Genomic DNA, 447,915 nt, shown 5'->3' with positions numbered 1-447,915 from the left:
TGAGCGCGGAGAGGCCGGCTTCGCGCGGCACGGCGTACTCCATCTCGCGGAAGACCACGTCGCGGCGGGCCGTGAAGACCCGGTGCGCCACGTCGCTGTAGGTCCGGGCCGACAGGGCCCGCGCCGAGAGCTGGTTCATCCGCGGGATCGCGGAGGGGACCCGGTTGGCGCCGGCGGTGAGCGCGCCGAAGAACGTGTTGGAGAGGAAGTCGTCGTCGAGCCAGGAGCGCCAGCGGGGGAGCGGCTCGGCCTCGGAGAGGTCCGCGTCGAGGCGGACGTTGCGCTTGGTGAGCATCCGGTCGGTGTGGGGGAACCAGTACATGTCCACGTGGTGGCTCTCCGCGACCATCTGGTCGAAGGAGCCCAGCGCCTCGTCCCACGACATCGGCTGCTCGGTCGCCTCGAGCAGGAAGAGCGGCTCCACGCGGAACGTGACGGTGGTCAGGACGCCCAGGGCGCCGAGACCGATCCGGGCGACGTCGAGCACGTCGGCGTTCTCCTCCGGCGTCGCACGGAGCACCTCGCCGGTGCCGGTGACGAGCTCGAGGCCGGCGACCTGGGCGGCGAGCCCGGCCGCGACCCCTCCGGTGCCGTGCGTGCCGGTCGAGATGGCGCCGGCCAGGGTCTGCTCGGCGATGTCGCCCATGTTGTGCAGGCTCAGGCCCAGCCGCTCCAGGTCGGCGTTGAGCGCCTTGAGCGGCGTGCCGGCCAGCGCCGTGACGGTCATCGCGTCCCGGTCGACGGCGACGATCCCGCTCATCCGCTGGGGGCGGAGCATGGTGCCCTCGGGCGCGGAGATGGCGGTGAAGCTGTGGCCGGTGCCGACCATCTTCACGGTGCTGCCGTCGGCCCGGGCCTTCTCGATCGCGTCGACCACCTCGGCCGTGCTCCCGGGCTCCTCGACGCGCACGGGCGTCGCCGACTCCAGGCCCGACCAGTTCCGCCACTGCTCCACGCGGCCGAGCCTAGCCACACCGCGCCCCGGGAGTCCCGCCTCGCGACGGCGCGTTCAGTCACCACCCGGCTCGACCGGCACCAGGTAGGCGGTGCGGACCTGGAAAGGCGCCTCGCCGGGGCAGGCGATCAGGGCCACGTCCATCCGCACGATCCATCTCCGGAAGTGGCACGAGGCCATCTGGTAGACCACGCGGTCCCCGGGCTGGAGCTGGGCGAGCGGCTGCGTCATCAGGGCGTGCTGCACCTCCTGCGCCGGCGGCGAGGAGGACGCGGCGGTCGACGGTGACTTCCGCGTGGACGGCGCCTTCGTCGCGGTCGGGCTCGAGCCGCCGCGGTCGGCCACCCGCGACGGCCGGGTCGACGGATCCGAGGATCCCCGGTCCAGCGCGACGGCCACGGCCGCGGTGACCACGACGCCCAGGACGAACGCCGCCACCAGCCACAGCCGGGGGTCGACACCACCCCGCCCGGAGGCGTGCCGGTGCTCAGGGACGGACATGGGGACGTCCAGGACACATGGCGGCCTCCCTTCCGGCCATGTGGGCTTCCCTCGGTCCTACACCCGGCGGGACGGCCTGTCCAAGGGGGCAGTCCCGGTGCAGCGTGGCGCCGGCCGGGCACGTCCCCAGCCTCGGGTAGGGGACCTCCGGTCGGCGGTGGGGCAGCCACGGTTTGGTCGGTCGAAGGGGTGGCCAGTTCACCGCTGTCCGGGGGCGGCCGGGCCGGGCGGTGGGTGAGCCACGGTTTGGTCGGCGGAAGGGGTGGCCAGTTCACCGCTGTCCGGGCGCGCCCCGGTCGGGCTCAGTCGGTGCGCGGCAGCGCCTGGGCGGCCAGGGCCGCGACGGCACCGGCGGCGGCGCAGACGAGGTACGCCGCGGAGGCGCCGTGGGCGTCGATGACCAGGCCGGCCAGGGTGGCGCCGGGTGCCACGCCCGCGACCAGGCCGGTCTGCATGATGGCCATGCCCTCGGTGAGGCGGCCGGGCGGAACCGTGCTCTCGGTGAGGGACAGGGTGGCGATCAGGGTCGGGGCGATGGCGAAGCCACCGATCAGCAGGACCAGCCCCATGAGCGGCACCGACCCCACGAAGTGCAGCGGCACCATCGCGCAGAACATGCCGAAGGCGCCCCACCGGACCCGCACGGACGGGCCGCGCCGCCAGGTGATCGCGCCGGTCAGGATCCCGGCGAGCATGCTGCCCAGCGCCCACAGGGCGAGCAGGCCACCCGCCCAGGCCTGGTGGTGCTGCTCGGTGGCGAAGGCGACCGTGGTCACCTCGGCGGCGCCGAACAGGGTGCCGAGCGCGGCCGACACGACGGCGAGCGGGGCGACGGTGGCCCACGGCATCCTCAGGCGGCGACCCGAGGCGCGGTGGTGCGGGTGGGCGGGCGGCTCGGTGGCGCGCTGGGCACAGAGGAGCAGCGTGCCGGTCGTGCAGGCGAGGACCGCGACCGCGATCCCGGCCACCGGGTCCCAGGCGGTGGCCAGCACCGTCACGATGATCGGTCCGAGCATGAAGACCGCCTCGTCGGCGACGGCCTCGATCGCGTACGCCGTCTGCACGTCGCGCTCCGCGTCCAGCACGTGCGACCAGCGGGCGCGGACGGCCGAGCCGACCTGGGGCAGCACAGCGCCGGCCAGCGCGGCGCAGGCGTACGACGTCGCGACCGGCCACCCGGCCTCGACCGTCCAGACCAGCAGCACCATCGCCAGCGCGAAGCCGATGCTCGTGGCCGCGAGCACCCGGCCCTGGCCGAGGGTGTCCAGCAGCCGGCCCTGGAGGATGGCCAGGCCGGCGTTGGCGATCATGTACGCCGCCGAGACGGCCCCCGCCACGGCGTACGACCCGGTGGCCGCGGAGACGAGCAGCACGATGCCCAGGCCGACCATCGAGATCGGCAGGCGCGCCACCAGGCCGGTGGCGCTGAACCGGAGAGTGCCGGGCTCGGAGAGCACCCGACGGTAGGACGTGAGCATCGCGGTGAGCGTAGGACCGCCGGACGACGCCGTCCCAATTACAGGCGCTCCCTACGATGTCTCCATGCCGTCGCCCTCGCAGCCCGACCAGACCAAGGCCGACACGAGCCCCTACGACGCCCTGCTCCTGGTGTCCTTCGGCGGTCCCGAGAAGCCCGAGGACGTCGTGCCCTTCCTGGAGAACGTCACCCGCGGCCGGGGCATCCCGCGCGAGCGCCTCGAGGAGGTGGGCCAGCACTACTACCTCTTCGGGGGCCGGTCACCGATCAACGACCAGAACCGCGAGTTCCTCGACCGGCTCCGCGAGGACCTGTCCGGCGCGGGCATCGACCTGCCCGTCTACTGGGGCAACCGCAACTGGGACCCCTACCTGCGCGACACCCTCGAGCAGATGGCCGCCGACGGGATCACCCGGGCCGCTTGCTTCATGACCAGCGCCTACTCGTCGTACTCCTCGTGCCGGCAGTACCGCGAGAACCTCGCCGACGCCGTGGCTGAGGTCGAGGACGCGCCCGTCCTGGACAAGCTGCGCCACTACTTCAACCACCCGGGCTTCGTGGAGGCCGTCGTGGACGCCACGCTCGCCGCGCTGGCCGAGCTGCCGGTGGCGGCCCGGGAGGGCGCGCACCTGGCCTTCGTGACGCACTCGATCCCCACCGCGATGAACGACGGCAGCGGCCCGGACGGCGGCGCGTACGTCACCCAGCACCGCAGCGTCGCGCAGGAGGTCGTCGACCGGGTCCGGGAGGAGACCGGCCGTCGACACGCCCACGAGCTGGTCTTCTGCTCGCGCTCCGGCGCGCCGCACGTCCCGTGGCTCGAGCCGGACGTCAACGACCACCTGCGCTCCCTGCACGCCCACGGCGTCCCCGGCGTGGTGATGGTGCCCGTGGGGTTCGTCTCGGACCACATGGAGGTCATCTACGACCTCGACACCGAGGCGATGGCCACCGCCGAGGAGCTCGGGCTGCCCGCGCGCCGGGCCGCAACCGCAGGCGTCGACCCCCGCTTCGTCGCCGCCGTCCGCGACCTGCTCCTCGAGCGGGCCGCCGTCGAGCGCGGCGACGACCGGGAGCGGGCCGCGGTCGGGAGCCTGGACGCCCTGTGGGACCGCTGCCCGGTCGGCTGCTGCCCCAACCCCCGGGGTGACCGTCCCGCCCTGTGCGGGGCCGAGGGGTGAGGGAGCCCGACGGCCGGATCGACGGTCGGGAGCTCGCCGACCTCGCCCTGGAGACCGCCCGGGCCGCCGCTGCCCTGGTCCGCGACCGGGCGACCCGCGAGGTGACCGTCGCCGACACCAAGTCCAGCTCGGTGGACGTGGTCACCGAGGCCGACCGCGCGTCCGAGGAGCTGGTCCGCCGGCTGCTGCGCGAGCGCCGGCCCGACGACGGCTTCCTCGGCGAGGAGGAGAGCGAGGAGGCCGGGACCTCCGGGGTGCGCTGGGTGATCGACCCCATCGACGGCACCGTCAACTTCCTCTACGGGCTGCCGCAGTACGCCGTCTCGATCGCGGCCGAGTGGCGGGGCGAGGTCGTGGCCGGTGTGGTCGTCAACGCCGCCACCGGGGTGGAGTACGTCGCCCACGTCTCCCCGGACGGGACGGCGGAGGCCACTCGCGACGGACGTCCGATCGGCGTGCGAGGCCCCGCGCCACTCTCGCAGCGCCTGGTCGCCACCGGGTTCAGCTATGACGCGTCGCTGCGGGAGCTGCAGGCCCGGGCCCTGGTACGGCTGCTGCCGCGGGTCCGTGACATCCGGCGCCTGGGGTCCTGTGCGCTCGACCTCTGCCACGTCGCCGAGGGGTCGGTCGACGCCTACGTGGAGGAGGGTGTGAACCTCTGGGACCACGCGGCCGGGGCACTCGTGGCGAGGGCGGCGGGGGCGCGCACCGAGCTCACCCGGGGAGTCGGCGGCCGGGATCTGCTCGTGTGCGCACCGTCACACGGGTTCGACGAGTTCCGCGATGCGGTTCAGCAGGCGGGATATGCGGCCCGGAAGCCCCCAGAAATCGGGGAATAGGGCTCCGTCACCCGATGTTCATGCGACACGTCGTGGGACGGTGTGCGCGTCCGGTTGCGGATGGTGCACAATCTGGCGCCGACGGCGGGGAAGAGACAACGTGTTTGGGTCATCTGCGTGGGGTAGTTGACCCAGGGGAGTGGAGTGAGCATGGCCACCGATTACGACGCACCGCGCAAGAACGAGGACGAGCAGTCCGAGGAGAGCATCGAAGAGCTCAAGGCGCGGCGTCACGACAAGAACTCCGGGAAGGTCGACGAGGACGAGGCCGAGGCCGCGGAGTCGTTCGAGCTGCCCGGAGCCGACCTGTCGCACGAGGAGCTCGCGGTCGAGGTGAAGCCCAAGCAGGAGGACGAGTTCACCTGCATGAGCTGCTTCCTCGTGCATCACCGCTCGCAGCTCGCCGACAGCAAGAAGATGATCTGCAAGGACTGCGCCTGAGCGCAGCGAAGGCGCAAGAAGCCGACTCGGCGCTCGCCCCGCGACTCGCAAGACGAGCGAAGGCCGCAACCCGAGAGGGTTGCGGCCTTCTGCGTACCTGAGCGACCTGCCAGGACCTCAGCTCTGGGCGGCGGGTGCCTTGTCGGCGTCCTGGTCGTCCTTCTGCAGGTCGGGCGGGAGGTGCCCGGTCGAGCGCGCGTAGTAGTTGGCCGCCTTGCGTGTCGCGAGCATCCGGGCGATGCCGATCGCGGTGCCGCTGACGGTCGCCCACGCGATCGCCTCCCACAGGTCCACGTCGGGATCCGCGGGGTTGGCCGGCGGGTTCTTGCCCGTGGCCGCCTTCCAGGAGGTGTTCAGAGTCTTCTTCGCGACGGCGGCGGCGCCGAGCGCCGCTGCGAGGGAGAAGAGCGACCAGACCTTCGAACCAGATGCCATGCCCCGACCTTACCCAGACCGGCGGTTGCCCATTCGGCGGCTCATTCAGCGGCGGCGAGCGCGTGCAGCGCCCGGGCGAGCTCCTCGGGGTGCCGGGTGCTGACCAGCCAGTACGGCGTGGGGTCGCGCGGGTCGGCGATCTGCACCCGTACCGCCCGCTTGAGGTAGGGGCGCAGCAGCAGGTAGGCGCGGGCGTCGGCCTCGCGACCCGCCGTACGCCGCGTCTCCTCCGGGTCCAGCGCGGTGGCGACGCCGAGGTGCTCGGCCTCGATCCGGGCGCGACCGGCCCGGAAGACCCCGTCGTGCACGCTCAGCCGCGCGGAGCCGTAGGACAGCAGCCCGAGCGCCATCAGCGCCAGCGCCGCACCGGACACGCCCCAGGCGACGGCTGCGGGCAGCGCGACGACGACCGCCAGCCACAGGCTGGCGATCAGCATCGTGCCCTGCACCCACCAGCGCAGCGGCACGCCCAGCCGCTCCTGATACTCCACGGGGAGAACACTTTCACGCCGGAGTAGGGTCACCCGCCGTGACCCCCGGAGTGGAACCCCGCGATGACGTGTCCGTCACCCTGGCGACAGGCAGGGCGGCCGACATGCCGGCCGACCTGTCCGTCGAGGTGGTCCGGCTCGACGCCGAACTGCCGCTGCCGTCGTACGCCCATCCCGGCGACGCCGGGGCGGACCTGCTGACCACGGTCGACGTGACCCTGGCGCCGGGGGAGCGTGCGATGGTGCCGACGGGGGTGGCGATCGCCCTGCCGGTCGGCTACGTCGCTTTCGTGCACCCCCGCTCGGGGCTCGCCGCGCGCCACGGGCTGTCCATCGTGAACACGCCGGGCACCGTCGACGCGGGCTACCGCGGCGAGATCAAGGTGATGCTGATCAACCACGACCCGCAGGCTCCGATCGAGCTGCGCCGCGGCGACCGGATCGCCCAGCTCGTCGTCCAGCGGGTGGAGCGGGCGCTGTTCGTGGAGGTCGGGGAACTCCCCGACTCGGCGCGGGGCGCCGCGGGATACGGTTCTACCGGAGGCTTCGGTCGGTCCTGACCGAGCCCGGATCGAGGAGTGTCAGTGAAGTTCCGTCGCAAGTCCGCCGAGACCGACACCGCCAACGAGGTGCTGCTCGACGATGCGGTCGACCCCGCCGCCCCGGTGGAGGGTCCCTTCGACGTCGACGACCTCCCTGCGGACGACGTGGAGCGCCTCGACCTCGGCTCCCTGCTCATCGAGCCGGAGGAGGGCCGGGAGCTGCGGCTCCAGGTGGACGAGTCCACCGGTGAGGTGCAGGCCGTGATCCTGGCCGGCGAGGACGGTGCGGTGGAGCTCCGGGCGTTTGCGGCCCCTCGCGGCGGTGACCTCTGGGGCACGGTCCGTCCCCAGATCGCCGCCGACATGGCGCAGCACGGTGGCGTCGCCAGCGAGCGCGAGGGCCGGTTCGGGCCCGAGCTGGTCTGCCAGCTGACCGTGCAGCTCGAGGACGGCACCACGGCGACCCAGCCCTCCCGCATCATCGGCATCAACGGTCCGCGCTGGATGCTGCGCGCGACCCTGCTCGGCCGGCCCGCCGTCGAGGTCGACGACGCCGGCGCGTGGGAGGACTCGATCACCCGGGTGGCGGTGCGCCGCGGCACGGGCGCGATGCCGGTCGGTGACGTGCTCCCGGTCGTGCTGCCCGAGAACGCGCGTCGGCTCGATCCGCCCACCGCCTAGGCTCGAGACATGCCTGAGAAGAGCCGCTTGCGACGCAGCATCAGCAAGTGGGCGAACACCGAGGACCAGCACGCCCGGGACCTGCGGAAGACCTACGCGCACTCCGGTGTGCTCCGGATCGAGGACGCCCCGGACCGGGAGCGGGTCCGGCTGCGCGGCACCCTGCGCACCGTGACGCTGCGCCCGCGCGGCGGCGTGCCCGCGCTCGAGGCGGAGCTCTTCGACGGTTCCGGCGTCATCACGGTGGTCTGGCTGGGCCGGCGCCGGATCGCCGGGATCTCGCCCGGCCGCTCGATGGAGATCCAGGGCCGCATCGGCCAGCACGACGGCCAGCGCATCATGTACAACCCACGATACGAGCTCATCCCGTGACCGATCCGCATCCCGATCCCGAGCCGGCCCCCGAGCACGGCGAGGGCCATGTCCGCCCGGCCACCCTCGACACGGTCGAGGCCGTGGTCCGGGCGCAGCTGAGCAAGGCCCTCGGCGGCCGGCGCGGCATGCTCGAGGCGGCCGCGCCCACCCTGCTCTTCACGCTGATGTTCCTGACGACCAAGGAGCTGAGGCTGGCGCTGGCTGTCAGCGTGACCGCAGCGGTCGCCCTGCTCGTCGTACGCCTCGTCCAGCGCTCGACGGTGCAGTTCGTGGTCAACGCCCTCGTCGGCATCGGCATCGGGTGGTTCTTCGTGACGCTGTCGGCACGCAACGGCGGCGACGCCAACGACCAGGCGCTCGCCTACTTCCTGCCGGGGATCCTCTACAACGCCGCTTACACGGCCGTGCTGTCGCTGACCTGCCTGGTCCGGTGGCCGCTGGTCGGCTTCATGGTGGGCAGCGTGACCGGCGACCCGACCGCCTGGCACAAGGACCGCCAGGTCGTCCGGCTCTGCACCCAGCTGACCTGGCTGCTGGTGCTGCCGTGCCTGCTGCGCGTGGTCGTGCAGGCGCCGCTGTGGCTGGGCGGGCACTCGGGGACCCTGGACGCCGACACCGCCGTCGCGGCCCTGGGCGTGCTCAAGATCGCCATGGGCTGGCCGCTGCAGCTGCTCGCGCTCGCCGGGATGGTCTGGCTGCTGTCGCGCAACCGGACCCCGGTCGCGGCCTGAGCCCGGCTCAGCCCGGGTGGCCGGTGGGGGCGAGCAGGTGCTCGAGCTTGTCCTCCACGTCGGCCGACACGACGAACAGCAGCTCGTCGCCCGACTCGACGGGCTGCTCGAGGTCGGGCACGTAGACCTGGCCGTCGCGCAGGATCGTCACCAGCGCGCAGTTCTCCGGGAACGGGATCAGCCCCATCGGCTTGCCGACGTACGGCGAGTCGGCCGGCAGGGTGATCTCGACCAGGTTGGCGTTGCCCTGGCGGAAGGTGAACAGGCGGACCAGGTCGCCGACCGTGACGGCCTCCTCGACCAGCGCGGACATGATCCGCGGGGTCGAGACGTTGACGTCGACGCCCCAGGCCTCGGTGAAGAGCCACTCGTTGTTGGGGTGGTTGACCCGGCCGACGGTGCGCGGCACCCCGAACTCGGTCTTGGCCAACAGCGAGGTGACCAGGTTGGCCTTGTCGTCGCCGGTCGCGGCGATGACCACGTCGCAGCGGTCGAGGCGGGCCTCCTCCAGGGAGGACATCTCGCAGCAGTCGGCCAGCAGCCACTCCGCGTCGGGGACGCGCTCGGGCTTGATCGAGCCGGGCTCCTTGTCGATCAGCAGCACCTCGTGGCCGTTGGTGATCAGCTCGCGGGCGATGGAGCGGCCGACGGCCCCGGCTCCGGCGATGGCGACACGCATGGGTTCAGGACTCCTCGGGACCGCGGTCGATGATCGAGTAGGCGTGCGCGGCGTTCTCCTCGCGCATCACCAGGTGCAGGAGGTCGCCCTCCTGGATGACGCTGTCCTTCGTGGGCAGCATCCCCTCGCCGAGCCGGTCGATCCAGGCGATCCGGCTCTGCGACTGCGACTGGAAGTCGACGGTGCGGTGACCCACCCAGTTCTCGGTGATCGGGACCTGGTCGAGCCGGATGGTGCCCGAGGGGTCGCGGAAGTCCGGCTCGGCACCGGCCGGCAGCAGCCGGCGCAGCACCTGGTCGGCGGTCCACTTGACCGTGGCCACCGTGGTGATGCCGAGCCGCTGGTAGACCTCCGCACGCCCCGGGTCGTAGATGCGGGCGACGACCTGCTGGATCCCGAAGGTCTCGCGGGCCACCCGGGCGGCGATGATGTTGGAGTTGTCGCCGCTCGAGACGGCCGCGAACGCGTCGGCGCGCCGGATGCCGGCCTTCTCCAGGACCTCCTGGTCGAAGCCGTAGCCGGTCACCTTGTCGCCGTTGAAGCCTGGCCCGAGCCGCCGGAAGGCGTCGGGCTCGCTGTCGATGACGGAGACGGTGTGGTTGCGGTCCTCGAGACTGCGGGCGAGGGTCGACCCGACGCGGCCGCAGCCCATGATCACGACGTGCACGGGGGAGACGCTACACGCAGAGTCGGGCGCGCGTCGGATGGCGAGGCACGCTCCGAGGCCGGTTGGGTCTAGCCTTTCCGCTCGTGGGTGTCGGCGACGTTTCCAAGCGGATCCTGCTGGGGCGCAAGCTGCGCAGCTCCCAGCTGGGAGAGACGCTCCTGCCCAAGCGCATCGCGCTCCCGGTCTTCGCCAGCGACGCCCTGTCGTCGGTGGCCTACGCACCGGACGAGGTCTTCATCATGCTGTCGCTGGCGGGCGCGTCGGCGTACGTCTGGTCGTGGAAGATCGGCATCGCCGTCGCGCTGGTGATGGCCGCCGTCGTGATGTCCTACCGCCAGACCGTGCACGCCTACCCCAGCGGCGGCGGCGACTACGAGGTCGCCACGGTCAACCTCGGCGCCACCGCGGGCATCACCGTGGCGAGCGCCCTGCTGGTCGACTACGTCCTCACGGTCGCGGTGTCGATCTCCTCCGGCGCGCAGTACGCCGCCGGCGCGATCCCCGCGCTCGTGGGACACGAGGCGAACGTGGCGACAGCCTTCGTGCTCCTGCTGATGGCGATCAACCTGCGCGGCATCCGGGAGTCCGGCACCTTCTTCGCCTTCCCGACCTACGCCTTCATGGTCGCCATCCTCGGCATGTGCGCGTGGGGCATGGTCGAGCTCGCGCTGGGCCGGCTGCCCAGCGTCGAGAGCGCCGACCTCCACATCCAGCCCGCCCCCGGCTACGGCAGCTCGATGACGACGCTGGCGCTGCTCTTCCTGCTGGCGCGGGCCTTCTCCTCCGGCTGTGCGGCGCTCACCGGTGTCGAGGCGATCTCCAACGGTGTGCCGGCCTTCAAGAAGCCCAAGAGCCGGAACGCCGCGACCACGCTGCTGCTGCTCGGCATGATCGCGATCACGATGATGCTCAGCGTCATCACGCTCGCCGACCAGATGGGCCTGAAGTACGTCGACCCCGGGCAGCTCGACCGGCTGACCCTCAACGGGGAGCCGCTGCCCGCCGGCTACGACCAGAACCCGGTGATCGCCCAGATCGCCCGATCCGTGTTCGCCGACTTCTCGCCGGCGTTCTACGCCGTGATCACCGTGACCGGGGTCATCCTGGTGCTGGCGGCGAACACCGCCTTCAACGGCTTCCCGGTGCTGGGGTCGATCCTCGCCAAGGACGGCTACGCCCCGCGCGCACTCGGCTCCCGCGGTGACCGCCTGGCCTACAGCAACGGCATCGTCTTCCTCGCGATCATGGCGATCATCCTGATCCAGGCGTTCAACGCCGAGACGACCAAGCTGATCCAGCTCTACATCGTCGGCGTCTTCGTGTCCTTCAACCTCAGCCAGCTCGGCATGATCCGGCACTGGGGGCGGCACCTGAAGACCGAGCAGGACCCGGCCGTGCGCCGGCACATGTACCGCTCGCGGATGATCAACACCGTCGGGCTCAGCTTCACCGCGGTCGTCCTGGTGATCGTGCTGCTCACCAAGTTCCTCGCCGGCGCCTGGATCACGATCCTGGCGATGATCATCTTCTTCGTGATCATGCGCGGGATCCGGCGGCACTACGACAACGTCAGTGCCGAGCTCGCCGCCGACGAGGAGGACAAGGTCATGCCAACCCGCGTCCACGCCATCGTCCTGGTCGGCAAGCTTCACAAGCCCACCCTCCGGGCGCTGGCCTTCGCCAAGGCGACCCGGCCCAACGTGCTCGAGGGCGTCTACGTCGCCGCCGACCCCGAGGCGACCGCCCGGCTCCTGGAGGAGTGGGACGAGCGCAACCTCGGCGTCCCGCTCAAGGTGCTGCACTCGCCCTACCGCGAGCTGGTCAAGCCGATCGTCGACTACGCGATGGAGATCAAGAAGGCCAACCCGCGCGGGGTGGTGGCGGTCTACATCCCGGAGTACGTCGTCGGCCGCTGGTGGGAGCAGCTGCTCCACAACCAGACCGCGTTGCGCCTCAAGGGCCGGCTGCTCTTCGCGCCGGGCGTGATGGTGACCTCGGTGCCCTACCAGCTGCGCTCGTCGCAGATCGCCCGGGAGCGCGAGGAGCGGGAGCTCGCCCGCGTCCGCCCCGGTGACCTGCGCCGTGGCCAGGTGCGGGACCGGACCAAGCGCGGGCAGATCAACCGGTGAGCCGCGGCCCGCGCCAGCGCAAGGCCCGCGGGGCGTCCCGGGTCGGCCAGCGCTTCGAGGCCGTCGTCGGGCCGGTCGCGCACGGCGGTCACTGCATCGTCCGGCTCCCCGAGCCGGAGTCCCGGGTGGTCTTCACCCGCCACGCGATCCCGGGGGAGCGGGTGGTCCTCGAGATCACCGAGGGGACCGACGGCGACCGCTTCTGGCGCGGGGACGCCGTCGAGGTCCTCGAGCCGTCGCCGGACCGGGTCCCCGCACCCTGCCCGTACGCCGGCCCCGGCCTCTGCGGTGGCTGCGACTTCCAGCACGTCGCGCTGCCCCGCCAGCGGGAGCTCAAGGCGGCGGTCGTCCGCGAGCAGCTGGCCCGGCTCGCGAAGCTCGACGTCCCGGTGGTGGTGGAGCCCGTCGCCGGCGACGAGCACGGGCTGCGCTGGCGCACCCGGGTCACGTACGCCCCGCTGGCCGACAGTGGGACCGATGGCGGGGCCGAGGACGGCCGGCGGGGGATGCGGGTGCACCGCTCCCACCAGGTCATCCCGGTCGACGACTGCCTGATCGCGCGCCGCGACGCCCGCGAACCGTCGGACGACCTCGTCCACGAGACCGTGCTGGGCCGGGAGTTCGTGGTCTCGGGCGACGGCTTCTGGCAGGTGCACCCGGGGGCCCCGCGGGTGCTGGTCGAGACGGTGCTGGACCTGCTGGCCCCGCAGCCTGGTGAGAAGGTGCTGGACCTCTACGCAGGGGTCGGCCTCTTCGCCGCGTTCCTCGCCGAGCGGGTGGGGGAGCAGGGGCGGGTGGTCGCCGTCGAGGGCAGCCGCACCGCCTGCGACCACGCCCGCACCAACCTCCAGGACCTCCGCCACGCGGTGGTCGCGAGCGGCTCCGTCGACCGGGTGCTGGCCGCGTCGTACGACGAGCCGTTCGACCTCGTCGTCCTCGACCCGCCCCGCGAGGGCGCTCGCCGGGCGGTCGTCGAGCAGGTCGTCGACCGCGCGCCACGGTCGGTGGCCTACGTCGCCTGCGACCCCGCCGCGCTGGCCCGCGACGTGGGCTACTTCGCCGAGCACGGCTACCGGCTCACCTCCCTGCGCGGCTTCGACCTCTTCCCGATGACGCACCACGTCGAGTGCGTGGCGCTGCTGGAGCGGGAGGCGTGAGCGGCCCGTCGCTGAAGTACGCCACCATGGAGCGGGAGCGCCGCTGGCTGCTGGACCCCGCCGCTCCGCTGCCGGAGTGCGACGACGTCGTCGACATCGTCGACCGCTACGTCCTCGGCAGCCGGCTCCGGCTGCGCGAGGTGACGGCCGGCGACGGCACGGTCGTTCGCAAGCTGGGTCACAAGGTGCGGCTCGGTGACGGCCCGCGGGAGGTCGCCTGCACGAACTTCTACCTCGATGACGGTGAGTGGGAGCTGCTCGCCGGGCTGCCGTCTCGCGAGTTGCGCAAGCGCCGCCACCGCCTGCGCGTCGGAGGTCAGGTCGTGGCGGTCGACGTGTTCGCCGGTGCAGCAGCAGGGCTGGTCCTGGCGGAGATCGACGGCGCACCTGATCTCTCGCCCGCCGACGCCGGCTTGGAGTCCGTGGCCGAGGTGACCGCCGACGAACGGCTCACCGGGGGAGCCCTGGCCGGGGCCGACCGTGCCGAGGTGCTGGAGGTCCTGGCCGAGCACGGCCTCTGAGGCCGATCCTCGGACCTGCCTTCCCCTGATGGTTCGACATCGTGTATCTTGACGTCAAGACATATCGCCGGGCGCGTCCGTACAGGGGAACCCTGCCTTCCCCCGCTCACGCACCCGGCGGCAAGATGGGCCCGGACCCACGACGAGCACCCAACGAGGAGACGACTGATGGCCAGTCAGGACAGCTTCGGTGCCAAGAGCACCCTGGACGTGGACGGCAAGTCCTACGAGATCTTCCGGCTCGACGCCGTGACCGGCGAGGGCTTGGACGTGGACTCGCTCCCGTTCTCGCTCAAGGTCCTGCTGGAGAACCTCCTGCGCACCGAGGACGGCGCCGACATCACCGCCGACGACATCAAGGCGCTGGCCGGCTGGGACGCGTCCGCCGACCCGGACAAGGAGATCCAGTTCACGCCGGCGCGCGTGATCATGCAGGACTTCACCGGCGTCCCCTGCGTCGTCGACCTCGCGACCATGCGTGAGGCCATGGCCGACCTCGGCGGCGACCCGTCCAAGATCAACCCGCTCGCCCCGGCCGAGATGGTCATCGACCACTCCGTGATCGCCGACGTCTTCGGCACCCCCGAGGCCTTCGGGCGCAACGTCGAGATCGAGTACGAGCGCAACCGCGAGCGCTACCAGTTCCTGCGCTGGGGCCAAGGCGCCTTCGACGACTTCAAGGTCGTCCCGCCCGGCACCGGCATCGTGCACCAGGTCAACATCGAGCACCTGGCCCGCACCGTCTTCACCCGCGAGGTCGATGGCGAGCTGCTGGCCTACCCCGACACCTGCGTCGGCACCGACTCCCACACCACGATGGTCAACGGCATCGGCGTGGTCGGCTGGGGCGTCGGCGGCATCGAGGCCGAGGCCGCGATGCTCGGCCAGCCGGTCTCCATGCTGATCCCGCGCGTGGTCGGCTTCAAGCTCAACGGCGACCTGCCCGAGGGCGCGACCGCGACCGACCTGGTGCTCACGATCACCGAGATGCTGCGCAAGCACGGCGTCGTCGGCAAGTTCGTCGAGTTCTATGGCCCCGGTGTCTCGGCCCTGCCGCTGGCCAACCGCGCCACCATCGGCAACATGAGCCCCGAGTTCGGCTCCACGATCGCGGTCTTCCCGATCGACGAGGAGACCGTGAAGTACCTCGAGCTCACCGGTCGCTCCGAGGAGCAGCTGAAGCTCGTCGAGGCCTACGCCAAGGAGCAGGGCCTCTGGCACGACCCCGAGGCCGAGCCCCGCTTCTCCGAGAAGCTCGAGCTCGACCTGGCCACCGTCGTACCCTCGCTGGCCGGCCCGAAGCGCCCGCAGGACCGCGTCTCGCTCTCCGACGCCAAGGAGTCCTTCCGCGCTGCCCTCACCGACTACGTCGACGAGGCCGGCGAGGAGAAGGGGTACGACGAGACCGTCGCCGAGTCCTTCCCGGCCTCCGATGCGCCCTCCCACGAGGGCAACGGCTCGGCCCCGCCGAAGGAGTTCCACTCCTCGGCGCCGGCTGACGGCGGCCGCCCGAGCAACCCGGCGATGGTGGAGCTGTCCGACGGCACGAAGTTCGAGCTCGACCACGGCGCCGTCGCGATCGCGGCGATCACGTCGTGCACCAACACCTCGAACCCCTCGGTGATGATCGGTGCGGCCCTGCTGGCCAAGAAGGCGGTCGAGAAGGGCCTGCAGCGCAAGCCGTGGGTCAAGACCACCCTGGCGCCCGGCTCGAAGGTCGTCTCTGACTACTACGAGAAGGCCGGCCTCACGCCGTACCTCGACAAGCTCGGCTTCAACCTCGTCGGCTACGGCTGCACCACCTGCATCGGCAACTCCGGTCCGCTGATCCCCGAGGTCAGCCAGGCCGTCAACGACAACGACCTCGCGGTCGTCTCGGTCCTGTCGGGCAACCGCAACTTCGAGGGCCGGATCAACCCCGACGTGAAGATGAACTACCTCGCGTCCCCGCCGCTGGTCGTCGCCTACGCGCTGGCCGGCTCCATGGACGTCGACCTGTTCAACGACCCGCTGGGCCAGGACGAGGACGGCAACGACGTCTTCATGAAGGACATCTGGCCCTCGCCGTCGGAGGTCGAGGAGGTGATCGCCAGCGCGATCACGTCCGACATGTTCGCGAGCGACTACGCCGACGTCTTCGCCGGTGACGAGCAGTGGCAGTCGCTGCCCACACCCGAGGGCAAGACCTTCGAGTGGGACGCCGAGTCCACCTACGTCCGCAAGCCCCCGTACTTCGACGGCATGCCCGACGAGCCCACGCCGGTCGAGGACATCGAGGGCGCCCGGGTGCTGCTCAAGCTCGGCGACTCGGTCACCACCGACCACATCAGCCCGGCCGGCGCGATCAAGAAGGACTCGCCCGCGGGCAAGTACCTCGCCGAGCACGGCGTCGAGCAGCGCGACTTCAACTCCTACGGCTCGCGCCGTGGCAACCACGAGGTGATGATCCGCGGCACCTTCGCCAACATCCGCCTGCGCAACCAGCTGGCGCCGGGCACCGAGGGTGGCTTCACCCGCGACCTGTCCGGTGACGGCAGCGTCACGACCGTGTTCGAGGCCTCGGAGAAGTACCTCGCCGCGGGCACCCCGCTGGTGGTGCTGTCGGGCAAGGAGTACGGCTCCGGCTCGTCGCGCGACTGGGCGGCCAAGGGCACCGCGCTGCTGGGCGTCAAGGCCGTCATCGCCGAGTCCTACGAGCGGATCCATCGCTCCAACCTGATCGGCATGGGCGTGCTGCCGCTGCAGTACCCCGAGGGCGAGAACGCCGAGTCGCTCGGCCTGACCGGTGAGGAGACGTTCAGCATCACCGGCGTCACCGAGCTCAACGAGGGCCGCACTCCCAAGACGGTCAAGGTCAAGGCGGGCGACAAGGAGTTCGACGCGGTGGTCCGCATCGACACCCCGGGTGAGGCGAACTACTACCGCAACGGCGGCATCATGCAGTACGTCCTGCGGAGCCTCCGCAAGGCCTGAGCCGCCGTTCGTGACCAGCGAGAGCCGGCCCGTCGCTCCTCGTGAGCGGCGGGCCGGTCCCGTGAAGGGGGAGTGACGTGGACGGGGTCCCGTGGGACGTCGTGGCGCTGATCGGCGCGGTGACCTGCGTCGGGGCGTTCGTGCAGTCCGTCGTCGGCCTGGGCCTCGGCCTCCTCGTCGCCCCGGTGGTGGCGATGGTGGAGCCGGGGCTGGTGCCCGCGCTCCCGCTCTGGCTCGCACTGATGATCTCCGGGTCGATGCTGCTGGGGGAGCGTCGCCACGTCGACTGGGGCGCGCTGGCGTGGGCGCTGCCCGCGCGGGTCCCGGGGACGATCGTCGGCGCCTGGCTGGTGGTGACGTTCAGCGACCAGGCGATCGCGGTGGCGATCGGGGTCATGGTGCTGGTGGCGGTCGTCGTCACGCTGCGCACCGTGCACGTGCCGGTGAACCCGGCGTCGCTGACCGCCGCCGGTGTGGTCGCGGGAGTCAGCGGCACGGCCACCTCGATCGGCGGGCCGCCGATCGCGCTGCTGTTCCAGCGCCGTGAGCCCGAGGTGGTCCGCTCGACGCTGTCGGTCTTCTTCTTCCTCGGCGTGGTGGTCAGCCTGGTCGGCCTGGCCTGGTCGGGCTCCCTCACCGAGGCCTCCTGGCACCTCGGCCTCCTCCTCGCGCCCCTGGTCGCGCTGGGTGCCTTCGCCGGCTCGGCGGCCCGCGACCGGGTGCCACGGGACCGCTTCCGGGTCGGCGTGCTGCTCGTCTGCGCGGCCTCGGCTCTCGCCCTGCTGGTGCAGGCGCTGGTCTGACCGCTGCCGGCTCCCAGATCGCGGCGCCCGTCAGGCATGGAGCGCCCCGAAGGTGGGCACACTCAGCGCATGTCGACCCTCACCCGTCACGACGCCGGCGAGTCCCGGCTCACCCGGCGCAGCGCCGCCTCCTCCGCGGTGACCCTCGTGGTCGCCTGGGTCGTGATCCTCGGCCTGGTCGTCGGCTTCGGCTGGCTGATCACCCACGCGCTCAAGGGTGCGGTCAACCCCTGGGACAACGACATCTCCCGCTGGTTCGCCGACCAGCGGACCGGCGTGCTCAACGAGCCCGCCGACATCGGCACCCTGCTGGGGGAGACCGTCGTCGGTGTGGGCGTGGCGGTCGTCGCCGCGCTGGCCTTCGCGATCTGGAAGCGGTCGTGGCGCCCGATCATCTTCCTGGCTCTCGTCGAGGCAGGCATCGGCGGCTTCTACTTCGTCGCCACCCACGTCGACACCCGGCAGCGCCCGCCGGTGAAGATCCTCGACCCCGGCCTGGTAGCCGACCACAGCTTCCCGTCGGGGCACACCGCGACCGCGATCGTCGCGTACGGCGGGATCCTGGTGCTCACCGCGGTCTACGCCCGCGCCGCCGTGAAGTGGGTCGCCGTCGTCGGGCTGGTCCCGCTCTTCGTGCTCCTCTCCCGGCTCTACCAGGGCGCTCACCACCTGACCGACGTCCTCACCAGCGTCGTCTACGCCTCTGCGTGGATGCTGCTGGTCGCCCGGATGGTGCTGTTCTCCGACCCGAAGGCGCACGCATCCTCCTCGGACTCGTGAGAACCTGACGCCCGCCACCCCTCCAACGGGGTGGCTCGGAGCGTGTCCACCTGTGTGCACGAACCAGGAGGACCGATGACCACGCTCCACGACCGGCTGGCCGACCTCGCCGAGGAGGCGCCCGGCCCGCTGCCCGCGCCCGGGCTCTGGGACCGAGGCCGACGCTACCGTCGGCGTCGCCGGGCGGGCACGCTCGCCGTGCTCGGCGCCACCATGCTCGTGCTCGCGCTGCTCGGCGGGGTCACCTGGCATCGCGCCGCCGCACCGCTCCAGCCCGCCGACGGTCCGGCCGAGCTTCCGGACCGAGTGTGGGCCCCCAGCCCGTGGCTGCCCTCGACCGACCGTCCGGGCAGGTTGGTCGCGATCACGGCGGCTGACCAGGGCAGCTGGACCGGAATGCGGCCCTCGCTCGTCGGGGTCTCCGCGACCACGGGGGACTACGCCTTCCTCGACGACCTGCCTGACGCGGCGCCCGACGGCCTCGACGAGCCCGTGCTCTCGCCCGACGGGCGTCACATCGCCTACTGGTTGAGGGGAGCGACCACAGGCACGCCCAACTCCGACTCCGGCCCCGTCACCGGCGTCGGCGTCTTCGACACCGGGACCGGTGGGGTCAGCCGGCACTGGATCCGGACCGCACACGGACTCAGGCCGGACTTCCTCAGCTGGGCCGACGCGGGCACGGTGGTGTTCTCGGGGGGACAGATCCGTGGCGGCGACGACGCCTCCGAGATGGACCAGGCGACCTCCGCACTCGGGACGGTGATGATGTGGTCTCTGGGGAGCCAGCCGGAGCCGGTGCCCGGTGTCGACGCAGGAGCATCCCTCATCGAGGCGGCGCACGGTCGGATCGAGGTCGACACCCGTTCCTCCAGCTCCGGGCGCGAGTACCGCCAGGTCGACCTGGACAACCCCTCGCGAGGGCGATTCGTCAGCGTCCCTGGCATCTCGGGATCGTTCAACAGCTTGCCCTATGCCGCGTTCGATGCCTCGGGCCGCCGCGTCGCCCTCGTGGCCGATCACAACCCCAACGGCGTGCGCGCCGGCGTGGTGGGCAACCTGCACGTCGTTCCGAGCACGCGCCGCACCCTGAGTGTCCTGGACTGGCTCGATGACCACACGATCGTGACGCAGAGGATGGTGAACCGCCTCGGTCTCGGGGGCGGGACCAGGCTCAGCCGGGTCTCGGTCTCGACGGGAGACTTCCGCGACCTGGTGCGCCTCCCCGCCCAGGGAGGCGGCTGGCAGTTCGCGACCGACCTGTTGTCGGCGCCGAGCGTCCACGCCGATCCGCCGCCCCGCCCGCTGGATCCACGCTGGGTGACCGGACTGGCTGTGGGCACCCTTGTGGCAGCGGTCGCGATCGCCGTGCTCTGGAGGCGACGTGTCCGCCCCTGACCGCGGGCAGGCGGGCTTCGAGGAGTTCGTGGCCGCCCGACGGCAGGCGCTGCTGCGCACGGCCTACCTGCTGACAGGCAGCCACGAGGACGCCGAGGACCTCGTCCAGGTCGCGCTGGTCAAGGCAGTGCCGTACTGGTCCCGGATCGCGGACCACCCCGAGCCCTACGTGCGACGGATCCTGGCTCGGGAGAGCGTGTCCCGGTGGCGGAGGCGGCGCTGGCGCGAGCTGAGCACCGACACCCTGCCGGAGCGCTCCGCGGCCGCGCCGGACCCCACCGATCGTGCGGCGCTGCACGAGGCGCTGGCAAGGCTTGCCCCTCGCCAGCGGGCGGTGATCGTCCTGCGCTACTTCGACGACCTCACCGAGCGCCAGACCGCCGAGGCGCTGGGCATCGGGGTCGGGACCGTGAAGTCGCAGACCCGGGACGCCCTTGCCCGGCTGCGTGGCCTGCTGCCGGACCTCGACGAGGAGCCGGCAACGCTGACCCGATGAGCCACACCCGTGCCGGCTGGCTACGGTTGGCCCATGATCGTGGCCTTCAGCATCTCCCCGAGCGCCGGTGACGAGACCGGCGGCGTCTCCGAGGCGGTCGCCGCCGCCGTGCGCGTGGTCCGGGAGTCCGGACTGCCGAACGAGACCAACGCGATGTTCACCAACATCGAGGGGGAGTGGGACGAGGTGATGGCCGTGGTCAAGCGCGCCGTCGACGTCGTCGCCGCGGTGTCGCCGCGGGTCGGGCTGGTCCTCAAGGCCGACATCCGCCCCGGCTACGACGGCCAGCTGACCGCGAAGGTCGAGCGGGTCGAGCGCGCCCTGGAGGGCTGATGTCCCAGCCGGCCCCGCCGTCGTACGACGTGCCCCCGGCGCCGCCGACACCGCCCTCGAGCCGTCGGCCCGTGGTGATCGCGCTGGTGGCGGCGTTCGTGGTGCTCGCCCTGGCCGTGGTCGTGCCCGTCGCGGTCCAGCGGCTGCGGGCGGGGCAGGAGGCCGCGGTCACCGCGGACCTGTCCGAGGTCAGGGACTACCCGGACCTGCCGCGCGACCACGTCGAGGGCGACGTCGACTACGCGCAGGTGCCGCCGGTGGGTGGCAAGCACGACCCGGTGTGGCTCGACTGCGGCGCCTACGACGCGCCGGTGCGCGACGAGAACGCCGTCCACGACCTCGAGCACGGCTCTGTCTGGATCACGTACCGGCCCGACCTGGACGCCGCCGGCGTCCGCACGCTGGCCGACGCGCTGCCGCAGAACGGCATCCTCTCGCCGTACGTCGGCCTGCCCGCGCCGGTCGTCGTCACGGTCTGGGGCCGCCAGCTGTGGCTGACGGGCGCCGACGACCCACGACTGGCCCTCTTCATCCAGCGGTACGGCGCCGGGCGGACCGCGCCCGAGCCGTTCGCCTCCTGCGCGGGTGGGGTCCGCGAGCCCTCGGGCGGCTCGGGCAGCGGCACCTCCGTCTGAGCGCTCCCTCAGAGCACGGGCGTGCGCGCGGCCTGCAGCTGGGACTCGGTGTCCTCGAAGCCGACGGAGCGGTAGACCCGGATCGCGAGGTAGCCCGGGTCGGCGACCATCACCAGCGTTCGGGCGCCCATCTCGTCGAAGGCGTAGCGACTGGCGGCGTGCACGAGGGTGCCCGCGAGCCCTTGGCTGCGTGCGTCCGGGTGGGTCTTGACCTCCTGGAACCTCGCCAGGCCTTCCGCGGCGGCGAAGATCCCCATCGAGGCGGCCAGCCGGCCCTCCAGGAACGCGCCGAACCAGGCGCCGTGACCCTCCTCGGCGTTGCGTCGGTGGGCCGCCGCCCGCTGGGTCGCGAACTGCTCGGTGGAGTGCTCGTCCTCACCCGACAGCGCCAGCCTGACCTGCTGGGACCAGTCGTCGTCGCTTCGCAGCGGGCGGATCGTGGCCGTCGGGTGGGGGTGGGGCGGCTCGTGCACGGACTGCGCTGTCATCACCGACGACACGTCGGCGCTGAACCCGATCTCGACGAACGGGGCCAGGTCCTCGGCCGTGCCCGTGCTCGAGTCCACCCCGAAGGTGCGGTGCCGCGCATGGGGGAACTCGCGCTCGAACACCTCGACCCAGTGCCGGCTCGACCCGGGATGGGGTGGCTGCCCCAGCAGCACGAAGTTTCCCCAGTAGAACGTGGGGTTCTTCGGTGTCCGCACGACCAGGTGGGTGCCCCGGTCCTCGACCTCGCTGCCGCCGAGCTGGAGCAGCGCGAGGTCGGTGCGGAAGCCCAGGGAGCGCACGTCCATGGGTCACTTCTACCGCATCGTCACCCCGTGATGACCTCCGCGAGCGCCGTGCCGTCGTCCGCGAGTCGCGCGGGGTCGACCTGTCGGCCGACCAGCCGGCGTACGTCGTCGATCGCGTCCCAGTCGTTGGCGTGCATGCCCGCCACCACGCGGGTGCCGTCGAGCCACCAGGCGGTGAAGACCCGGCCCTGGACGTCGCCGCGCAGGACAACCTGGTCGTAGCCGCCCGGAGTCGCGTGACCGACGTACTCCATGCCGAAGTCGTACTGGTCGGTGAAGAAGTAGGGCAGTGCGTCGGCGTCGGTGTGGCCCCCCATCAGGTTGGCGGCGGCGACCTTGCCGTGCTGGATGGCGGTGTCCCAGTGCTCCACGCGCAGGGAGGTGCCGAGCACCGGGTGGTCGGCGTTGGCGACGTCGCCGGCGGCGAACACGTCCTCGCGCGAGGTGCGCAGGTGCCGGTCGACGCGGATGCCGTTGTCGACGATCAGGCCCGCCGCCTCCGCGATCTCGGTGTTGGGCTGCACCCCGACGCCGACCAGGAGGTGGTCGACGGTGAGCGTGCTGCCGTCGGCGAGGGACACCTGCACCTCGTCCCCGTCCCGCTTGATGCCGGTGATCTCGGCGCCCGTGCGCAGGTCGACACCGTGCTCGCGGTGGAGCTCGGCCATCACCCCCGCGACCTCCGGGCCGAGCACTCGCAGCAGCGGCAGGTCGAGCGACTCCAGGACGGTGACCTCGGCGCCGGACGTGCGGGCCGCAGCGGCCGCCTCGAGCCCGATCCAGCCGCCGCCGACGACCCCGAGGCGGAAGCCGTCGCGGAAGCGTCGCCGCAGGTCGACCGAGTCGTCCATCGTGCGCAGGTAGCCCACCGAGGCGCCGCTCTCGTCGGCGAGGGCCAGCCGTCGCGGCCGCGCGCCCGTCGCGAGGAGCAGCCGGTCATAGGGGATCGACTCGCCCGCGGCCAGCACGCGGTGGCCGTCGAGGTCGAGGCTCTCGACGTGGGTGCCGGTGCGCAGGTCGACCGCGTGGTCGGCGTACCAGGCCGGCTCCTTGAGGATCGCCGATCCGGCGTCCTTCTCCCCGAGCAGCACCGACTTGGACAGGGGCGGCCGCTCGTACGGCGGGTGCGCCTCGTCGGCGAGCAAGGTGATCTCGCCGTCGAAGCCACGCTCACGCAGCTCGACCACGGCGGTGCCTGCGGCCAGGCCGCCCCCCACCACGACGATCCGGTCAGTCATCGGGTACCTCCTCGAGTCAGGGCCAGGAACTCGGCGCGGCTGGACGGGTCCTCACGCAGGGCGCCCCGCAGCGTCGATGTCACGGTACGCGCGCCCTCCGCACGGGCCCCGCGCAGCGACATGCAGGAGTGCTCGGCCTCGATGACCACGCCGACGCCGATCGGCGCCAGCCGGTCCTGGAGGTGGTCGGCGATCTGGGTGGTCAGGCGCTCCTGCGTCTGCGCCCGACGCGCAAAGAAGTCGACGAGCCGCGCGAACTTCGAGAGTCCCAGGATCCGGTCGTCGGGCAGGTAGCCGACGTGGGCGACCCCGACGAAGGGGAGCAGGTGGTGCTCGCACAGGGAGCGGACCGGGATGTCCTGGACCAGCACGAGCTCGTCGTAGCCGGCGCTGTTGGCGAAGGTGGTCAGGTCGAAGTCGGGGACGGTCAGCATCTCGGCGTACGCCGACACCAGCCGCCGCGGGGTCTCCGCCATGTCCTCGTTGTCGATGGGCAGGCCGAGCGCCGCCAGCATGGTGGCCGCCGCGGACTCGGCGGCCTGGAGGTCCACGTCGGGGGCCGCGTGCGCGACGCGCTGCCGGGTGCGGTTCCGGTCGAGTGCGATCTGGGTCATCGGGGTTGCCCTCTTCTTCTAAAAGTGAATACTCTCTACGTTAGAGAGTAGGTCGAACGGACGTCAAGGGCGACGTCACCGGCGATGTCGACCGGGATGAGGTGTGGCATGAGCGACGAGATCGAGGCCATCGCGGCGCTAGCCGACCCGGTCCGGCGCCGGCTCTACGAGCTGGTGGTCGCGGCAGCCGAGCCGGTGAGCCGGGAGGAGGCCGCGGCCGGCGTCGGGGTGCCGGTGCACTCGGCGCGCTTCCACCTGGACCGGCTGGTCGAGGAGGGCCTGCTCGACGTCGACTACCAGCGCCGCAGCGGGCGCACCGGACCGGGCGCCGGTCGCCCCGCCAAGCTCTACCGCCGGTCCACACGCGAGGTCGCGGTCTCCCTGCCCCGCCGCAACTACGACCTGGTCGGCTCCATCCTCGCCGCGGCCGTCGAACGCACCCTCGCCGGTGGGGACGTGGCCGAGGAGCTCGGTCGTGAGGCCCGGCAGCGCGGCCTGGCCGTGGGGGCCGCGCGTGAGCCCACGGCCGACCCGGGGTTGCGTCGTACTGCGGACGCGCTCGCCGCCGAGGGGTTCGAGCCCACGATCGAGGCCGATCAGGTCCACCTGCGCAACTGCCCGTTCGACTCCCTGGCGCGCGCCCACACCGCACTGGTGTGCGGGGTCAACCTCGACTTCGTCTGCGGCGTGGTGGAGGGACTGGGCTGCTCGGACGTCGAGGCCCGGCTGGAGCCCGAGGAGAGCCGCTGCTGCGTGGTGGTGGGCGCCCGCTGATCGCCGCCGTGCCCGCGTGGCACCATCGGGGCCGTGGACTCGGAGATGCACAGCTACCGCACCGGCGGGCGCGAGACGGTCAGGGACATCACCGGCGACTGCGCCGGCTTCGTCGAAGGACGGGGCGACGGGCTGCTGCAGGTGTTCGTGCCGCACGCCACCGCCGGCATCGCGATCATCGAGACCGGGGCCGGCAGCGACGACGACCTGCTGGCGGCGCTGGCCGACCTGCTCCCCGCCGACGACCGGTGGCGGCACCGCCACGGCAGCCCCGGCCACGGCCGCTCGCACGTGATGCCGGCGCTGGTGCCGCCGTACGCCACAGTGCCGGTGCTGGACGGCCGCCTGGCTCTCGGCACCTGGCAGAGCGTGTGCCTGGTGGACCTCAACGTCGACAACGCCGAGCGCCAGGTGCGGCTCAGCTTCCTGGGCGCCGCATGAGTGCCTTCGAGATCCGGCCGGAATTGACGGTCGACCGCGCATCCGTACGCCGTGTCGTCGAGTCGGCGTTCCTTGACAAAGGGACGACGGTGGCCGACCTGGTCGACGCGCTGAACGCCGCCCGCCGCACCGAGCTGAGCCTGGTCGCCGAGCTCGACGGCGCCGTCGTCGGCCACGTCCAGCTCAACCACTCGTGGATCGACGCACGCGAGCGCCTCGTGGACGTGCTCGTGCTCAGCCCGCTGTCGGTCGACCCCCCACACCAGCGTTCCGGGATCGGCACCGCGCTCGTCACGGCCGCCCTCGACGCCGCCGAGACGGCGGGCAGCCCTGCAGTCTTCCTGGAGGGGTCGCCGGACTACTACGGCGCCCGCGGCTTCTCGCGGGGGAGCGAGCGCGGGTTCGTGCGGCCGTCGGTCCGGATCCCCGACGCGGCGTTCCAGGTCGCCGTGCTGTCCGCGCACGAGTCGTGGATGACCGGGGCGCTCGTCTACTGCGACCCGTTCTGGGCGCTGGACTGCGTCGGGTTGCGGGACCCGCGACTGGCTGAGCTCGAGGTTCGTCTCGGCTGACGCCGATCGTCGTGAGCCCGCCACGGCGCCCGGGCGGATGGTGCCGCGGAGGGTGGCTCGGGGTCGCCGATTGGTCAGAGCCTGCATGCCCGAGGCCCGGAATCGTGCGGTTGGTGACCAATCCGCACGCCGGGGCAGGGCCTCCGCGAAGCGGCCGCCCACCACCATCAGGGCCGAAAGCCGGGTGTGACTGTCGGCGGATGTTTGTAGGGTCCCGTCTCGTGAGTGACTCCATGATCCTGGCGCGGGGGCTGCGCAAGTCGTTCGGCGACTTCGAGGCGGTCAAGGGCATCGACGTGGACGTGCGTCGGGGGGAGGCGTTCGGGTTCCTGGGGCCCAACGGGGCCGGCAAGTCCTCGACGATGCGGATGGTAGCGGCCGTCTCGCCGGTCAGTGGCGGGGAGCTGCGGATCCTGGGGATGGACCCGGCCGTGGACGGGCCGTCGATCCGGGCCCGGGTCGGCGTCTGCCCGCAGGAGGACACCCTCGACACCGAGCTGACGGTGCGTGACAACCTCTACGTCTACGGCCGCTACTTCGGGTTGCCCCGCAAGGAGGTGCGCTCGCGCGTCGACGAGCTGCTGGAGTTCGTGCAGCTGACCGAGAAGTCCGGGTCGATGGTCGAGGACCTCTCCGGCGGCATGAAGCGGCGGCTGACGATCGCGCGCTCGCTGATCAACCGGCCCGACGTGCTGCTGCTCGACGAGCCGACGACCGGCCTCGACCCGCAGGCGCGCCACGTCGTGTGGGACCGGCTCTTCCGACTCAAGCAGCAGGGCGTCACCCTCGTGCTCACCACCCACTACATGGACGAGGCCGAGCAGCTGTGCGACCGGCTCGTGGTGATGGACAAGGGCGTCATCGTCGCCGAGGGCTCGCCCCTCGAGCTGATCCGGGCACACTCCACCCGCGAGGTCGCCGAGCTGCGTTTCGGCGTGGGCGAGCACGACGCGATCGCCGAGAAGGTCTCCGACCTCGGCGACCGTGTCGAGGTGCTCCCGGACCGGCTGCTGGTCTACAGCGAGGACGGCGAGGAGGTCATCGCGAAGGTCCACGAGCGTGGGCTCCAGCCGGCGGCCGTGCTCGTACGCCGCTCCACGCTCGAGGACGTGTTCCTGCGCCTCACCGGCCGAACGCTGGTGGACTGATGGCCGCACTCGACCCGCCTCAGGCACCCGGGCTGAGCACGGCGCCCACCAACCTGCTCTCCGGAGCTGCGCGGCTCTTCGACTACTGGGCGATCCTGTACAAACGCACCTGGAAGGGCAGCGCGATCTCGTCCTTCGTGACGCCGCTGCTCTACGTGGTCGCGATGGGCGTCCTGCTCGGCGGCTTCATCAAGGGCGACCCCGCCAAGCTCGACGGCGCGACCTCCTACCTCGCCTTCGTGGCCCCGGGCATGGTCGCCGCTCAGGCGATGACCACCGTGTTCGGTGAGGTCACCTATCCGGTCATGGGCATGATCAAGTGGAACAAGTCCTACTTCGGCATGATCGCCAGCCCGCTCGCCGTCTCCGAGGTGATCCTGGCCCACCTCGGCTTCGTGATCTTCCGGGTCGCCACGACGTGCGCGGTGTTCCTGGCGGTGATGGCGCCGTTCGGTGTGTTCACGTCGGTGGCCGGGGTGTTCGCGGCCTTCTTCGTGCAGCTGCTCATCGGGGCGGCGTTCGCGACGCCGATCTACGCGTTCACCGCCGGGCTGAAGGACGAGAGCGCGTTCAGCCTGGTCTTCCGGCTGGGCATGATCCCGCTGTTCCTGTTCTCCGGCGCGTTCTTCCCGATCTCCAACCTCAGCAGGTGGATGGAGGCGCTCGCGACGGTGACGCCGCTGTGGCACGGCGTCGACCTGACCCGGATGCTCACGCTGGGCGAGGTCGACTGGCCGTTGGCCGCGGTGCACGTCGCCTACCTGGTCACGCTGACCCTGGCCGGCTGGTTCTGGGCGGTGCGCCGGCTCTCCCGAAGGATGGTGTCCTAGCCGTGGCGATGCTCACCACGTCGGTCGGCCGCGCGGCCGCCTCCCCGGTCTCCGCCGGCGAGGCGACGGGCCTGCTGATCTACCGCAACTACCTGGCCTATCGCCGCGGCTGGTACATCTTCGTCAGCGGCTTCCTCGAGCCCGTGTTCTACCTCTTCTCGATCGGGGTGGGCGTGGGTCAGCTCGTGACCGGGTTCGAGTTCAACGGCCAGCAGATCCCGTATGCCGAGTTCGTCGCCCCAGGCATGCTCGCCGCCTCCGCGATGAACGGCTCCCTGCTCGACTCGACGTTCAACTTCTTCTTCAAGCTCAAGTACAACAAGCTCTTCGACCAGATGCTGGCGACGCCGCTGACCACGCTGGACATCGCCCGCGGCGAGCTGAGCTGGTCGCTGCTGCGCGGCGGGATCTACTCCGCGGCGTTCCTGCTGGTCATGGTCGCGATGGGACTCGTGAGCTCGTGGTGGGCGGTGCTGGTCGTCCCGGCTGCCCTCCTGATCGGGCTGGCCTTCGGCGGGATCTGCATGGCGCTGACGACCTTCATGCGCAGCTGGCAGGACTTCGAGTTCGTGACGCTGGCGACGCTGCCGATGTTCCTCTTCTCCGCGACGTTCTTCCCGATCACCGCCTTCCCGCCCGCGGTCCGCTGGGTCGTGGAGTGCACGCCGCTCTACCGCGGCGTCGTGCTCTGCCGCGAGCTCACCACCGGCGCGCTGTCCTGGGGCTCGGCGGTCTCGGTCGTCTACCTCGTGGTCATGGGACTGATCGGGCTCGCCATCGTCCGCCGGCGACTCGACGCCCTGCTGCTCACGTGAGCCGACGCTCGAAGAGCTCGGTGTCGATCCACGGCCGAACTTGTGACCGACCTCGTGCAGCACCCCGACGGAGCTGAAGCCACATCCGAGGTGCAGCGCGCGGCTGGCGTCGTTGGGCAGCGCGACGACAGCGACCACGAGCCTCACGTCATCGGCGCGCATGGCCGCGAGCAGCTCGTCGTACAGGCCGCGACCCAGGCCGCGACCACGCGCCCGCGGCGCGAGGTAGACCGACGACTCGCGGGTGTGGCCGTAGGCGGCGCGGGGCCGGTAGCTCGACGAGTACGAGTAGCCGAGCACCCCGTCCGCGTCGTCGGCCACCAGCACGTGGTCGCCCGGTGCGGTGCTGTGCAGCCGCACCCGCCAGTAGTCGAGCTCCGGCGGCTCGGTGGCGAAGGTCGAGATGCCCTCGCGGACCTCGGCGTCGTAGATCGCCTTGATCGCGGGCAGGTCCTGCTCGGTGGCCGGTCGGATCGGCATGGCCGAAACCTACCGAAGGACGGCAGAAAGCTTCGCGGCGCGGCCGCACCGCGGTTGAGAGGATGACCGCCATGTCGCTGCCACCCGTCGAGCCGGACACCAAGGACTGGACCTGGGTCCTCACCACGCCCTGCCCCGAGTGCGGGTTCGTCGCCGCCGACGTCGCCGCGACCGGGCTGGCCGACGCGATCCGGGAGAACGCCGCCTCGTGGACCACGGTGCTCGCCGGGTCCGGGCCCGGCGTCGGCGTCCGGCCCGAGCCGGGGGTCTGGTCGCCCCTGGAGTACGCCTGCCACGTGCGCGACGTGCACCGCATCTTCGACGAGCGGGTGCGGCTCATGCTCGAGCAGGAGGATCCCCGCTTCGCCAACTGGGACCAGGACGAGACGGCCGTGGCCGGCCGCTACGCCGAGCAGGACCCTGCGGGAGTGGCGGTCGACCTGGCGGCGGCGGCCGGCACCGTGGCCGACCGCTACGCCGGTGTGCCGGACGGTGCCTGGAATCGCCGGGGCTTCCGCAGCGACGGCAGCCAGTTCACGATCGAGAGCCTGGGGCGCTACCACCTCCACGACGTCGTGCACCACGCCCACGACGTCGGTCACGCCGCCAAGGCGTTGACGATCGCGGCCTACGACGCCAACGCCGAGGCCTACCGCGACGGCACCGCCACGATGTCGGCGGAGATGGTGGCCCTGGTGCGCCGGTTCGCCGAGCGGGTGCCCCCGGGTGCGCGGGTGCTCGAGATCGGCAGCGGTCCCGGGCGGGATGCTGCGGCACTCGAGGGGCGGGGTCTGAGCGTGCGTCGCACGGACGTCTCCCCGGGGTTCGTCGCGCTGCTCACCGGGGCCGGGCACGAGGCCGACCTCCTCGACCCGCTGACCGACGACCTGGTCGATCCCGGGCGCGGGGGAGCGGCGTACGACGGGGTGTGGGCGAGCGCCTGCCTCCTGCACGTCGCCCGGACCGACCTGCCGGTGGTGCTCGCCCGCCTGGCGGCCGTCACCCGGGCCGGAGGTACGCTCCACGTCTCGCTCAAGGAGGGCGACGGCGAAGCCTGGTCGACCCACGGCAATGTCGCGGCACCGCGGCTCTTCGTCCTCTGGCGCGAGCAGCCGCTGCGTGACGCGCTCGAGCACGCCGGATGGGCCGTCGACGAGCTGACCCGGCACGACGACGTCCGCGGCACCCGCTGGCTGCAGGTGCTGGCCACCAGGAAGGACGCATGAGGCACACGGAGTTCTGGGCCCGGATGGAGTCGACGCTCGGCGTCGCCTACGCGCGGTCGTGGGCCGACCAGTTCGTGATGAGCGACCTCGGCGGCCGGACCGCGTCGGAGGCGCTCGACGCGGGCGTCCCGCCCAAGCAGGTGTGGGCCGCGGTCTGGAAGGCGCTGAACCTTCCGCCGTCCGAGCGGTGAGCGCGCCCGGCAGGCCGCGCGCGAGCTCGGAGGCGGTCACGCCCGACCGGCTCGTCGCCGCCCAGCGGCGCACCGTCCTCACCCTGGCCGCCGCCCAGGCGGTCGGCGCGATGGGCATCACCATCGGGATCGCCACCGCGTCACTGCTCGCGCGTGACCTGTCGGGGTCGGACGACCAGGCCGGACTCGCCCAGACGGCGCAGGTGCTCGGGGCGGCGGTCGCGTCGTACCTGCTGGCGCGCCTGATGTCGCGCCGCGGCAGGCGCGCCGGGCTCGTCACCGGCTACCTGATCGGCGCCTGCGGGGCCGTCATCGTCGTGCTCGCGGGCGTGGTGGGCTCGATGCCGTTGCTGCTGCTCGGGGCCGTGCTCCTCGGCGCGACGACCGCGGCCAACAGCGGCTCCCGCTACGCCGCCACCGACCTGGCCCCGGTCGAGAGCCGGGCGCGCGCCCTGTCGACCGTCGTGTGGGCCTCGACGATCGGCGCCGTCGCGGGTCCCAACCTCACCGGCCCCTCCGGCGCCCTGGCGCGCTCGCTCGGCATCCCGGCGCTGACCGGCCCCTTCGCCCTGGGCAGCCTCGGCATGCTCGCCGCCGCGCTGGTCGTGGGGCTCTTCCTGCGGCCCGACCCGCTGCTCCTGTCCCGGAGCGCGAAGGGCACCCCGCCGGTGACCCCCACCGGCACCTCGTGGGGTCGGGTCGTGGCGGCGGTCCGGGCACGCCCCGTCCTGGCTCACGCCGTCCTGGCGCTGGCCGCCGCGCACGCGGTCATGGTCGCGGTGATGGTGATGACCCCGCTGCACATGGAGCACGGTGGAGCCGAGCTGCGCGTCATCGGCATCGTCATCAGCGTGCACGTGCTGGGGATGTTCGCGTTCTCGCCGCTCGTGGGCCTGGCGGCCGACCGGCACGGTCGGGCCGCGACCCTCGGCGTCGGTGCGGGGCTGCTGGCGGTGTCACTGGTGCTGTGCGCGGGCTCGCCCGAGGGCAGCTCGTGGCAGATCTTCGCCGGACTCTTCCTGCTCGGTCTCGGCTGGTCCTTCGCCACCGTGTCGGCTTCGACGCTGGTCGCAGACCACGCCCCGCTCGACGTACGTCCCGACGTCCAGGGCGCGGCGGACCTGGTGATGGGTGTGACGGCAGCCGCGGCGGGTGGCCTGGCCGGTCTCGTCGTCGGCACCTGGGGCTACGGCACGCTTTCCTGGGTCGCCGTGGGCCTGGTGCTGGCGCTGGTGGTGGCTGCCTTCGGCGCGGCCGGCGAGGGAGACCTTACGAAGCCGTGACACCGCAGGCGGAGGCGCGGTCCGCCGGCTCCGTGCTGGCAGAGTTGGGCAGATGAGCAGCGACCGCGTGGACATAGCCGTGATCGGCGGGACCGGCTTCTACTCCTTCCTCGACGACCCGGAGGAGCGCGTGGTCGAGACGCCGTACGGCGTACCCTCGGCCGCCGTCGCGGTCGGGACCGTCGCGGGGAGGCGGGTCGCCTTCCTGCCCCGGCACGGGACCGGGCACGAGCTCCCTCCGCACCGGATCAACTACCGGGCGAACCTGTGGGCCCTGCGGTCCCTGGGCGTGCGCCAGGTGCTCGCTCCCTGTGCGGTCGGCGGCCTGCGCGACGACGTCGCCCCCGGCGACGTGGTGGTCCCCGACCAGCTCGTCGACCGCACCAGCGCCCGCACCCAGTCCTTCGTGGAGAGCGGCGCCGTGCACCTGCCGTTCGCGGACCCCTACTGCCCGCGGCTCTCCGAGACCATCGCGGGCGCCGACCCCTCGGTCACCTCGGGGGGCACCATGGTCGTCGTGGAGGGGCCGCGCTTCTCGACCCGTGCGGAGTCGCAGCACTACGCCGCCCAGGGCTGGAGCCTGGTCAACATGACCGGCCACCCCGAGGCGGTGCTCGCCCGGGAGATGCGGCAGTGCTACGCCGCGATCGCCCTGGTGACCGACATGGACGCCGGCGTCGAGGCCGGCTCAGGGGTGGGCCAGGAGGAGGTCTTCGCGCTGTTCCGCGCCAACCTCGAGCGCCTCAAGGGCCTGCTGACGCGCACCATCGAGACGCTCCCGGACCCCGACGGGTGCGGCTGCTCGAGCTGGGCCGACGGACTCGAGCTGACCTACGACGTCCCGGGGGCCGGCGCGTGAGGGTGCTGCTGACCGGATCGGCCGGCTTCATCGGCACGGCGATCGGGGCTGCCCTGGAGGCGCAGGGTGACGAGGTGGTCCGCGTCGACCTGATGCTCGCCCGGGCCCACGGTGCGACACAGGCACCCGAGGGGACCCATCGTCTCGACGTGCGCGACGCCGCCGGGTGGACGCACCTCCTGCGCGGTGTGGACGCGGTCTGCCACCAGGCCGCCGTGGTCGGCGCCGGCGTGGCGGTCGGCGACCTGCCCGACTACGCCGGGCACAACGACTACGGCACCGCCGTCCTGCTCGCCGCGATGCACGAAGCCGGAGTCAGCCGTCTGGTGCTGGCCTCGTCGATGGTCGTCTACGGGGAGGGCCGGTACGCGTGTCCCGACCACGGCGTCCAGGCTCCACCGCCGCGGTCGGTCGACGCACTGGACGCCGGGGACTTCGAGAACCACTGCCCGGTGTGCGGGGCCGAGCTCGGCTGGGAGCGGGTCGAGGAGGACGCTCGCCTGGACCCGCGCAGCTCCTACGCCGCCAGCAAGGTCGCGCAGGAGCACTACACGTCCGCGTGGGCGCGGCAGGCCGGAGCCGCCGCGGTCACCCTGCGCTACCACAACGTCTACGGGCCCGGCATGCCCCGGGACACGCCGTACTCCGGCGTCGCCGCGATGTTCCGGTCCAGCCTCGAGCGCGGCGAGGCGCCGAAGGTCTTCGAGGACGGCGGCCAGGTGCGGGACTTCGTCCACGTCGAGGACGTCGCTGCGGCCAACCTCGCCGCGCTGCGGGCGGTGGCGGGGGAGCGGGCCGGCAGGTGTGCGGCCTACAACGTCTGCTCCGGCGAGCCGGTCACCATCCGCCGCGTCGCCGACCTGGTGGCCCGTGGCACCGGGCGTGACCTGGCTCCCGAGATCACCGGCGGCTACCGCCTCGGCGACGTGCGACACGTGGTGGCCTCCCCGGAGCGTGCCCGCGTGGAGCTCGGCTTCAAGGCGGAGGTGAGCCCGGAGCGGGGACTGCGGGAGTTCGCCACGGCACCCCTGCGGGCCTGAGCCGGCACGCGCGCCCGGTCGTCGTCACCAGGCGCCGTGGACGAGGTGCTGCACCACCAGCGCGGTCCCCAGCTGGAGCGCCAGCCCCGGGCGTCGCCAGCGCTCGGGGAGCACGACGACCGAGAGCAGCAGCCACGGCACGAACGGCAGCCAGATGCGCTCCACCTCCGCCTTGCTCATCCGCGAGAGGTCCGCGAGCACGATCGCCGTCGCGGCGCCGGCGACCAGCACCACCACGACCCGAGGGGCCTGTCGCCACGCCGTGGCGAGCGACGCGAGCCCGGCGCCGAGCAGCGGGCCGGCGCTGATCAGGAGTGCGGCGAGGTCGCCCCACAGCCAGTACGACGCGGGCCGGACGCGCGCGATCCCGTCCCAGTACCGCTGGTCGAGCACCGGGTAGGCGTCCCAGAGCCGGAACCCGGCAACGGCGAAGAGCAGCACCAGCGCGACGGCGGCCAGCGCGGCGACCGGGAGCGGACGCCAGGACCGCGCCACCACCAGGACCCCCAGCGCGAGCACCCCCAGCAGCGCCAGCCCGTAGGACATCAGGACGCACCACCCGAGCAGCAGCCCCGCGAGCAGCGACCAGGCCACCTGGACCGCACCTGGCGGTCGGTGTGGCCGCCACGGCCAGCACGGTGAGCCCCCACGCGGCGACCGCCGCGAAGAGCGCGTCTGCCGAGACGGCCATGAACACCGCTGCCGGCGCGAGCACGAGGTACGGCGCGGCGACGCGCGCCACCGGCTCGGCGCCCAGGACCCGCAGGCAGACCATCACCGCGACGGCGGTGGTCGCGGCCACCAGCGTCACCACCATGCCGGCTGCGAAGTCGCCACCCAGGCCGACGCGGTCCAGCCCCACGAAGACGAGCAGCGCCCCGGGCGGGTGGCCGGCGACGTGCGTGGGCCAGTTGTCCGGTGCGGCCGAGTAGGGGATGCGCTCCACGAAGTGCTGCAGCACGGCGTGGACGTCGGTCACGCCCCGCGCGGTGCGGAGGTACTCCGCGGGGTTGCCGAGCACCCCGGAGATCCCGGCGGACCCGTCGACGTAGGCCAGGGCCAGGAGCCAGGCCAGCCCAGCGGCGTACGACGCGGCGAGCAGCCGACGCCAGGAGAGTCCCGCGGCGAGCCCGGCGGCGTACCTCCAGGCGAGCACCGCGATCGCGATCGCGGGGAGGGTGCCGGGTCCGACGCGGGGGTCCCAGTAGCCGTGCAGGGGGGCGAGACCGTCGAAGGCGTGCAGCCGTGCGTGCACCGGCCAGTGGAGGAGACGGGGGACGACGACGGCCGCGCCGACGAGCACCAGGCCGAGCACGAGGCCGATGGCGGGAGCGGAGAGGCGGTGGCCGGGTCGGCGCCCGGTCCGGGACGGGTTCACCTCCGTGGTCGCCATGTCCGCCACCCTAGGGTCGCTCCGGCGGTCCGCCGTGTCGCCGGCGGCCACCGTCACGGCTTCGTAAGTTCTCGGCGGACACATCGCGCCGCGCCGCCCCTAGCGTGACGGGCATGCAGCCGGTGTGCGACCTGATCCTTCCGTGCCGGGACGAGGGCCCGGCCCTCGGAGCCCTGTTGCCGCGGGTCCCTGGCGACTTCGCCGTGGTCGTGGTGGACAACGGATCCGGCGACGACACCGCGAAGGTGGCGCGACGACTCGGGGCGACGGTGGTCGTCGAGGACGTGCCCGGCTACGGCTCGGCCGTGCAGGCAGGGCTGGCAGCTGCGACGCATGACCTGGTGGCGTTCATGGACGGCGACGGGTCCTTCGACCCCGCCGAGCTGCTGCCCCTCCTCGAGGACGTGCGGTCGGGGCGGGCCGACCTGGCCGTCGGGCGTCGGCGACCGGTGCGCTCCGGTGTCTGGCCGTGGCACGCGCGGGCCGGCAACGCGCTGATCGTGCGCTGGCTCCGTCGGCGGATCGGCATGCCCGCCCACGACATCGCCCCGGTGCGGGTGTGCCGGCGGACCGAGCTGCTGGCGCTGGACGTGCGTGACCGCCGCTTCGGCTACCCGGTCGAGCTGCTCGACAAGGCCACCCGGGCCGGCTGGCGCTTCTCCGAGCGCGAGGTCTCCTACCACCCGCGGGCGGAGGGCACCCGCTCGAAGGTCTCCGGGTCGGTCCTGGGCACGATCCGCACCGCGCGTGACTTCTGGAAGGTGTTGACGTGAGCGCCCCGCGGATGCTGGTGCTCGCCAAGGCGCCGGTGCCCGGTCGGGTGAAGACCCGGCTCGGCGCCCGGGTCGGGCACGCCCACGCCGCGGCGGTGGCCGCGGCGGCGCTGCTGGACACGGTCCGGGCCTGCACCGAGGCGGTCGGGCCCAGCCGCTGCCACCTGGCGCTCGCGGGCGACCTGGCGGGTGCGGTGCGCGGCGACGAGCTGCTCGGCGCGGTCGACGGCTGGACCCTGCGACCGCAGCGTGGTGGGGACTTCACCACTCGGCTCGTCAACGCCCACCTCGACCTCGTGGACGGCTCCGGGCCGGTGGTGCAGATCGGCATGGACACACCCCAGGTCACGCCGGACCAGCTCGTCGACGCCGCCGCCGGCACCCGTGAGCACGACGCCGTGCTCGGGCCGGCGGAGGACGGCGGCTGGTGGGTGCTCGCCCTCGATGACCCCGGTCACGCGACGGCTCTGGCAGGGGTCGTGATGTCCACCCCGACGACCCACGACGACACACGGAGCGCCCTGCTCGCTCGCGGCCTGCGGGTCGGCGCGACGGTCACGCTGCGCGACGTCGACACCGCGGTCGACGCCGACGCGGTGCTCGCCCACCGGCCGACGGGGCACTTCGCCCGGGCCTGGTCCGCCGTGCGGCAGGAGGTCGTGACATGACCGTCGAGCTGACCTCGTCGGACGAGGGCCTCCGGGACGACTCGTTCTCGGCCGTCTTCTCCCGCGCGCTGCGGGGACGACCCTGCACGGTGGTGGGCGTGGGGACGGGACCCGAGCCGCTGCCCGTGGCTTCGTGGGTCCGGACGGCCGACGACACCGACACGGCGATGCTGGCGCACTGCGTGGGCCCCACCCTCGACATCGGCTGCGGGCCCGGGCGCCTCACCGCGCGGCTCGCCGAGCTCGGACACGTGGTGCTCGGCATCGACGTCGTGCACGAGGCGGTGCGCCAGACCCGGCAGCGGGGAGTCTCCGCCATCGTCCGTGACGTGTTCGAGATGCTGCCCGGCGAGGGGCGCTGGCACACCGCACTGCTGGCCGACGGCAACGTCGGGATCGGTGGGGACCCGGTGGCCCTGCTCGCCCGGGTGCGGCAGCTGCTCGACCCGCGTGGCCGGGTCGTCGTCGAGCTGTCCCCACCGGGGGTGGGCCTGTGCACGATGTGGGCGGAGCTGCACTGCGACGGGTTGCGCTCGCGCCCGTTCCGGTGGTCCCTGCTCGGCGTCGACGGCGTGGCCGAGGTCGCGGCCGCGGCCGGGCTGGCCGTCCTGGGCACGCACTGCTGCGCGGACCGCTGGTTCGCCGTCCTCGAGGGGGACCGGTGAGAGTCCCGGCCGACTCGGACTTCACCTCGCGGCTGCGCAGTGCCGCGGTCACCGCGCGGGTCGGGCTCTGGCTCGGCATCTGCTTCGGCGTCGCGTTCGTCACCGGCCTCGTCAGCCACTACGCCCAGGTGCCGGACCAGCCGGTGCCCTTCCCGACCAGCCCGTCCTGGGGCTACCGGGTCACGCAGGGACTGCACGTGACAGCAGGAACGGCGGCGGTGCCCCTGCTGCTGGTCAAGCTCTGGACCGTCTACCCGCGGCTCTTCGCCCGGCCGCCGCGCGGCGCGCGCCGGCTGGTCGTCACGGCGGCCGAGCGGGCCTCGATCGCCGTCCTCGTCGCGGCCGCCGTCTTCCAGCTCGCGACCGGCCTGGCCAACGCAGCCCAGTGGTACCCCTGGGCCTTCTCCTTCCGCAGCACCCACTACGCCGTCGGGTGGATCGCCATCGGTGCACTGGTGGTGCACGTGGCCGTGAAGCTCCCGGTCATCCGGCGCGCCCTCGGCGCCGACGTCGACGACACCTCGCAGGACCGGCCGGCGGCGACCGAGGCCGGCGTGATGTCCCGGCGCGGGCTGCTGCGCGCCACCTGGCTCGCCACCGGTGTGGCAGTCCTGGCCACGGCCGGCAGCACCGTCCCCTTCCTGCGCAGGGTCTCGGTCCTCGGTGTCCGCTCCGGGGACGGGCCCGAAGGTGTCCCGGTCAACAGGTCCGCCCGGGCCGCGGGCGTCACTGCGGCAGCGACCAGCCCGGCGTACCGCCTCAGCGTCGTGTACGCCGATCGCGTGGTCTCGCTGAGCCGTGACGACCTGGCCGCGATGCCGCAGTCCACCCAGAGCCTGCCGATCGCCTGCGTCGAGGGCTGGAGCGCCGGAGCCACCTGGACGGGCGTCCGGCTGCGCGACCTGCTCGACCTGGCGGGGGCCCCTGCCGGTCACGACGTGCTCGTGGTGTCCCTGCAGGAGAGCGGTGCCTTCCGGCAGACGCACCTGCAGTCGAACTTCGCGGACGACCAGCGGACCCTCCTGGCCCTGCAGCTTCACGGGCAGCCGCTGGCGATCGACCACGGCTATCCGTGCCGGCTGATCGCTCCCGACCGGCCCGGCGTGCTGCAGACCAAGTGGGTCCACCGGCTGGAGGTGCAGGCATGACCACGCGCCTCGTGATCGGCGGGGCCGGAGTCCTCCTGGGCCTGTACGGCGCGTGGTTGCTGCTGAGCCGCCACGCCAGTGCCTCGATTGTGGACGCCGGCGTGTGGCTCGTCGCGGGCGTCGTGCTCCACGACCTGGTGCTCGCGCCGCTGTTCCTCGTGCTGACGCTGGTCGCGACCCGAGTGCTGCCGCCGGCCGCACGCGCACCGGTGACGGTCGGCGCGGTGGTCCTCGGCAGCACGACCCTGCTCGCGGTGCCCGTGCTCGGCCGATTCGGTGCCAAGGCGGACAACCCGACCCTCCTGGACCGCGACTACACGGCCGGGTGGCTGCTCTTCGCCGGGCTAGTGTTGGCGGGCGTGGTGCTGGCCACCGTGGTCCGGGCACGCCGGGGCGGCGGCTCGCCGACGGGAAGGGGTGCCCATGGCCCGGGTGCTCGTCGTTGACGACGACCACACCGTGCGCGAGGTGGTCGTGTCCTACCTGCGCGCCCACGGCCACGACGTCCTGGAGGTGGGCGACGGCGAGGCCGCCCTCGTGGCGATGCGCGACGCACCCGCGGACCTGGTGGTGCTCGACCTGATGCTGCCCGGTATCGACGGGCTCGAGGTCTGTCGCCGCCTGCGCGACGGCGGGGACGTCCCCGTGATCATGCTGACCGCGCTGGGGGCCGAGACCGACCGGGTGGGGGCCTCGAGATCGGCGCGGACGACTACGTCACCAAGCCGTTCAGCCCCCGCGAGCTGGCCCTGCGCGTGGACTCGGTGCTGCGGCGTACGACCGACCCGGCGCAGGCCGTGCCGCTGCTCCTCACCGACGGCGACCTGGTGGTCGACGGGGCCCGGCACTCGGTGACCAGGCAGGGGAGTCCCCTGGCGCTGACCGGCCGGGAGTTCGACCTCCTGCAGTTCCTGGTCGCCCACCCCGGCACGGCGTTCTCGCGGGACGACCTCCTCCAGCAGGTGTGGGGCTGGTCGATCGGCGACCGGTCCACGGTGACCGTGCACGTGCGCCGCCTGCGTGAGAAGGTCGAGCGCGACCCGACCCGTCCCGAGCGGCTGCTCACGGTGTGGGGTGTCGGCTACCGCTGGGAGGCGTCCGCATGAGCTCCGACCACGTCGAGCTGGTGCTGGTCGCGGCGGGATGCGCCGCAGGGGTCGGCGTCCTCGGCCTCGGCCTCGCGTGGCTGCTGCGTCACCGGTCGATCCGGTGGCAGCTCGGACTGGTGGCGGTCGTGGCTGTGCTGGCGGTGCTCGCCGGGGTGATGGCAATCGCCCAGCTGATGTTCATCTCCAGCCACGACTGGGGCGTGATCAGCCTCGTGGCCCTGGTGGCCGGCGTGGTGGCCGTCGCGGTCGCGCTCGCGGTCGGTGCCGCCATCGCACACTGGTCGGAGTCGCTGCAGGAGGACGCGAGGCGGATGGGCCTCGAGGGGACCTTCGACGGCAGTCGGCGCGGCCCCAGCGAGTTCCAGGCGCTGTCCGAGGAGCTGGCCCGCACCAGCGAACGCCTCGAGGAGTCCCGACTGAAGGCCGACCGTCTCGAGGGCTCGCGCCGTGAGCTGGTGTCGTGGGTGTCCCACGACCTGCGCACGCCGCTGGCCGGGATGCGCGCGATGACCGAGGCCCTGGAGGACGGGCTGGCCCCCGACCCGGAGCGCTACCACCGCCAGATCCGCGCCGAGGTCGACCGGATGGTGCGCATGGTCGACGACCTCTTCGAGCTCTCACGGATCCATGCCGGCGTGCTGCGGCTCAGCCCCGAGGCGGTGATGCTCGGCGACCTGGTGAGCGAGGCCATCGCCGGCGCCGATCCCGTCGCACGTGCGCGGCGGGTGCGGCTGGGCGGGACGGTCGAGGACGGGGTCGAGATCACCGCCGACCCGGCGGGCTTGTCGCGGGTGGTGTCCAACCTGGTCATGAACGCCATCCGGCACACGCCGGCCGACGGTGTGGTGGAGATCCGCGGCCGCTCGGTCGACGGAGGGGTCGAGCTCAGCGTCACCGACGGTTGCGGCGGTCTGACGGCCGAGGAGATGGAGCGGGTCTTCGACCTCGCCTGGCAGGGCGGGACAGCGCGGACCCCCGACACCGGGGACTCCTCCCACGCGCGCGGCGCCGGCCTCGGTCTGGCCATCGTCAAAGGGATCGTCGAGGCGCACCGCGGCCAGGTGGACGTCGAGAACGTCGAGGACCCGGGCGCCCCTCGGGTGGCCGGGTGTCGCTTCCGCGTGCGACTGCCACGGGTGCCCGGGGACGCGTCCAGGGCACCGGTCGCCGACCTCACGTGACCCACCCGCGACGGGCCCACCGCACCTGACGTCGGCCCGCGCGACACGCCGCGACCGTGCTGCGGGAGTCGAACACGTGTTCGGGCTACTGTGTGTCCACAGGTGACGTCCAGGACGATGTCATCCCCAGGCAGTGAGGTCGTGGCCGGCACTGTCGGTGGTCCCGTCTAGCGTCTCGCACGACGATGACTACTCAACGACGTACCAGACGACGCGGGGCCGCGGAGCCCCCGAAGGAGAAGAACGACATGGCTGGTGGAGACCGGGACAAGGCTCTCGACACCGCGCTCGCCAACATCGAGCGCCAGTTCGGCAAGGGCTCGGTGATGCGCCTCGGGGACGAGACGCGCGCCCCGCTGGAGGTCATCCCGACCGGGTCGATCGCGCTCGACGTGGCGCTCGGCCTCGGTGGCCTGCCGCGCGGTCGCGTGGTGGAGATCTACGGGCCGGAGTCCTCCGGAAAGACCACGGTCGCCCTGCACGCGGTGGCCAACGCCCAGCGCGCCGGCGGCATCGTGGCGTTCATCGACGCCGAGCACGCGCTCGACCCCGAGTACGCCAAGAACCTCGGCGTCGACACCGACGCGCTGCTGGTCTCCCAGCCCGACTCCGGCGAGCAGGCGCTCGAGATCGCCGACATGCTGATCCGCTCCGGCGCGCTCGACCTGATCGTCATCGACTCGGTGGCGGCGCTGGTGCCCCGCGCCGAGATCGAGGGCGAAATGGGCGACAGCCACGTCGGCCTCCAGGCCCGCCTGATGAGCCAGGCGCTGCGCAAGATGACCGGCGCGCTCAACAACTCCAAGACGACCGCGATCTTCATCAACCAGCTGCGCGAGAAGATCGGCGTGATGTTCGGTTCGCCGGAGACCACGACCGGTGGTCGTGCGCTGAAGTTCTACTCCTCGGTCCGCCTCGACGTGCGTCGCATCGAGACGCTCAAGGACGGCACCGACATGGTCGGCAACCGCACCCGCGTCAAGGTCGTGAAGAACAAGGTGGCCCCGCCGTTCAAGCAGGCCGAGTTCGACATCATGTACGGCAAGGGCATCAGCCGTGAGGGTGGCCTGATCGACGTCGGCGTCGAGGCGGGCCTCGTCCGCAAGGCCGGTGCCTGGTACACCTACGAGGGCGACCAGCTCGGCCAGGGCAAGGAGAACGCGCGGACCTTCCTGCGCGACAACCCCGACCTGGCCAACGAGCTGGAGAAGAAGATCCTCGAGAAGCTGGGCGTCGGCCCGACGGTCGACAGCGAGACGCCCGCCGACCCGCTGGGTGTCGATGACTTCTGAGTCCCGAGACGCGGGATCGCCGGGGTTCGACGACGACCGGCCCGCCCCCTCGTGGGCCGGTGACGTCGCTACCGGGGTGGATGCGTGGACGCACCGGGGGTCCGCCGCCACCCCGGCGACGACGGACGGTCCGAACCACCCGGCGGCTCGTTCCCGGGGCGGGAGCAGGCGCGGACGCCGTGGTCACGCAGGCCAGGCAGCAGCGCCACCGCCGCCCGACCCGCAGGCCGGCGGGCCCGAGGCCGACCCCGAGTCGGTGGCCCGCAAGATCCTGCTCGACCAGCTGACCGGTCAGGCGCGCAGCCGCAAGGAGCTGGCCGACAAGCTCGCCTCGCGCAACGTGCCGGACGACGTTGCCGCCCGGCTGCTCGACCGGTTCGAGGAGGTCGGGCTCGTCGATGACGAGGCGTTCGCCCGGTCCTGGATCGCCAGCCGCCAGCCGGGCAAGGGGCTGGCCCGACGCGCCCTGGCCCAGGAGCTGCGCCGCAAGGGTGTCGACGACGAGGTCGCCCGGGGTGCCCTCGACGAGATCGACCCGACGACGAGGAGGCCGCGGCCCGCGCCCTGGTCCGCAAGAAGCTCCGGTCGCTGAGCCGCGTCGACGACACCACCGCCACCCGCCGGCTGGTGGGCATGCTCGCCCGCAAGGGCTACGGCTCGGGTCTCGCCTTCGCGGTGGTGCGCGAGGAGCTGGCCGAGGCCGGCCGGGGCGCCGACGACGACCTCTGAGGGATCCGGCAGACTCCCGCCATGACCGAGCGGGAGACCCTGACCTGGGAGGCGTTCGGCGTCTCCGTGCGTGACCTCGGCCAGCAGGTCGTGGACGACGGCTTCGACCCCGACCTGATCCTCTCCATCGCCCGGGGCGGCCTGGCGCTCGGCATGGGACTCGGCTACGCCCTGGCCGTGAAGAACCTCGCCGTGATCAACGTCGAGTTCTACACCGGTGAGGACCAGCGGCTCGAGATGCCGATCATGCTGCCCCCGACGCCCGACGCGGTGGACCTCTCCGGACTGAAGGTCCTCATCGCCGACGACGTGGCCGACACCGGCAGGACCCTGGAGATCGTGCAGGCGTTCTGCGCCGACCACGTGGCCGAGGCTCGCACCGCCGTCGTCTACGAGAAGCCGCAGTCGGTGGTGAAGCCCGACTACGTCTGGCGACGCACCACCGCCTGGATCGACTTCCCCTGGTCCTCGCAGCCGCCGCTCGTCGAGCGTGCGGGAGTGCCGCACGCCTGAACCGTCGCGGGCTCGCCCCAACCGCCCTAGTCTCGGCACGTGGCGGATCAGACAGGGCTGCGGGTGGTCGTCCACGACCGGGGACGTGACCTGGCCGGCGTCGTGCGTCCGGGGGAGTCCTGGGCCGAGGCAGCCCGACGTACCGCCGCGAGCGTGCACGCGGAGCCCGTGCCCGTCGACCTGTCGAGCGAGGTCAAGCAGTTCGTCATCGACCACGACCGGGTGGTGACGATCCGGGCCATGACCCGCGGCGACCTGACCGACGTCACCCGGTGGCGGCAGAGCGAGCACGTACGACGCTGGTGGGCCTCCGAGGGGGAGCCGACGCCGGAGCTGGTCGAGGAGCGGTACGCGCCGTGCATCGACGGCCTGACCCCCACCCGGATGTGGGTGGTCGAGGTCAACGGGCGTTCGGTCGGGTTCCTGCAGGACTACCGGGTCGGGGACTACCCCGACTACGCCCTGCTCGGGCCCGACCCGGAGGCGATCGGGGTCGACTACCTGATCGGCGACCCCGCCTGGGTCGGGCGTGGTCTCGGGGCCCGGATGCTGTGGGCGTGGATGCTGCGGGCTCGGCACCGGCGCCCGGAGGCGACCAGCTACTTCGCCGCGCCCGACCACCGCAACGCCGCGTCGCTGCGGGTGCTGGCCAAGGCCGGCTTCACCCCTGGCCTGTGGTTCGACGAGCCCCAGGAGGACGGCACCGTCGAGACCGTCGTGGGTTGCTCCCTCGACGTCCGGCAGGTCCTCGGCTGAGCGTAGCCCGGGCCGAGCGCCCCACTCGGTGGTCGCGCCCCTCACGGCCACGACATGATGACCCCATGACCGGATACCCCTTCCGCCTCCAGCCCGGACCGGTGGACCTCTCCTCGATCGAGACCAACGCCTCGCCAGGGTTCAAGGGCGGCAAGAAGAAGGGCAAGGCGGCCCTCTTCGCACTCGGAGACGAGCTGTCGGACCTGCAGGAGCGGCTCTTCGCCCAGGGCCGCTCGGGCTCCCGGCGTCGCCTGCTGCTCGTGCTGCAGGGCATGGACACCTCGGGCAAGGGCGGCGTGCTGCGGCACACGGTCGGCCTGGTCGACCCGCAGGGTGTGGGGATCACGTCGTTCAAGGCCCCGACCGAGGAGGAGCGCGAGCACGACTTCCTCTGGCGGATCCGCAGGGCGCTGCCCGAGGCGGGCTACATCGGCGTCTTCGACCGGTCCCACTACGAGGACGTGCTCATCGCGCGGGTCCGGGAGCTGGCCGACGCCGAGGAGATCGAGCGCCGCTACACCGCGATCAACGACTTCGAGCGGGAGCTGGTCGACGGCGGCACCACCATCGTGAAGTGCATGCTGCACATCTCCGCCGACGAGCAGAAGGAGCGGCTCCTCGCCCGGCTCGACAAGCCCAGCAAGCACTGGAAGTACCACCCCTCCGACATCGACGAGCGCGGTCAGTGGCCGCGCTACCGGGAGGCCTACGAGATCGCCCTGGAGAAGACGAACACCGAGCACGCGCCGTGGTTCGTGATCCCCAGCGGCAAGAAGTGGTACCGCAACCTCGCGATCGGCCGCCTGCTCCACGACACGCTGCGCCACATGGACCCCGAGTGGCCGAAGGCCGACTTCGACGCCGAGGTGGAGAAGAAGCGGCTCACCGACGAGGCGCCGCTCTCGTGATCCCGACCGTCTCCGTGACGCGCTACGTGACCCCGCTGCGCGAGGGCGGCAGCCTGCCCGGACTGGTCGAAGCCGACGACCTCGGGACCTACGTGTGCAAGTTCCGCGGCGCCGGCCAGGGCCTGCGGGTGCTGGTGGCCGAGGTCGTGGTCGGCGAGCTCGCCCGGCGGATCGGCCTGCGGACGCCGCGCCTGGTCGCCCTCGACCTCGACCCCGAGATCGCCCGCTACGAGGCGGACGAGGAGGTCCAGGACCTGCTCAACGCCAGCCCCGGTCTCAACCTCGGCGTGGACTTCCTGCCCGGCGCCTTCGGCTTCGACGGCACCATGCCGCACGCCGATCCGGACGAGGAGGGCGTCGGCGCGGCCGTCCTGTGGCTCGACGCGTTCACCGCGAACGTCGACCGCAGCTGGCGCAACCCCAACCTGCTGCTCTGGCACGGACACCTGTGGGTGATCGACCACGGCGCCGCGCTGTACTTCCACCACGCCTGGTCGGGGGCTCGCTGCTCAAGCCGGGCGCTCCGGAGCGCTTCGCCGCGCAGCCGTGGGACCCCTCCGACCACGTGCTGGGAGAGCACGCCGCGGGGCTGTCGGCAGCCGACGAGCGGATCCGCGCCAGGCTGGACGAGTCCGTCTTCGCCGAGGTGCTCGACGAGGTGCCCGACGAGTGGCTCGAGCCGGTGCCGGGCGCGGAGACCCCGGCTGCCGTCCGTGCCGCCTACGTGTCCTTCCTCGCCGCCCGCCTCGAGACCCGCCAGTGGCTGCCCGTCGGAGTGGTGGCATGAGCGGCGCCACGAGGCTCGCCTACCAGTACGTCGTGCTGCGGTGCGTCCCGCGCGTGGACCGGGAGGAGTTCCTCAACGTCGGCGTGGTCCTCTACTGCCAGGCCGCGGACTACCTCGAGGCGGCCTGGGAGGTCGACCGCGAGCGTCTCGCGGCCCTCGACCCCGGGCTGGACCTCGACCAGGTCTGCGAGGCGCTGACCTACGTCGAGGGCGTCTGCGCCGGCGACGAGCGTGGCGGGGCGGCCGGCGGGAAGCCTCCGGGCCAGCGGTTCGGCTTCCTCAAGGCGCCCCGCAGCACCGTCCTGCAACCGGGGCCGGTCCACGGCGGCGTCACCGCCGACCCGCCCGCCAGCTCGACCACCTGCTCGCCAAGCTCGTCACCTGACCGAGCAGGCACCACGCCGAGTCGGCGTTCCTTGACGGTGCGGGGGCGTCAACGAGCGCCGACTCGGCGTTGCTTGACCGTGCGGAGGCGTCAACGAGCGCCGACTCGGCGTTGTTTGACGGTGCGGGGGTGTCAACGAACGCCGACTCGGCGGTGGGGTCAGACCGGGACGAGCTCGACCGCGCCGACGGCGTAGCGAGCCAGGATGGTCCGGGCCAGCTCGGGGTGCGCGCCCAGCGGGTCCGACACCGCGATGGCACCGGCCTCCGTGGCGAGCTCGGCGGCCCGGTCCGGCAGGAATCCCGGGGCGAGGAACAGCGAGGCGACCGCGATGTGGCGGCGACCCTGGGCGCGGAACTGACGCACGGCCTCGCCGGTGGCCGGGGGAGCGGCCGAGGCGAACGCCGCGGTCACCGGCAGCTTGTGCCGCTGGCCCCACATCCGGGCCAGGCGGGCCACCGCCTGGTTGGCGAGCGAGTCGCTCGAGCCGGCTGCGGCGAGCACCAGCGCGTCGAGCTCACGGACCCGAGCGGCCTTCAGCGCCTCGCGCATTCGGACGTCGAGGACCTCGAGGAAGCAGGCCTCGAGCCCCAGGATCGAGCTGGCCCGGATCTTCAGGCCCTCGTGCCGGGCCTGCGCCTCCGCGATGGCGCTCGGCACGTCGACCTTGGCGTGGTAGGCCTCCGTGAGCAGCAGCGGCACCACGACGATCTCGTCGTGGCCCGCCTTCACGAGCCGGTCCACGACCGTCCCGAAGGACGGCCGGGACAGCTCGAGGAACGCCTGCTCGATGCGGAGGTCGGGGCGCATGGCGCGGACCTCGTCGACCAGGGCGGTGATCGTCGCAGCGGACCGAGGGTCACGGCTTCCGTGAGCCAGGGCCACCAGGGCAGGAGCAGCCATCAGTGCGGCCTCCTCTGTGTTGCCGGTGCTACCGGGGTGATGGTGTGACGACGACCGACGCCCTTGTCGGTCAGGTGGGGGTCGATCGCGACAGTGCGGATCATGAGTGGATCCCGCACTCGGTCTTGTTGGTGCCGGCCCAGCGCCCGCTGCGCGGGTCCTCGCCGGGCGCCACGCGCCGCGTGCACGGCCAGCACCCGATGGAGGGTAGCCGTCGTAGACGAGCGGGTTGACCAGCACGCCGTTCTCGGCGATGTAGCCCTCGACCTGCTCGTCGGACCAGCGCGCCAGGGGCGAGACCTTGACCTTGCCCTTCTTGGCGTCCCAGCCGACGACCGGCGCGATGACCCGGTTGTGGGTCTCGGCGCGGCGCAGGCCGGTGGCCCAGGCGTCGTACTGCTCGAGCGACTCGGCCAGCGGCTGCACCTTGCGCAGCGCGCAGCACAGGTCGGGGTCGGTCTTGTAGAGGTCTTTGCCGTGCGCCGCGTCCTGCTCCGCCACGCTCTGCTTCGGCGTGATCGTGAGGAGGTTGACGTCCAGCGTGGCCTCGACCGCGTCGCGGGTGCCGATGGTCTCGGCGAAGTGGTAGCCGGGTCGAGGAAGACCACGTCGACGCCGGGCGCCACCTTCGATGCGAGGTGCGCGAGCACCGCGTCGCCCATCGACGAGGTGATGCAGAAGCGCTCGCCGAAGGTGGCGACCGCCCACTCGATGATGTTCTCGGCCGGGGCCAGCTCGAGCTCGGCGCCCACGTGCGAACCAGCTCGCGCAGCTCCTCGGGGGAGCGGCCCTCGGTGGGGTGCCTCGGAAGTTGCGGGCCGAGGCGGTGGTGGCGGCAGTCATGACGCACCCCCCGAGGGCCGCAGCAGTCCGAGCATCTTCAGGGAGAAGGCGCGCATGCAGGAGCGGCACTCCCACGTCCCGTGGGGCGAGGTGACCTCGCCGGACTCCGAGACGACCTCGTGCGGACGCAGGTCCTCGTCCCCGCAGTAGGGGCAGTGGAAGGGGACGGCACGCTCGCTCATGACACCGCCTCCAGCTCCCGCTCGCCCCGGAGGTCGACCTCGTCGGCCCGGGTCACCCAGGCCGCGAAGGTCTCACCGTCCTCGCGGTCGCGCAGGTAGGCGCGAACGACGTTCGTGATGTAGTCGTCGAGCCCGGCGCTGGTGACCTTGTGCGCGCGCAGCTTGCGGCCGAAGGTCGAGTGCAGCCCGGTCGCGCCGCCCAGGTGGACCTGGAAGCCCTCCACCTGGTTGCCGTCGGCATCCATCACCAGCTGGCCCTTCAGGCCGATGTCGGCGACCTGGGTGCGGGCGCAGGCATTGGGACAGCCGTTGACGTTCACGGTGATGGGCGTGTCGAGCCCGGGGAAGCGCCGCTCGAGCTCGGAGACGAGATCGCGCGCCCGGTTCTTGGTGTCGACGATCGCGAGCTTGCAGAACTCGATTCCGGTGCAGGCCATCGTGCTGCGGCGCCAGTTCGACGGGGTCGCGGTCAGCCCGATGGTCTCGAGGTCGGCTTGGAAGGCGTCGAGGTCGTCGCCGTCCACACCGACCACGACGATCTTCTGGTACGCCGTGAGCCGGGCGCCGGCCGCGCCGTACCGCTCGATCAGGTCGGCCAGCCCGGTCAGCATGGTGCCGGAGACCCGGCCGACCACCGGGGCGATGCCGACGTAGAACTTGCCGTCCTTCTGGGCGTGCACGCCGATGTGGTCGCTCTGGACCTCGGGCGAGGCGGGCGAGGGGTTGGAGACCAGGGACCGGCCGAGGTACTCGGTCTCGAGCACGTCGCGGAACTTCTCCACGCCCCAGTCGGCGACCAGGAACTTCAGGCGCGCCCGCGATCGCAGCCGGCGGTAGCCGTAGTCGCGGAAGACCGAGGCCACGCCCTCCCAGGCGTCGGCGACCTCGTCCAGCGGGATCCACACGCCGAGCTTCTGGGCGAGCATGGGGTTCGTGGACAGGCCGCCGCCGACCCACAGGTCGAAACCGGGGCCATGCTCGGGGTGGACGGTGCCGACGAACGCCACGTCATTGGTCTCCGGGCACACGTCGTGGCTGGGGTGGCCGGTCAGGGCGGTCTTGAACTTGCGGGGGAGGTTGGAGAACTCCTTGTTGCCGATGAAGCGGCGCTTGATCTCCTCGAGGGCGGGCGTCCCGTCGATGATCTCGTCGGCCGCGATGCCGGCCACGGGTGAGCCGAGGAACGGGCGGGGCGAGTCGCCGCAGGCCTCCTGGGTGTCCAGGCCGGCGGCCTCGAGCCGCTCCCAGATGGCCGGCACGTCCTCGATCCGGATCCAGTGGTACTGGATGTTCTCCCGGTCGGTGACGTCGGCAGTGTCGCGCGCGAACTCCGTCGAGATGCTGCCGAGGGCGCGCACCGCGTCCGCACCCAGCAGGGCGCCGTCGGAGCGGACGCGCATCATGAAGTACTCGGCGTCGAGGTCAGCGGGGTCGACGGTCGCGGTCTTGCCGCCGTCGAAGCCCTCGGCGCGCTGCGTGTAGAGCCCCCACCAGCGCATCCGGCCGCGCAGGTCGTTGGGGTCGATGGAGGCGAAGCCGCGCTTGGAGTAGATGGCCTCGATGCGCGCGCGGACGTTGAGCGCATCGTCGTCCTTCTTGAACTGCTCGTTGGCGTTCAGCGGCTCGCGGTAGCCGAGGGCCCACTGGCCCTCACCGCGCTGCGGCCGGGGGCGGGAGGGGCGGCTGGGGGTGGCCGGGTTCGACATGAGGTGTGGATCCTTGGCGGTTGTGAGACGCGCGACTCGTCAGGGCCCGACCTCGTCGTCGGGTTGACCTTCCGGACCGGGCGCCCGCGGGACTGGATGGTCTCGGGCGGCGGGCCGTCTGCTCGTGGGAGGGCGGACGGCGGTCAGGAGGGCCAACACATCATGCTGCGCGTGCGCCCGAGGTCCACGTGGCGTCGAACCACGAGGTAGGCGGTCGTTGCAGCGCTGATCATGTCAAGGAGTCTCAGGGTCGGACGCCTCGATCACAAGGCGAAATCTCATGAAGTGAGACGCGACTCCAGAATGTGAGACGGCGAGCGTGGGCTCACGCCCGATCCGGCGGTTCCTGCGGTCCACGTCACATCGGAGCGGAACGCCGATCACCCCGCCGACAGCGTCTCCGCCGCGGCGGTCAGCACGACCGACACCTCGCTGCGGGCCCCGAGCTCGCGCGTCAGGTCGGCCACCACGCGAGGCAGCACGCTGCCGACACGGCCGGCGAGCAGCACCTCCCGCTGCAGCACCACGCCCGACACCACGTGCTCGAGGACGGGCGGGTCGGTGAGCGACACGGCGTACTCGCTGCCGAGCCGGAGCGAGTCGGGCGTGGCCGCACGGAACAGGCCGGCTCCGCGGCCTGGGACGACCGAGGCGCCCGGCAGTCGGCGCAGCAGGTCCACCACGCCGTCGGCGCCCGCGGCAGCCTGCAGCCGGGTCATCAGGTCGGCCACCGCGGCGACGTCGAAGGGGTCGAGGTAGCCGGGCGGCAGGGCGTCCTCCATCGTCGCGCTCAGACCAGCGGGAGGACGAGCTCGGGCTCGGTGAACGTCGACTCGCCCACCTTGCGGACGGCGGTCCCGGAGGTGAAGAACTCCAGGGTGTGGCCGCCCCACATCCACTCGTTGGCCGCGTAGTCCACGCCGGTGATGCCGGTGGCCTGGACGCGCTCGGCCTCGGCCTGCATCCGCGAGAGCGCGATCTCGCGGGCGTCGTAGTAGCCCTGCGTCCACTGCGGCATCTCGACGTTCTGCCCCACCTGCCGCAGCGTCTGCATCAGGCCCTGGGCAGCGACGTGCCAGACGCAGACGCCCATCACGAACTCCACGGGCACGTGGCCGGTGCGCAGCAGCGTGTAGAAGTCCTGCACGTTGAGGTGGCTGGTGAACGGCGCACCGTCGGGCCGGCGCATCCGGCCGGGCTCGTCCTTGGCCACCACGGCGGTGCCGACCGCGATGAACTCGATGTGGTCGGCGCTGACGCCGTGCCGGCGGAAGGACAACCGGGTGCCGACGACGCCGTCGGCGCCGACCTGGTCGGCCTCGGCCAGCATCCTGCCCATCGCGTTCATGCGGGCGGTGTACATCGCCTGGGTCAGCACCTGCAGCTCCACGGACTGCCGCAGGCTCTGCGCCTGCCAGCCGATGTGGAAGACCGAGCTGCCCATCACGAACTCCAGCGGCCGGTAGCCCGCCGCGTCCAGCAGTGCGAACTCCGCGACCGACAGGTCGGAGGTCCAGACCCGGCCCGCCTCGGCGAGCCGGGCGGAGGCGATGGCGTCGGGCGTGAGGTCGGTCATCGAGCCTCCGGGGAGTGGGGCGGACGGGCCTCGGCATCGTAGCCCCGGACCAGGCCGAACGGGTGGCGGACAGGGGTGGGGTCGGCAGCCGCGTTTCACTACTGTTGGCCCATGACCGCGACCCCGTCCAGCCCGTCCGATCTCGCAGCCACCGCCAGCTCGGCCTACCAACAGGCCCTGCAGGTCATCGCCTCGGTCGAACCCCGCATCGCGGAGGCGACCCGGCAGGAGCTGGCCGACCAGCGCGGCTCGCTCAAGCTGATCGCGAGCGAGAACTACGCCTCGCCGGCCGTCCTGCTCACCATGGGCACCTGGTTCAGCGACAAGTACGCCGAGGGCACCATCGGCCACCGCTTCTACGCCGGCTGCCAGAACGTCGACACCGTCGAGGCGCTCGCGGCCGAGCACGCCCGCGAGCTGTTCGGCGCGCCGTACGCCTATGCGCAGCCGCACTCCGGCATCGACGCCAACCTGGTCGCTTACTGGTCGATCCTCGCCCACCGGATCGAGACGCCGGGGCTCGCGAAGCTCGGCGCCAAGAACGTCAACGAGCTCAGCGAGGCCGATTGGGAGTCGCTGCGCCACGAGTTCGGCAACCAGCGGCTGCTCGGCATGTCGCTCGACGCGGGCGGCCACCTCACGCACGGCTTCCGCCCCAACATCAGCGGCAAGATGTTCCACCAGCAGCAGTACGGCACCGACCCCGAGACCGGCCTGCTGGACTACGGCGCCGTCGCGGCGAAGGCCCGGGAGTTCAAGCCGCTCGTCCTCGTCGCCGGCTACTCCGCCTACCCGCGCCGGGTGAACTTCGCCAAGATGCGCGAGATCGCCGACGAGGTCGGCGCCACCCTCATGGTCGACATGGCCCACTTCGCCGGCCTGGTCGCGGGCAAGGTCTTCACCGGCGACGAGAACCCGGTGCCCTTCGCCCACATCACGACCACCACCACCCACAAGTCCCTGCGCGGCCCGCGCGGTGGTCTCGTCCTCGCCCAGGAGGAGTACGCCGCCGACGTCGACCGCGGCTGCCCGATGGTGCTTGGTGGGCCGCTCTCCCACGTGATGGCAGCGAAGGCCGTGGCGCTGGCCGAGGCGCGCCAGCCCGGCTTCCAGACCTACGCCCAGCAGATCGCCGACAACGCCCAGTCGCTGGCGTCCGGCTTCCTCTCCCGGGGCGCCAACCTCGTCACGGGCGGCACCGACAACCACATCGTGCTGCTCGACGTGTCGTCGTTCGGGCTCACCGGCCGGCAGGCCGAGTCGGCGCTCCTCGACGCGGGCGTGGTCACCAACCGCAACTCCGTGCCGCAGGACCCGAACGGCGCGTGGTACACCTCCGGCATCCGGCTCGGCACGCCGGCGCTGACCACGCGCGGCTTCGGCCACGACGAGTTCGACGGCGTCGCGGAGCTGATCGTGCACGTGCTCTCCAACACCCAGCCCGGCACGACCAAGGCGGGCGGCCCGTCGAAGGCGTCGTACGTGCTGGCCGACGGGGTGGCCGACAAGGTCAAGGACGCCTCGGCCGAGATGCTCGACAAGCACCCGCTCTACCCCGGTCTGGACCTCGCGTAGCGGCTGGAACGGCCTTCGACCCGGCCTGACGTGCTGACCCGCCCGGTCACCCCCCGCCGGGTGGGTCAGCTCCCGGTCGTCGGCAGGGTCGCGTCGAGCAGGTCGAGGCTGAAGCGCGCGATCTCCGCGCTGGTCGCGGCCTCCGCGCGCAGCTCAGGGGTCGGCTCGGACGCCAGGTGCTGCAGCGGCAGTGACGACAGGCCGGTGAAGATCATCAGCTGCAACGCGTGGGCCCGTCGGAGCAGCGATTCCTCCACCTCGACTCCCTCGTCGCGCAGGCCCCTCGCGTAGGCAGTCAGGCAGGACTCCTCGGTCCGCCAGAGCGCCGACGCGGGACGCCGGCCGATCTGGACGTCGCCCACGACCAGCTGGGACAGGTCGAAGCCGACCGGCTGGAGGTTCCAGAAGCCGTAGTCGATCAGCACGAAGCCGGCCGGCCCGGACCGCACGAGCAGGTTGTTGGGGCTCGCGTCCCCGTGGCTCGTCGTGTGGGGGAGCGCCCGGAGCTCCGCGACGTGGTCGGCGGCCAGGTCGGCAGCCCGCAGGAGTCGCTCGCGCAGCTGGTCGTCGTAGGCGCCCGAGACGAGGGGATGGGTCCACGTCTCGGGCGAGCGGAGGGCGGGCAGCACCTGGACCGCGAGCCGCCCGTTCAGGTAGACGGGCAGGGTCTCGGCGAACCAGCCGAGCTCTGCGAGCTCGCGGACCCGGGGGTTGCCGGCCAGCCGTCCGAGCAGGTACGCCGCCTGTCCGAACCGCTCGTCATCCCAGTCCGGACGCGAGGCCTCGACCTCCTCCAGCCACACGCTCGCGGACGACTCGTCGAGGTCGAAGACGCCGAGTGCACGCGGCATCGACAGCCCTTCGGGCAGCCGGTCGGCGAGGTCGGACCGGTAGACCAGGGGCTCGGTGCGCCACGGCACCGTCGCGGCCGCGAAGTCGCGGTGCTCGACAGGCACGCTCGCGAACAGCGGGGAGCGGCTCCAGCACTGCACGTGCTTGACGAAGAAGGAGTACGCCGCGATCCGGTCGCCGACCTCGGCGCGCCCGCGGACCCAGTACCGGCCGGCCGTCGTGATCGCGGGCAGGTCGTAGTCGACCTCCTCCGCGTTCGAGTCGAGGAGCGTGACCTCCGGCTCGTCGAGCAGGTCGGCCACCATGGCGCTCAGCTGCTCGTCGCTGACGTCGGCCGGTCCGAGGATGGCGCGGTCACCCATGGCGCTTCTCCACGGTGGGAAAGTGGCTTTACTGTTCCCTCGACAGTAAAGTTGCTTTATGACCTCCGTCAAGCCTGATTTCCGCGACGACGAGGTGCACGCTCCCTTGCTGATGGGCCTGCTGTTCCGCCAGGTCCACGGCGCCTTCGCCGCGGAGGACTGGGACGGCCTGCGGCAGTCCCACTTCCGGGTGCTCGCGGCCGTCCCCGAGCAGGGGATCAGCGTCACCGACCTGGGGCAGTGGGTCGGGATGACCAAGCAGGGCTGCGGCCAGTTCGTCGCGCAGCTGACCGGGACCGGCCACCTCGTGACGGAGCCGGACCCCGCCGACCGGAGGGTGCGGGTGGTGCGGCGCACGCCGTTGGGCGATCGCACCGTGGCCGCGGTGACCGAGCGCAACCTGCGCATCGAGGCGGAGTGGGCCGAGCGGGTGGGGGAGAAGCGCTACCGGACCTTCAGGCGGGTGCTCGAGGAGCTCGCCCTCGGTGACGACGGGTGACCGCTCAGCGCCACGCGTACTCCATCTCCGGGCGACCGCTGCCGCCGTACCTGGGACGCCGCTCGGCCTGGCCGGTCTCGGCGAGGTGCTCGAGGTAGCGCCGGGCGGTGACCCGGGAGGCCCCGACCGCCTCGGCCACCTCGGTCGCCGACATCGGGGCAGCCGCGTCCCGCAGCGCCGCGGTCACGTCGCGCAGCGTCTCCGGGCTCATCCCCTTGGGTGGGGCCGATCCGGATGCCGGACGCAGCGAGCCGAAGAGCTGGTCGACCTCGTCCTGGACCACCTCGTCCGGAGCGGCGGCCAGCCGGGCCCGGTAGGAGGCGTACTGCTCGAGCTTGGCGCGGAAGGTCGCGAAGGTGAACGGCTTGAGCAGGTAGAGCACCACCCCCGGGCCACGGCGTGCCGCACCACGTCGGCGTCGCGCGCAGAGGTCACCGCGATGACGTCGAACAGGTGTCCGGCTCCGCGCAGCCGCTGGAGCAGGCCGAGACCGTGGCCGTCCGGCAGGTGCATGTCGAGGAGGACGAGGTCGACGTGGCGGTCCTGGGACAGGAACCGGGCGGCCTCCGCCGCGGAGCGCGCGATCCCCGCCACCTCGAACCCCTCGATCCGAGCCGTGTACGCCGCGTGCGCCTCGGCCGCGAGCGCCTCGTCCTCCACGACGAGCACCCGCACGCTCACGACGGCTCCCGTCCGGCGGCGACCCGGGCCGGGCGCAGCGTGACCGCGAACTCCGCACCGCCCTGCTGGGAGACCCCGATGGCGACCTCGCCACCGTGCCGGCGCGCGACCTGGCCGACCAGGGCGAGACCGACCCCGCGGCCGCCGAGGTCGTCCGCGGAGGCCTTGGCGGTCCACCCGCGCTCCAGCACGTGGGCGCCTGGTCCGGGGGGAGGCCTGGGCCGCTGTCGCCGACGACGACCCGCACGGACCCCGCATCGCCCTCCAGGTGCACCGTCACCCGGCGGTCCGGCTGGGCGGTCACGGCGTCGAGGGCGTTGTCGACGAGGTTGCCGAGGACCGTGACCAGGTCCCGCGACGGCACGGTCTCGGCCAGGTCGGGCAGGTCGCCGCTGACCGTGAGCTCGATGCCGCGCTCGGCCGCCTCCGCGCTCTTGCCGAGCAGGAGCGCTGCGACCACGGGGTCGCCCACCTGGGCGACCATCCGGTCGGTGAGGTGCTGGGCCACCTGCAGCTCCTCGGTCGCGAAGGCCACCGCCTCGTCGGGGCGGCCCATCTCGATGAGGGAGACCACGGTGTGCAGGCGGTTGGCCGCCTCGTGGTTCTGGGACCGCAGTGACTCGGTCAGGCCACGGACCACGTCGAGCTCGCCGGTGACCGAGCGCAGCTCGGTGTGGTCCCGCAGGCTCACGACGGCGCCGACCTCGCGGCCCTGCCACGAGGCGGGCGCCGAGCTGACGACCAGGACGTGCTCGCCGGCGACGTAGATGTCGTCGGCCTCCGAGGTCCGGCCCAGGGCCGCGGTGACCAGCCCGGGCGGCAGCCCGAGGTCCGCGACCGGGCGGCCGAGGACGTCCTCGGGCAGCCCGAGCAGCCGCCGCGCCTCGTCGTTGACCAGCTGCACGCGGCCACGGTCGTCGATGAGCAGGAGACCCTCGCGCACCGCGTGCAGGACGGCGGAGTAGTACTCGTACATCCGTGTGATCTCCTGCTCGCCCATGCCGTGGGTGGCCCTCCGTAGCCGCCGCGCGACCAGCCAGGTGCCGGTGAGGCCGACGCCGAGCACCGCGAGCGCGGCCACGCCGATGAGCAGGACGTCCCCGCGCAGGCCGCGGTCGATCCGCTCGATGGTGATCCCGACCGAGACCAGCGCGACGACCTTCCCGGTGGTGTCGCGGACCGGCACGACGGCGCGCATCGACGGGCCCAGGGTGCCGGCGTACTCCTGCGTGAACGTGCCGCCCTGGGGCGCGTCGCCGACGTCGCCCACGAAGTGCTTGCCGATCTCGCTCGGGTCGGGTGGCTGTAGCGGATCAGGTGGAGGTTCATGACGGTGATGAAGTCGACCCCGGAGTCGTGCCGCACCCGCTCGGCCAGCGGCTGGATGGTCGCGCTCGGATCCGCCTTCCCCAGCGCGGCGACGAGCGTGGGGGAGTCCGCCAGGGTGTGCGCCACCGCCACGGCTCGCTCGGTCGCCGTGGTGCGCGCGTTGCGGCGGGCGTCGTACGCCGCCAGGCCGAGCGCGCTGACCACGAGCGCCACCACGACCAGGACCTGCAGCACCAGGATCTGCCGCGCGACCGAGGGCTCCCGCCTGCTCGTCCGCCCACGCATGGCCGCATTGTGCCGCACCCGGTGGATGTGACCGCGGTCGTGAACTCAACGACCACAACGGTGACGCCCGTCACAGCGGCCACCACGATGGCGGGACCAGCCGGGTGCCGCCCGGCGACACGTAGGCAAGGCCTGGAGGAACCGATGAGCGTCACCACCCCCGCCCCCCGGAGAGCAGCCGGAGGCACCCCGCCCCGCAACCGCACGCACTACCTGTACGCCGCCGTGCTCGTCGCGGTGGGCCTCGGCATCCTGGTCGGCCTGGTCGCCCCGGACCTCGCTGTCCAGCTCAAGCCGCTGGGCACGGCGTTCGTCGCGCTGATCAAGATGATGATCCAGCCGGTGATCTTCTGCACGATCGTGCTCGGCGTCGGGTCGGTGCGCAGCGCCGCCCGGGTCGGCAAGGTCGGTGGCCTCGCCCTGGCCTACTTCCTGGCGATGTCGACGGTCGCGCTGGCGATCGGCCTGGTGGTCGGCAACGTGCTGCACCCCGGCTCCGGCCTCCACCTGACCGACGAGGTCGCCAGCGCGGGCGCCGCCCAGGCCGAGGGCGCCGGCACGACGACGGACTTCCTGCTCGGGATCATCCCCACCTCGCTGTTCTCCGCACTCACCTCGGGTGAGGTCCTCGAGACCCTGCTCGTGGCCCTGCTGGTGGGCTTCGCGGTGCAGGCGATGGGGCGCACCGGCGAGCCGGTGCTCCGCGGCATCGAAAGCCTGCAGCGCGTGGTCTTCCGGGTGCTCTCGATGGTGATGTGGGCCGCGCCGGTGGGTGCGTTCGGCGCCATGGCGGCCGTCGTCGGCGAGACCGGGGTCGACGCGCTGAAGAGCCTGGCCGTGCTGATGATCGGCTTCTACGTCACCTGCGCGCTGTTCGTCTTCGTCGTGCTCGGCACCGTGCTGAAGGTCGTCACCGGCGTCAACGTGTTCAGCCTCTTCAAGTACCTCGGCCGCGAGTTCCTGCTGATCCTCTCGACCTCCTCCTCCGAGTCGGCGCTGCCGCGCCTGATCGCGAAGATGGAGCACGCCGGCGTCGACAAGCCGACCGTGGGCGTGGTCGTGCCGACCGGCTACTCGTTCAACCTCGACGGCACCGCGATCTACCTGACCATGGCCTCGCTCTTCATCGCCTCGGCGCTGGGCGACCCGCTGAGCATCGGCGAGCAGGTGTCGCTGCTGCTGTTCATGATGGTCGCCTCCAAGGGCGCCGCCGGCGTCACCGGTGCCGGCATGGCCACCCTCGCCGGGGGCCTCGCCTCGCACCGTCCCGAGCTGCTGGACGGGGTGGGCCTGATCGTCGGCATCGACCGCTTCATGTCCGAGGCACGGGCGCTGACCAACTTCGCCGGCAACTCGGTGGCCACGGTGGTCATCGCGCAGTGGACCGGGGGTCTCGACCGGGCCCGGCTGGACCGCGTGCTGGCCGGCGAGCTGCCGTTCGACGAGACCACGATGCTCGACGAGGTCGTCGAGCCCGCGCCCGCGGTCGAGCAGCCGCGGCCGGTGGGTCAGCACGTCTGACTCCCGTCCGCGACACCCGACCGGGCAGAGTCCCGCGCACCGGCAGGACCCCGGCACTCACCGAGAGTGCCGGGGTCCTGCCACGATGGAGGCATGGTCGTGGACCTGCGGTGGCATTCCGCGGACGAGGACGCCGACGCGTGCCTCGCCGCACACCTCCACGACCTGCTCGGAGTCGGCGAGGTGCGCAGCGGCCGACTGTGCCCGCGCTGCGGCTCGGACGTCCACGGACGCCCCTGGAGCAGGCACCGCGGTCGGGCCGTCGAGGTTTCGCTCTCCCGGGCCGGCGACCACCTGCTGACCGCGGTCGGCGACGGGGGACCGCTCGGCGTCGACGTCGAGTCCGTGGCGGCTGTCGCTCGTCACTGGGACCCCCGGCTGGTCCTGGCCGCCGGCGAGCGGGCGGACGGTCCCCGGGAGCGGGCCCTGGCCTGGGTCCGCAAGGAGGCGGTGGCCAAGGCGAGGGGTGTCGGCCTCGCGGAGCCCCTGGTCGATCAACGCCTCGCCGCCTTCGACGGCGCCGTGGTCGACGTCCCCGCCCCTGGCGGCTTCGTGGCCGCCTGGGCCGAGCTCAGGTCAGCCGAGCTCAGGGCAGCTCGGGAAGGTCCGTCTGGAACAGCCAGGCGTCGAACAACCCGGTGAGGGAGCGGCCGGTCTCCTGCTGGCAGTGGGCCACGAAGTCCTCGGTCGTCACCGAGCCGCCGGTGTTCTCCTTGACCCAGCTCTGCAGAAGGCCGAAGAACGCCTCGGAGCCGATCTCGGCCCGCAGCGCGTGCAGGGTCAGCGCGCCGCGCTTGTAGACCCGGTCGTCGAACATCAGCTCCGGTCCCGGATCGGCCAGGACCAGGTCCTCGTCCTTGTCGGCGAGCCGGTCGTAGTAGTGGCGCGCCCGCTCGTCGGCGGAGTCGTCACCGGACTCCTCGGACCAGAGCCACTCGGCGTAGCAGGCGAAGCCCTCGTGCAGCCAGATGTCCTGCCATCGGCGCAGCGTGACGGCGTTGCCGAACCACTGGTGCGCCAGCTCGTGGGCGACGAGGCGGACGGTGTCCCACGAGTCAGCGCAGAAGTTGCGCCCGAACGTCGACAGCGACTGCGACTCCAGCGGGATCTCGAGGTCGTCGTCGGTGATCACGGTCGTGTAGCACGCGAAGGGGTAGGGCCCGAAGACGCTCTCGAAGAAGCGCAGCATCTCCGGCTGGCGCCCGAAGGTCGCGTCGAACCCGTCTCCGGCGACGTCGGTCGGCGCGACGACCCGAAGCGGGACCGGGCCGTCCTGCTCGATGACGGCGTAGCGGCCGATCTGGCAGGTGGCGAGGTAGGTCGCCATCGGGGCGTCCTGCCGGTAGCGCCAGACGACCGAGGAGCCACGGGGGGTGGTGTCGACGGGCTCGCCGCTCATCGCGACGTGGTAGCCGGTCGGCGCGGACACGGTGAAGTCGTAGCTGGCCTTGTTGTCCGGTCGGTCGTTGCACGGGAACCACGTGGGGGCGCCGTGGGGCTGGGCGGCGACGATGACGCCGTCGGTGAGCTCCTCCCAGCCGGCGTCCCCGAGGGTCCTGGTCCTCAGCACCGACGGCTTGCCCGAGTACTTCACGCGGACGTCGAGCTCACCTCCGGCTCCGATCTGGTCGGCCAGCCAGATCGCCAGGGCGCCTCCGCGGTGCGTGTAGCGGGCGGGGGCCCTCCCGTTCACGGTCACCCGCGCCACTCGCAGGTCGTGGAGGTCGATCCGCATCCGTGTCAGGTCGTCGACGGCCCGGCACCGCAGAGTCGCCTCGGCGTCGAGGCGGTTGCCGTCGGGCTTGTAGTCGAGCCGCAGGTCGTAGTGGAGCACGTCGTACGACGCGTCGCCGTGACCCGGAACGTAGGGATCAGTGCCGGTCATGCTTCGTCCGCCTCCCAGGGCCCGATCGGGTTGCCGATCCACTGGGTGCGGCTCGGAACTCCCTCTCCGCGCATCACCAGTGAGACCGGTCCGACCGTAGCGTGACGCCCGATCGTGGCCGCGGGCAGGATGACGCTGTTGGGTCCGAGGGTCGCCCCGGCCTGCAGCACCACCCGGTCCATGGCGAGCACCCGGTCGTGGAAGAGATGCGTCTGGACCACGCAGCCGTGGTTCACGGTGCTGCCGTCGTGCAGCTCGACCAGGTCGGTCTCGGGAAGCCAGTAGGTGTCACACCAGACGCCGTGCCCGACCTTGGCACCGAGCATGCGCAGCCACACGTTCAGCGCGGCGGTGCCCTGGGTTACCGAGGCGAACCACCGTGCTGCGAGCACCTCCGTGAAGGTGTCCGCCAGCTCGTTGCGCCACACGAAGCCCGACCAGAGCGGGTGCTCCTCGGTGCGGTGGCGACCGACGAGCAGCCACTTCGCCACGACCGTGACGAGAGCCGCGGTCACGCCGCCGAGCAGCATCACCGGCCCGGCCAGCAGGACGGCGAGCAGCGGGCTCCGGATCAGCAGCCACAGGAGCAGTGCTCCGACGCCGACGTCGAGGAGCACCCCGAGCAGCATGGGGAGCAGGCGCCCGGTCTCGACGAGGCCGCGGTAGACCTGCAGCCGCCGCGGCGGGTCGTAGGTGCGGCTCGAGTCCCCCTCGTCGCTGCTGCGGCGCAGCTTCGTGGGCGGGCTGCCCATCCACGAGGACCCGGCCTTGACCTTGGCCCGACCCGGGACGGCCGAGAGGACGGCGACCAGCGCGGCCTTGGGCACCTTCCGGCCCGCGGCAGCCATGCCGGAGTTGCCGACGAAGGCCCGTTTCCCGATCTTCACGTGCTCCACCCGGATCTGCCCGCCCCCGAGCTCGTAGCAGCCCAGGAGCGTGTCGTCGGCGAGGAAGGCGTGGTCGTTGACCTGCGCGAACTTGGGGATGAGCAGGACCGTCGAGGCCTCCACGCCCTTCCCGATCCGGGCGCCGAGGAGCCGCAGCCAGATCGGCGTCAGCGCGCTCGAGTACAGCGGGAACAGCCAGGTCCGTGCCTCATCGAGGACGCGGAACGTACCCCAGATCCGGACCCCGACGCCGGACCTGACCGGGTGCGCCCCCGGGGTCATGCCCCAGGAGAGGACCCGCACCAGGGCGAGGACGAGCAGCGCCAGCACGGCGTACCCCACGAGCCCGGCCAGCGGCAGCCACGGAAGGGCCGAGCGGAGCGCGTCGCCGAGCGAGGAGGAGTCCTGCACCACCGGCACCAGCACCGCCGCCCCGGCCAGGAGGCCGGCGACCGGAAGCCCGGCGACGGTCAGCGAGACCAGGGCGTAGACGACCAGCCAGACCCGGCCCCGCGACGGGACCTGCTCGGGCCACGGCCCGCGCGCGTTGGCGGAGAGGCGCTCGGCGGGGGAGCCCGACCAGTACTCGTCGGACGGGACCTTGCCGAGCACCAGGGAGCCCGGCGCGACCTCCGCACGCTTGCCCACGACGGCGCCCGGGGCCAGCATGCTGCGGGCGCCGATCCGGGCCCGCTTGCCGATCCGGATCGCACCGACGTGGAAGACGTCCCCGTCGATCCAGTGGCCGCCGAGGTCGACCTCGGGCTCGACGGCCGCGCCGTCGCCGACCGTCAGGAGGCCGGTGACCGGGGGCAGCGTGTGGAGGTCGACGTCCTTCCCCAGGCGTGCGCCCAGGAGCCGGGCGTACTGGGGGAACCACGGTGCTCCGGCCAGCCCGGCGGCCGCCAGCTCGTCCTGGATGCGCGAGGCCAGCCACACCTGGAGGTGCACCCTGCCGCCACGGGGGTGGGCGCCCGGCTCGACCCCACGCAGCACGAGCCGGGCCAGCAGCGCGGCGAGAGTCATCCGGCCGGGAGGCACCAGGAAGAACCAGGTGGTCAGCACGAGCACGACGGGCGGGTACGACGGCAGCCAGGCCAGCCGGCCGGACAGCAGCGTGGAGACCAGCGCCAGCCACGCGAGCCACCGGGCCCCGGCGAGGGCCCGCAGCATGACCAGGGCGAGCAGCTGGACCGCCTGGCTCCGCGACGGGATGGGCAGGACCTTGCGGTCCGAGCGGACGACCGTGCCGCCGAGCTCGTCGAGGGCCGCGGCGAGCGAGGCGACCGTGGGGTTGGCGTAGAGGTCGCCCACGGCCACCTCCGGGAACCGCTCCCGCAGTCGGCTGACCACCTGCGCGGCCGTCAGCGAGCCTCCTCCGAAGTCGAAGAAGTCGTCCTTCGGCGACGTCACCTCGGCGCCGAGCACGTCGTTCCAGATCTCGGCGACCCAGGCCTGCGTCCCGCCCAGCCCGGCTCCGGGTCCGGTTCCGCCGGTGCCGCCCCGGGGCAGCGGCCAGGGGAGGGCGTCGCGGTCGACCTTGCCGGAGGTCCGCGTCGGCAGGCTGTCGACCACGGCCAGTCGCGGCACGAGCGAGGCCGGCATCCGGTGCCGGAGGACCTCCATCGCGGCGCCGGCGTCGTACCGCTCGTCGACGGTGAGGTAGCCGACCAGCAGCTTGTTGCCGGACTTGGTCGAGCGGACCGCCGCGGCCGCGGACCTCACCCCGGGCAGGCGCAGGAGCTGGTCGTCGATCTCGCCGAGCTCGATCCGCCGTCCGCCCAGCTTGACCTGGTCGTCGGCCCGGCCGGCGAAGACCAGTCCGGCGGGGTCGTTGCGGACCACGTCGCCGGAGCGGTAGGCCCGGTCCCACCCGAGGGCGGGCATGGGGGCGTACTTCTCGGCGTCCTTGGCCCGGTCGAGGTAGCGCGCCAGGCCGACGCCGCCGATGATCAGCTCTCCGGTCCCTCCCTCGGGGACCGGACGGCCCTCCGCGTCGACGACCGCGAGGTCCCAGCCGTCCAGCGGCAGCCCGATGCGCACCGGGTCGGTGCCGTCGAGGATCGTGCCGCAGGCGACCACCGTGGCCTCGGTCGGGCCGTACGTGTTCCAGACCTCCCGTCCCGGCGCCTGCAAGCGTGCGGCGAGCTCGGCGGGGCAGGCCTCGCCGCCCATGATCAGGAGCCGGACCTTCGCCAGGGACTTCGACGGCCACAACGCGACCAGGGTGGGCACCGTCGAGACGATCGTGATGTCGTTGGCCACCAGCCAGGGCCCGACGTCGACGCCCGAGCGGACCAGGGACCGGGGCGCGGGGACCAGGCACGCGCCGTACGCCCAGGCCAGCCACATCTCCTCGCAGCTCGCGTCGAAGGCGACGGAGAGGCCGGCCATCACCCGGTCGGTGGGGCCGATCGGGGGCGTCCCGGAGATACCACCGTGACTCGGCGTCGACGAACGCCGCGGCGTTGCGGTGCGTGACCGCGACGCCCTTGGGCTTCCCGGTGGAGCCCGAGGTGAAGATGACCCAGGCGTCGTCCGCCGGGGTCGGCGGGTCCGGGCGACGGCCAACGCGGCCACCGGTCCGCGAGCGGCCACCTCCTCCCGTTGCCGACCACCGCCGCCGCCGCCGACTCCTCGAAGACGACCCGGCCCGCTCGTCGGGGTCGTCCGCGTCCACCGGCACGTAGGCGGCGCCCGCGTGCAGGATGCCGAGGATCGCGACGTACAGGTCGGTGGTGCCCGACTTGATCCGCACCCCGACCTTGTCGCCCGACGACACCCCGACAGCGGCCAGCCGTTCGGCCAGCTCCTGTGCGGCCTCCTGCAGCTCGGCGTAGGTGAGCACCTCCACCCCGCTGTCGACGGCGAGCGCATCGGGGTGCGCTGCCGCCGTCGCAGCGAGAGATGTCGACGAGCGTGCGCGGGGCCGGTGCACGGCCGGAGGCGAGCAGCGAGGGCAGGACCTGCGGTTCGACCTGGCTCACGACGAGCAAGCCTCGCGTGTCCCGGTGAACGGCAGGTGTCGCTCGAGGCGGGGCTCAGACCTCCGGTGTCGCACGCTCCATGATGGCCCGGAGGTCGCCGCCGGCGAGCGTGCCGAACGTCCCGTCGTACTCCGTGCCCAGCGGGAGGCGCAGAAGACGTCCGCCACTCGGTCGGGGCGAAGCGGACCAGCAGCGACCCCTGGAGGCAGGCGGCCATCCGCCCGGCCAGGCGTCGGGCCGACCCCTCCAGCGTGGCAGCGTCGCCGAGCAGCGCGAGCGTCTCGTCGACCGCCCGGTCGAGGCGGGCGTCGCCGCCCCGGGCCAGGCCGACCTCGGTGATCCAGGCCGAGAGCACCTCGGGCTCGCGCGCAAGCGCCCGCAGCACGTCGAGGGCGTTGACGTTGCCGGACCCCTCCCACACGGAGTTCAGCGGGCCTCGCGGTAGAGGAGCGGCATCACCGACTCCTCGACGTAGCCGTTTCCGCCGAGGCACTCGAGCGCCTCGGCGACCATGAACGGGGTGCGCTTGCAGACCCAGAACTTGGCCAGCGGCAGCGCGATCCGGCGCAGCGCCGCCTCGTGCGGGTCGCCGGCGCGGTCGACCGCAGCAGCCAGCCGCATCGCGAGCGCGGTGGCGGCCTCGGTCTCGACGGCCAGGTCGGCCAGGACGTTCTGCATCAGCGGCTTGTCGGCGAGCCGGGAGCCGAACGCGGAGCGGTGGGCCGCGTGCCAGGTGGCCTCGTTCAGCGAGCGCCGCATCAGTGACGTGGAGCCGAGCACGCAGTCGAGCCGGGTCGCGGCGACCATCTCGATGATGGTCCGCACCCCCCGACCCTCGTCGCCGAGCCGGTGGGCGACGGTGCCGTCGAACTCCAGCTCCGACGAGGCGTTGGAGCGGTTGCCCAGCTTGCCCTTGAGGCGTACGACGTCGAGCCGGTTGCGCGACCCGTCCGCCAGCACCCGCGGCACCACGAAGCAGGTCACCCCACCGTGCCCCGAACCCTGCCCAGAGTCCTCTGCAGAGTCCGAGGGAGCCTGAGCCAGCACCAGGAAGACGTCGTTCATCGGCGCCGAGGTGAACCACTTGTGCCCGTGCAGGGTGTACTCGCCGTCGACGGACGTCGGGCGTGCCTGCGTGACGTTGGCGCGCACGTCCGAGCCGCCCTGCTTCTCGGTCATGCCCATGCCCGCGAGCGCGCCGCGCTTGGTCGAGGGCGTCCGCAGCCCGGGGTCGTACGTCGTCGACGCCAGCAGCGGCGTCCACTCCTTGGCCAGCGCGTCGTCGGCCCGCAGCGCCGGGACCGCGGCGTACGTCATCGAGATCGGGCACCCGTGCCCCGGCTCGGTGTGCGACCAGGCCATGAAACCGGCGGCGCGGCGCACGTGCGCGTGGGGCGACTCCGACTCCCAGGGCGCGGCCGCCAGGCCGTGCCCGACCGCGCGTTCCATCAGCCAGTGCCAGGACGGGTGGAAGCGGACCTCGTCGATCCGGTTGCCGTAGCGGTCGTAGGGCGTGAGCTGCGGGTGGTTCTCGTTGGCGAGGATGCCGTGCTCGCGCGCCTCGGCGGTGCCGGCCTCCTCGCCGAGCGGCGTCAGGTCCGCCACGACCTCCTCGGAACCGTGCCGCACGACGGCCTCGACCAGCGCGTGGTCGGCCGTGATGACGTTGTGCCCGACGAGCGGGGGAGCCTGGTTGGTGACGACCCGGATGTCGTCCGGAGTGTGGCGCGTCATGTGGCTACCGTAGGCCCATGGCCCAGCCGGAGATCCGCCCGTCCGCGGTTGCTCCGAGCCGGGCCGCCTGGCTGCAGAGCACCCGCGAGGTGGTCTGGCGCCTGATCGTCACCACGGTGAGCTCGTGCCTGCGGTACCGAGTGACCGGGCTGGCCGCCGAGGCGGCGTTCTTCGCGGTGCTCTCGGTGCCGCCGCTGATTTTCGCGATGGCCGGGGCGATCGGCTACGTCACGGACCACTTCACCGCCGCGCAGGTCGCCGACGTGCGGTCGGCGGTCATCGACCTCTCCGAGCGCGCCCTCACCCCGAGCGCGGTCAACCGGATCATCGTCCCGACCATCGACGACGTCCTCAAGGGTGGGCGCTTCGACGTCATCTCGCTGGGCTTCGTGCTCGCGCTGTGGTCGGGGTCGCGGGCGCTCAACGTCTTCGTCGACACCATCACGATCATGCACGGGCTCGGCGGGCACCGAGGGATCATCAAGACCCGCGCGCTCTCCTTCGCGCTCTACGTGCTCGCGATGATCACCGGGGTGCTGACGGTGCCGCTGGTGATCGCCGGGCCGTCGCTGGTGGGGGACTGGCTGCCCTCGCGGTTCGACTTCGTCATGCACTTCTACTGGCCCACGGTCGTCGTGGTGTGCATCTGCTTCCTGGCCACGCTCTACCACGTGTCCGTGCCGGTGCGGACCAGCTGGAGCTTCAACCTCCCGGGGGCCACGTTCTCGCTGGTGGTCTGGATCCTGGGGTCCTACCTGCTGCGCACCTTCCTGACGGCCACGGCCGCCGACTCCAGGTCGATCTACGGGCCGCTGTCGGCACCCATCGCCGTCCTGGTGTGGCTCTACCTGGTGGCCATCGCCGTGCTGATCGGGGCGGCCGTCAACGCGGCGTTCGACACCGTGTTCCCGCAGAAGACCACGACCCGGGCCCGGCTCGAGCTGGTGCAGCGGCTGCGGTCGATGGCGGTGTGGGACCGGCCGAGCTGACCGCCGGTGCGCTGCCCCGGCACCTCGGTCCACTAGATTCACCCCGTGCCAGACCAGCGCTCCGACTCCTCCGAGGGAACACCCCGCGGCAAGGTCGCCCTCCCGGACCGGTCCCGGTCACCGTGGTGGGAGCTGGGCCGTCGGCTGCTCCTCGCGCTGGCGATCCTCGTCGGCACGGTCCTCATCGTCTATCTCGACCGCACCGGTTACCGCGACGCCAACGACCCGGACGCCTACGGCGTGAACCTGGTCGACTCCATCTACTACACGACCGTGACCCTGAGCACGACCGGGTACGGCGACATCGCACCGGTCTCCGAGCGGGCCCGACTGGTCAACGCGTTCGTGATCACCCCCGCCCGCATCGCCTTCCTGGTGCTGCTGATCGGGACCACCCTCGAGGTCCTCGCCTCGCAGGGCCGCGAGATGATCCGGGTCAACCGGTGGAGGAAGAGCATGGGACAGCACATCGTGGTCGTCGGCTACGGCACCAAGGGCCGCAGCGCCGTGGAGACCCTGGTCAACAACGGGCTGGACCGCGAGGGCATCGTCGTGGTCGACCCCAGCTCCACCGCGCTGCAGGACGCGCACGCCGACGGCCTCGCGGTGGTGACCGGCGACGCCACCCGCCGCGAGGTGCTGCGGCGGGCCGGCGTCGGCACCGCCAACCAGGTCATCATCACCACCAACCGCGACGACTCCAACGTGCTCACCACGCTCACCGTGCGGCAGCTCAACCCGGACGCCTGGATCGTCGCCGCCGTCCGCGAGCAGGAGAACGTCGCGCTGATGCGCCAGTCGGGCGCCAACTCGGTGATCACGTCCTCCGACGCGGTGGGGCGTCTGCTCGGCCTCTCCACCCTCAGCCCGACCCTCGGGTCGGTGATGGAGGACCTGCTCACCTACGGCGAGGGCCTCGAGGTGGCCGAGAGGGACCTGCTGGTCTCCGAGGTCGGCCAGCAGCCGCAGACCCTGCCCGACCAGGTGATCGCCGTGGTGCGCGACGAGAAGGTCTACCGCTACTTCGACCCGGTGGTCACCCAGCTCGCGCGCGGTGACCGGCTGGTCGTCGTACGCCCCGCCAAGGAGCTGCCGTGGGCGCCGCGGCCCGGGACGCACGGCGAGGACCTCGCCATCGAGGACAGCTGAGGGGACCTTCACCCTTGTGGGTGTGGTCCCCGCGAGGGCCCTCGCAGCACGCTTGGTCAGGCTCGGCACGTCTCATCGTCCCTGGACCACGGGGGCACCAGGGGCGGTGAGACGCTGACGGGTCAGGCGGTGAGCTCGGGCTCCAGGGCCTCGACGGGCTGGGTCAGGGAGACGAGCCCCGTCAGGACGCACAGCCGCAGGAAGACCGGGCTGAACGAGACGACCTCCATCGTTCCCGCGCACGACTTCATCAGCTCGCGGGCGCGGACCAGCACGCCCAGCGCCGAGGCGTCCACGAACGTCACCCCCGAGGCATCGAGCCGCACCCGCCGGCAGCCGGTCCAGAGGGCCTGGCTGATCGCCCGGCTGACCTGCCGGGCGGTGAAGATGTCGAGCTCACCGTCCATGGACAGGTGGACATCGGGCGGGGTGACGGTCGAGCGGAGGGCGAACTGCATGGAGCCTGGATTCCCGAGGCGGCCCGTGGTGCCGGGTGGCCGGCCTCTGGTTGATGCTTCAGCGTCGAGTGGAGGCGCCTTGGCTGGCGGGACACGGAGAACTCTCGGCTGAGTTCGACGGTACGCGCCTCGGGACCGGTTGGGCGAATGCTGCGGGTAAAGATCCGGACACGAGGTGGACCTCAGGCGTCGACGAGGTGGGCTGGACCAGTGGCCAGCAATCGCGCGCCGCGCTGGAAGCGGCGCCGACGCTCGCTATCCTTGAGGCAGAACCGCTGGTGACCCGAGACACCAGCGGTTCGCTCCATTTCCGGGCAGAGGCGCTGGCGGGGACCATCCTTGAGGAAACCTTGAAGGAAAATCGAGGCTCTCTTCGGACTGGCCGGTCTAGTGTTCTACTCGAACCGCCGGTGACCCGAGACGCCGGCGGTTCATCTATATTTCGGCATTGCCCGGATTTCACCCATCTGGGGGATTACTCAGCCGCGCCTGTGCTCGTTGAACCCCCGACTGCTCGATCAGCTCCCTCCATCGTCCAGCCGGAAAGCGAGCCTCCTGTGACGACCCCCCAAGATCCTGACCCTGCACCCGCCCCTGGGCGACAGCACCCTCGACAGGATCCTCACCTCCCTCGAAGGTGCCCTCCTCGCCCAGGGCGCGTCCCGGATCTGGGTCGAGTCCGAGTGCTACCCCGATCTGACCGTCATGGCCACGATGCCCGAGCTGGTGCTCGAGGACGAAGGGATCACCGAGCAGGCCTGCTGACCCGGGCGCGACCGGCGCTCACCCGGTCGGTGGCCCGTCCGGTGCCGCGAGCTCCGGCTTCTCGAGACCGCCCTGTGCGGCCATCGCTCCACCCTCCTCGGCGCGTCCGCGGAGGACGACGGCGATGCCCACGGCGAGCGCCGCGCCCAGCAGCGGCCCCGCGACGTACACCCAGTAGTGGGAGAAGTCGCCCAGGACCAGGTCGGGTCCGAAGGACCGGGCCGGGTTCATCGACGCGCCGCTGATGGGGCTCGACCAGAGCCCCGCGAGCACGATGTAGGCGCCGACCCCGAGCGCGGACAGCGGGCCGAGGTTCTGGGCCTTGGACGCGGTCCCGAGGATCACGCTGAAGAGACCCAGGGTCAGGATCGCCTCCATGGAGAACGCCTGCAGGTCCGAGATCCCTGCTCCCGGCTCGGTGGCCCCGAGCGAGCCGACCTCGCCGAAGGCCACCCGCAGGAACACCACGGCCAGCGTGGCGCCGACCAGCTCGGCGAGGATGTAACCGGGAACTCGTCGCCACGGGAAGTCACCGCGGACGGCGAAGCCGAGGGTGACGGCGGGATTGAGGTGGGCCCCGCTCACCGCCCCCATGAACAGGATGATGGCCATCACCATCAGGCCCGGAGCCGTCACGGCGGTGGCTCGGGAGATCTGGCCGCCGCTCACGGCGTTCACGACGCCGCCGCCGGCGCCGACGAGCACCAGGAAGAAGGTGCCGAGGACCTCGGCGAAGAGGCGGCGCCACTCCAGGCGCGGGTTGTCGAAGTTCTTCCGGGCCACCTCGAGCTCGGAGAGTCCCCGCCCGAGCAGGCGCAGCTCCGCCATCAGCCCCGCGTTCTCAGTCGTCGTCGTCATGGCACCTGTCCTCCGACGGGTCCGCCGCCCGTCCTGACCATGGTCGGCAGCGGGCGCCCTGATGGCCTCCCCCCGACTGGATGAACCGTGAAGCCGGCTGGTCACGGCCACTACGATCGAGTCCATGCCCGCACGGTCCGCCTCAGCGCATGCCGGCGCCGGCCCGGTGAGCGTCGGGTGGGCGCGCAAGATGCTGCGCTACACCGGCGGGTCGGTCGTGGCCACCGTGTGCAGCGAGGTCACGTTCGTGGCGCTCTACGGGCCCCTGGGGGTGGACCCGGCCCGGGCGTCGGTGGTGGCCTGGCTGGCCGGTGCGATCCCGAACTACTGGCTCAACCGCAGCTGGACGTGGCGTCGCCGGGGGCGCCCGAGCCTGCGCAACGAGGTCATCCCCTACGTGCTGATCATCGGGCTGACCCTGCTGCTGGCAACCGTGGTGACCCACGTGCTCGACGCACGGCTCCGTGGTGCGGACACGTCGTCGAGCGTCCGGGTCACCCTCGTGGCGACGGCGTTCTTCGCGGTGTACGCCGTGATGTTCGTGCTGAGGTACTTCCTGCTCGACCGCCTCTTCGGGCGGTTGGCCCGGCTCGAGGCCGAATCCCCACCACCCGCCCCGACCGACGCAGCGCCCCCGCTCGTTGAGTTGGGCAGAAATCAGTCGTCACCTGGGCCGAATTCAGGGAATCCGGCCCCACTCGACGGTGAATCCGGCCCAACTCAACATGTGGATCGGGCGTCGAGGGCCCGCCCCGCGGAAGGGTCACGATGACCGATGAACGGACGACTCCCGGAGAGGGAGCCTTCAGCCAGGCCACGGGACGCAGCCTCGAGGACTCGTCCGGTGCCGACCAGCGCCGGTACCGCGCGTTCCAGCTGGAGATGATCCGGCCCCACTGTGGCCCTTCCGTGCTGGAGGTGGGCGCCGGGCTGGGGGAGTTCGCGGCGCAGTTCCACGGGCTGCGCCGACACGTCGTGACCGACGTCGACCCCGGCTGCGTCGCCTCGATGGCCGCGCGGTTCGCGGACCGGCCCGAGGTGTCGTCCCGGCAGCTCGACCTGACCGGCGGCGCGATCGACATCGGCGAGCCCGTGTCGACGATCGTCGCGATCAACGTGCTCGAGCACATCGAGGACGACGCCGGCGCGCTCCGGGCGCTCGCGTCCATGGTCGAGCCGGGCGGCCGCATCGTGCTGTGGGTGCCCGGCTACCAGCAGCTGTACGGCGAGTTCGACCGCGCGGTCGGCCACGTGCGCCGCTACACGCCGGCCACGCTGACGTCGGCGTTCGTCCGTGCGGGGCTCGCCCCTGACGTGGTGCGTCCGGTGAACCTGCTCGGCGGCATCGCCTGGTGGCTGACCGTGCGCCGTGGCGGCGTCGGCCAGCCGCGACCGGGGCTGGTGCGCACCTACGACCGGTTCGTGGTCCCCGTGACGAGGTTCGTCGAGCGCCGGGTCACGCCGCCCTTCGGTCAGTCGGTGCTCGGCGTCGGGGTCGTCCCCGGCTGACGGGCGCCCCGCAGGCGGGTCCAGCCCAGGGCGGCGGCCACCGGGACCAGCAGGATCGCGGGCAGCTGGTAGCGCCAGGTGAACTCCGCCGTGACGTCCGGCAGCAGGATGAGCCCGAGCCCGATCGCCAGGGTCAGGAAGATCAGCGGCCGGCTCGAGGAAGTCCCGTTGGGGGTACGCCGCACGAACCCGGCGACGGCGAGGAGCGCCAGCGCGAGCAGCACCGGCCCGGGCAGGTAGACGCGTTGCCCGTAGGTGTCGAACCAGTCGGCCAGGGGATGTCGGGAGACCGGCATCTCGCCGCCGTGGGTGGCGTACGCCGGCCGGGTCCAGTCGGGAGTCGGCTGGTAGTCGACGTAGTGGTGGAAGGACCACTTGTACGCCGTGTCGTACTCGTACCGGTCCACGCGGGACGGGCCGAACGCCATCGCGAAGTCGCGCGCCACGATCTGCGCGTAGTCGAGCGGCTGGGACCGGATCGCCCGCATGGCGAAGTCCCGCATCGCTGCCTCGTCGCTGACCCCGGGCGGCGGACGGAGGGCATGGGTCGTGGTCGGGTCGTGCCAGCCGTAGAACGTCGGGTCCTGACGCCGGCCCACCGGGTCGTCGGGGCAGAGGGTGCGCTCGTAGGACGGCACCGAGAGCGTCGCGCAGTCCACGAACCCGGTGGTGCGCATGTAGAGCGCCCGGCCTCCGGTCTGGGTGATCGCCCAGGCGCCGTGCTCGTGGTGGTACCACGAGGCGTAGGCCGTCAGGGGCGCGGCGAAGGCGACCACGAGCACCAGGACCTGCAGGAGACGAGCCCGTAGCGTGGCCGTGACGACCAGGACGAACACGGCCGCCGCGACGACCGTGGGCTCGCCCGTGACCCGGACCAGGGTGGCGCAACCGAGCAGGAGCCCGGCGGCGGCGGTCCAGGCCGGCCGCGGTGGCCGGTGCCACGCCAGGGCGGCGATCCCGAGGACGAGGAGGAGGTCGAAGAGCACGTCGCTGAGCACCGAGTGCTCCAGCACGAGCTGCATCTCGTCGAGGAGCGCGGGCAGCGTGGCCAGGGTGGCGACCCAGGGCCGGACACCCCAGCGGCGCATCAGGGCGTAAAGGACGACGGCGGTGAGCAGGCCCAGGACGTGCTGGGTGATCGCCACGGCGTCGACACCCCGGGTGACGACCGCGAGGAGCCACAGCAGTGCCCCGTAGCCGAAGGGCCGGTCGGGTGAGGGGTCGACCGCGTCGACGAAGCCGAGGTAGGTCGGCCCGTCGCTGTAGATGAAGGCCGGCGGGAAGGCCACCTGAACGAGGATGCGGACCAGGACGCCCACGCCCAGGGCGACCAGGAACGGGCGCTCCGTGCGCCACGACCAGGGCAGCCGACGGACCCGTGCCACCTCGGCCCTCGGGGTGGGCGCGACCACGTCAGGGCTGTCGCGCAGCATGTCCGCGGTCTCCTCCCAGGGCAGCGGCGCCCTCGGGGGCCGGCGTGAGGCAGCCCTCGCGCCACCACGTGCCGACGACGACGCGGGCGTAGCGGGCTCCGTAGACCAGGTTGCGTCCCTTCTTCGAGGCGCCCGCCGCCCGCACGTGCATCGTCGCGGGGACCTCCACGACCTCGAACCCGTGGGAGAGCACCCCGAGGAGCAGCTCCGAGGACTGGTACTGGGGCTGGTTCAGCGTCACGGCGGCTGGGACCTCCGCGCGCATCGCCCGCAGCCCGAAGGACGTGTCGGTCAGCCGGCGACCGGCGAACGCGCTGGCGATCCAGGCGAAGACGTGCACGCCGAGCCGGCGCACCCGGTCGTGGGTGTGCTGCCTACCGAGGATGCGCGAGCCGGTCACGAAGTCAGCCCGCCCCTCGAGGATCGGGGTGAGCACCGCCGGGAGGTCGCCGACGTCGTACTGGCCGTCGGCGTCAGTGGTGATGACGTAGCGGGCGCCGTGCGCGAGCGCCAGCTGGTAGCCCAGCCGCAGGGCCGCCCCCTGGCCGCGGTTGACCGGGCAGGTGACCACGAACGCCCGTGAGCCCTCGACCGCAGCGGCCGTGCCGTCGGTGCTGCCGTCGTCGACGACCAGGACGTGGGCGGCCAGGCCGCACACCGTCCGGGGCATCCCGGCCAGGACGCCGGGCAGCCCGTCCGCCTCGTTGTAGGCCGCGATGACGATCGTGACCGCGGCGAGCGAGGGGCGGTCGTAGCGTTCCGTGAAGTCGGTGGCGGCGGCCAGGTCGGCCTGGTCGCGCTGCGCCCGGAGCGCGTCGTGACCCCGGCGGCCACGCAGCAACGCCGTCAGGCCGAGGGCGCCGGCAAGCGGCCACCAGCAGATGACGGCCAGGGCATCGGCCCAGGTCGCCGAAATGCGTGCCAGCAGGCCGAGAGCCACCAGGAGCGGCAGTGCGACGACCAGGGCGCTCACCACCCGCATGCGAGACGCCCGCGCCCTCGCCAGCCCGATCGCGGCACCCACCGCCAGCGCGGCTCCGGCCACGAGCAGCAGGCCCGGCACGGTCAGCACCAGGAGGTCCCGGACCGTCCCCGCCGGGGCACCCACGCGCGCGGCGGGGGAGGGGAGGCGGCCGAGCGGGTCAGCGAAGGCCAGCAGCACGGCCGCGCCGATCGCGCAGAGACCCGCGACCACGAGGTGCACGGGGGCAGGACGCGCGCGCCAGCAGAGGGCGACGAGCGTGGCCGAGACGAGCAGGCTGACCAGGGGCGCGGCGCCCACGACCTGCTCCCCGGCCAGCACCCTGCCGTCGAGCAGCGCCGGCGCGGCGGCGGCCGCCCCCAACCACCGCCAGACGCCCCAGCGCACCGCCACGGCGTACACGCCGCAGGCGGCGAGCAACCCGGCGAGGTGCTGCAGGTCGACGACCACGTCGGCAGCGGACGTGCCGGCATCGGGCCGTTCGAGGACCGGCTGCAGGGAGACGGCCATCGCGAGCCGGACGACGATCCCGGCGGACAGCAGCACCGCGAAGAGGGCGTGCTCCCGCAGCCCGAGGCCCACGGGTTCGCGCCGCCGCACGGCGACCGGCGTCACGGCCACGCCGGCGTCGTGCTCGACCTCGTCCATCGAACGGTCAGGACCTCGCGGCGGGGGAGAAGTCGGCCCAGGCGCTGCGGACACCCTCCAGCAGCGAGACGGCCGGGTCCCAGCCCCGTGCGCGCGCCCGGCTGTTGTCGACCACGACGGCCGGCATCTCGCCGGGCTTGGGCGGCACGTGCCGGGCACTGATGGGTAGTCCGGTCGCGTCGCGGGCCGTCTCGAGGAGGTCGAGGACGGTGTGCGAGTGCCCGCTCCCGACGATCACCGGGCCGCTGGGCCAGCCGGCCACCGCGTTCGCGAAGGCCTTCGCCACGTCACTGACGTGGACCAGGTCGCGACGCTGGAGACCGTCGCCGTAGATCTGCACCTCCCCGTCGTCCGCGGCCGCGCGCAGCAGCCGAGGGATGAAGCTGTCCTTGTGGTGCATGCCGGGCCCGTAGACGTTGGTGAGCCGGAGGGCGGGAGTCCGCATCCCGTAGGCGCCGGAGTAGCCCGAGAGGATCATCTCGCCGGCCGCCTTGGTGGCGCCGTACGGCGTCATCGGTGCGAGCGGCACCTCCTCCGTCAGCACACCCTCGCGCGGTCCGACCACGGCGTTGGTCGAGGCGAGGACGAAGGTGCTCACGCCCCGCTCGCGGGCGAGCTCGAGGAGCGCCGCGGTGATCTCCACGTTGGTGCGTTGCACCAGCGCCGGCCGCTCGACCGAGCCGAGGACCGACGTCTCGGCCGCGAGGTGCACGATCGCGTCGAGGTCGTCGGTGACCGCGCGGTCGCGCACGCCGGGGTCGTCGAGCTCCCCCCGCACCGCCGGCACGTCGTCATCGGGGTGGTCGAGGCGGTCGACGACGGACGGCGCGTGGCCGCGTGCGCGGAGCTCGGCGACGACGTGGCGTCCGATGAACCCGGCGCCGCCCGTGACCAGGACCCGCAGCGGCCGGTCCGCGCCGCGGTCACGAGGTCCGGCTCCGCAGCGACTCGCGCCATCGGACCGTCGGCTCGAGCAGGTCGAGGTCCACGCGGTCGCGGTGCTGGGCGATGATCGGGAACATCGACCGGAAGAGCGTCTCCGACAGCAGGTGCGGCTCCAGGCCGAGCGACTCCAGCGCGGTGTGCGTGAACCGGTAGTGGTGGTCCTCGATCTCCACCCGAGGGTTGTCGATGTGCTGGATCTCCACCGGGCCGTCGAACGAGTTCGCGACCACCTTGGCCATCTCCAGCAGGGAGAAGCTCTCGGTCGCCTGGTTGAACACCCGGAACTCGCCCTGCTCGGCGGGGTTCTCGCAGGCCAGACGGATGCACTCGACGGTGTCGCGGATGTCCAGGACGGCGCGGGTCTGGGTGCCGGCGCCGTACACCGACAGCGGCAGGCCGAGCACGGCCTGGATGGCGAACCGGTTGAGAACCGTGCCGAACACCGCGTCGTAGTCGAGCCGTGTCGCCAGGCGCGGGTCGAGCGCCGTCTGCTCGGTCTGCTGCCCGTAGACGATGCCCTGGTTGAGGTCGGTGACGCGCAGCCCCCAGATGCGGCAGCCGAACTCGAGGTTGTGGCTGTCGTGCACCTTCGAGAGGTGGTAGAAGCTACCCGGCCGCTTCGGATAGAGGACCCGGTCGCTGCGGCCGTTGTGGGTGACCTCGAGCCAGCCCTCCTCGATGTCGATGTTGGGCGTGCCGTACTCGCCCATGGTGCCGAGCTTGACCAGGTGGATGTCCCGGTCGAGCTCACCGATCGCATACATGACGTTGAGCGTGCCGACGATGTTGTTCGTCTGCGTGTAGACCGCGTGCTTGCGGTCGATCATGGAGTACGGCGCGGCCCGCTGCTCGGCGAAGTGCACGATCGACTCGGGGGCGAAGGCCCGGATCGCGTCGTAGGCGAAGTCCGCGTCGGTCAGGTCGCCGTGGAAGACGGCGATCTGCTCGCCGCTGACCTCCTGCCAGGCCTGCACCCGGGTCCGCAGGGACTCGATCGGCACCAGGCTCTCGGACCCGAGCTCGTGGTCGTACTGACGGCGGACCGCACTGTCGAGCACGCCGACCTCGTGACCGTGCGCCGACAAGTACATCGCGGTGGGCCAGCCGAGGTAGCCGTCACCCCCGAGCACCAGGATTCGCATCTGAGATCCTTCCTCGACGACGGGGATGCGGCGCTGCGGAGCACGGAGCACCCCAGGTCGGGAACGTTGTCAAGCGGTTGCCGCGAGCATATCCGCGCCCGACGACGGCGCTACCCCGCTCGAGCGGGCGGCCGCTCGTCGAGCCTGCAGGCAGTCAGAAATTTTGCAGACACCGGAAGTAGTCCGTGGCAAGCATCGGGGTGAACCCCGCCCGCTGCAGCGCCCGGACCCGACGTACGTCGCGCGTCGCGAGGCAGGCGACGTCCACGTGCAGCACCCGCAGGGCGCGGCTGACCTCCCGCTGCCGCCAGGGGCCGACCTCGTTGGCGAAGTCGACCAGCGTCAGCCGCTCCCGGTAGTGGAAGGAGGGGATGTCGCGCAGGTAGTGGAGGTAGTAGTCGCGGGGAGCCACCGTCTTCACGTCCGTGGTCGTCACCGCGATCGTGATCGCCAGCGAGTCGGGTGCCAGCACGAGGCCTCCGGGGCCGACGTCCGCGATGACCCGGTCGGCGACGTACCTGCTGCCGGGGGTGCGCTCCCAGTGGAACGGTGCTCGCCACTGGTTGCCGGTGTCGCCCGCCCAGATGGGGGAGCCGGAGGCCACCAGCACGGCCAGCGCGACCGCTGCCGCGACGCCGGACGACCACCTGTGCCGCAGCCAGGTGTGCGCGTAGCGGCGATGCAGCCACGCGCCGCCGCGCGCCACGGCGAGCCCCACCAGGGCGGCCACGGTGCACCCCCACGAGACCCGCCACAGCGTCGGGCCGAGTCCCGTCACGTCGTAGGAGAGTCGCGTCATCCCCGGGACGAGCACCACGCCGGTGGCGAGCACGAGCAGGCCGGTGGTGACCCGTGCCGCGGCGGACGGCACCAGCAGGCACCCCACCAGGACCGAGAACACGGCCAGGGCAGCGATCGGGCCGGTCAGGAAGACCTCGTGGCCGAACCACGAGGGGTCGAAGCGGTACTGGCGCCGGGCGCCGAAGTCGTCGGCCGAGCGTCCGCCCAGCACCTTCGTCGCGACTCCCGCCGCGATCGGGTACGCCGCCATCAGCGCGAACCCGGCCGCGGCCCGGGCCCTGGACCGGGGGAGGAGTGGCGCCGCGCCGGCGAACGCGATGAGCGGGGTGAGGAAGATCGCCGTCGTCGAGAGGCCGACCGACGCCACCCCGCCCAGCGCGAGGCGCAGCCCGGTCGAGCGGGACGGACGTTCGACGAACCGGAGCGCGTGCACCAGCAGGACGGGGACGAGCAGGCAGAGCAGGATGACCTTGCCCTGCCACAGGCGGGTGAGGAACAGGTTGCCGGGGGGACCGTAGGACGACGTGCCGTCGAGGAGCAGGAACACCAGCGCGACCGAGAGGACGAGCGCGACCTGGCGCACGCGCCACGCACGCAGCAGTCGCCAGAGCGCCAGCACCGACAGGGCGGTGGCGAGCGGAGGCACGACGAGGTACTCGACGGAGCCGGCCCGGGTGCCCACGAGGTGCGCGACCGCGCCCGTCAGGCCGTCGTACGACGCGACCGGCGGCCAGTTCGACATCGGGTAGGTGAGGTCGGCGAAGATCGTGTCCCGCAGCGGGAACGTCCCGTGCTCGGCGACCCACTGCGAGAGGTTCACGTAGTACAGGTCGTCGGGGTTGGGCCGCAGGGTGAACGTGGCCAGGGCCGCGAGCGCGACGGCCCACCCCAGCACGACGGCGACCTCGCCCCGACCCTCGACGAGCCCGTCGTCGACGTCCGGGCCGCTCGCGGCGGTGAGGGTCCGGAAGGCCCACCAGGCGCCCGCGCCGGCAGCCACCAGCCACGGCACCCACACCAGCAGCCACGGCGCGCTGACGGCCATCGACAGCGCCGCCACCGCCGCGGCGGTGGCGGTCACCGTCGGCAGGCGGACCGCACGTCCCCGCGCAGCCCGCGGCGGCCGGGTCGCGGGAGCGACGTGCTCCCGGGTCCCCGGCTCCGCGAGCCACCGGGTCAGCAGCGCGCAGGCGGCCAGCGCGACGACCTCGAGCCCGAGGGCCCAGGCGACGTCCAGCCGCAGGAACAGGCACGCGTGGTAGACGAGCGTCCAGGTGGCGAGCAGCGCCACCACGGCGTCCAGGAGCCGGTCGCACCGCATCGCCGTGGAGGTCGCGGCGCGCCCCTGGGCCATGGGCTCAACCTAACGGGACACGGGAAGGGGCATCCTCACCGTCGTGGTCACACCGCCCGAGCTCATGAAGGAGTGACGATCGCGAAGTCGGGGTCGGGCTCCTCGAGCAGGGCCAGGAGTCGAGCCAGCACTGAGGCGTCGCCCGTGATCTCGACGCCGGCCGCGGCCAGCGCCCCGGGATCGGCCGTCCCGGAGGCGAGCAGGGCCAGCGCCCGACGCGGGAGCCTGATCGTGGCGTCGGCGGGTTCGGGCCGCTCCTTCGGGCTGTAGGTGAGGACGCCGTTGGCGAGCAGCAGGCGGTGGTACGCCCCGGTGTCGGTGATCCTGACGTCGATGGTCAGTCGCTCGTCCCACGCGCGGGGGCCGTCGACCCGGATCGCGAGGGCATCGAAGAACATCTCGGGGGTCAGCGCGGCCATCATGTCCTCGGACCCGGTCCCGGCGGGCGTGCCGAAGCTCCCGTGCCGCAGCTCAGTGGCTCCGGAGAGGTAGACGCTGCGCCAGGTGCCGTTCTCGGAGCCGAAGCCGAGCTGTTCGAAGGTGTCGGCGAGGAGGGCTCTCGCCTCCGCGTGGGCAGGCTCGGCGAACACGACGTGGCTGAGGACCTCCGCCACCCAGCGCAGGTCGCCGGCGTCGTACGACGCCCTGGCCTTGGCCACGACGGCGTCGGCGCCGCCCATGAACCCCACGTAGCGGACGGCTGCCTCGACGGGTGGGTGCTGCCACAGGTGTGCCGGGTTGCCGTCGTACCAGCCCATGTAGCGCTGGTAGATGGCCTTCACGTTGTGGCTGACCGACCCGTAGTACCCGTGGGTGTGCCAGGCGGCCTCCAACGCGGGCGGCAGCTCCATCTGCTCGGCGATCTCGGAGCCGACCAGGCCCTTGTTCAGCATCCGCAGGGTCTGGTCGTGCAGGTAGGCGTAGAGGTCGCGCTGGAGCGAGAGGAACTCGACGATCCGGTCCGTGCCCCAGGTCGGCCAGTGGTGGGAGGCGAAGGCGACCTCGGCCTCGTCGCCGAAGAGGTCGATCACCTCGGTGAGGTAGCCGGCCCACGCCCGGGGGTCCCGCACCAGCGCGCCCCGCAGTGTCAGGAGGTTGTGCAGGGTGTGCGTCGCGTTCTCGGCCAGGCACAGTGCCCGGAGGTCCGGGAAGTAGAAGTGCATCTCGGCCGGTGCCTCGGAGCCTGGCGCCATCTGGAAGACGATCCGGACGCCGTCGAGCACCTCCTCCTGCCCGGTCGTGGTGATCTCGAGCGTGGGCTCGATCAGCGTCACCGAGCCGGTGGACGTCGTCTGCCCCAGGCCGGCACCCACCTGTCCCGCGGGTCCCCGCTCGAGTGTGGCGCCGTACATGTAGCCCGCTCGCCTGCTCATCGCGGTGCCGGCGTAGACGTTCTCGGCCACCGCGTGCTCGACGAAGCCGGCCGGGGCCACGACCGGGACCGCGCCCGAGTCGACCTCCTCCTGGGTGATGACCCCCTTGACCCCGCCGAAGTGGTCGATGTGGGAGTGGGTGTAGATCACCGCGGTGACCCGTCGGTCACCGCGGTGCTCGCGGTAGAGGGCGAGCGCCGCAGCCGCCGTCTCGGTCGAGATGAGCGGGTCGATCACGATGACCCCGGCCTCGCCCTCGACGAAGGTGATGTTGGAGAGGTCGAGACCACGCACCTGGTAGATCCCCTGCCGGACCTCGAAGAGGCCCTGCATGGACACCAGCCGCGACTGCCGCCACAGGCTCGGGTGGGCGGTTTCCGGCACGTCCGCACCGAGGAAGTCGTAGGAGTCGTTGTCCCACACGACCCGGCCGTCCGCGGCGTGGACCACGCACGGGTCCAGCCTCGCGACCAGGCCGCTGAGGCGTCCTCGAAGTCGCGGGTGTCGGTGAACGGCATCCCCGGCGTCGGAGGCTGCGTCATCACCGGGGATGCGGGGGAGTCGGGAGTAGGTGGCATGCCCGGAGACTCGCACCGGGCGCAGGGGACGACATCAGCCGTCAGGGGTGATCTCTGCGTCCCCGGACAGCCCCGTGCTCCGGGGCACCCGGCGCGCGGTCCACGGCCGCTCAGGGACGGGTGGAGGCCTCCTCGACGGTGAGCTCGGCCGTCGGCATCGCCTCGAGTCGCTCGTCGGGGATGGGCACGCCGCTGCGGATCGACAGTCCGTAGGTGCCCTCCGCCAGCCGCTTCTCGGCCCGCTCGACGGCGGCGAGACGGGTACGCAGGCCCGCCGCGACGGCGTCGTCCACGCCCTCGGCCACGATCGGGTCGGCGGCGTCGACCTGGTCCCCGATGTCGGTCTCGGCGGCACGATCGTCCCGGGCTGCCGAGTCGAGCTCGGTCAGCATCCGGACCACCGCGTCGCGCTCGGCCGCCAACAGCTCGCGAGCTCGGTCTGCGTCCATTCTCGATCCGCCTCCTGGTGCGTGTCCGGTCCGAGAGATGCCGTGGCGTCCCACGGTAGCCGTGATCGTCCCGCCGGGGTGATGCGGAGGTCGCGGCATCGGGGGACTCTGGATCCTTCGGCGTCGCACCGAGAGGGAGTGGAGCATCGTGGCCAAGGTGGAGCATCAGGCCCGCAGGGACAAGGTCGAGCACCCCGGCCGGGAGGAGCGGGCAGCGCGGGGCGTCGGGGCACGCGCCCGGGCCCTGCCGGCGAGCCATGCCGGCTGGTCGCCGGCCCCCGACCGGCCGGACCCGGTGGCGCTGATCGAGGAGCAGAACGCCCGGAGGGACCAGGATCTCGTGCCGGTGCGACACGGCCGCATGATGGCGTCGCCGTTCACCTTCTACCGAGGCGCCGCGAAGATCATGGCGGTCGACCTCGCGAGCACCCCCACCTCGGGGCTCGAGGTCCAGCTGTGCGGTGACGCGCACCTGTCGAACTTCGGGGTCTACGGCTCTCCCGAGCGGAGCCTGGTCTTCGACATCAACGACTTCGACGAGACCCTCCCCGGCCCCTTCGAGTACGACGTGAAGCGGCTGGCCGCGAGCCTCACGGTGGCCGCGTCCAACAACGGGTTCACCCCGGCCCAGGCGTTCGAGATCACGAAGGCGTGTGTCACCTCCTACCGAGAGTCGATGGCCGAGTTCGCCGCCATGCGCACGCTCGACATCTGGTACGCCCACCTCTCCGAGGACGAGCTGCGGCAAGGCGTGATGCAGGCCACTGCGGCGGTCAAGGACAAGGAAAAGGCCAAGAAAAAGGCCAAGGGCAAGGGGAAGGGCAAGGAGAAGGGCGAGGAGAAGGGCGAGCTGACCGCGAAGGAGGCGAAGAAGATCGAGAAGCGCTTCGAGAAGAATGCCGCGAAGGCCCGCAGCCGCGACAGCCTGCAGGCCCTGGCCAAGCTCACCGAGGTCGTCGGTGGCACCCACCGGATCGTCAGCGTCCCGCCGGTCATCGTGCCCGCGCGCGACCTGGAGGCCACCTACGGGATCGCCCCCGAGCTGATGGAGGAGATCATCTTCAAACAGTTCCGCGAGTACCGGGACACCCTCCCCCTGGACCGCCGGCACCTCCTCGAGCACTTCGAGGTCGTGGACTGGGCCCGCAAGGTGGTCGGCGTGGGGAGCGTCGGGACCCGTGCCTTCATCGCCCTCCTGCAGGGCGCGGACGAGACCGACCCCCTGTTCCTCCAGATCAAGGAGGCGACGTCGTCCGTCCTCGAAGGACCCGGGCGCAAGAGCCGCTTCCGTCAGGCCGGGGAACGGGTCGTCCAGGGCCAGCGCCTGATGCAGGCCACCAGCGACATCTTCCTGGGGTGGAGCAAGGGCTACGAGGACGGCCGCTTCTTCTACTGGCGTCAGCTGCGGGACATGAAGGGGTCAGCCGTGGTGGAGCAGATGCCCGTCGCGGCGATGACGTACTACGGGCGCACCTGCGGATGGACGCTGGCCCGGGCGCACGCCCGGTCCGGTGACCCGGTCGCGATCGCGGCGTACCTGGGGACGGACGACACCTTCGACAGTGCTATCACGGACTTCTCCCGTCGCTACGCCGAGCAGAACGAGCGCGACTACCTGGAGTTCACCGCCGCGATCGAGGCGTCGCGGATCGAGGCGGTCCAGGGAGTCTGACCGCTGTGGTGGCCGACACGTCCGGTGGGTGAATCGGCCAGTCCTCCAGCGCGTCGAGGGCCGGGGGAGGCACGATACGTCCCATGGCGAGACGGGGGGACCTGCTGCGCCGTCTGGCTGGTGCGGCGCTGGCGGTCGGGCTGACGACGACGCTGGGTGCCTGCGTGCCCGCGGACAGCACAACCGGCGGCGCACCGCGTCGTGCGCACTCCCGGGCGTCGACGGGGCACCCTCACGAGGCGCACCGTCACCAGGGCGCACGGCACCACTCGACGCCGCCGGCCGTCCCCTCGGGCGAGGGCACGGCGCTGGCCGCGCTTGAGGAGCTGCCCGTGAAGGGGCGGGCCCCGATGACCGGCTACGACCGCGACCAGTTCGGACCGGCGTGGCTGGACGCTGACCGGAACGGGTGCGACACCCGCAACGACATGCTCGCCCGCGACCTGACCCACCTGGTGTTCGAGCCGGGGACCCATGACTGCGTGGTCGTGAACGGCGACCTGGCCGATCCGTACACCGCGTCCGCCATCCACTTCGTCTACGGCGACGGCGCGCTGGTCGACATCGACCACGTCGTCGCGCTCGGCAACGCATGGGCCACCGGCGCCTTCCGCTGGCCGATCCGGAAGCGGGCCGCGATCGCGAACGACCCGTTGAACCTGCTCCCGGTGGACGCCTCGGCGAACCGGCAGAAGGGGGACGCGGACGCCGCGACCTGGTTGCCGTCGAACAAGGCCTACCGGTGTGCCTACGTGGCCCGGCAGATCACGGTGAAGACGAAGTACGACCTGTGGGTGACGCCGCCGGAGAAGTCCGCGATGGAGCGGGTCCTGGGCTCCTGCCCGGACCAGCGGGTGCTGACGGACTCCGGAGCGCCGGTCCTGGTGCCGGTCAACGTGACCGCTCCGTCCGCGCCCTCGACCCCCAGCAGCCCTGCGGCCGGAGGCGGCACGGGCGGCTCGGTGTACTACGAGAACTGCGACGCGGCCCGGGCCGCCGGCGCCGCCCCGCTGCACCGGGGCGACCCCGGCTACGGGCCGCACCTGGACGGCGACGGCGACGGCGTCGCCTGCGAGTAGCGACCCGTCATGAGCCCTGCGAGTGGCGAGGCGCCGGTCTTCGTCGTCCAGCGGCACGACGCGTCGAGGCTCCACTTCGACGTCCGTCTCGAGGTCGAGGGGGCCCTGGTCTCGTGGGCCGTGCCGAAGGGGCCGTCGCTGGACCCGCGCGACAAGCGACTGGCTGTACGGGTCGAGGATCATGCGCTCGATCACGCGCACTTCGAGGGCCGCATCGGTGAGGGCACGGTGATCGTCTGGGACACCGGCACCTACGAGAACGTCACGGAGAAGGACGGACGGCCGATCGACATGGCGGCAGCCCTCGAGGCCGGCCACGTCAAGGTCGTGCTGAGCGGGCACAGGCTGACCGGGGCATTCGCACTGACCCGCACCAGCATGGGCGGTGACGAGAAGAACTGGATCCTGGTCAAGGTCGACGACGACGCTGCCGACCGACGTCACGAGCTCACCTCGACGGAGACAGGGTCGGTGCTGAGCGGACGCACCAACGAGGACCTCGCGGACGAATCGTCGTAGCGGTCGCCGTGCTGGTGCCGTCGTCCCCTCACGTGGGATCGAGCAGGCCGGCGGGGAGCCACTCCTCGAGGAGCACCCAGCCGTCGGGGTCGGGCACGGGGTGGACCACTCGGCCCTCCCAGGCGCCGGCGACGTTGCGCCACTCGAGGAGGAGACCCGGATGGCGGCCGGCGGTGGTGGTGACCCAGCAGTGCTTGAGGGGCAGCGGCTCGGGGGTGGCGCGAGGCGGATCAGGCGCGGGCTCGTGGCTGCGGGCGACGCGGTCGGCCATGGAGCCGTAGCTGCCTCGCTTGTTCATCCCGCCGGCCATGTGACCATGATGCCCCATGATCGAACAGGTGTTCTAACGACCACATCATTGACAGTCGGAGGGCTGCGGCGTTGGCAGGTCTCGCCCATGAGTCGAGGCGCTCGCTGTGGGAGCGTGCTCGAGCCGGCCGCGACCCCCGATCCCCCGAAGGGGTGTCGCGGCCGGTCTGCCCAGCCGGGCCACGGGGGTGCCGCGTGAGGTGGCCGGGGCAAGAGGAAAGCCCCTCGGCCTGGTCGGCTGAGGGGCTTCGGGGTGATGCTGGTGGGCGATACTGGGTTTGAACCAGTGACCTCTTCCGTGTCAAGGAAGCGCGCTACCACTGCGCCAATCGCCCGTGAGCAACAACGATCCCACAAGTGGGACCGATGGTGTTCGAGGTGGAGACGGGATTTGAACCCGTGTAGACGGATTTGCAGTCCGTTGCCTCGCCTCTCGGCCACTCCACCGTGGAGGCCAAACCGTGAGAGAGACCTCTCCGAGCGGACGACGAGGCTCGAACTCGCGACCTCAACCTTGGCAAGGTTGCGCTCTACCAACTGAGCTACGTCCGCTTGCTTTCCGTTGCCCTTGCGGGCCTCGGTGCGAAAGGAACAGTAGCCGATGCCCTCGGGGGTGCAAAATCCGGGTGTCGGAGGGGTGTCGGAGGTCCCCGTCGCCCCTCCTGCCACTCCTAGAGTGGACCCATGCGCGCCTGGATCGACGGGGACCTGCTCACCGACCCGACCGCCCCGGCGGTCCGGGTCACCGACCACGGCTTCACCGTGGGGGACGGGGTGTTCGAGGCCATCAAGGTGGTCGACGGCCTGCCGTTCGCCCTCACGCGGCACGTCGAGCGGCTCGCCAGGTCCGCCGCCGGGCTGGGGCTTCCCGAGCTCGACCAGGAGGCCGTACGCCGCGGGGTCGCCGCCGTCCTCGACGGCCAGGACCTTCCCCTCGGGCGGATCCGGATCACCTACACGGGAGGGCCGGCCCCGCTGGGATCCGGGCGCGGGGACGAGCCGCCGACGCTCGTCGTGGTGGCCGACGCCATGGCGGAGTGGCCCGCCACCACGGCCGTCGCGACCGTGTCGTGGCCCCGCAACGAGCGCGGGGCGCTCGCTGGTCTCAAGACCACGTCGTACGCGGAGAACGTCGTCGCCCTTTCCGAGGCCCACCGGCGCGGTGCGAGCGAGGCGGTCTTCGCCAACCTGGCCGGGCACCTGTGCGAGGGCACGGGTCCAACGTGTTCTACGTCGTGGACGGGGAGCTGCGCACGCCGACCCTGGCGAGCGGCTGCCTGGCCGGGGTCACCCGGGCGCTGGTCCTGGAGTGGTTCGGCGGGGTCGAGGTCGACGAGCCGATCGGGACCGTGGCGCAGGCCAGCGAGGTGTTCCTGACCTCGACCACGCGCGACGTACAGGGCGTCTCGGCCTGGGACGACCGTGACCTGCCCGCCCGGGCCGGTGACGAAGGCGGCGGCGGAGCTGTGGCGCCGCCGCGAGCCGGAGCTACTCGGACTCTGAGCCGAGCAGGCCGGCGACCAGTCCGTCGAGGTCGAGGTGGTCGCTCTCCGTGCCCGCGGGGACGGCCGCGAGGGTGCGGGTGAGGAACCGGTAGACCTCGTGCGTGTGGGCCTGGGCGATCAGGTGGCCGGCGGGGGAGCGGAACTCCAGGACGACGACCGCGCGCCCGTCCTGGTCGATGCTGGGCCACATCTCGAGGTCGCCCTGGCCGGCCGGGTCGGTCAGTGCCCGGAGCAGGGTCTGGCGGCACATGGCCCACCGGACGTCACCCTGCGCCGACGGAAAGGTGACCCACACGGCGTACGGGTCCGTCGGGTCGTACCCGAACGACGCCACCAGCTCGATCCCACGCCCGCGTGCGTCCACGCACTGCAGGGTGAGCTCCTGGGAAAGCGTCCGGGAAATCGGCTGCGTCACGTCGGCCCTCGCCCCGTTCTCATACGAGACCGGCCCCCGTGACCGGTCTGGTGAGAAGACGGTGCACCCCAACGCGCGTGACGCGATAGGGACCTAGGACCCGGAATGTGAGTGAACCGTCCGCATGCGCTAAAGTCTGCGACCGCACCGCGGGGCATCCCGGCCGGTGCGTCAGCGGGGCGATTGGCGCAGTGGTAGCGCGCTTCGTTCACACCGAAGAGGTCACTGGTTCGAACCCAGTATCGCCCACCAGAAGCACCGAAGCAGAGCCGCGCTACGTGGTAGCGCGGCTCTGCTGTTTGCACCGAAGAGGTCACTGGTTCGAACCCAGTATCGCCCACCGAACACCGCAAGCACCGGCCCGGAATGATCCGTCGTTCCGGGCCGTTCTGCATCCCATGACAACCATCGGACTCATCGGAGCAGGACACATCGGCAGCACCGTCGCCCGACTCGCGGTCGCCGCGGGACACGACGTGGTGCTGAGCAACAGCAGGGGGCCGGAGACGCTCTCCGACCTGGTGGCCGAGCTCGGCGACCACGCCCGCGCGGCCACCGCGGCCGAAGCGGCGGCCGCCGGCGACGTCGTCGTCGTGACGATCCCGCTGAAGAGCTACCGCGAAGTCCGGTCGAGCCGTTGCGCGGCAAGATCGTGATCGACACCAACAACTACTACCCGCAGCGTGATGGTCACGTCGCCGAGCTCGACGACGAGTCCACGACCGTCTCCGAGCTGCTCCAGGCGCACCTGCCGGAGTCGCACGTGGTCAAGGCGTTCAACAACATCTACTTCGAGCACCTGCTCGGGCTGGCCCGCCCGTCCGGGAGCGAGGACCGCAGTGCCCTGGCCATCGCCGGCGACGACGAGGGCGCCAAGAAGACGGTCGCCGACCTCCTCGACGACCTCGGCTACGACACCGTCGACGCCGGCCCGCTCGCCGAGGGGTGGCGCTACCAGCGCGACACCGCGGCGTACGGCACGCCGTACACCGAGGGCTGGGGACCGCGGACATGAAGGCGCGCACCGGCGACGCCGACCGGGTCCGCGAGCTCCTCGGCCAGGCGAAGCGCTACCGCGACATGCAGGACTGAGCCGAGGCGGCTGGCCCCCCACCGGACCCGCCGCCCCGCTCTCAGCGGAGCCCGATGTTCACGTAGTAGGTCTGGCCGTCATCGAGGGCCACTCCCACCCGCCAGTAGCTGCCGGCCTGGGACTTGTCGGTCTTCCAGGTGTAGGCGTACTGCGTGCCGTCCCAGGTGTACGTCGAGCCGACGGTCGTCGTCGAGGCGTACGCCGACTCGTTGACGGCCGCACCGGTGCCGCTCCCCTTGACCGGCACCAGCCACTTGGGTGCGTTGCCGGCCTGGACGAGCTGCCCGGCGGCGTTGCGCAGCTGGAACTTCATCGGCACCGCCTGCCCGGCGTTGAACACGCTGGTCGACAGCCCGGTCTGGTGCGCGGTGTCGTTGACTGGCTGCAGGAACAGCGTGCTGCCGTAGCCGTAGACGACCCGGTAGGTCGCCGTGGCGGTGCCCACGTTGCCGGCCCGGTCGGTGGCACTGCCGGTGACGGTGAACGTGCCGACCCCGTTGGGGAGGCCGCCCGTGGTGGTGAGCTTCGCCGGGCCGGCAAGGCCGCTGGTGGCGTCGCTCGCCGAGACCGTGGCGGCCGGGACGGCGCCCAGGGTGTACGTCGCGCCGTCCTTCACGCCGCCGACGCTGACGCCCGGCGCCACGGTGTCGACGTTGATCCCGCCCACGGTCGTGGTGCCCTTGTTGCCGGCGTTGTCGACCGCCGTCCCCGTGACCGAGTTGGTGCCCTGGGTGGCCACCGTGCTGTCGGGCTGGCAGGAGGCGATGCCGCTGACCGCGTCGCTGCAGGTGAAAGCCACGGTCACCGGCGTGCGGTACCAACCGGCGCCGTTGGGGCTCGTGGTGGCCCGGCCCGTGATCGTCGGCGGTGTCTTGTCGACGCGCACCGTGATCGTCGCCGCTGTCTCGCGGTTGCCGGCCCGGTCCACGCTCCAGTACGTCACCTCGTGGGTGCCCTCGGTGCTGAGCGTCACCGCGGTCCCGTCCTGCGTGGCGCGGCCGTCGACCGAGTAGTGCGTCGCCGCGACGCCGGAGAGCACGTCGGTGGCAGAGAGGCGGACGGTGGCGTCGGCGTTCTGCCAGTCGGTGGGCGCGGTCGCGACGGTGCTCGGCGGCGTCCGGTCGATCCTGATCCCGCCCACGCTCGCCGCGCGGGAGTTCCCGGCCCGGTCGCTGACCGCCGCTGAGGCGGCGAGGTCGTCGCCCTCCCCGGTGACGGTCGTGTTCGCCGGACCGTCGCCGTCGATGCCCGACAGCGCGTCTGCCGCGGTCCAGTGCACGGTGACGTCGCCGCTGTACCAACCGTCCGCGTTGGGGGCGGTGGTGGCCGCGCCGCTCAGCGTGGGACGGGTCTCGTCGACGTCGATCCGGCCCATCCGGAAGGGCTCGCTGTCGTTGTCCGCGCCGTCGGTGGCGGTGCCACCGGCACTCTGGCCCTTGCCCTCGCCCAGCCGCTGGGCACCCGGGCAGGTCAGCACTCCCGACAGGCCGGCCTGGTCGGCGCAGGTGAAGCTCGCGACGACGTCGGCGTTGAACCAGCCGTTGGCGTTGGGGGACGAGGACAGGCTGCCGATCACCGTCGGCCGGCTCTCGTCGACGTTGACGGTCGTCTCGTCGGTGGCGGTGTTGCCCGCGGCGTCCCTGGCGGTGCCCACGACCTTCTGGGCGGCGCCCTCGCCGCGGGTGACCGGGTCGGTGCACGCGGCGACCCCGGAGGCCTCGTCGGTGCAGGTGAAGGTCACCGTCACGTCGCTGTTGTTCCAGCCGCGCTCGTTGGGGGCCGGTGCCTGGACGTGGGTGATCCCCGGCGCGGTCCGGTCGATCCTGACCACCACGTCCTGGCGAGCCTCCACGTTGCCGGCGACGTCCGTGCTCCAGACCTGGAGCGTGTGCACGCCCTCGGTGTCGATCGTGAGCTTGCTGCCCTGGCCAGGAGCCACGTCGTCGAGCCGGTAGTGCGTGGCGGCGACCCCGGAGAGGTTGTCCTTGGCGGTCAGGTCGACGGTGACGGCGCTGTTGGTCCACTGGGACACGTCCGAGACCGTCGTGGTCGGCGCGGTGCGGTCGATCTTCACCGGCGGGCTGCTCGCCGAGGTCTGGTTGCCGGCGAGGTCGCGGACCGTGGCCCCGGCGGTGAGGTCTCGTCCCTCGCTGTTGATCGTGCTGTCCGCCGGAGCCGGACCGTCGACGCCCGAGAGGGCGTCGTCCGCGGTCCAGTGCACGGTCACGTCGCCGTCGTACCAACCGGCGTCGTTGGGCGGGGCGGTAACCGCGCCCGTCAGCGTCGGCGCGGTCGTGTCGACGTCGATCGGGCCGACGCTGGTGCGCTGCCGGTTGCCGGCCGCGTCGGTGGCGCTGCCGTCGGCCTGCTGGCCACGGCCCTCACCGAGCCGGACCGGGGCGGTGCAGTCCGCGATGCCGGACAGGGCGTCGTCGCAGGCGAAGCCGACCGTGACCGGGGCGTCGTACCAGCCGTGGGCGTTGGCCGGCCGGTCCGGCGTGCCGCTGATCGTCGGGTCGACGCTGTCGATGCTCACCGAGACGTGGTCGGTCCTGGTGTTGCCGGCCTTGTCCAGCGCGGTCCCGGAGACGTCCTGGCCGCCACCGTCCGTGCCGACCGGCACGTCTACGGGGCAGGTGGCGATGCCGGACAGGGCGTCGTCGCAGGACCAGCTCACGGTGACCGGGCGGTTGTTCCAGCCGCTCGCGTTGGGCGCCGGGCTGATGTCGGCGCGGAGGTCGGGTGCGGTGAGGTCGATCCGGACCGTGACGCTGTGGGCCGGCTCGACGTTGCCGGCGTGGTCGACGCTCCAGTAGCGCAGCGCGTGCTGGCCCTCGGTGTCGATCGTGAGCGACGAGCCCTGGTGGCGATCGCCGCCGTCGACCTCGTAGTAGGTCGCGTCGACGCCGGACAACCCGTCGGCCGCGTCGAGGCTCACCGTGACCTGGGTGTTGTTCCAGCCCGTCGGGGCGTCCGCCCCCGTGGCCGGCGGGGTGCGGTCGATGTTCACCGGGAGGCTGTCGGCGGTCGTGGTGTTGCCGGCCCTGTCGGAGACGGTGGCGGTGGCCCGCAGCCCGGCGCCCTCGCCGGTGATCGTGCTGTCGGCCGGGGCGCCGGCGATCCCGGAGCGGTCGTCCTGGGCGGCCCAGCCCACGGTCACGTCGCCGGCGTACCAGCCGTCGATGCCGGGCTCGGTGGTCGGCGCGCCCTGCAGGGTCGGGGCGGTCTCGTCGACGTTGATCCCGCCGACGGTGCTGGTGGCGTCGTTGCCGGCGGCGTCGACCGCCCGGCCCTCGAGCGACTGGTCGGTGCCCTCACCGAGGGTCCGGTCGGGCGTGATCTCGTCGATGCCGGAGAGCCCGTCGGTGCCGTCGAAGTGCACGGTGACGTCGGTGTTGTTCCAGCCGGCGGCGTTGGCCGCGGGCGTACGACTGCCCACGATCCGCGGGCTGGTCCGGTCGAGGCTGACCGAGGCCCGGTCCTCGGCGCCGTTGCCCGCGTTGTCGGTGGCGGTGCCGGTCACGGTCTGGTCGATGCCCTCGGTCGTGACGTCCTGCGCCGGGGTGCAGCTCGCGACGCCGGACAGGTCTGCCTGGTCGGCGCAGTCGAACGTGACGGTCACGTCGGTGTTGTTCCACCCGTTGCGGTTCGCGGGCGGGGACAGGGTGTGGGTGATCGTCGGCGCGGACCGGTCGATGCGGACCGTGACGGACTGCTCCCTCTCGGTGTTTCCGGCCTTGTCGGTGCTCGCATAGTCGATGGTGTGGCTGCCCTCGTCGCTCAGGGTCACCGAGGTGCCCTGCTGCGGGGCGCCGCCGTCGATGCGGTACTCCGTGGAGGCGACCCCGGACAACGCGTCGTGCGGGGTCAGCGTGACCTCGACGTCGCCGTTGCTCCAGCCGCCAGGGGCCGAGGCGTCGGTCGTCGGCGCGGTCTTGTCGATGTCGACCGGCTGGCTGGATGCGCTGGTCGTGTTACCGGCCAGGTCGCGGACCGTGGCCGAGACGGTCTGGCCACGGCCCTCGGTCGCGAGCACCGCGTCCGCGGGCTTGTCGCCCGCGAGGCCGGACAGTGTGTCCGCAGCGACCCAGACCTCGGTGACGTCGGTGTTGTACCAGCCGTTCTCGTTGGGCAGCGTGGTCGGCGCCGCGCTCAGGTCGGGGGCGGTCTCGTCGACGTTGATCCCGGTGACGCCGGCGTCCGCGCTGTTGCCGGCGTTGTCGGTGGCGGTGCCGTGGACGGCCTGGTCCGCGCCCTCACCGACGTGCTGCGGCGCGGTGACGTGGTCGATGCCGGAGAGCGCGTCGTGGGCGTCGAAGGCGATGGTGACGTCGTCGTCGTACCACCCGGCGGCGTTGGCGGGCCGGTCCGGAGCTCCGGTGAGGGTGGGCGCGGTCTTGTCGATGTTGACGACCGCGGAGCCGCTGACGCGGTTGCCGGCGTGGTCGGTGGCGGTGCCGGTGACACGCTGCGCCCGGCCCTCGGTCGAGATCGTCCGCGGCTCCGGGCAGTCGGCGAGGCCCGAGAGGCCGGGCTGGTCCGCGCAGGAGAAGCTCACGGAGACGTCGGTGTTGTTCCAGCCGTTGGCGTTGGGTTCCGGGGCCTGGCCCGGGGTGATGTCGGGGGAGGTCAGGTCGAGGCGGACCGTGAAGGACTGGGCGGCCTCGCGGTTCCCGGCCCGGTCGACCGACCAGTAGGACACGGTGTGCACGCCCTCGCTGCCGACCGTGACGCTGCTGCCGCGGACCGGGTCGCCGCCGTCGACGGCGTACCAGGTGGAGTCGACGTCGGACAGGTGGTCGCTCGCGGAGAGGCCGACGGTCACCGGGGCGTTCACCCAGCCGCCCGGCACGCCCGTCGCGGACGTGGTCGGAGCGGTGCGGTCGATGCGGATGCCGTCCACCGTGGCGTACGTCGTGTTGTCGGCGCGGTCGCTCACCCCGGCGGTGGCAGCCAGGTCGCTGCCCTCACCGGTGACGACGCTGTCGTCGGGACAGGCGACGACCCCGGAGAGGTTGTCGTCGCAGCTCCAGTGGACGGTGACGTCGCCGTCGTACCAGCCCTGCGCGCCGGGTTCGCCGCAGCACCCGACCGGAGATCGTGGGCGCGGTGGTGTCCACGTTGACGCGCGGCGTGGTGGCCGAGGCCGAGTTGCCGGCGGCGTCCGTGGCGGTGCCGGTCGCGCTCTGGTCGGCGCCCTCACCGAACGTGTGGGCGCGATCCTGGCTCGCCACGCCGGAGAGCGCGTCGGTGGCGGTCCAGGTGGTGGTGAGGGGGCCGGCGTACCAGCCGCGCTGGTTGGGGGCCGGCAGGTCGTCGACGGTGATGTGCGGCGGTGTGCGGTCGATGCTGACCGAGGCCGGGTCGGTGGCGCTGTTGCCGGCGTTGTCGCTCACGGTCCCGGTCACGGTCTGGGACCGGCCCTCGTCGGTCACCTGCCGCGGCCCGGTGCAGTCGGCGACGCCGGACAGCGCGTCGGAGCAGCTGAAGGTGACGGTGACGTCGGTGTTGTTCCATCCCTCGGCGTTGGGCGCCGGCTGCTGGGTGTGGCCGATCGTGGGCGAGGTCTTGTCGATGCCGAACGAGACCGTGTGGTGGGTCTCGTCGTTGCCGGCCTGGTCGGTGCTCCAGAACTCCAGCGTGTGCCGGCCCTCGCTGCTCACCGGCACGGACGTGCCGATGGCGGGCGCGCCGCCGTCGAGCACGTAGTGGGTGTCGGCGACGCCGGACAGCGCGTCGTCGGCCCCCAGGCTGAGCGTCACGTCCGTCTTGTTCCAGGCCGGGGGTGCGGAGACCGTGGTGTGCGGCGCGGTGCGGTCGATCCTGACCGGGGCGCTCTGGACCGAGCCGCTGCTGTTGCCGGCACGGTCGGTCGTGCTGGCTACGGCGGTGAGCCCGGCGCCCTCACCGGTGATGGTGCTGTTCGCCGGCGCGTTCGCGCCGGAGAGCGTGTCCGTCGCGGTCCACGCGATCGTCACGTCGTGGTTGAACCACCCGGCGCCGTTCGGGGCCGAGCTGGGCTTGCCGGACAGCGTCGGCGGCACCTTGTCGATGTTGATGCCCGACACCGTGGCGCTCGCCGTGTTGTCGGCGTTGTCGGTCACCGTGCCGGTGACCGACTGGTTGGCACCGTTGCCGCTCAGCATGGTGGGCGCCGACGCGCTCTTGACGCCCGAGGTCGCGTCCGCCGGCGTGAACGAGACGGTCACGTCGGTGTTGTTCCAGCCGTTTGCGTTGGCGGCCGGAGTCCGGGCGCCGGTGATGGTCGGCGCGGTCTTGTCGAGGTTGACGGTCACGGGGGCGCTCGTGGCGGTGTTGCCCACGTTGTCGGTCACCGTCGTCGTACGGGTGGCGGTGCCGTCGGTGGTGACCGTGGAGCTGGGCGGGCTCAGGGTCTTGACCCCCGAGCCACCGTTGTCGTTGCCCGTCCACGTGACCGTGACGTCGGCACTGCTCCAGCCCGCGGCGTTCGGGGCCGGCGCCAGGCTGGCGGTTGCGGTGGGGGTGTCGTTGTCAACCGTGTACGTCGCCTGCTTCAGTGCGCTCGGAGAGCCGGTGCACTTGTTCTGGCCCTGTGACCAGCCGGGGTAGGCCCTCGTCGTCACCGTCACGTCGCCGCGGCCGCTCCCCACCCTCAGCCATGGATAGGCGTTGGCGTCCGTGAACTGCCAGAAGGCGGCACTGGTCTTGTTCCCGAGCGTGTAGACCGTTCCCCGGCCGTCCAGCACCTCCACGCACTGGGTCCCGGGATCCGTGCTCACGTCGAGCTCCAGGATCTCGCCCTGTCGTGCGTAGACCGCAGTCGCTGTCTTGTAGATCGCCGGCCCTCCGGTGAAGACCGCGGTGTTGACAGATGTGGCGCCCAGGGCCGGAGGTGTGAGGGTCAGGGCGCTCAGGCCCAGGGCCACCGCGGCCAGGAGCGGCGTGCGCCGCGACCTGCGGGACGCTCCGCACGTTGTGCGCGGCCGACGTACCGGCCTCTTGGACAGCCCTGCTCCGAACATCTGCACGTCCCCCCGTGGTGACACGACCCGGCGCCTCCCGGCACGGGTGGCGTCGTCACCTTCCGCGGCCGGCCGGGGCGGCGCCGGTCGAGTGGGGGAGGCGTCCCCAGCATTGGGTACGGCCAGGCCGGAAACCGGGGCGCGGGGCGGACGGACCGGCGGATACGATCGAGCAGTCCGTTCGCCCTCGCACCAAGGAGCTCCCTGTGTCCGACATCAAGGTCGTCCTCGCCCACGCCGACGCGCGTGAGGACCGGACGGTCACGACGGGCACCAGGGCCTGGGAGCTCTTCGCCGACGACCCGAGCGTGATCGCCGCCCGCGTCGGCGGCCGGCTGCGCGACCTCGCCCACGAGCTCTGCGACGGCGACGAGGTCGAGGGCGTGGCCATCGACAGCCCAGACGGCCGCGACATCCTGCGCCACTCCACCGCCCACGTGATGGCGCAGGCCGTGCAGGAGCTGTTCCCCGAGGCCAGGCTCGGCATCGGCCCGCCGATCGAGAACGGCTTCTACTACGACTTCGACGTCGAGACCCCGTTCGTGCCCGAGGACCTCGAGAAGATCGAGACCCGGATGCGCAAGATCGTCAAGGAGGGCCAGAAGTTCTCCCGGCGGGTGACCACCGACGCCGACGCGCTCAGCGAGCTCGCCGACGAGCCGTACAAGATCGAGCTGATCGGTCTCAAGGGGTCGGGCAAGTCGGACGATGCCGCCCATGAAGTTGCAGAGGGTGCCAGCGTCGAGGTCGGCGCCGGCGAGCTGACCATCTACGACAACATCCGGCGCAACGGCGACGTCGCCTGGAGCGACCTGTGCCGCGGCCCGCACCTGCCCCACCAAGCGGATCCCGGCGTTCAAGCTGATGCGCTCGGCCGCGGCCTACTGGCGCGGCGACGAGAAGAACAAGCAGCTGCAGCGCATCTACGGCACCGCCTGGGAGTCCAAGGAGGCGCTCGAGGAGCACCTGCACCGGATCGAGGAGGCCGAGCGCCGCGACCACCGCAAGCTCGGCCGCGACCTCGACCTGTTTCTCGTTCCCGGACGAGATCGGCTCCGGCCTCCCCGTCTTCCACCCCAAGGGCGGCGTGATCAAGCGGGTCATGGAGGACTACGTCCGCCAGCGCCACATCGAGGAGGGTTTCGAGTACGTCGGCACTCCGCACATCGCCAAGGAGGGGCTGTTCTACACCTCCGGACACCTGCCGTACTACGGCGAGGGCATGTTCCCCGCGCTCGACGTGGACGAGATGGCCTACCGCCTCAAGGCGATGAACTGCCCCATGCACAACCTCATCTACCGCTCGCGCCAGCGCTCCTACCGGGAGCTCCCGCTCCGGCTCTTCGAGTTCGGCTCGGTCTACCGGCACGAGAAGTCCGGTGTGGTCCACGGCCTCACCCGCGTGCGCGGGTTCGCGCAGGACGACTCCCACTCCTACGTCACCCCGGAGCAGGCGCCGGCCGAGATCCAGCACCTGCTGGACTTCTGCCTCAGCCTCTTCCGTGACTTCGGGCTCGACGACTTCTACCTCGAGCTGTCCACACGCGACGAATCCAAGCCCGACAAGTTCATCGGCTCCGACGAGGACTGGGCGATGGCGACCAAGGTGCTCGAGGACGTGGCCACCGCGTCCGGACTCGAGCTGGTGCCCGACCCGGGCGGGGCTGCCTACTACGGCCCCAAGATCTCGGTGCAGGCGCGGGACGCGATCGGGCGGACCTGGCAGATGTCGACCATCCAGTACGACTTCAACCAGCCCTCCGCCGACCGGTTCAACCTCGAGTACGTCGCCGCTGACGGCAGCCGTCAGCAGCCGGTGATGATCCACTCGGCGAAGTTCGGCTCCATCGAGCGGTTCATCGGCGTGCTGGTCGAGCACTACGCCGGCGCGTTCCCGCCCTGGCTGGCGCCCGTCCAGGTGCAGGGGATCCCGGTGGCCGAGCGCCACCTCGACCACCTGCACGACGTGGCCCGTCGGATGCGTGCGGCCGGGCTGCGGGTCGAGGTCGACGACTCCGACGACCGGATGCAGAAGAAGATCCGCAACGCACAGCTGCAGAAGGTGCCGTTCATGGTGATCGCCGGTGACGACGACGTGTCCGCCGGTGCGGTCTCGTTCCGCTACCGCGACGGCCACCAGGAGAACGGCGTACCGATCGAGGAGGCCATCTCCCGGGTCGTGGCCGCCGTGGAGTCGCGCCAGCAGGTCTGAGCCGCCCTCGGCTCAGCCGACCCGCTTGACGTAGCGGCGGCACGGCGAGATGAACCTCTCGCCAGCCGCCGTGACCTCGTAGGGCAGGTCGCCCTCGTTGGTCCAGCCGCGCTTCTCGTAGAAGGCGCGCGCCCGGGTGTTGCCGATCGCCACCGCCAGCCACGCCACCTCGTGCCCGGCGGCGGCGACCTGGCGCTCGGCCTCGTCGAGCAGCAGCGTCGCGATGCCGCTCCCGTGCCGTCCGGGGTCGACGAAGACCTGCTCGACCTCGTCGCCGTCGATCATGATGAAACCGACCAGCACCCCGTCGAGCTCGGCCACGGTCGTGTCGGCGACCCGAGCCGGGGTCCGCTCGTGGAACGACTCCAGGGTGCGGGCCGCGGTCAGCCCGTCCGGCACGTGGCCGGGGTGGCTGGTGTGCCAGGCCGCGTGCCAGATGTCGGCCACGGTCGCCATGTCGCCCGGGGTCGCGGGGCGCAGGGTCGGAGTCGTCATGCCGCCACCCTAGGATCGACGCCCATGAGCGAGGAGACGGTGCGCCAGGACGGTGTCGGAGCGGCGGACGGCCTGGATCGCCTCTGGACGCCGCACCGGATGGCCTACATCCGCGGGGAGAACAAGCCGGCCGACGAGACGTCGGGGGAGTGCCCCTTCTGCCGGATCCCGCGGCTCGACGACGCCGACGGGCTCGTCGTACGCCGCGGGGAGCTGGCGTACGCCGTGCTGAACCTCTACCCCTACGCGCCCGGGCACCTGATGGTGTGCCCCTACCGCCACATCGCCGACTACACCGAGACCAGCGACGGCGAGGCGGCCGAGATCGCCGACTTGACGCGGGAGGCGATGCGGGTCGTCCGGGCGGTCTCGGGAGCGGGCGGCTTCAACATCGGCATGAACCAGGGCTACATCGCCGGCGCCGGCATCGCGGCCCACCTGCACCAGCACGTCGTCCCCCGGTGGCCGGGGGACCAGAACTTCATGCCGATCATCGGTCGCACCAAGACGCTGCCCGAGCTGCTGGGGGAGACCCGCTCGCTGCTGGCCGAGGCATGGGAGTCGGAGCGATGAGCACGCTCGTCGAGGACGCCGCGCTCGCCGCCGAGCTGGTCCGCGACGCCGGCCTGCTGGCCCGCCGGATGCGGGCTGAGGGTCTGGTCGCCGAGCAGAAGACCTCGGTCTCCGACATCGTCACGGCCGCCGACAAGGCGGCCGAGCGCCTCATCGTGGACCGGCTCGCCGCCGAGCGGCCGGACGACGCGATCGTGGGCGAGGAGGGCACCGACCGGCCCGGGACCAGCGGGCGGTCGTGGGTGATCGACCCCGTCGACGGCACCTACAACTTCCACCACGGGCTGAGCTGGTGGTGCTCGGCCATCGCGCTCACCGACCCCGACGACGTGCTGCTCGGCGCGGTCTACCACCCCCACGACGAGGTGCTGTTCGTGGGCGGCCCGGACCTGCCCCCGACCCGCAACGGCGAGCCGCTGGCCCGCCTGACCGACGTGCACCTCGCCGAGACCTGCGCGACGACCTACCTCCACCCGCCTCTCGACGACCCCGACATCGCCGGGGCCTTCGCGCGCGCCGCCTCCGGCGTGGCCACCATGCGGATGCTCGGCTCCGGCACCATGGATGCGATGGCGATCGCCCAGGGGCAGCTCGGCGTCAGCTTCCAGCACACCGTGGCCGACTGGGACCGCCTGCCCGGCGCCGCGATCATCCGTGGCGTCGGCGGCGACGCCCGTCGTACGACCGCCGGTGGCGTGGTCTGGTCGGTCGCCGGCGCCCCCAGCGCGGTGGCGGAGGTCTGCGCCGCGCTGGAGGCCGGATAACCCCCAACCGGGTCATTGCCTGCCCCCGGCACCCGGAGCATCGTGGGTCTGGAGCGGCGGCGCCGCTAGGGGCGTCGCCCCCCGAACTCTCCGAGGAGGCGGCACATGTACGCACGCTCCACCACCATCATGGGCGACCCGGGATCCATCGAGGCCGGGATCAGCCACGTCCGCGACGAGATCCTCCCGACGGTCACCGGCATGGACGGGTGCCTGGGCATGTCCCTGCTGGTCGACCGGGAGACCGGGCGATGCATCGCCACCACCTCCTGGGAGACCGAGGAGGACATGGCGGCCAGCCGGTCCTCGGTGCAGGCGATGCGGGCCCGGGCGACCGAGATCCTCGGTGGCGCCAGCCCCGTGGTCGAGGAGTGGGAGGTGGCCGTCATGCACCGTGACCACAACGCCCACGACGGCTGCGCCTGCCGGGTCACCTGGACCCGACCCAACGACCTGGACATGGCGATCGAGTTCTGGCGGACCAGCCTGCTCCCGCGCATCGAGGCCATCGACGGGTTCTGCAGCGCCAGCTTCCTCGTGGACCGGGCCGGCGGACGCGCCTGTGGAACCGTCACCTTCGACTCCCAGGCCGCGCTCGAGGCGAGCCGCGAGGAGGCAGCGGCGATCCGGGACACGGCTGCCCGGGGATCAGTGTCGAGTTCCTCGACATCGCCGAGCTCGAGCTGGCGCTGGCCCACCTGAGGCTGCCGGAGATGGTCTGACGGGGTCGTCGGACGGGCATTGCCTCCCCGGCTGATCGGGAGGAATCTGGGGGGAGCGGCGGCGCCGCGGGTGCCGCCCCGAAGCCGAGGAGGCGAGCCGATGTACGCACGCTCGATCACGATCATGGGCGACCCGGAGCGCCTGGACGAGGGCATCGCCTACGTCCGCGACGAGGTGATGCCGGCGATCACCGCCCTGGACGGCTGCGTCGGGCTGTCGATGCTCGTCGACAGCGGCAACGGGGAGTGCATCGTGACGAGCTCGTGGGAGACGGAGGAGACGATGCGGGCGAGCGACGTCCACCTCGCCCCCATGCGACGCGCGCGGCGGCGAGATCATGGGCGGTCCGCCCGAGGTCGCCGAGTGGGAGGTGGCCGTGATGCACCGCGCCCACGTCGCCCCCGCCGGCTCCTGCTGCCGGGTCACCTGGATGCGGCTGAACCACACCGACGTCGACCGCGGCATCGCGATCTACCGGGCCGCCATGCTCCCCGAGATGGAGTCGATCGAGGGATTCTGCAGCGCCAGCCTGCTGGTCGACCGGAAGGCGGGCCGTGCGTGCAACACCACGACGTACGACTCCCGCGAGGCCCTGGAGGCCAGCCGGGAGCGGAGCTGGACGATCCGCGACGCAGGCATCCGCGACGCCGGCGTGGACGTGCTCGACGTGGTCGAGTGCGACCTCGCGCTGGCGCACCTGAGGCTGCCCGAGCTGGTGTGAACCCGGGCAGCCAGTCAGCCCTGTCGGTCCGGGGTCACTTCTTCGGGTGGTGGATCTGCTCGGAGAGCGTCTCCTGCTGACCCTTGGCGCGCTTGTCGGCGCGCTTCTCCTTGATCGACTTGGCGGGCTTCTTGCTCATGTGTTGCCGGGGCGACTTGTCGGTCATCGGAGCTCCTAGGTGGGCAGCCTGGAGGTTGCCCACCTGCCACGGTACGCCCCGCCGTGCGAACCGGACCGGTTGCGACCGGTAGCCTGCTCCGACCATGTTGGATCGTTTCCGCGCCTTCTGGACGAAGGTCATCTCACCGGTCGCCCACCTGCTCATCCGGCTCGGGGTCAGCGCCGACGCCGTCACGCTCGTGGGCACGCTCGGCGTGTGCGCCGGAGCGCTGGTGTTCTTCCCCCAGGGGAAGCTGCTCACCGGCGTCCTGGTCATCAGCGCCTTCGTCTTCAGCGACCTGATCGACGGCTACATGGCCCGCCTCACCGGCAAGAGCAGCCCCTTCGGTGCGTTCCTCGACTCCACGCTCGACCGGATCGGTGACGGAGCCATCTTCGCCGGCCTGGCGCTGTACTTCGCCGGTGACGGCGACAGCCGCCTCTACCTCGCCCTGTGCCTCGTGTGTCTGGTGATGGGCGCGGTCACGTCGTACGCGCGGGCCCGCGCCGAGGGTCTCGGCTTCCAGGCCAAGGTCGGGATCGCCGAGCGCGCCGACCGCCTCGTCGCGATCCTGGCGATGACCGGGCTGAGCGGCATCTTCGACCTGCCGGTGCTGCTGTACGTCGCGCTCTGGGCCCTGGCGGTGGCCAGCACGGTCACCGTGGTCCAGCGGGTGTGGGTGGTCCGCGAGCAGGCCCGCGCGCTGCCGCCGGTCGAGCCCGGTCTCTGAGCGGTCCGGGCGGGGCCCTGACCGGGCTTGGCAGGGGCCTCCCGATTCCAGTCGGGCCGGCGCCGCGCCGTACGATTGCGGCATGGTCGAGAACACCCCCGAAGGCACGATCCACGGCGACAGCACCGGCACCACGCGCGTGAAGCGCGGCATGGCCGAGATGCTCAAGGGCGGCGTGATCATGGACGTGGTCACCGCCGAGCAGGCGAAGATCGCCGAGGACGCCGGCGCGGTGGCCGTGATGGCGCTGGAGCGGGTCCCGGCCGACATCCGTGCCCAGGGCGGGGTGTCGCGGATGAGCGACCCGGACATGATCGACGGGATCATCGAGGCGGTCTCGATCCCGGTGATGGCCAAGGCCCGGATCGGCCACTTCGCCGAGGCGCAGGTGCTGCAGTCCCTGGGTGTGGACTACATCGACGAGTCCGAGGTGCTGACCCCGGCCGACTACGCCAACCACATCGACAAGTGGGCCTTCACGGTGCCGTTCGTGTGTGGGGCGACCAACCTGGGTGAGGCGCTGCGCCGGATCACCGAGGGTGCGGCGATGATCCGCTCCAAGGGCGAGGCCGGGACCGGGGACGTGTCGAACGCGGTGACCCACATGCGCACCATCCGCGCCGAGATCCGCCGCCTGGGCGGGCTCGAGGCCGACGAGCTGTACGTCGCGGCCAAGGAGCTGCAGGCGCCCTACGAGCTGGTCAGGGAGGTCGCGGAGAAGGGCAAGCTCCCGGTGGTGCTGTTCACCGCCGGCGGCATCGCGACCCCGGCGGACGCGGCGATGATGATGCAGCTGGGCGCCGAGGGCGTCTTCGTGGGCTCGGGCATCTTCAAGGCCGGCAACCCCGCCCAGCGGGCCGAGGCGATCGTGAAGGCCACGACCTTCTTCGACGACCCCGACGTGGTCGCCAAGGTCTCCCGCGGCCTGGGCGAGGCCATGGTCGGCATCAACGTCGAGGAGCTCCCCCAGCCCCACCGCCTCTCCGAGCGTGGCTGGTAACGCCCGCTCCACAAAAGTAAAGGTCCCCCCACAGTCCCTCCACGTCTGGGTAACAACGGCGTAAGTCCCTGATTCGGTAGGGCAAGGTCCTCTCCTGTGGGGGGACCGACCGTCGAGTCCCCGGTAACCAAGGGGATTGACATGAAGAAGAGCACCAAGGGCGCACTCGCCGCCGGCGCGGCTGCCAGCCTCCTGCTGGGTGGCGCGGGCTCGCTGGCCTACTGGACCTCGACCGGCACGATCAGCCAGAGCAGCATCAGCTCCGGTGACCTGTCCTTGGGCAGCGCCGACTGCGGCACCGGTTGGTCGTTCGACGACGTCGAGGGGACCGGTGTCCTCACGGGCACCAGCAAGCTGGTTCCCGGTGACGTGCTCACCAAGACCTGCACGTACGTCATCACCGCCAAGGGCGACCACCTGAAGGCTGACGTCACCGCGTCGACGCCGAGCCTGACCGGCGCCCTGGCCGGTAGCCTCTCGGCGAGCGTGACCAACATCAAGGTGGACGGCGTGAACACCACGCACATCACCTCGGCCGATGACGGTAAGTCTCTCAGCGTTACGGTCGGCGTCACCTACGCCGGCACGAGTGGCAACACCACCAAGAACCTGAGCGCCGTGCTCAACGACATCACCGTCACCGCGACCCAGTCGCACGCCTGACCTCAGCTCAACACTCGGGTCTGAAGGGGGGCACCCGCTGTGACGCACAACTCTTGGATGCCGGCGCCGCTGCGCTGGGCAGGACTCGTCCTGTCCTGGCTGGTGATGTTGTCGGTGGGCGCGGCCCTGCTGGTCGCGCTCGTCATCCCGCGTCTGGCGGGTGCCACCCCGTACGTCATCGAGACGGGCTCGATGACCCCGAAGATGCCTCCGGGCACCCTCGTGGTCGTCAAGCCGGTCTCGCCCGACGACATCTCCACCGGAGACGTCGTCACCTACCAGATCAAGTCGGGCGACCCGACCGTGGTGACCCACCGGGTCATCCAGCAGGGCGTCGACATGACCGGGGAGCCGCGCTGGCGCACCCAGGGCGACGCCAACAACGCGCCCGACCAGAACTGGGTGCTCCCGGTCCAGATCAAGGGCAAGCGCTGGTACTACGTGCCCTACCTGGGCTACGCCACGACGTTCGTCACGCAGCAGCAGCGCAGCGTCCTGATGGGGATCGTCGTCATCGGCCTCCTCCTCTACGCCGCGAACATGTTCCGCGAGTCGATCCGGGACCGCCGGCGCGAGCGGGAGGCGGCGGCAGCTGCCGAGGCGGAGCCGGAGCAGTCCGGGCAGCCGGAGCAGCCGGTCGAGGTGACGGCGTGAACAGCCGTCGCCTGGGGGCGTTCCTCCTGGTCACCCTGATGGTGCTCTCGGTCGCCGGACCCTCGCAGGCGGCGATCAGCGCCCGCCAGTGGTCGCGCCTCGGCCTGAGCCGGATGGGCCACCACTGGTCGCCCAACCTGAACAAGCCGCTCTTCGGCCGCCACCTCGACCTGGTGCCCGGCCAGACCGAGAAGCGCACGTTCTACGTCCGCAACCAGAGCGGCGAGCAGGCACGGCTGCGGGTGAGCGTCAACATCACCAACGCGCACGGCAGCCTGCAGCGCGACGCCTTCCGGGTGGCCGCGCGGACCCGTGCCGGCTGGTGGCAGCACGTGCGCCACACCGGCAGCCACGCGGTGCTCTGGCGGACGATGGCCAGGGGCGCCGTCATCCCGGTGACCCTCCGGGTCCGGATCCGCCCCCGCGCCGACAACACATCCATGGACCGTGGCCTGCGCCTGCAGGTCAAGGTCCGTCTCTCCAAGAGGATCAGGTGACGTCATGACTTCCAACCTCGCGTCGGTGGGACGCGTGCTGGCCAACGCCCGCACCCGCGCCGCCCTCAGCCTCGGGGTCGTGATGGCCGTCGGTGCCACCGGCACGTTCGCCTACTGGACGGACTCCGTGCCGGTCACCGGCACGACCTTCACCGCGGGCACCATCGACCTCCAGGTCAACGGCGCCGACTCGGTGAGCGGCTACACCTCGCTCAACATCAGCAACATGGTGCCCGGCAACACGGTGGCGGGGACGCTGACCATCAAGAACAACGGCACCGCCCCGATGAAGTACACGGCCACCTCGACCTCCGCGCCGGCCGTGCTGAGCGGCGCGCTGACGGTGACCGTCACCGGCGCCTCGACCGTCACCGGGACCTCGCCCTCGGCCACCTGCGGCGGCACCGCGCTCCCGGGCGCCGGGAGCACGCTCGGTGGAGCGACGGCCGCCTCGCTCATCTCGACGGGTCGGCAGCTCAACCCGGGGGCCAGCGAGACGGTCTGCATCCAGGTCGGCATGCCTGCCGGCGCCCCCAGCTCCCTGCAGGGCGCCAGCAGCGCCGTCACCTTCACCTTCACGGGCACCTCGGACCTCTCATGACCGGCAGGCTCGGACAGGCGGTGGGGTGGGCCCGACAGGGCCTGCTCACCGTCGGTGCCGTGCTCGGCGTCGCCTGCATCCTGCTGACCCTGGGCGCGGCCCTCTTCGGGCTGCGCCCCCTGGTCTTCGAGTCCGGCTCCATGTCGCCGACCATCAAGACGGGTGACCTCGCGATCTCCCACCGGGTCGACGCCTCGTCGCTGCACAAGGGCGACATCGTGTCGGTGCCCACCGGGACCGGCACCCGGGTCACCCACCGGATCGTCTCGATGACCCATGAGGGTTCGGACGCGATCCTGGCCCTGCGCGGCGACGCCAACACCGCCACGGATGCGACGCCGTACCGGGTGAGCCACGCCGATGTCGTGCTCTTCCACGTCCCGCGGATCGGCTACGTCGTGGGCTGGCTCTCGGGTCCGATGGGCCTGTTCCTGCTCGGCCTGTACGCCGCGTTCCTGGTCTCGGTCCTCGTCAAGCGGACCCCCGAGTCGGGCCCCGGGGAGGGCGGGCCGGGGGAGCCGCTGTCGGCCGAGGAGCGGGTGGTCCCGCCGTCGATCCCGGCGCGCAGGACCTCGGCCCGCAACGCCAACGACAAGGCCCGCCTGATGGCGACCGGCGGGCTCTCGATCCTGGTCGCGGCGGGATTCCTGTCCGGCGCGGGCGCGCAGAGCAGCGTGACCCCGACCCTGGCCGCGTGGACCGACCCCGCGTCGATCACGGGGACGACGCTCACCGCAGGCACGGTGCCGGCGCCGCCGCCGAGCGGTGCCTCCGGGTCCACGTGCGCGCCGCTGGCCAACGCGAGCAACCAGGCGCGGGGCGTCGTCTACACCTGGCCGACTGCTCCAGCATCCGTGACGTACACCGCCACGGTGACGGGACTCACCGGTGCCACGTCCAGCTACGCCGTCGTCAACGGCAAGGCCACGCTGACCGTCACGTACGACGCGACCGTCACGGCCAACCGGAGCGTCCCGACGGTCACCGTCACGGCCACGGCTGCTCCGGCGGGCTCATCGTGGAACTCGACCACGACGACCCTCAAGTCCTTCTCCACTCCGCAGCAGCCGAGCTCCGACCCGACCTGTCTGCCGTAGGAGACCGGGGGAGCGCGCCGTACGGTGCTCAGATCGCGATCACTAGGATTTCAGCGTGACCAGCCCCACCATCGGAGTCTTCGCCCTGCAAGGTGACGTCCGCGAGCACCTGCGGGTGCTCGCCGACCTCGGCGTCCAGCCCCTCGCCGTACGCCGCCCGAGCGAGCTCGAGGCCTGTGACGGGCTGGTGATCCCCGGCGGCGAGTCCACCACCATGGCGAAGCTGGCCCGCACCTTCGAGCTCTTCGAGCCGCTGCGCGACCGGATCAAGCAGGGAATGCCTGCCTTCGGCACCTGCGCCGGAATGATCATGCTGGCCGACCGGATCGAGGACGGGGCGAAGGGCCAGGAGACGCTCGGCGGGCTGGACATCACGGTGCGCCGCAACGCGTTCGGGCGCCAGGTCGACTCCTTCGAGGGAGACCTCGACTTCGCCGGGCTCGACGGACCGGTGCACGCGATCTTCATCCGCGCGCCGTGGGTCGAGTCGGTCGGTGAGGACGTCGAGGCGCTCGCACGCGTGGACCACGGCCCGGCCGCGGGTAGGATCGTCGCCGTCCGGCAGGGGCCGCTGATGGCGACCTCGTTCCACCCTGAAGTGGGCGGGGACAGCCGGATCCACAAGATGTTCGTCGACCTGGTGCGGGACACCGGGGCGACTGACCGGCGCTAGCCGAACGGCTGCAACCGATCGGGTCCGCGGGGGCCCGACCGACGAGGACGTAGAAGAGGGACGCATGTCTGGCCACTCCAAATGGGCGACCACGAAGCACAAGAAGGCCGTCATCGACGCCAAGCGCGGCAAGCTGTTCGCCAAGCTGATCAAGAACATCGAGATCGCGGCGAAGATGGGCGGCCCGGACCCGGCCGGCAACCCGACGCTCTACGGACGCCATCCAGAAGGCGAAGAAGCAGTCGGTCCCCAACAAGAACATCGACTCCGCGGTCAAGCGCGGGGGTGGCCTCGACGGCGGTGGCGTCGACTACGAGACGATCATGTACGAGGTCTACGGCCCGCAGGGCGTGGCGCTGCTGGTCGAGTGCCTCACCGACAACCGCAACCGCGCTGCGATGGAGGTCCGCACCGCGGTCACCCGCAACGGCGGCACCATGGCCGACCCGGGCTCGGTCTCGCGCCTGTTCACCCGCAAGGGCGTCGTCGTGGCCAGCAAGAGCCAGGAGCGCGCCGGCAAGCCGTGGGACCTCACCGAGGACGACATCCTCGAGGCGACCCTTGACGCCGGTGCCGAGGACGTCATCGACCTCGGGGACACCTTCGAGATCCAGTCCGACGCCTCCGACGTCGTCGCGGTGCGTACGGCGCTGCAGGCCGCCGGCATCGACTACGAGTCCGCCGAGGTGCAGTTCGTGGCGACCATGGACATCCCGGTCGGCGAGGCCGACGTGGCCGAGAAGGTGTTCCGCCTGGTCGACGTGGTCGACGACCTCGACGACGTGCAGAACGTGTTCAGCAACGCCGACATCTCCGACGAGGCGCTCGAGGCCATCGACGCCTGACCGCGTGTCGCCCCGGCGTACGTCGGGGCGTCCGGTTAGCGTTGCTCCGAACAGGTGTTCGGACGGAAGGCTGGATCATGCGCGTGCTCGGGATCGACCCCGGCCTGACCCGCTGCGGCATGGGCGTGGTCGAGGGCCAGGTGGGCCGCCCGCTCTCGCTGGTCGACGTCAACGTCCTGCGCACCTCCTCGGACCTGCCGGTCGCCCAACGGCTGGTCACGATCGAGAAGGGCATCGACGCCTGGCTCGACGAGTACTCCCCGGACGCGGTGGCCGTCGAGCGGGTCTTCGCCCGCTCGGACGTGTCCACGGTCATGGGCACGGCCCAGGCCAGCGGCATTGCCCTGGTCTGCGCGGCCCGTCGGGGGATCCCGGTCGCCCTGCACACGCCCAGCGAGGTCAAGGCGGCCGTCTCCGGCAGCGGCCGCGCGGCCAAGGCCCAGGTGGGCGCGATGGTGACTCGGATCCTGCGGCTGGACGCGCCGCCGAAGCCGGCCGACGCTGCTGACGCGCTCGCGCTGGCCATCACCCACATCTGGCGCGGTGGCGCGCAGGCGCGCATCGACGCGGCACTGGCCGCCGCGACCGCCCAGCAGCAGCAGAGGAGCATCCGGAGATGATCGCCTTCGTCCGCGGTGAGGTCGCCGCCGTGACCCTGTCCAGCGCCGTGCTGGAGGTCGGGGGAGTGGGCCTCGAGCTCATGTGCACCCCCGGCACGCTCTCCACGCTGCGCACCGGCCAGCAGGCCACGCTGCCCACCAGCATGGTGGTCCGGGAGGACTCCCTGACCCTCTTCGGCTTCCTCGACGAGGACGAGAAGTCCTGCTTCGAGCTCGTGCAGACTGCCTCCGGTGTCGGGCCCAAGCTGGCGCAGGCGATGATCGCGGTGCTCAGCCCCGACGACCTGCGCCGCGCCGTCGCCGGCGACGACGTGAAGACCCTGACCCGCGTGCCCGGCATCGGGCAGAAGGGCGCCCAGCGGATCATCCTCGAGCTCAAGGACCGGCTCGGCGCCCCGGTCGGTGGCCGGAGCGCGAGCCTCGCGGCCGCCGCCGCGGCACCGTGGCGCGACCAGGTGCACCAGGGGCTGGTGGGGCTGGGCTGGCCGGCGCGCGACGCCGAGAAGGCGGTCGACGCGGTCGCGCCCGAGGCCGGTGACGTCCCCGACGTGGCGGCCCTGCTGCGCGCGGCCCTCCGCGCCCTGAGCAAGGCCTGATCCGGTGTACGACGACCATCTCGGCGCCGCCGAGGAGCAGCACCTCCGCTCGCTGACCGCGGCCGAGGCCGAGGGCGACGAGCGCGCGGTCGAGGCGGCCCTGCGGCCGCGGACCCTCGACGAGGTCGTCGGCCAGTCGCGGGTCCGGGCCCAGCTCGGGCTGGTGCTCGAGGCGGCCCGCCGCCGCGGCCGGGCTCCCGACCACGTGCTGCTCTCCGGGCCGCCCGGCCTCGGCAAGACCACGCTGGCCATGATCATCGCGAGCGAGATGACCGCGCCTCTGCGGCTGACCAGCGGCCCCGCCATCACGCACGCCGGTGACCTGGCCGCCATCCTCTCGGGGATGAACGAGGGCGACGTCCTCTTCGTCGACGAGATCCACCGGATGTCGCGGCCGGCCGAGGAGATGCTCTACATGGCCATGGAGGACTTCCGGGTCGACGTGGTCATCGGCAAGGGACCCGGCGCGACCGCGATCCCGCTCGAGATCCCGCCGTTCACGCTGGTCGGGGCGACCACGCGGGCCGGGCTGCTCCCAGGGCCGCTGCGCGACCGCTTCGGGTTCACCGGCCACCTGGAGTTCTACGAGCCCCACGAGCTGGACCGGATCGTGCACCGCTCGGCCGGGCTCCTCGGGGTCGAGCTCACGGGGGAGGGAGCGGCCGAGATCGCGTCGCGCTCCCGCGGGACCCCGCGCATCGCCAACCGGTTGCTGCGTCGTGTGCGCGACTACGCCCAGGTCCGCGCCGACGGCGTCGTCACCCTGCCGGTCTCCCAGGCCGCCCTCGACCTCTACGAGGTCGACGAGCTGGGCCTGGACCGACTCGACCGGTCGGTCATCGACGTGCTGTGCCGCCGCTTCGGTGGTGGCCCGGTCGGGCTCTCCACCCTGGCGGTCGCCGTGGGGGAGGAGCGGGAGACCGTCGAGGAGGTCGCGGAGCCGTTCCTGGTGCGCAACGGCTTCCTCGCGCGCACGCCCAGGGGCCGGATCGCGACGCCGGCCGCGTGGCAGCACCTCGGGCTCGCCGTACCCCCCTCAGCGGTGCTCGGCGGCGGCGATGCCCCGCTCTTCGACGACTGACTCGCAGGTGCGTGGTCAATAGCGGTCTGGATCACAGTCGCGGCTACACTTGCCCGTCGGTCGGCTCGTTCCGACCGACCACACCCCTATTTCTGCACGCTCGAGAGGTTGTTTCGTGCCGGAGCTCGTCTCTGTGCTGCCCCTGGTGGCCATCGCTCTGCTCTTCTGGTTGCTGCTCGTGCGACCGGCGTCGAGGCGGAACAAGGAACTCGCACGCATGCAGGCCTCGTTGAAGGTGGGTGACGAGGTCATGCTGACCTCGGGAATTTTCGGGACCCTGCGGGAGGCGGACGACGACCACGTCCGCGTCGAGGTTGCCGAGGGAGTGACCCTCAAGGTCGCCCGCGGTGCCGTGGGAACGGTCGCACAGCCAGGGCCTGCCGAGCGCGGGCCGGAGGAGAACTGACATGGCACGCAAGACCGCTCGCCCAGGGCGCACCGTCGCGGTGTTCTTCCTGGGTCTGGCGATCGCCTACGGCCTGGTGGCGCTCGGCGGCACCTGGAAGCCGGCCCTGGGCCTGGACCTGCAGGGCGGCACGCGGATCACGCTGACCGCCAAGGGCAGCCCGGCCGCCGACCAGCTCAGCGAGGCACGGGGGATCATCGACCAGCGAGTCAACGGCTCCGGAGTCACCGAGGCGGAGGTGACGACGCAGGGCGGCAACCTGATCGTCGTCGAGATCCCCGGCAAGACCCGCAGCGACCTGGTCGACACCGTCAAGCGCCAGGCACAGCTGCGCTTCCGCCTGGTGGCCTGCTCCTCCCAGTCGCCCACCTGCGGCTCGACGTCCACGCCGACCACCGGCTCCGGCGTCACCCCGTCGGTGCCCAGCGCGTCGCCCTCGGCGTCCTCCGGCAGCTCGAGCAAGTCCGGCTCCAGCAAGTCGAGCTCGAGCAAGTCGAGCTCCAAGAACCGCGCTCCGTTCCTGATGAAGGACCAGAGCAAGAAGAACAGCACCGCGAAGAGCACCAAGAGCGCCTCGCCGTCTCCCAGCTCCTCGCCGTCGTCGTCCTCGTCGTCGTCCCCGTCGCCGTCGTCGTCCCCGACGACCTCGCCGAGCGGTGGCTCGCTCGTGGACCAGCCGCTGCAGTGGATGGACAACCCCGACCCCGCCTCGGTCGCGGCGTACAACAAGTTCCAGTGCCCGACCAAGGGCGTCCCCCAGGTCAACGACGTCCCCGACCAGCCGCTGGTCACCTGTGACTCCGACGGCGTCAAGTACCTCCTCTCCGCCGCGATGATCGAGGGCACCGATCTCAAGAGCGCTGACGCGGTCGTGCCGTCCCAGCAGATCAACTGGGTGGTCTCCCTGGCCTTCAACGGCACCGGCACCGACCAGTTCACGCAGATCTCGCGGGCGCTCTACGGCACCAACAAGCAGTTCGCCGTGGTGCTCGACGGCCAGGTCCTCTCGGCGCCGACGATGAACGGCCTGATCACCAACGGCCAGGCGCAGATCGAGGGCAACTTCAACCAGTCGACCGCCCAGAGCCTGGCCACCAGCCTCAAGTACGGCGCCCTGCCGATCGCCTTCGAGAAGGGCGGGACCCAGGTCCAGACGATCGGCCCCTCGCTCGCGGGTGACCAGCTCTCCGCCGGCATCACCGCCGGCATCATCGGTCTGCTGCTGGTGATGATCTACTGCCTCATCTACTACCGCGGCCTCGGCCTCGTCGTGATCGCCTCCCTCCTCGTGGCGGGTGCGGTGACCTACGCGATGGTCCTGCTGCTGAGCAAGGGCGCGGGCTTCACGCTCTCGCTGCCCGGCATCGCCGGCCTGATCGTCGCGGTCGGCATCACCGCAGACTCGTTCATCGTCTACTTCGAGCGCATCCGTGACGAGATGCGCGACGGCAAGTCGATGCGGGTCGCGGTCGAGGCCGGCTGGAAGCGCGCCCGGAACACCTGTCTGGCCGCCGACACCGTCTCGCTGCTCGCGGCCGTGGTGCTCTACATCTTCGCCGCCGGCGTGGTGAAGGGCTTCGCGTTCGCGCTGGGGCTCTCCACCATCATCGACATCGCGATCTTCTTCTGGTTCACCCACCCGATGGTCTCGTGGCTGGCCCGCTTCAAGTTCTTCAACCGTGGACACAAGCTCTCGGGCCTGGACGCGGAGAATCTCGGCATCGATCGCATCACCGTGGGAGGGAGGGCCTGATGGGCAAGTTCTCGCGTCTCGGCAACGACCTCTACTCGGGCCGGAAGTCGATCGACTTCGTCGGCCGCAAGTGGCTCTGGTACGCCATGTCCGGAGTCATCGTCGTGCTCGCAGTCGGAGGCCTGTACTTCAAGGGCCTCAACATGGGCATCGAGTTCACGGGCGGTGCGCAGTACACCGTCTCCCTGCCCTCGAGCCAGGTCACGCAGACCGAGGCCGACAACCTGCGCAACGCCGTCGCCGGCACCGGCATCAGCGGTGCCGCCGCGCCGGTGGTCACCACGTCCGGCTCGAACGCCATCCTCGTCCAGACCGAGCCCCTCTCCAGTGCGGAGAGCAACAAGGTCGTCGACACGATCGTCCAGGAGACGGGCGTCGACCCGAACAAGGCGATCTCCCAGGACACGATCGGCGCCAGCTGGGGCCAGGAGGTCGCCAAGCGCTCGGCGACCGGCCTCGTGGTGTTCCTGGTGCTCGTGGTCCTCTTCATCTGGGCCTACTTCCGCCAGTGGAAGATGTCGGTGGCCGCGATCGTGGCCCTCGCCCACGACGTCGTGATCACGGTCGGTGTCTACGCCCTCTCCGGGTTCGAGGTCACACCGGCAACGGTGACGGGCATCCTGACCATCCTCGGCTTCTCGCTGTACGACACCGTCGTGGTGTTCGACAAGGTGCGAGAGAACACCAAGCGCCTCAGCGAGCGCCGTACGACGTACGCCGCCCAGGCCAACCTGGCCGTCAACCAGACCCTGGTGCGCTCGATCAACACCTCCATCGTGGCGCTGATCCCGGTGGGCGCGATCCTCTACGTCGGTGCGGTCCAGCTCGGCAGCGGCTCGCTGAAGGACCTCGCGCTGGCCCTGTTCGTCGGCATGGCCGCGGGCGCCTACTCCTCGATCTTCATCGCGACGCCGCTGCTGGCTCAGCTGAAGTCCAGCGAGTCCGAGGTGCAGCTCGCCGAGAAGCGGGCCAAGGCGCGAGAGCGTCACCAGGCCGACCGCTACGCCGCGGTGCCCGCGTTCACCGAGGACATGCCGATCCAGGGCGAGCCCGGCGCCGCCCGTGAGGAGCACCCGGACGAGCCGGAGTCTCCGGCCGCCGGTGCGCCCGCAGCGCGCCGACCTCCCGAGGCCGCCGGTCGCGGCCGGGTCGCGCCCCCCGCCCGGGGCCCGGTGCGCCCGAGTGGCGCCTCCGGCCGCCAGCAGCCCTCACGGCAGACCAGGTCCAAGCGGGGCAAGAAGTGACCGATGGCGTGGCCGCGGCGCGAGCCGCGCTGGAGCGCCTGGTCGTCGACGTCCCGGACTTCCCGGAGCCGGGCGTCGTCTTCAAGGACATCACCCCGCTGCTGGCCGACCACACCGGCTTCGCGTCGGTGATCACCGCCCTCGCGCTGGCCGGACGCGACCAGGACGGCACCCCGGTCGTGGACAAGGTCGTCGGCATGGAGGCACGGGGCTTCATCCTCGCCGCCCCCGTGGCGCTGGCGCTCGGAACCGGCTTCGTGCCCGTCCGCAAGGCCGGGAAGCTCCCGCGCGGCACCCACGCGGTGTCCTACGCGCTGGAGTACGGCGAGGCCACGCTCGAGCTGCACCGCGACGCGATCTCGCCCGGCGACCGGGTCCTCCTGGTCGACGACGTGCTCGCGACCGGCGGCACCGCCCGGGCTACCCGCGAGCTGATCGAGAGCTGTGGCGGAACCGCCCACGGCCTCGCCGTCCTCATGGAGCTCGGCTTCCTGTCCGGACGTGGCGCCATCGGGGACCTCCCGGTTTCCACGCTGATGACGGTCTGACCCCGGCTGCCTTCTAGACTGGGCGAGTGACCGAGGACCGCGCCGCCCAGCCGACGCGGGAACGGGTCCCGGACAGCCCGGGCTCGACCCGCAGCATGCGGGCGCGCCTGGCGCGCATGGGCCGCAGCAACCAGCCCGGCAACCCCGTCCTCGAGCCCTTGTTCCGGGCGGTCCGCGCCAACCACCCCAAGGCCGACCTGGCGCTGCTCGAGCGGGCCTACGTGACCGCCGAGAAGCTGCACGGGTCGCAGATGCGCAAGAGCGGCGACCCCTACATCACCCACCCGCTCGCGGTCACCACCATCCTGGCCGGCATCGGGATGACCGAGCCGACGTTGGTGGCCTCGCTCCTGCACGACACGGTCGAGGACACGCCGTACACGCTCGACCAGCTGCGCAGCGAGTTCGGTGACGAGGTCGCCCGGCTGGTCGACGGCGTGACCAAGCTCGACAAGGTCAAGTACGGCGACTCGGCGCAGGCCGAGACGATCCGCAAGATGATCGTCGCGATGTCGCGCGACATCCGGGTCCTGGTCATCAAGCTGGCCGACCGGCTGCACAACATGCGGACCCTGCGCTACGTGCCCCAGGCCAGCCAGGAGCGCACCGCCCGCGAGACCCTTGACATCTACGCCCCGCTGGCCCACCGCCTGGGCATGAACACCCTCAAGTGGGAGCTCGAGGACCTCGCCTTCGCCACGCTGCACCCCAAGATCTACGACGAGATCGTGCGGATGGTCGCCGAGCGGGCACCCTCGCGGGACCAGTTCCTCGCCGAGGTGATCGACCAGGTCGAGGCCGACCTGCGCGAGGCGAAGGTGAAGGCGACCGTGACCGGCCGCCCGAAGCACTACTACTCGATCTACCAGAAGATGATCGTCGGGGGGCGCGAGTTCTCCGACATCTACGACCTGGTCGGCATCCGGATCCTCGTCGAGGAGGACCGGGACTGCTACTCCGTCCTCGGCGTGCTGCACTCGCGCTGGAACCCCGTGCTCGGGCGGTTCAAGGACTACGTCGCGATGCCGAAGTTCAACATGTACCAGTCGCTGCATACGACCGTGATCGGCCCGCAGGGCAAGCCGGTCGAGCTGCAGATCCGGACCTTCGCCATGCACCGTCGCGCCGAGTACGGCGTCGCGGCGCACTGGAAGTACAAGGAGGACGGCCGCAACGGCGTCGACACCGAGCGCCGCGCCGACCTCGACGACATGACGTGGGTCCGGCAGCTGCTGGACTGGCAGAGCGAGGTCGAGGACCCGGGCGAGTTCCTGGAGTCGCTGCGCTTCGAGATCAACCGGGCCGAGGTCTACGTCTTCACCCCGCGCGGCGACGTGATCGCGCTGCCCACCGGCGCGACGCCGGTCGACTTCGCCTACGCCGTGCACACCGAGGTCGGTCACCACACGATCGGCGCCCGCGTGAACGGCCGGCTGGTGCCGCTGGAGTCCACCCTCGAGAACGGCGACGTGGTCGAGGTGTTCACCTCCAAGTCGCCCACGGCCGGACCGTCCCGCGACTGGCTCACCTTCGTCAAGTCGCCCCGGGCGCGCTCGAAGATCCGGCAGTGGTTCACCAAGGAGCGGCGCGAGGAGGCCATCGAGCGGGGCAAGGACCAGATCGCCCGCCTGATGCGCAAGGAGGGGCTGCCCCTCAAGCGGCTCCTCTCCCACGAGTCGCTGATGCTGGCGGCCGTCCACTTCAAGCTGGCCGACGTCACGGGGCTGTACGCCGCGGTCGGCGAGGGCAACCTGAGCGCGCAGGCCGTCGTACGCCGCGTCATCGACCTGCACGGCGGCGACGAGGGCGCCCAGGAGGACCTCGCCGAGGGCGTCACCATCACCGGCCGCCGCGGACGCTCGAAGGTGCAGGCCGGCGGCGACGCCGGCGTCATCGTCAAGGGTGCCCCCGACGTGTGGGTCAAGCTCGCGAAGTGCTGCACCCCGGTGCCGCCGGACGCCATCCTCGGGTTCGTCACCAAGGGCGGTGGTGTGTCGGTGCACCGTCAGGACTGCACCAACGCCGCCAGCCTCCAGTCACAGCCCGAGCGCCTGCTGGACGTCGAGTGGGCCCCGACCGGCCAGTCGACGTCCTGGTCAACATCCAGGTCGAGGCCCTCGACCGGGCGCGCCTGCTCTCCGACATCACCATGGTGCTGTCCGACGCGCACGTGAACATCCTCAGCGCCCAGCTCTCCACCACCCGCGACCGGGTCGCCAAGAGCCGCTTCACCTTCGAGATGGCCGAGGCCAAGCACCTCGACAACGTCCTCAAGGCCGTGCGCAGCGTCCCCGGCGTCTTCGACGCCTACCGCGTCACGCAGTGACGCCTCGGGTGGTCGGCCTCTGCTTGGGCCGCGCCACTCGTCCGCCGCCGGCGGCTTGCGGGCCCGCCGAGGCTGCGGTGATTGGCAGTTACGGGGCCAGGTGCGCCGTGGCAGCGGCTGCTCCCCGGCTTGCGGGCATCGGCCGCCACCGATTGGTCAGAAACTGCATGCATTCCGCCGAACTCATGCGGTTGGTGACCAATCGGCGAAGGCCGCGAACCGGAAAGTCGGGAGCCGACCTCTTAGTCGGCGGACCGTCCCCGTAGCTGCGAAGGACCGCATCCACCCACGACGCGCAAGGCAGCCGGCGGGCGTCAGGGTGCGCCCGCCGTTCGCTCCTTGCCTACCTACGAAGAGAAGTCGGCCGAGGCCTTGCGGGCCATCTCGAGGAACTGCTGCCGGGAGGCGAGGTTCTCCTCCAGCTCCCTGACCTTCTTCTCGTTGCCGGCAGACCGGGCCTTCGCGAGGTCTTCCTCGACATCGGCGATGGCGGCCTCGAGCTTGCTGACCATGTCGTCGCGCGAGCGGACTTCTCGGGGTCGGAGCGACGCCACTGCTCGTCCTCGACGCCGCGGATCGCCGTCTCCACCTTGCGGATGCGGCCCTCGAGCTCCTTCATCCGGTCCCGCGGCACCTTGCCGGCGGCGTCCCAGCGCTCCGCGATGTCGCGGAAGGCGCGCTTGGCGGCCTCGACATCGGTGACCGGCAGCAGCGCCTCCGCCTCGACCAGGAGCTTCTCCTTGACCTCGGCGTTGGCGGCGAACTCCTTGTCCTGCTCGGCGGTGGCCGCGTCGCGCGCCCCGAAGAACGCGTCCTGGCGCCGCGGAACCGTCGCCAGAGCGCCTCGTCGACGTCACGCGGTGCCGGCCCTGCGGCCTTCCACTGCTGCATCAGGTCGCGGTAGCGGCCGGCGGTCGGGCCCCAGTCGGTCGAGTCCGCGAGCGACTCGGCCTCGGTGGCCAGCCGCTCCTTGACGACGCGCCCGCGGCGTCGCGCTTCTCGTGCTGCTCGGAGAAGTGCGCCTTGCGGCGGCGCGTGTACGACGTGCGCGCGGTGGAGAAGCGACGCCACAGCGCGTCGTCGGAGGCGCGGTCGATGCGGGGGAGCGCCTTCCACTGCTCGAGGAGCTCACGCAGCCGGTTCGGCCGTTGCGCCAGTCGTGCCCTCGGCCAGCTTCTCGGCCTCGGCGACGATCTTCTCCTTGTCCGCTCGCGAGGCCGCGGCGCGCTGCGCCTTCTCGGCCTTGCGGGCCTCGCGCTGGCCCTCGATCACCGGGGCGAGCGCGTCGAGGCGCGTCACCAGCCCGTCGAGGTCACCCACCGCGTGCGCGTCGGTGACCTGCGTGCGCACGGTCTGCACCGACTCGGCGGCCTCCTCGGCGGAGAGCACACCGGACTTGATCCGCTGCTCGAGCAGCTCGACCTCGAAGGCGAGGGCGTCGTACCGCTCGGTGAAGAAGTGCAGCGCCTCCTCGGGCGTGCCCTCGGGGTACTGCCCCACGGAGCGTTCGCCGTCGGCGGTCTTCACGTAGACGGTCCCGTCGTCGTCGACTCGACCCCACTGATGACTCGTCACTGCATCTACCCCGATCGATCTGTTCGCGTACGGCGGAAGGCCTCAGGGTCCCATGCTAGTCACGGATGCGGAGGCACCCGCCGTCGCGGCCCAGCACCGGTGACGCACGAAGGCGCGGCGCTGGGTAGTGTGCGGGGGTGCTGATCGCCGGTTTCCCCGCGGGTCCCTGGGCACCAACTGCTACGTCGCGGCCACCGCGGCCGGCAACGAGTGCGTCGTCATCGACCCCGGGAAGGACGCTGCGGCCGGGGTCGACCAGGTCGTGCGGGAGCACCGCCTCAAGCCGGTGGCCGTGCTCGTCACCCACGGCCACGTCGACCACATGTGGTGCGTCGCCCCCGTCGCGGGTTCGTACGACGCCACCGCGTGGATCCACCCCAGCGACCGTCACCTGCTCACCGACCCGATGGCCGGGATGTCCCGTGAGACGACGCAGATGCTGCTCGGCGGCAACTACCAGTGGGCCGAGCCGGACGACGTCCAGGAGCTCTCGGACCACCAGGTGCTCGAGCTCGCCGGCCTGCGATTCGTGGTCGACCACACCCCGGGCCATACGGAGGGGTCGGTCACCTTCCGTTCGCCGTACGACGCCGCCGACGTCTCCGAGGTGATGTTCTCGGGGGACCTGCTCTTCGCCGGGTCGATCGGCCGCACGGACCTCCCGGGCGGTGACCACGCCACGATGCTGCGCAGCCTGACCGACAAGGTGCTGCCGCTCGCCGACGACATCGTGGTGCTCCCCGGACACGGCGAGCAGACGTCCATCGGTCGCGAGCGCGCGACCAACCCCTTCCTGCAGGACCTGATCGACTCCGGGTCCGCAGGGCGAGTCACCCGAGGACTTTGAGCCAGCATGAGCAACAAGCCGACCCCGCTGAGCGGGTTCCCTGAGCTGCTGCCCGAGGAGCGTTTCGTCGAGCAGCAGGTGATCGACACCCTTCGCCGCATCTTCGAGCTCCACGGCTTCGCCGGGATCGAGACCCGCGCGGTGGAGCCGATGGAGCAGCTGCTGCGCAAGGGGGAGACCTCCAAGGAGGTCTACGTCCTGCGTCGGCTCCAGGCCGGGCCCGATGACCAGGCGGGCACCGACAGGTCGAGCCTCGGCCTGCACTTCGACCTGACCGTCCCGTTCGCGCGCTACGTGCTCGAGAACGCCGGCAAGCTCGAGTTCCCGTTCCGCCGCTACCAGATCCAGAAGGCGTGGCGCGGCGAGCGGCCGCAGGAGGGCCGCTACCGCGAGTTCACCCAGGCCGACATCGACGTGGTGATGAAGGACGACCTGCCGTTCCACTTCGACGTCGAGGTGGCCCGCGTGATGGCGGAGGCGCTGTCGGCGGTGCCGCTCCCGCCGCTGCGGCTGCGGGTCAACAACCGCAAGCTCATCGAGGGCTTCTACCGCGGCATCGGCGCGAGCGACCCGGCGACGGTCATCACGATCATCGACAAGCTCGACAAGCTGCCGGCCGAGCAGGTCTCGGCGCTGCTGGTCAGCGACGCCGGACTGAGCGAGAAGCAGGCTGCGCAGTGCCTGCAGCTGGCCTCGATCACCAGCAGCGACACCTCCTTCGTCGAGCAGGTGCGCGCCCTCGGGGTGGAGCACGAGCTGCTCGAGACGGGCCTCGCGGAGCTTGCCGCCGTCGTCGACGGGTGCGCCGCGGTGCGCAGCGACCGGTTCGAGGTCGAGGCGAGCCTGAGCCTGGCCCGCGGGCTGGACTACTACACCGGCACCGTCTTCGAGATCTACATGGTGGGCTTCGAGTTCCTGAAGTCGGTGGGAGGCGGCGGCCGCTACGACGCACTCGCCTCCGACGGCCGCAACACCTACCCCGGGGTCGGCATCTCGTTCGGCATCTCCCGGTCGCTGGTGCCGCTGATGAGCAGGGCCTGCTGAGCAGTGACCGCAAGGTCCCGAGCGTCGTGCTGGTGGCGCTCAACGACGAGGAGAGCCGACCCGCCGGCGACGCCATCGCGCAGGCGCTGCGCGCCCACGGCATCCCCTGCGAGGTCGCCGCGAGCGCCCAGAAGTTCGGCAAGCAGATCCGCTACGCCGAGCGCCGCGGCATCCCCTACGTCTGGTTCACCGGCCGCGACGGCGGCCACGAGGTCAAGGACATCCGGACGGGGGAGCAGGTGGCCGCAGACCCGGCGACCTGGACGCCCCCCGAGCAGGACCTGCGTCCGCAGGTCGTGACGAGCAACGAGGAGCAGAACACGTGATCCGCACCCATGACGCCGGCGCCCTGCGCGCCGACCACGTCGACCAGACCGTCACCCTGGCCGGGTGGGTGGCCAGGCGCCGCGATCACGGGGGTGTGGCCTTCCTCGACCTCCGCGAGGCCAGCGGTGTCGTGCAGGTCGTCGTCCGCGACGAGGCCGTCGCCCACAGCCTGCGCAGCGAGTACTGCATCCAGGTCACCGGCACCGTCAGCCGGCGTCCGGAGGGCAACGCCAACCCCAACCTGCCCTCGGGCGAGATCGAGGTCATCGCCGAGGACGTCGAGGTGCTCAGCGCCGCGGCGCCGCTGCCGTTCCCGATCGACGAGCACGTCGAGGTGGGGGAGGAGGCGCGGCTCAAGCACCGCTACCTCGACCTGCGCCGCCCCGGCCCCAACAACGCCTTGCGCCTGCGCAGCAAGGTCAACAAGGCGGCCCGCGACGTCCTCGACGGCCACGGCTTCGTCGAGATCGAGACCCCCACCCTGACCCGCTCGACGCCGGAGGGGGCGCGCGACTTCCTGGTGCCCGCCCGTCTGCAGCCCGGCAGCTGGTACGCCCTGCCGCAGAGCCCCCAGCTGTTCAAGCAGCTGCTCATGGTCGCCGGCATGGAGCGCTACTACCAGATCGCCCGCTGCTACCGCGACGAGGACTTCCGGGCGGACCGCCAGCCGGAGTTCACCCAGCTCGACATCGAGATGAGCTTCGTCGAGCAGGACGACGTGCTCGCGGTCGCCGAGGAGATCCTGGTCGCGCTGTGGAGGCTCGTCGGCCACGACGTCTCGACCCCGCTGCCGCGGATGACGTACGCCGAGTCGATGGCGCGCTACGGCACCGACAAGCCGGACCTGCGGATGGGCCAGGAGCTCGTCGAGTGCACGGACTACTTCAAGGACACCCCCTTCCGGGTCTTCCAGGCGCCGTACGTCGGCGCCGTCGTCATGCCCGGGGGAGCGAGCCAGCCGCGCAAGCAGCTCGACGCCTGGCAGGAGTGGGCCAAGCAGCGCGGCGCGCGCGGGCTGGCCTACGTGCTCGTCCAGGACGACGGCGAGCTCGGGGGACCGGTCGCCAAGAACATCACCGACGAGGAGAAGGCCGGCCTGGCCGCCCACGTGGGCGCGCAGCCGGGGGACTGCATCTTCTTCGCGGCCGGCCCGGCGAAGTCGAGCCGCGCGCTGCTGGGGGCCGCCCGCCTCGAGATCGGTCGCCGGTGCGGCCTGATCGACGAGGACGCCTGGAGCTTCCTGTGGGTGCTCGACGCGCCGCTGTTCGAGCCGACGGCCGACGCGACCGCGTCGGGTGACGTCGCCCTCGGCTACAGCGCCTGGACGGCCGTCCACCACGCCTTCACCTCGCCCCAGGACCTCGAGACCTTCGACAAGGACCCGGGCAACGCCCTGGCCTGGGCCTACGACATCGTCTGCAACGGCAACGAGATCGGCGGCGGGTCGATCCGTATCCACCGCGAGGACATCCAGAAGCGCGTCTTCGCGATCATGGGGATCGACGAGGACGAGGCCCAGGAGAAGTTCGGCTTCCTCCTCGAGGCCTTCAAGTACGGCGCCCCGCCGCACGGCGGCATCGCCTTCGGCTGGGACCGGATCGTGGCGCTGCTCTCGGGCAGCGAGTCGATCCGCGACGTCATCGCCTTCCCGAAGTCCGGCGGAGGTTTCGACCCGCTCACGGCCGCCCCCGCACCGATCACGCCCGAGCAGCGCAAGGAAGCCGGCGTGGATGCCAAGCCGGCGAAGAACGTCCTTCCCGACGGTTGAATCGACGCACGATCGCTCGCCCGGGGTCGAGACCAGATCGTTACGCGTCAGTGATCGTGGATGAGGGCCGCGTCACATAGAGTCTCCCCGGTTGCCACCCCTCCGGTGTCCGCAATCCGGGCACAGGATCAGACCAGCAGCAGTTCCGACAAGACAGAGGTGCCATGACGGTCCAGGCCTCCAACCTGCAGAGTGAGCAGATGCCCGATGCGACGGGTGGGTCAGGGGGAGACGCCGCCAAGGTGGCGGGTCAGTCCCCGACCAAGCTCGCGATCGGCCGGTTCCGCCACGACAAGCTGTCGATGATCTCCTTCGTGATCGTCGTCGTCTACATGCTGGCAGCGCTCGCGGCACCCTTCCTCGTGAAGTTCGGGGTCCTCGACCCGACGACCTTCCACCAGAACCTCACCGACCCGTCGACGGGTGGCATTCCCTACGGCAAGCTCGGCGGCGTCAGCTGGCACCACCCGCTCGGGGTCGAGCCGGCCACCGGCCGCGACGTCCTCTCCCGTCTCTGGTACGGCGTGACGTTCTCCCTCGCCATCGCCCTCTCCGCAACCATGATCTCGATCGTGGTCGGTGCGGTGCTCGGAATCATCTCCGGCTTCAGCGGCGGCTGGATCGACTCGATCATCGGTCGTTTCATCGACCTCACGCTGTCCTTCCCGGTGACCCTGATGCTCCTGGCGCTCTCGGCCATCGGCATCCAGATGGTCGCCGACGTCCTGCCCGGCAGCTTCTCCGACCCGCTGCCCAACGGCGCCTACGTCGTGGTCGTGCTCGGGGTCTTCGGCTGGCCGGGCATCGCCCGCATCATCCGTGGCCAGGTGCTCACGGTGCGCGAGCGGGAGTTCGTCGACGCCGCGGTCCTCTTCGGCGCCTCGAAGTACCGGATCTACTTCAAGGAGATCCTCCCGAACCTGTGGGCCCCGCTGCTGGTCACCTTCACGCTGACCATGCCCGCCTACATCTCTGCCGAGGCGGCCCTGAGCTACCTCGGCGTCGGGATCCACCCGCCGACGCCCACGCTCGGCAACATCCTCAAGGGTTCGATCAACTACTCGCAGGCCGACTTCTTCTTCTTCTTCACCCCGGCCTTCCTGATCATGATCATCGTCGTCAGCTTCAACCTGCTGGGTGACGGCATCCGCGATGCCCTCGACCCGAAGACGGCTCGATAAGACCCTTTACCCCACGAATTTCGGTGACACGGAGTCACCGGAGGTGCCGCCGCTTGTGGCGCACATGAACAAGGAGAAGTGATGGTCAACTATCGAAAGCGGTTGCTCGCTGGCACCGTTGCGGTGGCGATGGCGGGCGCTCTCGCTGCCTGCGGCGGCTCGGGCAGCAACCCGGGGGGCTCCTCCACCCAGTCCGCCACCGCCGGTGGCACGCTGCAGTACTACATCTACGCCCCGTTCGAGCACACCGACCCGCAGCGCAGCTACCTGGGCGTCGAGATGACGAACTTCAGCCGGACGGTCTACCGCTCGCTGGTTGCGTTCCCGATCTCGACCGACCCGAAGGTGTCCAACACCCCGGTCCCCGACCTGGCCACCGACACCGGCACCTCGTCCGAGGGCGGCAAGGTCTGGAAGTTCACGCTCAAGGACGGCGTGAAGTGGGAGGACGGCAAGCCCGTCACCTGTGAGGACTTCAAGTACGGCGCTTCGCGCGTGTTCGCCACCGATGTCATCACCGGTGGCCCGAACTACCTGCTGAGCTACCTCGACATCCCGACCGACGCGAAGACCGGCCTGCCGGCCTACGACGGTCCGTACAAGGGTGACGGCCAGGCGCTGTTCGACAAGGCGATCACCTGCGACGGCAACACCATTACGTACAACTTCAAGAAGCCGTGGCCGGACTTCCCGCTGGCTGTCGCGGGTCTGCACATGATGGACCCGTACCGCCAGGACAAGGACCAGGGCGCGAAGTCGAACTACCAGATCTTCTCCAACGGCCCCTACATGATCAAGGGCGGGGGCGCCATGTGGAACAAGAACAAGGGCGCTCTCTTCGTTCGTAACCCCAACTACGACCCGAAGACCGACTCGACCGACATCCGCAAGGCGCTGCCGGACGAGATCAACTTCACCGTCGGCCAGACCCCGGAGACGATCTACGACCGCCTGATCGCCGACAACGGTGACGACCAGTACGCCGTGACGAGCAGCCGCGTTCCCCCGGCCTACTACACCCAGATCCAGGGTGCGGTCGCCGACCGCTCCGTCCTGGTGAAGTCGCCCTACGTCGACTACCTGGTGCCGAACTTCCGCAACATGCCCGACCCGAAGGTCCGCGAGGCCCTCAAGGTCGCGACCAACGCCACCGCGTGGATCAACGCCGGTGGTGGCGAGAAGGCCTACGGTCCCGCCGAGTCGATCGTGAACCCGGCCGTCGTCGGCTACCAGCCGAACCCGGCGTTCTCGGGTCCGCAGGAGGGTGACCCCGCCGCAGCCAAGAAGCTGCTCGAGGAGGCCGGCGTGAAGATGCCGTACCCGATCACCTTCACCTACCCGACCTCCGACACCGCCGACAAGCAGGCTGCGGCGCTGAAGGAGACCTGGGACTCGGCCGGCTTCGACGTGACCCTCGACGGTCTCGGTGACACCTACTACGACGTCATCCAGAAGCCCACCAAGGACAGCGACGTCATCTGGGGCGGCTGGGGTGCCGACTGGCCCTCCGCCATCACCGTGACCCCGCCGCTCTTCGACAGCCGCCCGAACCTGACCGCGGACTCCGACGGCCAGGACTACGGTGCCTACAAGAGCGACAAGTTCAACGCCTCGTCGACCAGGCCAGTCCGCGACCAACCTGGACGACCAGACCAAGGCGCTCCAGGAGGCCGACAAGGTCCTCGGTGAGGACACCGCGTACATCCCGCTCGAGGTTGCCAACTTCTACTGGCTCCACGGGTCGAAGGTGACCGGCTACATGAACACCCCGTCCTCCAGCTCGTACGTGGACCTCGGTCCCATCGGCGTGGAGAACTGATCCACCAGTAACATCCGCAACACCAGAGCCGGGCGGCCGCCAGTGCGGCCGCCCGGCACCGGGGCGGGGGCCTCCACAAGAGGCTCCCGCCTCACCCCGTCCATGTGGTCGGTGCCCCGGGCCCGGCCGCACACGACCAGATCCGTCCCCCGAGGTGGTCCCACCCATGTTCGCCTACGTCGTCCGGCGCTCCATCGTCGGCGTGATCATGCTCATCGTGATGAGCCTGGTGACGTTCATGCTGTTCTTCGCGTCGCCGGTCGACGCGGCACGCTACGCGTGCGGCAAGAAACTGCTCCCCCCAGCTCATCGAACAGACGCGGAAGGCGCTGGGCTACGACCAGCCGACCGTCGTGCAGTGGACCGACTTCCTCAAGGGCGTCGTCCAGGGGCGCGAGTACCCCAACGACCCCGAGCTCAAGAAGAAGGCTCCCGAGCTCATCGCCAACTGCCCCGCCCCGTGCTTCGGCTACTCGGTGGTGAACCAGACCACCGTGAACACCGAGATCAAGGAGGCGTTCCCGGTCACCTTCTCGATCGCGCTCGCGGCGCTGATCATGTGGCTTGCCGGCGGCGTCTTCTTCGGGGTGATAGCCGCGGTCAAGAAGGGAACATTGCTGGACCGCGGCATCGTGGCCGGAGCGCTGGTCTTCTACGCCTTCCCGGCCTTCTTCATCGGTGTCTTCCTCCTCAAGTTCTTCGCCATCAAGTGGCAGCTGGTGGCCATCCCCGAGTACGTCCCCATCGCCGACGGCTTCGGCCTCTGGCTCCAGGGACTGCTGCTCCCGGGACTCACCCTGGCGCTGCTGTACATGGCCGGCTACATCCGGATGACGCGCGCCTTCGTGCTCGAGTCCATGAGCGAGGACTACGTCCGGACCGCGCGCGCCAAGGGCCTGAAGTCGCGCCGGGTGCTCGTCAAGCACAGCATGCGCGCCGCGCTGACCCCGCTGGTCACGCTGGTCGGCCTGGACTTCGCGGCCCTCATGGGTGGCGCGATCATCACGGAGACAGTGTTCAACTACAATGGTCTGGGCAAGCTGGCCTTCGACGCCAACACCACCTACGACCTCCCGACCATCATCGGTCTGGTGATCCTTCTCGGGACGTTCGTGATCGTTGCCAACATCATCGTCGACGTGCTCTACGCCGTCATCGACCCGCGCGTCCGCGTCGGCTGAGGGGATAACAGTGTCCAGCTTTCTTTCGGTCCGCGACCTGAAGGTCCACTTCCCGACGGTCGACGGCGTGGTCATGGCCACCGACGGCCTCTCGTTCGAGCTGCAGAGGGGCAAGACGCTCGGCATCGTGGGCGAGTCCGGCTCGGGCAAGTCCGTGTCGAGCTCGGCCATCCTGGGCCTGCACCGCAAGTCCAGCGCCATTGTCAGTGGCGAGATCTGGCTCGACGGCGTCGACCTGCTGCAGATCAGCGACGAGGAGATGCGTCGCCGTCGTGGCAAGGACGTCGCGATGATCTTCCAGGACCCGCTCTCGGCGATGCACCCCTACTACACCGTGGGGAACCAGATCGCCGAGGCCTACCTCGTGCACAACAACGTGAGCAAGAAGGCCGCCAAGAAGAGGGCCATTGAGATGCTCGACCGGGTGGGGATCCCGCAGCCCGACCGCCGCGTGGACGACTACCCGCACCAGTTCTCCGGCGGTATGCGGCAGCGGGCCATGATCGCCATGGGGCTGATCAACAACCCGAGCCTGCTGATCGCCGACGAGCCGACCACCGCGCTCGACGTGACGGTCCAGGCCCAGATCCTCGACCTGCTGCAGGATCTCCAGAAGGAGTTCGACTCCGCCGTCATGATCATCACCCACGACCTCGGTGTCGTCGCGGAGATGGCCGACGACGTGCTCGTGATGTACGCCGGCCGTGCGGTCGAGTACGGCAAGTGCAAGGAGATCCTGACCCACCCGGAGATGCCGTACACGTGGGGACTGCTCTCGAGCGTCCCGGACGTCACCGGCGACACCAGCGCCAAGCTGATCCCGATCCCGGGCAACCCGCCCAGCCTGCTCAACCCGCCGTCCGGGTGCGCGTTCCACCCGCGCTGCACGCACATGGACAAGGTGCCCGGCGACCTGTGCCGCACCGAGATGCCCGAGCTCGTCCCCGGCGTGAGCGCCGGAGAGCACCTCAAGCGTTGCCACCTGGCGAACCCCGATGAGATCTACGCGACGGAGATCCTCCCTGAGATCGCTCCCGAGCTGGTCGAGGAGAAGTGATGGACCAGACCCCCACGACCGAGCCGTCGCCCCAGGGCGAGGGACCCGGCACCGCGACCGTGGCCGCGGCTGACCACGAAGCCCCCAGGACCACGGCGAACACCAAGGCCGTCCTCTCGGTCGAGAACCTCAAGATGTACTTCCCCGTGAAGTCGTCCGGCCTCATCCGCCGCACCATCGGCCACGTCCAGGCAGTCGACGGCATCTCGTTCCAGCTGCCCACCGGCGGCTCCCTGGGCCTGGTGGGCGAGTCGGGCTGCGGCAAGTCGACCACCGGTCGCCTCGTGACCCGGCTCTACGAGCCCACCGCCGGCAAGATCGAGTTCGAGGGCCGTGACATCGCCAACGTGTCGGCCCGGAGCCTCAAGCCCCTGCGGCGCGAGATCCAGATGATCTTCCAGGACCCGTACACCTCGCTGAACCCGAGGCACAGCGTCGGCGCGATCATCGGTGCGCCCCTGGCGATCCACAACATCCTGCCGAAGAACAAGATCCTGCCGCGGGTGCAGGAGCTGCTGGAGATCGTGGGGCTCAACCCCGAGCACTACAACCGCTACCCCCACGAGTTCTCCGGCGGCCAGCGCCAGCGCATCGGCATCGCCCGGGCGCTGACCCTCCAGCCCAAGGTCCTGGTGGCCGACGAGCCCGTCTCGGCGCTCGACGTGTCCATCCAGGCCCAGGTGGTCAACCTGCTGCAGAGCCTGCAGCGCGAGTTCGACATCGCCTTCCTCTTCATCGCCCACGACCTGGCGATCGTCCGGCACTTCTGCCCGGAGATCGCGGTGATGTACCTCGGCAAGATCGTGGAGATCGCCGACCGGGAGACGCTGTACTCGCGTCCGCACCACCCCTACACCCAGGCGCTGCTGTCCGCGGTGCCCGACGTCAAGCAGGCCGCCATCGGTGGCCGGCGCGAGCGGATCCGGCTCGAGGGCGACGTGCCCAGCCCGATCAACCCGCCGTCAGGCTGCCGGTTCCGCACCCGCTGCTCGCTGGCGCAGGAGATCTGCGCCCGCGCGGAGCCGCCGCTGCTGCAGATCGGCAAGCGCCACAAGGTCGCCTGCCACTTCCCCGGCGAGCTGGGCCACCACCCCGAGAAGCCGATCACCCCGCGCCTGCTCGGGGTCGACGACACGGGTGCACCCGACCCGGGCGCCGCACCGGCTGCGGAGGTCGGCAACGACCCCGGGTTCTCAGACACCTGGTTCGACCTCGAGCGCAGGTCGATGGCGAAGGCCTGACGGCGGTCCGTGGACGGACTGTTCGAGGTCGGCGGCGGTCCCGCCGCCTCCGCGACTGCCGGCACGCACGCCGACGTCGGTCACGCAGCCGCACCGCTTGCGGTGCGGCTGCGTCCGCGTACCCTCGACGAGCTCGTCGGGCAGGAGCAGCTGCGCGCCGCCGGCGCGCCGCTGCGCCGCCTGATCGAGGGTGACCAGTCGATGTCCCTGCTGCTGTGGGGGCCACCCGGCACCGGCAAGACCACGATCGCCTCGATCGTCAGCCAGCAGACCAACCGCCGCTTCGTCGAGGTCTCGGCGGTCTCGGCAGGGGTGAAGGAAGTGCGCGCCGCCATCGACGGGGCGCGCGCCGAGCTCGTCGCCACGGGGCGGGAGACGGTGCTCTTCGTCGACGAGGTGCACCGCTTCAGCAAGGCCCAGCAGGACGCGCTGCTGCCGGGCGTCGAGAACCGCTGGGTCTCCCTGGTCGCCGCGACCACCGAGAACCCCTTCTTCTCCGTCATCTCGCCGCTGCTGTCGCGCAGCCTCCTGCTGCGGCTGCAGTCACTGACCGATGACGACATCCGGGCGGTGCTCGCGCGCGCCGTCGTCGACGAGCGGGGTCTCGCCGGTCGGCTGGAGGTCGCGGACGACGCGCTGGACCACCTCGTGCGCCTCGCAGGCGGGGACGCCCGGCGCTCGTTGACCTATCTCGAGGCAGCCGCGGGCGCCGCCACCTCCCGTGGTCTGGAGACGATCGACCTCGAGACCGCCGAGACCGCCGTGGACCAGGCCGCCGTCCGCTACGACCGGCAGGGCGACCAGCACTACGACGTGACCAGTGCGTTCATCAAGTCCGTGCGCGGCTCCGATGCCGACGCGGCCCTGCACTACCTGGCCCGGATGATGGAGGCGGGGGAGGATCCCCGCTTCATCGCCCGTCGCCTGATGATCCTGGCGAGCGAGGACATCGGCCTGGCCGACCCGACGGCGCTCACGACCGCGGTCGCCGCCGCCCAGACCGTGCAGCTGATCGGGATGCCGGAGGCGCAGCTGACGCTCGCCCACGCCACCATCGCGTTGGCCGTGGCGCCGAAGTCGAACGCCGTGACGACCGCGATCGGAGCGGCGATCGCGGACGTGAAGGCCGGCAAGATCGGTCCGGTGCCGGCCCACCTGCGCGACGCCCACTACTCGGGGGCGAAGAAGCTCGGCCACGGGAGCACCTACAAGTACAGCCACGACGAGCCCTACGGGGTCGCCGAGCAGCAGTACGCCCCCGACGTGGTGCTCGACGCGGAGTACTACCGCCCCACCGCCCTCGGTGCCGAGGGAGCGGTCAAGGAGCGCTGGGAGCGGATCCGACGGCTGGTCCGGGGCGGCAAACGCCCGCGATAGGGTCTTCCACTGTGATGCTGCAGTGGATCGTGCCCGTGGTTGCGGCCGTGCTGGCCCTCCTCGTGCTCTCCCTCGCCGTCACGCTGCTGCGTGTGCGGTCCCGGACGGAACGCGACCTCGCGGCGGCCCGGGCCGAGGCGGCCTCCCTGCGTGAGCAGGTGGCCGACATCGAGCGCCGGCTCTCCACACCGGCACCGCCCGAGCGGACCGGGGACGACCGCGCCGAGACCGGGGACGACCGCGCCGAGACCGGGGACGACCGCGCCGAGTACGTCATCACCCACCTCGGCGAGCTCGAGCTCGAGCCCCGACGCTGGGCCGAGGGCGAGGACAGTGCGCCCCAGATCGACCGGGTGCTCTTCGCGGACCTGGTGCTGCGGGAGACGGTGGTCAAGGCCGCGTCCCTCGGGCACGGCCTGCGACGCGCCCTCGCGCCCGAGGTCCGCAACCGGATCCGCTTCGAGATGAGGCGCGAGGTCAAGCGGGCCCGCAAGCAGCGGCGCACCGACCTGCGCGTCGCCCGACGCGACCTCGCCGCCCGCCAGCGCGCCGAGGACGCTGCATGAGCCGGGGCATCTGGTTCGTCGCCGGGGCCGGGGCCGGGGTCTACGCGATGGTGCGGGGGCGCCGCGCCGCCGAGGCACTGACCGCCGACGGCCTGCGGGACCGGCTCGGTGGCCTCGAGGTGGGCCTGAGGATGTTCCGCGACGAGGTCGCCCAGGGCAAGGCCGAGCGGGAAACCGAGTTGCGTCAGCGCTACGGGCTCGGGCCTCATGGAGACCCGAGCTGGAGGGCGGCCGGCACCGGGCCACCGCCCACCCGAACGCCGAGCTCGGCTCGGACCACATGGAATCGGACCACCTGGAAGAGGAAGGCAGCAACTGATGGACACCGCGGAGATTCGCCGGAGGTTCGTCGCTCACTTCGAGCGCAACGGCCACCAGGCGGTGCCGTCAGCCTCGCTGCTGCTCGACGACCCGAACCTGCTGTTCGTCAACGCCGGCATGGTGCCGTTCAAGCCGTACTTCCTGGGCCAGGAGACGCCGCCGTTCCGTCGCGCGACCAGCGTGCAGAAGTGCGTGCGGACGCCCGACATCGAGGACGTCGGCAAGACGACCCGCCACGGCACCTTCTTCGAGATGTGCGGCAACTTCTCCTTCGGCGACTACTTCAAGGAGGGCGCGATCGAGCTCGCCTGGGAGCTGGTCACCAAGTCGCAGGCCGACGGCGGCTGGGGCCTCGAGGAGAGCAGGCTGTGGCCGTCGATCCTCGACGGGGACGACGAGGCGCTCCACCTCTGGATGAAGGTCACCGGCCTGCCCAAGGAGCGCATCGTGCGCCTCGGGCGCAAGGAGAACTACTGGTCGATGGGCGTGCCCGGCCCCGGGGGTCCGTGCTCGGAGATCCTCTACGACCGCGGGCCCGAGTACGGCCCCGACGGCGAGTTCGCGACCACCTCGCGGACCGCCATGCCGCTCGAGCTCGAGGACCGCTACCTCGAGATCTGGAACCTCGTCTTCATGCAGGACGAGCTCAGCGCCGTGCGGTCCAAGGAGGACTTCGACATCGCGGGCGCGCTGCCGAAGAAGAACATCGACACCGGCATGGGGCTCGAGCGGGTCGCCTTCCTGCTCCAGGGCAAGCAGAACATGTACGAGATCGACGTGATGTTCCCGGTGATCCAGAAGGCCGAGGAGCTCACCGGTCGCAGGTACGGCGCCGACCACGGTGACGACGTCCGGCTCCGGGTCGTGGCCGACCACATCCGCTCCTCGATGATGCTGATCGGCGACGGGGTCGTGCCCGGCAACGACGGCCGGGGCTACGTGCTGCGCCGGCTGCTGCGCCGCGCGGTCCGCTCCATGCGGCTCCTCGGCTTCGAGGACCGGGCGCTGCCCGAGCTGATGCCGGTCAGCCGGGACCGGATGGGGGAGACCTACACCGAGCTGCACCGGGACTGGGACCGCATCTCGAGCATCGCCTTCGCCGAGGAGGACGCGTTCCGCCAGACCCTGCGCGCCGGCACCGCGATCTTCGACCTCGCGACCACCGAGCTCAAGCGCTCTGGCGGCAGCCAGGTGTCGGGTGACAAGGCGTTCGCGCTGCACGACACCTACGGCTTCCCCATCGACCTCACCCTCGAGATGGCGTCGGAGCAGGGCCTGTCGGTCGACGAGGAGGGCTTCCGCCGCCTGATGACCGAGCAGCGGGAGCGCGCCAAGGCGGACGCGAAGGCCAAGAAGGGCCAGCACCGCGACGCCCGCGCCTACCGCGAGGTGGCCGACTCCCTCGGCCGCGCGGTGGAGTTCACCGGCTACAACGACACCGTCAGCGAGGGGTCGGTGCGCGGGATCGTCGCCGCCGGCGGGGTGGTGCCGTCGGCGCGCGAGGGCGACGAGATCGAGCTCGTCCTCGACCGGACGCCGTTCTACGCCGAGGGCGGCGGCCAGCTCGCCGACCAGGGCGTCATCGAGCTGGAAAACGGTGCTCTGCTGCAGGTGCGCGACGTGCAGTCCCCGGTCAGCGGCCTGATCGTGCACCGGGCGCTCGTCCTCTCGGGCGAGGTCACCGCAGGGCTCGGCGCGCAGGCGAAGGTCGACGTCGAGCGGCGGCGTTCGATCTCGCGCTCGCACACCGCGACCCACATGGTGCACAAGGCGTTCCGCGAGGCGCTGGGCGAGACGGCGACCCAGGCGGGCTCCGAGAACTCCCCGGGCCGGTTCCGGTTCGACTTCTCCGCGACCGGCGCGGTGCCGACCTCGGTCATGGAGGACGTCGAGGCGCGGGTCAACGACCTGGTCCTCGCAGACCTCGCCGTGCACGCCGAGCTGATGACCCAGGAGGAGGCCGTCCGGTCCGGCGCCATGGCGCTGTTCGGCGAGAAGTACGGCAACGAGGTCCGGGTGATCTCGGTCGGCGACTGGGCGCGCGAGCTGTGCGGAGGCACGCATGCGCACCGCTCAGGCCAGCTCGGCGTCGTCAAGCTGCTGGGGGAGTCCTCCATCGGCTCCGGCGTACGCCGGGTCGAGGCGCTGGTGGGCGGCGACGCCTACCGCTTCCTCGCCCGTGAGCACGTGCTGGTCGCCCAGCTCTCCGAGGCCCTCAAGGTGCGTCCCGAGCAGCTGCCCGAGCGCGTCCACGACATCGTCGAGAAGCTGCGCACGGCCGAGAAGGAGATCGAGAAGGTCCGCCTCGGCCAGCTGCTGGCGGCCGGCGGCGAGCTCGCGGCGTCCGCGGCCGACGTGGCCGGCGTCAAGGTCGTCGCGCACCGGGCCGACGGCGCGGGTGGCGGCGACGTCCGCACCCTCGCGCTCGACGTGCGTGGCCGGCTCCCCGCCGGCGAGGCCGGCGCGGTGGTCATCATCGGCGCCGGTGCGGACGGCAAGGTCTCGGTCGTCGCGGCGACCAACGACGAGGCGCGTCGCCGCGGGGTCAGTGCCAACGACCTGGTCCGCGCGATCGGCCCGCTGGTCGGAGGCCGGGGTGGCGGCAAGGACGACGTCGCGCAGGGAGGCGGCACCGACGCCTCCCGGATCGACGAAGCGCTGGCCCTGGTCGGCACCGAGGTCGCTCGAGCGACCGGGCAGGCTGTCGGTTGAGGGTCGGCGTCCGTCTCGGGATCGATCCGGGGGACGCCCGCATCGGAGTCGCGCGGAGCGACCCGAGCGGCTTCCTGGCGACCCCGGTCGAGACCGTGCGCCGCGGCAAGGGCGACCTGGCCCGGATCGCCGCCATCGTCGCCGAGGAGGAGGCGATGGAGGTGGTCGTCGGGCTGCCCCGGTCGCTCTCCGGGAACGAGGGTCCGGCAGCCGTGAAGACCCGTGAGTTCGCGGGACGTCTGGCACGTCGTCTCGACCCGGTCCCGGTCAGGCTCTGCGCGAGCGACTGACCACGGTTTCGGCGGAGGCTATGCTGCGCGACCGTGGCCGCAAGGGCGGCAAGCGACGTGCCGTCGTCGACCAGGCGGCGGCCGTCTTCATCCTTCAGCACGCACTGGACACCGAACGCGCAACGGGGACCGCGCCGGGCGAGATCGTCGAGGAGACGGACGAGTGACCATGAAAGACGCAGCGGCCGAGCACGTGGACGCCGAGGAGATCGTGCCCATGCGCGGCGGTCGACGCCGGCGCAAGGGGCGCGGGCTCAAGAGCTGCCTCGCCGTGCTCGTGGCCCTGGTGGTCGTGGTCGGCGGCATCGCCTTCCTGGGGCTCAAGGGGTTCAGCGTGATCAAGGACCACTTCGGGTCGCCCGAGGACTTCGCCGGGCCGGGCCACGGCAAGGTCACGTTCCAGGTGCACCAGGGCGACAGCATCTCCACCATGGGCCAGAACCTGAAGTCCGAGGGCGTCGTGGCCTCCGTCGACGCCTTCACCGCGGCAGCCGCGACCTCGGTCATCCAGCCCGGCTTCTACCCGCTGAAGAAGGAGATGAAGGCCTCCGACGCGGTCAAGGTCATGTCCGACCCGGGCAACCTGATCAAGGACACGGTCACCGTCCAGGAGGGCCTGCGCGTCACCGAGATCGTCAACCTGCTCGCGGACCAGACCGACTTCTCCAAGGCCCAGTTCGAGAAGGTGCTCCAGCACCCCGCCGCGCTCGGCCTCCCGGCGTACGCGCACGGCAACCCGGAGGGCTACCTCTTCCCGGCGACCTACGACATCGGCCCGGACGCGACCCCGAAGTCGATCCTGCAGGACATGGTGGACCGCTGGAAGCAGGCCGCCGACGACGCCGACCTCGAGGGAGCAGCGGCCAAGCTCGGCTACAGCCCCGCGAAGCTGATGACGGTCGCGAGCCTGGTCCAGGCCGAGGGGCGCGGCAACTACATGCCGATGATCGCCCGCGTGATCTACAACCGGCTCGAGGGCAACGAGACCAACGGGCTCCTGCAGATCGACGCCACGGTCAACTACGCGGCTGACAACCAGCTCGGTGCGGTGCCGACGTCGTCGGACCTGCAGATTGACTCGCCGTACAACACCTACAAGAACGCCGGGCTGCCGCCGACCCCGATCGAGGCCCCCGGCGACGACGCGCTGCACGCGGCCACGCACCCGGCCGACGGCGGCTGGTACTACTACGTGACCGTCAACCTCAAGACCGGCGAGACCAAGTTCGCCGAGACCTACGACGAGTTCCTCAAGTACAAGGACGAGCTGCGCCAGTACTGCGCGACCGAGTCCGCCGGCGCCTGCTGAGACCATGGGCGCCGACCACAGGCACTGCGCCGTCCTCGGCGACCCGATCGCTCACTCGCTCTCACCGGTGCTGCACCGGGCGGGCTACGCGGCGGTCGGCCTGGACTGGGAGTACGACGCGGTGCGGGTCGACGAGGGCGGCCTCGCCGGCTTCGTGGCGGGGCTCGACCCGAGCTGGCGGGGACTGTCGCTGACGATGCCGCTGAAGCGGGCGGCGATGTCGCTGGCCACCGCGACCACGGCGCGCGCCCGCCTGGCCGGGGCGGCGAACACGCTCGTCCTCGACGACGGGGTCGCGGTGCTGGCCGACAACACCGACCTCCCCGGGGCGGTCGCCGCAGTCCGGGAGCGGTACGCCGGTCCGGTCACGGCGGGCACGGTCCTCGGCGGTGGCGCGACCGCGGCCTCGACCGGGCTGGCCCTGTGCGAGCTCGGGGCCCGCACCGTCACGCTGATGGTGCGCTCGGCCGAGCGCGCGGCCGAGGCGATGGCGGCGATCGCGCGCCACCCGTCCGGCCCGAGCGTCGAGGTCCGCTCCCTGGCGGGCGACCCGGTGTCCGGCGAGGTGGTGGTGTCCACCATCCCGCAGCGGCCCAGGACGCCGAGCTCGTCGCCCGCTGCGCCGCGGCGCCGGTGCTCTTCGAGGTGCTCTACGACCCGTGGCCCACGCCGCTGGCGGCCGCCGAGCGGGCGGGCGTGCTGGTGGGGGGCCTGGACCTGCTGGTGCACCAGGCGGCATTGCAGTTCGAGCTGTTCACCGGCATCGCGGCGCCGCTGGAGGCCATGCGCACCGCCGGCGTCGAGGCCCTGGCGCAGCGGGGGGCCGTCGGATGAGCGCGGTCGCCGCCGCAGGCGCGGCCGCCGTCCTGTGCGGCCTCGCCGGCGCCCTGGTGCCGCGGGGCATCGCCCGCATCCCCGAGCCCGTGACCGAGCCGGTGGCGGAACCCGTGACCGAGCCCGTGGCAGAGCTCGCGACAGAGCCCGCGACAGAGCCGGCCGAGTCGTCGCCGGTCGAGGCGGCGCCGATCGACGCGGGCGCGGAGCCCCCGAAGGTGCCCTACGTCGACCTGGCCGCCCGGCCGGGCCTGGCCGTGAGGACCGCCCTCGTCGCCGCGGTCGCGGGGGGAGTGGTCGCCGCTGCCGTGGGGTGGGCATGGCCGCTGCTGTTCCTGCTGCCGACCGTCCCGGTCGGCGTCCTGCTGGGCTACGTCGACCTGCGGACCAAGCTGCTGCCGAGCCGGGTGCTGCTGCCGGCGCACGCCGTCGTCATCGTCCTCGCAGGGGTGTGCGCCCTGGCCACCTCCGACGGGCACGCGCTGGTCCGGGCCCTGCTCGGGATGGTCGCCGCCCGGAGCGTCTTCTGGGTGCTGTGGTGGATCCGCTCGGCGGGCATGGGATTCGGGGACGTCAGGCTCTCGGCCCTGCTCGGCTTCGAGCTCGCCTACCTCGGGTGGGGTGAGCTGGTGGTCGGCACCTACGCGTCGTTCCTCCTCTTCGGACTGCCCGGCCTGGTGATCGCGATCGCGCGCCGCGACCGCACCCTGCTACGCACGGCGTTCCCCTTCGGACCGGCGATGCTCGCCGGTGCCGTGGTCGGGGTGGTCGGCGGCTCCGCCGTCTGGGGGCATCTCGTCGGCTGAGGACGGCGAATCCGCAGCGGAACGGTCGTGAAACACTGACCGCATGCTGCGCTGGCTCACCGCGGGCGAGTCCCACGGACCCTCCCTGGTCGCGATCCTCGAAGGGCTCCCCGCCCACGTGAACGTCACGACCGCCGACATCCAGGACTCCCTGGCCCGTCGGCGGCTCGGCTACGGCCGGGGCGCCCGGATGAAGTTCGAGCAGGACGAGGTCACGCTCGTCGGCGGCGTCCGGCACGGCAGCACGATCGGCGGCCCGGTGGCGATCGAGGTCGGCAACACCGAGTGGCCCAAGTGGGAGAAGGTCATGTCGGCCGACCCCGTGGACCCGGTCGAGCTCGAGTCGCTGGCGCGCAACGCTGCCCTGACCCGGCCCCGCCCGGGCCACGCCGACCTCGCCGGCATGCAGAAGTACGACTTCGACGAGGCCCGTCCGATCCTCGAGCGCGCCTCCGCCCGCGAGACCGCGGCCCGCGTGGCCCTCGGGAGGGTGGCCTCGAACTTCCTCGAGCAGGCCGTCGACGCCCGTGTCGTCTCCCACGTCATCGAGCTCGGCGGAGTGAGGGCCCCCGCCGGGCTCTGGCCGGAGCCCGGGGACGTCGAGCGGCTCGATGCCGACCCGGTGCGGTGCCTCGACCCCGAGGCCGGCGCGGCGATGGTCGCGGCCATCGACCAGGCGCACAAGGACGGGGACACGCTCGGCGGCGTCGTCGAGGTCGTCGTCCACGGGCTGCCCCCGGGCCTGGGCTCACACGTGCACTGGGACCGTCGCCTCGACTCCCGCCTGGCCGGCGCCCTGATGGGGATCCAGGCGATCAAGGGTGTCGAGATCGGAGACGGCTTCGAGCTGGCGGCGACCCCCGGCTCCCTGGCCCACGACGAGATCGTCCCGACCGCGGACGGCATCCGGCGGACCAGCGGTCGCTCCGGCGGCACCGAGGGCGGGATGACCACCGGAGAGGTGCTGCGGGTCCGGGCTGCCATGAAGCCGATCGCGACCGTGCCGCGCGCGCTGCGCACCGTCGACGTCGCCACCGGCGAGGAGGCGGTCGCCCACCACCAGCGCTCGGACGTGTGCGCGGTGCCCGCAGCCGGCATCGTCGCGGAGGCGATGGTCGCGCTCGTGCTCGCCGACGCGGTGCTGGAGAAGTTCGGCGGCGACTCGGTGCGTGAGACCCGGCGCAACGCTGCCGGCTACCTCGACACGCTGAGGTTCAAGTGACGGCGGGCGGGCTCGAGCATCGGGAAGGCGCGCCCGGGGACCGGCCACGCGTCGTGCTCGTCGGTCCGATGGGGGCCGGCAAGACCACTGTGGGTCGGCTGCTGGCCGACGCGTGGGGCGTCGACGCCCGCGACACCGACGCCGACATCGTGGCGGCGCAGGGGCGCTCGGTCGCCGACATCTTCGTCGACTCCGGCGAGGCCGAGTTCAGGCGGCTCGAGGCGGCGGCGGTCGTCGACGCCCTGACGGGCTTCGACGGCGTCCTCGCCCTGGGCGGGGGAGCGGTGCTCGACCCGGCCACCCGCGAGCGCCTGCGGGGACAGACCGTGGTGTTCCTCCGGGTCGGCCTCAGCGACGCCGTCAAGCGGGTCGGCCTGGGCAGCTCGCGCCCGCTGCTGCTCGGCAACGTCCGGGGTCGGATCAAGACCCTGCTGGACGAGCGGACCGCGATCTACGAGTCGGTCGCCTCGCTGGTCGTGGACACCGACGGGCGCACCCCGGAGGACGTCGCCGGGGAGATCCTGGAGGCCCTGGGATGAGCGACACGGTCCTGCCGGTCCGCGGCGCGGCGCCGTACGACGTCGTGATCGGGACCGACCTCGCCGACCGGCTGCCCGCGATCCTGGGTGCCGACGTGCAGCGGGTGGCGGTGGTCTTCCCCGACGCGCTGGCCGAGCGGGTGCGCCCTCTCCTGGCCGTGCTGGGCGCCGGGCACGACGTGCTGCCGCTGCCCGTGCCCGACGGCGAGCGCGCCAAGACGCCCGAGGTGGCGGCCTCGTGCTGGGACGTCCTGGGCGAGGCCGGCTTCACCCGCTCCGACGCCGTCGTCACCTACGGAGGCGGCGCGACCACCGACCTCGGCGGCTTCGTCGCCGCGACCTGGCTGCGCGGGGTGCGGGTCGTGCACGTACCGACCACGCTGCTCGCCATGGTCGACGCGGCCGTGGGCGGCAAGACCGGCGTCAACACCCGCAGCGGCAAGAACCTCGTCGGGTCCTTCCACGAGCCCGCCGGCGTGCTGTGCGACCTGGCCAGCCTCCGGTCCCTCCCGCGCGCCGAGCTCGTCGCCGGGCTCGGCGAGGTCATCAAGTGCGGCTTCATCGCCGACCCGCGGATCCTCGCCCTGGTCGAGGGCACCGATCCCGACGACCTCACCGCGGACTCCCCGGTGTTGCGGGAGCTGGTCGAGCGCGCCATCCAGGTCAAGATCGACGTGGTGGTCAGCGACCTCCGGGAGACCGGCGGCGCCGAGGGCCACCCCGGCCGTGAGGTACTCAACTACGGGCACACCATGGCGCACGCCATCGAGCGCGCCGAGGACTACTCCGTCCGGCACGGCGAGGCCGTCGCCCTGGGCTGCGTCTACGTGGCCGAGCTGGCCCACCGGGCCGGCACGCTCTCCCGGGAGGTCGCCGACCGCCACCGGACGGCATTCGCCCACGTCGGACTTCCCACGACGTACGCCGGCACGTCCTTCGAGGAGCTGCACGCCGCGATGAAGGTCGACAAGAAGGCTCGAGGCTCGCAGCTGCGCTTCGTCGTGCTCACCGAGCTCGCGGCGCCGACCGTCCTCGCGGGGCCGTCCGAGGACGACCTGCGGGCGGCCTACGACGTCCTCGCCGGAACCGAGAGGAAGCTCGACGCATGAAGGTCCTCGTCCTGAACGGACCCAACCTCGGCAGGCTCGGCCGACGGCAGCCGGAGATCTACGGCACCACCACCCACGCCGAGCTGGCACAGCTCTGCGAGGGCTGGGGTCGAGAGCTCGGGCTCGAGGTGGAGGTGCGGCAGACCAACCACGAGGGCGTGATGGTGGACTGGCTCAACGCCGCCGCCGACGACGCAGTGCCGGTCGTGCTCAATGCCGCCGCGTGGACGCATTACTCCTACGCCGTCTACGACGCCTGCGCGCAGCTCGAGGCGCCCCTGGTGGAGGTGCACATCTCCGACCCCCTCCAGCGGCCCGAGGAGTTCCGACACACGTCGGTCGTCTCCCCGCACGCCGTCGCGGTGGTGGCGGGCCAGGGCATCGAGGGCTACCGGATCGCGCTCCAGCGGATCGCCCGTCCCGAGGCCGGCTGAGCAACCGCGCCGGACCGCCGTCACAGCGCCCCGGGAACCGGCCGGACGGCCCCGACGTCCAACCGCCGGACCGAGTGAACGGGAGGCGTGTGGCATGGGCGAGAAGACGGTGACGTTGAGCGTGCGGGCGATCCTGCTGACGGCGGTGATCCTGCTGGGGCTGGTGACGGCGTACCTGCTCGGCGGTGCGGGGGGCGGAGGAGGCCCAGCCCAGGCGGCAGCGCCGGCGGCGACCGGCACGGATGCGCCCCGGCGCGTGCTGACCATGTCGGGGACAGGCGAGGGCACGACAGTGCCCGACCAGCTCTCCTTCGACCTCGCGGTCGGGCTGGAGCGCACGGACCTCGACACGGCGCTCAGCGACGCGAGCGGGGTGATGAACCGGGTGCTGGACCGGCTCGAGGGGCTCGGGATCCGGCGCGGTGACATGCAGACCACCGGGCTGTCCATGTCGCCGGTCTACGACTACCACCAGTACTCCCCGCCGACGATCCGCGGCTACCGGGTCACCCAGCGGGCCTCCGTCCTCGTCGAGGACCTGAAGGACGGCGGGCACGCTGTCAGCACGGCCGTCGACACGGGCGGCAACACCGTGCAGGTGAGCAACATCCGGCTGCGGGTCGGTGACCCGGACGCGGCGATGAGGAAGGCCCGGGACGCGGCGGTCGCGGAGGCCAGGGCGAAGGCCGAGCAGTACGCCGCCGCGGCCGGCCAGCGGCTCGGCGACGTGATCACCCTGCGCGAGGTCAGCGCACCCCGGCGCAGCGACGTGGTGAACGGCTATGCCGTGCAGGACCTGCGGGGCGCCATGGACAGCGCGGCCGTCCCGGCCCTGCCCATCCGCACCGGCAAGGACACGATGAAGGTGACCGTGCGCGTGGTGTGGGCGCTGGGCTGAGCCTGCGGTTTGGTCGGTCGACGTGACCGGTCTGTAGACTCGGGCGCTGCTGCCCCGTGCCACCACGGCCGGCCGGCGGCCCCGGACTCTGGACCCATCTCGACTGCGAAGGCTGACACGCGCGTGGCTACGACGAACGACCTGAAGAACGGCATGGTGCTCAACCTCGACGGCCAGCTCTGGCAGGTCATCTGGTTCCAGCACCACAAGCCCGGCAAGGGCGGCGCGGTCGTGCGCACCAAGCTGAAGAACGTCGAGTCCGGCAAGACCGTCGACAAGACCTTCAACGCCGACGTCAAGGTCGAGGTGGCCAACGTCGACAAGCGGACCATGCAGTACCTCTACAACGACGGCACCTCCTACGTCTTCATGGACGTCCAGAGCTACGACCAGCTCGAGGTCTCCCCGGAGATCGTCGGCGACGCCGCCAACTTCATGCTGGAGAACCAGGAGGCGATCGTCGCCACCAACGACGGCCGCGTCCTCTACATCGAGCTGCCCGCCTCGGTCGAGCTCGAGGTGACCTACACCGAGCCCGGCCTGCAGGGTGACCGCTCCACCGGCGGCACCAAGCCGGCCACGGTCGAGACGGGCGCGACGGTCCAGGTGCCGCTCTTCATCACCACCGGCGAGAAGATCAAGGTCGACACCCGCGACTCCTCCTACCTGGGGCGCGTCACCAGCTGATGGCTGCCCGTTCCAAGGCCCGCAAACGCGCCCTCGACGTCCTCTTCGCCTCCGACGTGCGGGGCGAGTCCGCCAACGACGCGCTCGACGGCGCCATCGCGGAGGGTGACGCACCGACCAACGCCTACACGGTCGTGCTGGTCCGCGGCGTCGTCGAGCACCAGGCCCGCATCGACGAGCTGCTCAGGACGTACGCCGAGGGCTGGTCGCTGGAGCGGATGCCCGCGGTCGACCGCAACGTGCTGCGCCTCGGCGTCTTCGAGCTGCTCTACGCCGACGACGTCCCGGACCCCGTGGCGGTGTCCGAGGCGATGGCGCTGGTGCGAGACCTGTCGACCGACGAGTCGCCGGCCTTCGTCAACGGCGTCCTGGGCAACATCATGCGCAACAAGGCGTCCCTGGGCTGAGCCCACCCGCCGAACCAACTCGCTGGGACCACTCGCCGAGCCCGCCTCGCTGGGACCGGCCCCGGTCCGGCGCGCTTCCGCGGGCCGGGCGCCTCGGCCATGCTGTGGGGCATGAGTGATGCCACCGAAGCCACCGTCGACCTCGTCCTGATCGGGGCCGGCCCCGGGGGTGAGGCCCTGGCGACCGGCGCGGCGAAGGCCGGTCTCCGGGTCGTCGTCGTCGACCGTCACCTCGTCGGTGGGGAGTGCCCCTACTACGGGTGCATCCCGTCGAAGATGATGATCCGCGCCGCCGACGCGCTGGCCGAGGCACGTCGCGTGTCCACGCTGGCCGGTGACGCCGTGGTGACACCCTCGTGGGCGCCCGTGGCGCGTCGCCTCGACGAGGAGGCCACGACCGGCTGGGACGACACGATCGCGGTCGAACGCCTCCAGGACGCCGGCGCGACCGTGCACCACGGCGTCGGACGCCTCGACGGCCCGGGCCGGGTCCGGGTCGAGCTCCCCGATGGCAGCGAGGTCGTCCACGTCGCGCGGCGCGGGGTCGTCCTCAACCCGGGCACCCGTCCCGCCGAGCTGCCGATCGATGGCCTGGCCGGCACGCCGTACTGGACCAACCGCGACGCCGTGCGCGTCACCTCCCTGCCCGCCTCCCTGGTCGTGATCGGTGGTGGGCCCATCGGGAGCGAGATGGCCCAGGTCTTCGCCCGCTTCGGGGTCCGGGTGACCGTGCTCGAGGCCGGCCCCCGGATCCTGGGGCCCGACGAGCCCGAGGCGTCCGCGATCCTCGAGGAGGTCTTCGTGGCCGAGGGCATCCGGGTGATGACGGGCGTCGACATCCGCTCGGTCGCGCATGCGGACGGCTCGTTCACCGTGGAGCTGGGCGACGGCGAGCGGCTGGTCTCCGACAAGGTGCTGCTCGCGGCGGGGCGCACCCCCAACCTCGACGACCTCGGCCTCGAGACCGTCGGCCTCGACCCGTCGGCGCGGACGCTCGAGGTCGACGAGCGGATGCGAGCGGGGGAGAGGCTCTGGGCGATCGGTGACGTGACCGGCAAGGGGGCCTTCACGCACATGTCGATGTACCAGTCGGCGATCGCGCTGCGCGACATCACGGGCGAGGAGGGTCCGCCGGCCCGCTACCACGCGGTCCCGCACACGACGTTCACCGATCCCGAGGTCGGCGGTGTCGGCATGACCGAGAAGCAGGCGCGCGACGCCGGCCTCCGGGTGCGCACCGGCCTGGCCCCCCTCGAGCAGTCGTCGCGCGGCTTCGTGCACGGGCCCGGTGCCCGAGGCCTGATCAAGGTCGTCGAGGACGCCGACCGCGGAGTCCTGGTCGGGGCCACCGCGATGGGACCCGCCGGCGGCGAGATCCTCGGGTTCCTCGCGGTGGCGGTGCACGCGGAGGTGCCCACGCAGAGCCTGCGGTCGATGATCTTCGCCTACCCCACGTTCCACCGGGCCATCGAGACGGCGCTCACCGATCTCGCATGATTCACGGGTACCCCACGTGGGTAAGTAACGCGCATGGGAGACATCAAGGAGTCCGCCTCGGCGGTGGGGAGACGGGCCGAGAACGACCCGTGGTTCGAGCGGGGGATCCGGTTCGGGTTCGTCGTCTACGGGATCGTGTACCTCGTGGTCGCGTGGCTGGCGCTGCAGCTGGCGCTGGGTGACCAGTCGGGATCGGCCAGCAGCACCGGCGCACTCCACAAGCTTGCCAAGTCCTCGTTCGGCGCGATCCTGATCTGGCTGATCGCGTTCGGGATGCTCTTCCTGGTGCTGTGGCGGCTGCTCGACGCCGTCCTGGGCCACCAGGAGGAGACCGAGGACAAGAAGCGGCTGCGCAAGCGGTTCGTGTCGGCGGCGAAGGCGGTGCTCTACGGCGCCATCGCCCTGAGCGCGTTCAAGATCGCCCTGGGGTCGGGGTCGAGCTCGAAGAAGAGCGGCACCGACGACACCACGGCCACGATCATGGGGTGGCCCGGCGGCCAGCTCATCGTCGGCCTGATCGGCCTGGCGATCATCGCGTACGGCGCCAACCAGGTCCGGGTGGCCTGGACCGAGAAGTTCCGCAAGCACCTCGACGCCGAGGGCAACAGCGGCGAGGCGAGCCGGGCGTACATCGCGTTCGGCAAGGCCGGCTACATGGCCAAGGGCATCGCCTTCGCCGTCATCGGTGGGCTCTTCTGCTACGCCGCCGTCACCCACGACGCGAAGAAGTCGGGGGGCCTGGACGTCGCGCTGCACAAGGTGCTGCAGCAGCCGTTCGGACCGTTCCTGCTCGGCCTGATCGCGGTCGGCATCGCCTGCTACGGACTCTTCTGCTTCGCCCGCGCCCGGCACCTCTCGCGCTGAGCGTGGATCGGGGCTGAGCCGGCCGCCCACCCGTTTGGCAGGGTGGGGGCGTGGACAGCAACGGGGACGTCGACGTGGTGGTGCTCGGTCTCGGGGCGGGCGGTGAGCTCGCCTCGGCCCGGCTGGCCCAGGCGGGCTGAGGGTCGTCGCCGTCGAGCGCAGCCTGGTCGGCGGGGAGTGCCCGTTCGCCGGGTGCACCCCGTCCAAGCTGGCGATCCGTGCGGCCGACCTGCTGGCGGAGTCCCGGCGAGCGTCCGTGCTGGCCGGCGACGTCGAGGTCCGCCCCGACTGGGGCCGGGTCGCTGCTCGCATCCGTGAGGCCAACCACGACTGGGACGACGCCTCGCACGTGCGGCCACTGGAGAGGGCCGGGGTCACCGTGGTCCGCGGGCACGGCCGGCTCGCCGGCCCCGGCCGGGTCGTGATCGAGTCCGGCGACCGTCGTCGCGAGGTCGTGGCTGCCCGCGGCGTCGTGCTCGACACCGGGACCGACCCGGACGTGCCGCCGGTCGACGGCCTCGCCGCGACGCCGTACTGGACCAACCGTGAGGTCGTGCGCGTGACCGAGCCGCCGGAGAGCCTGGCGGTGCTGGGCGCCGGCCCGATCGGGGTGGAGCTGGCGCAGGTCTTCGCCCGCTTCGGGGTCGCGGTGACCCTGCTCGAGACGGCGGACCGGATCCTGGGCGGCGAGGAGCCGGAGTCGAGCGAGGTCGTCGCCCGTGCGCTCGCGGCCGACGGGGTCGACGTGCGCACGGGAGTGGCGATCCGGCGGGTGGACCACGACGGCTGCTTCCGCATCGTCACCGACGACGGGGAGCTCTCCACCGAGGCCCTGCTCGTCGCGACCGGGCGCCGGGCCAACCTCGACGACCTCGGCCTGGAGACCGTGGGCCTGGACCCGTCGGCGGGGCGGCTCACCACCGACGAGCGGATGCGGGCCGGCGAGCGACTGTGGGCGGTGGGCGACATCACCGGCGAGGGGGACTACACCCACCTCTCGCTCTACCAGGCCGGCGTCGCGGTGCGTGACATCCTCGGCGAGGACGGACCGTGGGCCGACTACCGGGCGGTGAGCCGGGTGACCTTCTGCGACCCCGAGGTGGGGTCGGTGGGGATGACCGAGGCCCTGGCGCGGGACGCGGGGCTGGACGTGCGGGTGGGCACCGCGGACCTGGCGGGGGCGGCCCGCGGCTGGATCCACGGCTCCGGCGGCGACGGAGTGGTCAAGCTCGTGGCCGACGCAGGGCGGGGCGTGCTCGTCGGCGCCTCGGCGGTGGGCCCGTGCGGCGGCGAGGTGCTGGGCCTCCTGGCTGCCGCCGTGCACGCGGAGATCCCGGTCGCGACCCTGCGCCAGATGCACTTCGCCTATCCCACCTTCCACCGGGTGGTGCTGGCTGCCCTCGTGGATCTGGGCCTCTGAGCTGGGACGCGTCTGACGGGTTTGACGGGTGGGGCGTGAGGGCATTGTGCGCTCATGTCGTCGATCGCGCGCCTGCGTGTCCTGCTCGCCTGCCTGCTCGTGCAGCGCTGCTCAGGCCTCCCGGCGACGCCAGACCCGGCCCGCCGCGCACCGGCACCGACCACTCCGTCACCGAGGAGACCGGCATGACCCAGTCACCCCAGGACCCCTCCCATCCCGCTCCCTCCCACCCCGCTGCCTCGCACTCCGCCCCGGGCCAGCGCGTCGCGTACGGCGACCCGCTCACCGACCCGATGCCCGGCACGGCCGAGGCGGGTCATCGGGCCGGCGGACCCTCGGACGGCCCGGTCGACCCGCAGCCGGCTCCGGCGCCGTGGAGTCCCGAGCGCGAGCAGGCGGGTCGCGAGCAGGAGGGGAGGACCGGGCGGGGGAGCCGCGCCGGTTCATGACCGCCACCGACTTCCTCGACCGTCGGGCGGGCTCCCAGGACAAGGGGCCGGCGACGTGGGGCTGGCGGGGTGCGGTCCGTCGCCTGAGTGGCGGCATGATCAGCCCACGGATGGGGCCGGCCGAGGTGGCCTACGAGCAGGACCGGTCGCTCATCCAGAAGGACTTCGACGGCCCGCGGACGATCGCCTTCATCAACCCCAAGGGCGGCGCGGCCAAGACCACCGGCGTCCTCGCCGCGGGCTACACGTTCGGCACCGTCCGCGGTGGCGGCGTCGTCGCGTGGGACAACAACGAGACCCGGGGCACGCTCGGCATCCGGGGCACGCGCAGCACGCACCGCAACACCACGCGCGAGCTGCTCGAGGACCTCGAGCGTTTCAGCGACGTCTACCAGTCGAGGATCGGCGACCTGGGTGCCTTCGTGCGCTCCCAGGGCGATGCGCACTTCGACGTCCTGGCCTCCGACGAGCGGCCGGACGTCACGGGCATGATCAAGGCGCAGGACTTCGACGCCGTGCACAGGCTGCTCGAGCGCTTCTACCGGGTGATCCTCGTCGACACCGGCAACAACATGCGGGCGGAGAACTGGCTGGCCGCGGCCGAGGCCGCCGACCTGCTCGTGGTCACCAGCACCGTGCGCGAGGACACCGGCTACAGCGGCCTGTGGATGCTCGACGCGCTCCAGGACGCGGGCTACCAGAACCTGAAGTACAAGACGGTGACCGTGCTCTCCGACCCCTCCGCGCAGGTCGACACCAGGCTCGCCGACGACCTGGTCGACGTCTACCAGCAGCGCACCCGCGGGGTCTACCGCGTGCCCTACGACCCGGCGCTGGTCGCCGGGTCGGTGGTGCCCTACTCGCAGCTGTCCGGGAACACCCGGATGCAGTGGCTCAAGGCGTGCGCGGGGATGGCCGCGGCGCTCTGAGCCCGCCGGTCACGACTGCAGCAGCGTCCTGGTCCACACGTCGGCGAGGAGCGCGGCGAACTCCTGAGGGGTCCGACCGAGACCGGTGACGAGGGCGTAGTAGTCCGGGCTGTTCATCGACCAGATGAGGTCCGCCACCTGCTGGTCGGTCAGGTCGTCGCGAAGCTCTCCGGTGGCGCGCAGGTCGGCCGCGAGCAGCAGCATGTTGGCGGCCCGCCGCTCGGAGATCCTGGTCGCCATCTCGCGGCAGGAGTCGTCGGTGGTGCCGGCTGCCCGCAGTGCCAGGAGGAGCGGGACCGCGGGCGGCAGCACCACGGCGAGCGCGTCCGCGTAGATCCCGATCTTCTCGCGCGCGGTCGTGGCAGCACGGACGTCCCGGACGTAGCCGCGCTCCTCCGCGGGTACGGGTTCGTCTCCGCGCGCGAGGACCATGTCGACGACGGCGAGCAGCAGCTCCGGCTTGCGCCCCACGCTGGTGTAGACGGTGTCCACGGACACGCCCGCTCGCCGCGCCACCCGGGCGACCGACGTGGCGGCGTACCCCTGGCCCAGGAAGAGGTCGCGCGCAGCCCGCAGCACGGCCCGGCGCGTCTCGAGCGCAGCGGCCCGGCGTCGGGTGGCGTCGTACGCACGCTTCTTGACGGGTGTCGGCACGGGACCTACTGTAGCAATTGATCCGAAGGCGCTTCGGGTCAATTGGGAGGGACCATGTCCACCGAGCAGAGCATCCCCGATCAGACCGTGCCCGCGCCGGTCATGCGCGAGCCGGGCCACGGACGGGCGACCTGGGCGATGGGGTCGCTCTTCGAGCACCTCCTCGAGCCGGGCGAGGGAGGTGGCGAGCTGGGAGCCGCGCTCGTGACCCAGCCCCCGGGGATCGCGACCCCGCTCCATCGCCACACCCGTGAGGCCGAGGCCTTCTTCGTCCTCGAGGGGAGGATCGACTACCGGGCGGGCGAGCAGGACTTCGAGCTGTACCCCGGCTGCTTCATGTACCTGCCGCGTGGCCTGCCGCACGCCTTCCGCATCCGGGGTGACACGCCCGCGCGCTTCCTCGGCCTCACCACGCCGGCCGGGCTGTTCCACCTCTACGACGAGGTCGGTGTCCCGGCCGCGGAGCGCGGTTGCCGGGCGCGGACGGACTCACCCCGGAGGTCGAGATCCCGCACTGGGTCGAGGCGGGCCCGCGCTACGGACTCGAGGTCCTCGGACCACCGATTCCCGAGTGAGACGCTCGCTCAGTCGGTGGCCGCGCCCCAGCCGTGCCACCGGTCGATCTCCATCCATGCGCTCACGCGCGGGCTCTCGCGGTTGGGGTAGGGACGGCCGCCGTAGTGGGTGCTGAGCCGGTCGATGTCGATGAGCCCCTCGTCGTCGACCATCTCCACCACGCGCCCGATCAGGGACACGTGGGTGTACCAGCTGGACTCGTCGAGCACGGTGAGGGTGAGGCGGGGGTCGCGGCGCAGGTGCTTGAGCCGCACCCGCGTGTGGTCCATGTTGAGCAGCACCCGGTCGTCCTTCTCGAGGATGTACCACGTTGCCACCGAGATCGGCTGGCCGTCGGAGCGCAGGGTGGTGACGACCGCCGGGTTGGGCTTGGTCAGCAGGGTGCGGACGTGGTCGGGGAACGGCAGCTCGGGCATGGAACCTCCTGGTCGTGGGTTACTGAACATAGGTAACCGAACAGATGGAGGCGAATGCATGCGCGCAGTGGTGTACCGAGAGACCGGTCCGGCGTCGGTGCTCGAGCTCGTCGACCGGCCCGTGCCGGAGCCGGGTCCGGGCCAGGTGCGGGTGCGGATCGTGCGGGCCGGGGTCAACCCCACGGACTGGAAGTTCCGCACCGGTGCCGCGATGGCGTACGACGAGGTCACCCCCGGCCAGGACGGCGCGGGCGTCGTCGACGCGGTCGGTGCGGGCGTCACGGGTCTCGAGGTCGGCCAGCGGGTCTGGCTGGTCCTCGCGCAGCACGGTCGCCCCCACGGCACGGCCGCCGAGCACACCGTCCAGCCGGCCGAACGGGTCGTGCCGCTGCCCGAGGGCGCGTCGTACGACCTGGGGGCGAGCCTGGGCGTCCCGGCGGTGACGGCCCACCGGGCGCTCACCGCCTCGGAGGGCGGCCCCTCCCGGCTCGCGCCGGGTGCGCTTGAGGGTCGCACCGTCCTGGTCGCCGGTGGGGCCGGCGCTGTGGGCAACGCCGCGATCCAGCTGGCGCGGTGGGCGGGTGCCCGTGTCATCACGACCGTCAGCAGCCCCGAGAAGAAGGCACTGGCGACGGCGGCGGGCGCCCAGCACGTCGTCAACTACCGCGAGCAGGACGTCGAGAAGGAGGTCCTCGCCCTCGCCCCGGACGGGGTCGACATCGTGGTCGAGGTGGCGCCGGCGCAGAACAACGCGCTCGACCTGGCGGTGACGAGGATCCGCGGGACGATCGCGATCTACGCCAACAACGGCGGCGACGAGGTCACCCTGCCCCTGCGGGCGACGTTCTCCCGCAACCTGCGCTACCAGTTCGTGCTGCTCTACACCCTGGGCCAGGACCTGGTGGACGCCGCGGCCGAGGACATCAACGCCGCCGTGACGGCGGGTGCGCTCCGCGTCGGCGAGGAGGCGGGCGTCCCGCTGCACCACTTCGTGCTCGAGGACCTCGCGAAGGCCCACGAGGCCGTGGAGAACGGCGCGGTCGGCAAGGTGCTGGTCGACGTCGGCTGAGCTGCCCCGCCGGGGGTCGGCGCCTCGGCAGTGGGAGGCGTCCGGCCCTGCTAGGGTCGGTGCCGATCGACATCCTTTAACGAGCCGTCCCGTGAGGCGGAGAAGGAGGTCAGCGGCACATGCCCGCGCACCTGGAACCAGAGTCCGCCGCAGCTGCGGACACCGCACGCACCGTGATGGACGGGTCCGACATCGGTCGGGCCCTCACCCGCATCTCCCACGAGATCCTCGAGCGCAACAAGGGCGGCTCGGACCTCGTCCTCCTCGGCATCCCCAGCCGCGGCGTACCGCTCGCCGAGCGGATCGCCGAGCGGATCGCCTCCGTCGAGGGGTACGCCGTCCCGGTCGGCTCGCTGGACATCACGATGTACCGCGACGACCTGCGGATGAAGCCGGCCCGGGCGCTTCTGCCGACCCAGATCCCGAACGGCGGCATCGACGGCAGGACCGTCGTCCTGGTGGACGACGTGCTCTTCTCGGGGCGCACCATCCGCGCCGCCCTCGATGCGCTCGGCGACATCGGTCGGCCCAAGGCGGTGCGTCTGGCCGTGCTGGTCGACCGCGGCCACCGTGAGCTGCCGATCCGGGCGGACTTCGTCGGCAAGAACCTCCCCACCTCGCTCGTGGAGCGGGTGCGGGTGCGGCTGCTGGGCGTGGACGACGTCGACGCCGTCACCATCCTGGGCTCGGAGGGAGAGGGAGCATGAAGCGACACCTGCTGAGCGCGGCCGACCTGACCCGCGACGACGCCGAGCTGGTCCTCAGGACGGCTGAGGAGCTCCGCTCGCTGGCCGACCGGCCGATCAAGAAGCTGCCCGCGCTGCGCGGCCGCACCGTGGTCAACCTGTTCTTCGAGGACTCCACCCGCACCCGCATCTCGTTCGAGGCCGCCGCCAAGCGGCTCTCGGCCGACGTCATCAACTTCGCGGCCAAGGGGTCCTCGCTGTCCAAGGGCGAGAGCCTGAAGGACACCGCACTGACGCTCGAGGCCATGGGGGCCGACGCGGTGGTCGTGCGCCACTCCGCCAGCGGCGCCCCGCACCGGCTGGCCAACTCCGGGTGGGTGCGCTCGAGCGTCGTGAACGCCGGCGACGGCACCCACGAGCACCCGACCCAGGCGCTGCTGGACGCCTTCACGATGTGGCGGCACCTGGCCCCGCAGAGTGGGGGGAGCCTGGACGGGCGCCGGGTCGCGATCGTCGGCGACGTGCTGCACAGCCGGGTGGCCCGGTCCAACGCGCTGCTGCTGCGCACGCTCGGGGCCGAGGTCACGCTCGTGGCGCCACCCACGCTGTTCCCCGTGGGCATCGAGAGCTGGCCGGTCGAGACGTCGTACGACCTCGACTCGGTGCTCCCGAAGGCCGACGTGGTGATGATGCTGCGCGTCCAGCGGGAGCGGATGCACGGCGGCTTCTTCCCCACCGCGCGGGAGTACTCCCGCCGCTACGGCCTGGACGGCCGCCGGATGGCGACCCTCCAGGACCACACGATCGTCATGCACCCCGGACCCATGGTCCGCGGCATGGAGATCACCGCTGACGTCGCCGACTCCGACCGCTCGGTGATCGTCGAGCAGGTCACCAACGGCGTGGCCGTGCGGATGGCCGTCCTGTACCTGCTGCTGGGTGGGTCGCAGCCCGCCGTCTCGACCGAAGGGCTCCCGGAGTGACCACCTACCTGATCAAGAACGCCTCGATCCTGGGGGGCGAGCCCACCGACCTGCTGCTCGCCGCCGGGGTCGTCCGGGAGATCGGCAGCGGCCTGTCCGCCGAGGGCGCCGAGACCGTCGACGCGACCGGGCTGGTTGCGCTGCCCGGCCTGGTCGACCTGCACACCCACCTGCGCGAGCCCGGTCGCGAGGACGCCGAGACCGTCGAGTCCGGCACCCGCGCCGCGGCGTCCGGCGGCTTCACGGCCGTCCACGCGATGGCCAACACCGAGCCCGTCGCCGACACCGCCGGTGTGGTGGAGCAGGTCTGGCGGCTGGGCCGCGAGGCCGGCTACTGCGACGTCTACCCGGTCGGTGCGGTGACCGTCGGGCTGGCGGGGGAGCGGCTGGCCGAGCTCGGCGCAATGGCGGACTCCGCGGCCCGGGTCCGGGTGTTCTCCGACGACGGCAAGTGCGTCAGCGACGCCGTGCTGATGCGGCGGGCGCTGGAGTACGTCAAGGCGTTCGACGGCGTCATCGCCCAGCACGCGCAGGAGCCGCGGCTCACCGAGGGTGCGCAGATGAACGAGGGCGAGCTGTCGGGCCGCCTCGGCCTCGCCGGCTGGCCGGCAGTGGCGGAGGAGGCGATCATCGCCCGCGACTGCCTGCTCGCCGCGCACGTGGGCTCGCGCCTGCACGTCTGCCACGTGTCCACGGCGGGGTCGGTCGAGATCGTCCGCTGGGCCAAGGCGAAGGGCTGGGACGTCACCGCCGAGGCCTGCCCCCACCACCTGCTGCTCACCGACGAGCTGGCCGCGACGTACGACCCGATCTACAAGGTCAACCCTCCGCTGCGCTCCGCGGCCGACGCCGAGGCGCTCCGAGTCGGGCTGGCCGACGGCACCATCGACATCGTCGCCACCGACCACGCCCCCCACCCGCACGAGGACAAGGACTGCGAGTGGGCGGCCGCGGCCTTCGGCATGCTCGGCCTGGAGACGGCGCTCTCGATCGTGCAGGAGACCATGGTCGACCCTGGCCTGCTCGACTGGGCCGGCGTCGCGGAGCGGATGTCCTACACCCCCGCGCGCATCGGCCGGGTGGCCGACCACGGCCGTCCGATCGAGGTGGGGGAGCCCGCCAATGTGGTGCTCTACGACCCGGCCGCGCGTCGTACCGTCGAGGCCTCCGAGTCGGCCTCGCTCTCGCGGAACACGCCGTACGCCGGCATGGAGCTGCCCGGCCGCGTCGTCGCGACCTTCCTGCGCGGCACACCGACGGTGCTGGACGGCAAGCTGGCCTGACCCGCGGGTGCGTGGCAGTCTCGGTCCCATCGACCGAGGAGGATCTGCATGTCCCGTGTGGTGCACTTCGAGATCCAGGCCGACGACGTGGAGCGGGCCAAGGCCTTCTACGGCGCGGTGTTCGACTGGTCCTTCACCGACTGGGGCCAGGTCACCGGCTCCACCTATTGGGGAATCGTGACCGGCCCCGACGACGAGCTCGGGATCAACGGCGGCCTGCTGCAGCGTCCCGCGCCGGCGCCCGCCGCGCAGCAGGGGACGAACGCGTTCGTCTGCACCATCGGCGTCGGTGACTACGACGAGACCGAGCGCCGGATCCTCGATGCGGGTGGGCAGGTCGCGCTGCCGAAGATGGCGCTGACCGGCATGGCGTGGCAGGGGTACTACCTCGATCCCGAGGGCAACACGTTCGGCATCCACCAGCCCGACCCGGAGGCCAAGTAGCCCTCCGGTGGTTGAGGTGCGAGCGTCAGCGAGCCTCGAAACCCCCGCAGCCCACGCAGGGCGTTGACCACGTCGGCTTGCGGGCGGTTGGTGGTTGCGGTCCTTGGGCAGCTACGCGGGGGACGCCCCGCTGGGTTTCGGCTGCTTCCCGGGCTGCGGGCCGGCGGTCCTTGCGTGACTATCGGGAATGTCTCGAACAGGTGATCGATTCGTTATCTTCGGCGGTGGATAACCGCAGGTCAACGACCCCTGACTGTCGGTGGCCTCTGGTTGAGTTGGGTCATGGAGCAGCCCACCGGTACGCCGACCACCCCCGCCGGGGTCGTCGCATGTGCGGACCGGGTGCTGGCCGAGCTCGACGAGACCATGTGGGTCGCGAAGACGTCGGAGGAGCTGGTCGAGGCGGTGGTGGTCGCCGAGCGACTCCGCGCCCACCTCGCCGCCCTGGAAGCCGCGGTCGTGGCCGAGGTGCACGCCCGCGGGGTCGCCAAAGGTGAGTTGGCGTGGGGGTCGACCGCGGAGTGGTTCACCCACCTGGCCGGCACCCACCGCGGCACCGGTCACCAGACCGTCCGGCACGCCGACACCCTGGTCCACGAGCGTTCCGCGACCCACGCCGCGATGACCGCGGGGCGGGTGTCGCCCGAGCAGGCGGCGGTCATCGTGGACGCAGTGGACCGGCTGCCGACCGACGCAACAGTTCGGCAGGACGGGGAGGCGTTCCTCCTCGATGCCGCGACCCGGTTGAACGCGACCGACCTGGCCAAGGCCGCCCGGCACCTGGTCGAGGTCGCCGACCCCGACGGCGCCGAACGCAAGACCGAGAAGGAGCTGGACCGGCAGGACCGGGCCGCGCACCATGGTCGCTTCCTGGCGATCGTCGAGGACGGGGCCGGCGGCATCCGGCTCCGCGGCCGCGGCACCGTCGAGGACGCCGCCGCGATCAAGGCCGCCCTCCTCCCGCTCACCAAGCCCCAGCCCGCGGTGGACCCGTCCGATCCGGACGGCGACCAGCTGACCGACCCTCGTGACCACGGCGCCCGACTCTGGGACGCGCTGGTCGAGACCTGCCGGCACGCCCTGACCACCGACCTGCCACCCGACTGCCACGGCGCCCGACCCCGGATCGCGGTCACCACCAGCCTCGAGGCCCTCCAGGAACAGATCGACTGGGCCACCCTCGGCACCACCGGCACCGATCTCCGGACCATCGGAGCAGCGGTCACCGACGACGGGCTGGAGCTCACCCCCGCGACTATTCGGCGGATGGCCTGCGACGCCGACCTCATCCCCATCGCCCTCGGCACCCAGGGCGAGGTTCTCGACGTCGGCCGCACCAGCCGACTGGTCACCCCCGCGATCTGGCGGGCCCTGGTCTGCCGCGACCGCCACTGCGCGTTCCCCGGCTGCACCAGACCCCCGGTGATGGGCCACGCGCACCACATCGTCCACTGGGTCGACGACGGGGTCACCAGCCTGGACAACCTGGTGCTGCTCTGCGGCCACCACCACCGCACCATCCACCACACCCCCTGGCAGGTCAGGCTCAACCCGACCGACGGCAAGCCCGAGTTCCTCCCACCCCAGCGACCCGGAGCACCACCACCGACCTGGATCCGAAAACAGACCCCGCCGTGAGTGACGGGGCTCGTGGGCGCCCGGTGCGGTCATCGACTTCGGCGACGACCTGGCCAAGATCCGGAAACGCCGCACCGCCCGGGAGATGAACCCGCGCTGGCGACGAGCAACTGCTACAGCGCCTCGGGGAGCGACAGGCACTTCGACTGGTGCGCGCGGCCGCTGGAACGACCGGACATCCGCAGCGCCCTCTAGGAGTCGGGCCTGTCGGGTGGGTCGAGGGCGCGTCCTGCCCTCCGGGACGGCGTGCCTGCCGGGGTCGGCCGCGCTGGTAGGGTCGGGCTCGCTTGCGCATCCTTTAACGATCCGTCCCGTGAGGCGGAGAAGGAGGTACGGCGTGCCACTGCATGCCCCCGCTCACCCGTCCTCGACCCGGTCGACTCGTTCCCCCGCAATCCTGGTCCTCGAGGACGGTCGGACCTTCAGCGGCGAGGCCTACGGCGCCGCGGGGGAGACCTTCGGCGAAGCCGTCTTCAACACCGGCATGACCGGCTACCAGGAGACGCTGACCGACCCGTCCTACCACCGCCAGGTGGTGATGACCGCCCCACACGTGGGCAACACCGGCATCAACGACGAGGACCCGGAGTCCCGCCGGATCTGGGTGGCCGGCTACGTCGTCCGCGACCCGGCCCGAGTCCCGTCCAACTGGCGCTCCCGCCGCAGCCTCGCTGACGAGCTCCGCGAGCAGGGCGTCGTCGGCATCTCCGGGATCGACACACGGGCGCTGACCCGACACCTCCGCGAGCGCGGCGCCATGCGCGTCGGCATCTCCTCGGTCGAGACCGACCCGGGAGCCCTGCTGGAGCGGGTCCGCGAGTCCGGACAGATGGCCGGCGCGGAGCTGGCCGGCGAGGTCTCCACCAAGGAGGCGTACGTCGTGCCCGCCGTCGGTGAGCGGCGCTTCACCGTCGCCGCCCTCGACCTGGGGATCAAGGGGATGACCCCGGCGATGATGGCCGAGCGCGGCATCGAGGTGCACGTGCTGCCGGCGACGTCGAGCCTCGACGACGTGCTCGCCGTGCAGCCCGACGGCCTGTTCTTCTCCAACGGCCCCGGCGACCCGGCGGCCACCACGCACCAGATCGAGCTGCTGCGCGGGGCGCTGCAGCGGGGGCTGCCCTACTTCGGGATCTGCTTCGGCAACCAGCTCTTCGGGCGCGCGCTCGGCCTGGGCACCTACAAGCTCAAGTACGGCCACCGCGGCATCAACCAGCCGGTCATGGACCGCACCACCGGCAAGGTCGAGGTCACCGCGCACAACCACGGCTTCGCGGTGCAGTGGCCGACGGGGTGGGGCTCGACGAGCCGGTGCCGACGGCGTACGGCGCCGCGACGGTCAGCCACGTCTGCCTCAACGACGGCGTGGTCGAGGGCCTCGAGCTGCGCGGCGACGACGGCCGGCTGAGGAGCTTCTCGGTCCAGTACCACCCCGAGGCCGCCGCGGGCCCGCACGACGCGGCCTACCTGTTCGACCGGTTCGCCGACCTCATGAAGGAGGCCTGAGATGCCGAAGCGTGACGACATCAAGTCCGTGATGGTGATCGGCTCGGGGCCGATCATCATCGGACAGGCCTGCGAGTTCGACTACTCCGGCACCCAGGCCTGCCGGGTGCTCAAGGCCGAGGGCCTGCGCGTGGTCCTGGTCAACTCCAACCCGGCGACGATCATGACCGACCCCGAGTTCGCCGACGCGACGTACGTCGAGCCGATCACGCCGGAGTTCGTCGAGAAGGTCATCGCCAAGGAGCGCCCCGACGCGCTGCTGCCGACGCTGGGCGGCCAGACCGCGCTCAACGCCGCGATCGCGCTGCACGAGCGCGGCGTGCTGGAGAAGTACGGCGTCGAGATGATCGGCGCCAGCTTCGAGGCGATCCACCGCGGTGAGAACCGCGAGCTGTTCAACGGGATCGTCGAGAAGGTCGGCGGCGAGGTCGCGCGCAGCGTGGTCTGCCACTCGCTCGACGACTGCGAGAAGGCCGTGGCCGAGCTGGGCTACCCGGCTGTGGTGCGCCCGTCGTTCACGATGGGCGGCACCGGCTCCGGCATCGCGTACGACGAGGGCGACCTGGCCCGCATCGCGGGCGCCGGCCTGGCCGCCAGCCCGACCACCGAGGTGCTGATCGAGGAGTCGATCATCGGGTGGAAGGAGTACGAGCTGGAGGTGATGCGCGACAAGGCCGACAACGTCGTCATCGTCTGCTCGATCGAGAACCTCGACCCGATGGGCGTCCACACCGGCGACTCGATCACGGTCGCCCCCGCGATGACGCTCACCGACCGCGAGTACCAGCACCTGCGCGACCTCGCCATCGGCATCATCCGCGAGGTCGGCGTCGACACCGGCGGCTGCAACATCCAGTACGCCGTCAACCCGGCCGACGGCCGGGTGATCGTGATCGAGATGAACCCCCGGGTGTCCCGGTCGAGCGCGCTGGCGTCCAAGGCGACCGGCTTCCCGATCGCCAAGATCGCGGCCAAGGTGGCGATCGGCTACACGCTCGACGAGATCCCCAACGACATCACCACCCGTGAGGACGGGTCGAGCACGCCTGCGGCCTTCGAGCCGACCCTCGACTACGTCGTGGTGAAGGTGCCACGGTTCGCCTTCGAGAAGTTCCCGGGCGCAGACCCGCGGCTGACCACCCACATGAAGTCGGTCGGCGAGGCGATGGCGATCGGTCGCAACTTCACCGAGGCGCTGCAGAAGGCGCTGCGCTCGCTGGAGAGCAAGGATGCAGTCTTCGACTGGCACCAGGAGTGGGTCGACCTCGACAAGGCCGCCCTGCTGGAGGAGATCCGTTCCCCGCACGACGGCCGGCTGAAGAAGGTCATGGACGCGCTCCGGGCCGGGGCCACTCCGGAGGAGATCTTCGACGCGACCGCCATCGACCCGTGGTTCGTCGACCAGCTGGTGCTCATCAACGAGGTGGCCGCCGAGGTCACCGCCGCGCCCGAGCTGACGCCCGAGCTGCTGCGCACGGCCAAGCGCCACGGCTTCTCCGACGTCCAGATCGGCAAGATCCGCGGCATGACCGCCGACGTCGTCCGCGGGGTCCGGCACGCGCTGGGCATCCGGCCGGTGTTCAAGACCGTCGACACGTGTGCCGCCGAGTTCGCGGCGGCGACGCCGTACCACTACTCGTCGTACGACGAGGAGTCCGAGGTCGAGCCGCGCGAGAAGGAAGCGGTGATCATCCTCGGCTCCGGTCCGAACCGGATCGGCCAGGGCATCGAGTTCGACTACTCCTGCGTGCACGCGTCCCTGGCGCTCGCCGAGGCCGGCTACGAGACGATCATGGTCAACTGCAACCCCGAGACCGTCTCGACCGACTACGACACCTCCGACCGGCTGTACTTCGAGCCGCTGACGCTCGAGGACGTCCTCGAGATCGTGCACGCCGAGGAGCAGGCGGGCCCGGTCGCCGGCGTGATCTGCCAGCTCGGTGGCCAGACCCCGCTGGGCCTCGCGCAGGGGCTGAAGGACAACGGCGTCACGATCGTCGGCACCTCGCCCGAGGCCATCCACCTCGCCGAGGAGCGCGGCGCCTTCGGCCGTGTGCTGGCCGAGGCCGGGCTGCCCGCCCCGAAGCACGGGATGGCCACGTCGTTCGCCGACGCCAAGCGGATCGCCGACGAGATCGGCTACCCGGTGCTGGTGCGGCCGTCGTACGTCCTGGGCGGCCGCGGCATGGAGATCGTCTACGACGACGACGCGCTGGAGGGCTACATCGAGCGCGCCACCGAGATCAGCCCGGAGCACCCGGTGCTGTCGACCGGTTCATCGACGACGCCGTCGAGATCGACGTCGATGCGATCTTCGACGGCGAGGAGCTCTTCCTCGGCGGCGTGATGGAGCACATCGAGGAGGCCGGCATCCACTCCGGCGACTCCTCGTGCGCGCTGCCGCCGATCACCCTCGGCGAAGCCGAGATCGGCCGGATCCGCGAGGCGACCGAGGCGATCGCGCGCGGGGTCGGGGTGCGCGGGCTGCTCAACATCCAGTACGCCCTCGGCTCCGACGTGCTCTACGTGCTCGAGGCCAACCCGCGGGCCAGCCGGACCGTCCCGTTCGTCTCCAAGGCCACCGCCACGCCGCTGGCGAAGGCCGCCGCCCGGGTGATGCTCGGCGAGTCGGTCGCGTCGCTGCGGAAGGCCGGGGTCCTCCCGGCCGAGGGCGACGGCGGCACGCTGCCGGGCGACCAGCCCATCGCGGTCAAGGAGGCGGTGATGCCGTTCAACCGGTTCCGGACCCCCGACGGCCGCAACGTCGACACGGTGCTGGGCCCGGAGATGAAGTCGACCGGCGAGGTGATGGGACTCGACGCCGACTTCGGCACGGCGTTCGCGAAGGCCCAGACGGCGGCGTTCGGGTCCCTCCCGCTCGCCACCAAGGAGGGGGGCGCCCGGGTGTTCGTGAGCATGGCCAACCGGGACAAGCGCCACATGATCTTCCCGATCAAGGTCCTCTCCGACCACGGCTTCGAGATCCTGGCGACCCAGGGCACGGCGGAGGTGCTGCGCCGCAACGGCGTGCGCGCGAAGGTGGTGCGCAAGCACTTCGAGGGCACGGGTCCGGACGGCGAGAAGACGACCGTGCAGCTGATCCTCGACGGCGAGATCGACCTGGTCATCAACACGCCGCACGGTGCGACCGGCGGCGGCTCCGCACGCGTGGACGGCTACGAGATCCGCACCGCCGCGATCATGGCCAACATCCCGTGCATCACCACGGTGCAGGGGCTGGGCGCCGCGGTACAGGGCATCGAGGCGCTCGACCGTGGCGAGATCGGCGTACGCAGCCTCCAGGACTGGGCCCTGCGCAGGGCGGGTTCGTGACCGCTCCCTACCGGCTGCTGTTCGACCACGTCCTGACCCGGACCGACGCCGAGCGCGCGCACCACACGGCGTTCCGGGCGATCCGGGCGGGCGGGCCGGTGCTCGGCCGCGTCCCGACCCCGGGTCGTCCGGTCGAGGCGATGGGGCTGACCTTCCGCAACGTCCTGGGCCTGGCCGCCGGCTTCGACAAGAACGCCGTCGGCGTCGACGCGCTGGCCGCGCTGGGCTTCGGCACGTCGAGGTCGGCACCGTGACCGGGGAGGCGCAGCCCGGGAACCCCAAGCCGCGCCTGTTCCGGCTGCCCGAGGACCGTGCGGTCGTCAACCGGATGGGCTTCAACAACGACGGCGCCGAGGCCGTGGCCCGGCGGCTGGCCGCCCGTGCGCAGGCGACGGGTCGGCGAGGAACCATCCTGGGCATCAACATCGGCAAGACCAAGGTGGTGCCCGAGGACGACGAGTCGGCGGTGCTGGCCGACTACGAGAAGAGTGCGCGGCTGCTCTCGCCGTACGCCGACTACCTCGTGGTCAACGTCAGCTCGCCGAACACCCCGGGCCTCCGCAACCTGCAGGCGGTCGAGCGGCTGCGCCCCCTCCTCGAGCACGTGCGCCGCACGGTCGACGCGGTCACCGAGGCGCGGGTGCCGCTGCTGGTCAAGATCGCCCCGGACCTGAGCGACGACGACGTGCTGGCGGTGGCCGACCTGGCCGGCGCGATCGGCCTGGACGGCATCATCGCCACCAACACCACGATCTCCCGCGAGTGCCTGCGCACCCCCGCGACGCGGGTCGAGGAGATCGGCGCCGGGGGACTCTCGGGGCGGCCGCTCACCGCCCGTGCCCTCGAGGTGATGCGCCTGCTCCGCGGCCGGGTCGGCGACGACCTCACCCTGATCGGGGTCGGCGGGATCACGACCGTCGAGGACGCGCGGGCCCGCCTCGACGCGGGAGCCACGCTCCTCCAGGGCTACAGCGCCTTCATCTACGAGGGGCCCTTCTGGCCGCGTCGGATCGTCGCCGGGGCGTCCGGGTGACCCAGACCGCCCGGCCCGGGCCCGTCCACGTCACCGGTGAGCTGCTGGCGACGAAGAAGATCGGCGCCTACCACCACCTCACGCTGGTCGCGCCGGGCGTGGCTGAGGGCTTCCGCCCCGGCAACTTCCTGGCCGTGTCCGTCAGCGAGTCGCGGCTGGCGCGGCGCTCGTTCTGGATCCACCGGGTCAAGCCGGTCGGCGGCTACGGCGCCGCCCTCGAGCTGGTGGTCGAGGCGGTCGGCCCCGGCACCACCTGGCTCACCCGCCTGGCCCGGGGAGCAGGCTCGAGGTGACCGGCCCGCTCGGCCGGCCCTTCGCGCTTCCCAAGGAGCCCGTCAGCTGCGTCCTGGTCGGTGAGGGCTACGCTGCCGCCCCGCTGTTCCCGCTCGCCGAGCGGCTGCGCGAGCGCGGCTGCACCGTGACGCTGGTCGTGGCGGGCCCCGACGAGGCCCACCTGCTGTCCGCCCTCGAGGCACGCCGCTCCGCCCGGGCGGTCACGGTGGTGACCGAGGACGGCTCGGTCGGACGCCGTGGCTTGGTCGCTGATGTCATCGCGGAGGTCCTGACCAAGGCCGCGGCCGAGGTCGTCTACGCCGCCGGCCCGGTGCCCACGCTGCACGCCGTCGCGGCGGCCGCCGAGGCCCACGGCGCCTGGAGCCAGACCGCCCTCGAGCGGCCGCTCACGTGTGCCACCGGCCTCTGCCACGGCTGCGCGGTCCCCGTGGTCGGGGAGGCCGGGATCTCGCGCACCGCCCGCGCCTGCGTCGACGGCCCCGTGCTGCGCGGCGACCGGGTGCGCTGGACCGACCTCAGGACCGACCTGTCGGCCGAGCCGGAGGCCGCCCGGTGACCGACCTCGCCGGCCTGCGCCTGGCCTCGCCCGTGCTGGTCGCCTCCGGCTGTGGGGGCACCGGCCGCGAGCTCGCGGCGTACGGCCCGCTCGCCGAACTGGGCGGCTTCGTCACCCGCACGCTCACGCTCAACGCGCGCCCGGGCGGCCCGCAGCCCCGGATCCTGGAGACACCGTCCGGGCTGGTCCACGCGGTCGGGCTGCAGAACCCCGGCCTCGAGGGCTTCCTGGCCACCGAGCTGCCGTGGCTGGCCCAGCAGGGCGCCCGCATCATCGTCTCGATCGCCGGCAGCTCGCTGGGGGAGTACGCCGAGCTGGCCCGGCGCCTGGGGGGCTCGCCGGGGGTCTCGGCGATCGAGGTCAACCTCTCGTCCCCGGACGCCCCCACCACCGGGGTCTTCGACGTGCGCGAGCCGTTCCACGCCGCCAGCGTCGTCGCCGCCGTCCACCGCGACCTGCCCCGCGGCGTGCCGGTGCTCGCCAAGCTGCGCGCCGACGTGGTGCGGGTCGTCGAGAGCGCCCGCACGGTGCTCGACGCCGGAGCCGCCGCGGTCGTGGTGGGCAACGCGCTGCCGGCAGCGATGCCTGACGGCCGCCAGGCCGGGCTCAGCGGACCGGCCATCCTCCCGGTGGCCCTGCGCTGCGTGGCCGACCTCCGCGCCGAGCTCCCGGACGCCGAGGTCGTCGGCGTGGGCGGCATCACCACGGCCGAGGACGCCCGGAGCTTCCTGGCTGCAGGCGCGACCGCCGTACAGATCGGCACCGCGTTGCTGCACGACCCCACGACTGCCGCGCGGGTGGCCGCGGAGCTGCGCGACGGCGTACCCCTGCACACTGGCACGAGCACGAGCACCGACTGAGAGGCACCGCATGACCTTCGGGACCCGACTCCACGCCGCGATCGCCGAGCGTGGCCCCCTGTGCGCGGGGATCGACCCGCACGCCTCGCTCCTGCGGGAGTGGGGGCTCGACGACGACGTCGCCGGGCTGGAGCGGTTCGCGCTGACCGCCGTCGAGGGCCTGGCCCCGCACGTGTCGGTCATCAAGCCCCAGTCGGCGTTCTACGAACGCTTCGGCAGCCGCGGCATCGCGGTGCTGGAGCGGGTGGTCGCCGACTCCCGCGCGGCCGGGGCGCTGGTCCTGCTGGACGTGAAGCGGGGCGACATCGGCTCGACCTCCCAGGCGTACGCCGACGCCTACCTCGACCCCTCCTCGCCGCTCGCCGTGGACGCGATCACCGCCAGCCCCTTCCTCGGGTTCGGCTCGCTCGACCCGATGGTCGAGACCGCCCGCCGTCACGACGCGGGGCTCTTCGTGCTCGCCCTCACGTCCAACAAGGAGGGCCCCGAGGTGCAGCACGCCCGCGTCGACGGAGACGGGACCGTGGCCGGCCGGATGCTGGACCACCTGCGGGAGCTCAACCGTGGGGCCGAGCCGCTCGGCTCCTTCGGAGCGGTCGTCGGCGCCACGATCGGGGAGACCGGCGAGCGGCTCGACGTCAACGGCCCCCTGCTCGCCCCCGGGTACGGCGCCCAGGGTGGCACCGTCGCCGACCTCCGCCGGATCTTCGGGACGGCCGCCGGTGCGGTGCTGCCGAGCTCCAGCCGCGGGCTCCTCGGCGCCGGCCCGGACGCCAAGGCGCTGGGCGAGGCCGCGCGCCGCGCCAACGACGAGCTGGCGGTGCTGCGCTGATGAGGACCTGGATCGCGGTCCTGGCCCTCACCCTGCTGCCGCTGGCCGCCGGGTGCGGAAACCGCACCGACGACTACTGCTCGGCGGTCAAGGACCACCAGGAGGAGCTCACGAAGATCACCGGCGACGGTGGCCAGGACTCGCTGATCAAGGCCCTCTCGATCTTCGAGGACCTGCAGGGCAAGGCCCCCAGCGACATCACCGACGAGTGGCAGCAGGTCGTGAGCCGGATCAAGGCCCTCGACGACGCGCTGCAGGCCGCCGGCGTCGACCCCGCGACGTACGACCGCACCAAGCCGCCGCAGGGCCTGACCACCGAGCAGAAGGCGCGCATCGACGCGGCCGCGCGCGAGCTCGGCAGCGGCGAGACGCTGGCGGCCCTGCAGGGGCTGGACCAGGAGGCCCGCGACGTGTGCCAGACCTCGCTCACGCTCTGAGACACGGCGCCCAGCGGGGCGCCGCGCCGTTAATTGCTGCGCACGCCGGTTCTGACTAGATTGACCCAGCACCGAGCCCGACCCGGCCCCACCGCGACCGAAGGACCTGACGCACGTGGCTTTGCCCCCGCTCACCCCCGAACAGCGCCAGGCGGCCCTCGACAAGGCCGCCGCCTCCCGCCGGGAACGGGCCGAGGTGAAGAACCGGCTCAAGAACTCCGGCGCCTCCATCGTCGACGTCCTCCGCGAGGGTCAGGACAACGAGGTCATCGGCAAGATGCGGGTCGTCGACCTGCTGCAGTCGATGCCCGGTCTCGGCAAGGTCCGCGCGCGCCAGGTCATGGAGCGGCTCGGCATCGCTGAGAGCCGCCGGGTGCGCGGGCTCGGGACCAAGCAGGTGGCCGCGCTCGAGCGCGAGTTCGCCTCGCGTGACTGAGCCCCACTCCTCGGAGGCCGGCGCGCGTCGCTCGCGCCTGGTCGTCCTCGCCGGCCCGACCGCGGTCGGCAAGGGCACCGTGGCCGCCGCCGTCCGGGAGACGCACCCCGAGGTCTGGATCTCGGTGTCCGCCACCACCCGTCGGCCGCGGCCGGGGGAGGAGAACGGCGTCCACTACTGGTTCGTCTCCGAAGCCGAGTTCGACCGGATGGTCGCCGAGGACGAGCTGCTCGAGTGGGCGGTCGTGCACAAAGCGGCCCGCTACGGCACGCCCCGGCGGCCCGTGGAGGCGGCGCTCGCGGCCGGCCGTCCCCGCCATGCTCGAGATCGACCTGCAGGGTGCCCGCCAGGTGCGCGGCACGATGCCCGAGGCGCTCTTCGTCTTCCTCAAGCCCCCGTCGTGGGAGGAGCTGGTCCGACGGCTGGTGGGCCGGGGGACCGAGACCGAGGAGGAGCGGACCCGCCGGCTGGTCACCGCCCGCGAGGAGCTGGCCGCCGAGCCGGAGTTCGACGTCACCATCGTCAACCACGAAGTTCACGCCGCAGCCGAGCAGTTGGTAACCTTGATGACGGTGGGAGAGGAGCGTCCCTCGCTCCGGCCCGACCAGCCCTGATTCGATCCCTATCTGACCCAGCGAGGCTTCACGCGTGTCTGCCCCCAACATCGCCGCCGAGGGTGTCACCAACCCCTCGATCGACGACCTGCTCACCAAGACCGACAGCAAGTACAAGCTGGTCCTCTACAGCGCCAAGCGCGCCCGTCAGATCAACGCGTACTACTCCCAGCTCGGCGAGGGGCTGCTGGATACGTCGGCCCGCTGGTCGACACCCACGTCCAGGAGAAGCCGCTCTCGATCGCGCTGCGCGAGATCAACGACGACCTGCTCACCTGCGAGGACGTCGACCCCGCCGAGCTCGCCGCCGAGGAGGCTGCCGCCAAGGCCGCTGCCCTCGAGTCGGGGTTCAGCTCGCCCGAGTGACTCTGCTCTGACAGGCTGGCACCATGACCAGCAGTGACGACGTGGCCGCCTCCCGCGATGGGGGGCGGCCTCGCGTCGTCCTCGGGGTCAGCGGCGGGATCGCGGCGTACAAGGCCTGCGAGCTGCTGCGCCGGCTCACCGAGTCCGGCCACGACGTCACCGTCGTCCCGACCGCAGCCGCCCTGGAGTTCGTGGGTGCCCCCACCTGGGCGGCCCTGTCCGGCAAGCCGGTGGCCACCGACGTGTGGAGCGGCGTCCACGAGGTGCCGCACGTGCGCATCGGGCAGACCGCCGACCTGGTGGTCGTCGCGCCGGCGACCGCGGACCTGATGGCCAAGGCTGCGCACGGGCTGGCCGACGACCTGCTCACCAACACGCTGCTCACGGCGCGCTGCCCGGTCGTGTTCGCCCCGGCCATGCACACCGAGATGTGGGAGCACGCCGCCACCCGCGACAACGTCGCCACCCTGCGGTCCCGCGGGGCCCTGGTGATCGAGCCCGCCGAGGGCCGCCTGACCGGCAAGGACACCGGCAAGGGCCGGCTGCCCGAGCCCGGCGAGATCTTCGAGGTGTGCACCGAGGTCCTCGCGCGCGGCGCCGGCGACCTCGACCTGGCCGGACGCCGGGTCGTCGTCTCGGCCGGTGGCACCCGCGAGTACCTCGACCCGGTGCGCTTCCTGGGCAACCGGTCCTCGGGGCTGCAGGGCTACGCCCTGGCCCGGGCCGCGGCCGCGCGGGGCGCCGACGTCACCCTGGTCAGCGCCAACGTCACGCTGCCCGACCCCGCCGGCGTCAAGGTGGTGCGGGTCGAGACGACCGCCCAGCTGCGCCAGGAGGTCGTGGCCGCGGCTGCATCGGCCGACGCCGTGGTGATGGCGGCCGCGCCCGCCGACTTCCGGCCCACCGCGGTCAGCCACGCGAAGATCAAGAAGGCCTCCGACGGCTCGGCGCCGCCGATCGAGCTGGCCCAGAACCCCGACATCCTCCACGAGATCAGCACCGATCGCGCCCGCAGCGGGTCGGTCATCGTCGGCTTCGCCGCCGAGACGGGCGACGACACGGGCTCCGTGCTCGAGCTGGGCCGGGCCAAGCTGGCCCGCAAGGGCTGCGACCTGCTGGTCGTCAACGACGTGAGCGGGGGAGCGGTGTTCGGCAGTCCCGACAACGAAGCGGTGATTCTCGGTGCCGACGGCGCCGTGACCGACGTACCCTACGGCTCGAAGACCGCACTGGCGCGCGTCATCTGGGACGAAGTGACCAGGCGCCTGCAAGATTGAGACCGGTGTCCCGCAGTTCGGGACGATCGTTATCGTTGTCTCGAATGACCATCGAACGGGAGTGGGTAGCACTGTGGCTGGACGTCTCTTCACGTCGGAGTCGGTGACCGAGGGTCACCCGGACAAGATCGCCGACCAGATCAGTGACTCAGTCCTGGACGCGATGCTCGCGCAGGACCCGCACAGCCGGGTCGCCGTCGAGACGCTGCTGACGACCGGCCTGGTCGTCGTGGCCGGCGAGGTCGACACCACCGGCTACGTGGACATCAAGAAGATCGTCCGCGACCGGATCCTCGAGATCGGCTACGACTCCTCCGCGAAGGGCTTCGACGGTGAGTCCTGCGGCGTCATGGTCGCCATCGGTGGTCAGTCCGGTGACATCGCCCAAGGCGTCGACACCGGCCACGAGAGCCGCACCGGCTCGGTGGACGCGATGGACAAGCAGGGTGCCGGCGACCAGGGCCTGATGTTCGGCTACGCCTGCGACGACACCGAGGTGCTGATGCCGCTGCCGATCGTGATCGCGCAGCGCCTCGCCGAGCGCCTCTCGGCGGTCCGCAAGGACAAGACCCTGGAGTACCTCCGTCCGGACGGCAAGACCCAGGTCACCATCGAGTACGACGCCGACAACCGCCCGGTGCGCGTCGACACGGTGGTGCTCTCGACCCAGCACGCCGGGGAGACCGAGCTCGGCACCCTCGAGAGCGACATCAAGAAGCACGTCATCGACCCGGTGCTCGAGACCTTCGCGATCCCCTCCGAGGGCTACCGCCTGCTCGTGAACCCGACCGGTCGCTTCGTCGTCGGCGGCCCGATGGGTGACGCCGGCCTGACCGGTCGCAAGATCATCGTCGACACCTACGGCGGCATGGCCCGCCACGGTGGCGGTGCCTTCTCCGGCAAGGACCCGTCGAAGGTGGACCGCTCCGCGGCGTACGCCATGCGCTGGGTGGCCAAGAACGTCGTCGCCGCGGGCCTGGCCCGCCGCTGCGAGGCCCAGGTCGCCTACGCGATCGGCAAGGCCCAGCCCGTCGGCGTCTTCGTCGAGACCTTCGGCACCGGCACCGTCCCCGACGAGGACATCCAGCGCGCCGTCCTCGAGGTCTTCGACCTGCGCCCGGCCGCGATCATCCGCGACCTCGATCTGCTGCGCCCGATCTACGCCAAGACCGCCGCCTACGGCCACTTCGGCCGCGAGCTCCCGGAGTTCACCTGGGAGCGCACCGACCGCGCCGACGCGCTCAAGGCCGCCGCCGGCCGCTGAGGCCTCGTCGTCGCCACAGGAGTCCCCGGCTGACCGGGGACTCCTGTGGTTGTCGGCCGCTTCACCGGCCGACAACCGTGGGAACCCCCTGACAACCCCACGCCGAGACGGCGCCGCCGGACACGTCGGCGCCCGCTGGTAGAACTGCGCCCATGACCGACCCCGAGGAGCAACCCGAGCTGCTGCCCGGGATGGTCCGGGCGAGCGTCAAGGCCTCCCAGGCCAAGGCCCGAGCGACCCGGGCCCGCAAGGCCGCCGAGGCCGAGGTCACCGACGTCGACCCCGTCGCGCGCGTGCTGGTCGACGTCCCGCTCGCCCACCTCGACCGGCCCTTCGACTACGCCGTCCCGGCGGCGATGGCGGCGGCCGCGCAGCCGGGGGTGCGGGTCAAGGTCCGCTTCGCCGGCCAGGACGTCGACGGCTACGTCGTCGCCCGTGCGGCCGAGTCCGACCACGGGGGCCGCCTGGCCCCGCTGCGCCGGGTGGTCAGCGACGAGCGGGTGCTCAGCCCCGAGGTCGCGGGCCTGACCGCCGACCTCGCCGAACGCTACGCCGGGGCCCGGGCCGACGTGCTGCGCCTGGCCGTCCCGGCACGGCACGCCACGACCGAGAAGCAGGCCTCGACCCCGGCGCCGGCTCCGTCGGCGTGGGACCGCTCGGCGGCGTCCGCCGCCTGGGCCGGGCACGAGCCCGCCGAGGCCTTCCTCCACCACCTCGCCGACGGCGGCAGCCCCCGGGCGGTGTGGACGGCCGCGCCCGCCACTGACTGGCCCCTGGCGCTCGCCCACGCCGCGGCCGCGACCTACTCCGGGGGTCGCGGCGCCCTGCTCTGCGTGCCCGACGGCAAGGACGCCGCCCGGGTCGACCGGGCGCTCACCGCCGTGCTGGGGGAGGGCCACCACGTGCTGCTCACGGCCGACTCCGGCCCGGCCCGCCGCTACCGCGACTTCCTGGCCGTCAGCCGGGGCGCGCGCCGGGTCGTCGTCGGCACGCGTGCAGCGGGCTTCGCGCCGGTGCACGACCTCGGCCTGGTCGCGATCTGGGACGACGGCGACGACCTTCACGCCGAGCCGCGCGCGCCGTACCCCCACACCCGCGAGACCCTCCTGCTGCGCGCCGAGCGCGAGGGCGCGGCAGCCCTGGTCGGTGGCTTCGCCCGCACCGTCGAGTCCGAGTACCTGCTGCGCACCGGCTGGGCACGAGAGCTCGCCGCGCCGCGGGCGGTCGTGCGCGAGCGGGTGACGGTCGGCATCGCGGGCGCGTCCGACCACGACCTCGAGCGCGACCCGATGGCGCGCGCGTCGCGCATCCCCCGTCAGGTCCACGACGCGATCCGCTCCGGCCTGCAGCGTGGCCCGGTGCTCGTCCAGACGCCGCGGACCGGGTACGCCGCGTCGCTGGCCTGCGAGCGCTGCCGCACCCCGGCACGGTGCTCGGCCTGCTCCGGCCCGCTCGCGCTGACCGGGCCGACGACCCCGCCCGCCTGTCGCTGGTGCGGCGCCGTCGCCGACGGGTGGGCGTGCGCGCACTGCGGGCACCGCGGCCTGCGGGCGCCCGTTCTCGGCGACGCCCGCACCGCCGAGGAGCTCGGGCGCACCTTCCCGGCGATCCGGGTCCGGACCTCCAGCGGCGACCGGGTGCTCGCCGAGGTCGACGACGAGCCGGCGATCGTGGTCGCCACCCCGGGCGCCGAGCCGGTGGCCGAGGGCGGTTACGCCGGGGTGGTCCTCCTCGACACCTGGCTACTGCTGGGGCGCACCGACCTGCGCACCGAGGAGGAGGCGCTGCGCCGCTGGAGCAACGCGGCCGCGCTGGTCCGGCCTGGGGGCTCGGTCGTCGCGGTCGGGGACCCGGCCCACCCGGCCCTCCAGGCGCTCGTGCGGTGGGACCTCGCCGGGTTCGCGGCCCGCGAGATGCACGAGCGGCACGAGGCCCACCTGCCGCCCGCCAGCCGGATCGCGACGATCACCGGCGACCCCGGGGCGATCGACGACGCCCTGACCCTGCTCGACGCCCCGGCCGGCGCGGAGGTCCTGGGGCCGGTCCCGGTGGCCGAGGGCGAGAGCCGGGTGGTGGTGCGAGTGCCGCGCGCCCAGGGTCGGGCGCTGTCGCGGGCACTCGGCGACCTGCAGCGGATGCGCTCCAGCCGCAAGCTCGCCGCCATCCGCATCCAGGTGGACCCGGCGACCCTCTGAACGTGCGATCCCTAGACTGTCCTCGCATTCCCCCAGTGCCTCGCATACCCCAGTGCAAGGAGTCCCGTGGCCATCCAGCCCATCCGTCTGTTCGGCGATCCGGTGCTGCGCAAGCCGGCGATCGAGGTCGTCGACTTCGACAAGGAACTGCGCAAGCTCGTCGCCGACCTCACCGACACGATGCTCGAGGCCCCCGGAGCCGGCCTCGCCGCGCCGCAGATCGGCGTCGGGCTGCGGGCCTTCACCTGGAACGTCGACGGCCAGGTCGGCCACCTCGTCAATCCGCGCCTCGAGCTCTCCGAGGAGGCGCAGGAGGGTCCCGAGGGGTGCCTGTCCATCCCCGGGCTCACGTTCGACTGCCGGCGCGCGCTCTCCGTGGTCGCGCACGGCTTCGACATGTACGGCGAGCCCGTCACCATCGAGGGCTCGGAATACCTCGCCCGCGCGATCCAGCACGAGACCGACCACCTCGACGGGGTGCTCTTCGTCGACCGTCTCGACGGCGAGGCCCGCAAGGCGGCCATGCGGGCGATCCGCGAGTCGGACTGGTTCGGCCTGGAGAAGCCGACGGTCAAGGTCTCCCCGCACGCCACCCGCGGACTGGGGTTCTGACCGCTGATGCGCCTGGTCTTCGCCGGCACCCCCGAGGTGGCCGTCCCCTCCCTCGACGCCCTCGCCGGCTCCCACCACGAGGTCGTCGCCGTCGTCACCCGCCCCGACGCCCCGGCCGGCCGTGGCCGCAGGCTGGTCGCCAGCCCGGTCGCACTGCGCGCGGAGGAGCTCGGGATCCCGGTGCTCAAGCCCGAGCACCCGCGTGACCCCGAGTTCCAGGACGCGCTGCGCAACCTGCGCCCCGACTGCTGCCCGGTGGTCGCCTACGGCGCGCTGCTCCCGCAGTCCGCGCTCGACATCCCCGTCCACGGCTGGGTCAACCTGCACTTCTCGGCGCTGCCCGCCTGGCGGGGCGCCGCCCCGGTCCAGCACTCGCTGTGGGCCGGCGACGAGGTCACCGGGGCGACCACCTTCCGGATCGTCAAGGAGCTCGACGCCGGGCCGACGTTCGGCGTGATGACGGAGCGGATCCGGCCCGACGACACCGCCGGCGAGCTGCTGGCCCGGCTCGCCGAGGGCGGCGCGGGGCTCCTGGTCGCGACCCTCGACGGCATCGAGGACGGATCGCTGGTGGCCCGTCCCCAGCAGGAGGAGGGCGTCAGCTTCGCCCCCAAGATCACCGTCGAGGACGCGCGCGTGGACTGGTCCGAGCCCGCCGTGGCCGTCGACCGCCGGATCCGCGCCTGCACACCCGGCCCCGGCGCCTGGTCCACCCATGACGGTGAGCGGATCAAGATCGGCCCGGTGGCGACGGCCCCCGAACGCGAGCCGCTGGCGCCGGGTGCGCTCGAGGTCACCAAGAACGCCGTGTACGTCGGCACCGCCACCGTCCCGGTCCGGCTCGGCGAGGTGAAAGCCCACGGGCGCAAGCTGATGGGCGCGGCCGACTGGGCGCGCGGCGTGAGACTCGAGCCGGGAGCTCGCTTCGCATGACCGGTGACCTGGCTCCCGATACCGTCGGGGTCATGACCCGCCGGGCTTGTGCCGACGACATCCACGAGCTGTGCATGTCACTGCCCGAGGTCGAGTTCGGGACCTCCTGGGGGGACCGGCCGACGTACAAGGTCCGCGGCAAGGGGTTCCTGCTCCACCGCGCGCCCCACCGCACCGCGGTGGACCCGGAGACAGGGGAGATGTACGACGACCTGCTCGTGATCGTGACCGCCTCGGCCGAGGAGAAGGAGGCGCTGGTCGGCGACGAGCGGCTGCCGTTCTTCACGATCGACCACTTCCGCGGCTACAACGCCGTGCTCGTCCAACAGTCCCGACTGGACGAGATCGACCGCGCCGAGCTCGCCGAGGTCATCACCGACGCGTGGCTCGCCAAGGCGCCGCGCACGCTCGCAAGGAAGTTCCTCGATGGTTGACGCCCGCAGGCCGGCCGGGCGCCCCGGACCGCGCGCCGACACCAGGCAGGGCAGCCGACCGGACACCCGGCCCGGACCCGCGGCACGCGGCAAGGTCGACCCGGCGCGGCTGGCCGCGCTCGACGTCCTGAAGGCCGTGCGCGTCGACCAGGCCTACACCAACCTCGTGCTCCCCGCGGTGCTGCGCCATCACGGGCTGACCGGTCGCGACGCGGCCTTCGTGACGGAGCTGGCCTCGGGCACCATCCGGCGACGCGGCACCTACGACGCGATCCTGGCGGCCTGCGTCGACCGGCCGCTGAGCAAGGTCGAGGCCAAGGTGCTCGACGCGCTGCGCCTCGGCGCCCACCAGCTGCTGTCGATGCGGGTGCCCACACACGCGGCCATCAGCACCACGGTGGACCTGGTCCGGGCCAAGGTCAGCTCCGGTGCGGCGGGCTTCGCCAACGCTGTCCTGCGCCGGGTCGCCGAGCAGGAGCTGGACGACTGGATCGGCCGCGTCGCGCCCGACCCCCGGGTCGCGCCGGTGCGCTACGCCTCGATCGCCTACAGCCACCCGCAGTGGGTCGTGGAGGAGCTGCGCAACGCCGTCGGGTGGACGGAGCTGCACGACCTGCTGGCGGCCGACAACGAGCCGCCGCGGGTCACCCTCGTGGCCCGGCCGGGTCGGGCCACTCGCGAGGAGCTGCCGGGAGAGCCGACCCCCTGGTCGCCCTACGGCGTCGTGCTCGAGGGTGGCGACCCCGCCGGCGTCCCGGCGGTGGCTGAGGGCCGGGCCGGCGTCCAGGACGAGGGCTCGCAGCTGGTCGCCATGGCCCTGGCGGCGGCTCCCGTCGAGGGCGACGACTCCACCTGGCTGGACCTCTGCGCCGGCCCCGGCGGCAAGGCGGCCCTCCTGGCCGCCCTCGCCGGGCGGCGCGGCGCCCGGCTGGTCGCGGGCGAGCGCCAGCCGCACCGCGCCCGGCTCGTCGCCCGGTCCCTCGCGGGGGCCGACGGCGTCCTCGGCATCGTGGCCGCCGACGGGACCTCACCGCCGTGGGCGCCGGGCACCTTCGACCGGATCCTGGTGGACGCGCCCTGCACCGGGCTGGGTGCGCTGCGCCGTCGCCCGGAGGCGCGCTGGCGGCGCAAGGCCGACGACCTGCTCTCGCTGGTGCTGCTGCAGCGCTCACTCGTCGGCTCGGCGCTCGACCTGGTCCGACCGGGTGGCGTGGTCCTCTACGCCACCTGCTCACCCGTGCTCGCCGAGACCGAGGGCGTGGTGAAGTCCGTGCTGCAGACCCATCCGGACGCCACGCTCGAGGATGCGACGACCCTGCTCCCCGGCGTCCCCAACTGTGCCGGCCCCACTCCCGGGACGGTGCAGCTCTGGCCGCACCGCCACGGCACCGACGCGATGTTCATGGCGCTCTTCCGCAAGGGGTGACGGCTCAGCTCCAGGCTCAGTCCTCGAGCACGTGGCGCAGGTAGCGCTCTGGAGCCTCGAGGTAGGCCTTCCAGTGCTGGACCAGCTCGAGCTCGGCCCACGTCGTACGCCGCAGTCCCCATTCGCCGACCTCGAGCAACGTGGCGCCCGGCATCGCGGCGAGCACGGGGGAGTGGGTGGCACAGAGCACCTGACCCCCGGACTGGACGACGTCGTGCAGCACCGCGACCAGGCCCAGGACCGAGGAGAACGACAGGGCCGCCTCCGGCTCGTCGAGGCAGTAGAACCCGGAGGAGTTGAAGCGCGTGCGCAGCACCTCCAGGAACGACTCGCCGTGGCTCATCTCGTGGAAGCGCGGGTCGTGCGGGGCCGAGTGGTCCTCGAGGTAGGTGTACCAGCCGTGCATCGTCTCGGCCCGGAGGAAGAACCCCCCACCGGCTGGACGCGAGGCCGCGGTCGATCGCAGCAGCCGGCCGAGGTCGGACTCCGAGGCCCGTGTGGAGTGGTGTCCCTGTGTCGAGCCGCCTCGGGGGAGAGCCCGAAGGCCATCGCGATGCCCTCCACGAGCGTGGACTTGCCCGAGCCGTTCTCCCCGACCAGGAACGTGACGCCCGGGGCCAGCTCGATGCCCTCAGCGACCACCTGGGCGACGGCCGGCACGGTCAGCGGCCACTGCCTCGGCGCCAGCGGTGGCCGCTGGGGGTCGGCGTACGCGCGCACCACCGGGGGCTGGTTGAAGTCCATGTCCGCACCGTACGACCGCGAACCCCTTAGATGAGCGCATGCCCGCGAAGTCACCCTCGGTCGAGATCGAGGTGGATGACCGGTGGTCCGGGTCAGCAACCCCGATCGGGTCTACTTCCCCGACAGCGGAGCCACCAAGCTGGACCTGGTCGAGTACTACCTCGCGGTCGGCCCGGGGATCGTGAACGCGCTATTCGAACGGCCCTGCATGCTGCACCGCTTTCCGAAGGGGCTGGCCGGGGACAAGGTGCACCAGAAGCGGCTGCCCGCGGGAGCCCCACCCTGGGTGGAGACCGTGCGACTGCACTTCCCCCGCTGGAACCGCACCGCAGACGAGCTGTGCGTCACCGAGCTGGCGAGTGTGATCTGGGCGGTCCAGATGTCAACGGTCGAGTTCCACCCGTGGAACAGCCGGCGCGAGGACACCGAGAAGCCCGACGAGTGGCGCATCGACCTCGACCCGGGGCCGGCCAGCGACTACGACCAGGTGCGCAAGGTCGCCCATGTCGCCCACGAGGTGCTCGACGAGCTCGGGGCCACCGGCTTCCCGAAGACCAGCGGCAGCAAGGGCATGCACGTCTACGTCCGGATCGCCCCGGACCACGGCTTCAAGGAGGTACGACGGGCGGCGCTGGCCTTCGCGCGCGAGGTGGAGCGACGTGCGCCCAAGGACGTCGACCTGACCTGGTGGCGGAAAGACCGCGACCCAGCGACGATATTCGTCGACTACAACCAGAATGCGCGCGACCACACCATCGCCGCGGCGTACTCGGTGCGCGGCCTGCCCGACGCCCGGGTCTCGACCCCGATCCGCTGGGACGAGGTGGATGCCGTCGACCCGCGTGACTTCACCATCTTCACGGTGCCCGAGCGCTTCGCCCGGATCGGGGACCTGCACGCCGACATCGACGACCACGTCTACGACATCGCGCCGCTGCTGGAGTGGGCCGACCGTGACGAGCGGGACGGCGCGGCCCCGCCCGCGGACCCGGAGGAGGAGTCGTGACCGGGGTCGATCTCCAGGCCCTCTAGGATCGTCGCCCGTGGGTATCCAGATCACGCCGAGCATCCTGAACGCCGACTTCGCCGACCTCGGGGCCGAGGTCGCCCGGATCGGCAGCGCCGACTGGGTGCACGTCGACGTGATGGACAACCACTTCGTCCCGAACCTCACCTTCGGCCCGACCATGGTCGAGGCGCTGGCGCGGTCGACCGACACCCCGCTCGACGCCCACCTGATGATCGAGACCCCGACCGCAACGCGCTGGCGTACGTCGAGGCCGGCTGCGGCTCGGTGACGTTCCACGTCGAGGCCGCCAAGGCGCCCGTGCGGCTCGCCCGTGAGCTCCGCTCCCACGGGGCGCGGGCCAGCATGGCGCTGAAGCCCGCCACGCCCATCGAGCCCTACGAGGACCTGCTGCCCGAGCTCGACATGCTGCTGATCATGACCGTCGAGCCCGGCTTCGGCGGCCAGAAGTTCCTCGACCTGTGCCTGCCCAAGATCCGTCGCGCCCGCGCGATGATGGACAAGCACGGGATCGAGACCTGGCTGCAGGTCGACGGGGGAGTCTCGCTGGAGACCATCGAGCGGTGCGCCGAGGCCGGCGCCGACGTGTTCGTGGCCGGCTCGGCGGTCTACTCCGCGACGACCCCGACACGATGGTGGCCGACCTGCGCGCGAGGGCCGAGGCCGCCGTCCGGTAGGTCCAGCCGACCCACGCCCGGGCTCGAGCCTGCGCGAGCTCGGGCATCGTCGCCTCGCGGGGATGATGGGCCGGCGCCGAACGCCCCTGATCCTGCTCGAGGCAGGCAACCTCGCGTCCGGAGTCGGCAACGGGATCGCGATGGTCGTGCTGCCGTGGCTGGTGCTCCAGGTCACCGGCAGTGCCTCTGCCGCCGGAGCCGTTGCCGCGGCGACGTTGCTGCCCCTGCTCGTCGCCAGCCTGTTCGTCGGCACGATCGTCGACATGGTCGGTCGCAAGCGGGTGGCGATCCTCTCCGACGTGATCAGCGGCCTGAGCGTGGCTGCGATCCCGGTTCTCGGGCTGCTCGACCAGCTGAACGTCGCATGGCTGATCGGCCTGGCGGTGGTCGGGGCCGTGCTCGACCCGGCCGGCTACACAGCCCGCGAGGCCATGCTCCCGGGCGCCGCCACGGCTGCCGGGTGGGCGTGGGACCGCGCCAACGCGGTGCACGAGGCGGTCTTCGGCGTCGCCTACCTCCTGGGGCCGGGCCTCGGTGGTCTGCTGATCGGTTTCGTCGGCCCCGAGTCCGCGCTCTGGGGAACGGCAGCGGGGTTCGCGCTGGCGGTGGCCTCGACCGCCCTGCTCCGGGTCCCGGGTTCCGGTCGTCCGGCGCAGCACGAGCGGCCCGGGAGCGTGTGGCGCGGCACGACCGAGGGCCTGGTGTTCGTCTGGCGGCAGCCGCTCCTGCGCGACACCACCCTGCTGTGCTGCCTGCTGGTCTCGGCCTACCTCCCTTTCGAGTCGGTCATCCTGCCGGTCCACTTCACTGCCCTGGACCGGCCTGGTCAGCTCGGCCTGGTCGTGACCGCGATGAGTGGCGGCGGGGTGGTCGGCTCGCTGTGCCACCCGTGGTTCGTGGACCGGTGGGGTCGCTACCGGGTGTTCGTGGGCAGCGTGATCACGGCCTGCGTGGCCCTCCTCGGCCTGGCCTCGCTGCCACCGCTGGGCGTCATGCTCTGCCTCGCGACGCTGACGGGACTGTTCTGGGGGCCGGTGCAGCCGATCCTCAACCTCGCGATGCAGGTCCTCACCCCGGAGCCGATGCGCGGCCGGGTGATCGGAGTGATCACCTCGGCGACGTACGCCGCGGGGCCGCTCGGTCTGGTGCTCGCCGGACCGGCCGTGGACGCCTTCGCGGTGCTGGCCACGTCGCTCACCCTTGCCGGGATCGTGCTGGCTGCGGCCTTCCTGACCCTGCTCCCCGACACGCTCCACCAGCTCGACGATCTGCGGGAGCCCGACGCGGAGCACCTCGTGCAGGCCGCCGTGCCCACCCCGCACCCGGCCCACGTCGCCATGCCTCCGCACGATGTCGGGGAGGCCTGACCGGGCCCGGAGCTGTGGGCCACCTCACCGGGCCATGCGCGGGGGCATGTGGCAAACTGGACCCGACGAGTTCAATTACTCGCGTGCTCTGGGGTCGGTGTAATTCCGAGCCGGCGGTGACTGATGGATGCCTCGCATCACTCAGAAGTCCGCGACCCGGTCACAGCCAGTGACCGGTTGACCAGGTGAAATTCCTGGACCGACGGTGAAAGTCCGGATGGGAAGCGCACGCAGGTGAGGCCACCGCCGTCCGTCATCGACGGAGGAGCACGTGGCACCGCCGTCGCCCCGGAGTCCGTGAGCGGACCAGGAAGGGGCCGAGCGGATGCCGTCCACCCAGTTCGAGCAGCGCGCGATGCGCCGTGCGCTCGAGCTCGCCGCGACGCCCGGCGTGCCCCTGGGACCCAACCCCCGCGTCGGTTGCGTGCTCGTCGACGACTCCGGCCGCACGGTGGCCGAGGGCTTCCACCGCGGCGCCGGCAGCCCTCACGCGGAGGCCGACGCGCTCGCCCGGGCCGGCGGCTCCGCCCGCGGCGCCACCGCCGTCGTCACCCTCGAACCGTGCAACCACACCGGACGCACCGGCCCCTGCGCGGAGGCGCTGGTCGAGGCCGGCGTACGCCGTGTGGTGTTCGCGCAGCGCGACCCCAACCCGGTCGCGGCCGGCGGGGGCGCGACCCTGCGGGCCGCCGGTGTCGAGGTAGACGCTGGCCTGCTCGAGGACGAGGCCCGGGCGCTGAACCGGGTCTGGACCTTCGCGGTCGACCACCAGCGTCCTTTCGTCACCTGGAAGTTCGCCGCCACCCTCGACGGCCGCAGCGCGGCTGCGGACGGGACCAGCCGCTGGGTCTCCAGCGCGGCGGCGAGGCTCGACACCCACCGGCTCCGGGCACTGTGCGACACGATGCTGGTCGGCACCAACACGGTGGCCGTCGACGACCCCCGGCTCACGGTCCGTGACGAGCACGACCGGCCGCTGGCCGAGCAGCCGCTCCGCGCGGTGATGGGAGAGCGCGACCTCGACCCCGGCCGCCGTGTCTTCGACGGCGTCCCGGGCGAGAGCGTGCACCTGCGCACCCGCGACCCGCACGCCGCCCTCGCCGAGCTGCACGCCCTCGACCGCCAGCACGTCTTCCTCGAGGGCGGCCCGACCCTCGCGGCGGCCTTCCTGCGCGCCGGCCTCGTCGACGAGATCGTCGCCTACGTCTCGCCGATGCTGCTCGGCGCCGGCCGCCAGGCTGTCGCGGACCTCGGAATCACCACCATCACCGACGCGTTGCGCCCGACGGTCACCGACGTGACCGTCCTCGACGGACTCGACGGCGAGGCCCCCAACGTCCGCCTCACCATGACCACGCAGAACCGAACGGAGACCTGATGTTCACCGGAATCGTCGAGGAGCTCGGCACCGTCGAGGTGGTGGAGGACCAGGGCGACGCCGTCCGCCTCACCATCCGGGCGGCCACCGTGCTCGAGGACGTCGGCCTGGGTGACTCGATCGCCGTCAACGGGTGCTGCCTCACCGTGGTCTCGACCGAGCCGTCCGTCGACGGCGGCGCCGCGGAGCTGTGGACCGCCGACGTCATGCAGGAGACGCTGGACAAGACCAGCCTCGCCGGGGTGGCACCGCAGGACCGGGTCAACCTCGAGCGTGCGGTCACCGTCGACAAGCGTCTCGGTGGACACATCGTGCAGGGCCACGTCGACGGTGTCGGCACCATCGTGCGCCGCACCCCGAGCGAGCACTGGGAGGTCGTCGAGATCGCGATGCCGGCCGGCCTGTCCCGCTACCTGGTCGACAAGGGCTCGATCACCGTCGACGGCGTCAGCCTCACCGTGGTGGAGGCAGGCACCGACGCCTTCACGGTCAGCCTCATCCCCGAGACCCTGGCCCGCACCACGCTGGGCCTCAAGCGGGCCGGCGACCTGGTCAACCTCGAGGTGGACGTCCTCGCCAAGCACGTCGAGAAGCTGCTCGCGGCCGGCTACCTCGACCGGCTGGCTCCGCACTCGGACGGGGAGGCCGGCTGATGCTCGACTGGCTCCTGCACGGCACGATCCCCGTCGGCGACACCGGCCTGTCGGTGCGCGAGGTGGTCGGCAACCTCTTCGGCCTGGCCAGCGCCCTGCTCGGGATGCGGCGCCGCGTCTGGGCCTGGCCGGTCGGTCTGGTCGGCAACGTGCTGCTCTTCACCGTGTTCGTCAGCGGCGAGCTGAGCGGGCAGACCGGCGGCGAGCCGCTCTGGGGCCAGGCCGGGCGCCAGATCATGTTCGCCGCGGCCAGCCTCTACGGCTGGTGGCGCTGGACGCGGACCCGCGACGCGGTCGACGGTGGCGCCATCACGCCACGCTGGGCCACCGGCGTCGAGCGCCTGCTGCTGGTCGGACTGGCCGTCGTGGGCTACGCGCTCTCCTACGCGCTGCTGCAGCGGATCGGGTCGTGGAACCCCACGACCGAGGCGTGGATCCTCGCCGGGTCCCTGCTGGCGACGTACGGCATGGCGCGCGGCTGGGTCGAGTTCTGGCTGGTCTGGGTCGCCGTCGACGCGGTCGGCGTGACCACCCTGATCCAGGCCGGCTACTACCCGACCGCGGGCATGTACCTGTTCTACGGCGGCTTCTGCGTCGTCGGCTTCACCGCCTGGTGGCGGGCCACCCGCACGGCGACCCCGGAGGCCGCCACCCTCGAAGGAGCACACGCATGAGCGAGCAGCACCACAAGGTCCGCCTCGACACCGTCGAGCGGGCGATCGCCGACATCGCCGCCGGCAAGGCGGTCGTGGTCGTCGACGACGAGGACCGGGAGAACGAGGGCGACATCATCTTCGCGGCCAGCAAGGCCACCCCGGAGCTGATGGCGTTCACGATCCGGCACAGCAGCGGCGTGATCTGCGTGCCGATGCCGGCCGCCATGCTCGACCGTCTCGAGATCCCGCTGATGACCCCGCACAACAAGGACAAGCTGCGGACCGCCTACACGATCTCCGTCGACGCCCGCGACGGGGTCACCACGGGGATCAGCGCCGCCGACCGCGCTCACACCGCGCGCGTGCTCGCCGACTCCGCGACCGAGCCGTGGGAGGTCACCCGCCCCGGCCACGTCTTCCCGCTGCGCTACCGGGAGGGCGGCGTGCTCGTGCGGCGCGGGCACACCGAGGCCGCGGTCGACCTGGCCACGCTGGCCGGCCTGACGCCGGCCGGGGTGCTGGTCGAGGTGGTCAACGACGACGGCACGATGAAGCGCGCGCCCGAGCTGCGCGCCTTCGCCGACGAGCACGGGCTGGCGATGATCTCGATCGAGGACCTGGTCCGCTACCGCCGCCGTCACGAGACGCTGGTCGAGCGCGTGGCCGAGACCCGGTTGCCGACCCGCCACGGCGACTTCACGGCGTACGGCTACCGGATCACCGTGGACGACTCCGAGCACATCGCGCTGGTGTACGGCGACGTGTCCGGCTCCGAGCCGGTGCTGACCCGGGTGCACTCCGAGTGCCTGACCGGCGACGTCTTCGGCAGCCACCGCTGCGACTGCGGACCGCAGCTCGACGAGGCGCTGGAGCGGATCGTGGAGGAGGGCCGCGGGGTGGTGGTCTACCTGCGCGGGCACGAGGGCCGGGGGATAGGCCTGGTCGCCAAGCTGCAGGCCTACCAGCTCCAGGACGGCGGGCGCGACACGGTCGACGCCAACCTCGACCTCGGGCTGCCCGCCGACGCGCGGCACTACGGCACCGCCACCCAGGTCCTGCGCGACCTGGGCATCACCACGGTGCGGCTGCTCACCAACAACCCCGACAAGGTCAGCAACCTCGAGGACTTCGGGGTCGCGGTGGCCGAGCGGGTCCCGCTGACCCCGCACCCCAACGACCACAACCTCGCCTACCTGCTGACCAAGCGTGACCGGATGGGCCACGTGCTGCCCGACCTGACCGACGAGCTGACCCCGAACGGAGCCTGACCGATGAGTGGAGCCGGAGCCCCGGACCAGAAGCCCGTCGACTGCCACGACCTGCGCGTGGCCGTCGTCGCGGCCAGCTGGCACGAGCAGGTCATGGACGGCCTGCTCGACGGCGCCCTGCGCGCCTGCCGCGACTTCAAGGTCGAGGCGCCGTCCGTCGTCCGGGTGCCGGGCACCTTCGAGCTGCCGGTGGTGGCCGCCGCTCTCGCCGCGCAGGGGTACGACGCCGTGGTGGCGCTCGGCGTGGTGGTCCGCGGAGGCACCCCGCACTTCGACTACGTCTGCAACGCGGCCACCGACGGCCTCACCCGGGTGGCCCTCGACCACCAGACCGCCGTCGGCTTCGGGGTGCTGACCTGCGACGACGACCAGCAGGCCCTCGACCGGGCCGGCCTCGAGGGGTCGAAGGAGGACAAGGGCTACGAGGCCACCTCCGCCGCGCTGCTCACCGCCCAGACCCTGCGGACCATCAAGCGCGGCTACGAGCACTGACGCTCCGCCGGAGCCGGGCCGTCACGCGGCGATCGTGCGGTGTGGGCCACGTAACCGCGGGTCGGCGCTGGTGGACGCGACGCAACGACGGGGCGGCGGACGCCGTAGGGTGGTCGATCGTGAAGACGTTCGACGAGCTCTGGGCCGAGCTCAACGAGAAGGCCCGCGAGCGACCCGCGGGGTCCGGCACCGTCGCTCAGCTCGACGCCGGGGTCCATGCGATCGGCAAGAAGCTGGTCGAGGAGGCCGCCGAGTCCTGGATGGCCGCCGAGCACGAGGGCAAGGAGCGCACGGCCGAGGAGATCAGCCAGCTGCTCTACCACGCCCAGGTGCTCATGCTCGCCAGCGGCATCAGCCTGCACGACGTCTACACCCACCTCTGAGGAAGCCATGAGTGCCCCCCTGCTGAGGGTCGCGGTCCCCAACAAGGGCTCGCTGTCCCAGTCCGCGTCCGACATCCTGCGCGAGTCCGGCTACCGCCAGCGCCACGACTCCAAGGAGCTCACGCTCGTCGATGCCGAGAACGGCGTCGAGTTCTTCTACCTGCGTCCGCGCGACATCGCGCTGTACGTCGGCGAGGGCACCCTCGACGTCGGCATCACGGGTCGTGACCTGCTCCGCGACTCCGGGGCGAAGGCCGACGAGGTGCTCGAGCTCGGCTTCGGCCGCAGCCGCTTCCACTTCGCCGGCCCCGTCGGGAAGTTCTCCGACCTGAGCCAGCTGGCCGGCACCCGCATCGCCACGTCGTACGTCGGCGTCGTTCGCGCCTTCCTGGAGGAGCACGGGATCGACGCGACCGTGACCCGGCTCGACGGCGCGGTCGAGACCAGCATCCAGCTCGGCGTGGCCGACGTGATCGCCGACGTCGTCGAGACCGGCAGCACGCTGCGCCAGGCCGGCCTGGAGACCTTCGGCGAGGTGATCCTGTCCTCGGAGGCCGTGGTGGTCACCCGCGCCGGATCGGTGCCGTCCGGCTTCGAGGTCTTCAAGCGCCGCCTCGAGGGCGTCCTGGTGGCCCGCAGCTACGTGATGATGGACTACGACATCCGCCGCGAGCACGTCGCCGCCGCGGTGGCGCTCACGCCCGGCATCGAGAGCCCCACGGTCTCCCCGTTGCATCGTGAGGGCTGGGTCGCGGTCCGCGCCATGGTCCCGCGCGCCGGCGCCCAGCGGTTGATGGACGAGCTCTTCGACCTGGGTGCCCGCGGCATCCTGCTCACCGACATCCATGCCTGCCGGCTCTGACGTGCCGGGCGAGCTCGCCCTCCCGCACACCTGGCGTCCGTTCGGGGTGCGGCTCGCCGGGATCGTGTTCGGCGGCGCGCTGCTCCTGGTGTGCGGCTTCGCCTGGTTCTCCTTCGACGCCGAGACGCGCGCGAAGTTCACGATGTTCCAGCGCGGGACGCTGGTCTTCCTGGGCCTGCTGGCCTTCGCCGTGTGGTACGCCCTGGTCCGCTCGCGCGTGGTCGCCGAGCCCGACAAGCTCGTCGTGGTCAACGGCTACCGCCGTCGGGAGTACGACTGGGCCGAGATCGTCGCGGTGCACCTGCCGCCGGGGGCGCCCTGGGTGACCCTCGACCTGAGCGACGGCACGACCGCCTCGGCCCTCGGCATCCAAGGGTCCGACGGGGCGCGGGCCCACACCGCGGTGCGTCAGCTGCGCACGCTCGTCAACCGCTGACGGCGCTGGCCGGCCTCGGGGCTCAGTCCAGCGCGCGGACGCCCCAGGAGGCCGAGTGCTCGTCGCCTGCTTCGCCCGAGGCGGCCAGCGTGACGAGGTCGTCGCCGGAGCGGAACGCGTCCGGAGGCGCGGTCATGGGCTCCACCGCCAGGGACCGGCGGGCCGTGCCCGGCACGTCGTCGGCGCTGAAGACCTGCAGCCAGCGGTGCCGCTGGTCGACCCACAGTGCCACGCCGTGCCCGCTCACCGGGTCCCGCAGGACCGCCGTGGCGATGCCCTGCTCGTCGCGCTCGAGATCGGTGAAGGCGTCGTCGAACGCCGTGTCGCGGATCGGCCGCGCCATCCGGAAGTCGTACGCCGTGTCCTCCACGTCGGTGCGCCCGACCGGCAGCAGCCGGTCGTCGACCAGCGCCCGGGTCGCCGCCGGCAGGGTCAGCTCGAGCGTGTCCACCGGGCCGGCCCCCACCGCGAGGTAGGGGTGGGCGCCGCTGGCGTACGGCGCGGCCGTGTCCGCCAGGTTCGTGGCGGTCTGGGTGACGGTGAGCCCGTCGGCGGAGAGGTCGTAGAGCACGTGCAGGTCGAGCGTCCAGGGGTAGCCCGACTGCGCCATCAGCCGGTAGACGAGCGACACCGAGTTGCCGGTGTGCTCCTCGAGGGTCCAGGCCACCCAGCGGACCAGCCCGTGCGAGGCGTTGTGCCGCGCCGGCTCGGAGAGCGGCAGCTGCAGGTCCCGGTCGCCGAAGCGGTAGGCGCCGTCGCGGATCCGGTTCGGCCAGGGCAACAACTGCTGGCCGCGACCCCCGGAGGACATGGCGTCCTCGGCGAAGCCGTCGAGCAGCGGCCGCCCGGCGTACTCGAGGAGGCGCAGCGCGGCCCCGCTCTCGGTCACGACGGCGCGGTAGCCGCCGCCGGTGATCTCGAACTGGTCACCACTGGGAGGAAGCATGGGGCCAACCCTAGGGGGTGTCTCTCAGGTTCCCGGCCGTCGCGAGCGTCGTCCCGCGGAGTGGCTGGCGAGGCTGAGGAGGGAGACGTGGCGGAGCCACGGCGAGTGACGCCGACGAAGTCCAGGTGCCTGTGGGACGGGGCGCGCAGCAGGCCAGGGACCTGGGGAACACCCCTAAGGTCTGGCGAGGCGTGGTGGGGTCGACCCGGTGCCGTCGACCAGCAGGTGGGCACGGCCGCGAGTCCCGTCGAGGTCGAAGTGCGCGGTCTCGTCCGCCATCCACTGTCGCCACCGGTCGGCGAGGGCGGCACCGTCCCGCTCCAGCCCGCGGCGCAGCCGGAGGTCGGCGGGCGCGGAGACCCAGGCCAGGGCCGTGGTCAGGTCGGCGTGGGTGCGGGACCCGGAGCCGACGCCCTCGAGCACCAGCAGCGGGCCCGGAGGCACGGTGAGGGTCTCGGCATAGCGGCCGGCGTGCCAGTCGTAGCGCCGGTAGCAGCCCGGCCGGTCGCGGGCCAGCGGCCGGAGCAGCGCCTCGAGCTGGTCGCCCAGGCGCGGCAGCCCGCCCCAGCCGTCGTAGAGGTCGTCCATGTGGATCACCGCGGTGTCCGGGCGCAGTGAGGCCACGGCCGCGGCCAGCGTCGTCTTGCCCGACCCGGCCGGCCCGTCGACGCAGAGCAGCCGCCCGGAGCCGAGCGTCGGAGGTCGCGACTCGGCAAGCTCCAGCAGCAGCTCCGCCGCGTCCACCCGACCCACGACTCAGAACGCGAGCCCGAGGCCGCGGTAGGTCGGGACCGAGTCCACGAACGTGTCGCCCTCCAGCAGGTGGACGGTCGTGGCGTGCTCGAACGGCTCACCGGACTTGGCGTGACGGAACCACACCAGGTCGCCGATGCGCAGCAGGGTCGCGCCGTGGCCGGTCAGCGGCGTCTGCACCTCGCCGGCGCCCTCGAGGCCGGTCAGCCGCAGTCCGGCGGGGGCCCAGGGGGTGGGGAGGCGGTCCGCCCCGGCTGCGCCGGAGGCGACCAGGCCGGCGCCGTGGACCGTGGCCACCTGCGGTGAGGGACGGCGTACGACGGGGACGCCGAAGAAGGCGGCCGGCCGGGGTTCGAAGGACTCGTAGTGGTCGAACAGGGTCGGGACCAGGAGGCCCGAGCCGGCGGCCACCTCGGTGACGACCGGGTCGTGCGCCGACTCCTCCACCGAACCCGAGCCGCCCGCGTTCCAGAACTCCAGGGACGCGATCTGCCGCAGGGCGTCGTCGATCTCGCGACGGCGTGCCTCCAGCTGACCCATGGACAGCGACTTCATCCGCCGTACGACCATCGAGCGGGCCCGCTGGGTGGGCAGCCGGTCCGGAAGCCCGGCCACCTGGCCCTCGTAGGTCATCGCCCCGACGAGCCGGAAGCCGCCACGTCCGTCGACGGCGCGGGCGAGGTCGACCACGTCGTCCACGTCGTGGAGCGGGGAGCGCTTCGGTCCCACGTGCTGGCCGCCGACGCGCAGGCCCGCGTCGATGTCGATCGCGATCCGGACCGGCACCGCCAGCGAGGCGCGCACGGAGTCGACGAGGTCGAGATGGCTCCGGTCGTCGACCATGAGGGTGATGTGGGAGGCGGCCGAGGGGGAGCCGACGAGGTCGGCGAGGGCGCCCCGGTCGACGGTCGGGTAGGCCACCACGATGTCTTCGGAGACCTCGTGCTCGTGCAGCCACAGCGCCTCGCGCAGCGTGTAGGCGAGGACGCCGTGGAAGCCGGGGTGGTCGAGGGCGCGCTCGATCAGCGCGGGGACGCGCAGCGACTTGGACGCGACCCGGACGGGCTTGCCGCCCGCCCGGCGGACCAGGTCGTCGGCGTTGGCGTCGAAGGCGCCGAGGTCCACCACCATCGTCGGGGTGGGCAGGGGAGTGCCGTGGCCGGCCACGGCCCGGTTGAGCCGCGCCCACAGCCGGTTGCGGTCGACGAACGAGTGCGCCATCAGGAGATGCCGCGCTTGCGGAGGAGCGCCTCGATCTCTGCCATGTCGTCGTCGATGGCGGGAGCCCCACGCCCACCCGGTGGGAGTGCCTTGCCCCGCTTGCCGCCGGTGGCGGCCTTGGCGGAGTCGCTCCGCGTGCCCAGCTGGCGGGCGCGCAGGAAGCCCGAGACCACGAAGAGGACCACGGAAACGCCGGCCAGCGCGAAGCCCATCCAGACGAACGGGCTGAACACCAGGCTGGCGGCCCAGTCGGCGATCGCGCCGGCGATGCGGGTGATGAGGCGCAGGGTTCTCGTGAGGTACGCCGCGAGCGGCAGCAGCGTGAAGGCTGCCGCGCGCAGACCGGAGGCCAGGCCCCGCCGCTGGAAGGAGAGCCAGGTCCAGATCGCCCCGAGGATCGTCAGGGTGAGCGTGAGTGCCGCCCAGGTCACGTCGTCCACACCCCCAGCGTTGCACAACGCTGGGGGCGTGGACGGTCTCGGTCACGCCGACGCGGCCACCGGGCGCGTCGGGACCGTGGCGCCCAGCAGGCCCCTCTCGCGCAGGATCGGCATCACACCCTCGCCGAACCAGTAGGCCTCCTCCACGTGCGGGTAGCCCGACAGGATGAACTCGTCGATGCCGAGGCGGTGGTACTCCTCGAGCCGGTCGGCCACCTCACGGTGGCTGCCCACGAGCGCTGTGCCCGCGCCGCCGCGGACCAGCCCCACGCCGCTCCACAGGTTGGGCGCGACCTCCAGCTCGCGTGCCGAGGAGTACGACGAGCGCCCGCCGCGCAGCGAGAGCATCCGCTGCTGACCCGTCGACTCGCTGGCGCCCAGCGCCGCCTGCGCCTTGGCCACGGTGGCCGGGTCGAGCCCGTCGAGGAGCCACTGGGCGTGCTGCCAGGCCTCCTCGCCGGTGTCGCGCGACAGCGTGTGGATCCGCAGCCCGAAGCGCAGGGTGCGCCCCTCGGCGGCGGCCAGGTCGCGCATCCACGCGATCTTCTCGCGCACCAGCTCCGGGGGTTCGCCCCAGGTCAGGTAGACGTCGGCGTGCTTCGCGGCGACCGGCCCGGCCGGCCCGGAGGAACCACCGAAGTAGATGTCGGGCACCGGGTCGATGCCCCCGCTCACCATGGCGCCCTCGGCCCGGTAGTGGTCCCCGGCGAAGTCGAACGGTGCCCGGGTCCAGGTGCCGCGCACGACGGAGAGGAACTCCTCGGTGCGTGCGTAGCGCTCGGCCTTCGCCGCGGTGTCCCCGAAGCGGGCCTGCTCCTTCGGCTCGCCGCCGGTGACGACGTTCAGCATCAGCCGGCCGCCCGAGATCCGCTGGTAGGCGGCCGCCATCTGGGCGGCGAGCACCGGGTTGATCACGCCGGGCCGGAAGGCGACCAGGAACTTCAGCCGGGTCGTCTCACGGATCAACGCCGCGGTCGTCAGCCAGGCGTCCTCGCAGAAGGTCCCGGTCGGGGTGAGCACCCCCTCGAAGCCGAGCTTCTCCGCCGTGCGGGCGACGTCGGCGAGGTAGTCGATGGTCGGCTCGCGGAACCCGTCGGTCATCGTCTCGCGCAGGCCGGAGCGCACCTCGTGCGGCACGCCCTGGCCGGCGCCGACCAACGACCGGCTGTCGCCGGAGGTCGGCAGGAACCAGTGCAGCTTCACCCGGTTGTCGGCTGTCATGTCACTTCCCGGTCGTCTCGGAGTTGAACTTGTCGGTGAAGAACGGCGCCACGTCGACCTTGCCGGGCAGCAGGCCGTTCTCGGTGAACGCGTCGGCCATGCCCTGCTCGGAGTCGATGACGTCCTGGCTGATCGGGACCAGCTGCACGTCGCGCTTCTTGGTTGCGGCGAGCGTGATGTCCTCGCTCAGGCCGGTCTCCTCGGACCAGACCTTCGCCCAGTCCTCCTTGTGGGTCTGCGACCAGACCTGCGCCTTGGCGATCCTGCCCACGTAGTCCTTCAGCGCGGCGGTCGTGGCCGGGTCGTCGAGCGCGGCCTGCGAGGCGATCTGGAACACGTAGCCGTTGACCAGGCCCTTGCCGGTCGCGATCACCTTGGCGCCGGCCTCCTGCTCGGCCTGGGAGGTGAAGGGCTCCCAGATGGCCCAGGCGTCGAGGTGCCCCGAGCTGAACGCGGCGAGGGCGTCGGCCGGCTGGAGGTTCTGCACCTTGACGTCCGAGTACTTCAGGCCGGCCTTGTCGAGCTGGGCGAGCAGGTTGTAGTTGGCCGAGCTGCCCTCGGCGACACCGACGGTCTTGCCCTTGAGGTCGGCGACACTCTTGATGGGCGAGCCCTTCGGGACCACGATCGCGTCACCGGTCCCGCCGTACGTCGCGGCCTGCACGGCCTGGAACTCTCCCTTGGCTGCCGCGGCGAACAGGGGCGGGGTGTTGCCCACGCCGCCCGATGTGGATGGAGCCGGCGTTCAGTGCCTCGAGCAGCGGCGGACCGGAGGTGAACTCCTGCCACTGGATCTTGTACGGCACGTCGTCGAGCTCGCCCGCGGCCTGGAGCAGCGCCTTCGAGCCGCCCTTCTGGTCGCCGACGATCAGGGTGACCTTCGAGAGGTCGACCGAGCCGTCCTTGTTGACGGCGCCCTCGTTGCCGGTGGCGGATCCGCCGCAACCGGTGAGGAGCAGGGCGAAGGCCACCGCAGCAGCCAGGCCGGCGGCGAGCACCCCGAGCCGGCCACGGCGCCTGCTGTGGACCGCACGGCGGGCGCTCATGCCTTGCCCGCCTTCTGAACCTGCTTCTGGGCCTGCTGCTGCACGTAGTCGTTGAACTCGTCGGTGAAGTAGTCCGACACGTTCACCGAGCCGGGGAGCAGGTCGTTCGCGGAGAACGCGTCGGCCATCTTCTGCTCGGAGTCGATGACGGACTGGTCGATCGGGACCACCTTGACCGGGCGCTCCTTGGCCGCGGCGAGGGTGACGTCCGGCGTCAGGCCGGTCTGCTCGGCCCACACCTTGGACCACTCCTCCTGGTGCTGGCCGGCCCACAGCTGGGCCTGGGTGATCCGGCCGAGGTAGTCCTGCAGGGCGGCCTTGGTGGCCTTGTCGTCGAGCGCCGCGTTGGAGGCGACCTGGAAGTTCAGGCCGTTGAGGAGGTCGTTGCCGTCCGCGAGGACGCGTGCCCCCTCCTGCTTGACCGCCTGCGAGGTGAACGGGTCCCACGTCGCCCAGGCGTCGAGGTGGCCGGAGGTGAAGGCGGCCAGCGCGTCGGCGGGCTGGAGGTTCTGGACCTTGACGTCCGAGTACTTCAGCCCGGCGTTCTGGAGCTGGGCGAGCAGGTTGTAGTTGGCCGAGCTGCCCTCGGCGACCCCGACGTTCTTGCCCTTGAGGTCGGCGACCGACTTGAGGGGGGAGTCCTTGGGGACGAGGATCGTGTCGCCCTTGCCGGTGTAGGTGACCGCCTGGACCATCTTGAACGTGCCCTTGGCGGCGGCGGCGAAGATCGGCGGGGTGTTGCCGACCATGCCGACGTGGATGGAGTCGGCGTTCAGGGCCTCGAGCAGCGGCGGCCCGGAGGTGAACTCCTGCCACTGGATCTTGTACGGCGTGTCGTCGAGGCCGGCTGCCTTCAGCAGCGCCTGCGCGCTGGTGCCCTTCTGGTCGCCCACGATCAGGGTCACCTTCGAGAGGTCGACGGAGCCGTCGCTCTTGACGGCCCCCTCGTTGCCGGTCGCGGAGCCTCCGCAGCCGGCGAGCAGGAGGGCGCCGGCGACGACGCCGGCGACGGCGGCGAGCCGGGTCCTTCGGCGGGTCCGGCGGACGAGGTGGAGGTTCATGCTGCTCCTTGGTTGGTCAGGGGATTGCGGTTGGGGTTGGGCGGAGTGGGCTTGACGCCCAGCGCGTCCAGGAGCTGGGCGCGGGCCCCGGCGATCTCCGGCTGGGACGGCGCCCGGTCGGAGCGCGGGAGGGTGATCTGCCAGCTGTGCGCGAGCCGGCCCTCGTCCATGACGACGACGCGGTCGGCGAGGGCCAGGGCCTCGTCGACGTCGTGGGTCACGATGAGGACCGCCATCGAGTGGCGACGCCACAGGTCGATCACCAGCTGGTGCATCTCGATCCGGGTCAGGGCGTCGAGCGCGCTGAAGGGCTCGTCGAGGAGCAGCAGGGACGGGCTGCTCACCAGCGCCCTGGCCAGCGACACCCGCTGGGCCTGGCCGCCGGAGAGCTCGCGCGGCCAGCTGCCGAGCTTCTCGGACAGGCCGACCTCGGCCAGGGTCCGGGTCGCCAGGTCGGCGCGCGAGCGGCGCTCCGGGGTGTTCAGGAGCGCCAGCTCCACGTTGTCGCGGACCCGACGCCACGGCAGCAGGCGGGGCTCCTGGAACGCGACCGAGGTGCGTCCCGAGATGGCCACCTCGCCGGCGGGCACGGGGTCCAGCCTGGCCAGGCTGCGCAGCAGCGTTGACTTGCCGCACCCGCTGCGACCGAGCAGGGCGACGAACTCGCCGGGACGGATGTCGAGGTCGATCGACTTCAGCACGTGCGTGTCGCCGAAGGACCGGTTGTGGGCGGTCACCCGGGCGACGTACGCGCCGGGGGAGTCGGTGGTGGTGGGGGTGCCGTTCTTCTGGGGGGTCTTCAGCCGCGCCATGCGAGGGCCCTGCCTTCGAGGTATCGGACAACCGCGTCGGTCGCGAGACCGAGCAGGCTGTAGACGGCCAGGCCGACGACGATCACGTCGGTCTGGAGGAAGTCGCGGGCGTGGTTGATCATGTAGCCCAGCCCGGAGTGGGCGCTGATGGTCTCCGCGACGATGAGGGAGAGCCAGGCGATGCCGAGGCTCTGGCGCAGTCCGACGAGCGTCTGCGGGAGGGCGCCGGGGACGACCACGTGCCGGATCCGCTGGGTCCAGGTCAGCCCCATGGCGCGGGCCGCCTCGACGGTCTTGCGGTCGATGCCGTGGATCCCGGACAGCGTGTTCAGGTAGAGCGGGAACGCCACCCCCAGCGCGATCAGCGCGAGCTTCGGCGCCTCGCCGATGCCCATCCAGATGATGAAGAGCGGGATGAGCCCGAAGTGCGGAAGCGTGCGCAGCATCTGCATCGGCGGGTCGATGGCGTGCTCGCCCAGCCCGCTCAGGCCGGCCAGGATGGCGAGCGCGAGGCCGATGACCGCGCCGACCGCGAAGCCGATCCCGACGCGCTGGACCGAGACCAGCGTGGCCGCGCCGAGCGTGCCGTCGCGGACGAGGTCGGCGGCAGTCGCCGCGATCTGCTGGGGCGAGGCGATGGTGCGCTCGCTGAGGACGCCGGCGCTGCTGAGCACCTGCCACAGGGCGACCAGCACGACGGGCGAGACCCATCTGCGGAGGAACAGGAGGCGGGACCCGCGACTGCGTGACCGACGCCTGGGACGGGTGGGGGCGGTGGGAGCCGCCACGGTTGTCGTGGACATGAGGCCTATGTCTACGGATTTAATAGACTTAAATCAAGCCGAACGCTCAAGCTCGGGCGTGTCGTGTCCCACACCGGCAGTCCGCGGCCGGGCTGCCGGTTTCTCGGTGGGTGGCCGGTCGGGGAGACTGGCTCGGTGATCGAGTCCGGAGCCGAGGGGGAGCCGTCCCGCCGCATCCCCGACCCGGGGTTCGCCGGCGACACGGGCGCTGTCCCGAGCGGTCTTGCCGCAGCCCTAGCGGCGTACGCCGCCGATCCGCGCGGCTCCTACGTCCGGGTGCTGGACGAGCTCCGGTCCGCTCGGGTGCTGGTCCCGGTGGTCGCCGTGCTCGGCGAGGTCGAGCACGACGAGGCCGGGCTGGTCCACGACAAGACCAGCGACATGGCCGCCGTGCTGCTCCAGGGCAACGACGGCCGGCTGGCGCTGTTGGCGTTCACCGGCACCGAGTCGCTCGCGGCGTGGAACTCCGAGGCGCGACCCGTCCCCGTCCCGGCGCAGGTCGCAGCCCAGTCGGCCCTGCAGGACGGCGCGGCCGCCCTGGTCGTCGACGTGGCCGGCCCCGTCACCGTCGTGGTCGAGGGCCCGGACCTGAGCGGCCTCGCGTCCGGCTGGCGCCTCGCCGTCGTGGGGGAGCGTGCGGCGTGGATTCGGCCTGAGCCGGAATGATCCGCTAGCATTCCGTGTTGACCGATCAGTTCCCGATCCGTGCCTCGGCATGACTCGGGGGCCGATCTCACAAGCGGAGACCAGGCACCACGCGTTCTCCCACCCGCACCGACCGCCGCAGCCCCAGCAGCATCCGGGGTCGCACAGGTCGTCGGGTCCGGTCCCGGGTCACGGCCCGGTGCGCAGCTCGCGCACCACAAGTCGTACCCGGCGATGCGTAACCCCTGCGGGGAGCACGTGTCCTGACTGGCTTCCGCTTGCAGCAAGCGGAAGCCTTTGTTGATTTCGGGCCCGGTCCCGGACTGGCAGAGACCTCCGGCCAGAAATCCATCAGGAGGACACATCAGCACCGAGCTTCGAATCAACGACCGGATCCGGGTTTCCGAGGTCCGTCTCGTTGGCCCCAGTGGCGAGACCGTCGGCATCGTTCCCACCGCCGACGCGCTGCGCCTTGCGCAGGAGCCGACCTCGACCTCGTCGAGATCGCTCCCATGGCCCGTCCGCCGGTCTGCAAGCTCATGGACTACGGCAAGTTCAAGTACGAGAACGCCCAGAAGGCTCGTGAGGCGCGTCGGAACCAGACGAACGTCATCATCAAGGAGATGAAGCTTCGTCCGAAGATCGACGCGCACGACTACGAGACCAAGAAGGGTCACGTCGTGCGTCCTCAAGGCCGGGGACAAGGTCAAGATCACGATCATGTTCCGCGGTCGTGAGCAGCACCGCCCGAGCTGGGGTTCCGGCTGCTGCAGCGCCTGGCCGAGGACGTCACGGAGCTCGGCTTCGTCGAGTCCGCGCCCAAGCAGGACGGGCGCACATGATCATGGTGCTCGGCCCGCACAAGAAGAAAGGCCGACGCCAAGGTCGACATGCAGGCGGCCAAGGAGTCGAAGGCCGCCGAGCGTGCCGCGCTCGAGGCCGACGATAAGGCGGAGCGCGACGCCGCGCACGCCGCCGGCCCGGTGGCGAGGAAGAAGGAGCGCGGGCGCTCCGAGAACCTCGACCCCGAGATCGACGCCTGACGCGGCACCGCCGCCCCCCACGCTGACGACACGATCGGCCGCCGCAGTGCGGCCCGACCACGAGATAGAGAGCGAAAGAGATGCCGAAGAACAAGACGCACTCCGGTGCTGGCAAGCGGTTCCGGGTCACCGGCTCGGGCAAGATCCTTCGGGAGAAGGCCGGCAAGCGCCACAACCTCGAGAAGAAGCCCTCGAAGGTCACGCGTCGGATGACGGGCACCACCGAGCTCGCCAAGTCCGACGTGAAGCGCGCCAAGAAGATGCTGGGTCTCTGACCTCCAGCTGATCCTGAACCACCGCCGGTCGAGCATGTCGAGGCCGGCGCACCCCGAACCAAGCAACAAGGAGTAACAACGTGGCACGCGTCAAGCGGGCAGTGAACGCCCAGAAGAAGCGCCGGGTCGTCCTCGAGCGCGCCAGCGGTTACCGCGGACAGCGTTCGCGCCTCTACCGCAAGGCGAAGGAGCAGGTCACCCACTCGCTGGTCTACAGCTACAACGACCGGCGCAAGAACAAGGGCAACTTCCGCAAGCTGTGGATCCAGCGCATCAACGCTGCGGCTCGTGCCCAGGGCATGACCTACAACCGCTTCATCCAGGGCCTGAACCTGGCCGGCGTCGAGGTGGACCGCAAGATCCTCGCCGACCTGGCCGTCAACGACATCGCCGCGTTCAACGCGCTCGTCGAGACCGCCAAGGCCGCCCTGCCCGAGGACGTCAACGCGCCCAAGGTCTCTGCGTAGTCCGGTGGTTGAGGAAGGCGCGCAGCGCCTGTCTCGAAACCCCCTGACCGTGGGCAACGCCCGGGTCAAGGAAGCACGCAAGCTCAGCCGCCGCTCGGTTCGCACCGAGCGGCGGCTCTTCCTTGCCGACGGCCCGAAGGCCGTCGAGGGTGCCCTCTCGGTCCCGGGGTGCGTCGTCGAGGTCTTCGCCACGGCCACCGCCACCGAGCAGTACGCCGACCTCGTCGCCGCCGCGGGCACCTGGACCCTCGTGGACGACCAGGCGCTCGCCTCTCTCAGTGACAGCGTCACGCCGGCCGGCGTGGTCGGCCTGTGCCGCTTCGTCGACCGACCGCTGGTCCACGTGCTGGACCGCGGGCCCCGGCTGGCCGCGATCTGCGCCGACATCCGCGACCCCGGCAACGCGGGGACCGTGATCCGCTGTGCTGACGCCGCCGGCGCCGATGCGGTCGTCTTCGCCGGACAGTCGGTGGACTTCTACAACCCCAAGACCGTCCGGGCCAGCGTGGGCAGCCTGTTCCACCTGCCGCTGGCCACCGAGGCGGACCCGGCGGCCGCCGTACGCGCCGCCCAGGCGACCGGGCTGGTCGTGCTGGCCGCCGACGGTGCGGGCGAGCTCGACCTCGACGAGTGCGACGACCTGCTCGCGCGGCCGACCGCCTGGCTCTTCGGCAACGAGGCTTGGGGGCTGCCCGACGAGCTCGCCGCGCTCGCCGACCACCGGGTCCGGATCCCGATCCACGGCCGGGCGGAGAGCCTCAACCTGTCGACCGCTGCCGCGCTGTGCCTGTACGCGTCGGCACGCGGGCAACGGCGTGCTTGACCTCCAGGTGACCTGAAGCCCGACCGTGGTGCTCGTGCTCTCACCGCCACTGTTCCAGGTGACGGGTCGTGGCGCGTCGCCGGAGATCAGCCGTCGATCCGCCAGCGGTTCCAGAACCTCGTGAGGTCGGTGTCGCCCGCGGCCTCCTGCACCGCGGCCTTGAGCTCCGGGGTGGTCGCGACGCCGTACTCGTGGGCCGCGACGTACTCGCGGAGCATGCGGTCGAAGACCGCTGACCCGAGCTTGTCCCGGAGCGCCAGGAGCGCGCACGGGCCGTTGCTGTAGACCGCGTTGAAGTAGGCGCCGTCGTCCCCGACCCACACGTCCATGCCGTCGGAGATCCGCTCGTCGCCGAGGAACGACGGGGTGCCCCGGCAGGTGGAGCGGGAGTGGCCGTAGAACCGGAAGTTGGCGTACTGCGCGAAGGACTCGTCGAGCCACGGATCGGCGTACTCGTCGTTGCCGACGAGCGCGTAGAACCACTGGTGGGCGAGCTCGTGGACCGTCGGTCCCGGCAGCCCGGACATGACGAACCCCGGGTACTCCATGCCGCCGAGGTTCCAGTCGACGTCGACGACGTCGACCTCGCGGTAGGGGTAGTCGGCGAACCACCGGCCGAACCGGTCCATCGCCGGCAGCGCCTCCTCGCGCAGCGACCGGAGCGCCTCGCGTCGCGTGTCGTGGCTGGTGTACCACTCGCGGACCACGGTGCCGTCGCCGGCGGTGCCCCGGACCATCGAGAAGCGGCCGGCCGCCCAGGCGAAGTCGCGCACGCGAGCCGCCCGGACGTGCGTCGTGACCCGGTCGCCGTGGGCGCGTGAGCCCACGGCACTGCCGGTGGCCGGCACGTCGACTCCCCGCGGATGGTCGAGCCGCACGTCCCAGTCAGCGGTGAGCGAGGAGAAGGACTCGCCGAACCCGACGTAGGGGGAGCGCTGCCAGGTGCCGTCCTCGCGCACCGCGAGGATCGGGAGCGCGTTCGTGAGGTAGGAGCGCCCGTGCCACGAGCCGAAGCGCGCCCTGCGGACCGGAGCCGCGATCCGGACCCGCACGGAGACCGTGCCGACGTCGCCGGGTGCGAGCGGTGAGGCGAGGCGGATGGCCAGATCGGTGCAGTGGACCCGCAGCGCCCGCGGCGTGCCGCCCCGGACCTCGCTGACGACCAGCGGTCGTGGGGTCGAGCAGCCGCGGGGGCCGTTGGGCCACAGCCTCAGGTGCACGCTGTCGAGAGGGGAGGCGCCCGTGTTGCTGAAGGTGATCCTCTCGGTGCCGGTCCACCGCCGGCCCACGGCGTCCTCCTGGTGCAGGCGCACCGTGTACGTCGCGCCGTCGGGAGTGCGCTCCACCTGCGCCGGCTCGGGTGTCGCCACCGCGGACGCCGGTGCCATGACCGGCCCCCTGGTCGCTGCCGTGGTCGCGGGCGCGGCGGTGAGCAGAGCCGAGGTGAGCAGGGCAGCGATGACCGCGCGTCGGTGCAGCGAGCGTCGCGGGCATGGTCGTGTCGAGTCGAGCAAGGTGAGCACCCCCGTGGTGTCCCGGACCGTGGCCGCCCCACAATAGGGGCGCCTGGCGGTCGCGGCTGGTTAGGGTGGCAGCGTGTCCGAGTCCGCGCAGACCCTTGCCGATGCCCTTGCCGACGGCGCCGTGATCGCAGACGCCGACGGCCGGGTCACCCTGGTCAACCGGGTGGCCGGGCAGATGCTCGGTGTGCAACCCGAGGACGCGGTCGGCAAGTCCCTGGCGGACGTCCTCGCCCTGCGAGACCAGGACGGCCGCGACTGGTTCTCGAGCAACTGCCCGTACCAGGGCCTGGTCACGCGGAGCGCGATTCCCGAGCAGCCGTGGCTGCTGCCCAACGGCAGCGAGGTGCTGGTGGTCGCCCGGATCCACCGCCGTCGCTGTCGACCCCTGTCGACCGCGTGGCCGTCAGCCTGCGGTCCGGCCGCGGGGCGCGCCCGGCTCGACCGGGAGCGGTCCGACCTGGTGGCCACCGTCGCGCACGAGCTCCGCTCCCCGCTCACGGGCGTCAAGGGTTCGTCCAGGCACTGCTCAACCGCTGGGACAAGCTGAACGACGACCAGAAGAAGCTGATGCTGACCACGGTCGCGTCGGACTCCGACCGGCTCAGCCGCCTGATCGCGGAGCTGCTCGACGTCGCTCGCATCGACACCGGTCGGCTCCAGCTCTACCCCCGCCCGGTGGACGCCGGGGTGCTGGTGACCCGGGTGGCGGAGTCGGTGCGGGCGAGCACCAGCCGGCCCATCGAGCTCGACGTCGCCGCGGACCTGCCCGAGATCAGCGTCGACCCCGACAAGTTCACCCAGGTGGTCACCAACGTGGTCGAGAACGCGGTGCGCCACGGCGACGGGACGGTCCGGGTGTCCGCCCAGGCGGTGGGCACCGACGACGCCGACCGCGGCGTCCGCCTGGTCGTCGACGACGAGGGCAGCGGCATACCGCCGGAGATGAGGCGCCGGGTCTTCACCAAGTTCTGGAAGGAAGGTGCTCGCGGGGGTCGGGCCTGGGTCTCTACATCGTCAACGGGCTGGTCCGCGCCCACGGCGGCACCGTCACCATCGACGAGGCCCCCGGCGGTGGGGCCGGCTGGTGCTCATGTGGCCCAGTGAGGACCGTCGCCCCGTCTCCTAGCGCGCAACCCGGTCGCGGCGGGAGACGCGACCTTCCTAGACTTGGCGCGCACGACCGCGGTCACCGAGCCCGTGCCCGGCAGACCAGCAGGACCAACCCCGCAGCACCAAGAGCCCCGGAAGGCAGTCATGTCGGGACCCAACAGCGACTACGACCCGGTGGAGGTCACTCCCTTGAAGCCCGAGGAGGTCGAGGCCGCTCGCGACGCAGCCCTGGCGGCGATCGGTGCGGCCACCGATCTCGAGGGGCTGAAGCGGGTGCGCATCGAGCACACGGGCGACCGGTCGCCGCTGGCGTTGGCCAACCGCGAGATCGGCGCCCTGCCTCCGCAGGCCCGCAAGGAGGCCGGCCAGCGCATCGGCCAGGCGCGCGGCGCCGTGAACAAGGCGCTCGCCGAGCGGCAGGCCGTGCTGGAGGTCGAGCACGAGGAGCGCATGCTCGTCGAGGAGACCGTCGACGTCACCCTGCCGACTGACCGGGTCGCCGCCGGTGCCCGACACCCGATCACCACCGGTTCGGAGCGGATCGCCGACGTATTCCTGGCGATGGGCTGGGAGGTCGCCGAGGGACCGGTTATCGAGGCGGAGTGGCTGAACTTCGACGCGCTCAACCTCGGTGCCGACCACCCGGCCCGCACGATGCAGGACACGTTCTGGACCGAGCCGCAGGACCAGGGCATCGTGCTGCGCACCCACACCTCCCCGGTGCAGGCCCGCACCATGCTGACCCGAACCCCGCCGATCTACGTGGTGTGCCCGGGACGCGTCTTCCGCACCGACGAGTACGACGCCACCCACAGCCCGATGTTCCACCAGGTCGAGGGGCTCGTCGTCGACGAGGGGATCACCATGGCCCACCTCAAGGGCACCCTGGACCACTTCGCCGAGTCGATGTTCGGCGAGGGGATCACCACGCGCTTCCGCCCGTCGTACTTCCCCTTCACCGAGCCGAGCGCCGAGGTCGACCTCGTCTGCTTCGTGTGCCGCGGCGCAGCCGGGGTGGTCGAGTCGTGCCGCACCTGCCGCGGCGAGGGCTGGATCGAGTGGGGCGGCTGCGGCATGGTCAACCCGCGGGTGCTCCGCGCCTGCGGCGTCGACCCCGAGCGCTTCACCGGCTTCGCCTTCGGCATGGGCATCGACCGGACCCTGATGTTCCGCCACGCCATCGAGGACCTGCGCGGCTTCTTCGAGGGAGACGTCCGCTTCACCACCGCTTTCGGAACGGAAATCTGAGCATGCGCGCCCCCCTGTCCTGGATCCGTGACTACGTCGACCTGCCCGCGGAGGTCAACGCCGAGGAGCTCGCCCACGAGCTGACCGCGCTCGGGCTCAAGCTCGAGGCGCTCGAGAAGCCCGGCGAGGACATCACCGGCCCGCTGGTGGTCGGCCGCGTGCTCACCATGGAGCCCGAGCCGCAGAAGAACGGCAAGACGATCAACTGGTGCACCGTCGACGTCGGCGACGCCAACGGAACGGGCGAGCCGCAGGGCATCGTCTGCGGCGCCCACAACTTCGCTCCCGGTGACCTGGTGGTCGTCGTGCTGCCAGGTGCGGTGCTGCCCGGCGGCTTCGAGATCTCGGCCCGCAAGACCTACGGCCACCTCTCGGCCGGCATGATCTGCTCCTCCCGCGAGCTCGGCCTCGGCGACGACCACGAGGGCATCATCGTGCTGCCCGCCGATGCGGGGAAGCCCGGCGACGACGTGTTCGAGCTGCTGCACCTGCGCGACGAGGTCATCGAGTTCGAGATCAACCCCGACCGGGCCTACGCGCTGTCCCTGCGCGGCATCGCCCGCGAGGCCGCCCTGGCCCGCTCCGTCCCGTTCACCGACCCGGCCGCGCGCCCGGTGCCCGAGGCCAACGGCGACGGCTACCCGGTGGTCGTCGACGACGCCGACGGGTGCCCGGTCTTCGTCACCCGCACCGTCACCGGCTTCGACCCGGCGGCCCCCACCCCGTCGTGGATGTCGCGCCGGCTGTTCCTCGCCGGGATGCGTCCGATCTCGCTGGGCGTCGACGTGACCAACTACGTCATGCTCGAGCTCGGCCAGCCCATCCACGGGTACGACGGCGACAAGCTGGCCGGCCCGATCCGGGTCCGCCGAGCCACCGAGGGGGAGCGGCTGCGCACCCTGGACGGCGTCGACCGCACCCTGTCGTCCGAGGACCTGCTGATCACCGACGACTCCGGCCCGATCGGCCTGGCCGGCGTGATGGGTGGTGAGACTACCGAGCTCTCCGGCACCACCACCCACGTCGTCATCGAGGCCGCACACTTCGACCCGGTCTCGATCTTTCGCACCCAGAAGCGCCACAAGCTGCCCTCCGAGGCCTCGAAGCGCTTCGAGCGCGGGGTCGACCCGAAGCTCCCGGCGTACGCCTCCCAGCGCGTCGCGGAGCTGCTGACCACGTACGGCGGCGGCACCGTCGAGCCCGGTGCCACGCAGGTCGGTACGGCGCCGTCGCGCCCGCAGATCCGGATCGCGACCGACCTGCCCGCCCGGGTGACCGGGATGGAGATCGACGCCGCGACGACCGTGGCGAACCTGCAGGCGGTCGGCTGCCGGGTCGAGGTGGACGGCGCGGAGCTGACCGCGGTCCCGCCGTCATGGCGTCCCGACCTCAACGACCCCTTCGACCTGGTCGAGGAGGTGGCGCGGATCGTGGGCTACGACCAGGTGCCGTCGATCCTCCCGACGGCCACGTCGGGGCGTGGGCTGAGCCGCGAGCAGCGGCTGCGCCGCCGCGTCGGGCGCACGCTGGCCGGGGCCGGCTGCGTCGAGGTGCTGAGCTTCCCGTTCGTGGGCGATGCCGCCTTCGACGCCCTCGGGCTGCCCGCTGAAGACGTCCTGCGCCACACCGTGCGCCTGGCCAACCCGCTGTCCAGCGAGGACCCGTCGTACACCACGACCCTGCTCCCCGGGCTGCTCAGGGCCGCCGGTCGCAACCTCGGTCGCGGCGCTCCGGGCGTGGCGCTCTTCGAGACCGGCACGGTCGCGTTCCCGGCCGACCGCGGCCCGGCACCGATCTACGGGGTCGAGCGGCGACCGACCGTTGACGAGCTGGCCACGCTGCTGGAGGCCCTCCCCGAGCAGCCACTGCACCTCGCGGTGGTCCTCGCCGGCGAGCGCGAGCGCTCCGGCTGGTGGGGGGCCGGTCGCGAGGCCGGGTGGTCCGACGCGATCGGCGTCGTGCGCCGGCTCGGTGACGAGCTCGGCGTCGAGGTGACCGTCGACGCGGCCGCCCGGATGCCCTGGCACCCCGGCCGCTGCGCCCGGGTCTCGCTCGGGGGCGACGAGCTCGGCCACGCCGGCGAGCTGCACCCGCGGGTCTGCCAGGCCTTCGGCCTGCCGCCGCGCACCGCCGTCGCCGAGATCGACCTCGACGTCCTGATGCGGCACGCCCGTGACGTGGTGCCCGGCCCGCAGTTCTCGACGTACCCCGTCGCCAAGGAGGACGTCGCGCTCGTCGTGGCCACCTCGGTGACCGCCGCGGCGGTCGAGGCGGCGCTGCGCGAGGGCGCCGGCGAGCTGCTCGAGTCGATCCGGCTGTTCGACGTCTACACCGGCGACCAGGTCGGGGCGGGGCACAAGTCCCTCGCGTTCGCGCTGCGCTTCCGGGCGCCGGACCGGACGCTCACCGAGCAGGAGACGGCCGCCGCCCGCGACGCGGCGGTGGCGCTCGCCGCCGAGCGCACCGGCGCGGTCCAGCGAGCCTGACGGCGGGGTGACCGGCGCCCGGCGTCGGTCCCGCTTCCCGGCTCGGTTTCGACATGCTCCGTCGCGGCTTCGTGCTTCAGGCTCAGCCGCGGTCGCTGCTCAACCACCAGCGATCGCGCCAGCTGGCGCGGCCGCGATCAGGTGATCGGGTGGTTGACCGCCAGCCGGAAGTGGTCGTAGACCGCCTTGTCCCCGTGCACGCGCACGGCGCTGTCGTCGCCACGCCGCCACAGCCAGGCGTCCAGCGCGCCGGCCGGCCCCTCGATGACGGCGTCGGGGTCGGTGCCCGGGTCGTCCACGACCCGGATGTCGTCCTCGTCGTAGTGGACGTCGGTCTCGGGGTCGGTCCCGGTGAACCGCCCGATCTGGACCCACACCGACTCGTCGGCGTCGGTGACGTCGACGCGGACGCGGTGGGGGAGTCCTGCGAACTCGCCCCACGGCGGGGAGCCGCCGAACATCACGTCGAGGCACTCGAGCACGCCGTCGGCTGCGAGGCGGGCGTCCAGCGGCGTCACCGAGCCCGCGGTCAGCTCGGCGTCGAGGCGATGGATCAGCGCCTCGTGGGCCTGCCGGCGCAGGATGAAGCCCACCGACTGCTCGCTCGCCCACGTCCAGGCCGTCTCGGCGGGATCGGCCGCCTCGAGCTCGGCGACGAGCGCAGCAGAGCTCTCGTCGAAGGCCGCGAGCAGGCCGTCGTACGACGTGGGTCGCTCCGGATGCTGGAGGTCCTCGCCCGGACTGTCCGGCCTGGTGCGCACGTCCCGGGCCCAGAACCACTGCACGTCGGCGAGGTGCCAGAGCAGGTCGGAGGCATTCCAGTCGGGACAACTGGGTACACGTGACCGTGGGTCGCAGTCCGAGAGCACGTCGCGAAACCGGTGCGACTCGTCCCGGATGTGGCGCAGGTAGTCGGAGAACTCGAGCTTGGCCATGGCAGCACGGTAGTGGTGACGGACGACACACCGACAGGGCCGAGACGACTTGCACATGAACATGCGACTGCCCGTATAGTCATGCACATGACGAGGAGACGAGTCGCCGTCGCCGGCGCAAGCGGGTACGCCGGGGGCGAGCTGCTCCGGCACCTGATCGCCCATCCCGAGGTCGAGATCGCTGCCCTGACCGGCGCCTCCAACGCGGGCGAGCGGCTCGGCACCCTCCAGCCGCACCTGGTGCCGCTGGCCGACCGGGTGCTGGAGCCCACGAACCTCGACACCCTCTCCGGTCATGACGTCGTCTTCCTGGCGCTCCCGCACGGCCAGTCCGGCGAGATCGCCGCCCAGCTGGGGGACGACGTCGTGGTGATCGACTGCGGTGCCGACTTCCGCCTGGCCGACGCGGGGGCCTGGGAGAAGTTCTACGGCGGCACCCACGCCGGCACCTGGCCCTACGGTCTCCCCGAGCTGCCCGGCCAGCGCGCGCAGCTGACCGGTGCGACCCGGGTCGCCGTGCCCGGCTGCTACCCGACGGTCTCCACGCTGACGATGGCCCCGGCGGTGGCGGCCGGCCTGGTCGAGCCCGAGGTCACCGTGGTGGCCGCCTCCGGCACCAGCGGTGCCGGCAAGGCCGCCAAGCCGCACCTGCTCGGCAGCGAGATCATGGGCAACGCGAGCGCCTACGGCGTGGGCGGCACGCACCGGCACACCCCGGAGATCGTCCAGAACCTGTCCGGCCTCGTCGAGGGTGAGGTCCGGGTGAGCTTCACGCCGCTGCTGGTCCCCATGCCCCGCGGCATCCTGGCCACCTGCTCGGCGCCGCTCGCGGGCCCGCTCACCGCGGACGAGGCGTACGACACCTACGCCAAGGCGTACGCCGACGAGCCGTTCGTGCACCTCCTGCCCTCCGGCCAGTGGCCGCAGACCAAGTCGGTGACCGGCTCCAACGCCGTGCACGTGCAGGTCACGGTCGACGAAGCGGCGGGACGCCTGGTCGCCGTCGGTGCGGTCGACAACCTGGCCAAGGGCACGGCCGGTGCGGCCGTGCAGTGCATGAACCTCGCGCTCGGCCTCGACGAGGGCCTGGGCCTGACGTCGGTGGGAGTCGCCCCGTGAAGCTCAGCCAGTTCCCCGAGACCCTCGCGGTGGTCCGGCTCGGTCCCGGGGCCGAGGTGCCCCGGTGGGCCGAGTCGTCGTCGATCTTCTCCGTGACGGCGACGGCGACCGAGACCTCGGTCGTCTGCGCCGCGCGCAGCGTCCCGACCAAGGCCGTGGCACAGCGGCCGCTCACGGCGTTCGAGGTGGAGGGGCCGCTGGACTTCGCGCTCACCGGCATCCTCAGCCAGCTGCTCGCCCCGCTGGCCGAGGCCTCCATCAGCGTGTTCACCCTCTCGACCTACGACACCGACTGGATCCTGATGCCCCGCGACGCCTCCGAGCGCGCCGCGGAGGCCTGGCGGGCTGCGGGGCACGAGGTCGTCCCCGCTGTCCCCGCGAACGGAAAGGGCAACTCGTGACCGTCACCTCCCCGCGCGGCTTCCGGGCCGCCGGCGTCGCCGCGGGCCTGAAGTCGACCGGAGCGAAGGACCTCGCGCTGGTCGTCAACGACGGCCCGGCGTACGACTCCGCCAGTGTCTTCACCAGCAACCGGTGCAAGGCCAACCCGGTGCTGTGGAGCCAGGAGGTCGTCAAGGACGGCACCGTCCGCGCCGTCGTCCTGAACTCCGGCGGCGCCAACTGCTACACCGGCGCCGAGGGCTTCCAGACCACGCACGCCGTGGCCGAGCAGGTCGCCACCGACCTGGGCATCGGGGCGGTCGACGTCGTGGTCTGCTCCACCGGCCTGATCGGGCTGGCCAACCCGCGCCAGAACCTCCTCGACGGCGTGGACGCCGCCCACGCCGCCCTCAGCGGTGCCGGCGGCACCGACGCCGCCGAGGCGATCATGACCACCGACTCGGTCAGCAAGCAGGTCGTGGTCGAGGGAGCCGGCTGGTCCGTCGGCGGGATGGCCAAGGGCGCGGGCATGCTCGCCCCGCAGCTGGCCACGATGCTCGTGGTGCTCACGACCGACGCCGTGGTGCCGGCCGCCGACCTGGACACCGCGCTGCGCGCGGCGACCCGGGTCTCCTTCGACCGTCTCGACTCCGACGGCTGCATGTCGACCAACGACACGGTCACGGTCCTGGCGAGCGGCGCCAGCGGGATCACCCCGTCGTTGCCGGACTTCACCGAGGCCCTGACCCACGCGTGCACCGACCTGGCGATGCAGCTGCTGCGCGACGCCGAGGGCGCCGACCACGAGATCGCCATCACGGTGCTCAACGCCGCCAGCGAGGACGACGCCGTCGCCGTCGGCCGCAGCGTGGCCCGCAGCAACCTGTTCAAGGCGGCGGTCTTCGGCAACGACCCCAACTGGGGCCGCGTGCTCGCCAGCATCGGCACCACCGATGCCGCCTTCGACCCGGCCGACCTCGACGTGGCCATGAACGGCGTCTGGGTCTGCAAGCAGTCCACCCCCCACGCCGACCCGGCGACGGTCGACCTCAAGGGGCGCGAGGTCAGCGTGACCATCGACCTCAAGGCCGGCAGCGAGCGGGCCACCGTCTGGACCAACGACCTCACCCACGCCTACGTCCACGAGAACAGCGCCTACTCCTCATGAACGACGACACGACCCTGCCCAGCGACCTCCACCCGGACGGCAAGATCCACCAGCCGAAGCCGGCCGACCCGGCCAAGGCCGAGACGCTGGCCGCGGCCCTGCCGTGGCTCAAGCGCTACCACCAGAAGATCGTGGTGGTGAAGTACGGCGGCAACGCGATGACCGACGACACCCTGAAGCGGGCCTTCGCCGAGGACATCGCGTTCCTCCGGTTCGCCGGCTTCCGCCCGGTGGTCGTGCACGGCGGCGGACCCCAGATCTCCACGATGCTGGAGCGCCTCGGCATCGAGTCGGAGTTCCGTGGCGGCCTGCGCGTCACCACCCCCGAGGCGATGGACGTCGTCCGGATGGTGCTGGTGGGCAAGGTCCAGCGCGAGCTGGTCGGCCTGATCAACGAGCACGGCCCCCTCGCGGTCGGACTCTCCGGCGAGGACGCCGGGCTGTTCACCGCGGAGGCCACCAACACGGTCGTCGACGGCGAGGAGGTCGACCTCGGCCTCGTCGGCGAGGTCGCACACGTGCGTCCCGAGGCCGTCGTCGACCTGATCGAGGCCGGTCGCATCCCCGTGGTCTCCAGCGTCGCACCCGACGCGGAGGGTCGGGTCCACAACGTGAACGCCGACACCGCCGCCGCCGCGCTGGCCTCGGCCCTCGGCGCGGAGAAGCTCCTCGTGCTGACCGACGTCGAGGGCCTCTACCGCGACTGGCCCGACAGCGACGACGTGATCTACGAGATCAGTCCCGAGGGCCTCGCCGAGCTGATGCCGAGCCTGGCCAGCGGGATGGTGCCCAAGATGGGCGCCTGCCTCAAGGCGGTCCAGGAGGGCGTCCCGCGGGCGACCGTGGTCGACGGCCGCGAGCCGCACGCCGTGCTGCTCGAGCTCTTCACCGACGAGGGCGTCGGCACCCAGGTGCTGCCCGGGGTGACCACCAAGATCAGGAAGGCACGCCGATGAGCGACGCACAGGCCTGGCAGGACCGCTACGCCGGCGCCCTGATGAACACCTTCGGCCCACCGAAGCTGACGCTCGAGCGCGGGAAGGGCGCCCACGTCTGGGACACCGACGGCAACGAGTACGTCGACCTCCTCGGCGGCATCGCCGTCAACTCCCTCGGTCACGCCCACCCTGCTCTGGTCAGTGCCGTCACCGGGCAGTTCGAGACCCTGGGCCACATCTCGAACTTCTTCGCCAGCGAGCCGCAGATCAGGCTCGCCGAGAAGCTGCTCGAGCTGCTCTCCCCGTCGACGGGGCCCGTCGAGGGCCGGGTGTTCTTCGCCAACTCCGGCGCCGAGGCCAACGAGGCGGCGTTCAAGCTGACCCGGCGCACCGGCCGTACCCACGTGGTGGCGGCCGCGGGCGGGTTCCACGGGCGCACCATGGGCGCGCTCGCGCTCACCTCCAAGGAGGCCTACCGCACGCCGTTCGAGCCGCTGCCCGGCGACGTCACCTTCGTGCCCTACGGCGACGCCGACGCGCTGGCTGCCGCGGTGACGGACGAGACCGCTGCTGTGCTGCTCGAGCCGATGCAGGGGGAGGCCGGGGTCGTCGTGCCGCCCGCGGGCTACCTCGCGGCGGCGCGCGAGATCGCCACGCGTCACGGTGCGCTGCTGTGGCTCGACGAGGTGCAGACCGGCATCGGGCGCACCGGGCACTGGTTCGCCCACGAGACCTCCGGGGTCACCCCCGACCTCGTCACGGTCGCGAAGGGCCTGGCCGGCGGGTTCCCGATCGGCGCCTGCATCGCCCTCGGCGAGGCCGGGGCCCTGCTGCAGCCCGGCAACCACGGCACCACCTTCGGCGGCAACCCCGTCGCCTGCGCCGCGGCCCTCGCGGTCATCGACACGATCGAGTCCGACGACCTGCTCGCGCACGTGACCGAGCTCGGCCGGGCGCTCCGCGCCGGGCTGGCCGCCGACCCCCGGGTCACCGAGGTCCGTGGTGAGGGGCTGCTGATCGGGCTCGACCTGTCCGCCGAGGCCTCGGCCGACGTGACGGCCGCCGCGCTGCGACACGGCTTCATCATCAACAACCCCACGCCGCAGCGGATCCGGCTCGCGCCGCCGCTGGTGCTGACCCGCGAGGACGCCGACGCGTTCATCGCGGCCTGGCCGGCGATCCTGGACGATGCGATGGGGGAGGCCCCGTGACGCGGCACTTCCTGCGCGACGACGACCTGAGCCCGGCCGAGCAGGCACGGGTGCTCGAGCTCGCCGCCGACCTCAAGGCCGCGCCGTACGACGCCCTGCACCACCCCGGTCCCCTCGCCGGACCGCGGACCGTGGCGATGATCTTCGACAAGCCGACGCTGCGCACCCAGGCCTCGTTCGCCGCGGGCATCGCCGAGCTCGGCGGCCACCCGATGCTCGTCGACGGCACCCTGGCCGGCATCGGCGTGCGGGAGTCGGTCGAGGACGTCGCGCGGGTGCTCGGGCGGCAGGCCTCGGTGATCGTGTGGCGCACCTTCGCGCAGGACCACCTGGAGACGATGGCGGCCCACGCCGGCGTCCCGGTCGTGAACGCACTCACCGACGACTTCCACCCCTGCCAGCTGCTCGCCGACCTGCTGACGGTCCGGGAGCACAAGGGGGAGCTGGCCGGGCTGACCGTGGCCTTCGTCGGCGACGGCGCCTGCAACATGGGCAACTCCTGGCTGCTCGCCGGTGCCACGGCCGGCATGCACGTGCGGGTCAGCTCTCCCGAGGGCTACGCACCGGGACCGGACATGGTCGAGGCAGCCGCGGTGATCGCCGCCAAGACCCGTGGCTCGGTCGCGCTGGAGCCCGACCCGGTGGCCGCTGTCACGGGTGCCGACGTCCTCGTCACCGACACCTGGGTCTCGATGGGCAAGGAGGCCGAGGCCGGCGCCCGGGGCGAGGTCTTCGCCGCCTACCGGCTCGGTGTCGAGCTCGTCGCCGGGGCGAAGCCCGACGCGATCGTCATGCACTGCCTGCCCGCCTACCGCGGCAAGGAGATCGACGCCGCCGTGATCGACGGCCCGCAGAGCGTGGTGTGGGACGAGGCGGAGAACCGCCGGCACGCCCAGAAGGCTGTCCTCACCTGGCTGATGGAGCCTCGCGATGAGTGACGCGTCCCTGCGGCCCACGACCAAGAACGCCCGGCACCGGCGGATCGTCGAGCTGGTGACCCAGCACGAGGTGCGCTCCCAGTCCGAGCTGGCCGGTCTCCTCGCGCAGAGCGGCCTACGGGTCACCCAGGCCACGCTCTCGCGCGACCTGGTCGAGCTGGACGCGGTGAAGATCCGCACCGCCACCGGGGCACTGGTCTACGCCGTTCCGGCCGAGGGTGGCGACCGTCGACCGAGCGCACCGGGGGAGTCCGCCGCGGCCACGCACCGGCTGGGCCGGATGCTGGGTGAGCTGCTGGTCAGCGCGGAGTCCAGCGCCAACATGGTGGTGCTGCGGACCCCGCCCGGCGCCGCCCAGTATCTCGCCTCCGCCTTCGACCGCTCCGAGATGCCCGAGGTGCTCGGCACCGTCGCCGGGGACGACACCGTGCTGCTCATCAGCCGTGACCCGGCCGGCGGAGACGACCTGGCCCGACGAATCCTGGCGCTGGCGGACTCCCACCAGGCGCCGGCGCCCTGACCCCCAACCCGTCCCGGCGAGACCCGGCACCGGCCGGCTCGTCGTTCCCCACCCCCGAACCCCGAAGGAACCATCCGTGAGCAAGGTCCTGACCTCCCTCCCCAAGGGCGAACGCGTCGGCATCGCCTTCTCCGGCGGACTCGACACCTCGGTGGCGGTCGCCTGGATGCGCGACAAGGGCGCGATCCCGTGCACCTACACCGCCGACATCGGCCAGTACGACGAGCCCGACATCTCCGGCGTCCCGCAGCGGGCGCTCGAGTACGGCGCGGAGATCGCCCGCGCGGTCGACTGCCGCCCGCAGCTGGTCGAGGAGGGCCTGGCCGCGCTGGCCTGCGGCGCCTTCCACATCCGCTCCGGCGGCCGCGCGTACTTCAACACCACCCCGCTCGGCCGCGCCGTGACCGGGACGATGCTGGTGCGCGCGATGCACGAGGACGGCGTCGACATCTGGGGCGACGGGTCGACGTTCAAGGGCAACGACATCGAGCGGTTCTACCGCTACGGCCTGCTCGCGAACCCCTCGCTGCTGATCTACAAGCCGTGGCTGGACGCGGAGTTCGTGCACGAGCTGGGCGGCCGCGCCGAGATGAGCCAGTGGCTGCACGAGCACCAGCTGCCCTACCGCGACAGCGCCGAGAAGGCCTACTCGACCGACGCCAACATCTGGGGCGCCACCCACGAGGCCAAGACCCTCGAGCACCTCGACGTCTCGCTGGAGACGGTCAACCCGATCATGGGCGTGAAGTTCTGGGACCCCTCGGTGACCATCGAGTCCGAGGACGTGACGGTCGGCTTCGAGGCCGGTCGTCCGGTCTCGATCAACGGGAAGCGCTACGACGACGCGGTGGAGCTGGTCCACGAGGCCAACGTGATCGGTGGCCGGCACGGCCTGGGCATGTCCGACCAGATCGAGAACCGCATCATCGAGGCCAAGTCGCGCGGCATCTACGAGGCGCCGGCGATGGGGCTGCTCTGGGCGGCGTACGAGCGCCTTCTCAACGCGGTCCACAACGAGGACACGATCGCCAACTACCACGCAGACGGCCGCCGCCTGGGCGTGCTGCTCTACCAGGGTCGCTGGCTGGACCCGCAGGCGCTGATGCTGCGCGAGTCGATCCAGCGGTGGGTGGCGTCCCTGGTGACCGGCGAGGTGACGCTGCGGCTGCGCCGCGGCGAGGACTACACGATCCTGCGCACCTCCGGCGAGCACTTCTCCTACCACCCTGACAAGCTGTCCATGGAGCGCACCGAGAACGCGGCCTTCGGCCCCATCGACCGGATCGGCCAGCTCACCATGCGCAACCTCGACATCGCCGACTCGCGCTCCAAGCTGGAGCTCTACGCCGCCCAGCCGCTCGACCAGGGCCAGGTCCTCGTCGAGCACGGGACCCTGTTCGGGGAGCTCCCCGCCGGCGGTGGCGACCGGATCGCCGCCAACCCCAGCGCCCAGGACGCCGAGGACGAGGCCCTGGACCACGCCGCCATGGAGTTCGGCACCGACTGATGCCCCCGATCCACCGCACCACGGCGCGGGTGCTGCCGGTCAGCGCCCGCGGCGAGGTGCTGCTCCTCCAGGGGCGCGACCCGGCGCGCCCCACAGACCTCCACTGGGTGTCGATCGGTGGCGCCGTCGACGGGGGGGAGACCCTGGTCGAGGCGGCGCTGCGGGAGCTCCAGGAGGAGACGGGCATCCGGGCCGCCGCGAGCGACCTCACCCCACCCGTCCACCGGGGTCCCACGCGTTCTGCTGGGACGGCGTGGACTACGTCAGCGACGGGACGTTCTTCGCCATGGCGCTCGAGCACGACGCCGAGGTGAGCTTCGAGGGGCTCGAGGTCGCGGAGGTCGGTAACGTCCTGCGCGCAGGGTGGTGGAGCCCGGAGGCGCTGGCCGCCGACGGCACCGCGGCGTCGCCCGACCTGCCCGAGATCATGACCACCGCGATCGTCGCGGTCAGAGGAGAGATGTGAGCACCACCAACGAGGGCAAGCTCTGGGGCGGCCGGTTCGCAGGCGGTCCCTCCCCGGAGCTCGAGGCGCTGTCGCGGTCGACCCACTTCGACTGGCGGCTGACCCCGTACGACCTGGCGGGCTCCCACGCGCACGCCAACGTGCTGCGGGCGGCCGGCCTGCTCAGCGACGCCGAGGTGGCAGAGCTGCACCGGGGCCTCGACGCCCTGGGGGAGCGGTACGCCGCCGGCACCCTCCTGCCGGACCCGACCGACGAGGACGTGCACGGGGCGCTCGAGCGGCTGCTGCTCGAGGAGGTCGGCCCCGAGGTCGGTGGGCGGCTCCGCGCCGGACGCAGCCGCAACGACCAGGTGGCCACCCTGTTCAAGGCGTTCCTGCGCGACCACGCTGCGGTCGTCGCCGGCGAGGTGCTCGACCTGGTGGAGGCGCTCGCCGTCCAGGCCCGCGCGCACCTCGGCGCCGATCGGGTCAGCATCATGCCGGGGCGCACTCACCTGCAGCACGCCCAGCCGGTGCTGCTGGCCCACCACCTGCTGGCCCACGCCTGGCCGCTGCTGCGTGACGTCGACCGGCTGCGCGACTGGGACGTCCGCGTCGCGGCGGAGTCGCCGTACGGCTCGGGGGCGCTGGCCGGGTCCAGCCTCGGGCTCGACCCCGAGGCGGTCGCCGCCGAGCTCGGCTTCAGCGGATCCAGCGCCAACTCCATCGACGGCACGGCCGCCCGGGACTTCGTGGCCGAGTTCGCCTTCGTCACCGCCATGGTCGGCGTCGACGTGAGCAGGTTCGCCGAGGAGGTCATCCTCTGGTCGACCCGGGAGTTCGACTTCGTGACGCTCCACGACTCCTGGTCCACCGGATCGAGCATCATGCCGCAGAAGAAGAACCCGGACATCGCCGAGCTCGCGCGCGGCAAGGCGGGTCGGCTGATCGGCAACCTCAGCGGCGTGATGGCGACGCTGAAGGCGCTGCCGCTGGCCTACAACCGCGACCTGCAGGAGGACAAGGAGCCGGTGTTCGACTCCGTCGACACCCTCGAGGTCCTGCTGCCGGCGTTCACGGGCATGGTCGCGACGCTGGTCTTCAACACCGAGCGGATGGCCGAGCTCGCCCCGCAGGGGTTCTCGCTGGCCACCGACGTCGCCGAGTGGCTGGTGCGCGAGGGCGTGCCGTTCCGGGTGGCTCACGAGGTCGCCGGGGCCTGCGTCCGCCGGTGCGAGGAGCTCGGGATCGAGCTCCACGAGCTGAGCGACCAGCAGTTCGCGGAGATCTCGCCGCACCTGACGCCTCAGGTGCGCGAGGTCCTCACCGCCGAGGGCTCGGTGGCGTCGCGCAACGGCCGGGGTGGGACCGCCCCGGAGCGGGTGCGCGAGCATGGCCGAGCTGACCGCCGCCGTGGCCACCCACCGTGACCGGCTGCGCTGACCTCCGCGAGCTCCTCGCGGGCCCGGTCCTCGAGGTCGCCCCGCGCCTGCTCGGGTCCGTGCTCCGCCACGGCGACGTCGCCGTCCGCCTGACCGAGGTCGAGGCGTACGACGGGCCGGACGACCCCGGTTCGCACGCGTACCGGGGCAGGACCCGGCGCAACGCGACCATGTTCGGGGCACCGGGACACCTGTACTGCTACTTCACCTACGGGATGCACGTGTGCTGCAACGTGGTGTGCGGTCCAGAGGAGCGGCCGAGCGCGGTCCTGCTCCGCGCCGGCGAGGTGGTGGAGGGGCTCAGCCAGGCCCGCTCGCGTCGCCCCGGCTCGTCCGACCGCGACCTCGCCCGGGGCCCGGCCCGGCTGTGTCGCGCCCTCGGCATCGACCTGACCCACGACGGGGTCGACCTGACGGTGTCCGTGGGGAGACCAGCCACGCCGACACTGACACTGGGGGAGCTCTCGGACGACGTCTCCACCGGCCCTCGGGTCGGGTTGCGCGGGGCACCGGACCGTCCCTGGCGCTTCTGGGTGACGGGGGACCCGACCGTGTCGGCGTACCGCCCGGCCAAGCGTCTCTGAGCGTGGATCGAGCCGTGGACGAGGGACCCCGAAGCCGGACGGACACCCGATTTTGGCTTGGAGTCCAGACGCTGCTAACGTTCTTCTTGTCGCCGCGAGCGGCTCCCACACCGGGCTGAGAAGCCAAACGATGTGGGTTCTGCGCGCGCCGATCAGAGACTCCAACAGATGAAGGTCTGGCCCGCACAACGCCAAGTTGACGGGCAGGATCGGAACCGGTAAGTTTCTGCAGGTTGCCCCGCCGCTGGCTCGCAAGAGTCGGGACGGAGCGCGTCTGATCCTTGAGAACTCAACAGTGTGTCATAGTCGACGAATTAGTTTGTTATGCCCCGTCTTCTGGACCTTTTGGTCTGGGATACGGTTTCTTTGGTAAGACAATAATTCTGGCGTAACTCGTAAGAGTTGAGCTAGTTGTTTGTTTTGTCAGGCATCTCTTTTTCCATGGCCGTGCCTTTGGGTGTGGTTGTGGTGTTGTTTTTCAACGGAGAGTTTGATCCTGGCTCAGGACGAACGCTGGCGGCGTGCTTAACACATGCAAGTCGAGCGGAAAGGCCCCTTCGGGGGTACTCGAGCGGCGAACGGGTGAGTAACACGTGAGTAATCTGCCCTTCACTTCGGGATAGCCCTGGGAAACTGGGATTAATACCGGATGCGACCAATGCCTGCATGGGTTGTTGGTGGAAAGTTTTTTCGGTGGAGGATGTGCTCGCGGCCTATCAGCTTGTTGGTGGGGTAATGGCCTACCAAGGCTTCGACGGGTAGCCGGCCTGAGAGGGTGACCGGCCACACTGGGACTGAGACACGGCCCAGACTCCTACGGGAGGCAGCAGTGGGGAATATTGGACAATGGGCGGAAGCCTGATCCAGCAACGCCGCGTGAGGGATGACGGCCTTCGGGTTGTAAACCTCTTTCAGCGGGGACGAAGCGCAAGTGACGGTACCCGCAGAAGAAGCACCGGCCAACTACGTGCCAGCAGCCGCGGTAATACGTAGGGTGCGAGCGTTGTCCGGAATTATTGGGCGTAAAGGGCTCGTAGGCGGTTTGTCGCGTCGGGAGTGAAAACCATGGGCTTAACTCATGGCTTGCTTCCGATACGGGCAGACTAGAGGTATGCAGGGGAGAACGGAATTCCTGGTGTAGCGGTGAAATGCGCAGATATCAGGAGGAACACCGGTGGCGAAGGCGGTTCTCTGGGCATTACCTGACGCTGAGGAGCGAAAGTGTGGGGAGCGAACAGGATTAGATACCCTGGTAGTCCACACCGTAAACGTTGGGCGCTAGGTGTGGGATCCATTCCACGGGTTCCGTGCCGCAGCTAACGCATTAAGCGCCCCGCCTGGGGAGTACGGCCGCAAGGCTAAAACTCAAAGGAATTGACGGGGGCCCGCACAAGCGGCGGAGCATGCGGATTAATTCGATGCAACGCGAAGAACCTTACCTGGGTTTGACATATGCCGGAAAGCTCTAGAGATAGAGCCCCTTTTAGTCGGTATACAGGTGGTGCATGGCTGTCGTCAGCTCGTGTCGTGAGATGTTGGGTTAAGTCCCGCAACGAGCGCAACCCTCGTCCTATGTTGCCAGCGGGTAATGCCGGGGACTCATAGGAGACTGCCGGGGTCAACTCGGAGGAAGGTGGGGATGACGTCAAGTCATCATGCCCCTTATGTCCAGGGCTTCACGCATGCTACAATGGCCGGTACAAAGGGCTGCGATGCTGTAAGGCGGAGCGAATCCCAAAAAGCCGGTCTCAGTTCGGATTGGGGTCTGCAACTCGACCCCATGAAGTCGGAGTCGCTAGTAATCGCAGATCAGCAACGCTGCGGTGAATACGTTCCCGGGCCTTGTACACACCGCCCGTCACGTCACGAAAGTCGGCAACACCCGAAGCCGGTGGCCTAACCCCTTGTGGGAGGGAGCCGTCGAAGGTGGGGCTGGCGATTGGGACGAAGTCGTAACAAGGTAGCCGTACCGGAAGGTGCGGCTGGATCACCTCCTTTCTAAGGAGCACATACCCCGCGCAGCCACCGAACGTGTGGCTGGCATTGGTGGTGTTCACTAGTGGAATCGTCGATGAAGGACCGCCCTTGGTGGTGGTCGTGCCTCAGTACTGTCCTCTTCTGGTCTTCGGGCCGAGGGTGGCGTGGAACCTGGTGCGGTCGCTGGTGGGGTCGGGGTTGGCACACTGTTGGGTCCTGAAGGATCAGGTTCCCTCGTATCCGCCGGTTGGTGGGTGGGAGGGGGTGTGAGTCTTCGGGCCTCCTTGGGCGCCGGCGCACCGTGAGGGTGTGTGGGTGGTTCTTGGTGGGTTTGTTGTTTGAGATCTGCATAGTGGACGCGAGCATCTTGTACCGATGCCGTAGGCGCGCCTGACGAGGCCGTCCCTCCTTCGTGGGGGGTGGGTTGGTCGGGTGTGTGGGTGTCGGTGCGTGTCTTTGTAGTAGTTGTTGTCGTGTTGTGTTTGTGAGACAAGCTATGAAGGGCACATGGTGGATGCCTTGGCATCAAGAGCCGATGAAGGACGTAGGAGCCTGCGATAAGCCCTGGGGAGTTGGCAACCGAGCTGTGATCCGGGGTGTCCGAATGGGGAAACCCAGCTGGAGTCATGTCCAGTTACCCGCACCTGAATATATAGGGTGTGTGGAGGGAACGTGGGGAAGTGAAACATCTCAGTACCCACAGGAAGAGAAAACAACAGTGATTCCGAGAGTAGTGGCGAGCGAAATCGGAAGAGGCCAAACCTCATGCGTGTGATACCCGGCAGGGGTTGCGTATGGGGGGTTGTGGGATCATTCAATCCGTTCTGCCGGACGGGTAGACAGTAAGAAACTCATCTGGAAGTTGAAGTCCATTGGAAAGTGGCGCCGTAGAGGGTGATAGCCCCGTAAGTGTAAGAGATGAGCTGTCGAGTGACATCCCAAGTAACACGGAACCCCTGAAATTCCGTGTGAATCTGGCGGGACCACCCGTTAAGCCTAAATACTCCTTGATGACCGATAGCGGACAAGTACCGTGAGGGAAAGGTGAAAAGTACCCCTGGCGGGGAGTGAAATAGTACCTGAAACCATGTGCCTACAATCCGTCGGAGCGAGAGCTTGCTCTTGTGACGGCGTGCCTTTTGAAGAATGAGCCTGCGAGTTTGCGTTGTGTTGCGAGGTTAACCCGTGTGGGGAAGCCGTAGCGAAAGCGAGTCCTAACAGGGCGTTTCAGTAGCACGATCAAGACCCGAAGCGAAGTGATCTATCCATGGGCAGGTTGAAGCGTCGGTAAGAACGTGGAGGACCGAACCCACTTAGGTTGAAAACTGAGGGGATGACCTGTGGATAGGGGTGAAAGGCCAATCAAACTTCGTGATAGCTGGTTCTCCCCGAAATGCATTTAGGTGCAGCGTTGCGTGTTTCTTGCCGGAGGTAGAGCACTGGATAGCCGATGGGCCCTACCAGGTTACTGACGTTAGCCAAACTCCGAATGCCGGTAAGTGAGAGCGCAGCAGTGAGACTGCGGGGGATAAGCTCCGTAGTCGAGAGGGAAACAGCCCAGACCATCAGCTAAGGCCCCTAAGCGGTGACTAAGTGGAAAAGGATGTGGAGTCGCAGTGACAACCAGGAGGTTGGCTTGGAAGCAGCCACCCTTGAAAGAGTGCGTAATAGCTCACTGGTCAAGTGATTCCGCGCCGACAATGTAGCGGGGCTCAAGTCATCCGCCGAAGCTATGGCATTCACGCAATAACCCAGCGCCGGCTTGACCGGTGTTCAGGTGTGTGGATGGGTAGGGGAGCGTCGTGTCGCGAGTGAAGCAGCGGTGTGAACCAGTTGTGGACGCGACACGAGTGAGAATGCAGGCATGAGTAGCGAATGAAGAGCGAGAAACTCTTCCGCCGAATGATCAAGGGTTCCAGGGTCAAGCTAATCTGCCCTGGGTAAGTCGGGACCTAAGGCGAGGCCGACAGGCGTAGTCGATGGACAACGGGTTGATATTCCCGTACCGGCAAAGTAGCGCCCATGACGAACCTGGTGATGCTAACCATCCGAAACCTCTTCGACCGGACCCTTCGGGGCGAGGCGTCGAGGCGTAGCGTGGGACCCGAACTGGTAGTAGTCAAGCGATGGGGTGACGCAGGAAGGTAGTCCAACCGTACCGATGGTTGTGTACGGCTAAGCATGTAGGGAGTCAGATAGGCAAATCCGTCTGGCACATATCCTGAGATGTGATGGGGAGCCCAATGGGGCGAAGTGGATGATCCTATGCTGTCGAGAAAAACCTCTAGCGAGCTATGCGCCGCCCGTACCCCAAACCGACTCAGGTGATCAGGTAGAGAATACCAAGGCGATCGAGCAAACCATGGTTAAGGAACTCGGCAAAATGCCCCCGTAACTTCGGGAGAAGGGGGGCCGGATCCGTGAACGCCCTAGCGGTGGGAGCGGTGATGGCCGCAGAGACCAGGCCCAAGCGACTGTTTACTAAAAACACAGGTCCGTGCGAAGTTGTAAGACGATGTATACGGACTGACTCCTGCCCGGTGCTGGAAGGTTAAGGGGACGAGTCAGCCACTTCGGTGGCGAAGCTCAGAACTTAAGCCCCAGTAAACGGCGGTGGTAACTATAACCATCCTAAGGTAGCGAAATTCCTTGTCGGGTAAGTTCCGACCTGCACGAATGGAGTAACGACTTGGGCGCTGTCTCAACCGTGGACTCGGCGAAATTGCACTACGAGTAAAGATGCTCGTTACGCGCGGCAGGACGGAAAGACCCCGGGACCTTTACTATAGTTTGGTATTGGTGTTTGGTTCGGCTTGTGTAGGATAGGTGGGAGACTGTGAAGCAGCCACGCCAGTGGTTGTGGAGTCAACGTTGAAATACCACTCTGGTCGTACTAGATGTCTAACCTAGGTCCGTTATCCGGATCAGGGACAGTGCCTGATGGGTAGTTTAACTGGGGCGGTTGCCTCCTAAAATGTAACGGAGGCGCTCAAAGGTTCCCTCAGCCTGGTTGGCAATCAGGTGTTGAGTGTAAGTGCACAAGGGAGCTTGACTGTGAGACAGACATGTCGAGCAGGGACGAAAGTCGGAACTAGTGATCCGGCGTCGGCATGTGGAAGCGACGTCGCTCAACGGATAAAAGGTACCCCGGGATAACAGGCTGATCTTCCCCAAGAGTCCATATCGACGGGATGGTTTGGCACCTCGATGTCGGCTCGTCGCATCCTGGGGCTGGAGTAGGTCCCAAGGGTTGGGCTGTTCGCCCATTAAAGCGGCACGCGAGCTGGGTTTAGAACGTCGTGAGACAGTTCGGTCCCTATCCGCCGCGCGCGCAGGAAACTTGAGAAAGGCTGTCCCTAGTACGAGAGGACCGGGATGGACGAACCTCTGGTGTGCCAGTTGTCCCGCCAGGGGCACGGCTGGTTAGCTACGTTCGGAAGTGATAACCGCTGAATGCATCTAAGCGGGAAGCACGTTTCAAGATGAGGTTTCCCACCGATATAATCGGGTAAGGCCCCCAGCAGAACACTGGGTTGATAGGCCGGAGGTGTACAGCAGTAATGCCTAGCCGACCGGTACTAATAGGCCGAGGGCTTGTCCCACACACATCACCACAACACACCATCGACTGGTGATGCCCGCGTCCACTACGCAGTTCCCAACCAACAACCCCGCGTTGACGGTCAGGAACACAATGAGTCAACTACATAGAGCTTGGAAACACCCCCACACCCCACGTGGTGCCTGGGTGCGTGTGTTTCCGCCAGAGTTACGGCGGCCATAGCGAAAGGGAAACACCCGGTCCCATCCCGAACCCGGAAGTTAAGCCTTTCAGCGCCGATGGTACTGCAACCGAGAGGCTGTGGGAGAGTAGGACGCCGCCGGACAATTATTGAGACAGGGCCACCCCTTCGGGGGTGGCCCTGTCGTCATTTCGGGACCTTGTGGGACGTCATGGGTCGCGGTGCAATGGGCCACGAGTTGTGCACAGTGCGCCTCCTCGCCGGATTCCTCAACAGGCAGTTTCCCGCGAGGCCGTCGATGTCGTCGGCGCCGGGCAGCGTGTCTCCCGAGGTGATGTGCGATGGCCGCACCAGCTGTGAGCAGAGGAGAACCCGAGTCGGACACCGGCTCGGTCAACGAGGTCCGTCTCGTCGGACGTGTGTCCCAAGCGCCGGAGGAGAGGATCCTGCCGAGCGGCGACGTCCTGTGGACGTTCCGCGTGGTGGTCCCGCGGGTGCCGACGCGGACCGGTTCGCGTCAGACGGTGGACGCGCTGGAGTGCGCGGTCTGGGGAGGTCGGGTGCGCCGTTCGGTGGCCACCTGGGCGGAGGGGGACCTGGTCGAGGTCTCCGGATCGCTGCGGCGTCGGTTCTTCCGGGCCGGCGGAGCCGCGGCTTCGCGAGTCGAGGTCGAGGTGTCCGCCGGCAAGGTCATCCGTCGCGCAGGGAGCGGATGAGCACGCCCACGTGCGGCTTGGGCTGGAAGGAGGTCGCCTTCTCCGGCAGCAGCCGGTCAGCGGCGACGATCCGCAGGACCAGGTCGAAGTCGGGCGCGGGGCAGCACCGCGATCCCGCCCGTGACTGCGAGACGGGTCAGTGCCTCCTCGACCGAGTGGTGGTAGCCGATCCGTTCGGGTTGGCGCCCGAGGCCGGGGAGGACGCTCTGGTGCAGGACCTCCACCGCCGCACTGTTGCGCGGCACCGTCAGGTTCAGCGTGGCCCAGTCCTTCCCGTCCGTCGCCACGAGCACCTCGGGGGCCAGCGCGGCGACGGCGTCGGCCTCCGCGCGGCGCTCGAATCCGACGCCGTTGGAGGCAGCGGCCTGCTCGAGGTCGGCGAGCGTCGTGCCCTCGAGGACCCGGTGGATGGCGCCGAGGAAGAGCGGGCTGTCGTCCTGGTCGACCAGCATGGCTAGGCCGAGGTCGTGGGCGCCGCTCGTGTCCTGCTGCTGGAGCCGGACGTAGGCGGCGTACCGGTGATGACCGTCGGCGATCATCGCCCGCGAGGTCGCCAACGCCCGGTCCAGCGCCGCGATCCGCTCCGGGTCCCTGATCGCCCAGATCCGGTGGGTCTGGGCGCCACGGTCGGTGAAGTGCTCATCGGGCGGCAGCGTGAGCACGTCCTGCACGATGCGGCGTACCTCCGAGTGACCTCGGTGCACCAGCAGGATCGGGGCCGGGTTCATCTGCATCTCGAGCATCCGGTCGGCCAGCTCGGCGACCTGCAGCGGGTGGATCCCCTCGTGCGGGTAGACGACCCGGTCGGCGCGGCTGTCGGCGCGGCGGGAGATGTCGAGCGCCCCGACGAGGCCTCGGACCGTGATGCCACCGGAGGTGTACTCGTGCAGGTAGACCGCCGGCTCGGTGTCGTGACGCACCTGGCCCTGCTCCTCCCAGGTGTGGAGGCGGCGGGCGACGTCGCGGTAGGGCCGCGCGAACGCGCGGGCGGAGGCCGGGTCCCCGATCCGGCCTGGGGCGAGCATGAGGCCCCGGAAGGGCAGCAGCCGCAGCGGACCCGCCAGGTACGGCGGGGTGACCACTCGGCTGTCGTCCATCGCAGCATCGTAGGGTGCGCGGAGGTCCGGAACCCATGGAGGTGTGCATGCTCGGCTCGTCCGACACGTCGCTCTGCGACGCCTACGACCTGGCCATGCTCGACCTCGACGGCGTGGTCTACGTCGGCGGCGATGCGGTCCCAGGCGCTCCCGAACACTTGGCGGCGGTGAGGGAGGCCGGCATGCGCCTGGCGTTCATCACCAACAACGCCGCTCGGCCGCCGGGGGAGGTCGCCCACCACCTGTGCGAGCTGGGGGTCGAGGCCGAGGAGGCCGACGTGGTGACCTCGGCCCAGGCCGCGGCCCGCCTGCTGGCCGACCGCTTCGGAGCCGGGGCCTCGATCGCGCTGCTGGGCGGCCCCGGGCTCGAGCAGGCGCTGACCGCCGAGCGCCTCCAGCCGGTGTCCGTGCACGACGAGGCGAACGCGGTCGTGAGCGGCTACGGGCCGGACGTGCCGTGGCGCGACATCATGGAGGCGGCCGTGCGGATCCGCGACGGCCTCCCCTGGGTGGCGAGCAACACGGACCGGTCCCTCCCGACGCCGTACGGCGTCGCCCCCGGCCACGGGATCCTGGTGGAGATGGTGAGCGGGTTCAGCGGGGTGGAGCCGGTCGTCGCCGGCAAGCCGCAACGGCCCCTGCTCGACGAGACGGTGCGTCGGGTCGGCGGCGAGCGTCCGCTGATGGTGGGGGACCGGCTCGACACCGACATCGCCGGCGCCCAGCACGCCGGGCTCGACTCGCTGCTGGTCATGACCGGGGTGACCGGCCTCGCCGAGCTGGTCGCCGCGGGGAAGGACGAGCGCCCCACCTACATCGCCCCCGACCTCGCGGGCCTCCGGCAGGGCCACCGAGCGCCCGACGACGCGGACGGGGACCCGGCGCTGGGTGGCTGGACGGCTGGCGTCGAGTCCGGACGGCTGGTCGTCAGCGGCGACGGGGACCCCGCCGACTGGTGGCGGGTGGTCGCGTGCGCCGCGTGGGCGCACCTCGACGAGGCCGGCGAGCCGGTCGACGTGGCCGGTGTGAGTGTGCCGCGGCCGTGACCGGCGGTCTCGCGGGTTAGTCTCGGGCCATGAGTGAGGCCCCGCAGACGACCGGCCCGGCAGAGCCCGAGGCGGAGACGTCCGCCCGCGAGCAGGTCAGGACCGGGGTCGAGAGCGTCGACGCCGTGATCGCCGCCGTCGAGGAGCTCGAGGAGCGCCCCATCGAGGAGCACGTCGGGGTCTTCGAGACCGCGCACGAGCAGCTGCGGCGCGCCCTGGACGCCCAGCCCGCGCAGCAGCACCCCGTGCCCCAGCCCCCTGCCGACCGGTCCGAGCAGTCCTGACCCGTGCCACCCCGCCGTCTTCGCCTGGACGCCGAGCTGGTCCGCCGTGGCCTGGCCCGGTCGCGTGAGCACGCCAGCGACCTGATCGCCGCCGGGCGGGTCAAGGTCTCCGGTGGCGTGGCCACCAAGCCCGCCACCGGGGTCACCACCGACGTCGCGATCGTGGTGGCCGACGACCCCGACCGCCCCGACTACGTCTCTCGAGGCGGACACAAGCTCGCCGGCGCGCTGGCGGCGTTCGAGCCGGCCGGCCTGGTCGTGACCGGCCGGCGCTGCCTCGACGCGGGGGCCTCGACGGGCGGGTTCACCGACGTGCTGCTGCGGCACGGTGCGGCGCAGGTCGTGGCCGTGGACGTCGGCTACGGCCAGCTCGCGTGGAAGCTCCAGCAGGACGACCGGGTCGACGTGCACGACCGGATGAATGTCCGTGAGCTCACCCCGGAAGCCATCGGGGGCACGGTGGACGTGGTCGTGGGCGACCTCTCGTTCATCTCCCTCGAGCTCGTTCTCGACGCGCTGCTCGGCGTCACCGATGCCGAGGGCGACCTGGCGCTCATGGTCAAGCCCCAGTTCGAGGTCGGCAAGGAGCGGGTGGGCAAGGGCGGCGTCGTTCGCGACCCGGCCCTGCGCGCCGAGGCCGTGACGTCGGTCGCGGACGCGGCGGCGCGCCGGGGCTGGGGCGCCCAGATGGTGACCACGAGCCCGCTGCCGGGCCCGTCGGGCAACGTCGAGTTCTTCCTGTGGTTGAGGCGCGGACCGGCCCGGATCGACGCCGAGGAGATCCACACGGTCGTCCGGGGTGCCGATTCGCTGGGGGTGCCGGGTGAGAGGGTGGACCCGTGAGTGAGACCAGCAGCCCCGCCACGGGGGCCGAGCCCCCCGCGCCGCCGTGTCCTGCTCCTCGCCCACACCGGGCGGGACGAGGCCCGGGAGGTGGCTCGTGCGTTCTGCAAGGCGCTCACCGGCCACGGACTGGTGGTCCGGCTGCTGGGCGACGAGGCCCGGGACCTCGACGTCACCGCGGAGCAGTTCGACCCCGCGCTGGAGATCATCGAGGACGTGACCGATGCCGGAGTCGGCTGCGAGCTCGCACTGGTCATCGGCGGCGACGGCACCATCCTGCGGGCGGCGGAGGTCACGCACTCCAGTGGCACCCCGGTGCTCGGGGTCAACCTGGGCCACGTGGGCTTCCTCGCCGAGGCCGAGCACGACGACGTCGAGTCCACCATCGAGGCGATCGTGCAGCGGCGCTACACCGCCGAGGAGCGGCTCACGCTCGACGTGACGGTCCACCGCGACGGCGAGATCGTCTTCAGCACCTTCGCGCTCAACGAGGCCAGCGTGGAGAAGGCCGCCCGCGAGCGGATGCTCGAGGTCGTCGTCGAGATCGACGGTCGACCACTCTCCCGCTGGGGCTGCGACGGTGTCGTGTGCGCGACGCCGACCGGCTCCACGGCCTACAACTTCAGTGCGGGCGGGCCCGTCGTCTGGCCGGGGGTCGAGGCCCTGCTGATGGTGCCGATCAGCGCGCACGCGCTCTTCGCCCGGCCCATGGTCGTCGCCCCCACCTCCGTCCTCGCCGTGGAGCTGCTCGCCACCACGGAGGGCGCGGGCGTGCTGTGGTGCGACGGCCGTCGAGCCGTCGACCTGCCACCGGGCGCGCGCATCGAGGTCCGCCGCGGCCGCACCCCGGTGCGGCTGGTCCGGCTGCACGAGGCCCCCTTCACCGACCGGCTCGTGGCAAAGTTCGGCCTCCCCGTCGAGGGCTGGCGCGGCTCGATCGAGCGTCGCCGCCGGCTGGCCGAGGGGCACGATGCTTGAGGAGATCAGGATCGGCTCCCTCGGGGTGATCGAGTCCTCGACCCTCGAGCTGGGGCCCGGGCTGACCGTCATCACCGGTGAGACCGGTGCCGGCAAGACGATGATCGTGACCGCGCTCGGGCTGCTGCTCGGCGGTCGCGCGGACACCGGCGCCGTCCGATCCGGTGCGCGCACGGCCAGGGTCGAGGGCGTGGTCCGCGTCGCGGAGCTCGCGGCGTTCGCCTCGGCCGTCGAGGAGGCCGGCGGTGAGGTGGAGGACCACCTGGTCGTGCTGGCCCGCAACGTCTCGGCCGAGGGACGCTCCCGCGCGTTCGTGGGCGGGGCCTCGGTCCCGGTCTCCGTGCTCGCCGAGGTGGCTGAGCCGCTGGTGGCGGTGCACGGTCAGTCCGACCAGCACCGGCTGCTGCGGGCCCGCGCCCAGCGCGAGGCCCTCGACAGGTTCGGCGGGGAGCGGACCGCCGCGCTCCTGGCGACCTACCGCGACCTCCACGACCGGCTGGCCGCCACCGAGCGTGAGCTCGACGAGGTGGTCCGGACGGCGCGAGACCGGGCCCGCGAGGCGGACCTCCTGCGCTTCGGGCTCGGCGAGGTCGAAGCGGTCTCGCCCGAGCCGGGGGAGGACGCCGCGCTGGCGGCGGAGGAGTCTCGGCTGGGGTTCGCCGACACGTTGCGCACGGCCGCCGAGCAGGCCCGCGAGGCCCTCTCGAGCGACCAGGACCAGCCCGACGCCCTGGCGACCACGGCCGCGGCGCGCAGCTTCCTGGACGGCGTGCGCGAGCACGACCCGGAGGCCGGCGACCTGGCCGACCGACTCTCCGAGATCACCTACCTGCTCTCCGACCTGGCCGCCGACGTCGCGTCGTACGCGTCACGGGTGGAGACCGACCCGGCACGCCTCGCCGTCGTCTCCGAGCGGCGGGCCGCGCTGACCGCCCTGACCCGCAAGTACGGCGACACGATCGACGAGGTGCTCGCCTGGGCGCAGGCCTCGGCGGTGCGCCTGCTCGACCTCGACAACACCGACGGGCGGATCGAGGAGCTCCGCGAGGCCCAGGCCACCCTGCGCCATGACCTGGGCCAGGCCGCCGAGGCGCTGTCGGAGTCCCGCTGTGAGGCCGCGGCCCGCCTCGGCGCGGAGGTCACCGAGGAGCTCACCCTGCTGGCCATGCCGCACGCCCGCCTGGGCATCGAGGTCCGCCAGACCGAGCAGCCGGCGCCCGTGGACGGCGAGACCGGCCCGCTGCGAGTGGGGGAGCGGTGGCTCCGCTTCGGCTCCTCGGGGGTGGACGAGGTCGAGTTCCTGCTCGCCGCCAACACCGGCTCGGAGCCGAGGCCGCTCAACAAGGGCGCCTCGGGCGGTGAGCTGTCGCGGGTGATGCTGGCGCTGGAGGTCGCACTCGCGGGCACCAGCCCGGTGCCGACGTTCGTCTTCGACGAGGTCGACGCCGGGGTCGGCGGCGCGGCTGCCGTCGAGGTGGGGCGCCGCCTGGCCCGGCTCGCCCAGGACGCGCAGGTGCTCGTGGTCACGCACCTGCCGCAGGTGGCGGCGTACGCCGACCGGCACGTGGTGGTGGCCAAGTCCCAGGACGGCTCGGTGACCAGCTCGGGGCTGACCGTGCTCAACGCCGAGGAGCGGGAGCGCGAGCTCTCCCGGATGCTGGCCGGCCTCACCGACTCCGACACCGCCCTGGCGCACGCGCGCGAGCTGCTCGAGGTCGCACAGCCGGCCCGTGCCCTGGGCTGAAGCCGGGCCGGCACCGCCGACGCGCCCGGGGTGCGCGGATGCCGGATCGGGCTGCGCCGGTTTGAAATGATGGCTCGGTCATGAAGCTGCCTGTTCGACAACGCCCCGCGACTGCGCCCCCGGGCCTCGTGGGCACCGCCCGCGTCGAGCGCCGGACGCGCAACCTGCTGCCCCGGCTGCGTCCCGGCGACCTCGCCGTCCTCGACCACCTCGACATGGACCGCGCCACCGCCCAGGCGCTGGTCGACTCCGGTGTGGCCGCCGTCATCAACGCCTCGCCGATGATCTCCGGCCGCTACGCCAACCTCGGGCCCCAGGTCCTCGCCGACGCGGGCGTCCTGCTCGTGGACGGGATCGGCACCGACGGCCTGTCCGCGATCAGGGACGGCGCCAGGATCCGGGTGCACGAGGGCTCGGTCCACGTCGGTGACGAGCTGGTGGCCACCGGCCACGAGGTGGACGGTGACGACGTCCGCGCGCAGATGGACCAGGCCCGCGTCGGCATGGCGACCCAGCTCGAGACCTTCATGCACAACAGCTCGGAGTTCCTGCGCCGCGAGGAGGACCTCCTCCTGCACGGCCGGGGGTTGCCCAAGCCCTCGACCCGGATCGCCGGTCGCGCGGTCGTCGTCGTGGTGGCCGGGCACGAGCACGAGCGCGAGCTGGCCGCGATCCGCCCGTTCCTCCGTGAGCAGCAGCCGGTCCTGATCGGGGTCGAGCGGGGCGCCGAGGTCCTGCGAGAGGCCGGCTTCCGGCCCGACATCGTGGTGCTCGACGCTCGCGTCGACGAGGCCGAGCGGCCCTCGGTCAAGACGCTGCGGGCGGCTCGCGACGTCGTGCTGCGCATCGACCGTGGGGAGACCGCTCGGCGACCGAACAGCTCGAGCGACTCGGCGTACGCCCGCTGCGGCTCGAGTCGGGCGCGACGCCCGAGGACGCGGCGCTGATCCTGGCCGACGCCTGCGACGCCTCCCTCGTGGTCGGCGTGGGCATGCACGCCACCATCGAGGAGTTCCTGGACCGGCAGCGACCCGGCCTGGCCAGCACCTACCTGACCCGGCTGAAGGTCGGCCCCCGGCTCGTCGACGCGACGGCCGTGCCGCACCTCTACTCGGGTCGGGTGCGACCCGCCACCTCTACCTCGTCATGCTCGCCGGCCTCGTGGCCCTCGCCGCGGCGATCTCCGTCACCCCGGTCGGGGGTGAGTGGCGTGACTCCCTGCAGTCCGCCCTCGCGGACCTCGTCCACACGCTCGTCGTGACCGTGCCCTCGTCCTCAACGTGCAAGGACCGTTTCTCGTGATTTCCTACCGACACCACGTCGTCTCGCTGGTGGCCGTCTTCCTCGCCCTCGCGGTGGGCGTCGTCCTGGGCGGGGGCCCGCTCAGCGAGCTCGGCCGAGCGGCCACCACCGACTCGGCCCGGACCCGGGCCCAGGCGCAGGACACCAAGGCGGCCGCGGCGTTCGGCGACGACTTCGCCAGCGCCGCAGCCGTACGCTGTACGGCGACCGCCTCCAGGGCCATGCCGTCTCGATCGTGAGCATGCCCGGTGCCGACGGCGACGTCGTCAGCGGATCGCTGCGCAGGTCCAGGCGGCCGGGGGCAGCGTCGCCGGCACCTACGAAGCCCGGCCTGCGCTGGTGAACGCCTCGGAGAAGTCGCTCGTCGACACCCTGGGCAGCCAGCTGATGACACAGCTGGACGACGGCGTGGTCGGGACCGACGCTTCCACCTACGACCGGATCGGCCAGCTCATCGGGCTCTCCCTGTCCGGCGACAAGATCTCGCTCGACAAGGCGGCCTCGATCCGGCAGAGCCTGGCCGGGGGCGCAGCTGATGACCTCGCCCGCGCAGGCCTCGCGCACCGCCCTCGTCCTCGTGGTGCTCGGGCACAAGGACACCGACGACGCGATCCTCTCGGGGCTGCTGTCCGGGCTGGCCCACCACGACGACGGGCGTGGTCGTGGCCGGGGACGCCGCGTCCGGGGCCGACGGCGCCCTGCACGGCCTGCGCGCCGAGCCGGTCGCCGACGAGGTCGCGACCTCGACAGCGCGGACTCGGCCGTGGGCCAGGTCACCACGGTGCTGGCGCTCGCACGCTCGTTGAAGGTCCAGGGTGGATCCTTCGGTGCGTCGGATCGGATGGAGCCGTACCTCTCGGGTAGGATGGAATCCCGTGAAGATCGGGACCCCCACCAAGCACGTATTCGTGACCGGAGGCGTCGCCTCCTCGCTCGGCAAGGGGCTCACCGCCTCGAGCCTGGGGAGCCTGCTCCGCTCCCGCGGACTCCGCGTGACGATGCAGAAGCTCGACCCCTACCTCAACGTCGACCCCGGGACGATGAACCCGTTCCAGCACGGTGAGGTCTTCGTCACCGACGACGGGGCCGAGACCGACCTGGACATCGGCCACTACGAGCGGTTCCTCGACACCGACCTCGGCCAGTGGGCCAACGTGACGACAGGTCAGGTCTACTCGACCGTCATCGCCAAGGAGCGCCGCGGCGACTACCTCGGCGACACCGTCCAGGTGATCCCGCACATCACCAACGAGATCAAGGACCGGATCCGGGCGATGGGTGATGCCCGCGACGGCCAGGACGTCGACGTCGTCATCACCGAGATCGGCGGCACCGTCGGCGACATCGAGTCCCTGCCGTTCCTCGAGGCCGCCCGCCAGCTGCGCCACGACATCGGTCGCGACAACTGCTTCTTCCTGCACGTCTCCCTGGTGCCCTACATCGGGCCGTCGGGGGAGCTCAAGACCAAGCCGACCCAGCACTCGGTCGCCGCGCTGCGCTCGATCGGCATCCAGCCCGACGCCATCGTCTGCCGGGCCGACCGCGAGATCCCGCAGTCGATCAAGAAGAAGATCTCGCTGATGTGCGACGTCGACGAGGACGCCGTGGTCACCGCCGCGGACGCCCCCTCGATCTACGACATCCCCAAGGTCCTGCACCGCGAGGGCCTCGACGCCTACGTCGTACGTCGCCTCGACCTGCCGTTCCGCGACGTCGACTGGACCGTGTGGGACGACCTGCTCCGCCGGGTGCACCACCCCAAGGAGGAGGTGACCGTCGCCCTGGTCGGCAAGTACATCGACCTGCCCGACGCCTACCTCTCGGTCGGCGAGGCGCTGCGTGCGGGCGGTTTCGCGCACGAGGCCAAGGTCCAGATCCGGTGGGTCGCGTCCGACGAGTGCGAGACGCCCGCCGGCGCCGCGAAGCAGCTCAGCGACGTGGACGCGGTCTGCGTGCCGGGTGGCTTCGGCATCCGCGGCATCGAGGGCAAGCTCGGTGCGCTCACCTACGCGCGCACCCACGGCATCCCCACGTTGGGCCTGTGCCTGGGGCTGCAGTGCATGGTCATCGAGTACGCCCGCACCATGGCGGGCCTGGAGAAGGCGGCCTCGACCGAGTTCGACCCCGACTGCCCCGAGCCGGTCATCGCCACGATGGAGGAGCAGAAGAGCTTCGTCGAGGGCGCCGGCGACCTGGGCGGAACCATGCGCCTGGGGCTCTACCCGGCCGTGCTCAAGGAGGGGTCGGTGGTCCGCGAGGCCTACGGCGAGGCCCGGATCGACGAGCGGCACCGGCACCGCTACGAGGTCAACAACGCCTACCGCGACCAGCTGGAGGCGGCCGGGCTGGTGTTCTCGGGGACGTCCCCGGACAACAACCTGGTCGAGTTCGTCGAGCTGCCCCGCGACGTGCACCCCTACTACGTCTCCACCCAGGCGCACCCCGAGCTGCGCTCGCGCCCGACCCGTCCGCACCCGCTCTTCGCGGGGCTGGTCGGTGCGGCCATCGAGCGCCAGAAGGAGCTGCGCTTCCCGATCGACGAGTCCGGGCTGCGCCGCGAGCCCGAGCCCGAGGACGACTGACCGAGCCAGAGCGCCGACGGGTCGGCGCCGGCTGCGTGGGTGATCACGACAGTCCGGCGCCGACCCGCGTCAGCTCAGGACGGCGGCGGCGTCAGCCGCGGGCACGCAGGACCCGGGAGAGCGTGTCGCTGCCGTTGAGCAGGGCCGCGCGCACGGTCGGGTTCTGCCCCGGCTCCTGGGCCATCGCCCGGGCCCGGGCGACGAACGCCTGGTCGGCGGTGGTGGGCATCATCCCGCGCATCAGGGAGCCGACCGCGAGCATGCCGCCTCCGCTGCCGAGCCCCTCCACCTCGTCGAGGTAGCGGTGCGCCCAGGGCAGCAGGAGCTCGTGCTGGACCGGCCGCCAGAAGCTGTTCGCCACGCCGAACAGCGGGGAGCCGGCGGGGATCGAGCGCTTCTCCCAGATCTCGGCCCAGACCTCCGCCTTCGCCGACTCCTCGGCGCGGGCGGCCGTGACGCCGAGGGCCCGGACCCGGGCGTCGGGGTCGGGGTCGCGGTCGAGGAGTGCCTCGACGGCAGCGGGGTCGTACTCGCCGAGGGCGGCGCGGCGGGCCAGGACCCGCCAGGCGAGGTCGTTGTCGTCCGCGGTCGCCGCCTCCAGCAGCGTGAAGTGCTCGGAGGTTCGATGCGGCGGCGGCGAGGGTGCGCAGCGCGGGGCCCCGGTGGTCGGGCTCCTCGGCCAGGCCCGCGGCCACCTCGGCCAGTCGCGCGAGCTGGGGCGGGCACCGCCACGGCGGGGCTCCACTGCTCGGCGCACGCAGGGCCATCCTGAGGAAGGGCTCGACCACGCCGGGCGTGCGCTCGCCGCGCAGCACAGCGAGGACGCAGCCGAGCAGCTCGTCGGTGGACAGCTCGCCCTTCATCAGCATGTCCCAGGCAGTGGTCACGGCCAAGGCCCGCGAGACGGGGTCCGGGAGGTCACCGGCGGACCCGAGCATGGTGCTCAGCGACTGCTCGTCGGTGCGGACCGCGGCGAAGGTCAGGTCCGGTCGTTGAGCAGGTAGAGGTCGGCGCCCTCGGGCAGCCCCTCGACCGCGGTGCGTGAGCCCGACGTCTCGACCGTCGTGGTGCCGATCCGCTCGAGCCTCCGCCCTCGGGGGCCGCACGGCGGAACGCGCCGATCTCCAGGTGGTGGGGCCGAGGCTCCCCGCCGGCGGGGGCAGTGGCGACACCTGCGTCCCCTGGAGCACGAGGGTGTCGGTGCCGGCCCGGTCGAACCACGCCTCGGTCCAGCCGGACAGGTCGCGACCCGAGGCCTCTCCGACCGCGTCCATCAGGTCGGCCAGCCGGGTTTGCCCCACGCGTGCCGGCGGAAGTAGTCCGCAGCCCCTCGACGAGGCGTCCTCACCGACGTATGCGACCAGCTGCTTGAGCACGCTCTCACCCTTGACGTAGGTGATGGCGTCGAAGTTCGCCATCGCCTGCTCGACGTCCGGGACGTCGCCCCGGATCGGGTGCGAGGCCGGACCCATGTCGACCTGGTAGCCCGAGAGCTTCAGGCCGGCCAGGAACGACGCCCAGCCGTCGGTGTAGGCCGTGGCGTTGACCGCAGCCCACGTGGAGGCCCACGACGCGAACGCCTCGTTGAGCCACAGGTCGTCCCACCACTGCATGGTCACCAGGTCGCCGAACCACATGTGCGCCATCTCGTGCAGCAGCACGTCCACGACCGACTCGCGCTGGCCGTAGGTCGGAGGGCTGCGGAACAGCACGCTGTCACTCCAGGTGACACAGCCCCAGTTCTCCATCGCGCCGCCCTTCGGGGACGAAGACATGGTCGTATCGGGCCTGTGGGAACGGCTGTCCGAACTGCTCGCCGAAGAAGGCGAGGCCGGCGGCGGTGACGTCGAAGAGCTCGGCGGCGTCGCGCTCGAGGTACTGCCGCAGCGACTGGCGGCAGTAGAGGCCGAGGCTGTGCCCCCGCGCTCCTCGCGGAGCTCGTGGAACGGACCGGCGTTGACCACGACGACGTACGTCGACAGCGACGGGGTGTCGGGGAACGTCCACACCCGACCCCCGTCCGCCTGCTCCTCCACCGACGTGGGCGCGCCGTTGCTGGTGACCGTCCAGCTCTCGTGGGCCAGCACCGTGAAGGCGTGCGGTGCCTTCAGGTCGGGCTGGTCGAAGCAGGCCCAGGCCCGGCGGGCGTCGTCGGCCTCGAACGAGGTCCAGACGTAGACGAGCTTGTCGGAGGGGTCGACCGTGCGCAGGATGCCGGCGCACTCCCGGTGTCGTGCTGGGCGGAGGAGACGACCAGGACGTTCTCCGCGGCCAGGTCGGGCAGCGGATGCGCCCCTCGCTGACCGTGCCCAGGTCGAGCTCGCGTCCGTTGAGCGTGGCCCGGCGCAACCTCCGCCGCACAGTCGACGAAGGTGCCGGCGCCCGGCTGGTGGCACCGGAAGGTGATGGTCGAGGTGGACTCGAGGACCTCGCCCTCGAAGAGGCCCCGCATGTCGACGGAGATGTCGTAGCGGGTGACGTCCAGCAGCGTGCTCCGCGCCTCGGCCTCCTCCCGGGTGAGGCTGCGGCAAACCGGACGTGGCTCGCCCGGCCATGGACATGCTGACTCCTCCGTTGCAGTTCCGGGCGACGGTGCCCGATGGCCTGCACGGTAGCGTCACGGGCATGCCCACGCCGCGACTGACCGACGAGCCGGAGGCCTGGCCGGTCACCTCGAGCACCGACCTGCACCGCGACGACTGGGTCGTCGCGCTGCGCTCGGACGACGTCCAGCGCCCCGGACAGCTGCAGGAGAAGCCCTTCCGACGCCTCGTGCTCGAGCACCCGGGCGCCGTGATCATCCTCGCCGTCGACGACCAGGAGCGGGTGCTCTGCATCCGGCAGTACCGCCACGCGGCCCAGCACCGCCTCGTCGAGCTGCCCGCCGGGCTCTGCGACGTCGAGGGCGAGGACCCGGTCGAGGTCGCGCGGAGGGAGCTGGTGGAGGAGGCCTCGATGTCGGCGGGGGAGTGGACCCGGCTCTCCTCGACGTTCTCCTCGCCCGGCCTCTCCAACGAGATCATGCACTTCTTCCTGGCGCGCGACCTGCGACCGGCCGACCGCGGCGACTTCGTGCCCGAGCACGAGGAGGCGGACATGGAGACCTTCTGGGTCCCCTTCGACGACCTGGTGAGCGCCGTGCTCGACGGCCGGATCGCCGATGCGCCGGTCGTCGTCGCCGTGCTGTTGGCCCAGGCCCGGGGTCTGGCAGGATCGACAAGGACCGGGGGGTAGTCTCGCGCCGCGCACACAAGGGTGTGGTGCGCCTCACGCAAGGAGATGAACAGGTGAAGGTCGGCGTCCCGAAGGAAGTCAAGAACCACGAGTACCGCGTGGCCATCACGCCCATCGGCGTGCACGAGCTCACCGCGCACGGTCACGAGGTCTTCATCGAGAGGAAACGCCGGCGTCGGCTTCTCGATCGCGATCGGACGCCGAGTACGTCGCCGCGGGCGCGCAGATGCTCGACAGCGCCGACGACGTGTGGGGCACCGCCGACATGGTGCTGAAGGTCAAGGAGCCGGTGGCCGAGGAGTACCACCGGATGCGGGAGGGCTTGACCCTCTTCACCTACCTGCACCTGGCGGCGGACAAGCCGCTGACCGAGGAGCTGATCAAGCGTCAGGTCACCGGGATCGCCTACGAGACGGTGCAGCTGCCCTCGGGTGGGCTGCCGCTGCTCTACCCGATGTCGGAGGTCGCGGGCTGCCTGGCGCCGCAGGTGGGCGCCTACTCGCTGCTCAAGGCCCAGGGGGGCCGGGCGTGCTGATGGGTGGCGTGGGCGGGGTCGCCAACGCCAAGGTCGTCATCATCGGTGCGGGGGTCTCGGGGCAGAACGCCGCGAACATCGCGCTGGGCATGGGGGCCGACGTGACCCTGCTCGACACCGACCTGGACAAGCTGCGGATGTCGTTCTGGCGCTACAACAACCGGGTGTCCACGGGCTGGCCTCGTCCAAGCTGGCCATCGAGCAGCAGGTCCGCGAGGCCGACATGGTCATCGGTGCGGTGCTGATCCCGGGTGCCAAGGCGCCCAAGCTGGTCACCAACGAGCTGGTCTCGCAGATGAAGCCGGGCTCGGTGCTGGTCGACATCGCGGTGGACCAGGGTGGCTGCTTCGAGGACACCCACCCGACCACGCACGCGGACCCGACGTACACGGTGCACGACTCGACGTTCTACTGCGTGGCGAACATGCCCGGCGCGGTGCCGAACACCTCGACCTACGCGTGACCAACGCGACCATGCCGTACGCCGTGGCGCTGGCCAACAAGGGCTGGGCCCAGGCGTGCCGCGACGACCGCTCCCTGGCGCTGGGCCTGAACACCCACGCCGGCCAGCTCACCAACGCGCCCGTCGGCGAGGCGGTCGGCATCGACGCGATCTCGCTGGACGCCGTCCTGAGCTGATCCCGGGGCTGAGTTGGTCTCGACAGGCTCGACCACCGGAGGTGCGGCCCCGACCGGCGCCCCGGCCCCGACCGGCGCCCCGGCCCCGACCGGGCTGGGCATCGGCGGGCTGGCTCGCGCCGTCCGGACCTACCTCGACCACCTGTCGGTCGAGCGCGGGCTCGCGGCCAACACGCTGACGTCGTACCGGCGCGACCTGAGGCGCTACCAGCAGTACCTCGCGGAGCGCGGCATCGACGACCTCGGCGGCATCTCCGAGACGACCGTCAGCGACTTCCTGGTGCGGTTGCGGGAGGGGGACGCCGATCACGCGCCGCTCAGCGCGAGCTCGGCCGCCCGCACGGTCGTGGCGGTGCGCGGCTTCCACCGGTTCGCCGTGCGCGACGGCCTGGCCACCGTCGACCCGGCGGGCTCGGTCAAGCCTCCCGCGCCCGCGAAGCGGCTGCCCAAGGCGCTGCCGCTCGCCGACGTCGAGGCGATCCTGGAGGCCTCCGGTGCCGCCGGCACCACCCTCGCGCTGCGGGACCGGGCGCTGCTGGAGGTGCTCTACGGCACCGGGGCCCGGATCTCCGAGGCCGTGGGGCTGGACGTCGACGACCTCGACGCCGTCGACGGGACCGTCCTGCTGCGGGGCAAGGGCGGCAAGGAGCGCCTCGTGCCGGTCGGCTCGTACGCGCGCGACGCGGTGGACGCCTACCTGGTGCGGGGGAGGCCCGAGCTCGTCGCCGCCTCGACGGCGGCCAGCACCGGGGGCGCACTGTTCCTCAACGCGCGCGGTGGCCGGCTGTCCCGCCAGTCCGCGTGGGCGGTGCTGGTGAAGGCGGCCGAGCGGGCCGGGGTCACCCGCGACGTCTCTCCCCACACGCTGCGCCACTCCTTCGCCACGCACCTGCTCGACGGCGGCGCCGACGTCCGCGTGGTCCAGGAGCTCCTCGGGCACGCGTCCGTCACCACCACACAGGTCTACACGCTGGTCACCGTCGAAAACCTCCGTCAGGTGTTCGCGACAGCGCACCCGCGGGCGAGGGACCAGTGAGCTGGGTCCCGGCGGTCGGCGCCTCCGCGGACGCGGTCTACGACGCGCTGCTCGACCGGGTGGCCGGTCAGGGCCTCGAGCTCTACCCGCACCAGGACGAGGCTGTCTTCGAGCTGCTGGCGGGCAACAACGTCATCCTGGCCACGCCCACCGGGTCGGGGAAGTCGCTGGTGGCCCTGGCCGCGCACGCCGCCGCGCTGGCGACCGACCGGGTCAGCTTCTACACGGCTCCGATCAAGGCCCTGGTGAGCGAGAAGTTCTTCGCGCTCTGCGAGGAGCTGGGCCCCGACAACGTCGGGATGCTGACCGGCGACGCCTCCGTCAACGCCGAGGCCCCGGTCATCTGCTGCACAGCCGAGGTGCTGGCCAACATCGCCCTGCGGGAGGGATCGCACGCGGACGTCGGTCTCGTCGTCATGGACGAGTTCCACTTCTACGCCGAGCCGGACCGCGGCTGGGCATGGCAGGTCCCGCTGCTGGAGCTGCCGCAGGCACAGTTCCTGCTGATGTCGGCCACGCTGGGCGACGTCTCGGCCCTCGCGAAGGACCTCACCCGTCGCAACGGGCGCGAGACGTCGGTCGTGGACGATGCCGCGCGCCCGGTGCCGCTGACCTTCAGCTACGCGATGACTCCGCTGCCGGAGACCCTCGAGGAGCTGGTGGCCACGAAGCAGGGCCGGTGTACGTCGTGCACTTCACCCAGGCGGCAGCCATCGAGCACGCCACGTCCCTGCTGTCGCCGAGGCTCGGGCGGGCCGAAGCTGACCCGCGAGCAGCGCGACGTGGTCGCCGAGCGGATCGGGGGCTTCCGGTTCGGCGCCGGATTCGGCAAGACCTCTCCCGCCTGCTGCGCAGCGGCATCGGCGTGCACCACGCCGGGATGCTGCCGCGCTACCGGCGTCTCGTCGAGCAGCTGGCCCAGGCCGGGCTGCTCCAGGTCATCTGCGGCACCGACACGCTCGGGTCGGCATCAACGTGCCGATCCGGACCGGCTCTTCACCGGGCTGGCCAAGTTCGACGGCAGCCGGCAGCGGATCCTGCGGACCCGGGAGTTCCTGCAGATCGCGGGGCGGGCCGGCCGGGCCGGCTTCGACACGGCCGGTACGTCGTCGTACAGGCCCCCGAGCACACCATCGAGAACGAGCGGGCCAAGGCGAAGGCCGAGGCGAAGAACGCCGCATGAGCCCGGAGAAGCGGGCGAAGAAGAAGAGCAAGGCGCAGCTGAGGAAGGCCCCGAGGGCGCCGTGGTCTGGACCGAGCAGACCTACGACAAGCTCGTCGCCGGGGAACCGGAGCCGCTGGTGAGCCGGATGAAGGTCGACAACGCCATGCTCCTCAACGTCGTGGCGCGCGAGGAGGACGCCTTCCCGGTGCTGCGCCGCCTGCTCACCGACAACCACGAGGACCGTCGCGCGCAGCTGCGGCTCTCGCGTCGCGCGCTCCGGCTCGCACGCAGCCTTCTCGCCTCCGGCGTCCTGACCCGGCTCGAGGAGCCCGACCAGCACGGCCGGCTACGTCCCTGACCGTGGACCTGCCGGTCGACTTCGCGCTCAACCAGCCCCTGGCGCACTTCGCGCTGCGGCGCTGGACGTCCTCGACCCGGAGGCGCCCGAGCACACCCTCGACATCGTCTCGGTGATCGAAGCGGTGCTGGAGGGGCCCCGGCAGATCCTCTTCGCCCAGCAGCACGCCGCACGCGGCGAGGCGATCGCCGAAATGAAGGCCCACGGCATCGAGTACGACGAGCGGCTGCTGCTGCTGGAAGAGGTCACCTGGCCGCAGCCGCTCGCCGAGCTGCTGGAGGCGACGTACGAGATCTATCGGGGCCGGCACCCGTGGCTGCCCGAGGACGCCCTGTCGCCCAAGTCGGTGGTCCGCGAGATGTTCGAGCAGGGGATGAGCTTCACCGACTTCGTCAGCCGCTACCAGCTGGCCCGGTCCGAGGGGCTCGTGCTGCGCTACCTGACCGACGCCTACCGCACCCTGCGCCAGACCGTCCCCGAGGACTACCGCACTCCCGAGCTCGAAGACCTGGTCGAGTGGCTGGGGGAGACCGTGCGGCAGACCGACTCCTCGCTCCTCGACGAGTGGGAGGCGCTGACCGACCCGGGGCACGTGCGTCCCGACGTGGCTCACCACGAGCCGCCGCCACCGCCGCGCCCGATCTCCCGCCAGGAGCGGGCGTTCCGGGTGATGGGTCCGCAATGCGATGTTCCGCCGGGTCGAGCTGGTCGCACGCGACGACCTCGACGGGCTGATGGCCCTGGAGCGTTCCGCCGCCGACCGGACCGAGCCACCGCGAGAGGTGGGGATGACACGGTCGGCGTGGGACGAGGCGATCGAGGCCTACTACGGCGAGCACGACACCCTCGCACCAGTGGGGACGCCCGTGGGCCGTCCCTGCTCGAGGTCGAGCCGGCCACCGGGCAGCCGGTCGGCGCGGGGGAGGACGACGTCGCCCGCCTGTGGCGGGTGCGTCAGACCCTCGACGACCCCGAGGGTCACCACGACTGGGTGATCGACGCGGTGGCCGACCTCGATGCCTCCGACACGGCGGGCGAGCTGGTGCTGGCGACCGTGGCGATGCGACGGCTGTGAGCGCGTTGTGGGTCGGCTCGTAGGGTGGGCGACATGTCCGAGCTGACGACGGTCCACAATCCCGAGGCGGATCGCTACGAGGCCTGGTGCGACGGCGAGCTCGCCGGGTTCGCGGCGTACCAGCTGACCGAGAAGCTGATCGTGTTCACCCACACCGAGGTCGACGACCGGTTCGAGGGACGTGGTGTGGGCTCGGCGATCGCGAGGTACGCGCTGGAGGACGTCCGCGCGGACGGGACCCGCCAGGTGGTGCCGAAGTGCCCCTTCATCAGGTCCTGGATCGAGTCGCACCCGGAGTTCGCCTCGCTGGTCCGTGGGGCGCCCGCCGGGACCTCCCGGACTGATCGACGCCCGGTCCGCCCTCCACAGAGTTGTGCACAGGCGGACGTCGGCCTGTGCACTCGACGGCTGCGCCATGCACAGTTCCTCAACAGATCGGGCGTGCACCCGGTGGGTTTCGGGGACCGCCTTGTTGGCCCCCGGAAGCCGGGCCTAGAGTCGCCCGCGAGTCGCCCACAAGTCGCCGTGTCGACAAAGCAGGATGTAGGGGACGATCACGAGTCCGGGCCCGGCGCCCGGCTGGGGCAGGCGAGGAGCGGCACATGAGTGATGGCGGCACGTTCTCAGGGTCCACCGGGTTCACCGGCAGCAGCGCCTTCGAGATGCCACCGCTGGTCCGGCCCACGCCCCCTCCGTCGAACCAGCCCCCGTCGAACCACCCTCCGTCAGACCACCCTTCCCCCACCCCGGAGATGAGCACCGCGTGTCCGACCCCCTGCCCTTCGAGCGCCCGGCCCAGGCCGTGCGGACCGCGACCGCCGAGCGGGAGCTCGGCCCGACCGGGCGGCCCATGCCGGACCTGCCCGAGCCGCGCCCGGTCACCCAGCACGGGCACCCGCGGGTGATCTCGATGTGCAACCAGAAGGGCGGGGTCGGCAAGACCACGACCACCATCAACCTGGGCGCGTCGCTCGCGGAGTACGGCCGCAGGGTGCTGCTCGTCGACTTCGACCCGCAGGGCTCGCTCTCGGTCGGGCTGGGCCTCAACCCGCACGAGATGGACCTGACGGTCTACAACCTGCTGATGGAGCGCGACGTCTCCGTGGACGACGTCATCGTGCCGACCGGGGTCCCGGGGATGGACCTGCTGCCCTCCAACATCGACCTGTCGGCAGCCGAGGTGCAGCTGGTCCACGAGGTGGCGCGCGAGCAGACCCTCCAACGGGTGCTCGGGCCGGCGCTGGCGAACTACGACGTCGTCCTCATCGACTGCCAGCCCTCGCTGGGTCTGCTCACCGTCAACGCCCTCACCGCCTCCGACGGGGTCATCGTCCCGCTGGAGTGCGAGTACTTCGCGCTGCGCGGGGTGGCGCTGCTCAAGACCACGATCGACAAGGTGCGCGAGCGATTGAACCCCAAGCTGGAGATCGACGGCGTCCTCGGCACCATGTTCGACGGCCGCACTCTGCACAGCCGCGAGGTCATGGACCGGCTGGTGCAGGCCTGGGGCGACAAGGTCTTCCACACCGTCATCCGGCGCACGATCAAGTTCTCCGACTCGACCGTGGCCGGAGAGCCGATCACGTCGTACGCCACGACCTCGACCGGAGCGGCGTCCTACCGCCAGCTGGCCAAGGAGGTGCTGGCCCGTTGTCTCGACGGGTGAGCATGCCGGCTGCCGACGACCTGTTCCGCCCGACCTCGCCGGCCGGGCGCCCTGGCACGGGTGAGCCGAAGCCGGTCGAGCACAAGTCGGTCGAGCCACGGGCGGAGGCCGCGGTGCGCGCCGTACCGGACGAGCCGGAGGCGGACGTCGACGGCACCGACGCACGGGGCCGCGGCGGGTCCGCGCGCAGGCCCAGCGGACGGGTCCGGCACGATGAGAAGATGACGGTCTACGTCACCTCCGACGAGCTGCTCGACCTCGAGCACGCCCGGCTCTCGCTGCGCCGCGCGCACGGCCTGGCCGTCGACCGGGGGAGGCTGGTCCGCGAGGCGGTCGCGATGGTGCTGGAGGACTTCGAGGCCCACGGGCAGGACAGCGCGCTGGTGCGACGGCTGACCCAGGAATGACCGCTCCATGAAGCCTCCGCGCCGGGCGACACCGAGACCCCGGCCGCCGAGCCCACGCCCGGGTTCGAGGTCCGGCTCGACAACTTCGAGGGCCCGTTCGACCTCCTGCTGAGCCTGATCAGCAAGCACAAGCTCGACATCACCGAGGTCGCGCTCTCACAGGTCACCGACGAGTTCATCGCCCACGTGCGGGCGGCGGGCCCCGCGTGGGACCTCGAGCAGACCACGTCGTTCCTGCTCGTGGCCTCGACCCTGCTGGACCTCAAGGCGGCCCGGCTGCTGCCGCAGGGCGACGTGGAGGACGAGGAGGACCTGGCCCTGCTCGAGGCGCGCGACCTCCTCTTCGCGCGACTGATGCAGTACAAGGCGTTCAAGCTGGTGGCCGCCGTGCTCGACACCCGGCTGGCCGGCGAGTCGAAGCGGCACCCGCGCGCGGTCGGGCTGGAGGACCGCTTCGCCACCCTGCTGCCCGAGGTCCTCATCGGCATCGGGCTGGATCAGTTCGCGGCGCTGGCGGCCAGGGCCATGGAGCCCAAGCCCGTGCTGGAGGTGTCGCTGCACCACATCCACGCGGCGCAGGTCAGCGTCCGGGAGCAGGCGACCCTGGTGGTGGAGCGACTGCGCCGTTCGGGGACGATGACGTTCCGGGCGCTGTGCGGGGACTCGCCCGACACGCTGACCACCGTGGCCCGGTTCCTCTCGCTGCTCGAGCTGTTCCGCGAGGGCGCGGTCGCCTTCGACCAGGTGACACCACTCGGGGAGCTGACCGTGCGGTGGACGGGGAGCGACGACGACGACTTCGAGATCGACGAGTTCGAGGGTGCGCCGCCCGAGCCTGCAGCCGGCGCAGAAGGCACACCCGTGCCAGACCAGGAGGAGACAACGTGAGCGAGACGGCCCGGGCGGGCGAGACCGAGGAGACCCTGGCGGTGCCGGTGGCCCAGCTGCGGCCGTCGCTGGAGGCCGTCCTGATGGTGGCCGACCAGCCGCTCGACGCGGTCGCGCTCGCGAGCGCCGTGGGCTACCCGGTCGACCAGGTCACCGCGGCACTCCAGGGCTGGCCGACGAGTACACCCAGCAGGGCCGCGGCTTCGAGCTGCGCAACGTGGCCGGAGGCTGGCGGTTCTACACCCGCGAGGAGTACGCCGTGGTGGTCGAGGGCTTCGTCCTCGAGGGGCAGCAGGCCCGCCTCACGCAGGCGGCCCTCGAGACGCTGGCGGTCGTCGCCTACAAGCAGCCGGTCTCGCGCGCCCGGGTCTCCGCGATCCGGGGCGTGAACGTCGACGGCGTGATGCGCACCCTCCTGACGCGCGGGCTGGTCGAGGAGGCCGGCCAGGACCACGAGACCGGTGCCAACCTCTACCGGACCACCGGGTACTTCCTCGAGCGCATCGGCGTCAGCTCGCTCGACGACCTGCCCGAGCTCGCGCCCTACCTCCCGGACATGGCCGACCTCGAGGACGAGCTGGAGGCGGTGGCGAGCTCGCCCGCGGAGCCGGCTCAGGAGCAGTCGGCGGAGACCTCGGTCGAGGCACAGCCCGGGTCCGAACCCTCTGCCGCCGAGGAGCCCACCGCGTGACCGGGCTGCAGACCGACGACGACGGCCTGATCCGGCTGCAGAAGCTGCTGGCCCAGTCGGGCGTGGCCTCGCGGCGCAAGTGCGAGGAGCTGATGCTCGAGGGCCAGGTCGAGGTCGACGGCGAGGTCGTCACCCGGCTGGGCACGAAGGTCGACCCCACGACCGCGGTGATCCGGGTGGCCGGCAAGCGCCTGCCGCCGATCTCCCCGAACGTCTACCTGGTGCTGAACAAACCGCGCGGGGTCGTGTCGACGATGTCGGACCCCGAGGGCCGCAGGACCCTGTCGGACCTGGTCGCCGACCGGCCCGAGCGGCTCTTCCACGTCGGGAGGCTCGACACCGACACCTCGGGGTTGCTGCTGCTCACCAACGACGGCGACTTCGCGCACCGTATGGCCCACCCGTCGTACGAGGTGGACAAGACGTACGTCGCCGAGGTGGCCGGTGAGGTCACGCGGACCACGATCCGCACGCTGCTCGACGGGGTCACCCTCGAGGACGGCCCCGTGACGGTGTCCCAGGCGAGGATCATCAGCGTCTCGGGCAGGGGGGACGGTGCTCGGTCGATCGTCGAGCTGGTGATCCACGAGGGCCGCAACCGGATCGTCCGCCGGCTGCTGGAGCAGCTCGGCCACCCCGTGCGCCGGCTGACCCGCACCGCCATCGGGCCGGTGCAGCTGCAGGGCCTCGAGGTCGGGGCGATCCGCGAGCTCACCCTGGACGAGCTCGGCGTGCTGCTGGACAGCGCCCAGCTCTAGCGCCGTCGAGCCCACGCACCGGGCGCCGGGGGCGCCACCCCGTCCCTGCTCGTTAGCCTTGGGACTTCCGAGGTGATCCGAGGCGAGGAGAGGAAGTGGCGGTGCGAGCAGCGCGGAGCGCGACCCGGTTCGAGGGGGACTCGTGCGGCCGCCTGCTCGGACGGGTCGCTGAGTCGGTGCCTGACGCAGTGGATCCCCGACGATGAGTGACGGACCGTTCGGCCGGCCGGTCCTGGTGGTCGGCGCCGGCCTCCTCGGGACCTCGATCGGACTCGCCCTGCGTCGACACGGCATCGAGGTGTGGCTCCAGGACGTCAACCAGGAGCACGTGCGCACGGCCTCCGGGCTCGGCGCCGGCGTGGCGAGACCGGGCGTGGGGGAGCCTGCCCTCGTGGTCGTGGCCGTGCCTCCCGACCTGCTGGGCGTCGAGATCGGCCGCGCGCTTGCGGAGTTCGCCGGAGCAGTCGTCACCGACGTCGGCAGCGTCAAGAGCGAGCCGCTCGCGCAGCTGCGGGCCGCAGGTGCCCCCGACCTGGGCAGGTACGTCGGGTCACACCCGATGGCCGGCTCGGAGCAGTCGGGGCCGCTGGCCGGCTCCGCCTCGCTCTTCGACGGGCGACCCTGGGCGATCACCCCGCACGACGAGGCCGAGCCTGCGGCCGTGGCCACCGTGGTGGCCCTGGCCGAGCTGTGCGGCGCCACGCCGCTGTCGATGCCGCCTGACGAGCACGACGTGGCGGTGGCCCGGATCTCCACGTGCCGCACCTGCTCGCCGTGCTCGCCGCCGGCCGGCTCGCCGATGCGCCCGCCGACCACCTCGCCCTGTCCGGTCAGGGGGTTCGCGACGTCACCCGCATCGCCGGCGGTGACCCGGCCCTGTGGCAGCAGATCGTGACCGGGAACGCGGCCGCGGTGCTCCAGCTGCTGGGGGAGGTGCGGGGACAGCTCGACCTCCTCATCGACGCCGTGTCGACGGGGGCACGGGCCGACCTCGCCGCCCTCCTGGACCGGGGTGTGGCCGGGACCCGCGCCATCCCGGGCAAGCACGGCGGTCCGACCAGGCCGATGCAGTCGGTGTTCGTGTCCGTTCCCGACCACCCGGGCGAGCTCGCCCGGCTCTTCGCGGACGCCGGGTCCGCCGAGGTCAACATCGAGGACGTCCACATCGACCACGACCCCGGCCGCCCGGTGGGTCTCGTCGAGCTGCTCGTCGACGAGGCCAGCGCCGAGCAGCTGCTGGCGTCGCTGGAATCCCGTGGATGGGTGACCCACCGGTAGGCTGCGGGCTGCACTTTCCGCACCCAGCACGAAGGCAGGCCGTCCGTGTCCAGCACCGCCCCCACCTCCGCGAACCCCGCCGTGGGCACGGTCGTCGCAATCGACGGACCGTCCGGGTCGGGCAAGTCGAGCACCTCACGTGGTGTCGCGAGCCGCCTGGGCTACCGCTACCTCGACACGGGGGCGATGTTCCGGGCGATGACCTGGTGGATGCTGCGCCACGACGTGGACGTGCACGACCCGGCTGCGGTGGCGGCGCGGGTCGCCGAGCCCGAGATCCTGTCGGGAACCGACCCGCTGGCTCCCACCATCACCGTTGACGGCACCGACGTCGCGACCGCGATCCGGGGCGAGGACGTGACCGGGGCGGTGTCCCCGGTCAGCGCCGTGCCCGAGGTGCGGGCGTGCCTGCTCCAGCTCCAGCGCTCGGTGATCGGCGCCGCACCGGGCGGCATCGTCGTCGAAGGCCGCGACATCGGCTCCGTCGTGGCGCCCGACGCCCCGGTGAAGGTCTTCCTGACCGCCGACCCGGCGGCCCGTGCAGCGCGCCGGGCAGCCGAGGAGGGCGGCTCGGACGTCAGCGCCACCCAGGAGTCGCTGCTGGCCCGCGACAAGATCGACTCGGGCCGTGCCACCGCGCCACTGGTCATGGCGGACGGGGCCGTCCACATCGACACCACTCCGTACACGCTGGACGAGGTGATCGGTCTCGTGGTCGCACTCGTGGAGGCGGTGGAGGCACCGGCGTGACCCCTTCGTCCGCTTCCGCCCACGCCGCCCTGCCGCGCAGCGACCGGCTCGGCACCCCGCCCGCCTCTTCCTCCACTCGCCGCTGCGACCCCTCGGGCGAGCGCTGGTGCGGCGGCGCTTCGCCGTCCGCCTGCACGGCGTCGAGCAGGTGCCGGCCCGTGGCCCGGTGATCTTCGCGAGCAACCACATCGGCGTCGCGGACGGTCCGCTGCTGGCGGTCTTCGCGCCCCGGCCGGTGCACGCGCTGACCAAGGTCGAGATGTTCCACGGTGCGCTCGGACGCTTCCTGCGCGCGTCGGGCCAGATCCCGCTGGACCGGTTCCACACCGACCCGGCGGCCGTGAAGGCGTCCCTGCGCGTCCTGCGCGACGGGCACGCGATCGGCATCTTTCCCGAGGGTCGCCGTGGTGGCGGCGATCTCCGGCGATTCCACCGCGGCGCGGCGTACTTCGGGCTGGTCTCGGGCGCCCCCGTCGTCCCGGTCACCATCCTCGGCACGCGCGAGCGTGGGGCCCACACCGACTCGCTGCCCCCGAAGGGCGGAGCGGTCGACCTGGTGTTCGGCACGCCCCACACCCTCGAACCCGTGCCGTGGCCACGCACCAAGGAACAAGTGGAGCGGGCCTCGGTGTTGCTACGGGAGCACATGCAGGTCCACCTGGACCGTGCGCGCGCGTCGACGGGCCGAGAGCTGCCCGGTCCGCTGCCCGCCACAGAAGTCGAACCCGACCCCGCCACCGGGTCACCGAGCTAGGAGCACCATGACCGACGGTCACGACCTGTCCACCGCGCCCGAGGCGCCGACGGACGCGTCCGCGCAGGAAGATCCTGGGCCCGGTCCCGGTGCTCGCCGTCGTCGGCCGGCCGAACGTCGGGAAGTCGACGCTCGTCAACCGGATCATCGGCCGCCGCGAGGCCGTCGTCGAGGACGTCCCCGGCGTCACTCGCGACCGCGTCTCCTACGACGCCAACTGGAACGGCCGCGCCTTCACCGTCGTCGACACCGGCGGTTGGGACCCCGACGCCCGCGGGCTCGCCGAGCGGATCGCCGCCCAGGCCGAGATCGCGGTCGGCCTCGCCGACGCCGTGCTCTTCGTCGTGGACGCCACCGTGGGCATCACCGACGCCGACGAGGCGGTCGTGAAGATCCTGCGCGCCTCGAAGAAGCCGGTCGTGCTGGCCGCCAACAAGGTCGACGACCAGCGCACCGAGGCGGAGGCGTGGGGGCTGTGGAACCTCGGCCTGGGCGAGCCGTTCCCGGTCTCCGGGCTGCACGGCCGGGGCTCCGGCGACATGCTGGACGCCGTCCTGGCCGCACTGCCGGAGCCCCCGCCCGAGCAGGATGCCGTGGCGGGCGGCCCCCGGCGCATCGCCATCGTGGGCAAGCCCAACGTCGGCAAGTCCTCGCTGCTCAACAAGCTGGCCCGCGAGGACCGGGTGGTCGTCGACAACGTGGCCGGCACCACCGTGGACCCGGTGGACGAGCTGATCGAGCTCGGCGGACGGACCTGGCGCTTCATCGACACCGCGGGCATCCGCAAGCGGGTCAAGGAGGCCTCCGGCCACGAGTACTACGCGTCGCTGCGGACCTCGACCGCCATCGACCGCGCCGAGGTGGCCGTCCTCGTCATCGACGGCGGCGAGAGCATCTCCGAGCAGGACCTGCGCATCATCCAGACGATCCGCGAGGCCGGCCGGGCGCTGGTGATCGCCTTCAACAAGTGGGACATGGTCGACGAGGAGCGCCGCTACTACCTCGACCGTGAGATCGAGCGGGAGCTGGTGCAGGTGCAGTGGGCGCCGCGCATCAACATCACCGCGCGCACCGGCTGGCACGTCGACCGCCTCGTCCCGGCACTCGACAAGGCGCTGGAGGGCTGGGAGACCCGGATCTCGACCGGCACGCTCAACTCGTTCCTCGGACGCCTCGTCGCCGAGCACCCGCACCCGGTGCGGGGCGGCAAGCAGCCGAAGATCATGTTCGGCACCCAGACGTCGGTGGCACCGCCCACGTTCGTGTTCTTCACCAGCGGCAAGCTCGAGGCGTCGTACGAGCGCTTCATCGAGCGTCGGCTGCGCGAGGAGTTCGGTTTCGCCGGCACCCCGATCGTGCTCCAGCAGCGTCCCCGGGAGAAGCGCAAGCGCTGAGCGTGCTCTAGCGTGGGTCGGGTGCGACCTCTCGGAGTCCTCACCCCGCTCGTCCTCGCCGCGTCCCTGCTGACGTCGTCCGCCGTCGCCTCGGACGGGTCCCCGCCGGCCAGGCCGGTCGCGGGGACCGGGTGCCAGGCGTTCCCGGACGACAACTACTGGCACGCCGACATCCGCGACCTGCCGGTCCATCCGCGCAGCCGGCAGTGGCTCTCGCACATGTCGACCGATCGCGACCTGCACCCGGACTTCGGCCCGTCGTACGGCGCGGGGCCGGACTACGGCATCCCGGTCACCGTCGTGGGCCACGGCCACAAGCGGGTTCGGGTGCGCTTCGACTACGCCGCCGAGAGTGACCGGGTTCGCTATCCCCTCGGGCGGGACAGCCGGATCGAGGGCGGCCGGAACTCGCCCGGCGACAAGCACGCCGTGGTCGTCGACCGGGGCGCCTGCCGGCTCTACGAGACGTGGAACACGCGGGTCCACGACGGGCACTGGCGTGCCGGGTCGGGGGCGGTCTGGTCGCTGACGAGCGACGCCCTGCGCCCTGACGGGTGGACCTCCGCGGACGCGGCCGGGTTGCCGATCCTGCCGGGGCTGCTGCGCTGGAACGAGGTCAAGGCACGCGACGTGGACCACGCCATCCGGTTCACCACCGACGTCACCAGCCGCCACCACCTGTGGCCCGCCCGCCACGATGCGGGATCCCGGGACAGCCTCGCCTACCCGCCGATGGGGGCGCGCTTCCGGCTGAAGGCGGGCTTCCCGACCCGGGGCTTCTCGGCAGGCGCGAAGGCGGTCATCCGCGCGATGAAGACCTACGGCCTGGTGCTCGCCGACAACGGCTCGCCGTGGTTCTTCCAGGGCGAGCAGAACCCGCACTGGCCCGACCGGTTGATCGCGGACCTCAAGCGGATCCCGGCCTCGGCATTCGTGGCCGTGGACACCTCGGGCCTGAAGGTGTCGGACGACAGCGCTCGGGTGCGCTGAGCGAACCCCAAGGGCCGACCTACCCGCGGCCTGACTGGTCGCGGGGGAGAGGCGACCGCTCGGTGTCGTCGTCGGTGAACGGCCGGCCGCCTCCGAAGGTGCTGCTCACGGCGGCGGCGTCCAGCACGCGGTAGGGGAGCGCCGACGTGGTCGTGCGCGCGCGGAGACGGTCGGCCGGCACGGAGACGCGCGAGGCCACGACCAGCAGGTTCCCGAAGCGGCGGCCGCGCAGGGTTGCGGGCTCCGCGCTCACCATCAGCTCCGGGTAGACGCTGCGCAGGGCCGCCACGACCCGGCGCGTCCAGCCGAACGGCGCGCGGTCGGCGAGGTTGAGCAGGAACCAACCGGACTCGGTCAGCGCGCGGGCGACGGACTCGGCGTACTCCACCGTGACCAGCTCGCCGGGCACCCGAGCTCCGTCGAAGGCGTCGAGGACCACGACATCCGTCGAGCCCTCGCGCAGGGCTGCGACCCCGGAGCGTCCGTCGACCGGGCGCACCTTGATCCCGCTGCGGCGGGGGAGCGGGAGCTCCCGCCGCACCAGCTCGGTGATCTCCTGCGCCGGCTCGAGGACGATCTGCGGCGAGCGGGGTCGTGTGGCGGCGACGTAGCGGGGCAGGGTCATCGCCGCCCCGCCGACGTGGACGATCCGTAGCGGCTCCGCCGCGGGCTCCCAGGCGTCGAGGACGTCGCCGATCCGACGCACGTAGTCGAAGTCGAGCCGGGTGGGGGCGTCGAGATCCACGTGGGACTGGGCCGCCCCGTCGACGCGGAGCACGTAGGCGTTGGGCCGCTCGGTGGGCAGGATCTCCACACTCGTGAGGGTCCCACGCCCGAAGCCCGGCCCGAAATGCACGAAACCGGCACCGCGCTCCTCGCGCGGTGCCGGTCCGGTGAGCTGCCGGCTAGGGGTTCGGCAGCTCACGGCTCTGTGATGCACACCGGTTGCTTGTCCGGACAACGAATCTGGCCCGGCGTCCGTTCCCCCGTCGAGTCCCCCCACGAGCCCCCCGGGTACCCAGTCTGGGCCATGGGGTGCGGCGGGGGGATCATTCGAGCGGCCGGTACGCATGGTCATTTCGGGGGATAGAGCTGTCCCCTTCTCGAACCATGGGGACGCCCGCTGTACCCAAATCGGGTGTCGACGCCGAGCCCCGCGCAGGAGGAACCTGCGGAGCACGGCTTTCGACAGAAAGGCACGACCATGCCCGAGTTCATGGACGTCCACACCGGGATGACGGGGATCACGCCGGAGGGCCTCATGGAGGCCCACAACGCCGACCTGGCCATCCAGGACGACGAGAAGGTCAACTTCAAGCACGCCTGGGCAGACCCCGAGACCGGGATGGTGTTCTGCCTGTCCGAGGCGCCCAACGCCGAGGCCGTGCAGAAGATCCACGAACGTGCCGGTCACAAGGCCGACCGGGTGTACGAGGTGCCGGTCCAGGCGTAGGCCGGGTCCGGTGGCAGCACGAGCGAGCGGAGGGGGAGCCGTGGGGACGAGGACGAAGGCGTTCGGGGCGATGCTGGCCGGTTGGGTGTCCGCGGTGTTGGGGTTCCTCTGGTTCGGGAGCGACCCCCTTGCCGGGCTCACCGTCGCGGTCTCCGGTGCGGTGCTCTTCGGCTGGGCCGCGCACCGGCTGGTCATGAACCCATGACGACGACGATGGTCGATGCGCCCCCTTGCTCCTTGCCCCGGGAGGTCTAGGCACCGATCGACGTGGGGACGCGGGGGACGAACCTGCCCGACTCGGCCATGTATGCCTCGTACTCGGGAAATGCCTCTTTGAGCACCCCCTCCTCCTGCGTCGCACGGAACGACTGAACCAGCACGAAGAAGACGAAGAGCGCGATGCCGTAGGGGCTGAGGACGGCCATGACGGCGCCCGCGAAGCTGATGAACTCGCCCACGTACAGCGGGTGCCGCACGTACCGGTAGGGGCCAGTACGCACGAGCTCCCTCGCGCGGGGAACGACGCCGAAGCTCCGGCCCAGGTAGGTCAGCGAGTAGACGGAGAAGCCGAGTCCCACCGTGATCACGACGATCGAGGCTCCTGTCAGCTCCCGGCTCCTCACCGGATCGGCGTTCACGAGGAGCAGGAACGGGGTGAAGGTGCCCAGATAGGCCGCCCACGTCGCCACGCGGGAGCCGGCTGATGCCTTGGACGGCCGCCGACTGAGCAGCAGCGTCACCATCAGGACGTAGAAGCAGACCCTCAGGAGCTGGTCGACTGCAGTCAACGTCGACGACGCATCAGAGACGTCCGTGCCGCTCGATCGGCTCCAGAGGTCAGCGACGCTGGCGAGCAGGAGAAGCGACAGCACAGGCACGAGGACGAGCCGCTCTGTGTCCAGACCACGCGTCTGCGTTTCATGGTTGCTCACGCCATCCCCCACAAGAGTTGTTGCTGTCGGACGCCATTCGGTACCTGGGCGTCCGGGACGGTGACCTCACCGTCCCGGACCCCCGCGGCCGAATCCCCCAGGTGGGCCTCGCGACCCACTGGAGTCAAGGTTGGTCCTCACCGGATCCCAGAGGATCAGCTGTTCGTATCCACAGGGATAGTCATTTGTGGCCAGGTGGCGACAGAGCTGTCGTCGAGAGCGGAGCCGCTTGGGTGGCGGCATCGCTGTGCGCAGTCGTGCCGAGCCAGGTGCGAGGCGTCGGCGTCCCACTCACTCCACTCGAACCACAACTGAGCCCTCGTGGGGGCTGCTGGTGGACCGGTGGGGGGTGGGGGGCACGTCCCGGACACGTCAAAGCCGGTGCCGCACCCGAGTGCGACACCGGCCCGTCCCCCACGTCATTGATGTCCGGCTACTTCCCTCGTCGAAGACGGCATTCAGGGGAACATCGCCAGACCCATCTGGAACATGGCCCTGACCTGTATTCCAAAAAGCGAACACGGAGGTCGCGATGACCGCGGTGATGAACGCCGCCATCAAGGCGTACTCCACTGCCGTACCGCCTGCTTCCCCCCGCCTCCCCAGTCCCCGGCGGACGACCGGGGGCACGCGCTCGAAGCCGTTGAACATGGTTCTCTCCTGACGAAGTAGGTGAGTCGGTTCTGCGGTGCAGAGGTGCTGCGCCCGGCCAGACCGTCGAGGCAGTCGTTGTGGGTCGGGGCCGGCACCACGCTCGTACGCGGTCGCCGGCCCCGATCTTGTGGCCCTGGCTCAGAGAGCGGCCACGACCTGCTGGAACAGTCCGTCGAGCGCCACGCGAGCGCGCGGACGGTGATGATGATGGCCACGGCGATGAGGGCTACCATCAGGCCGTACTCCACGGCGGTCGCCCCGCGCTCGTCTCGCTTGGCCTTCAGGTCGCCGATGAACATCAGGGTCATGAACTGGATCTTCTCGAGCATTGGATTTCCCCTTCGGAATTGTGTGGATGAAGCTTTTCCCTGTCCGGCGCCCCATGGGAACCCGCCTGTCGAGAATCCTGCCTTCATCTCTTCTCGCGCAGATCGGGAGCTCGGCTTGAACCCGGTAGTCAATTAGGACCACGGTATTTGGCGGAAATAGTCATGTATTAGGTATGTTCGGCGTTCAGGCAGGTGCTCGGAAAGGCCTTGTGCTGTGGCCAGGAGCGGCAGGTGCGTCCCGCCGGCATGCGTCGAGGCCGGCGCCGCACCCGTGTGCGACGCCGGCCTCGGCTCTTGCTGGCTCAGAGAGCCGCCACGACCTGCTGGAACATGCCGTTGAGCGCCACGCCGAGGGCCCGGACGGTGACGATGATGGCGACGGCGATGAGGGCCACCATCAGGCCGTACTCCACGGCGGTCGCGCCGCGCTCCTCGCGCGCCTCGATCTGCGCCTTGAGGAAGTAGACGAACTTGAGAGTGTTGATCTGGACCTGGTTGAGCATGGTATTCCCCTTCGGAATTCTTGGATTGCTTCCGAGCCCCCCACTGGAACCCGTCTGAGGAACATCTTTCCCGGTTGTCGTGACCGCGGGATCGATTGCTCGTCTCGACCGCCATAGTCAATTAGGACTAGGTCGCAATTCCTGAGTGGTGGTCCGCGCAGGACCCATGGCCGAGAGGCATTCGAGGGGGAGACGACACGAGCCGCTCGAACCCACGCGGGGTCGAGCGGCTCGTGTCGTCGTGCGGTTCAGCCGGCGGCGGAGAGGCTGTCGAAGAGCAGGCCGCGTCTCATGGCGGTGACCAGCGCCTGTGCCCGGTTGGCCGCGCCCAGCTTCTCGTAGATGTGCGTGATGTGCGTCTTCACCGTCGACTCTCCCAGGTAGAGCCGGCCTGCGATCTCCCCAGCCCGCAATCCCTCCGCGAGCAGCTCCAGGATCTCCTGCTCCCGAGGCGACAGCTGGGAGGCCGCGGTCGTGGCTCGACGCATGACCGCGCCGGCCAGCCCGGAGGAGAGGAAGCTGCGGGGTGCGCGTGCCGCGTGCTTCGCCGCACTGACGACCTCCGCGCCGCGAGCCTCCTTGTTGAGGAAGGCCGAGGCACCTGCCTCCATCGCCGCGAAGATCTGCGCGTCTCCGGTGTGCATGGTCAGCATCACCAGGCCGACCTCATCGGACTCGGACCGCACGGCGCGCACGACGTCGAGACCGGTGCCGTCGGGCAGCTGCAAGTCGGTCACGACGACGTCGGGACGGAGGGTCCGCCACCTCGTGATGGCCTCGGCCACGGTGGCCGCCTGTCCCACGACGGTCATGGAGTCGTCCCGTTCGAAGGCCCGGGCGAGTCCCTGGCGGATGAGCTCATGGTCATCGACGAGCAAGACGCTGGTGGGCATCGTGTGTTCCTTCCGGGCAGGTGGATTGGGGCGACTGCAGTGACACGACGGTTCCGCCGTCGTGTCGAGGGGTGATGTCGAGCGTGGCACCGATGCGTGCGGCGCGCTCACGCATCGTGTGCAGGCCGTAGTGCCCTGGACGAGGCGTTGGCGCGCCAACCCCGTCATCCTCGACGGCGAGTCGGAAGTTGCTCCCACTGGCGCTGAACCTGACCCAGACGTTGACCGCGTGCGCATGTTTGTGCACGTTGCCGATCGCCTCCTGGGCGACGCGCAACACCTCGGTCGTCACGCGGCGAGAAAGCTGGGCGGACTGCTCGTCGAGCATCAGGTGCACCCTCAGATCGCTGTGCGCGCTCAGCTGGCGAACGTACTCGGACAGGGCCCCGGACAGGTCGTCGGATCCGTCGACCTCGTGGCGCAGGTCGAGGACCGACAGGCGGAGCTCCCGAACGAGCTCGGTGATCTCGTCCCGCAGCGCCTCGGCGGCGGCAGTCGTCTCCGGCCGCTCGGTGAGCTCCGAGACGTCGTCGACCAGGTAGCCCAGCGCTGCGATCCGTTGCGCGACGCCGTCATGGATGTCTCGGGCCAGTCGGTTGCGCTCCTCGTTCGTCGCGATCGCACGGATGTCTTCGACCAGGAGGGCAGTCTCGAGCGCGACGGCGTGCTCGTCGAGGAGCTGCTGGACAGCGTCGGCGAGCTGCTTGGACGGCGGGGTCCAGTGCCCGAGCACGATGGCGCCGAAGGCGTGCTGTCCGACCCGCAGTGGGAAGGCCGTGATGTCATCTCGTTGCACTCGCTGCCCGTAGAAGGTGCAGAGCCTGGCGACCTCTTCCTCCGATGCCGACAGCCGCTCGCGGGTCGACAACGTTTCGAACCGCCGGCCCTTGCCTTGCACGACGACGGTGGGCTCGACCTGGAGCGCCCGGTGGACCGCCTCACGGATGGCCCCGACCTGACGGGTCACGTCGAGCTCGCCAGGAAGGTCGCGAACAAGATCGTGCAGCTGCCCCACCAGTCGGTGGGCCGCGAAGTACGGCGCCTGACGGGCCTCGAGCCTGCGCAGCGACCTCGTCCGCTGCGCACACAGGAGACCGGAGCCCAGGCCGATGAAGAGCCACGGGAGAGCCGCACCGACCCGATCTGCCGTTGCTCCGGGTGTGAGGCCGGCGGCGTCGGCGGCCGTGAAGGCCAGGACGGTCGTCAGCCACGAGTTCATGGTGGGGGCGAATCCACCGCTGATGCCGGCCACGACAGCTGGCACCGCGAGGTAAGGCAGGAGCGGCTCCACGGGTCCGGTTGCCGTACTGACGAGGACCCCCACCATCAGTCCCTCGGTGACCGCGATCCAGGGCACTGTGGAGCGTGAGGCGTGGAGCTCGCAGGCGCAGCAGGTGGTGCCCACGACCGCGAGCGCCATCAACACGATCACCCCGGCACTCAGGCTGCCGTCGTCCAGCACCTGGCCCATGAGAAGTGCGAGGCCGAAGACCCGCACCGCGGTGGTCAGCCTCCAGGTGGGCGCTCCGCCAGCGGGCGAGGGGGTGGCCAGCGTCCACCTCAGCAGGCTACGGGGCACCGTCGGGACGTTCATCGCGACGAGAAGGCGCCGATGATCTGGATCACCGCCGGCCCGATGATGACGATGAACAGGCACGGAAGGATGAACAGCACCAGCGGCACCATGATCTTCACCGGAACCTTCATCGCCTTCTCCTCGGCGCGTTGGCGACGCTTGACGCGCATCTCCTGGCTCTGGATGCGGAGCACGCGGCCGATCGGTATCCCGAGCTGGTCGGCCTGGACCATGGCGAGACAGAACGACTTCAGGTCCGCGATGGTCGTGCGCTCGGCCACGGCACGCATGGCCTCCATCCGCCCGATTCCGAGCTGCATCTCCTGGAGCAGCCTGGAGAACTCCTGGGCCAGGGGGCCCGTGGTGTTCTTCGCAACGCGCATCACTGCCCGTCGAAACCCAGACCGGCCTCGACCGAGATGGTAAGGAGGTCGAGCGCGTCCGGAAGCGCACGCAGCATCTGGGTCTCGCGCTTCTGCCCGGCGTTGTAGAGGAGGATGTTCGGCAGCACGTAGCCGAAGGCACCGAACGCGATCGGGAGGACGAGCATCTTCAGTGGCGAACCGCTCCCGGCAGCCCAGAAGAACGCCAGGCCGGCCAGCGTCATCAGGCCGAGCACCTTGCAGCCGATGATCCGGCTCACGTCCCAGGCAGCCGGATTCCCGGCGATGTCCAGACGGTGCTGGATCCGTTCGTGGGTACCCGCCTGACCAAGCGGCGGCCGATCCCCACCAGACGGTCGCCGAGCGGTGCCAGCACGCGCTCGTTGAAGGGACGTTCGACCTCGGCACGAAGGACTGCGGGTGCCGCGTCGATGGCCTCGATGGCGGCGAGCGAGCGGGCCACCCCTCGTCGTTCAGAGGTGACGACTCCCACCAGGGACAGGCTCAGGGCCGCGCCGCCGAAGACGAGCAGACCACCGAGGAGAAGAACGACAGTCGGAGACATCTCAGACCTCCACCTTCACGATGCGAGACATGACGAATGCGCCGAATGAGAGAAGAACGACCCCGGCGACGCTCATCGCGATGCCCGGTCCCGTGGTCCACAGCAAGGACGCATAGTCGCGGTTGGCGAGGAGCATGTAGCCCAACATGCCGACCGGGAGGACGCCGAGCATCCATCCGGACAGCCTTCCCTCGGCGCTGAGCGACTTGACCTGACGGCGCAGGTACTCACGCTCACGGAGTGTGTCCGAGACCGTGTTCAGGATCTCCGCCAGGTTGCCGCCGACCTCGCGCTGGATCCGCACGGCCATGACCACCCACCCGAAGTCGTCGCTGGACATGCGGTCTGCGACTGACTCGAGAGTGTCCTCGATGGTGATCCCCAGCCGGTGCTCGATCAGTGCCCTGCGGAGCTCACCGGCCATCGGCTCGTGCCCCTCCTTGACGACCGTGTCCACGGCCTGAGCCATGGACAGGCCGGCCGACAAACCTCCGGACATCAGGGTGAGTGTCTCCGGGAGCTGGGCCGAGAAGGCCGACAGTCGCCTGGCGTGCTTGAGCTTGAGGAAGATCGCGGGGAGCACGAGCCCGGCGACGAGGCCCATCACCAGGAAGGGACCGCCCCCGAGCACGAAGCCTAGAAGGGCCGACGCGACCGCGATCCCTGCGTGGAGGAGGATCCACTCCGCCGCCGTGAAGGAGATGCCGGCTGCGTTCAGCCGCTGGGCGAGCCGGGTCTCGAAGTCGTCCTTGACGATCTTCGACGTGAAGGCGACGGCGGAGTCCTTGATGCTAGACGGGGACGCCGCGCTGGGAGTCGTCTCGCCGAGGTAGGCGGACACTCGCTTCTGGGACTCGCTCTGGCCGCGAGCGCCCAGGAGCACCACGGCGAGGATCACCGCCAGGCCGAGCGCCAGGCCTGCTGCGCCGGCGAGCATGACGCCCCGGCCGACCAGCGCGTGGCCGGGTTCGACGACCTGGGGTCCGGCGTCGGTCGCCTGGTCCAGCGACACGTACGCCGAGTCCTTGTAGGTCTGACCTCCCGCGGTCAGCGAGACAGCGAGCTCGACCTCCTTGGCGCTGCCCTGCGGCCGCGCGAATCGAACCAGGAGCTGGCTGGCAAGCGCATCCGCCTCGGCACGAAACGCCGACTCCAGTGCGGTCGCGTCGGCGGCCGTGATGACCTGGCCCGAGCTCGCATCGGCGATGCGAGAGAGGAGCGCGCGGTCAGCCGCGCTCTGGTCGAGGGCAACGACATCGACCGCGGTGCCGTGGTGCTTTGCGGTTGCAGTCGCCTGCGCGAGAGTGCTGCCGCCGCCGGTGTCCCTGCCATCGGTGAGGAGCAGCACGTCGCGGGCGCCGTCCTCACCGGCCAGGTTGACCGCGGCCGTGACGGCGTCGTAGATGCGGGTGTCACGGGTGAGCTTGATGGCGTCGATGGCGTCCGCGATCTTCGCGCGGTCTGTCGTTGGCGCGATCACCTCGTGCACCTTGTCGGAGAAGGTGATGAGACCGACGTTCACGTCCCGGGGTGCGCTGTCGAGGAAGGCCTTCGCGGCCACCTCCGCCTGTCGCAGCCGGTCGCCGGCCATGCTCTCGCTGGTGTCGAGGGTCAGGATGGTGGTCCGGGAGATCTCGCCTGCCTTGACTGGGCTGGCGGTGGCGGCGACGGTGTGCCCGTCCACGCTCACGTCGATGCTGCCCAGGTCGGGCGTGGTGCCGTTGGCGAGCTGTTCCACGTCGAGCAGAAGCGAGACGGTGCCGTCCTGGCCTACTTCCGCGTGCCCGATGCTGACGTCGTTCGCTGCCTGCACGGGCGACGCCAGAAGCACGATCGCCGCTGCGGCAGCCGCTGCGACTGTGCGGACCATTCCTCGAGGCTTCATCGCAGGGCTCCCGACGGGGCGAACAGCGACGGGTCGACGTGCACGTTGTGGTCCGAAAGTCGGTCCAGGAAGCGCGGTCGGAGCCCGGTCGCTCGAAGGTGGCCCATGGCCCGCCCCTGCTCGTCGTATCCCGCGTGGTAGTCGAAGAGGAACACGTCCTGGAGGGTGACGATGTCGCCCTCCATCCCCACGACCTCCGTGATCGCCGTCAGCCGGCGAGTGCCGTCCTTGAGTCGGGTCTGCTGGATGATCAGGTCGATGGCGCTGGATGACTGCTCGCGGATCGCCTTCACCGGAAGGTCCATCCCGGCCATCATCACCATCGTCTCCACGCGGGACAGTGCGTCGCGCGGGCTGTTGGCGTGCACTGTGGAAAGTGACCCGTCGTGGCCGGTGTTCATCGCCTGGAGCATGTCGAGCGCGGCAGCGTCGCGGATCTCGCCGACTACGATGCGGTCAGGGCGCATGCGCAGGGAGTTGCGGACAAGGTCGCGAATGGTCACTGCTCCCTTGCCCTCGATGTTCGCCGGCCGGGACTCGAGCCGCAGCACGTGCTCCTGGTGGAGTCGGAGCTCCGCGGCGTCCTCGATGGTGACGATGCGCTCGTCGTCGGGGATGAAGGACGAGAGGACGTTGAGGGTCGTCGTCTTGCCGGCACCCGTGCCACCTGACACCAGGATGTTGAGCCGGCCCCGGACGCATGCGGCGAGCAGGTCGGCTGCGGGTCGGGTGAGCGTGTCGAAGGAGATGAGATCGTCGACGGTGTAGGGGTCCTCAGAGAACTTTCGGATGGTCAGCTTGGACCCGTCGAGCGCCAGCGGCGGGATGATGGCGTTGACACGGCTGCCGTCGGGGAGTCGGGCATCGACCATCGGGCTGGTCTCGTCGACCCGACGTCCGATCTTGCCCACGATTTTGTCGATGGTCCGTCGCAGATGGCCCTCGTCCGCGAACGACACGTCCACGCGGGTCAGGCGCCCCTCTCGTTCCACGAAGATGTCGTTAGCACTGTTGACCATCACCTCGTTGAGCTCCGGGTCCCTCAGCAGCGGCTCCAGAGGGCCGTACCCGAGGATGTCGTCGGCGATCTCCTGGATGATTCGGGTCCGGTCGGAGCCCGACATGGGCTGGTTCGTGTTCGCGACCGCGCCCTGCAACGCGGTCCGCACCTGGTGCTCCAGATCGCTCTGGGTCATGTTGACGTCGTAGAGCTGGGGACCAAGGGCGCCCACCAGCTGAGCGTGGACCGCCTTCTTGAGGTCTGCGAACGGGTCGCGGGTGACCCTGCGAGGCGGGGTGGAACCGCGCGGCGACGGCTTCGCCTCCTCCTGCGTCGTCACGGAGGTGAGGTTGCGCTCTCGCTGAGCAGCGAAGAGCCGGTCGGACAAGGCCATCTCAAGACCCCTTCCTGGAGAGGAGACCGCGACGCGGGGCTCCATGGCGTGAGTGCGTACGAGACGACGCGGAGTCCTCGTCCGTCCCAGTTCGCGCTGTGAGTGACCGGGCAAACGAGGCGAGGCTCTTGCTGATCTGGTGACCCTTGTCGGAGCGGACGATGACCTCGCCGCGGTTGACCGCGGTCAGGACGTCCCTGCTCGTCGGGAGAGTGACATCGGCCTTCAACCCGAAGGTGTCCTCGAACTCCCCGGTCGACAGGCCGACCTTTGCGTCGGCCCTGTTGAGCACGAACCGCCAGCGGTCACGAGGCAGGTTCAGCAGGTCCAGCGTCCCCGCCGCCAGCTTGAGGCTCTTGAGCGCCGGGATGTCCAGTGTCCCGACCAGCACCAGCTGGTCGCTGAGGTCGAGCGCGTGCAGCACGTAGTCGTCGAACATGCCTGAGGTGTCGACGACGACCACGTCGAACATAGCCTTCAGTGTCTCGAGCAGGGTGCCGATCGGCTCGGCCGGCACCGGCGAGCCGAGCTGCACGGGAGCCGCAAGGACGGACAGTCGCTCCGAGTGCTCGGTCAGGAGGGTCTCGACACCGCTGGGGTCGATCACCCCGCTGAGCTGCGACAGGTCCGCGAGGCTGTGCAGCGGCGTCAGTTGCAGCATGATTGCCACGTCCCCGCAGTGCACGTCGAGGTCGACGATGCACACGCGCTTGCCCTGGTCGGCCAGGGCGGCCCCGATGTTGGTGGCGAGGAAGCTCTTCCCGACTCCACCCTTGGTGGAGAACACGGTGACGAGCGAACCGACCACGGCGGGTTCTTGGTGAGTTTCTTCCGCCATCGCTCGAGCGAGCGCCTCCGCGCGGCGGACGGCATCGCCCAGGCCCGCCGAGTCACTCGTCTCGATGACCTCGCTCATGCCCGATCGCAGTGCATCCGCCAGCACAGCGTGGTCGACCTTCGCGCGGACCAGGATGACACCCAGGGAGGGGCGGGAGATCCGGTTGTGCCGGGCGAACTCGGCAGCTGACTCCTCCTGGACCGAGGGGCCGAGCACCACGACGCGTTCGGCGGGGTGGCGTCGAAGGTGCTCTTCGATCAGGTCGAGCGAGGCGAGTACGGACGCTGATGTGCCCGAGGCAGTACGGAGGACTTCCGCCAGAACCGGGTCCTGCTCGACGATGGCGGTCACCGGGTGCCCCGGAAGATCTCGGGCATGATGTCGTTCGCAGTGACTCCGGGGAGGTTGAGTGCCTTGGACTTGTCGGTGCGGAGTGCGAACGAGACGTCGCCGTTGCGGGCGGCATAGATGACGCGCTCGGCCTGGTCCTGGTCGACGGCCAGGGTGAGGATCGTGCGCGGGATCTGCTCGGTCGTCTGCTCGCCGTTGTTGTCGGTCGTGGTGCGCGACGTGACGGTTGTGTCACCGACACCGATGACCTGCACCTTCGGCAGCAGGATTCGGGTGTACTGCGGCAGCTTTTGGGTGCTGCCGTCCGGCTTGTAGATCTCCGGGTCGGCGGAGGCGAAGACAGCGACCCAGGAACCGGGGTTGACGAAACCTGCCACGCGGGCGGGGTCGGTGAGCTCGACGCTGACCGCCATCTTGCCCGCAGGGATGCTCAGCGAGTCCTCGGAGCCCGGCTTGCCGAACTGCTGCCCGATGATCTGCTGGCCGGGGTAGATGGCACCGAGAGCGACCTTGTCGTCGATCGAGGCCGTCGAGCTGAGTGCCCCCTCGACCATGTCGCCGCGGACTACCTCGGTCTTCTCGAGCTTGCCGGCCGCCTGGGCGTCGGCCACGGACTCGCCCGCTTCGATGACGTCGGTCGCGGTGAGGACGGAGACCCGCGTCTGGCCCTCGGTGGCCCGGGCATCGATGCCCTGGACGTACATGATGATCATCGCGGTGCCCAGCGCCGCGATGGCGAAGGCGACGGTGAGGAGGATGGATCGTCGTGCCATGGTGTGTCCTTAGGTGATGGTCGAGCGGTGAGTGGTGTGCCTGTCCGGTGTCCGCGCCGTCATTCGACGAGGACGAGTGCCTTGGGGCCGGAGCCGGTGTAGTCGGCTTCCCCGCCGACCGTCGGTGCGAACTCGGGAAGCGCCTTCTCGTCGAAGAGGATGACCTTGAGCTCGGTGATGCCCTGGGAGTCGGCGATCAGGCCGTCGAGCGGACTGATGGTGCCCGGAGCCCCGTGCGTCGCCGACGTGCTCTGGTCGGAGACGAAACCGGGGCGGAAGCCGATGATCGGCCACGACTTCTTGCCGGTCGACGGATCCGTGTCGAGCACCGGCACCCAGAAGAACCTCGGCGAGTTGTAGATGTCGGACGAAAGCGCCTCGGTTGCGGTCGACGTGCCGTCCACCAGGTCCTGGATGCTGGCACCGTTGGTGATGAAGCAGGTCAGCAGGTCGTCGTTGACGTGGAAGCCCTTGACGGTCGCGGCGGTGCGACTGCTGTCGTGGTAGCGACTGCAGTTGCTCGTCGAGTCGGCGTCAAGCCGGCCCTTCAGTCCACCCTTGCCGGTGATCATGCCCTCATTGGTCTCCGCGATCTTGAGACCGGGCTCGGTGGCCAGGCAGTTGGTGCCGTTGACCGGGGAGTTCTTCGACTCGACGCTGCCGGCCTGACCGTCGCACTGCCCGTTCGGGTGTGGGTGGATCGCCAGCGTCGGCTCGACGCCCTTGATGATGTTCCACTGCAGGGGGAACGAGTTGGTGTCGGAGCGCGGCAGGTCGATCGTGCCGAAGTTTCCTTCGTTGGAGTTGTCGCAGTAGAGCTTCGGCGGGCCGACGGTGAAGCGCTGGGCGTTCGCCGCCTTCGACCACTTGTCGGTCGAGAGGGTTCGTACGTACCAGGCGTCGTCGACCTGGAGGACGGCGAGGGGGACCTGGAGCGTGATCGAGGCGGTCGTGTTCACGGTCGGCGCGGTGACGGGGACGGTGTAGTGGTAGGGCGGGCCGCCCGCGCCGGTGAAGCCGACCTGGGTGACGTCCTTGAGCTGGGTACCGGTCAAGGTGATGCTCAGCGAGGTTGTGCCGGAGGCCGTGGTGTCCGGGGTGATGGTGAAGGTCGCGTTCGTGTGCTGCGAGGAGTCCGGCACGAGGGGCGGGATCGCGAGCTGCGGACCACTGTCGTTGCGGATGCTCTGCTGCCCCTTGTCGCAGCCCTGGACCGCGAAGAAGGGGAGCACCGCCTTGGCGCGGGCAGCCTTGATCTGGGCCGCTGCGTGAGCGTTGACGTCGATGCCGCTGGGAGCGCCGGGCAGGACCTTGGCCAAGCTGAAGTCCGCGCGGCTGGCCGGTGCCCACAGGTCGACGCGCCACTTGTTGCACGAGATGTAGCCGTCCCGGTCGCCGGGGTGCCGCCGAGGTCGATCGCGTACTGGCCGTTGACCTTGTTCTCGGCCTTGTTGAGGTACTCGGTGGCCTTGTCGATGACTTCCTGGTTGCAGGGTCCCGCGGAGTTGAGCTCGGCGGCAGCGGCCATCACGGCCACATCGACGTCGGTCTGCTCCAGGGACTTCTTGGCGTAGGCCTGGCCGATGTCAACGGCGAAGGCCCCGACCCCGAAGAGGACTACGGACGTCAGCGCGAAAATGACTGCTGCGGCGCCTCGCTCGTTACGCCTGCTACGTGCTCGTCGCATGTCAGCAACCCCCTGCCGGGACGTTCTCGACACGCGAGGTCGCGCTCTTCGTGATGGTGGGGTTGAACCAGGGGAAGAACCCGACGTTGATCGAGTTGAACTGGACCCTGACGGTGATCCCGTCGCCGACCTTGACCGGCGACGTCTTGGACACCGTCACGGTCGGCGTGTTGGCAGCCGGCGGCCCGGTGAGGGGCTGGGTGCCCGCGCTCTGGATCTTGGCCGTGTCGCAGGGACTCACGGCTGCGACCCGCGCCGCCTCGCGAGCGGCGTGACCGCCGGCCTGCCAGGCCCAGAACCACAGGCTGAACTGGATGATCCCGAACAGCAGAGTGCACAGGAGGATCGCGATCAGTGCGAACTCGACCGCCGCTGCCCCCTGCTCGCTGCGCCGCTGGCGCAGCCCGTGGATGTTCCGCATCCCTTCGCCTCCTGAGCCGTGGGTTCCTGACCCCCGCGAGAAGGCTCGTGGCGCGGTCGGCGCGCTATCGGACAATTACGGGACGCCTACCCAATGTGGGTGAAGGCACGGGGCCGTGAGGTGGCCATCCGGTCTAGCCCGGAGCGTGGCGCATGGGATGGTCGGGTCTTGGGAACGAAGGCCAGGACCACGAGATCCGGGAGGGATCAATGCCGAACGACGAGCCCGACATCCGCGGCGACCTGTTGGCCGTGCTGATGAAGAAGGTCGAGCAGGACCAGTACCCGTCGTCGACGATGATGGACATGATCGAGGAGCTGCTCACCCCTGACGAGCTGGCGACCTACGCCCACGTGCTCCTCGACAAGATCCAGGCCGACAACTTCCCGAGCCTGGACATGGTGCGACGGCTCAGCGACCTGTGCTGACGCCGCCTCGACGACGGCAGGGTCGGGAGACCGTCGAGCCGGTGTGAGCCGGTGGCGGCCTTTGCCGCCAGGTAGCGCGCATTCTCGGGGCTCAGGTGCACGGCCGTCGGGACCTGCTCGGTCACGGTGACCCCGAGCCGCTCGAGCTGGGCCGCCTTGTCGGGGTTGTTGGTCAGCACCGCGATCCGCGGCGCGCCCAGGGCCTGCAGCATCTGGGCGGCGACGGTGTAGTCGCGCTCGTCGGCGCCGTGGCCGAGCGCGAGGTTGGCCTGGTAGGTGTCCAGGCCGGCGTCCTGCAGCGCGTAGGCGTCGAGCTTCGCGTACAGGCCGATGCCGCGCCCCTCCTGGCGCAGGTAGAGCAGGTAGCCGCCCGTGTCCGAGATCCGTTCGACGGCCTCGCGCAGTTGCGGACCGCAGTCGCAGCGGCGGCTGCCGAGCACGTCACCGGTCAGGCACTCACTGTGGGGGCGGACCAGCGGTGGCGGGTCGGCGTACGGGTGCGGGTGCACCGCTGCGGCGCGGTCCCCGAGCCCCAGGGCGAGGTGCTCGCGCCCGTCGACCAGGCCGTCGAACGTGAAGACGCGGGCGGTGGTCCGGTAGCCGTCGGCGAGGCGCAACGGCACCAGCAGCTGCGTCCGGATCGTCGCGGTCGGTGATGACTGGGCCATGCGGTCGCCTCAGTCCGTCTCGAACCGGCTCGAGAGCGCGTAGCGCAGCAGCACGACGTCCCCGATCCGCCGGACGTCCGCGAGCTGCGCCCGCCGGTCGGGGTTCCACGGGAAGCAGCCGTCCCCCACGAGGCGGCGGGCGCGGGAGTCGCCCACGAAGAACGGCGCCACCACCAGGTGCAGCTCGTCGGCCAGGTCGCCGGTGAGGAACTGTGTGAGCACCGTCCCGCCCCCCTCGACCATCAGCCGCCGCACACCCCTCGTGCCCAGGTCCTCGCCCAGGTGCTCCAGGTCGACCGGTCGGCCACCGTCGACCACGGTCGCGACCTCGCCGAGCCGGTGGCGGGCCTCGGCGACGGCGTCGGTCGGGCAGTAGACCAGCTTCTCCTCGTCGCCGGTGGTGAAGAACCGGGCGCCGGGGTCGAGTCGCGCGCGGCGCGTGAGGGTCACCTTCAGGGGAGTGGGCGGCAGGCCGCGCGCGACCCGGTCCCGCCGCCGTGCCGGGGAGCGCACCAGGAGGCGTGGTTGTCGGTGCGGACGGTCCCGGCGCCGACCAGGATGGCGTCGCAGCCCGCGCGGACGGAGTCGACGCGGTCCAGGTCGGCGCTGTTGGAGAGCACCAGGCGGCGCTCCGAGGCCGTGTCGAGGTAGCCGTCGATCGACATGCCGCAGCTGAGCAGGGTGTAGGGCCGATCACCCATGGGCGGTCCCTTCCAGCACCCGCACGGGCTGAGGAGCCTGGCGACGTACGTCGTCGCGAAGCGTCCGGTCCTTCTCCCGCAGCCAACCGGCGGCGATCACCACGGCGCCGGGCAGGCTGGCGACGAGCGCCATGACGCCGTACACGACGGCCGTTGCGACGCCCAGGTCGGCGCCCAGCCCGGCCGAGGCGAAGGCCCACGCCGCAACCCCTTCACGCGGACCCCAGCCGGCCACGTTGGTGGGCAGCCCCATCGCGAGCAGGACGAGCAGTGCCAGCGGCAGCACCAGCACCGGGGAGCTGCTCGATCCTGCCACCCGGGCAGCGAGCAGGAACGTCGCCACGTGGGCCGTCACCGCGAGCACGGAGGCGAGCAGGATGCCGAGCCCGGCCGTCCCCTGGAACAGGGCGCTGCGGAGGTCGGTGCGCAGGGCACGGATGGCCCGGGCCGCCGGGGACGGACCGGATCGCGACAGCACGCGGGCCAGCAGCCACAGCGCCAGCGCGACTCCCGCGACGGCAGCCGTGATCGCCGGGATCGACCCGCGGACCGGCGACGGCAGCAGCAGGAGCACCAGGAACGCCAGGCCCAGCTGCACCGCCTGCCCGGCGGAGCGTTCCCAGGCAACCGCCCTCAGGCCCCGGCCCAGGTCGCCGGTGCCGCGTCCGTGTCGGACCGCGCGGTGCACGTCGCCCACGATGCCACCGGGCAGCGTCGCGTTCACGAGCTGGGCGCGGTAGCAGGCGGCCACAGCGCCGGGCAGGGGGAGCGGTACGCCGAGCCCGCGGGCCACCAGGCTCCACCGCCAGGCACAGCTCACCGTGGCGACGACGCCGATCCCCGCGGCCGCGGCCAGCGAGCGCGCGTCGAGCAGCCGGACGCCCTCGAGGAACGGGCCCGTGCCCACGCGGACGACGAGGAGGGCGAGGATCGTCACTCCTCCAGGCCGCGGACCACCGGCCACACGCGGGTCACGACCCCACCTCGGCGAGCACCCGCGCGATCCTCGCGGTCGTGTCCCGCCACCCGGGCAGCTCGGCACGCCGGTGCCGTGCCGCCTCGCGGAGGCCGTGGCGCAGGTCGGGGTCGCCCAGCCAGCGGCGCAGCGCGGACGCGAGCGGAACGTGGTCCCCCGGGGGCACCAGCAGGCCCGGGAGTCGCCGGGCGCTGTCACCGCCCACGGCCTCCGGGAGCCCGCCGGCGGTGGTCGCGATGACCGGCACCCCCGGGCAAGGGCCTCCACGGCCACCATGCCGTAGGTCTCGGCCCGCGAGGCCAGCACGAGCGCGTCGGCCTCCGCGTAGGCGGTGTCGAGCTCGGTGCCGGACAGCGGGCCGGAGAAGCGGATCCGGTGGGTGAGTCCCGCCTCCTCGACGCGGGCGCGGAGGTCCTCGGCGAAGCGCGGGTCCCGCGCGAGGCTGCCCACGACGAGGCAGCGCCACGGCAGGGGGGCCAGGGACTCCAGGGCCGCGACCAGCACGTCGTAGCCCTTGCTGCGCGTGACCGTGGCGACGCAGAGCAGCGACTGGCCGGAGCAGGTGCCCGGGGCGACCTCCGCGGGGTCGACGCCCGGCCGGGCAACGTGCACCCGGGCCGGGGGCAGGGCGTAGCGGTCGACCAGCCAGGCCCGGGTCCAGGCGCTCGTGACCAGGACCGCGGTCGCGCAGGTCAGGACGGCTCGTTCGCGGGCGGCGACGCCGGCTCCCCGCGCGCGGCGGCCCCGTCGCCGAGTGGCATGTGCACGAGCACGACCAGTTCCAGCCGGCGGGCTTCGGGCACGAGCACCTCCGGAGCGGCCGAGGCGATCAGCCCGTCGAGGAGCACGATCGCTCCGTCCGGGATCCGCGCCAGGAACCCGGCCAGGACGAACAGGTCCCGCGGCTCCGGTCTCGGCCACGAGCCGGGCACCGCGACCTCGTGCACCGCCCAGCCGAGGTCGGCCAGGCCGGTGGAGACGCGACGGTCGTAGACGTTTCCCCCGCTGGGCCGTCCCGGGTCGTCGACGCCGGCGGGTACGACGAGATGCACGGCGGTCACAGCGGCCTCTCGTAGGCGGCCCACGCGACGTGGGACTCGTGCAGGGTCACCGCGATGGCGTCCAGCACCGGCACCGGCTCACCCACGGCGCCGGCGCGCGTGGCGTCGGCGAGGCGGTCTGCCACCGTGCGGGCCAGCGTCTCGGTGGTGGTGTTGACGCCCGCGAAGGCGGGGTCGTCGTCGAGGTTGCGGTAGGTCAGGTCCGCGAGCACGGCGTGCAGGGCCTCGGCCGCGCGGCCGATGTCGACGACGATGCCGGAGTCGTCGACCTCCGCGCTCCGGAAGGTCGCGTCCACGACGTACGTCGCCCCGTGCAGGCGCTGCGCCGGCCCGAAGTCCTCGCCGCGCAGGCTGTGGGCGATCATCATGTGGTCGCGGACGGTCACCGAGAACATCAGGCGGACTCCTCGTCGTAGGTGACGGTGTGGCAGAGCCCGGGCAGGCTGCCGTCCGCCAGCCGGCTCATCACCCCGGGCAGCTCGTGGAAGGCGCACGAGCTGGTGAGCAGCACGTCGAAGGCCGGGTCCCTCAGCAGCTCGAGGGCCAGCTCCAGCCGGTCGGACGTGGTGCGGGTGCCTCGCCGCGCGGCCGCCACGGTCCCGACCTGGCTGGCCCGGATGCGCAGGCGGTCGTGGTGGAAGGCGCCGCCGAGCGACAGCGTGACCTCGGTGTCGCCGTACCAGCTCAGGTCCAGGACGCTCCCCTCGGCGACCAGCAGGTCGAGGGACCGCTGGAGGCCGGCCGCGGTGGCGCTGGCATGCACCACGAGGTCCTGCGCTCCTTCGGCGTCGCCGGGGAGAGCGAAGTCCGCGCCCAGGGCTGCGGCGACGATGCGCCGTGACGGGTCGACGTCCACCAGGGTCACGCGCGTGCCCGGGATGCGGGCCACCAGACGGGCGACGCAGCAGCCGACCATCCCGGCGCCGACCACCGTGACCCGGTCGCCGAGTAGGGGCGGGGCGTCCCACAGCGCGTTCACCGCCGTCTCCACGGTGCCGGCGAGGACCGCCCGGGAGGCAGGCACGTCCTCGGGCACCACCGTGACGGCTTCGGCGGGGACGACGTACGCGGTCTGGTGCGGGTACAGGCAGAAGACCGTGCGGCCACGCAGTCGGGCGGGGCCGCGCTCGACGACCCCGACGTTGAGGTAGCCGTACTTGACCGGTCCCGGGAAGTCCCCCTCCTGGAACGGCGCGCGCATCGTGTCGCGCTGGGCCGCGGGGACGCCGCCCCGGAACACCAGGCCCTCGGTGCCGCGGCTGACGCCCGTGCGCCGGGTCCGGACCAGCACGTCGTCCGGACCCGGCTCGGGGAGCACGGACGCCCGGATCTCGCCGACTCCGGGCTCGCGCAGCCAGAATGCGAGGGTGTCGTCCACCACCGGCCTCACCTCTTCTGCTGTCCAGTGTCGTCGTGCCCGGTGCTGAACCGGGGGAGCACATACGCCGTGTTGTCTCTCGTATCCCACATCACGGAGGCGCAGTGCGTAAGGTTCAAGTCGGTCCGGCGGCGGGTCTGATCGCCCAGGTGACCCTGCTGCTGGTGCTGGCCGGGACGGTCGGTCTGGGTGCTGCGGGTTGGGTCGTGGGGCTCGCGAGCGCCGTCGGCACCGACGCGGCGCTGGCCCGCGGGCTCAGGCGCTCGGGCGCGGCGGGCCTGGGACCGGCCAACCGGGTGACCCTGGCCCGCGCCACCCTCGTCTGTGGCGTGGCTGCCCTGGTCGCCCAGTCCTTCGCCGGATCCGGGCCCAAGGCGGTGCTGGTGGGGCTGGCGACGGTCGCGCTCGCCCTCGACGCGGTGGACGGCCGCGTCGCCCGGCGTACGGGCACTGTGTCGGCGCTGGGCGCCCGCTTCGACATGGAGGTCGACGCGTTCCTGATCCTGGTGCTCAGCGTGCACGTCGCGCCCGCTGCCGGCGCGTGGGTGCTGGCCATCGGCGCGGCGAGGTATGCGCTCGGGGCAGCCGGATGGGTGCTGCCCTGGCTCCGTCAGCCGGTGCCGCCGCGCCCCTGGCGCAAGGCGGTAGCCGCCATCCAGGGCATCGTGCTGACGGCCGCCGCTTCCGGTCTGTTCCCCGAGCCCGCTTCCCGAGCCGCGCTGGCCGTCGCGCTGGTCCTGCTCGCCGAGTCGTTCGGGCGCGACGTGTGGTGGCTGTGGCTCCGCCGCGACGCCGTCGTACGCCCCACGACCGGACGAGGAGCGGTGGTCTCCGGCGCCGCGTCGGTCCTGGCCGGGGCGGCGGTGTGGACGGCCCTCGTCCTGCCGGACCGCGTCGTCGAGCTCACCCCGGCGGCATTCGTGCGGATCCCCGTGGAGGGACTGGTCGTGGGGGCGCTCGCCCTGCTGCTGCCCTCCGTCGCGAGAACCCTGATGGCGACGGTCTTCGGGCTCGCACTCGCCGTGGTCGTGGTGCTCCGCGTCCTCGACATGGGCTTCTTCGCGGTCCTCGACCGGCCCTTCGACCCGGTCTACGACTGGTACTACCTGCGCCCCGCGGTCGGGGTCCTCGGCGACTCGGTGGGCCGGCCGGGCGCGTCGGCCTCGGTGGCCGCGGTGCTGGTCGCGGTCGTCGCGTTGCTCCTCCTGCTGCCCCTGGCGGTCGTCCGGCTGACCCGGGTGATGTCATCGCACCGGCGCGGCTCGGTGCGTGTCCTGAGGGCGCTGGCCACGGTCTGGGTGCTGGCCGCCGTCTTCGGCCTCCGGCTCGCCCCGGGCGGGGGAGTGGCCTCGACCAGCGCCGCCGGCCTGGCCCTCGGCGAGGTCGGTCTGGTGCGGGCCGGCATCGCGGACCGGCAGGCCTTCGACCAGGCCCTGGCCGTGGATCCCTTCGCCGGCACCCCGGGCAGTCGCCTGCTCACCGGGCTGCGCGGCAAGGACGTGCTGCTGGTGTTCGTCGAGAGCTACGGGCGCGTCGCCGTGCAGGGCTCGTCCTTCTCGCCCCGGGTGGACGCCGTCCTGGACTCCGGCACGAGGAAGCTGCGGGCCGCCGGCTTCTCCTCTCGCAGCGCCTTCCTCACCTCGCCGACCTTCGGGGCCGCCAGCTGGCTGGCGCACTCGACGCTCCAGTCGGGGCTGTGGGTCGACAGCCAGGAGCGCTACGACCACCTCCTCACCCGCGACCGGCTCACGCTCAGCTCCGCGTTCGGACGCGCCGGGTGGCGCACCGTGCTCGACGTACCGGCGGACACGCAGGACTGGCCGGAGGGCGCGGCGTTCTACCGCGCCGACCGGATGTACGACGCGCGCAACGTCGGCTACCGCGGGCCGATCTTCAGCTACGCGACCATGCCGGACCAGTACACGCTCTCCGCCTTCCGCCGCCACGAGCTCGCGTCCGGCCACGCCCCGGTCATGGCCGAGATCGACCTGGTGTCCAGCCACCACCCGTGGACGCCGCTGCCCCACCTGGTCGACTGGCGCCACGTCGGGGACGGCTCGGTCTTCGACGGGATGCCCGAGCAGGGGGCGTCCCCGGACACGGTGTTCCGCGACCCCGACCTGGTGCGGGCGGCGTACGGCCGGTCGATCGAGTACTCGCTGAAGTCGCTGGTCTCGTTCGTGCGCACCTACCCCGACCCCGACCTGGTGATGGTGGTGCTGGGGGACCACCAGCCGCACACGTACGTCACCGGACCCGACGTCGGTCACGACGTCCCGATCACGATCATCGCCCATGACCGCTCGGTGCTGCACCGGATCGACGCGTGGCACTGGCAGGACGGGATGCGGCCGTCCCCGGAGGCGCCCGTGTGGCCGATGGATTCCTTCCGCGATCGCTTCCTGACCGCGTACGGTCCGGGGTCGACGAACTGGCCAGCGGACTAGACCTGCGGAAATCGTCGTTCGAAGTGGGTGAGAGGTGGGTATTCCTCCGTGCATGTCCCGACGCAACATCTTCGTTCTCTCCGGTGGCGGCTCGCGCGGCGCCGGCCAGGTGGGGATGCTCCGGGTCCTGGGGGAGGCCGGCATCTTTCCTGACGTCCTCGTGGGTGGCTCGGTGGGAGCCATCAACGCCTGCTTCATGGGGTCGCACCCGACCCTCGAGGCGCTCGACGAGCTCGCCGAGAGGTGGCTCGGGATGAGCGAGGAGGTGTTGTGCGGGCGCCGCCGCGGCGTGGTCCTCAACGTGGCCAGGCGGCGGCCCTACCTGTTCTCGGCCGATCGGTTCCGGCGGATGGTGGCGGCCTGGGTGCCGACCTACCACCTCGAGGACCTCGCGATCCCGGTGCGGGTGGCGACCACCGACATCGCGACGGGTCGTCCGGTCCACCACGACCGGGGCTACATCCCGGACGTCCTCGCCGCCTCGGCCGCGCTCCCGGCGATCTTCCCGCCCGTGGTGCTGCGTGGCCCCGACGGCCCGATGACCCACGTCGACGCCGGAGTGGCCGAGAACGTGCCGCTCTCGGGCGCGGCGGCCGTGGCGCGGCCCGGTGACCGCGTCTGGGTGCTCGACGTGACGCGTGCCCCGTCGACCCCGCGCATCCTGCGCAACCCCCTCGACGTGCTCATCGCCTCGCTGGCGGCCTCGGTGCGCAACCGTGACGAGCCGGCCTTCCCGGACGGCACCGAGATCGTGCGCTGCAAGCTCGACGAGAGCTACGACTGCGGCCCGGTCTTCGACTTCAGCCACACCCCGGAGCTGTTCAGGCTGGGCGAGGAGGCCGCGGCGGCGGCCCTGGAGTCCGTGACCGACGCGTCGCTGGCGGCCTGACCGTTTGTTGAGTTGGGCCGGATTCGGGTCCGAGCTGGGCTCATTTCACCCGATTCGGAGCTGAACCAGGCCCAACTCGACGAGCGCCCTCAGCAGGATCGGGGGCGGGCGCCGGACCTTCGTCACTGGTCGGGCGGCCGGCCGCGTGCCACCGTCGGGAGGGACAGAACCCGCAGGAGGTGTGCCGTGGAAGAGACGACCGAGCAGTCCACCTGCCCCGACTGCCACGCCCTCGTCGCTGACCTGGCGGCGCACAAGGTGTGGCACTCGCGGCTCGTCGCGAGCCTGGCCAAGGCGGTCGAGCAGGAGATCAGCAGAGCGGCCCGCTGAGTCGTCGTACGACGGGACGGGCCCCCGCTCCCGGGTGGGAGCGAGGGCCCGCGTGTGTTGTCGACCGAGCTGTCGGTCAGGGCTGCTGCGAGACGCGGTCGGTGGCCGTGGGGCTCACCGGGTCGTTCGCGAGCAGGTAGCTGCGCAGCGAGTCGATGTCGAGACCGCCGACCAGCTTGTTGGTGCCCGACTTGAAGGTGGTGAAGTTGTCGCCGCCGTCGGAGAGGAAGTTGTTGGCGACGACGCGGTACGTCGTCCCGTCCTCCAGCGGCACCATCGGCGTCGAGCTGTCACCGTCGGCGTCGACCATGACGTCACCCACGAGGGCGTTGGTGTCGGCCAGGGCGGCGTCCGAGGCGTCCCAGGTGTAGGACAGGCCGGAGACCTGCAGGATCTTCCGGGCGGTGGGAGCCTCGTTCGACCCGTTCCACTGCTGGTTGAGCAGATCCTTGATCTGGGCGCCGGTCAGGTCCATCGAGACCACGAAGTTGTTGAACGGCTGCACCGAGAACGCCGCGCCGTAGGTCACGTCACCGTTGTCGTTCTCGACCAGGTCGGCCCGGATGCCGCCGGGGTTCATGATCGCGATGACCGGCTTCTGGCCGCTGCCCGTGACCACCGAGCTGTCCGCCTTCTGGGCGTCGGCGATCAGGTTGCCCAGCGCCGAGTCGCCGCCGTTGGCGTCGGCGGTCTTGGTGATCTGGGTGCCGGGGTCGATGTGACCGATGACCTCGTTGGCGATCGGCGCGACCAGCGTCTTGTAGGTGTCGATGAGCGACAGGATGTCGGGCGACGGCGTCACCGAGGCGTCGTTTCGGACGATCATGTTCTGCGCGTACTCCGCGGGACGCACGATGTCGTGGGTCTTCGGGTCGATCAGCAGGTGCAGCTTGGTCACCATGCGTCCGAACGACGATGCGCTGGTGAGCAGGCGCGGGTTGCCCGCCGGGTCCTGCACGACGCAGTTGTAGGCCTGGTGCGTGTGGCCCGAGACGACGGCGTCGATGGCCGGGTCCAGGTTCTGCGCGATGGCGATGGCCGGCCCGTCGGGCGCGGTGCAGTCGTTGTACGCCGAGGCGTCACCGAGGGCGAGGCCCTCGTGGAGCAGGACGATGATCGAGTTGACGCCCTTGGCCTTCAGCTGGGGCACCAGCGCGTTGGCGGTCTCGACCTCGTCGGTGAAGGTGATGCCCTGGATGCCCGCCTGGCTGACGATCGAGGCGGTGCCCTCCAGCGTCATGCCGATGAAGGCGACCTTCTGGCCCTCGACGTTGAAGATCTTGGTGGCCGGGAAGACGGTGTCGTGGCCGCCGTGCGCCGCCGGGTCGTCGAACTTCGCGTTGGCGGAGAGGTACTGGAAGTTGGCGCCGGGGAAGTCCTGGCCGGCGGGGCAGGAGTCCTGGCCGTTGGCCCCGTCGCCGTCGTCGAGGCAGCCGCCGTGCTGCATGCGCTTGAGCTCGCGGTAGCCCTCGTCGAACTCGTGGTTGCCGACCGAGGTGACCTGCAGGCCGATCTTGTTCATCGCCTTGATGGTGGGCTCGTCGTGGAAGGCCGCCGAGAGCAGCGGCGAGGCGCCGATGAGGTCACCGGCGGCGACCGTGATCGGGACGGCGCCGTTGGCGCGAGAGACCTTCCGCTCGTCGCGGATCTTCTTCGCGAGGTACGCCGCGCCGCCGGCCGGGGTGTTGTTGATCCGGCCGCTGGAGCTGCTCGACGGCACCGTCTCGAGGTTGCCGTGGAAGTCGTTGAGCGCGAGCAGGTCGAGCTTGACGTAGTCCTTCGTCGAGGACTTGGCGAGGTGGGCGTAGACGCCCTGGGCGGGCGTGGCCGGGCTGGCGACGGTGGCGCTGGATCCAGCGACCGTGCTGATCCCGAGAGCCAGCGAGGACAGCGCGACGACCGAGAGCGCGCTGAGCCGGCGACCATGGAATGGCATGGAGTCTCCTTGTGGGTGAGAAAGCCGGGGCACAGTAACCCGTCACACCCACCCCACGACAGCATTCCGGCAACGTTCGTCACCGTTGTCGGGCTCCGGCGACCGGCGACGGTGAAGCGCTCGCCTTCACCAGGCCGGAGTTCAGCCATGTGCTGGATCCAGGCGAGGTGAATCAGGGCCGCCCCGGCCAGCGCGAGCAGCCAGCTGGCAAAGCTGCCGATGAGGAAGTACTCCGTGACGTCGCTGGGACCGTCGGGCTGGACGGCGAGCCGGGGGTCGCCCCGCTGGGCACGCTGCAGCTCCGGGAAGCGGAGCAGCCCCTTGGCCGCGACCACGACGGCGGCGGCGGTCAGATCGCCCACGGCACCCAGGCCGACGATGAACACCCGCTCGATCGGCCCGAGGACGCGGCCGCCCTTGAGCTGCTTCTCGTTGGTGGTGGCAGGCACCCCGACGGCGTCGAGGAGGAGGCGGACCACGATGTTGACGGTCGCCAGCTGGGCCATGACCACGCCGATCGCGACCACCACCTCGGGCACCGACCAGTGGGCCGCGACGGTGCGGTCGAGGGCGGTCGGCCACAGCGGGAACCGGTCCACGGCCTGGACCCCGAGCACGGCGACCAGCGAGCCGGTCGCGACCGCTCCGAAGGCGAGGCCGCGGGCAGGTCCGCGCCGCCGACCATGCCTCGGGTCGAGGGCGCGGTCGGAGGCGACCACCCACGCGGTGAGCAGCGTTCCGAGGAGCACGAGCAGCAGGAACCCCCAGCCCGGGCCCGGGCGCAGGGCGAGGACGCCGACCAGCAGCACCAGCCACCCTGCCCCGAGGCACGCCGTGCGCCGTAGGCTCCCGACGGTGTCGTGGGACGCGCGACCCAGGTCGCAGACGCCCAGTGCGGACAGCCACACGCCCACCAGGACCAGGCTCACTCGTGCTCCTCCTCAGGGGTGCTCGTCACGTCCGCCGCCTCGGCGAAGCTCCTGTGAGCATCGCGGACGGCACCGACACCCCGCGCGAACTGCTGGCTCACCGCCGACCGGCTGATCCCCTCGCTCGCGGCGATCTCGGCCTGGTTCTCCCCGCGCAGTGCCGCGGCCAGGAGCCGGTGACCGCGCTCCCCGAGCCGGTCGACCAGGGCGTCGCGGGTCAACAGGAACGCGTTGACCCGTCCGGCGTCGGGCCCGACGTACCACGTCCGCTCGGTCGCGCGCCGGGGGCGCGACAGCACGTCGAGCGCCTCCCGGGCCGACCACCAGCCGGGACCGTCCTGCAGCAGTGGCCGGCGTCCGCCGTCGTGGACGCTCACCTCGCCGTGGCCCAGCCCGCAGCGGACGTCGATCGACGGCAGCAGCGCCAGGCGGACCAGCAGCGCGGCCAGCGCGGCGTCCGCCACCGTGGCGAACGCACCCTGGAACTCGTCGCCGACCGTGGGCTCGAGGGCCTGCACCGGATGCACCAGGGCGGAGACCTCGTCGAGCACCACCCCGATCCGCCCCTGCGCGGCGGCACGGTCGTCGAGACGACGGGACCCGACGATGTCGCCGATCAGCGTGTGGACGATGCTCATGGAGTTGAGCATATGCCTTAATTGATGAAATGTTAAGACTCAGGGTTAACTCGTGCCGCGAGGGGCGAAGCTTGCCGGCAGCTGGCCGGCGCCGTCGCCGTTCCTCACGCCACCACCGTGTAGCCGGCCTCGTGGACGGCGGCCGCGATGTCGGCGCGGTCGACCGGGCGGTCGGCCGTGACGGTCACGGTGCCGCTGGCCACGTCGACGGTGACCGTCGCGACGCCGTCGACGGCGGAGATCTCCCCGGTGACCGCGCGACGGCAGTGCTCGCAGGTCATCCCCTTCACGACGAAGGTCGTGGCACCGATGAAGGTGCGGGGCGTGCTGGACCGCATGAGGGCTCCTCGTCGACGGATCGGGACGGATCGGTGCTTCGGTACGGCACCGAGTCTGGCCCGGGCGGCCGGGGGTCTCACCGGGGATTTCGCCGGGTTCGGTCCGCGGCCCGCGATCGCCGGTAGCGTTCCCGTCGTGCTGGTCGGTCGGGACACCGAGCGCGCGGCAGTGGCTGCGCTGCTCGACGACGCGCGCTCGGGGCGCGGTGGCGCGCTGGTCGTGCGCGGGGTGGCCGGGGTCGGCAAGTCGGCCCTGCTGGCCGACGCCGTGGCGGCCTCGTCCGACATGACGGTGCTGCGGACCTCCGGCGTGGAGTCCGAGTCCCCGCTGGCGTTCGCCGCGCTGCAGCGGCTGCTCTGGCCGCTGCGCGGCCGGATCGATGACCTGGCCGCGCCCCAGCAGGCGGCGCTCCGGGCGGCGATGGGTGAGGCCGAGGGGGAGGGCGACCGGTTCGTGGCCTTCCTCGGCACCCTGAGCCTCCTCGCCGCTGCCGCCGACGACGCGCCGGTCCTCGCGGTGGTCGACGACGTGCACTGGCTCGACGACGCCTCGGCGGCCGCGCTGCTGTTCGTCGCCCGCCGGCTCCAGGCCGAGCGGGTGGCATTGCTCTTCGCCGCCCGCGACGACGAGGCCTACGACTTCGAGGCAGCCGACCTCCCCACCGCGGTCCTGACCGGAGTGGGTGGGGACGCCGCTGAGGCCCTGCTGGCGGCGCGTGCCGGTGGGGCGGTCGACCCGGGGGTGCGCGATGCGCTGGTGGCCGCGACCGACGGCAACCCGCTGGCCCTCGTCGAGCTGGCGGGGGTGCTCACGCTCGACCAGCTGTCAGCCCGGGCGCCCCTGCCGGCCCAGCTGCCGCTGACCGGCGGCGTCGAACGAGGCTTCCTGGACCGCTACCGCAGGCTGTCCTCGGCGGCCCAGCGGTTCCTGCTCGTCGCCGCGGCCGACGACACGGCTCGGCTGACCGTCGTACGCGCCGCCGCCGAGCGCGTCGGCGTCGGCGAGGAGGCACTCGACGAGTCCGAGCGGGCCGGGTTGCTCCGCGTCGACGGCGACCTGCTTGCCCTCCACCACCCGCTGGTGCGCTCCGCGGTGTACCGGGCGGGGACCAGCGCGGAGCGCCGCGCCGCACACGCTGCGCTGGCCGAGGTGCTCGGCGACGACCCCGACCGACGCGCCTGGCACCTGGCCGCTGCCGCCGACCGGCCGGACGAGGCGGTCGTCAGCGCGCTCGACGCGGTGGCGGAGCGTGCCGCGGCGCGCGGTGGACACGAGGCCGCCTCCGCGGCCTGGGCCCGTGCCGCCGAGCTCACCGTCGGCAGCGAGGCCCGTGGTCGTCGGCTCTACCAGGCCGCTTCGTCGGCCTGGCTCGGTGCCCAGCCGTCGCGGGCCGCGGGGCTGGCGGCCGCGGCCGCGGCCGACGTGACCGATCGGGCGTTGCTGGCACGGCTGTTGACCCTGCGGGGCCAGATCGAGTGGAACACCCACTCCCTCAACGACGGCTACGACCTCATCGTCCAGGCCGCTCAGATGGCCGCCGAGGTGGACGAGGCGACGGCCCAGCCGCTGGCGATGCTGGTCGCGTCGTTGGCTGCGTGGGGCGCGCGCTCGCCGCGTCCGGTCGACCCGACGGCGCTGGTGCCCGAGCCGGCGCCGGACGCGCCGGCCCGGGCGCGGGCCGCCTCTGCCCTGCTGCACGGGTACGCCGCGATCGCCCGCCAGGACTGGGGGACCGCCGTCGAGTCCTTCCGCCGCGCCTTCGCGCTCACCGATGCCGACCCACCCGAGGGCGACCACGTCCTGCAGCCCAACCTCGCCATCGCGGCCTGGCTGATCGACGATGACGAGCGCGCGCTGCGACTCCACGAGGAGCAGCTGACCGCCGCCCGCCGCGCCGGGGCCCTCTCGATGGTCGAGCACGCGCTCACCCGGGGCTTCCATGCCCAGGTCGCGACCGGCGCGTGGACCCAGGCCGCCGGCGCCGCGGCCGAGGCGCTGCGGTTGACCGCCAGCACGGGCCACACGGGCCTGACCGCGCTGCCCCACGCCGAGCTCGCCCTGGTCGCGGCGCTGCGCGGGGACGAGGCCGCCGGGCGCCACCTCGAGGACGTCGCCACCATCCGCGAGGCTCACCCGGTCGGCATCACCGACGGCATCGTCGTCGACCTCGTGCACTGGGCGCAGGCACTGCAGGCCGCCGCCCAGCCGGCGACCGCGGTGCACCACCTGGACCTGATCCAGGGGCCGATGCTGCGCAGGATGGCAGCGCTCGACATGTTCGACACCGCCGCGCGGGCGGGCCGCGAGGACGTTGCCCGCACCTGGCTCGACGAGGTCGAGGGGTTCGCCACCGCCACGGGCATCGCCTCCGCGGTCGCGAACGCCGAGCACGGCCGGGCGCTGCTCGCCGACGCCGCCGACGCGGCCGACGCCGAGAGCCACTTCCTCGCCGCTCTCGAAGCGCACGCCGACTCCCCACGCCTGCCCGACCGGGCGCGCACCCACCTGGCGTTCGGCGAGCACCTGAGGCGCTCGCGCCGCCGGGTCGACGCCCGCGAGCACCTGCGCACCGCGCTCACGATCTTCGAGGACCTGGGTGCGGCGCCCTACGCCGAACGAGCCGCCCAGGAACTGCGTGCCTCGGGTGAGACCGCCCGTCGTCGCGACGTCACCACCGCAACGGAGCTGACCGCCCAGGAGCGACAGGTCGCCGCACTGGTTCGCCAGGGACTACCCAACCGCGAGGTGGCCGCGCGACTGTTCGTCAGTCCCCGCACGGTCGACTTCCACCTCCGCAACGTCTTCAGCAAGCTCCAGGTCACCTCGCGCGCCGAGCTCGCCGCACTCCCGGTGGAGCAGCCGTAGGGGCGTTCCGGGGGGAGGACGAGTCCCGCCTCGGCTAGCGTCCGGTCCCGGCGAGGTCCACGGCCCGCAGGATGCCGAGCATCGCCGCGAACGCACCGCCCACGACGAGCAGCACCCCGCCGAGCAACGCCGTCAGCTTCACCGGTGTGCTCGTCGAGTGGTGCGCGAGCAGCGCGAGCAGCACCGACACCGCCGTACCTGCGCCGACGCCGACCAGGGCGATCCTTGCGGCCGGACCCGGCGGCCGCCAGCGATCCTCGGGCACTTCCTGGTCACTGCCGCGCAACAGCACCCAGGCCGCGACCACGGACCAGAAGCCGACCACGCAGAAGGCCGCCAGCGCGTCGCCTGCGCGGTGCCACCCGGCCGACATCGTCGCGATCGCAACAAGCGCGCCCGCGGTCGCCCCGATGACCGAGGCGACCCGACGCAGCGCGACCGGCACCACGAGGACGAGCGCCGCGGCCGCGCTGAACGCCGCGGTGGCGTGCCCGGACGGCAGGCTGTTCAGTGTTTCCGGGGCGGCCTCGTGGAGGCCGAGGTCGGGACGCGAGAACACGTAGTTCTTGAGCAGCCAGGTGCTCACGTTGGCCGCGGCCAGCAGACCGATCCCGACGATGGCCGCGCGACCGGCCAGTCGGAGCAGCGCGATCACCACGATGACCGCGGTCGCCACCGCGAGCGAGCCCACGGACACCACGTCGAGGACCGCGTGCACGCTGTCGGAGGCGGCCGACCGGGTGGTCAGCGCGCCGCGCAGCGCCGCATCGCTGACCAGCCGGCCGGGAACGGTGCGCACTGTCAGCAGGTAGACGGCGACGAGGGCGACCAGGTAGGCGGCACCGAGCCCGCCGAGCGCCAGTCGGGGGCGGGTCCAGTCGGGCACGGTGGGCAGCAGCTGCGTGGTCACAGGGTCCGTGTACCCCCTGTGGACGGTCCGTCACCTGCCGTCTCACGACACGCGTGGTCGGCTCCGTCACATGCGCTGCGCCATCCCCGGCGGGGCCGGCGCGCTGGCCTGCGCGAGGCGCGTGGTCCGCGTCGCTGGGCACGTGTCGTGACCGCGTGGCGCCGGCGAACGGGTCGTAGGCTGTGTGAACGGGGTCGGCCATCGGCCGCGTCCATTCTCTGGCTGCGCATTACGCGCGGCGACGTGCTCGCTGACGGATCTGGAGAACCCCATGACCGAGGCTCGAAGGCCGGAGCCGGCCCCCGGGTTCGCTGAGCACTTCACCGATCCGCTGTACGAGGACCGGGGGAACGAGCTCGCGCCCTTCGGCAGCGATGAGGGCTCGGACCTGCTTGCGAGCTGGCGCGACCGCAGCGGCGAACTCGGGCCAGCCAGCACCCTGGCCACGGTGCTGGACTGCGAGCCGTCGCAGGTCGCCGCGTACGCCGGCGAGATGTCGGGCGTGGACGGGATCGAGACCGCGATGTTCATCGCGAGCGCAGCATTCGTCCTGCTCCGGTTGACGGGTCACCTCAGCGACGGTGACCGCCGGTTGGCGCTGGAGGCCCTGGACTTCCAGATCCGGATACTGCCGGAGATCAACTCTGCCGTGACCGAGGCGCCGGAGGTGCTGCTCAGGCAGCGCGACGACCTCGCCTCCTGGCGCAACCCCGTCTGAACCTCGGCGCCGGCGTGACCCGATCGGTCGGTGGACTCGCGTGCGGCTGGCGGCGCCCGGATCGGGACGTTCGGGCACCACGATGTCGGCGGTCGGTGACACGGTTGAGACCGTCGAGGTGGTGGGTGCCTGGCGGCTCTCACGGTCGGCGCGGTGACCGAGACGAGGAGTGACTGGACATGAACGAGCTTCACGACGTGACACCCGTGGTGCGTCTGAGGGGTGTCGAAGACCGGGATCTCGACGTGTTCTTCGACCAACAGGCGGATCCGCAGGCGGTCGAGATGGCGGCGTTTCCCGCTCGCGAGAAGGACCAGTTCGCGGCGCACTGGGCGAAGCTCCGCGCCGACGACAGCCTTGTCGTGCGCACCATCGTTGCGGACGGCATGGTGGCGGGCAACATCGGCAGCTGGCAGGACAGCGGGCAGCAACTACTCGGCTACTGGGTCGGGCGCGAGTACTGGGGCCGCGGTGTCGCCACACAGGCGCTGGCGCTGCTCGTGGACGAGATGTCGATCCGACCGCTGTTCGCCCATGTCGCGGTGCACAACGTCGGCTCGATCCGGGTCCTTGAGAAGTGCGGCTTTCGTCGCGATCGTGTGCAGGAGGCGAACGAGCCTGCGCTCGACGACGGCATCGAGGAGTTCATCTTCGTGCTGGACGCATGAGCTCAGCCCAACGTGGCGCCTGGCGCGCCCGCAGCAGATGAGTGCATGGCTTCCAGGGTCCGGGTAGCGGCGTCCGTCCATGGGAGTGCGGCGGACCATCACCCGGGCTTACCGTTCGGGAACAGGTGGGCCGCCCACCGACGCGGTCCGGGGAGGGGGTCATGCGATGCCGCAATTCGTTCTGATTCTGGACGCCCACGCGATGGACGACTTCCGCGACGAGGACATGCCCGACATCGACAAGGCCGCGCACGCGGTCAGCCAGGAGGCCATCGATGCCGGTGTGTGGGTGTGCGGCAGTGGCCTGGAAGAGCAGTGGGCGAGCATCGTGGCCGCCGACGGGACGGTCACCGACGGCCCGCGAGTTGGGGTCGGCGGACTCACGGTGATCGAGGTGCCCTCACGGGAGGAAGCGCACAGGTGGGCCGCCAAATGGGCCAGAGCGTGCCGTTGTGACCAGGAGATCTGGGAGCTCGGCTCTGACCCCAAGATCGACGCGATGCTCCGCGAGGCTGCTCACCGAAGGTCGCGTCTCGACGACGCCTGATGTGCACGGTGCAGGCCGTGCACTCGGGCGATCGATGATCAGCGTCCTCGCACCCAGACGACGCGCGTGGCTAGGAAGCCCGGTCCGACATGACGCGCTGCCACTGGCGCTGCGAACCGAGGGAGGAGGCCGCCCGCCAGTCCCGCTCCTTGGCGGCGTCGAACCACACGACCGCCCGCAGCCGAGGCATCCCCTCGAAGTCGAACATGGCGCGCACCCAACCGGCCTTGGTGTGCTGGGGGTCGGCCGGCGCGCCGTCGTCGATCCGTGGCTCCTTCGACGCAACCTCGCAGATCCACACCGGAGCCTGTGAGTCCAGCTCAGTCAGGTTGGCGTACTGGTCGCGGAAGGTCTGGGAGAAGGAAGTCCAGCGGCCCCGCCCCGAGTCGCGTCCCCAGTTGAACCCGTCGAGGCCGAGCACGTCGACGTACTGCGCGCCCGGCCAGATCCGCCTGACGGGCGTGGTCTCGGCGTACGTGTCAACCGTCGGGTTGAAGACCCATCGCAGGTTGTCTGCGCCGTGGGCGCGCAGGTAGGTGACGACGTGTCGCCAGGCCAGCTTGAACTCGCGGTAGGTGCCGCCGTACGCGCGCTCTCCCGCGGCGGTCGGCTGGAAGGTCTGCCAGTCTCCGTTCATCTCCGGCCACGGACGGACGTAGACCTGGTACGGGTAGGCACGCGCGGCGGCCGCGATCTGGTCCAGGTAGTCGTCGTAACGGCCGGAGGCCCACTCGGAGAAGCGCGTCGGTCCCATGTCCCAGGACAGGAGGACCTTGCGGGTGCCTCCGTCGGAGAACGTGCGCTCCGCCTGCGCGGGGAACACGTCACCGAAGCCGTAGTAGTACGACGCGATCTCGGCGCGGCCCCCCACCTCGGCCTCCCACTCGGAGAGGCGGGCGGGGTCATCCTGCATCCCGGCAACGAAAGCGCCGAGCTGCACTCGTTGTGCCAGTGGACCGGACGTCAGGCGCGACGACCGGTCGTCGCGGAGGGCGGACTCAGCCGAAGACCGCCACGAGAGGCCGCACGAGAGCACGATCAGCACGAGACCGAGAGCGCCGAGACGGCGGAGAGAAATGCCGACTGTCACGTTCTTCTATTCGGCAAACCAACGGACGCACTTGAGCGGGAAGGCCGGCCCGCACGCATCGTGTGCACGTCGTCTCGGATGGGGCCCTTGGGACATGGTCCGTCCGGGCTATGGAGTCCATAGTCAATAAAAGGGATTGAAAATATCCGATCTGGGGTACCTCTCCGTTGTCGCATGGTGCTCTCGGGGGGTCCTGCCGGCGTGACATCTCGGCCGTGCAGTCACGGCCGTGAAGGCAGGCGGTCAACCGACCGGTGGGAAACATGGGGAGAACCAGCGTTGCCGTCATCCGTTGTCCAAGCGCGCCATCGCGCTCGCCGTACCGCGCCGTCCTGGCGGGCTGCCTCCGTCGTCCCTCGCGCCGCCAGGCCACTGGTGTACGAACGCACGGGTTCACTCATCGCGCTGCTGCCCGCCCACAACGAGCAGGCGACGCTGCCGGCCGCGCTCGCCTCGCTGGCCGCGCAGACCTGGCGTCCCGATCGTGCCTTCGTCGTGGCGGACAACTGCACCGACCACACCGCGGAGGTGGCCCTGGCCGCCGGCACCGAGGTCTTCGCGACCGTCGGCAACACTGCCAAGAAGGCGGGCGCGCTCAACCAGGCGCTCGACGAGCTGCTGCCCACGCTCACGGGCGACGACCTGGTGCTCGTGATGGACGCCGACTCCCTGCTCGACAGGGAGTTCCTCGAGATCGCCCGCGGCAAGCTCGACGGAAGCAGCCCGTTGCACGAGCGCCATCGGCGTCAGCTCGGCGGGGTCGGCGGCACCTTCCGGGGCGGGCCCGGCGGCGGGCTGCTCGGCGTCTTCCAGCGCAACGAGTACGCGCGCTACGCCCGCGACGTACGCCGTCTCAAGGGCAAGGCGCTCGTCCTCACCGGCACCGCCACCGTGTTCCCGGTGCGGGTGCTGCGCGAGGTGCAGCGGGCGCGGGTGACGGGCGACCTGCCGGACAGGTCGCGCGCGGGCGGGGTCTACGACACCCACGTGCTCACCGAGGACAACGAGCTCTCGCTTGCCCTGATGCACCTGGGCTACGGCATCGTCGCGCCCGCGGAATGCACCCTCGAGACCGAGGTGATGACCACCTGGTCGGACCTCGCCAAGCAGCGCGTGCGCTGGAAGCGGGGGGCGGTCGAGAACGTCGTCGACTACGGGCTCAACCGCGTCACCGCGCCCTACTGGGGGCGCCAGCTGCTGAGCGCCCTGGGAGTGCTGGCGACCTTCCTCTACCTGATGAGCATGGCGTGGGGGCTGGTGACAGGCATCGCCCTGCAGCCGTTCTGGCTCGCGGCCTCCATGATCTTCGTCCTCGAACGTGTCGTGACCGTCCGCAGACGGGGCTGGCCGCAGATGCTGTTGGCTGCCCCACTCGTGGTCGAGATGGTCTACGACCTGTTTCTTCAGCTGGTGCAGGCCCAAGCGCTCGCCCAGTCCCTGCTACGTCACGAGAGGAGGTGGTGACGACATGTACAACAACCCCAGCGCAGTAGCCGGTGGTGGCGCCCTCGCAGCAACCGGTCTCCTGACCGGCAACCTGCTGTGGGCCTTCCTCGCGGCGTTCGCAATGATCGCCCTCGGCATGGCCGTGATGCGCACGATACCGAGGAGCGAGCGATGAGGCGGCTGCTGGCGGCGGTCCTCGTCGTGGGTGGGTGCGCGCTTCTCGCGTTCCTCCTGCTGCGGCCGGCGGTCGACTCCCAGCACACCGCCCAGGCGCAAGAGCGCCTGGCTGATCAGCTCTCCGGCGGGCCGGCTCCGGCCGTGCCCGCCGGACGCTCGACGTCCGTCCCCGTCGCGCAAGGTGTCGGCGTGGGCGAGGCCCTGATGACCATGCGGGTGCCGCGCTTCGGCGCGGATTGGTCCTGGGTTGCCGTGGAGGGCACCGGCTTGGCTCAGATCGCCGAGGGTCCCGGGCACTACCGGAGCACTCCGCTGCCGGGCGCGCGCGGCAACGTCGCGCTCGCCGGACACCGGGCGGGACACGGGAGCCCCTTCCTGAATTTCGATGCTCTGCGACCCGGTGACGACGTCGTGCTCGAGCAGCGCGGCGTGCGGTGGACCTACCGGCTCGCCACGTCACCCCGCATCATCCCCGTGGACGCCACCTGGGTGCTCGGGCCGAGCACGGACCGTGAGCTCACCCTGACCACCTGCTGGCCGCGCTACGGATCCAGCAAGCGTATGTACGTCCGCGCGCGGCTGGCCCGCGTGGACGAGCGGGAAGCGGCGGGCTGGTCGCGGACGTGGAGATCGGACGGGCCCGCCTGAGCAGTGGGCCCCGGGCAGCGTCGCCGGCCCACACCCGCGCGGATCCTCTGCCCGCGCGGGGCCTGTCAGGAGACGTCTGTGTCTGGACGCAGGGGGAGGGTGGGGTCGATCTTGCGCTCGTGGTCTGGCAGGAAGTCGTTGGTCACCGCCCAGAGGACTGCCTGGCTGCGGCTGTTGACGCCGATCTTGCGGTAGGCCGAGCGGATGTAGGTCTTGATGGTGTTGATGGAGACGAAGGCACGCTCTGCGATGTCCTGGTTGCTGAGTCCCCGGGCAATGAGCGCGATGACCTCGGCCTCGCGTGGAGAAAGCCCGGCGGATCGGCCGGGCCAGTCGCCGGCTGCATCGACGCTGGTCTCGTGGCTCCCGGCCATGATGACGATCTCACCGTTCACGATCCGTTCGAGAGCCGCAATGATCACAGGGCCGGTGAGCACCTTGGAGAGGTAGCCGGACGCGCCAGCTGCGATCGCCTGCTCGATCAGGTCGGGTTTGAGGTTCCAGCTGTAGATCACAACTTTGGCTCCGCTGTCGCGGACGAAGTCCTCGAGGTTGAGGTCTTCGCCAGTCACTTGCCCGAACGTGTCGTACAGGACCACGTCGACGTCAGTGACCACAGCCTTGGACGCGCCGGTCTCAACGACATCGACGCGCTCCTCGGCGAAGAACGACGCAACACCTGCTACGACCACGGCGTAGTCATCGACGATCGCGATTCGGACCGGCCGCTTCACTGCTGTCCCATACCCGGACCGACGTTGACCGTGCCCAGTGCCGCGGCGGGCGTGACCATGTCGGTGGAGTCCATGACGGTGCCAGCCGACCGTCCGTCAGGTGTCACCACGATGCGCTCGTCAACGAGTTGAACGAACGATCTGGAGGGGGACATGGCTCATCTCCGCTGGACTAGCGAAGAAGTCCGGGGTCTGGGGGCGGCTTCGCGCCGAGACCCGCTGCACGACGCAACGAGGCTTGTTCCATGGAGCGTCCCACTGCCACCAACTGTTGTCGAATCGGATCAGAGCACCGCCCACATGCTTTGGACGCGCGCGGACAGCGGCATGCGCGGATGGCGTGCCGCGCGGTGATCGATTATGGGTCGCGGCGAGCGGCGCGCGCCAGCTACGGTGCGGCCCCATGTCATCGGTCAAGCAGATCCAGGTCACCTTCGACTGCGCGGATCCTGTGCGCATCGCCCGCTTCTGGGCCGAGACGCTGGGTTACGAGGCAGAGTACGACGACGAGCAGGGCGGGTGCGCGGCGGCGCTGGACCCCACCGGTGTGGGGCCGCGGCTGTACTTCCAACGAGTGCCGGAGGGCAAGGTCGCCAAGAATCGGGTGCACCTTGACGTGCGGGTCGGCAGCGGGCTCGTCGGCGAAGAGCGCCTGGCCGCGCTCGAGGCCGAATGCGCACGACTGGTCGCGCTCGGTGCAGCGCGCGTGCGACTGCTGACTGCCGACGGCGTCAACGAGTCGTGCCTCGTGATGCAGGACATCGAGGGCAACGAGTTCTGCTTGGCCTGAACGGCCAGGAAGGCTGGCCCGGTTCTGCGTGGGCGCCGTCACAATGGGCGCCGAGGTGGCGGCGCGTCGCGGTCGCCATGCGTTCGAACGGAAGAGGCTGCCTCCCGCTGATCGGCACGACCGCGCACAACCCGGCAGATGAGTGCGCGTTCCGGAGTTTCAATCCTCGTCGTCCTCGATGTAGCCGGTGGCCGGGTCGACGGCCGCGAGGAAGTTGCGAATGGCGTCCACGTGCTGCTGGTCTGTCAGCGGAGAACCGTCGGAAACGGCGCTGCTGAACCCATAGCCCGGGTTGCGGCCAGACACCCAGCCGTAGGCGTAGTGGCCAGAGGTCTCGCCCGTCTGGACGTCGAAGACTTCACCGTCGACCGTCAATCGCTGTATCCCCACGGCGCACATCCTCCAACATGCCGGTCGGACTCCTTGCGGCACGAACGGGCGGAGGGCATTCCAGTTCGACGCATGTCGCACCCCCAGCGCCAGATCCGCGCTTGCCCACGCGCGCGCTACGCGGCAGATCCGTGCGTCCAGTTCGCGCGGGGGAGGGGGTTGGCTCTCGGAGACCTCGAGGGGCCGGAACGCTGCCTGGCCGCAGACCGCAGGGGCTTGCGCGGAGGAGCTGAGCGCTCGGCGTGTCCGCGGCTGCGGCGTGCGACCATCCAGCGGTGGGTGCCCAGGGGATGAGGACCAAGCGGCTGCGGTTGAGCCGGCCCGTGCCGACGGATTCGGCGGGAGTGTTCGCGATCCTGGGAGACCCGCGCACCGTTGAGCACAACCCGTCCGACGGACTGGAGGATCGTGACGAGGCGGCTCAGCTGGTGGCCCGGTGGGTCCGCCACTGGGAAGAGCACGGCTTCGGCTACTGGTGTGTCCGCGAGTCCGGTTCGGACCGCATCATCGGCTATGCCGGCGTGAAGCGGATGCTGATGCACGGACGCCCAGTGTTGAACCTGGTCTACCGCTTCGTGCCGGAGGTGTGGGGACGGGGCTTCGCCACCGAAGCCGCGGCGGCCGTCGTGTCGAGGGCCTTGGACGAACTGCCGGCACAGACGATCGTGGCACGGGTGCGACCCGACAACTGGCCCAGCCAGAACGTGGCGCTGAAGGCCGGACTGCTACGCGATGCCACGATGGACTGCCAGGGGGAGGACGGTCTCGACTGGGCCTTCACGAGCCCAGAGATCCAGTGACGCCGTCCTCGGTGCGCGGCCATGCGGCAGGCTGTTGCAGCCGCCCAACTGGCGGCCGCATGACGCAACGATCCCGGCATGTGCGGAGGCGGGAATCGCGGCATGAAGCGGACGTCGCAGCCCTGGCCAGGCTCTAGGGTTCAGCCATGGCGGTGGTCGCGTTCCTCTTTCTGATTCCCGTGCTCATGTTGGTCGCGGGCTACCTCCAACTGGCGGAGGCGGTCAGCAGACAGGCGGCCACGGGCGTCATGTTCATCGTCCTCGGTACAGCTTCTGGGCTTTGGCTCCTCAACAGCATCAGTTGGTGATGGCACGACCGTGATGTCTCTGGCTGGCTCGTCCCGTCCGTTGTGAAGACAAGTTGCCCGTCGCGTCAGACGAGCGAGCCGACGCGCTCGCGCTGGCCGATCGGACGCAGACGGGCGATCGGGCTTCTCGCGCACGTTCGTTCAGTCCCGAGCGTTGGAGCAGCTCGCTAGCAGCGCGGATCGCGGCACGAGCGGACTCTTCGGCTCGGCGCGTCGGCGCGGGGGATTGCCAGAGCTGGTGCCGGTCGGCACCGTAAGCCGTGTGAACGAACCACCTCGGTCGTCCCGCACGGCTCGCCTGGTGGTGGGGGCGCTGGCATCCCTGGCGCTGCTGACCGGGGTCTTCGTGCTTGGGCTGGTCGCGTTCTTCGCGGTGTACGTGGGCGCGCCCTCCTGGACGGTGGCTGTGGCCGTTGGGGCAGTCCTCGTCGGGTTTGGCGCGGCGTTCAAGAGCCTGCGAAGCGCGGTTACGAGATGAGAAGCAGCGCGTAGGCGGCGATGGTCTTCGAGTCCGAGATGGTCCCGTCCCTCATCATGCGCTCGACCTGCGAGCGGTGAACCAGGCGGACTGCATGTCCTGCTCTTCCGGATCGCGGTGTGGGACGTCTGCGGCCAGGTCGGTGGCCAGGAAGACCGCGCAGGTTTGGCTGAACGTACTGGGAGTGATGTCGAGCGTGCCGAGTGGCGTCAGGTTGCCCGCGACAAGCCCTGCTTCTTCTCGGAGTTCTCGTGCGGCGACGGAAGCGGCATCGGGGTCGACGTTCGGGTCTGTGCTGCCTGACGGGAACTCCCACCGTCTGCCGGCAACTGGGTGGCGGTACTGCTCCACGAGGTGGAAGCGCTCGCCGTCCGCAGGAATGGCCAGGGCGACAGGAGCGGCGTCGATCACTGCGTAGGAGCTGACAGAGCCATCTGGTCGCCGAACGGTGTCCTCTCGGACAGTCATCCACTGGTTGGCGAACACTTCCTTGGTGCCGAGAGTCTCCACCGGTCAAGTGTGCCTGTCAGCCCGGTCTCGGGTCGCAACAAGACGCTCCATCGGTGAGCGATCCGCGCCCGCTGACGCGCGCACGACGCGGCAGTTGAGGACACCACGCCGGCTCTGCCGACCGGCCGTCATTCAGGACTGACGACCTGGATGATGTAGAGGCCGAGCAGGCCGATCTCCACGACCAGTGCAAACAGGACGCCACCGAGGACCCCTGCACCCAGACGTCGCGACGCTCGACGCGACACCAGGACGAGACCGACCACGGCTGAAACTGCGGCCATTGCGATGGCGGGCAGTAGGAGGGCTGCGGGGTGGTAACCGCCGAAGTCTCGGTATCCAAACCAGACCGCGCCGATGACGAATGACAAGGCCGCGACACCAAGATTCGACAACAGTGCATAGCCAACGCCCGAGGTCCCAGGTTCCCGGATCGGCCACCGATCGACGGAAGACATGGACAAGATCCTCCCGCACGCGCGACCGCTGGACCTCGGAACGTGTGAGTTGGTCAGTCCACGGGATGGCAGCATGCGTGAGCCTCCGAGCGTATGCATTGCGGCAGATGCGTGCGCTTCTCCCGATTAATCTTCAGGGATGGAGTCGACGGAGGATCAGGGCCCCTACCAGCCACGAACGGTGCCGGTGGCAGAGGAAGATCCTGTCGTGCAGTGGCTCCTGCAGGGCGATCCGGCGATCCGCTGGCAGGTGCTGCGCGACCTCCTCGACGCCTCGGAGGCCGAAGTGGCGAGCGAACGAGCACGCGTGGAGCACGAGGGCTGGGGTGCTCGGCTGCTGGCGCTGCGGGCTCCTGATGGCCTGTGGGCGAACGGGGCCTGCTTTCCGGATACCGCGGCGTTCGCAGCGGACACTGCGCGGGCTCTGGCTGCCGGTGAGCCACCCCCGCCCTGGCCGTCGGCGGACATTGGAACGGCCGAGGCGCCGAGCGACGGATCGGATGCCGAGCCGGGCCAGCCGTGGACCGCGACGTACCCGGTCCTGCTGGACCTGTGCCACCTGGGCACACCCCCGGACAGTCCGGTGATGCGAGAGACCGCACACCTGGTGGCTCGCAACTGCCGCTGGGAGTACGACGGGCTGCCGTTCTTTGCCGGCGAGGTGGACTGCTGCATCAACGCCGGCACGATCCTGATCGGTACCTACCTGGGCATCGACGTCGACCCGGTGGTGCAGCGGCTTCTGGCCGACCAGATGCCGGACGGCGGCTGGAACTGCTGGGCTGAGACGCGCCCGGCGCCGTCATCTTTCGCAAGCACCCTGGCCGTGATCGACGCCCTGCTGAGCTGGGAGCGCCGTACCGGCGGATCTGAGGAGGTTCGCCGGGCTCGCCGGAACGGCGAGGAGTACTTGCTCCGGCGCAACCTCTTCCGGTCGTTACGGACCGGCGAGGAGGTCAACCCTGAGTGGGCATTGTTCTCCTACCCCCCACGCTGGCAATACGACCTGCTCAAGGCCACGGAGTACTTCGCCCGGCGTGGTGGCACTCCGGATCCGCGGCTGGCCGAAGCGATCGAACTGGTCCGCGACAAGCGCCGACCCGACGGACGTTGGCTGCTCGAGAACACTCACGCCGGCGCGGTCCACTTCCGGTTCGAGGAACCCGACGGCACGCCGAGCCGGTGGAACACCTTGAGGGCGCTGCGGGTGCTGCGCTGGTACGACGCCTCAGCACACCGCGTCAGCGCGAGCCCGGCGTCGTGACGAGAGCACCACTAGCAGCCAAGCAAGGCGCACCACCGAGGGCGGCGCGACGCACGCTATGCCCTGCGGGCTCAGGCGGTCAGCGCAACACCTCGGCTAGTGCTTGGGATGGTGTCTTGAAGCCGAGGGTTTGTCGAGGTCGTCCGTTCAGCTCGTCTGCGATGGCGTCGAAGTCCGCTTGGGTCAGGGTCCGGAAGTCGAGGGTGCGGGGCAGGTATTGGCGAAGCAGGCCGTTGGTGTTCTCGTTCGACCCGCGTTGCCACGGTGACTTGGGATCACAGAAGTAGACCTCGACTCCGGTGGCTTGAGTGAACTTGGCGTGCTCGGCCATCTCGTGGCCTTGGTCCCAGGTCAAAGTCCTGGTGAGCGCTGCTGGCAGGTTCGTGATCTTCGCAGCCAGTGCGTCTGCGACCAGATCTGCCTTGTGGCCGTTGGGCAGCGCGACGAGCATTACGAACCGGGTCGAGCGTTCGACCAGAGTCGCGACTGGGGTCATGCCCTTGCCGAAGACCAAGTCGCCCTCCCAATGACCCGGCACAGCGCGGTCGTCGGCCTCAGCCGGTCGCTCGGAGATGTTGAGGATCCCGGGCCGGCCACCACGACCATCAGGAAGCCGGATGCCTGCCGACCGTCGGAGTACTCGCTTGGTTCGCAGATAGGCGGTCAGCTCTTTGCGCAGCGCACCGCGGGACTGGATGAACAAGGTGCGGTAGATCGTCTCGTGCGACACCTGCATCTCCGGTTCATCTGGGTGGGTGGTCTTCAGCCAACCCGCGATCTGCTGCGGTGACCACCGCTGCCTCAGCTTCTCCGCCACGATGTCACGCAGTAGCGGCCGGCTGGCCAGCTTGCAGGTCTGGGGACGCCGAGCTCGAGCCCACGCCTGCTCATCTGCCCTCGCCGCGCGGTACCGACTCCGCCCGCCGTGCCCGGCGACCTCACGACTCACCGTCGATGGCGCCCTGCCCAAGCCGGCCGCGATCGTCCGCAGCGACCATCCCGCTGCCAGACCCCTGGAGATCTCCTCGCGTTCGAGCAGACTCAACCGGCCCGTCGAACGTCGTCGAGCAGCTGGACGGATCCCGCCACACCGCACCAGGTAGCCATGGACTCCGCTGGTCGACAGCCCCAACGCACGAGCCGTCGGCTTGGCCGCATAGCCCGCCCGCAGCCGAGCCCAGATCTCATCCTCAACAGCCGGCGTCACCCGGTGATAACCACGACCCATCGCAACCTCCTCGAATCAAGGAAGTGTTGCGCTGACCAATTGAGACCGCCGCCGTGAGCGGGCGTTGGAGACCTTGACGTGACAAGGGTCTTCCCCGGTCAGAGCGATGGTGGGCGGACTTCAAGGCTTGCTCTGGCCGCCATGCTGCAGAACACGACCAGGATCCCGAGCACGACGGAAAGCGCGGCGATAGCAGTGCCGAGTCCGCCCTGCGGGTGCACGTAGCAGTTGAGGTCCGTGGCGCCCTCCGGGAAGTACTTGCCGTCCGGACAGTCAGCCACCTTCCTCTGCAGCGCCATCATCAAGCCGTCAATCAGACCGACCGAGCTAAGGGCAAGACCGACCCTGGTTGCCCACCAGACAGCATCCTCGCGCCGGCCCACGGGACGCGCTTCATCTTGGCTGGGAGGCGACTCGGTCGATTCTTCGTGCATGGACGGCGACCGTAACCGACTGGACGGCCGGCCGCTCGCTCATCGCACGATCGCGCACGGACAACTGCAGATGAGTGCGTTGCTCTGCGTATTCCACCCGTGGGGACCCAGGGCGTGATTCAGCGCCGTCGGCGCCTGGCAGGTCCGCCGTGCTTCCCCTGCTCCATGGAGGGAGCGCGTCAGGGCAAGCTCATGTCGCTCGAGTCGGGGCAAGCCGCCGGGCACAGCATGATCCGCATGCGGACGAACAGGTTTCCGGTTGAGGTCTCGACCTCGAAGCCGTGAGCGATGCCGACCTCATCACCACTCCGATTGACGCTGATGTCGAGCTCGGAGAGCCTCTGCGGGTGACGGCAGGGACCTGGAACCGGGTCGTGGGAGAACGACTTGTCCCCGAGGACTCGACCGTTCCACTCGCCGATGTCGACGCCGAGCGGTGGGTAGTCGCGCACGCCCCAATCGACCACAGTCAGGTTCGTAGCGTCCTTCAGCGTGATGCCGATGAGGCGAACCGGGCCACCCTCGGCACAGAAGGTGTAGGTCACCATCGCAAGCGGCTGGTCGGCAGGCACATTGCCTCGTCCGAAACCGGAGGGCGGCACGCCGCCAGCCTTCCCGTTGCTGAACCGCAGCCGGCCCGAGGTGTTCGTAGTGCTCGTTGCCGACGCTCCCGTCCCTGTCTCTGGCGTTGGGACTGCCTGGTGGCAACCCGCGACGATGGTCGCGGCCACCGCCAGAGCTGCCACGCGGCACGCCCGCACGGCGCTCAGCCAGACGCCAGATCTGACGTCGCACGCTGGTTCGGGACCGTGCAACCCCCACGACACCGCTGTTCCATCGGAGCGTTGGGCGCAGAGACAGGGCCGGACAGGTCCAGCCGTCGCGAGTCGTCAACGGTCACGTGGAGGAAAGTATGCCGCGCCCCGCTTGCCGCCGACCCCTCATCGGTAGTTGAAGCGTGCCATCAGCGGCAGATCCAGGCGAAGTGCGGAACTACTTGGCGGCGCTCGCTTAGCATCCCGACCATGCGCTTCTTTCGGGACGACGCCCTTCTCCGGCGGGCCATCGGTGCAGCCGTAGCACTTGGCCTCTTCGGACTTTGGGCCGGGCACTGGCGCGAGGACATCACGGCACAAGGTACCTACGCCACCGACACCTACAACGCGGCGAACCACCTGATGCACACCCTGTGGGCCCTTGCCATCGTCGCTGTGGTCTACGTGGCTGTAAGCCTGCTCCTGACCCCCCGGGCTACTACCGCTCGCGACGACAGGGCCGTTCGGACGAGCGTCCCGAAGGACGCCTGACCGGCGTCCGCAAACGCTCGCTTGTCGGCATGAGTGCGCGCTCGGATCGCAGCAAGCGGAGAGCCTTGCAACCCCCCGTTGTGTAATGGCAGCACGCCTGACCTTGGTTCAGGTAGTCCAGGTTCGAATCCTGGCGGGGGGGCCAACTTCCAGCGACCGTTCAGCGGCTGGTCAACGCCACGGTGTGCTGGCGTCGAACGACATCCGCTCACCGGCAGGACCGCGCGGATCGCGGCATGATCGGGCGAGCGTAGCCGTCCTCAACGCGGCAGATCCGCGCGCCGACGCGCACGCGATGCGGCGTGGGCGGATGTTGGCGCGACAGTGGCGAGCCTCGTTGTCGCTGAAAGTAGCCGCTCGGGGCCTTTGCCTACGCGGCACCTGACGTTCGGCTCTAGGTGCGGTTCATGAACCGGTCCAGGCTAGGAGTGGACCTGTTGGGAGGCAATCATGACAACAAGGTTGCAAGATCAGTCTTCAGTGCGGTCCCCTCGTGAAGGCTGGGCCTCACGGATCCTTGTTCGCGAGATGTGGGCCACGGTGTCGATCGTCGCTATGTGGGTGGCCGTGCTGTTCGTTGGCATCTATGGAGGCGATGCGACCTTCCACAGCGTCGACTCGAGTTCCAGCACCATTCCCTCGGCGGTCTTTGTCGCCTTGTTCGCTGCTTTCGGCACCGGCTCTGTCGCCAAGCGAGTGTTCGGGGGCAAGCGCGAGTAGCGGGCCAGGGTTTCGCGGTCCGGTAGTGCCGCCATCTTCGTGATCGAAGGACTCGCTCGGCCATCGACCGCACATCGGGGCGGTCGTTACGTTCGCTCGCGGTCGGCGACCAGAGCGGCCAGCAAGCCCGTTGGTGGGTCGTCCAGTCGGAGGGGTTCCGCGTACAACTGGCCGATGTGTTCGTCGTCCATCCACGGTGGACGAACCTCGGCGATCGTGAGTTCGGGGTACTTGGCGCGGACGGCGTCCTCGGACGGAGCGGTGAGGATGCCCCACAGCCCACCAGAGCCGTAGTCGTAGCAGACGAGGAACTCGTCCATGCAGAGGAACTCCAACCCTGACTCTCGACTCATGGCGTAAGTCTCCAACAAGCAGGATGTGTGCGACCGCTCATCGGCAGTACCGCGCGCACCGAGGGCGGGGCGGTCTCAATTGGTCAGCGCAACACTTCCTTGATTCGAGGAGGTTGCGATGGGACGTGGCTATCACCGGGTGACGCCGGCTGTTGAGGATGAGATCTGGGCTCGTCTGCGGGCGGGCTATGCGGCCAAGCCGACGGCTCGTGCGTTGGGGCTGTCGACCAGCGGAGTCCATGGCTACCTGGTGCGGTGTGGCGGGATCCGTCCGGCTGCTCGACGGCGTTCGACGGGCCGGTTGAGTCTGCTCGAACGCGAGGAGATCTCCAGGGGTCTGGCAGCGGGATGGTCGTTGCGCACGATCGCGGCCGGCTTGGGCAGGGCGCCGTCGACGGTGAGTCGTGAGGTCGGCGGGCACGGCGGGCGGAGTCGGTACCGCGCGGCGAGGGCAGATGAGCAGGCGTGGGCTCGAGCTCGGCGTCCCCAGACCTGCAAGCTGGCCAGCCGGCCGCTACTGCGTGACATCGTGGCGGAGAAGCTGAGGCAGCGGTGGTCACCGCAGCAGATCGCGGGTTGGCTGAAGGCCACCTACCCAGATGAACCGGAGATGCAGGTGTCGCACGAGACGATCTACCGCACCTTGTTCATCCAGTCCCGCGGTGCGTTGCGCAAAGAGCTGACCGCCTATCTGCGGACCAAGCGAGTACTTCGGCGGTCGGCAGGGATCCGGCTTCCTGATGGTCGTGGTGGCCGGCCCGGGATCCTCAACATCTCCGAGCGGCCGGCTGAGGCCGAGGATCGCGCTGTGCCGGGTCATTGGGAGGGCGACTTGGTCTTCGGCAAGGGCATGACCCCAGTCGCGACTCTGGTCGAACGCTCGACTCGGTTCGTGATGCTCGTCGCGCTGCCCAACGGCCACAAGGCAGATCTGGTCGCCGATGCACTGGCTGCGAAGATCACGAACCTGCCAGCAGCGCTGACCAGGACTTTGACCTGGGACCAAGGCCACGAGATGTCCGAGCACGCCAAGTTCACTCAAGCCACCGGAGTCGAGGTCTACTTCTGTGATCCCAAGTCACCGTGGCAACGCGGGTCGAACGAGAACACCAACGGCCTGCTTCGCCAGTACCTGCCCCGCACCCTCGACTTCCGGACCCTGACCCAAGCCGACTTCGACGCCATCGCCGACGAGCTGAACGGACGACCTCGACAAACCCTCGGCTTCAAGACACCATCCCAAGCACTAGCCGAGGTGTTGCGTTGACCGCCTGAGCCCGCAGGCAGATCCGGGCGGTTGTCAGTGAACTGCCACGGGCGCCGGAGGGGCGGCGAACGCCAAGACGCTGAGCACGAGCAGCAGCAGTCCTGCGCCCCTCGACGTACGCCAGTCCACGTGGGACCCCGCGTGTGAGGCCGAGCCATCCGACGGTCATCAGAGCCAGGCCTGCGAAGGGCATAAGCCAAAGGCTAAGTGCCGCCATGAGCCCAGCAACGACGAGTGCAGCGAGCGTGATCAGAACGCCGACGACGGGGGACGGCTTGCTGACGGGACTGTCCGGGACCGTGACCACGCGTCAACAACGACAATCTCCCCTACGGGCTATGCGCTGGGCCGCCCCGACCGCATCTCGGCAGATCCGGTCGTCCCGTGGATGGAGCGGCGCTGTCCGGGCGCAGCCTTCAGCGCTGCGGGGCGAGCGTTAAGGCGACGCAATTTCCGGATGGGGGCCCAGACCGGTCCGGTGACGCATCAGGGCCACGACCTGATCGGCGCTCTTTCTGGCCAGCGGCCCCGGGTCCCCGACCGGAAGGGACGAGTCGGTCTGATCCACGAAGGCCCGCAACCGATGCTCGCCGCGGCGCGGCCGTACCCGTCGGCCGGAAGCCTGAACTCGGCGCGCGACTCGTGTCGCCGGTCCGGGGACGCCTTCGGCGTCGAGCTCCACCGATACTCCAGGCCACGATCGAGCACCTGCCGTCGGCAGCCCTCGAGAGGGGCGGCGTCCCAGCCGCGCGCGACCGAGAGCCGGCCCACCAGCCCGTGCACGGCCTCCAGCAGCAGGCGCGCCCTCAGCTGCGCGGTGCGAGCGGCGAGCCCGGTCGGCACGTGCACGTGCGCCATCTCGAACCCCTCCCGAACGGGGTCCACCTGCACAGTTGCGCGCACGTCCTCGAGCTCCGGATCGTGGCGGATGAACAGCCGCAGCTCACTGACGCGGTTCGCCAGCCTGAGCTCCGCGATGGCCTCGCTGTAGAGCTCCGCGATGGACCGGCAGCCACGGATCGCGACGTCAGCGACCTCGTCCTCATCGGTGGGCCGATCGGCGCGCCCCTGGGCCGGCCACGGGTACACGTACGAGAGTGGGCACTCCAGCATTGTGCCCGCACCCGAGCGGAGCGTGGCCGCTTCGCCCGCCCGGGCACAGCTACCTTGGCAGGTCGCTCAGTCGCACCTGCCGCGCATCGGCCCGGGCGCGCGGACCGCGGCAGCTCCGCGCGCCCACGCGCACGCTATGCGGCACGTGAACGGATGCCTCCTTCGTGCCGCGATCCGCCATGTCGCTCCCGCTGTGCTCGGCTGACACAAGCCATCCTGTGCCTGTGCGTTCCTCTCACTGGCTGGTCCTCGTTGTCGCGCCGTCGCTGCTCCTGGTCGGATGCGGTCCGGCCAGCGGATTGGGTGGACCCCGAGGCGGGCGTAGCGGACGAGGACATCGAAGTCCTCAAGCGCGCGGCGCGCGGCTACGTGGACCTCACCTGATTCACATACATCGGAGCGCCCTCCCCACGTGGGGGAGGGCGCTCCGTCGCTCTGTCGGTGTGGGTTCGACGCGCACACTATGCGGCAGGTGTGCGCTGACATGGCCGGGGCTCATTCACTGCCAAGCGGGGCCAGGTCACCCCAGCCCGTTCGGTTGGCGTAGGGGACCAGCACGAGCGCCAGAATGATGAACGGGACGGCGAGGTCGAGTTCGCTGATCGCGGAGGACTGCCAGGTGGTCCCGTCGACCAGCCCGCCGACTCGGGCCACGTCATTGGACAGGCCGTGCATCGCGATGGCCAGCAGCGTGGCTTGGCCGGCGCGTGCCCAGAAGAAGGTGATCACCACGGACAACGCAACGATCTTGATCGTGAAGGCGCCCAGGTAGGCCAACCCTCCCCACAGGCCGTAGTCGGTGAAGGCGTCGTACTTCACAGGGAAGTGCCACGAGGCCCAGGCGAAGCCCACGATGAGGGAGGCGACCAATGGCCCTCGGGTTCGGAGCAGGACGGGAAGCGCGAAGCCGCGCCAGCCGTTCTCCTCCAGGAGTGCGCCTGCGTCGAGGAGCATGGCCACGGGCAGCAACGCGAGCATGCTCCACGAGAAGTGCCACGTGAAGTCCTGCGCCACAAAGGCCCGGTGGAGAAGCCCACTGATCAGGTTGCACGCCGAGAAGACGATGACCACCGTGATCCAGATCCGGATCCCTCTACGTGCCCCCACCTCGTTCGACCACGGACGAAACCTGCTACCGACGGCGCGGAGCAGCCTGCGCCCGCCGCGTATGCGGGCAACGATGAACACGGCGAGGTCAGGCGCGGCTACCTGAGCAAGCGCCAAGGTGACGCCGAGGAACGCGGCTGGGTACACCACTACGACGCGGACCGCTGTGAGGAGGTCGGAGCTGAAGTCGATCCCGGCCTTGGACAGCCCCCTGTCGATAGCTCCATCCGCACCGGTCAGGAGGAATGCGATGCCCAGCAGCACCTCCAGAGCGACTGCGATCAGCCAGAACGTCAGCACTGGGCGAGGTGGTAGATCAACATTCATCGACTCTGCGGCGGCGTCTGGCGCGCTCAGGGAGCCCATATAACCAACGTGCTTCATCAGCCCAACGACGACCATCGGGACAGCCCCTGAGGAACCCCTGACCCGCCCCCGCCTGCGCCCGCACATCGGCACGAGCGTGCAGCCAGCGGTAGATCCGCGCCAGCGACCATGTCTGGCGCAGACGTCAGACGTGGCGGCTGTCCCAGCGACCAGGACGTACGACGTTGCGGGGACGTCATACCAAGCGGCGGCCGGGCAGACCGAAGCCATGACGTCACGGTGGAGGGCGCCCTTCGAGTCGGCAGGACCGGGCACAACTCGGCAGATGAGCGTGTTCGGCCAATTCGTCGACTCGCGAACGCGTCAGTCCAGATGCGCGAGTGCTCCGAGGTCGGGGGGCCGCGTGGAGGCGGCGCCGCACACCCGTTCAGTCGTCTCGCCGTACTGGTTCCAGCCTCGGACGCAGAAGCCGTCGTGGTCCGGGGTCACCCGAAGGTGCACGCCGGGGGAGACAACTGCCCCGCCATCGGGCGTGAGGCGGTCGCCGGATCACAGGTCGGCAGGAACGATCCCTTCGCCATCCTTGAGAAGGATGTGTTGGACCCAGGCCATGGCCAGGACGTCCCGGTACATCGGGCGCCCCCGGTCCGCCCGCTGATCCACCCCCCGACACAGCGCGAAGAGTGCAGCGAAGAGTCCGAGGACTGTTACGACGGCCACCAGCCCCTGCAGGCGGGAGCTGCTCGGCAACAGGGAGAGCGCACGGGAGGCTTGCTCGCGCGCCCGGGCTGGTGCTACCTGGTCGACCACGACCTGAAGGGTGCCTGACCTCCGCCACATAGCAGCGGCCCCACGCCGCGGATCCTGATCTCATGGGTGTGCATCTGCATCCCCGCAATTGCCGCCGATGGCGCACCCCAGTCCCGAGGATCTTGCGATTCTTCCGGTGACCGGATGTGGCTCATTCCTCAGTCGTAGCGGAGCCAGACGTACTCGCCGACGCGCTGGGTGCCGCTCTGCCGGCCGTACTCGTAGTCGAGATCAATGCCCTGCACTCGGAGTTCGCCGGGTTGGCTGCTGTGAATCGTCATGATGACCTGTGGCCGTGGCCGATGGGTGTCATTGAGACCCAGCGGGAGCGTGGCGCCATCCAGGTCCGCGACCACGTCGCACCACCGGGAAAGATCTCCGGTCGCCGAGCCGATCGAACCTCGGGCGGTCGGCACGCACACCTCGAAAGTGAGCACTGCATGCGCGCTGTTCGCCACGACATGGGGCTCGACGCCGGTCAGCGTGACGGACCCGTCGACACCGTGCAGCGGGTAGGCCATCGCGACGTGCAGTGGCGGACCGCCCGCTGTCTCCTTCTCTCCAAGTCCGAGACTGGGTGACTCCGGGGCCGCGTAGAAGGCCCGCGGATGCGTCCACCACCAAGCACCGCGAACGGCCCCGCCCACGACGGTGAGGACGATCGCGGCCACGAGGTAGCGCCGAACGGAACGTTGTCGGGGCTTGGGACTTCGGCGTTCAGGGAGAGACTCAACAGCAACGTCCGCGCTCACTCCAGCCCCCGTCGCCGGGCGTCCCCCGTGGACGCTTCGGACCATGATGATGCCAGCCTTCCGGGCTCACCACCCCGCGGTTGTGCGAAGACCGTGTCGACGTGCGGGCTACGACGTGGTGCTTTCCCTCCGGCTACGCAATGACTCGACGGCGTACCTGGTTCGCTTCGCCACCCAAGCTCCGCTCCCGCGCGACCACGCACCATCGGGGGCAGATCCGCGCGCGCCCACGCGCACCTTGTGCGACAGAGGAGGTCGGAATCAATCGCGGGCGAGCCGGATACCGATGGCCACTCCACCTGCGAGGATCGCGACCAGACCACACGCGACGAGCCCGTACGACGCCGCCGCATGCAGTTCTGGGTCACGGCTGAAGATGTCTTCCGACCCCCGGACGAAGCCAGCCAGGACGAAGCAGAACACACCGAGCAGAGCGGACCCCAGACCACGCATGGCGGAAGGAGATCACAACTGCGCGCGTAGTGGGCGGGTGACTCGCGGATCGCCTGGAGACGGGGTCAGGTCCGGTCGAGCCGTCGGGCGAGGTACGGCGCGGTCGCGCTTCCCGCGGCCTTCGCCACGTCGGACGGCGTTCCGGTCGCGACCACCCGGCCGCCCGCGTCCCCCCCGCCGGGTCCGAGGTCGATGACCCAGTCGGCGGTGGCGATCGCGTCGAGGTCGTGCTCGACGAGCACCACGGTGTTGCCGGCCTCGACGAGCCGGTGCAGCTGGCGCAGGAGGAGGACGATGTCCGCGGGATGGAGCCCGGACGTCGGCTCGTCGAGGAGGTACAGCGCGTGGCCGCGGCGGGCGCGTTGCAGCTCGGTGGCGAGCTTGATGCGTTGCGCCTCACCGCCGCTGAGCTCGGTCGCCGGCTGGCCGAGCCGCAAGTAGCCCAGCCCGACGTCACGCAACGTCTCGAGGCTCCGGGCGGCAGCCGGCACGTCGGCCAGGAACTTCGCAGCGTCGTCGACGGACAGCGCGAGCACGTCTGCGACGGTCTTGTCGAGGTACGTGATCTCGAGCGTCTCGGGGTTGTACCGCGCCCCGTGGCAGGCCGGGCACGGGGCGTAGGTGCCGGGCAGGAACATCAGCTCCACGGCGACGAACCCCTCGCCCTGACAGGTCTCGCAGCGGCCCTCCGCCACGTTGAAGGAGAAGCGGCCGGCACCGTACCCGCGGGCCTGCGCCTCGTCCGTGGCGGCGTACAGCTTGCGGACCGCGTCGAACATCCCGGTGTAGGTCGCGAGGTTGGATCGTGGCGTCCGTCCGATCGGGCGCTGGTCGACCAGCACCTGCCGGTCGAACGACTCGAGGGCCGCCGGGTCCTCGGCGAGCACCTGGCTGACCAGGGTCGACTTGCCGGACCCGGACACCCCGGTGACGGCGGTCAGCACGCGCAGCGGGATGTCGACGGACACGTCCTGCAGGTTGTGGCGGGAGATCCCGCGAAGCTGGAGCCAGCCCTGCGGGGCGCGCACGGTGTGCGCCAGCTGTTCGGCGCGCCCGAACAGGTGGGCGCTGGTGGCTGACTCGGCGACCTCCTCGAGACCCGCGACCGGGCCGCTGTAGAGCACTCGGCCGCCGGCCTCACCGGCCCCCGGGCCGATGTCGACGACCCAGTCCGCACGCCGTACGACGTCGAGGTCGTGCTCCACGACGAACAGCGAGTTGCCGGATGCCTTCAGGCGGTCCAGGACGTCGAGCAGCGGCGCTGCGTCGGCCGGGTGCAGGCCCGCGGACGGCTCGTCCAGGACGTAGACGACCCCGAACAGCCCGGAGCGCAGCTGGGTGGCGATCCGCAGCCGCTGCGCCTCACCCGGCGACAGGGTCGTCGAGTTCCGACCGAGGCTGAGGTACCCCAGACCGAGGTCGAGCAGCACCTCCACTCGGGCGACCAGGTCCGCGCAGATCCGCACCGCCACCTCGTTGGTCTCCTCGGGAAGCTCGGCGACGGGCCGCAGCAGCGCGACGACCTCGGCGAACGGCAGGCAGTTGACCTCCGCGATCGACAGACCCGCGAAGGTCACCGCGAGCGCCTCCGGCCGCAGCCCGCTGCCGTGGCACTCGGGACAGGGCGCGTCCTCGACGAACCGCAGTGCCCGCTCCCGCATCCGCTCGCTCGTGGAGTCGGCCAGCACGTGCATGACGTGCTTGCGGGCGCTCCAGAACTTCCCGTAGTAGCCGTGGTCGATCCGGTCACGCTCGGGCTTGATGAGGACGGACGGCTGCTCGTCGGTGAACAGCAGCCAGTCGCGGTCCTTCTTCCGCAGCCTGCTCCACGGACGGTCGATGTCGATGTCGAGCCCGGACACGATGCTGCGCAGGTTGGCACCCTGCCAGGCGCCGGGCCACGCCGCGATCGCTCCGTCGCGAATGCTCAGCGACGGGTCCGGGACCAGCAGCTCCTCCGTCACATCGTGGACGACACCCAGCCCGTGGCAGCGAAGGCAGGCACCGGCCACCGTGTTGGGTGAGAACGCTTCGGCTGCCAGGCGACCGGCCCCGGCCGGGTAGTCACCCGCCCGCGAGTAGAGCATCCGCAACAGGTTCGACAGCGTGGTGATGGTGCCGACGGAGGAACGAGACGTGGGTGCTCCGCGGCGCTGCTGCAGGGCCACCGCCGGCGGGAGGCCGGTGATCTCCTGGACGTGCGGGGCACCGACCTGCTGCAGCAGGCGGCGCGCGTACGGCGCCACGGACTCGAAGTAGCGGCGTTGTGCCTCGGCGTACAAGGTGCCGAACGCCAGGGACGACTTGCCCGAGCCCGACACTCCGGTGAACGCGACCAGGGCATCGCGCGGGATGTCGACGTCGACGTTGCGCAGGTTGTGCTCGCTGGCGCCACGGACGCGCACGAAGTGGTCGGTCTCGTCGGAAGTCACGCGCGCTTCGTACCCAATGGGGACGTGCGCACCCGCACCGCAGCCAATCCGAGCGAAGAGTCGCTCCATGCGCTCGGCGACCTCCGGGAACGTCGTCGCCCGCCCAGGAGGCCGTCCTCCCGGCGCTCGTTCCACGTCGCGAGCCGGTGAAACGTGCGGCGTCCCCGGTCGGGCAGGAGGATCGCGGGCCTGTGTCGTGCACGAGTGCCACAGCTCCGCCGGGCGACGGGAACGTCAACCGGTCAGGACAGGTGGCGGTTCAGCGTCTCCGACGGGCTCTCGCCGAAGGCGTCTCGATAGGCGGCGGCGAAACGCCCCATGTGCATGAAGCCGAAGCTGGTGGCCACGGCGCGGACGGTCGTGGTGTCGCGCATCGAGTTCCGGAGTGCTTCGTGGGCGCGACGCAGTCGCACCTGGCGAAGGTAGGTCATCGGCGGTGTGCCCAGATCTCGGCTGAACCCTTCCTGCAGCGCCCGCGCGCTCAGGTGCACCTCGGTGGCAAGGCGGACCGTCGACCACGGCTCGCCAGGCCGTTCCTCGACGATCTCGATGGCGCGCCGGATCGCTGCGCCCGGACCCCTGCGACCCGGTCGGGTGGCGGTGTCACTGTGGTTGTGGGGCTGACCGAGTAGGAGCGCGTCGAGCACCAGGCCCTCGATGTGTCGGCCGACGACAGGGTTCGTGCCGAGGTCGGTCGGGTGGTCGAGCTCGTCGATGACCAGGTCCAACACCGACTGGAGGCGTCGCCCCACGGGGCTCTGCAGCTCTGCCTGGAACTCGAAGCTCAGTCGGCGCCCCAGCGTCCGGCCGAGCAGGTGCTCGAGCTCTGCCTCCAGGCAGGCACGCGGAATCATCAGGCAGAGCTGTTCGCAGTCTGCCGACCACGAGATCTCGGCAGGGGCCCCGGGCGAGAAGATGAGGCCCTCGCCCGGACGCGTCGCCACCGGTTCGCCGGACCCGCTCCGTGAAGCCGCACGACCCCGAACTGGGAGATTCACGTGGAAGTTCTCCGCATCCGCGGTGCGCAGTCGTAGCCGGCGACCGTACGACAGTCGTCCGGCCGTGAGCGCGCCCAGGCGCAGGCCGGACAGGTCCATCTCCAGGGGTGCCGAGCCGCGGGAGAGATCCAGGCGGTGGGGCAGGTAGAGCTCGGAGATGAGCTGCTCCGCCTCGTCCCGGTCGTCGGTCGTCCGGCGCGTGTAATGCTTCTCCTGCCGTGCGCCTTCGTGCCCGTCAGACGCCGGTTTCTGGCGTACGGCGGTGTCGCCGTCCATCGTCGTTCTCCCTGCCATGTCCCGAGTCGCACAGCGGAGCGGATCGCCCCCGGTCGTCAACTCGGCGGTGGAACTACCGCCGAGCTCCGAGATGGTGAGCCGGCCCGGTTCCGACAGCCATCGTAGGTGACAGGGCCAAGCCCCAACGGTGGACCCGGGGCCGCTGGACGCGGCCTCGTGGCCGGAATGCGCGGGACGTCCGGAGGATCGCCGACAGGGCTGCCAACTTGCGTCATTCTCGTGTCGAGGGCTCCGTTCCGAGGCTCTCATCGGCGCCTTGCCCCAACCCCCCGCACGGGGCAAGGCGCCGACGGACTTCACCACCGGAGCGTGTCGGGCCAGGACTACGGGCGAAGCCGCGTCGAAAGGAGGGGACGAATGTCGGACAGGCAGGCAGCCTCGGGTCCCACCGCCCCGAGGGGACCGATGACGGTGGGCGGTCGACCAGCGTCTCACGACCCGGCGCGTTCCCTCGCCGAGACGGTGAACCACCACCTGCGGACCCCGTTGACGGCAATGCTCGGCCACGCCGAGCTCCTCGGGGAGGGGCATCTCGACCTTCCCGACGAGGCACGTCACTCGATCGAGTGCCTGCAGCGAGCCGGGGGGAGACTCCAGGACGTCGTGCTGGGCATCTGTGAGCTGGTTGACATTGCGTGCGCCGACAGGACCGCCCGGAGGGAGGTCGACCTCATGGGGTTGGTGAGCGACGTCGTTGCCGACTACCGGCCCAGTGCACACCGGCAGGGGATCCGGCTGCAGGTGGAGACAGACGAGGTCCACGTCTGCTCCATCGACCGGCATCACGTGCGTCGCGCGGTGGGTGAACTGCTCGACAACGCGCTCGCGCCACTCGCCGGCGGCGGCGCAACCGTCGACGTCTCCGTAACCGGCAGCGAAGGATCGGTCAGTGTTGCATCCGAGACAGGGGAACGCGGCATCAAACCCGCGCGACCGGGAACGCCTCACTAGACCTTTCGAGCGGGAGGACGGCTGTGCCCGACTCGTCGACGGCGGCCGGGGTCTCGGGCTGGCTGTGGCCGCCACGGTCGCGGGCTCGCACGGCGGCCGGCTGACCCTCACCGACAGGCGCGGGGGTGGCCTGACGGCCTGCCTCGAGCTGTCGGTCGAGCGCACGCCCGGGCCGGCGCCGTGGCAGTCCGTGGCGACCGCGTGGTCGGCCGGCTTGTCCAAGACGGGCGGTCCCGAAGGCGAACGGCTGTGCACCTGACGACCCAGGGACGACCTCGGTCAGCGCGTCCAGCTGGGTCGTGTCGCGCGATGGCTGCCGATCCGGCCGTGACGGCCCGCCCGCGGTGCGTTCGGCCTCCGAGTATCCGGCCGTCAACGGGCGGATCGTCCAGGGTTCGGGTCGCCTGCGAGGCGCTCGCGCCGGTCCTCCTCGCGCTTGGAATAGGCGGCGGCACGAATCGCTTCGTCTGACTCCAGGCCGGACCCGAGGCCACCGCCGACGGTTGCTGCAGACGCGACGAACCAGGCCAGCACGAACAGGTCGCCGTAGCCGAGCCGGGCGTTGAGGTAGCCCCCCATCAGATCGGGGTCGAGGACGAACAACGCCCACGCCAGATTCACGACGTAGAGCGCCACGTAACAGATGAGCACACCGGTCATCAAGGTCAGCAGGGTCGAGGGCGTTGTACAAGCGCGACCTGTGCCGCGACCGCGGGGAGTCGTCCTCGGGGCGATCCCACAGTTCGCCATCGATCACCAGCCAGGCGACGACGAGAGCGATCGAGGCGATCGTCGCGACCACCAGCCGCCACCACGACAAGGAGTTCGCCAGCACCCAGACCGTCGAGTTGACCGTGGCCACGGCGCCGGTCGCCAGCGCCGCCACGAGCGCCGACTTCAGCCCGGGAACCAACAGCCACGGACGGTTGGCGAGGACCATGCCCATGAGCAGGCGCCAGCGGCCGCGCACAGGCGGGAGAGCCACCCGGTGCCCCTCGTCCGCCTCCGGGTTCGCCATGCCGCTGACCAGCGAGCGCACCGCCCGGCGGGCGCGGGAGTGCATACGGAGTCCGCCGAGCGCAGGCAGTGACAAGACCGCGGTCCGTTGCTCCGGATCGGTCTGGACCAGCAGGTGCCGACCCTCGTGGTCGTGGAGCGGAAGCTCGGTCAGGCCGACGACAAGATCCCAGTCTTGTTCACGGGCCCGGGCTTGCAGCCGACCCACCGCAATCCCGACGTCCTCGGAGCCGGTGGTGAACGGTTCACTCACAACCGTGATGTCCCAGGCCTCGCCATGGTCGGGCGGGTCCAGGTCCGACATACGACGTGCGATCGCGGTCGGCGAGGCAGGATCAGCCACAAGTCCAACCCGGATCGGCTCCACATGGGTTCGGTACCCACCGCGGCCACAGAAGACCCCCGGTCGAGCAACGCGACATACGACATCCGTCCCCGTCCCCTGTCCGCTGCCTCAACCTTGGTCGAGCGCCCCGGGAAACGTTCGGATGCCCGTTTGCGAGCACGCTCCACCGTACTTTCCACCTTCCGGAAGATAACCCGGAACATCCCGGCTACCTGTGCCGAATGCGCGTAGTGTCGAATCTCTCCCTCGGCATCGGCGAACGGTGGCCACCATGAACAGTCTGAGCTCGGGATCCCCGGGGTCGGAGGTGTCAGCCCAGGAACGCACTTCTGCGGGCTCTACTCGGGCCCAGCCGAGCGCGACGGGCTGTTGATTCCCTTCCTCGACGAGGGCTGCGCCACGGCGACAAGTGTTTGTGCCTGATCGACGATGTCGAGCCGGCGCTGGTCAGGGATCGGCTCGTGGGACAGCCCGGCCCGGAGTACTCTCGACGATCGGCGCAGCTCGACGTCGCACGAGCATCTGACGCCTATCTCCGCTCGGGTGAGTTCAGCGTCGACGAGATGATGCAGTTCCTCTCCGAGAGCGTGGACGCGGCGATCGCAAACGACTTCGACCTGCTCCGGGCCGCCGGTGAGATGTCGTGGGACATGCCCTGGGCCCCGGGCTGCGACGACCTGTTCCTCTATGAGTCGGCTCTCAACCGCGTCGTCGAACAGGTTCCCGCCATCTTCATGTGCCTCTACGACTTGAAGAAGTTCGGGGCCGACATGCTCGTCGAAGTACTTCACACCCATCCCAAGGTCCTGCTGGACCGGACGGTGATCGACAACCCCTATTACATGGACGCGACGGAGTACCCGCCGGCAGCCAGTGTTGCCGCGGCAACCCGGTATCCCTTGGTCAAGGTAGACGCGGACGGCGAGGGGGGAACGGACAACGAGTGGTCGTCGCTCACCGATGCCGAGCTGCGGGTTGCCTCCCGCATTTCCGGGGGGATAACCAACCGCAGGATCGCCGAGGATCTCTCCGTCTCTCGCCACACCGTGGACGCCCACCTCAAGCACATCTACCTCAAGCTCCACATCCACTCGCGAGTCGAGCTGACCGTGCTGGCCCTGCGGCATCGCGTCTCCACCGGCTAGTCGGAGGCGATCCGGCTGCCAAGTGCACCCGTTCGCGGGATGCAGGTGACGTGCGCCACGGCAAGCATGGCCGGGACAAGTGCTTCCGGCGAATGGAGTGGTCATGGGCAGGGCAGTCGGCATCGACCTGGGAACGACGAACTCGGTGATCGCGGCGATGGAAGGGGGCCAGCCGCAGGTCATCCCCAACGCGGAGGGCAACCGGACGACGCCGTCGGTGGTCGCGTTCCTGGAGAACGGCGAGCGGCTGGTCGGCCAGATGGCCCGACGCCAAGCGATCTTGAACCCGAAAGGGACCATCTACTCCGCCAAGCGCTTCATCGGACGCAAGGACGACGAGGTCAGCAGCGAGTTGACGACCGTCTCGTTCGACGTGGTCTCCGGCCCCGACGGCGCGGCGCGTTTCCAAGTGAACGGCAAGCTCTACGCGCCGGAGGAGATCTCGGCGCAGGTACTTCGGAAGCTGGTCGACGACGCTGGGAAGTTCCTCGGCGAGCGGGTGACCGAGGCGGTCATCACCGTCCCGGCGCACTTCAGCGACGCGCAGCGACAGGCCACCAAGGACGCCGGCAAGATCGCCGGGCTCGAGGTTCTCCGGATCATCAACGAGCCGACGGCTGCAGCCCTCGCCTACGGTATGGACAAGCTCGAGAACGAGACCGTGCTGGTTTTCGACCTCGGCGGCGGCACGTTCGACGTGAGCATCCTGACCGTGGGAGAGGGCGTGGTCGAGGTCCGGTCGACGGCCGGGGACACGCATCTCGGCGGCGACGACTTCGACCGCCGCATCGTCGACTACCTGGCCGACGAGTTCAAGAAGTCCAACGGAATAGACCTCCGTGACGACTCCCAGGCCCTGCAGCGTCTCTTCGAGGCTGCCGAGAAGGCCAAGGTGGAGCTTTCGGCGGTCACCCAGACCGCTGTCAACCTTCCTTTCGTCACCGCGGACTCCTCCGGGCCCAAGCACCTCAACGTCAACCTGATGAGGTCGACGTTCGAGCAGCTCACCGCCGATCTCATCGAGCGCTGCCTCGGCCCGGTCAAGCAGGCCATGGAGGACGCCAAGGTGACCGCCGACGACATCGACGAGGTCATCCTCGTTGGCGGCTCGACGCGGATCCCGGCCGTGCAGGCATTGGTACGCCGCCTGACCGGCGGGAAGGACCCCAACATGACCGTCAACCGGATGAGGTCGTCGCCATCGGCGCGGCTGTCCAGGCGGCGATCATCAAGGGCGATGTCAAGGATGTGCTGCTCCTCGACGTCACGCCCCTGTCGCTGGGGCTGGAGACGATGGGCGGGGTGATGACCAAGGTCATCGAGCGCAACACCACCATCCCGGCTCGGCGGACCGAGATCTTCAGCACTGCGGAGGACAACCAGTCCGCGGTCGACGTCGTCGTCCTCCAAGGCGAGCGGGAGAGAGCGGCCGACAACCGCGTGCTGGCTCGGTTCCGTCTGGAGAACATCCGTCCCGCGCCCCGCGGGGTGCCCCAGATCGAGGTGACCTTCGACATCGACGCCAACGGCATCCTGCACGTCTCGGCGCGCGACAAGGAGACCGGTGCCGAGCAGCAGGTGACCATCAGCGAGACCTCCACGCTCAGCCAGGAGGAGGTCGACCGGATGATCCAGGACGCCGAGACTCACCGCGGTGAGGACGCCGCACTGCGCGAACGGGTCGATGCTCGCAACGAGCTCGACTCTGTGGCCTATCAGGTGCGCAAGGCACTCGAAGAAGGCGGGACGTCCGTGCCCCAGCACGACCGCGCCCGTGCCGAGATGCTTGTCGAGGAGGCCCGACAGGCGGTCGAGGGCGACGAAGCCGTCGACCGCCTCCGCGCCCTGACCGGGGAGCTCCACCAGATGAGCCAGGCGCTGAGCGCTCCGTCACGAGGTGGCGGCGGATCTTCCGAAGGGTCGGCCAGCGCCTCCGCTGATACGTCTGCGAGCGATGACGACGACGTCATCGACGCCGAGTTCACCGCTCACTGACGGCCATGTCCGACCACGAGGCACCGACGACCGAGGCCCCTTCGAACGGGACAGGAAGCGACGAGGCTCCGGCGAACGAGACCCAGGAGCACGTCGACGACGCGGCCGAGCACGTCGACCAGGCGCGCCAGATCGCGGAGCTGGAGGATGCCTGGCGGCGGACGGCTGCCGAGCTGGACAACTTCCGCAAGCGTTGCGCGCGCGACGTGGTCCGGCCGCGAGCAGGAACGGGCGGCCGTGGCAACCATGTGGCTACCCGTCCTGGACAACCTCGAGCGGGCGCTCGAGCACGCGTCGTCCGACCCGAGGCTGTGGTCGAGGGCGTCCGTGCCGTGCTGGCGCAGGCGGTCGGCGTCCTGGCCGACCTCGGCTACCCGCGTCGCGACGACAACGGCCGGGCGTTCAACCCGGCCGTGCACGAGGCGGTCAGCACGATGTCCGGTGAGGGGCTGGTGCCCGGCACGGTGGCTCAGGTCGTGCGTCCCGGCTACGGGCCGGATGACAAGCTCCTGCGGCCGGCCGCGGTCGTGGTGGCCACCAGGGCATCCTGATGGCCCAAGACTTCTACGAGGTCCTCGGAATCTCCCGCGATGCCGAACCGGCCGACATCCAGCGGGCTTACCGCAGGCTCGCGCGGCAGCACCACCCCGATGTCAACAAGCACTCCGAGGCCGAGGAGCGGTTCAAGGAGATCGCCGAGGCCTACGACGTGCTGTCGGATCCGGAGCTGCGTCGCCGCTACGACGCCTTTGGCGAGGACTTCCGACGCGTCCCTCCCGACACGGATCCGGCCGCCTGGCGCCAAGCCCGGACGTACGCCGACGCCGGTGCGGGGGCGCGTGGCCGCTGGTCGTCGGGGGCGGGCCGTCGGGAGGTTTCGGAGCAGGCGACTTCGGCGACGACGTCGACATCGAGGACCTGCTCGGGGGCATCTTCGGCGGGCGGGGGCGAGGCGGTCGGGGCAGGACCGGCTGGGGGCCGGGCCCGGTCCCGGGCTCCGACCACGAGGCCGAGGTGGAGGTGTCCGTCGAAGAGGCTTACCACGGCACCGAGCGCAGCTTGACGATCAGCGGCCCCGACGGCCCTCGCACGCTTGACGTCACCATCCCGTCCGGCGTGGTCGACGGTCAGCGCATCCGGCTGCGAGGCCAGGGCGGGCAGGGCGGCGGTTCGGCGGCGGCCGGAGACCTCTACCTGGTGGTCCGGATCGCCGACCACCCGCGTTACCGGGTCGAGGGTCGCGACCTGCACGTGCTCCTGCCGGTCGCTCCGTGGGAGGCAGCCCTGGGCGCTTCCATCTCCGTCGACACTCCCAGTGGCGCCGCCACGGTGAAGGTCCCGGCCGGCTCGTCGAGCCACCGCCGGTTGCGGCTCAAGGGCCGTGGGCTCCCAACAGGCGAGGCAAGCCGGGGAACTTCTACGCCGAGCTGCAGATCCGCGTGCCGGGGACCCTCACCGACGACGAGCGGCGGCTCTTCGAGGAGCTCGCGAAGGTGTCCAGCTTCGAGGCGAGGAGCAGACGATGACTGCGGTCACGCACTTCGCCCTCGCTCGGCCCTACCGGCTCAGTCTCGACAGCTATGCGCAGGTGACCGGCGTACATCCCGAGCTGGTGCGCCGCCTGGTTGCCCTCGGACTGCTGGAAGTCACCCGCGACGCGCAGGGGCGCTTGTGGTTCGACCCCTCCCAGGTGAGAGAGATGGCCAGGATCCAGCGGCTGCGGATGAGTCTGAACCTCGGCTACTCCGCCATCGGGCTGGTCGTCGAGCTGCTCGACCGGATCGCGGAGCTGGAGAAGACGCAACGGCGAATGTCACGACGAGGAGGCGCTCCATGGACATGAACAGACTGACCCAGAAGTCGCAGGAGGCTCTGCACGACGCCCAGACCAAGGCGCTGCGCTTCGGCCACGTCGAGGTGGACGGGGAGCACCTGCTGCTGGCGCTGCTCGACCAAGGGGAGGGCTTGGTCGCGCCCCTGCTCGCCCGGGCGGGAGCTGATCCGGACCGGCTCCGGGAGGACCTGGAGGCCGAGCTCGGCCGCCGCCCGCGGGTCAGCGGGCCGGGCGTGACGCCCGGACAGGTGCACATCACCCAGCGGCTCTCGCGGCTGCTCGACACGGCAGACCGCGAGGCACACAGGCTCAAGGACGAGTACGTCTCGGTCGAGCACCTCGTGATCGCCCTTGTGGAGGAGGGCTCAGGCTCGGCTGCCGGGCGGCTCCTGCACGCTCAGGGGTTGACCCGCGACACCTTCCTGGCCGCACTGACCGAGGTGCGCGGTCACCAGCGGGTGACGTCGGCGACCCCGGAGGGGACCTACGAGGCGCTGGACAAGTACGGCCGCGACCTCGTCGCGGCAGCGGCCGCCGGCAAGCTCGAGCCGGTGATCGGCCGGGACTCGGAGATCCGCCGGACCATCCAGATCCTGTCGCGCAAGAGCAAGAACAACCCGGTACTGATCGGCGAGCCGGGGGTCGGGAAGACCGCGATCGTCGAGGGTCTGGCCCAGCGGATCGCCGACGGCGATGTGCCCGAGGGCCTGCGGGACAAGACCGTCTTCGCCTTGGACATGGGGGCCCTCATCGCCGGAGCGAAGTACCGCGGCGAGTTCGAGGAGCGGCTGAAGGCCGTGCTCAACGAGGTGCAGAGCGCCGAGGGCCACATCCTGCTGTTCGTCGACGAGCTGCACACCGTCGTCGGCGCCGGCGCCGCCGAGGGAGCGATGGACGCCGGCAACATGCTCAAGCCTCTGCTCGCCCGCGGCGAGCTGCACATGATCGGCGCGACCACCCTCGACGAGTACCGCACGCACATCGAGAAGGACGCAGCCCTCGAGCGCCGGTTCCAGCCGGTCGTCGTCGACGAGCCCAGCGAAGAGGACGCCCTTTCTATCCTGCGTGGGCTCCGCGAGCGGCTCGAGGTCTTCCACGGCGTGAAGATCCACGACGGCGCCCTGGTGGCGGCAGTGACGCTGAGCCACCGCTACATCTCCGACCGCTTCCTGCCTGACAAGGCCATCGACCTCGTCGACGAGGCCTGCGCGATGCTGCGCACCGAGATCGACTCGATGCCGGCCGAGCTCGACGAGCTCACCAGGCGCGTGACGCGGATGGAGATCGAGGAGGCGGCACTCTCGCAGGAGGAGGACGCCGCGAGCAAGGCCCGCCTCGAGGAGTTGCGCAAGGAGCTGGCCGACGCGCGGGCCGAGGCCGATGCCCTGCGCGCGCAGTGGGAGGCCGAACGGTCGGCGCTGCGCGAGGTGCAGTCTCTACGCCAGGAGCTGGAACAGGTACGGCTGGAGAGCGAGCGGGCCGAGCGCGAGTACGACCTCAACCGAGCGGCGTCCCTGCGACACGGCAAGCTGCCGGAGATCCACCGGCGACTGGAGGCGGCCGAGTCCCGGCTCGCCGGCAAGCAGGGTGGCCGCCGGCTGCTGCGCGAGGTCGTGACCGCCGACGAGATCGCCGACATCGTGTCGCGCTGGACCGGCATCCCGGTCACGCGGCTCCAGGAAGGGGAGCGCGACAAGCTGCTGCGCCTCGACGAGGTGCTCCACGAACGCGTCATCGGCCAGGACGAGGCGGTCCAGCTGGTGGCCGACGCCGTTGTCCGCGCCCGCTCAGGCATCAAGAACCCCCAGCGACCCATCGGGTCGTTCATCTTCCTCGGCCCCACCGGCGTCGGCAAGACCGAGCTGGCCAAGACGCTGGCCGCCGCTCTGTTCGACACCGCGGAGAACATGATCCGGATCGACATGAGCGAGTATCAGGAGCGGCACACCGTCAGCCGGCTGGTCGGGGCACCTCCCGGCTACGTCGGCTACGAGGAGGGCGGTCAGCTCACCGAGGCCGTGCGCCGCAAGCCCTACGCGGTGGTCCTTCTCGATGAGATCGAGAAGGCCCACGTCGACGTCTTCAACACGCTGCTGCAGGTGCTCGACGACGGACGGTTGACCGACTCCCACGGCCGGACCGTCGACTTCCGCAACACCGTGCTGATCATGACCTCCAACATCGGCTCGGAATACCTGCTCGAGGGGGTCACCGCGGGTGGCGAGGTCAAGGACGAGGCGCGCTCGATGGTGATGCGCACCCTGCAGTCGCACTTCCGCCCGGAGTTCCTCAACCGCGTCGACGAGATCGTGATGTTCAAGCCGCTGACGCTCGCCGAGATCGAGCGCATCGTCGATCTCCAGCTCGAGGAGCTGCGCGGGCGGCTGGCCGACATGCGGATCACCCTCGACGTCACGGCCGAGGCGCGCCGCTTCATCGCGGACCAGGGGTTCGACCCGGCGTACGGCGCCCGCCCGCTGCGGCGATACATCTCCCGCGAGGTGGAAACCCAGGTCGGCCGGGCGCTGCTGCGCGGCGACGCGGCCGACGGGGGCACGATCTCGGTCGACGTCGTCGACGGGGAGATCACGATGACCGCCGGCAGCCCGTCAGAGGGGAGGGCCGTGGCATGACCGCGACCACCCAGAAGTCGACGAAGGTCGAGTGCGGCAACTGCGGAGCGAAGAACCGCGTTCCGGCGGTTGCCGAGGGCACGCCACGCTGCGGGAAGTGCAGCACTCCGCTGCGCTGGGTGGTGGACGCGAACGACGACGAGTTCCACGCCGTCGTGGACGAGTCGAGCCTGCCTGTGCTGGTCGATGTGTGGGCTCCGTGGTGCGGCCCCTGCCGGATGGTGAGCCCGGCCCTGGAGAAGCTGGCCGGGGAACTGGCCGGAAACCTCAAGCTGGTCAAGGTCAACGCTGACGAGAACCCGACTGTGAGCCGGCGGTTCGAGGTCCTGTCGATCCCGACGTTGGTCCTCCTCGACCACGGCAAGATGGTCGACAAACAGATCGGCGCCCTTCCGGAGCACCAGCTGCGCTCCTGGCTCGAGTCCAAGCTCCCGAAGGGGGCGTCATGACTGCCAACCCGACGCGCGTCGGCGCCGACCCGCACCTACGAGTCATCCGGCCCGTGCCGCCACCCGCCCGGCGCGTCTGCGCGGAGTGCGTGCAGCTTGGCACCCCATGGGTGCACCTGCGCCAGTGCCTGACCTGTGGCCAGGTCGGCTGCTGCGACTCCTCACCGATGCGACACGCGCGCGCTCACGCCGCCACGACGAGCCACGTCATTGTGCGTTCGATTGAGCCGGGGGAGAACTGGAGATGGTGCTATGTCGACGAGCAGTTCGTCTGAGCTCGAGGTCGCGGACCTACCCGAGACCCCCGACACCACCGGCGCCTACCCCCGGCTCAGTGACGAGCAGATCATGCTGCTCTCGCGGTACGGCGAGCGGAAGTCGCTGCCGAAGGGCACCACGCTGTTCTGCGAGGGGGACCGCGACTGTGGCGTGTTCGTCGTGCTGGACGGCCGGGTCCGGGTTGTCCAGGAGGACAGTCCCGAGGGAGCGTCGCGGGTGCTCGCCGTCCACGGGCGGGGTCGCTTCGTGGGCGATCTGTCGATGTTGACCGGTCAGGCGGTCTACGTCACCGCCGTCGCCCAGACCGACGTGGAGGTCCTCGAGGTGGTCTACGACCGGCTCAAGGAGGCGGTCACGCAGGATCAGGTGCTCGGGGATCTGATCCTGCGGGCCTTCATCCTTAGACGCAACATTCACGCGGACCTCGGCGCCGGCCTTCGGATCATCGGCTCCCGCTACTCAGCCGATACCCGCCGGCTCAGGGACTTCGCGAGCCGCAATCGCATCCCGTGCCGCTGGGATGACGTGGAGGAGGATCCCGAGGCAGAGGGCACCCTGCGAGCCTTCGGCATCCCACCCGACCAGACACCCGTCGTGATCTGGAAGGGGCGGACGGTCCTGCGAAACCCCCATCGCGGAGCTGGCCGAACTCCTCGGCCTGCGAGCGGCGCCGAGCCGGGCGGCCTACGACTTGGTCGTGGTGGGCGCGGGCCCGGGCGGCCTGGCCGCGGCGCTCTACGCCGCCTCCGAGGGGCTCTCGACCGTCGTCGTGGACGCCTTCGCCACCGGCGGCCAGGCGGCCACGTCGTCCCAGATAGAGAACTACCTGGGGTTCCCCGCGGCATCACCGGCGCCGAGCTGGCCGACCGCGCCGTCGTGCAGGCCCGCAAGTTCGGCGCCGCCTTCAACATCCCCGGCGAGGCCACGTCCCTCACGCAGTCCGACGGCTATCACGTGGTGGGGTTGGCGGAGGGGGAGGACCTGATCACACACGCCGTGCTCGTCGCCACGGGTGTGCGCTACCGACGTCTCGACATCCCGGGGATGGACCGTCTCGAGGGCAGCAGCGTGTACTACGCCGCGACGGAGTTCGAGGCCCGGCTGTGCCGACAAGACCCCGTCACCGTCGTCGGCGGCGGCAACTCCGCAGGTCAGGCGGCTTGCTTCCTGGCCCGACAGTCGCCAGTGGTCAACCTCGTCATCCGACACGACGACCTGGGGAGGGACATGTCCCGCTACCTTGCCGACCGCGTCGAGCAGTCCCCACGCATCAAGGTCTGGCGCAACAGCGAGGTGTGCGAGCTCATCGGGGACGGAGCGCTCCACGAGGTGCTGCTGCACGATCTCCGCGCGGACGGGAGGCAGCGCGTCGCGACGACCGCTCTGTTCGTGCTGATCGGTGCGGCCCCCCACACCAGCTGGCTCGAGGGGATGGTTCCGCTGGACGAGAAGGGCTTCGTGCTCACCGGATCCGGCTCCGAACGCCGCATCGGCATGTTCGAGACCCGTTGCCAGGGCGTGTTCGCCGTGGGCGACGTCCGTAGTGGCTCGGTCAAGCGCGTCGCCTCCGCCGTCGGCGAGGGCTCGGTCGCGATCCGCCAGGTCCACGAGTTCCTGGAAGCCGCGGGACGCCGTTGAAAGGCCCGCCGTCTCCCGAGGCTGACACCCAAAGACAGCTAGGGGAGAGGAGTCCGTGCCGCGACGTGCATGTCCTGCCAGCCATGTCCAGGTCCGTTGCCGCGCGAGCCGGGCGCCTGACAGCGGCTCTCAGCCTGAGAGTGCGTTTCAAATAGCAACCCGGTGCACACCCCGGCGCGCCCTGCGGTGCGCGAGCCAGCCCCAGTGCATCGGGTCGTCGGAGGCTGGCTTCCGGTGGCCGTCGGAATGTGCGTCAAACGCGAACAGGGGCCGTTCCCAGTGACCCTGTCGGATCGGTGGGAACGGCCCCTGAACTGCGTTGTGCTTCGGTCGGGCTGACAGGATTTGAACCTGCGACCCCTTGACCCCCAGTCAAGTGCGCTACCAAGCTGCGCCACAGCCCGAAGGCCTTCCGTGGAAGGCCGCGTGAACACTATCGCAGCCGGGCCGAGGATCCGGAATCGGGCTCGCCACGGGCGTCCGGCGAGCGTGGGGGAGTGCCCCGCCGGCGTGCGCCGCCATGACCTACGGCCCTGCCAGGCCGACGAACCACGTGCCGACACTGGTGCATGACCGATCCCGTCCTGACCTTCCTGGGTGCCACCGGCACGGTGACCGGTAGCCGGTTCCTGGTCGAGCACGAGGACAGCCGGGTGCTCGTCGACTGTGGGCTCTACCAGGGGCTGGCCGACCTGAGGCGCCGCAACTGGGAGACGATGCCCGTCGACGCGGCCGGCATCGACGCCGTCGTCGTCACCCACGCCCACCTCGACCACTGCGGTTACCTGCCCAAGCTGGTGCGCGACGGCTTCCGGGGCCGGATCATCTGCAGCCCCGAGACGGTCGAGCTCGCGACGATCGTGCTGCGCGACAGTGCCCGGCTGCAGGAGGAGGACGCGGCGTACGCCAACGACGTCGGCTTCTCCAAGCACCGTCCCGCGCTGCCGCTCTACGACTCCGGCGACGTCGAGAAGACCTTGCCGCTGATGGCGCCGACCGAGTTCCTCACACCGACCCAGGTCGCCCCGGCGCGCAGGTGACGCTGCAGCCGGCGGGCCACATCCTCGGCTCGGCCACGGCCCTGGTGGCCGTCGGTGGCGCCCGGGCGCTCTTCAGCGGTGACCTCGGCCGGTCCGGGCACCCGCTGCTCCGCCCGCCCGTGGACCCGCCCGCCGCCGACGTCGTGGTGGTCGAGTCGACGTACGGCGACCGCCGGCACGCACCGCGCGACCCCGGGCTGCTCGCGGACGCGATCCGGCGCACCGTCGACCGCGGCGGCAGCGTGCTGATCCCGGCCTTCGCCGTGGACCGGACCGAGCTGGTGATCCTGGAGCTCACGCGGCTGATGCGGTCCGGCCAGATCCCGAAGGTGCCCGTCTTCGTCGACAGCCCGATGGCGCTGGCCGCGCTCGCCGTCTACCGGCGAGCCGTGCGCCAGGGCTCGGTGCAGCTACGCGACGAGGTCCGCGGCAGCCACGAACTGCTCGAAGACACCGGGCTCCACGCGATCCACGACGCCACCGCCTCCCAGCGGCTCAACCGTCCGTCGGCGCCGTGCATCGTCATCTCGGCCTCGGGGATGGCCACCGGCGGCCGCGTCGTCCACCACCTCGCCCAGCAGCTCCCGGACCGCCGCAACTGCGTGGTCCTCACCGGCTACCAGGCGGCCGGCACCCGCGGCCGCCAGCTCCAGGAGGGAGCCCGGCAGGTCAAGATGCACGGGAAGTACGTGCCGGTGCGTGCCGAGATCGTCGACGACCAGGACTTCTCGGTCCACGCGGACGCCGACGAGACCCTCCGTTGGCTGGGCCGCAGCCCGACCCCGCCGGAGAACGTGTACGTCGTGCACGGCGAGCAGCACGCGGCCGCCCGGCTGGCCGAGCGCATCGGCACCGAGCTCGGCTGGTGCGCGGTCGTGCCCCGGTACGGCGAGCGGGTGCGGCTCGGCGAGACCGTGGTCGACGAGGCGTGAGGCGGGTCAGGTCTCCAGGCGGAACGCGCGGCCGCTGAGTGTCGTCGGGCGGATCTCCACCACGTCGTACTTCAGGGTCCCGAGCCAGGGGCGCAGCCCGATGTCGTCGGCGCGGTGCTCCTCGCGCTCCTCGAGGTGGCGGGCGGTGCCGCGGACCACGACGCTGTGCGCGCTGCGCTCGTCGTGGTCGTCGATCTCGAACACGACCTCGGGGTGCATCACCACGCCGAGCAGCTTGTCGCCCTCGGCGGTGCGGAAGAGCAACGTGTCGCCGTCGACCCCGTAGTTGATCGGGACCAGGTGCACCTCGTCGCCGAGGCGGTAGGCGAGGCGGCCGAACTCTGCCTCGCGCAGCATCTCCCAGCACTCCTCGCGGGAGAGCACCCTGACGGTGTCGTCGTCGTAGCTCATCGGTCCTCCTCGGCGGGTCGCGGCGGTCGGCGAGAAGGCTGCGGTCGCTGCCCGAGCACGGTGCCCATGAGGGAGCATTGCCCGCCGGACGAGCCGGCGACAGGGCAGGTCGTCACCCGCGCCGCAGACCAACGGCCCGGGCGTGCGCGGGCGCGACGTAGGTTCGAGTCCGTGACCACCGACGAGAGGACACCGATGACCGACCAGCCCACCGTCGCACTCCTCGGCACCGGCACCATGGGCGCCGGCATGGCCCGCAACATCGCCGCAGCCGGACTGTCGCTGCGCGTCTGGAACCGGACGCCGGCTCGGGCCGAGCCCCTGGCCGACGTTGCCGAGGTCGTGAGCACCGTCGCCGAGGCGGTGCAGGGTGCCGACATCGTGCTGACCATGCTCTTCGACGCCGACAGCGTCGCGGAGACCATGGAGGAGGCGCGGGGCCACCTGGCCGCCGACGCGGTGTGGCTCCAGCAGAGCACCGTCGGGCTCGCGGGCACCGACCGCCTGGCCGAGCTGGCCGACGACCTCGAGGTGGCCTTCGTGGACGCGCCGGTGCTCGGCACGAAGAAGCCGGCCGAGGACGGCGCGCTGGTCGTGCTGGCGTCTGCGCCCGAGTCCGTGCGCGACCGGGTCGCCCCGGTCCTCGACGCCATCGGCAGCCGGACGCTCTGGGTCGGTGAGGCGGGTGCCGGGTCGCGTCTCAAGCTCGCCGCCAACGCGTGGGTGTTCACCGTCGTGGAAGGCGTGGCCGAGTCGCTGGCGCTCACCCGCGAGCTGGGGCTGGACCCGCGCCTCTTCCTCGAGGCGGTCCGCGGCGGTGCGCTCGACGCGCCGTACGTCCAGCTCAAGGGCGGCGCCATGCTCGACGGCTCCTTCGACCCGGCGTTCGCTCTCGACGGTGCCCTCAAGGACGCCGGGCTGATCATCGAGGCCGGCAAGGCGGCCGGGCTCGACCTCGGCGTGCTGCCGGGGATCCGCGCGCACTTCGCGCGCGCGGTCGACGCCGGCCACGGGGACCTCGACATGGCTGCCACCTACCTGGAGCACTGACCGCGGCGAGCCCCACGGGCCGGCCTACTGGCCGAGCATCACTCCCACGCGCTCCCGGGTAAACCCGGGGAACACCGTGCTCGTCGAGGCCCCGAACCGCGAGGAGACCACCTCGGACAGGACGCTGCGGTAGTCGGTCGTCACCAGCAGGTCGGAGTCGATGTCGCCCTGCAGACCGGGCCAGGTGCCGTAGTAGCTGCCACCCTTCACCCCGGCCCCGGCCAGGAACATCACGTTGCCGTAGCCGTGGTCGAGGCCCATGTTGGCGTTCTCCGCGACCCTGCGGCCGAACTCGCTCAGCGCGACCAGCGTGACCTTGTCGGCCAGCGGCCCCAGGTCGGTGAAGAACGCCGCGACCGCGGACGCGAGCTCGCCGGCGTTGCGGACCATCCGTCCGCCCTGGACGGTGCCCAGGTCGGAGTGCATGTCCCAGTCGCCCTGGTCGACGGTGACCACCTCGACCCCCACGTCGCCGCGGACCACGCGCGCGGCGGCCGCCATCGCCCGGCCGAGGTCGCCGTCGGGGTACGCCGCGCCGTTCGCCGGCGTCGCACTGGTCTGCTTGACCGGGTCGAAACCGTCCACGGCGGCGAACGTCGAGGCGAGCGCGTGGCCGAGGGGGCCGGTGTCGGAGGCCCAGAGTGTCTGGAGCGAGCGGCGGCGCTCGCCGTGGTCCCACTGGTCCTCGCCCGCGACCTGGACCTGGTCGACGTCGCCGGCCGACATCACCGGCTCGGGCCCGTAGAGCGACGCCGGAAGCGTGCCCTCGCCGACGGCGAAGCCCTGCAGCGGCGACTGGCCTCCGTCGGTGCCGATGAGCCGGTTCAGCCAGCCGACCCGGGTGGCCGAGCCAGGGTTGGCGTCCTCGACCTCCTCCATCGCCGCGAAGTGGGAGCGGTTGGGGGCCGGGAGCCCGGTGGCGTGCACGGCGGCCAGCTTCCCGGCCTGCCACAGCGGGACCAAGGGCGCGAGCTCCGGGTGCAGGCCGAACTGGGAGTCGGGGACCAGCAGGCGGTCGGCAGGGATCGCCAGCCGGGGCCGGGCCTGGTAGTAGACCGGGTCGGCGTGCGGCACCACGAGCGAGAGCCCGTCGGCGGCTCCACGCAGGGACAGCACCACCAGCACCGAGGAGGGGGCCGCGGCCGCGGCCGAGGTCCGCAGGACGGCCGACCCGATGACGGTGCTGGCGCCGGCGACGGCCAGGGCGCCGGTGAGCAGGCCGCGGCGCGTCAGGATGGCGTACTCGCGGCAGCAGGGCGGGATGGTCGGTGTGGTCATCGGGCTCACCTGGTCAGGAAGGCGGGGGAGTCGAGGAAGGTCGTCAGCAGCCGAGGCATCGACCACTTCACCAGCGGGTGTGTCGCGGGTGATGATCTCGCCGGGCGTCAGGTCGACGGCGTCGCAGCAGGCGTGCAGCAGCCTCGAGGTCGAGCGCTGGTGGAGCAGCCGCTGCGAGAGGTGGTCGACGAGCAGGTCGAACCGGATCCGGCGCTGCGGCAGCCACGACGCGTGCGGCCGGTAGGTGATCCCGGCGCTGGGCCACCAGGTGCCGCTCATCGAGTAGTGGATGCTCAGCGAGGCGAGCATCCGCGACGGCGAGGACCACGACTCGTTGTCGATCGGCTGTCCGTCGGGTCGGGGCCAGGCGAACGGCATCACCCCGAGGTTGCCCACCTGCCACAGCATCTGGTTGGCGGCGTCCTTCTCCGCGGTGGGACGGTCGACGCTGACCGCGAGGGACCGGTAGGTCCCCACGAGGTCCTCGCCGGGGTCGCGCACCTTCGCGCCGACGGCGTTCGCGAACGACGAGGAGGCCACGAGCGCCCGCAGCACCGGGACCACGTCGGTGTCGTGGGCGAGGTAGACCTGCGCCAGGTGGTCGACGAGGCCCTGCGGCGGGTCGTCGCTGACGAACTTCACGGCGAGCTTGCGCGCCAGCCGTGCCGCGGTCGCCGGGTGGTGGGCGAGGTAGGTGAGGTAGCGACGGGTCAGGTCGCGGCCGTCCGCAGCCGCGTTGGCGTCCGAGAAGCCCATCACCGTCACGGTGCCGCGGGCGTGGCGCCGGGTGTCGTACGACGGCGCCCACGTGTTCCACATGTCGACGGTCCAGCCGGTGAGGATCCGGGCGCTGTCCTTGACGTCGTCCTCGTCGTACTCGCCCCGGCCCACGGTGTGGAGCTCCAGCAGCTCACGGCCGAGGTTCTCGTTGGGGTGCGCAGCGGTGGACACGGCGTTGTCGAGGTAGACCAGCATCGCGGGATGGGTGATCGCAGCATGCAGGAGGTCGTCGAAGCGGCCCAGGGCCCCGGCCCGAAGGGTGTCGCCGTAGGGCACCCGGTGCGTGAACTGCGCGTCGCCGATGGCGGGGACGTTGAGGTGGTTCTCCCAGAACTCCGTCATCACCTCGAGCAGCTGCCGGCGCGACGTCATCCGTCGCATCAGGACCCAGCGTTCGTAGTCGAACATGACCTCCCAGCCACCCTCGACGCCGTCGACCTGGCGCTGCCACAGCGCGGCGGGCGTCCGCGAGAGGCTGGGCCACCAGCCACGCAGCGTGCCGACGGCGGGGTCGTCCTTGACGGTGTCGGGGAGGAGCTGCCGCTCGAACCACGCCCGCGGGCCGCCCTGGGCGGTCACCTGTCGGGCGAGGGCGGGGGTCACGCCGTAGGAGAAGCGGCCGACGAGGTGCCGGCCCTGGCGGGACAGCAGCGGGTCGCCGCGGTAGTGGGCTGGGGAGTAGCTGGACATGCGCGGGTGCTCCCGGGATTGCTGCGCGGTGGGGGGAAGGGGACCACGGGGCCGGCCCCTGACGAGGACATCGGCGGGTCGGCCCGGGGACTTGAGGCTCGGCACCCACCGGCGGTCACGGGCCACGCCGCTACCGACGGCCCGCGACTGCGCCCGGCGGCCCACCAGCCGGTACGCTGGTGCCCGGACACGCCCCCACACGGTTAGGACCCCGAGCGCCCCCGATGGACGACTCCCGAAGTCGCCCGCCCTCCTGGCACCCTGAAGGCTGCCTCCGGGGAGGGCGCCGATGACCGCCTGGATCCTGCTCTTCGCGGCACTGTTGCTGATCGCCGCGTGTGGCGTCTTCGTGGCGGCCGAGTTCTCGTTCGTGACCGTCGACCGGTCCAAGGTCGAGCAGGCGGCCGGCGAGGGTGATTCCGGGGCGCGCGGCCTGCAGCAGCGCTGCGCTCGCTGTCCACCCAGCTCTCGGGTGCCCAGGTCGGCATCACCGTCACCAACCTGGCCATCGGATTCCTGGCCGAGCCGGCGATCGCCTCGCTCATCGACGGACCGCTGGAGGCCGCCGGGACGCCGACGGCGGCGGTACGGCCCATCGCGGTCGGTGTCGGCCTCGTGCTGGGCACGATCCTCACGATGATCTTCGGCGAGCTGGTGCCCAAGAACCTGGCGCTGGCCAGGCCGATGGAGGTCGCTCGCGCGACCCAGCGCTTCCAGCGCGCCTTCACCGCGGTGAACCGGATCCCCATCCGGATCCTCAACGGCTCGGCGAACGCCTTCGTGCGTCGGCTGGGCATCGAGCCGCAGGAGGAGCTGCGCTCGGCCCGCAGCTCGACCGAGCTCGCCTCGCTGATCCAGCGCTCGGCCGACCAGGGCACGCTCGACGCCGACACCGCCGAGCTGATGGAGCGCTCGGTGGAGTTCGGTTCGCGGACCGCCGGCGAGATCATGACCCCGCGGGGTGCGCACCGTGAGCCTCGAGGTCAACGACCGGGCCAGTGACGTGATCGAGCTGGCCCGCCAGACCGGGCACTCCCGCTTCCCGGTCCTCGACACCGAGGAGAGCGTGGTCGGCACCGTGCACGTCAAGCACGTCGTCGCGCTTCCCGTGCACGAGCGGGCCACGACCAAGGTGAAGCACCTGATGGCCAAGCCGATCGTGGTCCCCGACTCGCTGCGCCTGGACCCGCTGCTCGCGCTGCTGCGCAAGGACGGGTTCCAGATGGCGGTCGTCCTCGACGACGTACGGCGGCCACGCCGGGATCGTGACCCTCGAGGACGTGGTCGAGGAGATCGTGGGCGACATCGCCGACGAGCATGACCGGCTCGGGGCGCGTGGCCGGCAGCGCCGTGACGGCGGCTGGGCCCTGTCCGGCCTGCTGCGGCCCGACGAGGTCGAGGACCTCACCGGGATCGAGCTGCCCGAGAACGAGGACTACGACACCATCGCCGGGCTGATCCTGCGCGTGCTCGGCCGGGTGCCCGAGGTCGGCGACCTGGCCGAGGTCCCGGTGCCCGACCACTCCGACCCCGAGGAGCCGCGCGAGCAGCTCGCCGTGCTCACCGTCGAGCGGATGGACGGCCTGCGGATCGACCGGGTCGGGCTCCGCCTCCTGCAGGGCCGGTCCGACGCAGTGGAGGGCGAGTCGTGAGCAGCGCCGTCGCCCTCTTCGTGGCCTTGCTCCTGCTGCTCGGCAACGCGTTCTTCGTGGCCGCCGAGTTCGCCCTCGTGTCGGCCCGCCGGACCCAGATCGAGCCGCGCGCCGAGGCCGGGTCGCGGATGGCGCGGACCACCCTGCGCGCGATGGAGAACATCTCGCTCGTCATCGGCGTCAACCAGCTCGGGATCACCGTGTGCTCGCTGGTCCTCGGTGCGGTCGGCGAGCCGGCGGTCTCCCACGTCATCGAGCCCGTGCTGCACGCAGCCCACGTCCCGGCCTCGTTCCTGCACCCGATCGCGTTCGTGGTCGGGCTCGCCATCGTGGTCTACCTGCACGTGGTGATGGGGGAGATGATCCCCAAGAACCTCGCGCTGGCCGGGCCCGACCGGGCAGCGCTCGCGCTCGGCCCGCCGATCTGGTTCATCGTCAAGCTGCTGCGCCCGGTCATCGTCGTCATCAACGCCGTCGCCGCGGCCGTGCTCCGGCTGGCCGGGGTCCGGCTGATGAACGAGGTGAGCTCGACGTACACCCGTGAGGAGGTGGCGGCCCTGGTCGAGGAGTCGCGCGGCGAGGGGCTCCTCGAGGCCGACGAGTACGACCGGCTGGCGGGCGCCCTGGGCTTCACCGAGAAGTCGGTGGGCTCGGTGCTGATGCCCTCGGAGACGCTGACCACGGTCCGGCGTGGCTCGACGGCCGCCGACGTGGAGGCGCTGTGCGCGGCCACCGGCTTCAGCCGCTTCCCGGTCGCGGCCGAGGACGGCGAGCTGCTCGGCTACCTGCACATCAAGGACGTGCTCGAGCCCGACGAGAGCCGGCGTGTGCGGCCCATCGACGACAAGTGGATCCGCCCCTTCGCGACCGTGACGCTCGAGGACAGCCTCCACGACACGCTCGAGACGCTGCAGCGGCGCGGGGCCCACATGACGCGGGTCGTCGACGCGCAGGGCGCCACCCTGGGTCTCGCTACGCTCGAGGACGTGATCGAGGAGCTCGTCGGCGAGATCCGCGATGCAGCCCACCTCGAGGAGCACGTGTGACCTCCCGCGCCGTCCGCCGCGGGAGTGCCGCGGTCGCCTGATGGCGCCGGATAGGGTGTCCTCGTCGGGGGCGGCGGCGCCTCACCGACGAGCTGACCAGTCCCGTATCAGTGATCGAAATGCAGGCACCTGTGGCGGATGAACCGACGCGCGAGAACCGCGTGTGGACGCTGCCGAACCTGCTCAGCCTGATCCGGCTGGCGGGCGTACCCGTGTTCCTGTGGCTGGTGCTCGGCCCCGAGGCCGACGGCTGGGCGCTGGGACTCCTCGTGCTCTCCGGGATCACCGACTTCCTCGACGGCTGGCTGGCCCGCCGGCTGAACCAGACCTCGGTGGTCGGGCAGATCCTCGACCCGGTCGCCGACCGGCTCTACATCCTCGCGGTCGTGGTCGGCCTCGCCCTGCGCGACATCATCCCGTGGTGGATGGCGGTGCTGCTGCCGCTGCGTGACCTCCTGATGTGGGGGCTGGTGCCGCTGCTGCGCACGCGCGGCTACAGCGCGCTGCCGGTGCACTTCCTCGGCAAGGCTGCGACGTTCAACCTCCTCTACGCGTTCCCGCTGCTGCTGCTCGGTGACGGCGAAGGTGTCGTCGCCACGCTCGCCAAGGTCTTCGGTTGGGCGTTCGCCGTGTGGGGGATCGGCCTCTACTGGTGGGCCGGGCTGCTCTACGCCTGGCAGGTCCGCAAGCTGCTCGCGACCGACCGAGCGCCGTCCGGCGGTGCGGGATGCCTGAGCACGTCTCGCGAGGCGACGTGCACCTGCCCGCGCGGGTCACGATGCCGCTGCTCACCCTGATCACCCAGCAGTCGCTGGACGAGGACTACCTGCACGTGGCGGAACGCCGGGCCGCCGGCGCGCCCCGCCCGTCGCGGGCGCGGCCGCACCGGATGGCCGCCGTCGTGGTCGCGGTCTTCGGCATCCTGGTGACGACTGCCGCCGTCCAGACCTCGCGCAACGCCGGCGTCACCGACGCCGGCCGCGCCACCCTGATCTCGCAGATCGACACCAGGCGCGCCACGGTCGACAAGCTCCAGCAGGAGATGGTGACGCTCCGGGAGCACAACGTCGGGCTCGAGTCGCAGCTCAGCGACGTGACCAGCGCCGAGGAGGCCGCCGCGACCCGGGTGCGCAACCTCGAGACCACGACCGGGTTCGGTCCGGTCACGGGGGAGGGCGTGCGCATCGTCGTGAGCGACGCACCCAACGGGGACGCCACCCAGGCCGTGCGCGACGAGGACCTGGCCAAGCTGGTCGACGGGCTGTGGGTCGCCGGCGCCGAGGCCATCTCCATCAACGGCCAGCGGCTGACGGTGCTCAGCGCGATCCGCAACGTGAACGTGGCGATCCACGTCAACAGCCGGCCACTGACACCGCCGTACACTGTGTCAGCGATCGGGGACAACCGGACGTTGCAGGCGAACCTGCTCTCCAGCACGCTGGGCAGTGAGTTCTTCAGCCTCGCCCAGCAGCTCGGATTCGTGTACTCGATGCAGAACGAGGACTCGCTCACGCTCCCCGCGGCCCGGTTCCCCCGGCTGCGCGAGGCACAGACCGGGACCGCAGCGGAGCAGCAACACCACCCGAACGAGGAGAGCAATCCGTGATCGCCGCGCTCGGCCTGCTGGTCGGCATCCTGCTGGGTCTCTGGTTCCGTCCCGACGTGCCGCTGGGCCTCGAGCCCTACCTGCCCATCGCCGTCGTGGCGTCGATGGACGCGGTCTTCGGCGGCCTGCGGGCCTACCTCGACGGCATCTTCGACGACAAGGTCTTCGTCGTCTCGTTCTTCAGCAACGTCGTGATCGCCGCCGCGATCGTCTACCTCGGCGACAAGCTCGGGGTCGGCGGCCAGCTCTCCACCGGCGTCATCGTGGTGCTGGGCATCCGCATCTTCTCCAACGTCGCGGCCATCCGCCGCCACCTCTTCCATGCCTGAGCCCACGACCCCCGACCAGCGTCCCGCGGACCCGGTGAAGCCCGCGGCGGGCCCCGTGCGACCGGAGAGCAGGCCGAGCGCCGAGCCGAAGGGGAAGCCGGAGGTCGCCCCGGAGCCAGTGCCGGCTCCCGCGCCTGCGGCACCCACGACCGGCCGCGAGCGCCTGATCGGCGCGCTGAGGAAGCCGTCGCGCGCCCAGGCCATCGTCGCCGTGCTGCTCGCGGTCGTCGGCTTCGCCGCCGTGACGCAGGTGCGCGCCAACGAGGTCGACGACAGCTACGCGGGGCTGCGCGAACAGGACCTCATCGACGTCCTCAACGGCCTCGCGGGCACCACCCAGCGTGCGCAGTCCGAGATCGCGCACCTCGAGACCACGCGCCACGACCTGCAGAGCAGCACCGACGCGCGCCAGGCCGCACTGGCCCAGGCCCAGGACCGGGCCGACACGCTGGCGATCATGGCCGGGCTCGTGCCGGTCACGGGACCGGGCATCCGGATCACGGTCACCGAGGACACGGCGCCGGTCAGCGTCGACACCATGCTGGACACCATCCAGGAGCTGCGGGCGGCTGGTGCGGAGGCCATGCAGATCAACGGCAAGGTCCGCATCGTCGCGCAGAGCTCGGTGGAGGAGGCGGTCGGCGGCATCTCCGTCGACGGCACGCTGCTGAGGTCGCCGTACGTCATCGACGTGATCGGGGAGCCGCACACCCTCACCGGCGGCATGACCTTCCTCGAGGGGCCGCGGGCCCAGTTCGAGGAGGACGGCCAGACCGTCAAGATCGACGAGCTGCAGTCCCTCGACATCGAGTCGACCGTGCAGCCGAAGCAACCGCAGTACGCGCAGCCCGACACCTCGCAGTAGCCTGCGTCCGTCCCAGCCCGATGCCGGGGCCCGGCGTTCCGGCCCGCACCTCCACCGACAGGAGCCACCGTGTACCCCGACGACCTGAAGTACACCACCGAGCACGAGTGGGTGCGCAGCCCTGGCGAGCACGACGGGTCGGTGCGCATCGGCATCACCCACTACGCACAGGACGCCCTCGGCGACATCGTCTACGTCTCGCTGCCCGAGGTCGGCGACAGCGTCGAGGCCGGCAGCACCTGCGGCGAGCTGGAGTCCACCAAGTCGGTCAGCGACATCTACGCGCCGATCACCGGCGAGGTCGTGGCGCGCAACGACTCGCTCGACGCGACGCCCGAGCTGGTCAACAACGACCCGTACGCCGGGGGGTGGCTCTTCGAGGTCGTCCCCGCGGACGCCACGCAGCTGGACTCGCTGCTCGACGCCGACGCCTACCAGGCCACGCTCGAGGCCTGAGCGAGCGCCGTTCGCGGCGCGTACGCTCCTTGAACACCCCTTCCGGACTGATAGGTTCGGACCAACCGTCAACCTCAACCCGGCCCTGAGGGTTCAGGCGTTGGTGGGGAGTATGACCCCCGACCCGGAGGATGCCCGATGCCGTTCTGCACAGCGTGTGGCAAGCAGAACCCCGACGACGCCCGCTTCTGCTCCCAGTGCGGCACCCGTCTCGTGACTGCCGACGCCCCGGCCGCCCAGGCGCCGCTGACGCCCGATGCACCGGGGGAGTCGACCGCGACCATCGCGATCGGTCTCGGCGGTGACAAGGTCGAGACCTCGGACCGCCAGCTCAACCCCGTGGACGCCGCCGCCGTCGACGCGCTGCCCGCCGGGCACGCGCTGCTCGTCGTCCAGCGCGGGCCGGGGTCGGGCAGCCGCTTCCTGCTCGACGCCGACGTGGTCAACGCGGGTCGCCACCCCGACAGCGAGATCTTCCTAGACGACGTGACCGTCTCGCGACGGCACGCGGAGTTCCACCGCACCGGCGACACCTTCACGGTCAGCGACGTGGGCAGCCTCAACGGCACCTACGTCAACCGCGACCGGATCGACCGGGTCCAGCTCAAGGACGGGGACGAGGTCCAGATCGGCAAGTACCGGCTGGTCTTCTTCTCCGGGCACGCGAGCGGCTGACGGCCGGATGGTGACGTCGTCCGCCGCGCCGTCGGGGGCATCCCGTGCGCGGATGAACATCGGGGAGGTCCTGGACCGGTTGCGGCCGGACTTCCCGGGGATCACCATCCCCAAGATCCGGTTCCTCGAGGACAAGGGCCTGATCAAGCCCGAGCGGACCCCGGCGGGCTACCGCAAGTTCTCCCACGACGACGTGGACCGGCTGCGGTACGTGCTGCGCATGCAGCGCGACCACTACCTGCCGCTCAAGGTGATCGGTGAGCACCTCGACGCGATCGACCGGGGCCTGGAGCCGCCGCCGATCGAGGCCGTGGTCCCCACGGTCCCGAAGGTGGCCCTCGCGGCCGACGGCCTCCCCAGCGCGGAGTCCTTCACCCGGCGCGACGACGTACGCCTGTCGCGTCGCGAGCTGGTCAAGATCGCGGAGATCTCGGAGGACCTGCTCGACCAGCTCGAGCAGTACGCCCTCATCTCGGCGCGCCCGGGGACCGGGCACTACGACACCGACGCCCTCGTCATCGCCCGGACCGCCCGCGAGCTGGCCGACTTCGGCTTCGAGCCGCGGCACCTGCGGGCCTTCAAGACCGCGGCCGACCGCGAGGTCGGCCTCGTGGAGCAGGTCGTGGCGCCGCACAAGCGTGGCCGCGACGCCGCGGCCAAGGCCCGCGCGGAGGAGGCGGTCAGCGAGATCGCGGCCCTGTCGGTGCGGCTGCACGCCACCCTGGTCAAGGCCGGGCTGCGCACCTCCTGACCTCGCCCACCCCGGGAGTAGGGTGAGCGTGTGCGCGAAGTAGATGTCATGGGAGTCCGGGTCGAGATGCCCTCGAACCAGCCGATCGTGCTGCTGCGCGAGGTGACCGGGGAGCGCTACCTCCCCATCTGGATCGGGGCCGTCGAGGCCACCGCGATCGCCTTCGCCCAGCAGGGCGTCGTGCCCCCACGGCCGCTGACCCACGACCTGATGAAGGACGTGCTGGAGGCCACCGGGAACGAGCTCACCGAGGTGCGCATCACCGAGGTCAAGGACGGGGTGTTCTTCGCGACCCTCGTCTTCGGCTCCGGGGCCGAGGTCAGCGCGCGACCCTCCGACTCGATCGCGCTGGCGCTGCGGACCGGCTCCCGGATCGTGTGCTCGGAGGAGGTGCTCGACGAGGCCGGCCTCGCCGTGCCGGCCGAGCAGGAGGACGAGGTCGAGAAGTTCCGCGAGTTCCTCGACCAGGTCACCCCCGAGGACTTCGACGCCCACTGACGCACCGCCCACGGGCCCTGGCGGCAAGGATTCGCGTCATACGCCGAGTCGGCGTTCCTTGACGCATTTCCGGCCACCATCACGCCCGGGCGGGCCGGTCGTGGCCAACCCCAGCACCGGGCCCGGCGGTCATGAGACCACCCCAAGCCTTCACCCTCAGGTAGAGGTTGAGGGTTCCGACACGCCGCGCGCCGCTGTCGTTGACCACCCTGATGCTCGGGCATACCTTGAACTGTCTCTGTTGTAACTCCACCGTTGTGGTTGCCCGCAAAACACGGGCCCCGCACTTCCCCCGAGGGTTACGCGCAAACGGAGTAGACCCGCGGAGGATCGTGTGAACGAGAACGAGCAGGACCTGGCGACCAGCCCCGAGGCGACCCACGCCGCGGAGGTGGCCGAGGAGCAGGGTCTCCTCTTCAACGACGACGTCTCCCCGGTGCCGAGCGACGCGGGCTACCGCGGTCCGACGGCGTGCAACGCGGCCGGCATCACCTACCGCCAGCTCGACTACTGGGCCCGCACCGGCCTCGTCGAGCCAACCGTCCGCGGTGCCAGCGGTTCGGGCTCGCAGCGGCTCTACTCCTTCCGCGACATCCTGATCCTCAAGGTGATCAAGCGCCTGCTCGACGCCGGCATCTCGCTGCAGCAGATCCGCACCGCCGTGCAGCACCTCCGCAAGCGCGGCACCGACGACCTGACCCGCGTCACCCTCATGAGCGACGGCGCCTCGGTCTACGAGTGCACCAGCAACGACGAGATCATCGACCTCCTCCAGGGTGGCCAGGGCGTCTTCGGCATCGCGATCGGCGGCGTGTGGCAGGAGATCGAGGGGACCCTCGCCGAGCTGCCGAGCGAGCGCACCGCCGAGGAGCAGACTCCCGGAGCGAGCGACGAGCTCGCCGCGCGCCGTGCCGCGCGCAAGATCGGCTGAACCGATCGGCTAGGCTGGAGCCGCCGACTATCCCGCACGGGAGAGTCTTCGCCCGGGGGCCGAGGCCTCCGGAGCGGAGCGCCGAAGGGGCAATTCCTCCCCGGAACCTCTCAGGCGCCAGGACCGTGCGGATGAGGCAACTCTGGAGCTCTCGGGTCGACCGCGGGTGACAGAGGGGGAGGCGACCCGATCGACCCCGATCCGAGGAGCCTTTCAGTGGACTCGCAGCACCTCTCCCAGCTCGACGGCGCTCTGCCCTTCTCCGAGCGGCACATCGGCCCGCGGGCCGCGGACGTCGACTCGATGCTGGACCGACTCGGCTTCGGCTCCCTCGAGGAGCTGATGGCGGCCGCGGTCCCCGGTGGGATCCGGACCGCCGACCAGCTGGACCTGCCGGCACCGCTGACCGAGGAGGCCACCGCCCGCGAGCTGCGCGCCCTCGCCGCGGCCAACCGACCCGGCGAGCCGATGATCGGCCTGGGCTACCACGCGACGATCACCCCACCGGTCGTACGGCGCAACGTGCTCGAGGACCCCAGCTGGTACACCGCCTACACGCCGTACCAGCCCGAGATCTCCCAGGGCCGCCTCGAGGCCCTGCTGAACTTCCAGACCGTCGTGGGCGACCTCACCGGCCTGCCCACCGCCAACGCCTCCCTGCTCGACGAGGGCACCGCGGCGGCCGAGGCGATGACGCTGGTACGCCGTGGCAACCGGAAGGCGTCCGGGCCCTTCGTGGTGGACGCCGACGCCCTGCCGCAGACCATCGACGTGGTGCGCACCCGCGCGGAGGCGATGGGCATCGAGGTGGTCGTCGCCGACCTGGCCTCGGGGCTGCCCGACGGCGAGCTGTGCGGCGTCCTGGTCCAGTACCCCGGCGCCTCCGGCCGGGTGCTCGACCCTCGCGCCGTGATCGAGGAGACCCATGCGCGCAACGGCCTGGCCGTGGTGGCCGCAGACCTGCTCGCCCTGACGCTGCTGGAAGCGCCGGGCGAGCTGGGTGCCGACGTGGTGGTGGGCTCGACCCAGCGGTTCGGCGTCCCGCTGTTCTACGGCGGCCCGCACGCGGGCTACATGTCCGTCGCGGCGGGCCTGGAACGGCACCTGCCGGGCCGGCTCGTGGGCGTCTCGGTCGACGCGGAGGGGCGACCGGCCTACCGCCTGGCCCTGCAGACCCGCGAGCAGCACATCCGCCGCGACAAGGCGACGTCCAACATCTGCACCGCGCAGGTCCTGCTGGCGGTGGTGGCGTCGATGTACGCCGTCTACCACGGTCCCGAGGGCCTGCGGGCGATCGCGACTCGCGCCCACCGCTACGCAGCCGTGCTGGCCCAGGCGCTGGTGAAGGCGGGGATCGAGGTCGAGCACGAGCAGTTCTTCGACACCCTGTCCGTGGTGGTCCCCGGCCGTGCGGCCGAGGTCGTGGGGGCCGCCCACGAGCTGGGGCTGCAGCTCCGGATGGTCGACGCCGACCGGGTCGGGATCTCGACGTCGGAGTGCACCACGCGCTCGACGCTGGTCCGGCTGCTCGAGGCGTTCGGGGCCGACATCGACCTCGACGCCATCGACGGCACGATCGAGGACGCCCTGCCCGAGGGCCTGCGCCGGCGCACGTCGTACCTCACCCACGAGGTGTTCTCAAGCCACCGCAGCGAGACGTCGATGCTGCGCTACCTGCGCCGGCTCTCGGCCCGTGACTACGCGCTGGACCGCGGCATGATCCCGCTGGGCTCCTGCACGATGAAGCTCAACGCCACCACCGAGATGGAGCCGGTCTCGCTGCCCGGCTTCGCCGACCTGCACCCCTTCGCGCCCGCGGACGACGCCGCCGGCTACCAGCAGCTCGTCTCCGAGCTGGAGGGCTGGCTCGCCGAGGTGACCGGCTACGACCGGGTCTCGATCCAGCCGAACGCCGGCTCGCAGGGCGAGCTCGCCGGCCTGATGGCCATCCGCGGCTACCACCGCGCCAACGGCCAGGGGAGCGGAACGTCTGCCTGATCCCGTCCTCGGCGCACGGCACCAACGCCGCGTCCGCGGTGATGGCCGGCATGAAGGTCGTGGTGGTGAAGGCCGCCGATGACGGCGCGGTCGACCTCGACGACCTGCGCAAGCAGTGCGACCTGCACGCCGACGACCTCGCGGCCATCATGGTGACCTACCCCTCGACCCACGGGGCCTACGAGGACAGCATCACCGAGCTGTGCGAGATCGTGCACGCCCACGGCGGTCAGGTCTACGTCGACGGCGCCAACCTGAACGCGCTGCTCGGCTACACCAAGCCGGGCGAGTTCGGCGGCGACGTGTCCCACCTCAACCTCCACAAGACCTTCTGCATCCCGCACGGGGGCGGCGGTCCGGGCGTCGGACCGGTGGCCGTGCGCGAGCACCTGGCGCCGTACCTCCCCTCGCACGCGATGCACCCCGAGGCCGGCAAGCGTGAGGGCATCGGCCCGATCAGCGCGGCGCCGTACGGCTCGGCCGGGATCCTGCCGATCTCGTGGGCCTACATCCGCCTGATGGGAGCCGAGGGCCTCACCCGGGCCACCGCGGTGGCGGTGCTCTCCGCGAACTACGTCGCCGCCCGCCTCGGTGAGCACTTCCCGGTGCTCTACCGCGGTCACGGCGGCCTCGTCGCCCACGAGTGCATCCTCGACCTGCGCGGGCTGACCAAGGAGACCGGCGTCAGCGTCGACGACGTCGCGAAGCGTCTCGTCGACTACGGGTTCCACGCGCCGACGATGTCCTTCCCGGTGGCCGGCACGCTGATGGTCGAGCCGACCGAGTCCGAGGACCTCGCCGAGATCGACCGCTTCTGCGAGGCGATGATCGCCATCCGCGGCGAGATCGAGCGGGTGCGTGCGGGGGAGTGGACCCCCGAGGACTCGCCGCTGCGCGGCGCGCCGCACACGTCGCGGGCCCTGGTGGGCGAGTGGGACCGCCCCTACAGCCGCGAGCTGGCGGTCTTCCCGACCGGTATCGACCCCGACAAGTACTGGCCGCCGGTCGCGCGCATCGACCAGGCCTACGGCGACCGCAACCTGGTCTGCGCCTGCCCACCCCTCGAGGCCTTCGCCGAATGAGCTCGCCGTCGCGCGGCGTCGCCGCAGTCACCGCGCGGCGGCTGCTGGCGCGGCTCGCCTCCGCGCAGTCGTCCGGCCGGCTCCCGACGGTGGTCGCCGGGGTCCTGCGCGACGGCGAGCCGGTGTGGACGGGGTCGTACGGCGGGGAGGCTGTGCCCGGCCACGACCCGTACGACGTGCAGTACCGGATCGGGTCGATCACCAAGACCATGACCGCGGTGCTCGCGCTCCAGCTGGTCCGGGACGGTCGGCTCGGCCTCGACGAGCCGGCGGCGACCTGGCTGGGCGACGTGGCCTACGCCGACCGCACGATCCGGAGCCTGCTGGCGCACAACTCGGGCATGCGCTCTGAGCCGATCGGCTCGTGGTGGGAGCGCTCCGCGGGGCTGTCGTGGGAGGAGCTCGCCGACGGCCATGACGGGGCGGGCGACATCTTCCCGGCGCTCCAGCAGTTCCACTACTCCAACCTCGGCTTCGCGCTGCTCGGTGAGGTGCTGGCGCGGGTGCACGACGCGACCTGGTGGGAGTGCGTGCAGTCGCGGATCCTCGACCCCCTTGGCATGACCCGCACGTCGTACCTCCCCAAGGGAGCCGCCGCCCAGGGCCAGAGCGTGCACCCGTACGCCGGGACCCTGGTCGACGAGCCGGCGACCGACACCGGCGCGATGGCCCCGGCCGGGCAGGTCTGGGCGACCCTGGCCGACCTCGCGACGTACAACGCGTTCCTGCTCTCCGGACATCCGGACGTGCTGCCGCTCGACGACCTGCTGGCCGCCTCGCACCCGCAGTCCGGGGACCGCGACGACGCCCTCGGCTACGCGCACGGCCTCGGCTTCCAGCTGCAGGCCGGCGGCTCGGGCATGCTGGTCGGCCACACCGGATCCATGCCCGGGTTTCTCGCCGGCTGCTTCGTCGACCGGACCCGGCGCACGGGAGCGGTGGTGCTCACCAACGCCACGACCGGGCTGGTCCCCGCGGACCTGGCGGTCGGGCTGCTCGACGAGCTCGAGCGCAGCGAGCCCACGCTCGCGGAGCCCTGGCGGCCCACCACGTCGGTCCCGCCGGAGCTCGAGGACGTGCTCGGCGTGTGGCACTGGGGCAACACGCCCTTCGTCTTCGCCATGCGTGGAGGCCGGCTGGTCGCCGCCAGGGGTGACGAGGAGAAGTACACCTTCGCCGTCGTCGACGGCCGCGTGGTCGGCGTCTCGGGCTACCACGCCGGCGAGGAGCTGCGCGTCGTACGCCGTTCCGACGGGTCGGTGAGCCATCTCGACGTGGCGACGTTCGTCTACACCCGGACGCCGTACGACCCGGACGCGCCGATCCCCGGCGGCCACCCGGCCTGAGAGCCTGGATGAGGGCTGGGCGTGCCGGATCTGGGGGACTGGTCAAGCACGGACGAGGCGCGACCCCACCGGTGAGGTAGGACTTGGGATGTGCCGGACCACCACGAGGTCGAGCTGACGTGGGCGCCTGCCGCCGACGCGGAGGTGCCCGACCTGACCGGGCTGCCCGGGGTGGTCGCCGTCGAACGGTCTGCGACCGACGACCTCAGCGCGGTCTACTTCGACACCGTCGCGCTGTCCCTGATGGCGGGTGGGGTCACGCTGCGTCGACGTGAGGGCGGAGCCGACCAGGGCTGGCACCTCAAGGTCCCCGCGGGCGCCGGGCGCGACGAGGTGCACCTGCCGCTCGCCCGCGCGCGGTACGTCGCACCGAAGCCGCTGCGCGAGGCCGTGAGCGCCTGGAGCCGCGGCGCTGCACTGACCCCGGTGGCCACGGTCGACACCCACCGCACGACCTACCGCCTGCTCGGCGCGGACCGGGTCGTGCTCGCCGAGCTGGCAGATGACCGGGTCCGAGGCTGCGTGCCCGACGAGGGGTCCGCTCCGGTCGAGTGGCGCGAGTGGGAGCTCGAGCTCGTCGCGGGGAACCGGTCGCTGCTGAAGGCCGCGACCCGGCTGCTCGCGGCGCAGGGGGTGGAGGTCAGCGAGATCCAGCGCAAGGTGGAGCGGGTGCTGGGGGACAGGGTCCCGCGGGCGGCACGGGCGAAGCGCCCGAAGCCGGGCCGCTCCGCCGGCCGGGTGCTCCTCGCCCTGCTGGTCGAGCAGCGCGCCGAACTCGCGCGCCGGGACAGCGAGATCCGTCGGCGTGAACCCGACTCGGTGCACACGGCACGGGTCGCGACCCGTCGCATCCGGTCTGCCCTCGGGGCCTACGGCCCGCTGCTGGACGCCGAGCTGGCCGGGCCGGTCAGTGGCGAGCTGCGCTGGCTGGCACGGACGCTGGGCGACTCCCGCGACCTCGAGGTGGTGCACGCACGACTGCTCCGGCTGGTCGACGAGGAGCCGGCCGACCTGGTCGTGGGCCCGGTACGGCGGCGGGTCGACGCGGCGTACGCCGTGCGTCAGCGCGAGGCCGACCAGCAGGTGCTCGCAGCCCTGGAGTCGCCCCGCTACCTCGACCTCCTCGCGTCCCTGGACCGGCTGGTCCTCGACGCGCCGTGGACCGACCTGGCCGGGCGGCCGGCGCGCGACGTGCTGCCCCCGTTGGTGGCCGAGGAGTGGAAGGCGCTGCGCCGACGGGTCCGGGCCATCGCGGACGCCGAGGACCACGATGCCGCCGTTCACGACGCGCGCAAGGCTGCGAAGCGGCTGCGCTACGTGGTCGAGGCCCTGGTGCCGGTGTGGGGCGACGACGCCCGCAACCTGGCCCAGGCCGCCAAGCGGATGTCGTCGATGCTCGGCGACCGGCAGGACTCGGTGGTGGCCCGGCACGGCCTGCTCGAGCTCGCCGCGATGGCCACGGCAGCCGGTGAGAACGGCTTCACCTACGGGCGCCTGCACGCCCGCGAGGAGGCACACGCCCGGCGCCTCGACCACGACTTCGACGTGCTCTGGTCGGACATCCTGGCTCGGAAGCGGCTCCGCGCGTGGCTGCGCTGACGCGCCACGACCCGGACGCCCGTCGGGGCGTCCGGGTCGCTTCGGGGGGACCTTGCCGGGTCAGTCCTGGATCGGCTCCCTGGTGACCTGCAGGTCGTAGAAGAACGCGTTGTCGCAGGACAACTGCACGGTCCGGTGGCGCCAGGTGAGCGTCAGGTCCTTGGCGAGCTTGCGGTGGTAGCCGTCGACGGTGATGTGCTCACCCGCGTCGTCGTACTCCTCGTGGACCGGCGTCCGCTTCACCCTGCGGGAGGCGTGGCCGTCGATGACGGCGCGCCTGCCTCCACGACGATGCTGCCGTGGACCTGCTTGTGGTCGATGAAACCGCCGGCGACCTGGCGCGAGCCGCCGACCTGGTTGTCGCCCTTCCCGATGACGACCTGGATCACGTTGCCGTGCAGGTTGTTCTCGTAGAGGCTGGCGTAGACCGCACGGCCCTTGATCGTCGCCGTGCACTCGATGACGTTGCCGACCTCGTGCGTCGTGGTGGCGGCGCCGGCCGGTGACGCGAGTCCCAGCCCGATGAGGGCGTAGGTCGCGGTCGCGGCCAGGGCGCCGGCGGTGAGCTGGGTGCTGCGCATGGTGGTGCTCCTGGTTCCTCGTGGTTGTGAACGACGGGACTACGCCCGGGGAGCGAGCCCGGTTGCGTTCACCGGCCCGGTCCAGACCAGAGGTCCCCGGGGGTACGGTCCTTCGTCTCTGCCGGGGCGACCGACCGGGAGGAAGGCTCGGCGCATGGGTGTGATGACGGCGGGACACGTCGAGGAGCGCTCCCAGGCGCGCAGGGACTACCACCTGGCCTGGTGGTCGCTGCTGCTGTTCCTGGTGTCGGGAGCAGCCGCGATCGCCGTCGGGGAGGGACTCGCCAGCGCCTACGGGTACTCCTCCTACGAGCAGGACAAGGCGCCGGGCTGGCTGGCCCTGGCGGCGGGATATCCGGCACTGCTCGTCTTCGCCATACCGGCGCTGGTCACGACGCACTTCGCGGTGCGGGCGCGACGACGCGGCGTGGGCGCCGCCCTCATCCCGCTCGTGGTGGCCTGGGGCATCCCGGTGGTGTTCGCGGCTCAGAACGTGCTGGCGTACTACGCCGGCTGATCCTCGGCGCCCGCCTCCGGGGGACTGCTCACATCGCCTGGGAGACGCTCGACATGTTGAAGTCCGGGACGCGGAGCGCCGGGGTGGCGGTGCGCGAGAAGTAGTCGTCGCCCCACTCCCGGCTGAAGCTCGGGGCCGTCGCCGAGGCGTGGGTGAAGCGGCGCAGCAGGTCGACCGGGCTCTCGTTGAAGCGGAAGTTGTTCACCGCGCCGGTGATCTCGCCGTCCTCGACGAGGTAGACGCCGTCGCGGGTGAGCCCGGTCAGCAGCAGCGACTGCTGGTCGACGACGCGGATGTACCACAGGCAGGTCAGCAGGAGGCCGCGCTCGGTGCCGGCGACGACGTCGTCGATGCCGCCCGTCGCGCCGTCCACGGTGAGGACCAGGTTGTCGATCGGCGGAGTGACCGGCTGCCCCGTCATGGCAGCGGAGTGGCGGGTCTGCAGCAGCGAGGTCAGCCGGCCGTCGCGGATCCAGTCGGTGCGTCCGAGCGGCAGGCCGTTGTCGAAGACCGAGCTCTCGTTGCCCGACGACGCAGCCACCGCGAACGGCGCACACTCCAGCCCGTCGTACGCCGGGTCGGAGAAGAGGTTGACGCCGGGTGAGGCGATCGCCTCGCCGATCCGGGTGCCGCCCCCACGCCTGCTGTAGACCGACTGGCCCTCCCAGGCGACGCGGGCACCGGCGTACCAGTAGGCATCGATCATCAGGTCGGCGACGGCCGCGGGGGGCAGGATCGTGTCGTAGCGGCCGGCAGGGAGGTCGATGCGGCGCTTGCCCCAGCCGAGCCGCTGCGACACCGACTCCTCCATCGCGAGCGCGTCGACGTCGGCGAAGTCGCGGGTGGCGCCCCCGACCCAGGCGCTCTGCGCGAGGTCCGCGGTCTTGCCGGTGCAGGCGAAGTGGCCGGTCGGCTGGACATGGCGCAGGCGCAGACCGGTGCTGGAGCCGACGTACGTCGTGACCACCTCGTGGTTGACGAACCCGTAGAGCACGCGGCCGCCCGTCGAGGCTCGGCCGAACGCCTCGCCCAGGGCGGGCGCGAAGCGGTCGTAGACGTGGATGTCGGTGGCACCGGGCTCGTCGTCCCAGTCCGCCGCTGCGGTGCCGGTGACCAGGTCGTTGGCGTCCTCCGCCGCCGACCCGGCCCGGGCGGCGGCGTCGGCCGCCTCGACGAGCGCGGTCACCTGGGCCTGCGTGCTGGCGGTGCCGGTCACCGACCCGGTGGCGACCCCGTCGGCCCTGCGCACGAACGAGACGACGGTGACCGTGATGCCGTGCATCACGCCGTTGGTGGTCAGGGTGTTGTTGGCCCAGCGCAGGTTGGCGCTGGTCGAGTCCCGGACGATCACGACGGCGTCGTCCGCGAGCGTGGTGGCCAGGGCGTGCTCGACGAGGGACTGCGGGGTCCAGGAGCCGGTCTGCGGGGTGGTCATCACTGGCCTGCCTCGTCGGTGGTGTTGAGGATGTTGACGCCGCGGAAGAGCGCGGTGGGGCAGCCGTGGCTCACGCTGGCCACCTGCCCGGGCTGGGCCTTGCCGCAGTTGAACGCGCCGCCCAGCAGCCACGTGTCGGGGCCGCCCACGGCCTCCATCGAGCCCCAGAAGTCGGTGGTGGTGGCCTGGTAGGCGACGTCTCGCACCTGGCCGACCAGCTCGCCGTCGGCGATCTTGTAGAACCGCTGTCCGGTGAACTGGAAGTTGAAGCGCTGCATGTCGATCGACCAGCTCTTGTCGCCCACGATGTAGATCCCACGCTCCACCCGGCCGATCAGCTCCTCGGTGCTCGGCCCGTCGGGCGCCGGCAGCAGCGAGACGTTGGCCATCCGCTGGATGGGGATGTGGCCGGGGGAGTCGGCGTAGGCACAGCCGTTGGAGCGTCCACCCGGCTGCCCGGGACTGAGCTCCGGCTTCATGTGGGCCATGGCGCGGTCCAGCTGGTAGCCCACCAGGACCCCGTCGCGGACGATGTCCCACGACTGGGTCTGCACCCCCTCGTCGTCGTAGCCGATGGTGGCCAGCCCGTGCTCGACGGTGCGGTCCCCGGTCACGTTCATCACGGGGGAGCCGTACTGCAGGGTGCCCAGCTTGTCGTACGTCGCGAACGACGTCCCCGCGTAGTTGGCCTCGTAGCCCAGCGCTCGGTCCAGCTCGGTCGCGTGGCCGATGGACTCGTGGATGGTCAGCCAGAGGTTGGAGGGGTGGATCACCAGGTCGTAGGCGTCGGCCTCGATGCTCGGCGCCTTGAGCTTCTCGGCGAGGAGCTCGGGGACCTGCTCGATCTCGTCGTCCCAGTCCCAGCTGCCGGAGCCGGCCCCGCCGACGACGTACTCCCAGCCGCGACCCACCGGCGGAGCGATGGAGGCCATCGAGTCGACCGTGTCGGCGCCGGCCCCCATCGCCTCGAACCCGGGCTGGAGGCGGACCCGCTGCTGGGTGGTGCGCGTGCCGGCGAGGTCGGCGTAGTACTTGTTCTCCTGCACCTGCTGCAGGTCGGCCGACGCATGGTCGACCGCCGCCCCGGTGCGCAGCCGCTCGGTCCAGTCGATGAGCACAGCGGCCTTCTCCGCGACGGGCACGTCGAGCGGGTTCACGGCGTACGACGACACCCAGCTGACGTCGTCGTGCACGGGCTCCGGCGCGATCTCGACGGGGGTGGTGGTCATCCCGGCGGCGACCACCGCGACGGCCACGGCCCGCTCGGCCACCCGGACGGCCTCGTCGGTGGTGAGGACGACTCCGGCGGCGAAACCCCAGGCGCCCCGGTGGATCACGCGGACGGCGAAGCCGAGGTCCTCGTGGTCGCTCGCCCCCTGGAGCACCCCGTCCCGGACACCGAGGTGCTGGTAGCGCACCCGCTCGAAGCGGAAGTCCGCGTGCGTGACCCCGAGCTCACGGGCCCGGCCGAGGGCGGCGTCGCCGAGGCTGCGGTAGGGGAGTGCGGTGAAGGTCGGGTCGAGTCCCGGAGCGCTCATGCCGGCGAACCTATCGGACACAGCCACCCGTTCTCCGGCCATCCGCGGGGCCCGTCGGGGCGTTGCCCAACTCTGGTGACGACACGGGCCCACGGGGTGCCGAGACTCGAAGTCGGGGGCCGCATACCCAGGGGAGGGCGGATGGGCGTTGGCCCGGCACGCGACCGTGTCGCTCGGGTCGCCCGGGGCACCGGGTGGGTGGTGTCCGTCGCGGTCGCCCTGGTGCTGGCGTCGACGATCCTCGGCGGTTGCAGCGGGATCGGCCAGCCGGTCGCGGCCGACCTGACGGGCCATCGCGCGGGGGTCTGCCCACCGGAGTATCCGAAGCACCTGCACATGACCCGCAGGATCCCGCCGGCGCGCCGCCGCTACGCGGTCTCCACGCCTGCACCAGCGACGTACGTCGTGGCCCGGTGCTGCTCGTCAACGAAGGCGGCACGGTCTGGAGCACGGTCGCGCCCGGTCACCCGAGCCGTCTCGTCGAGCACGACGCCCAGGTGGCGTGGCTGCGGTCCAGGGTCGCCGTGCCGCCCGCCCTGCTCCTGCCCGGCAGCGCGGTGCTCGTGTGGGCCCGGCCCGGCCAGGTGACCTGGCACCCGAACCGGGAGTGGAGCGTGGCGTGGGCCAGCCTCGAGGCAGGATTCCAGGCGCTGGCGGCACACGGTCGGGACACCCCGCAGGCAGCAGTCGTGGGGAATGCTCCGCGCGGGCAGGCGCTGATCAGCTGCGCGCTCACGGCGTACCACTTCTTCCAGACCGCGGCAGCCGACGCGACGCCGGCCGGGGACGGCCTCGGGGCGCTCGAGCTGACCTGGAGCGCCTCGGCCACGCCGTGCGCGGCGGACTGGAGCCACGCCGACAAGCTCCTCAGCCTGCGTGGCGCCACGCCGACCGCCTGGGGGACGGCCGTGGCCCGCGCCGACGCCTGGGTGAACCGCAGCCGCGCCGCCCTCTCGTGGCTGGACGTGCCGGGTGTCCCCACCGTGGGGCTGAGGTGACGAGCGGGATGGACGACCCGGTCCTGGGCCAGGTCGCCGCCTACAACGCCCACGACGTCGACGGCTTCGTCGCCTGCTACACGACCGACGCCGAGATCGTCGACGGTGACGGGCAGGTGCTGATGGCGGGCCACGCCGAGATGCGCGAGCGCTACGCCCGGCTCTTCGTCACCCACCCCGACGCGCACGCGGACATCCGCCAGCGGATGCGCGAGCACGACTGGGTCGTGGACCACGAGGTGGTGCGCACCGGCGGCGTGGAGCGGGGGTACGTCGTGGCCTACCGGGTGCGGGACGGGCTCGTGGCCCGGGTGATCATCCTGGGTGGCTGAGGCTCACGCGCCGGTCACCGGGACACCGACACCGTCGAGCCCTGCCGGGACTTGGTCACGACCAGCTGCGTCGGGATCCGGTCGCGCATCTCGCTGACGTGGCTCACGACGCCGACCACGCGACCGCCGTCGCGCAGCCCGTCGAGGGTGTCCATCACGTCGTCGAGGGTGTCGGCGTCGAGAGAGCCGAACCCCTCGTCGACGAAGAGCGTGTCGAGGTCGGCGCCGCCGGCCTCCTGGGTGATCACGTCGGCGAGACCGAGCGCGAGCGCCAGCGACACCACGAAGGTCTCGCCGCCGGACAGCGTGGCGGGGTCGCGGGTGTCACCGGACCAGTCGTCGCGCACGAGGAGGCTGAGCCCGCCCCTGGTCTCGCCGGCGCCCTTCTGCGCGGTGTGCTCGAGCGAGTAGCGCCGGTCGCTCATCCTGGCGAGGCGCTCGTTGGCGGCGGCGACCACCTGTGAGAGGCGGTAGGCCAGGACGTAGGCGGACAGGCGCATCTGCAGGCGGTTGTCGGCCGACTTGCCCTCGGCGAACGAGGAGAGCCGGGTGACCAGGGCCTGGGACTCCAGCACCGGGGCCCACTCGGCGAGCGCCGCGTCGAGACGCTGGCGCAGTCCCTCGAGCCGGTCGTGGCGCGAGGTCCACAGGCTGGCGGTGGCCCGGGCGTCACCGAGCGCGGCCAGGGCCCGGCTGCGGTCGGCTGCCAGCCCGGTCACGTCGGGCAGCGGCACCCGGGCGAGCTCCTCGGCCCCCGGCTCCTCGAGCACGGCGGCGACCGCGGCCAGCCGCCGGTCGTGCTCGGCCAGCCGCCGCGCCAGGGCCTCGACCTCGGCGGCCGGTGCTGCGCCGGCGACGGCCTCGTCGACAGAGCCGAACCCGGCGTCCTGCACGGCGGAGTCGAGCGCCGTCGTGGCGTCGACGAGCGCCGACTCGCGCGGACGCGAGCGCGTCGAGGGCCCGGATGGCGCGTCGTCCGACGTCCGCACGCGCCTGGTGGGCGGCGAGGAGGGCCGGGAGATCGCGGCAGCCGGTGCCGGCGAGGAGACCGTCGAGCTCTCGACCCAGCTCCGCCGCCTCCTGGCGCCGGTGCCGAAGCGTCGAGTCGAGCGCGGTGGAGGCGAGCTCGAGCTCACGGAGGTCGGCCTCGACGCGGTCCTGACGGGCCAGCGCGCGGTCGACCTCGATCTCGAGCGCGGGCGCGCGGTCGGCGGCCGCGGCGAGCGCGGCAATCCGGTCCGCGTGGGCGCGGCGGTCGGCCTCGAGCTCGTCGGCCGTGGCCGTCCCGGCCCTGACAGCGGCGGCCGCCAGGCGGGTGGAGAGGTCGCGCACCACCACGTCGCGCAGGTGCTCGTCGGCCTTCGCGTCGTCGAGGGCCTTCTGGGCGGCCTTCTCCGCGATGGCGTCGGTGCGCCGGGGAGCGGGCTGGCCTTGTCGGGGTGGTCGGCAGAGCCGCACACCGGGCAGCAGGCGCCCACGGCCAGCGCCCCCGCGATCTCGGCGGCCATCCCGTCGATCCGCGCCTGCCGCAGCGCCAGCAGCTGCTCGTGGCGGCCCAGCGCCGCCTCCCGGACCTCGAGCCACTGCGCCCGGGCGGACTCGAGCTCGACGGTCACCGTGACGACCTCGGCCGCCGCCCGGCCTGGCCGTCGAGCTCGGCGAGCCGGGCCCTGACCTGAGGCAGCTCGGCCGCTGCGGCCTGCGCCTCGCCCAGCGCGGTGCGCAGTCCCGCGACCCGCGCGGGGAGCGCGGCCCTCTCGTCGCGGACACCGGCCGCGCGCGTCGCGAGCTCGTCCCGGCGTGCCTCGGCCTGCTGGATCTCCGCGTGCAGCGCCGAGAGCAGGTCCTGGCGGGGGAGGGCGGCGCGGACCGCTGCCGCGGCGTCAGCCGCTCCGGCGACGGCCTCGTCGAGGGTGTCCCGGTCGACCATCAGCAGCCCGAGGCGGGCCGCGGCCTCGGCGCAGGCCTCTGTCGCCGCTCGCTCGGCCTGGTCCAGGCCCTCGGTGGCCGCGCGCACCATCCGGTGGACCGGGACCACACCGGAGGCGCGACGCGCCGCGTCCAGCCTCCGCCGGCCGTTCTCGACCCGGTCGGTGTCGGCGAGCAGGCGCGCGTGCTCCGCGGCGGCGGCATCGAGGCGGGTCCGGCGCTCCACGAGCCCCCGCGCCTCGTCGAGCCGGGCGTGGGCCTCGGCCTCGACGGTGACCGCGACCTCCGCGGCGGCGTCGGCGGCCCGGCGCCGGTCGGCCGCCTGGTCACGGAGGCCGAGCGCCCACGACGACAGCGTGCGGTCGGCGGCCGGTCCGGTGAGGTCACGGATGTCCCACGATTCCGGGAGGCCGGCGTCGGTCGCCTCGCTGAGCCGGCTGACGAGGTCTGCCACGGCCTGGTGGCAGGCCTCGGACCGGCGTCGCAGGACGGTACGCCGGTCACGTAGCCATCGCTCGACGTCCTCGAAGCGGCCGGTCCGGAAGAGCCGCTGGAGCAGCTGGTGGCGCTCCTCGGACCGGGCGCGGAGGAAGGCCTGGAAGCGTCCCTGCGGCAGGAGGGCCACCTGCGTGAACTGGGTGAGGTTCATCCCGACCAGGCTCGTCACGAGGTGGCCGGTCTCGTCGAGCCGGCTCGACAGGGGCACCCACTCGCCCTCGACCCGCTCGGAGATCGTGACCGACGCCTGCTGGCTGGTCGTGCCGGTGCCCCTCTTCTTCGGCCGCTCCCACGCCGGGGATCGGACGATCCGGAACCGGCGTCCGGCCAGCGTCGCCTCCAGGGTGACCTCGGGAGCGACCCCGGGGGCGGCCTGGTCGCTGCGCAGCCTCTTGGCGGCCGCGCGGTCGCCGGGGACGTCGCCGTACAGGGCGAAGCACACCGCGTCGAGGATGCTGGTCTTGCCGGCGCCGGTGGGGCCGGAGAGGAGGAACAGTCCGGCGTCCGACAGCTCGTCGAGGTCCACCTCGACGTGGTCGGCGAAGGGGCCGAACGCGGTGATCTGCAGCTGGTGGAGACGCATCAGCCACCGGCCCCGGAGACCAGCACGTCGAAGTCGGCGTCCTCGCAGCAGGCGTCGAAGGCGTCGCGCAGCAGGCGCGCCTCGGCATCGGTCGCCGGGGCTCCGCGCATCTCGGCGACGAAGTCGAGGGCGATGTCGTACTCGCTGCGGCCCTGGAGGCGGGCGGCCGGGGCCGCGGTGAGGCCGCCGGAGGCGGGCTCGAAGCCGAGCACCAGGGTGTGGGGGAACCTCGCCCGGAGCCGGTCCATGGCCTGCTGCGGCCTGAGGTCGTCGGTGAGGACCGCCTGCACCCACGCGCCCTCGTGGGCGGCCAGGGCAGGGTCGGCGAGCAGCTCCTCGAGGGTGCCCCGGAGCCGGGCCAGCGGCCGGGGCACCGGGGCGTCGACGAACTCCGCGGACACCGCGCCGTCGCGGCCCAGGTCGACCAGCCAGGACCCCTTGCGGTGGCTGGCCTCGGAGAAGGAGTAGGCGAGCGGGGAGCCGCTGTAGCGCACGCGCGGTGTGAGCGTGTGCCGCCCGTGGAGGTGCCCGAGGGCGACGTAGTCGACCCCGTCGAAGACGGACGTCGGCACGATGGAGACGCCGCCGACGCTGATGTCGCGCTCGGAGTCGCTCGGCTCGACCTCGGCGGCGCCACCGGCCACGAAGGCGTGCGCCAGCACCACGGTCCGCACTCCCGGACCGCGTCGCGCCGTGTCCGAGCGCACCCTGCGCATGGCCTCGCCCAGCGCTGCCTCGTGGGAGCGGCCCGAGAGCCGCCACGGCTCGCGGACCGCGTCGGGGTCGAGGTAGGGAATGCCGTGGATCGCGACGAGCCCGTGGTCGTCGTCGAGGAGGATCGGAGCGCCCACGGTCGCCGCGTCGGTGCGGATGAAGACGCCGGCCGCGTCGATCAGCCGCGAGCTGAAGCCGAGCCGGTGGGCGGAGTCGTGGTTGCCGCTGGTGAGCACGACCTTGGCCCGGGACGCGGCCAACCTCGCCAGGGTCTCGTCGGCGAGCCGGACGGCGTCGACGTGGGGGAGCGCCCGGTCGTAGACGTCGCCGGCCACGACCACGAGGTCGACCACCTCGGTCTCGACGACCTCGAGGAGGTGGTCGACGTAGGCGGCCTGGTGGGTGAGCATCCCCTCACGGTGGAACGACCGGCCGAGGTGCCAGTCGGAGGTGTGGAGGATGCGCATGCGTCCAACCTAGGAAGGGCCACCGACAGTGCGGTGCCCCCACGCCGGGAAGGGCTCAGGTGTAGCGCACGCAACGCTGCGACGAGGTGAAGCCGTAGAGGACCAGGCCGGCCTCCCGGGCCAGCTGCACCGACAGGCTGGTCGGCGCGCCCACCGCGACCAGCGACCCGACCCCGGCGGCGATCGCCTTCTGCACCAGCTCGAAGCCGGCGCGACCACTCACCACCAGACAGGCGGCGGCCGGGGACTCGCCCGCGAGAAGCCGGGCGCCCGTCACCTTGTCGACGGCGTTGTGCCGCCCGACGTCCTCGCGGACCACCAGGGGCTCTCCGGGGGCCGTGAACAGCCCGGCGGCGTGCACCCCGCCGGTGCGCGAGAACACGGTCTGGTGCTCGCGCAGCAGCCCGGGCAGGCGGCGTACGACGGGGGGCTCCGGCAGGGCACCGCCCCACGGCTCGGCGCGGGGCACGTCGAGGGCCGAGGTGACGCTGTCCTTGCCGCACACGCCGCAGGCCGACGACCCGGCCGAGAGGCCCGTGTGGCGGTGACCCGGGTCGCGCACCGGCGGCCCGACGAGTGTCACCGTCACCACGTTGAACTCCTGCTCCGGAGCCAGGTCGACGTCGGTGCAGTAGGCGACGCCCTGGACGTCGCCGGGGCGCACCAGGCCCTCGTGGAGCAGCCAGCCGGCGCCGAGCTCGAAGTCGTGCCCGGGGGTCCGCATCGTGACCCAGACCCGGCGCGCAGGAGCGCCGGGCCACGCGAGGCGGATCTCCAGCGGCTCCTCGGTGGCGAGCCGGTCCTCGTGCCGGCGCTCGCCGTCCTCGACGAGCTCGCGGACCCGGGTCCGGACCGTGGGCCCCGGTCGGCGCGACCGCCCGTTCACGCGAGCACCTACCGGGCCGGGAACGCGCGGCGGATCGCCAGCCGACGCTCCAGCTCGTCGGTCAGGTCGACCACCCGGCGCCGGATCGAGGCGTCGAGGCCCTCGAGGTCGATCAGGGCCCGAGCCCGCGCCACCGTCTCCTCGGTGAGGGAGGTGGTCGGGAAGAAGTCCTGGGCCGCGTCTGCCAGCACCCAGCCGCTGCGAACGTCGACGGTGCGCGGCACCTCGGCGAAGTAGCGGTCGACGTAGCCGTCGGTGAGTTGCTCCTGCCCGGTGCGCCACATTCCCAGGCCGGCGGCCTCGAGCTCGTAGTTGGGCACGTCCACCTCACCCACGAAGCGAGCCCAGGCCCACGCCTTGGCCTCGGCGTCGGGCAGGGACGCCATCGCCCTTGAGTGCTCGACGCGCGAGCGGGCGGTGGGCTCGGCATCGAGCGCCGCTTCCAGCTCGGCCCGGTCGGTCTCGCCGAGCACGGCGAGCTGCACCAGGATCCGCCAGCGCAGGTCGAGGTCGAGGTCGATGCCGTCCGGGAGCACCCGGCCCGCCAGCCAGGTACGGAGCTGCCCGGCGTCGGTGGCCGAGCTGACCGCCGCCTGGAACGCGGAGAGCTGGAGGGTCGAGCCGGCGTCGGCGTCGGACACCTTCGTGAGCGCGACCGCGTTGATGCGGCGCAGCGCGGCGTCCGGGTCGGACGCGAGGGGGACGACCTTCGAGATCGCCCACGGCATCGTGTAGAACACGGCGTCGTCGCTGTCCTCGACCGGGAGCCCGGCCTCGAGCAGGTCCAGGACGTCGGCCGGGTCGATCGCCGCGTTGTGGAACGCGCTCCGCACGTTGTTCCAGATCCCCGCACGCAGCCGGGTGTCGTCGGTCGCCGGCAGCAGCGACTTCAGCGCGGACACGGTGACCTCGTCCGGCTGGACCAGTGCCCAGGTGTCCTCGTAGGGGTCGAGCACGACGGCCGTGCCGTCCGCCACGTCGTACGCCGTCTCCTCGGTGGCCACGGTGAGGGCCGAGAGCTCCCACTTGCCGCCGGGCTCTGCGGTGGCGACCCGCAGCGTGTGGGAGCGGTCGGCAGGGTGACCGGCCGGGGGAGTGCGCCGGAGGACCCCGGCGCCACGGTCCAGCACGATCGTGTCCGGGCCGGCGGTGCGCAGCCAGTTGCTGGTGAACCCGGCCAGGTCGCCCGCACCGGCCTCCTCCCAGCTCCGGAACAGGTCGTGCATGGTCGCGTTGCCGAAGCGGTGGCGGGTGAAGTGGTCGATGGCCCCCGCGAAGAAGACGTCGTCGCCGAGCGTGGCGTTGAGCTGCTTGAGGATGCTCGAGCCCTTGGCGTAGGAGATGCCGTCGAAGTCCTGGAGCGCGGCCGTCGCGTCGACGGCGCCGTTGCCGGCCACCGAGTGGGTGCTGGGCCGCTGGTCTGCGACCAGCCCCCACTGCCGACGTGCGTAGGCGTTGTGGGTCCAGGCGTCGTCGTACTCCGTGACGTCGGCGGTCACCCGGTTGCCCATGTACTCGGCGAAGGACTCGTTGAGCCACAGGTCGTCCCACCACTTCGGCGTGACGATGTTGCCGAACCACTGGTGCGCCATCTCGTGCGCGACCGTGGTGGCCCGCTGGATCCGGACGCCGCGCGTGACCCGGCTGGAGAAGATCAGCGGGTCGCGGAAGGTCACGCAGCCGGGGTTCTCCATCGCGCCGGCGTTGAACTCCGGCACGAAGGCCTGGTGGTAGGCGCCGAACGGGTAGCGGATGCCGAAGAGCCGGTGGAACTCGTCGAAGCACTGCTTGGTCATGGTGAAGAGCTCGTCGGCGTCGGCGTCGAGGTCGCGGGCGATGCTGGCCCGCGCCGACAGGCCGAGCGGGATGCCGTCGTGCTCGTCGGTCACGAGGTGGTAGGGGCCGGCCACCAGGGTGACGAAGTACGTCGACAGCGGCTGGGTCGGCGCGAGCTCCCACTGCGCCGTGCCTCCGGGGCCGGACTCGGTGCGCGTGCCGGGGGCGTTGCCGACGACCAGCCAGTCGGCCGGCGCGACCACGTGGAAGGTGTAGGGCGCCTTGAGGTCGGGCTGGTCGAAGCAGGCGAAGATGCTCGGGCCGCGTCCATGAACGACATGCCGTAGACGTAGTGCTTGCCGTCGGCCGGGTCGACGCTGCGGTGCAGCCCCTCGCCGTCGTTGCGGAACCGCATCACCGCGTCCACGACCAGCTCGTTGTCGCCCTCGGTGGTCTGGAGCGGGAGGCGACCCCGTTGGAGGAGGTCGGCGTCCAGGACCGCACCGTTGAAGCGGATCTCGTTCACGCGCGCCGGCTTGAGGTCGACGAACGTCGGGCCGCCGCGCGAGGTGAACCGGATCGTCGTGACCGAGCGGAACGTCGCGTCGTCGGCAGCGAGATCGAGTCGGACGTCGTACGACTGGACGGTCAGCAGGTCGAAACGGGCCAGCGCCTCGGTGTGCTGGAGGCTCTGGAAGGGGCTCTGGTTGGCGGCGTTCACGCCGCACACCCTATGCCGGGCACCGGAGCGGCCGAAGGTAACGGAACGGTGACGACGCCGGCGTCTTCGAGCGCGCGTCGATCAGGGGTCCTACGTTCGGCGCTGGAGCCCGGAGGAATTCCGTGGGTCGGCCATGCAACCAACCGGCCACCCACGGCGTCTTACGGGTCACTGGGGGCGTCAGTCACGCCTATTCGGGGTAAAGGGGAGTGGCTCGATGAAGCCAACCATTGTCAACCGCCGGGGCCGTGCCCTGGCTTCTCTCACGGCGACGCTGGGCCTGGCCCTCGGTGCCGCCACCGTCGCGACCGGCCCGGCCAGTCCGCGGCTCCGGCGCCGGAGTGCACGCCGTACACCGGCACACTCACGAAGGGCGACGCCGTGAACGCCCTTTCGGTCACCTCCGGAACGACGCCGGAGACCTTCGGGGTGAGTACCTCGGCACGATCGCGGACGGAATCGCGCCCGGTGTCGACATGATCATGGTCAAGATCACCGCACCGAACCCCGACGACATCGGGGGCATCTGGCAGGGCATGTCCGGGTCGCCGGTCACCGACCCTGCGACCGGAGACGTCATCGGTGCCATCTCCTACGGTCTCTCCTGGGGCCCGTCCTGGATCGCCGGCGTCACGCCGTACCAGGACATGACCAAGTACCTGAACGCCCCCGCCGCCTCGGCCCGGGTCAAGGTCTCCGACTCGGCCGCCCGCACCATCGCGAGCAACTCCGACGTCTCGCTCACGCAGGCGGCTCAGGGCTTCGCCCAGCTGCGCATGCCGACCGGCGTCTCCGGCGTCAGCAACCACCGCCTCGAGCAGGCCGGCAACAACCGCGTCACCCAGGTCGACGGGCACCGCGTCACGCACAGCTGGCTGCCGAAGGCGACCTACCGGATGGGTGCGGCGGCCTCCGCCGGCCAGGGCGCCGGACCCGAGACCGTGGTGCCGGGTGGCAACCTGGCGGCCACGCTGTCGTACGGCGACATCACCATGGGTGGCGTCGGCACCGTGACCGCAGTCTGCAACGGCAAGGTGCTCGGCTTCGGCCACCCGATGACCTTCGCCGGCAAGACCTCGCTGACGCTGCACCCGGCCGACGCGCTGTTCATCCAGCCCGAGTCGCTCGGTGCACCGTTCAAGGTCGCCAACCTCGGCGCTCCGGCGGGCACCATCTCCGACGACCACCTGACCGGCATCACCGGCTTCCTGGGTGCGATCCCGGACACCACGGACGTGACCTCGACGGTGTCGTACAACGGTGACTCCCGGACCGGCGCGAGCCACGTCTCGGTGCCCGACGGCACCGCTTCTGCCGTCTTCTACGAGACCATGGCCAACCACGACCGCGTCCTGGACGGCATCGTCAAGGGCTCGGAGCAGCTCACCTACGAGGTCACCGGCAAGGACGCCGACGGCACGCCGTTCGACATCACCATCGCCGACCGCTACGCCTCGGACTACGACATCACCTGGGACGCCGGCTGGGAGATCGCGGACTTCACCTACGCCCTCAGCAACGTGCCGGGCGTCGTCATCGACAACGTGACGATGAACTCCGCGGTCGACGACGACCACTCGACCTGGAAGATCAGCAAGGTCGAGCAGAAGGTCCAGGGCGTCTGGGTCAAGATCGGCAGCGGGCACGCCGTCCGCGCAAAGGCCGGGCAGACGCTGCCCCTGCGCGCGACGCTGACGTCGGGCTCGGACACCAAGACGGTGCCCGTCGACGTCAAGGTCCCCGCGAACGCCTCCGGTTCCGATGGTGTGCTCCAGGTCATCGGCGGCTCCGACCTCTGGTCCCGCGGCAGCTACCCGCGCTCGGTCGCCGACGCGCAGAAGTACGCCGACAACCTGGTCCGCAACGACCAGGTCCTGGTGGCGCTGGACCTCTACTCCAAGCGCCAGTCGACGGAGCGGACCACCACGACCGACCCGCAGGAGAAGGTCGTCTCCGGTCACAAGCGGGCCCGGCTGTTCGTCAAGTAACCGCCTGACCGCTGCGCACGGCGGGTCGGGGGCCTCGGCTCCCGGCCGCCGTTCGTGTTCCTCGCGCAGAACGACGGCGAGCGAGGCCGGGACTTCGTGCCCTGTCGCGGGCCTTCGGCCGTCGACCACGCTGACGGCAGGCGGGGTGGGCTGGGGCTCGAGGCTGGGAGACGAGGCTGGGAGACGAGGCTGGGAGACGAGGCTGGGAGACGAGGCTGGGAGACGAGCATGAGGCTGGCACGGCGACGAGCGCCGCAGGTGGGTGTCGCCCCCGTCGACGGGACCGTCGCCTGGGACGCCTGGACCATGGGCTGGGTCGGGGCCCTGGGCCTCGCCTTCGCCAACGCGGCCCTGCACCGTGGTTACGGCGGCCGGCTGCCCGAGCTCTCGGCCGACCAGGTCGCCTGCGTCGTGCTGCTGGTCCTGATCCTTCCCTGGACCGTCCACGTGGAGCGGCACCAGCCGCTCGTCGAGCTGCGCGACGCGGTCCTGGTCGGCCTCGCGTGGGCCGGGGCCACGGTGGCGTTCGAGCTCGGCTTCGGGCACTGGGTCAACAGGGTCGGCTGGGCAGACCTGCGCGCGGCGTACGACCTGCGGTCCGGCCGGCTGTGGGCGCTCGACGTGCTCGGGATCGCGCTGGCCCCGGCCGCCGCCCGCTGGTGGAACGGACGATCGTCCCGGCGCCCGGTCCTGGTGGTGAGGCTGCCCCGGGGCTGGGACCTGATCGTGCCGGCGTCGGCCGGGGCGCCGGGGCCTACAGGCTGACCAGCATCTTGCCGGTGTTGCCGCCACGCAGCAGGTCGAGGAACGCGTCCACCGCGTGGTCGAGGCCCTCGACGACCGTCTCCCGTGCCGTCAGCTTTCCCTCGGCGACCCAGGCGCCCGCGCGTCGGTAGAACTCGCCGGCCAGGTCGGCGTGGTCGGAGACGATGAAGCCACGCAGCGTGAGCCGCTTGCTCACGATCATCATCATGTTGCGCGGCCCGGGGACGGGCTCGGACTCGTTGTACTGGGCGATCGCTCCACAGAGCGCGACCCGTCCGAAGTCGTTCAGGTGCAGCATCGCCGCCTCGAGGTGGTCACCGCCGACGTTGTCGAAGTAGACGTCGAACGGCGCGTGCTCCTTGAGCTGCCGGGCGATCGGTCCGTCCTTGTAGTTGACGGCCGCGTCGAAGCCGAGCTCGTCGGTGAGCCATGCGACCTTCGCCGCCGAGCCGGCCGAGCCCACCACCGTCGACGCACCAAGCAGTCGGGCCATCTGCCCCGCGAGCGAGCCGACCGCTCCGGCGGCGCCCGAGACCAGCACGGCGTCGCCTGCCTGCAGCTCGGCGATCCGGGTCAGCCCGACGTACGCCGTCAGGCCGGGCATGCCGAGGACGCCGAGGTAGGCCGAGGCGGGCACGCGCTCCACGTCGACGACGCGCACGGCGCCGGCCGGCAGCAGCGCGTGCTCGCGCCACCCGGCCTGGTGCAGGACAGTCGCGCCGACGGGGACCGACTCGTCACCGGAGGCGATCACCTCGCCGACGGCGCCCCCCTCGAGAGGGGCGTCGAGCCGGAACGGCGGCACGTAGGACTTGACGTCGTTCATCCGGCCACGCATGTAGGGGTCGACCGACATGAAGGTGTTGCGGACGAGGACCTCTCCGGGGCCGGGTTCGGCCAGCTCGACCGTGACGAGGCGGAAGTTCTCGGCCGACGGCCAGCCGGACGGGCGGGAGGCGAGCTGGATCTCACGGGTCTTCAAGGTCATGGGATCGATGCTGCCAGCGGCGCCGCCGGCCACCCCGTCCGGGGCTTCGTGGTGGTGGGCGACGTCACGTCGTCGGCGGCTTCGGGAGCCCCGTCCGCCGCAGTAGGATGTAAGAGCCGCACAAGCGGCAATACTTATTACACACCAACGGGGCCCGCGGACCGGGCCGAGAGGGATGAGCGATCATGAACACGCAGCTGCACCTGGCCTTCGGGATCGTCGAGGGACGCGCCCACTCCGATCAGGAGCTGGCCCAGATGCGCGACGTGGAACTGGCCCGCGAGACGGAGCGGAGGGCTCGTCGTACCCTCCGCCGCCGCGGTCGCTGAGCTCCGGCGCAGCACCCAGCACGCAGCAGACCCCGGGCCGATCGGCCCGGGGTCTGCTGCGTGTGGGGGAGGAGTCAGGCCTGGATGCCCAGGGCGAACTCCACCTTGCCGGCGGTGTCGACGGCGGCATCGAGGATCTTGTCGTCGAGCATGGTGGCGGCGGCCTGGTCGAGGTAGACGGTGGCACCGTCCTGCTCGACGGTCTGGTCGCCCGGCTCCGGGGCCTCGGCCGCGCTGACCGCGAAGGTCGGCTCGGGAGCTTCCTCGGAGGTGATCCGCAGACCGGCGGTGTCCGCGAGGCCGGGCTGGGAGGTGATGTCCTTGACGATGGTGCTGGCGTTCTCGGTGAGGGTGAGCATGACTCGCCTTCCGATTGGCGTGCAGGTCCCTTCCACCCTCGCCCCCGTCGGCCCGCCACGCAAGTCCGCGCGGCCCTCCGGCGTGTCCGGACGGGGTCTCGCACGATCAGCCGCAGCCGAGCGTCAGCGGCGCGCGGTGTCCTCAGGACGGTCGGGCCGGGTCACCGAGACGACCTCCGGGGGCAGCCCCCACTCGTCGCGGCCGAGCCTGGAGACCGGACGCAGGTGCTCCATGGCGGGGTGACCGTCGACGAGCGCGTCGTCGAGGACGGTGACCGCCACGACCCTGCCCAGCACCAGCGTGGAGTCGCCGAGCTCGTGCGTGGAGTGCAGGGTGCACTCCAGCGACGCCGGCGAGTCGACCACGCGGGGCGGGGTGACCAGGGCACTGGGCTCGAGGGTGATGCCGAGCGCCTCGGCCTCGTCCACGTCCGGGCCGAAGCGCGCGCTGGTGTCGTTCACCTGGTCGAGCATCGGCTCGGTCGCCAGGTTGACGACGAACTCCCCGGTCGCGACCACGTTGGCCAGGGTGTCCTTGTCGCCCACGGAGGTGAAGCACACGATCGGCGGGTTCGCGCAGGCGACGTTGAAGAAGGAGTGCGGGGCGAGGTTGCCGACGCCCTGGGGGTCGAGCGTCGAGATCCACGCGATCGGACGCGGCACGACCACGGCGGTGAGCAGCTTGTAGGGATTGACGTCGGGGTCGTCGCTGCGGAAGACGGTGCGCATGGCCCGACAGTACGACGCGAGCCGGAACCTGCCCCGGGCCGCTCTGGCAGGCTTGGCCCATGAACGACGAGACCCCGGATCCCACGCTGCGCAGCATCGACCTGACCCGGATCGGGAAGGGGCGCTACAAGGCGACCAACGCGCGTGGGGGAGTGCTGCCGATCGGCTCGGGCCACGACCCCGACTTCAGCCCGGTGGAGCTCCTGCTCGCCGCGCTCGCCGGGTGCGGGGCGATCGACCTGGACCTGGTCACCTCCAAGCGCGCCGGCGCCGAGACCTTCGACGCGCGCGCCGTCGGTCACAAGATCCGCGACGAGCAGGGCAGCCACCTGGTCGGGCTCACGGTGACCTTCGACGTCACCTTCCCCGCCGGGGAGGACGGCGACCGTGCGCGCGAGGTCGTCCCGCGCACGCTGCAGCAGGTCCGCGACCGGCTCTGCACGGTGGGGCGGACCGTCGCCCTCGGTGAGCCGGTGGAGTACGTCGAGGTCGCCCGGCCGTGAGCAGGCGCGTCGACGTCACCGTCGAGAACATCATCGAGCGGCCGGTGCAGGAGGTCGCGGCGTACGCCGGTGATCCGGGCAACGCCCGGAGTGGTACGCCAACATCCGCCAGGTGGACTGGCGGACCGCGGCCCCGGTCCGCGTGGGGTCGCTCCTCGACTTCGTCGCGACCTTCCTCGGTCGGCGCATCGCCTACACCTACGAGGTCACCGCCCTCGAGCCAGGGGCACGGCTCGTGATGCAGACCGCCCAGGGGCCGTTCCCCATGCGCACGACCTACGCGTGGACCGAGGTCCCGGCCGGGACCCGGATGGAGCTGCGCAACGACGGGGAGCCGTCGGGGTTCTCGCGTCTCGCGGCGCCGGTCATCGAGACCGCCATGCGCCGGGCCATGACCAAGGACCTCGCCGCGCTCAAGCGCATCCTCGAGGCCCGGCGCTGACGTCGCCGGGAGCAGTCCGTCTCCTGCCGTGAGCGGTCAGGGCGTCACTGGGCGGTGACGGACTCGATCTCCACCTTGTCCTTGGGGGCGCCGTCGGGGCCGCCGTCGGCCGTGCCCTTGTCGGCGATCGCCTGGACGACCTTCAACCCGGCGGCGTCGACCTTGCCGAAGACGGTGTAGCTAGGCGGCAGCGGGCTGTTGCCGTAGACGATGAAGAACTGCGAGCCGTTGGTGTTCGCGCCGGCGTTGGCCATGGCCAGGGTGCCGGGGCCGTAGGTCTCCTTGCCGGAGAGCTCGTCGTCGAACTGGTAGCCGGGCCCGCCGGCGCCCGTGCCCGAGGGGTCCCCGCACTGGAGGACGTAGATCCCCTGGGGGTCAGCCGGTGGCAGGGCGTGGAGTCGAAGTAGCCCTGGTCGGCCAGGGACACGAAGGAGTTGACCGTGCACGGGGTGGAAGATGCGTCGAGGGTTGCCTTGATGTCGCCGGCGTTGGTCTTCAGCGTGACCGCCTCGTCGCCGGTCACCGTGGCGTGGTCCGGCGGCAGCGAGACCTTCTTGGCGGGCGGCCGGCCGTCGGAGGAGTAGGAGCAGGCCGGCCCGGTCGCGCTGCGGGTGGGGGCGGTGTCCGCGACGGTGCTCGAGGAGTCGTCGCTCGAGCAGCCGGCGAGCGCCAGGACTGCTGCGGCCGCGGCCAGGACGGAGAGGGGTCGCTTCAGCATGGCCACGATGGTAGGGGGAGGGGTCAGGCGTTCAGGCCGCGGGCGGCGACAGGCCACGGACGCAGCTCGCCGGACTCCTCGGCGTACACCGTCCCGACCAGGTTGACCGCGTTGCACACGTGGTTGGGCACGACGTCGAGCCGGGTGCCCAGCGGCGGGAGCGGCGCGCCGGCGAGGTCGACGACGGCGTGGTGCTCCGAGAGCAGCACGACCCGCGCGTCGGGGTGCTCGGGCAGCCGTCCGAACCCCGAGGCGTACGGCGCCCGGTCGGCGCCCAGGATCTTGCTGCCGGCATCCAGGACCACCCGGCCACCGGCGTGGCTGACGACCGTCGAGCAGCACGTCAGCGCGATGCTGTCCGGCGTCATGGAGCCGAGCTCCCACTGCTGCGCGTCCCCGAAGACGTAGACCCCGGGTCGCAGCTCGGTCAGCGTCGACAGGTCGGAGTGGGCCAGGCTCGGCGTCGACCCGCCGCTGACCACCCGCGGTTCGACGCCCGCCGCGCGCAGCGACCCGGCCGCCTCCTGGAGTGCCCTCGACTCGTCAGCGGCGGCCGTGGCCAGTGCCTCGGGGGCGTAGCTGTGACCCGGGAAGGTGAAGAGGCCGCGGACCCGGAGCCCCGTGCGGGCCGCGGCAGCAGCGACGGCCCCGGCGTCCTCCGGTCGGACCCCGCTGCGATGGTGACCGCAGTCGACCTCGACCAGCACCTCCACGGTCGAACCGCCGAGCAGCCGGCCCGCGTTGGCGGCACCCTCGACCGAGTCCACGCCGATCGCCAGTCGAGCGTCGCCAGTCAGGTCGGTCAGCCGCCCGGCGGAGACGTCGTCGAGCCAGAGCGGGTAGGCGACGAAGATGTCGTCGATGCCGTGCCGGGCGAACGTCTCGGCCTCCCCGACGGTGGCCACGGAGATGCCGACGGCGCCCGCGGCCAGCTGGAGCCGCGCGATCTCGACGCTCTTGTGCGTCTTGACGTGGGGGCGCAGCGCGACGTCGCCTCCCCGGGCGAGCTCCGCCGCCACGGCGATGTTGCGGCGCAGCCGGGCCAGGTCGATGCGCAGGTACGGCGTCGCGGGCATCACTGCTCCTCGTGGTGGTCGGGGTCACCCCCGAAGAGCCGCCCGTCCGGGCGTCCGAGACCGGTGATCGCGGCGACCTCGTCGTCGGTGAGGGAGAACCCGAAGACGTCGAGGTTCTCCCGCTGTCGCGTGGGCGTGGCCGACTTCGGGATCGGGATCGATCCGAGCTGCACCTGCCAGCGCAGGATGACCTGGCCGGGAGTGACCGCGTACTTCTCGGCGGCGGCGGCGACGGGCGGCTCGGTGAACGGCGCCTGTCGCTTGCCGAGGGGGCTCCACGACTCGGTGCGGATGCCGAGGCGCTCGTTCACGGCCCGCATCGGGGCCTGGGGGAAGTAGGGGTGCAGCTCGATCTGGTTGACCGCGGGCGTCACCCCGGTCTCGTCGATGATCCGGGTCAGGTGGGCCTCGGTGAAGTTGGAGACCCCGATCGAGCGGACCAGTCCCTCCTTCTGGAGGTCGACCAGCGCGCGCCAGGCCTCGGCGTACCTGCCGACGCTCGGGTTGGGCCAGTGGATGAGCTGGAGGTCGAGGTGGTCGAGTCCGAGCCGCTCCAGCGAGCCACGGACGCTGGCCACCGCGTCGTCGTAGGCGTGGTGGCGACCGGGGATCTTGCTGGCGACCTGGATCTGGTCGCGCGGCAGGCCGGAGCGTCGGATCGCCTCGCCCACCGCGCGCTCGTTCTCGTAGTTCACCGCGGTGTCGAGCAGCCGGTAGCCGACCTCCAGCGCGCTGACGACGGCCGTGATGCCGTCGTCGCCCCTGAGGGGATAGGTGCCGAAGCCGATCGCCGGGAGCGTGCTGCCGTCGTTGAGCGTGTACGTCGGGATGGCCATGACGCCAACGTAGCGGCCGCGCGACCGACCGGGAGCCGGAGCCTTCGCCCGGCAGCGTCAGGAGGTGATGACCGACCCGTGGCGCCGCCACCACCGGGCGCCCTCGTGCAGCCGGTGCGCCGGGTCCTCGGCGATCCGGCGCAGCGCGGGCCGTCCCATCATGCCGGCGTAGTAGAGCGCCCGGCGGCCGACCGGGTCCGGCTCCTCGAGGAACGCGGAGAGCCGGTCATCGGGGACGCGGCTGCGGTTGTGCGCCAGCTCCACCAGGGCGGCTGCGACCAGATCGGGCTCGCCCCCGTCCAGCCAGGCGAGCGCGTGCTTGGTGGAGGCCTCGTGGCCCAGGCCGGTCAGCAGGTCCCGCGCCGCCGCCCGGACGACGGGGTCCTCGTGGTGGTCGGCCGCGTCGGACATGGCCGCGGCGATGGGGCCGCGGAGCGGGGAGGCCATCATCAGCAGCGTGGCGGTCCAGCTGCGGTCGCCCCGGGGATCGAACGCCGCCTCGAACAGCAGCCGGGCGAGCAGCGGCTGGTGGGGGATCCCGACCTCGTCGCAGACCCGCGCGGTGACGCGGTCGCAGAAGGTGGTGTGGCGTTCCAGCCGGGCGGGATCCCAGGTCGGGGGTGCCGGATTGACGGGGCGGACGAGGTCGGGCCGGGTGGCCGTGCGCACGGAGGGCGGCAGGGCGTGCCACAGGTTCGAGAGCAGCAGCCACTGTCTCTCGTCGTCGGCGTGGGCGTTGAACGCCGCGACGAAGGGAGCCACGACCTGGTCCCAGTCGGCGGGCGTCAGGCCACCCACGGACGCGAGGTTCTGGAAGCCGACGACCGCGCCGCGCAACATCACCGGGTCCTCGCTGGCGAGGTGGGGCACCAGCAGCCGCAGACAGGGTCGGTCGGCGCGCTCGGCGACCACGCCCAGGGCCTCGGCGACCACCTGGGCGCCGGGCTCGTCGACGTAGTCGCGGACGGCCTGCAGCACGAGCCCGCCGTACTGGCCGCAGCGGAGCAGGGAGAGTGCCTCGTAGCGGGTCACGTAGGCCGTGAACACCGAGCGGCTGACCTCGCTCAGCAGCTGGTCGACGGCCGGGCGCAGCAGCTTGCGGGGCAGGCCCGGGCGGACCGCCAGGGCCGCCTCGCAGAAGTGCAGCCAGTCCAGCCCGGTGGTTCGACGGCTGCCCAGCACGCGATCGGTCGCACGGTCGAGGTCCACCAGCCTGGGGGGCGGGACGACGGCCCCGGGACGGTCGTGGCCGTGGTTGCGGCGGACCACGTCGACGGCGCTGCGCAGCATGCCCGGCTCGCGGCCCAGCACCGCCTCGTAGGCCAGCACCGCCGTGCCCGGGGCGACCCGTCCGGTCTCCCAGCCCGACACCGACGGTGCGGAGGCGGAGATGCCCCGGTCCTTGAGCCGGTGCGCCATCTCGGTGACCGACAACGCCTCGCCGTCGATGCCGGCGGCCCGGCTCATGCGCAGCAGCCACGCGACCCGGACCCGAACGTCAACCCGCGGGGAGTCCAGCGGGGTGGGGTCCTCGAGGACATCAGGAGACCTCGCCATCGAGCCCCCTCCCGATCTGCGTGGGCGCGGCCCCCTGCCGCGTTCCCGAGGAGGCTCACCCTAAGCGCCGGGTACCCCCGTCAGGCCCCGTTTCCGTGAGCCTGGGATCCCGAGTCGTCGGGCGTGGCCCTGTGGTCGGGGTGGTCGTGGCAGCGCTGCTGCTCCTTCATCTCTGCCTCGAAGAGGTGCCGGCGGCCTCCGACCAGCTCGTCGCGGGCCTGCTTCTCGAGCGCCTTGAAGGTCGAGTAGTAGGTGTCGTCGTACTCCTCGACCACCTGGAAGGTCCAGCGACCGTGGATCACGTTGCGGCCCAGCAGCTCTCGGTCGATGTGATCGGCGAGCCCGCCGTGGCCGGCGGCACGCAGCTGGTCGACGGCCTCGCCGAGCGTGATGTGGGCCCTGCCGGTGAGGCGGTGGAAGCCGTAGAGCAGTCCCCGCGCGTGCTCGACCGTCTCCAGGGCCTCGGAGAGCTTGCCGAGGGCCTCGACGGTGTCGTCGGAGACGCCACGCGGACGGAGGTGCTCGGGGATCGGCTGGTCGGTCATCGGGTCTCCAGGGCGGCGAGCAGGGCGGGCGGGTCGGCAACGGTGAAGGTGGCCCCCGGGTGCCGGAGGATCCCGGTGGGATCGAGGGCACGCACCGGCTGGTGGAACTCCACGCAGACCGCACGGTCGCCGTTCGTCGCGAAGGTCACGCCCCGGTCTGCGAAGGACAGGTGCGCGGGGCCGGCGGTCTTCAGGAACGCGAACCCGCCGCTCTCGGTCGCGGACGCGATGTTGTCGAGCGGGGTGCGCAGCGACCACGGCCCCAGGCGGGCCCGCAGCTCTCCGTCGCCGACCTCGACCCACGCCGTGGCGGGGACGATGCCGAAGCACAGTCCCGGCAGTCGGTAGATCGGGTCGAAGCGGAACGGGAAGCGCTGCATGGCCGCAGGCTAGCGACGTCCACCAACGACCTGCGTCCTCTTCCTGGGGTGAGTCACGTGTCGGTGCCGCCGCGGCCGCCACGCGCTGGCCGATCCGGGCCCTGCTCGGCGCGCAGGGAGCATCCGGCAGGCTGGGTGCGTGCAGCCCGTCGACGTCCTCGCCCGCATCGGTGCGGAGGTGACGGGCACGCAGCCCGCACCGGACGTGTCCGTGGTCGTGGCCACCGGCGCCCTGGCCCTCGTGCTCGTGGCCCTGCCGACCGGCTGGCGGGTGACCCGTCACGTGGTGACGATCGCGCACGAGGGCTCGCACGGGGTGGCGGCGCTGGTCAGCGGCCGTCGGCTGGCCGGGATCCGCCTGCACTCGGACACGTCGGGACTCACCCTGTCGCGGGGGAGGAGCCGGGGGCCCGGCATGGTCGCCACCGCGCTGGCTGGCTACATCGGCCCCGGGCTGCTCGGCCTCGGCGCGGCGTACCTGCTCCGCGAGCGGCACGCCCTCGCGGTGCTGTGGCTGGCGGTCCTGCTGCTGGCGCTGCTGCTGGTGCAGATCCGCAACTTCTACGGCCTGTACGCCGTCCTGGTCTTCGGGCTCGGCGTGCTCGCGGTGTCGTGGTGGGGGAGCGAGCCGGTGCAGTCGGCCGCCGCCTATGCCGGCACCTGGTTCCTGCTGCTGGCCGCCCCGAGGGCTGTCCTGGAGCTCCAGCACCAGCGCCGCCGCGGCCGCGCCCGCGACTCCGACGCCGACCTGCTGGCGCGGCTGACGCCGCTGCCGGGGCTGGCCTGGGTCGGCGTCTTCCTCGTCACCACCGGCGCGGCGCTCGTCGCCGGGGGTGGCTGGCTGCTCGGTTGAGGGCGCGGACCGCTGGCACCGATTGGTCACCAACCACACGCCGGGGCCCCTGGGATCTGTCGTTGGTGACCAATCCGCGGGCGATCCGTCGGTCCGTCCGGCGGCGCGGGGTGACGCCTCGGCTCGGAACCCGCCCCTGAAATCGGGGTGCGGCCCGGGGGAGTGGCCCCTAGGGTCGCCGCGATGAGCATGCACGCCGATGAGGTGGTGGCGACCGTCGCGCAGGTCGAGGCGCTGGTGGCGTCGCAGTTCCCGCAGTGGAAGGGCCTGCCGGTGACGCCGGTGCCGATCGGTGGCACCGATCATGCGCTGTTCCGGCTCGGCGACGAGCTGGTGGCGCGGATGCCGCGGATCGACTGGGCGCTGGACCAGGCAGTGAACGACCAGCGCTGGCTGCCGTACCTCGCGCCGCACCTGCCGCTCCCGGTGCCGGCGCCGCTGGCCGTAGGGGAGCCGGGCTCCGGTTATCCGTACCCGTGGTCGGTCGTGCCGTGGCTGCCGGGGGAGAACCCCACCGGTGACAACATCGACCTCGAGTCGGCCGCTGTCGACCTCGCGGTCTTCGTTCGCGTCCTGCGCTCGGTCGCTCCCGGCGGCGGACCGGTCAAGACCGGTGAGTCCCGGGGTACGCCGTTGGCGGCGCGCGACGGGTACACCCGGGGTGCGATTGCCGAGCTGGGCGACCGCGTGGACGCCCGGAGCGTGACACGGGTCTGGGAGGACGCCCTGGACGCGCGGCCGTACGACGCGCCGGGCGCGTGGCTGCACGGAGACCTGCTGGCGGGCAACCTGCTGTGTGTCGACGGGCGGCTCTCGGCGGTCATCGACTTCGGTGGCCTGGGCCTCGGGGACCCGGCGCCGGACGTTGCGCCGGCCTGGACGCTGTTCGACGGCGCGTCACGGGCGGCATACCGGCGCGAGCTCGGCTGTGACGACGACGAGTGGCGACGCGGCCGCGGCTGGGCGCTGTCGACGTCGCTGGGCGCGCTGCCGTACTACTGGGACACCTCGCCGACGATCCGTGACCACGCGCAGCGCACCGTCGCGGCGGTGCTAGAGGAGTTCGGCGAATGACAGCCGTGTGAGGAGCGGAGGAGGGCTCCACCCACGTCTGGATCAACAATAGTTGACATAATGTCAGTTATCGGCGATGTGGAACGAGTCAGGGAAGGGGCACCGGAAGGCGCGGGCCGCCTGAATGATCCGCCTCTCGTCGTCGTGCTGTCGTCCGGTCACCTGCCTGAAGATCCGGTGACCTGCCGACGACCGGCGCTCGGTCCACCGCGCGACGCTGATGTCAGTGACCCGATGTGTGTCTCTCTGAGCCAGCTGGCGTCCTGGTGGCCGCCGAGTCACCCTGAGTCACCCTGAGTCACCCTGGGCCTGCCCCGTCAGCCCGACACGCCCAGATCGACGCACACAGCGACTACCAGGACCCATGAGCTGCGGTGACCGACCTAGGCGCTCTCCTGCCGTCCCCGGATAACTGCTGGATACCGACGATTATGCGGCAAATGACACCAGTGTGATTCCGTTGCCGGGTCGGCTTCCCGTGAGAACACCCGGTGGGGGTGGTCGTCTATATGGTCCGGCACCGTGAAGGGCAACTTGTTGGTCAGCGAGGCCGTCGACGGCTGGTTCCTGGCGCGGGCGCCGCGCAAGGACTCCCCGCACACCCGGGCGGCGTACTCCCGTGACCTGGCAGCGATCATCGCCGGCGCCGCGGCACACCTGGGTCGCCCAGCCGACGAGCTGCGCATCGGTGACCTGACCCTGTCAGTGCTGCGTCACGCCTTCGGCGTCTGGTCGCAGGGCCGCGCCGCGGCCAGCGTGCGGCGGGCTCACTCGACCTGGAGCGGCTTCTTCGAGTACCTCGTCTCCGAGGAGCACCTCGACGGTTCCCCGATGCCGGGTGTCGGCAAGCCCAGGTCACCGCAACGCCTTCCCAAGCCGTTCGCCGAGGACGACGCCGCCCGGATCGTGCGGACGCTCACCGACGCCGCGGTACGACGCCGGCAGCCGTGGCCCGAGCTCGACGCCGCCGTCGTGCTGACCGCGATGGTGACCGGAGTGCGGTCGGCCGAGCTGCTGGCCGTCGACATCGGCGACGTCACGCGCACCCACGGCAACCAGCGGATCAAGGTGCTCGGCAAGGGCGACGCCGAGCGCACGATCCCGATCGAGCCGGTGCTGCTGGACTTCCTGGCCGACTACCTCGACAGCCGCCGCGCCCGGTTCCCCGGCACCGCCCGCCAGCGCGGCGTCACCAGCGACGACGACGCCTGGGCCTGGTGGCGCCCCAACGATCCGTTGTTCGTCGACCGGACCGGGCAGCGGATGCGCACCGGCGCGCTCCAGTACCTCGTCGAGCTCGTCTACCGCGACGCCGGGGTCAACGCCGCCCGCGCCCGTGGCGCGCTCGTGCACGCCCTGCGGCACACGGCCGCGACCCGGCTGGTCGAGCGGGGCGCCACCGCGGTGGAGCTGATGGACTTCCTGGGGCACCGGTCGCTGGCCACCTCGCAGGGCTACCTGGCGTCCACCGCAGCCGGCGTGCGCGCGGCTGCCGCCCGCTCCCCCGTCTACGGCCTGCTCGCGGCGTCCGAGGCCGAGGTCGACAGTGAGACCGACCGGGAGACCGACAGAAGCGGGGTCGCGGCGCCCACGCAGGGTGACCCGGCTGGGGACGACTGAGACCCCGCTGCTCGCGGTCCTCTCGGTCAGGCGCCCACGTACGCCGCGAGGTGCTCGCCGGTGAGGGTCGCGCGGGCGGCGACGAGGTCGGTGGGCGTGCCCTCGAAGACGACCGTGCCGCCGTCGTGGCCCGCGCCCGGACCGAGGTCGATCACCCAGTCGGCGTGCGCCATCACGGCCTGGTGGTGCTCGATCACGATCACCGACCTGCCGGCGTCCACGAGCCGGTCCAGCAGGCCGAGCAGGTTCTCGACGTCGGCGAGGTGCAGGCCGGTCGTGGGCTCGTCGAGCACGTAGACGTCGCCCTTCTCGGCCATCTGCACGGCGAGCTTGAGCCGCTGACGCTCCCCGCCGGACAGGGTGGTCAGCGGCTGGCCGAGGGTGAGGTAGGCGAGCCCGACGTCGGCGAGCCGCTCCAGGACCTTGTGGGCCGCGGGAGTCCTCGCGTCGCCGTCGCCGAAGAAGTCCAGCGCCTCGGCCACCGGCATCGCCAGCACCTCGGCGATGTTGCGGCCACCCAGGGTGTACTCGAGGACGGAGGCCTGGAAGCGCCTCCCCTCACACTCCTCGCACATCGACTCCACGGTCGCCATCACGCCGAGCTCGGTGAAGATGACCCCGGCGCCGTTGCAGGCCGGGCAGGCGCCCTCGGAGTTGGAGCTGAACAGCGCGGGCTTGACCCCGTTGGCCTTGGCGAACGCCTTGCGGATCGGCTCCAGCAGTCCGGTGTACGTCGCGGGGTTGCTGCGGCGAGAACCCTTGATCGCGCCCTGGTCGACCACGACGACGCCGTCCTGCGGGGCGACCGAGCCGTGGATCAACGAGCTCTTGCCGGAGCCGGCCACTCCGGTGATCACGCACAGCACGCCCAGCGGGATGTCGACGTCGACGTCCCGGAGGTTGTGGGTGTCTGCTCCCCTGACCTCGAGCCGTCCGGTCGCCTCGCGCACGGACGCCTTGAGCGAGGCCCGGTCGTCGAGGTGGTGCCCGGTGGTCGTGTCGCTGGTGCGCAGGCCCTCCACGGTGCCCTCGAAGCAGATCGTCCCGCCCGCGGTACCGGCGCCCGGCCCGAGGTCGACCACATGGTCGGCGATCGCGATCGTCTCGGGCTTGTGCTCGACCACGAGGACCGTGTTGCCCTTGTCGCGCAGCTGGAGCAGCAGCCGGTTCATCCGCGCGATGTCGTGGGGGTGCAGGCCGATCGTGGGCTCGTCGAACACGTAGGTGACGTCGGTGAGGGAGGATCCGAGGTGACGGATCATCTTCGTGCGCTGCGCCTCTCCCCCGGACAACGTGCCGGACGGCCGGTCCAGGGACAGGTAGCCCAGGCCGATCTCGTCGAACGCGTCGATGAGGTGCCGGAGTCCCGCGAGCAGCGGCGCGACCGACGGCTCGTCCAGCTCCCGCAGCCACTCCCCCAGGTCGCTGATCTGCATGGAGCACACGTCCGCGATGCTCCGGCCCAGGATCTTCGACGACCGGGCCTCCTTGCCCAGCCTGGTCCCCTCGCAGTCGGGGCAGGTCGTGAACGTGACCGCGCGCTCGACGAACCGGCGCACGTGGGGCTGCAGGGACTCGACGTCCTTGGAGAGCATCGACTTCTGGATCTTGGTCAGCACCCCCTCGTAGGTGAGGTTCACGCCCTCGACCTTGATCTTCTCCGGCTCGCCGTACAGGAGCTTCTTGAGATCCCTGGCCGAGTACTTCGCGATCGGCTTGTCCATGTCGAGGCCGGCGCCGCTGAAGATCCGGCCGTACCAGCCGTCCATGCTGTAGCCGGGCACCAGCAGCGCACCCTCGGCCAGCGACTTCGACTCGTCGTAGATCGCCGTCAGGTCGAAGTCGTTGAGCGACCCCATGCCCTCGCACTTCGGGCACATGCCGCCCTGGTAGACCGCGTTGCGGACCACGGACGTCGATCCCTGTCCCTTGTCGGTCTTCATCATCCCGCTGGCCACGCGGGTCGGGACGTTGAACGCGAATGCGGTCGGCGGCCCGATGTGCGGCGTGCCGATCCGGCTGAAGAGAATCCGCAGCATCGCGTTGGCGTCGGTCACGGTGCCGACCGTGGACCGCGGGTTGGCGCCCATCCGCTCCTGGTCGACGATGATCGCCGTGGTGAGCCCGTCGAGGTAGTCGACCTCCGGGCGCGCCAGGCTCGGCATGAAGCCCTGGACGAAGGCGCTGTAGGTCTCGTTGATCATCCGCTGCGACTCGGCGGCGATGGTCGCGAACACCAGCGAGCTCTTGCCCGACCCGGAGACCCCGGTGAACGCCGTGAGCCGGCGCTTGGGGATCTCGAGGCTGATGTCCTTGAGGTTGTTCTCGCGGGCGCCCTGGACGCGGATCAGGTCGTGGCCGTCGGCGGCGTGCGACTCGCTGCTCTTCCCCGTGGTCATGCGCTGGGTGCTCTCCCCTCGTGGGCCGCCGCCGTCTCCCACGCGAACCCGTCGAGGTCGGTGAAGGGCCCGGCATCGCTGCCGATCACGATCCGGTGGGATCCCGAGCCGTCCGGGGAGACGCCGGCGTCCTTGGCTGCGGCCCGGCGCCCGTAGAGCGCCAGCTTGACCCCTGACGCCTGGGTGTCGAACTCGACGTACTTGCTGCCGAAGCTCTTGGCGACGGCCAGCCCGTGGTCGACGTAGAACTGCTTGCTCGCCTTGACGTCGGCGACGCCCAGCAGCAGCACGAAGTCGTCGACCTCGCGCGTGGCCGGTCCGGTGTCCTTCTTCGAGGACGACGCGACCTTCCAGATCGCCCCGTCCGGGGCCTGCACGACACCGCCGTAGCCCCAGAAGCTCTTCCGGGCCGGCTTGAGCGAGGTGGCGCCGGCGTCCAGGGCGCTGCGGACCAGGCTGTCGACGTTGCTCGGCTGGGCCACCACGAGTGACAGCGTGAATCCGCGGTAGCCGGTGGTCGGCGCCTCCGAGTGGCGGACGCGGAGCCGGTCGTCCAGCCCGAAGGCGGCGGCGTAGAAGGACGAAGCGGCCGTGGTGTCCGGCACCTCGAGGGTGACGGATGCGAGGGAGGCCATCTCAGTGCACCTCGTTGATGCGGACCATGTTGCCCGCGGGGTCGCGGACAGCGCAGTCGCGGATGCCGTAGGGCTGGTTGGTCGGCTCCTGCACGATCTCGACCTCGCTGGCCGCCAGCTTCTCGAAGGTGGCATCGAGGTCGGGCGTGGCGAGCACGAGGATCGCGTAGGTGCCCTTGGCCATCATGTCTGCGATGGTGCGTCGCTCGTCGTCGGTGATCCCGGGGTCGGCGGCCGGCGGGTGCAGGACCAGCGACGTGCCGGGCTGGTCCGGGTGGCCCACGGTGAGCCACCGCATCCCGTTGTAGCCGACGTCGTTGCGGAGCTCGAAGCCGAGGACGTCCCGGTAGAAGGCCAGCGAGGCCTCGGGATCCTCGTGCGGAAGGAAGGCGGAGTGGATGCTGATGTCCATGGCGCTCACGCTAGTTGCGGCGACGGTGCCTGCGCTTCTCGATTCCTGACCGGTCGGGTGACCTGCTTGGTGACGCACGACGGCATCTCCCCCGCCGCCTGGGTGGCCTGCTCCCTGTAGGTGCTGGGTGGCACGCCCACCAGCTCGGTGAACCGCGTGCTGAAGGTGCCCAGCGACGAGCAGCCGACCGCGAAGCAGACCTCGGTGACGCTGAGGTCGCCGCGGCGCAGCAGTGCCATCGCCCGCTCGATGCGTCGCGTCATCAGGTAGGAGTACGGCGACTCGCCGTACGCGATCCGGAACTGGCGGCTCAGGTGCCCGGCCGACATGTGCACGCCCCGGGCGAGGGCCTCGACGTCCAGCGGCTGGGCGTACTCGCGGTCCATCCGGTCCTTGACGCGGCGCAGCAGCGCCAGGTCACGCCGGCGCTGCGCCTCGGCGGGGGTGCTGCTCACGTGTGCGATCGTGCCACGTCGGGCCGGGGTTTCCCAGCACCCTCGATCGGACTAGGTTCGTCTCATGAGGAGCGTGCTGGAGCACCTCACCGAGGCGCAGAACGCGCATGACGCCGAGCGCATGGCGTCGTGGTTCGCCGAGGACTACGCCAGCGTCCAGCCCGTCCACCCGGGCCGCGAGTTCACCGGGCGTGCGCAGGTGCTGGAGAACTGGTCCGCCGTCTTCGACGGCGTCCCCGACTTCCACGCCGAGCTGGTGGCGCTGTCGGTGGACGGGGAGACCGAGTGGGGCGAGGTCGACTGGCGGGGCCGGCACACCGACGGCTCCGCGTTCGGCATGCGCGGCGTCATCATCGCCGTGGTGCGGGACCGCCTCATCGCCGAGGCCCGGCTGTACATGGAGCCCGTCGACCGCAGCGGTGACGACATCGCCTCCGCGGTGCAGCGGCTCTACCGCCCGACGGGCGCGTCCGAGGACTGAGCCCGGCCGCGGCGCGAGCCTGGACGACAGGGGCAGGTTCATCACCCGTCCGGGCTGGGTCATCCGGGTCAGGGAGGTGGTCCGGTCGTGTCATCTTCACTCCCCCACGTGTGGCATCTGCGGCGTGTTCCACCTCGGCGGTCCTCGGCCGTCCCTACGGTTGCAGCAATCGAGCCGGGGGGCTCACGACAAGCAGAGAAGGGAGGTAGAGCCATGTGGGACACCGTCGAGAGCCACGACGCCACGTCCGTGCACCTCTCCCACGACATGCCGTGCCCGCAGTGCGGGCACGCCCTCCACACCTACCTCGCGTGCGGAGACACCTGCGACTGCGCACCGGTCACCATGCCGGGCCTCGCGGCACTGGTCCGCGCCTGACCGGCCGGGTCACAGGGTGAGCTCGCGGCCCAGGACCACGGTCCGGTCCCGCGGCAGCCTCAGCTGCTCGACCGGATCGGTGGCCAGCCGGTCGACGAGCAGGAAGACCCGCTGACGCCACCGGGCCATGCCACCGCGGCGGCTGAGCATCGGGATGGGCACCGAGACGAAGAAGACCACCGTGTCCGGATCCAGGTCGACGAGCCGTTCCGGGTCGCGCTGGCGGGCGCCCGCCAGGACGCGGCGCAGGTCGGGGCGTTCGCGGTAGCCGAACGTCGCCCTGACGGCGACGACGCCGTCGTACCGGTCGTCGAGCGGGTCCAGCTCCACGGAGGTGTCCGCGGGGCTCGCCGGGGTGTCCGCCAGGTCCCAGGCCAGCAGGACGGCCGTGCGGTGGAGCACGTGGTTCTGCTCGACCATCGTGCGCAGCGCCAGGGGGGCCACGGAGGTGTCGTGCGTGAGGAAGACGGCGGTTCCGTCCACGCGGACCGGCACCGCGGCGCCCTCGCGCACCGGCGCCAGCACCTCGGCGAGCGGCGGCTCCGCCTCGTGGCGCGCGGCCGCGAGGCGCCGCCTTCCGCTCCACCAGGACGACATGAGCAGGAACATGACGACACCGATGCCGAGCGGAAGCCAGCCGCCGGTGAGGATCTTCGGCAGGCAGGCAGCCAGGAAGGCCAGCACGACCACCAGTACGCCGGCGGTCACGACCGCGCGCAGCGCGCCGTAGGGCCCGCGCAACCGGGACAGCCACAGGTAGAGCGACGCGGTCACGGTGATCGTGGCCGTCACGGCGACGCCGTACGCCGAGGACAGCGCGTCCGAGCCCCGGAAGCCTGCCACCACCCCCAGGACCGCGAACGCGAGCGTCCAGTTCGCGGCCGGCAGGTAGATCTGGCCGCTGTGCTCGCGAGACGTGTGCTCGGTCCGCAGCGGCGGGAACAGGCCCAGCCCGGAAGCCTGGTGCAGCACCGTGAAGGTGCCCGCGATCACCGCCTGCGAGGCGATGACCGTGGCGAGCGTCGATATCACCAGCACCGGGATCGTCGCCCACCCCGGCATGACGGCGTAGAACGGGTTGGCCGCCGCCGTGGGGTCGCGGACGACCTCGGAGGCCTCGCCGACGTAGGCCAGCACGAGTGCCGGGAAGACCACGAACAACCATGCCCGCGTGATGGCCGGGCGCCCGAAGTGGCCCAGGTCTGCGTACAGCGCCTCGGCGCCGGTCACCGCCAGGACGACGGACCCGAGCGACAGGAACGCGGTGCGCGGCTCGGTGACGAAGAAGTGCACCGCCCAGTGCGGCGAGAGCGTCTGCAGGGCGGCCGGTCCCGAGGCGATGGAGCCGACCCCCGCGGCCGCGATCACCACGAACCACACCAGCATGAGTGGCCCGTAGAACCGGCCGATGCGGCCACTGCCGTACCGCTGCACGACGAAGACCCCGGCCAGCAGGACGAACGCGATCGGGACCACCGCGGCCTTCAGGGAGGGGTTGGCCACCTCCAGCCCCTCGGCGGCCGACAGCACGGAGATCGCCGGAGTGATCACGCTGTCGCCGAGGAACATGGCTGCGCCGACCATCCCGAGCACGCTGACCGCGGCCGCCCGATGGCCAGCGACGGTCCGCCGCAGCAGTGCGACCAGCGCCAGCAGTCCACCCTCGCCCTCGTTGTCGGTGCGCAGGAGCAGCCCGACGTACAACACCGAGACGACCAGCACCATCGACCAGATCACTGTCGAGGTCATGCCGTAGACCACGGCGGGCGTCAGGTGGCTGGACTCCCCCAGCACCGTGCGCATCGCGTAGAGCGGGCTGGTCCCGATGTCACCGAAGACGACGCCGAGGGCCCCCAGCACCATCAGCCGGGCGGAGGTCGTGCCTCGCTCCGCCACCGCCGCCGCTCCCCCGGTCGCTCAGGCGCCGACGTCGACCGTGGCGACCCGCCGCAGCATCGGGCGCTCCTGCTGCCCGTCGACGACCTCGCCGGCCGTCCACCAGAACCGGATGCCCGCCGGGCGCAGCTCGAGGACGGCCAGGTTGTTGTCGTACCACGGCCCGTCGGTGACCTCCCACGACAGCGGGGGCCGCGGCACCCGCGCGCTCCGGGAGAGCCCACGCCCGACGACGCCCAGCGAACGCCGTGCGGCGGCGGCCGTGACGGCGTGCATGAACTTCGGCAACGGGTTGCGGATCGGTGAGCAGACCGCCTGGAGGATCCGGCTGGCGACCTGGCGGCCCTCCTCGCGCGCCGGCGCGGCCTCGGCGACGTAGCTGTGGTGCACGTCGCCGGAGAGGTAGGTGATCGTGGCCGGGGCGCGGCCCCGGTTGCCGGCGGCGACGTCGAGCGTCATCAGCGCGACCTGGCGGAAGCCCTTCTCGAACGCCGCCCAGTGCTCGAGGTCCGCGGCCTGCCGGGCGACCTCGCCGACCCTCGCGGCAGTCTTCCCCCACGCACCCTGGGCGATTCCCTCGCTGAACGCCTCGGCGTGGTGCAGGCCGGGCGCCATCAGGAACGGCAGCGAGGTGCCGACCAGCACGTGGTCGAAGCCGCCGCGCATCTGGTCGTCGAACCACGCCATCTCGTCGTCGTCGAGGATGGAGCGGGCGTCCGGCTTGAGCACCCGTGCCGCGCGGGAGTCGACGACGATCAGGCGGGCCTGGGTGTCGAAGTCGCGGGCGAAGCTCCAGCGGTAGCTCTCGGGCTCCTGGTCGGCCCGGTCGGCCAGCTCGTCGAGGGCCGCGCTCACGTCGATCTCGCCGTCACCGTCGTACGACACGATCTGCTGCCACAGCGCGTCCTCGGCGCGGGCAGCCGGCCCGAGGTTGCCGAGGTGCTGGTAGATCCAGTACGACGCGAGGCCGCCGACGATGCGGTCGTGCCACCACGACGTGGCCTCCATCTTGCGGCGCCACGACCAGCTGGTGTTCCAGTCGTCGCGGATGTCGTGGTCGTCGAAGATCATCGCGCTCGGCAGCGTCGAGAGCAGCCACCGGTTCGCCGGGTCGCTCCAGGCGAGCCGGTAGAGGTGGGCGTACTCCTCGAAGTCCTTCAGCTCCTCGCCCGGCGGCTCGTCGAGCGAACGCCTCGAGGCGATGAACTCCTGCATCGCCTCGCTGGTCTCGTCGGCGTAGACCTGGTCGCCGAGGAAGAGCACCAGATCGGGCCAGCGCTCGTCCTCGTCGGCGGCCCGGTCGGTCAGGCCGGCCATCCGCAGGGCGTAGCTGCGCAGCGCGTCGATGCCGAAGGCCTTGTTGCCGGCCTCGTCGTGGCTGACGCTGACCCGGCACGAGCCGAAGGCCAGCCGCAGCGGCTTGCCGGGCTGCAGGGTGGCGATGACCGAGTCGGGGTACGCCGTGCCCTCCCCCTCGCTCGGGGGCCAGACCCGCTCCTCCCCCACGTCCACGGTGTACGCCGTGTGCGTGCCGGGCCGGAGCCCGGTGACCTCCACCAGGGCGTAGTGGTGACCGTGCGCCCCGAAGGTGCGGGCGGAGGCGACCCGGTCGCCCGCGGTGACGGTCACGAGGCCCGCCGCGGCGGTCTCGACCCAGATCGTCGCCGAGGTGTCGTCGACGTACCGCACGAGCGGTCCCAGGACCAGTGAGCTGCTGATGACGCCCTCCTCGCATGAGCGGCCCCGGATGCGGCGCCGCGACGAAACCTACTCGCTGCCGCCGCCTCGCGGGAGGCGAGGCGGGAACCCGGCGGGGTCAGCCGCTGTGCGCGGTGAGGATGGCCTCGATCTCCTCGATGGAGCGCGGCGTCTCGACGTGCGCGACGGCGTGCCAGCCCGCGGCGCGGGCGGCGTCGACGTGACCGGGCTGGTCGTCCAGGAAGACGATCTCCTCCGGCCGCACGGCGAGCCGCCGCGCGGTGAGCGCGTAGATCTCCGGCTCGGGCTTCACCAGGCCGACCTCGTGGGAGTAGACGATGTCATCGGTGATCGCCTCGAAGCCCCAGCAGCGCTCACGCTCCCTGGCCCCGGGTGCGGAGTTGCTGAGGATCCCGACCACGAACCCGCGCTCGCGCAGCCCGGCGAACCAGTCGAACAGCTCCTGGTCCAGGGTGCCGACGTACCAGCGCCAGAAGTCCTCCACCAGCTCGTCGACCCCGGCCTCGTCGAGCCCGAGCTCGCGCTGCCAGGTCGCCCGGACCTCATCCATGCCGATCTCGCCCTTGCCCGGGTGGGCCGCGAACGCCGCCGAGGCGGCGTCCACGGCACCCGGGGCGAGGCCGCGGCGGCGCTCGAACGGCTCGGGGAACGTCGAGTCCTCGATGATCTCGAGCACCGAGCCGATGTCGAGCACGATCGCACGGATGGGCATGGTCACTGCTGCGGGAGAGCCGTCAGGGCTGGATGAGGATCTTGATGGCCTCGCGCTCGTCCATGGCGCGGTAGCCCTCGGCGACCTGCTCCAGCGGCAGGGTCCTGTCGAAGACCAGGCCGGGGTTGATCGCGCCGTCCTGGACCAGCTTGAGCAGCTCCGGCAGGTACTGGCGCACCGGCGCCATCCCGCCGGCCAGGCCGATGTTCTTCTGGAACATGCGGCGGATCGGGAGCTCCACGTCGTGCGGGACGCCGACGAAGCCGACCGTGGAGCCGGGGCGGGCCACGGCGAAGGCCTGCTTCATGGCGGCGTCGTTGCCGACGCACTCGAGAACGGCGTCACCGCCCACGCCCCCGGTGATCTCCCGGACGAGCTCGGCACCCTCGTCGCCGCGCTCCGCCACGACGTGCGTCGCGCCGAACTGGCGGGCGATGGCCTGGCGGGGCTCGTGCCGCGACATGGCGATGACCTTCTCCGCACCCATGGTGGCCGCGGCGAGGACGCCGCACAGGCCCACCGCGCCGTCACCCACGACGACGGCGGTCCCGCCCTCACGGACCCCGGCGGCGACCGCGGCGTGCCAGCCGGTGGCCATGACGTCGGAGAGCGTCAGCAGGGAGGGGATCATCGAGGCGTCGGGCATTCCGTCGGTCTTGACGAGGCTGCCCTCGGCCTGGGTGACCAGGGCGTACTCCGCCTGGCCGCTGGCCGTGAAGCCCAGGTTCTCGCAGGCCGCCTGCATGCCGGCGCGGCAGTGCGCGCAGGTGTTGTCGCAGTGGTCGAACGGCACGATCACGAAGTCACCGGGCTTGAAGGACGTGACCTCGGCGCCGACCTCCTCGATGACGCCGACGCACTCGTGACCGATCGTCGAGCCCGCGTCGATGTCGTTCTCGCCCCGGTACGGCCACAGGTCGGAGCCGCAGATGCAGCCTGCGGTCACCTTGATGACGGCGTCGGTGGGGGCGGTGATCTTGGGGTCGGGCACGTCGGAGACGCGGATGTCGCGAGGGGCATGGATGGTCGTTGCACGCATGGTTCCGATCCTTGCATCCGCGCGGTGAGGTGCTGCAGGGTGGTGTCACCGCTTTCCGTCATCTCCCGGCATGGCGATGTTGCGGTATCTCATATATGAGTTACCTTGTTTTGCATGACTGAGGGTTACAAGGGTCGGATCGGGAACCTCATCCGTGACGCGCGCAAGCACCGCGGGCTGACCCAACACCAGCTGGCCGAGCTCCTGGCGACAAGCCAGAGCGCCATCAACCGGATCGAGAAGGGACACCAGAACCTCTCCCTGGAGATGCTCGCGCGGATCGGCGCCGCGCTGGACTCCGAGATCGTCGCCCTGGGCGCCGGTCCCACGCACCTGCGGGTCTCCGGGCCCACCACCCTCTCGGGCAGCATCGACGTCAAGACCTCCAAGAACGCCGGCGTCGCGCTGCTCTGCGCCTCGCTGCTCAACCGTGGCCGCACCACGCTGCGCAAGGTCGCGCGCATCGAGGAGGTCAACCGGCTGCTCGAGGTGCTGGGCAGCCTCGGCGTCCACACCAAGTGGCTCAACGCCGACAACGACCTCGAGATCATCCCGCCCAAGGACCTCGACCTGAGCAACATCGACGAGGCCGCGGCCCGTCGTACCCGCTCGGTGATCATGTTCCTGGGCCCGCTGCTGCACCGCACCGACACCTTCGAGCTGCCCTACGCCGGCGGCTGCAACCTCGGCACCCGCACCGTCGAGCCGCACATGGCCGCGCTGCGCCCGTTCGGCCTCGAGGTCAAGGCGACCGACGGCAGCTACCACGCCAGCGTCAACCGGGCCATCGAGCCCGGCCGGCCGATCGTGCTCACCGAGCGCGGCGACACCGTGACCGAGAACGCCCTGATGGCCGCGGCGCTGCACCCCGGCACCACCGTCATCCGCAACGCCTCGTCGAACTACATGGTCCAGGACCTCTGCTTCTTCCTGAAGAAGCTCGGCGTCGAGGTCGAGGGCATCGGCACGACCACGCTGACCGTGACCGGCCGCGCCGAGATCAACGTCGACGTCGACTACGCCCCCAGCGAGGACCCGATCGAGGCGATGTCGCTGCTGGCGGCCGCGATCGTGACCAAGTCGGAGATCACCATCAAGCGGGTGCCGATCGAGTTCCTCGAGATCGAGCTGGCACTGCTTGAGGAGATGGGCTTCCAGTACCACCGCTCCGAGGAGTACGTCGCCAACAACGGCTGCACGCGCCTGGTCGACCTCACCACCAAGCCGTCGTCCCTGCACGCACCGCTGGACAAGATCCACCCGATGCCGTTCCCGGGCCTCAACATCGACAACCTGCCGTTCTTCGCGGTGATCGCCGCGGTGGCCGAGGGCCAGACCCTCCTGCACGACTGGGTCTACGAGAACCGGGCGATCTACCTCACCGACCTCAACAAGCTCGGTGGCCAGGTCAAGCTGCTCGACCCGCACCGGGTGATGATCGAGGGGCCGACGTCGTTCACGGGCGCGGAGATCGTCTGCCCGCCGGCGCTCCGCCCGGCCGTCGTGATCCTGCTGGCGATGCTCGCGTCCAAGGGCACCTCGGTGCTCCGCTCGACGTACGTGATCCACCGCGGTTACGAGGACCTCGCCGAGCGGCTCAACCTCCTGGGCGCCAACATCGAGCCGTTCCGCGACATCTGAGGAAGGCCGAAGACCGCCTGGCAGCGTTTGGTCAGGAACCGCATGCTCCCGAGGCTCAGGAGCATGCGGTTTGGTCACCAACCACAAGTGGCCCCCACCGATTGGTCAGAGACTGCACGGTTCGGGGCCGATTCCATGTGGTTGGTGACCAAACCCGATTGTCCAGCGCCGATTGGTCAGCAACTGCATGTCACCGGGACCGGAATGGATGCGGTTCGGTCACCAACCGCAACGGACCCTCAGCGATCGGTCACAAACCGCACCCACATCGGCGTCACCCGAAGAGCGTCTCCACCCACGCGCGTGCGGGGGCGCGAGAGGCCGGCGGGGCGACCATGTCGGCGGTGATCCTGGGCAGTGGGGCGGTGTGCTGGCTGGCGTTGCGGTGCCAGTCGGTCTCGGCCTCGATCAGGCTGCCGAGGTCGGCGCGCGAGAGGAAGATGCCGTGACCGTCGGGGCACTGGCTCACCTCCCCGTCGTCGGCGGCGCCGCCCAGCCTTCGCGTGACCATGTCGGTACCACAGCGGGGGCAGGTCAGGGTCTCCATGCCGTCGACGCTACCCCTCTCCCCCGGTGACCGACGGGTACCCGCGCCGGTGCCCGGATTCCGCGGCTCGGGGCGAGGCGGAATACTTCACCCGTGCCCCTGTTGCGGACCGGTTTCCCCTACCTCGACGAGGTGCTGCGCCGACCCGGCGGGGTGCTCGCCTTCGCGCACCGGGGCGGTGCCTACCACCCCGAGATCGAGGGGCTGGAGAACACGATGGCGGCGTTCCGCCTCGCCGTGGACCTGGGCTTCGACTACCTCGAGACCGACGTGCGCGTCACCCGCGACGGCGTGCTGCTGGCCTTCCACGACCGGGTGTTGGACCGGGTCAGTGACCGCAGCGGCGCGATCGTGGCGCTGACGCACGCCGAGGTCGGCGAGGCGCTGGTGGGTGGCCGCGAGCGGGTGCCCACGCTCACCGAGCTGCTCGACGCCTTCCCCGGGTGCCGCTTCAACATCGACCTCAAGTCCGACGACGCCGTGACTGCGCTGGCCGCCCTGGTCGAGGAGCGCGAGCTGTGGGACCGGGTGCTGGTCGGCAGCTTCTCGCCGCGGCGCCTCAACCGGTTCCGCAGGCTCACCCGCGGTCGGGTGGCCACCTCCGCACACCCCGGCGAGGTGCTCGCGTTCCGGGCGCTGCCGAGCGGGCGCCTGGCCGACCTGCTGACCCGCCGCCGGGTGGCGGCGCTTCAGGTGCCGCACCGCCGCGGCCGGTGGACGGTCGCCACTCCCGGGTTCGTACGCCGGGCGCACGCCGCCGGCAAGCACGTCCACGTGTGGACCATCGACGACCCGGCGGAGATGCGGGAGCTGCTCGACCGTGGTGTCGACGGCCTGATGACCGACCGCACGGACATACTCAGGGACGTGCTGAGCGAGCGTGGCCACTGGGGCGCCGGGTCGTGACCGCCTCGCCCGGGTTCGCCGACCTGAGCCCGCTGGCGCGCGCCCGGGAGCAGAGGGCGTGGTACTGGTACGACTGGGCCAACAGCGCCTACGTCACGACCATCGCCACGGTGCTGTTCGCGCCGTACCTCACCTCGGTCGCCGAGAAGGCCGCCTGCGGCTTCGTCACCGACGAGGACAAGGGCCTGAAGTGCACCACCGACCTGCACGTCCTCGGCGTCGCGGTCTCCCCCGGGTCGCTGGTCTTCTACGTGGTCACGCTCGCCACGATCGCGTCGGCGCTTCTGCTGCCGGTGGTCGGGGCGGCCGCGGACCGGTCGGCCCGCAAGAAGGCGATCATGGCCGGCTTCGCCTGGGCCGGCAGCGTCGCGGCCGGACTGATGTTCTTCGTGGCCGGCTCGGACTGGCAGTTGGGCGTTGTGCTCCTCTTCGCCGCCAACATCTGCCTGGGCTCCTCGCTCGTCGTGTACGACGCGATCCTGTGCGAGATCGCGCTGCCTGACGAGCGCGATCGAGTGTCGTCGCGGGGCTGGGCGCTGGGCTACCTCGGCGGCGGACTGCTGCTCGCGGTCAACCTGGCCGTCGTCACCTTGCACGACTCGCTGGGCATCGGCACCGCGATGGCGGTGCGGCTGAGCCTCCTGTCAGCGGCGGTGTGGTGGGCGGCGTTCACGGTGATCCCCTACCGCGGCATCCGCAACCGGACGCCGGCCGCGGTCGAGCGGGAGCCGGGCGGCCTGGTCCGCCAGAGCTTCGGCCAGCTGGCGGCGACGCTGCGGGACATGCGCAACTACCCGGTGACGCTGACCTTCCTGCTGGCCTACCTGTTCTACAACGACGGCATCCAGACGGTGATCGCCTCGGCCTCGGTCTACGGCGACAAGCAGTTGGGCTTCAGCACCTCGGTCCTGATCGCCACCATCCTGCTGGTCCAGTTCGTGGCGTTCTTCGGGGCGCTCCTGTTCGGGAGGCTGGCCGCCTCCCGGGGCAGCCGTCGGGTGATCCTGGGCGGGCTGGTGATGTGGATGGTGGTGGTCACCGTCGGCTACTTCATCCCCGAGAAGAACCTCCCGCTCTTCCTCGCGCTCGCGGTCGGCATCGGTCTGGTCCTGGGCGGCACGCAAGCGCTGTCGCGGTCGTTCTTCAGCCAGCTGATCCCCCGCGGCCGGGAGGCGGAGTACTTCTCGCTCTACCAGGCCTGCGAGCGGGGCACGAGCTGGCTGGGCACGCTGGTCTTCGGGCTGGTGCACCAGTGGACCGACTCCTACCGGCCCGCGATCTTCGCGTTGATCCTGTTCTTCGTGGTCGGTGGCGGCCTGCTCTACCGGGTCGACCCCCGTCGCGGTGTGGCGGAGGCGGGCAACGAGGCACCTCAGGTCCTCTGAGGCGGGAGTGCCGTGTGAGGGCGGCCATACCTCTGGATTGTCGGAATCTTCGTCGTCCCACTACCGTTGAACGGATTGAGACCGCAAGCAGGGGGTACGGGTCGTGCACGTCACGACGCAGACCTCCGAGCGTCTCAGTCATGTCAACGGGGGTTCAAAAGATTTGGGAGGTGGCTCATGGCAGAGCGCACACTTCGTGGGGCGCGCCTTGGGGGCCAGAGTTTCGAGGACGAGCGCGGCATCGAGTTCGCCGCTCGTCAGCAGGTCGGTTACCGGTGCCCGCAGAACCACGAGTTCGAGATCACGATGTCGGTCGAGGCCGAGATCCCGGCGGTGTGGGAGTGCCCGCGCTGCGGCGCCGAGGCGCTGAGCGTCGCCGGCATCCAGCCCGAGGCCAAGAACGAGAAGCCCGCCCGCACCCACTGGGACATGCTTCTCGAGCGTCGCTCCGAGAAGGAGCTCGAGGACATCCTCAAGGAGCGGCTCGAGCTGCTCCGTGGCGGTGAGATCGGCCCCGCGCACCTGCACCGGGCCAACGCCAAGAAGCGCAAGGCGTCCGCCTAGCAGGACGCTGCTGGACTCATTCGTCCACGACTTCGCCCCGGACCACGGATCCCTCGGATCCAGGTCCGGGGCGTCGTGCGTTCGAGGCCAGCAGGCGCCGGGTGACCACCTGGGTCAGCAGGCGCCGGAACACCGGGCGGGTGAACGGCAGGATGAGCAGGATCCCGAAGATGTCGGTCACGAAGCCCGGGCTCAGCATCAGGGTGCCGCCGATGAGGATCAGGGCCCCGTCGGCGAGCTCCCGCGCGGGCATCCGGCCGTCCCGCAGCGCGGTGCGCAGCGCCAGCCAGGCCCGCGCACCCTCGAGCTTGATCAGCCAGCTGCCCAGGATGCTGTCGAGCACCAGCAGCAGGATCGTCCACCAGGGGCCGATGACCTGGCCGACCTGGATCAGGACGTAGATCTCGATCAGCGGTACGACCACGAAGGCGACGACCAGCGCCCACGTGGTGGCGCTGCGACGACGGCTCACGGCTGTCTCCGCAGGGCGCGTCGGGCCCGGGCCGTCCGCTCGCTGATCCCCCACACCGTGATCCGCTTGAGCGACTCGGCGGCCACCGCCCCGCTCATCTTGGAGTCGCCGCGGACCCGCTCGACGAAACTCGATCGGCACCTCGCGCACGGTCAGGCCGGCGGCCAGCGTGCGTGCCACGAGGTCGGTCTGGAAGACGTAGCCGGTCGAGCACCGAGGCCAGGTCGATCTTCTCCAGGGCGGTGCGCCGGAACAGCCGGAAGCCCGCGGTCGCGTCCCGGACGCCGATGCCGAGGAGCGCACGCACGTAGAGGTTGCCTCCGCGGGAGAGCAGCTCACGCCGCAGCGGCCAGTTCACCACCGAGCCGCCCGGGACCCAGCGCGAACCGATGACCAGGTCGGCATGGTGGAGCGCGTCGAGGAGCCGGTCGAGCTGCTCGCGGCTGGTGGGAGCCGTCGGCATCCATCTCACCGATGACGTCGTACCCCTCGGCCAGCGCGTGCGCGAAGCCGTGCAGGTACGCCGCCCCGAGACCACCCTTGGCCGTCCGGTGCAGGACGTGGACCTGGGCGTCGGCGGCCGCGAGCTCGTCGGCGATCCGACCGGTCCCGTCCGGGGAGTCGTCGTCGACCACCAGCACGTCGACACCGGGCTGCGCGCGTCGCAGCCGGTCCACGATCCAGGCCAGGTTGGTCGCCTCGTTGTAGGTCGGGATGACCACGACGACGCGTCCGAGACCCTCGATGCTCACTGTGCGGTCCTCAGCCCTCTCCTAGTTCCGGTGCCGGTCCTTCGGCGTGCGCAACCGACACGGGAACCTCCCGGCGTGGGGAGCTCTCGGTCCGCTGCCGGTGCTGCCTACGACGATACGGGACGAGCGTGAGCAACAGGCCAAGGATCGTGAGAGTCAGGCACACCCGTCCGGTCCACGCGCCGAGGCGTACGGCGGGCGTGACACCGGTGCCCAGCCCGACCTGCTGGACCAGGACGTCGCGGGTGCGGATCCCGGCGCGGTCCACGACGGTGCCGTCCGGTGCGATGATCCCCGAGATCCCGTTGGTCGCCGCGACCACGACCCAGCGGCCGAGCTCGATGGCCCGCAGCCGGCTGATCGCGAACTGCTGGTCGATCTGCGAGGTGTGGATGAAGGTGGCGTTGCTGGTCTGCACGGTGACCAGCTGGGCGTCGTTGCCCAGCTGGGCGTAGAGCCCGTCGTCGTACGCCACGTCGAAGCAGATGGCGTCGGCGACCCGGATGCCCGCGATGCTGAGGGGCTCGGTGCGGGTGCCGGCCAGCATGTCGCGCGGGATCAGCGCCAGCCGTCCGAAGTTCTTGCCGTTGAAGAAGCGGCGGAACGGGATGTACTCCCCGTAGGGCACCGGGTGCCACTTGGTGTAGCGGTCCGCCGCACCGGTGCCCGGGTTCCACACGATGCCCTGGTTGAGCACGTGGGTCGGTCCGGCGTCGACCAGGGCGCCCACCAGGATGGGTACGCCGATGGCGCTCGAGGCCGTACGGATCCCGTCGGCCGTCTGTACGTCGGTGAACGGATCCACGGCGGTGGAGTTCTCGGGCCAGACGACGAACGAGGGCCGGGCGACCGCCCCGGTCGAGACCTCGGCCGCGAGGGCGACGGTGGCGTCGACGTGGTTCTGGGTCACCTGGCGGAAGTCGTAGAGGATGTCGTCGCCGTTGCCGGGGACGTTGCCCTGCACCGCCGCGACCGTGGTGTGGCCGTCGATCCGCGGCTCGTAGGGCATCACTGCGGGCGCGGTCGCCACCACGGCGGTGACGCCCAGGGCCCCGACCGCGACCCAGCGGCTCCTCCCCCGGGACACGAGCAGGTGCGCGAGCAGGCCGCCGGACAGGGCCAGCAGGAAGCTGACACCGGTCGAGCCCACGTACGCCAGAGCCGGGGCCACCGGCGTGTCGACGGTGGCGAAGGCCAGCCGCCCCCAGGGCATGCCGCTGAACGGCCACGAGCTCCGGACCACCTCCATCGACACCCACGCCGCGGCGAACCACAGCGGCCAGGCGCGGCGGCGGACCAGGACGGCGGTCACCGAGCCGAGCAGGCCGTAGAACAGCGCCTCGATGCCGGACAGCGCGATCCACGCGTCGGTGCCGACGGCCCGCATCCAGAAGATGAGCACGAAGTAGAAGGCGACCCCGAACGCCAGCCCGGGGATCCAGCCCCGGCCGGGGCCCAGCCCGCGGACGGCGAGCGCGAAGCCGGCCACCGCGAAGGGCACGAGCACGGCCGCGGCCACCGGCTCGAAGGCCAGCGCGAGGCGAGGCCCGCCGCCAGCGCGAGGGACGTCCGCCAGAGCACGGGGGCAAAGGTACCCAACGAGTGCCGCGGAACCCTGCGTATCGCAGAGCTCCGGAGGGGATTCGGACCCTTCGGACCAACCCGCGACCGACCGGCTGCCGAAGGCGGGCTGTTGTCTAGGGGGTACGGATCCCCTCCGTGTCCGTCCTCGCGGAGCGGACCGTCCTCCGCGAACCGGTTCGGATGGGTGGTTGGCACCCCACCCTCCGACCCGGCCACTCGGACGACGGTCCACCCGCCACGATCTGCATGGGCGGACGGGTCACCTTGGATCGTGAGGTGGCCGGCTGTCAACACCCTCTTGACCTGCGCAAACAGCGATCTGTGCAGGTCAGCGGCAGGTTCGCCCGCGCGGGATTTTGCCGTTAAATGTTCGGGCCCGGCGGCGTGTCGGCGTCAACGCGCCGCCCGGACGCCTCGTCAGCCGGGGACGACGACCGTTCCGGTGGCCGTCGTGGCCAGGATCGGCGCGGCCAGGACGGCTGCGCCACCGGGCCGTTCGTCGGTCGCCTCGCCCCGCGCGACGACGTGGACGGCGAACTCCATCACCCGCGAGCGGGTGCCGACCCGCACGATCTCGCAGCTGATCTCGAGGACGTCGCCGGCGCGCACCGGCGCCCGGAACTGCACGTCGGAGTACGACGCGAACAGGCCCTCGTCGCCGTCGGTGCGGATGCACATCTCGGTCGCCACGTCGCCGAACAGCCCCAGGCTGTAGGCGCCGTCGACCAGGTTGCCGGCGTAGTGGGCGTGCGAGTAGGGCACGTAGCGGCGGTGCACCACCCGGGTGCCGACCTCGGCCGTGGTCGGGGCTGCCATCAGGAGGCCTTCCTCTCGGGCTGCTTCTCGGGTCGGGCGTCCGGCCGCGTTTCCGGCTGGGGGGCGAGGCGGTGGACGAGGTAGCTCGCGACCTCGCCCGGCGTCGTACCCCGGCCGAAGACCCGGTCCACGCCCAGGTCGGCAGCGGCGGACTCGTCGAAGCGGGGGCCGCCGACGATCAGCAGCGGCATCCGGTCGGAGGGGTAGGACTCACGGAAGGCGGCGGACATCTCGCGGGTGTTGAGCAGGTGCGCGTCGCGCTGGGTCACGACCTGCGAGACCAGCACCGCGTCGGCCTTCTCGGCCCGGGCACGCTCCACCAGCTGCGGCACGGACACCTGCGCGCCGAGGTTCACGACCTTCAGCTCGCGGTAGTACTCCAGCCCCTTCTCCCCCGCGAACCCCTTGATGTTGAGGATCGCGTCGATGCCCACGGTGTGGGCGTCGGTGCCGATGCAGGCGCCGACGATCGTCAGCCGCCGTCGCAGCGACCGCTTGACCGCGGCGTTGACCTCCTTGGGCGTGAGCAGCGGGTAGTCGCGCTCGACCACCTCCACCTTGCTGGTGTCGACGAGGTGGTGGACCCGCCCGTAGACGACGAAGAAGGTGAAGTCCGGGCCCATCGGCTTGGCGTGGACGACCAGGGCCGGGTCCATGCCCATCTTGTTGGCCAGCTGCGCCGCGGCGCCCTCGGCCACCTTGGAGTGCGGGATGGGGAGGGTGAAGCTCAGCTGCACCATGCCGTCGCCGGTGGTGTCGCCGTACGGCCGGACGATGCGGCCCTCGGTGGTCGAGCTCACTTCTGCTCCTCCAGCAGCTCGGTGGCGGGGTTGTAGTAGACGCCGGACTTCTTGGCGACACCGTCGAGGCCGCGGCCGCCGTCGGCGGGCCGTTTCATCAGGCCGAACGTGCCGTCGGCGATGGCGGCCAGCAGCGGCGGGTCACCGGCAGCGTCGCTGTCGGTCACGATCCGGTCGAGCAGCTCGATCGTCTCCGCGAGCACCTGCCGGGCGCGGTTGGCGATGAAGCCGTCGGGAGCCGGGCGGAAGTCCTCGTGCAGGTTGCCGGCGGCGTTCATCACGTAGCGCACGTTCTGCAGGGCCAGGTCGCGGTCGGAGAGCCACGGGGTGACCACGGCCTCGGTCATCATCCCGACCAGCAGGATGCCCTGCCCGGTCAGGGCCCCGGCGAGGTTGAAGAAGCCGTCGAGGAGGTAGCCACGGAAGACGTCCCCGGTCATGTGCCGGGTCGGCGGCATCCACTTCAGCGGCGCGTTCGGGAACAGCTCGCGGGCCAGCAGGGCGTGGGCGAGCTCCATGCGGAACGAGTCGGGCACCTCGGGGTCGATCTCGAAGGCGTGACCGAGCCCGAGCTGCCAGTCCTCCAGACCCGCCTCCTTGCCGAAGTACTCGTTGAGGAGCTGGCTGGTGCTCACCGTGTGTGCGGCCTCGACGGCGTCGGCGGTGGTGAGGTAGTTGTCCTCGCCGGTGTTGATGATGATGCCGGCGCGTGCGTGGACCTGGCGGCTGAAGCGCTGGTCGACGAACGTGCGGACCGGGTTGATGTCGCGGAAGAGGATCCCGTACATCGAGTCGTTGAGCATCATGTCGAGCCGCTCCATGCCCGCGAGCGCGGCGATCTCCGGCATGCACAGGCCCGAGGCGTAGTTGGTCAGCCGCACGTAGCGGCCGAGCTCCTTGCTCGACTCGTCGAGGGCGGCCCGCATCAGGCGGAAGTTCTCCTGCGTGGCGTAGGTGCCGGCGAAGCCCTCGCGGGTCGCTCCCTCGGGCACGTAGTCCAGCAGGCTCTGCCCGGTCGAGCGGATCACCGCGATGACGTCGGCGCCCTCGCGCGCCGCCTGCTGGGCCTGCGGGATGTCCTCGTAGATGTCGCCGGTGGCCACGATCAGGTAGATCCACGGCTTGCGGGGTGCGTCGCCGAACTTCCTGATCAGGCGGTCGCGCTCCTTGCGGCGGGCGTCGATGCGCCGGATCCCGCCCGCCACCTGCCGCCGGCTGGCGGTGGTCGCCCGGGTGGCGTCGCGGCCCTCGGGGAGGCGGAACCGCACGGAGCCGGCCGAGGCCTTCTGGGCGAGGGTGGCCAGGTCGTCAGCCTCGCCGCGCAGCAGTGCGTCCCACACCGGCAGCGCGACACCGTGCTCGAGGCCGACGTCGGCGCGGACGACGTCGAGGAGCCGGTTGACCCAGGGGGTCCCCTCGGGATCGGCACCCTCGAGGCCCGCGAGGCGGAGCGTGGCGCGCTCGACGGCGACGGTGGTGTGCTTCTTGGCCATCGTCACGATCGGTCGTCCGGCCTTGCGGGCCAGGGACCGCGCGTGCCGCACGGTGGTCGGGTCGAGATCGAGCTTGCCGGTGGGGCGGCGGGTCATGCGTGGGCCTCCAGTCGTGCCTCGAAGAGCCGGCGCACCCCGTCGTTCTCCCGCAGGAGCTCGAGGGCGTACGCCGCGTGGCCGGGCGCGTACCCGTTGCCGACCAGCATGGTGACATCGGCGGCCAGGCCCTCGGCGCCCAGCGCGGCGGCCGCGAAGGAGGTGGCCATCGAGAAGAACACCACGGTCCCGCGCTCGGCGGTGGCGAGGATCGCCCCGCCCTCGCAGCCCGGCACGTCCACGCAGACCACGGTGACGTCAGCGGGTCCGCCGGCGGCGGTGACCGCGTCGCGCAGGGCGATCGGGTTGCGGGCGTCGGCGACGACGACCTCGTCGGCCAGCCCGGACTCGCGCAGCTGGGTCGCCTCGCGCTCGTGGGGCACGACGCCGATGGTCCGGCCGGCCCCGGCGTGACGGGCGGCAGCCAGGCTCAGCGACCCGGACTTCCCTCCCCCGCCGATGACGGCGACGGTCGGTGCGTCGTACCCCTCCACCACCCGGGCGGTCAGGGCCGGGGCGCCGCACACGTCCATCACCGAGAGGCTCAGGTCGGCGGGCAGGTCGTCGGGAAGCACGGCGGCGATCGACCGGCCGAACAGCACGGCGTACCCGTCGCACGGCACCTGCTCCCCGCGGCCGTCCCACGACCGCAGGTCGTCCTCGATCACCAGCGGGGTCAGCGTCAGGGACACCAGCGTCGCCACTCGGTCGCCGGGCCGCAGGCCCAGGGGCGAGCGCGGTCCGACCTCCTCGACGGTGCCGACGAGCATGCCGCCGGACCCGGTCTCGGGGTTCTGCATCTTGCCGCGGGTCGCGACGATGTCGAGGACCTCGCGGCGGACCGCGTCGCCGTCACCGGCGTGCTTGCGCTCGAGCTGGCGGAACGACGCGGCGTCGAGGTTGAGCTTCTCCACGCGGATCCTGACCTCGTCGGGCCACAGCTCGCGGCGGGTGTCGAGGCGCTGGGCCGCCTGGGGCAGCACCACGGTGTCGTCGAGGACACGGTGCAGACCGGTCGGATCGCTGTCGAGGGCCACCATGGCGGGGGTTCCTCCGTAGTTGCGGGGCTGGGACAGGAGAATCTGCGGCGCGGCATTGGACGGGCCGCACATTCTCCTCGTACTCTGGCAGAGGTGGCCCAGACCACACAACTTGCACGCGCCGCCGTGCGACGTACCGCTGCACCTCAGGAGAACTCATGAGCATCGAGACCTCGATCGGCCTGGAGACGGGCCAGCCCTACCCCTACCAGCGGGTGGAGCTGGTCGAGCCAGACTGGACCCGGTTCCCGGGCTGGAAGGACGTCACCACCGAGGAGTGGGAGTCGGTGCAGTGGCAGCGTGCGCACTGCATCAAGAACGTCCGGCAGCTGCGTGAGCTGCTCGGCGACCTGGTGGACGAGCGGTTCTACGCCGACCTCGAGCGCGACCAGGCCGAGCGGGCCACCATGTCGATGCTGGTGCCGCCGCAGATGATGAACACGATGGTCCCGCACGACGTGCCGGCCGGCCCGGGTTCGCTTACCGAGGCGTTCTACGCCGACCCGATCCGCCACTACATGATCCCGGTGTTCTCGGACCCGTCGTACCGACTGGTCCTCGCACCCGCACTCCACGCGCGACTCGCTGCACGAGCACGACATGTGGGTGGCCGAGGGGCTCACGCACCGCTACCCCACCAAGGTGCTGGCCGAGCTGCTGCCCACCTGCCCGCAGTACTGCGGGCACTGCACCCGGATGGACCTGGTCGGCAACTCCACGCCCGTCATCGACAAGCTGAAGTTCGCGGGCAAGCCCAACGACCGCCTCGGCGAGATGATGGACTACCTGCGGCGCACGCCCTCGGTGCGCGACGTGGTGGTCTCCGGCGGCGACGTCGCGAACATGCCGTGGCCGCGCCTGGAGGACTTCCTCACCAAGCTGCTCGAGATCGAGAACATCCGCGACATCCGGCTCGCCACCAAGGCCCTGATCGGCCTGCCCCAGCACTGGCTCCAGGACGACGTGCGCGCCGGCATGGAGCGGGTGGCGACGACCGCGCGCGAGCGGGGCGTGTCCGTGGCGATCCACACCCACACCAACCACGCCAACTCGGTGACCCCGATCGTGGCGCGGGCGACTCGCGCCATGCTGGACACCGGCATCCGCGACGTTCGCAACCAGGGCGTTCTGCTCAACGGCGTGAACGCCGACCCGCACGCGCTGCTCGACCTGTGCTTCCGGCTGCTCGACGGCGCGCAGATCATGCCCTACTACTTCTACATGTGCGACATGATCCCGTTCGCCGAGCACTGGCGGGTCTCGGTCGCCGACGCGCAGCGGTTGCAGCACCACATCATGGGCTACCTGCCGGGCTTCGCGACCCCGCGCATCGTGTGCGACGTCCCGTTCGTCGGCAAGCGCTGGGTGCACCAGCTGGCCGACTACGACACCGAGCGCGGCATCTCCTACTGGACGAAGAACTACCGCACCTCCATCGAGGCCGCCGACCCGGAGGCGCTCAACCGCACCTTCGAGTACTACGACCCGATCCACACGCTGCCGGAGTCCGGCCAGCAGTGGTGGGCACAGCACGCCGACCTCGACTCCACCGCGCTCAAGGCGGCCGAGGTCGCCGAGGCCTCGCGGCGGATGGCGGCGCTGCAGGCCTACTGAGCTCGGCGTTGACGCGTGCAGGACTCCCCGGCTGGCCGGGGAGTCCTGTGCTTGTCGGCCGTTGCCCTGGCCGACAAGCACCAGACCTGGCCGACAACCCAGCCCCGGTTATCCACAGATCGTCGATCGGCCGGTTCGCGAGCCTCGGTCTCGGGTGATGCTCGGCCCATGGACGCACGTCTCGATGCCATTGCCGCGGAGCACGGAGTCTTCCTGCGATGGGAGGCTCTCGCACTCGGGTACGACGACCGCGTGATCGCCCGGCGGGTCAAGGACGGCGAGTGGGTGCGGGTGCGGACCGGGGCGTACGTGTCGGCCGTGCACTGGGACGAGCTCGACGAGGCGGGTCGTCGCCGAACCGTCACCAGCGCAGCGGTCCGCACCGCCCGGACCCACGTGCTCCTCTCCCACACGTCGGCCGCGGACGCACTGGGCGCGGCCGTCTGGGACATGCCCGACCTGGTCCACCTCACCCGGACCGACGGCCGGGCAGGCAGGGCGGCCGCCGGCATCAAGCAGCACCGCGGTGAGCTCCGCGTCGGCGACGTCACCCGTCGGGACGGACAGCTGCTCACCAGCGGCACGCGCACAGCGCTCGACATCACCACGATCGCCGACGTCGAGCACAGCCTCGTCACCGTCAACGACCTGCTGCACTTCGGAGAGACGACGCCGGAGCTCCTCGCGATCGGGCTCGGAAGTCGCACCTACTGGCCGCACTCGTTGACCAGCGACCTCATCGTACGGCTGGCGGACGGTCGGGTGGAGTCGGTCGGGGAGTCACGAACCCTGTACCTGTGCTGGGCGCAGGGGCTGCCGGCCCCGATTCCCCAGTACGAGATCAAGGACCGGTCGGGGCGGGTGATCGCGAGGGTCGACTTCGCCTGGCCGGAGCTCGGGGTGTTCCTCGAGTTCGACGGCAGGGTCAAGTACGAGAGGATGCTCCGCGAGGGAGAGTCGGTCACCGACGTCGTGCTGCGCGAGAAGCGCCGGGAGCAGCTCATCTGCGAGCTCACCGGATGGCGGTGCATCCGCATCGTCTGGGCCGACCTCTACACGCCGGCGCTCACGGCCTCGCGGATCCGGGCCCTGTTCCGGTTCGGCACGGTCACCGCCTGAAATCGGCGGGGGTTGTCAGCCAGGTCCCACGCTTGTCAGCCGTTGCACTGGCCGACAAGCAACGGTTTCGCCGGTCAGCCGGTGACTCCTGCGGGCGGCGGCCCCTCACACCACCGAGCGACCCTCGTACGGCGTGGAGAGCACGATCGTCGTCCGGGTGGCGACGTTGGCGGCGGCGCGGATCCGGGCGAGGAGGTCCTCGAGGTGGGCCGGGGTGGGGACCCGGATCTTGAGGATGTAGGACTCCTCCCCCGCGACCGACCAGCACGACTCGATCTCGCTGATGCACTGCAGGCGCTCGGGCGAGTCGTCGGGCTGGGAGGGGTCGATCGGCCGGATCGAGATGAAGGCCGTGAGCGGAAGTCCGAGCTGGTCGTGGTCGATCGTGGCGCCGTACCCCTTGATCAGGCCGCGCGTCTCCAGCCGCTTGACGCGCTGGTGCACCGCCGACGTCGACAGCCCCGTCGCCTTCCCCAGGTCGGTGAAGGACATCCTCCCGTCGCCGGCCAGCAGCTCGAGGATCTTGCGGTCGGTGGCTTCGACGTCGGAAGTGCTCACGCCGCACAGGCTAGCGGTCTCGACGTGGCAGGATGCCGGTCGTGACGAGGGATGAACAGGGTCGCCTGATGCTGCTGGACACGGCCTCGATGTACTTCCGGGCCTTCTACGGGGTGCCGGAGATCAAGGGGCCGGACGGCACGCCCGTCAACGCGGTCCGCGGGCTGCTCGACTTCATCTCCCGTCTGGTCGGCGACTACCGACCCACCGACCTGGTCTGCTGCTGGGACAACGACTGGCGACCGCAGTGGCGCGTCGACCTGCTGCCCTCCTACAAGGCCCACCGGGTCGAGGCGGAGGTCCAGTCCGCACCGGACGTGGAGGAGGTCCCCGACCCGCTGCAGGTCCAGATCCCGATCATCGTGGAGGTGCTCGACGCGTTCGGGATCTGCGTGATCGGCGCCGACGGCTACGAGGCAGACGACGTGATCGGCACGCTCGCGACCGGGGCCGGCCAGCCGGTCGACATCGTCACCGGTGACCGGGACCTCTTCCAGCTCGTCGACGACGAGGCAGACGTGCGCGTGCTCTACATCGCCCGCGGGGTCGGCAACCACGAGCGCGTCACCAACGACTGGGTGCGCGGCAAGTACGACATCGACGCCCGGCAGTACGCCGACTTCGCCACCCTGCGCGGCGACGCCTCCGACGGGCTGCCCGGGGTCGCGGGGGTGGGTGAGAAGACCGCCGCCACCCTGCTCAAGCGCTTCGACCACGTGGACGGCATCGTCGCGGCGGCCCTCGACCCCTCTTCCGAGATGGGGCCCGGCCCGCGCGGCAAGATCAAGCAGGCCAGGGACTACCTCGAGGTCGCCCCGCGTGTCGTCGCGGTCGCCCGCGACATCGACCTCGGCTCCCCCGCCACCGCGCTCCCCGCACCCCGCGCGACCCCGACGCGCTCCTCGACCTGGCGCAGCGCTACGGGCTCGAGAGCCCGGTTGAACGGCTGATCAACACGCTGGCCGGCTGATGGAGCCGCTGGAGATCCGGCGTCGTCCCACGCGGCAGGCCTATCGCGTCTTCGCCGCCCGGGTGGCCCTGCTGGTCGGTGGGCTCGCCGTCCTCGTCCCGGGGTTCGTCGCCCTGGTGACCCAGCCACTGACCCAGAGTGACAGGATCAACGCCGCCTTCCTGGTCGGTGTCGGGGGCTTCGCCACCGGCCTGGGGATCCTGCGGCTCCGCACCGGCCGCGGGTTGGTTTCGCGCCCGGTGGTGATCAGGCTGGACGCCACCGGGGTGCGCGTGCTGGGCGGCTCGATCACCAGCCCTGCGTTCTCGTTCCTGGCCTGGCCGGACGTGGCGGCGGTCGAGGTCCGGCCCGTCGAGCTCGACGTCAGGCTGTTCGCCTTCGCCGACGGTGGCGCGACGGTGCTGCGATTCGTCCCCCGCGCCGACGACCTCATCGAGGGCGAGCCCCCGGACGGGTTCACCCTTGTCAAGGCCACCGCGCTCGGGCTGACCCCGACGGCCGCGTCGCTCAGCCTGATCCAGGGAGACACCTCGGCCTTCCGCGTGCCGTTGGTCCTCGACTGGGTACGCCGCCACCAGCCGACGGTCCCCGTCGAGGACCTCCGGGGAGCGGGCGACCCCACCGGGTGACGCACCCGGACCGCTGGGTGCGGTCCGTACGGTGGGTCCCATGAGTCGTATCGCAGTCGTCGGAGGCCACGGACAGGTGGCCATGCACCTCCACCCCGCACTGGTGGCCGCGGGACACACGCCGGTCGCCCTGGTCCGCTCGGAGGACTACCGGTCCGAGCTCGAGGCATTGGGCGCGGAGGTCCGCATCCTCGACATCGAGAAGCAGGACGCCGCGGACTTCGCCGCCGCCTTCGAGGGCTGTGACGCGGTCGTCTTCGCAGCCGGGGGTGGCCCGGACGGCAACATCGAGCGCAAGCGCACCGTGGACCTCGAGGGCAGCCTGAAGTCCATCGACGGTGCCCGGCTGGCCGGCATCGACCGCGTGGTGCAGATCTCCGCGATCGGAGTCGACAGCCCGCTGCCCTCCGACACCGGCGACGTGTGGCGTGCGTACGTCGAGGCGAAGCGCGACGCCGACGCCGCCCTGCGGGACAGCGACCGTGCCTGGACGATCCTGCGGCCGGGGCGGCTGACCGACGACCCCGGCACCGGTCGCGTGGCCCTCGGCCCCGAGGTGGCACGCGGGGAGGTCCCGCGCCAGGACGTGGCGGCGGTGACCGCCGCCGTGCTCGACGAGGACGCCACCATCGGCCAGCAGTGGAACCTCGTCGGCGGCGACGTGCCGGTCGCAGAAGCGGTCCGTCAGTCGGTCAGCCCCGAGTAGGCCACGACGCCGCGCTTCAGCCGCTTCACGACCTCCCGGGCGGTGCTCCGCAGCGGCAGGTCGCCGGCGGCGTCGGCGACCTGGCCCGCGAGGTCCAGCAGCTGCTTCATCCAGCGGACGAAGTCGCCCGCGGCCAGGTCGCTGGGGCCAGCACGTCGTCGAGCTCGTCGCCCTCCGCCCACCGGTAGGCCACCCAGGCGAAGCCCATGTCGGGCGCGCGCAGGAAGTCGAGCTTGTGGTCGCGCTCGAGGGCGTCCAGCTCGCCCCACAGCCGCACCATCTCGGCGATCGCGTCGCGCACCGCTCCCCCGGGCACCCGGGGCGAGGACGCGTCGTCGGGGCGGCGCGCCTCGAACACCAGCACCGACAGCGCCGCAGCAAGCTCGGAGGGAGTGAGGTCGTCCCAGAGCCCGTGCCGCAGGCACTCGGCGGCGATCAGGTCCATGTCGGAGTAGATCCGGCGCAGGTAGCGCCCCCGCGAGGTGACCGTGTCGCCCTCGAGGTAGTCCAGCGCCGTGAGCACCTCGCAGACCCGGTCGAACTGGCGGGCCACGGTGTTGGTGCGCTGCTCGACCCGACGCTTGAGGGTCTTGGCGTCGCGGTCGAGCTTGAACCACCGCTCTGCCCACCTGGCGTGGTCCTCCCGGTCGGGACACGCGTGGCACGGGTGCGCCTCGAGGTCCGTGCGCAGCCGGCTGATCTCGCGCTCGGTGCCGGAGTCGATGGGCGCCTTGCCGGCACCCCCCTTGCCCGGTACGGCGCGGCCAGGCCGTGGGTGCGCATGCGCAGGGCCGAGGCGAGGTCGCGCCGCATCTGCGGGTTGCGGCCGTTGAAGTTCTTCGGCACACCCGCAGCCTGGTCACCGCCTCGACCGGGGTCGGGAAGTCCATCAGCGCGAGCCGGCGGGCCTGGCGGTCCGCGGTCACGACGTACGGCCGCGGGCCCTCGGCCGAGTGTCCGGGGTCGACCACCACGGCGTACCCGGCGAACTTGCCGGCCGGGACCTCGATCACGTCACCGGGCTTGAGCAGCGCGAGGGAGGCGAGCACCTCCTCGCGACGGTCCTCGCGCCGGGACCGCGCGGCGGCCTTCTCCGCGTCGCCGATCCGTCGCCGCAGGGCGGCGTATTCCATGAAGTCGCCGAGGTGGCAGGTGGCGGCCTCGCGGTAACCCTCCAGGGCGTCCTCGCTCTTGCGCAACTGCCGGGCCAGCCCGACCACGGCCTTGTCGGCCTGGAACTGCGCGAAGGACTGCTCGAGCAGCTCGCGGGAGCGCTCCCGGCCGAACTGGTGGACCAGGTTGACCGCCATGTTGTACGACGGCCGGAACGACGAGCGGAGCGGGTAGGTGCGCGTGGAGGCGAGGCCGGCCACCTCGCGCGGGTTCATCCCCGGTTGCCACAGCACGACGCCATGTCCCTCGACGTCGAGGCCCCGGCGTCCCGCGCGTCCGGTGAGCTGGGTGTACTCCCCCGGCGTGATGTCGGCGTGGGTCTCACCGTTCCACTTCGACAGCTTCTCGATGACCACGGTGCGCGCGGGCATGTTGATGCCGAGGGCGAGGGTCTCGGTGGCGAAGACGACCTTGCACAGGCCGCGCACGTAGAGCTCCTCCACGCACTGCTTGAACGCCGGCAGCATGCCGGCGTGGTGGGCGGCGATCCCGCGGGTCAGGCCGTCGAGGAAGTCGTGGTAGCCGAGGACGTGCAGATCCTCCTCGGGCAGGTTGCGACAGCTCGCCTCGACGAACTGGTAGATCTCGTCGCGCTCCTCGGGTGTCGTGAGCCGGACCCCGGCGTTCAGGCACTGGGTGACCGCGGCGTCGCAACCGACGCGACTGAAGATGAAGACGATCGCGGGCAGCAGGCCCTGGCGGTCGAGACGGTCGATGACGTCGGCGCGGCTGGGGATCCAGACCCGACGGCCGTTGCCGACCTGCTTCGCCGCGCTCCCCCGGCCGCCCGCCTGCGAGCGTCCGCGCGGTGAGCGGCGGTCCTTCATGCGGGAGCTGGCCCAGTCGTCGCGGGCGATCCGGAGCAGCTCGTTGTTGACCGGTGCCCCCTCCTTGACGAAGCCGGCCGCGGCGTCCACGTCGGAGTCGGCGAACAGGTCGAGGAGGCGCTTGCCCACCATCACGTGTTGGTAGAGCGGCACCGGCCGCTTCTCCTCGACGATCGTCGTGGTGTCGCCGCGCACGGTCTCGAGCCATTCGCCGAACTCCTCGGCGTTGGAGACGGTCGCGGAGAGCGACACCAGCGACACCGACTCGGGCAGGTGGATGATGACCTCCTCCCACACCGCCCCGCGGGCCCGGTCGGCGAGGTAGTGCACCTCGTCCATCACCACGAAACCCAGCCCCAGCAGCGTGCGGGACCCGGCGTACAGCATGTTGCGCAGCACCTCGGTCGTCATCACGACGATGGGCGCCTCGCCGTTGACCACGTTGTCTCCGGTCAGCAGGCCGACCTGCTCGGGCCCGTAGCGGGCCACGAGGTCGTTGTACTTCTGGTTCGACAGCGCCTTGATGGGCGTCGTGTAGAAGCACTTGCGCCCGGTCGCGAGGGCCAGGTGGATGGCGAACTCGCCCACGATCGTCTTGCCGGAGCCCGTGGGAGCCGCGACCAGGACGCCGCGGCCCTCCTCGATCTCGTGGCAGGCGCGCGCCTGGAAGTCGTCGAGCGGGAAGCTGTAGAGGCTCTCGAAGTCACGGAAGACCGGGTGTTCACGACCTCGTCGGAAGTCTGCGTAACGCTCGGCCGGGGTGAGGTCGTCCGCCGTGCTCATGGGTCCACCCTAGGGGCCTTGCCTAGGCCAGGACGGTCAACGCCCCCGGAGCGCACTCGACGGTCAGCGGCAGCGGCCCGAAGCGCTCCCCGTCGGCGTACGCCACGATGCCGGGCGCCGCGACGGTCACGGACCGGACCAGGTGGTGCTCGTACTGCGGATGGTGCACGTGGGTGCCCTTGAACAGCTTGGGGTAGGTCCGCACCAGGTCCGGCTTGGTCATGGTCTTGATGATCACCACGTCCAGGAGCCCGTCGTCGAGCACCGCGCCCTCTGTGATCCGCAGGCCGCCCCCGAAGGACGGCCCGTTGCCGATGGCGACCAGCATGGCGTCCAGGCGCAGCACGGTCCCGTCGAGCTCCAGCGTGTACGGCAGCGGCTGGAAGGTCCGCAGCTCGGCGAGCGTGGCGAGGTTGTAGCGCATCTGGCCCCGCGGCCAGGTCATCCTGTTCGCCCGCTCGTTGACGATCGCGTCGAACCCCGCCGCCATCACGGTCACGAAGTACTTCAAGCCGCTGCGGGCGAGGTCGATGGTGCGCGTCCGGTTGGCGATCACCCGGTCGGCGGCGGCCAGCGGATCCTTGCGCGGGAGGTCGAAGTAGCGGGCGACGTCGTTGCCGGTGCCGGCCGCGACGATGCCCAGGCGAGTGCTCGTGCCGGCCACCGCCTGGGCGCCGAGGTGGACCATCCCGTCGCCCCCGCACACGACCAGGGAGTCCACGCCGTCGGCGACGCACTGCCGGGCCAGGTCCAGGGCCTCGTCGGCGTCCCGGCCGGCGAGGTTGCGCACCACGAGCCCGGCGGCCCTCAGCCGGGGCAGGGCAGCGTCGCGCGCCCGGGCGCCCTTGCCCTTGCCGGACGTGGGGTTGGTCAGGAGCGCGATCTCGCGGGAGGTGCCGGGCACGAGGGCGAGATTAGGCCATCGGGGCGCTCGGGAAGCCAGATCAGCGCGAGCCGCGCCGGGACTCGACGCCGATCCGCAGCCGTGCCACGTAGCGGTCCGGGGAGGCTCCGACGGCCTTGGCCAGCCGGCTCAGGGCGTCCAGCACGAGGTCCGCGGTGAAGGCGGTGCCGGGGACGGCCAGGGTCGGCCGGGACTCGTGCTCGAGGAGCAGGATCTGGCCGTGCCGCCAGGCCTGGTGCGCGCGCTTGCGTACGTCGTCGCTGGCCACCGGCAGCGGGTAGGCCTCGTCGATCGCGAGCAGGTCGCAGGCGACGTCCTGGTCGGTCGAGCCCGCGTCGTCGGCGTGCAGCCGCCCAGCCACGTGGTGGCCCGCGCGGACCCCCGTCTCGGAGGTCCATGTGACGTCGGCGGTGCCCAGCCAGTCCGGCAGGTCGAACGGATCGAGGTCGGTGAGGGCATCCTTCATCGGGACGGTCACAGCGGCGACAGCTCGTCGTCGGCCCACTGGTCGGTGTTGCCCCGGCCCCGGCCGCGGGCCCGGTCCACGGAGCGGGCGATCGCCTCGGCGACGAGGAACAGCACCAGCATCGGGATCGCCAGCATCAGCATCGAGAACGGGTCGGTGGAGGGCGTGGCGACCGCGGCGAAGATGAAGGTCCCGATGATGATCCAGGGGCGGTAGCGGCCCAGTGCCTTGCCGGAGACGACCCCGGCGAGGTTGAGCATGATCACGAAGAGCGGGATCTCGAAGGCGACGCCGAAGACCAGCAGCATGCGGGTCATGAAGCTGAAGTAGTCGTTGAACTCGACGAGGTTCTTCAGGCCGGCCGGGGTGAAGCCGATCAGCACCTCGAGCCCCTTGGGCAGCACGTAGTAGCCCGTGGCCACGCCGATGATGAACAGGGGGCCGGCCACGGCCGCGAAGATCCGCGACCACTTCTTCTCGTTGTCGTGCAGCCCGGGGACGATGAAGCCCCAGATCTGGTAGAGCCAGTACGGGCTGGAGATCACGATGGCTGCGACACCGCACAGCTTGAGCTGGAGCAGCAGCGGGCCGGTCGCGCTCGCGACGTACGCCGTGGTGTCGGTCTTGCCGTGGAGCTGCTGCTGGGCGTCGTTGTAGGGACCGAGCACCAGGCCCAGCAGGCCGTCGTGCGGCTTGTCGTAGAAGAAGAGCGCGACCGTGAATGCGAGGGCCAGGAACAGCGCCGACCGGATCAGCCGGGCGCGCAGCTCACGGAGGTGGTCGGCGAGCGCCATGCGCCCGTCCGCACCCACGGGGTGGTGCGGACGACCGCGCAGCAGGTCGACGATGCCGGCAATGGACAACCCAGGACCCGGTCAGGCGTTGTCGTTGCCGCGCAGCCGCTCACGCTCGGCGTCGAGCTCAGCCTGGCGCGCGTCGAGCTCGGCGCGCTGGCGCGCCTCGAGCTCGAGCTGCTCGGGAGTCTTGGTCGCGGGCGCGGACTTGTCGTCGTCGTCCATGAGGCCCTTGGTCTCGGCCTTGAAGATGCGCAGCGCGCGACCGCTGCCGCGGGCGAGCTCGGGGAGCTTGGCCGCGCCGAAGAGCAGGATGACGACTGCCAGGATCAGCAGAAGCTCCGGGGTGCCGAGGTTGGCGATCATTGGGGTGATCATGAGGTCCTCATCGTGGGAGTTGCGACAGTGTTCATGGTACGCCGCGTCATGAGTACAGGCTCAGCGTGGCACGGGCGGCGGCAAGGAAGGACTCGGTGAGCTCGGGGGGCGAGACGACCCGCGCGTGCGGGGCCAGGCGCAGGAGCAGGCGCTGCAACCAGCGCTGGTCGGCGACGAGGAGGTCGACCTCCAGACCGCCGTCGGGCAGTGGCCGCACCTCCTCCACCGGGTAGTACTCCACGACCCAGCGGGCGGCCGGCTCGAGGTGCAGGGTGACCGTGGTGGTGTCTGCGGACTGCGTGAACAGCCCGTCGCCGAGGTCACGGGGCGCTTCGGGTGCCGTCTCGATCGGCCGGTCGAGCACCTCGGCCGCATGGATCCGGTCGAGACGGAACAGCCGCGGCGCCTCCGCGCTGTGGCACCACGCGTCGAGATAGGCGAACCCGTGGGCCGACACGACGCCGCGGGGGTCGACGGTGCGCTCGGACTGCTCGTCCCGCGAGGGGACGTAGTAGGTCAGGCGCACCTGGCGCTGCTGCTCGGCCGCCTCGCGCAGCCGGGCCTCCAGGCGGATGAGATCCGGCCCGGGGAGCTCGTCGCCAGGGTCGATCTGGGCTGCGGCCGAGCCTTCCGCGGCGGCCGCCTCGAGCTTGGCGAGCGCCCGGTCCACCACCTCGCGGGTCTCGTCGCCGGCGCCGTTGCGCAGGGCGCGCAGCGCCACGATGATCGCGGTCGCCTCCGTGGGCGAGAGCCGCAGCGGCCGCGCCAGGTAGTCGGCGTTCGACACCCGGATCACCCCGTCGCCCTCCTCGCCCTCCAGGGCGTCGAGGTCGACGTCGATCAGGTCGTCGGGGTAGCCGCCAGGCAGGCCGCACATGAGCAGCACCTTGAGGTCGCGCACCAGCTGCTCGGGGTCGACGCCCAGGGCCCGAGCGGCGTCCTCGAGCCGCACCTGACCGCGGGCGTGCAGGAACGGCACCAGGGTCAGCAGCCGGGCCACCTGCTCCTTCGCGGCCGTCTGGGCGGGAGGGCGTGCGCTCATGCTCGTGCCTCCCCCGTGCCGGCGCCGACCACGGCGGCGAGCCGCTCCACGATCCGGTCCCGGAGCTCGGCCGGCTCCTCGACGCGGACGTCGGCGCCGTAGCCCAGGAGCTCGTCGGCCAGGCCGGGCCCGCTGCGCGAGACCAGGAGCCGGTCCCAGGCGGACGCGTCGTCGGGCCCGGGGACGCCGACCTCCACGCTCTCGGCGTTGCGGCGCAGGGCGAGCCCGGCACCGGCGCGGACCAGGACCGTGGCCCGCTCGGAGGTCGGTGCGGGTGCCAGCCGGTGCGCCGTGGCCCGGACGTCGGTGCCGGGCGGCACGTCGTACGAGCCGGGCTTGCCGGCGCGGCGTGCCTCGCCCTGGACGCGCGAGAGCCGGAAGACCCGCTCCTCGCCGCGGTCGGTGTCGAAGCCCACGGCGTACCAGCGGCCGGAGTAGCGGACGACGCCCCACGGCTGCAGGTGGCGCGTGGTGGAGGTGTCCTCCCCCGGTCGGCGGTAGTCGAACTCGACCGGGCAGCGCTCCTGGGTCGCCTCCCAGAACACGTCGAAGGACGGCTCGTCGGCGCTCAGGCGCGGCTGGGCGATGTCGAGGGCGGAGACGTCCAGCGGTACGCCGAGCGCCGTCAGCTTGCGGACCGCCTCGGTGGTGGCCTCGGCCAGCCGGGCGTGCTCCCACACGCGGGTGGCAAGGCCGATCACGGCGGCCTCGTCGGCCTCCAGGCTCACGTCGGGCAGGGCGAAGCGGTCCGGGGGGATCCGGTAGCCGGGCTCGTCGTCGAAGAGGGGGTCCATGTTGCCCACCTCGATCGGGACGCCGAGGCTGCGCAGCTCCTCCTTGTCGCGCTCGAACATCTTCTCGAACCCGTCGTGGACGAGTCGGGATAGAGGATCGCGCGGATCCGCTCCTTGCTGACGTAGTTGCGCTGGACGAGCAGCATGATGAGCAGGTTGAGCAGTCGCTCGCTCTTGCGCGCTGCCATGCCGCTCATCGTGGTGTCCTGCTCGTCCGGCTCGGGGTCAGCTGGCCGCGAGGATGTCGACGACGAAGTAGATGGTGTCGGTGCCCTTGATCCCGGCCTGCGGGCTGCCCTGGCTGCCGTAGCCCTCCTTCGGCGGGATGGCGAGCAGAACCCGGCTGCCGACCTTCTTGCCGACGATCGTCTTGTCCCAGCCGGGGATCACCTGGCCGGCGCCGATGACGGTCTGGAGCGGCGAGCCCTTGCTGTAGCTCTCGTCGAAGGGCGCCTTCGCGCCGTACACCTGGCCGAGGTAGTTGACCGTGATGTTCTGGCCCTTCTTCACCGTGGCGCCGGTGCCCTGGATCAGGGTGGCGTCGCGGAGCTTGCCGTCGGGCTTCGGGGCCTTGCTGAAGTCCAGGGAGGTGACCGCGCCGTTCTTCTCGACCACCTTCGGAGCCCACGAGGGGGCCGGCTGGGACTTGCCCTGGGGCCCGTCGAGCGGCTTGGGAGCCAGGCTGACGAGGTCGATGATGATGAGCACCCCGTCCTTGTTGCCGATGCCGAGCTGGGCGTTGCCCGACGCGCCGAAGATCTTGTCGGCCGGGGCCGTGATGGCCACCCGGGACCCGATCGTCTGGCCCTTGAGGGCGTCGATGATGGCCGGGTTGCCGTTGCTGTCGATCGGCACCTGCTCGGGCGAGCGGTCGAAGCCGCTCGAGGCCTGCTTCTTGGTGTAGCCGTCACCGATCCAGACCAGCGCGTTGACGGTGTCGCCTTCCTCCAGCTTGGCGCCGTCGCCGGTGGTCAGGGTCTTGGACGAGACCGAGTTGACGGTCATCTGGCTCTTCCAGTCCACCGTCGGCTCCTTGCCGACGTCGCCGGAGATGCTCACCGAGTCGAGCGGGCTGGACGCCGAGGACGAGTCGTCACCGCCGCCGCAGGCGGTCAGGCCCGCCAGGAGAACGACGGGCAGCAGCGCGGCCGGGAGACGACGAAGACGTCGAGACACGTGGATCCACCTTCAAAGGGAGTGTTCAGGAGCGGGAACGGCGCGGTCACCCTATCCGGAGCGGCTGAGAAGTTCCCGCAGCCGGGCCCCGATGTGCACAGGACGAGGTCACATGCCGTCGATGAGACGCTGCACCCGCTCGTCGTGCGCCCGGAACGGGTCCTTGCACAGGACGGTGCGTTGAGCCTGGTCGTTGAGCTTGAGATGCACCCAGTCGACGGTGAAGTCGCGGCGGCGTTCCTGGGCCTTGCGGATGAACTCGCCGCGCAGGCGGGCCCGGGTGGTCTGCGGCGGCACCGACTTGGCCTCGAAGATCTTCAGGTCCGAGGTGACGCGGGCGACCGCACCCCGCTTCTCGAGCAGGTAGTAGAGCCCCCGGCCGCGGTGGATGTCGTGGTAGGCGAGGTCGAGCTGGGCGATCCGCGGGTGGCCCAGCGGCAGCCCGTGCTTGGCGCGGTAGCGGTCGATCAGCTTCCACTTGATGACCCAGTCGATCTCGCGGTCCACCAGGCTCAGGTCGTCGGACTCGATCGCCTTGAGCCCGCGCTCCCACAGGTCGAGCGCCTGCTCGATGAGCGGCGTGCTGAGGTCGCGGCGGTCGACGAAGTCGCGGGCCTTGGAGAGGTACTCCGCCTGGATCTCCAGGGCGCTGGCCTCGCGGCCGTTCGCGAGGCGGACCTTGCGGCGGCCGGTGACGTCGTGGGAGATCTCGCGGATGGCGCGGATGGGGTTCTCCATCGTGAGGTCGCGCATCACCACGCCCTCCTCGATCATCCGGAGCACCAGGTCGCAGCTGGCGACCTTGAGCATCGTCGTGGTCTCACTCATGTTGGAGTCGCCGACGATGACGTGGAGGCGGCGGTACTTCTCGGCGTCGGCGTGCGGTTCGTCGCGGGTGTTGATGATCGGCCGGCTGCGCGTGGTGGCGCTGGAGACGCCCTCCCAGATGTGCTCGGCGCGCTGGCTCACGCTGTAGCTGGCGCCGCGCGGGGTCTGGGTGATCTTGCCGGCGCCCACGATGATCTGGCGGGTCACCAGGAACGGGATGAGCACGTCGGCGAGCCGGCTGAACTCCCCCGCCCGCCCGACCAGGTAGTTCTCGTGGCAGCCGTAGGAGTTGCCCGCCGAGTCGGTGTTGTTCTTGAACAGGTAGATCTCGCCCGCGATGCCCTCGTCGTGCAGCCGCTGCTCGGCGTCGAGCAGCAGCCCCTCGAGCACCCGCTCCCCCGCCTTGTCATGGGTGACGAGCTCCGCGATGTCGTCGCACTCGGGGGTGGCGTACTCCGGGTGGCTCCCGACGTCGAGGTAGAGCCGGGCACCGTTGCGGAGAAACACGTTGGAGCTGCGGCCCCAGCTGACCACCTTGCGGAACAGGTAGCGGGCCACCTCGTCGGGACTCAGGCGGCGCTGCCCCTTGAACGTGCACGTGACGCCGTACTCGTTCTCGATCCCGAAGATCCGCCGGTCCATGCTGGTCAGCCTAGGCGCAGGATGGTGGTGCGCGCCGGATGCTCCGCCGATTGGTCCGGGGGATTCGGCGGTTTCGCGAGCCCGGGGTCGCTGGGAGCTGCGGTTTGGTCACCAACCGCATCAAATGACGGTCGGATCATGCAGTTCGTGACCAATCGATGATCCCGCCCTGACGGCGCCACCGGTTCATCACCCGTTCCCTGCCCTGCTCGGAGTAGAGCGAGTTCTCGACGAGTCGACGCCAGGCCTCGAGCCCTGACAGGTCGTGCGGGCGGCCGAGCGCACGGTCGATCTCGTGCATCACCACGAGCGGGTGGTTGAGCAGGTCGTCGAGGACGAAGCCTCGGCGGACGTACGGCGTCCCGCTCCACCCACGCTCCCGCCGCAGGTCGGTGCGGTGCTGCACCTTCCCGCGGTGGTGCTCCCCGTCGTACTCGTGGACGTCGCAGGTGCCCGTCACGAGGAGGTCTGCGCGACCGAGGAACACCCCGTCGTCGTCGAACAGCTCCACCTGCGGCTCGACGGCGACCCCGATGGCCTCGTGGAAGATGCGCAGGCAGGACTCTCCCGCGGACTCGGCGCGGTCGGTCGACAGCTCGTAGGCGGTGCGCAGCATGCGTACGCCGGGCCGCTTGCTCCCGAGCACCTGCTGCATCTGGTCGTCGTCGAGATGACCGAGGTTGCGGGCCGAGTCGATCATGATCACCAGGTCCAGGACCCCCAGGTCCCGGGCCGCACGCAGCAGGATCTCCTCGGGTGAGTCGACGGGCAGCCCCATCGCCTCGCCGGCCCGTGTCTCGCGCACCAGACGCGAGCAGATGAGCCCGTGCCGGCGTGGACGTTTGGGATCCCCCTGGACAGCGGCGAACACCGGCACCTGCTCGGGCATCTTGGGCAGCTGCCACCCGAGCAGGCGCGCGGCGGTGACGTGGGTGAACACCGCCCCCTTGGGGAGGACCAGCAGGTAGGCCCCGAGGTCGCGGAGCGACTCCTCGTCGATCGTCAGCCCGTCCTGCTTTCGCAGGTAGAGCCCGTGGCTGACACGGCGGTGGTCGACCAGCCGCACCTGGCCGCGGATCGGCCCATAGACGTCCTGTTCCTCTTCGGTCATGCGGAAGAGGGTGCGCCGGCTTCAGGGCGACCGATCCTCCTCGTTGCCAGGCCTGTGGAGAACCGGTGCCGGAAGGTCAGCTGGGGACGAGATCGGGGCTGGAGTGGGTTGCGGTTTGGTCACCAACCACAGGAAATGACCCCTCCGGCGTGCGGTTGGTGACCAAACCGCATGGACAGGCGCCCGTCAGCCGGGCGGCGCGATCGGTGGCTCGTCTCCCGAGGACGACGACTCGGGGGCGTTGAGCTGCTCGGGCTCGGCGTGGGTGGCGGGGCCGCGCTCGCCGAGGAGTGTGTCGAGGCGGTTGGGGCGCAGCCGGAGGAACTTCCGGGGCTGGGTGCGGGTCCGGTCGAGCACCGCGACCTCGAGGTCCTCGGTGGGGATCACCCGGTCCTGGCTGCCCCCGTTGTCGCTCGAGGTGTGCCCGAGGGCGCCCACGGCGACACGGAGGGCCTCGTCGAGGGGGGCGCCCTCGCGGTAGTGCTCGCCGAGGTACTCCGCGACCGTGTCGGCCTGGCCACCCATCACGGCGTACCCGTGCTCGTCGGCGACCTGGCCGTCGTAGGTGAGGCGGTAGATCTGGTCGTCGGCGGGCGAGTCACCGATCTCGGCGACGAAGATCTCGACCTCGTACGGCTTCTCGCCGCCGCTGGAGAAGATCGTGCCGAGCGTCTGGGCGTAGGCGTTCGCGAGGCCGCGGCCGGTGACGTCGCGGCGGTCGTAGGCGTAGCCCCGCATGTCCGCGAGGCGTACGCCGGCGATCCGGAGGTTCTCGAACTCGTTGTAGCGGCCCACCGCGGCGAAGGCGATCCGGTCGTAGATCTCCGAGACCTTGTGCAGGGCCTGTGACGGGTTCTCGGACACGAAGAGCACGCCGTCGGCGTACTGCACGGCCACGACCGAGCGGCCCCGGCCGATGCCCTTGCGGGCGAAGTCGGCCCGGTCCTTCATCAGCTGCTCGGGCGAGACGTAGAACGGCATGCTCATGGTCAGTTGGCTCCCTGCTCGAGCGGGGCCGCCGGCCCGTCGGGGCGGTTCATCCGGCCCGCGATGACACGGTCGGCGATCGCGGCGACCTCGTCGTCGGGCAGTCGTCGGCCGCCGTCGGTGGTCATGACCTGGACGACCGGGAAGATCCGGCGGGTGATGTCGGGACCGCCGGTCGCGGAGTCGTCGTCGGCGGCGTCGTACAGCGCCTCGACGACCGCCTGCACCGTCTGGTCGGCGGTGAAGTCGTCGCGGTAGAGCTTCTTCAGCGAGCCCCGGGCGAAGAGTGAGCCCGACCCGACCGAGTGGAACGCCGTCTCCTCGTACCGCCCACCGGTCACGTCGTAGCTGAAGATCCGACCCTGCTCGTGGTTGAGGTCGTAGCCGGCGAAGAGCGGGACCACGGCCAGGCCCTGCATCGCCATGCCGAGGTTGGAGCGGATCAGCGCGGCCAGCCGGTTCGCCTTGCCGTCCATCGAGAGCGTGCTGCCCTCGATCTTCTCGTAGTGCTCCAGCTCGGTCTGGAAGAGCCGCACCATCTCGACGGCCAGCCCGGCGCTGCCGGCGATACCGACCGCGGAGAACTCGTCGGCCGGGAAGACCTTCTGGATGTCGCGCTGGGCGATGATGTTGCCCATCGTCGCGCGACGGTCACCGGCCATCACCACGCCGCCGGGGAAGGTCGCCGCCACGATCGTGGTGCCGTGGGGCGCGAGGTCACCGGCGTGCCCCTGCGGAACGGCCCGCCGGGACGGCAGCAGGTCGGGCGCCTGTTCGGAGAGGAAGTCGCTGAACGACGACGTGCCTGGCATCAGGTAGGCGGCCGGGAGCCGCGGGCCGTCGATCATTCGCCACCCTTCTGGATGAACGACTTCACGAAGTCCTCGGCGTTGGTCTCCAGGACGTCGTCGATCTCGTCGAGGATCGCGTCCACGTCGTCGTCGAGGGCCTCCTTGCGCTCGGCGACGTCGGTCTCCGGAGCGACCTCGGTCGACTCCTCGGTCTCCGAGGACTTGCGGGGCTGCTTCTGCTCCTGTGCCATGTCTCTCCTTCGCTCGGTCCGACCCTATCCACCTATCGGGTGAGTGCGGCGAACAACGCCTCCGCTGTCTCACACCGGTCCAGCAGCGCGCCCACGTGGGCCTTGCTGCCGCGCAGCGGGTCGATGGTCGGGACCCGCTGCAGGGACTCCCGTCCGGGGAGGTCGAAGATGACGGAGTCCCACGACGCCGCAGCGACGTGGTCGGCGTACTTCTCCAGGCAGCGGCCGCGGAAGTACGCGCGGGTGTCCGTCGGCGGGTCGTGCATCGCCGACTCCACCACGACGTCGTCGAGGAGCCGGTCGATCCGGCCGAGCCCGACCAGCCGGTGGTAGAGCCCCTTCTCGGGACGGATGTCGGAGTACTGGTAGTCGATCAGCTGCAGCTTGGCGTCGTCCCAGTCCAGGCCGTCGCGCTGCCGGTACTGCTCGAGCAGCTTGAGCTTGGCGACCCAGTCGAGCTCGGAGGCGCACAGCATGGGGTCGCGCTCGAGCCGGTCGAGCACGGACTCCCACCGGGCCAGCACGTCGACGGTCTGCGGGTCGGCGTCGGAGCCGAGCCGGTCCTCGACGTACTTCTTGGCCAGGTCGAGGTACTCCAGCTGCAGCTGCAGGGCCGTCAGCGTGCGCCCGTCGCGCAGCGACACCGTCTGCTTGAGCGTCGGGTCGTGGGACACGGCCCGCAGCGCCGACACCGGGCTCTCCAGCCCGAGGTCGGCGGAGATGAAGCGGTCCTCGATCATGGCGAGGACCAGCGCGGTGGTGCCGACCTTGAGGTACGTCGACACCTCCGCCAGGTTGGCGTCGCCGATGATCACGTGCAGGCGGCGGTACTTCTCCGGGTCGGCGTGCGGCTCGTCGCGGGTGTTGATGATGGGGCGCTTGAGGGTCGTCTCGAGCCCGACCTCGACCTCGAAGTAGTCGGCGCGCTGGCTGACCTGGAAGCCGTGCTCGCGGCCGTCCTGGCCGATCCCCACGCGGCCGGCGCCGCAGACCACCTGGCGGCTGACGAAGAACGGCGTGAGGTGCCGAACGATGTCACCGAACGGCGTCGAGCGCCGCATCAGGTAGTTCTCGTGGGCGCCGTACGACGCGCCCTTGTTGTCGGTGTTGTTCTTGTAGAGCACGATCGGGGCGCCGCCGGGCAGCTGACCGGCCCGGCGGGAGGCATCGAGCATCACCTGCTCCCCCGCCTTGTCCCACCGCACGATGTCCAGCGGCGAGGTGACCTCGGGCGTGGAGTACTCCGGGTGGGCGTGGTCGACGTACAGCCGGGCGCCGTTGGTGAGGATGACGTTGGCCAGGCCCAAGTCCTCGTCGGTGAGCTGGCTGGGATCCGCGACCTGGCGGGACATGTCGAAGCCGCGCGCGTCGCGCAGCGGCGACTCCTCCTCGAAGTCCCACCGGGCCCGGCGCGCCTTGATGGTCGCCGACGCGTAGGCGTTGACCACCTGCGAGGACGCGACCATGGGGTTGGCCAGGGGCTGGCCCTGCACCGAGATGCCGTACTCGACCTCGGTTCCCATCACCCGTCGAACGCTCATGCGGTGAGCCTACGTGGTGGCGAGGACGCTCAGGCCGGACCGCGCGCCGAAATGGGCGACCCGACCGGATGGGTGCTCACTGCATGAGACGGGCCGGGCATGCTGGGCGTCATGGACCCCCGGGGAATCTGGACCGCCCAGGTCGTGCCGCGCCTCACCGACCTCTCGCTGGGCACCGACGAGGTCGGGCGGCTGCGTGACCGGGCGTGCGCCGGGCTCCGCGGGCGGGTGCTCGAGATCGGCTTCGGCAGCGGCCTGAACCTGCCCCACCAGCCCCAGGAGGTCACGGCCGTCGACGCGGTCGAGCCCTCGGAGGTCGCCTGGGCCCGCTCGGCGGACCGCCGCAGCGCGGTCGAGGTGCCGGTACGCCGGGTCGGGCTCGACGGGCAGCGGCTCGAGGCCCCCGACGCGACGTACGACGCGGCCCTGGCGACGTTCACGCTGTGCACGATCCCGGACGTCGGCGCCGCGCTGGCGGAGGTACGCCGCGTCCTGCGCCCCGGGGCGGCCCTCCACTTCCTCGAGCACGGCCTGGCCCCCGACCCCGGCGTGGCCCGCTGGCAGCATCGCCTCGACCCCCTCCAGCAGCGGCTCGTTGGCGGCTGCCACCTCGCCCGCGACGTCCCGGCGCTGCTCGGCGCCGCCGGCCTGGAGGTCACGGGACTGAGCCAGGAGTACGTCCCCGGGCCCCGCATCGGGCGCCCCTGGACCCACGTGTTCATCGGCTCGGCCGTGCGGCGCGAGTAGGTTCGCGGCGTGAGCACCGACGAGCCCGACCCGTCCGACCAGTCCGCTCGTGCCATCGCCGCGGCCGTGGGGCTGGGGCTCCCGCACACGGTGACCCGGCACGGTCCGGTGCGGTCCCTGCAGGAGGCGGCCGCCGCGCGCGGGTGGCGCCGCGGCAAGTCGTCAAGACGATGGTGGTGCGGGTCAGCGAGGGCGACCACCGCTTCGTGCTGGTGCCGGGAGACCGCGAGATCGCCTGGCCGAAGCTCCGCGCGCTGCTCGGCGTGAACCGGCTCTCGATGCCCAGCGCGGAGGCTGCGGGAGGTGACCGGCTACGTCCGGGGCACCATCACGCCCCTGGGCAGCACCACTCCCCTGCCCGTCATCGCCGACGCGAGCCTCGAGGGAACGATCTCCCTCGGCGGCGGCGCCCACGGCGTGGCCCTCACTGTCGACGCCGGCGCGCTCGTCGCCGCGCTCCACGCCACCGTCGCCGACGTCACCGAGCCGGTGCAGGCGCCCCCTGCTTGAATTGACCCCGACCTCAGGAGGCCCCATGCAGCACCCCGAGCCCAGTCGCGCCACCCGGGTACGCGGCAAGGCCGCCCGGCTCGTGCCCGGAGCGCGCTCCCGCGCACGGGTTGAGGTCCTGGAGCGTGAGAAGGCCGCACTGCTGGGCGAACGTGACCGCCTCCGGGCCGGCTGGAGAAGGCCGAGACGGAGCGATCCCGCCTGCGCGGCCGCGTGAAGCAGCTCGAGCTGCGCGACGACCTGGGCTACCTGTTCGTGGTGACCTACGGCCGGTCCGGCTCCACGCTCCTGCAGGGATCCTCAACGCGATCCCGGGCTACGTGATCCGCGGCGAGAACCGCCAGATGCTCGCCCACCTGCACGAGTTCCACCGCCTGGGCACGGCCGAGAAGCGCGAGCAGCGCCGCCAGCAGCGTAAGCACGACCTGCCCGTCGGGGCAGCACGCCGGTGCGGCCGTTCTACGGGATGGACACTTCAAGGCCAGGCCGCCCTGCGCGACATCCGCCGGCTCGCGCTCGACACGGTCCTGCGTCCGGCCCCCGAGACCCGGGGACCGGCTTCAAGGAGATCCGCTGGGACGACGAGGACGTCGAGAGGTACGTCGCGTGGCTGTGCAAGGTGTTCCCCGGCGCCCGCTTCGTGGTCAACACCCGGGACCTGGCCTCGGTCGCGCAGAGCAAGTGGTGGGCCGAGACCCCCGACGCCGCCGAGCAGCTCGCCGCCACCGAGCGGCTGCTGGCGCTGGCCGAGTCACTGGGCGACGACGCGTTCCACGTGCACTACGACGAGTACGTCGCCGACCCGCGCGCGCTGAAGCCATTCTTCGACTGGCTCGGCGAGGACTTCGACGAGGCGCGGGTGCGCGGCGTGCTGGAGGAGCGGCACTCCTACTGAGCCGGCACCGGGGGCTTCCCCCGCGCCGGCGCGGTCACAGGTACTGGCCGGTGTTGGAGACCGTGTCGATGGAACGACCCGGCTCGGTGCCCTGCTTGCCGGTGATGAGGGTGCGGATGAAGACGATTCGCTCGCCCTTCTTGCCGGAGATGCGGGCCCAGTCGTCGGGGTTCGTCGTGTTGGGCAGGTCCTCGTTCTCCTTGAACTCGTCGACGCACGCCTGGAGCAGGTGCGAGACGCGCAGCCCGTGCTGGTCGTGCTCGAGGAAGTCCTTGATGGCCATCTTCTTGGCCCGGTCGACGATGTTCTGGATCATCGCGCCGGAGTTGAAGTCCTTGAAGTACAGGACCTCCTTGTCGCCGTTGGCGTAGGTCACCTCGAGGAAGCGGTTCTCCTCGGTCTCGGTGTACATCCGCTCGACCGTGGCCCGGATCATCCCGCCGATGCAGGCGTCCCGGTCGCCGCCGAACTCCGCGAGGTCGTCGCCGTGCAGCGGAAGGGTGGAGAGGAGGTACTTGGAGAAGATGTCGCGCGCCGACTCGGCGTCGGGACGCTCGATCTTGATCTTCACGTCGAGGCGGCCGGGGCGCAGGATCGCCGGGTCGATCATGTCCTCGCGGTTGGAGGCGCCGATGACCAGGACGTTCTCGAGCAGCTCCACGCCGTCGATCTCGCTGAGCAGCTGCGGGACGATGGTGTTCTCGACGTCGGAGGACACCCCCGAGCCGCGGGTGCGGAAGAGCGAGTCCATCTCGTCGAAGAAGACGATGACGGGGGTGCCCTCGCTGGCCTTCTCCCGGGCCCGCTGGAAGACCAGCCTGATGTGGCGCTCGGTCTCGCCGACGTACTTGTTCAGCAGCTCGGGGCCCTTGATGTTGAGGAAGTAGGACTTCCCCTCCTGCCCGGTCTTGGCGGCGACCTTCTTGGCGAGGGAGTTCGCCACGGCCTTCGCGATCAGCGTCTTGCCACATCCGGGCGGGCCGTAGAGCAGCACGCCCTTCGGGGGCTTGAGCTGGTGCTCCTTGAAGAGCTCGGGGTGCAGGTAGGGCAGCTCGACGGCGTCCCTGATCTGCTCGATCTGGTTGACCAGGCCGCCGATCGACTCGTAGGCGATGTCCGGGACCTCCTCGAGGACGAGCTCCTCGACCTCGGACTTCGGCACCTTCTCGTAGACGTAGCCGGCCCGGGAGTCCAGGAGCAGCGAGTCACCCGCCCGGATGGTGTCGCCGCGCAGCGGCTCGGCGAGCCGGACGACGCGCTCCTCGTCGGCGTTGGCGATGACCAGGGCGCGGTCGCCGTCGGCGAGCAGCTCCTTGAACATCACGACCTCGCCGACCTGCTCGAACTCGAGTGCCGCGACGACGTTGAGCGCCTCGTTGAGCATGACCTCCTGGCCGCGCTGCAGCTCGTCGAGGTCGACCGATGGGCTGACGTTGACCCGCAGCTTGCGGCCGCCGGTGAAGACGTCGATGGAGTCGTCCTCGTTGCGGGCGAGGAAGGTGCCGAAGCCGGCGGGCGGTTGCGCGAGCCGGTCGACCTCCTCCTTGAGCTTCATGATCTGGTCGCGGGCCTCGCGCAGGGTCTGGGCGAGTCGCTCGTTCTGGGACGTCACCCCGGCCAGCGACCGCTGCGCGTCCGCGAGCCGGAGCTCGAGGCCGCGGGAGTGGGCCGGTGTGTCACTCAGCCGACGGCGGAGGTCGGAGACCTCGGCCTCCAGGAATCGCACCTGGTTCGCGAGCTCGTCGGCGCTGCGGCCACCCGTGCTGGAAACGCCTTCCGTGTTCGACATCAGCGTCACCTCCTGTGGTTGCGACCCTACCCGCGAGACGGCCCGACGGAAGGGGAAGATCCCGGGTGTTGGTCACGAATTGGCGACGAGAGGAGCGCGGATCTGCATGCGGATTGGTCACCAACCACATGTCCAGGGCCCCGAGACATGTGGTTGGTGACCAATCCGCAACCTCACTCGACCGCGTCGACCGGCACGCCGGGGGGCCGCGGACCGGCGTAGTCCGGCCCGTACGCCCCGGGCGCGGGACGCCGCTTCTTCAGGGGCGCGCGCTGGCCGGGGGCCATCCGGCGGGCGGTGACCAGGAACGCCGTGTGCCCGATCATCTTGTGGCCCGGACGGACCGCCAAGCCCTCGACGTGCCAGTCGCGGACGAGCGACTCCCACGCCTGCGGCTCGGTGAACCCACCGTGCACCCGGACGGTCTCCACGAAGCGGGAGAGCTGCGTGGTGGTCGCCACGTAGGCGCAGACGATGCCGCCGGGGCGCAGGGCGTCCGCGGTGGCGTCCAGGCAGTCCCACGGGGCGAGCATGTCGAGGATGACCCGGTCGGCGCGCTCCCCCGAGGCCGGAAGCGCCTCGGCCAGGTCGCCCAGGGTGAGCGACCAGGCGGGGTGGGTGTGCCCCTCGGGGGCGCCGAAGAACTGTCCGACGTTGCGACGGGCCACGTCGGCGAACTCCTCACGGCGCTCGTACGACGACACCCGACCGTACGGGCCGACCGCACGCAGCAGCGAGCAGGTCAGCGCGCCGGAGCCGACCCCGGCCTCCACCACGTGGGCGCCGGGGAAGATGTCGGCCATGGCCACGATCTGGGCGGCGTCCTTGGGGTAGACCACGGCCGCGCCCCGCGGCATCGAGACCACGAACTCCGACAGAAGTGGGCGGAAGACGAGGTACTCACCGCCGGCCGAGGAAGTGACGGTGAAGCCCTCCTCGCGACCGATGAGCTCGTCGTGCTCGAAGTGCCCGCGGTTGGAGAAGAAGCGCTTGCCCGCCTCCAGGCAGATGTTGTGCCGGCGCCCCTTCTGGTCGGTCAGGCGGACCCACTCCCCCTCGCGCAGCGGGCCCCGGTGGACGCCGGACCAGGCCTCGGGCGGTACGTCGGGGGCGTCGGCGCTGGCGTCGTTCGGGGTCGTGGGGAGGGCGTCGGACATGCGGCGAACCCTACGAGACGGCCGCGCTGCCCGGTCAGCCGGTGGTGGTCCGGAACGCCCGGTCGACGTCGGCGGTCGAGAGCACACCGAAGATGCTTCCGTCCTCCTCGACGAGGACGTACTCCGCGGCCGGCGTGCGGGTGATCGCGACGATCAGCTCCTCGCCCCGGAGCGCGGCCGGCAGGCTCAGGCCGTCCTCGAGGGTGCGGGCGACGGTGCTCACCGCGACCCAGGGGCGCCGGTCCTCGGGGGTGGCCATCAGCGCCGCCTCGTTCACCACGCCGACCGGGCGGCCGCTGCTCGTGACCGTGACGATGCTGCCGGCCTCCGCCTCCCGGGCCCGGCGTACCGCCTCGGCGAGCGGGAGGTCGTCGGGGACGGCGAGCGTACGGCGCGCCAGGTCGCGCGCCGCCAGCGAGGGCAGGTTCCGGCGCAGCCGTGCCGAGGCCATCGCGGCCGTGGAGCCCGACCACAGGAACGCCGCGATGATGAATGCGATCGCGAAGTCCAGCAGCGCCGGCGCCTGGCCGGTGAGCCGCTGCAGCAGCAGCGGGTAGCCCAGGACCAGGACGGCGGCCAGTCGCCCGCCCCAGCCGGCCGCGATCGTGCCGCGGTGCATGTTGCCGGTGAGGCCCCATACGGCCGACTTCAGCACCCGCCCGCCGTCGAGCGGGAGCCCCGGGACCAGGTTGAGCACGCCCACGAGGAGGTTGGCGCCTGCGAGCCCCTCGACCGCCATCTTCAGCAGGCCGTCCGGGGTGACGAACCACAGCGCGAACGCGCCCAGTCCCACCGCGACCGAGGTGATGGGTCCGACGACGGCGATCCAGAACTCCTCACGCGGACGACGGGCCTCGCCCTCGATCGCGGTCATGCCGCCGAGGAAGTGCAGCGTGATGGAGGTGACCGGGAAGCCGAAGTGGCGAGCGGTCACGGCGTGCGAGGCCTCGTGGAGCAGCACCGAGAGGTAGAGCACGACCGCGAAGGCCAGCCCGGCGACGTACTTGCCGGCGCCCAGGCCCGGCGAGACCTGCTCGACACGGGGGGCCATCATGATCGCGATCAGCCCGGCCACGAGGAACCAGGAGGAGGTGACCAGCACGTCACTGCCCGCGATGGTGCCGACCTTGAAGGTGCCGGGCGCGCGCTGCGGGCGCGCCGATTCGTGGTCGGGACCGGAGGGACCCGAGCCGGGACCAGGAGCGGGATCGGGCACGAGTCGAGGCTATCCGACGACCCGCGGCGCCTCTGGCGGGACCGGCCCGCAGGTCGCACCACCGTCGGCCGCCCCTCTGTCGGCGCCGTCACCTAGGGTGCGAGTCATGAGCGTGCAGCAGGAGTCCCCCGCCGAGCCGCTGTCGACGCCCGTCGACGGCGTCGAGGTGCTCGGCGCGCTCTCCCCGAGCCGTGCCGGGGACTTCCTCACCTGTCCCCTGCTCTACCGGTTCCGCACCATCGACAGGCTCCCGGAGCCGCCCTCGCCCGACGCGGTGCGGGGCACCGTCGTGCACAAGGTGCTCGAGGACCTCTTCGACCTGCCCGCCGCGCAGCGCACCCCGCAGCAGGCGCGCGACATGCTCCTCCCGGCCTGGGAGGCGCTGGTCGCGGCCGAGCCGGAGCTGACCGGGATGTTCGACGAGGGCGCGGGCCCGGACATCGCGTCGTGGCTCACGTCCTGCCGCTCCGTCCTCGACCGCTACTTCACCCTGGAGGACCCCACCAGGCTCGAGCCGGCCGAGCGCGAGCTGTACGTCGAGACGTTGCTCGAATCGCGCCTGCTGCTGCGCGGGTTCGTGGACCGCATCGACATCGCCCCGGACGGGGCGATCCGGGTCGTGGACTACAAGACCGGTCGAGCCCCGGGTGAGCTGTTCGAGGCCAAGGCCCTGTTCCAGATGAAGTTCTACGCCCTGGTGATCTGGCGGACCCGCGGCGTGGTCCCTGCGATGCTCCAGCTGGTCTACCTGGGCAGCGGCGAGATGCTGCGCTACGTCCCCGACGAGGCCGACCTGCGCGCCACCGAGCGCAAGGTGGAGGCCATCTGGGGCGCGATCCGGCAGGCCCAGGACTCGGGCGATTGGCGCCCGAGCCCGAGCAAGCTGTGCAGCTGGTGCGCGCACCAGGCCCTCTGCCCGGCGTACGGCGGCACCCCGCCCGAGCTCCCGGTCCGGGACGCTCAGCCGGAGGACCTGACGGTCGAGCCCGGGCTCCTCACAGTCCGTTCCTCTCCACCCACAGCGCCGCCTGTGTCCGATCACTGACGCCGATCCTCGCGAAGGCGGAGGTGAGGTGCGCCTTCACGGTGCGCTCGCTGATGTGGAGCCTGCGCGCGATCTGTTTGTTCGCGAGACCCTCGCGGACCAGTCGGAGGACCTCGGTCTCGCGCGCGGTCAGCTGCACCTGGCTCGAGCCGGCCCGGATGCCGAGCAGCGTGCGGGCCGCCTTGGGATGGATCGGTGATCCGCCGCTGCGCACGGCCCGGATGCCCTGCAGGACGTCATCGGGGTCGGCGTCCTTGAGCAGGTACCCGACGGCGCCTGCGTCGAGCGCCGCCAGGATCCGCTCCCGGTCGGAGTAGGAGGTGAGGACCAGGACGTCCACGTCGAGGCCCTCGGCCATGATCATCCGGGTGGCCGCGACACCGTCGACGCCGGGCATCTGCAGGTCCATCAGCACCACGTCGGGTCGCAGGCGGCGTACGACGTCGACGGACTGTTCACCGCCCTCCGCCTCACCCACGACCTCGATGTCCGGAGTCCCCGCGAGGAGCTGCTCGAGGCCGGCGCGGATGACGGCGTGGTCGTCGACGATGACCACCCGGATGTGGTCGGTCGCCCGTGGCGCGGCCTCGTTGCTCACCTGGCGTCCACCTCCATCCGCACCGTGGTGCCCTCCCCGGTCGAGGATCTCACCTCCAGCGTTCCGTCCGCCTCGTCCACCAGGCTGCGCAGGCCCCGGAGGCCGAAGCTCTCGGCCTTCTGCACCGACCCCGGCTCGAAGCCGACGCCGTCGTCCACCACCTCCAGCGTGAGGCGGTGGCCGTCACCGCGCACGGTCACCGCGAGCGTCGAGGCGGCCGAATGCCGCAGGGCGTTGCGCACCGCCTCCTGCGCGACCCGCCACACCAGCGCCGCGTGCTCGTCCGAGGCGGTCTCGGCGCCCTCGACGCTCACCGACGCGGCGATGCCGGCGGCGCCCGCGGGGGCGATGAGGTCGGCGAGTGCGGCGGCCAGCCCCTCGGCGTGGAGGTCCGGCGGGTGGATCTCGGCGAGCAGCGAACGGAGGGCCTTGAGACTGCCGCGCAGGGAGCCGGCCGCGGCCTGCAGCGAGGACCGGTGGCCGCGATCCAGGGTTGCGTCACGGGCCAGCGCGGAGACCGAGAAGGTGGTCCCGGCGAGGTCCTGGACCACACCGTCGTGGAGGTCCCGGGCGATCCGGCGCCGCTCCCCGTCCGAGGCGTCGATCGCGGCGTGCAGGAGGCGCTCGCGCTCCCTCGCAGCATGGGTGAGCTGCTGGTGAGCACGCGCAGGATCAGGGTCGCGAGGACGATGAGCAACAAGGGACCCAAGGTGATCCAGCGGAACGCGTTGAAGATCTGTTGACGCCGGCTCTGGATCTCGTTGACGGAGAAGTAGCCCTCGAAGAGCAGGGCGCGGCGCCCACTCACGGTTCGGACCTGGGTATAGGTCTGCAGGAGCTTGCGATGAGCGCTCTCTGGGATGACCTCGGTAGCGACGGAACTGCCCTGACCGGTCCAGACGGAGGCGGTTCCTCCGTCCCGGATCACCTTCTCCTGACCGGTGCCGAGACCTGGTCGCCGGCCGATCAGGTTGGTCTGGTCGGAGTACACGACGCGCCCGCTCTGGGACCAGATGACGATGTGCTCGAGGTCGGTCTTGGCGATGAGAGGGTCGATCTTCCGGGTGAACTTGTCGATGTCACCGGCGCGGCCGACGAGTAGCGAGGAGCTGAATCCATTGGGCGCGATGGAGTTCGCGATGATCCCGATGCTCTTCTGAGCCTCGTTGATGGCTTCGTTGTTGGCCGCGCGGTCTGCGAGGTATCCGGTCGCCGACACGATGGCGGCCACCATGACGAGCCCGACGACGAGGAACTGCGCCACCGGGCTCCTGAGCGCTCGCACGACCGCCTTCCTGAGGGGCCATCAGGATAGGTCGCACGAAACCGGGGACAGCCCCGGACGAGGGGCGAATACCCAATCTGGGTAGCAGCTCAGAACTGGAGCTCGGCCCGGCACACCTCGCCCGTGTGGCGGTTCTCGGCCCGGAAGGTGATGTAGTCCTTCCCGCCCGCGAAGTCGACCATTATTCGCGAGAGGCGGAAGGACTTCCCCTCCCCGTCGCCATCAGCCTTGGCGGTGCCGTCTGCGGACACGTCACCGTCGTGACGGAAGGCCCAGTCCCACAGGTTGCCGTCATCGCTGTAGACGACTCCGGTGGCCAGTAGACGGTCATCGCTGGTCGATTCGACCTTCAGCTTGACGGTGCTGGCATCCGAGCACGGGTCCTTGTCCTTCGCGGTCCCGCCATCACCCGCCACGGCGCTCGGCGCCAGCGACAGGACCCCCGCAGCCAGCACCAGGCTGACCGCGACGGCGGGACCGCGTCGGAACATGTGACCAGCTTCCCTAGGTGATAGGAGGCGGGTGTCGATTCCCCAGGTTTCAACAGTGGACCCGGACCGCATCCTCCGGCCATTGTCCGGTGGTACTAGGACCATGACTAGTCCCGGTGGGACCAATGACCCGCGAAGACCTCGACGAGGTCGGTCCTCTCGAGCGACTCGGCGAACACCCGGCGCCCGCCGTCCAGGACAGGCACGTGGTTGGGCACCACGAGGACCATGCAGCCGGCCGCCTCCGCGGACCGGGCACCGGTGTTGGAGTCCTCGACGGCCAGGCAGTACGCCGCGTCGACGCCGAGCAGGGCCGCGGCCTTGAGGTAGGGCTCGGGATGCGGCTTCCCCCGGGACACAGAGTCGCCGGTCACGATCGCCCCGAAGGTCTCGGCGGGCAACGCCGAGAGGATCGGCGCCACGAAGCGGCGGTAGGACATGGTGACGAGGGCGCACGGGATCTCCCGCTCCCCCAGGTCGGCGAGCCTGTCGACCGCTCCCGGTCGCCACGGCACCTCGTCGACGACCCGCGCGACGACCCCGTCGAGCAGCTCCTCGACGATCTGGGCCGGTTCGAGGTCGATGCCCATGTGCTCGCGGATGTAGCGGCCGGACTCGATCAGGTCGTTCCCGACCAGGTTGAGCGCGTGCTCCCGGCTCCAGCGGCCGCCGTGACGGGCGGCGAGCTCGAACTCGACGTCCATCCAGTACGGCTCGGTGTCGACGAGCGTGCCGTCCATGTCCCACAGCACGGCATGGGGCAGCGAGGTCTCCGCCACCGGCTCAGTCCTCGGGGTCGTAGCCGAGGTTGGGCGAGAGCCACCGCTCGGCCTCGGCCAGGGTCCACCCCTTGCGCTCGGCGTAGTCGGCCACCTGGTCCCGGCCGAGGCGGCCGACGACGAAGTACTGCGACTGCGGGTGGCTGAAGTACCACCCGGAGACCGCGGCGCCCGGCCACATCGCCATGCTCTCGGTGAGCTCGATGCCGGTGTTCGCCTGCACGTCGAGGAGCTCCCAGAGCGTCCGCTTCTCGGTGTGCTCGGGGCAGGCCGGGTAGCCGGGCGCCGGACGGATGCCGTGGTACTTCTCGGCGATCAGGTCCTCGTTCTCGAGCTGCTCGTCGGGCTCGTGCCCCCAGAACTCCGTCCGCACCCGCTGGTGCAGGCGCTCGGCGAAGGCCTCCGCGAGGCGGTCGGCCAGCGCCTCCAGCATGATGGCGGAGTAGTCGTCGGCGTCCTCCTTGAAGGCGAGGATGCGGTCCTGGGCACCGAGGCCGGCGGTGACGGCGAACGCCCCCACGTGGTCGGGCAGCCCGGTCCCGCGCGGTGCGACGAAGTCACCGAGGCTGCGGTTGGGCACGCCCTCGCGGTGGTCCCCCTGCTGGCGCAGGTTGCACAGCGTCGTGAGGACCTCGCTGCGCGACTCGTCGGTGTAGACCTCGATGTCGTCGCCCACCGCAGCGGCAGGGAAGAAGCCGTACACGCCCTTCGCGGTCAGCCACTTCTCCTCGACGATGCGGTCCAGCATGGCCTGCGCGTCGTCGTACAGGCCGCGTGCGGTCTCACCCGTCGTCGGGTTGTTGAGGATGTCCGGGAACTTCCCCTTCATCTCCCACGCGTTGAAGAACGGCTGCCAGTCGATGTACGCGCGCAGCTCGGCGATGTCGTAGTCGTCGAGGACGTGGATACCGGGCTGCTTCGGGGCCGGCGGGACGTAACCGTCCCAGTCGACCGGCGTGCGGTTGGCGCGAGCCTGCTCCAGCGTCACCATCGGCCGGTCGTGCTTCGTGGCGTGTCGTTCGCGGAGCGAGTCGTAGTCGGCCTTGACGTCGGCCAGCAGCTTCGGTCGCTGGGCATCGCTGAGGAGCGCGGCCAGGGTCGGCACGGAGCGCGACGCGTCCTTGACCCAGACCACCGGCCCGTCGTACTTGCCGTCCACCTTGACCGCGGTGTGCGCCCGCGAGGTGGTGGCGCCGCCGATCATGAGCGGGACCTCGAAGCCGCGGCGCTGCATCTCGGACGCGACGTTGACCATCTCGTCCAACGAGGGGGTGATCAGACCGGACAGGCCCACCGCATCGGCACCGATCTCGACGGCGGTGTCGAGGATCTTCTGCGCCGGCACCATCACGCCGAGGTCGACGACCTCGTAGTTGTTGCACTGGAGCACCACGCCGACGATGTTCTTGCCGATGTCGTGGACGTCGCCCTTCACCGTGGCCATCACGATGGTGCCGTTGGTCTCCTTGGCGGTGGCGTACTCGGGGTTGTCGAGCTTCTCCTGCTCGATGAAGGGGATCAGGTAGGCGACGGCCTTCTTCATCACCCGCGCCGACTTCACCACCTGGGGCAGGAACATCTTGCCGGCGCCGAACAGGTCGCCCACGACGTTCATGCCGTCCATCAGCGGGCCCTCGATCACCTCGATCGGCCGGCCCCCGCGCTCGGCGATCTGCGCGCGCAGCTCCTCCGTGTCGTCCTGGACGTGGCCGTCGATGCCCTTGACCAGGGCGTGGGTGATGCGCTCCCCGACCGGGAGCGATCGCCACTCCTCGGCGGCGGCCTCCTCGGCCTCGCCGGTCCGGTTGTACTCCTCGGCGATCTCCAGCAGGCGCTCGGCGGCGTCCGGACGCCGGTTGAGCACGACGTCCTCGATCCGGGTGCGCAGCTCCGGCTCGACCTGGTCGTAGACCACCAGCGCGCCGGCGTTGACGATGCCCATGTCGAGCCCGGCCTCGATGGCGTGGAAGAGGAAGACAGCGTGGATGGCCTCGCGGACCGGGTTGTTGCCGCGGAAGGAGAAGCTCACGTTGGAGATGCCGCCGCTGACCAGCGCCCCGGGAGGTTCTCCTTGATCCAGCGGGTGGCCTCGATGAAGTCCAGGCCGTACGACGCGTGCTCCTCGATGCCCGTCGCCACCGCGAAGACGTTGGGGTCGAAGATGATGTCGTCGGCCGGGAAGCCGACCTGCTCGGTGAGGATCCGGTAGGCCCGCTCACAGATCGCCTTGCGGCGCTCGAGGTTGTCGGCCTGGCCGTCCTCGTCGAAGGCCATCACGACGGCGGCGGCGCCGTACTTGCGGCACAGGCGGGCCTGCTCGACGAACTTCTCCTCGCCCTCCTTGAGGGAGATCGAGTTGACGATCGGCTTGCCCTGGACGCAGCGCAGTCCGGCCTCGATGACCTCCCACTTGGAGGAGTCGACCATCACCGGGACCCGGCTGATGTCGGGCTCGCTGGCGACCAGCTTCAGGAAGCGGTCCATCGCCCCGACGCCGTCGATCATGCCCTCGTCCATGTTGACGTCGATGACCTGGGCGCCGTTCTCGACCTGCTGGGCGGCCACGGTCAGGCCCGTGTCGTAGTCCCCGGCCTTGATCAGGTTCCGGAACTTCGCCGAACCGGTGATGTTGGTGCGCTCGCCGACGTTGACGAACAGGCTGTCCGCGGTGATCGTCACCGGCTCCAGCCCGGCCAGGTGCATTCCTGGGCGGGGCTCGGCGGGAGTGCGCGGTTCGGCGGCGGCCGCGACGGCCGCGATGGCCTCGATGTGCGCCGGCGTGGTGCCGCAGCAACCGCCCAGGATGTTGACCAGGCCGCTGGCGGCGAACTCGCCCAGGGTCGCGGCCATCTGCTCCGGAGACTCGTCGTACTCACCGAACGCGTTGGGGAGGCCGGCGTTGGGGTGGCTGGACACGAACGTGTCCGCGAGGCGCGCGAGCTCGGCGACGTAGGGGCGCATCTCAGCGGCGCCGAGGGCGCAGTTCAGGCCCACCGCGAGCGGCTTGACGTGACGCACGGAGGCCCAGAAGGCCTCGGTCACCTGGCCCGAGAGGGTCCGGCCGGAGGCGTCGGTGATGGTGCCGGACATGATCACCGGCCAGCGGCGTCCGTGCTCCTCGAAGAGGGTCTCGAGGGCGAAGATCGCGGCCTTGGCGTTGAGGGTGTCGAAGATGGTCTCGACCAGGAGCAGGTCCGCTCCCCCGTCCACCAGCCCCCGCGCCTGGTCGAGGTAGGCCTCGACCAGGTCCTCGAAGGAGACGTTGCGCGCGCCCGGGTCGTTGACGTCGGGCGAGATGGAGGCGGTGCGGTTCGTGGGGCCGAGCGAGCCCGCGACGAAGCGCGGGCGGTCCTCGGTCGCGACCTCGTCGCACGCCTCACGGGCGATGCGGGCACCGGCCAGGTTGATCTCGTAGGCCAGGTCCTGCATGCCGTAGTCGGCCTGCGCGATGGAGGTGGCGGTGAAGGTGTTGGTCTCGACGATGTCGGCGCCGGCGTCGAGGTACTGACGGTGGATCGACCGGATCATCTCGGGCTGGGTGAGGTTGAGCAGGTCGCTGTTGCCCTTGACGTCCTGGCCCCAGTCGGCGAACCGCTCCCCGCGGAACTCGACCTCCCCGGGCTGGAAGCCCTGGATGAGGGTGCCCATGGCGCCGTCGAGCAGCAGGATCCTCTCGCGCAGCAGCGCGCTCAACGCGCCGGTGGCGTCGGGGCGAAGCGACGGTGCCGATGACGGGGTCAACGGGACTCCTCTCGGGCACGGGATCGAGGGCCGGGAACCCCGGCCACCCGTCCAGCGTAGGAAGGTGGTCCACGACGTGGACGCGATGCTCGCATCGTGGAAACTACCCCGCCATCGTGGCAGCGCGCCGCCGACCGGACGAAATCCCCGATGCCGGGTAGCGCGGCGCATCGGACCCGTGACGGGCCTCCGGGTGACTAGGCTGGAAAGCGTGATCGAGATCGACGACGCACCCGACCTGGTCAACCCACTGGTGATCGCGGCCTTCGAAGGATGGAACGACGCGGCGGAGGCGGCCTCCTCGGTCGTGGACCACCTGATCACGGTGTGGGGCGCCCGGATCGTCGGGGCGATCGACCCCGAGGACTTCTACGACTTCCAGGTCAACCGCCCCGTGGTCGGCTCCGACGAGTTCGGGCACCGCAGGATCACCTGGCCGAGCACGCAGATCGCGATCGCCTCGCCCCCGGACCTCGACCGGGACGTGATCCTGGTGCGCGGCATCGAGCCGAACATGCGCTGGCGCCAGTTCTGCGCCGAGCTCCTGGCCGCCTGCGACGAGCTGGGCGGTGAGCTGGTCGTCACGCTCGGCGCCCTGCTGGCCGACACGCCGCACACGCGGCCGATCCCCGTGACCGGGACCGCTACCGAGCCCGAGCTGGTGGACCGTCTCAAGCTGGAGCAGTCGACGTACGAGGGACCCACCGGCATCGTCGGGGTCTTCCAGGACGCGTGCGTGAAGCTCGACATGCCCGCGGTGTCCTACTGGGCTGCGGTGCCGCACTACGTCGCGCAGCCGCCGTGCCCCAAGGCCACGCTGGCGCTGATCGGGCAGCTGGAGGACCTCCTGGAGGTCAGCATCCCGCTCGGCGACCTGCCCGAGGACGCGCGGGCCTGGGAGCGCGGTGTCGACGAGCTCGCCGAGGAGGACGAGGACGTGGCCGACTACGTGCGCGCCCTCGAGGAGACCCGGGACACGACCGACCTGCCCGAGGCCTCGGGTGAGGCGATCGCGCGGGAGTTCGAGCGTTACCTCAAGCGCCGGGGCGACGAGGGCCCCGAGCCGGGCTGAGCCTGCATCCGGGCTGAAGCCTGCATCCGGGCCGGGTCAGACCGCGAGACCCAGCGCCGCGTCCAGGGCCGCGAGCATCGTGACCGCGGCGTCCGGGTCGCTGGTGTCGGCCAGGCCGTCGGTCCCGAGCGTGGCGGCCACCCAGCGGTCGACGGCCGCGGTCGCCCGCGGGGCGTCGAGGTCGTCGGCGAGCGCCGCCAGGATCTCCTCGACGACCGGTCGGGCCGGCGCCCCGGCCCCCAAGGACAGCGCCTGGCGCCACCGCGCCAGCGTGTCGACGGCGGTCCAGAGCTGGTCGTCGGTCCACTCCCAGTTCGCGCGGTAGTGGTGGCGGAGCAGGGCCAGCCGGATCGCCATCGGGTCGACGTCGCTGTGGCGCAGCGCGGACACGAAGACCAGGTTGCCGCGCGACTTCGACATCTTCTCGCCGTCGTAGGCGACCATCCCGGCGTGCGCGTAGGCCTGGGCGAACTTCGCGCCCGGAACCGCCACCTGGGCGTGCCCGGCCCCCATCTCGTGGTGGGGGAAGACCAGGTCGCTGCCGCCGCCCTGGACGTCGAAGGCCGCCCCCAGGTAGGTCATCGCGATGGCCGTGCACTCGATGTGCCAGCCCGGGCGGCCCGGGCCGAAGGGGCTGTCCCAGGACGGCTCGCCGGGCCGCTTCCCGAGCCAGACGACGCAGTCGAGCGGGTCCTTCTTGCCCTCCCGGTCGGGGTCTCCGCCACGCTCGGGGAAGATCCGGAGCATCTCGTCGCGGTCCCACCCGGACACCTCGCCGAAGGCGGGGTCCGCGGTGACCGAGTAGTAGAGGTCGTCATCGACCCGGTAGAGCACGCCGAGGGAGTCGAGGCGCTGGATCAGCTCGATGATGATCGGGATGGCCTCCACGGCCCCGATGTAGTGCTGCGGCGGGATCACCCGCAGCGCCGTCATGTCCTGGCGGAAAAGCTCCGTCTCGCGCTCGGCGAGCTCGACCCAGTCGACGTCGACCTTCGCGGCGCGCTCGAGGAGCGGGTCGTCGACGTCGGTGACGTTCTGGACGTAGGTCACGTCGTGTCCGGCGTTGCGCCAGGCCCGGTTGAGCAGGTCGAAGCCGACGTACGTCGCGGCGTGCCCGAGGTGGGTGGCGTCGTACGGCGTGATCCCGCAGACGTAGAGCCGGGCCGTACCCTCGGGGTCGGTCGTCACCAGGTCGCCGGAGGCCGTGTCGCGGACGGCGACGGGCGGACCCGGGACGGACAGGGCGGGAATCTCCGGAACTGCCACGATCGCATGCCCGGAAGCCTAGCCACCGTGGGTCAGAAGGGCGGCCACGGGATGGCCGGCCACTCCCCCCGTGGTGCCGGCAGCGACCCGCGAGCGACCAGACGGTCGCACCGCCGGGCGATGCAGTCGATCTCGAGCTCCGTGAGGTGGAAGCCGAGGGCCTCGCCCAGGTCGCCCCCGAGGTCGTCGCGGACCCGGGTGACGGCCTGCCTCTCCTCGTCGGTGAGGGGCTCGCCGAGCCAGCCCCAGAGAACCGTGCGCAGCTTGTGGTCGGTGTGGAAGGTCACGCCGTGGTCGACGCCGTAGCGGTGGCCGTCGGTCATCTCGAGGACGTGCCCGCCCTTGCGGTCGGCGTTGTTGACCACGATGTCGAAGATCGCCATGCGCCGCAGCGGCGTGGAGTCCTCGTGGACGAGGGTGACCGGCTGGTCCTGCCCGTCGAGGCCGTCGAAGACCCGCCGGTAGCCGACCGGCACCTGTCCCTCGTGGACCAGGGTGACCGCCTCCTGGTCGGGGTCGGGCTCCTGCCAGCGCTGCACCATGCCCAGCCCGTGCGGGCCCTCGCGCAGCCACGTCTCCGGGACGACGTTCCAGCCGATGGCCTCGGAGACGAGGTACGCCGCCACCTCGCGGTCGGCGAGCGTGCCGTCCGGGAAGTCCCAGAGCGGGCGCTCCCCCGCGATGGGCTTGTAGACCACCCGGACCTGGCCGATCTCGCCGACGAACGTCGCGTTCGAGGCGGGCATGATCCGGCCGTGGAGGACCAGCTCGTCCTCCACCAGGTCGATCACGGGTCGCGGCGGCGGAACCCGTTGGCCCGCACGCACAGGTGTCCGTCCGGGTCGATGGGGTTGCCGCAGAACGGGCAGCTGGGCCGTCCGGCCTCCAGGACCTGCTCGGCGCGCTTGACGAACGCGCGGGCCGCCCCGGCGGGGAGCCGGACCAGGAAGATCTCGTCGGGCTCGGGCTCCTCGAGGTCCTCGTCGAGCTGCTCGGGCGAGACCACGGCGGCCTCGGTGTAGGGAAACACCTCGATCACCACCCGCTCGTCGCTCGGGTCCCACGACAGGGTCATCGTGCCTGCGCGGAACTCCTCCTCGATGGGCTGCTCCAGCGGCTCGCCGTCCTCGAGGCCCAACGGGGCGACCGCGGGGATCATGGCCTCGTTGAGCTCGCTGGCCATCACCTCGTCGAGCAGCTCGTCGATCCGCTCCGCCAGGGCCGAGACCTGCTGCTTCTCAAGGGCGACGCTGACCACACGGGCGCCCGAGCGGGCCTGCAGGAAGAAGGTGCGGGAGCCGGGTGGGCCGACCGTGCCCGCGACGAACCGCTCCGGCGGGTCGAATCCATGGACGAGAGGTGCCATGTGAACACCCTAGGGGCGTGGTGGGAGTGCGCCGGGTCCGGCACCGCCCCCCACCACCGCGTCGGGCGCGCGCCGGGACTTCCTCCGGCCCGGCCTGGGCGCGAGCCAGGACAGGTCGCCCTCGTGGGTGTTGCTGGCGAGCACGTAGGGACGGGCGGGGGTGTAGCGCACGATCGAGATGGACGCCGGGTCGACGTTGATCCGCTGGAAGAGGTCGAGGTGCATGCCCAGCGCGTCGGCCAGCACCGACTTGATGATGTCTCCGTGGCTGACGGCCACCCAGACTGCGCCGGCTCCGTGCTCCGACTCGACGGCTGCGTCGTGGCGGCGTACGGCGGAGACGGCCCGGGCCTGCATGGCCCCCAGCGACTCACCGCCGGGGAACGCAGCGGCCGAGGGCTGGGACTGGACGGTCGCCCAGAGCTTCTCCTTGGCCAGGTCCTTCAGCGCGCGACCCTGCCACTCGCCGTAGTCGCACTCCGTGATCCCGCGCTCGGTGGCCAGGGTCAGCGGAGCGCCCTGGGCGCCCAGGATCGTCCGGGCCGTCTGCCGGCACCGCTCGAGAGGGCTGCTCACCACGGCCGCCAGGGGCAGCGCCGCCAGCCGGTCGGCGGCGCGGGTCGCCTGCCCGTGGCCCGTCTCGTCGAGCTTCACTCCCGCGAGCCGGCCGGCGAGCACGCCGGTCGCGTTCGCGGTCGTGCGCCCGTGTCGCACCAGGATCACCGTTGCCATGCGGTGGAGCGTAGTGCGGCGGTGATGGTGAACCGTCCGTCCAGTGCGCGAGGCGTGGTCACCGGGGAGGGTGCAGGATGGTCGGGTCGGTGCGTGCGGGGGCACGCCGAGGACCCAGCATGCGGACGACAGAGGGAGCGTTGGTGGTCGCCAGCCGAGGTGGGTACCTCGAGCGTCCCGCGCCCAGCGGGCTCGCCGACGTGATCGAGATCGTCCTGGACAAGGGCATCGTCATCGACGCCTACGTACGCGTCTCGCTCCTGGGCATCGAGCTGCTCACCGTGGACGCGCGCGTGGTCGTCGCCAGCGTCGACACCTACCTGCGCTTCGCCGAGGCGACCAACCGGCTCGACCTGGTGGAGCAGGGGCCTCGCGCCCTGCCCGACATGGTCGAGGAGGGCACCGGCGCCGTCATCGAGCACGTGGCCACCGACGTGGTGGAGAAGAAGGTCGGGGGCGTCAAGGAGGCAGTCGTCGACGCCGTGACCGGCGTGGCCGCCAAGGCACGCGACGCGCTCTCGCCCGGGGACGGCTGACACCGGCGGGTGTGCACAGCGATGGCCTAGGGTCGCCCCGTGATCGTTGACAGCGCTTTGTACCGCAAGGGGGGCCGGGTCGACGTCGACTGCGCCCCGCAGGACCTGCACGAGCTGCGCAGCCGGATCACCGATACCGGCGACTTCGTGTGGGTGGGCCTGCACCAGCCCACGGAGGCCGAGCTCGAGGACGTGGCGATCGCGTTCGGGCTGCACCCACTGGCCGTCGAGGACGCGTTCAAGGCCCATCAGCGGCCGAAGCTCGAGCGCTACGAGGACAGCCTCTTCCTGGTGCTCAAGACGCTCTGGTACGTCGACGAGGACGACGCCGTGGAGACCGGGGAGATCAACGTCTTCGTCGGCGAGGACTTCGTCGTGACCGTCCGGCACGGCAAGGGCTCGCAGCTGCAGTCGGCCCGCACCTTCCTCGAGTCCGACGAGACCGTCCTGGTCCACGGCCCGTCGGCGGTGGTCTACGCCGTGTGCGACACCGTCGTGGACGGCTACATGGCCGTGGTCGACGAGCTGCAGATCGACGTCGACGAGGTCGAGGAGTCGGTCTTCTCCCCCGCCCGCACCAACGACTCGGTGCGGATCTACACCCTCAAGCGCGAGATCGCCGAGGTGCGCCGGGCGGTGATGCCGCTGCGCGACCCGATGCGGCGGTTCGCCACCGGGGCCGTGACCGGCATGGACGAGCAGGCGGCGCCGTTCTTCCGGGACGTCGCCGACCACCTCTCCCAGGCCGCCGACGTGGTCGAGACGCTCGACGGGCTGCTCTCGACCGCCTTCGACGCACACCTGGCGCGCATCTCGGTGCAGCAGAACGACGACATGCGCAAGATCTCGGCCGGGGTCGGCCTCGTGGCGGCCCCCACCCTGATCGCCGGGGTCTACGGCATGAACTTCGCCTACATCCCCGAGCTGCGCTGGCACCTGGGCTACTTCTTCGCCCTGTTCCTGATGTTCGGCACGTCGGGGGTGCTGTGGGTGTGGTTCAAGAAGTCCGGCTGGCTCTGACCCACCCCGCGGGGCCGGGTGTGATGACCGGCTCGGCTCAGGTCGCCGACATCGCGCTCGTGGACAGCAGCGCGAGCAGCAGCAGGCCCAGGGCGACGCGGTAGGGCACGAACCACGCGATCGAGTGGTGCGCCACGAAGCGCAGCAGCCAGGCGATCGCGGCGTACGCCACGACGAACGAGACGACGGTCCCGACCAGCGTCTCCCCCACGCTGATGTCGCCGCCGAGGGCGTCCTTGAGCTCGAAGACGCCGGCGGCGAGGAGGGCCGGGATCGCGAGGAAGAAGCTCAGGCGGGTGGCCGTGACGCGGTCGATGCCGCGCAGCAGGCCGGCGGAGATCGTGGCGCCGGACCGGGAGACGCCCGGCACCAGCGCGGCCACCTGCACCACGCCGACCACGATGGCGTCGACCATGCTCAGGTCACGCTCGCCGCGCTCCTGGGTGGCCACCCGCTCGGCGTACCACATCACCGCGCTCCAGCCGACCAGACCGGCGGCGACCACCCACAGCGAGCGAAGGTCGCCGGTGATGACGTCCTTGAGGAGCAGGCCGGCGATGCCGACGGGGATCGTGCCGACGATGACGTACCAGCCCATGCGGTGGTCGAGCTGGCCGCGGTACTCCGGCTTGACCAGTCCGAGGCTCCAGGCCTTGATGATGCTCCAGATGTCCTTGGCGAAGTAGAGGATCGCCGCGGCGATGGCCCCCATCTGGATCACCGCGGTGAAGCCGGTCACGGCCGGGTCCGACACGTCGAGGCCGAGGACCTTCTCGGCGATCGTGAGATGACCGGTGCTGGACACGGGGAGGAACTCGGTGAGCCCCTCCACGATGCCGAGGATCACGGCGTCGAGGTAGTTCATCGCCTGGCTTTCGATCGGGGGCAGACTGGGCTGAGGTTTCTGGCAGGGGTGAGGACGGCGCGAGGCCGCGCACAAGGGTACGCACCATCCCGCCCGGCGAGCCGCAGGCACCCCGTTGCGCCGTGGCGGCTACCTTGTCGCCATGCAACAGCGGTCCGTCGGCGCCACCGGTCTCAAGGTCTCCCGGCTCGGGCTCGGCACCATGACATGGGGGCGGGACACAGACGAGCACGAGGCGCGCGACCAAGCTCATCGCGTTCGTCGAGAGCGGCGGCACGCTGCTCGACACCGCCGCGGGCTACGGCGGCGGCGCCTCCGAGGAGCTGATCGGCTCCCTGGTCGGTGACGTGGTCCCCCGTGACGAGGTCGTGCTCGCGACGAAGGCGGGCATCAGCGCCAGCCGCGGCGGCCGCCAGTACAACACCTCCCGCGGACACCTGCTCACGACGCTCGACGCCTCGCTCCGCCGGCTCGGTGTCGACCACGTCGACCTGTGGCAGGTCCACATCTGGTCCGACGAGGCGCCGCTCGAGGAGACGCTGTCGGCTCTCGACACCGCCGTGGCATCGGGCCGGGCGTCGTACGTCGGGGTCTCCAACTACACCGGGTGGCAGACCGCACAGGCCGCCACTTGGCAGCGGGCCGTGCCGGGACGAGCGGTCCTGGCGTCCACGCAGGTGGAGTACTCCCTGCTCAACCGGGCCGTCGAGCTCGAGGTCCTCCCCGCGGCCGAGGCGATGGGCCTGGGCGTGCTGCCCTGGTCGCCGCTGGGACGCGGCGTTCTGACCGGCAAGTACCGCTCCGGGACGCCGTCGGACTCTCGGGCGGCGTCGTCACACTTCGCCAACTTCGTGGGCCCCTATCTGGGCGACCGGTCGAGCCAGGTCGTCGAGGCGGTCGCCCGCGCCGCCGACGGACTCGGCTGGACCCCGCTGGAGGTGGCCCTGGCCTGGGTGCGGGACCGACCCGGCGTCACCGCGCCCATCGTGGGTGCGCGCACCGCCACCCAGCTCAAGGGCGCCCTCGGCGTCGAGGAGCTGAGCCTTCCGCCCGAGATCGTCGACGCTCTCGATGACGTGTCCGGGGACTGACATGACCGGCCACGTCCACCGGCGCCCGCAGGCTCGCGGGGTGGAGTGGGAGTTCGACCGGGTGACGTTCTCCCGGGAGTTCCCGCGCAACGTGGTGACCAAGCTGCTCGTCGAGCGGGCCGAGCACGGCGGCTGGGAGCTGGACCGGGTCCGCATCGGCGCTGACGGCACCCGCCGGGTGGTGCTGCGGCGCAAGATCATCCGCGCGGTGCGCACCGCCTGACGCCGTCCCGGCTGGAGACCAGCGCCGTCGGCGGCTCGTGCGTGGTTGCGGTGATGGCAGCTATGAGGAGCGGTACGCCGTGGGTTGCGGCCGCCTCCCGACCTACGGCTGCCGCGGGTCGAGGTGCGCCGGTGGTTGAGGCGGTGCACTGAGGAGGCGCGCCAGCGCCGTCTCGAAGTGCGCGAGCGTCAGCGAGCGTGTCGAAGGGAGCCTCGAAACCCTCGCAGCGAAGGCAGGGCGCCAGGATTTCGCTGGTCGAGTAGCGAGCGCCAGCGAGCGTGTCGAGACCTTCGCCGTCGGCGGCTGACGGCTCCTGGGTGGTTGCGGTGATGGCAGCTACGGGGAGCGGTACGCCGTGGGTTGCGGCCGCCTCCCGGCCTACGGCTGCCGCTGGTCGAGGTGCGCCGGTGGTTGAGGTGCGAGCGTCAGCGAGCCTCGAAACCCCAGCAGCCCAGGCAGGACGACTACACAGAACGACGGCCCGCGAAAGCTTTACCTTCGCTCGTCCCCAGAACCCCCGGATCGGCCCGGCCCCGGGCCCTGACTGTCGGTGGTCGATGCGATCATGGACACATGTTCGAAACCGATGCAGCAGGAGACCCCGTCGAGGTCGCCGACCTCGACGCGACCGCCCTGCTCGCATTCCTCGACCAGCGCAAGCTCGACGCACGGATCGCCGAACGCGACAAGCTTCGGGCCGCCGCGCACTGGTGCGTGCTGCACCCGGCCACCGCGGAGACCGGCACCGCGACCTGGGGTGGCGCGTCGTTGTTGGGTGGGGACCTGGACGGGGACGAGTCGCTCGGCGGCGACGGGACCCCGGCGGTCTCCGTTCGCCCCGAACCCGCTCGCGGCCGTGCTGGGGGTGGCCACACGGGGATGAAGCTGATCGCCGACGCCCTCGACCTGCAGCACCGGCTGCCCCGCATCTGGCGACTGGTCGAATCGCTCGCGGTGGAGCCGTACAAGGCCCGGCACGTCGCCCAGGCCACCCACCGCCTCTCCCGCGACGCCGCCGCCTACGTCGACGACAGCTCGCCCCAGGCTCGCCTCGTGCAGCTGGAAGGCGATCGAGACCGCCGTCGCCCACCCATCGCCAAGCACCACCCCGAGCTGCTCGAACAACGCGAGAAGCCGGGAAGCAGTCCTGGCACGTCACGCTGCGCCACCCCGCCCCAGCGAGTACGCCGGCACCTCCTGGCTCGACATCACCGGCGACACCCTCGACCTGACCGCCTTCCACGACCTCGTCTGCGACCACGCCGCCGCCAAGGCACTCGGGACACCGACGAGCTGGAGGTCCGCAAGGCCAAGGCGCTGGGCGTGATCGCCTCCCAGCAGGCCCAGCTCGACCTCACACTGGGCTCGGCGAGAGCCCGCGGCAGACACGCGCGGTGCCCGCGCGCCGCGGAAGCCGAAGACCCGGTTCTACCTCCACCTGAACCTGGCCGACCTCGCCACCCACGGCTGCCGGCGCCAGACCTGGCCGCGGCACGGTCGAGCGGCTCGGCGCCGCCACCATCACCCGGATCAAGGAGTGGGTCGGCCACTCCCAGGTCACCGTCCACCGGTCCTCGACCTCGGCCGCGGCGACGCGGTCGACGGGCACGAACCACCGCGTGGATGCGCGAGCTGGTCATCCTCCGCGACGGCCACTGCGTCTTCCCCTGGTGCCCACACGACGCCCGAACAGCCGACCTCGACCACATCGACCCTACGTCCCCATCGACGAGGGCGGACCACCCGGCCAAACCCGGCCCGAGAATCTCGCCCCGTTGTCGGCGACATCACCGCGCCAAGACCAGCCGACGATGGCGCTACCGACGCCGACGCGACAGCACGTATGAGTGGCACGGACCCCACGGCCGCGCCTACCTGGTCACACCCCACGGCACCATCCAGCTCACCAGCAACTGAGCTCCACCCTTGAACGAGCCGGACCCGGCAGTCCTCCACGGCCTGCTGGGTTACCGGCACGCCCCGGGGTTTCGAGGCTCGCTGACGCTCGCACCTCAACAACCGAGACGCCCCGGCTAGACCTCGTCGAGGAAGCGGTCGAACACGCGCGCGCCGAACTCCAGCGCGTCCACCGGCACGCGCTCGTCGACGCCGTGGAAGAGGGCGGTGAAGTCGAGGTCGGCGGGCAGGCGGAGCGGGGCGAAGCCGTAGGCGCGCAGCCCGAGCTTGTTGAAGTGCTTGGCGTCGGTGCCACCGCTCATCAGGTACGGCGCCACGATCGCGTCGGGGTCCTCGGCGAGGAGCGAGCGGCCCATGGCGTCGACGAGGTGTCCGTCGTACGGCGTCTCCCAGGGCTGCTGCTTCGAGACGTAGTCGATGCTGACCGCGTCGCCGCACAGCTCGGCCAGGGTGTCGAAGAACTCGTCCTCGAAGCCCGGCAGGAAGCGACCGTCGACGTGGGCGGTGGCCTCGGTGGGGATGACGTTCACCTTGTAGCCGGCGTTGAGCATCGTGGGGTTGGTGGTGTTGCGCAGCACCGCGCCCAGCATCCGGGTGGCTCCGCCGAACTCCTCGACGAGGCTCTCGGCGTTCTCAGGCGTCGCCTCGGCGCCGGCGAGCTCCCCGACCGCCGCCAGCAACGTCTTCATGGTCGGCGTGAGGCGCACCGGCCACTCGTGGGCGCCGATCCGTGCGACCGCGGCGGCCAGGTCGGTGACGGCGTTCTCGCGGTTGATCATCGACCCGTGGCCGGCCCGCCCGCGGGCGGTGAGCCGCATCCAGGCCATGCCCTTCTCGGCGGCCTCGATCAGGTACATCCGGCGGCCACGCACCGTCGTGCTGAAACCGCCCACCTCGCCGACGGCCTCGGTGCAGCCCTCGAGCTCCTCGCGATGGTCCTCGACGAGGACCTGCGCGCCCTTGTGGCCACCGGCCTCCTCGTCGGCGGTGAAGCAGAGCACGATCGGCCGGTCCGGCACCCGCCCAGCGCGCGCACGCGCCCGCACGACGGAGAGCAGCATGGCGTCGAAGTCCTTCATGTCGACCGCACCGCGACCCCACACGTAGCCGTCCTGGATCTCGCCGGAGAACGGGTCGACCTGCCAGTCCTCCGCGGCGGCGGGTACGACGTCGAGGTGACCGTGGAGCAGCAGAGCTCCCCCGTCCCCGGGCGCTCCTCCGCCCCAGTGCGCCACCACCGAGGTCCGGCCCGGCTCGGACTCGTAGAGGCGGGACTCGATGCCGACCTCGTCGAGCAGCGTGGCGACGTACTCAGCCGCCTTCCGCTCCCCCGGACCGTCCTCGTCGCCGTAGTTGGAGGTGTCCATCCGGATCAGCTTCCGACAGAGCTCGACCACCTCGGCGGCCGGGTCCTGAGCCGGTTCGTGCGCTGCCTGTTCGGTGTCCCCTGTGTTGCCAGCCATGGCCCCATCCTGACACCCGTGGAAGGGGGGAGCCCGATTGAAGGATTCCGGGCGTCCTTTGCTACTGTTCCACCGCACTCGTCCGGGTGGCGGAATTGGCAGACGCGCTAGCTTGAGGTGCTAGTGCCCGTATTAGGGCGTGGGGGTTCAAGTCCCCCCTCGGACACCAGGAGGAAGGCCAGGCACCCGCCTGGCCTTCCTGCATTTCACCTCCTCCCGCACCGGCCAACTCACTCCCTACGGATGAGTCGCGGACCGGCGGCGGGCCGGACCATGGACGCATGGCCATCGAGCAGAGCCTGGCGAGCGACCGGGCAACGGGGCCGACGGTGGGCTCTACGGCGGATCCGGCGATGGACCAGGTCGTCGCGTCGCTGAGAGCCGCCTTTCCCTCGGTGTCGGAGAGCCACGTGAGGGAGTGCGTCGCGCGGATCCACGCCACGCTGGACGGCGCACGGGTCCGGGCCTACGTGCCCATCCTCGTCGCCCGCGAGGCGCGAGACGAGCTGGCGGCCCGCTCACGCACCCTCCGACTGGCACCCGACCCGGGCACCTGACCCAGGGGCGAAGTCAGCGCCAGTCGAAGTACTCGCGGTGGATCCGGTGCCACCTCACACCGGCCGCGCGCAGCTGCCGCTGCAGGTCGCGGAGCATCGGCTCGGGACCGCACAGGAACACCGAGAGCCGGGAGCCCGGGACCCCGGTGTCGGCCAGGATCCGGTCCGCGGTGAGGCGCCCGTCGGCCCGCGAGTCGACCAGGTGGGTGCGGACGCCGTCGCGGCCGTCGGCGATCGCGACCAGCTCCTCGGCGAAGGGCGCCGGCCCGCCGGAGAACGCGTAGTAGAGGTCGACCCGGCCGGGGACCGGGTGCTCGTCGAGGGCGCGCATCCAGCTCAGGAACGGCGCCACCCCGACCCCTCCGGCGATCCAGACCTGGTCGCCGCCACCCTTCGCGTGGCTGAACCGGCCGTGTGGTCCGCCGACGACGGCCGGCATGCCCGGCTCGAGCAGCTCCCGCAGCCGCGAGGTGTAGTCGCCCAACGCCTTCACGGTGACCCGCAGGTGGCGGTCCGCCGGGGTGCTCGCGATGGTGAACGGGTGCCGGTGCCACCCGTCCTTGGCCTCGATGTAGACCATCGCGAACTGACCGGCACGAACGCCACCGGCCGCCCGATCGGCCGGAGGCTGATCTCCACCACGTCGCCGGCCACCGCGGAGACCTCCGCGACCTCGTAGTCGTGGAGCGACCGGAAGAACCGCGAGAACGCCTCGCGGTAGACGTAGAACGCAAGGCCGACGGCGCCGGGCACCACGTAGCTCCAGCGCAGCACGGACGACTCGTGGAACGGCGACCCGTCCAGAAGGCCGTGGACGAACGCCGCCCCCACGAAGAGGCCGGTCGTGCGGTGCAGGTCGCGCCACCGGTCGTAGCCGCCGAGCCCGACCCGGACGTGGCGTACGCCGGGCACGTCCCTGAGGGCCTTGACCCAGCCGCGGACCGGCCGCGGCACCACGGACTGCCACCGCGGCAGGATCGCCCAGAGCGCGAGCCCGACCAGGCCCCAGGCAGCCACCGCCCCGAGCGTCTGGCCCGGGGAGGTCCCGTCCGGACTGCTGGCGAACGGGATGTGCAGCGCCAGCAGCACCAGGCCGGTGATCGCGAGCCGCCGGTGCCAGATCGCGGCCCGGTCGATCCCGTCGAACCAGTCCTCCACCACGGGCAGGGTGCTGATCAGCACGAGGGCGATCGACAGCAGCACGACCGAGACCGCACCGACGAGCTGGCCGAGGTAGGCGGTGGTCGGCTCCCCCGAGGGCCGGTACGCCAGCCACAGCACGACGTACGCCCCCACCAGGACGCCGATGGTCAGCGGACCCAGGTGTCGTGACCACGCGGTGGCCCGGAAGGTTGCCACGCGCAGACCGTACTGGACCGTGACCCGGGAGTCAGGGGATCAGCAGGGCCCGGCCCTACGCTCCGCCCTACCCTCGTCGCATGCCTGACGTGATCGTGTGCGGCCCCGCCTCGTGGAACCACGTGGTGGACCTCGACGCCCTCCCCCGACCGGTGCCGCACATGCAGTTCGCGCGAGGAGACCGCCTGACCCTGGGCGGCACGTCGGCGGGCAAGGCGCTGCACCTGACCGACCTGGGCCGTCCGACGCTGCTGCACACGGTCGTCGGCACCGACCAGGTCGCCGAAACGATCCTCGCCGCCCTCGCCTCAGCGGGCGTCGACGTCGTGGCGGAGGTGACCGACGGGCCGAGCGAGCGCCACCTCAACCTCATGGGTCCGGGCGGCGAGCGCGTCTCGCTCTACCTCGACGTGCCGGTCCCGGCCACCACCACCGCACCGGCGGGGCTGCTGGACGCGCTGGGATCTGCCCGCGCCGCCGTGCTCGACCTGTCGACCCGCTCGCGCGACCTCGTCGGGCTGGTCGCCACCACGGGGGTTCCGGTGTGGACCGACGTGCACGACCACGACGGGCGCGACGACTTCCACAGGCCGTTCCTCGACGCTGCGGACTACGTCTTCATGAACGCCGACAAGCTGGCCGCACCGCTCGACTTCCTGCGCACGACGGTCGGCAACGGCGCCTCGGTGGCGGTCTGCACCCTCGGAGCGGAGGGCGCGGTGGCCGTCGACGCCCACGGCATGGTCCATCGGGTGTCCGCTGTCCCCGTGGCCGACGTCGTCGACACCAACGGTGCCGGCGACGCGTTCATGGCCGGGTTCCTCCACGCGACGCTGGACGGGGCCGGCGTCGGCGACGCCCTCGCCGCCGGAGCGGCCCAGGCTGCTCGGGCGTTGACCACCGAGCACCTGAGCCCGCTCCTCGACGTCGGGTAGCGCCGGGAAGACCTCAGAGGGCCTTGACCATGTGCTCCGCGAGGGCCCGCGAGGACGCCGGGTTCTGACCGGTGAAGAGGTTGCGGTCGACCTCGACGTGCTCGCCCCACGGCTCGCCCTCCTGGAAGTCCACCCCGAGGCCGACGAGGCGGTCCTGGAGCAGCCACTTCGCCTTGTCGGCGAGGCCGGCCTGGGTCTCCTCCGCGTTGGTGAACCCGGTGAGCCGGTAGCCGGCGAACGGCGACGTGCCGGTCTCGTCGGCCGTGGCCAGCAGGGCGGCCGGCGCGTGGCAGACGATGCCGAGCGGCTTGCCGGACTCCAGCGTGGAGGTGAGCACCGCACCCGAGGTCGCGTCGACGGCGAGGTCCTCCATGGGGCCGTGGCCGCCGGGGTAGAACACCGCGGCGTAGTCGGCGAGGTCGACGCTCTCGAGCGCGACCGGCTGCCGGAGCTGGTCGATCTGCTCGAGCTCGGCCTTGATCGCGTCGGCCTGGGCCTGCCCGCCGTTCGCGTCCGCAGCGAGGCTGCCCTGGTCGACGACCGGGACCACTCCCCGGGCGTCGCCACGACGATCTCGTGGCCCGCCTCGACGAACGTGCGGTACGGCGCGGCGAGCTCCTCGGCCCAGAAGCCGGTGGGGTGCTGCGTCCCGTCGGCCAGCGTCCAGAACTTCGCTCCGGTGACGACGAAGAGGATCTTGCTCACGTGGTGTCCCTCCTGGGATCGATTGGTCGTGCCTCTCCAGGGCACAGCCGGTCACCGCGCCGAAACATTCCCCGCATCGTGGTCGGGTGCGGCGGCTGGCACGACGGAGAGACCGGACACGGCGTCGCGCAGCGCCTCGATCTCCCTGCGCACCCGCTCCAGCGCCGCGACCCCGCCGGGTCCCACCTCCTCCAGCTCGACGGCGAGGGCGTCCACGGCCTCGTCCAGCACCGACAGGCGTGCCCGGAGGGAGCCGGCCACCTTCGGGTCCGAGCGGTCGCGGAGCAGGGCCGCCTGAGCCGCCTGTACCCGGCCCGCGTGCCACAGGTCGACGAACACCTGGACCTTGGCGCGCAGGATCCACGGGTCGAACGGCTTGGCGAGGTAGTCGGCACCGCCGGCCACGTAGCCGCGGTAGGAGCTGCTGAGGTCCTTGTCGACCGCGGTCAGGAAGATGATCGGGACGTCCTTGGTCCGGGTCCGCCGCTTGATCCGGGTGGCGGTCTCGAAGCCGTCCATCCCCGGCATCTGGGCATCGAGCAGGATCAGCGCGAAGTCGTCCTTGAGCAGGGCGCGCAGGGCCTCGTCACCCGAGCTCGCGCGCACCAGGTCGAGGTCCAGCGACCCGAGGATCGCCTCGAGCGCGAGCAGGTTCTCCGGGCGGTCGTCGACCATCAGGATCTTGGCGCGCTCGGTCACGAGAGCCACGACCGGATCACCGACAGCAGCTGCTCCACGTCGACCGGCTTGGTCACGTAGTCCGACGCTCCGGCCGTGAGGCTGTTGTCGCGGTCGCCCGGCATGGCCTTGGCCGTGAGCGCGATGACCGGCAGGTCGCGGAACCTCGGCATCTTCCGGATCTCCCGCATCGCGGTGTAGCCGTCCATGCCGGGCATCATCACGTCCATCAGCACGAGGTCGATGTCGGGCTCACCGCGCAGCGTGCCGAGCCCCTCCTCACCGTTGCCGGCGTAGAGCACGTCGATGCCGTGCTGCTCGAGGGCGCTGGTGAGGGCGAAGACGTTGCGGACGTCGTCGTCGACGATGAGGATCCGGCGTCCCGCCAGCGCCTGCTCGCCCTCCGCGTCCCCCTCACCCGAGGTCTGTGGCCGCCTGAGCGTGGCGACGTCGGAGCGGTGCAGGAACAGCGCGGTGTCCTGGACCAGGTCCTCCAACGTCGGCGGTCGGGTGAGGGTGAGCGTCTCGGCGTACCTGGCCAGCCTGGTCTCCTCCCGCGCGGACAGGCTGCTGCTGCCACTGACGATGACGGGCGTGTGCAGCAGCTGCTTGCGGGCACGCAGCCGCTTGAGCACCTCGAACCCGCCGCCGTCCGGCAGCGCCAGGTCGACCAGGACGCAGTCCAGGGGGGCGCCGAAGGCGGCGACGGCCTCCTCGGCGGTCCCGACGATCTCGACCTCGATCTCGTCGCGGGACTCGAACCGCTCCGCCACGGCCGCCCCGGCGCTGCCCGAGTCGGCCGTCACGACCAGCAGGCGCCTCTTGGCCCGCGCGATGAAACCCTCGAGGTGCTCCAGCGCGGCGTCGACCTTCGCCCGGGTGAAGGGCACCTCGATCACGTCGAGGGACCCGGCCTGCCAGGCCTGGTGCGCGGTCTCGACCGCGGTGGTCATGTGGGCCGCGATCATCGGGACGTCACGGGTCCGGTCCAGCCGCTTGAGGAGGTGGTGCAGGGAGGTGCCGTCGTGCGAGGACATGTCCATCCCCACGACCATCCCGTCCGGGAGCCGTTGCTCGGCGATCGCCAGCGCCCGGTCGGCGTACGACGTCGCGAGGACCTTGAACCCGTGGCTCCGGCCCACCTCGACCGCCGCGCGGCACAGGTCCGGGTCCGAGAGCGCCACGAGCAGCACCCGGTCCCCGGGCACGATCTGCCCTTCGTCGTCCTCCACCTGCTCCTGGACGCGGTCGGTGCCCCCGACCGGCAGCGGGGCGTGCGTGGCCACCGACCCGGCGGGCAGCGTGGCCGTGGTCGTCCGCCCGCCCACGAACTGGGTGGGCAGGTAGAGCGTGAACTTGCTGCCCCGGTCCGGCTCGCTCTCGACGTGGATCTCCCCGCCGATGAGGCGGGCGATCTCCCGGCTGATGGACAACCCCAGGCCGGTGCCGCCGAACTTGCGGCTGATGGTGCCGTCCGCCTGCTGGAACGCCTCGAAGATGGTGCGCAGCTGCTCCGGCGGGATGCCGATCCCCGTGTCGGTCACCTCGAAGGCCAGGACGCCGTCGGCGATGGTCAGCGCCGGGGTCGTGAAGTTCTTCTCGGTGCTCCGCCGGATCGACAGGGTCACCTCGCCGAACGAGGTGAACTTGACCGCGTTCGACAACAGGTTGCGCAGCACCTGCTGGAGTCGGTGCTGGTCCGAGACGAGCGTCTGCGGCACGTCCTCGGACACCCACACCGAGAACCTCAGGTCCTTCTCGGCGGTGAGCGGGCGGAACGTCGCCTCGACGTACTCGACGATGCCGGAGACGGCGACCGTCGCCGGGTGGACGTCCATCTTGCCGGCCTCGACCTTCGACAGGTCGAGGATGTCGTTGATCAGCTGGAGCAGGTCCGTGCCGGCGCTGTGGATGGTCTGCGCGAACTCCACCTGGCGACCGTTGAGGTTCTGGTCGGGGTTGTCGGCCAGCAGCTTGGCCAGGATGAGCAGCGAGTTGAGCGGGGTCCTCAGCTCGTGCGACATGTTCGCGAGGAACTCCGACTTGTAGCGCGACGACAGCGCCAGCTGCTCGGCGCGGTCCTCGAGGGCCCGGCGGGCATCCTCGATCTCGAGGTTCTTGATCTCGATGGCCCGGTTCTGCTGGGCCAGGAGGCTCGCCTTCTCCTCGAGCTCGGCGTTGCTCTGCTGCAGCTCCTGCTGCTGCGTCTGCAGCTCGCCCGACTTGTTCTGCAGCTCCGCGGCGAGGCGCTGCGACTCCACGAGCAAGGCCTGCGTGCGGGAGCTGGCGATGATGGCGTTCAGGGAGACGCCGATGATCTCCATCAGCTGCTCGAGGAACTGGAGGTGCACGACGCTGAACGGCCGGAACGACGCCAGCTCCATGACGCCGAGCACCTGCTCCTCGAACACCACCGGCAGGATCACGATGGTGAGCGGCGCGGCCTCGCCGAGGCCGGACGCGATCTTGAGGTAGTCGGCCGGTACGTCGGTTACCAGGATGCGCTCGCGGTCCCGGGCGGACTGGCCGACCAGCCCCTCGCCGAACTCGAAGGTGTCCGGCACGCCCTTCAGCGGGCGGTAGCCGTACGACGCGATCCGGCGCAGCGTGCGGGCCCCGGCATGACCGTTCTCCCCGAGGAAGAACGTGCCCGCCGTCGCGCCGACCAGCGGGGTGAGCTCGCTGACGATGAGCTGGGTGACGTCGAGCAGGTCCCGGCCACCCTGCATGTGCCCGGTGAAGCGGGCCAGGTTGGTCTTCAGCCAGTCCTGCTCCTGGTTGGCCCGCGTGGTCTCACGCAGGTTGTCGATCATCTGGTTCAGGTTGTCCTTGAGCTCAGCGACCTCACCCTGCGCCTCCACCGTGATCTGCTGGCTCAGGTCGCCCTGGGTCACGGCGGTGGAGACCTCGGCGATCGCGCGCAGCTGGGTGGTCAGCGTGCCGGCGAGCTGGTTGACGTTCTCGGTCAGCTTGCGCCACGTGCCGGAGACGTCGGCCACCTCGGCCTGGCCGCCGAGCTTGCCGTCCGTGCCGACCTCGCGGGCCACGCGGGTCACCTCGTCGGCGAACGACGAGAGCTGGTCGACCATCCGGTTGACCGTGGTCTTCAGCTCGAGGATCTCGCCGCGTGCGTCGACGTACGTCTTCTGGGTCAGGTCGCCGTGCGCGACGGCGGTGGTGACCAGGGCGATGCTGCGCACCTGGCTGGTCAGGTTGCCCGCCATGGAGTTCACCGAGTCGGTGAGGTCCTTCCAGGTGCCGGCCACGCCACGCACCTGCGCCTGCCCGCCCAGGATGCCCTCGGTGCCGACCTCGCGGGCCACGCGGGTCACCTCGTCGGCGAAGGCCCGCAGCGTGTCCACCATGGCGTTGATCGTGCTGGCCAGCGCCGCGACCTCGCCGCGGGCCTCGATCGAGATCTTCTGGCTGAGGTCGCCGCGGGCCACCGCGGTCGAGACGGTGGCGATGTTGCGGACCTGGTTGGTGAGGTTCGAGGCCATCGAGTTCACCGAGTCGGTCAGGTCCCGCCAGGTGCCGGCCACGCCGGGGACCCGGGCCTGGCCACCGAGCATGCCCTCGGTGCCGACCTCGCGGGCCACGCGGGTCACCTCGTCGGCGAACGACGACAGCTGGTCGACCATCGTGTTCACGGTGCTCTTGAGCTCGAGGATCTCGCCGCGCGCGTCGACGGTGATCTTGCTGGTCAGGTCCCCCTGGGCGACCGCGGTGGTCACCTCGGCGATGTTGCGCACCTGGGAGGTCAGGTTCGCCGCCATCATGTTGACGTTCTCGGTGAGGTCCTTCCAGGTGCCGGACACGTCGTGCACGTCGGCCTGGCCCCCGAGGCGGCCCTCGGTGCCGACCTCGCGGGCCACGCGGGTCACCTCGTCGGCGAACGACGAGAGCTGGTCGACCATCGTGTTGACCGTGTCCTTGAGCTCGAGGATCTCGCCCCGGGCCTCGACGGTGATGGTGCGGGTCAGGTCGCCCCGCGCGACCGCGGTGGTCACCTCGGCGATGTTGCGGACCTGGGCCGTGAGCGTGCCCGCCATGAAGTTCACCGAGTCGGTCAGGTCCCGCCAGGTCCCGGACACCCCGGGTACGGCCGCCTGCCCACCGAGACGGCCCTCCCCGCCGACCTCGCGCGCCACGCGGGTCACCTCGTCGGCGAACGACGAGAGCTGGTCGACCATCGTGTTGACCGTGTTCTTCAGCTCGGCCAGCTCGCCGCGGACGTCCACAGTGATCTTCTGGCTCAGGTCGCCACGCGCGACCGACGTCGTCACCTGCGCGATGTTGCGCACCTGGTTGGTCAGGTTGGACGCCATGGAGTTCACCGAGTCCGTGAGGTCCTTCCACGTCCCCGCCACCCCGGGCACGTCGGCCTGGCCGCCGAGGATCCCCTCGCTGCCGACCTCGCGGGCCACGCGCGTGACCTGGTCGGCGAACGACGAGAGCTGGTCGACCATGACGTTGACCGTGCTCTTGAGCTGAGCCAGCTCGCCCTTCACGTCCACGGTGATCTTCTGGCTCAGGTCGCCGCGGGCGACCGCGGTGGTGACCTGGGCGCGATGTCGCGGACCTGGGCGGTGAGGTTGTCGGCCATGTAGTTGACCGACTCGGTGAGGTCCTTCCACCGGCCGGCGACGCCGGGCACGTCGGCCTGGCCGCCGAGGATGCCCTCGGTGCCGACCTCGCGGGCCACCCGGGTCACCTCGTCGGCGAAGGTCTGCAGCGTCGCCGTCATCGAGTTCAGCGTCTCGGCGAGCTCCGCGACCTCGCCGCGGGCGCTGACCGTGATCTGCTGGCTCAGGTCGCCGCGGGCGACCGCCTGGGCGACCGAGGAGATCCCACGCACCTGGCTGGTCAGGTTGGAGGCCATCAGGTTCACCGAGTCCGTGAGGTCCTTCCAGGTGCCCGAGACGCCCCGGACGTCGGCCTGGCCACCCAGCCGGCCCTCGGTGCCCACCTCACGCGCCACCCGCGTCACCTCGGAGGCGAACGACGACAGCTGGTCGACCATCCGGTCCACCGTGTCCTTGAGCTGGGCCATCTCCCCCGACACCTCGACGGTGACGGTGTGCGACAGGTCGCCGTCGGCGACGGCGGTCGTGACCAGCGCGATGTCGCGGACCTGGGCGGTCAGCCGCGACGACATGGTGTTGACCGCGTCGATCAGGTCGCGCCAGCTGCCGTCGGCGTCGCGGACCCGGGCCTGGCCGCCGAGCTTGCCCTCGGTGCCGACCTCGCGGGTCACCCGCGTGATCTCGTCGGCGATCGACGAGAGCTGGTCCACGAGGCCGTTCACGCTGCGGGCGACCCGGAGCGGCTCCCCCCGCAGCGACTGCCCGTCGAGCCGCAGGTCCATCCGCTGGGTCAGGTCGCCGTCGGACATGGCCGCGACGACGCGGGCGAACTCGCCGGTCGGTCGGACCAGGTCGGTCACCAGGCTGTTGGCGGCGTCGACGCACTTGGTCCAGCCGCCCTCGCCCAGGCCGGGCTGGAGCCGCTCGCTGTGCCGCCCCTCGCGCCCGGCGACCCGCTGGACGCGGGTCAGCTCGGAGAGGATGTGCTGCTGCCGGTCGGCGATGTCGTTGTACGCGATCGCGAGGTCGGTGATCAGCCCCTCACCGGACACGGGCAGCCGTTTGCGGAAGTTGCCCTCCCGCATCGCGTCCAGTGCCGAGAGGAGTCTCCTCAGCTGCGCGGTGTCCACGTCCTCGCCGCCCTCGGGGCGCGGACGGGGCTTCTTCTTTGCTGTGGTTGTGGGCATTCGGCTCTCCTCGATGGCCCGTCCCGCTGAGTCTGTCACCATGAGGGGACTCAGCCAACGAGTCCCGAAGACCACCATGACCTCATTCCCGGTGCGCGCGCAGCAGTTCTTCGTCGCGGAAGCGAGTTCCGTCGCCGAGGCGCGACGCTTCGCGCGACGAACCCTGGAGGAGTGGGGAGAGGACGAGCTCGTCGACGGGGCGTCCCTGATCGTCAGCGAGCTCGTGACGAACGCGGTGGTCCATACCGGCACGACCGCGCGGCTGACCCTGGGCCTGCACGGAAGCCAGCTCCGGATCGACGTCGAGGACCAGCACCCCGGACGCAAGCTCCCGATCGTGACCGACCGGCCGCCCGACACCTCCGAGCACGGGCGGGGACTGGTCATCACGACGTCGCTCGCCAGTGCCTGGGGGGTGGAGTACACCCGGACCACCAAGCGGGTCTGGGTCATCTACGAACAGGAGGCAACCTCCGCCGCGCGCGACGGGGTCGGCAGGGTGCCCGCACCCGCGCACGGCACCCACGTCGCCGTCATCGCGATCTCGGACGACGGTGTGGTCACCGGCTGGAACGACGACGCGACCGCACTCTTCGGCTGGCAGGCCGACGAGGCAACCGGTCGACGCTACGCCGACCTGATCGAGCAGGGCGCCGGCAGCGGACCTCCTGAGGACCTGGCCGCGCCGGAGGGAGCGGGCGGCTGGCAGGGCACGTACGCCGTGGCCTGCCGCAGCGGGGCGAGCGAGGCGGTCTTCGCCTCGCACACGCGTGCGGCCGACGACAAGGGAACCGTCGCCCTCGTCGTCGCGGAGGCCCAACGGGCACTCCTCGAGCATCCGGCCGGTCTCCCCCGGCCGGTCTCGCCGGGTGCGGCGACCTTCGGGCTCCGCGCGGACGCGCTGGTGCGTCTCGGCATGGAGGACTACCTCACCCTGGCGGCGGAGCAGGTGAGGGACCCGATCAACGCCGCTGCGACCTACGTGCTCATCTCGCGTGACTTCGACGACGAGCTCGAGGTCGTCGCCGTGAGCGGGCTCCCGGAGGAGCTGCTGGGGCGCCGGATCGCGCGCGGATCCCCCGGCACGCCCGACGAGCACAGCGCGGCCCTGCCGGTCGTCGTACCGGACCTCGAGACCTTCGACGTGCCGCTGCTGGCGGGCACGGGGCTGCGCTCGCTCGTGGTGGTGCCGCTGCTCGTGGAGGGCAAGCTGGTGGGCGCGGTGGGAGCTGTCTCCGCCGTCGCCAACGGCTTCACCGACGACCAGTCCGCGCAGCTGCAGCGCTTCGCCGACTCGATCGCGCTCACGGCCGATCGCGGCCGGCTCCAGGCCTCCGAGCGGGAGCGGCGGGGCTGGCTCAGCTACATCGCCGAGGCCGGAGACCTCCTCGCCGGGTCACTGGACCAGGACATGACCATGGCCATCACCGGCCAGATCGTCGTCCCCCGGATCGCCCGCTGGTGTGCGATCCACCTGGCCGACGAGCGCGGAAAGCTCGTGCTGCAGCAGGTCTGGCACGAGGACGAGACGCAGAGCGACGAGCTGCGCACCACCCTCGAGGCGATGCCCGAGAGCCAGCTCGTGGCCGGCACGGTGTCGGTCAACGGATACGCCACGGCGAGCCTCCCCCTGGTCGCCCGCGGGAAGCGGATCGGTCAGCTCACCGTCGGCCGGACCCGTGAGGAGCGGCTGCGCAGCGAGCTCTCCCTGATCACCGACTCGATCGCCCGTCGGGCGGCCCTGGCGATCGACAACGCACGGGCGCACGGCGCCCTGCAGGCGGCCGGTCGGGCCCTCCAGGAGAGCCTGCTCCCGCCGACCGTGCCGACGGCGCCGGGCTTCGACGTCGGCGTCGTCTACCAGGCCGCCGGCGAGGACGCCGCCGCCGGCGGCGACTTCTACGACCTGTTCCCGACCGGCAACGGAGCCTGGTGCTTCGTCGTCGGCGACGTCTGCGGCACCGGCGCGCACGCGGCCGCCGTGACCGGGCTCGCCAGGCACACCATCCAGGCCCTCGCTCGCACGGGCCTCCCCCTGGCGGCCACGCTGGAGCGGCTCAACACCGCGATCCTCGAGGAAGGGCCGCGCTCCCGCTTCCTGACCCTCGTCTGCGGCACCCTGCGCGCCGAGGGCGGGCGGGTCCGGCTCGACCTGGTCAACGCCGGCCACCCACCGCCGTTCCTGGTCGCGTCGGACGGCGCTGTCCAGGAGATCGGCACGCCGCAGACCCTGCTCGGCGTGGTCGAACACGTCGCCTACGTCCAGGAGAGTCACACGCTCCGCCGCGACGACCTGCTGGTCATCGTCACCGACGGCGTGCTGGAGCGCCGGGACGGCAACCGGATGCTGGGCGAGGAGTCCTTCGCCGACGAGGTCGCGAGCGCCGCCGACGTGCCGGCACGGCTGCCCGCCCAGGCGGTGGCCGACCGGATCCGCCGGCTGGTCGAGGAGTTCAGCGACGCGCCGCAGCACGACGACATGGCCATCATGACGATCCGGGTCCAGCACGGCGCCGTCCCCGGCGCCTGAGCGTTCAGTCCCGCCTCGCCTCGCGGCGCGCCTTGCGTCGCCGGTGCCGCCGCATCACGCCGAGCCCGAACCACACCATCGCTCCGAACGCCGCGACCACCACGGTGTAGAACCACAGCGGCCACGTGAAGTCCAGGAACAGGAAGTGGAACCGGACGTCCTCGGTGTTCTGGACGACGAACACCAGCAGGACGGCGACCCCGGCCAGGCTCGAGACCGCGCCGGCCCCGAGCCCGCGGCCACCCTCGGAGTCCTCCCCCTGCCGGCTCATGGCACGAGCTTGTTCTTGCTCTCCAGGATCGCCTGGCGCAGGTCCCGGACCGCCTTCTCGAGGCCCTCGCGCAAGGTGCCGCCGATGCTCGAGACCGTCACCGTGGCGTCGTCGAGCTGGCGGCGTACGTCCGTCCACCTGCCGCGTACCTGCTGCATCAGGGCGGCCGCCCGGTCGTTGGCGTCCATCGAGGCCAGGTGCAGCTGGACCTCGAGGTCCTCCACCCGTCCCTGCCACTGGTCCAGCTGGGCCTGGGCGAGCTGGTTGTGGAGCTCGGCCTGCCTGGCCCGGAGCTCCTCGATCTGGCCCTCGAGTCGGGCGATGCGCTCTTCGGTGCTCATGTGCCCACCGTGCCGTCGGCGGCCGGGCACCGGTAAGGGACCTACGACCCCGTGGAGGGGGGAGGTCGCCCCGGCGGGTGTGTCAGCGGGCCGCGCCGTGGCGCGAGCCAGACGGGTCCTGCACCCGCTGGCGCAGGGGTGGCTGCGCACGTGCTGGGCCAGATAGTTCTCGACCTCGAGCCGGTCGACGCGCCCCTGTGCCAGGCGGGTGGCGGCGATCCTGGCGTTCTCCCGGGCCGCGCCCTGGTCGGCGAGGCGTTCTGCGGCCGCGGCCGCGATGCGGACGAGTCGGGGCCCCATGGCTCCTCCATCGAGTGGCGGGACGCGCCCGGTCGGGCACGCCCGCACTACTCAACCTTGGGTACCCGGCACACGACAGGGACCAAGGTCCCGAATGGCCACCCGTCCCGGCCACACCGGGCTGGTCAGATCTGGGGAGACAGCTCGTCGGCCGTGAGGGCCAGGTCGGCGGTCGAGGTGTCCAGCTCCGCGGGGTGCAGGGGCGTGATCTCGACGGGACAACGTGCCTCGCGGATCATCGCCCGGGCGGTGGAGCCCAACGGCATCCCGATGGGGGCGCCGTGGCCCCGGCGGCCGATCACCAGCAGGTCCGCGCCCTCGGTCGCCCCGAGCAGGGCTGCGGGCGGGTCCTGGTGACGGACGTCGATCTCGACTGGCACCTCGGCATAGGCAGTCCGGAGGTCGGCCAGGGCGGCGCGCAGCTTCTCGGTCAGCGACACCGTCCACGCCTCGGCCTCCCGGCTGCTGACGACGAGGTCGTCGTACGGCCGCTGCAGCTTCCAGGTGTGCAGGACCCGAAGCCGCGCCCGCCGCGTGCTCGCCGCGACGAAGGCGTGCGAAAGGACCTGGTAGGCGTGCTCCGGATCCTCGATGCCGACCACCACCTGCCCGTGGTTCGCGGCTGCCTGCCACACCATCGGGATGCACACGACCGGGCAGCGGGCGCGCATGGCGACTCCCGTCGTCGTGGAGGCCGTGAACACCCGGCCGAGCAGGGGACGGTCCCGGTGCCCGAGGACCACCATGTGCGCTCCCACGCTCTCCTGGACCAGGACGTGCACGCGGGGACCGGTCCGGATCACCTTCTCCAGCGGCACCAGGCCGTCCCAGTGGGTGCGCGCCGCCTGCTCCGCCTCCCGCATGATCTTCTGGGCCATGTCGTCGAAGGCCTCGTAGCCGATCATGGGCACGATGGGCGACGTGGCGGCGAGCTCCGGCAACGAGTGCACGAGGCGTACGCCGCAGCCGACCCGCCGCGCCTCGGCGACGGCGAACTGCACCGCGTGCAGGCCCTGCTGGGTGCCGTCGACCCCCACGACGACCGGGGCCTTCAGCTGAACACCCATCGGCATCCTTCCCCATCGATCCCCGTCGGTCCGACCCGCCGTTCGGGCTCGGCACCGAGCCTCGTCGCGACCGTGCACCGCGCACAGGGCCGCCCGTCATCCGGCCTCGGGCCTTCTGTCTCACGTGGCACGCAGCACTCCGTCGAAGAGCTGGACCCACTGCACCAGGTGCCGGTCACCGAGGAAGTAGTCGCGCACCCGGTCGTGGGCCGCCGCCCCCAGCGCGGCCGCCCTTGCCGGGTCGGCCAGCAGCTCGGCGACGGCCTTCGTGAGGGCCACCGTGTCCGCTGGATCACGGAGCAGGATGCCGCTGATGCCGTCCTCGATCTGGTCGGGGATGCCCCCCACGGCGGCCGCCACGACGGGCCGGCCCTTCCACATCGGCTCGGTCACGGTGAGGCCGAAGCCCTCGGCCAGGCTCTTCTGGACGACCACCGCTGCGTGCCGCTGGAGGGCGTTGACGAGGTGTGCGTTCTCGTCCACGTCATCCATCGGCAGGCAGCACAGGTGGATGCGTCGGCGGGCGCCTTCGGGCAGCTGGTCGCGCAGCGACCGGCACGTCTCGAGCACCGCCGCGCCCTCGGGGTCGTCGGACACCCCCAGGACGTCGGGTCCGGCCAGCACGAGGTGCGCGTCCTCGGGCAGGAGGTCGAGGTTCGCGGCAACCCCGCTCAGCACCCCGGTCATGTCCTTGAGCCGGTCCCAGCGGCTGACCTGCAGGATGATCCGGGCGTCGGCAGGCAGCGGGGTGTCGTCGAGCAGCAGGCCACGATGCGCACGCACCGTGCCGGTGGAGCCCTGGCGTCGTGCGAAGACCAGGCTGCCCCCGTCCGCCGGCAGGTCGACCAGACCGGCCTGACGCAGGGTGGCGCCGATCTCGGCCGGCTCCATCTCGGCGTTCTTGGTGCTGAACGGGTCGATCGACGGTGCGATGATCCGGACCCGGTCCGGGGGCAGCCAGGCGGGCACGTAGGAGGGGCGGGAGAAGACGAACGCCTCCGCGGGCTCGATCAGGGAGCGGAGGAAGCCCCAGGCCTTCTCGGTCTCCTCGGTCACCATGCCGGACCCGACGTGGCAGCGCCATGCCACTCGCGCGCCGGTCGCGCGGAGCGGTTCGACCAGGCCGGCGGTCTGCGGGTCGTGCAGGAGGACCACGTCGTCGGGCCCGACCATCGAGGCAGCGACCTTGGCATTGGTGCGGCTGACCTCGAGGTAGTGCCCGAGCTGGCGCGGCCCCAGGTTCCCGCCGTCGCCGCGCGCCCCGTGCAGCATGTTGTGCATCCGCTTGGTGATCACGAAGAACTCCGGGTCGCCCTCGAGGACGAGCCAGCGGGTGTTCACCCCCGCTCCGCGCCCGTACGCCAGCAGGACCTGCAGCATCTCCGCGACGCCGCCGCCCTGCGCGGTCGAGTTGAGGTTCCAGATCGTCCGCCCGGCGAGCAGGCTGCGCGCGAGGGCGGCGTTCCGTTCCAGGATCTCCACGCGAGCAGGGGGCAGCAGGTGCTCGAGCCGTTCCAGCGGGGCGGCGTCGATCCGGACTTCCTGCACGTCCCGAGCCTCCCTGCCCGTCCGGGCCGTGACGAGGATCGAAGGTCACCGTGGTCCGGGACCAAGGGGGGACCCAGCCCCCCCGGTTGCGGGTCAGATGAACAGCAGCTGCGCGCCCTCGGTCTTCTCGATGAAGTCCGAGGCGCTGATGATGTCCTCGACCTCCTCGTAGAGGTCGTCGAGGCCGAGGTGCTGCATGTCGGCCGACATCCGGCAGGCCCAGAGGTGACCGCCGGAGTCCACGATCTGCTGGAGGAACTCGGGCACGTCGGGCACGTCGAGCGCGGCGATGGCCTTCTTCAGCTGATGGGTGGCCATGGCGGTCATCCCGGGCAGTCCCCCGAGGCCCTGCGGCATGTGGGTCGCGGTGTTGCCGAGCATCGTGAACTTCAGGTCGCCCATCGTCTTCCGGTTGATCATGTCGAAGCCCCAGAACGTGAAGAACAGATGGGTCTCAACCCCCTCGCCCAGGGCCGCGTTGGCCAGGATCAGCGCCGGGTAGGCCATGTCGAGGTTGCCCTTCGAGCAGATGATGGCGAGCTTGCGGCCGCTCTCGGGCTCGCCGAACGAGGGCACGATGGGGGCGGCGTCGGTGGTGGTCATGCGGGTCTCCTCGGGGTCACGCGCGTCAGACGCAGCCGCGCGGCTTGGGCAGCCCCGCGACGTACGCCAGCTTCTTGGCCGGCTTCTGGGGGAAGAGCGCGAAGAGCGTCTTGGTCGGGATCCCCCCGACCGTGCTCATCCGGCGCAGCGTGGCCGTCTCGCCCTGGTCTGCGAAGTCGTGGCGGACGAACCGGATCGCCTTCCAGTGCTCGTCGGTCAGCTCGATCCCGATCTGCGCGGCGAGCGTCCTGGCCAGGTCGTCGGTCCACTCCATGGGGTCGGTCATGAAGCCCTCGGCATCGACCTGGATGTGGTGGCCGTCGATCGTCGTGATGGGCATGGTTCAGGCCTCCTCGTGAGGGACGTGCTTGCCGGCCATGGACATCCGGGCCGGCAACGGGAGCGGACGCCCGCGGAGCAGGACGTTCCAGTAGACGTGCCGGAACGCGAGCTTGCCGACGTGGTTCGTCCTGGTCTCGCGCAGCAGGCTCAGCGGCCCGACGTACGGCAGCGGGTACCTGCCGGTGAGCGGCTCGGTGTCGTAGTTGAAGTCGATCAGCAGCGCCTTGTCGTCGCCCGCCTCCACGAAGCAGTTGGCGTGTCCGTCGAAGGAGCCGGTCATGGGCTGTCCCTGCACGTGCTGCAGGAAGTTGCCGACGAAGACCTCGACCGCGAAGTGAGCCACCGAACCGGCCTTGGAGGCGGGGATGTCGTTGGCGTCGCCGATCGCGAAGATGTTGTCGTGGGCCACCGAGAGCAGCGTGTGCTCGTCGACCGGCACGTAGCTGAGCTCGTCGCCGAGGCCCGAGCGGGACACGAAGTCCGCGCCCAGGTTCAGCGGC

Annotated in this window: 442 protein-coding genes, 7 tRNA genes, 3 rRNA genes, 38 pseudogenes and 2 riboswitches (2 of these 492 cut by a window edge); of the genes and pseudogenes, 298 read left to right on the top strand and 192 right to left on the bottom strand. The window is 71.3% G+C overall.

Annotated elements, in window-relative coordinates:
- From H0S67_RS13995 to H0S67_RS13985, 3 genes are all read right to left on the bottom strand, one after another.
- Positions 1-955, bottom strand: partial view of a D-arabinono-1,4-lactone oxidase gene (locus H0S67_RS13995; RefSeq protein ID WP_219635274.1) — the 5' portion only. Its footprint begins 350 nt before the window's first position; 955 of the gene's 1,305 nt are visible here — the first part of the coding sequence; its start codon is at positions 953-955; its stop codon lies off the left edge, out of view.
- Between the two features lie 54 nt (positions 956-1,009).
- Positions 1,010-1,456 carry a hypothetical protein gene (locus H0S67_RS13990; RefSeq protein ID WP_180933547.1) on the bottom strand — a complete coding sequence of 149 codons (447 nt, stop codon included), beginning with the start codon at positions 1,454-1,456 and terminating at the stop codon, positions 1,010-1,012.
- Positions 1,457-1,758: 302 nt separating this feature from the next.
- Positions 1,759-2,934 carry an MFS transporter gene (locus H0S67_RS13985; RefSeq protein ID WP_180933546.1) on the bottom strand — a complete coding sequence of 392 codons (1,176 nt, stop codon included), beginning with the start codon at positions 2,932-2,934 and terminating at the stop codon, positions 1,759-1,761.
- Positions 2,935-2,998: 64 nt separating this feature from the next.
- Here H0S67_RS13985 and H0S67_RS13980 point away from each other — a divergent pair, with 64 nt between their 5' ends.
- The 3 genes from H0S67_RS13980 to H0S67_RS13970 all read left to right on the top strand — a co-directional run bounded on the left by H0S67_RS13980 (position 2,999) and on the right by H0S67_RS13970 (position 5,394).
- A complete protein-coding gene (locus tag H0S67_RS13980; RefSeq protein ID WP_180933545.1) occupies positions 2,999-4,114 on the top strand; it encodes a ferrochelatase in 1,116 nt (371 codons plus the stop codon).
- Positions 4,111-4,953: an inositol monophosphatase family protein gene (locus tag H0S67_RS13975; RefSeq protein WP_180933544.1), complete on the top strand. Its 843-nt coding sequence runs from the start codon at positions 4,111-4,113 to the stop codon at positions 4,951-4,953. Before H0S67_RS13980 ends, H0S67_RS13975 begins: the two co-directional genes overlap by 4 nt.
- Positions 4,954-5,103: 150 nt before the next feature.
- The gene (locus tag H0S67_RS13970; protein WP_180933543.1) at positions 5,104-5,394 is read left to right on the top strand and encodes a DUF4193 domain-containing protein; all 291 of its coding nucleotides are present in this window, start codon (positions 5,104-5,106) and stop codon (positions 5,392-5,394) included.
- 117 nt (positions 5,395-5,511) lie between these two features.
- On the opposite strand, the gene H0S67_RS13965 is transcribed toward H0S67_RS13970, so the two are convergent.
- Positions 5,512-5,829: a DUF4235 domain-containing protein gene (locus H0S67_RS13965; RefSeq protein WP_180933542.1), complete on the bottom strand. Its 318-nt coding sequence runs from the start codon at positions 5,827-5,829 to the stop codon at positions 5,512-5,514.
- Between the two features lie 41 nt (positions 5,830-5,870).
- On the bottom strand, positions 5,871-6,320 hold the full coding sequence (locus H0S67_RS13960) for a DUF3093 domain-containing protein (RefSeq protein WP_246354739.1): 450 nt from the start codon (positions 6,318-6,320) through the stop codon (positions 5,871-5,873).
- Positions 6,321-6,424: 104 nt separating this feature from the next.
- Here H0S67_RS13960 and dut point away from each other — a divergent pair, with 104 nt between their 5' ends.
- Genes dut through H0S67_RS13940 form a run of 4 tightly spaced genes read left to right on the top strand, consistent with a single transcriptional unit; the run spans position 6,425 to position 8,649 of the window.
- Positions 6,425-6,880, top strand: a complete 456-nt coding sequence (gene dut, locus H0S67_RS13955; protein ID WP_180936931.1) for a dUTP diphosphatase — start codon at positions 6,425-6,427, stop codon at positions 6,878-6,880.
- Positions 6,881-6,904: 24 nt separating this feature from the next.
- Positions 6,905-7,543 carry a DUF3710 domain-containing protein gene (locus tag H0S67_RS13950; RefSeq protein WP_180933540.1) on the top strand — a complete coding sequence of 213 codons (639 nt, stop codon included), beginning with the start codon at positions 6,905-6,907 and terminating at the stop codon, positions 7,541-7,543.
- A 9-nt stretch (positions 7,544-7,552) separates the two neighbouring features.
- A complete protein-coding gene (locus H0S67_RS13945) occupies positions 7,553-7,915 on the top strand; it encodes an OB-fold nucleic acid binding domain-containing protein (protein WP_180933539.1) in 363 nt (120 codons plus the stop codon).
- Positions 7,912-8,649 carry a DUF3159 domain-containing protein gene (locus tag H0S67_RS13940; protein WP_246354738.1) on the top strand — a complete coding sequence of 246 codons (738 nt, stop codon included), beginning with the start codon at positions 7,912-7,914 and terminating at the stop codon, positions 8,647-8,649. The genes H0S67_RS13945 and H0S67_RS13940 overlap by 4 nt, the downstream gene beginning before the upstream one ends.
- A gap of 7 nt (positions 8,650-8,656) precedes the next feature.
- Here the strand turns inward: H0S67_RS13940 and H0S67_RS13935 are convergent, their stop codons facing one another.
- Together H0S67_RS13935 and H0S67_RS13930 are read right to left on the bottom strand one after the other, a co-directional pair.
- Positions 8,657-9,328, bottom strand: coding sequence for a potassium channel family protein (locus H0S67_RS13935; RefSeq protein ID WP_180933538.1), 672 nt, complete (start codon positions 9,326-9,328; stop codon positions 8,657-8,659).
- 4 nt (positions 9,329-9,332) lie between these two features.
- A complete protein-coding gene (locus tag H0S67_RS13930) occupies positions 9,333-9,980 on the bottom strand; it encodes a potassium channel family protein (protein ID WP_425489937.1) in 648 nt (215 codons plus the stop codon).
- Between the two features lie 98 nt (positions 9,981-10,078).
- Here H0S67_RS13930 and H0S67_RS13925 point away from each other — a divergent pair, with 98 nt between their 5' ends.
- From H0S67_RS13925 to H0S67_RS13880, 10 genes are all read left to right on the top strand, one after another.
- On the top strand, positions 10,079-12,124 hold the full coding sequence (locus H0S67_RS13925; protein WP_180933536.1) for an APC family permease: 2,046 nt from the start codon (positions 10,079-10,081) through the stop codon (positions 12,122-12,124).
- Positions 12,121-13,281, top strand: coding sequence for a class I SAM-dependent RNA methyltransferase (locus tag H0S67_RS13920; protein WP_180933535.1), 1,161 nt, complete (start codon positions 12,121-12,123; stop codon positions 13,279-13,281). The genes H0S67_RS13925 and H0S67_RS13920 overlap by 4 nt, the downstream gene beginning before the upstream one ends.
- Complete coding sequence (locus H0S67_RS13915; protein ID WP_180933534.1) at positions 13,278-13,802, top strand: hypothetical protein; 525 nt, start codon at positions 13,278-13,280, stop codon at positions 13,800-13,802. Before H0S67_RS13920 ends, H0S67_RS13915 begins: the two co-directional genes overlap by 4 nt.
- 168 nt (positions 13,803-13,970) lie before the next feature.
- Positions 13,971-16,775 carry an aconitate hydratase gene (locus tag H0S67_RS13910; RefSeq protein ID WP_180933533.1) on the top strand — a complete coding sequence of 935 codons (2,805 nt, stop codon included), beginning with the start codon at positions 13,971-13,973 and terminating at the stop codon, positions 16,773-16,775.
- A 77-nt stretch (positions 16,776-16,852) separates the two neighbouring features.
- Positions 16,853-17,578: a sulfite exporter TauE/SafE family protein gene (locus tag H0S67_RS13905; protein ID WP_180933532.1), complete on the top strand. Its 726-nt coding sequence runs from the start codon at positions 16,853-16,855 to the stop codon at positions 17,576-17,578.
- A 69-nt stretch (positions 17,579-17,647) separates the two neighbouring features.
- Entirely contained in the window at positions 17,648-18,358 is a 711-nt protein-coding gene (locus H0S67_RS13900) for a phosphatase PAP2 family protein (RefSeq protein WP_180933531.1), read from the top strand.
- Positions 18,359-18,433: 75 nt separating this feature from the next.
- Positions 18,434-19,756 (top strand): hypothetical protein, encoded by a 1,323-nt coding sequence (locus H0S67_RS13895; RefSeq protein WP_180933530.1) that lies wholly within the window; start codon positions 18,434-18,436, stop codon positions 19,754-19,756.
- Entirely contained in the window at positions 19,743-20,252 is a 510-nt protein-coding gene (locus H0S67_RS13890; protein WP_180933529.1) for a SigE family RNA polymerase sigma factor, read from the top strand. Before H0S67_RS13895 ends, H0S67_RS13890 begins: the two co-directional genes overlap by 14 nt.
- A gap of 33 nt (positions 20,253-20,285) precedes the next feature.
- Complete coding sequence (locus H0S67_RS13885) at positions 20,286-20,585, top strand: thiamine-binding protein (RefSeq protein WP_180933528.1); 300 nt, start codon at positions 20,286-20,288, stop codon at positions 20,583-20,585.
- Positions 20,585-21,220, top strand: coding sequence for a thioredoxin-like domain-containing protein (locus H0S67_RS13880; protein ID WP_180933527.1), 636 nt, complete (start codon positions 20,585-20,587; stop codon positions 21,218-21,220). Before H0S67_RS13885 ends, H0S67_RS13880 begins: the two co-directional genes overlap by 1 nt.
- Positions 21,221-21,228: 8 nt before the next feature.
- On the opposite strand, the gene H0S67_RS13875 is transcribed toward H0S67_RS13880, so the two are convergent.
- The 3 genes from H0S67_RS13875 to folE are packed head-to-tail and all read right to left on the bottom strand — an operon-like array spanning position 21,229 to position 23,866.
- Positions 21,229-22,014, bottom strand: coding sequence for a GNAT family N-acetyltransferase (locus tag H0S67_RS13875; RefSeq protein ID WP_180933526.1), 786 nt, complete (start codon positions 22,012-22,014; stop codon positions 21,229-21,231).
- 20 nt (positions 22,015-22,034) lie between these two features.
- Positions 22,035-23,252, bottom strand: coding sequence for an NAD(P)/FAD-dependent oxidoreductase (locus H0S67_RS13870; RefSeq protein ID WP_180933525.1), 1,218 nt, complete (start codon positions 23,250-23,252; stop codon positions 22,035-22,037).
- Entirely contained in the window at positions 23,249-23,866 is a 618-nt protein-coding gene (folE, locus tag H0S67_RS13865; protein ID WP_180933524.1) for a GTP cyclohydrolase I FolE, read from the bottom strand. The genes H0S67_RS13870 and folE overlap by 4 nt, the downstream gene beginning before the upstream one ends.
- 108 nt (positions 23,867-23,974) lie before the next feature.
- On the opposite strand from folE, the gene H0S67_RS13860 reads away from it, so the two are divergent.
- The 6 genes from H0S67_RS13860 to H0S67_RS13835 all read left to right on the top strand — a co-directional run bounded on the left by H0S67_RS13860 (position 23,975) and on the right by H0S67_RS13835 (position 28,446).
- Positions 23,975-24,640, top strand: coding sequence for a helix-turn-helix transcriptional regulator (locus H0S67_RS13860; protein ID WP_219635273.1), 666 nt, complete (start codon positions 23,975-23,977; stop codon positions 24,638-24,640).
- Between the two features lie 33 nt (positions 24,641-24,673).
- Positions 24,674-25,081, top strand: a complete 408-nt coding sequence (locus H0S67_RS13855; RefSeq protein WP_219635272.1) for a secondary thiamine-phosphate synthase enzyme YjbQ — start codon at positions 24,674-24,676, stop codon at positions 25,079-25,081.
- A complete protein-coding gene (locus H0S67_RS13850) occupies positions 25,078-25,653 on the top strand; it encodes a GNAT family N-acetyltransferase (protein ID WP_180933523.1) in 576 nt (191 codons plus the stop codon). Before H0S67_RS13855 ends, H0S67_RS13850 begins: the two co-directional genes overlap by 4 nt.
- 221 nt (positions 25,654-25,874) lie before the next feature.
- Positions 25,875-26,801 carry an ABC transporter ATP-binding protein gene (locus H0S67_RS13845; RefSeq protein WP_425489817.1) on the top strand — a complete coding sequence of 309 codons (927 nt, stop codon included), beginning with the start codon at positions 25,875-25,877 and terminating at the stop codon, positions 26,799-26,801.
- Complete coding sequence (locus H0S67_RS13840; protein WP_180933521.1) at positions 26,801-27,631, top strand: ABC transporter permease; 831 nt, start codon at positions 26,801-26,803, stop codon at positions 27,629-27,631. The genes H0S67_RS13845 and H0S67_RS13840 overlap by 1 nt, the downstream gene beginning before the upstream one ends.
- Before the next feature lie 8 nt (positions 27,632-27,639).
- The gene (locus tag H0S67_RS13835) at positions 27,640-28,446 is read left to right on the top strand and encodes an ABC transporter permease (RefSeq protein ID WP_180936927.1); all 807 of its coding nucleotides are present in this window, start codon (positions 27,640-27,642) and stop codon (positions 28,444-28,446) included.
- Positions 28,447-28,536: 90 nt separating this feature from the next.
- On the opposite strand, the pseudogene H0S67_RS28235 reads toward H0S67_RS13835, so the two are convergent.
- Positions 28,537-28,926 (bottom strand): annotated as a pseudogene (locus H0S67_RS28235) (GNAT family N-acetyltransferase); the annotation flags it as partial.
- A 71-nt stretch (positions 28,927-28,997) separates the two neighbouring features.
- Here H0S67_RS28235 and H0S67_RS13825 point away from each other — a divergent pair.
- The 5 genes from H0S67_RS13825 to H0S67_RS13805 are packed head-to-tail and all read left to right on the top strand — an operon-like array spanning position 28,998 to position 33,525.
- Positions 28,998-30,152: a methyltransferase domain-containing protein gene (locus H0S67_RS13825; protein ID WP_180933520.1), complete on the top strand. Its 1,155-nt coding sequence runs from the start codon at positions 28,998-29,000 to the stop codon at positions 30,150-30,152.
- Complete coding sequence (locus tag H0S67_RS13820; protein ID WP_180933519.1) at positions 30,149-30,343, top strand: DUF3046 domain-containing protein; 195 nt, start codon at positions 30,149-30,151, stop codon at positions 30,341-30,343. The genes H0S67_RS13825 and H0S67_RS13820 overlap by 4 nt, the downstream gene beginning before the upstream one ends.
- Positions 30,340-31,626: an MFS transporter gene (locus H0S67_RS13815; RefSeq protein WP_246354737.1), complete on the top strand. Its 1,287-nt coding sequence runs from the start codon at positions 30,340-30,342 to the stop codon at positions 31,624-31,626. The genes H0S67_RS13820 and H0S67_RS13815 overlap by 4 nt, the downstream gene beginning before the upstream one ends.
- 52 nt (positions 31,627-31,678) lie before the next feature.
- Positions 31,679-32,485, top strand: coding sequence for an S-methyl-5'-thioadenosine phosphorylase (locus H0S67_RS13810; protein ID WP_180933518.1), 807 nt, complete (start codon positions 31,679-31,681; stop codon positions 32,483-32,485).
- Complete coding sequence (locus H0S67_RS13805) at positions 32,482-33,525, top strand: NAD-dependent epimerase/dehydratase family protein (RefSeq protein ID WP_180933517.1); 1,044 nt, start codon at positions 32,482-32,484, stop codon at positions 33,523-33,525. The genes H0S67_RS13810 and H0S67_RS13805 overlap by 4 nt, the downstream gene beginning before the upstream one ends.
- 24 nt (positions 33,526-33,549) lie before the next feature.
- Here the strand turns inward: H0S67_RS13805 and H0S67_RS23695 are convergent, their stop codons facing one another.
- The gene (locus tag H0S67_RS23695) at positions 33,550-34,119 is read right to left on the bottom strand and encodes a hypothetical protein (RefSeq protein ID WP_219635270.1); all 570 of its coding nucleotides are present in this window, start codon (positions 34,117-34,119) and stop codon (positions 33,550-33,552) included.
- Positions 34,120-34,163: 44 nt separating this feature from the next.
- Between H0S67_RS23695 and H0S67_RS23690 the strand changes: the two genes are divergently transcribed.
- The 17 genes and pseudogenes from H0S67_RS23690 (at position 34,164) to H0S67_RS13730 (ending at position 46,028) form a co-directional block, all read left to right on the top strand.
- The gene (locus tag H0S67_RS23690; protein ID WP_219635269.1) at positions 34,164-34,457 is read left to right on the top strand and encodes a hypothetical protein; all 294 of its coding nucleotides are present in this window, start codon (positions 34,164-34,166) and stop codon (positions 34,455-34,457) included.
- A gap of 574 nt (positions 34,458-35,031) precedes the next feature.
- Entirely contained in the window at positions 35,032-35,691 is a 660-nt protein-coding gene (locus tag H0S67_RS13795; RefSeq protein WP_180933516.1) for a glycosyltransferase family 2 protein, read from the top strand.
- A complete protein-coding gene (locus H0S67_RS13790) occupies positions 35,688-36,359 on the top strand; it encodes a TIGR04282 family arsenosugar biosynthesis glycosyltransferase (RefSeq protein ID WP_219635268.1) in 672 nt (223 codons plus the stop codon). Before H0S67_RS13795 ends, H0S67_RS13790 begins: the two co-directional genes overlap by 4 nt.
- Entirely contained in the window at positions 36,356-37,024 is a 669-nt protein-coding gene (locus H0S67_RS13785) for a class I SAM-dependent methyltransferase (protein ID WP_180933515.1), read from the top strand. Before H0S67_RS13790 ends, H0S67_RS13785 begins: the two co-directional genes overlap by 4 nt.
- Entirely contained in the window at positions 37,021-38,172 is a 1,152-nt protein-coding gene (locus H0S67_RS13780) for a molybdopterin-dependent oxidoreductase (protein ID WP_180933514.1), read from the top strand. The genes H0S67_RS13785 and H0S67_RS13780 overlap by 4 nt, the downstream gene beginning before the upstream one ends.
- Positions 38,169-38,618 carry a hypothetical protein gene (locus H0S67_RS13775; RefSeq protein ID WP_180933513.1) on the top strand — a complete coding sequence of 150 codons (450 nt, stop codon included), beginning with the start codon at positions 38,169-38,171 and terminating at the stop codon, positions 38,616-38,618. Before H0S67_RS13780 ends, H0S67_RS13775 begins: the two co-directional genes overlap by 4 nt.
- Complete coding sequence (locus H0S67_RS28230) at positions 38,596-39,027, top strand: response regulator transcription factor (protein WP_425489816.1); 432 nt, start codon at positions 38,596-38,598, stop codon at positions 39,025-39,027. Before H0S67_RS13775 ends, H0S67_RS28230 begins: the two co-directional genes overlap by 23 nt.
- Positions 38,970-39,278, top strand: a complete 309-nt coding sequence (locus H0S67_RS28225; RefSeq protein ID WP_425489815.1) for a winged helix-turn-helix domain-containing protein — start codon at positions 38,970-38,972, stop codon at positions 39,276-39,278. The genes H0S67_RS28230 and H0S67_RS28225 overlap by 58 nt, the downstream gene beginning before the upstream one ends.
- A complete protein-coding gene (locus tag H0S67_RS13765) occupies positions 39,275-40,462 on the top strand; it encodes a sensor histidine kinase (protein WP_180933512.1) in 1,188 nt (395 codons plus the stop codon). Before H0S67_RS28225 ends, H0S67_RS13765 begins: the two co-directional genes overlap by 4 nt.
- 248 nt (positions 40,463-40,710) lie before the next feature.
- A complete protein-coding gene (recA, locus tag H0S67_RS13760) occupies positions 40,711-41,754 on the top strand; it encodes a recombinase RecA (protein WP_180933511.1) in 1,044 nt (347 codons plus the stop codon).
- Positions 41,755-42,010: 256 nt separating this feature from the next.
- Positions 42,011-42,346, top strand: coding sequence for a regulatory protein RecX (locus H0S67_RS25390; protein ID WP_246354736.1), 336 nt, complete (start codon positions 42,011-42,013; stop codon positions 42,344-42,346).
- A gap of 158 nt (positions 42,347-42,504) precedes the next feature.
- Entirely contained in the window at positions 42,505-42,996 is a 492-nt protein-coding gene (locus H0S67_RS13750) for a phosphoribosyltransferase (RefSeq protein WP_180933510.1), read from the top strand.
- A gap of 39 nt (positions 42,997-43,035) precedes the next feature.
- Complete coding sequence (locus H0S67_RS13745; RefSeq protein ID WP_180933509.1) at positions 43,036-43,752, top strand: GNAT family N-acetyltransferase; 717 nt, start codon at positions 43,036-43,038, stop codon at positions 43,750-43,752.
- Positions 43,753-43,817: 65 nt separating this feature from the next.
- Positions 43,818-44,660: a PPK2 family polyphosphate kinase gene (locus tag H0S67_RS13740; protein ID WP_180933508.1), complete on the top strand. Its 843-nt coding sequence runs from the start codon at positions 43,818-43,820 to the stop codon at positions 44,658-44,660.
- Positions 44,591-45,076, top strand: a pseudogene (locus H0S67_RS27415) (hypothetical protein); the annotation flags it as partial. The gene H0S67_RS13740 and the pseudogene H0S67_RS27415, both read left to right, overlap by 70 nt.
- Before the next feature lie 32 nt (positions 45,077-45,108).
- Positions 45,109-45,447 (top strand): hypothetical protein, encoded by a 339-nt coding sequence (locus H0S67_RS25380; protein ID WP_246354735.1) that lies wholly within the window; start codon positions 45,109-45,111, stop codon positions 45,445-45,447.
- Complete coding sequence (locus H0S67_RS13730) at positions 45,444-46,028, top strand: DUF3037 domain-containing protein (protein ID WP_180933507.1); 585 nt, start codon at positions 45,444-45,446, stop codon at positions 46,026-46,028. Before H0S67_RS25380 ends, H0S67_RS13730 begins: the two co-directional genes overlap by 4 nt.
- Here H0S67_RS13730 and H0S67_RS28220 read toward each other — a convergent pair.
- The 5 genes from H0S67_RS28220 to H0S67_RS13700 form a co-directional block, all read right to left on the bottom strand.
- On the bottom strand, positions 45,992-47,443 hold the full coding sequence (locus tag H0S67_RS28220) for a CbiX/SirB N-terminal domain-containing protein (protein ID WP_425489814.1): 1,452 nt from the start codon (positions 47,441-47,443) through the stop codon (positions 45,992-45,994). The two genes, H0S67_RS13730 and H0S67_RS28220, sit on opposite strands and share 37 nt — an antisense overlap.
- Positions 47,444-47,574: 131 nt before the next feature.
- The gene (locus H0S67_RS13715) at positions 47,575-47,760 is read right to left on the bottom strand and encodes a hypothetical protein (RefSeq protein ID WP_180933505.1); all 186 of its coding nucleotides are present in this window, start codon (positions 47,758-47,760) and stop codon (positions 47,575-47,577) included.
- Positions 47,757-49,466, bottom strand: a complete 1,710-nt coding sequence (locus H0S67_RS13710; RefSeq protein WP_180933504.1) for a nitrite/sulfite reductase — start codon at positions 49,464-49,466, stop codon at positions 47,757-47,759. The genes H0S67_RS13715 and H0S67_RS13710 overlap by 4 nt, the downstream gene beginning before the upstream one ends.
- A 380-nt stretch (positions 49,467-49,846) precedes the next feature.
- Positions 49,847-50,248, bottom strand: a complete 402-nt coding sequence (locus H0S67_RS13705) for a DUF5073 family protein (protein ID WP_180933503.1) — start codon at positions 50,246-50,248, stop codon at positions 49,847-49,849.
- 8 nt (positions 50,249-50,256) lie between these two features.
- Complete coding sequence (locus H0S67_RS13700; protein WP_180933502.1) at positions 50,257-51,042, bottom strand: heavy metal-binding domain-containing protein; 786 nt, start codon at positions 51,040-51,042, stop codon at positions 50,257-50,259.
- Between the two features lie 111 nt (positions 51,043-51,153).
- On the opposite strand from H0S67_RS13700, the gene H0S67_RS13695 reads away from it, so the two are divergent.
- A complete protein-coding gene (locus H0S67_RS13695; RefSeq protein WP_180933501.1) occupies positions 51,154-52,617 on the top strand; it encodes a glycine hydroxymethyltransferase in 1,464 nt (487 codons plus the stop codon).
- A 65-nt stretch (positions 52,618-52,682) separates the two neighbouring features.
- Here the strand turns inward: H0S67_RS13695 and H0S67_RS13690 are convergent, their stop codons facing one another.
- The gene (locus tag H0S67_RS13690) at positions 52,683-53,831 is read right to left on the bottom strand and encodes a phosphotransferase (RefSeq protein ID WP_180933500.1); all 1,149 of its coding nucleotides are present in this window, start codon (positions 53,829-53,831) and stop codon (positions 52,683-52,685) included.
- A 58-nt stretch (positions 53,832-53,889) separates the two neighbouring features.
- Between H0S67_RS13690 and H0S67_RS13685 the strand changes: the two genes are divergently transcribed.
- Entirely contained in the window at positions 53,890-54,330 is a 441-nt protein-coding gene (locus H0S67_RS13685; RefSeq protein WP_180933499.1) for a MarR family winged helix-turn-helix transcriptional regulator, read from the top strand.
- A gap of 4 nt (positions 54,331-54,334) precedes the next feature.
- Here the strand turns inward: H0S67_RS13685 and H0S67_RS25375 are convergent, their stop codons facing one another.
- The 3 genes and pseudogenes from H0S67_RS25375 to H0S67_RS27400 form a co-directional block, all read right to left on the bottom strand.
- On the bottom strand, positions 54,335-54,484 hold the full coding sequence (locus H0S67_RS25375; RefSeq protein ID WP_246355383.1) for a helix-turn-helix domain-containing protein: 150 nt from the start codon (positions 54,482-54,484) through the stop codon (positions 54,335-54,337).
- Positions 54,485-54,537: 53 nt separating this feature from the next.
- The gene (locus tag H0S67_RS25370) at positions 54,538-55,269 is read right to left on the bottom strand and encodes a response regulator (RefSeq protein WP_246355382.1); all 732 of its coding nucleotides are present in this window, start codon (positions 55,267-55,269) and stop codon (positions 54,538-54,540) included.
- A pseudogene (locus tag H0S67_RS27400) lies at positions 55,265-56,466 on the bottom strand (PAS domain-containing protein); the annotation flags it as partial. The gene H0S67_RS25370 and the pseudogene H0S67_RS27400, both read right to left, overlap by 5 nt.
- Before the next feature lie 303 nt (positions 56,467-56,769).
- On the opposite strand from H0S67_RS27400, the gene H0S67_RS13670 reads away from it, so the two are divergent.
- Together H0S67_RS13670 and H0S67_RS13665 are read left to right on the top strand one after the other, a co-directional pair.
- The gene (locus H0S67_RS13670; protein ID WP_180933498.1) at positions 56,770-58,146 is read left to right on the top strand and encodes a cation:dicarboxylate symporter family transporter; all 1,377 of its coding nucleotides are present in this window, start codon (positions 56,770-56,772) and stop codon (positions 58,144-58,146) included.
- Positions 58,147-58,239: 93 nt separating this feature from the next.
- Complete coding sequence (locus tag H0S67_RS13665) at positions 58,240-58,788, top strand: 4'-phosphopantetheinyl transferase family protein (RefSeq protein ID WP_180933497.1); 549 nt, start codon at positions 58,240-58,242, stop codon at positions 58,786-58,788.
- On the opposite strand, the gene H0S67_RS13660 is transcribed toward H0S67_RS13665, so the two are convergent.
- The 4 genes and pseudogenes from H0S67_RS13660 to H0S67_RS13650 form a co-directional block, all read right to left on the bottom strand.
- Entirely contained in the window at positions 58,733-60,031 is a 1,299-nt protein-coding gene (locus H0S67_RS13660) for a M1 family metallopeptidase (RefSeq protein ID WP_180933496.1), read from the bottom strand. The genes H0S67_RS13665 and H0S67_RS13660 overlap by 56 nt on opposite strands.
- Positions 60,028-63,312 (bottom strand): Pls/PosA family non-ribosomal peptide synthetase, encoded by a 3,285-nt coding sequence (locus tag H0S67_RS13655; protein ID WP_281368854.1) that lies wholly within the window; start codon positions 63,310-63,312, stop codon positions 60,028-60,030. The genes H0S67_RS13660 and H0S67_RS13655 overlap by 4 nt, the downstream gene beginning before the upstream one ends.
- Before the next feature lie 106 nt (positions 63,313-63,418).
- Positions 63,419-63,766, bottom strand: a pseudogene (locus tag H0S67_RS26755) (AMP-binding protein); the annotation flags it as partial.
- A 565-nt stretch (positions 63,767-64,331) separates the two neighbouring features.
- Positions 64,332-65,639: an acyl-CoA dehydrogenase family protein gene (locus tag H0S67_RS13650; RefSeq protein ID WP_343050082.1), complete on the bottom strand. Its 1,308-nt coding sequence runs from the start codon at positions 65,637-65,639 to the stop codon at positions 64,332-64,334.
- Between the two features lie 17 nt (positions 65,640-65,656).
- Here H0S67_RS13650 and H0S67_RS13645 point away from each other — a divergent pair, with 17 nt between their 5' ends.
- Positions 65,657-66,628 (top strand): YihY/virulence factor BrkB family protein, encoded by a 972-nt coding sequence (locus H0S67_RS13645; RefSeq protein WP_180933495.1) that lies wholly within the window; start codon positions 65,657-65,659, stop codon positions 66,626-66,628.
- Positions 66,629-66,673: 45 nt separating this feature from the next.
- Positions 66,674-67,777 (top strand): potassium channel family protein, encoded by a 1,104-nt coding sequence (locus H0S67_RS13640; RefSeq protein WP_180933494.1) that lies wholly within the window; start codon positions 66,674-66,676, stop codon positions 67,775-67,777.
- Between the two features lie 122 nt (positions 67,778-67,899).
- Here H0S67_RS13640 and H0S67_RS13635 read toward each other — a convergent pair whose 3' ends face one another.
- Positions 67,900-68,235, bottom strand: a complete 336-nt coding sequence (locus H0S67_RS13635) for an STAS domain-containing protein (RefSeq protein ID WP_180933493.1) — start codon at positions 68,233-68,235, stop codon at positions 67,900-67,902.
- Between the two features lie 783 nt (positions 68,236-69,018).
- Positions 69,019-69,858 (bottom strand): MIP/aquaporin family protein, encoded by an 840-nt coding sequence (locus tag H0S67_RS13630; RefSeq protein WP_219635265.1) that lies wholly within the window; start codon positions 69,856-69,858, stop codon positions 69,019-69,021.
- A gap of 124 nt (positions 69,859-69,982) precedes the next feature.
- Here H0S67_RS13630 and H0S67_RS13625 point away from each other — a divergent pair, with 124 nt between their 5' ends.
- Both H0S67_RS13625 and H0S67_RS13620 read left to right on the top strand, forming a co-directional pair.
- Positions 69,983-70,630, top strand: a complete 648-nt coding sequence (locus tag H0S67_RS13625; protein ID WP_180933492.1) for a GtrA family protein — start codon at positions 69,983-69,985, stop codon at positions 70,628-70,630.
- Positions 70,627-71,367, top strand: a complete 741-nt coding sequence (locus tag H0S67_RS13620; RefSeq protein WP_180933491.1) for a class I SAM-dependent methyltransferase — start codon at positions 70,627-70,629, stop codon at positions 71,365-71,367. Before H0S67_RS13625 ends, H0S67_RS13620 begins: the two co-directional genes overlap by 4 nt.
- On the opposite strand, the gene H0S67_RS13615 is transcribed toward H0S67_RS13620, so the two are convergent.
- The 7 genes from H0S67_RS13615 to H0S67_RS13585 form a co-directional block, all read right to left on the bottom strand.
- On the bottom strand, positions 71,331-72,800 hold the full coding sequence (locus tag H0S67_RS13615; protein WP_180933490.1) for a phospholipid carrier-dependent glycosyltransferase: 1,470 nt from the start codon (positions 72,798-72,800) through the stop codon (positions 71,331-71,333). The genes H0S67_RS13620 and H0S67_RS13615 overlap by 37 nt on opposite strands.
- Positions 72,781-74,430, bottom strand: coding sequence for a glycosyltransferase family 2 protein (locus H0S67_RS13610; protein WP_180933489.1), 1,650 nt, complete (start codon positions 74,428-74,430; stop codon positions 72,781-72,783). Before H0S67_RS13610 ends, H0S67_RS13615 begins: the two co-directional genes overlap by 20 nt.
- 7 nt (positions 74,431-74,437) lie before the next feature.
- Positions 74,438-75,325 (bottom strand): NAD-dependent epimerase/dehydratase family protein, encoded by an 888-nt coding sequence (locus H0S67_RS13605; protein ID WP_180936923.1) that lies wholly within the window; start codon positions 75,323-75,325, stop codon positions 74,438-74,440.
- A 28-nt stretch (positions 75,326-75,353) separates the two neighbouring features.
- Positions 75,354-76,517, bottom strand: coding sequence for an NAD-dependent epimerase/dehydratase family protein (locus H0S67_RS13600; RefSeq protein WP_180933488.1), 1,164 nt, complete (start codon positions 76,515-76,517; stop codon positions 75,354-75,356).
- Between the two features lie 154 nt (positions 76,518-76,671).
- A complete protein-coding gene (locus H0S67_RS13595; RefSeq protein WP_180933487.1) occupies positions 76,672-78,672 on the bottom strand; it encodes a DUF6077 domain-containing protein in 2,001 nt (666 codons plus the stop codon).
- Positions 78,673-78,734: 62 nt separating this feature from the next.
- Positions 78,735-80,495, bottom strand: a complete 1,761-nt coding sequence (locus H0S67_RS13590; protein WP_246354733.1) for an alkyl/aryl-sulfatase — start codon at positions 80,493-80,495, stop codon at positions 78,735-78,737.
- Between the two features lie 238 nt (positions 80,496-80,733).
- The gene (locus H0S67_RS13585) at positions 80,734-81,072 is read right to left on the bottom strand and encodes a TraR/DksA family transcriptional regulator (protein ID WP_180933486.1); all 339 of its coding nucleotides are present in this window, start codon (positions 81,070-81,072) and stop codon (positions 80,734-80,736) included.
- Between the two features lie 157 nt (positions 81,073-81,229).
- On the opposite strand from H0S67_RS13585, the gene H0S67_RS13580 reads away from it, so the two are divergent.
- From H0S67_RS13580 to H0S67_RS13570, 3 genes are all read left to right on the top strand, one after another.
- Positions 81,230-82,744 (top strand): DUF2252 domain-containing protein, encoded by a 1,515-nt coding sequence (locus H0S67_RS13580; RefSeq protein ID WP_180933485.1) that lies wholly within the window; start codon positions 81,230-81,232, stop codon positions 82,742-82,744.
- 83 nt (positions 82,745-82,827) lie between these two features.
- Entirely contained in the window at positions 82,828-83,823 is a 996-nt protein-coding gene (locus tag H0S67_RS27395; RefSeq protein WP_180933484.1) for a GmrSD restriction endonuclease domain-containing protein, read from the top strand.
- 9 nt (positions 83,824-83,832) lie between these two features.
- Positions 83,833-84,342, top strand: coding sequence for a DNA polymerase ligase N-terminal domain-containing protein (locus tag H0S67_RS13570; RefSeq protein ID WP_180933483.1), 510 nt, complete (start codon positions 83,833-83,835; stop codon positions 84,340-84,342).
- A 28-nt stretch (positions 84,343-84,370) separates the two neighbouring features.
- Here the strand turns inward: H0S67_RS13570 and H0S67_RS13565 are convergent, their stop codons facing one another.
- The 4 genes from H0S67_RS13565 to H0S67_RS13550 all read right to left on the bottom strand — a co-directional run bounded on the left by H0S67_RS13565 (position 84,371) and on the right by H0S67_RS13550 (position 85,203).
- Positions 84,371-84,652 (bottom strand): hypothetical protein, encoded by a 282-nt coding sequence (locus H0S67_RS13565; RefSeq protein ID WP_180933482.1) that lies wholly within the window; start codon positions 84,650-84,652, stop codon positions 84,371-84,373.
- Positions 84,653-84,911: 259 nt separating this feature from the next.
- A tRNA-Val gene (locus H0S67_RS13560) sits at positions 84,912-84,986 on the bottom strand.
- A gap of 41 nt (positions 84,987-85,027) precedes the next feature.
- Positions 85,028-85,098, bottom strand: a tRNA-Cys gene (locus H0S67_RS13555).
- A gap of 32 nt (positions 85,099-85,130) precedes the next feature.
- Positions 85,131-85,203, bottom strand: a tRNA-Gly gene (locus H0S67_RS13550).
- Positions 85,204-85,335: 132 nt separating this feature from the next.
- Here H0S67_RS13550 and H0S67_RS13545 point away from each other — a divergent pair.
- A pseudogene (locus tag H0S67_RS13545) lies at positions 85,336-86,237 on the top strand (aminotransferase class IV).
- Here H0S67_RS13545 and H0S67_RS13540 read toward each other — a convergent pair.
- Positions 86,140-86,520 (bottom strand): SsgA family sporulation/cell division regulator, encoded by a 381-nt coding sequence (locus tag H0S67_RS13540; RefSeq protein ID WP_246354732.1) that lies wholly within the window; start codon positions 86,518-86,520, stop codon positions 86,140-86,142. The pseudogene H0S67_RS13545 and the gene H0S67_RS13540 overlap by 98 nt on opposite strands.
- A 228-nt stretch (positions 86,521-86,748) precedes the next feature.
- Here H0S67_RS13540 and H0S67_RS13535 point away from each other — a divergent pair.
- The 3 genes from H0S67_RS13535 (at position 86,749) to H0S67_RS23660 (ending at position 87,586) form a co-directional block, all read left to right on the top strand.
- Positions 86,749-86,823 (top strand) — tRNA-Val (locus H0S67_RS13535).
- 146 nt (positions 86,824-86,969) lie between these two features.
- Positions 86,970-87,227: an NAD(P)-binding domain-containing protein gene (locus H0S67_RS23665; protein ID WP_219635264.1), complete on the top strand. Its 258-nt coding sequence runs from the start codon at positions 86,970-86,972 to the stop codon at positions 87,225-87,227.
- A complete protein-coding gene (locus H0S67_RS23660) occupies positions 87,209-87,586 on the top strand; it encodes an NADPH-dependent F420 reductase (protein ID WP_219635263.1) in 378 nt (125 codons plus the stop codon). Before H0S67_RS23665 ends, H0S67_RS23660 begins: the two co-directional genes overlap by 19 nt.
- Positions 87,587-87,704: 118 nt before the next feature.
- On the opposite strand, the gene H0S67_RS13525 is transcribed toward H0S67_RS23660, so the two are convergent.
- On the bottom strand, positions 87,705-92,603 hold the full coding sequence (locus tag H0S67_RS13525; protein ID WP_180933481.1) for an OmpL47-type beta-barrel domain-containing protein: 4,899 nt from the start codon (positions 92,601-92,603) through the stop codon (positions 87,705-87,707).
- Positions 92,604-92,631: 28 nt separating this feature from the next.
- Positions 92,632-94,572 (bottom strand): OmpL47-type beta-barrel domain-containing protein, encoded by a 1,941-nt coding sequence (locus H0S67_RS13520; protein ID WP_180933480.1) that lies wholly within the window; start codon positions 94,570-94,572, stop codon positions 92,632-92,634.
- A 302-nt stretch (positions 94,573-94,874) separates the two neighbouring features.
- Between H0S67_RS13520 and thrS the strand changes: the two are divergent.
- Positions 94,875-96,880 (top strand): annotated as a pseudogene (thrS, locus tag H0S67_RS13515) (threonine--tRNA ligase).
- A gap of 12 nt (positions 96,881-96,892) precedes the next feature.
- Here the strand turns inward: thrS and H0S67_RS13510 are convergent.
- The gene (locus tag H0S67_RS13510; protein ID WP_180933479.1) at positions 96,893-97,375 is read right to left on the bottom strand and encodes a GNAT family N-acetyltransferase; all 483 of its coding nucleotides are present in this window, start codon (positions 97,373-97,375) and stop codon (positions 96,893-96,895) included.
- Positions 97,376-97,399: 24 nt separating this feature from the next.
- On the opposite strand from H0S67_RS13510, the gene H0S67_RS13505 reads away from it, so the two are divergent.
- The 3 genes from H0S67_RS13505 to H0S67_RS13495 all read left to right on the top strand — a co-directional run bounded on the left by H0S67_RS13505 (position 97,400) and on the right by H0S67_RS13495 (position 99,414).
- The gene (locus tag H0S67_RS13505) at positions 97,400-97,948 is read left to right on the top strand and encodes an HIT family protein (RefSeq protein ID WP_180933478.1); all 549 of its coding nucleotides are present in this window, start codon (positions 97,400-97,402) and stop codon (positions 97,946-97,948) included.
- Complete coding sequence (locus tag H0S67_RS13500) at positions 97,945-98,712, top strand: inositol monophosphatase family protein (RefSeq protein ID WP_180933477.1); 768 nt, start codon at positions 97,945-97,947, stop codon at positions 98,710-98,712. Before H0S67_RS13505 ends, H0S67_RS13500 begins: the two co-directional genes overlap by 4 nt.
- A gap of 105 nt (positions 98,713-98,817) precedes the next feature.
- A complete protein-coding gene (locus H0S67_RS13495) occupies positions 98,818-99,414 on the top strand; it encodes an antibiotic biosynthesis monooxygenase (protein ID WP_246354731.1) in 597 nt (198 codons plus the stop codon).
- A gap of 179 nt (positions 99,415-99,593) precedes the next feature.
- Here the strand turns inward: H0S67_RS13495 and H0S67_RS25350 are convergent, their stop codons facing one another.
- Positions 99,594-99,749 (bottom strand): hypothetical protein, encoded by a 156-nt coding sequence (locus tag H0S67_RS25350; RefSeq protein ID WP_246354730.1) that lies wholly within the window; start codon positions 99,747-99,749, stop codon positions 99,594-99,596.
- A gap of 23 nt (positions 99,750-99,772) precedes the next feature.
- On the opposite strand from H0S67_RS25350, the gene H0S67_RS25345 reads away from it, so the two are divergent.
- Positions 99,773-100,156 (top strand): hypothetical protein, encoded by a 384-nt coding sequence (locus tag H0S67_RS25345; protein ID WP_246354729.1) that lies wholly within the window; start codon positions 99,773-99,775, stop codon positions 100,154-100,156.
- Positions 100,157-100,190: 34 nt separating this feature from the next.
- On the opposite strand, the gene H0S67_RS26750 is transcribed toward H0S67_RS25345, so the two are convergent.
- Positions 100,191-100,322 (bottom strand): hypothetical protein, encoded by a 132-nt coding sequence (locus H0S67_RS26750; RefSeq protein ID WP_281368852.1) that lies wholly within the window; start codon positions 100,320-100,322, stop codon positions 100,191-100,193.
- 97 nt (positions 100,323-100,419) lie between these two features.
- Here H0S67_RS26750 and pgsA point away from each other — a divergent pair, with 97 nt between their 5' ends.
- From pgsA to H0S67_RS13405, 17 genes and pseudogenes are all read left to right on the top strand, one after another.
- A complete protein-coding gene (gene pgsA, locus H0S67_RS13485) occupies positions 100,420-101,046 on the top strand; it encodes a phosphatidylinositol phosphate synthase (protein WP_180933476.1) in 627 nt (208 codons plus the stop codon).
- A gap of 82 nt (positions 101,047-101,128) precedes the next feature.
- Complete coding sequence (pdxS, locus tag H0S67_RS13480; protein ID WP_180933475.1) at positions 101,129-102,046, top strand: pyridoxal 5'-phosphate synthase lyase subunit PdxS; 918 nt, start codon at positions 101,129-101,131, stop codon at positions 102,044-102,046.
- 141 nt (positions 102,047-102,187) lie between these two features.
- On the top strand, positions 102,188-102,709 hold the full coding sequence (locus H0S67_RS13475) for an alternate-type signal peptide domain-containing protein (RefSeq protein WP_180933474.1): 522 nt from the start codon (positions 102,188-102,190) through the stop codon (positions 102,707-102,709).
- Positions 102,710-102,748: 39 nt separating this feature from the next.
- A complete protein-coding gene (locus H0S67_RS13470; RefSeq protein ID WP_246354728.1) occupies positions 102,749-103,363 on the top strand; it encodes a signal peptidase I in 615 nt (204 codons plus the stop codon).
- Positions 103,360-103,860, top strand: a complete 501-nt coding sequence (locus H0S67_RS13465; protein ID WP_180933473.1) for a hypothetical protein — start codon at positions 103,360-103,362, stop codon at positions 103,858-103,860. The genes H0S67_RS13470 and H0S67_RS13465 overlap by 4 nt, the downstream gene beginning before the upstream one ends.
- A 4-nt stretch (positions 103,861-103,864) precedes the next feature.
- Positions 103,865-104,461, top strand: coding sequence for a TasA family protein (locus tag H0S67_RS13460; protein ID WP_180933472.1), 597 nt, complete (start codon positions 103,865-103,867; stop codon positions 104,459-104,461).
- Positions 104,458-105,558: a signal peptidase I gene (locus H0S67_RS13455; protein WP_180933471.1), complete on the top strand. Its 1,101-nt coding sequence runs from the start codon at positions 104,458-104,460 to the stop codon at positions 105,556-105,558. Before H0S67_RS13460 ends, H0S67_RS13455 begins: the two co-directional genes overlap by 4 nt.
- A 55-nt stretch (positions 105,559-105,613) precedes the next feature.
- Positions 105,614-106,231, top strand: a complete 618-nt coding sequence (gene pdxT / locus H0S67_RS13450) for a pyridoxal 5'-phosphate synthase glutaminase subunit PdxT (protein WP_180933470.1) — start codon at positions 105,614-105,616, stop codon at positions 106,229-106,231.
- A 64-nt stretch (positions 106,232-106,295) separates the two neighbouring features.
- A pseudogene (locus H0S67_RS13445) lies at positions 106,296-107,076 on the top strand (YebC/PmpR family DNA-binding transcriptional regulator).
- 77 nt (positions 107,077-107,153) lie between these two features.
- Positions 107,154-107,696 (top strand): crossover junction endodeoxyribonuclease RuvC, encoded by a 543-nt coding sequence (gene ruvC / locus H0S67_RS13440; RefSeq protein ID WP_180933469.1) that lies wholly within the window; start codon positions 107,154-107,156, stop codon positions 107,694-107,696.
- The gene (gene ruvA, locus H0S67_RS13435) at positions 107,693-108,292 is read left to right on the top strand and encodes a Holliday junction branch migration protein RuvA (protein ID WP_180933468.1); all 600 of its coding nucleotides are present in this window, start codon (positions 107,693-107,695) and stop codon (positions 108,290-108,292) included. The genes ruvC and ruvA overlap by 4 nt, the downstream gene beginning before the upstream one ends.
- Positions 108,293-108,344: 52 nt before the next feature.
- On the top strand, positions 108,345-109,373 hold the full coding sequence (gene ruvB, locus H0S67_RS13430; protein WP_219635716.1) for a Holliday junction branch migration DNA helicase RuvB: 1,029 nt from the start codon (positions 108,345-108,347) through the stop codon (positions 109,371-109,373).
- A gap of 115 nt (positions 109,374-109,488) precedes the next feature.
- Positions 109,489-109,779, top strand: a complete 291-nt coding sequence (yajC, locus tag H0S67_RS13425; protein ID WP_180933466.1) for a preprotein translocase subunit YajC — start codon at positions 109,489-109,491, stop codon at positions 109,777-109,779.
- Between the two features lies 1 nt (position 109,780).
- Complete coding sequence (secD, locus tag H0S67_RS13420) at positions 109,781-111,532, top strand: protein translocase subunit SecD (RefSeq protein WP_180933465.1); 1,752 nt, start codon at positions 109,781-109,783, stop codon at positions 111,530-111,532.
- A complete protein-coding gene (secF, locus tag H0S67_RS13415; protein WP_180933464.1) occupies positions 111,532-112,776 on the top strand; it encodes a protein translocase subunit SecF in 1,245 nt (414 codons plus the stop codon). The genes secD and secF overlap by 1 nt, the downstream gene beginning before the upstream one ends.
- An 8-nt stretch (positions 112,777-112,784) precedes the next feature.
- Complete coding sequence (locus H0S67_RS13410) at positions 112,785-113,324, top strand: adenine phosphoribosyltransferase (RefSeq protein ID WP_246354727.1); 540 nt, start codon at positions 112,785-112,787, stop codon at positions 113,322-113,324.
- Positions 113,325-113,419: 95 nt separating this feature from the next.
- Positions 113,420-115,650, top strand: a pseudogene (locus H0S67_RS13405) (RelA/SpoT family protein).
- A gap of 347 nt (positions 115,651-115,997) precedes the next feature.
- On the opposite strand, the gene H0S67_RS25340 reads toward H0S67_RS13405, so the two are convergent.
- The 5 genes and pseudogenes from H0S67_RS25340 to H0S67_RS25325 all read right to left on the bottom strand — a co-directional run bounded on the left by H0S67_RS25340 (position 115,998) and on the right by H0S67_RS25325 (position 117,225).
- Complete coding sequence (locus tag H0S67_RS25340) at positions 115,998-116,204, bottom strand: hypothetical protein (protein WP_246354726.1); 207 nt, start codon at positions 116,202-116,204, stop codon at positions 115,998-116,000.
- A 128-nt stretch (positions 116,205-116,332) separates the two neighbouring features.
- A pseudogene (locus H0S67_RS25335) lies at positions 116,333-116,488 on the bottom strand (DUF349 domain-containing protein); the annotation flags it as partial.
- Between the two features lie 74 nt (positions 116,489-116,562).
- A pseudogene (locus H0S67_RS25330) lies at positions 116,563-116,721 on the bottom strand (hypothetical protein); the annotation flags it as partial.
- Positions 116,691-116,786 (bottom strand): annotated as a pseudogene (locus H0S67_RS27390) (hypothetical protein); the annotation flags it as partial. The pseudogenes H0S67_RS25330 and H0S67_RS27390, both read right to left, overlap by 31 nt.
- Positions 116,779-117,225: a DUF349 domain-containing protein gene (locus tag H0S67_RS25325; RefSeq protein ID WP_246354725.1), complete on the bottom strand. Its 447-nt coding sequence runs from the start codon at positions 117,223-117,225 to the stop codon at positions 116,779-116,781. The gene H0S67_RS25325 and the pseudogene H0S67_RS27390, both read right to left, overlap by 8 nt.
- Before the next feature lie 127 nt (positions 117,226-117,352).
- On the opposite strand from H0S67_RS25325, the gene H0S67_RS13395 reads away from it, so the two are divergent.
- The 30 genes and pseudogenes from H0S67_RS13395 (at position 117,353) to H0S67_RS13265 (ending at position 146,360) form a co-directional block, all read left to right on the top strand.
- Positions 117,353-118,072 (top strand): MBL fold metallo-hydrolase, encoded by a 720-nt coding sequence (locus tag H0S67_RS13395; protein WP_180933462.1) that lies wholly within the window; start codon positions 117,353-117,355, stop codon positions 118,070-118,072.
- A 6-nt stretch (positions 118,073-118,078) separates the two neighbouring features.
- Positions 118,079-119,442: pseudogene (hisS, locus tag H0S67_RS13390) on the top strand (histidine--tRNA ligase).
- Complete coding sequence (gene aspS, locus H0S67_RS13385) at positions 119,439-121,211, top strand: aspartate--tRNA ligase (protein WP_180933461.1); 1,773 nt, start codon at positions 119,439-119,441, stop codon at positions 121,209-121,211. Before hisS ends, aspS begins: the two are co-directional and overlap by 4 nt.
- A gap of 164 nt (positions 121,212-121,375) precedes the next feature.
- Entirely contained in the window at positions 121,376-122,392 is a 1,017-nt protein-coding gene (locus tag H0S67_RS13380; protein WP_180933460.1) for an ABC transporter permease, read from the top strand.
- Positions 122,393-122,473: 81 nt separating this feature from the next.
- A complete protein-coding gene (locus H0S67_RS13375; RefSeq protein WP_246354724.1) occupies positions 122,474-124,081 on the top strand; it encodes an ABC transporter substrate-binding protein in 1,608 nt (535 codons plus the stop codon).
- Between the two features lie 296 nt (positions 124,082-124,377).
- Positions 124,378-124,452: pseudogene (locus H0S67_RS27385) on the top strand (hypothetical protein); the annotation flags it as partial.
- 112 nt (positions 124,453-124,564) lie between these two features.
- Positions 124,565-125,392 carry an ABC transporter permease gene (locus H0S67_RS13370; RefSeq protein WP_425489812.1) on the top strand — a complete coding sequence of 276 codons (828 nt, stop codon included), beginning with the start codon at positions 124,565-124,567 and terminating at the stop codon, positions 125,390-125,392.
- 73 nt (positions 125,393-125,465) lie between these two features.
- Positions 125,466-126,449: an ABC transporter ATP-binding protein gene (locus H0S67_RS13365; protein WP_180936920.1), complete on the top strand. Its 984-nt coding sequence runs from the start codon at positions 125,466-125,468 to the stop codon at positions 126,447-126,449.
- Positions 126,449-127,690 carry an ABC transporter ATP-binding protein gene (locus H0S67_RS13360; RefSeq protein WP_180933459.1) on the top strand — a complete coding sequence of 414 codons (1,242 nt, stop codon included), beginning with the start codon at positions 126,449-126,451 and terminating at the stop codon, positions 127,688-127,690. The genes H0S67_RS13365 and H0S67_RS13360 overlap by 1 nt, the downstream gene beginning before the upstream one ends.
- A 9-nt stretch (positions 127,691-127,699) precedes the next feature.
- Positions 127,700-129,067 carry a replication-associated recombination protein A gene (locus H0S67_RS13355; RefSeq protein WP_180933458.1) on the top strand — a complete coding sequence of 456 codons (1,368 nt, stop codon included), beginning with the start codon at positions 127,700-127,702 and terminating at the stop codon, positions 129,065-129,067.
- A 14-nt stretch (positions 129,068-129,081) separates the two neighbouring features.
- Complete coding sequence (locus H0S67_RS13350) at positions 129,082-129,633, top strand: hypothetical protein (RefSeq protein ID WP_180933457.1); 552 nt, start codon at positions 129,082-129,084, stop codon at positions 129,631-129,633.
- Positions 129,630-129,809, top strand: a pseudogene (locus tag H0S67_RS23655) (DUF6167 family protein); the annotation flags it as partial. The gene H0S67_RS13350 and the pseudogene H0S67_RS23655, both read left to right, overlap by 4 nt.
- Before the next feature lie 142 nt (positions 129,810-129,951).
- Positions 129,952-132,666, top strand: a complete 2,715-nt coding sequence (gene alaS, locus H0S67_RS13345; RefSeq protein WP_180933456.1) for an alanine--tRNA ligase — start codon at positions 129,952-129,954, stop codon at positions 132,664-132,666.
- Positions 132,663-133,123 (top strand): annotated as a pseudogene (gene ruvX, locus H0S67_RS13340) (Holliday junction resolvase RuvX). The gene alaS and the pseudogene ruvX overlap by 4 nt, the downstream one beginning before the upstream one ends.
- Before the next feature lie 2 nt (positions 133,124-133,125).
- Complete coding sequence (gene mltG, locus H0S67_RS13335) at positions 133,126-134,265, top strand: endolytic transglycosylase MltG (RefSeq protein WP_180933455.1); 1,140 nt, start codon at positions 133,126-133,128, stop codon at positions 134,263-134,265.
- A gap of 4 nt (positions 134,266-134,269) precedes the next feature.
- Positions 134,270-134,482 (top strand): annotated as a pseudogene (locus tag H0S67_RS25315) (shikimate dehydrogenase); the annotation flags it as partial.
- 416 nt (positions 134,483-134,898) lie between these two features.
- Positions 134,899-135,099, top strand: coding sequence for a hypothetical protein (locus H0S67_RS25310; RefSeq protein WP_246354723.1), 201 nt, complete (start codon positions 134,899-134,901; stop codon positions 135,097-135,099).
- Entirely contained in the window at positions 135,096-135,905 is an 810-nt protein-coding gene (locus tag H0S67_RS13325) for a prepilin peptidase (protein WP_180933454.1), read from the top strand. Before H0S67_RS25310 ends, H0S67_RS13325 begins: the two co-directional genes overlap by 4 nt.
- A gap of 43 nt (positions 135,906-135,948) precedes the next feature.
- Positions 135,949-137,127 (top strand): chorismate synthase, encoded by a 1,179-nt coding sequence (aroC, locus tag H0S67_RS13320; RefSeq protein ID WP_219635262.1) that lies wholly within the window; start codon positions 135,949-135,951, stop codon positions 137,125-137,127.
- Positions 137,128-137,180: 53 nt separating this feature from the next.
- The gene (locus H0S67_RS13315) at positions 137,181-137,666 is read left to right on the top strand and encodes a shikimate kinase (protein ID WP_425489811.1); all 486 of its coding nucleotides are present in this window, start codon (positions 137,181-137,183) and stop codon (positions 137,664-137,666) included.
- Positions 137,663-138,775: a 3-dehydroquinate synthase gene (gene aroB, locus H0S67_RS13310; RefSeq protein ID WP_180933453.1), complete on the top strand. Its 1,113-nt coding sequence runs from the start codon at positions 137,663-137,665 to the stop codon at positions 138,773-138,775. The genes H0S67_RS13315 and aroB overlap by 4 nt, the downstream gene beginning before the upstream one ends.
- Positions 138,772-139,209: a type II 3-dehydroquinate dehydratase gene (locus tag H0S67_RS13305; protein ID WP_180933452.1), complete on the top strand. Its 438-nt coding sequence runs from the start codon at positions 138,772-138,774 to the stop codon at positions 139,207-139,209. Before aroB ends, H0S67_RS13305 begins: the two co-directional genes overlap by 4 nt.
- Positions 139,210-139,303: 94 nt before the next feature.
- Positions 139,304-140,107: an SIMPL domain-containing protein gene (locus tag H0S67_RS13300; protein ID WP_180933451.1), complete on the top strand. Its 804-nt coding sequence runs from the start codon at positions 139,304-139,306 to the stop codon at positions 140,105-140,107.
- A 123-nt stretch (positions 140,108-140,230) separates the two neighbouring features.
- A complete protein-coding gene (efp, locus tag H0S67_RS13295) occupies positions 140,231-140,794 on the top strand; it encodes an elongation factor P (RefSeq protein ID WP_180933450.1) in 564 nt (187 codons plus the stop codon).
- Entirely contained in the window at positions 140,794-141,201 is a 408-nt protein-coding gene (gene nusB, locus H0S67_RS13290; protein ID WP_180933449.1) for a transcription antitermination factor NusB, read from the top strand. The genes efp and nusB overlap by 1 nt, the downstream gene beginning before the upstream one ends.
- 111 nt (positions 141,202-141,312) lie before the next feature.
- On the top strand, positions 141,313-142,698 hold the full coding sequence (locus H0S67_RS13285; protein WP_180933448.1) for a dihydrolipoyl dehydrogenase family protein: 1,386 nt from the start codon (positions 141,313-141,315) through the stop codon (positions 142,696-142,698).
- A gap of 33 nt (positions 142,699-142,731) precedes the next feature.
- On the top strand, positions 142,732-143,562 hold the full coding sequence (locus H0S67_RS13280) for a DUF1206 domain-containing protein (RefSeq protein ID WP_180933447.1): 831 nt from the start codon (positions 142,732-142,734) through the stop codon (positions 143,560-143,562).
- Positions 143,563-143,698: 136 nt separating this feature from the next.
- On the top strand, positions 143,699-144,982 hold the full coding sequence (locus tag H0S67_RS13275; RefSeq protein WP_343050503.1) for a dihydrolipoyl dehydrogenase family protein: 1,284 nt from the start codon (positions 143,699-143,701) through the stop codon (positions 144,980-144,982).
- A 185-nt stretch (positions 144,983-145,167) separates the two neighbouring features.
- Positions 145,168-145,431 (top strand): hypothetical protein, encoded by a 264-nt coding sequence (locus H0S67_RS13270; protein ID WP_180933446.1) that lies wholly within the window; start codon positions 145,168-145,170, stop codon positions 145,429-145,431.
- A complete protein-coding gene (locus tag H0S67_RS13265) occupies positions 145,428-146,360 on the top strand; it encodes a MinD/ParA family ATP-binding protein (protein WP_246354722.1) in 933 nt (310 codons plus the stop codon). The genes H0S67_RS13270 and H0S67_RS13265 overlap by 4 nt, the downstream gene beginning before the upstream one ends.
- Before the next feature lie 9 nt (positions 146,361-146,369).
- Here H0S67_RS13265 and H0S67_RS13260 read toward each other — a convergent pair whose 3' ends face one another.
- Positions 146,370-147,014, bottom strand: coding sequence for a TetR/AcrR family transcriptional regulator (locus tag H0S67_RS13260; RefSeq protein ID WP_246354721.1), 645 nt, complete (start codon positions 147,012-147,014; stop codon positions 146,370-146,372).
- A gap of 54 nt (positions 147,015-147,068) precedes the next feature.
- Here H0S67_RS13260 and H0S67_RS13255 point away from each other — a divergent pair, with 54 nt between their 5' ends.
- The gene (locus tag H0S67_RS13255) at positions 147,069-147,680 is read left to right on the top strand and encodes a cupin domain-containing protein (protein ID WP_246354720.1); all 612 of its coding nucleotides are present in this window, start codon (positions 147,069-147,071) and stop codon (positions 147,678-147,680) included.
- Here H0S67_RS13255 and H0S67_RS13250 read toward each other — a convergent pair.
- Positions 147,599-148,006 (bottom strand): PPOX class F420-dependent oxidoreductase, encoded by a 408-nt coding sequence (locus H0S67_RS13250; protein ID WP_180933443.1) that lies wholly within the window; start codon positions 148,004-148,006, stop codon positions 147,599-147,601. The two genes, H0S67_RS13255 and H0S67_RS13250, sit on opposite strands and share 82 nt — an antisense overlap.
- A 58-nt stretch (positions 148,007-148,064) precedes the next feature.
- Between H0S67_RS13250 and H0S67_RS13245 the strand changes: the two genes are divergently transcribed.
- From H0S67_RS13245 to H0S67_RS13130, 25 genes and pseudogenes are all read left to right on the top strand, one after another.
- On the top strand, positions 148,065-149,075 hold the full coding sequence (locus H0S67_RS13245) for an NADPH:quinone reductase (protein WP_180933442.1): 1,011 nt from the start codon (positions 148,065-148,067) through the stop codon (positions 149,073-149,075).
- A gap of 119 nt (positions 149,076-149,194) precedes the next feature.
- Complete coding sequence (gene pyrR / locus H0S67_RS13240; protein WP_180933441.1) at positions 149,195-149,782, top strand: bifunctional pyr operon transcriptional regulator/uracil phosphoribosyltransferase PyrR; 588 nt, start codon at positions 149,195-149,197, stop codon at positions 149,780-149,782.
- Complete coding sequence (locus tag H0S67_RS13235; RefSeq protein ID WP_180933440.1) at positions 149,779-150,744, top strand: aspartate carbamoyltransferase catalytic subunit; 966 nt, start codon at positions 149,779-149,781, stop codon at positions 150,742-150,744. Before pyrR ends, H0S67_RS13235 begins: the two co-directional genes overlap by 4 nt.
- The gene (locus tag H0S67_RS13230) at positions 150,741-152,027 is read left to right on the top strand and encodes a dihydroorotase (RefSeq protein ID WP_180933439.1); all 1,287 of its coding nucleotides are present in this window, start codon (positions 150,741-150,743) and stop codon (positions 152,025-152,027) included. The genes H0S67_RS13235 and H0S67_RS13230 overlap by 4 nt, the downstream gene beginning before the upstream one ends.
- A 48-nt stretch (positions 152,028-152,075) precedes the next feature.
- Positions 152,076-152,471, top strand: a complete 396-nt coding sequence (locus tag H0S67_RS13225; protein ID WP_180933438.1) for a VOC family protein — start codon at positions 152,076-152,078, stop codon at positions 152,469-152,471.
- A 282-nt stretch (positions 152,472-152,753) separates the two neighbouring features.
- A complete protein-coding gene (locus H0S67_RS13220; protein ID WP_180933437.1) occupies positions 152,754-154,109 on the top strand; it encodes an HNH endonuclease signature motif containing protein in 1,356 nt (451 codons plus the stop codon).
- A 337-nt stretch (positions 154,110-154,446) separates the two neighbouring features.
- Positions 154,447-155,615, top strand: a pseudogene (gene carA, locus H0S67_RS13215) (glutamine-hydrolyzing carbamoyl-phosphate synthase small subunit).
- Position 155,616: 1 nt separating this feature from the next.
- Positions 155,617-158,948, top strand: a pseudogene (gene carB, locus H0S67_RS13210) (carbamoyl-phosphate synthase large subunit).
- Positions 158,945-159,202 (top strand): dihydroorotate dehydrogenase, encoded by a 258-nt coding sequence (locus H0S67_RS28215; RefSeq protein WP_246354719.1) that lies wholly within the window; start codon positions 158,945-158,947, stop codon positions 159,200-159,202. The pseudogene carB and the gene H0S67_RS28215 overlap by 4 nt, the downstream one beginning before the upstream one ends.
- The gene (locus tag H0S67_RS13205) at positions 159,199-159,981 is read left to right on the top strand and encodes a quinone-dependent dihydroorotate dehydrogenase (protein ID WP_246354718.1); all 783 of its coding nucleotides are present in this window, start codon (positions 159,199-159,201) and stop codon (positions 159,979-159,981) included. The genes H0S67_RS28215 and H0S67_RS13205 overlap by 4 nt, the downstream gene beginning before the upstream one ends.
- Positions 159,978-160,274 carry a ferredoxin reductase domain-containing protein gene (locus H0S67_RS13200; RefSeq protein WP_180933436.1) on the top strand — a complete coding sequence of 99 codons (297 nt, stop codon included), beginning with the start codon at positions 159,978-159,980 and terminating at the stop codon, positions 160,272-160,274. Before H0S67_RS13205 ends, H0S67_RS13200 begins: the two co-directional genes overlap by 4 nt.
- Entirely contained in the window at positions 160,271-160,831 is a 561-nt protein-coding gene (locus tag H0S67_RS13195; protein WP_180933435.1) for an iron-sulfur cluster-binding protein, read from the top strand. Before H0S67_RS13200 ends, H0S67_RS13195 begins: the two co-directional genes overlap by 4 nt.
- On the top strand, positions 160,828-161,691 hold the full coding sequence (locus tag H0S67_RS13190) for a tRNA-dihydrouridine synthase (protein ID WP_180933434.1): 864 nt from the start codon (positions 160,828-160,830) through the stop codon (positions 161,689-161,691). The genes H0S67_RS13195 and H0S67_RS13190 overlap by 4 nt, the downstream gene beginning before the upstream one ends.
- Positions 161,692-161,701: 10 nt before the next feature.
- On the top strand, positions 161,702-162,523 hold the full coding sequence (gene pyrF / locus H0S67_RS13185; protein WP_180933433.1) for an orotidine-5'-phosphate decarboxylase: 822 nt from the start codon (positions 161,702-161,704) through the stop codon (positions 162,521-162,523).
- The gene (locus H0S67_RS13180) at positions 162,523-162,960 is read left to right on the top strand and encodes a hypothetical protein (protein WP_180933432.1); all 438 of its coding nucleotides are present in this window, start codon (positions 162,523-162,525) and stop codon (positions 162,958-162,960) included. Before pyrF ends, H0S67_RS13180 begins: the two co-directional genes overlap by 1 nt.
- 115 nt (positions 162,961-163,075) lie before the next feature.
- Positions 163,076-163,396, top strand: coding sequence for an integration host factor, actinobacterial type (gene mihF, locus H0S67_RS13175; protein WP_180933431.1), 321 nt, complete (start codon positions 163,076-163,078; stop codon positions 163,394-163,396).
- Positions 163,389-164,010, top strand: a pseudogene (gmk, locus tag H0S67_RS13170) (guanylate kinase). The gene mihF and the pseudogene gmk overlap by 8 nt, the downstream one beginning before the upstream one ends.
- A 34-nt stretch (positions 164,011-164,044) precedes the next feature.
- Positions 164,045-164,376, top strand: a pseudogene (gene rpoZ / locus H0S67_RS13165) (DNA-directed RNA polymerase subunit omega).
- 23 nt (positions 164,377-164,399) lie between these two features.
- Complete coding sequence (gene coaBC, locus H0S67_RS13160) at positions 164,400-165,653, top strand: bifunctional phosphopantothenoylcysteine decarboxylase/phosphopantothenate--cysteine ligase CoaBC (protein WP_180933430.1); 1,254 nt, start codon at positions 164,400-164,402, stop codon at positions 165,651-165,653.
- 73 nt (positions 165,654-165,726) lie between these two features.
- A complete protein-coding gene (gene metK / locus H0S67_RS13155; protein ID WP_180933429.1) occupies positions 165,727-166,917 on the top strand; it encodes a methionine adenosyltransferase in 1,191 nt (396 codons plus the stop codon).
- Positions 166,918-167,069: 152 nt separating this feature from the next.
- The gene (locus H0S67_RS13150) at positions 167,070-169,112 is read left to right on the top strand and encodes a primosomal protein N' (RefSeq protein WP_180933428.1); all 2,043 of its coding nucleotides are present in this window, start codon (positions 167,070-167,072) and stop codon (positions 169,110-169,112) included.
- 66 nt (positions 169,113-169,178) lie between these two features.
- On the top strand, positions 169,179-169,724 hold the full coding sequence (def, locus tag H0S67_RS13145; RefSeq protein WP_180933427.1) for a peptide deformylase: 546 nt from the start codon (positions 169,179-169,181) through the stop codon (positions 169,722-169,724).
- Positions 169,725-169,730: 6 nt separating this feature from the next.
- Entirely contained in the window at positions 169,731-170,657 is a 927-nt protein-coding gene (gene fmt / locus H0S67_RS13140; protein ID WP_180933426.1) for a methionyl-tRNA formyltransferase, read from the top strand.
- A gap of 32 nt (positions 170,658-170,689) precedes the next feature.
- Complete coding sequence (locus H0S67_RS13135; protein ID WP_180933425.1) at positions 170,690-171,091, top strand: MmcQ/YjbR family DNA-binding protein; 402 nt, start codon at positions 170,690-170,692, stop codon at positions 171,089-171,091.
- Positions 171,084-172,517 carry an RsmB/NOP family class I SAM-dependent RNA methyltransferase gene (locus H0S67_RS13130; protein WP_180933424.1) on the top strand — a complete coding sequence of 478 codons (1,434 nt, stop codon included), beginning with the start codon at positions 171,084-171,086 and terminating at the stop codon, positions 172,515-172,517. The genes H0S67_RS13135 and H0S67_RS13130 overlap by 8 nt, the downstream gene beginning before the upstream one ends.
- A gap of 16 nt (positions 172,518-172,533) precedes the next feature.
- Here H0S67_RS13130 and H0S67_RS25300 read toward each other — a convergent pair whose 3' ends face one another.
- Positions 172,534-172,923, bottom strand: a complete 390-nt coding sequence (locus tag H0S67_RS25300) for a hypothetical protein (RefSeq protein ID WP_246355444.1) — start codon at positions 172,921-172,923, stop codon at positions 172,534-172,536.
- Positions 172,857-173,159: an AAA family ATPase gene (locus H0S67_RS25295; RefSeq protein WP_246355375.1), complete on the bottom strand. Its 303-nt coding sequence runs from the start codon at positions 173,157-173,159 to the stop codon at positions 172,857-172,859. The genes H0S67_RS25300 and H0S67_RS25295 overlap by 67 nt, the downstream gene beginning before the upstream one ends.
- Here H0S67_RS25295 and H0S67_RS25290 point away from each other — a divergent pair.
- The 12 genes and pseudogenes from H0S67_RS25290 to H0S67_RS13070 all read left to right on the top strand — a co-directional run bounded on the left by H0S67_RS25290 (position 173,086) and on the right by H0S67_RS13070 (position 182,460).
- Positions 173,086-173,295, top strand: coding sequence for a hypothetical protein (locus H0S67_RS25290; RefSeq protein WP_246355443.1), 210 nt, complete (start codon positions 173,086-173,088; stop codon positions 173,293-173,295). The genes H0S67_RS25295 and H0S67_RS25290 overlap by 74 nt on opposite strands.
- A 48-nt stretch (positions 173,296-173,343) precedes the next feature.
- Entirely contained in the window at positions 173,344-174,267 is a 924-nt protein-coding gene (ligD, locus tag H0S67_RS13120) for a non-homologous end-joining DNA ligase (RefSeq protein ID WP_246354717.1), read from the top strand.
- 37 nt (positions 174,268-174,304) lie between these two features.
- Positions 174,305-174,965 (top strand): annotated as a pseudogene (gene rpe / locus H0S67_RS13115) (ribulose-phosphate 3-epimerase).
- Between the two features lie 62 nt (positions 174,966-175,027).
- Positions 175,028-176,332 carry an MFS transporter gene (locus H0S67_RS13110; protein ID WP_180933423.1) on the top strand — a complete coding sequence of 435 codons (1,305 nt, stop codon included), beginning with the start codon at positions 175,028-175,030 and terminating at the stop codon, positions 176,330-176,332.
- Positions 176,333-176,411: 79 nt separating this feature from the next.
- A riboswitch (FMN riboswitch) is annotated at positions 176,412-176,566 on the top strand.
- Positions 176,567-176,657: 91 nt separating this feature from the next.
- Positions 176,658-177,710, top strand: a complete 1,053-nt coding sequence (gene ribD, locus H0S67_RS13105) for a bifunctional diaminohydroxyphosphoribosylaminopyrimidine deaminase/5-amino-6-(5-phosphoribosylamino)uracil reductase RibD (protein ID WP_246354716.1) — start codon at positions 176,658-176,660, stop codon at positions 177,708-177,710.
- The gene (locus H0S67_RS13100; RefSeq protein WP_180933422.1) at positions 177,710-178,363 is read left to right on the top strand and encodes a riboflavin synthase; all 654 of its coding nucleotides are present in this window, start codon (positions 177,710-177,712) and stop codon (positions 178,361-178,363) included. The genes ribD and H0S67_RS13100 overlap by 1 nt, the downstream gene beginning before the upstream one ends.
- Positions 178,363-179,037, top strand: coding sequence for a nicotinamide riboside transporter PnuC (pnuC, locus tag H0S67_RS13095; RefSeq protein ID WP_180933421.1), 675 nt, complete (start codon positions 178,363-178,365; stop codon positions 179,035-179,037). The genes H0S67_RS13100 and pnuC overlap by 1 nt, the downstream gene beginning before the upstream one ends.
- On the top strand, positions 179,034-180,287 hold the full coding sequence (locus H0S67_RS13090; RefSeq protein WP_180933420.1) for a bifunctional 3,4-dihydroxy-2-butanone-4-phosphate synthase/GTP cyclohydrolase II: 1,254 nt from the start codon (positions 179,034-179,036) through the stop codon (positions 180,285-180,287). Before pnuC ends, H0S67_RS13090 begins: the two co-directional genes overlap by 4 nt.
- 3 nt (positions 180,288-180,290) lie before the next feature.
- Positions 180,291-180,779 (top strand): 6,7-dimethyl-8-ribityllumazine synthase, encoded by a 489-nt coding sequence (gene ribH / locus H0S67_RS13085; protein ID WP_180933419.1) that lies wholly within the window; start codon positions 180,291-180,293, stop codon positions 180,777-180,779.
- A 119-nt stretch (positions 180,780-180,898) separates the two neighbouring features.
- The gene (locus tag H0S67_RS13080; protein WP_180933418.1) at positions 180,899-181,162 is read left to right on the top strand and encodes a phosphoribosyl-ATP diphosphatase; all 264 of its coding nucleotides are present in this window, start codon (positions 180,899-180,901) and stop codon (positions 181,160-181,162) included.
- Between the two features lie 7 nt (positions 181,163-181,169).
- Positions 181,170-182,024 (top strand): ATP phosphoribosyltransferase, encoded by an 855-nt coding sequence (hisG, locus tag H0S67_RS13075; RefSeq protein WP_219635261.1) that lies wholly within the window; start codon positions 181,170-181,172, stop codon positions 182,022-182,024.
- On the top strand, positions 182,008-182,460 hold the full coding sequence (locus H0S67_RS13070) for a PH domain-containing protein (protein WP_246354715.1): 453 nt from the start codon (positions 182,008-182,010) through the stop codon (positions 182,458-182,460). Before hisG ends, H0S67_RS13070 begins: the two co-directional genes overlap by 17 nt.
- Before the next feature lie 22 nt (positions 182,461-182,482).
- On the opposite strand, the gene H0S67_RS13065 is transcribed toward H0S67_RS13070, so the two are convergent.
- From H0S67_RS13065 to H0S67_RS13025, 10 genes are all read right to left on the bottom strand, one after another.
- Positions 182,483-183,406, bottom strand: a complete 924-nt coding sequence (locus H0S67_RS13065) for an aldose 1-epimerase family protein (protein WP_180933416.1) — start codon at positions 183,404-183,406, stop codon at positions 182,483-182,485.
- Between the two features lie 174 nt (positions 183,407-183,580).
- Entirely contained in the window at positions 183,581-184,159 is a 579-nt protein-coding gene (locus H0S67_RS13060) for a uridine kinase family protein (RefSeq protein ID WP_246354714.1), read from the bottom strand.
- A gap of 3 nt (positions 184,160-184,162) precedes the next feature.
- Complete coding sequence (locus tag H0S67_RS13055) at positions 184,163-185,380, bottom strand: amino acid deaminase/aldolase (RefSeq protein ID WP_180933415.1); 1,218 nt, start codon at positions 185,378-185,380, stop codon at positions 184,163-184,165.
- Entirely contained in the window at positions 185,380-185,820 is a 441-nt protein-coding gene (locus H0S67_RS13050; RefSeq protein WP_219635260.1) for a hypothetical protein, read from the bottom strand. Before H0S67_RS13050 ends, H0S67_RS13055 begins: the two co-directional genes overlap by 1 nt.
- Positions 185,821-185,862: 42 nt before the next feature.
- A complete protein-coding gene (locus tag H0S67_RS13045; protein WP_180933414.1) occupies positions 185,863-187,041 on the bottom strand; it encodes an LLM class flavin-dependent oxidoreductase in 1,179 nt (392 codons plus the stop codon).
- A 1-nt stretch (position 187,042) separates the two neighbouring features.
- Entirely contained in the window at positions 187,043-187,759 is a 717-nt protein-coding gene (locus H0S67_RS13040; RefSeq protein WP_219635259.1) for an ABC transporter substrate-binding protein, read from the bottom strand.
- Positions 187,674-188,087, bottom strand: a complete 414-nt coding sequence (locus H0S67_RS23650) for a type 2 periplasmic-binding domain-containing protein (RefSeq protein ID WP_219635258.1) — start codon at positions 188,085-188,087, stop codon at positions 187,674-187,676. The genes H0S67_RS13040 and H0S67_RS23650 overlap by 86 nt, the downstream gene beginning before the upstream one ends.
- Positions 188,084-189,148, bottom strand: coding sequence for an ABC transporter substrate-binding protein (locus tag H0S67_RS13035; protein WP_180933413.1), 1,065 nt, complete (start codon positions 189,146-189,148; stop codon positions 188,084-188,086). The genes H0S67_RS23650 and H0S67_RS13035 overlap by 4 nt, the downstream gene beginning before the upstream one ends.
- The gene (locus H0S67_RS13030; protein ID WP_180933412.1) at positions 189,145-189,960 is read right to left on the bottom strand and encodes an ABC transporter ATP-binding protein; all 816 of its coding nucleotides are present in this window, start codon (positions 189,958-189,960) and stop codon (positions 189,145-189,147) included. The genes H0S67_RS13035 and H0S67_RS13030 overlap by 4 nt, the downstream gene beginning before the upstream one ends.
- Positions 189,948-190,655, bottom strand: a complete 708-nt coding sequence (locus H0S67_RS13025; RefSeq protein ID WP_219635257.1) for an ABC transporter permease — start codon at positions 190,653-190,655, stop codon at positions 189,948-189,950. The genes H0S67_RS13030 and H0S67_RS13025 overlap by 13 nt, the downstream gene beginning before the upstream one ends.
- Before the next feature lie 243 nt (positions 190,656-190,898).
- Between H0S67_RS13025 and H0S67_RS13020 the strand changes: the two genes are divergently transcribed.
- From H0S67_RS13020 to H0S67_RS12995, 7 genes and pseudogenes are all read left to right on the top strand, one after another.
- A complete protein-coding gene (locus H0S67_RS13020) occupies positions 190,899-191,429 on the top strand; it encodes an SseB family protein (protein ID WP_180933410.1) in 531 nt (176 codons plus the stop codon).
- A 276-nt stretch (positions 191,430-191,705) separates the two neighbouring features.
- Positions 191,706-191,938: pseudogene (locus H0S67_RS25285) on the top strand (translation initiation factor IF-3); the annotation flags it as partial.
- The gene (gene infC, locus H0S67_RS25280) at positions 191,921-192,145 is read left to right on the top strand and encodes a translation initiation factor IF-3 (RefSeq protein ID WP_343050502.1); all 225 of its coding nucleotides are present in this window, start codon (positions 191,921-191,923) and stop codon (positions 192,143-192,145) included. The pseudogene H0S67_RS25285 and the gene infC, both read left to right, overlap by 18 nt.
- Before the next feature lie 153 nt (positions 192,146-192,298).
- On the top strand, positions 192,299-192,451 hold the full coding sequence (locus tag H0S67_RS13010) for a hypothetical protein (RefSeq protein ID WP_180933409.1): 153 nt from the start codon (positions 192,299-192,301) through the stop codon (positions 192,449-192,451).
- An 80-nt stretch (positions 192,452-192,531) separates the two neighbouring features.
- Positions 192,532-192,726, top strand: coding sequence for a 50S ribosomal protein L35 (gene rpmI, locus H0S67_RS13005; protein ID WP_180933408.1), 195 nt, complete (start codon positions 192,532-192,534; stop codon positions 192,724-192,726).
- A gap of 80 nt (positions 192,727-192,806) precedes the next feature.
- Positions 192,807-193,193 carry a 50S ribosomal protein L20 gene (gene rplT / locus H0S67_RS13000; RefSeq protein WP_180933407.1) on the top strand — a complete coding sequence of 129 codons (387 nt, stop codon included), beginning with the start codon at positions 192,807-192,809 and terminating at the stop codon, positions 193,191-193,193.
- A 43-nt stretch (positions 193,194-193,236) separates the two neighbouring features.
- Positions 193,237-194,016: a TrmH family RNA methyltransferase gene (locus tag H0S67_RS12995; RefSeq protein WP_425489936.1), complete on the top strand. Its 780-nt coding sequence runs from the start codon at positions 193,237-193,239 to the stop codon at positions 194,014-194,016.
- A gap of 86 nt (positions 194,017-194,102) precedes the next feature.
- Here the strand turns inward: H0S67_RS12995 and H0S67_RS12990 are convergent, their stop codons facing one another.
- Positions 194,103-195,404, bottom strand: a complete 1,302-nt coding sequence (locus tag H0S67_RS12990) for a M1 family metallopeptidase (RefSeq protein ID WP_180933406.1) — start codon at positions 195,402-195,404, stop codon at positions 194,103-194,105.
- Between the two features lie 208 nt (positions 195,405-195,612).
- Between H0S67_RS12990 and H0S67_RS25275 the strand changes: the two genes are divergently transcribed.
- The 4 genes from H0S67_RS25275 to pheT all read left to right on the top strand — a co-directional run bounded on the left by H0S67_RS25275 (position 195,613) and on the right by pheT (position 200,383).
- A complete protein-coding gene (locus H0S67_RS25275; RefSeq protein WP_246354712.1) occupies positions 195,613-196,086 on the top strand; it encodes a PAS domain-containing protein in 474 nt (157 codons plus the stop codon).
- A 20-nt stretch (positions 196,087-196,106) separates the two neighbouring features.
- Complete coding sequence (locus H0S67_RS25270; protein ID WP_246354711.1) at positions 196,107-196,643, top strand: sensor histidine kinase; 537 nt, start codon at positions 196,107-196,109, stop codon at positions 196,641-196,643.
- A 150-nt stretch (positions 196,644-196,793) separates the two neighbouring features.
- Positions 196,794-197,897, top strand: a complete 1,104-nt coding sequence (gene pheS, locus H0S67_RS12980; protein ID WP_180933405.1) for a phenylalanine--tRNA ligase subunit alpha — start codon at positions 196,794-196,796, stop codon at positions 197,895-197,897.
- A gap of 2 nt (positions 197,898-197,899) precedes the next feature.
- Positions 197,900-200,383, top strand: coding sequence for a phenylalanine--tRNA ligase subunit beta (gene pheT / locus H0S67_RS12975; RefSeq protein WP_180933404.1), 2,484 nt, complete (start codon positions 197,900-197,902; stop codon positions 200,381-200,383).
- Positions 200,384-200,520: 137 nt separating this feature from the next.
- Here pheT and H0S67_RS12970 read toward each other — a convergent pair whose 3' ends face one another.
- Positions 200,521-201,318, bottom strand: a complete 798-nt coding sequence (locus tag H0S67_RS12970; RefSeq protein ID WP_180933403.1) for a maleylpyruvate isomerase family mycothiol-dependent enzyme — start codon at positions 201,316-201,318, stop codon at positions 200,521-200,523.
- 81 nt (positions 201,319-201,399) lie between these two features.
- Between H0S67_RS12970 and argC the strand changes: the two genes are divergently transcribed.
- The 16 genes and pseudogenes from argC to H0S67_RS12890 all read left to right on the top strand — a co-directional run bounded on the left by argC (position 201,400) and on the right by H0S67_RS12890 (position 218,007).
- Positions 201,400-202,437, top strand: a complete 1,038-nt coding sequence (gene argC / locus H0S67_RS12965) for an N-acetyl-gamma-glutamyl-phosphate reductase (RefSeq protein ID WP_180933402.1) — start codon at positions 201,400-201,402, stop codon at positions 202,435-202,437.
- Positions 202,434-202,838 carry an ACT domain-containing protein gene (locus H0S67_RS12960; RefSeq protein WP_180933401.1) on the top strand — a complete coding sequence of 135 codons (405 nt, stop codon included), beginning with the start codon at positions 202,434-202,436 and terminating at the stop codon, positions 202,836-202,838. The genes argC and H0S67_RS12960 overlap by 4 nt, the downstream gene beginning before the upstream one ends.
- Complete coding sequence (gene argJ, locus H0S67_RS12955) at positions 202,835-203,986, top strand: bifunctional glutamate N-acetyltransferase/amino-acid acetyltransferase ArgJ (protein ID WP_180933400.1); 1,152 nt, start codon at positions 202,835-202,837, stop codon at positions 203,984-203,986. Before H0S67_RS12960 ends, argJ begins: the two co-directional genes overlap by 4 nt.
- Positions 203,983-204,942, top strand: coding sequence for an acetylglutamate kinase (gene argB, locus H0S67_RS12950; protein WP_180933399.1), 960 nt, complete (start codon positions 203,983-203,985; stop codon positions 204,940-204,942). Before argJ ends, argB begins: the two co-directional genes overlap by 4 nt.
- Positions 204,939-206,135, top strand: coding sequence for an acetylornithine transaminase (locus tag H0S67_RS12945; protein WP_180933398.1), 1,197 nt, complete (start codon positions 204,939-204,941; stop codon positions 206,133-206,135). The genes argB and H0S67_RS12945 overlap by 4 nt, the downstream gene beginning before the upstream one ends.
- Positions 206,132-207,073, top strand: coding sequence for an ornithine carbamoyltransferase (argF, locus tag H0S67_RS12940; RefSeq protein WP_180933397.1), 942 nt, complete (start codon positions 206,132-206,134; stop codon positions 207,071-207,073). Before H0S67_RS12945 ends, argF begins: the two co-directional genes overlap by 4 nt.
- On the top strand, positions 207,066-207,593 hold the full coding sequence (locus tag H0S67_RS12935; protein ID WP_180933396.1) for an arginine repressor: 528 nt from the start codon (positions 207,066-207,068) through the stop codon (positions 207,591-207,593). Before argF ends, H0S67_RS12935 begins: the two co-directional genes overlap by 8 nt.
- A gap of 76 nt (positions 207,594-207,669) precedes the next feature.
- Positions 207,670-209,100, top strand: coding sequence for an argininosuccinate synthase (argG, locus tag H0S67_RS12930; protein ID WP_180933395.1), 1,431 nt, complete (start codon positions 207,670-207,672; stop codon positions 209,098-209,100).
- The gene (locus H0S67_RS12925) at positions 209,100-209,414 is read left to right on the top strand and encodes an NUDIX domain-containing protein (RefSeq protein WP_180933394.1); all 315 of its coding nucleotides are present in this window, start codon (positions 209,100-209,102) and stop codon (positions 209,412-209,414) included. The genes argG and H0S67_RS12925 overlap by 1 nt, the downstream gene beginning before the upstream one ends.
- Positions 209,387-209,566, top strand: a complete 180-nt coding sequence (locus H0S67_RS12920) for an NUDIX hydrolase (RefSeq protein ID WP_180933393.1) — start codon at positions 209,387-209,389, stop codon at positions 209,564-209,566. Before H0S67_RS12925 ends, H0S67_RS12920 begins: the two co-directional genes overlap by 28 nt.
- Positions 209,563-210,988 (top strand): annotated as a pseudogene (gene argH / locus H0S67_RS12915) (argininosuccinate lyase). The gene H0S67_RS12920 and the pseudogene argH overlap by 4 nt, the downstream one beginning before the upstream one ends.
- Positions 210,972-211,571: a DNA-3-methyladenine glycosylase gene (locus tag H0S67_RS12910; protein WP_180933391.1), complete on the top strand. Its 600-nt coding sequence runs from the start codon at positions 210,972-210,974 to the stop codon at positions 211,569-211,571. The pseudogene argH and the gene H0S67_RS12910 overlap by 17 nt, the downstream one beginning before the upstream one ends.
- Before the next feature lie 478 nt (positions 211,572-212,049).
- A 16S ribosomal RNA gene (locus tag H0S67_RS12905) occupies positions 212,050-213,569 on the top strand.
- Positions 213,570-214,035: 466 nt separating this feature from the next.
- Positions 214,036-217,150 (top strand): 23S ribosomal RNA (locus H0S67_RS12900).
- 168 nt (positions 217,151-217,318) lie between these two features.
- Positions 217,319-217,435, top strand: a 5S ribosomal RNA gene (rrf, locus tag H0S67_RS12895).
- Together the 16S, 23S and 5S rRNA genes form the textbook arrangement of a ribosomal RNA operon.
- A gap of 197 nt (positions 217,436-217,632) precedes the next feature.
- The gene (locus tag H0S67_RS12890) at positions 217,633-218,007 is read left to right on the top strand and encodes a single-stranded DNA-binding protein (RefSeq protein WP_180933390.1); all 375 of its coding nucleotides are present in this window, start codon (positions 217,633-217,635) and stop codon (positions 218,005-218,007) included.
- A gap of 56 nt (positions 218,008-218,063) precedes the next feature.
- On the opposite strand, the gene H0S67_RS12885 is transcribed toward H0S67_RS12890, so the two are convergent.
- Positions 218,064-219,104: a DUF1015 family protein gene (locus tag H0S67_RS12885; protein WP_180933389.1), complete on the bottom strand. Its 1,041-nt coding sequence runs from the start codon at positions 219,102-219,104 to the stop codon at positions 218,064-218,066.
- Between the two features lie 47 nt (positions 219,105-219,151).
- Between H0S67_RS12885 and H0S67_RS12880 the strand changes: the two genes are divergently transcribed.
- The 9 genes from H0S67_RS12880 (at position 219,152) to pyrG (ending at position 227,883) form a co-directional block, all read left to right on the top strand.
- Positions 219,152-220,150 carry an HAD-IIA family hydrolase gene (locus H0S67_RS12880; protein WP_180933388.1) on the top strand — a complete coding sequence of 333 codons (999 nt, stop codon included), beginning with the start codon at positions 219,152-219,154 and terminating at the stop codon, positions 220,148-220,150.
- Between the two features lie 29 nt (positions 220,151-220,179).
- The gene (locus tag H0S67_RS12875) at positions 220,180-220,434 is read left to right on the top strand and encodes a hypothetical protein (protein WP_180933387.1); all 255 of its coding nucleotides are present in this window, start codon (positions 220,180-220,182) and stop codon (positions 220,432-220,434) included.
- 3 nt (positions 220,435-220,437) lie between these two features.
- Positions 220,438-221,277, top strand: a complete 840-nt coding sequence (locus tag H0S67_RS12870) for a TlyA family RNA methyltransferase (RefSeq protein ID WP_180933386.1) — start codon at positions 220,438-220,440, stop codon at positions 221,275-221,277.
- A gap of 90 nt (positions 221,278-221,367) precedes the next feature.
- Positions 221,368-222,255 carry an NAD kinase gene (locus H0S67_RS12865; RefSeq protein ID WP_246354709.1) on the top strand — a complete coding sequence of 296 codons (888 nt, stop codon included), beginning with the start codon at positions 221,368-221,370 and terminating at the stop codon, positions 222,253-222,255.
- Entirely contained in the window at positions 222,248-223,999 is a 1,752-nt protein-coding gene (gene recN / locus H0S67_RS12860) for a DNA repair protein RecN (RefSeq protein WP_180933384.1), read from the top strand. Before H0S67_RS12865 ends, recN begins: the two co-directional genes overlap by 8 nt.
- A gap of 80 nt (positions 224,000-224,079) precedes the next feature.
- A complete protein-coding gene (gene steA, locus H0S67_RS12855; protein WP_180933383.1) occupies positions 224,080-224,946 on the top strand; it encodes a putative cytokinetic ring protein SteA in 867 nt (288 codons plus the stop codon).
- A 199-nt stretch (positions 224,947-225,145) separates the two neighbouring features.
- Complete coding sequence (locus H0S67_RS12850) at positions 225,146-225,301, top strand: hypothetical protein (RefSeq protein ID WP_180933382.1); 156 nt, start codon at positions 225,146-225,148, stop codon at positions 225,299-225,301.
- Positions 225,298-225,540 carry a copper transporter gene (locus H0S67_RS26745; RefSeq protein WP_180933381.1) on the top strand — a complete coding sequence of 81 codons (243 nt, stop codon included), beginning with the start codon at positions 225,298-225,300 and terminating at the stop codon, positions 225,538-225,540. The genes H0S67_RS12850 and H0S67_RS26745 overlap by 4 nt, the downstream gene beginning before the upstream one ends.
- Before the next feature lie 636 nt (positions 225,541-226,176).
- Complete coding sequence (pyrG, locus tag H0S67_RS12835) at positions 226,177-227,883, top strand: CTP synthase (protein ID WP_180933380.1); 1,707 nt, start codon at positions 226,177-226,179, stop codon at positions 227,881-227,883.
- Between the two features lie 91 nt (positions 227,884-227,974).
- On the opposite strand, the gene H0S67_RS23645 is transcribed toward pyrG, so the two are convergent.
- Complete coding sequence (locus tag H0S67_RS23645) at positions 227,975-228,640, bottom strand: ERAP1-like C-terminal domain-containing protein (protein WP_219635256.1); 666 nt, start codon at positions 228,638-228,640, stop codon at positions 227,975-227,977.
- An 86-nt stretch (positions 228,641-228,726) separates the two neighbouring features.
- Here H0S67_RS23645 and H0S67_RS23640 point away from each other — a divergent pair, with 86 nt between their 5' ends.
- Positions 228,727-228,879: a hypothetical protein gene (locus tag H0S67_RS23640; protein WP_219635255.1), complete on the top strand. Its 153-nt coding sequence runs from the start codon at positions 228,727-228,729 to the stop codon at positions 228,877-228,879.
- Between the two features lie 281 nt (positions 228,880-229,160).
- Here the strand turns inward: H0S67_RS23640 and H0S67_RS28210 are convergent.
- A pseudogene (locus H0S67_RS28210) lies at positions 229,161-230,438 on the bottom strand (M1 family aminopeptidase); the annotation flags it as partial.
- Positions 230,439-230,508: 70 nt separating this feature from the next.
- Here H0S67_RS28210 and H0S67_RS12825 point away from each other — a divergent pair.
- The 17 genes and pseudogenes from H0S67_RS12825 (at position 230,509) to H0S67_RS12755 (ending at position 245,501) form a co-directional block, all read left to right on the top strand.
- Entirely contained in the window at positions 230,509-231,117 is a 609-nt protein-coding gene (locus tag H0S67_RS12825) for an NUDIX domain-containing protein (protein ID WP_180933378.1), read from the top strand.
- Between the two features lie 53 nt (positions 231,118-231,170).
- A pseudogene (ald, locus tag H0S67_RS12820) lies at positions 231,171-232,291 on the top strand (alanine dehydrogenase).
- A gap of 100 nt (positions 232,292-232,391) precedes the next feature.
- Positions 232,392-233,327 carry a site-specific tyrosine recombinase XerD gene (gene xerD / locus H0S67_RS12815; protein ID WP_180936912.1) on the top strand — a complete coding sequence of 312 codons (936 nt, stop codon included), beginning with the start codon at positions 232,392-232,394 and terminating at the stop codon, positions 233,325-233,327.
- Complete coding sequence (locus H0S67_RS26740; RefSeq protein WP_281368847.1) at positions 233,324-234,850, top strand: DUF3516 domain-containing protein; 1,527 nt, start codon at positions 233,324-233,326, stop codon at positions 234,848-234,850. The genes xerD and H0S67_RS26740 overlap by 4 nt, the downstream gene beginning before the upstream one ends.
- Positions 234,851-234,962: 112 nt before the next feature.
- Positions 234,963-235,925, top strand: coding sequence for a DUF3516 domain-containing protein (locus H0S67_RS28205; protein WP_425489810.1), 963 nt, complete (start codon positions 234,963-234,965; stop codon positions 235,923-235,925).
- A 33-nt stretch (positions 235,926-235,958) separates the two neighbouring features.
- Positions 235,959-236,531 carry a GNAT family N-acetyltransferase gene (locus tag H0S67_RS12805; protein WP_180933377.1) on the top strand — a complete coding sequence of 191 codons (573 nt, stop codon included), beginning with the start codon at positions 235,959-235,961 and terminating at the stop codon, positions 236,529-236,531.
- A gap of 157 nt (positions 236,532-236,688) precedes the next feature.
- Complete coding sequence (locus tag H0S67_RS12800; protein ID WP_425489809.1) at positions 236,689-237,591, top strand: ParA family protein; 903 nt, start codon at positions 236,689-236,691, stop codon at positions 237,589-237,591.
- Positions 237,576-237,998 carry a hypothetical protein gene (locus tag H0S67_RS12795; protein ID WP_180933376.1) on the top strand — a complete coding sequence of 141 codons (423 nt, stop codon included), beginning with the start codon at positions 237,576-237,578 and terminating at the stop codon, positions 237,996-237,998. Before H0S67_RS12800 ends, H0S67_RS12795 begins: the two co-directional genes overlap by 16 nt.
- A gap of 42 nt (positions 237,999-238,040) precedes the next feature.
- Positions 238,041-238,886: pseudogene (locus tag H0S67_RS12790) on the top strand (segregation and condensation protein A); the annotation flags it as partial.
- A gap of 217 nt (positions 238,887-239,103) precedes the next feature.
- On the top strand, positions 239,104-239,577 hold the full coding sequence (gene scpB / locus H0S67_RS12785; protein WP_343050066.1) for an SMC-Scp complex subunit ScpB: 474 nt from the start codon (positions 239,104-239,106) through the stop codon (positions 239,575-239,577).
- Entirely contained in the window at positions 239,574-240,335 is a 762-nt protein-coding gene (locus H0S67_RS12780; RefSeq protein ID WP_180933375.1) for a pseudouridine synthase, read from the top strand. The genes scpB and H0S67_RS12780 overlap by 4 nt, the downstream gene beginning before the upstream one ends.
- Positions 240,336-240,537: 202 nt before the next feature.
- Positions 240,538-240,975 (top strand): annotated as a pseudogene (locus H0S67_RS25255) (prephenate dehydrogenase/arogenate dehydrogenase family protein); the annotation flags it as partial.
- 116 nt (positions 240,976-241,091) lie between these two features.
- Positions 241,092-241,613, top strand: a complete 522-nt coding sequence (locus tag H0S67_RS25250) for a prephenate dehydrogenase dimerization domain-containing protein (RefSeq protein WP_343050065.1) — start codon at positions 241,092-241,094, stop codon at positions 241,611-241,613.
- A 45-nt stretch (positions 241,614-241,658) separates the two neighbouring features.
- Positions 241,659-242,363, top strand: a complete 705-nt coding sequence (gene cmk, locus H0S67_RS12770) for a (d)CMP kinase (protein ID WP_180933374.1) — start codon at positions 241,659-241,661, stop codon at positions 242,361-242,363.
- Between the two features lie 106 nt (positions 242,364-242,469).
- Positions 242,470-243,117, top strand: coding sequence for a lysophospholipid acyltransferase family protein (locus tag H0S67_RS12765; protein WP_246354707.1), 648 nt, complete (start codon positions 242,470-242,472; stop codon positions 243,115-243,117).
- Between the two features lie 71 nt (positions 243,118-243,188).
- Positions 243,189-244,511, top strand: coding sequence for a ribosome biogenesis GTPase Der (gene der / locus H0S67_RS12760; RefSeq protein WP_180936908.1), 1,323 nt, complete (start codon positions 243,189-243,191; stop codon positions 244,509-244,511).
- 21 nt (positions 244,512-244,532) lie between these two features.
- Positions 244,533-245,501 (top strand): hypothetical protein, encoded by a 969-nt coding sequence (locus H0S67_RS12755; RefSeq protein ID WP_180933373.1) that lies wholly within the window; start codon positions 244,533-244,535, stop codon positions 245,499-245,501.
- Between the two features lie 19 nt (positions 245,502-245,520).
- Here H0S67_RS12755 and H0S67_RS12750 read toward each other — a convergent pair whose 3' ends face one another.
- Positions 245,521-246,315, bottom strand: coding sequence for a spermidine synthase (locus H0S67_RS12750; protein WP_246354706.1), 795 nt, complete (start codon positions 246,313-246,315; stop codon positions 245,521-245,523).
- Between the two features lie 390 nt (positions 246,316-246,705).
- On the opposite strand from H0S67_RS12750, the gene H0S67_RS12745 reads away from it, so the two are divergent.
- Both H0S67_RS12745 and H0S67_RS12740 read left to right on the top strand, forming a co-directional pair.
- Positions 246,706-246,954, top strand: coding sequence for an SCO4226 family nickel-binding protein (locus tag H0S67_RS12745; protein ID WP_180933372.1), 249 nt, complete (start codon positions 246,706-246,708; stop codon positions 246,952-246,954).
- A gap of 40 nt (positions 246,955-246,994) precedes the next feature.
- Positions 246,995-247,159: a hypothetical protein gene (locus H0S67_RS12740; RefSeq protein WP_180933371.1), complete on the top strand. Its 165-nt coding sequence runs from the start codon at positions 246,995-246,997 to the stop codon at positions 247,157-247,159.
- A 46-nt stretch (positions 247,160-247,205) separates the two neighbouring features.
- Here the strand turns inward: H0S67_RS12740 and H0S67_RS12735 are convergent, their stop codons facing one another.
- The 14 genes from H0S67_RS12735 to H0S67_RS12665 all read right to left on the bottom strand — a co-directional run bounded on the left by H0S67_RS12735 (position 247,206) and on the right by H0S67_RS12665 (position 260,138).
- Positions 247,206-247,898: a methyltransferase family protein gene (locus H0S67_RS12735; RefSeq protein ID WP_180933370.1), complete on the bottom strand. Its 693-nt coding sequence runs from the start codon at positions 247,896-247,898 to the stop codon at positions 247,206-247,208.
- A 545-nt stretch (positions 247,899-248,443) separates the two neighbouring features.
- Entirely contained in the window at positions 248,444-248,869 is a 426-nt protein-coding gene (locus H0S67_RS12730; protein WP_219635254.1) for a Flp family type IVb pilin, read from the bottom strand.
- A 302-nt stretch (positions 248,870-249,171) separates the two neighbouring features.
- Entirely contained in the window at positions 249,172-249,372 is a 201-nt protein-coding gene (locus H0S67_RS12725) for a Flp family type IVb pilin (protein ID WP_180933369.1), read from the bottom strand.
- Between the two features lie 248 nt (positions 249,373-249,620).
- Positions 249,621-250,265: a response regulator transcription factor gene (locus H0S67_RS12720; RefSeq protein ID WP_180933368.1), complete on the bottom strand. Its 645-nt coding sequence runs from the start codon at positions 250,263-250,265 to the stop codon at positions 249,621-249,623.
- Positions 250,237-251,844 (bottom strand): sensor histidine kinase, encoded by a 1,608-nt coding sequence (locus H0S67_RS12715; protein ID WP_180933367.1) that lies wholly within the window; start codon positions 251,842-251,844, stop codon positions 250,237-250,239. The genes H0S67_RS12720 and H0S67_RS12715 overlap by 29 nt, the downstream gene beginning before the upstream one ends.
- An 11-nt stretch (positions 251,845-251,855) precedes the next feature.
- Positions 251,856-252,224 carry a type II secretion system F family protein gene (locus H0S67_RS12710; protein ID WP_180933366.1) on the bottom strand — a complete coding sequence of 123 codons (369 nt, stop codon included), beginning with the start codon at positions 252,222-252,224 and terminating at the stop codon, positions 251,856-251,858.
- Positions 252,224-252,484, bottom strand: coding sequence for a hypothetical protein (locus H0S67_RS12705; protein ID WP_180933365.1), 261 nt, complete (start codon positions 252,482-252,484; stop codon positions 252,224-252,226). Before H0S67_RS12705 ends, H0S67_RS12710 begins: the two co-directional genes overlap by 1 nt.
- Complete coding sequence (locus tag H0S67_RS12700; RefSeq protein ID WP_180933364.1) at positions 252,481-252,789, bottom strand: hypothetical protein; 309 nt, start codon at positions 252,787-252,789, stop codon at positions 252,481-252,483. Before H0S67_RS12700 ends, H0S67_RS12705 begins: the two co-directional genes overlap by 4 nt.
- A gap of 1 nt (position 252,790) precedes the next feature.
- Complete coding sequence (locus H0S67_RS12695; RefSeq protein ID WP_180933363.1) at positions 252,791-254,659, bottom strand: type II secretion system F family protein; 1,869 nt, start codon at positions 254,657-254,659, stop codon at positions 252,791-252,793.
- An 11-nt stretch (positions 254,660-254,670) separates the two neighbouring features.
- The gene (locus tag H0S67_RS12690; RefSeq protein ID WP_180933362.1) at positions 254,671-256,068 is read right to left on the bottom strand and encodes a TadA family conjugal transfer-associated ATPase; all 1,398 of its coding nucleotides are present in this window, start codon (positions 256,066-256,068) and stop codon (positions 254,671-254,673) included.
- Position 256,069: 1 nt separating this feature from the next.
- Entirely contained in the window at positions 256,070-257,257 is a 1,188-nt protein-coding gene (locus tag H0S67_RS12685) for a CpaE/TadZ family protein (protein ID WP_180933361.1), read from the bottom strand.
- Positions 257,254-258,030: a Flp pilus assembly protein CpaB gene (gene cpaB / locus H0S67_RS12680; RefSeq protein ID WP_180933360.1), complete on the bottom strand. Its 777-nt coding sequence runs from the start codon at positions 258,028-258,030 to the stop codon at positions 257,254-257,256. The genes H0S67_RS12685 and cpaB overlap by 4 nt, the downstream gene beginning before the upstream one ends.
- Before the next feature lie 59 nt (positions 258,031-258,089).
- A complete protein-coding gene (locus H0S67_RS12675) occupies positions 258,090-259,349 on the bottom strand; it encodes a hypothetical protein (protein ID WP_219635253.1) in 1,260 nt (419 codons plus the stop codon).
- A 369-nt stretch (positions 259,350-259,718) separates the two neighbouring features.
- Positions 259,719-260,138 carry a TadE family protein gene (locus tag H0S67_RS12665; protein WP_180933357.1) on the bottom strand — a complete coding sequence of 140 codons (420 nt, stop codon included), beginning with the start codon at positions 260,136-260,138 and terminating at the stop codon, positions 259,719-259,721.
- A 209-nt stretch (positions 260,139-260,347) separates the two neighbouring features.
- Here H0S67_RS12665 and H0S67_RS12660 point away from each other — a divergent pair, with 209 nt between their 5' ends.
- Positions 260,348-260,566 (top strand): hypothetical protein, encoded by a 219-nt coding sequence (locus tag H0S67_RS12660; protein ID WP_180933356.1) that lies wholly within the window; start codon positions 260,348-260,350, stop codon positions 260,564-260,566.
- Here H0S67_RS12660 and H0S67_RS12655 read toward each other — a convergent pair.
- The 7 genes and pseudogenes from H0S67_RS12655 to H0S67_RS12630 all read right to left on the bottom strand — a co-directional run bounded on the left by H0S67_RS12655 (position 260,482) and on the right by H0S67_RS12630 (position 265,353).
- Positions 260,482-261,234 (bottom strand): GTP cyclohydrolase II, encoded by a 753-nt coding sequence (locus tag H0S67_RS12655; RefSeq protein WP_180933355.1) that lies wholly within the window; start codon positions 261,232-261,234, stop codon positions 260,482-260,484. The genes H0S67_RS12660 and H0S67_RS12655 overlap by 85 nt on opposite strands.
- A gap of 9 nt (positions 261,235-261,243) precedes the next feature.
- A pseudogene (locus H0S67_RS12650) lies at positions 261,244-261,899 on the bottom strand (RibD family protein).
- A gap of 28 nt (positions 261,900-261,927) precedes the next feature.
- Positions 261,928-263,109 carry a lysylphosphatidylglycerol synthase transmembrane domain-containing protein gene (locus tag H0S67_RS27380; protein WP_425489808.1) on the bottom strand — a complete coding sequence of 394 codons (1,182 nt, stop codon included), beginning with the start codon at positions 263,107-263,109 and terminating at the stop codon, positions 261,928-261,930.
- Positions 263,039-263,523, bottom strand: a pseudogene (locus H0S67_RS27375) (glycosyltransferase family 4 protein); the annotation flags it as partial. The pseudogene H0S67_RS27375 and the gene H0S67_RS27380, both read right to left, overlap by 71 nt.
- Positions 263,524-263,603: 80 nt before the next feature.
- Positions 263,604-263,972 (bottom strand): hypothetical protein, encoded by a 369-nt coding sequence (locus tag H0S67_RS25245; protein ID WP_246354704.1) that lies wholly within the window; start codon positions 263,970-263,972, stop codon positions 263,604-263,606.
- On the bottom strand, positions 263,969-264,367 hold the full coding sequence (locus H0S67_RS12635) for a 6-pyruvoyl trahydropterin synthase family protein (protein ID WP_180933353.1): 399 nt from the start codon (positions 264,365-264,367) through the stop codon (positions 263,969-263,971). Before H0S67_RS12635 ends, H0S67_RS25245 begins: the two co-directional genes overlap by 4 nt.
- A complete protein-coding gene (locus H0S67_RS12630; protein ID WP_180933352.1) occupies positions 264,367-265,353 on the bottom strand; it encodes a zinc-dependent alcohol dehydrogenase in 987 nt (328 codons plus the stop codon). The genes H0S67_RS12635 and H0S67_RS12630 overlap by 1 nt, the downstream gene beginning before the upstream one ends.
- Positions 265,354-265,499: 146 nt before the next feature.
- Here H0S67_RS12630 and H0S67_RS26725 point away from each other — a divergent pair, with 146 nt between their 5' ends.
- From H0S67_RS26725 to H0S67_RS12615, 3 genes are all read left to right on the top strand, one after another.
- On the top strand, positions 265,500-267,797 hold the full coding sequence (locus tag H0S67_RS26725; RefSeq protein ID WP_219635251.1) for a CDP-alcohol phosphatidyltransferase family protein: 2,298 nt from the start codon (positions 265,500-265,502) through the stop codon (positions 267,795-267,797).
- A 52-nt stretch (positions 267,798-267,849) separates the two neighbouring features.
- The gene (locus H0S67_RS12620; RefSeq protein ID WP_180933350.1) at positions 267,850-268,686 is read left to right on the top strand and encodes a patatin-like phospholipase family protein; all 837 of its coding nucleotides are present in this window, start codon (positions 267,850-267,852) and stop codon (positions 268,684-268,686) included.
- Between the two features lie 186 nt (positions 268,687-268,872).
- Positions 268,873-269,016 carry a hypothetical protein gene (locus H0S67_RS12615; RefSeq protein ID WP_180933349.1) on the top strand — a complete coding sequence of 48 codons (144 nt, stop codon included), beginning with the start codon at positions 268,873-268,875 and terminating at the stop codon, positions 269,014-269,016.
- 76 nt (positions 269,017-269,092) lie between these two features.
- On the opposite strand, the gene H0S67_RS12610 is transcribed toward H0S67_RS12615, so the two are convergent.
- A complete protein-coding gene (locus H0S67_RS12610) occupies positions 269,093-270,952 on the bottom strand; it encodes a bifunctional metallophosphatase/5'-nucleotidase (protein ID WP_180933348.1) in 1,860 nt (619 codons plus the stop codon).
- Positions 270,953-271,119: 167 nt separating this feature from the next.
- On the opposite strand from H0S67_RS12610, the gene H0S67_RS12605 reads away from it, so the two are divergent.
- On the top strand, positions 271,120-271,797 hold the full coding sequence (locus H0S67_RS12605; RefSeq protein WP_180933347.1) for a hypothetical protein: 678 nt from the start codon (positions 271,120-271,122) through the stop codon (positions 271,795-271,797).
- 80 nt (positions 271,798-271,877) lie between these two features.
- Here the strand turns inward: H0S67_RS12605 and H0S67_RS12600 are convergent, their stop codons facing one another.
- Together H0S67_RS12600 and H0S67_RS12595 are read right to left on the bottom strand one after the other, a co-directional pair.
- On the bottom strand, positions 271,878-272,519 hold the full coding sequence (locus H0S67_RS12600; RefSeq protein WP_219635250.1) for a SatD family protein: 642 nt from the start codon (positions 272,517-272,519) through the stop codon (positions 271,878-271,880).
- 104 nt (positions 272,520-272,623) lie between these two features.
- Positions 272,624-272,857, bottom strand: coding sequence for a heavy-metal-associated domain-containing protein (locus tag H0S67_RS12595; protein ID WP_180933346.1), 234 nt, complete (start codon positions 272,855-272,857; stop codon positions 272,624-272,626).
- Positions 272,858-272,993: 136 nt separating this feature from the next.
- Here H0S67_RS12595 and H0S67_RS12590 point away from each other — a divergent pair, with 136 nt between their 5' ends.
- A complete protein-coding gene (locus H0S67_RS12590) occupies positions 272,994-275,723 on the top strand; it encodes a helix-turn-helix transcriptional regulator (RefSeq protein WP_180933345.1) in 2,730 nt (909 codons plus the stop codon).
- 34 nt (positions 275,724-275,757) lie between these two features.
- On the opposite strand, the gene H0S67_RS12585 is transcribed toward H0S67_RS12590, so the two are convergent.
- Positions 275,758-276,633: a phosphatase PAP2 family protein gene (locus H0S67_RS12585; RefSeq protein WP_180933344.1), complete on the bottom strand. Its 876-nt coding sequence runs from the start codon at positions 276,631-276,633 to the stop codon at positions 275,758-275,760.
- Between the two features lie 184 nt (positions 276,634-276,817).
- On the opposite strand from H0S67_RS12585, the gene H0S67_RS12580 reads away from it, so the two are divergent.
- The 3 genes from H0S67_RS12580 (at position 276,818) to H0S67_RS12570 (ending at position 278,566) form a co-directional block, all read left to right on the top strand.
- A complete protein-coding gene (locus H0S67_RS12580; RefSeq protein WP_180933343.1) occupies positions 276,818-277,351 on the top strand; it encodes a hypothetical protein in 534 nt (177 codons plus the stop codon).
- A gap of 179 nt (positions 277,352-277,530) precedes the next feature.
- On the top strand, positions 277,531-278,019 hold the full coding sequence (locus tag H0S67_RS12575) for a GNAT family N-acetyltransferase (protein WP_180933342.1): 489 nt from the start codon (positions 277,531-277,533) through the stop codon (positions 278,017-278,019).
- A gap of 166 nt (positions 278,020-278,185) precedes the next feature.
- Positions 278,186-278,566 carry a YciI family protein gene (locus tag H0S67_RS12570; protein ID WP_180933341.1) on the top strand — a complete coding sequence of 127 codons (381 nt, stop codon included), beginning with the start codon at positions 278,186-278,188 and terminating at the stop codon, positions 278,564-278,566.
- Positions 278,567-278,636: 70 nt separating this feature from the next.
- On the opposite strand, the gene H0S67_RS12565 is transcribed toward H0S67_RS12570, so the two are convergent.
- Positions 278,637-279,479, bottom strand: coding sequence for a glycoside hydrolase family 26 protein (locus tag H0S67_RS12565; protein ID WP_180933340.1), 843 nt, complete (start codon positions 279,477-279,479; stop codon positions 278,637-278,639).
- A 552-nt stretch (positions 279,480-280,031) separates the two neighbouring features.
- Here H0S67_RS12565 and H0S67_RS12560 point away from each other — a divergent pair.
- From H0S67_RS12560 to H0S67_RS12550, 3 genes are read left to right on the top strand one after another with little or no spacing between them, the layout of a single operon-like run.
- Positions 280,032-281,120 (top strand): glycosyltransferase family 2 protein, encoded by a 1,089-nt coding sequence (locus H0S67_RS12560; protein ID WP_219635249.1) that lies wholly within the window; start codon positions 280,032-280,034, stop codon positions 281,118-281,120.
- Between the two features lie 4 nt (positions 281,121-281,124).
- The gene (locus tag H0S67_RS12555; RefSeq protein WP_180933338.1) at positions 281,125-281,277 is read left to right on the top strand and encodes a hypothetical protein; all 153 of its coding nucleotides are present in this window, start codon (positions 281,125-281,127) and stop codon (positions 281,275-281,277) included.
- On the top strand, positions 281,274-281,927 hold the full coding sequence (locus tag H0S67_RS12550) for a sortase (protein ID WP_180933337.1): 654 nt from the start codon (positions 281,274-281,276) through the stop codon (positions 281,925-281,927). Before H0S67_RS12555 ends, H0S67_RS12550 begins: the two co-directional genes overlap by 4 nt.
- A gap of 65 nt (positions 281,928-281,992) precedes the next feature.
- Here the strand turns inward: H0S67_RS12550 and H0S67_RS12545 are convergent, their stop codons facing one another.
- Positions 281,993-282,661 (bottom strand): response regulator transcription factor, encoded by a 669-nt coding sequence (locus tag H0S67_RS12545; RefSeq protein WP_180933336.1) that lies wholly within the window; start codon positions 282,659-282,661, stop codon positions 281,993-281,995.
- Between the two features lie 403 nt (positions 282,662-283,064).
- Here H0S67_RS12545 and H0S67_RS12540 point away from each other — a divergent pair, with 403 nt between their 5' ends.
- Positions 283,065-283,451 (top strand): VOC family protein, encoded by a 387-nt coding sequence (locus H0S67_RS12540; protein WP_180933335.1) that lies wholly within the window; start codon positions 283,065-283,067, stop codon positions 283,449-283,451.
- Positions 283,452-283,610: 159 nt separating this feature from the next.
- Here the strand turns inward: H0S67_RS12540 and H0S67_RS12535 are convergent, their stop codons facing one another.
- A complete protein-coding gene (locus H0S67_RS12535; RefSeq protein ID WP_246354703.1) occupies positions 283,611-283,841 on the bottom strand; it encodes a hypothetical protein in 231 nt (76 codons plus the stop codon).
- Between the two features lie 275 nt (positions 283,842-284,116).
- On the opposite strand from H0S67_RS12535, the gene H0S67_RS12530 reads away from it, so the two are divergent.
- The 3 genes from H0S67_RS12530 to H0S67_RS12520 all read left to right on the top strand — a co-directional run bounded on the left by H0S67_RS12530 (position 284,117) and on the right by H0S67_RS12520 (position 285,427).
- Entirely contained in the window at positions 284,117-284,641 is a 525-nt protein-coding gene (locus tag H0S67_RS12530; RefSeq protein WP_219635248.1) for a GNAT family N-acetyltransferase, read from the top strand.
- Between the two features lie 146 nt (positions 284,642-284,787).
- On the top strand, positions 284,788-284,949 hold the full coding sequence (locus H0S67_RS12525; protein WP_180933333.1) for a hypothetical protein: 162 nt from the start codon (positions 284,788-284,790) through the stop codon (positions 284,947-284,949).
- Between the two features lie 301 nt (positions 284,950-285,250).
- A complete protein-coding gene (locus H0S67_RS12520; protein WP_180933332.1) occupies positions 285,251-285,427 on the top strand; it encodes a hypothetical protein in 177 nt (58 codons plus the stop codon).
- A 54-nt stretch (positions 285,428-285,481) separates the two neighbouring features.
- On the opposite strand, the gene H0S67_RS12515 is transcribed toward H0S67_RS12520, so the two are convergent.
- A complete protein-coding gene (locus H0S67_RS12515) occupies positions 285,482-285,937 on the bottom strand; it encodes an NUDIX domain-containing protein (RefSeq protein ID WP_219635247.1) in 456 nt (151 codons plus the stop codon).
- A gap of 128 nt (positions 285,938-286,065) precedes the next feature.
- Positions 286,066-286,395 carry a hypothetical protein gene (locus H0S67_RS12510; protein WP_180933331.1) on the bottom strand — a complete coding sequence of 110 codons (330 nt, stop codon included), beginning with the start codon at positions 286,393-286,395 and terminating at the stop codon, positions 286,066-286,068.
- 208 nt (positions 286,396-286,603) lie between these two features.
- On the opposite strand from H0S67_RS12510, the gene H0S67_RS12505 reads away from it, so the two are divergent.
- Positions 286,604-287,659 (top strand): prenyltransferase/squalene oxidase repeat-containing protein, encoded by a 1,056-nt coding sequence (locus tag H0S67_RS12505; RefSeq protein WP_246354702.1) that lies wholly within the window; start codon positions 286,604-286,606, stop codon positions 287,657-287,659.
- Between the two features lie 79 nt (positions 287,660-287,738).
- Here the strand turns inward: H0S67_RS12505 and H0S67_RS12500 are convergent, their stop codons facing one another.
- The 3 genes from H0S67_RS12500 to H0S67_RS12490 all read right to left on the bottom strand — a co-directional run bounded on the left by H0S67_RS12500 (position 287,739) and on the right by H0S67_RS12490 (position 289,893).
- On the bottom strand, positions 287,739-288,887 hold the full coding sequence (locus H0S67_RS12500) for an IS30 family transposase (protein ID WP_180933330.1): 1,149 nt from the start codon (positions 288,885-288,887) through the stop codon (positions 287,739-287,741).
- A gap of 98 nt (positions 288,888-288,985) precedes the next feature.
- A complete protein-coding gene (locus H0S67_RS12495; protein WP_180933329.1) occupies positions 288,986-289,321 on the bottom strand; it encodes a hypothetical protein in 336 nt (111 codons plus the stop codon).
- Between the two features lie 179 nt (positions 289,322-289,500).
- Positions 289,501-289,893, bottom strand: a complete 393-nt coding sequence (locus H0S67_RS12490; RefSeq protein ID WP_180933328.1) for a hypothetical protein — start codon at positions 289,891-289,893, stop codon at positions 289,501-289,503.
- A 453-nt stretch (positions 289,894-290,346) separates the two neighbouring features.
- On the opposite strand from H0S67_RS12490, the gene H0S67_RS12485 reads away from it, so the two are divergent.
- The 3 genes from H0S67_RS12485 to H0S67_RS12475 all read left to right on the top strand — a co-directional run bounded on the left by H0S67_RS12485 (position 290,347) and on the right by H0S67_RS12475 (position 291,348).
- Positions 290,347-290,628 carry a hypothetical protein gene (locus H0S67_RS12485; protein WP_180933327.1) on the top strand — a complete coding sequence of 94 codons (282 nt, stop codon included), beginning with the start codon at positions 290,347-290,349 and terminating at the stop codon, positions 290,626-290,628.
- 71 nt (positions 290,629-290,699) lie between these two features.
- Positions 290,700-290,773, top strand: a tRNA-Gln gene (locus H0S67_RS12480).
- 383 nt (positions 290,774-291,156) lie between these two features.
- Positions 291,157-291,348 (top strand): hypothetical protein, encoded by a 192-nt coding sequence (locus H0S67_RS12475; RefSeq protein WP_180933326.1) that lies wholly within the window; start codon positions 291,157-291,159, stop codon positions 291,346-291,348.
- A gap of 86 nt (positions 291,349-291,434) precedes the next feature.
- On the opposite strand, the gene H0S67_RS12470 is transcribed toward H0S67_RS12475, so the two are convergent.
- Positions 291,435-291,668: a hypothetical protein gene (locus H0S67_RS12470; RefSeq protein ID WP_180933325.1), complete on the bottom strand. Its 234-nt coding sequence runs from the start codon at positions 291,666-291,668 to the stop codon at positions 291,435-291,437.
- Positions 291,669-291,819: 151 nt separating this feature from the next.
- On the opposite strand from H0S67_RS12470, the gene H0S67_RS12465 reads away from it, so the two are divergent.
- Complete coding sequence (locus H0S67_RS12465) at positions 291,820-292,968, top strand: IS30 family transposase (protein WP_246354701.1); 1,149 nt, start codon at positions 291,820-291,822, stop codon at positions 292,966-292,968.
- A gap of 486 nt (positions 292,969-293,454) precedes the next feature.
- Here H0S67_RS12465 and H0S67_RS12460 read toward each other — a convergent pair whose 3' ends face one another.
- From H0S67_RS12460 to H0S67_RS12435, 6 genes are all read right to left on the bottom strand, one after another.
- Positions 293,455-294,057 (bottom strand): hypothetical protein, encoded by a 603-nt coding sequence (locus H0S67_RS12460; RefSeq protein WP_180933324.1) that lies wholly within the window; start codon positions 294,055-294,057, stop codon positions 293,455-293,457.
- A gap of 519 nt (positions 294,058-294,576) precedes the next feature.
- The gene (locus H0S67_RS12455; RefSeq protein WP_180933323.1) at positions 294,577-295,488 is read right to left on the bottom strand and encodes a CPBP family intramembrane glutamic endopeptidase; all 912 of its coding nucleotides are present in this window, start codon (positions 295,486-295,488) and stop codon (positions 294,577-294,579) included.
- A gap of 995 nt (positions 295,489-296,483) precedes the next feature.
- Positions 296,484-296,846 (bottom strand): hypothetical protein, encoded by a 363-nt coding sequence (locus H0S67_RS12450; RefSeq protein WP_180933322.1) that lies wholly within the window; start codon positions 296,844-296,846, stop codon positions 296,484-296,486.
- A 492-nt stretch (positions 296,847-297,338) separates the two neighbouring features.
- Positions 297,339-297,530 carry a hypothetical protein gene (locus tag H0S67_RS12445; RefSeq protein WP_180933321.1) on the bottom strand — a complete coding sequence of 64 codons (192 nt, stop codon included), beginning with the start codon at positions 297,528-297,530 and terminating at the stop codon, positions 297,339-297,341.
- Positions 297,531-297,595: 65 nt separating this feature from the next.
- Positions 297,596-299,962, bottom strand: coding sequence for an ATP-binding cassette domain-containing protein (locus tag H0S67_RS12440; RefSeq protein WP_180933320.1), 2,367 nt, complete (start codon positions 299,960-299,962; stop codon positions 297,596-297,598).
- A 242-nt stretch (positions 299,963-300,204) separates the two neighbouring features.
- A complete protein-coding gene (locus tag H0S67_RS12435; RefSeq protein ID WP_180933319.1) occupies positions 300,205-301,236 on the bottom strand; it encodes an AraC family transcriptional regulator in 1,032 nt (343 codons plus the stop codon).
- Positions 301,237-301,719: 483 nt separating this feature from the next.
- Between H0S67_RS12435 and H0S67_RS12430 the strand changes: the two genes are divergently transcribed.
- A complete protein-coding gene (locus H0S67_RS12430) occupies positions 301,720-302,208 on the top strand; it encodes a sensor histidine kinase (protein WP_180933318.1) in 489 nt (162 codons plus the stop codon).
- 372 nt (positions 302,209-302,580) lie between these two features.
- Here the strand turns inward: H0S67_RS12430 and H0S67_RS23620 are convergent, their stop codons facing one another.
- Entirely contained in the window at positions 302,581-302,868 is a 288-nt protein-coding gene (locus H0S67_RS23620) for a hypothetical protein (protein ID WP_219635244.1), read from the bottom strand.
- 1,032 nt (positions 302,869-303,900) lie between these two features.
- Here H0S67_RS23620 and H0S67_RS23615 point away from each other — a divergent pair.
- The 11 genes and pseudogenes from H0S67_RS23615 (at position 303,901) to H0S67_RS28200 (ending at position 313,544) form a co-directional block, all read left to right on the top strand.
- Positions 303,901-304,716, top strand: a complete 816-nt coding sequence (locus H0S67_RS23615) for an MEDS domain-containing protein (protein WP_343050501.1) — start codon at positions 303,901-303,903, stop codon at positions 304,714-304,716.
- Between the two features lie 103 nt (positions 304,717-304,819).
- Positions 304,820-306,711: pseudogene (dnaK, locus tag H0S67_RS12410) on the top strand (molecular chaperone DnaK).
- A 5-nt stretch (positions 306,712-306,716) separates the two neighbouring features.
- Positions 306,717-307,262 (top strand): nucleotide exchange factor GrpE, encoded by a 546-nt coding sequence (locus H0S67_RS12405; protein ID WP_219635242.1) that lies wholly within the window; start codon positions 306,717-306,719, stop codon positions 307,260-307,262.
- On the top strand, positions 307,262-307,774 hold the full coding sequence (locus H0S67_RS27370; protein ID WP_343050062.1) for a DnaJ domain-containing protein: 513 nt from the start codon (positions 307,262-307,264) through the stop codon (positions 307,772-307,774). The genes H0S67_RS12405 and H0S67_RS27370 overlap by 1 nt, the downstream gene beginning before the upstream one ends.
- Positions 307,726-308,064 (top strand): annotated as a pseudogene (locus H0S67_RS27365) (J domain-containing protein); the annotation flags it as partial. The gene H0S67_RS27370 and the pseudogene H0S67_RS27365, both read left to right, overlap by 49 nt.
- Positions 307,983-308,237, top strand: a complete 255-nt coding sequence (locus tag H0S67_RS25235) for a hypothetical protein (RefSeq protein WP_246354700.1) — start codon at positions 307,983-307,985, stop codon at positions 308,235-308,237. The pseudogene H0S67_RS27365 and the gene H0S67_RS25235, both read left to right, overlap by 82 nt.
- Complete coding sequence (locus H0S67_RS12395; RefSeq protein WP_180933317.1) at positions 308,234-308,554, top strand: chaperone modulator CbpM; 321 nt, start codon at positions 308,234-308,236, stop codon at positions 308,552-308,554. The genes H0S67_RS25235 and H0S67_RS12395 overlap by 4 nt, the downstream gene beginning before the upstream one ends.
- Positions 308,545-311,178, top strand: coding sequence for an ATP-dependent chaperone ClpB (clpB, locus tag H0S67_RS12390; protein WP_180933316.1), 2,634 nt, complete (start codon positions 308,545-308,547; stop codon positions 311,176-311,178). The genes H0S67_RS12395 and clpB overlap by 10 nt, the downstream gene beginning before the upstream one ends.
- Positions 311,175-311,627: a thioredoxin gene (trxA, locus tag H0S67_RS12385; protein ID WP_180933315.1), complete on the top strand. Its 453-nt coding sequence runs from the start codon at positions 311,175-311,177 to the stop codon at positions 311,625-311,627. Before clpB ends, trxA begins: the two co-directional genes overlap by 4 nt.
- Positions 311,624-311,902, top strand: coding sequence for a UBP-type zinc finger domain-containing protein (locus tag H0S67_RS12380; protein ID WP_180933314.1), 279 nt, complete (start codon positions 311,624-311,626; stop codon positions 311,900-311,902). Before trxA ends, H0S67_RS12380 begins: the two co-directional genes overlap by 4 nt.
- Complete coding sequence (locus H0S67_RS28200) at positions 311,880-313,544, top strand: FAD-dependent oxidoreductase (RefSeq protein WP_219635241.1); 1,665 nt, start codon at positions 311,880-311,882, stop codon at positions 313,542-313,544. Before H0S67_RS12380 ends, H0S67_RS28200 begins: the two co-directional genes overlap by 23 nt.
- A 330-nt stretch (positions 313,545-313,874) precedes the next feature.
- On the opposite strand, the gene H0S67_RS12370 is transcribed toward H0S67_RS28200, so the two are convergent.
- Positions 313,875-313,948 (bottom strand) — tRNA-Pro (locus H0S67_RS12370).
- A gap of 165 nt (positions 313,949-314,113) precedes the next feature.
- Here H0S67_RS12370 and H0S67_RS25215 point away from each other — a divergent pair.
- Positions 314,114-314,584, top strand: coding sequence for an MBL fold metallo-hydrolase (locus H0S67_RS25215; RefSeq protein WP_246354699.1), 471 nt, complete (start codon positions 314,114-314,116; stop codon positions 314,582-314,584).
- Positions 314,581-315,516, top strand: a complete 936-nt coding sequence (locus tag H0S67_RS12365; RefSeq protein ID WP_246354698.1) for an MBL fold metallo-hydrolase RNA specificity domain-containing protein — start codon at positions 314,581-314,583, stop codon at positions 315,514-315,516. Before H0S67_RS25215 ends, H0S67_RS12365 begins: the two co-directional genes overlap by 4 nt.
- A gap of 6 nt (positions 315,517-315,522) precedes the next feature.
- Here H0S67_RS12365 and H0S67_RS12360 read toward each other — a convergent pair whose 3' ends face one another.
- Positions 315,523-315,927: a pyridoxamine 5'-phosphate oxidase family protein gene (locus tag H0S67_RS12360; protein WP_180933313.1), complete on the bottom strand. Its 405-nt coding sequence runs from the start codon at positions 315,925-315,927 to the stop codon at positions 315,523-315,525.
- A 171-nt stretch (positions 315,928-316,098) separates the two neighbouring features.
- Here H0S67_RS12360 and H0S67_RS12355 point away from each other — a divergent pair, with 171 nt between their 5' ends.
- Positions 316,099-316,977 carry an NAD(P)-dependent oxidoreductase gene (locus H0S67_RS12355; RefSeq protein ID WP_219635240.1) on the top strand — a complete coding sequence of 293 codons (879 nt, stop codon included), beginning with the start codon at positions 316,099-316,101 and terminating at the stop codon, positions 316,975-316,977.
- Positions 316,978-317,001: 24 nt separating this feature from the next.
- On the opposite strand, the gene H0S67_RS12350 is transcribed toward H0S67_RS12355, so the two are convergent.
- Positions 317,002-319,725 carry a DUF1800 family protein gene (locus tag H0S67_RS12350; protein ID WP_180933312.1) on the bottom strand — a complete coding sequence of 908 codons (2,724 nt, stop codon included), beginning with the start codon at positions 319,723-319,725 and terminating at the stop codon, positions 317,002-317,004.
- A 444-nt stretch (positions 319,726-320,169) separates the two neighbouring features.
- On the opposite strand from H0S67_RS12350, the gene H0S67_RS25210 reads away from it, so the two are divergent.
- The 16 genes and pseudogenes from H0S67_RS25210 (at position 320,170) to H0S67_RS12280 (ending at position 334,559) form a co-directional block, all read left to right on the top strand.
- A complete protein-coding gene (locus H0S67_RS25210) occupies positions 320,170-320,727 on the top strand; it encodes a CNNM domain-containing protein (RefSeq protein WP_343050499.1) in 558 nt (185 codons plus the stop codon).
- Positions 320,696-321,046: a CBS domain-containing protein gene (locus tag H0S67_RS25205; RefSeq protein ID WP_246354697.1), complete on the top strand. Its 351-nt coding sequence runs from the start codon at positions 320,696-320,698 to the stop codon at positions 321,044-321,046. The genes H0S67_RS25210 and H0S67_RS25205 overlap by 32 nt, the downstream gene beginning before the upstream one ends.
- Complete coding sequence (locus tag H0S67_RS25200) at positions 320,991-321,377, top strand: transporter associated domain-containing protein (protein ID WP_246354696.1); 387 nt, start codon at positions 320,991-320,993, stop codon at positions 321,375-321,377. Before H0S67_RS25205 ends, H0S67_RS25200 begins: the two co-directional genes overlap by 56 nt.
- Positions 321,374-322,423, top strand: coding sequence for a hemolysin family protein (locus H0S67_RS12340; RefSeq protein WP_180933311.1), 1,050 nt, complete (start codon positions 321,374-321,376; stop codon positions 322,421-322,423). The genes H0S67_RS25200 and H0S67_RS12340 overlap by 4 nt, the downstream gene beginning before the upstream one ends.
- Before the next feature lie 119 nt (positions 322,424-322,542).
- Entirely contained in the window at positions 322,543-323,220 is a 678-nt protein-coding gene (gene clsA / locus H0S67_RS12335) for a cardiolipin synthase ClsA (RefSeq protein WP_180933310.1), read from the top strand.
- On the top strand, positions 323,151-324,029 hold the full coding sequence (locus H0S67_RS12330) for a DUF881 domain-containing protein (protein WP_180933309.1): 879 nt from the start codon (positions 323,151-323,153) through the stop codon (positions 324,027-324,029). Before clsA ends, H0S67_RS12330 begins: the two co-directional genes overlap by 70 nt.
- The gene (locus H0S67_RS12325) at positions 324,026-324,358 is read left to right on the top strand and encodes a small basic family protein (protein WP_180933308.1); all 333 of its coding nucleotides are present in this window, start codon (positions 324,026-324,028) and stop codon (positions 324,356-324,358) included. Before H0S67_RS12330 ends, H0S67_RS12325 begins: the two co-directional genes overlap by 4 nt.
- Positions 324,351-325,223 carry a DUF881 domain-containing protein gene (locus H0S67_RS12320; protein ID WP_180933307.1) on the top strand — a complete coding sequence of 291 codons (873 nt, stop codon included), beginning with the start codon at positions 324,351-324,353 and terminating at the stop codon, positions 325,221-325,223. Before H0S67_RS12325 ends, H0S67_RS12320 begins: the two co-directional genes overlap by 8 nt.
- A gap of 69 nt (positions 325,224-325,292) precedes the next feature.
- The gene (gene gcvH / locus H0S67_RS12315; RefSeq protein WP_180933306.1) at positions 325,293-325,679 is read left to right on the top strand and encodes a glycine cleavage system protein GcvH; all 387 of its coding nucleotides are present in this window, start codon (positions 325,293-325,295) and stop codon (positions 325,677-325,679) included.
- Between the two features lie 138 nt (positions 325,680-325,817).
- The gene (locus tag H0S67_RS12310; RefSeq protein WP_180933305.1) at positions 325,818-326,354 is read left to right on the top strand and encodes a zinc-ribbon and FHA domain-containing protein; all 537 of its coding nucleotides are present in this window, start codon (positions 325,818-325,820) and stop codon (positions 326,352-326,354) included.
- 52 nt (positions 326,355-326,406) lie between these two features.
- Positions 326,407-327,105: a transcriptional regulator FtsR gene (gene ftsR, locus H0S67_RS12305; RefSeq protein ID WP_246354695.1), complete on the top strand. Its 699-nt coding sequence runs from the start codon at positions 326,407-326,409 to the stop codon at positions 327,103-327,105.
- 30 nt (positions 327,106-327,135) lie between these two features.
- Positions 327,136-327,603, top strand: coding sequence for a bifunctional nuclease family protein (locus H0S67_RS12300; protein ID WP_180933303.1), 468 nt, complete (start codon positions 327,136-327,138; stop codon positions 327,601-327,603).
- Positions 327,604-327,937: 334 nt separating this feature from the next.
- A complete protein-coding gene (locus H0S67_RS12295) occupies positions 327,938-328,534 on the top strand; it encodes a MerR family transcriptional regulator (protein WP_343050061.1) in 597 nt (198 codons plus the stop codon).
- A gap of 27 nt (positions 328,535-328,561) precedes the next feature.
- Positions 328,562-328,670: riboswitch (glycine riboswitch) on the top strand.
- Between the two features lie 167 nt (positions 328,671-328,837).
- A pseudogene (gene gcvP / locus H0S67_RS12290) lies at positions 328,838-331,614 on the top strand (aminomethyl-transferring glycine dehydrogenase).
- On the top strand, positions 331,611-332,960 hold the full coding sequence (locus H0S67_RS12285) for a serine hydrolase domain-containing protein (RefSeq protein ID WP_180933302.1): 1,350 nt from the start codon (positions 331,611-331,613) through the stop codon (positions 332,958-332,960). Before gcvP ends, H0S67_RS12285 begins: the two are co-directional and overlap by 4 nt.
- A 90-nt stretch (positions 332,961-333,050) precedes the next feature.
- Positions 333,051-334,559: a CYTH and CHAD domain-containing protein gene (locus tag H0S67_RS12280; RefSeq protein WP_180933301.1), complete on the top strand. Its 1,509-nt coding sequence runs from the start codon at positions 333,051-333,053 to the stop codon at positions 334,557-334,559.
- Between the two features lie 60 nt (positions 334,560-334,619).
- On the opposite strand, the gene H0S67_RS12275 is transcribed toward H0S67_RS12280, so the two are convergent.
- Positions 334,620-334,802: a hypothetical protein gene (locus H0S67_RS12275; RefSeq protein WP_180933300.1), complete on the bottom strand. Its 183-nt coding sequence runs from the start codon at positions 334,800-334,802 to the stop codon at positions 334,620-334,622.
- On the bottom strand, positions 334,799-335,140 hold the full coding sequence (locus tag H0S67_RS12270) for a hypothetical protein (RefSeq protein ID WP_180933299.1): 342 nt from the start codon (positions 335,138-335,140) through the stop codon (positions 334,799-334,801). The genes H0S67_RS12275 and H0S67_RS12270 overlap by 4 nt, the downstream gene beginning before the upstream one ends.
- Before the next feature lie 154 nt (positions 335,141-335,294).
- Between H0S67_RS12270 and H0S67_RS12265 the strand changes: the two genes are divergently transcribed.
- Positions 335,295-335,657 carry a hypothetical protein gene (locus H0S67_RS12265; protein ID WP_180933298.1) on the top strand — a complete coding sequence of 121 codons (363 nt, stop codon included), beginning with the start codon at positions 335,295-335,297 and terminating at the stop codon, positions 335,655-335,657.
- 28 nt (positions 335,658-335,685) lie between these two features.
- Here H0S67_RS12265 and H0S67_RS12260 read toward each other — a convergent pair whose 3' ends face one another.
- Together H0S67_RS12260 and H0S67_RS12255 are read right to left on the bottom strand one after the other, a co-directional pair.
- Complete coding sequence (locus H0S67_RS12260) at positions 335,686-337,092, bottom strand: metallopeptidase TldD-related protein (RefSeq protein WP_180933297.1); 1,407 nt, start codon at positions 337,090-337,092, stop codon at positions 335,686-335,688.
- A complete protein-coding gene (locus tag H0S67_RS12255) occupies positions 337,092-338,630 on the bottom strand; it encodes a TldD/PmbA family protein (RefSeq protein ID WP_180933296.1) in 1,539 nt (512 codons plus the stop codon). The genes H0S67_RS12260 and H0S67_RS12255 overlap by 1 nt, the downstream gene beginning before the upstream one ends.
- A 413-nt stretch (positions 338,631-339,043) precedes the next feature.
- On the opposite strand from H0S67_RS12255, the gene H0S67_RS12250 reads away from it, so the two are divergent.
- Both H0S67_RS12250 and H0S67_RS12245 read left to right on the top strand, forming a co-directional pair.
- Positions 339,044-339,628 (top strand): hypothetical protein, encoded by a 585-nt coding sequence (locus H0S67_RS12250; RefSeq protein ID WP_180933295.1) that lies wholly within the window; start codon positions 339,044-339,046, stop codon positions 339,626-339,628.
- An 8-nt stretch (positions 339,629-339,636) separates the two neighbouring features.
- A complete protein-coding gene (locus tag H0S67_RS12245) occupies positions 339,637-339,960 on the top strand; it encodes a nuclear transport factor 2 family protein (RefSeq protein WP_180933294.1) in 324 nt (107 codons plus the stop codon).
- A gap of 14 nt (positions 339,961-339,974) precedes the next feature.
- On the opposite strand, the gene H0S67_RS12240 is transcribed toward H0S67_RS12245, so the two are convergent.
- The gene (locus H0S67_RS12240) at positions 339,975-340,949 is read right to left on the bottom strand and encodes an SbcC/MukB-like Walker B domain-containing protein (RefSeq protein WP_180933293.1); all 975 of its coding nucleotides are present in this window, start codon (positions 340,947-340,949) and stop codon (positions 339,975-339,977) included.
- 7 nt (positions 340,950-340,956) lie between these two features.
- Here H0S67_RS12240 and H0S67_RS12235 point away from each other — a divergent pair, with 7 nt between their 5' ends.
- Entirely contained in the window at positions 340,957-341,634 is a 678-nt protein-coding gene (locus tag H0S67_RS12235; RefSeq protein WP_180933292.1) for a hypothetical protein, read from the top strand.
- Here H0S67_RS12235 and H0S67_RS12230 read toward each other — a convergent pair.
- The 4 genes from H0S67_RS12230 to H0S67_RS12215 are packed head-to-tail and all read right to left on the bottom strand — an operon-like array spanning position 341,573 to position 347,076.
- Positions 341,573-342,970, bottom strand: coding sequence for an AAA family ATPase (locus H0S67_RS12230; protein WP_180933291.1), 1,398 nt, complete (start codon positions 342,968-342,970; stop codon positions 341,573-341,575). The genes H0S67_RS12235 and H0S67_RS12230 overlap by 62 nt on opposite strands.
- On the bottom strand, positions 342,970-344,151 hold the full coding sequence (locus H0S67_RS12225) for an exonuclease SbcCD subunit D (protein WP_180933290.1): 1,182 nt from the start codon (positions 344,149-344,151) through the stop codon (positions 342,970-342,972). Before H0S67_RS12225 ends, H0S67_RS12230 begins: the two co-directional genes overlap by 1 nt.
- 55 nt (positions 344,152-344,206) lie before the next feature.
- On the bottom strand, positions 344,207-345,037 hold the full coding sequence (locus H0S67_RS12220; protein ID WP_180933289.1) for a formate dehydrogenase accessory sulfurtransferase FdhD: 831 nt from the start codon (positions 345,035-345,037) through the stop codon (positions 344,207-344,209).
- A gap of 8 nt (positions 345,038-345,045) precedes the next feature.
- On the bottom strand, positions 345,046-347,076 hold the full coding sequence (locus H0S67_RS12215; protein ID WP_246354694.1) for a M1 family aminopeptidase: 2,031 nt from the start codon (positions 347,074-347,076) through the stop codon (positions 345,046-345,048).
- Positions 347,077-348,010: 934 nt separating this feature from the next.
- On the opposite strand from H0S67_RS12215, the gene H0S67_RS12210 reads away from it, so the two are divergent.
- Both H0S67_RS12210 and H0S67_RS12205 read left to right on the top strand, forming a co-directional pair.
- The gene (locus tag H0S67_RS12210) at positions 348,011-349,522 is read left to right on the top strand and encodes a hypothetical protein (RefSeq protein WP_180933288.1); all 1,512 of its coding nucleotides are present in this window, start codon (positions 348,011-348,013) and stop codon (positions 349,520-349,522) included.
- A 228-nt stretch (positions 349,523-349,750) separates the two neighbouring features.
- A complete protein-coding gene (locus tag H0S67_RS12205; protein WP_180933287.1) occupies positions 349,751-350,287 on the top strand; it encodes a hypothetical protein in 537 nt (178 codons plus the stop codon).
- Here the strand turns inward: H0S67_RS12205 and H0S67_RS12200 are convergent.
- On the bottom strand, positions 350,277-351,275 hold the full coding sequence (locus H0S67_RS12200; RefSeq protein WP_180933286.1) for an NADP-dependent oxidoreductase: 999 nt from the start codon (positions 351,273-351,275) through the stop codon (positions 350,277-350,279). The genes H0S67_RS12205 and H0S67_RS12200 overlap by 11 nt on opposite strands.
- Positions 351,276-351,460: 185 nt before the next feature.
- On the opposite strand from H0S67_RS12200, the gene H0S67_RS12195 reads away from it, so the two are divergent.
- Positions 351,461-351,604 (top strand): hypothetical protein, encoded by a 144-nt coding sequence (locus tag H0S67_RS12195; protein WP_180933285.1) that lies wholly within the window; start codon positions 351,461-351,463, stop codon positions 351,602-351,604.
- 74 nt (positions 351,605-351,678) lie between these two features.
- On the opposite strand, the gene H0S67_RS12190 is transcribed toward H0S67_RS12195, so the two are convergent.
- Together H0S67_RS12190 and H0S67_RS12185 are read right to left on the bottom strand one after the other, a co-directional pair.
- The gene (locus tag H0S67_RS12190) at positions 351,679-351,963 is read right to left on the bottom strand and encodes a Fe-S cluster assembly protein HesB (protein ID WP_180933284.1); all 285 of its coding nucleotides are present in this window, start codon (positions 351,961-351,963) and stop codon (positions 351,679-351,681) included.
- Positions 351,964-352,086: 123 nt separating this feature from the next.
- Positions 352,087-352,692 carry a flavin reductase family protein gene (locus H0S67_RS12185; protein ID WP_180933283.1) on the bottom strand — a complete coding sequence of 202 codons (606 nt, stop codon included), beginning with the start codon at positions 352,690-352,692 and terminating at the stop codon, positions 352,087-352,089.
- Positions 352,693-352,751: 59 nt separating this feature from the next.
- Here H0S67_RS12185 and H0S67_RS12180 point away from each other — a divergent pair, with 59 nt between their 5' ends.
- Both H0S67_RS12180 and H0S67_RS12175 read left to right on the top strand, forming a co-directional pair.
- Positions 352,752-353,195: an OsmC family protein gene (locus H0S67_RS12180; RefSeq protein WP_180933282.1), complete on the top strand. Its 444-nt coding sequence runs from the start codon at positions 352,752-352,754 to the stop codon at positions 353,193-353,195.
- Positions 353,196-353,307: 112 nt separating this feature from the next.
- Positions 353,308-353,637, top strand: a complete 330-nt coding sequence (locus tag H0S67_RS12175) for an SRPBCC family protein (protein ID WP_246354693.1) — start codon at positions 353,308-353,310, stop codon at positions 353,635-353,637.
- A gap of 44 nt (positions 353,638-353,681) precedes the next feature.
- Here H0S67_RS12175 and H0S67_RS27355 read toward each other — a convergent pair whose 3' ends face one another.
- The 7 genes and pseudogenes from H0S67_RS27355 to H0S67_RS12145 all read right to left on the bottom strand — a co-directional run bounded on the left by H0S67_RS27355 (position 353,682) and on the right by H0S67_RS12145 (position 358,749).
- On the bottom strand, positions 353,682-354,083 hold the full coding sequence (locus H0S67_RS27355; RefSeq protein WP_343050058.1) for a peptidylprolyl isomerase: 402 nt from the start codon (positions 354,081-354,083) through the stop codon (positions 353,682-353,684).
- Positions 354,065-354,355, bottom strand: a pseudogene (locus H0S67_RS27350) (peptidylprolyl isomerase); the annotation flags it as partial. The gene H0S67_RS27355 and the pseudogene H0S67_RS27350, both read right to left, overlap by 19 nt.
- 23 nt (positions 354,356-354,378) lie before the next feature.
- Entirely contained in the window at positions 354,379-355,431 is a 1,053-nt protein-coding gene (locus tag H0S67_RS12165; RefSeq protein WP_180933281.1) for an alanine racemase, read from the bottom strand.
- Positions 355,431-356,267 carry an aldo/keto reductase gene (locus tag H0S67_RS12160; protein ID WP_180933280.1) on the bottom strand — a complete coding sequence of 279 codons (837 nt, stop codon included), beginning with the start codon at positions 356,265-356,267 and terminating at the stop codon, positions 355,431-355,433. Before H0S67_RS12160 ends, H0S67_RS12165 begins: the two co-directional genes overlap by 1 nt.
- Before the next feature lie 57 nt (positions 356,268-356,324).
- A complete protein-coding gene (locus H0S67_RS12155) occupies positions 356,325-357,824 on the bottom strand; it encodes a hypothetical protein (protein ID WP_180933279.1) in 1,500 nt (499 codons plus the stop codon).
- An 80-nt stretch (positions 357,825-357,904) separates the two neighbouring features.
- Positions 357,905-358,369, bottom strand: coding sequence for a hypothetical protein (locus H0S67_RS12150; RefSeq protein ID WP_180933278.1), 465 nt, complete (start codon positions 358,367-358,369; stop codon positions 357,905-357,907).
- Entirely contained in the window at positions 358,366-358,749 is a 384-nt protein-coding gene (locus H0S67_RS12145; RefSeq protein WP_180933277.1) for a hypothetical protein, read from the bottom strand. The genes H0S67_RS12150 and H0S67_RS12145 overlap by 4 nt, the downstream gene beginning before the upstream one ends.
- 139 nt (positions 358,750-358,888) lie before the next feature.
- Here H0S67_RS12145 and H0S67_RS12140 point away from each other — a divergent pair, with 139 nt between their 5' ends.
- The 3 genes from H0S67_RS12140 (at position 358,889) to H0S67_RS12130 (ending at position 362,296) form a co-directional block, all read left to right on the top strand.
- Entirely contained in the window at positions 358,889-359,602 is a 714-nt protein-coding gene (locus H0S67_RS12140) for a M50 family metallopeptidase (RefSeq protein ID WP_180933276.1), read from the top strand.
- A gap of 183 nt (positions 359,603-359,785) precedes the next feature.
- Positions 359,786-360,676 (top strand): aminoglycoside phosphotransferase family protein, encoded by an 891-nt coding sequence (locus H0S67_RS12135; protein ID WP_180933275.1) that lies wholly within the window; start codon positions 359,786-359,788, stop codon positions 360,674-360,676.
- A 522-nt stretch (positions 360,677-361,198) separates the two neighbouring features.
- Positions 361,199-362,296, top strand: a complete 1,098-nt coding sequence (locus H0S67_RS12130; protein ID WP_219635239.1) for a tyrosine-type recombinase/integrase — start codon at positions 361,199-361,201, stop codon at positions 362,294-362,296.
- 26 nt (positions 362,297-362,322) lie between these two features.
- Here H0S67_RS12130 and H0S67_RS12125 read toward each other — a convergent pair whose 3' ends face one another.
- The 4 genes from H0S67_RS12125 to H0S67_RS12110 are packed head-to-tail and all read right to left on the bottom strand — an operon-like array spanning position 362,323 to position 366,128.
- Positions 362,323-364,695: an ATP-binding cassette domain-containing protein gene (locus H0S67_RS12125; RefSeq protein ID WP_180933274.1), complete on the bottom strand. Its 2,373-nt coding sequence runs from the start codon at positions 364,693-364,695 to the stop codon at positions 362,323-362,325.
- Entirely contained in the window at positions 364,692-365,330 is a 639-nt protein-coding gene (locus tag H0S67_RS12120; RefSeq protein ID WP_180933273.1) for a VOC family protein, read from the bottom strand. Before H0S67_RS12120 ends, H0S67_RS12125 begins: the two co-directional genes overlap by 4 nt.
- A 1-nt stretch (position 365,331) precedes the next feature.
- On the bottom strand, positions 365,332-365,742 hold the full coding sequence (locus H0S67_RS12115) for a VOC family protein (RefSeq protein WP_180933272.1): 411 nt from the start codon (positions 365,740-365,742) through the stop codon (positions 365,332-365,334).
- Between the two features lie 5 nt (positions 365,743-365,747).
- Positions 365,748-366,128: a helix-turn-helix transcriptional regulator gene (locus H0S67_RS12110; protein ID WP_219635712.1), complete on the bottom strand. Its 381-nt coding sequence runs from the start codon at positions 366,126-366,128 to the stop codon at positions 365,748-365,750.
- A 133-nt stretch (positions 366,129-366,261) separates the two neighbouring features.
- On the opposite strand from H0S67_RS12110, the gene H0S67_RS12105 reads away from it, so the two are divergent.
- A complete protein-coding gene (locus H0S67_RS12105; protein ID WP_180933270.1) occupies positions 366,262-366,678 on the top strand; it encodes a nuclear transport factor 2 family protein in 417 nt (138 codons plus the stop codon).
- 213 nt (positions 366,679-366,891) lie between these two features.
- Positions 366,892-367,056 carry a hypothetical protein gene (locus tag H0S67_RS12100; protein ID WP_180933269.1) on the top strand — a complete coding sequence of 55 codons (165 nt, stop codon included), beginning with the start codon at positions 366,892-366,894 and terminating at the stop codon, positions 367,054-367,056.
- A 9-nt stretch (positions 367,057-367,065) separates the two neighbouring features.
- On the opposite strand, the gene H0S67_RS12095 is transcribed toward H0S67_RS12100, so the two are convergent.
- The 4 genes from H0S67_RS12095 to H0S67_RS12080 all read right to left on the bottom strand — a co-directional run bounded on the left by H0S67_RS12095 (position 367,066) and on the right by H0S67_RS12080 (position 372,422).
- Positions 367,066-368,952: a potassium transporter Kup gene (locus H0S67_RS12095; RefSeq protein WP_180933268.1), complete on the bottom strand. Its 1,887-nt coding sequence runs from the start codon at positions 368,950-368,952 to the stop codon at positions 367,066-367,068.
- Between the two features lie 21 nt (positions 368,953-368,973).
- On the bottom strand, positions 368,974-370,653 hold the full coding sequence (locus tag H0S67_RS12090) for an alkaline phosphatase D family protein (RefSeq protein ID WP_460823047.1): 1,680 nt from the start codon (positions 370,651-370,653) through the stop codon (positions 368,974-368,976).
- 115 nt (positions 370,654-370,768) lie between these two features.
- A complete protein-coding gene (locus tag H0S67_RS12085) occupies positions 370,769-371,383 on the bottom strand; it encodes an HAD-IA family hydrolase (protein WP_180933267.1) in 615 nt (204 codons plus the stop codon).
- Positions 371,384-371,405: 22 nt separating this feature from the next.
- Positions 371,406-372,422 carry a zinc-dependent alcohol dehydrogenase family protein gene (locus tag H0S67_RS12080; RefSeq protein ID WP_180933266.1) on the bottom strand — a complete coding sequence of 339 codons (1,017 nt, stop codon included), beginning with the start codon at positions 372,420-372,422 and terminating at the stop codon, positions 371,406-371,408.
- 114 nt (positions 372,423-372,536) lie between these two features.
- Between H0S67_RS12080 and H0S67_RS12075 the strand changes: the two genes are divergently transcribed.
- Positions 372,537-374,063 (top strand): helix-turn-helix domain-containing protein, encoded by a 1,527-nt coding sequence (locus tag H0S67_RS12075; RefSeq protein ID WP_180933265.1) that lies wholly within the window; start codon positions 372,537-372,539, stop codon positions 374,061-374,063.
- A 274-nt stretch (positions 374,064-374,337) separates the two neighbouring features.
- On the opposite strand, the gene H0S67_RS12070 is transcribed toward H0S67_RS12075, so the two are convergent.
- Positions 374,338-374,610, bottom strand: coding sequence for a TFIIB-type zinc ribbon-containing protein (locus H0S67_RS12070; protein WP_180933264.1), 273 nt, complete (start codon positions 374,608-374,610; stop codon positions 374,338-374,340).
- A 93-nt stretch (positions 374,611-374,703) separates the two neighbouring features.
- On the opposite strand from H0S67_RS12070, the gene H0S67_RS12065 reads away from it, so the two are divergent.
- The 3 genes from H0S67_RS12065 to H0S67_RS12055 all read left to right on the top strand — a co-directional run bounded on the left by H0S67_RS12065 (position 374,704) and on the right by H0S67_RS12055 (position 377,465).
- On the top strand, positions 374,704-375,516 hold the full coding sequence (locus tag H0S67_RS12065) for a glycerophosphodiester phosphodiesterase family protein (RefSeq protein WP_180933263.1): 813 nt from the start codon (positions 374,704-374,706) through the stop codon (positions 375,514-375,516).
- Positions 375,513-376,901 carry an MFS transporter gene (locus H0S67_RS12060; RefSeq protein WP_180933262.1) on the top strand — a complete coding sequence of 463 codons (1,389 nt, stop codon included), beginning with the start codon at positions 375,513-375,515 and terminating at the stop codon, positions 376,899-376,901. The genes H0S67_RS12065 and H0S67_RS12060 overlap by 4 nt, the downstream gene beginning before the upstream one ends.
- A 177-nt stretch (positions 376,902-377,078) precedes the next feature.
- On the top strand, positions 377,079-377,465 hold the full coding sequence (locus H0S67_RS12055) for an RNA polymerase-binding protein RbpA (RefSeq protein WP_180933261.1): 387 nt from the start codon (positions 377,079-377,081) through the stop codon (positions 377,463-377,465).
- A 16-nt stretch (positions 377,466-377,481) separates the two neighbouring features.
- Here H0S67_RS12055 and H0S67_RS12050 read toward each other — a convergent pair whose 3' ends face one another.
- From H0S67_RS12050 to kdd, 7 genes and pseudogenes are all read right to left on the bottom strand, one after another.
- Positions 377,482-377,937, bottom strand: a complete 456-nt coding sequence (locus H0S67_RS12050) for an FxsA family protein (protein WP_180933260.1) — start codon at positions 377,935-377,937, stop codon at positions 377,482-377,484.
- Positions 377,934-378,689, bottom strand: a pseudogene (locus H0S67_RS12045) (polyprenol monophosphomannose synthase). The gene H0S67_RS12050 and the pseudogene H0S67_RS12045 overlap by 4 nt, the downstream one beginning before the upstream one ends.
- A gap of 10 nt (positions 378,690-378,699) precedes the next feature.
- Positions 378,700-380,223 (bottom strand): apolipoprotein N-acyltransferase, encoded by a 1,524-nt coding sequence (gene lnt / locus H0S67_RS12040; protein WP_425489935.1) that lies wholly within the window; start codon positions 380,221-380,223, stop codon positions 378,700-378,702.
- Between the two features lie 467 nt (positions 380,224-380,690).
- On the bottom strand, positions 380,691-381,089 hold the full coding sequence (gene kal / locus H0S67_RS12035; RefSeq protein ID WP_180933259.1) for a 3-aminobutyryl-CoA ammonia lyase: 399 nt from the start codon (positions 381,087-381,089) through the stop codon (positions 380,691-380,693).
- Entirely contained in the window at positions 381,089-381,889 is an 801-nt protein-coding gene (gene kamE / locus H0S67_RS12030; RefSeq protein ID WP_180933258.1) for a lysine 5,6-aminomutase subunit beta, read from the bottom strand. Before kamE ends, kal begins: the two co-directional genes overlap by 1 nt.
- A complete protein-coding gene (gene kamD, locus H0S67_RS12025; protein ID WP_180933257.1) occupies positions 381,886-383,478 on the bottom strand; it encodes a lysine 5,6-aminomutase subunit alpha in 1,593 nt (530 codons plus the stop codon). Before kamD ends, kamE begins: the two co-directional genes overlap by 4 nt.
- A complete protein-coding gene (gene kdd, locus H0S67_RS12020) occupies positions 383,475-384,518 on the bottom strand; it encodes an L-erythro-3,5-diaminohexanoate dehydrogenase (RefSeq protein ID WP_180933256.1) in 1,044 nt (347 codons plus the stop codon). The genes kamD and kdd overlap by 4 nt, the downstream gene beginning before the upstream one ends.
- 600 nt (positions 384,519-385,118) lie before the next feature.
- Between kdd and H0S67_RS12015 the strand changes: the two genes are divergently transcribed.
- Positions 385,119-386,132: a KamA family radical SAM protein gene (locus H0S67_RS12015; protein WP_246354690.1), complete on the top strand. Its 1,014-nt coding sequence runs from the start codon at positions 385,119-385,121 to the stop codon at positions 386,130-386,132.
- A 168-nt stretch (positions 386,133-386,300) separates the two neighbouring features.
- The gene (locus H0S67_RS12010) at positions 386,301-387,251 is read left to right on the top strand and encodes a type IV toxin-antitoxin system AbiEi family antitoxin domain-containing protein (protein WP_180933255.1); all 951 of its coding nucleotides are present in this window, start codon (positions 386,301-386,303) and stop codon (positions 387,249-387,251) included.
- Positions 387,252-387,356: 105 nt separating this feature from the next.
- On the opposite strand, the gene H0S67_RS12005 is transcribed toward H0S67_RS12010, so the two are convergent.
- On the bottom strand, positions 387,357-387,809 hold the full coding sequence (locus H0S67_RS12005) for an Lrp/AsnC family transcriptional regulator (protein WP_246354689.1): 453 nt from the start codon (positions 387,807-387,809) through the stop codon (positions 387,357-387,359).
- A 68-nt stretch (positions 387,810-387,877) separates the two neighbouring features.
- On the opposite strand from H0S67_RS12005, the gene H0S67_RS12000 reads away from it, so the two are divergent.
- From H0S67_RS12000 to H0S67_RS11990, 3 genes are read left to right on the top strand one after another with little or no spacing between them, the layout of a single operon-like run.
- Positions 387,878-388,759 carry a 5'-3' exonuclease gene (locus tag H0S67_RS12000; RefSeq protein WP_246354688.1) on the top strand — a complete coding sequence of 294 codons (882 nt, stop codon included), beginning with the start codon at positions 387,878-387,880 and terminating at the stop codon, positions 388,757-388,759.
- A 19-nt stretch (positions 388,760-388,778) separates the two neighbouring features.
- Positions 388,779-389,408, top strand: a complete 630-nt coding sequence (locus H0S67_RS11995; RefSeq protein WP_180933254.1) for a hypothetical protein — start codon at positions 388,779-388,781, stop codon at positions 389,406-389,408.
- A gap of 40 nt (positions 389,409-389,448) precedes the next feature.
- Entirely contained in the window at positions 389,449-390,114 is a 666-nt protein-coding gene (locus H0S67_RS11990; RefSeq protein ID WP_180933253.1) for an SDR family oxidoreductase, read from the top strand.
- Here H0S67_RS11990 and H0S67_RS26720 read toward each other — a convergent pair.
- The 16 genes and pseudogenes from H0S67_RS26720 to dop all read right to left on the bottom strand — a co-directional run bounded on the left by H0S67_RS26720 (position 390,093) and on the right by dop (position 404,602).
- A complete protein-coding gene (locus H0S67_RS26720) occupies positions 390,093-390,224 on the bottom strand; it encodes a hypothetical protein (protein WP_281369044.1) in 132 nt (43 codons plus the stop codon). The two genes, H0S67_RS11990 and H0S67_RS26720, sit on opposite strands and share 22 nt — an antisense overlap.
- Positions 390,221-390,559: a hypothetical protein gene (locus tag H0S67_RS25195; protein WP_281369043.1), complete on the bottom strand. Its 339-nt coding sequence runs from the start codon at positions 390,557-390,559 to the stop codon at positions 390,221-390,223. Before H0S67_RS25195 ends, H0S67_RS26720 begins: the two co-directional genes overlap by 4 nt.
- A gap of 394 nt (positions 390,560-390,953) precedes the next feature.
- Positions 390,954-392,897 (bottom strand): annotated as a pseudogene (locus H0S67_RS25190) (DEAD/DEAH box helicase); the annotation flags it as partial.
- A 22-nt stretch (positions 392,898-392,919) separates the two neighbouring features.
- Positions 392,920-393,801: a diacylglycerol kinase gene (locus H0S67_RS11980; protein WP_180933252.1), complete on the bottom strand. Its 882-nt coding sequence runs from the start codon at positions 393,799-393,801 to the stop codon at positions 392,920-392,922.
- Positions 393,802-393,841: 40 nt separating this feature from the next.
- On the bottom strand, positions 393,842-394,267 hold the full coding sequence (locus H0S67_RS11975; RefSeq protein WP_180933251.1) for a hypothetical protein: 426 nt from the start codon (positions 394,265-394,267) through the stop codon (positions 393,842-393,844).
- Between the two features lie 8 nt (positions 394,268-394,275).
- Positions 394,276-395,130, bottom strand: coding sequence for a twin-arginine translocase subunit TatC (gene tatC / locus H0S67_RS11970; RefSeq protein ID WP_180933250.1), 855 nt, complete (start codon positions 395,128-395,130; stop codon positions 394,276-394,278).
- A 12-nt stretch (positions 395,131-395,142) separates the two neighbouring features.
- The gene (tatA, locus tag H0S67_RS28195; RefSeq protein WP_281368840.1) at positions 395,143-395,439 is read right to left on the bottom strand and encodes a twin-arginine translocase TatA/TatE family subunit; all 297 of its coding nucleotides are present in this window, start codon (positions 395,437-395,439) and stop codon (positions 395,143-395,145) included.
- 46 nt (positions 395,440-395,485) lie between these two features.
- A complete protein-coding gene (locus H0S67_RS11960) occupies positions 395,486-396,481 on the bottom strand; it encodes a helix-turn-helix transcriptional regulator (RefSeq protein ID WP_180933249.1) in 996 nt (331 codons plus the stop codon).
- Entirely contained in the window at positions 396,478-397,335 is an 858-nt protein-coding gene (locus H0S67_RS11955) for a helix-turn-helix transcriptional regulator (protein ID WP_246354687.1), read from the bottom strand. Before H0S67_RS11955 ends, H0S67_RS11960 begins: the two co-directional genes overlap by 4 nt.
- A 165-nt stretch (positions 397,336-397,500) precedes the next feature.
- The gene (locus tag H0S67_RS11950) at positions 397,501-398,451 is read right to left on the bottom strand and encodes an FKBP-type peptidyl-prolyl cis-trans isomerase (RefSeq protein ID WP_180933248.1); all 951 of its coding nucleotides are present in this window, start codon (positions 398,449-398,451) and stop codon (positions 397,501-397,503) included.
- Between the two features lie 108 nt (positions 398,452-398,559).
- Entirely contained in the window at positions 398,560-399,921 is a 1,362-nt protein-coding gene (gene pafA / locus H0S67_RS11945; protein ID WP_180933247.1) for a Pup--protein ligase, read from the bottom strand.
- A 136-nt stretch (positions 399,922-400,057) separates the two neighbouring features.
- Positions 400,058-401,032: a hypothetical protein gene (locus tag H0S67_RS11940; RefSeq protein WP_180933246.1), complete on the bottom strand. Its 975-nt coding sequence runs from the start codon at positions 401,030-401,032 to the stop codon at positions 400,058-400,060.
- Positions 401,033-401,218: 186 nt separating this feature from the next.
- Complete coding sequence (gene prcA / locus H0S67_RS11935; protein ID WP_180933245.1) at positions 401,219-402,019, bottom strand: proteasome subunit alpha; 801 nt, start codon at positions 402,017-402,019, stop codon at positions 401,219-401,221.
- A 2-nt stretch (positions 402,020-402,021) separates the two neighbouring features.
- Positions 402,022-402,867: a proteasome subunit beta gene (gene prcB / locus H0S67_RS11930; RefSeq protein ID WP_180933244.1), complete on the bottom strand. Its 846-nt coding sequence runs from the start codon at positions 402,865-402,867 to the stop codon at positions 402,022-402,024.
- Positions 402,864-403,061 carry a ubiquitin-like protein Pup gene (locus tag H0S67_RS11925; protein WP_180933243.1) on the bottom strand — a complete coding sequence of 66 codons (198 nt, stop codon included), beginning with the start codon at positions 403,059-403,061 and terminating at the stop codon, positions 402,864-402,866. The genes prcB and H0S67_RS11925 overlap by 4 nt, the downstream gene beginning before the upstream one ends.
- A gap of 32 nt (positions 403,062-403,093) precedes the next feature.
- The gene (gene dop, locus H0S67_RS11920) at positions 403,094-404,602 is read right to left on the bottom strand and encodes a depupylase/deamidase Dop (protein ID WP_180933242.1); all 1,509 of its coding nucleotides are present in this window, start codon (positions 404,600-404,602) and stop codon (positions 403,094-403,096) included.
- 111 nt (positions 404,603-404,713) lie between these two features.
- Here dop and H0S67_RS11915 point away from each other — a divergent pair, with 111 nt between their 5' ends.
- The 5 genes and pseudogenes from H0S67_RS11915 to H0S67_RS11900 all read left to right on the top strand — a co-directional run bounded on the left by H0S67_RS11915 (position 404,714) and on the right by H0S67_RS11900 (position 406,754).
- The gene (locus H0S67_RS11915) at positions 404,714-405,349 is read left to right on the top strand and encodes a class I SAM-dependent methyltransferase (protein ID WP_180933241.1); all 636 of its coding nucleotides are present in this window, start codon (positions 404,714-404,716) and stop codon (positions 405,347-405,349) included.
- Positions 405,350-405,358: 9 nt separating this feature from the next.
- Entirely contained in the window at positions 405,359-405,616 is a 258-nt protein-coding gene (locus H0S67_RS28190; protein WP_246355442.1) for a hypothetical protein, read from the top strand.
- Positions 405,520-405,859, top strand: a pseudogene (locus tag H0S67_RS28185) (aminoacyl-tRNA deacylase). The gene H0S67_RS28190 and the pseudogene H0S67_RS28185 overlap by 97 nt, the downstream one beginning before the upstream one ends.
- A 25-nt stretch (positions 405,860-405,884) precedes the next feature.
- Positions 405,885-406,076, top strand: a complete 192-nt coding sequence (locus H0S67_RS11905) for a hypothetical protein (RefSeq protein WP_180933240.1) — start codon at positions 405,885-405,887, stop codon at positions 406,074-406,076.
- Positions 406,077-406,307: 231 nt separating this feature from the next.
- Positions 406,308-406,754: a sulfotransferase family protein gene (locus H0S67_RS11900; protein ID WP_180933239.1), complete on the top strand. Its 447-nt coding sequence runs from the start codon at positions 406,308-406,310 to the stop codon at positions 406,752-406,754.
- Between the two features lie 34 nt (positions 406,755-406,788).
- Here the strand turns inward: H0S67_RS11900 and arc are convergent, their stop codons facing one another.
- The 3 genes from arc to H0S67_RS11885 all read right to left on the bottom strand — a co-directional run bounded on the left by arc (position 406,789) and on the right by H0S67_RS11885 (position 410,916).
- Complete coding sequence (gene arc, locus H0S67_RS11895; RefSeq protein WP_180933238.1) at positions 406,789-408,543, bottom strand: proteasome ATPase; 1,755 nt, start codon at positions 408,541-408,543, stop codon at positions 406,789-406,791.
- Positions 408,544-408,716: 173 nt separating this feature from the next.
- Positions 408,717-409,700, bottom strand: coding sequence for a tRNA (adenine-N1)-methyltransferase (locus H0S67_RS11890; RefSeq protein WP_180933237.1), 984 nt, complete (start codon positions 409,698-409,700; stop codon positions 408,717-408,719).
- 34 nt (positions 409,701-409,734) lie between these two features.
- A complete protein-coding gene (locus H0S67_RS11885) occupies positions 409,735-410,916 on the bottom strand; it encodes a site-2 protease family protein (RefSeq protein ID WP_246354686.1) in 1,182 nt (393 codons plus the stop codon).
- 106 nt (positions 410,917-411,022) lie between these two features.
- On the opposite strand from H0S67_RS11885, the gene H0S67_RS11880 reads away from it, so the two are divergent.
- The gene (locus tag H0S67_RS11880) at positions 411,023-411,961 is read left to right on the top strand and encodes a RecB family exonuclease (protein WP_180933236.1); all 939 of its coding nucleotides are present in this window, start codon (positions 411,023-411,025) and stop codon (positions 411,959-411,961) included.
- On the opposite strand, the gene H0S67_RS11875 is transcribed toward H0S67_RS11880, so the two are convergent.
- Positions 411,912-412,559, bottom strand: a complete 648-nt coding sequence (locus tag H0S67_RS11875; protein ID WP_180933235.1) for a response regulator — start codon at positions 412,557-412,559, stop codon at positions 411,912-411,914. The genes H0S67_RS11880 and H0S67_RS11875 overlap by 50 nt on opposite strands.
- Positions 412,556-413,134 (bottom strand): sensor histidine kinase, encoded by a 579-nt coding sequence (locus tag H0S67_RS11870; RefSeq protein ID WP_281369042.1) that lies wholly within the window; start codon positions 413,132-413,134, stop codon positions 412,556-412,558. The genes H0S67_RS11875 and H0S67_RS11870 overlap by 4 nt, the downstream gene beginning before the upstream one ends.
- Before the next feature lie 269 nt (positions 413,135-413,403).
- Between H0S67_RS11870 and H0S67_RS11865 the strand changes: the two genes are divergently transcribed.
- A complete protein-coding gene (locus H0S67_RS11865; protein WP_180933233.1) occupies positions 413,404-413,661 on the top strand; it encodes a hypothetical protein in 258 nt (85 codons plus the stop codon).
- 272 nt (positions 413,662-413,933) lie between these two features.
- Here H0S67_RS11865 and H0S67_RS11860 read toward each other — a convergent pair whose 3' ends face one another.
- From H0S67_RS11860 to metH, 3 genes and pseudogenes are all read right to left on the bottom strand, one after another.
- Positions 413,934-414,335 carry a hypothetical protein gene (locus H0S67_RS11860; RefSeq protein WP_180933232.1) on the bottom strand — a complete coding sequence of 134 codons (402 nt, stop codon included), beginning with the start codon at positions 414,333-414,335 and terminating at the stop codon, positions 413,934-413,936.
- Between the two features lie 107 nt (positions 414,336-414,442).
- Positions 414,443-415,114, bottom strand: a complete 672-nt coding sequence (locus H0S67_RS11855) for an HAD family hydrolase (protein ID WP_246354685.1) — start codon at positions 415,112-415,114, stop codon at positions 414,443-414,445.
- 4 nt (positions 415,115-415,118) lie between these two features.
- Positions 415,119-418,762 (bottom strand): annotated as a pseudogene (gene metH / locus H0S67_RS11850) (methionine synthase).
- 304 nt (positions 418,763-419,066) lie between these two features.
- Between metH and H0S67_RS11845 the strand changes: the two are divergent.
- Positions 419,067-419,927, top strand: coding sequence for a PAC2 family protein (locus H0S67_RS11845; RefSeq protein WP_180933231.1), 861 nt, complete (start codon positions 419,067-419,069; stop codon positions 419,925-419,927).
- Between the two features lie 36 nt (positions 419,928-419,963).
- Here the strand turns inward: H0S67_RS11845 and mshC are convergent, their stop codons facing one another.
- From mshC to H0S67_RS11825, 4 genes are read right to left on the bottom strand one after another with little or no spacing between them, the layout of a single operon-like run.
- The gene (mshC, locus tag H0S67_RS11840) at positions 419,964-421,193 is read right to left on the bottom strand and encodes a cysteine--1-D-myo-inosityl 2-amino-2-deoxy-alpha-D-glucopyranoside ligase (RefSeq protein ID WP_246354684.1); all 1,230 of its coding nucleotides are present in this window, start codon (positions 421,191-421,193) and stop codon (positions 419,964-419,966) included.
- A gap of 32 nt (positions 421,194-421,225) precedes the next feature.
- On the bottom strand, positions 421,226-421,984 hold the full coding sequence (locus H0S67_RS11835) for an SCO1664 family protein (RefSeq protein WP_281368839.1): 759 nt from the start codon (positions 421,982-421,984) through the stop codon (positions 421,226-421,228).
- Entirely contained in the window at positions 421,981-422,559 is a 579-nt protein-coding gene (locus H0S67_RS11830) for a DUF3090 domain-containing protein (protein ID WP_180933230.1), read from the bottom strand. Before H0S67_RS11830 ends, H0S67_RS11835 begins: the two co-directional genes overlap by 4 nt.
- 9 nt (positions 422,560-422,568) lie before the next feature.
- Positions 422,569-423,291 carry a histidine phosphatase family protein gene (locus H0S67_RS11825; RefSeq protein WP_180933229.1) on the bottom strand — a complete coding sequence of 241 codons (723 nt, stop codon included), beginning with the start codon at positions 423,289-423,291 and terminating at the stop codon, positions 422,569-422,571.
- A gap of 119 nt (positions 423,292-423,410) precedes the next feature.
- Here H0S67_RS11825 and gvpJ point away from each other — a divergent pair, with 119 nt between their 5' ends.
- The gene (gvpJ, locus tag H0S67_RS28180; RefSeq protein ID WP_180933228.1) at positions 423,411-423,827 is read left to right on the top strand and encodes a gas vesicle protein GvpJ; all 417 of its coding nucleotides are present in this window, start codon (positions 423,411-423,413) and stop codon (positions 423,825-423,827) included.
- Positions 423,828-423,866: 39 nt separating this feature from the next.
- Positions 423,867-424,847, top strand: coding sequence for a magnesium/cobalt transporter CorA (corA, locus tag H0S67_RS11815; protein ID WP_180933227.1), 981 nt, complete (start codon positions 423,867-423,869; stop codon positions 424,845-424,847).
- Between the two features lie 37 nt (positions 424,848-424,884).
- Here corA and H0S67_RS11810 read toward each other — a convergent pair whose 3' ends face one another.
- Positions 424,885-425,712 carry an undecaprenyl-diphosphate phosphatase gene (locus tag H0S67_RS11810; RefSeq protein ID WP_180933226.1) on the bottom strand — a complete coding sequence of 276 codons (828 nt, stop codon included), beginning with the start codon at positions 425,710-425,712 and terminating at the stop codon, positions 424,885-424,887.
- Between the two features lie 142 nt (positions 425,713-425,854).
- On the opposite strand from H0S67_RS11810, the pseudogene H0S67_RS11805 reads away from it, so the two are divergent.
- From H0S67_RS11805 to H0S67_RS11795, 3 genes and pseudogenes are all read left to right on the top strand, one after another.
- Positions 425,855-426,803, top strand: a pseudogene (locus H0S67_RS11805) (aldo/keto reductase).
- 1 nt (position 426,804) lies between these two features.
- The gene (locus H0S67_RS11800) at positions 426,805-427,026 is read left to right on the top strand and encodes a DUF5703 family protein (RefSeq protein ID WP_246354683.1); all 222 of its coding nucleotides are present in this window, start codon (positions 426,805-426,807) and stop codon (positions 427,024-427,026) included.
- 573 nt (positions 427,027-427,599) lie between these two features.
- Positions 427,600-428,943 carry an HNH endonuclease signature motif containing protein gene (locus H0S67_RS11795; RefSeq protein ID WP_180933225.1) on the top strand — a complete coding sequence of 448 codons (1,344 nt, stop codon included), beginning with the start codon at positions 427,600-427,602 and terminating at the stop codon, positions 428,941-428,943.
- Between the two features lie 116 nt (positions 428,944-429,059).
- Here the strand turns inward: H0S67_RS11795 and H0S67_RS11790 are convergent, their stop codons facing one another.
- Positions 429,060-430,406 carry a M20/M25/M40 family metallo-hydrolase gene (locus H0S67_RS11790; RefSeq protein ID WP_180933224.1) on the bottom strand — a complete coding sequence of 449 codons (1,347 nt, stop codon included), beginning with the start codon at positions 430,404-430,406 and terminating at the stop codon, positions 429,060-429,062.
- An 80-nt stretch (positions 430,407-430,486) separates the two neighbouring features.
- Between H0S67_RS11790 and H0S67_RS11785 the strand changes: the two genes are divergently transcribed.
- Positions 430,487-430,575, top strand: a tRNA-Leu gene (locus H0S67_RS11785).
- 112 nt (positions 430,576-430,687) lie between these two features.
- A complete protein-coding gene (locus H0S67_RS11780; protein ID WP_180933223.1) occupies positions 430,688-430,963 on the top strand; it encodes a three-helix bundle dimerization domain-containing protein in 276 nt (91 codons plus the stop codon).
- Between the two features lie 13 nt (positions 430,964-430,976).
- On the opposite strand, the gene H0S67_RS11775 is transcribed toward H0S67_RS11780, so the two are convergent.
- Both H0S67_RS11775 and H0S67_RS11770 read right to left on the bottom strand, forming a co-directional pair.
- Positions 430,977-431,543, bottom strand: coding sequence for a ferredoxin reductase domain-containing protein (locus tag H0S67_RS11775; RefSeq protein WP_180933222.1), 567 nt, complete (start codon positions 431,541-431,543; stop codon positions 430,977-430,979).
- Entirely contained in the window at positions 431,453-432,322 is an 870-nt protein-coding gene (locus tag H0S67_RS11770) for a ferric reductase-like transmembrane domain-containing protein (protein WP_180933221.1), read from the bottom strand. Before H0S67_RS11770 ends, H0S67_RS11775 begins: the two co-directional genes overlap by 91 nt.
- 80 nt (positions 432,323-432,402) lie before the next feature.
- Here H0S67_RS11770 and H0S67_RS11765 point away from each other — a divergent pair, with 80 nt between their 5' ends.
- The gene (locus tag H0S67_RS11765; RefSeq protein ID WP_180933220.1) at positions 432,403-433,257 is read left to right on the top strand and encodes a carbohydrate kinase family protein; all 855 of its coding nucleotides are present in this window, start codon (positions 432,403-432,405) and stop codon (positions 433,255-433,257) included.
- Between the two features lie 13 nt (positions 433,258-433,270).
- Here H0S67_RS11765 and H0S67_RS11760 read toward each other — a convergent pair whose 3' ends face one another.
- The 4 genes from H0S67_RS11760 to H0S67_RS23610 form a co-directional block, all read right to left on the bottom strand.
- Positions 433,271-433,807: a type 1 glutamine amidotransferase domain-containing protein gene (locus tag H0S67_RS11760; RefSeq protein ID WP_219635238.1), complete on the bottom strand. Its 537-nt coding sequence runs from the start codon at positions 433,805-433,807 to the stop codon at positions 433,271-433,273.
- Between the two features lie 206 nt (positions 433,808-434,013).
- Positions 434,014-434,670 (bottom strand): response regulator, encoded by a 657-nt coding sequence (locus H0S67_RS11755; RefSeq protein ID WP_246354681.1) that lies wholly within the window; start codon positions 434,668-434,670, stop codon positions 434,014-434,016.
- Positions 434,658-439,157, bottom strand: a complete 4,500-nt coding sequence (locus tag H0S67_RS11750; RefSeq protein WP_246354680.1) for a hybrid sensor histidine kinase/response regulator — start codon at positions 439,155-439,157, stop codon at positions 434,658-434,660. Before H0S67_RS11750 ends, H0S67_RS11755 begins: the two co-directional genes overlap by 13 nt.
- A gap of 14 nt (positions 439,158-439,171) precedes the next feature.
- Positions 439,172-440,413 carry a HAMP domain-containing protein gene (locus tag H0S67_RS23610; RefSeq protein WP_219635236.1) on the bottom strand — a complete coding sequence of 414 codons (1,242 nt, stop codon included), beginning with the start codon at positions 440,411-440,413 and terminating at the stop codon, positions 439,172-439,174.
- 76 nt (positions 440,414-440,489) lie between these two features.
- Here H0S67_RS23610 and H0S67_RS11745 point away from each other — a divergent pair, with 76 nt between their 5' ends.
- Positions 440,490-442,943: a SpoIIE family protein phosphatase gene (locus H0S67_RS11745; protein WP_180933219.1), complete on the top strand. Its 2,454-nt coding sequence runs from the start codon at positions 440,490-440,492 to the stop codon at positions 442,941-442,943.
- A 4-nt stretch (positions 442,944-442,947) separates the two neighbouring features.
- On the opposite strand, the gene H0S67_RS11740 is transcribed toward H0S67_RS11745, so the two are convergent.
- The 7 genes from H0S67_RS11740 to sqr all read right to left on the bottom strand — a co-directional run.
- Positions 442,948-443,214: a lipopolysaccharide assembly protein LapA domain-containing protein gene (locus tag H0S67_RS11740; protein ID WP_180933218.1), complete on the bottom strand. Its 267-nt coding sequence runs from the start codon at positions 443,212-443,214 to the stop codon at positions 442,948-442,950.
- Positions 443,211-443,555 (bottom strand): hypothetical protein, encoded by a 345-nt coding sequence (locus H0S67_RS11735; protein WP_180933217.1) that lies wholly within the window; start codon positions 443,553-443,555, stop codon positions 443,211-443,213. The genes H0S67_RS11740 and H0S67_RS11735 overlap by 4 nt, the downstream gene beginning before the upstream one ends.
- Positions 443,556-443,980: 425 nt before the next feature.
- Positions 443,981-444,922: a universal stress protein gene (locus tag H0S67_RS11730; RefSeq protein ID WP_180933216.1), complete on the bottom strand. Its 942-nt coding sequence runs from the start codon at positions 444,920-444,922 to the stop codon at positions 443,981-443,983.
- Positions 444,923-445,042: 120 nt separating this feature from the next.
- The gene (locus H0S67_RS11725) at positions 445,043-446,470 is read right to left on the bottom strand and encodes a glycosyltransferase (protein ID WP_180933215.1); all 1,428 of its coding nucleotides are present in this window, start codon (positions 446,468-446,470) and stop codon (positions 445,043-445,045) included.
- 93 nt (positions 446,471-446,563) lie between these two features.
- Positions 446,564-447,073, bottom strand: a complete 510-nt coding sequence (locus tag H0S67_RS11720) for a DsrE/DsrF/DrsH-like family protein (RefSeq protein WP_180933214.1) — start codon at positions 447,071-447,073, stop codon at positions 446,564-446,566.
- Between the two features lie 25 nt (positions 447,074-447,098).
- Positions 447,099-447,413, bottom strand: a complete 315-nt coding sequence (locus H0S67_RS11715; RefSeq protein ID WP_180933213.1) for a TusE/DsrC/DsvC family sulfur relay protein — start codon at positions 447,411-447,413, stop codon at positions 447,099-447,101.
- 3 nt (positions 447,414-447,416) lie between these two features.
- A protein-coding gene (sqr, locus tag H0S67_RS11710) for a type III sulfide quinone reductase, selenoprotein subtype (RefSeq protein WP_180933212.1) crosses the window boundary here: on the bottom strand, positions 447,417-447,915 show its 3' portion. Its footprint extends 746 nt past the window's final position; only the last 499 of its 1,245 coding nucleotides appear in the window; its start codon lies beyond the right edge, outside the window; the stop codon is at positions 447,417-447,419.

Source organism: Nocardioides ungokensis (assembly GCF_013466985.1).
In the GTDB taxonomy this organism is placed as follows: Bacteria; Actinomycetota; Actinomycetes; order Propionibacteriales; family Nocardioidaceae; genus Nocardioides; species Nocardioides ungokensis.
This window is presented reverse-complemented; position numbering and strand designations above follow the sequence as displayed.

Coding starts and splice junctions, on each gene's coding strand:
- H0S67_RS13990 (WP_180933547.1), bottom strand. CDS start 1,456: ATGTCCGTCCCTGAGCACCGGCACGCCTCCGGGCGGGGTGGTGTCGAC.
- H0S67_RS13985 (WP_180933546.1), bottom strand. CDS start 2,934: ATGCTCACGTCCTACCGTCGGGTGCTCTCCGAGCCCGGCACTCTCCGG.
- H0S67_RS13980 (WP_180933545.1), top strand. CDS start 2,999: ATGCCGTCGCCCTCGCAGCCCGACCAGACCAAGGCCGACACGAGCCCC.
- H0S67_RS13970 (WP_180933543.1), top strand. CDS start 5,104: ATGGCCACCGATTACGACGCACCGCGCAAGAACGAGGACGAGCAGTCC.
- H0S67_RS13965 (WP_180933542.1), bottom strand. CDS start 5,829: ATGGCATCTGGTTCGAAGGTCTGGTCGCTCTTCTCCCTCGCAGCGGCG.
- dut (WP_180936931.1), top strand. CDS start 6,425: ATGCCGGCCGACCTGTCCGTCGAGGTGGTCCGGCTCGACGCCGAACTG.
- H0S67_RS13945 (WP_180933539.1), top strand. CDS start 7,553: ATGCCTGAGAAGAGCCGCTTGCGACGCAGCATCAGCAAGTGGGCGAAC.
- H0S67_RS13935 (WP_180933538.1), bottom strand. CDS start 9,328: ATGCGTGTCGCCATCGCCGGAGCCGGGGCCGTCGGCCGCTCCATCGCC.
- H0S67_RS13930 (WP_425489937.1), bottom strand. CDS start 9,980: ATGGGCTGCGGCCGCGTCGGGTCGACCCTCGCCCGCAGTCTCGAGGAC.
- H0S67_RS13910 (WP_180933533.1), top strand. CDS start 13,971: ATGGCCAGTCAGGACAGCTTCGGTGCCAAGAGCACCCTGGACGTGGAC.
- H0S67_RS13900 (WP_180933531.1), top strand. CDS start 17,648: ATGTCGACCCTCACCCGTCACGACGCCGGCGAGTCCCGGCTCACCCGG.
- H0S67_RS13895 (WP_180933530.1), top strand. CDS start 18,434: ATGACCACGCTCCACGACCGGCTGGCCGACCTCGCCGAGGAGGCGCCC.
- H0S67_RS13885 (WP_180933528.1), top strand. CDS start 20,286: ATGATCGTGGCCTTCAGCATCTCCCCGAGCGCCGGTGACGAGACCGGC.
- H0S67_RS13880 (WP_180933527.1), top strand. CDS start 20,585: ATGTCCCAGCCGGCCCCGCCGTCGTACGACGTGCCCCCGGCGCCGCCG.
- H0S67_RS13875 (WP_180933526.1), bottom strand. CDS start 22,014: ATGGACGTGCGCTCCCTGGGCTTCCGCACCGACCTCGCGCTGCTCCAG.
- H0S67_RS13870 (WP_180933525.1), bottom strand. CDS start 23,252: ATGACTGACCGGATCGTCGTGGTGGGGGGCGGCCTGGCCGCAGGCACC.
- folE (WP_180933524.1), bottom strand. CDS start 23,866: ATGACCCAGATCGCACTCGACCGGAACCGCACCCGGCAGCGCGTCGCG.
- H0S67_RS13860 (WP_219635273.1), top strand. CDS start 23,975: ATGAGCGACGAGATCGAGGCCATCGCGGCGCTAGCCGACCCGGTCCGG.
- H0S67_RS13850 (WP_180933523.1), top strand. CDS start 25,078: ATGAGTGCCTTCGAGATCCGGCCGGAATTGACGGTCGACCGCGCATCC.
- H0S67_RS13840 (WP_180933521.1), top strand. CDS start 26,801: ATGGCCGCACTCGACCCGCCTCAGGCACCCGGGCTGAGCACGGCGCCC.
- H0S67_RS13835 (WP_180936927.1), top strand. CDS start 27,640: ATGCTCACCACGTCGGTCGGCCGCGCGGCCGCCTCCCCGGTCTCCGCC.
- H0S67_RS13825 (WP_180933520.1), top strand. CDS start 28,998: ATGTCGCTGCCACCCGTCGAGCCGGACACCAAGGACTGGACCTGGGTC.
- H0S67_RS13820 (WP_180933519.1), top strand. CDS start 30,149: ATGAGGCACACGGAGTTCTGGGCCCGGATGGAGTCGACGCTCGGCGTC.
- H0S67_RS13810 (WP_180933518.1), top strand. CDS start 31,679: ATGAGCAGCGACCGCGTGGACATAGCCGTGATCGGCGGGACCGGCTTC.
- H0S67_RS13795 (WP_180933516.1), top strand. CDS start 35,032: ATGCAGCCGGTGTGCGACCTGATCCTTCCGTGCCGGGACGAGGGCCCG.
- H0S67_RS13785 (WP_180933515.1), top strand. CDS start 36,356: ATGACCGTCGAGCTGACCTCGTCGGACGAGGGCCTCCGGGACGACTCG.
- H0S67_RS13775 (WP_180933513.1), top strand. CDS start 38,169: ATGACCACGCGCCTCGTGATCGGCGGGGCCGGAGTCCTCCTGGGCCTG.
- H0S67_RS28230 (WP_425489816.1), top strand. CDS start 38,596: ATGGCCCGGGTGCTCGTCGTTGACGACGACCACACCGTGCGCGAGGTG.
- H0S67_RS13765 (WP_180933512.1), top strand. CDS start 39,275: ATGAGCTCCGACCACGTCGAGCTGGTGCTGGTCGCGGCGGGATGCGCC.
- recA (WP_180933511.1), top strand. CDS start 40,711: ATGGCTGGTGGAGACCGGGACAAGGCTCTCGACACCGCGCTCGCCAAC.
- H0S67_RS13750 (WP_180933510.1), top strand. CDS start 42,505: ATGACCGAGCGGGAGACCCTGACCTGGGAGGCGTTCGGCGTCTCCGTG.
- H0S67_RS13740 (WP_180933508.1), top strand. CDS start 43,818: ATGACCGGATACCCCTTCCGCCTCCAGCCCGGACCGGTGGACCTCTCC.
- H0S67_RS13730 (WP_180933507.1), top strand. CDS start 45,444: ATGAGCGGCGCCACGAGGCTCGCCTACCAGTACGTCGTGCTGCGGTGC.
- H0S67_RS13715 (WP_180933505.1), bottom strand. CDS start 47,760: ATGAGCGAGCGTGCCGTCCCCTTCCACTGCCCCTACTGCGGGGACGAG.
- H0S67_RS13710 (WP_180933504.1), bottom strand. CDS start 49,466: ATGTCGAACCCGGCCACCCCCAGCCGCCCCTCCCGCCCCCGGCCGCAG.
- H0S67_RS13705 (WP_180933503.1), bottom strand. CDS start 50,248: ATGGAGGACGCCCTGCCGCCCGGCTACCTCGACCCCTTCGACGTCGCC.
- H0S67_RS13700 (WP_180933502.1), bottom strand. CDS start 51,042: ATGACCGACCTCACGCCCGACGCCATCGCCTCCGCCCGGCTCGCCGAG.
- H0S67_RS13695 (WP_180933501.1), top strand. CDS start 51,154: ATGACCGCGACCCCGTCCAGCCCGTCCGATCTCGCAGCCACCGCCAGC.
- H0S67_RS13690 (WP_180933500.1), bottom strand. CDS start 53,831: ATGGGTGACCGCGCCATCCTCGGACCGGCCGACGTCAGCGACGAGCAG.
- H0S67_RS13685 (WP_180933499.1), top strand. CDS start 53,890: ATGACCTCCGTCAAGCCTGATTTCCGCGACGACGAGGTGCACGCTCCC.
- H0S67_RS25375 (WP_246355383.1), bottom strand. CDS start 54,484: ATGTCGGCGACCGAGGTGGCCGAGGCGGTCGGGGCCTCCCGGGTCACC.
- H0S67_RS25370 (WP_246355382.1), bottom strand. CDS start 55,269: ATGCGGGGTCCGTGCGGGTCGTCGTCGGCGACAGCGGCCCAGGCCTCC.
- H0S67_RS13670 (WP_180933498.1), top strand. CDS start 56,770: ATGAGCGTCACCACCCCCGCCCCCCGGAGAGCAGCCGGAGGCACCCCG.
- H0S67_RS13665 (WP_180933497.1), top strand. CDS start 58,240: ATGGTCGTGGACCTGCGGTGGCATTCCGCGGACGAGGACGCCGACGCG.
- H0S67_RS13660 (WP_180933496.1), bottom strand. CDS start 60,031: ATGACCGGCACTGATCCCTACGTTCCGGGTCACGGCGACGCGTCGTAC.
- H0S67_RS13655 (WP_281368854.1), bottom strand. CDS start 63,312: ATGGCCGGCCTCTCCGTCGCCTTCGACGCGAGCTGCGAGGAGATGTGG.
- H0S67_RS13650 (WP_343050082.1), bottom strand. CDS start 65,639: ATGACGCGCCACACTCCGGACGACATCCGGGTCGTCACCAACCAGGCT.
- H0S67_RS13645 (WP_180933495.1), top strand. CDS start 65,657: ATGGCCCAGCCGGAGATCCGCCCGTCCGCGGTTGCTCCGAGCCGGGCC.
- H0S67_RS13635 (WP_180933493.1), bottom strand. CDS start 68,235: ATGCAGTTCGCCCTCCGCTCGACCGTCACCCCGCCCGATGTCCACCTG.
- H0S67_RS13630 (WP_219635265.1), bottom strand. CDS start 69,858: ATGACGACGACGACTGAGAACGCGGGGCTGATGGCGGAGCTGCGCCTG.
- H0S67_RS13625 (WP_180933492.1), top strand. CDS start 69,983: ATGCCCGCACGGTCCGCCTCAGCGCATGCCGGCGCCGGCCCGGTGAGC.
- H0S67_RS13620 (WP_180933491.1), top strand. CDS start 70,627: ATGACCGATGAACGGACGACTCCCGGAGAGGGAGCCTTCAGCCAGGCC.
- H0S67_RS13615 (WP_180933490.1), bottom strand. CDS start 72,800: ATGCTGCGCGACAGCCCTGACGTGGTCGCGCCCACCCCGAGGGCCGAG.
- H0S67_RS13610 (WP_180933489.1), bottom strand. CDS start 74,430: ATGGACGAGGTCGAGCACGACGCCGGCGTGGCCGTGACGCCGGTCGCC.
- H0S67_RS13600 (WP_180933488.1), bottom strand. CDS start 76,517: ATGCGAATCCTGGTGCTCGGGGGTGACGGCTACCTCGGCTGGCCCACC.
- H0S67_RS13595 (WP_180933487.1), bottom strand. CDS start 78,672: ATGGCCCAGGGGCGCGCCGCGACCTCCACGGCGATGCGGTGCGACCGG.
- H0S67_RS13585 (WP_180933486.1), bottom strand. CDS start 81,072: ATGGACGCAGACCGAGCTCGCGAGCTGTTGGCGGCCGAGCGCGACGCG.
- H0S67_RS27395 (WP_180933484.1), top strand. CDS start 82,828: ATGGCGAGACGGGGGGACCTGCTGCGCCGTCTGGCTGGTGCGGCGCTG.
- H0S67_RS13570 (WP_180933483.1), top strand. CDS start 83,833: ATGAGCCCTGCGAGTGGCGAGGCGCCGGTCTTCGTCGTCCAGCGGCAC.
- H0S67_RS13565 (WP_180933482.1), bottom strand. CDS start 84,652: ATGGCCGGCGGGATGAACAAGCGAGGCAGCTACGGCTCCATGGCCGAC.
- H0S67_RS23665 (WP_219635264.1), top strand. CDS start 86,970: ATGACAACCATCGGACTCATCGGAGCAGGACACATCGGCAGCACCGTC.
- H0S67_RS13510 (WP_180933479.1), bottom strand. CDS start 97,375: ATGACGACTCCGACCCTGCGCCCCGCGACCCCGGGCGACATGGCGACC.
- H0S67_RS13505 (WP_180933478.1), top strand. CDS start 97,400: ATGAGCGAGGAGACGGTGCGCCAGGACGGTGTCGGAGCGGCGGACGGC.
- H0S67_RS13500 (WP_180933477.1), top strand. CDS start 97,945: ATGAGCACGCTCGTCGAGGACGCCGCGCTCGCCGCCGAGCTGGTCCGC.
- H0S67_RS13495 (WP_246354731.1), top strand. CDS start 98,818: ATGTACGCACGCTCCACCACCATCATGGGCGACCCGGGATCCATCGAG.
- H0S67_RS25350 (WP_246354730.1), bottom strand. CDS start 99,749: ATGGGGGCGAGGTGGACGTCGCTCGCCCGCATCGTCTCCTCCGTCTCC.
- H0S67_RS25345 (WP_246354729.1), top strand. CDS start 99,773: ATGGGCGGTCCGCCCGAGGTCGCCGAGTGGGAGGTGGCCGTGATGCAC.
- H0S67_RS26750 (WP_281368852.1), bottom strand. CDS start 100,322: ATGACCGACAAGTCGCCCCGGCAACACATGAGCAAGAAGCCCGCCAAG.
- pgsA (WP_180933476.1), top strand. CDS start 100,420: ATGTTGGATCGTTTCCGCGCCTTCTGGACGAAGGTCATCTCACCGGTC.
- pdxS (WP_180933475.1), top strand. CDS start 101,129: ATGGTCGAGAACACCCCCGAAGGCACGATCCACGGCGACAGCACCGGC.
- H0S67_RS13475 (WP_180933474.1), top strand. CDS start 102,188: ATGAAGAAGAGCACCAAGGGCGCACTCGCCGCCGGCGCGGCTGCCAGC.
- H0S67_RS13460 (WP_180933472.1), top strand. CDS start 103,865: ATGACTTCCAACCTCGCGTCGGTGGGACGCGTGCTGGCCAACGCCCGC.
- H0S67_RS13455 (WP_180933471.1), top strand. CDS start 104,458: ATGACCGGCAGGCTCGGACAGGCGGTGGGGTGGGCCCGACAGGGCCTG.
- ruvC (WP_180933469.1), top strand. CDS start 107,154: ATGCGCGTGCTCGGGATCGACCCCGGCCTGACCCGCTGCGGCATGGGC.
- ruvA (WP_180933468.1), top strand. CDS start 107,693: ATGATCGCCTTCGTCCGCGGTGAGGTCGCCGCCGTGACCCTGTCCAGC.
- secD (WP_180933465.1), top strand. CDS start 109,781: ATGGCACGCAAGACCGCTCGCCCAGGGCGCACCGTCGCGGTGTTCTTC.
- secF (WP_180933464.1), top strand. CDS start 111,532: ATGGGCAAGTTCTCGCGTCTCGGCAACGACCTCTACTCGGGCCGGAAG.
- H0S67_RS13380 (WP_180933460.1), top strand. CDS start 121,376: ATGACGGTCCAGGCCTCCAACCTGCAGAGTGAGCAGATGCCCGATGCG.
- H0S67_RS13375 (WP_246354724.1), top strand. CDS start 122,474: ATGGTCAACTATCGAAAGCGGTTGCTCGCTGGCACCGTTGCGGTGGCG.
- H0S67_RS13365 (WP_180936920.1), top strand. CDS start 125,466: ATGGCCACCGACGGCCTCTCGTTCGAGCTGCAGAGGGGCAAGACGCTC.
- H0S67_RS13360 (WP_180933459.1), top strand. CDS start 126,449: ATGGACCAGACCCCCACGACCGAGCCGTCGCCCCAGGGCGAGGGACCC.
- H0S67_RS13350 (WP_180933457.1), top strand. CDS start 129,082: ATGCTGCAGTGGATCGTGCCCGTGGTTGCGGCCGTGCTGGCCCTCCTC.
- alaS (WP_180933456.1), top strand. CDS start 129,952: ATGGACACCGCGGAGATTCGCCGGAGGTTCGTCGCTCACTTCGAGCGC.
- mltG (WP_180933455.1), top strand. CDS start 133,126: ATGAAAGACGCAGCGGCCGAGCACGTGGACGCCGAGGAGATCGTGCCC.
- H0S67_RS13325 (WP_180933454.1), top strand. CDS start 135,096: ATGAGCGCGGTCGCCGCCGCAGGCGCGGCCGCCGTCCTGTGCGGCCTC.
- aroC (WP_219635262.1), top strand. CDS start 135,949: ATGCTGCGCTGGCTCACCGCGGGCGAGTCCCACGGACCCTCCCTGGTC.
- aroB (WP_180933453.1), top strand. CDS start 137,663: ATGAGCGACACGGTCCTGCCGGTCCGCGGCGCGGCGCCGTACGACGTC.
- H0S67_RS13305 (WP_180933452.1), top strand. CDS start 138,772: ATGAAGGTCCTCGTCCTGAACGGACCCAACCTCGGCAGGCTCGGCCGA.
- H0S67_RS13300 (WP_180933451.1), top strand. CDS start 139,304: ATGGGCGAGAAGACGGTGACGTTGAGCGTGCGGGCGATCCTGCTGACG.
- nusB (WP_180933449.1), top strand. CDS start 140,794: ATGGCTGCCCGTTCCAAGGCCCGCAAACGCGCCCTCGACGTCCTCTTC.
- H0S67_RS13285 (WP_180933448.1), top strand. CDS start 141,313: ATGAGTGATGCCACCGAAGCCACCGTCGACCTCGTCCTGATCGGGGCC.
- H0S67_RS13280 (WP_180933447.1), top strand. CDS start 142,732: ATGGGAGACATCAAGGAGTCCGCCTCGGCGGTGGGGAGACGGGCCGAG.
- H0S67_RS13270 (WP_180933446.1), top strand. CDS start 145,168: ATGACCCAGTCACCCCAGGACCCCTCCCATCCCGCTCCCTCCCACCCC.
- H0S67_RS13265 (WP_246354722.1), top strand. CDS start 145,428: ATGACCGCCACCGACTTCCTCGACCGTCGGGCGGGCTCCCAGGACAAG.
- H0S67_RS13255 (WP_246354720.1), top strand. CDS start 147,069: ATGTCCACCGAGCAGAGCATCCCCGATCAGACCGTGCCCGCGCCGGTC.
- H0S67_RS13250 (WP_180933443.1), bottom strand. CDS start 148,006: ATGCCCGAGCTGCCGTTCCCCGACCACGTCCGCACCCTGCTGACCAAG.
- H0S67_RS13245 (WP_180933442.1), top strand. CDS start 148,065: ATGCGCGCAGTGGTGTACCGAGAGACCGGTCCGGCGTCGGTGCTCGAG.
- pyrR (WP_180933441.1), top strand. CDS start 149,195: ATGCCCGCGCACCTGGAACCAGAGTCCGCCGCAGCTGCGGACACCGCA.
- H0S67_RS13235 (WP_180933440.1), top strand. CDS start 149,779: ATGAAGCGACACCTGCTGAGCGCGGCCGACCTGACCCGCGACGACGCC.
- H0S67_RS13225 (WP_180933438.1), top strand. CDS start 152,076: ATGTCCCGTGTGGTGCACTTCGAGATCCAGGCCGACGACGTGGAGCGG.
- H0S67_RS13220 (WP_180933437.1), top strand. CDS start 152,754: ATGGAGCAGCCCACCGGTACGCCGACCACCCCCGCCGGGGTCGTCGCA.
- pyrF (WP_180933433.1), top strand. CDS start 161,702: ATGACCTTCGGGACCCGACTCCACGCCGCGATCGCCGAGCGTGGCCCC.
- H0S67_RS13180 (WP_180933432.1), top strand. CDS start 162,523: ATGAGGACCTGGATCGCGGTCCTGGCCCTCACCCTGCTGCCGCTGGCC.
- coaBC (WP_180933430.1), top strand. CDS start 164,400: ATGACCAGCAGTGACGACGTGGCCGCCTCCCGCGATGGGGGGCGGCCT.
- H0S67_RS13150 (WP_180933428.1), top strand. CDS start 167,070: ATGACCGACCCCGAGGAGCAACCCGAGCTGCTGCCCGGGATGGTCCGG.
- fmt (WP_180933426.1), top strand. CDS start 169,731: ATGCGCCTGGTCTTCGCCGGCACCCCCGAGGTGGCCGTCCCCTCCCTC.
- H0S67_RS13135 (WP_180933425.1), top strand. CDS start 170,690: ATGACCCGCCGGGCTTGTGCCGACGACATCCACGAGCTGTGCATGTCA.
- H0S67_RS13130 (WP_180933424.1), top strand. CDS start 171,084: ATGGTTGACGCCCGCAGGCCGGCCGGGCGCCCCGGACCGCGCGCCGAC.
- H0S67_RS25300 (WP_246355444.1), bottom strand. CDS start 172,923: ATGCACGGCTGGTACACCTACCTCGAGGACCACTCGGCCCCGCACGAC.
- H0S67_RS13110 (WP_180933423.1), top strand. CDS start 175,028: ATGATGGGCCGGCGCCGAACGCCCCTGATCCTGCTCGAGGCAGGCAAC.
- ribD (WP_246354716.1), top strand. CDS start 176,658: ATGCCGTCCACCCAGTTCGAGCAGCGCGCGATGCGCCGTGCGCTCGAG.
- H0S67_RS13100 (WP_180933422.1), top strand. CDS start 177,710: ATGTTCACCGGAATCGTCGAGGAGCTCGGCACCGTCGAGGTGGTGGAG.
- pnuC (WP_180933421.1), top strand. CDS start 178,363: ATGCTCGACTGGCTCCTGCACGGCACGATCCCCGTCGGCGACACCGGC.
- H0S67_RS13090 (WP_180933420.1), top strand. CDS start 179,034: ATGAGCGAGCAGCACCACAAGGTCCGCCTCGACACCGTCGAGCGGGCG.
- ribH (WP_180933419.1), top strand. CDS start 180,291: ATGAGTGGAGCCGGAGCCCCGGACCAGAAGCCCGTCGACTGCCACGAC.
- hisG (WP_219635261.1), top strand. CDS start 181,170: ATGAGTGCCCCCCTGCTGAGGGTCGCGGTCCCCAACAAGGGCTCGCTG.
- H0S67_RS13070 (WP_246354715.1), top strand. CDS start 182,008: ATGCCTGCCGGCTCTGACGTGCCGGGCGAGCTCGCCCTCCCGCACACC.
- H0S67_RS13065 (WP_180933416.1), bottom strand. CDS start 183,406: ATGCTTCCTCCCAGTGGTGACCAGTTCGAGATCACCGGCGGCGGCTAC.
- H0S67_RS13055 (WP_180933415.1), bottom strand. CDS start 185,380: ATGGCGCACTCGTTCGTCGACCGCAACCGGCTGTGGGCGCGGCTCAAC.
- H0S67_RS13045 (WP_180933414.1), bottom strand. CDS start 187,041: ATGACAGCCGACAACCGGGTGAAGCTGCACTGGTTCCTGCCGACCTCC.
- H0S67_RS23650 (WP_219635258.1), bottom strand. CDS start 188,087: ATGAGCGCCCGCCGTGCGGTCCACAGCAGGCGCCGTGGCCGGCTCGGG.
- H0S67_RS13035 (WP_180933413.1), bottom strand. CDS start 189,148: ATGAACCTCCACCTCGTCCGCCGGACCCGCCGAAGGACCCGGCTCGCC.
- H0S67_RS13030 (WP_180933412.1), bottom strand. CDS start 189,960: ATGGCGCGGCTGAAGACCCCCCAGAAGAACGGCACCCCCACCACCACC.
- infC (WP_343050502.1), top strand. CDS start 191,921: ATGGCCCGTCCGCCGGTCTGCAAGCTCATGGACTACGGCAAGTTCAAG.
- H0S67_RS13010 (WP_180933409.1), top strand. CDS start 192,299: ATGCAGGCGGCCAAGGAGTCGAAGGCCGCCGAGCGTGCCGCGCTCGAG.
- rpmI (WP_180933408.1), top strand. CDS start 192,532: ATGCCGAAGAACAAGACGCACTCCGGTGCTGGCAAGCGGTTCCGGGTC.
- H0S67_RS12990 (WP_180933406.1), bottom strand. CDS start 195,404: ATGGCACCGGCGTCCGCGGTGGCGACACCCGAGCCGGCGCAGGTGGAG.
- H0S67_RS25270 (WP_246354711.1), top strand. CDS start 196,107: ATGCTGACCACGGTCGCGTCGGACTCCGACCGGCTCAGCCGCCTGATC.
- pheS (WP_180933405.1), top strand. CDS start 196,794: ATGTCGGGACCCAACAGCGACTACGACCCGGTGGAGGTCACTCCCTTG.
- pheT (WP_180933404.1), top strand. CDS start 197,900: ATGCGCGCCCCCCTGTCCTGGATCCGTGACTACGTCGACCTGCCCGCG.
- H0S67_RS12970 (WP_180933403.1), bottom strand. CDS start 201,318: ATGGCCAAGCTCGAGTTCTCCGACTACCTGCGCCACATCCGGGACGAG.
- argC (WP_180933402.1), top strand. CDS start 201,400: ATGCACATGACGAGGAGACGAGTCGCCGTCGCCGGCGCAAGCGGGTAC.
- argB (WP_180933399.1), top strand. CDS start 203,983: ATGAACGACGACACGACCCTGCCCAGCGACCTCCACCCGGACGGCAAG.
- H0S67_RS12945 (WP_180933398.1), top strand. CDS start 204,939: ATGAGCGACGCACAGGCCTGGCAGGACCGCTACGCCGGCGCCCTGATG.
- H0S67_RS12935 (WP_180933396.1), top strand. CDS start 207,066: ATGAGTGACGCGTCCCTGCGGCCCACGACCAAGAACGCCCGGCACCGG.
- H0S67_RS12925 (WP_180933394.1), top strand. CDS start 209,100: ATGCCCCCGATCCACCGCACCACGGCGCGGGTGCTGCCGGTCAGCGCC.
- H0S67_RS12920 (WP_180933393.1), top strand. CDS start 209,387: ATGGCGCTCGAGCACGACGCCGAGGTGAGCTTCGAGGGGCTCGAGGTC.
- H0S67_RS12890 (WP_180933390.1), top strand. CDS start 217,633: ATGGCCGCACCAGCTGTGAGCAGAGGAGAACCCGAGTCGGACACCGGC.
- H0S67_RS12885 (WP_180933389.1), bottom strand. CDS start 219,104: ATGGACGACAGCCGAGTGGTCACCCCGCCGTACCTGGCGGGTCCGCTG.
- H0S67_RS12880 (WP_180933388.1), top strand. CDS start 219,152: ATGCTCGGCTCGTCCGACACGTCGCTCTGCGACGCCTACGACCTGGCC.
- H0S67_RS12875 (WP_180933387.1), top strand. CDS start 220,180: ATGAGTGAGGCCCCGCAGACGACCGGCCCGGCAGAGCCCGAGGCGGAG.
- recN (WP_180933384.1), top strand. CDS start 222,248: ATGCTTGAGGAGATCAGGATCGGCTCCCTCGGGGTGATCGAGTCCTCG.
- steA (WP_180933383.1), top strand. CDS start 224,080: ATGAAGCTGCCTGTTCGACAACGCCCCGCGACTGCGCCCCCGGGCCTC.
- H0S67_RS12850 (WP_180933382.1), top strand. CDS start 225,146: ATGCTCGCCGGCCTCGTGGCCCTCGCCGCGGCGATCTCCGTCACCCCG.
- H0S67_RS12825 (WP_180933378.1), top strand. CDS start 230,509: ATGCCCACGCCGCGACTGACCGACGAGCCGGAGGCCTGGCCGGTCACC.
- H0S67_RS12805 (WP_180933377.1), top strand. CDS start 235,959: ATGTCCGAGCTGACGACGGTCCACAATCCCGAGGCGGATCGCTACGAG.
- H0S67_RS12745 (WP_180933372.1), top strand. CDS start 246,706: ATGCCCGAGTTCATGGACGTCCACACCGGGATGACGGGGATCACGCCG.
- H0S67_RS12730 (WP_219635254.1), bottom strand. CDS start 248,869: ATGCTCGAGAAGATCCAGTTCATGACCCTGATGTTCATCGGCGACCTG.
- H0S67_RS12725 (WP_180933369.1), bottom strand. CDS start 249,372: ATGCTCAACCAGGTCCAGATCAACACTCTCAAGTTCGTCTACTTCCTC.
- H0S67_RS12720 (WP_180933368.1), bottom strand. CDS start 250,265: ATGCCCACCAGCGTCTTGCTCGTCGATGACCATGAGCTCATCCGCCAG.
- H0S67_RS12710 (WP_180933366.1), bottom strand. CDS start 252,224: ATGCGCGTTGCGAAGAACACCACGGGCCCCCTGGCCCAGGAGTTCTCC.
- H0S67_RS12700 (WP_180933364.1), bottom strand. CDS start 252,789: ATGTCTCCGACTGTCGTTCTTCTCCTCGGTGGTCTGCTCGTCTTCGGC.
- H0S67_RS12695 (WP_180933363.1), bottom strand. CDS start 254,659: ATGGTCCGCACAGTCGCAGCGGCTGCCGCAGCGGCGATCGTGCTTCTG.
- H0S67_RS12690 (WP_180933362.1), bottom strand. CDS start 256,068: ATGGCCTTGTCCGACCGGCTCTTCGCTGCTCAGCGAGAGCGCAACCTC.
- cpaB (WP_180933360.1), bottom strand. CDS start 258,030: ATGGCACGACGATCCATCCTCCTCACCGTCGCCTTCGCCATCGCGGCG.
- H0S67_RS12665 (WP_180933357.1), bottom strand. CDS start 260,138: ATGCGGAACATCCACGGGCTGCGCCAGCGGCGCAGCGAGCAGGGGGCA.
- H0S67_RS12660 (WP_180933356.1), top strand. CDS start 260,348: ATGCCGAACGACGAGCCCGACATCCGCGGCGACCTGTTGGCCGTGCTG.
- H0S67_RS12655 (WP_180933355.1), bottom strand. CDS start 261,234: ATGGCCCAGTCATCACCGACCGCGACGATCCGGACGCAGCTGCTGGTG.
- H0S67_RS12635 (WP_180933353.1), bottom strand. CDS start 264,367: ATGTTCTCGGTGACCGTCCGCGACCACATGATGATCGCCCACAGCCTG.
- H0S67_RS12620 (WP_180933350.1), top strand. CDS start 267,850: ATGTCCCGACGCAACATCTTCGTTCTCTCCGGTGGCGGCTCGCGCGGC.
- H0S67_RS12610 (WP_180933348.1), bottom strand. CDS start 270,952: ATGCCATTCCATGGTCGCCGGCTCAGCGCGCTCTCGGTCGTCGCGCTG.
- H0S67_RS12600 (WP_219635250.1), bottom strand. CDS start 272,519: ATGAGCATCGTCCACACGCTGATCGGCGACATCGTCGGGTCCCGTCGT.
- H0S67_RS12595 (WP_180933346.1), bottom strand. CDS start 272,857: ATGCGGTCCAGCACGCCCCGCACCTTCATCGGTGCCACGACCTTCGTC.
- H0S67_RS12575 (WP_180933342.1), top strand. CDS start 277,531: ATGAACGAGCTTCACGACGTGACACCCGTGGTGCGTCTGAGGGGTGTC.
- H0S67_RS12570 (WP_180933341.1), top strand. CDS start 278,186: ATGCCGCAATTCGTTCTGATTCTGGACGCCCACGCGATGGACGACTTC.
- H0S67_RS12565 (WP_180933340.1), bottom strand. CDS start 279,479: ATGCAGGATGACCCCGCCCGCCTCTCCGAGTGGGAGGCCGAGGTGGGG.
- H0S67_RS12555 (WP_180933338.1), top strand. CDS start 281,125: ATGTACAACAACCCCAGCGCAGTAGCCGGTGGTGGCGCCCTCGCAGCA.
- H0S67_RS12550 (WP_180933337.1), top strand. CDS start 281,274: ATGAGGCGGCTGCTGGCGGCGGTCCTCGTCGTGGGTGGGTGCGCGCTT.
- H0S67_RS12540 (WP_180933335.1), top strand. CDS start 283,065: ATGTCATCGGTCAAGCAGATCCAGGTCACCTTCGACTGCGCGGATCCT.
- H0S67_RS12525 (WP_180933333.1), top strand. CDS start 284,788: ATGGCGGTGGTCGCGTTCCTCTTTCTGATTCCCGTGCTCATGTTGGTC.
- H0S67_RS12510 (WP_180933331.1), bottom strand. CDS start 286,395: ATGTCTTCCGTCGATCGGTGGCCGATCCGGGAACCTGGGACCTCGGGC.
- H0S67_RS12500 (WP_180933330.1), bottom strand. CDS start 288,887: ATGGGTCGTGGTTATCACCGGGTGACGCCGGCTGTTGAGGATGAGATC.
- H0S67_RS12495 (WP_180933329.1), bottom strand. CDS start 289,321: ATGCACGAAGAATCGACCGAGTCGCCTCCCAGCCAAGATGAAGCGCGT.
- H0S67_RS12485 (WP_180933327.1), top strand. CDS start 290,347: ATGCGCTTCTTTCGGGACGACGCCCTTCTCCGGCGGGCCATCGGTGCA.
- H0S67_RS12475 (WP_180933326.1), top strand. CDS start 291,157: ATGTGGGCCACGGTGTCGATCGTCGCTATGTGGGTGGCCGTGCTGTTC.
- H0S67_RS12470 (WP_180933325.1), bottom strand. CDS start 291,668: ATGGACGAGTTCCTCGTCTGCTACGACTACGGCTCTGGTGGGCTGTGG.
- H0S67_RS12465 (WP_246354701.1), top strand. CDS start 291,820: ATGGGACGTGGCTATCACCGGGTGACGCCGGCTGTTGAGGATGAGATC.
- H0S67_RS12450 (WP_180933322.1), bottom strand. CDS start 296,846: ATGGCCTACCCGCTGCACGGTGTCGACGGGTCCGTCACGCTGACCGGC.
- H0S67_RS12445 (WP_180933321.1), bottom strand. CDS start 297,530: ATGCGTGGTCTGGGGTCCGCTCTGCTCGGTGTGTTCTGCTTCGTCCTG.
- H0S67_RS12435 (WP_180933319.1), bottom strand. CDS start 301,236: ATGGACGGCGACACCGCCGTACGCCAGAAACCGGCGTCTGACGGGCAC.
- H0S67_RS23620 (WP_219635244.1), bottom strand. CDS start 302,868: ATGACCGGTGTGCTCATCTGTTACGTGGCGCTCTACGTCGTGAATCTG.
- H0S67_RS12405 (WP_219635242.1), top strand. CDS start 306,717: ATGTCCGACCACGAGGCACCGACGACCGAGGCCCCTTCGAACGGGACA.
- H0S67_RS27370 (WP_343050062.1), top strand. CDS start 307,262: ATGGCCCAAGACTTCTACGAGGTCCTCGGAATCTCCCGCGATGCCGAA.
- H0S67_RS12395 (WP_180933317.1), top strand. CDS start 308,234: ATGACTGCGGTCACGCACTTCGCCCTCGCTCGGCCCTACCGGCTCAGT.
- clpB (WP_180933316.1), top strand. CDS start 308,545: ATGGACATGAACAGACTGACCCAGAAGTCGCAGGAGGCTCTGCACGAC.
- trxA (WP_180933315.1), top strand. CDS start 311,175: ATGACCGCGACCACCCAGAAGTCGACGAAGGTCGAGTGCGGCAACTGC.
- H0S67_RS12380 (WP_180933314.1), top strand. CDS start 311,624: ATGACTGCCAACCCGACGCGCGTCGGCGCCGACCCGCACCTACGAGTC.
- H0S67_RS28200 (WP_219635241.1), top strand. CDS start 311,880: ATGTCGACGAGCAGTTCGTCTGAGCTCGAGGTCGCGGACCTACCCGAG.
- H0S67_RS25215 (WP_246354699.1), top strand. CDS start 314,114: ATGACCGATCCCGTCCTGACCTTCCTGGGTGCCACCGGCACGGTGACC.
- H0S67_RS12360 (WP_180933313.1), bottom strand. CDS start 315,927: ATGAGCTACGACGACGACACCGTCAGGGTGCTCTCCCGCGAGGAGTGC.
- H0S67_RS12350 (WP_180933312.1), bottom strand. CDS start 319,725: ATGTCCAGCTACTCCCCAGCCCACTACCGCGGCGACCCGCTGCTGTCC.
- clsA (WP_180933310.1), top strand. CDS start 322,543: ATGCAGGCACCTGTGGCGGATGAACCGACGCGCGAGAACCGCGTGTGG.
- H0S67_RS12330 (WP_180933309.1), top strand. CDS start 323,151: ATGCCTGAGCACGTCTCGCGAGGCGACGTGCACCTGCCCGCGCGGGTC.
- H0S67_RS12320 (WP_180933307.1), top strand. CDS start 324,351: ATGCCTGAGCCCACGACCCCCGACCAGCGTCCCGCGGACCCGGTGAAG.
- H0S67_RS12310 (WP_180933305.1), top strand. CDS start 325,818: ATGCCGTTCTGCACAGCGTGTGGCAAGCAGAACCCCGACGACGCCCGC.
- ftsR (WP_246354695.1), top strand. CDS start 326,407: ATGAACATCGGGGAGGTCCTGGACCGGTTGCGGCCGGACTTCCCGGGG.
- H0S67_RS12285 (WP_180933302.1), top strand. CDS start 331,611: ATGAGCTCGCCGTCGCGCGGCGTCGCCGCAGTCACCGCGCGGCGGCTG.
- H0S67_RS12270 (WP_180933299.1), bottom strand. CDS start 335,140: ATGCGCAGCACCCAGCTCACCGCCGGCGCCCTGGCCGCGACCGCGACC.
- H0S67_RS12265 (WP_180933298.1), top strand. CDS start 335,295: ATGGGTGTGATGACGGCGGGACACGTCGAGGAGCGCTCCCAGGCGCGC.
- H0S67_RS12260 (WP_180933297.1), bottom strand. CDS start 337,092: ATGACCACCCCGCAGACCGGCTCCTGGACCCCGCAGTCCCTCGTCGAG.
- H0S67_RS12255 (WP_180933296.1), bottom strand. CDS start 338,630: ATGAGCGCTCCGGGACTCGACCCGACCTTCACCGCACTCCCCTACCGC.
- H0S67_RS12245 (WP_180933294.1), top strand. CDS start 339,637: ATGGACGACCCGGTCCTGGGCCAGGTCGCCGCCTACAACGCCCACGAC.
- H0S67_RS12230 (WP_180933291.1), bottom strand. CDS start 342,970: ATGCGTCTCCACCAGCTGCAGATCACCGCGTTCGGCCCCTTCGCCGAC.
- H0S67_RS12225 (WP_180933290.1), bottom strand. CDS start 344,151: ATGCGCATCCTCCACACCTCCGACTGGCACCTCGGCCGGTCGTTCCAC.
- H0S67_RS12210 (WP_180933288.1), top strand. CDS start 348,011: ATGATCATGGTCAAGATCACCGCACCGAACCCCGACGACATCGGGGGC.
- H0S67_RS12205 (WP_180933287.1), top strand. CDS start 349,751: ATGAGGCTGGCACGGCGACGAGCGCCGCAGGTGGGTGTCGCCCCCGTC.
- H0S67_RS12200 (WP_180933286.1), bottom strand. CDS start 351,275: ATGACCTTGAAGACCCGTGAGATCCAGCTCGCCTCCCGCCCGTCCGGC.
- H0S67_RS12195 (WP_180933285.1), top strand. CDS start 351,461: ATGAACACGCAGCTGCACCTGGCCTTCGGGATCGTCGAGGGACGCGCC.
- H0S67_RS12190 (WP_180933284.1), bottom strand. CDS start 351,963: ATGCTCACCCTCACCGAGAACGCCAGCACCATCGTCAAGGACATCACC.
- H0S67_RS12185 (WP_180933283.1), bottom strand. CDS start 352,692: ATGCGCACCGTCTTCCGCAGCGACGACCCCGACGTCAATCCCTACAAG.
- H0S67_RS12180 (WP_180933282.1), top strand. CDS start 352,752: ATGAACGACGAGACCCCGGATCCCACGCTGCGCAGCATCGACCTGACC.
- H0S67_RS12165 (WP_180933281.1), bottom strand. CDS start 355,431: ATGCCCGCGACGCCGTACCTGCGCATCGACCTGGCCCGGCTGCGCCGC.
- H0S67_RS12160 (WP_180933280.1), bottom strand. CDS start 356,267: ATGGCCATCCCGACGTACACGCTCAACGACGGCAGCACGCTCCCGGCG.
- H0S67_RS12155 (WP_180933279.1), bottom strand. CDS start 357,824: ATGGCGAGGTCTCCTGATGTCCTCGAGGACCCCACCCCGCTGGACTCC.
- H0S67_RS12150 (WP_180933278.1), bottom strand. CDS start 358,369: ATGACCGACCAGCCGATCCCCGAGCACCTCCGTCCGCGTGGCGTCTCC.
- H0S67_RS12145 (WP_180933277.1), bottom strand. CDS start 358,749: ATGCAGCGCTTCCCGTTCCGCTTCGACCCGATCTACCGACTGCCGGGA.
- H0S67_RS12135 (WP_180933275.1), top strand. CDS start 359,786: ATGAGCATGCACGCCGATGAGGTGGTGGCGACCGTCGCGCAGGTCGAG.
- H0S67_RS12125 (WP_180933274.1), bottom strand. CDS start 364,695: ATGACCACGGGGAAGAGCAGCGAGTCGCACGCCGCCGACGGCCACGAC.
- H0S67_RS12120 (WP_180933273.1), bottom strand. CDS start 365,330: ATGGCCTCCCTCGCATCCGTCACCCTCGAGGTGCCGGACACCACGGCC.
- H0S67_RS12115 (WP_180933272.1), bottom strand. CDS start 365,742: ATGGACATCAGCATCCACTCCGCCTTCCTTCCGCACGAGGATCCCGAG.
- H0S67_RS12110 (WP_219635712.1), bottom strand. CDS start 366,128: ATGGACCGCGAGTACGCCCAGCCGCTGGACGTCGAGGCCCTCGCCCGG.
- H0S67_RS12105 (WP_180933270.1), top strand. CDS start 366,262: ATGAGGAGCGTGCTGGAGCACCTCACCGAGGCGCAGAACGCGCATGAC.
- H0S67_RS12100 (WP_180933269.1), top strand. CDS start 366,892: ATGTGGGACACCGTCGAGAGCCACGACGCCACGTCCGTGCACCTCTCC.
- H0S67_RS12085 (WP_180933267.1), bottom strand. CDS start 371,383: ATGCCCATCCGTGCGATCGTGCTCGACATCGGCTCGGTGCTCGAGATC.
- H0S67_RS12080 (WP_180933266.1), bottom strand. CDS start 372,422: ATGCGTGCAACGACCATCCATGCCCCTCGCGACATCCGCGTCTCCGAC.
- H0S67_RS12075 (WP_180933265.1), top strand. CDS start 372,537: ATGACTGAGGGTTACAAGGGTCGGATCGGGAACCTCATCCGTGACGCG.
- H0S67_RS12070 (WP_180933264.1), bottom strand. CDS start 374,610: ATGGAGACCCTGACCTGCCCCCGCTGTGGTACCGACATGGTCACGCGA.
- H0S67_RS12055 (WP_180933261.1), top strand. CDS start 377,079: ATGGCAGAGCGCACACTTCGTGGGGCGCGCCTTGGGGGCCAGAGTTTC.
- kal (WP_180933259.1), bottom strand. CDS start 381,089: ATGGCAGCCCCGACCACGGCCGAGGTCGGCACCCGGGTGGTGCACCGC.
- kamD (WP_180933257.1), bottom strand. CDS start 383,478: ATGACCCGCCGCCCCACCGGCAAGCTCGATCTCGACCCGACCACCGTG.
- kdd (WP_180933256.1), bottom strand. CDS start 384,518: ATGGTGGCCCTCGACAGCGATCCGACCGGTCTGCACCGTGTCCTCGAC.
- H0S67_RS12015 (WP_246354690.1), top strand. CDS start 385,119: ATGTGGGTGGCCGAGGGGCTCACGCACCGCTACCCCACCAAGGTGCTG.
- H0S67_RS12010 (WP_180933255.1), top strand. CDS start 386,301: ATGGACGCACGTCTCGATGCCATTGCCGCGGAGCACGGAGTCTTCCTG.
- H0S67_RS12000 (WP_246354688.1), top strand. CDS start 387,878: ATGCTGCTGGACACGGCCTCGATGTACTTCCGGGCCTTCTACGGGGTG.
- H0S67_RS11995 (WP_180933254.1), top strand. CDS start 388,779: ATGGAGCCGCTGGAGATCCGGCGTCGTCCCACGCGGCAGGCCTATCGC.
- H0S67_RS11990 (WP_180933253.1), top strand. CDS start 389,449: ATGAGTCGTATCGCAGTCGTCGGAGGCCACGGACAGGTGGCCATGCAC.
- H0S67_RS26720 (WP_281369044.1), bottom strand. CDS start 390,224: ATGAAGCAGCTGCTGGACCTCGCGGGCCAGGTCGCCGACGCCGCCGGC.
- H0S67_RS25195 (WP_281369043.1), bottom strand. CDS start 390,559: ATGGACCTGATCGCCGCCGAGTGCCTGCGGCACGGGCTCTGGGACGAC.
- H0S67_RS11975 (WP_180933251.1), bottom strand. CDS start 394,267: ATGAAGGATGCCCTCACCGACCTCGATCCGTTCGACCTGCCGGACTGG.
- tatA (WP_281368840.1), bottom strand. CDS start 395,439: ATGATCACCCCAATGATCGCCAACCTCGGCACCCCGGAGCTTCTGCTG.
- H0S67_RS11960 (WP_180933249.1), bottom strand. CDS start 396,481: ATGAGCGCACGCCCTCCCGCCCAGACGGCCGCGAAGGAGCAGGTGGCC.
- H0S67_RS11955 (WP_246354687.1), bottom strand. CDS start 397,335: ATGTTCGAGCGCGACAAGGAGGAGCTGCGCAGCCTCGGCGTCCCGATC.
- pafA (WP_180933247.1), bottom strand. CDS start 399,921: ATGGACCGGCGGATCTTCGGGATCGAGAACGAGTACGGCGTCACGTGC.
- H0S67_RS11940 (WP_180933246.1), bottom strand. CDS start 401,032: ATGACCGAAGAGGAACAGGACGTCTATGGGCCGATCCGCGGCCAGGTG.
- prcA (WP_180933245.1), bottom strand. CDS start 402,019: ATGAGCATGCCGTTCTACGTCTCGCCCGAGCAGCTGATGAAGGACCGG.
- prcB (WP_180933244.1), bottom strand. CDS start 402,867: ATGATCGACGGCCCGCGGCTCCCGGCCGCCTACCTGATGCCAGGCACG.
- H0S67_RS11925 (WP_180933243.1), bottom strand. CDS start 403,061: ATGGCACAGGAGCAGAAGCAGCCCCGCAAGTCCTCGGAGACCGAGGAG.
- dop (WP_180933242.1), bottom strand. CDS start 404,602: ATGAGCGTTCGACGGGTGATGGGAACCGAGGTCGAGTACGGCATCTCG.
- H0S67_RS11915 (WP_180933241.1), top strand. CDS start 404,714: ATGGACCCCCGGGGAATCTGGACCGCCCAGGTCGTGCCGCGCCTCACC.
- H0S67_RS11905 (WP_180933240.1), top strand. CDS start 405,885: ATGCAGCACCCCGAGCCCAGTCGCGCCACCCGGGTACGCGGCAAGGCC.
- arc (WP_180933238.1), bottom strand. CDS start 408,543: ATGTCGAACACGGAAGGCGTTTCCAGCACGGGTGGCCGCAGCGCCGAC.
- H0S67_RS11890 (WP_180933237.1), bottom strand. CDS start 409,700: ATGTCCGACGCCCTCCCCACGACCCCGAACGACGCCAGCGCCGACGCC.
- H0S67_RS11880 (WP_180933236.1), top strand. CDS start 411,023: ATGAGCGTGCAGCAGGAGTCCCCCGCCGAGCCGCTGTCGACGCCCGTC.
- H0S67_RS11865 (WP_180933233.1), top strand. CDS start 413,404: ATGAGCGCTCTCTGGGATGACCTCGGTAGCGACGGAACTGCCCTGACC.
- H0S67_RS11860 (WP_180933232.1), bottom strand. CDS start 414,335: ATGTTCCGACGCGGTCCCGCCGTCGCGGTCAGCCTGGTGCTGGCTGCG.
- H0S67_RS11830 (WP_180933230.1), bottom strand. CDS start 422,559: ATGGCACCTCTCGTCCATGGATTCGACCCGCCGGAGCGGTTCGTCGCG.
- H0S67_RS11825 (WP_180933229.1), bottom strand. CDS start 423,291: ATGGCAACGGTGATCCTGGTGCGACACGGGCGCACGACCGCGAACGCG.
- gvpJ (WP_180933228.1), top strand. CDS start 423,411: ATGCGGACGACAGAGGGAGCGTTGGTGGTCGCCAGCCGAGGTGGGTAC.
- H0S67_RS11810 (WP_180933226.1), bottom strand. CDS start 425,712: ATGAACTACCTCGACGCCGTGATCCTCGGCATCGTGGAGGGGCTCACC.
- H0S67_RS11800 (WP_246354683.1), top strand. CDS start 426,805: ATGACCGGCCACGTCCACCGGCGCCCGCAGGCTCGCGGGGTGGAGTGG.
- H0S67_RS11795 (WP_180933225.1), top strand. CDS start 427,600: ATGTTCGAAACCGATGCAGCAGGAGACCCCGTCGAGGTCGCCGACCTC.
- H0S67_RS11790 (WP_180933224.1), bottom strand. CDS start 430,406: ATGGCTGGCAACACAGGGGACACCGAACAGGCAGCGCACGAACCGGCT.
- H0S67_RS11780 (WP_180933223.1), top strand. CDS start 430,688: ATGGCCATCGAGCAGAGCCTGGCGAGCGACCGGGCAACGGGGCCGACG.
- H0S67_RS11775 (WP_180933222.1), bottom strand. CDS start 431,543: ATGGTCTACATCGAGGCCAAGGACGGGTGGCACCGGCACCCGTTCACC.
- H0S67_RS11765 (WP_180933220.1), top strand. CDS start 432,403: ATGCCTGACGTGATCGTGTGCGGCCCCGCCTCGTGGAACCACGTGGTG.
- H0S67_RS23610 (WP_219635236.1), bottom strand. CDS start 440,413: ATGCCCACAACCACAGCAAAGAAGAAGCCCCGTCCGCGCCCCGAGGGC.
- H0S67_RS11745 (WP_180933219.1), top strand. CDS start 440,490: ATGACCTCATTCCCGGTGCGCGCGCAGCAGTTCTTCGTCGCGGAAGCG.
- H0S67_RS11740 (WP_180933218.1), bottom strand. CDS start 443,214: ATGAGCCGGCAGGGGGAGGACTCCGAGGGTGGCCGCGGGCTCGGGGCC.
- H0S67_RS11735 (WP_180933217.1), bottom strand. CDS start 443,555: ATGAGCACCGAAGAGCGCATCGCCCGACTCGAGGGCCAGATCGAGGAG.
- H0S67_RS11730 (WP_180933216.1), bottom strand. CDS start 444,922: ATGGGTGTTCAGCTGAAGGCCCCGGTCGTCGTGGGGGTCGACGGCACC.
- H0S67_RS11720 (WP_180933214.1), bottom strand. CDS start 447,073: ATGACCACCACCGACGCCGCCCCCATCGTGCCCTCGTTCGGCGAGCCC.
- H0S67_RS11715 (WP_180933213.1), bottom strand. CDS start 447,413: ATGCCCATCACGACGATCGACGGCCACCACATCCAGGTCGATGCCGAG.